The 458,200-nt window shown below is 60.1% G+C and carries 429 protein-coding genes, 18 tRNA genes, 9 pseudogenes and 1 riboswitch (2 of these 457 cut by a window edge); of the genes and pseudogenes, 211 read left to right on the top strand and 245 right to left on the bottom strand.

Annotated features, from left to right (window positions below; all coding sequences use genetic code 11):
• From RVM27_RS15480 to RVM27_RS15465, 4 genes are all read right to left on the bottom strand, one after another.
• A protein-coding gene (locus RVM27_RS15480) for an acyl-CoA dehydrogenase family protein (protein WP_498956939.1) crosses the window boundary here: on the bottom strand, positions 1-1,037 show its 5' portion. 769 nt of this gene lie to the left of the window's left edge; the window shows 1,037 of its 1,806 coding nt (coding positions 1-1,037); its start codon is at positions 1,035-1,037; its stop codon lies off the left edge, out of view.
• Between the two features lie 229 nt (positions 1,038-1,266).
• A complete protein-coding gene (locus tag RVM27_RS15475) occupies positions 1,267-2,034 on the bottom strand; it encodes an SDR family NAD(P)-dependent oxidoreductase (protein ID WP_193462078.1) in 768 nt (255 codons plus the stop codon).
• 31 nt (positions 2,035-2,065) lie between these two features.
• Entirely contained in the window at positions 2,066-3,751 is a 1,686-nt protein-coding gene (locus RVM27_RS15470; RefSeq protein ID WP_498956938.1) for an acyl-CoA synthetase family protein, read from the bottom strand.
• Between the two features lie 249 nt (positions 3,752-4,000).
• Entirely contained in the window at positions 4,001-4,564 is a 564-nt protein-coding gene (locus tag RVM27_RS15465) for a TetR/AcrR family transcriptional regulator (protein WP_016914316.1), read from the bottom strand.
• A gap of 127 nt (positions 4,565-4,691) precedes the next feature.
• Here RVM27_RS15465 and RVM27_RS15460 point away from each other — a divergent pair, with 127 nt between their 5' ends.
• From RVM27_RS15460 to RVM27_RS15450, 3 genes and pseudogenes are all read left to right on the top strand, one after another.
• Positions 4,692-5,879: a thiolase family protein gene (locus RVM27_RS15460; protein WP_498956937.1), complete on the top strand. Its 1,188-nt coding sequence runs from the start codon at positions 4,692-4,694 to the stop codon at positions 5,877-5,879.
• Positions 5,880-6,028: 149 nt separating this feature from the next.
• Positions 6,029-6,187: an ArsC/Spx/MgsR family protein gene (locus RVM27_RS15455; protein WP_498941644.1), complete on the top strand. Its 159-nt coding sequence runs from the start codon at positions 6,029-6,031 to the stop codon at positions 6,185-6,187.
• 28 nt (positions 6,188-6,215) lie between these two features.
• Positions 6,216-6,365 (top strand): annotated as a pseudogene (locus tag RVM27_RS15450) (CC/Se motif family (seleno)protein); the annotation flags it as partial.
• A gap of 73 nt (positions 6,366-6,438) precedes the next feature.
• On the opposite strand, the gene RVM27_RS15445 reads toward RVM27_RS15450, so the two are convergent.
• The 9 genes from RVM27_RS15445 to RVM27_RS15405 all read right to left on the bottom strand — a co-directional run bounded on the left by RVM27_RS15445 (position 6,439) and on the right by RVM27_RS15405 (position 15,798).
• A complete protein-coding gene (locus RVM27_RS15445) occupies positions 6,439-6,624 on the bottom strand; it encodes a hypothetical protein (RefSeq protein ID WP_498941809.1) in 186 nt (61 codons plus the stop codon).
• Positions 6,621-7,844 carry an MFS transporter gene (gene arsJ, locus RVM27_RS15440; RefSeq protein WP_498941645.1) on the bottom strand — a complete coding sequence of 408 codons (1,224 nt, stop codon included), beginning with the start codon at positions 7,842-7,844 and terminating at the stop codon, positions 6,621-6,623. Before arsJ ends, RVM27_RS15445 begins: the two co-directional genes overlap by 4 nt.
• Positions 7,837-8,868, bottom strand: coding sequence for an ArsJ-associated glyceraldehyde-3-phosphate dehydrogenase (locus RVM27_RS15435; RefSeq protein WP_498956936.1), 1,032 nt, complete (start codon positions 8,866-8,868; stop codon positions 7,837-7,839). The genes arsJ and RVM27_RS15435 overlap by 8 nt, the downstream gene beginning before the upstream one ends.
• 129 nt (positions 8,869-8,997) lie before the next feature.
• Entirely contained in the window at positions 8,998-9,744 is a 747-nt protein-coding gene (gene pstB, locus RVM27_RS15430) for a phosphate ABC transporter ATP-binding protein (RefSeq protein ID WP_498941720.1), read from the bottom strand.
• Between the two features lie 90 nt (positions 9,745-9,834).
• Positions 9,835-11,193 (bottom strand): PstA family ABC transporter permease, encoded by a 1,359-nt coding sequence (pstA, locus tag RVM27_RS15425; RefSeq protein WP_498956935.1) that lies wholly within the window; start codon positions 11,191-11,193, stop codon positions 9,835-9,837.
• 6 nt (positions 11,194-11,199) lie between these two features.
• On the bottom strand, positions 11,200-12,540 hold the full coding sequence (pstC, locus tag RVM27_RS15420; RefSeq protein ID WP_498957786.1) for a PstC family ABC transporter permease: 1,341 nt from the start codon (positions 12,538-12,540) through the stop codon (positions 11,200-11,202).
• Between the two features lie 141 nt (positions 12,541-12,681).
• Positions 12,682-13,701, bottom strand: a complete 1,020-nt coding sequence (locus RVM27_RS15415) for a type 2 periplasmic-binding domain-containing protein (RefSeq protein ID WP_498956934.1) — start codon at positions 13,699-13,701, stop codon at positions 12,682-12,684.
• A gap of 166 nt (positions 13,702-13,867) precedes the next feature.
• A complete protein-coding gene (locus RVM27_RS15410) occupies positions 13,868-14,614 on the bottom strand; it encodes a sulfite exporter TauE/SafE family protein (protein ID WP_498941721.1) in 747 nt (248 codons plus the stop codon).
• An 8-nt stretch (positions 14,615-14,622) separates the two neighbouring features.
• Positions 14,623-15,798: a multidrug effflux MFS transporter gene (locus RVM27_RS15405; protein WP_498941650.1), complete on the bottom strand. Its 1,176-nt coding sequence runs from the start codon at positions 15,796-15,798 to the stop codon at positions 14,623-14,625.
• Positions 15,799-15,949: 151 nt separating this feature from the next.
• On the opposite strand from RVM27_RS15405, the gene RVM27_RS15400 reads away from it, so the two are divergent.
• The gene (locus RVM27_RS15400) at positions 15,950-17,605 is read left to right on the top strand and encodes a methyl-accepting chemotaxis protein (RefSeq protein WP_498941651.1); all 1,656 of its coding nucleotides are present in this window, start codon (positions 15,950-15,952) and stop codon (positions 17,603-17,605) included.
• A gap of 25 nt (positions 17,606-17,630) precedes the next feature.
• Positions 17,631-18,569: a transaldolase gene (gene tal, locus RVM27_RS15395; protein WP_498941652.1), complete on the top strand. Its 939-nt coding sequence runs from the start codon at positions 17,631-17,633 to the stop codon at positions 18,567-18,569.
• A 72-nt stretch (positions 18,570-18,641) separates the two neighbouring features.
• Here the strand turns inward: tal and RVM27_RS15390 are convergent, their stop codons facing one another.
• From RVM27_RS15390 to RVM27_RS15355, 8 genes are all read right to left on the bottom strand, one after another.
• Positions 18,642-19,157: an STAS domain-containing protein gene (locus tag RVM27_RS15390; protein ID WP_039182597.1), complete on the bottom strand. Its 516-nt coding sequence runs from the start codon at positions 19,155-19,157 to the stop codon at positions 18,642-18,644.
• Positions 19,147-20,340, bottom strand: coding sequence for a PP2C family protein-serine/threonine phosphatase (locus tag RVM27_RS15385; protein ID WP_287806719.1), 1,194 nt, complete (start codon positions 20,338-20,340; stop codon positions 19,147-19,149). The genes RVM27_RS15390 and RVM27_RS15385 overlap by 11 nt, the downstream gene beginning before the upstream one ends.
• A gap of 8 nt (positions 20,341-20,348) precedes the next feature.
• Positions 20,349-21,179: an MlaA family lipoprotein gene (locus RVM27_RS15380; RefSeq protein ID WP_287806721.1), complete on the bottom strand. Its 831-nt coding sequence runs from the start codon at positions 21,177-21,179 to the stop codon at positions 20,349-20,351.
• A gap of 84 nt (positions 21,180-21,263) precedes the next feature.
• Positions 21,264-22,388: a beta-ketoacyl-ACP synthase III gene (locus RVM27_RS15375; protein ID WP_039182588.1), complete on the bottom strand. Its 1,125-nt coding sequence runs from the start codon at positions 22,386-22,388 to the stop codon at positions 21,264-21,266.
• Positions 22,389-22,399: 11 nt separating this feature from the next.
• Positions 22,400-26,431, bottom strand: coding sequence for an ATP-dependent RNA helicase HrpA family protein (gene hrpA / locus RVM27_RS15370; RefSeq protein WP_498957785.1), 4,032 nt, complete (start codon positions 26,429-26,431; stop codon positions 22,400-22,402).
• A gap of 94 nt (positions 26,432-26,525) precedes the next feature.
• The gene (locus RVM27_RS15365; protein WP_287806723.1) at positions 26,526-28,196 is read right to left on the bottom strand and encodes an AMP-binding protein; all 1,671 of its coding nucleotides are present in this window, start codon (positions 28,194-28,196) and stop codon (positions 26,526-26,528) included.
• Between the two features lie 195 nt (positions 28,197-28,391).
• Positions 28,392-29,177: a class II glutamine amidotransferase gene (locus RVM27_RS15360; protein WP_498941653.1), complete on the bottom strand. Its 786-nt coding sequence runs from the start codon at positions 29,175-29,177 to the stop codon at positions 28,392-28,394.
• Positions 29,178-29,205: 28 nt separating this feature from the next.
• A complete protein-coding gene (locus tag RVM27_RS15355) occupies positions 29,206-29,631 on the bottom strand; it encodes a hypothetical protein (protein WP_498941654.1) in 426 nt (141 codons plus the stop codon).
• Positions 29,632-29,693: 62 nt separating this feature from the next.
• Between RVM27_RS15355 and RVM27_RS15350 the strand changes: the two genes are divergently transcribed.
• Positions 29,694-31,796, top strand: coding sequence for a S9 family peptidase (locus RVM27_RS15350; RefSeq protein WP_498956933.1), 2,103 nt, complete (start codon positions 29,694-29,696; stop codon positions 31,794-31,796).
• 95 nt (positions 31,797-31,891) lie between these two features.
• Here the strand turns inward: RVM27_RS15350 and RVM27_RS15345 are convergent.
• Positions 31,892-32,056 (bottom strand): annotated as a pseudogene (locus RVM27_RS15345) (PAS domain S-box protein); the annotation flags it as partial.
• A gap of 204 nt (positions 32,057-32,260) precedes the next feature.
• Here RVM27_RS15345 and RVM27_RS15340 point away from each other — a divergent pair.
• Positions 32,261-32,419, top strand: coding sequence for a hypothetical protein (locus RVM27_RS15340; RefSeq protein WP_498956932.1), 159 nt, complete (start codon positions 32,261-32,263; stop codon positions 32,417-32,419).
• A gap of 59 nt (positions 32,420-32,478) precedes the next feature.
• Here RVM27_RS15340 and RVM27_RS15335 read toward each other — a convergent pair whose 3' ends face one another.
• Genes RVM27_RS15335 through grxD form a run of 8 tightly spaced genes read right to left on the bottom strand, consistent with a single transcriptional unit; the run spans position 32,479 to position 38,347 of the window.
• Positions 32,479-32,937: a YcgN family cysteine cluster protein gene (locus tag RVM27_RS15335; RefSeq protein ID WP_016914341.1), complete on the bottom strand. Its 459-nt coding sequence runs from the start codon at positions 32,935-32,937 to the stop codon at positions 32,479-32,481.
• Between the two features lie 42 nt (positions 32,938-32,979).
• Positions 32,980-33,561 (bottom strand): acyl carrier protein phosphodiesterase, encoded by a 582-nt coding sequence (locus RVM27_RS15330; protein WP_498956931.1) that lies wholly within the window; start codon positions 33,559-33,561, stop codon positions 32,980-32,982.
• Between the two features lie 10 nt (positions 33,562-33,571).
• Positions 33,572-33,865, bottom strand: coding sequence for a YcgL domain-containing protein (locus tag RVM27_RS15325; protein ID WP_498941661.1), 294 nt, complete (start codon positions 33,863-33,865; stop codon positions 33,572-33,574).
• On the bottom strand, positions 33,862-34,995 hold the full coding sequence (gene rnd, locus RVM27_RS15320) for a ribonuclease D (protein WP_287806736.1): 1,134 nt from the start codon (positions 34,993-34,995) through the stop codon (positions 33,862-33,864). Before rnd ends, RVM27_RS15325 begins: the two co-directional genes overlap by 4 nt.
• Positions 34,996-35,046: 51 nt before the next feature.
• Positions 35,047-35,652: a recombination mediator RecR gene (gene recR, locus RVM27_RS15315; protein WP_227406690.1), complete on the bottom strand. Its 606-nt coding sequence runs from the start codon at positions 35,650-35,652 to the stop codon at positions 35,047-35,049.
• Positions 35,653-35,655: 3 nt separating this feature from the next.
• The gene (locus tag RVM27_RS15310; RefSeq protein WP_016914346.1) at positions 35,656-35,982 is read right to left on the bottom strand and encodes a YbaB/EbfC family nucleoid-associated protein; all 327 of its coding nucleotides are present in this window, start codon (positions 35,980-35,982) and stop codon (positions 35,656-35,658) included.
• A 38-nt stretch (positions 35,983-36,020) separates the two neighbouring features.
• Positions 36,021-37,964, bottom strand: a complete 1,944-nt coding sequence (gene dnaX, locus RVM27_RS15305) for a DNA polymerase III subunit gamma/tau (RefSeq protein WP_498956930.1) — start codon at positions 37,962-37,964, stop codon at positions 36,021-36,023.
• A 32-nt stretch (positions 37,965-37,996) separates the two neighbouring features.
• Positions 37,997-38,347 (bottom strand): Grx4 family monothiol glutaredoxin, encoded by a 351-nt coding sequence (gene grxD / locus RVM27_RS15300; RefSeq protein WP_039182647.1) that lies wholly within the window; start codon positions 38,345-38,347, stop codon positions 37,997-37,999.
• 220 nt (positions 38,348-38,567) lie between these two features.
• Here grxD and argF point away from each other — a divergent pair, with 220 nt between their 5' ends.
• Complete coding sequence (argF, locus tag RVM27_RS15295) at positions 38,568-39,488, top strand: ornithine carbamoyltransferase (RefSeq protein ID WP_039182544.1); 921 nt, start codon at positions 38,568-38,570, stop codon at positions 39,486-39,488.
• Positions 39,489-39,630: 142 nt separating this feature from the next.
• Here the strand turns inward: argF and RVM27_RS15290 are convergent.
• Positions 39,631-39,706: transfer RNA gene (locus tag RVM27_RS15290), tRNA-Ala, on the bottom strand.
• A gap of 173 nt (positions 39,707-39,879) precedes the next feature.
• Between RVM27_RS15290 and uvrY the strand changes: the two genes are divergently transcribed.
• The 7 genes from uvrY (at position 39,880) to nadB (ending at position 45,202) form a co-directional block, all read left to right on the top strand.
• Positions 39,880-40,530: a UvrY/SirA/GacA family response regulator transcription factor gene (uvrY, locus tag RVM27_RS15285; RefSeq protein WP_039182542.1), complete on the top strand. Its 651-nt coding sequence runs from the start codon at positions 39,880-39,882 to the stop codon at positions 40,528-40,530.
• Between the two features lie 46 nt (positions 40,531-40,576).
• The gene (uvrC, locus tag RVM27_RS15280; protein ID WP_144983825.1) at positions 40,577-42,391 is read left to right on the top strand and encodes an excinuclease ABC subunit UvrC; all 1,815 of its coding nucleotides are present in this window, start codon (positions 40,577-40,579) and stop codon (positions 42,389-42,391) included.
• Positions 42,392-42,491: 100 nt separating this feature from the next.
• Positions 42,492-43,040 (top strand): CDP-diacylglycerol--glycerol-3-phosphate 3-phosphatidyltransferase, encoded by a 549-nt coding sequence (gene pgsA, locus RVM27_RS15275; protein WP_039182535.1) that lies wholly within the window; start codon positions 42,492-42,494, stop codon positions 43,038-43,040.
• Between the two features lie 86 nt (positions 43,041-43,126).
• Positions 43,127-43,201: transfer RNA gene (locus RVM27_RS15270), tRNA-Gly, on the top strand.
• A gap of 26 nt (positions 43,202-43,227) precedes the next feature.
• A tRNA-Cys gene (locus RVM27_RS15265) sits at positions 43,228-43,301 on the top strand.
• A 31-nt stretch (positions 43,302-43,332) separates the two neighbouring features.
• Positions 43,333-43,419 (top strand) — tRNA-Leu (locus tag RVM27_RS15260).
• Positions 43,420-43,606: 187 nt separating this feature from the next.
• Entirely contained in the window at positions 43,607-45,202 is a 1,596-nt protein-coding gene (gene nadB, locus RVM27_RS15255; RefSeq protein WP_498941663.1) for an L-aspartate oxidase, read from the top strand.
• Here nadB and RVM27_RS15250 read toward each other — a convergent pair.
• The gene (locus RVM27_RS15250) at positions 45,199-45,597 is read right to left on the bottom strand and encodes a hypothetical protein (RefSeq protein ID WP_227406695.1); all 399 of its coding nucleotides are present in this window, start codon (positions 45,595-45,597) and stop codon (positions 45,199-45,201) included. The two genes, nadB and RVM27_RS15250, sit on opposite strands and share 4 nt — an antisense overlap.
• A complete protein-coding gene (locus RVM27_RS15245; RefSeq protein ID WP_193462094.1) occupies positions 45,557-45,850 on the bottom strand; it encodes an FAD assembly factor SdhE in 294 nt (97 codons plus the stop codon). Before RVM27_RS15245 ends, RVM27_RS15250 begins: the two co-directional genes overlap by 41 nt.
• A 222-nt stretch (positions 45,851-46,072) precedes the next feature.
• Between RVM27_RS15245 and RVM27_RS15240 the strand changes: the two genes are divergently transcribed.
• From RVM27_RS15240 to lapB, 3 genes are all read left to right on the top strand, one after another.
• Entirely contained in the window at positions 46,073-46,369 is a 297-nt protein-coding gene (locus RVM27_RS15240; protein ID WP_016914356.1) for an integration host factor subunit beta, read from the top strand.
• 99 nt (positions 46,370-46,468) lie between these two features.
• The gene (locus tag RVM27_RS15235; RefSeq protein ID WP_039182525.1) at positions 46,469-46,774 is read left to right on the top strand and encodes a lipopolysaccharide assembly protein LapA domain-containing protein; all 306 of its coding nucleotides are present in this window, start codon (positions 46,469-46,471) and stop codon (positions 46,772-46,774) included.
• Positions 46,775-47,974 (top strand): lipopolysaccharide assembly protein LapB, encoded by a 1,200-nt coding sequence (lapB, locus tag RVM27_RS15230; RefSeq protein ID WP_498956929.1) that lies wholly within the window; start codon positions 46,775-46,777, stop codon positions 47,972-47,974.
• A 16-nt stretch (positions 47,975-47,990) separates the two neighbouring features.
• On the opposite strand, the gene pyrF is transcribed toward lapB, so the two are convergent.
• Entirely contained in the window at positions 47,991-48,692 is a 702-nt protein-coding gene (gene pyrF, locus RVM27_RS15225) for an orotidine-5'-phosphate decarboxylase (protein ID WP_193462096.1), read from the bottom strand.
• A 301-nt stretch (positions 48,693-48,993) separates the two neighbouring features.
• Here pyrF and RVM27_RS15220 point away from each other — a divergent pair, with 301 nt between their 5' ends.
• Positions 48,994-49,278, top strand: a complete 285-nt coding sequence (locus RVM27_RS15220) for a ComEA family DNA-binding protein (RefSeq protein ID WP_016914360.1) — start codon at positions 48,994-48,996, stop codon at positions 49,276-49,278.
• A gap of 119 nt (positions 49,279-49,397) precedes the next feature.
• Here RVM27_RS15220 and prpF read toward each other — a convergent pair whose 3' ends face one another.
• The 5 genes from prpF to RVM27_RS15195 form a co-directional block, all read right to left on the bottom strand.
• Positions 49,398-50,576: a 2-methylaconitate cis-trans isomerase PrpF gene (gene prpF, locus RVM27_RS15215; protein ID WP_227406698.1), complete on the bottom strand. Its 1,179-nt coding sequence runs from the start codon at positions 50,574-50,576 to the stop codon at positions 49,398-49,400.
• Positions 50,577-50,668: 92 nt separating this feature from the next.
• The gene (acnD, locus tag RVM27_RS15210; RefSeq protein ID WP_498941666.1) at positions 50,669-53,311 is read right to left on the bottom strand and encodes a Fe/S-dependent 2-methylisocitrate dehydratase family protein; all 2,643 of its coding nucleotides are present in this window, start codon (positions 53,309-53,311) and stop codon (positions 50,669-50,671) included.
• Positions 53,312-53,343: 32 nt separating this feature from the next.
• Positions 53,344-54,471 carry a bifunctional 2-methylcitrate synthase/citrate synthase gene (prpC, locus tag RVM27_RS15205; protein WP_062359127.1) on the bottom strand — a complete coding sequence of 376 codons (1,128 nt, stop codon included), beginning with the start codon at positions 54,469-54,471 and terminating at the stop codon, positions 53,344-53,346.
• Positions 54,472-54,528: 57 nt separating this feature from the next.
• Positions 54,529-55,431: a methylisocitrate lyase gene (gene prpB / locus RVM27_RS15200; protein ID WP_062359128.1), complete on the bottom strand. Its 903-nt coding sequence runs from the start codon at positions 55,429-55,431 to the stop codon at positions 54,529-54,531.
• 4 nt (positions 55,432-55,435) lie between these two features.
• Positions 55,436-56,182 (bottom strand): GntR family transcriptional regulator, encoded by a 747-nt coding sequence (locus RVM27_RS15195; protein WP_287806760.1) that lies wholly within the window; start codon positions 56,180-56,182, stop codon positions 55,436-55,438.
• 252 nt (positions 56,183-56,434) lie between these two features.
• Between RVM27_RS15195 and pabB the strand changes: the two genes are divergently transcribed.
• Together pabB and RVM27_RS15185 are read left to right on the top strand one after the other, a co-directional pair.
• Complete coding sequence (gene pabB / locus RVM27_RS15190) at positions 56,435-57,793, top strand: aminodeoxychorismate synthase component I (protein WP_287806761.1); 1,359 nt, start codon at positions 56,435-56,437, stop codon at positions 57,791-57,793.
• 133 nt (positions 57,794-57,926) lie between these two features.
• Positions 57,927-58,547: a phosphoadenosine phosphosulfate reductase domain-containing protein gene (locus tag RVM27_RS15185; RefSeq protein ID WP_287806763.1), complete on the top strand. Its 621-nt coding sequence runs from the start codon at positions 57,927-57,929 to the stop codon at positions 58,545-58,547.
• A gap of 97 nt (positions 58,548-58,644) precedes the next feature.
• Here the strand turns inward: RVM27_RS15185 and cysB are convergent, their stop codons facing one another.
• Positions 58,645-59,619 (bottom strand): HTH-type transcriptional regulator CysB, encoded by a 975-nt coding sequence (cysB, locus tag RVM27_RS15180; protein ID WP_498956928.1) that lies wholly within the window; start codon positions 59,617-59,619, stop codon positions 58,645-58,647.
• A 336-nt stretch (positions 59,620-59,955) separates the two neighbouring features.
• On the opposite strand from cysB, the gene trxA reads away from it, so the two are divergent.
• Entirely contained in the window at positions 59,956-60,279 is a 324-nt protein-coding gene (trxA, locus tag RVM27_RS15175; RefSeq protein ID WP_016914369.1) for a thioredoxin, read from the top strand.
• Between the two features lie 60 nt (positions 60,280-60,339).
• Here the strand turns inward: trxA and RVM27_RS15170 are convergent, their stop codons facing one another.
• The gene (locus RVM27_RS15170) at positions 60,340-61,452 is read right to left on the bottom strand and encodes an AI-2E family transporter (protein WP_287806768.1); all 1,113 of its coding nucleotides are present in this window, start codon (positions 61,450-61,452) and stop codon (positions 60,340-60,342) included.
• A gap of 196 nt (positions 61,453-61,648) precedes the next feature.
• On the opposite strand from RVM27_RS15170, the gene RVM27_RS15165 reads away from it, so the two are divergent.
• A complete protein-coding gene (locus tag RVM27_RS15165) occupies positions 61,649-62,497 on the top strand; it encodes an SIMPL domain-containing protein (RefSeq protein ID WP_498956927.1) in 849 nt (282 codons plus the stop codon).
• Here RVM27_RS15165 and serS read toward each other — a convergent pair.
• Complete coding sequence (gene serS, locus RVM27_RS15160) at positions 62,439-63,716, bottom strand: serine--tRNA ligase (RefSeq protein WP_016914373.1); 1,278 nt, start codon at positions 63,714-63,716, stop codon at positions 62,439-62,441. The two genes, RVM27_RS15165 and serS, sit on opposite strands and share 59 nt — an antisense overlap.
• A gap of 314 nt (positions 63,717-64,030) precedes the next feature.
• On the opposite strand from serS, the gene ydiJ reads away from it, so the two are divergent.
• Complete coding sequence (gene ydiJ / locus RVM27_RS15155) at positions 64,031-67,126, top strand: FAD-binding and (Fe-S)-binding domain-containing protein (RefSeq protein ID WP_498956926.1); 3,096 nt, start codon at positions 64,031-64,033, stop codon at positions 67,124-67,126.
• 77 nt (positions 67,127-67,203) lie between these two features.
• On the opposite strand, the gene RVM27_RS15150 is transcribed toward ydiJ, so the two are convergent.
• The 6 genes from RVM27_RS15150 to RVM27_RS15125 all read right to left on the bottom strand — a co-directional run bounded on the left by RVM27_RS15150 (position 67,204) and on the right by RVM27_RS15125 (position 72,752).
• Complete coding sequence (locus tag RVM27_RS15150; RefSeq protein ID WP_498956925.1) at positions 67,204-67,770, bottom strand: metal-independent carbonic anhydrase family protein; 567 nt, start codon at positions 67,768-67,770, stop codon at positions 67,204-67,206.
• Positions 67,771-67,924: 154 nt separating this feature from the next.
• Complete coding sequence (locus RVM27_RS15145) at positions 67,925-68,635, bottom strand: response regulator transcription factor (protein WP_498956924.1); 711 nt, start codon at positions 68,633-68,635, stop codon at positions 67,925-67,927.
• Between the two features lie 5 nt (positions 68,636-68,640).
• On the bottom strand, positions 68,641-70,233 hold the full coding sequence (locus RVM27_RS15140) for a sensor histidine kinase (RefSeq protein ID WP_498956923.1): 1,593 nt from the start codon (positions 70,231-70,233) through the stop codon (positions 68,641-68,643).
• Between the two features lie 51 nt (positions 70,234-70,284).
• Positions 70,285-71,088, bottom strand: coding sequence for an indole-3-glycerol phosphate synthase TrpC (trpC, locus tag RVM27_RS15135; protein ID WP_498956922.1), 804 nt, complete (start codon positions 71,086-71,088; stop codon positions 70,285-70,287).
• Between the two features lie 8 nt (positions 71,089-71,096).
• Positions 71,097-72,116 (bottom strand): anthranilate phosphoribosyltransferase, encoded by a 1,020-nt coding sequence (gene trpD / locus RVM27_RS15130; protein ID WP_498956921.1) that lies wholly within the window; start codon positions 72,114-72,116, stop codon positions 71,097-71,099.
• 36 nt (positions 72,117-72,152) lie between these two features.
• Positions 72,153-72,752 (bottom strand): anthranilate synthase component II, encoded by a 600-nt coding sequence (locus RVM27_RS15125; RefSeq protein ID WP_170919477.1) that lies wholly within the window; start codon positions 72,750-72,752, stop codon positions 72,153-72,155.
• Between the two features lie 236 nt (positions 72,753-72,988).
• On the opposite strand from RVM27_RS15125, the gene RVM27_RS15120 reads away from it, so the two are divergent.
• Positions 72,989-73,906 (top strand): TroA family protein, encoded by a 918-nt coding sequence (locus RVM27_RS15120; RefSeq protein WP_498956919.1) that lies wholly within the window; start codon positions 72,989-72,991, stop codon positions 73,904-73,906.
• Positions 73,907-73,909: 3 nt separating this feature from the next.
• Here RVM27_RS15120 and RVM27_RS15115 read toward each other — a convergent pair whose 3' ends face one another.
• Positions 73,910-74,587: a phosphoglycolate phosphatase gene (locus RVM27_RS15115; RefSeq protein WP_486996290.1), complete on the bottom strand. Its 678-nt coding sequence runs from the start codon at positions 74,585-74,587 to the stop codon at positions 73,910-73,912.
• A 125-nt stretch (positions 74,588-74,712) separates the two neighbouring features.
• Between RVM27_RS15115 and RVM27_RS15110 the strand changes: the two genes are divergently transcribed.
• Complete coding sequence (locus RVM27_RS15110) at positions 74,713-76,011, top strand: NAD(P)/FAD-dependent oxidoreductase (protein WP_287806788.1); 1,299 nt, start codon at positions 74,713-74,715, stop codon at positions 76,009-76,011.
• A gap of 13 nt (positions 76,012-76,024) precedes the next feature.
• Here RVM27_RS15110 and rpe read toward each other — a convergent pair whose 3' ends face one another.
• Positions 76,025-76,723, bottom strand: coding sequence for a ribulose-phosphate 3-epimerase (gene rpe, locus RVM27_RS15105; protein ID WP_039181002.1), 699 nt, complete (start codon positions 76,721-76,723; stop codon positions 76,025-76,027).
• A 227-nt stretch (positions 76,724-76,950) separates the two neighbouring features.
• On the opposite strand from rpe, the gene cysP reads away from it, so the two are divergent.
• From cysP to RVM27_RS15080, 5 genes are all read left to right on the top strand, one after another.
• A complete protein-coding gene (gene cysP / locus RVM27_RS15100; protein ID WP_498956918.1) occupies positions 76,951-78,003 on the top strand; it encodes a thiosulfate ABC transporter substrate-binding protein CysP in 1,053 nt (350 codons plus the stop codon).
• Between the two features lie 9 nt (positions 78,004-78,012).
• On the top strand, positions 78,013-78,867 hold the full coding sequence (cysT, locus tag RVM27_RS15095) for a sulfate ABC transporter permease subunit CysT (protein WP_016914399.1): 855 nt from the start codon (positions 78,013-78,015) through the stop codon (positions 78,865-78,867).
• Entirely contained in the window at positions 78,867-79,694 is an 828-nt protein-coding gene (gene cysW / locus RVM27_RS15090; protein ID WP_498956917.1) for a sulfate ABC transporter permease, read from the top strand. Before cysT ends, cysW begins: the two co-directional genes overlap by 1 nt.
• Entirely contained in the window at positions 79,691-80,785 is a 1,095-nt protein-coding gene (locus RVM27_RS15085) for a sulfate/molybdate ABC transporter ATP-binding protein (RefSeq protein ID WP_287806794.1), read from the top strand. The genes cysW and RVM27_RS15085 overlap by 4 nt, the downstream gene beginning before the upstream one ends.
• Before the next feature lie 157 nt (positions 80,786-80,942).
• Entirely contained in the window at positions 80,943-81,536 is a 594-nt protein-coding gene (locus tag RVM27_RS15080) for a YajG family lipoprotein (protein WP_016914402.1), read from the top strand.
• Between the two features lie 11 nt (positions 81,537-81,547).
• Here the strand turns inward: RVM27_RS15080 and RVM27_RS15075 are convergent, their stop codons facing one another.
• From RVM27_RS15075 to RVM27_RS15065, 3 genes are all read right to left on the bottom strand, one after another.
• Positions 81,548-82,180: a thiopurine S-methyltransferase gene (locus RVM27_RS15075; protein WP_081195672.1), complete on the bottom strand. Its 633-nt coding sequence runs from the start codon at positions 82,178-82,180 to the stop codon at positions 81,548-81,550.
• Between the two features lie 46 nt (positions 82,181-82,226).
• Positions 82,227-82,862, bottom strand: a complete 636-nt coding sequence (locus RVM27_RS15070; RefSeq protein ID WP_498956916.1) for an SH3 domain-containing protein — start codon at positions 82,860-82,862, stop codon at positions 82,227-82,229.
• Between the two features lie 83 nt (positions 82,863-82,945).
• Positions 82,946-83,275 (bottom strand): DUF1820 family protein, encoded by a 330-nt coding sequence (locus tag RVM27_RS15065; RefSeq protein WP_009100748.1) that lies wholly within the window; start codon positions 83,273-83,275, stop codon positions 82,946-82,948.
• A 208-nt stretch (positions 83,276-83,483) separates the two neighbouring features.
• Here RVM27_RS15065 and RVM27_RS15060 point away from each other — a divergent pair, with 208 nt between their 5' ends.
• From RVM27_RS15060 to RVM27_RS15050, 3 genes are read left to right on the top strand one after another with little or no spacing between them, the layout of a single operon-like run.
• The gene (locus RVM27_RS15060) at positions 83,484-84,707 is read left to right on the top strand and encodes an ATP-grasp domain-containing protein (RefSeq protein ID WP_498956915.1); all 1,224 of its coding nucleotides are present in this window, start codon (positions 83,484-83,486) and stop codon (positions 84,705-84,707) included.
• A gap of 29 nt (positions 84,708-84,736) precedes the next feature.
• Complete coding sequence (locus tag RVM27_RS15055; RefSeq protein WP_498956914.1) at positions 84,737-86,761, top strand: hypothetical protein; 2,025 nt, start codon at positions 84,737-84,739, stop codon at positions 86,759-86,761.
• 38 nt (positions 86,762-86,799) lie between these two features.
• Positions 86,800-87,549, top strand: coding sequence for a TlyA family RNA methyltransferase (locus RVM27_RS15050; RefSeq protein WP_498956913.1), 750 nt, complete (start codon positions 86,800-86,802; stop codon positions 87,547-87,549).
• A 5-nt stretch (positions 87,550-87,554) separates the two neighbouring features.
• On the opposite strand, the gene mscK is transcribed toward RVM27_RS15050, so the two are convergent.
• Entirely contained in the window at positions 87,555-90,830 is a 3,276-nt protein-coding gene (gene mscK / locus RVM27_RS15045; protein WP_498957784.1) for a mechanosensitive channel MscK, read from the bottom strand.
• A gap of 243 nt (positions 90,831-91,073) precedes the next feature.
• Between mscK and RVM27_RS15040 the strand changes: the two genes are divergently transcribed.
• From RVM27_RS15040 to RVM27_RS15025, 4 genes are all read left to right on the top strand, one after another.
• Positions 91,074-92,093, top strand: coding sequence for a phospholipase A (locus RVM27_RS15040; RefSeq protein ID WP_498956912.1), 1,020 nt, complete (start codon positions 91,074-91,076; stop codon positions 92,091-92,093).
• Between the two features lie 88 nt (positions 92,094-92,181).
• Positions 92,182-92,514 (top strand): ElaB/YgaM/YqjD family protein, encoded by a 333-nt coding sequence (locus RVM27_RS15035; RefSeq protein WP_016914410.1) that lies wholly within the window; start codon positions 92,182-92,184, stop codon positions 92,512-92,514.
• A complete protein-coding gene (locus RVM27_RS15030; protein WP_016914411.1) occupies positions 92,514-92,918 on the top strand; it encodes a phage holin family protein in 405 nt (134 codons plus the stop codon). Before RVM27_RS15035 ends, RVM27_RS15030 begins: the two co-directional genes overlap by 1 nt.
• Complete coding sequence (locus tag RVM27_RS15025) at positions 92,890-93,204, top strand: YqjK-like family protein (protein ID WP_016914412.1); 315 nt, start codon at positions 92,890-92,892, stop codon at positions 93,202-93,204. The genes RVM27_RS15030 and RVM27_RS15025 overlap by 29 nt, the downstream gene beginning before the upstream one ends.
• A 62-nt stretch (positions 93,205-93,266) precedes the next feature.
• Here the strand turns inward: RVM27_RS15025 and RVM27_RS15020 are convergent, their stop codons facing one another.
• The gene (locus RVM27_RS15020) at positions 93,267-94,451 is read right to left on the bottom strand and encodes a BaiN/RdsA family NAD(P)/FAD-dependent oxidoreductase (RefSeq protein ID WP_287806807.1); all 1,185 of its coding nucleotides are present in this window, start codon (positions 94,449-94,451) and stop codon (positions 93,267-93,269) included.
• 190 nt (positions 94,452-94,641) lie between these two features.
• Between RVM27_RS15020 and RVM27_RS15015 the strand changes: the two genes are divergently transcribed.
• Both RVM27_RS15015 and RVM27_RS15010 read left to right on the top strand, forming a co-directional pair.
• The gene (locus tag RVM27_RS15015; protein ID WP_287806809.1) at positions 94,642-95,706 is read left to right on the top strand and encodes an efflux RND transporter periplasmic adaptor subunit; all 1,065 of its coding nucleotides are present in this window, start codon (positions 94,642-94,644) and stop codon (positions 95,704-95,706) included.
• Positions 95,706-98,846, top strand: coding sequence for an efflux RND transporter permease subunit (locus tag RVM27_RS15010; protein WP_498956911.1), 3,141 nt, complete (start codon positions 95,706-95,708; stop codon positions 98,844-98,846). The genes RVM27_RS15015 and RVM27_RS15010 overlap by 1 nt, the downstream gene beginning before the upstream one ends.
• Positions 98,847-98,943: 97 nt before the next feature.
• Here the strand turns inward: RVM27_RS15010 and RVM27_RS15005 are convergent, their stop codons facing one another.
• Positions 98,944-99,372 (bottom strand): DUF3617 domain-containing protein, encoded by a 429-nt coding sequence (locus tag RVM27_RS15005; RefSeq protein WP_016914416.1) that lies wholly within the window; start codon positions 99,370-99,372, stop codon positions 98,944-98,946.
• A gap of 125 nt (positions 99,373-99,497) precedes the next feature.
• Here RVM27_RS15005 and RVM27_RS15000 point away from each other — a divergent pair, with 125 nt between their 5' ends.
• Positions 99,498-99,707, top strand: a complete 210-nt coding sequence (locus RVM27_RS15000; RefSeq protein WP_039181041.1) for a zinc ribbon domain-containing protein — start codon at positions 99,498-99,500, stop codon at positions 99,705-99,707.
• 7 nt (positions 99,708-99,714) lie between these two features.
• On the opposite strand, the gene RVM27_RS14995 is transcribed toward RVM27_RS15000, so the two are convergent.
• From RVM27_RS14995 to RVM27_RS14980, 4 genes are all read right to left on the bottom strand, one after another.
• Entirely contained in the window at positions 99,715-100,557 is an 843-nt protein-coding gene (locus tag RVM27_RS14995; protein WP_498956910.1) for an ABC transporter permease, read from the bottom strand.
• Positions 100,554-101,465 (bottom strand): ABC transporter permease subunit, encoded by a 912-nt coding sequence (locus tag RVM27_RS14990; protein WP_039181044.1) that lies wholly within the window; start codon positions 101,463-101,465, stop codon positions 100,554-100,556. Before RVM27_RS14990 ends, RVM27_RS14995 begins: the two co-directional genes overlap by 4 nt.
• Positions 101,466-101,496: 31 nt before the next feature.
• Positions 101,497-102,678 (bottom strand): ABC transporter ATP-binding protein, encoded by a 1,182-nt coding sequence (locus RVM27_RS14985; protein WP_230478335.1) that lies wholly within the window; start codon positions 102,676-102,678, stop codon positions 101,497-101,499.
• 94 nt (positions 102,679-102,772) lie between these two features.
• Positions 102,773-103,876 carry a polyamine ABC transporter substrate-binding protein gene (locus tag RVM27_RS14980; RefSeq protein ID WP_498956909.1) on the bottom strand — a complete coding sequence of 368 codons (1,104 nt, stop codon included), beginning with the start codon at positions 103,874-103,876 and terminating at the stop codon, positions 102,773-102,775.
• Between the two features lie 360 nt (positions 103,877-104,236).
• On the opposite strand from RVM27_RS14980, the gene ahpC reads away from it, so the two are divergent.
• On the top strand, positions 104,237-104,800 hold the full coding sequence (ahpC, locus tag RVM27_RS14975; protein WP_026001768.1) for an alkyl hydroperoxide reductase subunit C: 564 nt from the start codon (positions 104,237-104,239) through the stop codon (positions 104,798-104,800).
• Positions 104,801-104,984: 184 nt separating this feature from the next.
• On the top strand, positions 104,985-106,541 hold the full coding sequence (ahpF, locus tag RVM27_RS14970; RefSeq protein ID WP_062359154.1) for an alkyl hydroperoxide reductase subunit F: 1,557 nt from the start codon (positions 104,985-104,987) through the stop codon (positions 106,539-106,541).
• A gap of 152 nt (positions 106,542-106,693) precedes the next feature.
• Here the strand turns inward: ahpF and RVM27_RS14965 are convergent, their stop codons facing one another.
• Genes RVM27_RS14965 through hemA form a run of 5 tightly spaced genes read right to left on the bottom strand, consistent with a single transcriptional unit; the run spans position 106,694 to position 111,228 of the window.
• A complete protein-coding gene (locus tag RVM27_RS14965) occupies positions 106,694-107,449 on the bottom strand; it encodes a HesA/MoeB/ThiF family protein (protein WP_287806834.1) in 756 nt (251 codons plus the stop codon).
• A gap of 4 nt (positions 107,450-107,453) precedes the next feature.
• Entirely contained in the window at positions 107,454-107,954 is a 501-nt protein-coding gene (locus RVM27_RS14960) for an Lrp/AsnC ligand binding domain-containing protein (protein WP_044628221.1), read from the bottom strand.
• Positions 107,955-107,984: 30 nt separating this feature from the next.
• On the bottom strand, positions 107,985-108,833 hold the full coding sequence (gene prmC / locus RVM27_RS14955) for a HemK/PrmC family methyltransferase (protein ID WP_498956908.1): 849 nt from the start codon (positions 108,831-108,833) through the stop codon (positions 107,985-107,987).
• On the bottom strand, positions 108,833-109,921 hold the full coding sequence (gene prfA / locus RVM27_RS14950) for a peptide chain release factor 1 (RefSeq protein ID WP_287806839.1): 1,089 nt from the start codon (positions 109,919-109,921) through the stop codon (positions 108,833-108,835). The genes prmC and prfA overlap by 1 nt, the downstream gene beginning before the upstream one ends.
• The gene (gene hemA / locus RVM27_RS14945; protein WP_287806841.1) at positions 109,918-111,228 is read right to left on the bottom strand and encodes a glutamyl-tRNA reductase; all 1,311 of its coding nucleotides are present in this window, start codon (positions 111,226-111,228) and stop codon (positions 109,918-109,920) included. Before hemA ends, prfA begins: the two co-directional genes overlap by 4 nt.
• 348 nt (positions 111,229-111,576) lie before the next feature.
• Here hemA and RVM27_RS14940 point away from each other — a divergent pair, with 348 nt between their 5' ends.
• From RVM27_RS14940 to RVM27_RS14900, 9 genes are all read left to right on the top strand, one after another.
• Positions 111,577-113,244 (top strand): tetratricopeptide repeat protein, encoded by a 1,668-nt coding sequence (locus RVM27_RS14940; RefSeq protein ID WP_498956907.1) that lies wholly within the window; start codon positions 111,577-111,579, stop codon positions 113,242-113,244.
• A 45-nt stretch (positions 113,245-113,289) separates the two neighbouring features.
• A complete protein-coding gene (gene lolB, locus RVM27_RS14935; protein ID WP_498956906.1) occupies positions 113,290-113,961 on the top strand; it encodes an outer membrane lipoprotein LolB in 672 nt (223 codons plus the stop codon).
• A 42-nt stretch (positions 113,962-114,003) separates the two neighbouring features.
• Positions 114,004-114,864: a 4-(cytidine 5'-diphospho)-2-C-methyl-D-erythritol kinase gene (gene ispE, locus RVM27_RS14930; protein WP_498956905.1), complete on the top strand. Its 861-nt coding sequence runs from the start codon at positions 114,004-114,006 to the stop codon at positions 114,862-114,864.
• 31 nt (positions 114,865-114,895) lie between these two features.
• Positions 114,896-114,970 (top strand) — tRNA-Gln (locus RVM27_RS14925).
• A gap of 59 nt (positions 114,971-115,029) precedes the next feature.
• Positions 115,030-115,971, top strand: a complete 942-nt coding sequence (locus RVM27_RS14920) for a ribose-phosphate pyrophosphokinase (protein WP_172416021.1) — start codon at positions 115,030-115,032, stop codon at positions 115,969-115,971.
• 97 nt (positions 115,972-116,068) lie between these two features.
• Entirely contained in the window at positions 116,069-116,704 is a 636-nt protein-coding gene (locus RVM27_RS14915; RefSeq protein WP_287806846.1) for a 50S ribosomal protein L25/general stress protein Ctc, read from the top strand.
• 190 nt (positions 116,705-116,894) lie between these two features.
• Positions 116,895-117,476: an aminoacyl-tRNA hydrolase gene (gene pth / locus RVM27_RS14910; RefSeq protein WP_287806848.1), complete on the top strand. Its 582-nt coding sequence runs from the start codon at positions 116,895-116,897 to the stop codon at positions 117,474-117,476.
• Between the two features lie 95 nt (positions 117,477-117,571).
• The gene (ychF, locus tag RVM27_RS14905) at positions 117,572-118,663 is read left to right on the top strand and encodes a redox-regulated ATPase YchF (protein ID WP_287806850.1); all 1,092 of its coding nucleotides are present in this window, start codon (positions 117,572-117,574) and stop codon (positions 118,661-118,663) included.
• Positions 118,664-118,726: 63 nt separating this feature from the next.
• Positions 118,727-118,803 (top strand) — tRNA-Met (locus RVM27_RS14900).
• Positions 118,804-118,894: 91 nt separating this feature from the next.
• On the opposite strand, the gene RVM27_RS14895 is transcribed toward RVM27_RS14900, so the two are convergent.
• Complete coding sequence (locus RVM27_RS14895; protein WP_498956904.1) at positions 118,895-120,199, bottom strand: M18 family aminopeptidase; 1,305 nt, start codon at positions 120,197-120,199, stop codon at positions 118,895-118,897.
• A 138-nt stretch (positions 120,200-120,337) separates the two neighbouring features.
• Between RVM27_RS14895 and RVM27_RS14890 the strand changes: the two genes are divergently transcribed.
• Positions 120,338-122,419, top strand: a complete 2,082-nt coding sequence (locus RVM27_RS14890; protein WP_498956903.1) for a carboxy terminal-processing peptidase — start codon at positions 120,338-120,340, stop codon at positions 122,417-122,419.
• Positions 122,420-122,562: 143 nt separating this feature from the next.
• Here RVM27_RS14890 and RVM27_RS14885 read toward each other — a convergent pair whose 3' ends face one another.
• The 4 genes from RVM27_RS14885 to RVM27_RS14870 form a co-directional block, all read right to left on the bottom strand.
• Complete coding sequence (locus RVM27_RS14885) at positions 122,563-122,859, bottom strand: metalloregulator ArsR/SmtB family transcription factor (RefSeq protein ID WP_229800785.1); 297 nt, start codon at positions 122,857-122,859, stop codon at positions 122,563-122,565.
• Positions 122,860-123,161: 302 nt separating this feature from the next.
• Positions 123,162-123,237 (bottom strand) — tRNA-Asn (locus RVM27_RS14880).
• Positions 123,238-123,292: 55 nt separating this feature from the next.
• Positions 123,293-123,368: transfer RNA gene (locus tag RVM27_RS14875), tRNA-Asn, on the bottom strand.
• Between the two features lie 86 nt (positions 123,369-123,454).
• Positions 123,455-123,530, bottom strand: a tRNA-Asn gene (locus tag RVM27_RS14870).
• Between the two features lie 190 nt (positions 123,531-123,720).
• Here RVM27_RS14870 and miaB point away from each other — a divergent pair.
• The 5 genes from miaB (at position 123,721) to lnt (ending at position 129,219) form a co-directional block, all read left to right on the top strand.
• Complete coding sequence (gene miaB / locus RVM27_RS14865) at positions 123,721-125,064, top strand: tRNA (N6-isopentenyl adenosine(37)-C2)-methylthiotransferase MiaB (RefSeq protein WP_039181090.1); 1,344 nt, start codon at positions 123,721-123,723, stop codon at positions 125,062-125,064.
• 86 nt (positions 125,065-125,150) lie between these two features.
• Positions 125,151-126,242 carry a PhoH family protein gene (locus RVM27_RS14860; protein WP_016914440.1) on the top strand — a complete coding sequence of 364 codons (1,092 nt, stop codon included), beginning with the start codon at positions 125,151-125,153 and terminating at the stop codon, positions 126,240-126,242.
• Positions 126,239-126,700 carry an rRNA maturation RNase YbeY gene (gene ybeY / locus RVM27_RS14855; RefSeq protein ID WP_227406724.1) on the top strand — a complete coding sequence of 154 codons (462 nt, stop codon included), beginning with the start codon at positions 126,239-126,241 and terminating at the stop codon, positions 126,698-126,700. Before RVM27_RS14860 ends, ybeY begins: the two co-directional genes overlap by 4 nt.
• A 124-nt stretch (positions 126,701-126,824) precedes the next feature.
• Entirely contained in the window at positions 126,825-127,706 is an 882-nt protein-coding gene (locus tag RVM27_RS14850; protein WP_227406725.1) for a CorC family transporter, read from the top strand.
• Between the two features lie 49 nt (positions 127,707-127,755).
• Positions 127,756-129,219, top strand: a complete 1,464-nt coding sequence (lnt, locus tag RVM27_RS14845; RefSeq protein WP_498938284.1) for an apolipoprotein N-acyltransferase — start codon at positions 127,756-127,758, stop codon at positions 129,217-129,219.
• Between the two features lie 73 nt (positions 129,220-129,292).
• On the opposite strand, the gene phaC is transcribed toward lnt, so the two are convergent.
• From phaC to prmB, 5 genes are all read right to left on the bottom strand, one after another.
• Positions 129,293-131,146 (bottom strand): class I poly(R)-hydroxyalkanoic acid synthase, encoded by a 1,854-nt coding sequence (gene phaC, locus RVM27_RS14840; RefSeq protein WP_498956902.1) that lies wholly within the window; start codon positions 131,144-131,146, stop codon positions 129,293-129,295.
• Positions 131,147-131,239: 93 nt separating this feature from the next.
• Positions 131,240-131,650: a phasin family protein gene (locus RVM27_RS14835; RefSeq protein ID WP_016914445.1), complete on the bottom strand. Its 411-nt coding sequence runs from the start codon at positions 131,648-131,650 to the stop codon at positions 131,240-131,242.
• Positions 131,651-131,777: 127 nt separating this feature from the next.
• On the bottom strand, positions 131,778-132,149 hold the full coding sequence (locus RVM27_RS14830; RefSeq protein ID WP_016914446.1) for a hypothetical protein: 372 nt from the start codon (positions 132,147-132,149) through the stop codon (positions 131,778-131,780).
• A 60-nt stretch (positions 132,150-132,209) separates the two neighbouring features.
• The gene (gene aroC, locus RVM27_RS14825; protein WP_039181101.1) at positions 132,210-133,301 is read right to left on the bottom strand and encodes a chorismate synthase; all 1,092 of its coding nucleotides are present in this window, start codon (positions 133,299-133,301) and stop codon (positions 132,210-132,212) included.
• Between the two features lie 13 nt (positions 133,302-133,314).
• Positions 133,315-134,292 (bottom strand): ribosomal protein L3 N(5)-glutamine methyltransferase, encoded by a 978-nt coding sequence (gene prmB / locus RVM27_RS14820; protein WP_498956901.1) that lies wholly within the window; start codon positions 134,290-134,292, stop codon positions 133,315-133,317.
• A gap of 124 nt (positions 134,293-134,416) precedes the next feature.
• Here prmB and RVM27_RS14815 point away from each other — a divergent pair, with 124 nt between their 5' ends.
• Positions 134,417-134,980 (top strand): Smr/MutS family protein, encoded by a 564-nt coding sequence (locus RVM27_RS14815; protein ID WP_287806869.1) that lies wholly within the window; start codon positions 134,417-134,419, stop codon positions 134,978-134,980.
• A gap of 1 nt (position 134,981) precedes the next feature.
• Here the strand turns inward: RVM27_RS14815 and RVM27_RS14810 are convergent, their stop codons facing one another.
• A complete protein-coding gene (locus RVM27_RS14810) occupies positions 134,982-135,998 on the bottom strand; it encodes a patatin-like phospholipase family protein (protein ID WP_287806870.1) in 1,017 nt (338 codons plus the stop codon).
• Between the two features lie 45 nt (positions 135,999-136,043).
• Positions 136,044-136,928 (bottom strand): alpha/beta fold hydrolase, encoded by an 885-nt coding sequence (locus RVM27_RS14805; RefSeq protein WP_498938294.1) that lies wholly within the window; start codon positions 136,926-136,928, stop codon positions 136,044-136,046.
• A 343-nt stretch (positions 136,929-137,271) separates the two neighbouring features.
• On the opposite strand from RVM27_RS14805, the gene RVM27_RS14800 reads away from it, so the two are divergent.
• Both RVM27_RS14800 and RVM27_RS14795 read left to right on the top strand, forming a co-directional pair.
• Positions 137,272-137,715, top strand: coding sequence for a LexA family protein (locus RVM27_RS14800; protein WP_287806873.1), 444 nt, complete (start codon positions 137,272-137,274; stop codon positions 137,713-137,715).
• On the top strand, positions 137,712-139,010 hold the full coding sequence (locus RVM27_RS14795) for a Y-family DNA polymerase (protein ID WP_498956900.1): 1,299 nt from the start codon (positions 137,712-137,714) through the stop codon (positions 139,008-139,010). Before RVM27_RS14800 ends, RVM27_RS14795 begins: the two co-directional genes overlap by 4 nt.
• 146 nt (positions 139,011-139,156) lie before the next feature.
• On the opposite strand, the gene RVM27_RS14790 is transcribed toward RVM27_RS14795, so the two are convergent.
• Entirely contained in the window at positions 139,157-140,620 is a 1,464-nt protein-coding gene (locus tag RVM27_RS14790) for a sodium-dependent transporter (RefSeq protein ID WP_498956899.1), read from the bottom strand.
• 63 nt (positions 140,621-140,683) lie between these two features.
• Positions 140,684-141,910, bottom strand: a complete 1,227-nt coding sequence (locus RVM27_RS14785; protein WP_475312363.1) for a YbfB/YjiJ family MFS transporter — start codon at positions 141,908-141,910, stop codon at positions 140,684-140,686.
• Positions 141,911-142,101: 191 nt separating this feature from the next.
• Between RVM27_RS14785 and RVM27_RS14780 the strand changes: the two genes are divergently transcribed.
• The 7 genes from RVM27_RS14780 (at position 142,102) to RVM27_RS14750 (ending at position 148,669) form a co-directional block, all read left to right on the top strand.
• Positions 142,102-143,361, top strand: a complete 1,260-nt coding sequence (locus RVM27_RS14780; RefSeq protein WP_498956898.1) for a M20/M25/M40 family metallo-hydrolase — start codon at positions 142,102-142,104, stop codon at positions 143,359-143,361.
• 95 nt (positions 143,362-143,456) lie between these two features.
• Positions 143,457-143,711 (top strand): SLC13 family permease, encoded by a 255-nt coding sequence (locus RVM27_RS14775; protein ID WP_498956897.1) that lies wholly within the window; start codon positions 143,457-143,459, stop codon positions 143,709-143,711.
• Positions 143,712-143,783: 72 nt separating this feature from the next.
• Positions 143,784-144,206, top strand: a complete 423-nt coding sequence (locus RVM27_RS14770; RefSeq protein ID WP_498956896.1) for an SLC13 family permease — start codon at positions 143,784-143,786, stop codon at positions 144,204-144,206.
• A gap of 506 nt (positions 144,207-144,712) precedes the next feature.
• Positions 144,713-145,510, top strand: coding sequence for a MipA/OmpV family protein (locus RVM27_RS14765; RefSeq protein WP_287806885.1), 798 nt, complete (start codon positions 144,713-144,715; stop codon positions 145,508-145,510).
• A 64-nt stretch (positions 145,511-145,574) separates the two neighbouring features.
• The gene (locus RVM27_RS14760) at positions 145,575-147,227 is read left to right on the top strand and encodes an alpha/beta hydrolase (RefSeq protein WP_498956895.1); all 1,653 of its coding nucleotides are present in this window, start codon (positions 145,575-145,577) and stop codon (positions 147,225-147,227) included.
• Positions 147,228-147,641: 414 nt separating this feature from the next.
• Positions 147,642-148,421, top strand: coding sequence for a CLCA_X family protein (locus RVM27_RS14755; RefSeq protein WP_498274877.1), 780 nt, complete (start codon positions 147,642-147,644; stop codon positions 148,419-148,421).
• 95 nt (positions 148,422-148,516) lie between these two features.
• Positions 148,517-148,669, top strand: coding sequence for a metallothionein (locus RVM27_RS14750; protein ID WP_081195643.1), 153 nt, complete (start codon positions 148,517-148,519; stop codon positions 148,667-148,669).
• A 319-nt stretch (positions 148,670-148,988) separates the two neighbouring features.
• On the opposite strand, the gene RVM27_RS14745 is transcribed toward RVM27_RS14750, so the two are convergent.
• The 8 genes from RVM27_RS14745 to RVM27_RS14710 all read right to left on the bottom strand — a co-directional run bounded on the left by RVM27_RS14745 (position 148,989) and on the right by RVM27_RS14710 (position 153,818).
• Positions 148,989-149,270: an addiction module antidote protein gene (locus RVM27_RS14745; protein WP_039181142.1), complete on the bottom strand. Its 282-nt coding sequence runs from the start codon at positions 149,268-149,270 to the stop codon at positions 148,989-148,991.
• On the bottom strand, positions 149,267-149,569 hold the full coding sequence (locus tag RVM27_RS14740; RefSeq protein WP_100732011.1) for a type II toxin-antitoxin system RelE/ParE family toxin: 303 nt from the start codon (positions 149,567-149,569) through the stop codon (positions 149,267-149,269). The genes RVM27_RS14745 and RVM27_RS14740 overlap by 4 nt, the downstream gene beginning before the upstream one ends.
• A 328-nt stretch (positions 149,570-149,897) precedes the next feature.
• Positions 149,898-149,985, bottom strand: a tRNA-Ser gene (locus RVM27_RS14735).
• A gap of 108 nt (positions 149,986-150,093) precedes the next feature.
• Positions 150,094-150,600: a hotdog family protein gene (locus RVM27_RS14730; RefSeq protein ID WP_498938350.1), complete on the bottom strand. Its 507-nt coding sequence runs from the start codon at positions 150,598-150,600 to the stop codon at positions 150,094-150,096.
• Between the two features lie 26 nt (positions 150,601-150,626).
• Positions 150,627-151,187, bottom strand: coding sequence for a nitroreductase family protein (locus RVM27_RS14725; RefSeq protein WP_287807451.1), 561 nt, complete (start codon positions 151,185-151,187; stop codon positions 150,627-150,629).
• 26 nt (positions 151,188-151,213) lie between these two features.
• Entirely contained in the window at positions 151,214-152,047 is an 834-nt protein-coding gene (queF, locus tag RVM27_RS14720; protein WP_039181225.1) for an NADPH-dependent 7-cyano-7-deazaguanine reductase QueF, read from the bottom strand.
• Between the two features lie 38 nt (positions 152,048-152,085).
• Entirely contained in the window at positions 152,086-152,859 is a 774-nt protein-coding gene (locus tag RVM27_RS14715; RefSeq protein WP_287807450.1) for an ABC transporter permease, read from the bottom strand.
• Positions 152,856-153,818: an ABC transporter ATP-binding protein gene (locus RVM27_RS14710; protein WP_287807448.1), complete on the bottom strand. Its 963-nt coding sequence runs from the start codon at positions 153,816-153,818 to the stop codon at positions 152,856-152,858. Before RVM27_RS14710 ends, RVM27_RS14715 begins: the two co-directional genes overlap by 4 nt.
• 270 nt (positions 153,819-154,088) lie before the next feature.
• Here RVM27_RS14710 and RVM27_RS14705 point away from each other — a divergent pair, with 270 nt between their 5' ends.
• Entirely contained in the window at positions 154,089-155,717 is a 1,629-nt protein-coding gene (locus RVM27_RS14705; protein WP_498956894.1) for a methyl-accepting chemotaxis protein, read from the top strand.
• Between the two features lie 187 nt (positions 155,718-155,904).
• Here the strand turns inward: RVM27_RS14705 and RVM27_RS14700 are convergent.
• From RVM27_RS14700 to RVM27_RS14675, 6 genes are all read right to left on the bottom strand, one after another.
• Positions 155,905-155,979, bottom strand: a tRNA-Gly gene (locus tag RVM27_RS14700).
• Positions 155,980-156,040: 61 nt separating this feature from the next.
• Positions 156,041-156,116: transfer RNA gene (locus RVM27_RS14695), tRNA-Glu, on the bottom strand.
• Positions 156,117-156,135: 19 nt separating this feature from the next.
• Positions 156,136-156,210, bottom strand: a tRNA-Gly gene (locus tag RVM27_RS14690).
• Between the two features lie 22 nt (positions 156,211-156,232).
• A tRNA-Glu gene (locus RVM27_RS14685) sits at positions 156,233-156,308 on the bottom strand.
• Between the two features lie 34 nt (positions 156,309-156,342).
• Positions 156,343-156,417: transfer RNA gene (locus RVM27_RS14680), tRNA-Gly, on the bottom strand.
• Positions 156,418-156,442: 25 nt separating this feature from the next.
• Positions 156,443-156,518 (bottom strand) — tRNA-Glu (locus RVM27_RS14675).
• Between the two features lie 308 nt (positions 156,519-156,826).
• Between RVM27_RS14675 and RVM27_RS14670 the strand changes: the two genes are divergently transcribed.
• From RVM27_RS14670 to htpX, 8 genes are all read left to right on the top strand, one after another.
• Positions 156,827-157,930, top strand: coding sequence for a TRAP transporter substrate-binding protein (locus tag RVM27_RS14670; RefSeq protein ID WP_016914467.1), 1,104 nt, complete (start codon positions 156,827-156,829; stop codon positions 157,928-157,930).
• Between the two features lies 1 nt (position 157,931).
• Entirely contained in the window at positions 157,932-158,441 is a 510-nt protein-coding gene (locus RVM27_RS14665; RefSeq protein WP_026001778.1) for a TRAP transporter small permease subunit, read from the top strand.
• Between the two features lie 3 nt (positions 158,442-158,444).
• On the top strand, positions 158,445-159,770 hold the full coding sequence (locus RVM27_RS14660; protein WP_039176169.1) for a TRAP transporter large permease: 1,326 nt from the start codon (positions 158,445-158,447) through the stop codon (positions 159,768-159,770).
• Between the two features lie 72 nt (positions 159,771-159,842).
• Positions 159,843-161,429 carry a gamma-glutamyltransferase family protein gene (locus RVM27_RS14655; RefSeq protein ID WP_498938358.1) on the top strand — a complete coding sequence of 529 codons (1,587 nt, stop codon included), beginning with the start codon at positions 159,843-159,845 and terminating at the stop codon, positions 161,427-161,429.
• A gap of 149 nt (positions 161,430-161,578) precedes the next feature.
• Positions 161,579-161,977 carry a peptide-methionine (R)-S-oxide reductase MsrB gene (msrB, locus tag RVM27_RS14650; RefSeq protein WP_016914471.1) on the top strand — a complete coding sequence of 133 codons (399 nt, stop codon included), beginning with the start codon at positions 161,579-161,581 and terminating at the stop codon, positions 161,975-161,977.
• Positions 161,978-162,071: 94 nt separating this feature from the next.
• The gene (ylqF, locus tag RVM27_RS14645) at positions 162,072-163,031 is read left to right on the top strand and encodes a YlqF/YawG family GTPase (protein ID WP_498938360.1); all 960 of its coding nucleotides are present in this window, start codon (positions 162,072-162,074) and stop codon (positions 163,029-163,031) included.
• A gap of 55 nt (positions 163,032-163,086) precedes the next feature.
• A complete protein-coding gene (locus RVM27_RS14640; RefSeq protein ID WP_081137517.1) occupies positions 163,087-164,334 on the top strand; it encodes a pyridoxal phosphate-dependent aminotransferase in 1,248 nt (415 codons plus the stop codon).
• Between the two features lie 126 nt (positions 164,335-164,460).
• Positions 164,461-165,366, top strand: a complete 906-nt coding sequence (htpX, locus tag RVM27_RS14635; RefSeq protein WP_039176182.1) for a protease HtpX — start codon at positions 164,461-164,463, stop codon at positions 165,364-165,366.
• A 77-nt stretch (positions 165,367-165,443) separates the two neighbouring features.
• On the opposite strand, the gene pdxB is transcribed toward htpX, so the two are convergent.
• Positions 165,444-166,589 (bottom strand): 4-phosphoerythronate dehydrogenase, encoded by a 1,146-nt coding sequence (pdxB, locus tag RVM27_RS14630; protein WP_498938363.1) that lies wholly within the window; start codon positions 166,587-166,589, stop codon positions 165,444-165,446.
• Positions 166,590-166,673: 84 nt separating this feature from the next.
• Between pdxB and RVM27_RS14625 the strand changes: the two genes are divergently transcribed.
• Entirely contained in the window at positions 166,674-166,955 is a 282-nt protein-coding gene (locus RVM27_RS14625) for a hypothetical protein (protein WP_039176935.1), read from the top strand.
• 6 nt (positions 166,956-166,961) lie between these two features.
• Here the strand turns inward: RVM27_RS14625 and RVM27_RS14620 are convergent, their stop codons facing one another.
• Both RVM27_RS14620 and rlmKL read right to left on the bottom strand, forming a co-directional pair.
• Positions 166,962-167,297: a glutaredoxin family protein gene (locus tag RVM27_RS14620; protein ID WP_081195615.1), complete on the bottom strand. Its 336-nt coding sequence runs from the start codon at positions 167,295-167,297 to the stop codon at positions 166,962-166,964.
• Positions 167,290-169,500 (bottom strand): 23S rRNA (guanine(2445)-N(2))/(guanine(2069)-N(7))-methyltransferase, encoded by a 2,211-nt coding sequence (rlmKL, locus tag RVM27_RS14615; RefSeq protein ID WP_498956893.1) that lies wholly within the window; start codon positions 169,498-169,500, stop codon positions 167,290-167,292. The genes RVM27_RS14620 and rlmKL overlap by 8 nt, the downstream gene beginning before the upstream one ends.
• Before the next feature lie 410 nt (positions 169,501-169,910).
• On the opposite strand from rlmKL, the gene rmf reads away from it, so the two are divergent.
• Positions 169,911-170,120 (top strand): ribosome modulation factor, encoded by a 210-nt coding sequence (rmf, locus tag RVM27_RS14610; protein WP_039176196.1) that lies wholly within the window; start codon positions 169,911-169,913, stop codon positions 170,118-170,120.
• 104 nt (positions 170,121-170,224) lie between these two features.
• Here rmf and RVM27_RS14605 read toward each other — a convergent pair whose 3' ends face one another.
• The 6 genes from RVM27_RS14605 to RVM27_RS14580 form a co-directional block, all read right to left on the bottom strand.
• A complete protein-coding gene (locus tag RVM27_RS14605) occupies positions 170,225-171,250 on the bottom strand; it encodes a dihydroorotate dehydrogenase (protein ID WP_498956892.1) in 1,026 nt (341 codons plus the stop codon).
• Between the two features lie 134 nt (positions 171,251-171,384).
• On the bottom strand, positions 171,385-176,208 hold the full coding sequence (locus RVM27_RS14600; RefSeq protein ID WP_498938370.1) for an NAD-glutamate dehydrogenase: 4,824 nt from the start codon (positions 176,206-176,208) through the stop codon (positions 171,385-171,387).
• A 187-nt stretch (positions 176,209-176,395) separates the two neighbouring features.
• Positions 176,396-177,505: a tRNA (uridine(54)-C5)-methyltransferase TrmA gene (gene trmA / locus RVM27_RS14595; RefSeq protein ID WP_498956891.1), complete on the bottom strand. Its 1,110-nt coding sequence runs from the start codon at positions 177,503-177,505 to the stop codon at positions 176,396-176,398.
• 49 nt (positions 177,506-177,554) lie between these two features.
• Positions 177,555-178,352: a glutamate racemase gene (gene murI / locus RVM27_RS14590; RefSeq protein WP_287807427.1), complete on the bottom strand. Its 798-nt coding sequence runs from the start codon at positions 178,350-178,352 to the stop codon at positions 177,555-177,557.
• Between the two features lie 229 nt (positions 178,353-178,581).
• A complete protein-coding gene (locus tag RVM27_RS14585; RefSeq protein ID WP_498938374.1) occupies positions 178,582-179,739 on the bottom strand; it encodes an RNA-guided endonuclease TnpB family protein in 1,158 nt (385 codons plus the stop codon).
• 164 nt (positions 179,740-179,903) lie between these two features.
• A complete protein-coding gene (locus RVM27_RS14580; RefSeq protein ID WP_039176212.1) occupies positions 179,904-180,449 on the bottom strand; it encodes a hemerythrin domain-containing protein in 546 nt (181 codons plus the stop codon).
• A gap of 237 nt (positions 180,450-180,686) precedes the next feature.
• Here RVM27_RS14580 and RVM27_RS14575 point away from each other — a divergent pair, with 237 nt between their 5' ends.
• Positions 180,687-182,021 carry a replication-associated recombination protein A gene (locus tag RVM27_RS14575; protein ID WP_287807199.1) on the top strand — a complete coding sequence of 445 codons (1,335 nt, stop codon included), beginning with the start codon at positions 180,687-180,689 and terminating at the stop codon, positions 182,019-182,021.
• 62 nt (positions 182,022-182,083) lie between these two features.
• On the opposite strand, the gene lolA is transcribed toward RVM27_RS14575, so the two are convergent.
• Both lolA and RVM27_RS14565 read right to left on the bottom strand, forming a co-directional pair.
• Positions 182,084-182,737, bottom strand: coding sequence for an outer membrane lipoprotein periplasmic chaperone LolA (gene lolA, locus RVM27_RS14570; protein WP_016914486.1), 654 nt, complete (start codon positions 182,735-182,737; stop codon positions 182,084-182,086).
• 149 nt (positions 182,738-182,886) lie between these two features.
• Positions 182,887-186,147 carry a DNA translocase FtsK gene (locus tag RVM27_RS14565; protein WP_287807202.1) on the bottom strand — a complete coding sequence of 1,087 codons (3,261 nt, stop codon included), beginning with the start codon at positions 186,145-186,147 and terminating at the stop codon, positions 182,887-182,889.
• 118 nt (positions 186,148-186,265) lie between these two features.
• Here RVM27_RS14565 and aat point away from each other — a divergent pair, with 118 nt between their 5' ends.
• From aat to infA, 3 genes are all read left to right on the top strand, one after another.
• Positions 186,266-187,015 (top strand): leucyl/phenylalanyl-tRNA--protein transferase, encoded by a 750-nt coding sequence (aat, locus tag RVM27_RS14560; protein WP_100731192.1) that lies wholly within the window; start codon positions 186,266-186,268, stop codon positions 187,013-187,015.
• A gap of 31 nt (positions 187,016-187,046) precedes the next feature.
• Positions 187,047-187,781, top strand: coding sequence for an aspartate/glutamate leucyltransferase (locus tag RVM27_RS14555; protein WP_498956890.1), 735 nt, complete (start codon positions 187,047-187,049; stop codon positions 187,779-187,781).
• Between the two features lie 136 nt (positions 187,782-187,917).
• Entirely contained in the window at positions 187,918-188,136 is a 219-nt protein-coding gene (gene infA, locus RVM27_RS14550; RefSeq protein ID WP_007111068.1) for a translation initiation factor IF-1, read from the top strand.
• Between the two features lie 199 nt (positions 188,137-188,335).
• Here infA and clpA read toward each other — a convergent pair whose 3' ends face one another.
• The 3 genes from clpA to RVM27_RS14535 all read right to left on the bottom strand — a co-directional run bounded on the left by clpA (position 188,336) and on the right by RVM27_RS14535 (position 193,607).
• Complete coding sequence (gene clpA / locus RVM27_RS14545) at positions 188,336-190,612, bottom strand: ATP-dependent Clp protease ATP-binding subunit ClpA (protein WP_039176236.1); 2,277 nt, start codon at positions 190,610-190,612, stop codon at positions 188,336-188,338.
• Between the two features lie 155 nt (positions 190,613-190,767).
• Entirely contained in the window at positions 190,768-191,091 is a 324-nt protein-coding gene (gene clpS, locus RVM27_RS14540) for an ATP-dependent Clp protease adapter ClpS (RefSeq protein WP_371317426.1), read from the bottom strand.
• A 281-nt stretch (positions 191,092-191,372) separates the two neighbouring features.
• Positions 191,373-193,607: an NADP-dependent isocitrate dehydrogenase gene (locus RVM27_RS14535; RefSeq protein ID WP_287807206.1), complete on the bottom strand. Its 2,235-nt coding sequence runs from the start codon at positions 193,605-193,607 to the stop codon at positions 191,373-191,375.
• Positions 193,608-193,846: 239 nt separating this feature from the next.
• Here RVM27_RS14535 and RVM27_RS14530 point away from each other — a divergent pair, with 239 nt between their 5' ends.
• From RVM27_RS14530 to RVM27_RS14490, 9 genes are all read left to right on the top strand, one after another.
• Positions 193,847-194,449, top strand: a complete 603-nt coding sequence (locus RVM27_RS14530; protein WP_287807208.1) for a pseudouridine synthase — start codon at positions 193,847-193,849, stop codon at positions 194,447-194,449.
• A complete protein-coding gene (locus tag RVM27_RS14525) occupies positions 194,446-194,892 on the top strand; it encodes an NUDIX hydrolase (RefSeq protein WP_498956889.1) in 447 nt (148 codons plus the stop codon). Before RVM27_RS14530 ends, RVM27_RS14525 begins: the two co-directional genes overlap by 4 nt.
• Positions 194,893-194,965: 73 nt before the next feature.
• On the top strand, positions 194,966-196,123 hold the full coding sequence (gene mnmA, locus RVM27_RS14520) for an MnmA/TRMU family protein (protein WP_498938383.1): 1,158 nt from the start codon (positions 194,966-194,968) through the stop codon (positions 196,121-196,123).
• On the top strand, positions 196,120-196,758 hold the full coding sequence (gene hflD / locus RVM27_RS14515) for a high frequency lysogenization protein HflD (RefSeq protein ID WP_287807213.1): 639 nt from the start codon (positions 196,120-196,122) through the stop codon (positions 196,756-196,758). The genes mnmA and hflD overlap by 4 nt, the downstream gene beginning before the upstream one ends.
• Positions 196,759-196,852: 94 nt before the next feature.
• Positions 196,853-198,238, top strand: a complete 1,386-nt coding sequence (purB, locus tag RVM27_RS14510) for an adenylosuccinate lyase (protein WP_287807215.1) — start codon at positions 196,853-196,855, stop codon at positions 198,236-198,238.
• 48 nt (positions 198,239-198,286) lie between these two features.
• Positions 198,287-199,465, top strand: coding sequence for a JmjC domain-containing protein (locus RVM27_RS14505; RefSeq protein WP_287807216.1), 1,179 nt, complete (start codon positions 198,287-198,289; stop codon positions 199,463-199,465).
• Positions 199,466-199,468: 3 nt separating this feature from the next.
• Entirely contained in the window at positions 199,469-199,894 is a 426-nt protein-coding gene (locus tag RVM27_RS14500) for a GNAT family N-acetyltransferase (RefSeq protein WP_287807218.1), read from the top strand.
• A gap of 380 nt (positions 199,895-200,274) precedes the next feature.
• Positions 200,275-201,873 carry an isocitrate lyase gene (locus tag RVM27_RS14495; RefSeq protein ID WP_287807220.1) on the top strand — a complete coding sequence of 533 codons (1,599 nt, stop codon included), beginning with the start codon at positions 200,275-200,277 and terminating at the stop codon, positions 201,871-201,873.
• 259 nt (positions 201,874-202,132) lie between these two features.
• The gene (locus tag RVM27_RS14490; protein ID WP_039176269.1) at positions 202,133-202,600 is read left to right on the top strand and encodes an outer membrane lipoprotein; all 468 of its coding nucleotides are present in this window, start codon (positions 202,133-202,135) and stop codon (positions 202,598-202,600) included.
• 171 nt (positions 202,601-202,771) lie between these two features.
• Here the strand turns inward: RVM27_RS14490 and RVM27_RS14485 are convergent, their stop codons facing one another.
• Positions 202,772-203,053 carry a hypothetical protein gene (locus RVM27_RS14485; protein ID WP_287807223.1) on the bottom strand — a complete coding sequence of 94 codons (282 nt, stop codon included), beginning with the start codon at positions 203,051-203,053 and terminating at the stop codon, positions 202,772-202,774.
• Positions 203,054-203,232: 179 nt separating this feature from the next.
• On the opposite strand from RVM27_RS14485, the gene RVM27_RS14480 reads away from it, so the two are divergent.
• The gene (locus RVM27_RS14480; protein WP_081195595.1) at positions 203,233-203,715 is read left to right on the top strand and encodes an FKBP-type peptidyl-prolyl cis-trans isomerase; all 483 of its coding nucleotides are present in this window, start codon (positions 203,233-203,235) and stop codon (positions 203,713-203,715) included.
• A 63-nt stretch (positions 203,716-203,778) separates the two neighbouring features.
• Here the strand turns inward: RVM27_RS14480 and nikR are convergent, their stop codons facing one another.
• The gene (gene nikR / locus RVM27_RS14475) at positions 203,779-204,180 is read right to left on the bottom strand and encodes a nickel-responsive transcriptional regulator NikR (protein ID WP_016914504.1); all 402 of its coding nucleotides are present in this window, start codon (positions 204,178-204,180) and stop codon (positions 203,779-203,781) included.
• Positions 204,181-204,286: 106 nt separating this feature from the next.
• On the opposite strand from nikR, the gene RVM27_RS14470 reads away from it, so the two are divergent.
• Genes RVM27_RS14470 through RVM27_RS14450 form a run of 5 tightly spaced genes read left to right on the top strand, consistent with a single transcriptional unit; the run spans position 204,287 to position 209,094 of the window.
• Positions 204,287-205,864 (top strand): ABC transporter substrate-binding protein, encoded by a 1,578-nt coding sequence (locus tag RVM27_RS14470; RefSeq protein WP_498938391.1) that lies wholly within the window; start codon positions 204,287-204,289, stop codon positions 205,862-205,864.
• Positions 205,843-206,838: an ABC transporter permease gene (locus RVM27_RS14465; protein ID WP_096922587.1), complete on the top strand. Its 996-nt coding sequence runs from the start codon at positions 205,843-205,845 to the stop codon at positions 206,836-206,838. Before RVM27_RS14470 ends, RVM27_RS14465 begins: the two co-directional genes overlap by 22 nt.
• On the top strand, positions 206,835-207,632 hold the full coding sequence (locus RVM27_RS14460) for an ABC transporter permease (protein WP_498938394.1): 798 nt from the start codon (positions 206,835-206,837) through the stop codon (positions 207,630-207,632). The genes RVM27_RS14465 and RVM27_RS14460 overlap by 4 nt, the downstream gene beginning before the upstream one ends.
• Before the next feature lie 33 nt (positions 207,633-207,665).
• Complete coding sequence (locus RVM27_RS14455; RefSeq protein WP_287807229.1) at positions 207,666-208,487, top strand: ATP-binding cassette domain-containing protein; 822 nt, start codon at positions 207,666-207,668, stop codon at positions 208,485-208,487.
• Positions 208,480-209,094, top strand: a complete 615-nt coding sequence (locus RVM27_RS14450) for an ABC transporter ATP-binding protein (RefSeq protein ID WP_287807231.1) — start codon at positions 208,480-208,482, stop codon at positions 209,092-209,094. The genes RVM27_RS14455 and RVM27_RS14450 overlap by 8 nt, the downstream gene beginning before the upstream one ends.
• On the opposite strand, the gene RVM27_RS14445 is transcribed toward RVM27_RS14450, so the two are convergent.
• The 4 genes from RVM27_RS14445 to RVM27_RS14430 all read right to left on the bottom strand — a co-directional run bounded on the left by RVM27_RS14445 (position 209,091) and on the right by RVM27_RS14430 (position 213,953).
• On the bottom strand, positions 209,091-210,281 hold the full coding sequence (locus RVM27_RS14445; protein WP_287807232.1) for an MFS transporter: 1,191 nt from the start codon (positions 210,279-210,281) through the stop codon (positions 209,091-209,093). The two genes, RVM27_RS14450 and RVM27_RS14445, sit on opposite strands and share 4 nt — an antisense overlap.
• 41 nt (positions 210,282-210,322) lie before the next feature.
• Positions 210,323-210,958: a C40 family peptidase gene (locus tag RVM27_RS14440; RefSeq protein WP_498941726.1), complete on the bottom strand. Its 636-nt coding sequence runs from the start codon at positions 210,956-210,958 to the stop codon at positions 210,323-210,325.
• Between the two features lie 105 nt (positions 210,959-211,063).
• The gene (locus RVM27_RS14435) at positions 211,064-213,529 is read right to left on the bottom strand and encodes a DUF1266 domain-containing protein (RefSeq protein WP_287807233.1); all 2,466 of its coding nucleotides are present in this window, start codon (positions 213,527-213,529) and stop codon (positions 211,064-211,066) included.
• A gap of 181 nt (positions 213,530-213,710) precedes the next feature.
• Positions 213,711-213,953, bottom strand: coding sequence for a GlsB/YeaQ/YmgE family stress response membrane protein (locus RVM27_RS14430; protein ID WP_044627819.1), 243 nt, complete (start codon positions 213,951-213,953; stop codon positions 213,711-213,713).
• Positions 213,954-214,082: 129 nt separating this feature from the next.
• On the opposite strand from RVM27_RS14430, the gene RVM27_RS14425 reads away from it, so the two are divergent.
• Genes RVM27_RS14425 through RVM27_RS14410 form a run of 4 tightly spaced genes read left to right on the top strand, consistent with a single transcriptional unit; the run spans position 214,083 to position 217,679 of the window.
• On the top strand, positions 214,083-214,952 hold the full coding sequence (locus RVM27_RS14425; protein ID WP_089675189.1) for a D-hexose-6-phosphate mutarotase: 870 nt from the start codon (positions 214,083-214,085) through the stop codon (positions 214,950-214,952).
• Positions 214,953-215,012: 60 nt separating this feature from the next.
• Positions 215,013-215,204, top strand: a complete 192-nt coding sequence (locus tag RVM27_RS14420; RefSeq protein WP_058576924.1) for a hypothetical protein — start codon at positions 215,013-215,015, stop codon at positions 215,202-215,204.
• 49 nt (positions 215,205-215,253) lie between these two features.
• Complete coding sequence (locus RVM27_RS14415; RefSeq protein WP_287807237.1) at positions 215,254-216,642, top strand: YcjX family GTP-binding protein; 1,389 nt, start codon at positions 215,254-215,256, stop codon at positions 216,640-216,642.
• Positions 216,639-217,679, top strand: a complete 1,041-nt coding sequence (locus RVM27_RS14410) for a YcjF family protein (RefSeq protein ID WP_287807238.1) — start codon at positions 216,639-216,641, stop codon at positions 217,677-217,679. The genes RVM27_RS14415 and RVM27_RS14410 overlap by 4 nt, the downstream gene beginning before the upstream one ends.
• Before the next feature lie 27 nt (positions 217,680-217,706).
• On the opposite strand, the gene RVM27_RS14405 is transcribed toward RVM27_RS14410, so the two are convergent.
• The 6 genes and pseudogenes from RVM27_RS14405 to RVM27_RS14380 all read right to left on the bottom strand — a co-directional run bounded on the left by RVM27_RS14405 (position 217,707) and on the right by RVM27_RS14380 (position 222,295).
• Positions 217,707-218,828 (bottom strand): ABC transporter ATP-binding protein, encoded by a 1,122-nt coding sequence (locus RVM27_RS14405; protein WP_287807240.1) that lies wholly within the window; start codon positions 218,826-218,828, stop codon positions 217,707-217,709.
• Between the two features lie 19 nt (positions 218,829-218,847).
• A complete protein-coding gene (locus RVM27_RS14400; protein ID WP_039176323.1) occupies positions 218,848-219,726 on the bottom strand; it encodes a carbohydrate ABC transporter permease in 879 nt (292 codons plus the stop codon).
• A pseudogene (locus tag RVM27_RS14395) lies at positions 219,719-220,066 on the bottom strand (carbohydrate ABC transporter permease); the annotation flags it as partial. The gene RVM27_RS14400 and the pseudogene RVM27_RS14395, both read right to left, overlap by 8 nt.
• Positions 220,045-220,626: pseudogene (locus RVM27_RS14390) on the bottom strand (ATP-binding protein); the annotation flags it as partial. The pseudogenes RVM27_RS14390 and RVM27_RS14395, both read right to left, overlap by 22 nt.
• Before the next feature lie 53 nt (positions 220,627-220,679).
• Positions 220,680-221,396 carry a response regulator gene (locus RVM27_RS14385; protein ID WP_287807242.1) on the bottom strand — a complete coding sequence of 239 codons (717 nt, stop codon included), beginning with the start codon at positions 221,394-221,396 and terminating at the stop codon, positions 220,680-220,682.
• A gap of 95 nt (positions 221,397-221,491) precedes the next feature.
• Positions 221,492-222,295 (bottom strand): Cof-type HAD-IIB family hydrolase, encoded by an 804-nt coding sequence (locus RVM27_RS14380; protein ID WP_287807244.1) that lies wholly within the window; start codon positions 222,293-222,295, stop codon positions 221,492-221,494.
• 171 nt (positions 222,296-222,466) lie between these two features.
• Between RVM27_RS14380 and RVM27_RS14375 the strand changes: the two genes are divergently transcribed.
• The 3 genes from RVM27_RS14375 to gpgF all read left to right on the top strand — a co-directional run bounded on the left by RVM27_RS14375 (position 222,467) and on the right by gpgF (position 226,654).
• The gene (locus tag RVM27_RS14375) at positions 222,467-224,407 is read left to right on the top strand and encodes an exoribonuclease II (protein WP_498957783.1); all 1,941 of its coding nucleotides are present in this window, start codon (positions 222,467-222,469) and stop codon (positions 224,405-224,407) included.
• A gap of 134 nt (positions 224,408-224,541) precedes the next feature.
• On the top strand, positions 224,542-225,660 hold the full coding sequence (gpgS, locus tag RVM27_RS14370; RefSeq protein WP_284453169.1) for an N-acetylglucosaminyl phosphatidylglycerol synthase: 1,119 nt from the start codon (positions 224,542-224,544) through the stop codon (positions 225,658-225,660).
• The gene (gpgF, locus tag RVM27_RS14365; RefSeq protein WP_273682236.1) at positions 225,638-226,654 is read left to right on the top strand and encodes a glucosaminyl phosphatidylglycerol flippase; all 1,017 of its coding nucleotides are present in this window, start codon (positions 225,638-225,640) and stop codon (positions 226,652-226,654) included. Before gpgS ends, gpgF begins: the two co-directional genes overlap by 23 nt.
• Before the next feature lie 85 nt (positions 226,655-226,739).
• Here gpgF and sucD read toward each other — a convergent pair whose 3' ends face one another.
• The 9 genes from sucD to sdhC all read right to left on the bottom strand — a co-directional run bounded on the left by sucD (position 226,740) and on the right by sdhC (position 238,478).
• A complete protein-coding gene (gene sucD / locus RVM27_RS14360; RefSeq protein WP_044627828.1) occupies positions 226,740-227,612 on the bottom strand; it encodes a succinate--CoA ligase subunit alpha in 873 nt (290 codons plus the stop codon).
• Positions 227,612-228,778: an ADP-forming succinate--CoA ligase subunit beta gene (sucC, locus tag RVM27_RS14355; protein ID WP_016914526.1), complete on the bottom strand. Its 1,167-nt coding sequence runs from the start codon at positions 228,776-228,778 to the stop codon at positions 227,612-227,614. Before sucC ends, sucD begins: the two co-directional genes overlap by 1 nt.
• A 165-nt stretch (positions 228,779-228,943) precedes the next feature.
• The gene (gene lpdA, locus RVM27_RS14350) at positions 228,944-230,383 is read right to left on the bottom strand and encodes a dihydrolipoyl dehydrogenase (protein ID WP_089675187.1); all 1,440 of its coding nucleotides are present in this window, start codon (positions 230,381-230,383) and stop codon (positions 228,944-228,946) included.
• Between the two features lie 112 nt (positions 230,384-230,495).
• Positions 230,496-232,040, bottom strand: coding sequence for a 2-oxoglutarate dehydrogenase complex dihydrolipoyllysine-residue succinyltransferase (gene odhB / locus RVM27_RS14345; protein ID WP_044627830.1), 1,545 nt, complete (start codon positions 232,038-232,040; stop codon positions 230,496-230,498).
• Positions 232,041-232,078: 38 nt separating this feature from the next.
• Complete coding sequence (locus tag RVM27_RS14340) at positions 232,079-234,913, bottom strand: 2-oxoglutarate dehydrogenase E1 component (RefSeq protein WP_062359350.1); 2,835 nt, start codon at positions 234,911-234,913, stop codon at positions 232,079-232,081.
• A 332-nt stretch (positions 234,914-235,245) separates the two neighbouring features.
• Positions 235,246-235,956 carry a succinate dehydrogenase iron-sulfur subunit gene (locus RVM27_RS14335; protein ID WP_016914530.1) on the bottom strand — a complete coding sequence of 237 codons (711 nt, stop codon included), beginning with the start codon at positions 235,954-235,956 and terminating at the stop codon, positions 235,246-235,248.
• Positions 235,957-235,983: 27 nt separating this feature from the next.
• Positions 235,984-237,756 carry a succinate dehydrogenase flavoprotein subunit gene (gene sdhA / locus RVM27_RS14330; RefSeq protein ID WP_100731171.1) on the bottom strand — a complete coding sequence of 591 codons (1,773 nt, stop codon included), beginning with the start codon at positions 237,754-237,756 and terminating at the stop codon, positions 235,984-235,986.
• 3 nt (positions 237,757-237,759) lie between these two features.
• Positions 237,760-238,107 carry a succinate dehydrogenase, hydrophobic membrane anchor protein gene (gene sdhD, locus RVM27_RS14325; RefSeq protein ID WP_016914532.1) on the bottom strand — a complete coding sequence of 116 codons (348 nt, stop codon included), beginning with the start codon at positions 238,105-238,107 and terminating at the stop codon, positions 237,760-237,762.
• Positions 238,101-238,478 (bottom strand): succinate dehydrogenase, cytochrome b556 subunit, encoded by a 378-nt coding sequence (gene sdhC, locus RVM27_RS14320; protein ID WP_287807257.1) that lies wholly within the window; start codon positions 238,476-238,478, stop codon positions 238,101-238,103. Before sdhC ends, sdhD begins: the two co-directional genes overlap by 7 nt.
• 486 nt (positions 238,479-238,964) lie before the next feature.
• Between sdhC and gltA the strand changes: the two genes are divergently transcribed.
• Both gltA and RVM27_RS14310 read left to right on the top strand, forming a co-directional pair.
• On the top strand, positions 238,965-240,251 hold the full coding sequence (gene gltA / locus RVM27_RS14315; RefSeq protein WP_287807259.1) for a citrate synthase: 1,287 nt from the start codon (positions 238,965-238,967) through the stop codon (positions 240,249-240,251).
• Between the two features lie 113 nt (positions 240,252-240,364).
• Positions 240,365-241,246: an NAD(P)-dependent oxidoreductase gene (locus RVM27_RS14310; RefSeq protein WP_287807260.1), complete on the top strand. Its 882-nt coding sequence runs from the start codon at positions 240,365-240,367 to the stop codon at positions 241,244-241,246.
• Positions 241,247-241,623: 377 nt separating this feature from the next.
• Here the strand turns inward: RVM27_RS14310 and RVM27_RS14305 are convergent.
• From RVM27_RS14305 to gltX, 3 genes are all read right to left on the bottom strand, one after another.
• Positions 241,624-241,699 (bottom strand) — tRNA-Glu (locus tag RVM27_RS14305).
• Positions 241,700-241,746: 47 nt separating this feature from the next.
• Positions 241,747-241,822: transfer RNA gene (locus RVM27_RS14300), tRNA-Ala, on the bottom strand.
• A gap of 140 nt (positions 241,823-241,962) precedes the next feature.
• Complete coding sequence (gene gltX, locus RVM27_RS14295) at positions 241,963-243,441, bottom strand: glutamate--tRNA ligase (protein WP_498956888.1); 1,479 nt, start codon at positions 243,439-243,441, stop codon at positions 241,963-241,965.
• A 287-nt stretch (positions 243,442-243,728) separates the two neighbouring features.
• Here gltX and RVM27_RS14290 point away from each other — a divergent pair, with 287 nt between their 5' ends.
• Positions 243,729-244,253, top strand: a complete 525-nt coding sequence (locus RVM27_RS14290) for a helix-turn-helix domain-containing protein (protein ID WP_287807262.1) — start codon at positions 243,729-243,731, stop codon at positions 244,251-244,253.
• 21 nt (positions 244,254-244,274) lie between these two features.
• Here RVM27_RS14290 and RVM27_RS14285 read toward each other — a convergent pair whose 3' ends face one another.
• The 3 genes from RVM27_RS14285 to RVM27_RS14275 all read right to left on the bottom strand — a co-directional run bounded on the left by RVM27_RS14285 (position 244,275) and on the right by RVM27_RS14275 (position 245,775).
• On the bottom strand, positions 244,275-244,850 hold the full coding sequence (locus RVM27_RS14285) for a hypothetical protein (protein ID WP_287807263.1): 576 nt from the start codon (positions 244,848-244,850) through the stop codon (positions 244,275-244,277).
• 320 nt (positions 244,851-245,170) lie between these two features.
• Positions 245,171-245,533: a helix-turn-helix domain-containing protein gene (locus RVM27_RS14280; RefSeq protein ID WP_287807264.1), complete on the bottom strand. Its 363-nt coding sequence runs from the start codon at positions 245,531-245,533 to the stop codon at positions 245,171-245,173.
• Between the two features lie 38 nt (positions 245,534-245,571).
• Positions 245,572-245,775 carry a type II toxin-antitoxin system RelE family toxin gene (locus RVM27_RS14275; RefSeq protein WP_202801279.1) on the bottom strand — a complete coding sequence of 68 codons (204 nt, stop codon included), beginning with the start codon at positions 245,773-245,775 and terminating at the stop codon, positions 245,572-245,574.
• Between the two features lie 135 nt (positions 245,776-245,910).
• On the opposite strand from RVM27_RS14275, the gene RVM27_RS14270 reads away from it, so the two are divergent.
• From RVM27_RS14270 to RVM27_RS14245, 6 genes are all read left to right on the top strand, one after another.
• Positions 245,911-246,267 carry a baseplate J/gp47 family protein gene (locus RVM27_RS14270; protein ID WP_081195575.1) on the top strand — a complete coding sequence of 119 codons (357 nt, stop codon included), beginning with the start codon at positions 245,911-245,913 and terminating at the stop codon, positions 246,265-246,267.
• 117 nt (positions 246,268-246,384) lie between these two features.
• Positions 246,385-246,567, top strand: coding sequence for a type II toxin-antitoxin system HicA family toxin (locus tag RVM27_RS14265; protein ID WP_081137457.1), 183 nt, complete (start codon positions 246,385-246,387; stop codon positions 246,565-246,567).
• A gap of 37 nt (positions 246,568-246,604) precedes the next feature.
• A complete protein-coding gene (locus RVM27_RS14260) occupies positions 246,605-247,024 on the top strand; it encodes a type II toxin-antitoxin system HicB family antitoxin (protein ID WP_016914543.1) in 420 nt (139 codons plus the stop codon).
• 409 nt (positions 247,025-247,433) lie between these two features.
• Positions 247,434-248,390, top strand: coding sequence for a DNA cytosine methyltransferase (locus tag RVM27_RS14255; protein WP_498956887.1), 957 nt, complete (start codon positions 247,434-247,436; stop codon positions 248,388-248,390).
• Entirely contained in the window at positions 248,390-249,253 is an 864-nt protein-coding gene (locus tag RVM27_RS14250) for an NgoMIV family type II restriction endonuclease (protein WP_394424090.1), read from the top strand. Before RVM27_RS14255 ends, RVM27_RS14250 begins: the two co-directional genes overlap by 1 nt.
• A 22-nt stretch (positions 249,254-249,275) precedes the next feature.
• Positions 249,276-249,410, top strand: coding sequence for a DUF4113 domain-containing protein (locus tag RVM27_RS14245; RefSeq protein WP_498956886.1), 135 nt, complete (start codon positions 249,276-249,278; stop codon positions 249,408-249,410).
• Positions 249,411-249,472: 62 nt separating this feature from the next.
• On the opposite strand, the gene RVM27_RS14240 is transcribed toward RVM27_RS14245, so the two are convergent.
• The 3 genes from RVM27_RS14240 to RVM27_RS14230 form a co-directional block, all read right to left on the bottom strand.
• Complete coding sequence (locus RVM27_RS14240) at positions 249,473-249,916, bottom strand: hypothetical protein (RefSeq protein ID WP_498956885.1); 444 nt, start codon at positions 249,914-249,916, stop codon at positions 249,473-249,475.
• Positions 249,916-250,758 carry a hypothetical protein gene (locus RVM27_RS14235; protein ID WP_498956884.1) on the bottom strand — a complete coding sequence of 281 codons (843 nt, stop codon included), beginning with the start codon at positions 250,756-250,758 and terminating at the stop codon, positions 249,916-249,918. The genes RVM27_RS14240 and RVM27_RS14235 overlap by 1 nt, the downstream gene beginning before the upstream one ends.
• Positions 250,759-250,823: 65 nt before the next feature.
• Positions 250,824-251,267, bottom strand: a complete 444-nt coding sequence (locus RVM27_RS14230) for a hypothetical protein (RefSeq protein ID WP_498956883.1) — start codon at positions 251,265-251,267, stop codon at positions 250,824-250,826.
• A 153-nt stretch (positions 251,268-251,420) separates the two neighbouring features.
• Here RVM27_RS14230 and tnpC (RVM27_RS14225) point away from each other — a divergent pair, with 153 nt between their 5' ends.
• Complete coding sequence (tnpC, locus tag RVM27_RS14225; protein WP_154487592.1) at positions 251,421-252,869, top strand: IS66 family transposase; 1,449 nt, start codon at positions 251,421-251,423, stop codon at positions 252,867-252,869.
• A 17-nt stretch (positions 252,870-252,886) separates the two neighbouring features.
• Here tnpC (RVM27_RS14225) and RVM27_RS14220 read toward each other — a convergent pair whose 3' ends face one another.
• Positions 252,887-253,243, bottom strand: a complete 357-nt coding sequence (locus RVM27_RS14220) for a S24 family peptidase (RefSeq protein ID WP_498956882.1) — start codon at positions 253,241-253,243, stop codon at positions 252,887-252,889.
• Positions 253,244-253,774: 531 nt separating this feature from the next.
• On the opposite strand from RVM27_RS14220, the gene dusA reads away from it, so the two are divergent.
• Positions 253,775-254,827, top strand: coding sequence for a tRNA-dihydrouridine(20/20a) synthase DusA (gene dusA / locus RVM27_RS14215; RefSeq protein ID WP_498956881.1), 1,053 nt, complete (start codon positions 253,775-253,777; stop codon positions 254,825-254,827).
• Positions 254,828-254,892: 65 nt separating this feature from the next.
• Here the strand turns inward: dusA and RVM27_RS14210 are convergent, their stop codons facing one another.
• A complete protein-coding gene (locus RVM27_RS14210; RefSeq protein WP_498956880.1) occupies positions 254,893-256,344 on the bottom strand; it encodes a catalase in 1,452 nt (483 codons plus the stop codon).
• 186 nt (positions 256,345-256,530) lie between these two features.
• Positions 256,531-257,562: a succinylglutamate desuccinylase/aspartoacylase family protein gene (locus RVM27_RS14205; RefSeq protein ID WP_016914554.1), complete on the bottom strand. Its 1,032-nt coding sequence runs from the start codon at positions 257,560-257,562 to the stop codon at positions 256,531-256,533.
• A gap of 198 nt (positions 257,563-257,760) precedes the next feature.
• On the opposite strand from RVM27_RS14205, the gene RVM27_RS14200 reads away from it, so the two are divergent.
• Positions 257,761-258,372 carry a TetR family transcriptional regulator gene (locus RVM27_RS14200; protein WP_498956879.1) on the top strand — a complete coding sequence of 204 codons (612 nt, stop codon included), beginning with the start codon at positions 257,761-257,763 and terminating at the stop codon, positions 258,370-258,372.
• Between the two features lie 61 nt (positions 258,373-258,433).
• Entirely contained in the window at positions 258,434-259,363 is a 930-nt protein-coding gene (locus tag RVM27_RS14195) for an alpha/beta fold hydrolase (RefSeq protein WP_287807868.1), read from the top strand.
• Between the two features lie 6 nt (positions 259,364-259,369).
• Here RVM27_RS14195 and RVM27_RS14190 read toward each other — a convergent pair whose 3' ends face one another.
• The 5 genes from RVM27_RS14190 to RVM27_RS14170 form a co-directional block, all read right to left on the bottom strand.
• Complete coding sequence (locus RVM27_RS14190; protein WP_039176410.1) at positions 259,370-260,044, bottom strand: hypothetical protein; 675 nt, start codon at positions 260,042-260,044, stop codon at positions 259,370-259,372.
• Between the two features lie 220 nt (positions 260,045-260,264).
• Complete coding sequence (locus RVM27_RS14185) at positions 260,265-263,453, bottom strand: efflux RND transporter permease subunit (protein ID WP_193460767.1); 3,189 nt, start codon at positions 263,451-263,453, stop codon at positions 260,265-260,267.
• Positions 263,453-264,733, bottom strand: coding sequence for an efflux RND transporter periplasmic adaptor subunit (locus RVM27_RS14180; protein ID WP_498956878.1), 1,281 nt, complete (start codon positions 264,731-264,733; stop codon positions 263,453-263,455). The genes RVM27_RS14185 and RVM27_RS14180 overlap by 1 nt, the downstream gene beginning before the upstream one ends.
• A 66-nt stretch (positions 264,734-264,799) precedes the next feature.
• Entirely contained in the window at positions 264,800-266,230 is a 1,431-nt protein-coding gene (locus RVM27_RS14175) for a TolC family protein (protein WP_498956877.1), read from the bottom strand.
• 147 nt (positions 266,231-266,377) lie between these two features.
• Positions 266,378-268,339 (bottom strand): sigma 54-interacting transcriptional regulator, encoded by a 1,962-nt coding sequence (locus tag RVM27_RS14170; RefSeq protein ID WP_498956876.1) that lies wholly within the window; start codon positions 268,337-268,339, stop codon positions 266,378-266,380.
• Between the two features lie 291 nt (positions 268,340-268,630).
• Between RVM27_RS14170 and RVM27_RS14165 the strand changes: the two genes are divergently transcribed.
• The 5 genes from RVM27_RS14165 to RVM27_RS14145 all read left to right on the top strand — a co-directional run bounded on the left by RVM27_RS14165 (position 268,631) and on the right by RVM27_RS14145 (position 272,732).
• Entirely contained in the window at positions 268,631-270,049 is a 1,419-nt protein-coding gene (locus tag RVM27_RS14165; RefSeq protein ID WP_498956875.1) for a CmpA/NrtA family ABC transporter substrate-binding protein, read from the top strand.
• 2 nt (positions 270,050-270,051) lie between these two features.
• Positions 270,052-270,909: an ABC transporter permease gene (gene ntrB / locus RVM27_RS14160; RefSeq protein WP_498956874.1), complete on the top strand. Its 858-nt coding sequence runs from the start codon at positions 270,052-270,054 to the stop codon at positions 270,907-270,909.
• Positions 270,910-270,919: 10 nt separating this feature from the next.
• Positions 270,920-271,876 carry an ABC transporter ATP-binding protein gene (locus tag RVM27_RS14155; protein ID WP_287807881.1) on the top strand — a complete coding sequence of 319 codons (957 nt, stop codon included), beginning with the start codon at positions 270,920-270,922 and terminating at the stop codon, positions 271,874-271,876.
• Positions 271,869-272,309, top strand: a complete 441-nt coding sequence (cynS, locus tag RVM27_RS14150) for a cyanase (protein ID WP_058576935.1) — start codon at positions 271,869-271,871, stop codon at positions 272,307-272,309. Before RVM27_RS14155 ends, cynS begins: the two co-directional genes overlap by 8 nt.
• A 111-nt stretch (positions 272,310-272,420) precedes the next feature.
• Positions 272,421-272,732, top strand: a complete 312-nt coding sequence (locus RVM27_RS14145) for a YqfO family protein (RefSeq protein WP_498956873.1) — start codon at positions 272,421-272,423, stop codon at positions 272,730-272,732.
• Positions 272,733-272,752: 20 nt separating this feature from the next.
• Here the strand turns inward: RVM27_RS14145 and RVM27_RS14140 are convergent, their stop codons facing one another.
• Complete coding sequence (locus RVM27_RS14140) at positions 272,753-273,310, bottom strand: NUDIX hydrolase (protein WP_039176467.1); 558 nt, start codon at positions 273,308-273,310, stop codon at positions 272,753-272,755.
• A gap of 95 nt (positions 273,311-273,405) precedes the next feature.
• Between RVM27_RS14140 and RVM27_RS14135 the strand changes: the two genes are divergently transcribed.
• From RVM27_RS14135 to RVM27_RS14120, 4 genes are read left to right on the top strand one after another with little or no spacing between them, the layout of a single operon-like run.
• Positions 273,406-274,077, top strand: a complete 672-nt coding sequence (locus RVM27_RS14135) for a CoA pyrophosphatase (protein WP_287807885.1) — start codon at positions 273,406-273,408, stop codon at positions 274,075-274,077.
• Positions 274,074-274,742 carry a 2OG-Fe(II) oxygenase gene (locus RVM27_RS14130; RefSeq protein WP_287807887.1) on the top strand — a complete coding sequence of 223 codons (669 nt, stop codon included), beginning with the start codon at positions 274,074-274,076 and terminating at the stop codon, positions 274,740-274,742. Before RVM27_RS14135 ends, RVM27_RS14130 begins: the two co-directional genes overlap by 4 nt.
• Positions 274,743-274,746: 4 nt before the next feature.
• Entirely contained in the window at positions 274,747-276,276 is a 1,530-nt protein-coding gene (locus RVM27_RS14125) for a PAS domain-containing sensor histidine kinase (protein ID WP_287807889.1), read from the top strand.
• Entirely contained in the window at positions 276,276-276,902 is a 627-nt protein-coding gene (locus RVM27_RS14120) for a response regulator transcription factor (protein WP_144981724.1), read from the top strand. The genes RVM27_RS14125 and RVM27_RS14120 overlap by 1 nt, the downstream gene beginning before the upstream one ends.
• Positions 276,903-276,905: 3 nt before the next feature.
• On the opposite strand, the gene RVM27_RS14115 is transcribed toward RVM27_RS14120, so the two are convergent.
• Entirely contained in the window at positions 276,906-277,868 is a 963-nt protein-coding gene (locus RVM27_RS14115; protein WP_287807891.1) for a L,D-transpeptidase family protein, read from the bottom strand.
• Between the two features lie 208 nt (positions 277,869-278,076).
• Here RVM27_RS14115 and RVM27_RS14110 point away from each other — a divergent pair, with 208 nt between their 5' ends.
• Together RVM27_RS14110 and RVM27_RS14105 are read left to right on the top strand one after the other, a co-directional pair.
• Complete coding sequence (locus RVM27_RS14110) at positions 278,077-279,438, top strand: IS1380 family transposase (protein WP_498956871.1); 1,362 nt, start codon at positions 278,077-278,079, stop codon at positions 279,436-279,438.
• Positions 279,439-280,002: 564 nt separating this feature from the next.
• Positions 280,003-280,410 carry a PRC-barrel domain-containing protein gene (locus tag RVM27_RS14105; RefSeq protein WP_016914573.1) on the top strand — a complete coding sequence of 136 codons (408 nt, stop codon included), beginning with the start codon at positions 280,003-280,005 and terminating at the stop codon, positions 280,408-280,410.
• Positions 280,411-280,582: 172 nt separating this feature from the next.
• Here the strand turns inward: RVM27_RS14105 and RVM27_RS14100 are convergent, their stop codons facing one another.
• Both RVM27_RS14100 and RVM27_RS14095 read right to left on the bottom strand, forming a co-directional pair.
• Positions 280,583-281,005 (bottom strand): OsmC family protein, encoded by a 423-nt coding sequence (locus tag RVM27_RS14100; RefSeq protein ID WP_016914574.1) that lies wholly within the window; start codon positions 281,003-281,005, stop codon positions 280,583-280,585.
• Between the two features lie 113 nt (positions 281,006-281,118).
• Complete coding sequence (locus RVM27_RS14095; RefSeq protein WP_498956870.1) at positions 281,119-281,577, bottom strand: OmpA family protein; 459 nt, start codon at positions 281,575-281,577, stop codon at positions 281,119-281,121.
• On the opposite strand from RVM27_RS14095, the pseudogene RVM27_RS14090 reads away from it, so the two are divergent.
• Positions 281,558-281,929: pseudogene (locus RVM27_RS14090) on the top strand (EamA family transporter); the annotation flags it as partial. The gene RVM27_RS14095 and the pseudogene RVM27_RS14090 overlap by 20 nt on opposite strands.
• Here the strand turns inward: RVM27_RS14090 and RVM27_RS14085 are convergent.
• The 6 genes from RVM27_RS14085 to RVM27_RS14060 all read right to left on the bottom strand — a co-directional run bounded on the left by RVM27_RS14085 (position 281,883) and on the right by RVM27_RS14060 (position 287,497).
• The gene (locus RVM27_RS14085) at positions 281,883-282,731 is read right to left on the bottom strand and encodes an MOSC domain-containing protein (protein ID WP_287807902.1); all 849 of its coding nucleotides are present in this window, start codon (positions 282,729-282,731) and stop codon (positions 281,883-281,885) included. The pseudogene RVM27_RS14090 and the gene RVM27_RS14085 overlap by 47 nt on opposite strands.
• A gap of 93 nt (positions 282,732-282,824) precedes the next feature.
• Positions 282,825-283,820, bottom strand: a complete 996-nt coding sequence (gene gntR, locus RVM27_RS14080) for a gluconate operon transcriptional repressor GntR (protein WP_287807955.1) — start codon at positions 283,818-283,820, stop codon at positions 282,825-282,827.
• A 78-nt stretch (positions 283,821-283,898) separates the two neighbouring features.
• A complete protein-coding gene (locus RVM27_RS14075; RefSeq protein ID WP_287807904.1) occupies positions 283,899-284,429 on the bottom strand; it encodes a gluconokinase in 531 nt (176 codons plus the stop codon).
• Between the two features lie 12 nt (positions 284,430-284,441).
• A complete protein-coding gene (locus tag RVM27_RS14070; protein ID WP_039176503.1) occupies positions 284,442-285,722 on the bottom strand; it encodes a TRAP transporter large permease in 1,281 nt (426 codons plus the stop codon).
• Between the two features lie 5 nt (positions 285,723-285,727).
• Positions 285,728-286,354 (bottom strand): TRAP transporter small permease, encoded by a 627-nt coding sequence (locus RVM27_RS14065; protein ID WP_287807906.1) that lies wholly within the window; start codon positions 286,352-286,354, stop codon positions 285,728-285,730.
• 66 nt (positions 286,355-286,420) lie between these two features.
• On the bottom strand, positions 286,421-287,497 hold the full coding sequence (locus RVM27_RS14060; protein ID WP_081139102.1) for a TRAP transporter substrate-binding protein: 1,077 nt from the start codon (positions 287,495-287,497) through the stop codon (positions 286,421-286,423).
• Between the two features lie 309 nt (positions 287,498-287,806).
• Here RVM27_RS14060 and RVM27_RS14055 point away from each other — a divergent pair, with 309 nt between their 5' ends.
• From RVM27_RS14055 to RVM27_RS14040, 4 genes are all read left to right on the top strand, one after another.
• Positions 287,807-288,256: a MarR family winged helix-turn-helix transcriptional regulator gene (locus RVM27_RS14055; protein WP_039176513.1), complete on the top strand. Its 450-nt coding sequence runs from the start codon at positions 287,807-287,809 to the stop codon at positions 288,254-288,256.
• Between the two features lie 112 nt (positions 288,257-288,368).
• Positions 288,369-288,794: an organic hydroperoxide resistance protein gene (locus tag RVM27_RS14050; protein ID WP_498956869.1), complete on the top strand. Its 426-nt coding sequence runs from the start codon at positions 288,369-288,371 to the stop codon at positions 288,792-288,794.
• Positions 288,795-288,977: 183 nt separating this feature from the next.
• Positions 288,978-289,838 carry a thiol:disulfide oxidoreductase gene (yghU, locus tag RVM27_RS14045; protein WP_498956868.1) on the top strand — a complete coding sequence of 287 codons (861 nt, stop codon included), beginning with the start codon at positions 288,978-288,980 and terminating at the stop codon, positions 289,836-289,838.
• Positions 289,839-289,861: 23 nt separating this feature from the next.
• Positions 289,862-290,062: a DUF2798 domain-containing protein gene (locus RVM27_RS14040; protein ID WP_081139096.1), complete on the top strand. Its 201-nt coding sequence runs from the start codon at positions 289,862-289,864 to the stop codon at positions 290,060-290,062.
• Positions 290,063-290,309: 247 nt separating this feature from the next.
• On the opposite strand, the gene RVM27_RS14035 is transcribed toward RVM27_RS14040, so the two are convergent.
• The 14 genes and pseudogenes from RVM27_RS14035 to RVM27_RS13970 form a co-directional block, all read right to left on the bottom strand.
• A complete protein-coding gene (locus RVM27_RS14035; RefSeq protein WP_498956867.1) occupies positions 290,310-290,606 on the bottom strand; it encodes a DUF6693 family protein in 297 nt (98 codons plus the stop codon).
• A 53-nt stretch (positions 290,607-290,659) separates the two neighbouring features.
• Entirely contained in the window at positions 290,660-290,980 is a 321-nt protein-coding gene (locus RVM27_RS14030) for a hypothetical protein (RefSeq protein WP_498956866.1), read from the bottom strand.
• A gap of 37 nt (positions 290,981-291,017) precedes the next feature.
• Positions 291,018-291,995, bottom strand: a complete 978-nt coding sequence (locus RVM27_RS14025) for a lipid A deacylase LpxR family protein (protein ID WP_144981748.1) — start codon at positions 291,993-291,995, stop codon at positions 291,018-291,020.
• A 148-nt stretch (positions 291,996-292,143) separates the two neighbouring features.
• Positions 292,144-292,683 carry a YaeQ family protein gene (locus RVM27_RS14020; protein WP_039176533.1) on the bottom strand — a complete coding sequence of 180 codons (540 nt, stop codon included), beginning with the start codon at positions 292,681-292,683 and terminating at the stop codon, positions 292,144-292,146.
• Between the two features lie 146 nt (positions 292,684-292,829).
• Entirely contained in the window at positions 292,830-293,528 is a 699-nt protein-coding gene (locus RVM27_RS14015; protein WP_498956865.1) for a glutathione S-transferase family protein, read from the bottom strand.
• 67 nt (positions 293,529-293,595) lie between these two features.
• The gene (locus RVM27_RS14010) at positions 293,596-294,213 is read right to left on the bottom strand and encodes a LysE family translocator (protein ID WP_498956864.1); all 618 of its coding nucleotides are present in this window, start codon (positions 294,211-294,213) and stop codon (positions 293,596-293,598) included.
• 115 nt (positions 294,214-294,328) lie between these two features.
• The gene (locus tag RVM27_RS14005) at positions 294,329-295,102 is read right to left on the bottom strand and encodes a Clp protease/crotonase-like domain-containing protein (RefSeq protein WP_498956863.1); all 774 of its coding nucleotides are present in this window, start codon (positions 295,100-295,102) and stop codon (positions 294,329-294,331) included.
• A gap of 110 nt (positions 295,103-295,212) precedes the next feature.
• Positions 295,213-296,109: a 3-hydroxybutyryl-CoA dehydrogenase gene (locus RVM27_RS14000; protein ID WP_498957782.1), complete on the bottom strand. Its 897-nt coding sequence runs from the start codon at positions 296,107-296,109 to the stop codon at positions 295,213-295,215.
• The gene (locus RVM27_RS13995) at positions 296,058-297,704 is read right to left on the bottom strand and encodes an acyl-CoA synthetase (protein WP_498956862.1); all 1,647 of its coding nucleotides are present in this window, start codon (positions 297,702-297,704) and stop codon (positions 296,058-296,060) included. The genes RVM27_RS14000 and RVM27_RS13995 overlap by 52 nt, the downstream gene beginning before the upstream one ends.
• 123 nt (positions 297,705-297,827) lie before the next feature.
• On the bottom strand, positions 297,828-299,624 hold the full coding sequence (locus RVM27_RS13990; protein ID WP_498956861.1) for an acyl-CoA dehydrogenase: 1,797 nt from the start codon (positions 299,622-299,624) through the stop codon (positions 297,828-297,830).
• Between the two features lie 114 nt (positions 299,625-299,738).
• On the bottom strand, positions 299,739-301,109 hold the full coding sequence (locus RVM27_RS13985; protein WP_498956860.1) for an MFS transporter: 1,371 nt from the start codon (positions 301,107-301,109) through the stop codon (positions 299,739-299,741).
• A 135-nt stretch (positions 301,110-301,244) separates the two neighbouring features.
• Entirely contained in the window at positions 301,245-301,607 is a 363-nt protein-coding gene (locus RVM27_RS13980; RefSeq protein WP_498956859.1) for a hypothetical protein, read from the bottom strand.
• Positions 301,601-302,961, bottom strand: a pseudogene (locus tag RVM27_RS13975) (IS1380 family transposase). The gene RVM27_RS13980 and the pseudogene RVM27_RS13975 overlap by 7 nt, the downstream one beginning before the upstream one ends.
• 29 nt (positions 302,962-302,990) lie before the next feature.
• A complete protein-coding gene (locus tag RVM27_RS13970) occupies positions 302,991-303,572 on the bottom strand; it encodes a class I SAM-dependent methyltransferase (protein WP_498956858.1) in 582 nt (193 codons plus the stop codon).
• Positions 303,573-303,611: 39 nt separating this feature from the next.
• On the opposite strand from RVM27_RS13970, the gene RVM27_RS13965 reads away from it, so the two are divergent.
• The 4 genes from RVM27_RS13965 to RVM27_RS13950 all read left to right on the top strand — a co-directional run bounded on the left by RVM27_RS13965 (position 303,612) and on the right by RVM27_RS13950 (position 305,810).
• Entirely contained in the window at positions 303,612-303,995 is a 384-nt protein-coding gene (locus RVM27_RS13965) for a glyoxalase/bleomycin resistance/extradiol dioxygenase family protein (protein WP_062373496.1), read from the top strand.
• Between the two features lie 120 nt (positions 303,996-304,115).
• Complete coding sequence (locus tag RVM27_RS13960) at positions 304,116-304,511, top strand: DUF4870 family protein (RefSeq protein ID WP_044627923.1); 396 nt, start codon at positions 304,116-304,118, stop codon at positions 304,509-304,511.
• A gap of 3 nt (positions 304,512-304,514) precedes the next feature.
• On the top strand, positions 304,515-305,447 hold the full coding sequence (locus RVM27_RS13955) for a lysophospholipid acyltransferase family protein (protein WP_287807940.1): 933 nt from the start codon (positions 304,515-304,517) through the stop codon (positions 305,445-305,447).
• Positions 305,448-305,459: 12 nt separating this feature from the next.
• On the top strand, positions 305,460-305,810 hold the full coding sequence (locus tag RVM27_RS13950) for a DUF4870 family protein (protein ID WP_044627925.1): 351 nt from the start codon (positions 305,460-305,462) through the stop codon (positions 305,808-305,810).
• A 10-nt stretch (positions 305,811-305,820) separates the two neighbouring features.
• Here the strand turns inward: RVM27_RS13950 and RVM27_RS13945 are convergent, their stop codons facing one another.
• Positions 305,821-307,230 carry a glycosyltransferase family protein gene (locus RVM27_RS13945; RefSeq protein ID WP_498956857.1) on the bottom strand — a complete coding sequence of 470 codons (1,410 nt, stop codon included), beginning with the start codon at positions 307,228-307,230 and terminating at the stop codon, positions 305,821-305,823.
• Between the two features lie 340 nt (positions 307,231-307,570).
• On the opposite strand from RVM27_RS13945, the gene RVM27_RS13940 reads away from it, so the two are divergent.
• Positions 307,571-307,822 (top strand): type II toxin-antitoxin system Phd/YefM family antitoxin, encoded by a 252-nt coding sequence (locus tag RVM27_RS13940; RefSeq protein ID WP_044627927.1) that lies wholly within the window; start codon positions 307,571-307,573, stop codon positions 307,820-307,822.
• A complete protein-coding gene (locus RVM27_RS13935; RefSeq protein ID WP_287807944.1) occupies positions 307,819-308,073 on the top strand; it encodes a Txe/YoeB family addiction module toxin in 255 nt (84 codons plus the stop codon). The genes RVM27_RS13940 and RVM27_RS13935 overlap by 4 nt, the downstream gene beginning before the upstream one ends.
• A 7-nt stretch (positions 308,074-308,080) precedes the next feature.
• Here RVM27_RS13935 and RVM27_RS13930 read toward each other — a convergent pair whose 3' ends face one another.
• On the bottom strand, positions 308,081-308,344 hold the full coding sequence (locus RVM27_RS13930) for a Txe/YoeB family addiction module toxin (protein WP_287807946.1): 264 nt from the start codon (positions 308,342-308,344) through the stop codon (positions 308,081-308,083).
• Entirely contained in the window at positions 308,341-308,583 is a 243-nt protein-coding gene (locus RVM27_RS13925) for a type II toxin-antitoxin system Phd/YefM family antitoxin (protein ID WP_044627930.1), read from the bottom strand. Before RVM27_RS13925 ends, RVM27_RS13930 begins: the two co-directional genes overlap by 4 nt.
• Before the next feature lie 204 nt (positions 308,584-308,787).
• Between RVM27_RS13925 and RVM27_RS13920 the strand changes: the two genes are divergently transcribed.
• Together RVM27_RS13920 and RVM27_RS13915 are read left to right on the top strand one after the other, a co-directional pair.
• Positions 308,788-309,024 carry an addiction module protein gene (locus RVM27_RS13920; protein ID WP_044630802.1) on the top strand — a complete coding sequence of 79 codons (237 nt, stop codon included), beginning with the start codon at positions 308,788-308,790 and terminating at the stop codon, positions 309,022-309,024.
• A 2-nt stretch (positions 309,025-309,026) separates the two neighbouring features.
• Positions 309,027-309,341: a type II toxin-antitoxin system RelE/ParE family toxin gene (locus tag RVM27_RS13915; protein ID WP_044630801.1), complete on the top strand. Its 315-nt coding sequence runs from the start codon at positions 309,027-309,029 to the stop codon at positions 309,339-309,341.
• A 454-nt stretch (positions 309,342-309,795) separates the two neighbouring features.
• On the opposite strand, the gene RVM27_RS13910 is transcribed toward RVM27_RS13915, so the two are convergent.
• The 10 genes from RVM27_RS13910 to RVM27_RS13865 all read right to left on the bottom strand — a co-directional run bounded on the left by RVM27_RS13910 (position 309,796) and on the right by RVM27_RS13865 (position 317,423).
• The gene (locus RVM27_RS13910) at positions 309,796-310,098 is read right to left on the bottom strand and encodes a putative quinol monooxygenase (protein ID WP_054640923.1); all 303 of its coding nucleotides are present in this window, start codon (positions 310,096-310,098) and stop codon (positions 309,796-309,798) included.
• A gap of 133 nt (positions 310,099-310,231) precedes the next feature.
• The gene (locus tag RVM27_RS13905; RefSeq protein ID WP_062359342.1) at positions 310,232-310,513 is read right to left on the bottom strand and encodes a type II toxin-antitoxin system RelE/ParE family toxin; all 282 of its coding nucleotides are present in this window, start codon (positions 310,511-310,513) and stop codon (positions 310,232-310,234) included.
• Positions 310,510-310,782: a CopG family ribbon-helix-helix protein gene (locus RVM27_RS13900; RefSeq protein ID WP_498956856.1), complete on the bottom strand. Its 273-nt coding sequence runs from the start codon at positions 310,780-310,782 to the stop codon at positions 310,510-310,512. Before RVM27_RS13900 ends, RVM27_RS13905 begins: the two co-directional genes overlap by 4 nt.
• 142 nt (positions 310,783-310,924) lie before the next feature.
• Positions 310,925-311,245 (bottom strand): hypothetical protein, encoded by a 321-nt coding sequence (locus RVM27_RS13895; RefSeq protein ID WP_498956855.1) that lies wholly within the window; start codon positions 311,243-311,245, stop codon positions 310,925-310,927.
• 147 nt (positions 311,246-311,392) lie between these two features.
• Positions 311,393-311,956, bottom strand: coding sequence for a sugar O-acetyltransferase (locus tag RVM27_RS13890; protein ID WP_498956854.1), 564 nt, complete (start codon positions 311,954-311,956; stop codon positions 311,393-311,395).
• Positions 311,957-312,129: 173 nt separating this feature from the next.
• Complete coding sequence (locus RVM27_RS13885) at positions 312,130-312,534, bottom strand: hypothetical protein (RefSeq protein ID WP_498956853.1); 405 nt, start codon at positions 312,532-312,534, stop codon at positions 312,130-312,132.
• 377 nt (positions 312,535-312,911) lie between these two features.
• Positions 312,912-313,493 carry a hypothetical protein gene (locus RVM27_RS13880; RefSeq protein WP_498956852.1) on the bottom strand — a complete coding sequence of 194 codons (582 nt, stop codon included), beginning with the start codon at positions 313,491-313,493 and terminating at the stop codon, positions 312,912-312,914.
• A gap of 337 nt (positions 313,494-313,830) precedes the next feature.
• Positions 313,831-314,982, bottom strand: a complete 1,152-nt coding sequence (locus RVM27_RS13875) for an IS91 family transposase (protein ID WP_498956851.1) — start codon at positions 314,980-314,982, stop codon at positions 313,831-313,833.
• A complete protein-coding gene (locus RVM27_RS13870) occupies positions 314,975-315,832 on the bottom strand; it encodes a tyrosine-type recombinase/integrase (protein ID WP_213262753.1) in 858 nt (285 codons plus the stop codon). The genes RVM27_RS13875 and RVM27_RS13870 overlap by 8 nt, the downstream gene beginning before the upstream one ends.
• Before the next feature lie 370 nt (positions 315,833-316,202).
• Positions 316,203-317,423, bottom strand: coding sequence for an RNA-guided endonuclease InsQ/TnpB family protein (locus tag RVM27_RS13865; RefSeq protein ID WP_498956850.1), 1,221 nt, complete (start codon positions 317,421-317,423; stop codon positions 316,203-316,205).
• A 287-nt stretch (positions 317,424-317,710) separates the two neighbouring features.
• On the opposite strand from RVM27_RS13865, the gene RVM27_RS13860 reads away from it, so the two are divergent.
• Positions 317,711-319,171: an IS1182 family transposase gene (locus RVM27_RS13860; protein WP_498956849.1), complete on the top strand. Its 1,461-nt coding sequence runs from the start codon at positions 317,711-317,713 to the stop codon at positions 319,169-319,171.
• Between the two features lie 747 nt (positions 319,172-319,918).
• Here RVM27_RS13860 and RVM27_RS13855 read toward each other — a convergent pair.
• Positions 319,919-320,662: a hypothetical protein gene (locus RVM27_RS13855; protein ID WP_498956847.1), complete on the bottom strand. Its 744-nt coding sequence runs from the start codon at positions 320,660-320,662 to the stop codon at positions 319,919-319,921.
• A 120-nt stretch (positions 320,663-320,782) separates the two neighbouring features.
• Positions 320,783-320,914: riboswitch (TPP riboswitch) on the top strand.
• Between the two features lie 85 nt (positions 320,915-320,999).
• Here RVM27_RS13855 and tenA point away from each other — a divergent pair.
• The 4 genes from tenA to aztD all read left to right on the top strand — a co-directional run bounded on the left by tenA (position 321,000) and on the right by aztD (position 325,969).
• On the top strand, positions 321,000-321,668 hold the full coding sequence (tenA, locus tag RVM27_RS13850) for a TenA family protein (RefSeq protein WP_498956846.1): 669 nt from the start codon (positions 321,000-321,002) through the stop codon (positions 321,666-321,668).
• A gap of 25 nt (positions 321,669-321,693) precedes the next feature.
• Entirely contained in the window at positions 321,694-323,610 is a 1,917-nt protein-coding gene (thiC, locus tag RVM27_RS13845) for a phosphomethylpyrimidine synthase ThiC (protein WP_498956845.1), read from the top strand.
• Between the two features lie 116 nt (positions 323,611-323,726).
• Positions 323,727-324,659, top strand: coding sequence for a zinc ABC transporter substrate-binding protein AztC (aztC, locus tag RVM27_RS13840; protein ID WP_498956844.1), 933 nt, complete (start codon positions 323,727-323,729; stop codon positions 324,657-324,659).
• Between the two features lie 50 nt (positions 324,660-324,709).
• Positions 324,710-325,969, top strand: a complete 1,260-nt coding sequence (gene aztD / locus RVM27_RS13835; protein ID WP_081137690.1) for a zinc metallochaperone AztD — start codon at positions 324,710-324,712, stop codon at positions 325,967-325,969.
• Positions 325,970-326,269: 300 nt separating this feature from the next.
• On the opposite strand, the gene RVM27_RS13830 is transcribed toward aztD, so the two are convergent.
• The 6 genes from RVM27_RS13830 to RVM27_RS13805 all read right to left on the bottom strand — a co-directional run bounded on the left by RVM27_RS13830 (position 326,270) and on the right by RVM27_RS13805 (position 332,039).
• A complete protein-coding gene (locus tag RVM27_RS13830; protein WP_498956843.1) occupies positions 326,270-326,551 on the bottom strand; it encodes a CsbD family protein in 282 nt (93 codons plus the stop codon).
• Between the two features lie 12 nt (positions 326,552-326,563).
• Positions 326,564-328,012, bottom strand: coding sequence for an IS66 family transposase (gene tnpC, locus RVM27_RS13825; RefSeq protein WP_154487592.1), 1,449 nt, complete (start codon positions 328,010-328,012; stop codon positions 326,564-326,566).
• Positions 328,013-328,145: 133 nt separating this feature from the next.
• Positions 328,146-329,243, bottom strand: a complete 1,098-nt coding sequence (locus RVM27_RS13820) for a DUF2955 domain-containing protein (RefSeq protein ID WP_498956842.1) — start codon at positions 329,241-329,243, stop codon at positions 328,146-328,148.
• Positions 329,233-330,294: an HlyD family secretion protein gene (locus RVM27_RS13815; RefSeq protein WP_498956841.1), complete on the bottom strand. Its 1,062-nt coding sequence runs from the start codon at positions 330,292-330,294 to the stop codon at positions 329,233-329,235. The genes RVM27_RS13820 and RVM27_RS13815 overlap by 11 nt, the downstream gene beginning before the upstream one ends.
• 186 nt (positions 330,295-330,480) lie before the next feature.
• Positions 330,481-330,990 (bottom strand): porin family protein, encoded by a 510-nt coding sequence (locus RVM27_RS13810; protein WP_498956840.1) that lies wholly within the window; start codon positions 330,988-330,990, stop codon positions 330,481-330,483.
• Between the two features lie 128 nt (positions 330,991-331,118).
• Entirely contained in the window at positions 331,119-332,039 is a 921-nt protein-coding gene (locus tag RVM27_RS13805; RefSeq protein ID WP_016914665.1) for an EamA family transporter, read from the bottom strand.
• Positions 332,040-332,192: 153 nt separating this feature from the next.
• Here RVM27_RS13805 and RVM27_RS13800 point away from each other — a divergent pair, with 153 nt between their 5' ends.
• Both RVM27_RS13800 and pta read left to right on the top strand, forming a co-directional pair.
• Positions 332,193-333,377, top strand: coding sequence for an acetate/propionate family kinase (locus RVM27_RS13800; protein WP_498956839.1), 1,185 nt, complete (start codon positions 332,193-332,195; stop codon positions 333,375-333,377).
• Positions 333,374-335,557: a phosphate acetyltransferase gene (pta, locus tag RVM27_RS13795; protein WP_498956838.1), complete on the top strand. Its 2,184-nt coding sequence runs from the start codon at positions 333,374-333,376 to the stop codon at positions 335,555-335,557. Before RVM27_RS13800 ends, pta begins: the two co-directional genes overlap by 4 nt.
• 116 nt (positions 335,558-335,673) lie before the next feature.
• Here pta and cyoE read toward each other — a convergent pair whose 3' ends face one another.
• The 6 genes from cyoE to RVM27_RS13765 all read right to left on the bottom strand — a co-directional run bounded on the left by cyoE (position 335,674) and on the right by RVM27_RS13765 (position 341,606).
• Positions 335,674-336,597 carry a heme o synthase gene (gene cyoE, locus RVM27_RS13790; protein ID WP_189464244.1) on the bottom strand — a complete coding sequence of 308 codons (924 nt, stop codon included), beginning with the start codon at positions 336,595-336,597 and terminating at the stop codon, positions 335,674-335,676.
• Positions 336,555-336,881, bottom strand: a complete 327-nt coding sequence (gene cyoD / locus RVM27_RS13785) for a cytochrome o ubiquinol oxidase subunit IV (RefSeq protein WP_287808590.1) — start codon at positions 336,879-336,881, stop codon at positions 336,555-336,557. Before cyoD ends, cyoE begins: the two co-directional genes overlap by 43 nt.
• Before the next feature lies 1 nt (position 336,882).
• Positions 336,883-337,494 (bottom strand): cytochrome o ubiquinol oxidase subunit III, encoded by a 612-nt coding sequence (gene cyoC / locus RVM27_RS13780; RefSeq protein WP_287808591.1) that lies wholly within the window; start codon positions 337,492-337,494, stop codon positions 336,883-336,885.
• On the bottom strand, positions 337,494-339,518 hold the full coding sequence (gene cyoB, locus RVM27_RS13775) for a cytochrome o ubiquinol oxidase subunit I (RefSeq protein ID WP_287808592.1): 2,025 nt from the start codon (positions 339,516-339,518) through the stop codon (positions 337,494-337,496). The genes cyoC and cyoB overlap by 1 nt, the downstream gene beginning before the upstream one ends.
• A gap of 2 nt (positions 339,519-339,520) precedes the next feature.
• Entirely contained in the window at positions 339,521-340,567 is a 1,047-nt protein-coding gene (cyoA, locus tag RVM27_RS13770; protein ID WP_287808593.1) for a ubiquinol oxidase subunit II, read from the bottom strand.
• A 271-nt stretch (positions 340,568-340,838) separates the two neighbouring features.
• Positions 340,839-341,606: a DeoR family transcriptional regulator gene (locus RVM27_RS13765; protein ID WP_498938530.1), complete on the bottom strand. Its 768-nt coding sequence runs from the start codon at positions 341,604-341,606 to the stop codon at positions 340,839-340,841.
• Between the two features lie 251 nt (positions 341,607-341,857).
• On the opposite strand from RVM27_RS13765, the gene RVM27_RS13760 reads away from it, so the two are divergent.
• The 6 genes from RVM27_RS13760 (at position 341,858) to cdd (ending at position 347,901) form a co-directional block, all read left to right on the top strand.
• On the top strand, positions 341,858-343,141 hold the full coding sequence (locus RVM27_RS13760; RefSeq protein WP_498956837.1) for a NupC/NupG family nucleoside CNT transporter: 1,284 nt from the start codon (positions 341,858-341,860) through the stop codon (positions 343,139-343,141).
• A gap of 82 nt (positions 343,142-343,223) precedes the next feature.
• Positions 343,224-344,027, top strand: coding sequence for a 2-deoxyribose-5-phosphate aldolase (deoC, locus tag RVM27_RS13755; protein WP_498956836.1), 804 nt, complete (start codon positions 343,224-343,226; stop codon positions 344,025-344,027).
• Positions 344,028-345,380 (top strand): thymidine/pyrimidine-nucleoside phosphorylase, encoded by a 1,353-nt coding sequence (gene deoA / locus RVM27_RS13750; RefSeq protein ID WP_498956835.1) that lies wholly within the window; start codon positions 344,028-344,030, stop codon positions 345,378-345,380.
• Positions 345,380-346,624 (top strand): phosphopentomutase, encoded by a 1,245-nt coding sequence (locus RVM27_RS13745; protein WP_498956834.1) that lies wholly within the window; start codon positions 345,380-345,382, stop codon positions 346,622-346,624. The genes deoA and RVM27_RS13745 overlap by 1 nt, the downstream gene beginning before the upstream one ends.
• A gap of 90 nt (positions 346,625-346,714) precedes the next feature.
• Positions 346,715-347,440, top strand: a complete 726-nt coding sequence (deoD, locus tag RVM27_RS13740; RefSeq protein ID WP_016914679.1) for a purine-nucleoside phosphorylase — start codon at positions 346,715-346,717, stop codon at positions 347,438-347,440.
• 53 nt (positions 347,441-347,493) lie between these two features.
• The gene (cdd, locus tag RVM27_RS13735; protein ID WP_081137722.1) at positions 347,494-347,901 is read left to right on the top strand and encodes a cytidine deaminase; all 408 of its coding nucleotides are present in this window, start codon (positions 347,494-347,496) and stop codon (positions 347,899-347,901) included.
• Here cdd and RVM27_RS13730 read toward each other — a convergent pair.
• From RVM27_RS13730 to RVM27_RS13710, 5 genes are all read right to left on the bottom strand, one after another.
• Positions 347,898-348,887 carry a LacI family DNA-binding transcriptional regulator gene (locus RVM27_RS13730; protein ID WP_498956833.1) on the bottom strand — a complete coding sequence of 330 codons (990 nt, stop codon included), beginning with the start codon at positions 348,885-348,887 and terminating at the stop codon, positions 347,898-347,900. The two genes, cdd and RVM27_RS13730, sit on opposite strands and share 4 nt — an antisense overlap.
• A gap of 102 nt (positions 348,888-348,989) precedes the next feature.
• Positions 348,990-349,151 (bottom strand): hypothetical protein, encoded by a 162-nt coding sequence (locus RVM27_RS13725; RefSeq protein WP_176212905.1) that lies wholly within the window; start codon positions 349,149-349,151, stop codon positions 348,990-348,992.
• Positions 349,148-350,197 carry a Gfo/Idh/MocA family protein gene (locus RVM27_RS13720; RefSeq protein ID WP_287808602.1) on the bottom strand — a complete coding sequence of 350 codons (1,050 nt, stop codon included), beginning with the start codon at positions 350,195-350,197 and terminating at the stop codon, positions 349,148-349,150. Before RVM27_RS13720 ends, RVM27_RS13725 begins: the two co-directional genes overlap by 4 nt.
• Positions 350,194-350,973, bottom strand: a complete 780-nt coding sequence (locus tag RVM27_RS13715) for a ThuA domain-containing protein (protein ID WP_016914684.1) — start codon at positions 350,971-350,973, stop codon at positions 350,194-350,196. Before RVM27_RS13715 ends, RVM27_RS13720 begins: the two co-directional genes overlap by 4 nt.
• A 146-nt stretch (positions 350,974-351,119) precedes the next feature.
• Positions 351,120-352,541 carry a hypothetical protein gene (locus tag RVM27_RS13710; protein WP_016914685.1) on the bottom strand — a complete coding sequence of 474 codons (1,422 nt, stop codon included), beginning with the start codon at positions 352,539-352,541 and terminating at the stop codon, positions 351,120-351,122.
• 220 nt (positions 352,542-352,761) lie between these two features.
• On the opposite strand from RVM27_RS13710, the gene RVM27_RS13705 reads away from it, so the two are divergent.
• Complete coding sequence (locus RVM27_RS13705; RefSeq protein WP_100730876.1) at positions 352,762-353,778, top strand: J domain-containing protein; 1,017 nt, start codon at positions 352,762-352,764, stop codon at positions 353,776-353,778.
• Positions 353,779-353,865: 87 nt separating this feature from the next.
• Entirely contained in the window at positions 353,866-354,303 is a 438-nt protein-coding gene (locus RVM27_RS13700) for a hypothetical protein (protein ID WP_213262306.1), read from the top strand.
• Here the strand turns inward: RVM27_RS13700 and RVM27_RS13695 are convergent.
• Positions 354,271-356,658, bottom strand: a complete 2,388-nt coding sequence (locus RVM27_RS13695) for a mechanosensitive ion channel domain-containing protein (RefSeq protein WP_498956831.1) — start codon at positions 356,656-356,658, stop codon at positions 354,271-354,273. The genes RVM27_RS13700 and RVM27_RS13695 overlap by 33 nt on opposite strands.
• 110 nt (positions 356,659-356,768) lie before the next feature.
• On the opposite strand from RVM27_RS13695, the gene RVM27_RS13690 reads away from it, so the two are divergent.
• Positions 356,769-357,767, top strand: coding sequence for an amidoligase family protein (locus tag RVM27_RS13690; RefSeq protein ID WP_498938550.1), 999 nt, complete (start codon positions 356,769-356,771; stop codon positions 357,765-357,767).
• Positions 357,760-358,428, top strand: a complete 669-nt coding sequence (locus tag RVM27_RS13685) for a gamma-glutamyl-gamma-aminobutyrate hydrolase family protein (RefSeq protein ID WP_039177020.1) — start codon at positions 357,760-357,762, stop codon at positions 358,426-358,428. Before RVM27_RS13690 ends, RVM27_RS13685 begins: the two co-directional genes overlap by 8 nt.
• Here RVM27_RS13685 and tpx read toward each other — a convergent pair.
• Entirely contained in the window at positions 358,425-358,928 is a 504-nt protein-coding gene (gene tpx / locus RVM27_RS13680; protein ID WP_096922459.1) for a thiol peroxidase, read from the bottom strand. The genes RVM27_RS13685 and tpx overlap by 4 nt on opposite strands.
• 112 nt (positions 358,929-359,040) lie before the next feature.
• On the opposite strand from tpx, the gene RVM27_RS13675 reads away from it, so the two are divergent.
• Positions 359,041-359,751 carry a type 1 glutamine amidotransferase family protein gene (locus RVM27_RS13675; RefSeq protein WP_498956830.1) on the top strand — a complete coding sequence of 237 codons (711 nt, stop codon included), beginning with the start codon at positions 359,041-359,043 and terminating at the stop codon, positions 359,749-359,751.
• Here the strand turns inward: RVM27_RS13675 and nfi are convergent.
• Both nfi and RVM27_RS13665 read right to left on the bottom strand, forming a co-directional pair.
• Positions 359,735-360,457 (bottom strand): endonuclease V, encoded by a 723-nt coding sequence (gene nfi, locus RVM27_RS13670; RefSeq protein WP_498956829.1) that lies wholly within the window; start codon positions 360,455-360,457, stop codon positions 359,735-359,737. The two genes, RVM27_RS13675 and nfi, sit on opposite strands and share 17 nt — an antisense overlap.
• A gap of 134 nt (positions 360,458-360,591) precedes the next feature.
• Positions 360,592-362,304, bottom strand: a complete 1,713-nt coding sequence (locus RVM27_RS13665) for a DEAD/DEAH box helicase (RefSeq protein WP_287808610.1) — start codon at positions 362,302-362,304, stop codon at positions 360,592-360,594.
• A 508-nt stretch (positions 362,305-362,812) separates the two neighbouring features.
• Between RVM27_RS13665 and RVM27_RS13660 the strand changes: the two genes are divergently transcribed.
• Positions 362,813-363,010 (top strand): CsbD family protein, encoded by a 198-nt coding sequence (locus RVM27_RS13660; protein WP_016914694.1) that lies wholly within the window; start codon positions 362,813-362,815, stop codon positions 363,008-363,010.
• A 96-nt stretch (positions 363,011-363,106) separates the two neighbouring features.
• On the top strand, positions 363,107-363,586 hold the full coding sequence (locus tag RVM27_RS13655; RefSeq protein ID WP_016914695.1) for a PRC-barrel domain-containing protein: 480 nt from the start codon (positions 363,107-363,109) through the stop codon (positions 363,584-363,586).
• Between the two features lie 79 nt (positions 363,587-363,665).
• Here RVM27_RS13655 and RVM27_RS13650 read toward each other — a convergent pair whose 3' ends face one another.
• Both RVM27_RS13650 and RVM27_RS13645 read right to left on the bottom strand, forming a co-directional pair.
• The gene (locus tag RVM27_RS13650; RefSeq protein WP_498956828.1) at positions 363,666-364,676 is read right to left on the bottom strand and encodes a glutathione S-transferase family protein; all 1,011 of its coding nucleotides are present in this window, start codon (positions 364,674-364,676) and stop codon (positions 363,666-363,668) included.
• A gap of 78 nt (positions 364,677-364,754) precedes the next feature.
• Complete coding sequence (locus RVM27_RS13645) at positions 364,755-365,675, bottom strand: LysR family transcriptional regulator (protein WP_016914697.1); 921 nt, start codon at positions 365,673-365,675, stop codon at positions 364,755-364,757.
• Positions 365,676-366,286: 611 nt separating this feature from the next.
• On the opposite strand from RVM27_RS13645, the gene RVM27_RS13640 reads away from it, so the two are divergent.
• On the top strand, positions 366,287-367,948 hold the full coding sequence (locus RVM27_RS13640; RefSeq protein ID WP_498938562.1) for a peptidoglycan DD-metalloendopeptidase family protein: 1,662 nt from the start codon (positions 366,287-366,289) through the stop codon (positions 367,946-367,948).
• 76 nt (positions 367,949-368,024) lie between these two features.
• Here the strand turns inward: RVM27_RS13640 and RVM27_RS13635 are convergent, their stop codons facing one another.
• Positions 368,025-369,662: a L,D-transpeptidase family protein gene (locus tag RVM27_RS13635; protein WP_498956827.1), complete on the bottom strand. Its 1,638-nt coding sequence runs from the start codon at positions 369,660-369,662 to the stop codon at positions 368,025-368,027.
• A 170-nt stretch (positions 369,663-369,832) separates the two neighbouring features.
• Between RVM27_RS13635 and RVM27_RS13630 the strand changes: the two genes are divergently transcribed.
• From RVM27_RS13630 to RVM27_RS13610, 5 genes are all read left to right on the top strand, one after another.
• Complete coding sequence (locus RVM27_RS13630; protein ID WP_498956826.1) at positions 369,833-370,588, top strand: murein L,D-transpeptidase catalytic domain family protein; 756 nt, start codon at positions 369,833-369,835, stop codon at positions 370,586-370,588.
• A gap of 120 nt (positions 370,589-370,708) precedes the next feature.
• Positions 370,709-371,728: a patatin-like phospholipase family protein gene (locus RVM27_RS13625; RefSeq protein WP_016914701.1), complete on the top strand. Its 1,020-nt coding sequence runs from the start codon at positions 370,709-370,711 to the stop codon at positions 371,726-371,728.
• Between the two features lie 333 nt (positions 371,729-372,061).
• Positions 372,062-373,414 carry an MFS transporter gene (locus RVM27_RS13620; RefSeq protein ID WP_498956825.1) on the top strand — a complete coding sequence of 451 codons (1,353 nt, stop codon included), beginning with the start codon at positions 372,062-372,064 and terminating at the stop codon, positions 373,412-373,414.
• 73 nt (positions 373,415-373,487) lie between these two features.
• The gene (locus tag RVM27_RS13615) at positions 373,488-374,762 is read left to right on the top strand and encodes a nitrate- and nitrite sensing domain-containing protein (RefSeq protein WP_498956824.1); all 1,275 of its coding nucleotides are present in this window, start codon (positions 373,488-373,490) and stop codon (positions 374,760-374,762) included.
• A gap of 110 nt (positions 374,763-374,872) precedes the next feature.
• Positions 374,873-375,871, top strand: coding sequence for an LLM class flavin-dependent oxidoreductase (locus RVM27_RS13610; RefSeq protein WP_016914704.1), 999 nt, complete (start codon positions 374,873-374,875; stop codon positions 375,869-375,871).
• A 19-nt stretch (positions 375,872-375,890) separates the two neighbouring features.
• Here RVM27_RS13610 and RVM27_RS13605 read toward each other — a convergent pair whose 3' ends face one another.
• Positions 375,891-376,523, bottom strand: a complete 633-nt coding sequence (locus RVM27_RS13605; RefSeq protein ID WP_081195457.1) for a LysE family translocator — start codon at positions 376,521-376,523, stop codon at positions 375,891-375,893.
• Between the two features lie 83 nt (positions 376,524-376,606).
• Here RVM27_RS13605 and RVM27_RS13600 point away from each other — a divergent pair, with 83 nt between their 5' ends.
• From RVM27_RS13600 to RVM27_RS13590, 3 genes are all read left to right on the top strand, one after another.
• Entirely contained in the window at positions 376,607-377,107 is a 501-nt protein-coding gene (locus tag RVM27_RS13600) for a GNAT family N-acetyltransferase (RefSeq protein ID WP_081137752.1), read from the top strand.
• Positions 377,108-377,141: 34 nt separating this feature from the next.
• A complete protein-coding gene (locus tag RVM27_RS13595) occupies positions 377,142-377,537 on the top strand; it encodes a hypothetical protein (protein WP_498956823.1) in 396 nt (131 codons plus the stop codon).
• Positions 377,538-377,695: 158 nt separating this feature from the next.
• A complete protein-coding gene (locus RVM27_RS13590) occupies positions 377,696-379,351 on the top strand; it encodes a diguanylate cyclase domain-containing protein (protein WP_498956822.1) in 1,656 nt (551 codons plus the stop codon).
• Here the strand turns inward: RVM27_RS13590 and RVM27_RS13585 are convergent.
• A complete protein-coding gene (locus tag RVM27_RS13585; protein WP_193460842.1) occupies positions 379,329-379,916 on the bottom strand; it encodes a DUF1415 domain-containing protein in 588 nt (195 codons plus the stop codon). The genes RVM27_RS13590 and RVM27_RS13585 overlap by 23 nt on opposite strands.
• A gap of 115 nt (positions 379,917-380,031) precedes the next feature.
• Positions 380,032-380,700 carry a GntR family transcriptional regulator gene (locus RVM27_RS13580; RefSeq protein ID WP_498938578.1) on the bottom strand — a complete coding sequence of 223 codons (669 nt, stop codon included), beginning with the start codon at positions 380,698-380,700 and terminating at the stop codon, positions 380,032-380,034.
• 215 nt (positions 380,701-380,915) lie between these two features.
• On the opposite strand from RVM27_RS13580, the gene RVM27_RS13575 reads away from it, so the two are divergent.
• The 7 genes from RVM27_RS13575 (at position 380,916) to RVM27_RS13545 (ending at position 387,638) form a co-directional block, all read left to right on the top strand.
• On the top strand, positions 380,916-381,473 hold the full coding sequence (locus RVM27_RS13575) for a chromate transporter (protein ID WP_016914715.1): 558 nt from the start codon (positions 380,916-380,918) through the stop codon (positions 381,471-381,473).
• A complete protein-coding gene (locus RVM27_RS13570; protein ID WP_039176834.1) occupies positions 381,470-382,000 on the top strand; it encodes a chromate transporter in 531 nt (176 codons plus the stop codon). Before RVM27_RS13575 ends, RVM27_RS13570 begins: the two co-directional genes overlap by 4 nt.
• A gap of 114 nt (positions 382,001-382,114) precedes the next feature.
• Positions 382,115-383,095, top strand: coding sequence for a Bug family tripartite tricarboxylate transporter substrate binding protein (locus tag RVM27_RS13565; protein ID WP_227406917.1), 981 nt, complete (start codon positions 382,115-382,117; stop codon positions 383,093-383,095).
• A 104-nt stretch (positions 383,096-383,199) separates the two neighbouring features.
• A complete protein-coding gene (locus RVM27_RS13560) occupies positions 383,200-383,670 on the top strand; it encodes a tripartite tricarboxylate transporter TctB family protein (protein WP_039176840.1) in 471 nt (156 codons plus the stop codon).
• Between the two features lie 15 nt (positions 383,671-383,685).
• Entirely contained in the window at positions 383,686-385,194 is a 1,509-nt protein-coding gene (locus RVM27_RS13555; protein ID WP_096922437.1) for a tripartite tricarboxylate transporter permease, read from the top strand.
• 58 nt (positions 385,195-385,252) lie between these two features.
• Positions 385,253-386,860, top strand: coding sequence for a gamma-glutamyltransferase family protein (locus RVM27_RS13550; RefSeq protein WP_498956821.1), 1,608 nt, complete (start codon positions 385,253-385,255; stop codon positions 386,858-386,860).
• A gap of 226 nt (positions 386,861-387,086) precedes the next feature.
• The gene (locus RVM27_RS13545) at positions 387,087-387,638 is read left to right on the top strand and encodes a winged helix-turn-helix domain-containing protein (protein WP_498956820.1); all 552 of its coding nucleotides are present in this window, start codon (positions 387,087-387,089) and stop codon (positions 387,636-387,638) included.
• Positions 387,639-387,766: 128 nt separating this feature from the next.
• Here the strand turns inward: RVM27_RS13545 and arfA are convergent, their stop codons facing one another.
• From arfA to RVM27_RS13525, 4 genes are all read right to left on the bottom strand, one after another.
• Complete coding sequence (gene arfA, locus RVM27_RS13540; RefSeq protein ID WP_096922430.1) at positions 387,767-387,934, bottom strand: alternative ribosome rescue factor ArfA; 168 nt, start codon at positions 387,932-387,934, stop codon at positions 387,767-387,769.
• A gap of 124 nt (positions 387,935-388,058) precedes the next feature.
• Positions 388,059-388,427 (bottom strand): phospholipase D-like domain-containing protein, encoded by a 369-nt coding sequence (locus RVM27_RS13535; RefSeq protein WP_498956819.1) that lies wholly within the window; start codon positions 388,425-388,427, stop codon positions 388,059-388,061.
• A gap of 212 nt (positions 388,428-388,639) precedes the next feature.
• A complete protein-coding gene (gene cobA, locus RVM27_RS13530) occupies positions 388,640-389,524 on the bottom strand; it encodes a uroporphyrinogen-III C-methyltransferase (RefSeq protein ID WP_193460846.1) in 885 nt (294 codons plus the stop codon).
• Complete coding sequence (locus RVM27_RS13525; protein ID WP_498956818.1) at positions 389,484-392,198, bottom strand: nitrate reductase; 2,715 nt, start codon at positions 392,196-392,198, stop codon at positions 389,484-389,486. The genes cobA and RVM27_RS13525 overlap by 41 nt, the downstream gene beginning before the upstream one ends.
• Between RVM27_RS13525 and RVM27_RS13520 the strand changes: the two genes are divergently transcribed.
• From RVM27_RS13520 to nirD, 4 genes are all read left to right on the top strand, one after another.
• Positions 392,197-392,667 (top strand): hypothetical protein, encoded by a 471-nt coding sequence (locus RVM27_RS13520; protein ID WP_498956817.1) that lies wholly within the window; start codon positions 392,197-392,199, stop codon positions 392,665-392,667. The genes RVM27_RS13525 and RVM27_RS13520 overlap by 2 nt on opposite strands.
• Positions 392,668-392,800: 133 nt before the next feature.
• Positions 392,801-394,096: an NAD(P)/FAD-dependent oxidoreductase gene (locus RVM27_RS13515; RefSeq protein WP_498956816.1), complete on the top strand. Its 1,296-nt coding sequence runs from the start codon at positions 392,801-392,803 to the stop codon at positions 394,094-394,096.
• A gap of 2 nt (positions 394,097-394,098) precedes the next feature.
• On the top strand, positions 394,099-396,615 hold the full coding sequence (gene nirB, locus RVM27_RS13510) for a nitrite reductase large subunit NirB family protein (protein ID WP_498956815.1): 2,517 nt from the start codon (positions 394,099-394,101) through the stop codon (positions 396,613-396,615).
• Positions 396,616-396,702: 87 nt separating this feature from the next.
• Entirely contained in the window at positions 396,703-397,089 is a 387-nt protein-coding gene (gene nirD / locus RVM27_RS13505; RefSeq protein ID WP_498956814.1) for a nitrite reductase small subunit NirD, read from the top strand.
• A 15-nt stretch (positions 397,090-397,104) separates the two neighbouring features.
• Here nirD and RVM27_RS13500 read toward each other — a convergent pair whose 3' ends face one another.
• Positions 397,105-397,620: a GNAT family N-acetyltransferase gene (locus RVM27_RS13500; protein ID WP_498956813.1), complete on the bottom strand. Its 516-nt coding sequence runs from the start codon at positions 397,618-397,620 to the stop codon at positions 397,105-397,107.
• A gap of 119 nt (positions 397,621-397,739) precedes the next feature.
• On the opposite strand from RVM27_RS13500, the gene RVM27_RS13495 reads away from it, so the two are divergent.
• Positions 397,740-398,675 carry a cation diffusion facilitator family transporter gene (locus RVM27_RS13495; protein ID WP_498956812.1) on the top strand — a complete coding sequence of 312 codons (936 nt, stop codon included), beginning with the start codon at positions 397,740-397,742 and terminating at the stop codon, positions 398,673-398,675.
• A gap of 75 nt (positions 398,676-398,750) precedes the next feature.
• Here the strand turns inward: RVM27_RS13495 and RVM27_RS13490 are convergent, their stop codons facing one another.
• The 5 genes from RVM27_RS13490 to RVM27_RS13470 all read right to left on the bottom strand — a co-directional run bounded on the left by RVM27_RS13490 (position 398,751) and on the right by RVM27_RS13470 (position 403,512).
• Positions 398,751-400,001, bottom strand: a complete 1,251-nt coding sequence (locus tag RVM27_RS13490; protein WP_498956811.1) for a PQQ-dependent sugar dehydrogenase — start codon at positions 399,999-400,001, stop codon at positions 398,751-398,753.
• Between the two features lie 103 nt (positions 400,002-400,104).
• Complete coding sequence (locus RVM27_RS13485) at positions 400,105-400,881, bottom strand: metallophosphoesterase family protein (RefSeq protein ID WP_498275330.1); 777 nt, start codon at positions 400,879-400,881, stop codon at positions 400,105-400,107.
• 27 nt (positions 400,882-400,908) lie between these two features.
• The gene (locus RVM27_RS13480) at positions 400,909-401,736 is read right to left on the bottom strand and encodes an alpha/beta fold hydrolase (protein WP_498956810.1); all 828 of its coding nucleotides are present in this window, start codon (positions 401,734-401,736) and stop codon (positions 400,909-400,911) included.
• A gap of 64 nt (positions 401,737-401,800) precedes the next feature.
• Positions 401,801-402,946 carry a thiamine pyrophosphate-dependent enzyme gene (locus RVM27_RS13475; protein ID WP_498956809.1) on the bottom strand — a complete coding sequence of 382 codons (1,146 nt, stop codon included), beginning with the start codon at positions 402,944-402,946 and terminating at the stop codon, positions 401,801-401,803.
• Positions 402,946-403,512 carry a thiamine pyrophosphate-binding protein gene (locus RVM27_RS13470; protein WP_498956808.1) on the bottom strand — a complete coding sequence of 189 codons (567 nt, stop codon included), beginning with the start codon at positions 403,510-403,512 and terminating at the stop codon, positions 402,946-402,948. Before RVM27_RS13470 ends, RVM27_RS13475 begins: the two co-directional genes overlap by 1 nt.
• A gap of 574 nt (positions 403,513-404,086) precedes the next feature.
• Between RVM27_RS13470 and RVM27_RS13465 the strand changes: the two genes are divergently transcribed.
• A complete protein-coding gene (locus RVM27_RS13465; RefSeq protein ID WP_255303821.1) occupies positions 404,087-404,209 on the top strand; it encodes a hypothetical protein in 123 nt (40 codons plus the stop codon).
• A 54-nt stretch (positions 404,210-404,263) separates the two neighbouring features.
• On the opposite strand, the gene speG is transcribed toward RVM27_RS13465, so the two are convergent.
• On the bottom strand, positions 404,264-404,818 hold the full coding sequence (gene speG, locus RVM27_RS13460) for a GNAT family protein (protein ID WP_498956807.1): 555 nt from the start codon (positions 404,816-404,818) through the stop codon (positions 404,264-404,266).
• A gap of 124 nt (positions 404,819-404,942) precedes the next feature.
• On the bottom strand, positions 404,943-406,175 hold the full coding sequence (locus tag RVM27_RS13455; RefSeq protein WP_054645170.1) for an NAD(P)/FAD-dependent oxidoreductase: 1,233 nt from the start codon (positions 406,173-406,175) through the stop codon (positions 404,943-404,945).
• Between the two features lie 124 nt (positions 406,176-406,299).
• Between RVM27_RS13455 and ltaE the strand changes: the two genes are divergently transcribed.
• The gene (gene ltaE / locus RVM27_RS13450; RefSeq protein ID WP_054641357.1) at positions 406,300-407,310 is read left to right on the top strand and encodes a low-specificity L-threonine aldolase; all 1,011 of its coding nucleotides are present in this window, start codon (positions 406,300-406,302) and stop codon (positions 407,308-407,310) included.
• A gap of 40 nt (positions 407,311-407,350) precedes the next feature.
• Here ltaE and RVM27_RS13445 read toward each other — a convergent pair whose 3' ends face one another.
• The 3 genes from RVM27_RS13445 to fhuB all read right to left on the bottom strand — a co-directional run bounded on the left by RVM27_RS13445 (position 407,351) and on the right by fhuB (position 410,904).
• A complete protein-coding gene (locus RVM27_RS13445; protein WP_054645171.1) occupies positions 407,351-407,962 on the bottom strand; it encodes a LysE/ArgO family amino acid transporter in 612 nt (203 codons plus the stop codon).
• Positions 407,963-408,127: 165 nt separating this feature from the next.
• Positions 408,128-408,916 (bottom strand): siderophore-iron reductase FhuF, encoded by a 789-nt coding sequence (gene fhuF / locus RVM27_RS13440; protein WP_058578658.1) that lies wholly within the window; start codon positions 408,914-408,916, stop codon positions 408,128-408,130.
• On the bottom strand, positions 408,913-410,904 hold the full coding sequence (gene fhuB / locus RVM27_RS13435; RefSeq protein WP_058578659.1) for a Fe(3+)-hydroxamate ABC transporter permease FhuB: 1,992 nt from the start codon (positions 410,902-410,904) through the stop codon (positions 408,913-408,915). Before fhuB ends, fhuF begins: the two co-directional genes overlap by 4 nt.
• Positions 410,905-411,102: 198 nt before the next feature.
• Between fhuB and RVM27_RS13430 the strand changes: the two genes are divergently transcribed.
• Together RVM27_RS13430 and RVM27_RS13425 are read left to right on the top strand one after the other, a co-directional pair.
• Positions 411,103-412,047, top strand: a complete 945-nt coding sequence (locus RVM27_RS13430) for a siderophore-interacting protein (RefSeq protein ID WP_058578660.1) — start codon at positions 411,103-411,105, stop codon at positions 412,045-412,047.
• Positions 412,048-412,051: 4 nt separating this feature from the next.
• Complete coding sequence (locus tag RVM27_RS13425) at positions 412,052-412,663, top strand: cytochrome b (RefSeq protein WP_287808646.1); 612 nt, start codon at positions 412,052-412,054, stop codon at positions 412,661-412,663.
• Between the two features lie 241 nt (positions 412,664-412,904).
• Here RVM27_RS13425 and RVM27_RS13420 read toward each other — a convergent pair whose 3' ends face one another.
• From RVM27_RS13420 to RVM27_RS13410, 3 genes are read right to left on the bottom strand one after another with little or no spacing between them, the layout of a single operon-like run.
• The gene (locus RVM27_RS13420; protein ID WP_054641355.1) at positions 412,905-413,180 is read right to left on the bottom strand and encodes a type II toxin-antitoxin system RelE/ParE family toxin; all 276 of its coding nucleotides are present in this window, start codon (positions 413,178-413,180) and stop codon (positions 412,905-412,907) included.
• Complete coding sequence (relB, locus tag RVM27_RS13415; RefSeq protein WP_054641354.1) at positions 413,177-413,374, bottom strand: type II toxin-antitoxin system RelB family antitoxin; 198 nt, start codon at positions 413,372-413,374, stop codon at positions 413,177-413,179. Before relB ends, RVM27_RS13420 begins: the two co-directional genes overlap by 4 nt.
• A 29-nt stretch (positions 413,375-413,403) precedes the next feature.
• Positions 413,404-415,092, bottom strand: coding sequence for a cyclic peptide export ABC transporter (locus RVM27_RS13410; protein ID WP_063744345.1), 1,689 nt, complete (start codon positions 415,090-415,092; stop codon positions 413,404-413,406).
• Between the two features lie 212 nt (positions 415,093-415,304).
• On the opposite strand from RVM27_RS13410, the gene RVM27_RS13405 reads away from it, so the two are divergent.
• From RVM27_RS13405 to RVM27_RS13390, 4 genes are all read left to right on the top strand, one after another.
• Entirely contained in the window at positions 415,305-416,417 is a 1,113-nt protein-coding gene (locus tag RVM27_RS13405) for a GNAT family N-acetyltransferase (protein WP_058578661.1), read from the top strand.
• Between the two features lie 23 nt (positions 416,418-416,440).
• A complete protein-coding gene (locus RVM27_RS13400; RefSeq protein ID WP_054641353.1) occupies positions 416,441-417,733 on the top strand; it encodes a lysine N(6)-hydroxylase/L-ornithine N(5)-oxygenase family protein in 1,293 nt (430 codons plus the stop codon).
• Between the two features lie 119 nt (positions 417,734-417,852).
• Positions 417,853-420,021: a TonB-dependent siderophore receptor gene (locus RVM27_RS13395; protein ID WP_058578662.1), complete on the top strand. Its 2,169-nt coding sequence runs from the start codon at positions 417,853-417,855 to the stop codon at positions 420,019-420,021.
• A gap of 162 nt (positions 420,022-420,183) precedes the next feature.
• A complete protein-coding gene (locus RVM27_RS13390) occupies positions 420,184-421,071 on the top strand; it encodes a TroA family protein (RefSeq protein ID WP_498956806.1) in 888 nt (295 codons plus the stop codon).
• Positions 421,072-421,207: 136 nt separating this feature from the next.
• On the opposite strand, the gene RVM27_RS13385 is transcribed toward RVM27_RS13390, so the two are convergent.
• A complete protein-coding gene (locus RVM27_RS13385; RefSeq protein ID WP_498956805.1) occupies positions 421,208-424,945 on the bottom strand; it encodes a non-ribosomal peptide synthetase in 3,738 nt (1,245 codons plus the stop codon).
• A gap of 246 nt (positions 424,946-425,191) precedes the next feature.
• On the opposite strand from RVM27_RS13385, the gene RVM27_RS13380 reads away from it, so the two are divergent.
• Together RVM27_RS13380 and RVM27_RS13375 are read left to right on the top strand one after the other, a co-directional pair.
• Positions 425,192-426,538, top strand: a complete 1,347-nt coding sequence (locus RVM27_RS13380) for a glycerophosphodiester phosphodiesterase family protein (RefSeq protein WP_058578701.1) — start codon at positions 425,192-425,194, stop codon at positions 426,536-426,538.
• A 177-nt stretch (positions 426,539-426,715) separates the two neighbouring features.
• Complete coding sequence (locus RVM27_RS13375; RefSeq protein WP_228168706.1) at positions 426,716-427,483, top strand: ABC transporter ATP-binding protein; 768 nt, start codon at positions 426,716-426,718, stop codon at positions 427,481-427,483.
• A 46-nt stretch (positions 427,484-427,529) separates the two neighbouring features.
• Here the strand turns inward: RVM27_RS13375 and RVM27_RS13370 are convergent, their stop codons facing one another.
• Positions 427,530-429,185: a multidrug ABC transporter permease/ATP-binding protein gene (locus RVM27_RS13370; RefSeq protein ID WP_287807420.1), complete on the bottom strand. Its 1,656-nt coding sequence runs from the start codon at positions 429,183-429,185 to the stop codon at positions 427,530-427,532.
• A gap of 155 nt (positions 429,186-429,340) precedes the next feature.
• On the opposite strand from RVM27_RS13370, the gene RVM27_RS13365 reads away from it, so the two are divergent.
• From RVM27_RS13365 to RVM27_RS13350, 4 genes and pseudogenes are all read left to right on the top strand, one after another.
• The gene (locus tag RVM27_RS13365; protein ID WP_153842196.1) at positions 429,341-430,207 is read left to right on the top strand and encodes a LysR family transcriptional regulator ArgP; all 867 of its coding nucleotides are present in this window, start codon (positions 429,341-429,343) and stop codon (positions 430,205-430,207) included.
• Between the two features lie 160 nt (positions 430,208-430,367).
• Positions 430,368-430,994, top strand: a pseudogene (locus RVM27_RS13360) (7TMR-DISMED2 domain-containing protein); the annotation flags it as partial.
• 88 nt (positions 430,995-431,082) lie between these two features.
• Positions 431,083-431,322 (top strand): annotated as a pseudogene (locus tag RVM27_RS13355) (7TM diverse intracellular signaling domain-containing protein); the annotation flags it as partial.
• 48 nt (positions 431,323-431,370) lie between these two features.
• A complete protein-coding gene (locus RVM27_RS13350; RefSeq protein WP_498957781.1) occupies positions 431,371-432,003 on the top strand; it encodes a diguanylate cyclase domain-containing protein in 633 nt (210 codons plus the stop codon).
• A gap of 20 nt (positions 432,004-432,023) precedes the next feature.
• On the opposite strand, the gene RVM27_RS13345 is transcribed toward RVM27_RS13350, so the two are convergent.
• Both RVM27_RS13345 and RVM27_RS13340 read right to left on the bottom strand, forming a co-directional pair.
• Positions 432,024-432,581 (bottom strand): cytochrome b, encoded by a 558-nt coding sequence (locus RVM27_RS13345; protein WP_153842194.1) that lies wholly within the window; start codon positions 432,579-432,581, stop codon positions 432,024-432,026.
• Positions 432,582-432,669: 88 nt separating this feature from the next.
• Complete coding sequence (locus RVM27_RS13340; protein WP_287806221.1) at positions 432,670-433,542, bottom strand: LysR substrate-binding domain-containing protein; 873 nt, start codon at positions 433,540-433,542, stop codon at positions 432,670-432,672.
• A gap of 134 nt (positions 433,543-433,676) precedes the next feature.
• Between RVM27_RS13340 and RVM27_RS13335 the strand changes: the two genes are divergently transcribed.
• A complete protein-coding gene (locus RVM27_RS13335; protein ID WP_287806218.1) occupies positions 433,677-434,555 on the top strand; it encodes a DMT family transporter in 879 nt (292 codons plus the stop codon).
• Here the strand turns inward: RVM27_RS13335 and RVM27_RS13330 are convergent.
• From RVM27_RS13330 to RVM27_RS13320, 3 genes are all read right to left on the bottom strand, one after another.
• Positions 434,538-435,026: an NUDIX hydrolase gene (locus tag RVM27_RS13330; RefSeq protein WP_287806216.1), complete on the bottom strand. Its 489-nt coding sequence runs from the start codon at positions 435,024-435,026 to the stop codon at positions 434,538-434,540. The two genes, RVM27_RS13335 and RVM27_RS13330, sit on opposite strands and share 18 nt — an antisense overlap.
• 138 nt (positions 435,027-435,164) lie before the next feature.
• A complete protein-coding gene (locus tag RVM27_RS13325) occupies positions 435,165-435,953 on the bottom strand; it encodes an RsiV family protein (RefSeq protein ID WP_287806213.1) in 789 nt (262 codons plus the stop codon).
• A 116-nt stretch (positions 435,954-436,069) separates the two neighbouring features.
• On the bottom strand, positions 436,070-437,509 hold the full coding sequence (locus RVM27_RS13320) for a hypothetical protein (RefSeq protein ID WP_287806210.1): 1,440 nt from the start codon (positions 437,507-437,509) through the stop codon (positions 436,070-436,072).
• Positions 437,510-437,823: 314 nt separating this feature from the next.
• On the opposite strand from RVM27_RS13320, the gene RVM27_RS13315 reads away from it, so the two are divergent.
• Together RVM27_RS13315 and RVM27_RS13310 are read left to right on the top strand one after the other, a co-directional pair.
• Positions 437,824-438,216, top strand: coding sequence for a septal ring lytic transglycosylase RlpA family protein (locus tag RVM27_RS13315; RefSeq protein ID WP_039176927.1), 393 nt, complete (start codon positions 437,824-437,826; stop codon positions 438,214-438,216).
• A 177-nt stretch (positions 438,217-438,393) separates the two neighbouring features.
• Complete coding sequence (locus RVM27_RS13310) at positions 438,394-439,392, top strand: NADP-dependent oxidoreductase (protein WP_287806242.1); 999 nt, start codon at positions 438,394-438,396, stop codon at positions 439,390-439,392.
• A 102-nt stretch (positions 439,393-439,494) separates the two neighbouring features.
• Here RVM27_RS13310 and RVM27_RS13305 read toward each other — a convergent pair.
• Positions 439,495-441,490, bottom strand: a pseudogene (locus tag RVM27_RS13305) (TonB-dependent receptor family protein).
• Positions 441,491-441,647: 157 nt separating this feature from the next.
• Between RVM27_RS13305 and RVM27_RS13300 the strand changes: the two are divergent.
• On the top strand, positions 441,648-441,821 hold the full coding sequence (locus tag RVM27_RS13300) for a YqaE/Pmp3 family membrane protein (RefSeq protein ID WP_498938618.1): 174 nt from the start codon (positions 441,648-441,650) through the stop codon (positions 441,819-441,821).
• 97 nt (positions 441,822-441,918) lie between these two features.
• Here the strand turns inward: RVM27_RS13300 and RVM27_RS13295 are convergent, their stop codons facing one another.
• Complete coding sequence (locus RVM27_RS13295) at positions 441,919-443,187, bottom strand: dicarboxylate/amino acid:cation symporter (protein ID WP_039183853.1); 1,269 nt, start codon at positions 443,185-443,187, stop codon at positions 441,919-441,921.
• 193 nt (positions 443,188-443,380) lie between these two features.
• Between RVM27_RS13295 and RVM27_RS13290 the strand changes: the two genes are divergently transcribed.
• Positions 443,381-443,596, top strand: a complete 216-nt coding sequence (locus RVM27_RS13290) for a TIGR02450 family Trp-rich protein (RefSeq protein WP_498957780.1) — start codon at positions 443,381-443,383, stop codon at positions 443,594-443,596.
• A 222-nt stretch (positions 443,597-443,818) separates the two neighbouring features.
• Positions 443,819-444,025, top strand: a complete 207-nt coding sequence (locus RVM27_RS13285; protein ID WP_009095703.1) for a cold-shock protein — start codon at positions 443,819-443,821, stop codon at positions 444,023-444,025.
• 104 nt (positions 444,026-444,129) lie between these two features.
• On the opposite strand, the gene RVM27_RS13280 is transcribed toward RVM27_RS13285, so the two are convergent.
• On the bottom strand, positions 444,130-444,975 hold the full coding sequence (locus RVM27_RS13280) for a class I SAM-dependent methyltransferase (protein WP_498956804.1): 846 nt from the start codon (positions 444,973-444,975) through the stop codon (positions 444,130-444,132).
• A gap of 163 nt (positions 444,976-445,138) precedes the next feature.
• Between RVM27_RS13280 and RVM27_RS13275 the strand changes: the two genes are divergently transcribed.
• Positions 445,139-448,357, top strand: coding sequence for an acyl-[ACP]--phospholipid O-acyltransferase (locus RVM27_RS13275; RefSeq protein WP_498956803.1), 3,219 nt, complete (start codon positions 445,139-445,141; stop codon positions 448,355-448,357).
• Positions 448,358-448,441: 84 nt separating this feature from the next.
• Here RVM27_RS13275 and RVM27_RS13270 read toward each other — a convergent pair whose 3' ends face one another.
• The 3 genes from RVM27_RS13270 to RVM27_RS13260 form a co-directional block, all read right to left on the bottom strand.
• Complete coding sequence (locus RVM27_RS13270) at positions 448,442-450,262, bottom strand: mechanosensitive ion channel family protein (protein WP_498956802.1); 1,821 nt, start codon at positions 450,260-450,262, stop codon at positions 448,442-448,444.
• A 130-nt stretch (positions 450,263-450,392) separates the two neighbouring features.
• On the bottom strand, positions 450,393-450,761 hold the full coding sequence (locus tag RVM27_RS13265; RefSeq protein WP_498956801.1) for a hypothetical protein: 369 nt from the start codon (positions 450,759-450,761) through the stop codon (positions 450,393-450,395).
• A 67-nt stretch (positions 450,762-450,828) separates the two neighbouring features.
• On the bottom strand, positions 450,829-451,173 hold the full coding sequence (locus RVM27_RS13260) for a DUF2157 domain-containing protein (RefSeq protein ID WP_498956800.1): 345 nt from the start codon (positions 451,171-451,173) through the stop codon (positions 450,829-450,831).
• 177 nt (positions 451,174-451,350) lie between these two features.
• Between RVM27_RS13260 and msrP the strand changes: the two genes are divergently transcribed.
• Both msrP and msrQ read left to right on the top strand, forming a co-directional pair.
• A complete protein-coding gene (msrP, locus tag RVM27_RS13255) occupies positions 451,351-452,367 on the top strand; it encodes a protein-methionine-sulfoxide reductase catalytic subunit MsrP (RefSeq protein ID WP_498956799.1) in 1,017 nt (338 codons plus the stop codon).
• Positions 452,367-452,990 (top strand): protein-methionine-sulfoxide reductase heme-binding subunit MsrQ, encoded by a 624-nt coding sequence (msrQ, locus tag RVM27_RS13250; protein WP_498956798.1) that lies wholly within the window; start codon positions 452,367-452,369, stop codon positions 452,988-452,990. The genes msrP and msrQ overlap by 1 nt, the downstream gene beginning before the upstream one ends.
• A gap of 2 nt (positions 452,991-452,992) precedes the next feature.
• Here the strand turns inward: msrQ and RVM27_RS13245 are convergent, their stop codons facing one another.
• Positions 452,993-453,571: an NAD(P)H-dependent oxidoreductase gene (locus tag RVM27_RS13245; RefSeq protein ID WP_498956797.1), complete on the bottom strand. Its 579-nt coding sequence runs from the start codon at positions 453,569-453,571 to the stop codon at positions 452,993-452,995.
• Positions 453,572-453,736: 165 nt separating this feature from the next.
• On the opposite strand from RVM27_RS13245, the gene RVM27_RS13240 reads away from it, so the two are divergent.
• Positions 453,737-454,639: a LysR substrate-binding domain-containing protein gene (locus RVM27_RS13240; protein WP_100730830.1), complete on the top strand. Its 903-nt coding sequence runs from the start codon at positions 453,737-453,739 to the stop codon at positions 454,637-454,639.
• Between the two features lie 76 nt (positions 454,640-454,715).
• Here RVM27_RS13240 and RVM27_RS13235 read toward each other — a convergent pair whose 3' ends face one another.
• Positions 454,716-454,970: a hypothetical protein gene (locus RVM27_RS13235; protein WP_232710704.1), complete on the bottom strand. Its 255-nt coding sequence runs from the start codon at positions 454,968-454,970 to the stop codon at positions 454,716-454,718.
• Positions 454,971-455,186: 216 nt separating this feature from the next.
• Here RVM27_RS13235 and RVM27_RS13230 point away from each other — a divergent pair, with 216 nt between their 5' ends.
• The gene (locus RVM27_RS13230) at positions 455,187-455,720 is read left to right on the top strand and encodes a hypothetical protein (protein WP_039183489.1); all 534 of its coding nucleotides are present in this window, start codon (positions 455,187-455,189) and stop codon (positions 455,718-455,720) included.
• 22 nt (positions 455,721-455,742) lie between these two features.
• Positions 455,743-456,039, top strand: a complete 297-nt coding sequence (locus tag RVM27_RS13225; RefSeq protein ID WP_016914775.1) for a DUF1330 domain-containing protein — start codon at positions 455,743-455,745, stop codon at positions 456,037-456,039.
• Here RVM27_RS13225 and RVM27_RS13220 read toward each other — a convergent pair.
• Positions 456,000-456,512, bottom strand: coding sequence for a LabA-like NYN domain-containing protein (locus RVM27_RS13220; RefSeq protein ID WP_498956796.1), 513 nt, complete (start codon positions 456,510-456,512; stop codon positions 456,000-456,002). The two genes, RVM27_RS13225 and RVM27_RS13220, sit on opposite strands and share 40 nt — an antisense overlap.
• Positions 456,513-456,625: 113 nt before the next feature.
• Between RVM27_RS13220 and RVM27_RS13215 the strand changes: the two genes are divergently transcribed.
• Complete coding sequence (locus tag RVM27_RS13215; protein ID WP_498956795.1) at positions 456,626-456,832, top strand: hypothetical protein; 207 nt, start codon at positions 456,626-456,628, stop codon at positions 456,830-456,832.
• Entirely contained in the window at positions 456,829-457,893 is a 1,065-nt protein-coding gene (locus RVM27_RS13210) for an IS3 family transposase (RefSeq protein ID WP_498956794.1), read from the top strand. Before RVM27_RS13215 ends, RVM27_RS13210 begins: the two co-directional genes overlap by 4 nt.
• A gap of 228 nt (positions 457,894-458,121) precedes the next feature.
• On the opposite strand, the gene RVM27_RS13205 is transcribed toward RVM27_RS13210, so the two are convergent.
• Positions 458,122-458,200, bottom strand: the 3' end of a protein-coding gene (locus RVM27_RS13205) for a TRAP transporter large permease (RefSeq protein ID WP_498274562.1). 1,232 nt of this gene lie beyond the right edge of the window; only the last 79 of its 1,311 coding nucleotides appear in the window; its start codon lies off the right edge, out of view; it ends in the stop codon at positions 458,122-458,124.

Raw genomic sequence — 458,200 nt, 5'->3', positions numbered from 1 at the left:
ACATCAGGGTGCACAATAATAGGGTCAGCGACTTTATCCGGCGCTTGTACGCCAGACAGCCCACGCATCTGTAAGCGGTCACGGGCATAACTTAGCGAGTTTTGGAAGCTAGCCTCCATCAACCCTAAGCCTTGGATACCCACGCCTAAGCGAGCCGCGTTCATCATGGTGAACATGCAGGCCAGGCCTTTATTCGGCGCGCCAACTAGATAGCCCGTTGCGCCATCAAAGTTCATGACGCAGGTAGCGTTACCATGGATACCCATTTTGTGCTCAAGCGAACCACAGCTGACGCCATTGCGCTCGCCAGGGTTACCTGCAGCGTCCGGCAAAAATTTAGGCACAACGAATAGCGAAATACCTTTAGATCCTTCAGGAGCATCTGGAAGTTTGGCCAGCACGAGATGGACGATGTTCTCAGCGAGATCGTGTTCACCGGCCGAGATAAAGATTTTGGTACCCGTAATGCGATAAGCTCCATCTTCAGCGGGCACTGCACGGGTTTTGATCAAACCCAGGTCAGTACCGCAGTGCGGCTCCGTCAAGCACATGGTGCCAGTCCAAACACCTTCTACCAGTTTGGTGAGGTATGTCGCCTTCTGCTCGTCGGTACCGTGATGACGCAGCGCATCCGCCGCACCATGCGACAAGCCCGGGTACATACCCCACGCTAAGTTAGTAGCGCAGATCATTTCAGAGAGCATCATCGCCAATGAGTGCGGAAGGCCCTGACCACCTTGCTCAGGATCTGCCGCCAAGCTCGGCCAACCGCCTTCAACATACTGCTGATAGGCTTCTTTAAACCCTTTAGGAGCTTTCACCTCGCCCCCTTCCAGCAAACAACCCTCCTCATCACCGCTTTGATTGAGAGGTAGCAGCACCTCACGAGCAAAGCGACCACCCTCTTCCAAAATAGCACTCACGACATCTGGCGAAGCATCTTCACCATTGGGTAATGCGTCGTAGTGGCTTGGGTAATCAAACATTTCGTTCATCACGAAACGCAGGTCACGCAGAGGGGCTTGATAGCTGGGCATGTCACTTCTCCTAAACGGGGGGCTGAAAGAGCGGGTACTCAACAGGCGCTTTCAAACACATGTTTGAAAATTAGCGCGCACGCCCGACTCCGTCAAGCAGTCGTTTGAATTAAACCGCAAAACCGGCTACAACTTTGGTCTTTGCCTTATTAACACCATGTTTTTTAAAATAAAAAAACCTGCCCAAAAACTACGGGCAGGCTGTCCATCAGAGCTTACTGAGCGCGGATCACTGCATTCTGATACCACCGTCCAGGCGAATCACTTCACCATTGAGCATCGGATTGGTAATGATCTGCTCGGCCAGCAGCGCGAACTCGTCAGGCTTGCCCAAACGCTTGGGAAAAGGCACCGCAGCGGCCAATGCCTGGGCAGCTTCGTCCGGTATCTCGCTCATCATGGGGGTTTCGAATACCCCTGGCGCAATGGCCATGACACGAATGGCGTGACGCGACAGCTCTCTGGCGGCAGGCAAACTCATGCCCACAACCCCCGCCTTGGAGGCACTGTAGGCGCACTGCCCGACTTGCCCATCGAACGCGGCAATCGATGCGGTATTGATGATGATGCCCCGCTCACCCCCTTCGTCTGGCGGATTGCTGGCCATGGCGGCGGCCGCCAGACGCATGACATTGAAGGTACCTACCAGATTGATCTGAATGGTGCGCGCATAGCCCTCGAGGTCTGCCGGGTTGCCTTGCCGATCCACCAGCTTGGCCACGCTGACCACGCCCGCACAATGAACCACTCCCGAAAGGCCGCTTTCGCCCCCCAGCGCAACGGCCTTGTTCACCGCCACCTGCATGTCGTCGGCGGAGGTAATGTCGGCGATGCAGGCGTGCGCCTGAGACCCCAGCTGCTCGGCAAGGTCCGCAACACGATCACTCATGTCGCACAGCACCACCTTCCCACCTGCCTTTACCAGTCGTGCTGCCGTCGCCGCCCCTAGCCCTGAGGCCGCCCCGGTAATCAAAAACGTACGATCCTTTACCTGCATGGCACTCTTCCTCTGAATGATGTCCTGTGAATCATGAGCTGTGGCGCACTTGCTCGGCGGCTTGAGCACGCAGTTTGAAGCGCTGAATCTTGCCGCTGGGCGTTTTGGGCAGCTCATCGACGAACTCGATGACCCGAGGGAAAGCGTGAGTAGAGAGCCGCTCACGTACCTGCTGGCGAATCTCCTCCGCCAGCGCATCGCTGGGCTCGAAGCCATCGCGCAGCACGATGTACGACTTGATGACTTCGCCACGAATCTCATCCGGCTGCCCCACGGCGGCGGACTCGGCCACCGCCGGGTGCGTCATGACGCTATTCTCGACATCCGTTGGCCCCACTCGGTAGCCCGCCGTGGTAATGATGTCATCATCACGGCCAGCAAACTGGAACGAACCATCTTCATTACGAATGACCACATCGCCGGTCAGGTAGTAGCCGTTGACGAAGGGGTCTTTCTCCTGCCAGGTATAGCCTTGGAAAAAGTGGGCTGGCGAGCGCTTGATATCCACTGCCAGTACGCCAGGCTCGCCAGGCTCGCCAGGCGGCAGCTCGTTGTACTCGGCGTCGAGAATGGCCAGACGATAGCCCGGCATCGGGACGCCCATGGCCCCCACGTGCTTGGGGTGGTCCAGGGAGTGGTGGTTGTTACAGGTCATGCCCGTTTCTGTCTGGCCATAGTGATCCATCACCGGACAGCCCAATGATTTTTCCACCCAGGTGACCACCTCGGTATTGAGCGGCTCTCCGGCGGAGCTGGCCGCCCGTAGCGTCAGGGTCTGGTGAGCGTCGTCGAACAGGCCAGACGCCTTCATGAGGCGGTAGGCCGTCGGCGCGGCGGCGAAATTGGTGATCTGATGACGTTTCATGAACGCCAGCGCGCCTTCGGCACTGAAGCCCGCTTCGCAAAAGTGTGTCGTTACCCCCAACAGCAGCGGCCCGGCAATGGCGTAATACAGGCCATAGGCCCAGCCGGGGTCGGCCATGTTCCAGAAACGATCCTCCTCGCGCAGGTCGACCGCCAGCTCCATGTAGAGCGCAAAGGCCGTCATACCCGACAGGGGCACGGCAACGCCTTTGGGCTTGCCGACCGTCCCCGAGGTAAACATCTGCAGGAACGGCTGATCCGGCGACAGCCGGGGCGGGGTATCGCTGATTGACGTATACGTCAATGCCGCCTGCCAATCATGATCCTGGGCATGCTCGCGGGTAGCGCCACCCACGGCCAGCACCGGCGGGCACTGGCTCAGGCCATCGAATTTATAGCGGTTGGCGTGATCGGTTATCACCAGCCTGGTATCTGCCCGCCCCAACCGATAATCGACCGCATCAGGCCCAAACGCGGTAAAGAGCGGCTGGTAGACCGCACCAATCCGCCAGGTGGCGAGCACGGCCACCAGCAGCGCTGCCGAGCGCGGCAGCATGCAGGCAATTCGGTCACCCTCCCCCAGCCCCTGGCTTTTCAGCCACCCTGCCAGATGCCCACTCTGTTGCTCCAGTTCGGCATAGGTCAGCGTGTGGGTTTGGCCTTGGGTATCCTCATGCACCAGCGCCAGCACATCACCACGGCCCTGGCGTACGTGCCTTCCACAGCAAGCCTCGTAGGCATTCAGGCACCCATCGTGGTGGTCATCCAGCCTGGCGACGACGCTATCTATTGAAAAATCCTCGAGAAATGTCGAATACGCGGGAAGTGAGGTTGCTGCTGATGTCGCTGTCATGACGGCTCTCTTGTGTTGTTGGTCGTGAGCACTCGGACAGGCAGGATTCCACGTAGTATTGGTGTTATTGTCCGTTTACGTTAACGGAAGCCTACCGAATAAACCAACGCTAAAAGCATTTACTCGAGAGCGCAAGCCGCAAGCTGCTCGACAGGGTTAGACGTTGGTCGATCAGACAGCGGTTGGAGAAGCCAGAGGGGCCAAGAGCTATCGAGAAAGGATCAGCGAGAAAGGATCATTGAGACCGAATTACCTAGACAGGATCATCGCGACCAGCTCATCGGCCAGGTCGTCCGGGGTGCGCGGGCCATTGGGATCATACCAGCGAACGGTCCAGTTCAAGGCGCCAAGAATAAAACGTGAAACCAGAAAGCGGTCTCCATGAATGAGCCCTGCTGCCAGAGCATCGTCGATCACCTCGACCCACATGGCCTCGTAGGCATCGCGCAAATGGCTCAAGTGAGCGCTGGCCGCAGGGTCCAGGCGACGCCATTCGAACAGCGCTACCACATGGGCATTACGGTCGGCAAACAGCGTGTCGAGGTGCGCGCGCGCCATGGCATGCAATCGCGCCTCTGGCTGATCGGGGCATGCCTGTAGCGCCGCTCTGGCGATGGTCAGTGCGTTCTGAGTGCCCTCCTCGATCACCGCTGCCAGAATTTCCTGCTTGTCCTTGAAGTGATGAAACAGGCTGCCAGACTTGATGCCCATTTCCTGGGCCAGCATGCGCACCGTGGTGCGGTCAAAGCCCTCTTGAACGAATAGCTGAGCGGCTAAGCGTGTCAATTCCTTGCGGCGAGGAGAGGCATTCATTACATTCATGTCATTTACACTAGCGCTTGCTTGGTTACCTAGGAGAAGACCACAGCCCCGCCAGCGGGTCAACGCATCGCTAGCCGCTCAGCACGATAATCACAAAAAATCTATCAGGAGATAGGCCATGAGTAACGCTACCGACATCGTCTTTTTATCCGCCACCCGCACCCCTATGGGAGGCATGATGGGCAGCCTTTCCACCTTGAGCGCACCGGAACTGGCCGCCGTGGCCATACGCGCCGCCATCGAGCGAGCAGGCATCGACGCTGCGCTCGTCGAAGAGGGCATCATGGGCTGCGTTCTGCCTGGCGGAGTCAAGCAAGGTCCGGCACGCCAGGCCATGCGACAGGCAGGCATTCCCGATGCCAATGGTGCCACGACCATCAACAAACTCTGCGGCTCTGGCATGAAAGCGGCCATGTTGGCCCATGACCTGATCAAGGCAGGCAGTGGAGAAATAGTGCTGGCGGGCGGCATGGAGTCCATGTCGAATGCCCCCCATGTGCTGACCAAGGCACGCGGCGGCTATCGTCTGGGCCACGGTGAGCTGAAAGACCACATGTTTCTCGATGGCCTGGAGGATGCCGAAACTGGCAAGCTGATGGGGGTCTTTGCGCAAGAGGTGGCCACAGAGCGTGGCTACACCCGTGAACGGCTGGACGATTTCGCGATTGCCTCGCTGGAACGGGCCATGGCTGCCACCAACCATGGCAACCTGGATGCCGAGATGGCGCCCGTCACCGTGACGACCCGCCAGGGTGAAACCGTGGTGTCCCACGATGAGCAGCCCTTTCAGGCCAAACTGGACAAGATTCGCCAGCTGCGCCCAGCGTTTGCAAAAGATGGCACCATTACCGCCGCAAATGCGAGTTCGATCTCCGACGGCGCCTCGGCGCTGATTTTATCGAGCCATGAAGCAGCACAGCGTCACGGTATCAAACCGCTGGCCAGAATGCTGGGGCATGCCACCCACTCGCGTCATCCCAGCGAATTTACCATCGCGCCGGTGGGAGCCATCGAGAAACTGATGAAAAAGCTTGGCTGGGGCGTCAATGATGTGGACCTGTTCGAAATCAACGAAGCCTTTGCGGTCGTCACGCTGATGGCCATGGATGATCTGGGCCTGCCTCATGAAAAAGTCAATGTGTTTGGCGGCGCCTGTGCCCAAGGGCATCCCATCGGCTCTACCGGCTCACGCATCATCGCCACGCTGATTCATGCCTTGCGCCAGAAAGGCGGCAAACGCGGCATCGCCAGCTTGTGCATTGGTGGCGGTGAAGCAACCGCCGTGGCGGTCGAGCTGATCGACTGATTCACAGCGCGCTTCATGGCGGCAGCGATGAAGCGCGTCCAGCCTGTGGCGCATGGCTGGCAGAATGATGGGTGTTGCCACGAAAGGTATATGAAATAAGACGCGCACGCATTTTCCTGTAGCCCAACCCTCCTGATGAGGCCCCTGCCATGATGGCTCACCCGCTGCTCATCAATCGGCCCATCGTCAGTACGCCCAAGGGCACGCGATTATGCCGCCCATCCGAGCAGGTATTGGCGCTCCTGGACCGCCCTGTTGCACAATTTACCAAGGAAGACGGAGAGACCGTCTACTATCCCACCACCTAACGGCCCGGCATGGGCAACCAGGAGCGTCATGCATCAGGTCATCGAGATGGAGCACCCTGCCGTGGCATTCATCCAGCAGCATGGAGGCGTGGTGACGGTACGCCGTTCGCCACGTCATGGCTGCTGTGGCGGGACGGCACATATCGCCGTGGCAGAGCTGGGCGCGCCAAGCGATACATCGGCCTTCGAATATCATCAGTTGCCAGAGGTCGGCCTCTGGATAGAGCCGTACCTTGCCTGCGCCCAAACCCCTACGGGCCAAACAGTGCCAGGGGCAGCGCAGCCGAGAAGGCGCCAAATACCCAGCGAGTGGACAGCTCCAATTCCAGCGCCATGGGCCCCGCCAGAATGGCGGGCAGATAGTAGCTGGACGCCCAGGCAAGGGTCTGGGCACTCCCCAGGGTGAGCGTCAGGCCAGCGCCAGGCGAGCGAATCACGCCACCTGCCTGGGCAGCGCCAGTGCCATGAGCGCGCTGGCAGCCACCAGCGCCGCCGCCGCCCACAGGCACGCACTCAAACCATAGGCCATGTAGAGCCAGCCCGAGAGCAGCGTGCCGACCAGGCGGCCCATGGCGTTGGCCATGTAGTAGAAGCCTACGTCCATGGACACACCATCGGCACGGGCATAGTGGACGATCAGATAGCTGTGCCAGCTGGAGTTGACGGCAAACAGCACGCCGAAGGCCAGCAGCCCCACTACCAGCCACCCCACCTGTGCCAGGGGCAGCAGTGCCAGCAGAATGGCGAGCACGGCAAGCGCGGCGGCCCAGCCAGCCGTGAGCATGCGAGCGTCTCCACGGAACAGTGCGGTGAGCCTGGGCGCCTGGGTCTGCACGCCGCCGTAACCAATGATCCAGGCGGCCAACAGCCCACCCACGGTCCAGTGGCTCCAGCCATGCTGATCGTAGAGGAAGACCGGCAAGGCCACGACAAACCACACGTCCCGGGAGGCGAACAGGCAGAAGCGCGCCGCCGAAAGCACATTGATGGCGCGGGACTTGGAGAAAATCTCGGAAAACTTTGGCTTGACCTTCTGTTTGCCGAGGTCAGCCTTCAACCGCCACAGCGACAGCCCCAGCACGGCACCCAGCATCAGCGCCATGGCCACCACCGCACCGCGAAAGTCGATCAGCGTCAGCAGCACGCCGCCCACAAAAAAGCCCAGCCCTTTCAGGGCATTTTTGGAGCCGGTCAACATCGCTACCCAGCGGTACAAGGCGCTGTTGGCATTGGCGCTATCAGCTGGCACCAGCACTTTCACTGCGCTTTTGGCGCTCATCTTGTTCAGGTCTTTGGCAATACCCGACAGCGCCTGGGCCGCCATGACCCAAACGACGGTGAGCATCCCGGCAGGCACCATGAGCATGGCAAGCGCCACGATCTGCAGCCCCAGCCCCACGTTCATGGTGCGGTTGAGCCCCAACCGCGCGCCCAACCACCCTCCCACCAGATTGGTCACCACGCCAAACGCCTCGTAGAACAGAAACAGCATGGCGATTTGCAGCGGCGAATAACCCAACTGGTGGAAGTACATCACCACCAGCATCCGCAGGGCCCCATCGGTGATGGTAAACGCCCAGTAATTGCCCGTGATCAGCATGTACTGGCGCACTTCAAAAGGCAGTGCGCCGATGCGTGCCTTGAGCGACTCAGCCACGGCGCGCCTGCTCCTTGCCCACCTTCCAGGCCAGCTCTGCGGCACGGTTGGCATACCCCCACTCGTTGTCGTACCAGGCGTAGAGCTTCAGCTGCGTTCCGTTCACCACCATGGTAGAAAGAGCATCAATAATCGAGCTTCGTGGGTCGGTGCGATAGTCGATGGACACCAACGGGCGCTCTTCATAGCCTAGAATGCCTTTCAGCGGGCCATCGGCAGCGGCTTTTAGCGCTTGATTCACTTCCTCGACGGTCACTTCGCGCTCGAGCTCGAATACCATATCGGTCAGCGAGGCATTGGCCAGCGGCACGCGAATCGCATGGCCGTTCAGCTTGCCGGTCAGCTCGGGAAAGATGGCGGTGATTGCCTTGGCCGAACCGGTGGTGGTGGGAATCAGGCTCATGCCGCAGGCGCGCGCCCGTCGCAGATCCTTGTGCGGTGCGTCCAGAATCGTCTGGGTATTGGTAATGTCGTGCACCGTGGTCATGGAACCATGACGAATACCGAACGTTTCCAGAATGACCTTGACCACGGGGGCCAGACAGTTGGTGGTGCAGCTGGCCGCAGTGACGATGCGGTGCGTAGCGGGGTCGAACAGATGGTCGTTGACGCCCACCACCACGTTGAGCACGCCCTCCTCCTTGACCGGCGCACTGACCACCACACGCTCGACCCCCTGATCCAGATAGGCCTGCAGCTTCTCCGTGGTTTTCATCTTGCCGGAGCATTCGATCACCACATCGCACCCGGACCAGTCACCTTCGGCAATCGTCTTGTGGACGCTGAAGGCGATGGTACGGCCATCGATGGTGATCGCCTCCGGGGTAGCGCTTATGCCCTGCCCCGGCGCCCACTGGCCATGAACCGAGTCGAACTCCAGCAAATGGGCAAACGTCGCCGCATCGCCGCCCGGGTCGTTGATGCGCACCAGGGTTACCTCGTCGGCAGCGACTCGCGCCCACAGGCTGCGCAGTGCCAGACGACCAATACGGCCAAACCCGTTGATACCAATGCGTAGTGACATGCTGAACCTCCAGAGCCAAGTGAACCTCAAATATATGAAAAATCATATATAAAAAATCAAAAAAAACCAGCCATCGAACCCGCAGGCGGCCATGCCCCCTGCGGGTAACCCGTGATCAGTACGGCGTGATCACCCGAAGCGTCCCGTGATGTAATCGTGGGTACGCTGGTCTTGCGGATTGGTGAAGATCTGGTCGGTGTTGTCCACCTCCACCAGGTCGCCCATGTGGAAGAACGCCGTACGGTCGGCCACCCGTGCGGCCTGCTGCATGTTGTGGGTCACCATGACGATGGTATAGCTCTCGCTGAGCTCATCGATCAGCTGCTCCACCTTGGCCGTCGCAATGGGGTCGAGGGCCGAGCACGGCTCATCCATCAGGATGATGTCCGGGCTGACGGCCACAGTGCGGGCAATGCACAGGCGCTGCTGCTGGCCACCCGACAACCCGGTGCCCGGCTGATCCAGACGATCCTTGACCTCTTCCCAGAGCCCGGCACGGCGCAGGCTGCTCTCGACGATGTCGTCCAGCTCGGCCTTGCGCGTTGCCAGACCGTGCAGGCGCGGGCCATAGGCGATGTTTTCATAAATCGACTTGGGGAATGGATTGGGTTTCTGAAACACGATGCCTACCTGGGCACGCAGCAGTACCACATCGCGATCCGGGGCATAGATATCCTTGTCATCCAGGGTGATCTTGCCCTCGACCCGACAGATGTCGATGGTGTCGTTCATGCGGTTCAAGCAGCGCAGAAAGGTGGACTTACCGCAGCCAGAAGGCCCGATGAATGCCAGCACTTCGTTTTCGTACACGTCCAGAGTGATACCGTTGATCGCCTGGCTGGCACCGTAAAAGACCTTGACGTCCTGGGCGCTCATCTTGACCTTGTCGGTGGCTTTACTGGTGCGGCTCTCGCCAGCGCCTACGCTCACCAATGGGGATGTCTTGGGCTCTGTTGAAGTATTCACTTACCACCTCGTCTCGAATTTTTTACGCAGCCAGATTGCCAGTGCGTTCAGGCTCAGCATCAACCCCAGCAGTACAATGATGGCCGCTGACGTACGCGCCTCGAAGAAATTACGCAGCTCGTTACCCTGCCATAGATAGATCTGTACCGGTAGCGCAGCCGACTGCTCCAATGGCGACGTGGGCACGTTGGACACGAACGCATTCATGCCGATCAGCAGCAGCGGAGCCGTCTCGCCCAGCGCCTGGGCAACGCCCAGAATGGAGCCCGTCAGGATACCCGGCAGTGCCAGGGGCAATACATGGTGGAAGACCGTCTGCACTCTCGACGCTCCAATTCCCAAGGCCGCCTGGCGTATGGAGGGAGGAATAGAGCGCAGCGACGCCCGAGTCGCGATAATGATGGTCGGCAAGGTCATCAGCGTCAGCACTAGGCCACCCACCAGCGGGGCTGATAGCGGCAAGCCCAGATAGCCAATGAAGATGGAAGCGCCCAGCAAGCCGAACACGATGGAAGGCACGGCTGCCAGATTGTTGATATTGATCTCGATGAGATCGGTCAGCCGGTTCTTGGGAGCGAACTCTTCGAGGTAGATGGCGCTAGCCACACCAATTGGTACCGATAGCACGATCACGATCAGCATCATGAACAGCGACCCCATAAACGCGCCTGCCAGGCCTGCCGACGCAGGCGAGCTGCGCGAGTCCGTATTGAGGAACAACGACGTGCTGAAGGAGTTGCGGATGACGTTTTCGTCGTAAAGACGGTCGGCCCATTCACGGGTCTGAGCGCTCAACTGCTGACGTGCATCCGGCAGCGAGCGGTCGATATTACCCTTGATCCAGACGTCGACGTTGGCCGCTGCGAGCATTTTCACTTCCACGGTCTGGCCCAACAGGGAAGGGTCCTTGATGAACTGCTCACGCAGCGAGAAACGCTCACCCGATGCCACCAGGGCACGCAGATCACGTAGCTGTCGAGACTCGACCTCGACCCCCAGCGCCTCTTCCATGGCGCGGTCGATCAGCGACTGCCAATTTACCATTCCCGCTTGAATCAACCACTGTGTGTAGCGCTCATCGAAGGCCGCCTGACTTTCACCGCTGGCACGCTCGGGCTTCTCGTCAAGTTGAATCACTTCAGGATCGAAGTAAATTTCTGGATACAGAGTTGACTGCCAGAATGCCGGCACACCGCGCATCAAAATACTGATGAACAGAATGGTGACAAGCGTGAGGCCAATCACTACCGCGGCCAAACCCGCAAAGCGGAAACGCTTTTCTTGACGATGACGTCTTGCCAGCGAATTTTCGATCGTTGTCAGACGGTGCTGACGGCGCTGCTCAATCGTAATAGACATGGTCGCTTACTCGTATTGCTGGCGGTATTTACGCACCACAACCAGTGCGATGACATTCAGGCCAAGGGTAATGACGAACAGCGTCAGCCCCAGAGCAAAAGCCACCAGCGACTGCGGGCTGGCAAAGTCCATATCCCCTGTCAGCTGGTTGACGATGGTCACCGTAATGGTTGACACCGCTTCGAACGGATTGCCGTGAAGCACCGGATTATTACCAGCCGCCAATACCACGATCATGGTTTCACCAATGGCGCGGCTGGCGGCCAACAAAAACGCACCGACGATACCTGGAAGCGCAGCAGGCAACACGACTTGGCGAATCGTTTCGGACTTCGTTGCACCCAACCCTAGCGCACCATCGCGCAGAGACTTGGGCACCTGGGTAATGATGTCGTCAGACAGTGACGACACGAACGGAATGATCATGATGCCCATCACCAGGCCCGCGGTGAGCGCGCTGGTGGTACGAATATTGATGCCGACCATATCGCCCAGGCTGGAAAGGAAAGGCCCGATGACGATCAAGGCAAAAAAGCCGTACACGATGGTCGGGATACCCGCCAGAATTTCGATGATCGGCTTGGCCACGTTACGCAGCCAGGGGGGCGCGTATTCGGCCATGTAAATCGCCGTCATCAAGCCCACGGGAATCGCCACCAGCAAGGCAATGATGCTCACCATCATGGTGCCCCACAGCAGCGGCAGCAGGCCAAATTCCCCCTGTGCATCGGTTCCCGACGTGCTGAAACGGGGGTTCCAGGTCGTACCCAGGAAGAACTCTGCCGGGCTGATGAAGCTGAAGAACTTCAGCGCTTCGCCCAGCATCGACAACACGATGCCCACCGTGGTGAAAATCGCGATGGCGGAGCAGGAGGCCAGCGCAATGGAGATGACGCGCTCGACATGATTACGCGCCCGCCACTGAGGGGAAATACGCCGCCGGGCAAACACCAGCCCGACCACGGCCACCACGGCCATCAGCGCGATCAGCGTGGTGTTCTGAAAGGTCTGCAAGCGAGCCATGTGAGCGGCCGCCGCTAATTCTTCGGGGCTTCCGCCACCCGCCACATTTCGCTCGTTGGCTAGCGCAGTAATGCGCCGTAACAAGGTAGCCATTTCACGTTCGTTCATGCCTGCCACCAGCTCGGGAGGCAGTTGCTGAACGACCAGCATATCCATCAATTGTGGCGCCAGCAGCGACCACAATATAAACAGCGCAAGCGCTGGCAACCCGCACCAAAGGGCCACCAACGCTCCATAATAACCGGGGCGCGAATGCATCCGCACATCGTGCTCTGCCGCAACCGCGCGACTACGTGTTAACCCTAAGTGGTAAGCCAAGGCCATTATCACGAGTAGCGTGGCTATCAAGGCAATGTTACTCATTCTCTCTCCGCCCATGATTTCCTACGTTCAAGCGCCAGCATCATTTTCATGATGCTGGCGCAATACCTACCTACACATCGCTATCAAGCGACAAGGGCAGTCTTACTCTTCTACGCTTACCACGGTACGGGCCTGGAACTCAGCCAGTGCTTCAGCACGCTCTTCTTCGCTCATCGGAATGAGACCAGCGTCTTCCAGCGGGCTGCCATAGCCAGAGATCATGTCATTCAAGAAGAACTCGGTATACTCGGCCAAGCCAGGAATAACGTCCAGGTGCTCACCCTTGACGTAGAAGAACAACGGACGAGAAACGGGGTATTCGCCAGAACCGATGGTTTCCAGGCTGGGCGTTACGCCATCCACAGTAGCCACTTGCAGGCGGTCACGGTTCTGGTCGTAGAAGCTCAGACCGAAGACGCCAACGGCATCTGCCTGGGCATCCAGACGAGCCAGCGTTTCGGTGTAGTCACCCGCGATCTCGACGATACGGCCATCGCCACGCAGTGAGTTACAGGCATCGCCTTCTACGTTGGCATCGCTTTCACAGCCAGCGTGGATGACTTTCTCTTCGAATACTTCACGGGTGCCGTGGTTGGAAGCCGGAATGACCAACACGATCTCCTGATCGGGTAGGCTGCTGTCGATTTCGTTCCAGCGAGTGTAGGGGTTGTCGACCAACTCACCCTCGTGGGTAACTTGTGCGGCAGCGGCTTTGAACACGTGCTCAGGCGTTAACGCGAACTCTCCACGGTCGATACGAGAAGCAAACACGATACCATCATAGCCGAACATCACTTCGAGAATTTCGTTGACGCCATTTTCGTTACAGCTGGCCACTTCGCCGCTGCGAATGGCGCGAGAAGCGTTGGCGATGTCAATGGTGTTTTCGCCAACGCCCTGGCAGAACTGACGCAAACCGCCACCGGAGCCGCCAGAACCGACGACCGGCGTGTTGAACTGGGGATAGGTGTTACCAAACTCTTCGGCAACGATACTGGCAAACGGAAGTACAGTGGAAGAACCGGCAATCTGCACCGTGTCACGAGCTACGGCGGCAGTCGATACGCCGGTAGCGAGTGCGGCAGCAATAACAACACCAAGTGTCTTTTTCGTTACTTTCATCGTCATGTCCCCTCTGGTTTCATGCCTGGGCTGCTTGAATTAACCCGTTCGGCAATGTTGGCGATTGGCCTTTCACACCGAGGAGTTTGCACAGTGACGATTGCAGAAATATGACAGTGGTAATTTTTTTAGCAAGGAATGTTAACGAAGCGTTGGCCCAAGGACTTCAAAGCAGCAGCCCCAGTGCTGCTAGCGTGCATAGTGCCAATGAACAGCGCTGCAGCAGCACTTTATCCAGCCGGTGGGCCACTGCATCGGCCAACGCATTGCCGACCAATACAGCAGGCAAAAACGTCAGTGCCAGCTTGAAATGCCATGCGCTGAGCTGCCCCGCCAGCGCCAGCGTCGCCAGAGTCAGCAGCGAGGTGATGACGAAGAAGGCCGCCAGATTGCCGCGCATGCGATCCGGCGAAAAGCCGTGCATCAACAGCACGATGGGCGGCCCACCAATGGCAGCCACGGTGCCGAAGATGCCCGACAGTACACCGGCCACGAACAGCGTGACGCGATTCACCGGCAAATGAAAACGGCACAGCGTCACGCCGACCGCAAACAGCACGATAGCGGCAATCAACGTTTCCAGTACAGCCATGGGCGCCGCCAGCAGCAGCCAGATTCCCAGCCCGTTACCCGGCAGCCGCCCCACCAGTGCCACGCTGATCTCGCGCAGATGCACTTCGTGCCAATAGCGCCGCACCATCATCAGCGAAACCGTAAAACCGAACAGCACCAGCACTACCGGCACCAGCCGTGGCTCCAGCATCAGCAACAGCGGTGCACCGACGACCGCCAGGCCAAACCCCGTGGCACGCTGTACGAAGGCCCCCAGCAGCAGCACGCCGGCACAGGCCAGCCATGTCGCCAGAGAAATTCCCCAGGAGAGCTCCGTGGTGAGCGCCAGCCATTCGAGCACCGCCACGCCTAGACTGCCTGGGTGAGCTTTCTCACCCCGATGTTACCCAGCAGCGCCGCGCCCAGCATGGTCAGCACCATCGGCCAGAGGTGCTCTACCTGGAAGAGCCCCACCAGCACACCCGCCAGCGCGCCACAGCTGAACTGAACGCCCCCCAGCAGCGCCGTGGCCGTGGCGCTGATATGGCCGAAATGATCCAGCAGCGACGAGATGGCGTTGGGTGTGATCAGCCCGATCATGCCGGTAAACAGCATCACCAGCGCCACCACCACCGGCAGCGTGGCCAGATTGAAGGCCGTTGCGACCACCAGTGCCAGCGCGGCACATAACTGCACCGTCAAGCCAAAGCGCAGGTTCTGCTGGGGCGTCCGCTTGCGCAGCAGGTGAATATTCAGCCGGTTGGAGAGCGCAATCATGACCACGTTGACCCCAAACACCAGCGGGTAAATGCCTGGAGAGAGGGAGAAGTAATCGAGATAAAGAAAGGGCGACGCCGTCACGAAAGCAAACAGACCCGCAAACGAGGCTGCCACGGCGCAAATGTAACCCATGCCCTCTCGGTGGCGCAGCACGCTGGCGTAGTTACCCAGCACCTGACGAGGGGTTGCGGCGGGCAAACCGGGGTCGCGGGTTTCAGGCAGGCGCGTCCCCAACAGCCAGAGCAAAAAGCCTGCATAGACAGCCAGAAACACAAAGATCAGCCACCAGCCTGCAATATGCAGCAGCAGACTCCCGACCGCCGGCGCCACCAGCGGTGCCAGCATCATGATCATGGCCATGGTGGACATCACCCTGGCAGCCTCACGCCCGCTGAAACAATCCCGGACGATGGCCGCCGAATTGACCACGCAGGCTCCCCCGCCCAGCGCCTGCACGAACCGCCATACCAGCAGCGACGTCAGGCTATCGGCGGTGGTGATCATCAAGCTGGCCAGCATGAAGACCACCAGCCCGCTGAGCAACACGGGCTTGCGCCCCATGCGGTCCGACAGCGGGCCAAAACAGAGCTGCCCCAGCGCAAAGCCGAACAGAAACATGCTGATGGAAAGCTCAGTATGGTGGATGCTGGCACCGATACTTTCCGCCAGCACTCCCATGGCAGGCAGGTAGGCGTCTATTGCAAAAGGGGCCAACGCCGTATTGGCCGCCACCAATAGCGCTACGCGACGCGGATTGAGTTCCATAGATCTCCTTGAAAGCTACGCTGGTTGGCCACTTAGATAGGACGCTAATCATACACACAACCCCAGAATCGCGCATCGCCCACTCAGAACTGAAACATTTGCCCACTAAGCTGCCCATCATGATTCAAATGACGCTGTCCTGGGGGCCACGATGATACTCAAAAAGCTGGAAAACATTTCGCTACGCAACCTGAGCCTGGCCGCGCTGCTATTGATGGCAGGCTGCCTGCTGATGTTCGCCGCACTAGCCTGGCATATCATGCAGCAGAGCCAGCGTGACCTGGCTTCGCTGGAGCAGGTCAATGTCCAGCAGGCCTCCTCGCTGAATCGGCTGCACATTGCCAGCCTGGAAGGTCTCAATCGCATGGACCGTGCCCTGGAGCGCCAATTGCGTCCGTCGCTCGGTGACCCCATTGCGGCGCTGGAAGCCGTCGAGTATGAATTGAACGAGATGTCCCAGGCGCTTGAAAGCTTCCTGCAGGCCACTCAGGACAGCCCCTATGCAGCGTTGCGCGACGCCATTGGTGAGCGCGCCAACCAATTGCTGGCCAGTATGGATGCCCAGCGCAACGCCATTACCACCGGTGACCGCAGCGGCTATCGGCAAATCACCCTGGAAGCCATGGATCATAGCGAGGCCCTGGCAGGCCATGCACGGGCGTTTTACCAGGTAGCCGATCAGCAGGGTGTCAGTCTGATGCAGGACGCCGAGCAGCGCGCGGGCATGGTGGCCGCTGGGCTGGTGCTGGGCATGGCGGTCTCCCTGGCTCTGATGGGCGCCTTGATCTGGCTGGGCCACTTCCAATTGCTACAGCCCATCCGCCACTTGATCGGCCACTTTCGTCATATGGCCGAAGGAGACCTGAGTGCCGAGGTTCCGGCCCGTGGCAACAACGAAATCGGCCAACTCTATGCAGCCCTGGGGGTCATGCAAAACTCCCTGATCGAGACCGTCAAGCAACTGCATGACAACAGCCAGCACGTGTTCCAGAGTGCTCAGCGGCTGGCACTGGGTAACGAGGACCTGGCCACGCGCACCCATCAGCAAACCGCCTCACTGGACAACACGGCCACCAACGTGCATACCCTGACCGATAGCGTGGCCCACACCGCCGAGCATGCCCTGAAGGCCAAGAAACTGACCGAACACGCCACGACACAAGCTCAGCAGAGCCACCACACCATGGAAGCCTTTCTGTCGACCATGGAAGAGATCGATGCCCACGCCAAGCAGGTCAACGACATCGTCAACGTCATCAATGGCATTTCGTTCCAGACGAACCTGCTGGCCCTCAACGCGTCGGTGGAAGCGGCCCGTGCGGGCGCACAGGGTCGTGGCTTTGCCGTGGTGGCCGCTGAAGTGCGTTCACTGGCCACCCGCAGCGCAGAAGCTGCCACTCAGATTCGCAGCCTGCTGGCCTCTTCCAATACCAGTATCGAGCGCGGCAACCAGCTTTCCCGAGATGCCAACCAGCAGTTCGAGGAGATGGTCGGCTCGATCTCCACGACTCACCGATTGATTACCGATATTGCCGAAGCCGCCCACCTGCAGCACCAGAACATCGAAGAGATCAACGAGACCCTGCAGGAGCAGACCCAGGTAACCCAGGCCAATGCGCTTCAGGTGGATGCCACCGCGCAGGATGCCATGTCGCTGGAGTCGGCCGCCGAAGGCATGCGGGAGCAGGCGGCCCGGTTCAGGATCAGCCAACGGCCCCAGGCCGTCGGCTATCAGTGGCGAGCAGCGGATTCTTCATCATCGTCACCGATCAAGCATACTCAACGCGAGCCAGCCTTGTTAGAGTAACCATGACTCATACAAGGAGCACTGCATGGCCACTAGCCTATTAAGCCAATTGAAAGAGATGACCACCGTGGTGGCCGATACCGGGGATCTGGAAGCCATTCGTCGCTTCCAGCCCGAGGACGCCACCACCAACCCTTCGCTGATTCTTCAGGCGGCCCAGCAGGAGGAGCGTCGCGCTCGCCTGGCCAGTATCGCCAAGGAGAGCACCGACCTGGATGACGCGGCCGATCGGGTGGCAGTGGATATCGGTAGCGAAATCAGCAAGCTGGTTCCCGGTTATGTATCCACCGAGGTCAGCGCGCGTCTCTCTTTCGACAAGGAAGCGACCATCGCCAAGGCCCACTCGCTGATCGAGCGTTATGCCGAGTACGGCGTGGGCCCCGAGCGTATTCTGATCAAGATGGCCTCGACCTGGGAAGGTATTCAGGCCGCTCACCAGCTGGAGCGCGACGGGATTCGTACCAACCTGACGCTGCTGTTCGGCTTTGCCCAGGCCCAAGCCTGCGCCGATGCTGGCGTCACGCTGATCTCGCCTTTCGTGGGGCGGATTCTGGATTGGCACAAGGCGCGTCAGCCTGATGCCGACTTCAGCGGCGCACAGGACCCGGGCGTACAGTCGGTCAAAGGGATTTACGAGTACTACAAAGGCCACGGCTACCCCACCATCGTGATGGGTGCCAGCTTTCGTAACATCGGTGAGATCCAGGCGCTGGCAGGCTGCGACCGCCTGACCATCTCCCCTGCCCTGCTCCAGGAGCTGGACGAGATCGAAGCCGACCTGCCCCGCCAACTCAGCTCCCTCGGCGCCAGCAGCTCACCGGAAGAAGCCTTGGCACAAGCCGATTTTCGCTGGGCAATGAACGAAGACGAGATGGCCACCGACAAGCTGGCCGAAGGGATTCGCAAGTTCATGGCTGACCAGCGCAAGCTGGAAGAGTTGCTGAGCACGCTGAGAAAGGGCTAGGCTACGATTTTTGCGCGCCTGCTCACCAGGCGTCTTTGAACAGCCCTCTGGCGCATCACTGGCCAGAGGGCTTTATTTTGCAGGAGCCCCCTGGGCTTCCAGCATCTCCACCAGCGGCTGAAACTGCTCGCGGTTATGCTCGTTCATGTGCATCAGGATACGGTGCGCTTCCAGAATACGGCCGCGCAGCCCCTCTTCGTCAGCGGGCTCCTCGGGCAGATCTTCCAGTACCGTCTCCAGCGGTGCCGACGGCTGAATCGGTGCCGACATCAGCGTAAAGAATCGCGCAAAACCCATCACATCCAGCATCTGCCGGACATCCGGATTATCCGCGATGATGGTTGGGGGCTGTTCCAGACGACCTTTGACGGCCATGGCCACCTTGGCGAGAAAACCCAGCGCCGTCGAGTCGACGTTCGTGGCTTCACGCAGGTCGATCATCACGGCACGCAGGCCTGGCGTTTCCGCTAGACGCTGTGCTTGGGTATCGAGTGTGGCGCAGAGCGTAAGTCTTACATCACCACACAGCTTTAAAACAAAAACACCGGAGTCGAACGCCGCCTTGATGCGGCCCTCTTCAATCAGCATGACCAAATCCGCTCACCATCATGATTGTCAGGTCATCGGGTAAAGCATCGCGGTCCTGGTTCGCCTCATCGTCCTCGTCGCCCCCACTCAGGAGCGAGTTGGTGTTGGCTAGCCGGTCTCGCAGCTGCTCAAGCGTGACACTTTCGCTTACTAGTTGCTCAAGTTCCGTGAGCCGCGTGTCGAGCGTCTTACCCGGCAAGCATTCCAATACACCATCTGAACACAGCCACAACCTGAAGTCGGCTGGCAGCGGACAGCTAAGCGAAGGATACTCCACATCAGGGAAAAGGCCTACAGGCATTCCTTCCCCCGCCAAACGCGTCAGGTTGCCATCCGCCATCAATAGCGGCATGGGAAGCTGGGCGCCGAGCGAATAGTGCAGAGTCTTTTCCTCATGGTCAATAACACCGACAAATAAAGTGGCGTGTTTGCCGATGTCGGTATCCTGAAGTTCACGGTTCAGGGCCGATAACCAGCGGGGCGGCAGCGCCTGAGGGTCCTGGCCGTCCCATTCGTTCAACCAGCGGTTGCAGAGATATTTCAGCAGCACGGTCACGAAGGCGGAGGAGGCCCCGTGGCCGGATACATCGGCAAAATAGAACACGCTGAAGCGGTCGTCGTAGCGCTGGTAGTCGAGAAAATCGCCTGACAGATAGAGCGACGGCGCAAACCAGTAATCGTAATAGACGCCGCTGATCACCTTGGGCCCTGGTGGCAGCAGACGGCGCTGGATATGTCCCCCACTCTGCTGATCCATTCTCAGCAGGGCCAGATGCGTTTCCAGGCTTTCGTTCAGCTCCGCCAGCCGTTGCCGGTCACGATCACGCTCCTGGGCCAGTTGATGCAGCTCGATGGCCTTGCGGATCATCCTGCGCAGCAATTCGGTATGCCTGAGCGGGTGGACGATGTAATCCACCAACCCGGCGTCGATTGCCTTGATCAAATCCGCATCCTGACGGGTATCACTCACGACCAGTGCGGGCAGGCGATGGGCCAGCTGCGACCACTGCTGCCTGGGCACTGCTCTGGCATGGGCAACGATCAGCGCGGTGCCCACCGGCAGATGATCGATATTGTCTGCGGCAAACACCCACATACCATCACAGGTAATCGCCTCAGCCAGCGCATCACGCTCGCTACCGGGCTCATCGATTACCGCGATCAACTGCTTTGCGTGATCCATGTCTAGCCTCAGTCGGCGAAGTCGTCTTCACCAAAGTCGCTATCGTCGAACTCGAAATCGTCCATGGCAAAGGGGTCGTCGCCCAGCTCACCATCATTGATCTCGAACTGTCGACGCTGCAAATAAGCATCGCGAATGAATCGGTAGCGATCCCCACGAATCAGTGACTCCTGATCCAGCAGGCCCGCCCGCAAGTGCACGATATCGAGTGCAGTCAGGCCAGCACGCAGCTGGTGATCGTCCATGTAGGTGATGGGGTGTGCTGCGGCATCCAGCGGGAAACCCGACGCATCGCGCAGGGTACGCGGCCCCAGCAGCGGCAACACCAGATAACGTGAATCTTCCCAACCCCATACGGCCAGGGTCTGGCCGAAATCTTCACGCTCGGCGGTGATCTCCATATGCGTCGCGTAATCCAGCAGCCCACCGACCCCTACCGTGGAGTTGATCAGGAAGCGTGACGTGGCCAGCCCCGCATTGGCGGGCTTGCCTTGCAGCAAGCTGTTGATGGCCGTGCGAATTTCCCCTAGGTTCGAGAAAAAATTGCCCACGCCAGTCTGCACCGGTTGAGGGGTGATGGTCTTGTATCCCGTGGCCACAGGCTTCAGCGCATAGCGGTCGAGCACGTCATTGAAAGCAAATACGCGCCGATTGAAGCCTTCCCAAGGGTCTTCCGGATGCGCTGACTGCTCAACGACACCCTCTCCGCTCGCGTCGCCGCGCTCCTGGGTAGACGTGCTGGCACATCCACCCATGGTCAACGTGGCCAACAACAGAACGGGGAGCCAGGGGCGCCACGTCCCAGGCGCCGTGTCTTGCTTGGCAAACAACCTCAGCATGGGGTTTCCTCTTTTCACTTCATCAACGCAACTTCAGGGTGTACAACGCCAACGATTCGCCGCTGACGTACTTATCTCAAGTACTTAGCCTTCCCGGCGAAGGATCACACTTCCCGCGCTGTACCCTGCGCCAAACGAACAGATCACCCCGATATCGCCATCCGACAAGTCTTCGCGATGCAGATGGAAGGCGATGATGGACCCCGCCGAGCTGGTATTGGCATAGCGGTCCAGGATGATCGGTGCCTGCGACACATCGGGCTCCTGGCCCAGCACCTTACGGGCAATCAGATCGTTCATGTGGCGATTGGCCTGATGCAACCACATACGCGAAAGGTCCTCACCGCTCAACTCCAGGGAAGCCAGGTGCTCGGTGATCAGCTTGGCGACCAGCGGGCAGACTTCCTTGAACACTCGCCTACCCTCTTGCACGAACAGCTTGTCCAGGGCCAGCGGGTCGCTGTCGGTGACTCGATTGAGAAAACCGGCATTGTTACGAATGGCGTTGGAAAACTGAGTGACCAGGCGTGTCCCCAGAATCGCATAACGCTCCTTGGCCACCGCCACCTCACTGCTTTCCAGTACCATAGCAGTACAAGCATCGCCGAAAATAAAGTGGCTGTCACGGTCTGTAAAATTCAGATGTGCCGAGCAGATCTCCGGATTGACGATCAACGCACGCTTCACCCGCCCCGCGGCAATCGCATTGGCCGCGGTCTCCAGCGCAAACGTGGCGGAGCTGCACGCCACGTTCATGTCAAAGCCGTAGCCCGACGTGCCCAGCGCTTGCTGCACTTCCACGGCCACGGCCGGGTAGGCGCGCTCCAGGTTCGAGCAGGCCACGATGACCAGCTCGATATCCGCCGCCGACACCTTGGCTGATGCCAATGCCTGACGCGCAGCTTCGGTCGCCATCTCGCACTGAATCGACGGCTCGTCGTTGGCACGTTGTGGCAGTTTAGGCCGCATTCGCTCAGGGTCAAGAATCCCGGCGGCATCGAGTACGTAACGGCTCTTGATACCCGAGGCCTTCTCGATGAACTCGGTACTCGAATAGGCCAGCGCCGCCCGCTCACCCTGGGCAATGGCCTCGGCATGGCGCGCGTTCTCGCGATCTACCCATGCATTGAAGGCAGCGACCAGCGCTGCATTATCGACCGCGTGTTCCGGCGTATAGAGTCCTGTTCCGGTAATCACTGCCTGTGTCATGCCAACCTCCTTCATTGAATGCCTTGCCCGCGGGTGATCTCTTCCCAACGCTTCTCCAGGCGTTTTGCCGATACCGGCATGTGCGTGCCCAACTGCTGCGCAAACAGCGACACTCTCAATTCCTGTATCCACCAACCGAACGCTACCAGCGTCGGGTCTTCGGCCGCGCCACGGCGCTCGCTTTTGCGCCGTGCGTCAAAGCGCGCTTCGAGGGCTTGGACATCCTGCATCAGCATTTGGTCCCTGCCCCGCTCTCGGGCAGCCTTTTCCAATCGAATCAAGGCGGCTTCCATGTAGCGTGGATACTCCGTGAGCCACTCGTCCGCATCACGAATGAAGCCTGGGTAAACCAGCCGCTGCATTTGCGCACTGACATCGCTGTAGACCAGGGCCAGTGCAAAATTAAGTTTCCCTTTCAGAATCTTGCTGACGGCAAGATGGCCTTTCAGCGCCTCTTCGACACGCCCCAGCACGGTCCCGGCATGGGCCACCAGTTGAGGCTGCGTCTTTGCCAGTCGCTCGGCCAGCTCACCGGCAGAACGCGGTAGCGGATGCTGTGCCACGACCTGTGTAAACACCGCCAGCAGCAAATCCTCGGCCAGGGCCTGCTTGCTGCCTACCTTCGCGAACAGCAGCGCGCACTTTTCGACTCCGGCTAGCCGTTTGATGGCTTTGACCTGCTCAGGCAGCTTGGCAATGGCCAACCGGGCGACCCCTTCCTGATGCGCAAACTGCGCCTTGGCGGGATGATCGAACAGGCTGACCTTGAAGTGCCCGCCCTCAGCGACCAAGGCCGGGTAGGCTTCCACGCGAATGCCCGCCTGGGTGGTGACACGAGATTCAGGCAGCGGCGATGCGGGCAGCTCTTCCAGCGTGGGTGCCTGGCTGGCCTGCTCGGCCAGCGCCTGGGCGCCGGCACTGGCGGCTTCCTCGAAGCGCCGCTCAAGGGCACGTACATCACGCCCTTGCCCCAGGGTCTTGCCACCATGATCGACCACCCGCACATTCATGCGCAGGTGGGGCGGCAGCAGGTCGAGGCGCCAGTCGTCGGGGTGAACCCGCGTGCCGGTACGCCGCCGGATGAACTCGCCAAGCGCTTCGGTCAGGGGGCGCTCGTCCGGCACCAGTGTTTCCAGGGCGGCATCGACCCAATCGGGGATAGGCACCACCTGGCGGCGCAGGCTTTTGGGCAGCGACTTGAGTAGCGCAATACACTTCTCGCGCAACAGGCCGGGCACCAGCCAGTCGAGGGAAGTGGCAGGCAGCTGCGGCAGCATCGCCGCAGGCACGGTAAGGGTGACGCCATCGTCCTCGGCATCCGGGTCGAAGTGATAGCTCACCGGATAGGCCACCCCCGCCAGGGTGAGGTGATCCGGGTACTGCGCCTGGGTCACGTCATGGGCATCACGAGCCTTGAGCGCCTCGAGATCGAACTTCAGAAGCTCGGGCTGTTGCTGCTCGGCCTGTTTGCGCCAGTGTTCGAAGCCCTTGCCATTGACGATGTCCGGGGGGATGCGCTCGTCGTAGAAGGCGAACAGGCTCTCTTCGTCCACCAGTATATCGCGCCGTCGGGCACGATCTTCCAGCGCTTCGACCTCTGCGATCAACGCCCGATTATGGGCAAAGAACGCGCCTCGCGTCTGGAATTCGCCTTCGACCAGCGCACGACGAATAAACAGCTCCCGCGACTCCTGGGGCGCAATGGGGCCATAGTGCACCCGGCGCCGCGCAACGATAGGCAGGCCAAACAGGGTCACCTGCTCGAACGCCACCACCTGGGCGCGCTTCATTTCCCAGTGGGGCTCGCTGTAGCTGCTTTTGACCAGATGCTGCGCCTGCGGCTCGATCCACTGGGGGTCGATTTTGGCCACGGTGCGTGCAAACAGCTTGGTGGTTTCGATCAGCTCGAAGGCCATGACCCATTTGGGGCTCTTCTTGGCCAACCCGGAGCCGGGATGGATCATGAATTTGCGGTTGCGAGCGCCCAGGTATTCGCGGTTCTCCAGCAGCGTTCCCAAATTGGACAACAGACCCGACAGCAGCGCCTGGTGCAGCTTGCCAGAGGTTTTACGCCGCGCCTGCTTGGCCTGCTCTTCGCTTTCGTCTTCATCGCGAGGCAGCGGTGGCGGCACCTCGATATCCATGTCACGCAGCAGCTGACGCAGTTGGCGGAACGTATCGTGCCACTCGCGCATGCGCAGATAGTTGATGTAGTGCTCGCGACACCAGCGGCGCAGCTGATTGCCCGAGAGCGCCTCGCGAGCATTCTCGATGCCGTGCCATAGGTTGAGCAAAGCGACGAAGTCGGAATCCGGGTCGTGCCAGCGCTGATGCGCCTGGTCGGCCGCCTGACGCTTGTCGGCAGGCCGCTCTCGCGGGTCCTGAATGGCCAGCGCCGAGACCACCACCAGCACGTCGCGCAGGCTGCCCCGTTCGGCCCCTGCCAGCACCATGCGCGCCAGCCTTGGGTCGATGGGCAGTTTGGCCAGCTTACGGCCCAGCGGGCTCAACTGATGCTTGTCGTCCACCGCACCCAGCTCGAACAGCAGCCGGAAACCATCCTTGATGAAGCGGCCGTCAGGCGGGTCGACAAACGGAAAGTCTTCGATGTGCCCCAGCTTCAGCGCCAGCATGGACAGAATCACCGACGCCAGGTTGGTGCGCTGAATTTCGGGGTCGGTAAACGCCGGGCGAGCCAGAAAGTCGTCTTCATCATATAGCCGAATGCATACCCCTTCGGCCACACGGCCACAGCGCCCCTTGCGCTGGTTGGCGCTGGCCTGGCTGATGGGCTCGATGGGCAGCCGCTGGATCTTGGCACGGTAGCTGTAGCGACTGATACGCACCAGGCCCGGGTCGATGACATAGCGAATTTCCGGTACGGTCAGCGAGGTTTCCGCCACGTTGGTGGCCAGCACGATACGTCGCCCGCGATGGGGGGCGAACACGCGATTTTGCTCTTCGTTGGACAGCCGCGCATAGAGCGGCAAAATGTCGGTGCCTTTCAGGTCGGCACGGCGCAGCGTATCGGCGGTTTCCCGAATGTCACGCTCACCGGGCAGAAACACCAGCACGTCCCGGGGGCCGTGAAGCCAGCCTTTCTGGCGCTCGATGGCCTCGATTTCCCGCACGGCATGAAGAATACCCTCTTGCAGCGTGCGGTCTTGTTCGTCCTCTTCACTGCGTACCAGCGGGCGATAAAGGACATCCACCGGGTAGGTACGGCCCGAGACTTCCACCACCGGGGCCGGCGCGTCAGGCGTGCCGAAGTGGGCCGCAAAGCGCTCGACGTCGATGGTGGCGGAGGTGATGATCACCTTCAGGTCCGGGCGTTTCGGCAGCAAACGCTTCAGGTAACCCAGTAGAAAATCGATATTGAGGCTGCGCTCGTGGGCTTCATCGATGATCAGGGTGTCATAGCGCAACAGCAGCGGGTCGTGCTGGGTTTCGGCCAGCAGAATCCCGTCGGTCATCAGTTTGACCAGCGTCGTGGGCGTGCTCTGGTCATTGAACCGTACCTGATAGCCCACCTGCTCACCCAGTGCCACCTCCAGCTCATCGGCAAGCCTGGCTGCCACGCTGCGTGCTGCCAGCCTGCGCGGCTGGGTGTGGCCAATCAGGCCCTGGCGTCCGCGCCCCAGCTCCAGACACATCTTGGGCAACTGGGTGGTTTTACCCGAGCCGGTTTCACCGGCCACGACCACCACCTGGTGCTCCCGAATAGCCGCCAGAATGTCCTCGCGACGCTCGACGACGGGCAGCTCACCGGGGTAGTTCAAGGCAACACGCAAGGCTTCCCGCTGGGCCAGCAGCTGCGTGGCCTTCGCCATGTCGCGGCGCAGCTCGTTGACACCACGGTCAATCGGCTTGTTGTCACGCTGCCGTCGCTTCAAGCCCGACACACGCCGGGCCAGGCGCTCACGGTCGCGATGCATGACATCACCCAGCGATGCGTCGAGTACCGCCAGCAAAGCAGCAGGATCTTGCGGGGATTCAGTGCGAGAAGAGTGCGTGTCGGTGGTCACGTTAGGCTCGGTTTCCATCTCAGAATAAAACGTCGGCCCACTCATGGAGTGGGCCGACCATTGTACCGCTTTCAATCACGTGACGCCTAACGCCAGCCAATATGGCAATGTATCAGGCCTTGTTGGCTTCCTGGTCGCGCAGCTGGCGACGCAACACTTTACCCACATTGGTCTTGGGCAGCTCATCGCGGAATTCAACGTACTTGGGTACTTTGTAGGCGGTCAGCTCCTTTTTGCACCAGGCGCGCAGCGTCTCGGCATCCAGCTGACTGTTTTTCGACACGACGAAGAGCTTGATGGCTTCGCCGGCGTTTTCATCGGCCACCCCGACGGCAGCCACTTCCAGCACGTCGGGATGTGCGGCCACGACGTCTTCCACTTCATTGGGATAGACGTTGAAACCGGACACCAGAATCATGTCCTTCTTGCGATCGACGATCTTGATATAGCCATCGTCTTGAAGGATGGCGATGTCACCGGTGTGGAACCAGCCCTGCTCATCGATGGAATTACGCGTTTCGTCTTCACGCTGCCAGTAGCCTTTCATGACCTGAGGCCCTTGCACGCACAGCTCCCCTGGCTCACCGAACGGCACGTCGTTGCCCTCGCTGTCCACCACCTTCACCGCCGTACCTGCCACGGGTTTGCCGATGGTGCCCAGTTGAATGGCGTCGTTGGGGTTGAAGCTGACGATGGGAGAGGTTTCTGTCAGCCCGTAGCCCTCGGCAATCGGGCAGCCGGTGGTCTCTTCCCAGCGCTGGGCGGCTGCCTTGGTCAAGGCCATGCCGCCGGAAATGGTCAGCTTGAGTTTCGAGAAGTCGAGCTGGCGGAAATCATCACGGTTGCACAGGGCATTGAACAGCGTGTTCAAACCAATGAAACCGGTGAACGGCAGCCCTTTCAACTCCTTGACGAAGGCTGGCAAATCACGCGGATTGGTAATCAGCAGCGAGTGGTTGCCGGTTTCCATCAGGAACAGGCAGTTAACGGTAAACGTGTAGATGTGGTACACCGGCAGCGGCGCAATGACCAGTTCTTCACCGTCGGTCAGATGCTCGCCAATGGCCGAGCGAGCCTGCAACATGTTGGCCACCAGGTTGCGGTGCGTCAGCATTGCCCCTTTGGGCATGCCGGTGGTGCCACCGGTGTACTGCAGCGCGGCCAGATCTTCCTGGGTGCGGTCTACAGGGCGATGGGTGAGCGAAGCGCCCTTCTTCAGCGCATCGCGAAAACCAACTGCGCTGGGCAGCGAGTAGGCGGGCACCATTTTCTTGACGTGCTTGACCACGGCATTGATCAGCCAGCGCTTGGGCACGTCATGCAAGTCCCCCAATTGAGTGACCAGCACGTGCTTGATGTCGGTCTTGTCCAGCACCTTCTCGAGCTTGTCGGCCATGTTGGCCAGAATCAGGATGGCCTTGGCGTTTGAGTCCTTGAACTGATGAGCCATTTCACGCTCGGTGTAGAGCGGGTTGGTATTCACCACCACCAGGCCAGCACGCAGTGCGCCGAAGACGGCCACCGGGAACTGCAGTACGTTGGGGAGCTGGATGGCGATCCGATCCCCCGGCTCCAGATCGGTTTCATGCTGCAGCCAGGCGGCGAAATCCGCTGACAAGCGGTCCAGGTCGGCAAAGCTGAGCGTCTTGCCCATGCAGGTAAAGGCTGGCCTCTGGGCGAAGCGCTTCACTGCCGAATGGAATACATCGGTGACCGAGTCGTACTGCTCCAACCCTTCAAGCGCTGGGCCGCGTAAAATGGGGGTGCTGGCGTGTTCGCTCATGGGGAATCTCCGCTATCCGTGTCGATGCTGTACCGACCTTGTTATTGTGGCGAGGCTATCAAGTGGTTCATGAACGCCAACGATATACGACGTCCAGCAGACTGTAAAACGAACGATTGAAACTTGCGTTTCAACTTTAGCTTAAAGCCCTTCGACCCTCACCACCGTTCTGGTCATGCCATTTCTTTAGCATAGTCAGGATTTTGAGCCATAACGGGCACGGATTTCTCCCCCACGCCATACCAACAGTTCACCTGGCGCCATACGCTGCCAGGCTTCATTGTGGGTCAGAGGCGCGGTGGCCACCACCGAAACGATATCGTTGGGCGTGGTGTGCTCGACGAAATTGACCGTCATCTCGGCATCCGAGAGTTCCGCCTGCCCAAACGGTGCCCGTCGAGTGATGTGCGCCAGTTTGGTAGAACAGTAGCAGTAGAGATAGACACCGTCCGAGAGCAGCAGGTTGAACACCCCCAGCCCGCGCAGCTGTTCGCAGAGCGCATGCAGCCGCTCCCAAAGTGGCTCTGGCGATTCAGGAGGCGAAGGAAAATGTCGCCGCAGCTCGCCCATCAGCCAACAGAAGGCGTGCTCACTGTCGGTACTGCCCACGGGGGTGTAGAGTCCCAGCGGCAGTTGTTGCCAGCCACTCAGTTGACCGTTATGGGCGTAGCACCAGGGCCGCCCCCACATTTCACGGGTAAAAGGGTGCGTATTGGCCAGCCGAACGCCCCCCACGTTGGCCTGACGGATATGGCTGATGACCACGTGCGACTTGATCGGGTAGTCGCATATCAACCGCGCGATAGGCGAATCCACGGAAGGGTGAGGGTCGCGAAACTCGCGATAACCGCCCTCTTCATAGAACGCAATGCCCCAGCCATCGCGGTGGGGCCCCGTACCGCCGCCCCGATGCAGAAAACCCGAAAAGCTGAAGCAGATATCCGTGGGTACATTGGCGCTCATACCCATCAACTCACACATGAAGACGCCTCCCCGGCCAGTTTGGAGATCAACGGATCACCGGCTCACGACGGCGGACAGGCTGAGGCTCTTCGACACTCTGACGGCGTGCAGGGGCTTCTTCGACCGGCATCGGACGCCGCCACCACCACAGCGCAATCCCCACGCAGGCGCCCAGCGCAATGCCCAGGATCGCCCACAGCAGGCCATTGCGCAGGCCACTGGTGCTATGTTCGAAAAACGCCACCGCCGCGACCATGGCCGATGGCGCCCAGCCGGTATAGAACTCGCCTTCTTCCACCAGCGGCAAGCGGTAATTGGCCGGCATCCACATGACGCCCGACACGCCCCAGGTAATGACAAGACGAGGCAGGCGCGGCAACCAGGCCAACGCAAAATAGATGGCCATCACGACCAGCAGCGAAAGTCCGTAATAACTTAGCCACAGCAGTGACATTGAGTCAGCAAACAGCATAATACCCCTCATGTGGGTGGAAGCACCCGACGTTGATTTCCCGTTATGGTACCTGTCAATTTATGAAAGCACAGCCTGGTATGCACGAAGGCTCGCCCGTAGCACGCTATTATCGCGCCGATGACCCTGAATGGCACTGGTTGGAATCTCGTGACGCACCAGACGTTCAACCTTTTTTAGCCGACGCCAACCAGCAGCATACCAACTGGTTTCGCCCCTTGGCGCCGCTGGCCGACGCCCTCTACCATTCACACTTGGCACGGCGCGAGCTGGCGGTCAAAAGCCTGGCCACGGTATTGGATCACTTCACCTGCTGGAGCGAAACGGGAGCCGACGACGACTACCCGTGCTGGTGGCGACATCCCAACGGCCAGCCCCAGCGTGCCGAGTGCTTTCTGGATGTGCGCGAGCGTGCGGCAGAGCAGCCGTTCTACGACATGGGGGACATGGCCCTCTCCCCCGACGAGCAGTGGCTGGCCTGGACCGAAGACACCCAAGGGGACGAACGCTACACCCTCTGGCTGAAAGCGTTGCCCAGCGGCACTCCCCGCCAGTTGCTCGAAGACATCGGGCCGTCGGTGTGCTGGGCAGAGGACCAGACAACCCATGGCGCGACGCTGCTGTTTACCCGCTTCGACGACACCCAGCGCCCCGATAGCTTGTGGCGACTGTGGGTAGGGCTCAATAGCGACGCCGCGGTCGACACCGACGCTCAGGCTAGCGCACCGACACTGATCCTGCGTGAAGACGACCCGGAGTTCTGGCTGGGCGTTGGCAAGACCCGCTCGCGTCAATGGCTGATCATCGAGAGCGGCTCGAAAGATACCACGGAGGTCCACGCCCTGCCCGCCCACCAACCCGCCGCGAGCCCAGTATGCCTGCATGGGCGCACGAATGGCGTGGAGGTCAGCATCGACCATCGGCCGGGGGCTTTCTACCGGCTACACAATCAGGCAGGGCCACACTTTGCCCTGGATACGCGTGCCGACACGCTGGAAGATACGAGCTGGAAAAGCCTGCTGCCCCCGCGGGAGGACGCCACGCTGGAAGGAGTCGATGCGTTCGCCTGGGGGTTGGTCGTGGCCGAACGCAGCCATCAGGAAGCTCAGGTGCGATTGAGGCAACTGAGCCTGGCCGAAGATGGCCATACGCTCATCGAAGATCACTACCTGGCGCTACCCGACACACCTGTCTCGCAACTTCTGGAGGACATGCCCCACTTCGATGCACGCACGCTCCACCTGCGGGAAGAATCTTTTACCCACCCGCCCCGCTGGTTTGCGCTGAACCTGGACAGCGGTGAGCGCACGCTACTCAAGCAAGTACCGGTACACGGCAGCCTCTCCCCTGAGCAACTGGTCAGCCGACGGATCTGGGCCACCAGCCACGACGGTGAACAGGTGCCCGTTTCCGTGGTCATGCGTGCCGATCTGGTCGGACAGCCTCTGCCGACGCTGCTATATGGCTACGGCGCCTATGGCGAAGCACTCGACCCCTGGTTTTCGATTGCCAGGCTGGAGCTTCTGGAGCGTGGCGTGGCCTTTGCCGTGGCCCACGTACGCGGCGGCGGCGAGCGCGGCGAACCATGGTACCTGGCAGGCAAGATGGCCAACAAGGAAAACAGCTTTCATGATTTCCTGGCTGCCCGCGAGGCACTGGTGTCCGAGCAGGTCAGCCAGCCTGAACGGATCGTCGCCTGTGGTGCCAGCGCGGGCGGGCTGCTGGTGGGTACCTGCCTGAACCGGGCACCAGAGGCGTTCTGCGCTGCCGTGCTCGACGTGCCGTTTTTGGATGTACTGCGCACCATGCAGAATCCCGAGCTGCCGTTGACCACCGCCGAGTACACCGAATGGGGCAACCCGGAGATCAACGAGGTTCGCGAGCGGATCGCCGCTTACTCTCCCGTGGATAATATTCGCCCTCAGCGTTACCCGGCGCTATGGATCGAAGGCAGCTGGTTCGATACCCGAGTCAGCTATTGGGAGCCCGCCAAGTTCTATGCTCGCGTGACCCAGGCTCAGCAGGGAAGCGCCCCGATTCTGCTGCACACCGACATGACCAGCGGCCACGGCGGCGCCTCCGGCAGATTCAAGGCCTGGCGCGACGCGGCACGCCAGGATGCCTTCATTCTATGGGCGTTGGGTCTCGTGGCAAGGCCTGAATAAAGCCCTCGAAGGCCTGCTCGGCCCCTTGGACAAGTGAGCACACGTGGGAGGCCTGCTTCCGTGGGCAAGACATGCTCGGCGCTCACCTTGTTCTGATAACGCAGTGCTTCGAGATCCTTCACCCATACCAAGCCCGCGTAGGTATTCGGGAAAAGCTCGCAAACATTGCGACCAATCAACTGCTCCTGGGTCAGCCCGAACAATTCCAGAAAGCGTGGGTTGGCAAAGGTATAGCACCCGTTCAAATCCTTCAGGGCCATCATGACCGTGCTGTACCTGAGCCATCCGACGGCTCGTTAGAACGACATCTATCCAGTAGCAGCGCCGGGCGCTGCTTTTTTCATGGCGAAAAAATTTATGAAAATACTTTCCAAAAAAACTTTCCAAACCCCACTTGTTTAGGCATACTCACCTTACGTCTTATAGACCAACGTCTAAAACCACCTCTCCATCAGGAGTCTGTCATGAAGTATCAGGAACAATTTCTCACTATCTGGGACACCTCGGCCAAGGCCTCCGCACCTCAGCCCAAAGCCGCTCCCCAGGCAGCGCGCCCCCCACTGAAAGAGATGTTTTTCACCATCTGGGATAGCGCCAAAAACAAAACCGCCAGCCCACAATAAGATGAGCCAGCGGCGATGGTCCTGCCATGGATGGCAGCGCATTGCGTTTCGGTTGGCGGTCAGGACATGGGAATGACCGCAATGATATGCTCTTCGAGATGCCGTTCCGGCACCTCATCCTGTGATACCGCAAAGCCTCTGACGCTCACTCCCTTACGATGCACTCGCTCGGCGTCGTTGCTCAACAGCGGATGCCAACCCGCCAACTTGCGCCCTTCGGCCACCCGACGGTAGCCACAAGTATGCGGCAGCCAGGTAAACTCTTTTACCAGCGCTGGCGTCAGCTGCGTGCAGTCCGGCACGCTGGCAAAGCGATTCTCGTAATCACTGCATTGGCAGCTGTGTAGATCCAACAGCCGACAAGCAACGTTCAGAATAGCCAATTCCTGAGTGTCATCGTCATGCAGCTTCAACAGGCAGCACTGGCCACAGCCATCGCAGAGCGCTTCCCACTCTGGCGCGGTCAACTCCTCCAGCGGATAGCGCTCCCAGAAGCGCTCACGCAATGTGGTTTCCATGTTCGGTTCTCTTTCGGGTAGGTGCGTGATCGCCGACGCCGATCAATGGGCGCTGGTATCGTTGCCGCTGCTGGTCAAGTGCGCCTGACATTCGCGCCACAGCACGCTGAAGTCAGCCTCAAGAAGGGCGTAATCATCGTATAGCCAGGGGACCAGCTCGGCCAAACGGTTCGGGCCTGTCAACCGCTTGCCGATGCCTGCCACGGCCTGACAGGTGAAATCGAAATCCGCATAGCGGCGCAGCCAGTCCTGCTCGACCAGTACGGGCATCATGGTGGCCAACCGCTGGGGAGCAGGCCTGGCCGACAGCAGCTGATAACAGCGCTCGATGAGTTGGTGCTGCCGCTCACCCGCTTGCTGCTGGGCAATGAAGTGATCCCACACCAGATCGAGGGCAATACCGGCATAGCGGCGCTGCTGCCTGGGCGCGCGTTGACGGGCAGCCAGTACCCGGGGGTGCTGATCCACCCAGGCATCCACACGGCGGTGATGGCGAATGCCGCCCGCCACGCTGGCTGGCCAGCCGGAGAGATCACTGCCCTTGACCCCATCGGCAATCAGGTTGCCATAGAGAAAACCATCGTTGCCGGGGCGTGCCAGCCAGGCATGGGCCAAAAAATTCATTCTGGCATCATCACGAGCGGCTGGCAGATTCAGCGCGGTGCAGGTCCAGCAGGTACGGTTCCTTGGCGGGGGGCATCTGCAGGTAGAACCCCTGCTCTTCAATGGCCACCATGACATCGCGGGCGGACACGCGTGCCAATGACTTCTCCTCGGTCAAGATCATGGTCAGCACTGGGACGGGCTTGCCGAAAGTCGCCATCAAGGCCTCGGGCACGTCTACCATGCCTTTGCGCTTGTCCACGTAAAGGTACATCTCTTCTTTTCGTGAGCTTCTAAAAATTTCGCAAAGTAGCTTCTCGCTCATTCCGACGCTTCCTCTAAGGCTCGTTGAAGGTCCTGACCCAGGCAAACTCCGCGCCAACCGTGCAGTTCATCGAGCGGCTCGCCGGCCATGGCCTGCATGACCAGCGCTTCGATATCACGACGACGAAGCAGCATTTCCGGCGCAATCCCCAAGGCCGCCGCTTTGTCCGCCACGACCTGTTTGATGGCCTTGAAGCGTCGTTTGAAGGGCGGCTGCATGGGGTCAGGCCAGCGGGCCGGCAGGGCGCTTTCAGCACAGTGTTGCGCCTGCTTCACCCACCCCAGCAAGGCATCGCCCTCTTTCTTGACCAGAGGTGGCTTGACGCCCTCTACCTCTGCCAGTTCATAGCGATTTGCAGGCATTTTTTCGGCCACGGCAAACAGCAGCTTGTCACTGACCAGCCAGTTGCGTGGCAGGTCACGCCGCCGGGTTTCACCTTCTCGCCAGATGGTCATCAGACGATAGGCTTCCAGCTGGCGTGGCGTCAGGCGCCACAGCTGACGCTGGCGGGTGTACCACTGGCCGTCGCTCTCTTCGTCACGACCCGCTTGTTCGATAAGTGATGCACACTCTTCCTCGACCCAGCCAAGCCGCCCTGACTCAGCCAACTGGATAGCCTGGCGCCTCCAGACCTGAAGCAGGTAGGTCACGTCCAGCGCCGCATACTCGCATTGAGAAGCGGTCAAAGGCCGCTCCAACCAGTTGGAGCGAGTCTCTTCCTTGGGCAGCGTGTCACCTATCCAGTGCTCCACCAGCTTCTGATACCCCATTCCCGGGTTCTCACCCAGAAACGCTTGCGCCACTTGGGTATCGATCAGCGGCGTCGGAAGCGTTCCTGCCCAGCGCTGAAATACCTCTAAGTCTTCACTGCAAGCATGCAGCAGCTTAGGCACCTGGCTTTGCAGAAGAGCCTTGAAAGCGGGCGTACAAGGGGTCACCAGCGGGTCCACCAGGTACGCTTTTTCCCCTGCGGCAAACTGGATCAGTGCAGGCACGGGAAAGAAGGTGTTTTCACGAAAAAACTCGGTATCCAGTGCAATGACCTCTGCACTGGCCACCTGTTGGCAGGCGGCATCCAACGCCTCGGCGCTGTCGATCCATTGATACAAGGAGGAGGTTGAAGAGGACAATTCGGTCTTCCAGGTTGTCACAACCGCCTTGGCGCTTGCGTTTTATCCGACTTAATCGCTAGCAAAAGGCTGACGACCGTTAAAGGCACGACTCAAGGTGCCACCATCCACATACTCGAGCTCTCCCCCCATCGGGACACCGTAGGCGAGGCGAGAAAACGCCACACCGTACTGAGCAAGCTGGGCTGCGATGTAATGCGCCGTCGCCTCGCCTTCTACCGTAGGGTTGGTGGCCAGCACGATCTCGCGAATGTGCCCTTCGGCCACTTGGCTTTCCAACAGCGCCAAGCCCAAGGCATCAGGGCCTACACCATCCAGCGGTGAAAGGTGACCATGCAGGACGAAGTAGCGACCCTGAAAACCGCCCGCCTCTTCGATGGCGAGCTGATCCGCTGGCGACTCGACCACGCACAGCAAGCTGTCGTCGCGGCGCGGGCTCTCGCACAAGGCGCATATGTCGGCCTCGGTCAGCGTGCGGCAGTGCTGGCAATAACCCACGTCTTCGATGGCACGCAAGATCACCTCGGCAAGCCGCTGCCCGCCGGGGCGCTCACGCTCCAGAAGGTGCATCGCCATGCGCTGGGCCGTCTTGGGCCCAACGCCGGGCAGCACACGAAACGCATCCATCAACTGCTCTACGAGGGGGGAAAAGCGCATGGATCAGAACGGCATCTTGAAGCCAGGCGGAAGATTAAGGCCCGCCGTTGCCTCTTCCATTCTGGCTTTCGAGTTGGCTTCTACCTTGCGCACAGCGTCGTTGACGGCCGCGGCCAGCAGGTCTTCCAGCAACTCCTTGTCTTCCTCCATGACGCTTTGGTCGATGGCCACGCTGATCACATCGTGGCGGCCGTTCATGACGACCTTCACCATGCCAGCGCCAGCCTCACCATGCACTTCTGCCTTGGCGACCTCTTCCTGAGCGCGCTGCATTTTTTCCTGCATTTCCTGGGCTTGCTTCATGATGTTGCCCATTCCGCCTTTGAACATGCGGTGATCTCCTGAGTGATATGACTGAAGTGATAGGGTCAAGAGTGCGATGCGGGTTTTACCGTCGACTCAATCAGCGTAGCCCCAAAAGCGTGACGTAACTTCTCAATATTGGGGTCACGATAAAGTAGATCAACCGCTTCGGCATGTCGCTCCTGCTGGAGACGCTCTTCCTGCTGCCGCGGGGTCTCGATTCCCGTGTCCAGCGCCGCTACCTTGAAGTGCACTTTTCTGGGCAGCCCAATCCCGTTCAACGCGCGCTCGATGCGCTGGTTGTGCACCTCAGCCTGCATGGCCGACTGCGATGGATCCAGGCGCAGCACCAGCGTGGCGCCATCATCGCTTTCCACCTGGCAGTGTGCCGCGAGGTTGCGCGTCAGCCCCCCCAGGGCCAACGCATCAAAGCAGCCCAGCCACCCGGCCTGATCCAACGGGCCTTCCAACGAGGGCGAAGATGACGAGGAAACCATCGGCTCTTGGTGAACTGGCTCTGGCTCTGGCTCTGGCTCTGGCTCTGGCTCTGGCTCTGGCTCTGGCTCTGGCTCTGGCTCTGGCTCTGGCTCTGGCTCTGGCTCTGGCTCTGGCTCTGGCTCTGGCGAGAGCATGGCGGCCTGATTCACTTCGTCAAGCGACCAGGGGGCCGGCTCCTCTGCTGGCTGTGCCACAGCCACGTTACTTTCTGGTGGGTAGCTCTCTGGTGCGTTTTGGGGCGGCTCAGCAGATACCCGCGCAACAGGTGTTTGCGGCGGTGCAGCCTGCGCAGCGGGCGGCGCAGGCTCAGGCTTTTTTGGCTCGCTCTCAACGGCCGCAGCCTCGGCCGCGGGCTCAATGACCGGTTCACGACGCAGCGGCAGCGGCACCGTGGGTGGTTTTGGAACCCCCTGCGGGCGAAACGCCAGCATCCTCAACAGCGTCATTTCCAGCGCGCTGCGCAAGTCGGGCGCATGCACCATGTCGCCTCTTCCCTGGATACCGATCTGGTAGTAAAGCTGCAGATCTTCGGCGGTAAAGCGCCCGGCAAGCTGCTGAATCTGGGCGCGGTCACCGTGACTGTTATCCACCGCGTCAGGCACCATCTGGGCAACGGCCAGCCGGTGCAAAATGGCGGTCAGCTCATCCAGCACTGCGGCAAAGTCCGGCCCCTGCTCGGCGAGCTGAGCAACCTCCTGCAGCAGCTGTTGAACGTCCACGTTCGCCAGCGCTTCTACCAGCGCCAGTACGTGGCGATGATCCAGCGTACCCAGCATGGCCGCAACATCGCCATGGCGTACCGCCCCCTGACCAAAAGCAATGGCTTGATCGGTCAGGCTCATGGCATCACGCATCGAGCCCCCAGCGGCTTTGCCCAGCAGCCAAAGCGCACTCTCGTCGTATTCGACGCCTTCTTCACCCAGCACGAAGCTGAGGTGTTCGACTACCCTCTCAGGCGGCATGTGCTTCAGAGTGAACTGCAAGCACCGAGAGAGCACGGTGGCAGGCAATTTTTGCGGGTCAGTGGTCGCCAGCAGAAACTTGACGTGGGGCGGGGGTTCTTCCAGTGTCTTCAGCAGCGCATTGAAGCTGCTGGTCGACAACATGTGCACCTCGTCGATCAGGTACACCTTGTAACGCCCTTGGGTAGGCGCGTACTGAACGTTGTCCAGCAGCTCGCGGGTATCTTCGACCTTGGTTCGCGACGCGGCATCGACTTCGATCAGGTCGACGAAGCGCCCCTGGTCAATCGCCTCACAGCTGGGGCACTGGCCACAAGGTGTCGACGTGACGCCCTCGTCACCACGGCCTTTGGCCGTGCAGTTGAGGCACTTGGCCAATATCCGTGCCAGGGTGGTCTTGCCGACACCCCGCGTCCCCGTAAACAGGTAAGCGTGGTGCAAACGCCCCTGGTCAAGAGCATTGACCAGGGCGCGTTGGACATGGGCCTGCCCCACAAGCTCATGAAATGTGCGTGGCCGCCACTTGCGGGCCAGAACTTGATAGCTCATGGAGCAAAACTTCCTTGGGCGCTGTTCTTGGGTTAGGCGTCAGTGCCGTTCTCAGCAGCGCCTGCACGCTGGGCAGCTTCTTTGATCAACTTCTCGAGATCGCCACTCTGGTGCATTTCCATCACGATATCGCATCCGCCGACCAGCTCGCCTTCTACCCACAGCTGCGGGAAGGTGGGCCAGTTGGCAATCTTGGGCAGTTCGGCGCGAATATCAGGGTTATCCAGCACGTTGACGAAAGCGAAACGCTCGCCGCAGCTCATCAGCGCCTGAACGGTCTGTGCAGAAAAGCCACACTGCGGCAGCTGAGGCGTGCCTTTCATGTAGATGAGAATCGGGTTTTCAGTGATTTGACGCTGGATATTGTCAGCCGTGGTGCTCATGGGATGCTCCTCGATAAAAGATGTGGTCTCTTCCAGTGTACGCAATTCGGCCACTGGCTTTAACCCTGCGACCGGGTAATCGTCAGTCTTGATCATGCACGTCAATACCTGAGCAAACGACTCGGTCATATTGCGTGGCGGATATTCTACGCATGCCGCTTGCGTTGCGCATCCCCTGCGGCCTCGCTAGGATGGTGTTTTTGCGCGGAGAGACGTCATCATGGCGACACGCCATTTCCTTACCCTGCTGGATTTGACCCCTGAAGAGCTGGACTATCTGATTCAGCGCGCCATCAAGATCAAGACGGACCTCAAGGCCAACGGACCGGTTTACACGCCGCTGCCCAACCGCACTCTGGCGATGATTTTCGAGAAGTCCTCCACGCGAACCCGTGTTTCCTTCGAGACCGGCATGGCCCAGTTTGGTGGCCACGCCCTGTTTTTGTCTCCGCGCGACACCCAACTGGGCCGCGGCGAGCCCATCGAAGACACCGCCCGCGTGCTGGCCGAAATGGTCGACGCGGTGATGATCCGCACTTTCTCCCATGCAGGGCTGGAAGCGTACGCCAGCGCCAGCAGCGTGCCCGTCATCAATGCGCTCAGCGACGACTACCACCCCTGCCAATTGCTGGCAGACGTCATGACCTGGACCGAGCTGCGCGGCAGCGTCAAGGGCAAGACCGCCGTATGGATCGGCGATGGCAACAACATGTGCCACTCGTGGATCAATGCTGCCCGCCAGTTCGGTTTCCACTTGAGAATTTGCTGCCCGGAAGGCTACGAGCCTCGCGACGACATCATGCAAGCCGCCGGCGACTGCATCACTCTGTTGCGCGACCCACAGCAAGCCGCTCAAGGCGCTGACCTGATCACCACCGACGTCTGGGCCTCCATGGGCCAAGAGCAGGAACAGGCGAAGCGAGAGGCCGATTTTGCGGGCTTCCAGGTAACGGAAGCGATGCTCGACAGCGCTAACGCGGACGTCCTGTTCTTGCACTGCCTGCCGGCACATCGCGGCGAAGAGATCAGCCACACGCTGCTCGATGACCCGCGCTCGGTGGTCTGGCAAGAGGCAGGCAACCGCCTGCACGCACAAAAAGCCTTGATCGAGTTCCTGCTGCTGGGCAAGGTCGACGGCTAGCCCACAGCGGCGCCCGCTCACTCATGAACGGGCGCCGATTGCAGCGCAGCAATAGAAGGAGTTCAAATGAGAGGCTACATGACAGTCAAAATGACAGGCAAAACAAAAAGCGCCGCGTAAGATACGCGGCGCTTCGAAATCTTGGTGGAGCCTAGCGGGATCGAACCGCTGACCTCAACACTGCCAGTGTTGCGCTCTCCCAGCTGAGCTAAGGCCCCATATGCTGCCATTGCGGCAGCGGTGCGAATATTACTCCAGGGTTTGCGCGAGGTCAAGAATTAAAGTGAACAAGCATTAACTAATTCTCCTTTGCCAAGAGCTGTGGCACTCTATGTCAACGCAGCGTGCGTATCGCCCCAGTCCACGATGATTACCTGCAGGAGCCAGCCCCTTGATCAACGTTTTAATTGCCGATGATCACCACCTGGTGAGAACCAGCATCGCCCACCTCCTGAACGAAGAGAGCGATATCAAGATCGTGGGTGAAGTGGATGATGGTGAGAACGCAGTCACACAGAGCCGACAACTGAAGCCTGACATCGTACTGATGGACATTCGCATGCCAGGCATTGGCGGTCTGGAAGCGACCCGCCGCATCTACCGCACGCTTTCGGACGTCAAAGTCATCATCCTCACGGCACATCTGGAAGACAGCGTCTTGCGGCGCATGCTCGAAGCAGGGGCATCAGGCTTTCTCAGCAAGGGTGCCGATGCAACGGAAATGACCGATGCCATTCGCCAGGTCTTTCACGGGCGCCGCTATGTCAGCCAGGAAATCGCCCAGCGGCTGGCACTCTCCCATTTCGACGATGAAGACAACCCTTTCAGCCACCTCTCGCATCGTGAATTGCAAATCGCCCTGATGATCGTCAATTGCCAGCGCGTACAGGATATTTCGGACCGTCTGCACTTGAGCCCCAAAACCGTCAACACCTACCGCTACCGCCTGTTTGACAAGCTCCAGGTAGCCACTGACGTAGAGCTGACCCACCTGGCGTTACGCCATGGACTGGTCGAGGGCTTTGACGCCATCCTGGGATAGACCTACCATCGCTGCTTCAGCCGACAAGAAGCGCCGTTGATACGCCATGTCCTTTGATGCCAAGCAGTTCCTCAGCTCCGTCAGCGCCTCTCCTGGCGTCTATAAAATGCTGGATGAGCAGCAGAATGCGCTCTACGTCGGCAAGGCCAAGCGCCTCAAGTCGCGTCTGGCCAGCTACTTTCGCGGCCAGCTCAATGCCAAGACCCAGGCCATGGTCTCGCGCATTGCCGACATCCAGATCACGGTCACGCGCAGCGAGACCGAAGCGCTGCTGCTGGAACAGACCCTGATCAAGGAGCTACGTCCGCCCTACAACATTCTCCTGCGCGACGACAAATCCTACCCTTTCGTATTCGTGACCGACCGCCACCCCTACCCTGCCCTCGAGTACAAGCGAGCCCGGCAGCGGCGCGGTGACGGCAAGTATCTTGGCCCCTACCCCAGCAGCGGCGCAGTCAGGGAAAGCCTGACCCTGATGCAGAAAATCTTTCGTATCCGCAACTGCGAGGATAGCGTCTTCGCCCATCGCTCTCGCCCGTGCCTGCAATACCAGATTGAGCGCTGCAGCGCCCCTTGCGTGGACTACATTTCACAGCCAGAGTACCAGCGGGATGTCGACCATGCCGTCATGTGCCTGGAAGGCAAGAGCGAACATGTGACGCAACTGCTTACCGAAGAGATGGAGGCAGCGAGCCGGACGCTCAACTTTGAAGAAGCCGCCCGCCTGCGTGACCAGATCCAGCAGTTGCGCCAGATGCAGCAACGCCAGTTCGTCGACAACGAGAGCGGCGATGCGGATATTTTCGCGCTGGCTCAACGCCCTGGCGCGCTGGGCATCTCCATCCTCAGCGTACGCGATGGGCGCCTGCTGGGTGCACGACATCACATGCCCAAGAACGACCTGGATCTTTCCCCCGAGGCACTTCTCACCGAAGTGGTCAGCCAATACTATTTTGGTCAGCCCCACAGCGTGCCCAGCGAAGTGATCACCAATCTCCCTCTGGAAGACGGCACACTGATTGCCGACGCGCTTGCCCAGCAGGCAGGCAAAAAAGTCCGCGTGACCCATCAGGTGCGCGGGCACCGCGCCCAGTGGCAGCATCTGGCCATGACCAATGCCGAACAGCAGCTCGCCTCGCAGCTGGCCAACACCACGCAGCTCACCGAACGCTTCACGTCACTGCAGCAAGCGCTGGGGCTACCCTCACTGCCGGAGCGCCTGGAGTGCTTCGATATCAGCCACAGCCAGGGCGAAGCCACCGTGGCTTCCTGCGTGGTGTTCGACCACCAAGGGCCACGCAAGAGCGACTACCGCCACTTTCGCATCGAAGGCGTGGCCGCAGGCGACGACTACGCCGCCATGCAACAGGCGCTCACGCGACGCCTCAAACGCGTCAAAAGTGGCGAAGCCATTGCGCCTGACGTGCTGATCGTGGATGGCGGCAAGGGCCAATTGAACATGGCACGGCAAGTGCTGACCGACCTGCAGGTGCCAGGCATCGTCCTGCTGGGCGTGGCCAAAGGCACTACCCGCAAGGCCGGGCTCGAAACCCTGTTTCTGGAAAGTAGCGACAACCCGCTGGTACTGGCACCAGCCTCTCCCGCCCTGCACCTCATTCAGCATATTCGCGATGAATCGCACCGCTTCGCCATCGCGGGGCACCGAGCAGCACGCGACAAGGCGCGACGCACCTCTACCCTGCAGGACATTCCCGGCATCGGCCCCAAGCGGCGCCGCGAATTGCTCAAGTTTTTTGGCGGCCTGCAGGGCGTGCAAAAGGCCAGCCGTGACGAACTCACTCGGGTGCCGGGCATCAGCGCCGCCCTGGCGGAGACGATTTATGTCACTCTGAACGGATAAAGCGGTGGTTAACATGGATGCAATGCGCCAAGGGGGATAGAATGACCGGGCACATTACATTCCGACTTTCATGATTCTCCGGCAAGGATCGCGCCCTGCGATGAATATACCCAACATACTGACACTGGCACGAATCGCGTTCATCCCACTTCTGGTAGTGCTCTTTTACCTGCCCTTTGGCTGGAGCATGCCGATGGCGGCCGGGCTGTTTGCCCTGGCATCGGTGACGGACTGGCTGGACGGCTATCTTGCCCGCCGCTGGAACCAATCGACACCGTTTGGCGCATTTCTGGACCCGGTAGCCGACAAGCTGATGGTCGCAGTGGCACTGGCGCTGCTCATCGAGCGCTTCGACACGCTGGTATTGACGCTCCCCGCTCTGGTCATCATCGGTCGAGAAATCGTCATTTCCGCCCTTCGGGAGTGGATGGCCGAAATGGGCAAACGCGGCATGGTGGCCGTGTCGTGGATCGGCAAGCTCAAGACCACGCTGCAGATGGTCGCCATTCTCGTCTTGCTCGCCTTCCCGCCCGGACACGACGTTGCGTTGCTGGGCGTGGTCATACTGTATGCAGCAGCGACCCTGACCCTGTGGTCCATGATCCAGTACCTGCGCGCCGCCTGGCCGCACCTCAGTCGTTCGATGTAGGCAGGGTAAGCTCGCTTTTTTAAGCACTTAACGAATTGATTGATTGACAATCGCTGGGCGATGCGTATAATTCGCCCTCGAGTCAAGCGGGAATAGCTCAGTGGTAGAGCATCGCCTTGCCAAGGCGAGGGTCGGGAGTTCGAATCTCCTTTCCCGCTCCAATTTGGTTCAATCCAATGACTTGTCAGGCTGGATGGCAGAGTGGTTATGCAGCGGACTGCAACTCCGTGTACGCCGGTTCGATTCCGACTCCAGCCTCCATTTCCCAGTGTATCGATCTCTTCGACACACTGCCCGGATGGCGAAATTGGTAGACGCAAGAGACTTAAAATCTCTCGGAGGCAACTCCGTGCCGGTTCAAGTCCGGCTCCGGGCACCAATATGAAAGACGACGACGCTGCGAGATCATCTGATCGACGCGGCTTTTTTTGTGTCTGGCCACCGCCTACCATCTCTTCCTGTTGTCGATGCATCGCCCGACACCCTCAGTCGCGCTATGATGCCGAGCGAACGATGGCGACGCTAGCCACCCACTTGTACTTGTAAGTCATGGAGGAGCGGGCCCAATGAGCACGTCAACATCCGACATCGTCATTATTGGTGGGGGCGTCGCCGGCTTGACGCTGGCACTGGAAGTGGCCGATCAACGCTCGGTGCTGCTGGTGCGCCCTGCCCAGGACGACAAAGGGGCCAGCCGCTGGGCCCAGGGCGGGATTGCTGCCGTCCTGTCACCCGACGACCAGCTCGAAGACCATGTCCAGGACACGCTCATTGCCGGGGACGGCCTGTGCGATGAAGCGGCCGTACGCTTTACGGTCGACCACGGCCCCCAGGCCATTCAGTGGCTCATCGACAATGGCGTGCCGTTCACCCCAGACCCTGACCCCAGCGCCCGCTACCCCTTTCACCTCACCCGAGAGGGCGGCCATAACGCAAGACGCATCATCCATGCCGACGATGCCACAGGGCGCGCCGTGGTCGATACGCTGCTGGATAAAGTCGCTGCCCACCCCAACATCACCCAGCGCAGCGACCTGACCATTCTGCACCTGCTTCAGAACGCCTCTGGCCACTGCCTGGGCGCACTGGGCATCGACAGCGGCGGCAATCTTCACCACCTGCTGGCTACGCATACCGTACTGGCAACGGGCGGCGCCAGCGGCCTGTATCGCCATACGACGACCCCCGCCCCCAGCAGCGGAGAAGGCATGATGATGGCCGCCGAGCTGGGCGCCACCCTGTGCAATCTGGAGTTTCAGCAGTTTCACCCCACCTGCCTGTTCGACCCCAACGGCCCTGCGTTTCTGATCAGCGAAGCCGTGCGAGGAGAAGGTGGCCACCTGCTGAACGAGGCGGGAGAGCGCTTCATGCTGGCGCTGGATGCGCGTGCCGAACTGGCGCCCCGTGACATCGTGGCCCGCGCCATCGATGCCAACATTCAGCAAGGTACGCTGGGGCATGTCTGGCTCGACGTGCGCCACCTGGGCGACACCAACCTACGCCACCACTTCCCGACTATTCTGGCCCACTGCGCCTCACGGGGCATCGACATCACCCGGGAACCCATTCCCGTCGTACCCGCCGCCCACTACAGCTGCGGCGGCATTGCCACCAACAGCGCAGGCGCAACCGACGTGCCTAACCTTTACGCCATCGGCGAGACCGCCTATACCGGCTTGCATGGCGCCAATCGCATGGCCAGCAACTCCCTGCTGGAGTGCCTGGTCTACGCCCGCAGCTGCGCCCTGCATCTGCTCAGCCAGCCGCAGACGGCGCCTTGCCAACTCTCTGAAGCGCTGGCTGACAGGCCCTTTGATGCACACATCAAGGTGGACCGGAACGCCCTCGACGAGCTGCGCCACGCCATGCGCAGCGTGATGAGCCAGCATGTTTCCATCGTGCGCAGCGAGCAGGGCTTGAACAGCGCTTATGCGGCGCTGGAGAACATGGCGCAGAACCTGAAAGCGCTGGATCCTGAGCGGCAGCACCCCGACAGCCTTCAGCTTGGCCAGGCACTGGCCCTGGCACAGTTGACCACCCTGGCAGCCCTGCGACGCCATGAGTCACGCGGCCTGCATTACTCCACCGATTGGCCCTCGGCCCAGCCAGACAGCCAACCTTCCCGACTGACGCTGGACGACCTGCCCAACGCCAGGCGCTAACGACCGGGACGGTGCAGGCAGCGGCGCAGCTGGCGCTGCTCTGAGGCAGGCAGGCTGTCAGGCCATATCCAGATACGCTGGCTGCCGACACGCAGCCCCACCAACCAGGGCCCCAAATAGTCACAGCGCACAGGCTGCTCGGGGCCCAGTTCACCAGTAGGCAACAACCAGCTTGCCGCCCAGTGTTGCCCTGTATGCACGAGCTGCAATGTTCCTGCCGGCTGACGGCAGCGGCTGCCCCACCACACCGCCAACCCCACCACCAAGGCCACCCCGATCCAAGCAGCGCTGACGAGGAGCATCAGCAACGTCATGCAGCCCATCAACAATGCTGCATGAACGCCGCTGGCCACGTTAGAGCGTACGATAGGCAGCGTTATCGGTGGTTTCTGCATGCTCGACGATCATCTGGACCAATTGACGCAACTCCGGGTCTTCCGGCCACTCGCGGTGCATCAGCCAGACGAACAGATCCTGATCTTCCTCTTCGATCAACCTTTGATAGGTCAGTTGCTGCTCATGGCTGAGCGACTCGAAGCGTGCCTCCAGAAACGGAATCAACAGCAAGTCCAACTCCCACATGCCACGACGGGAGTGCCAATAGAGCCGCTTGCGCAGCACAGCTGCTGGGGATGTATCGTCGTTCAACGCCACTTCTCCACGTAAAGGGAATGAAAAGGCAGTATACCGGAGCGACAGGGTCGCGCCAGCGCCCGGCTTCGCCTATGCTGTTACTCAGCCTTGAGCTCACCAAGCTAGTACCTTGTTTTATCTGAATTGTTTTATGCCGTTTGGCGAAGTATGCTGATTTCGATGGTATCGAGGTCGCATGCGCAAGAACGGCCTTTAACGTTTGCAGGGAGCCAACCGATGACCAAGTCTGAACTAATCGAACAAATCGCGATGCGTCAACCGGAGCTATCCGCCAAGGAAGTCGAAACGGCAGTGCGTATCATCCTGGATGATATGACCGATGCCTTGTCCAGCGGCGGGCGAGTAGAAATACGGGGCTTTGGCAGCTTTTCACTTCACTACCGCGAGCCACGCACCGGCAGAAACCCCAAGACGGGCGACCCGGTGGAACTGGACGGCAAATATGTCCCCCACTTCAAGCCCGGCAAAGAGCTGCGGGAACAGGTAGACGCCAGTCGAGCGCTGGGCTATTGAGCCTGAGTAAACGCCCCCTTCGACGTTCTTCGGGATGACGTCACGCTTAGACTCAGACACAATAGCACTACCGCGAACGCCACTAACCAGGAAACACACATGCGTTGGATCAAAGGGCTGATTCTGGCCATCATTCTACTGATAGTGCTGCTGGTCGGCATTCTTTTTGCCGTCAACAACCAGCAGACCATTGCCTTGAACCTGATCTGGACAGAGCTGCCTGCCGTCTCGCTGTCGGTCTGGCTGCTGGCAACGCTGACGCTGGGCGTGGTGGTCGGCATGATCGCCATGCTGGGCGTGTACGTACGCCTGAGAGCCAAGCTGGTGCGCAGCGAACGCCACAACAAGCAACAGCGCAAGGAGCTCGACCGCCTCCGCACCCAGGAGTTCAAGGAACTGGCATAAATGCAAGATGCCGTGCTGCTGGGCGTGCTGCTGACCGCCATTGTGCTGGGCTTTGCGCTTGGGGTCAGACATGCGACCAGGCGCCAGCGGCAGGTCCCTTTGTCACGCCCACCCGATCTATCTCGAGAGTACTTCGTCGGGTTGAACTATCTGCTCAACGAGCAGCCCGACGAAGCCATCAACACCTTCATTCATGCCCTCGACATCAATAGCGAGACGGCAGAAACACATATTGCCCTGGGCAAGCTGTTTCGCGCTCGCGGTGAAGCCGACAAGGCCGTCAGTATTCATCAAAACCTGCTGGCCCGCCCCGCCCTGTCGGCAGAGACCAACGAACACGTTCAACTGGAGCTGGCGCGAGATTTCATCGCTCTGGGCGTGCATGATCGCGCCCAGCGGCTGCTGCGCAGCGTGCTCGAACACTCGAGCAGCGAGCCTATGTGCCTGGAAGCGCGCCGACTGCTGATCGACCTGCTGGAAAGAGAAAACGACTGGCATGAAGCGCTGGAGACCGCCCAGCCCCTGATGAAGCTGCAACCTGCCATGCGCCGACCCGCCGCCCACTGGCTGTGCGAACTGGCAGAACAGGAGATCGCCCAGGCAAGCCGCCCGCTGGCCCGCAAACATCTGAAAAAAGCGCTGCAGTTCGATGAGCGCTGCGTCAGAGCTACCCTGCTGTTGGCCGAACTCGATATGGAAAACGGCCATCATGACAAGGCCATCGAGCGGCTCGACCATATACTTCAACAGGATATCGCCCACGTCCCCACCATGCTGCCGGTCCTGCAACGGGCCTATACCCGCAACGATGACCTGGACGGCCTGGCAAACCACCTGTATCGGCTGCTGGGGCAAGCCCCCTACACCAGCGTCATGATTACCCTGGGGGCCCTGATCCACCAGCGAGAAGGAGTCGACAACGCCATCGAGCGGATCGGCACGTGGTTACGAGAAGCGCCGAGCCTGGGTGGCCTCGACTACCTGGTGGATCTTTATCTCGAAAGCGAGAAACTGTCAGGCAAAGCTTCTCCCGACACACGCTTGCTGCTGCTCAAGCACCACACTGACCAGCTGCTGTCCGACCGACATCGTCACCGCTGCCGCCGCTGCGGCTTCAACAGCGACAGCCTGAGCTGGCAGTGCCCCAGCTGCCGACGCTGGGGCACCATCAAGCCCGTCACGGGCGTTCAGGGCGAATAGCCACTCGCATCCAGCCTCAGACGCTCGCCAGCTCGCTTTCGATAGCGACCAATGCCGCCATCGGGTCTTCTGCCTGAGTGACCGGCCTGCCGATGACCAGATGAGTGCTACCGGCCTGCATGGCTTCTGCAGGTGTCATGATCCGCTGCTGGTCATTGGCTGCGGCGAAATGGGGACGAATTCCCGGCGTCACCTTGAGGAAGCCATCGCCATACCGAGCCTTCAGAGGTGCCGCCTCGTGGGCAGAACACACCACTCCCGCCAAACCACTGGCATGCGTCAACGCCGCGAGACGATCCACCTGGGCATCGATCCCGCCGCTCACGCCGGCGCTGGCCAAATCCTCTTCCTGCATGCTGGTCAACACGGTGACGGCTATCAAGTGCGTCTTCAAACGATGCTCCGCCAGCCGCTGGGCCGCGGCCTCCATCATCTTGCGCCCACCGGAGGCATGAACATTGACCATCCACACGCCCTGCTCTGCCGCCGCCTGCACCGCACTGGCGGTGGTGTTGGGAATGTCGTGAAACTTGAGGTCCAGGAATACCTCGAAGCCCCGACCATGCAATGCCTCCAGTACTGCTGGGCCGCTGCGCGTGAACAGCTCCTTGCCGACCTTCACACGGCAACGCGCCGGGTCGAGCTGGTCAGCCATGCACAGGGCCGCGTCAAGCGAAGGGTAATCAAGGGCAATGATGATAGGTGAGTCGGTGGACACGCGCTTACTCCGTGCTCGTTAGATCAACAATGGAAAGGTTCATGTCTGTCACGAACCCGTTCAATGGGCGACGGTCTGCCACCCTGCTAGTGTAACAGCCCTCGTCACGCGGCTGTGTAAGCGATTACCGACATCCCTCATGGCAAACGGATTACAAAAACTGTCGGCAATGGCTTACAGCGCGAGGCGCGCCAAAAGATTAAGTTGACTAAGGACGCAAGCAATTCGGTCATGCTGGCGATCAAGGAGGCTTGGCTCTTGGCGAGCCGAGCGACGAACCAACACCGATGAGGTACTTCACATGCAGAAAACGTTCAAGGGATTTGTAGCCGCACTCGTGATGTCACTGTGCCTGGGCTTGTCCAGCGCCGCGCTGGCCCAGGCAATCGCCCCCATCAATGTCAATAGTGCCGACGCCGAGCTGCTGGCGGAACTGCCGGGCATTGGCCCCAGCCGGGCGGCCGCCATCATCGAGGAGCGTGAAACCAACGGCGCTTTCGAGAGCGCTGACGACCTGACACGGGTCAGCGGCATTGGTCCGGCCACCGTTGACCGGATGCGCGACCAGGTCGTGGTAGAGGATTAATCACATCACACGCGACACCATGACCACCCCGCCCGTCACGGCAAGCCTTGCGCCTATACCGTGACGGGCACCACTCAGCAAGTGGCCACCAGGGTGGTCAAAGCAGTGCCTGCCGTCGATTACAGCACATCACCCGGCACGCGCACTCGCCCTTCCATCAATACCCGAGCACTGCGGCTCATGATCGCCTGATCGATTTGCCAGCGTCCCTCCACCAGGCTGGCCTTGGCGCCTACCCTGAGCGTGCCGGAGGGGTGGCCAAAAGTGACCGACTCCCGTTCGCTGCCGCCTGCCGCCAGGTTCACCAGTGTCCCCTGAATGGCCGCTGCCGCGGCAATGGCCACGGCCGCAGTGCCCATCATGGCGTGATGCAACTTGCCCATGGAGAGCGCCCTGACCAACAGATCGATCGACTCGGCCTCGACCCGCTGCCCACTGGAAGACGTATAGCCAGCCGGTGGTGCCACGAACGCCACCTTGGGCGTGTGCTGACGGCTGGCGGCCTCGTCCACATGGGCAATCAACCCCATCTTGACGGCCCCATAGGCACGTATTCTTTCGAACCTGGCCAGTGCATCCGGGTCGCCGTTGATCGCCTCTTGCAGCTCACAGCCGCTGTAACCCAGTGCTTGCGCATCGATGAACACGGTAGGAATACCCGCATTGATCAGCGTCGCCTTGAGCACTCCGATGCCGGGCACCTCCAGCTCATCCACCGGCTGCCCGGTGGGGAAGATCGCCCCCTCACCGTCGGCAGGATCCAGAAACGCCACCGGAATCTCGGCAGCAGGAAAGGTGACGCCATCCAGCTCGAAGTCTCCGGTTTCCTGAACGGCGCCGTGGCTGATCGGCACCTGAGAAACGATGGTTTTCTGTATGTTGACCTGCCAGATGCGCACTTCCACGACGCCGTTTTCAGGCACCCGCGCGGGGTCGACCAGCCCATTGGCCACGGCATAGGGGCCCACCGCCGCAGACAAGTTGCCGCAGTTGCCGCTCCAGTCCACGAAAGGCTTGTCGATGGACACCTGCCCAAACAGGTAATCCACATCATGCTCCGGGGAAGTACTTTTCGAGAGAATCACCGCCTTGCTGGTGCTGGACGTGGCACCGCCCATCCCATCGATCTGTTTTTCATAGGGGTCGGGGCTACCCATCACCCGCAACAGCAGCCTGTCTCGCGCCTCACCCGGCTGCTGCGCAGCGGGAGGCAGGTCACTGAGGGTGAAAAACACCCCTTTGCTGGTGCCACCTCGCATGTAGGTGGCGGGAATACTCATCTGCGCTGCGTGCGCCATGGTCACTCTCCTGACAACGGCCTGACACGCGTCAGGCCGTCGATGTTCACTCGTTGGGCTTTCCCTTCCGGTGCTACGCTGGGACAACGCGGCTAGACAGCGGCGCTGGATTCCAGAAAATCCTGCGCAAAGCGCTGCAGCACACCACCGGCGGAGTAGATGGTGACCTCCTCGGCGGTGTCCAGACGGCACACCACCGGCACACGCTCCACAGCTCCCTGCTGGCGATGGATCACCAGCGTCAGTTGGGCTCTGGGTGCAGGCGTTCCTTCCACGTCGTAGATTTCGGTGCCATCCAGCGCCAGCGTTTTCCGAGTCGTGCCCTCCTCGAATTGCAGCGGCATCACGCCCATACCCACCAGATTGGTGCGGTGGATACGTTCAAAGCCTTCTGCCACGATCGCTTCGACCCCGGCCAGAGCCACGCCCTTGGCCGCCCAGTCTCGAGACGACCCCTGGCCATAGTCGGCACCCGCGATGATGATCAGCGGCTGTTTGCGCGCCATATAGGTTTCGATGGCTTCCCACATGCGGGTCACGGTGCCTTCCGGCTCGATACGCGCCAGCGAGCCTTGCATGACCTTGCCCTGCTCGTCGTGCACCATCTCATTGAAGAGCTTGGGATTGGCCAGGGTGGCCCGCTGGGCGGTCAGGTGGTCTCCGCGGTGGGTGGCGTAGGAGTTGAAGTCCTCCTCCGGCAAACCCATGGCATGCAGATACTCGCCAGCGGCGCTGTCCATGAGAATGGCATTGGACGGCGACAGGTGGTCCGTGGTGATGTTGTCCGGCAGGATGGCCAGCGGGCGCATGCCTTTCAGCCCTCGCTCCCGGGCCATGTTGCCCTCCCAATAGGGAGGCCGCCGGATGTAGGTGCTCTGGGGCCGCCATTCGTAGAGCGGGCTTACCTGAGTACGCGCACTTTTATCCAGATCGAACATCGGGATATAGGTTTGGCGGAACTGCTCGGGCTTCACCGCCGACTTCACGATAGCATCGATTTCGCTATCGTCGGGCCAGATGTCCTTGAGGGTGACCGGATTACCCTTCGTGTCATACCCCAGCACGTCTTTTTCAATATCAAAGCGAATGGTGCCTGCGATGGCATACGCCACCACCAACGGCGGTGAGGCCAAAAACGCCTGCTTGGCGTAGGGGTGGATACGCCCGTCAAAGTTACGGTTACCGGAAAGCACCGCCGTGGCGTACAGGTCGCGGTCGATGATTTCCTGCTGGATGTGCGGCTCCAGCGCACCAGACATCCCGTTACAGGTGGTACAGGCGTAGGCCACCACACCAAAGCCGAGGTTCTCCAACTCATCCATCAAGTGCGCTTCTTCTAAGTACATCTTGACGGTTTTTGAGCCAGGGGCCAGCGACGACTTCACCCACGGTTTGCGGGTCAGCCCTAACCGGTTGGCGTTGCGAGCAATCAACCCAGCCGCCACCATATTGCGCGGGTTAGACGTGTTGGTGCAGCTGGTGATGGCGGCAATAATCACCGCACCGTCCGGCATTCTGCCTGCCTGCTCATCGGCCCGGGCTTTATCCAAGTCGATGGCGATACCCCGCTTTGCCAGCTCGGAAGTAGGCAGATGGGCATGGGGGTTAGAAGGGCCAGCCAACGTGCGCGCCACGCTTGAGAGATCAAACGTCAATACCCGTTCGTAATAGGCACTTTTGAGATCATCTGCCCATAGCCCAGTATGCTTGGCGTACGCTTCCACCAGCGCGACTTGCTCATCTTCACGCCCAGTGAGCTTGAGATACTCAATGGTTTGGTTATCGATGTAGAACATCGCCGCCGTAGCACCATACTCCGGCGTCATATTGGAAATCGTGGCGCGGTCGCCCACGGTCAGCGCATCAGCCCCTTCGCCGTAGAACTCTAAGTAAGCGCCCACTACCCGCTCTTTACGCAGAAACTCGGTAATCGCCAGCACCATATCCGTGCCGGTAATCCCCGGCTGCAGCTTGCCAGTGAGCTCGACCCCGACAATATCCGGCAGGCGCATCATCGAGGCGCGGCCCAGCATCACGCTCTCGGCTTCCAGCCCCCCGACCCCCACGGAAATCACGCCCAGCGCGTCCACCATGGGCGTGTGGCTGTCGGTGCCCACGCAGGTGTCCGGGTAGGCCACCTGCACGCCCTGCTCATCCGGGCGGCATTGCACCACCGGAGACATCTTTTCCAGGTTGATCTGGTGCATGATGCCGTTGCCGGGAGGAATCACGTCGACGTTCTCGAACGCCAGCTTGGTCCAGTTGATGAAGTGAAAGCGGTCGTCGTTACGCCGATCTTCCACCTGGCGATTCTTCTCGAAGGCGTCCTTCTCGAAACCGGCGTGCTCCACGGCCAGCGAGTGGTCGACGATCAGTTGCGTCGGTACCACCGGGTTCACCTTGGCAGGGTCACCGCCCTTCTCCGCGATGGCGTCGCGCAGCCCGGCCAGGTCGACCAGCGCGGTCTGGCCCAGGATATCGTGGCACACCACCCGGGCCGGGTACCAGGGAAAGTCCAGCTCCTGCTTGCGCTCGATCAGTTGCTTGAGGGCGTCGGTCAGCAGCGCCGGATCACAGCGCCGAACCAGTTGCTCGGCCAGCACCCGAGACGTATAGGGCAACTGGGCATAGGCACCGGGCTGGATCTCCTCGACGGCCTGGCGCGTATCGAAAAAGTCCACTGGTGCGCCCGCCACCGACACATTCGGCAGCGGTTTGCGATAATTCGTGTTCATGATGCCTCTCACTTGGTCACAGAGCCAAACGCCTAGTCACGGGCTTCAATGGGCACCCATTCGCTCTTCTCCGGGCCGATGTAGTCGGCGCTGGGGCGAATAATGCGGTTATTGGCACGCTGCTCGAATACGTGGGCGGCCCAGCCGGTCAGCCGCGACATGACGAAGATGGGCGTGAACAGCTTGGTCGGAATATCCATGAAGTGGTATGCGCTGGCGTGGAAGAAATCGGCATTGCAGAACAGCTTCTTCTCCCGCCACATGACCTCTTCGCAACGTACCGATACCGGGTAGAGCACGGTGTCGCCGACGTCGTCAGCCAGCTTCTTCGACCACTCCTTGATGATCGCATTGCGCGGGTCGGACTCACGGTAGATGGCATGACCAAAGCCCATGATTTTCTCTTTGCGCTCCAGCATTCCGAGCATCTCCCGCTCGGCTTCTTCGGGCGAGCGCCAGTGCTCGATCATCGCCATGGCCGCCTCGTTGGCGCCACCGTGCAGCGGGCCGCGCAGGGAGCCAATCGCCCCCGTGACACAGGAGTGCATATCCGACAGCGTCGAGGCACACACCCGCGCGGTGAACGTGGAGGCATTGAATTCGTGCTCGGCATAGAGAATCAGCGAGACGTTCATGACCCGAGCATGCAGCTCGGAAGCGGGCTCACCACGCAGCATATGCAGGAAGTGGCCACCCACCGAGTCGTCGTCGGTCTGGGTGTCGATGCGCACGCCGTCGTGGCTGAAGCGGTACCAGTAGCAGATGATCGACGGCAGCACCGCCAGCAGCCGATCCGCCACGTCCTGCTGCTGATCGAAGCTCTCTTCGGTTTCCAGATTACCCAGCATGGAGGCACCGGTACGCATCACATCCATGGGATGGGCGTCTTTGGGAATCTGCTCGAGCACCGTCTTCAGGGCCTCGGGCAGCCCACGCAGACCTTTCAGCTTGGTAATGTAATGATCGAGCTCCGCCTGATTGGGCAGCTTGCCCTTGAGCAGCAGGTACGCTACTTCTTCGAACTTGGCCTTCTCAGCCAGCTCCTTGATGTCGAAGCCGCGATAGGTCAAGCCGGAACCGGTTTTACCCACGGTACACAGCGCCGTCGAGCCCGCACTCTGCCCACGTAATCCTGCACCTGCTAGCGGTTTATCAGCCATGGTAGTCTCCTGACGTACTCAGTATTGTCACTGTTATTAGGTGTATTGCCTGCGCACTCAAGCGTCTTTTTGTTCGGCGAACAGCGCATCGAGCTTCTGTTCGAAATCGTGGTAATTCAAGAAGTCGTACAGCTCATCGCGTGTCTGCATGGTGTCGATCACCTCGCGCTGATGGCCATGCTCCAGAATGCTCTGGTAAACCTTCAGGGCCGCTGCGTTCATGGCGCGGAAAGCCGACAGCGGATAGAGCACCATCCGGCAGCCGACGTCTCCTAACTCCTGCTGGCTGAACAGCGGCGTGGCGCCAAACTCGGTGATATTGGCCAGAATCGGCGCATTGACGCGCTGGCAGAAGGCGCGATAGTCGTCGAGGGTATGCACGGCCTCGGCGAAGATGGCATCGGCTCCCGCTTCCACGCAGGCGTTGGCGCGCTCGATGGCGGCATCGAGCCCCTCTTTCTGGAACGCATCGGTACGTGCGATGAGATAGAAATCCGGATCCAGCTTCGCATCGGCCGCAGCCTTGATGCGGTCCACCATCTCCTGCTGGGAAACGATCGCCTTGTTGGGGCGATGACCGCAGCGCTTCTGAGCGACCTGATCTTCCAGATGCACTGCGGCGACTCCGGCACGCTGCATCTCTTTCACGGTGCGCGCAATGTTGAACGCGCCGCCCCAGCCGGTATCGATATCCACCAGCAGAGGAAGCTCCGTGGCAGCACAGATACGATGTGCATCCTCGACCACGTCGTTCATGGTCGTCATGCCCAGATCCGGCAGGCCGAAGGAGGCATTGGCCACGCCGCCGCCGGAGAGATAAATGGCCTGGTGCCCCACGCGTTGGGCCATCATGGCCGTATAGGCATTGATGGTGCCCAGGATGGGCAGCGGGCGCTGGGCTTCCAGCGCGGCACGAAAGCGCCCACCGGGGCTCAGGCGAGAAGTGGATGAAGCGGTCATGACATCAGCTCCTGTCTTCGGTTGTTGTTTGTTGTTCAAGAATGGCGGCGTAGCGGTCTGCCACGTTCGCCCGTGACGCGCTGACATGGCGACGCATCAACAGCTCGGCCAGCTCGGCATCGCCGGCCTCGATGGCATCGACAATTCGGTGGTGCTCCACGAACGCCCGCTGAGGGCGGGTACCGCTGGCGCTGAACTGCGTGCGATAGAGGCGCACCAGGTAGTAGAGGTCGTCACACAGCAGGTTCATCAACATTTTGTTGTGGCTACCCTGAACGATGCGATAATGGAAATCGAGATCGCCTTCGCGCTGGTAATAGGCTTCACCGCGCTTTAAGTCGCCCTGGCTTTCATGCACCGCCAGTACATCGCGTAAGCCCTGAATCTCCTCAGGTGACATATGCTCGGCGGCCAAGCGAGCAGCCATGCTCTCTAAGGCTTCGCGTACGTCGAAGAGCTCCAGCAGCTCTTTCATGGAGAGTTTGACCACCCGCGCGCCTACGTGGGGCACGCGTTCAATCAAGCGGTGAGCTTCCAGGCGTCGCATGGCTTCACGCAGCGGCCCCCGGGAGATACCGTAGGTTTTGGATAGCCCTGGCTCGGTAATTTTACTGCCTGGCGCTAGCTCGCCGCGCACAATGGCGCTTTGCAGCTGATGAAACACACGCTCGGCCAGTGTGCGTACTTCTGGCGAGACGACGTCGCTGGCGTCGCCGTCCGGCAGTGGTGAAGTGGAAGCAAGTAAGGTCATGGCTAATTGTCGACAATTAAGGAATAATGAAACTTTAACCCTCCCCTTTTCTGGCGTCAACCTCGGAAAATAAGCGTTTTTATTCACCTTTCGTTGCACGCCTGACGAGACCTCCCGCGTAAATGTCTACAATCCCTGTCGCGACCCCCTCTCCCCGCCTGCTTACGTGAGAACGCCGTCGATAAACGCGGCTGGTGTCCTTGGCGCGAGCACCCTAAAATGTGCCGCCCTTTCCGGATTGGCGTTTGCTTCATGACAACGGCGTTGACGATATCCGCTCTGCCCTATTTCTCCCACCCGCTGGCCACCTTTGCCCGATTACGGCAACGGCCAGGGGCGGTGCTGCTGGACAGTGGCCGACCCGTGGCCACCAGCGGCCGTTACGACATTCTCAGCAGCGACCCGCTAGCCACGCTGGAAATCTTCGCAAACCGCCAGGCACAGCTCAGCTCCACCACGTTGTCGCTGCCAGCTCATCTCGACGATGACAGCACAGCGCAACAGCAGTGGCTGCTGGAACAGCTTCCCACGCCCGCTCTCGACAGCGACCTGCCCTTTCTGGGCGGCTTGATCGGCTACTGGAGCTACGACCTGGGCCGCCAAAGCTGTACGGTGCCCAGCCAGCACCCGCCCGCCACCCAACTGCCGCTGGCCCGCCTGGGCCTGTATGACTGGTGCATCACCTTTGACCACGTCACCCGACAAGCCTGGCTGGTGGCCAGCGATGCGCGCCGTCGAGAGGTGTTGGCCTGGCTGGAAGAAGCCCCACCAGCAGGCGAGCCTTTCACGCTGACGCAGCCGTTCAAGGCCCAGCTCAACCAGGCCGAATATACCGAGCGCTTCGATGCCGTACAGCGCTATATCCGCGCCGGTGACTGCTACCAGATCAATCTTGCACAGCGCTTCTCTGCCCGCTACGAAGGGGATGAGTGGCAGGCCTATCTGCAGCTGAGACGCGCCACACCGACGCCTTTCTCGGGGTATATGGCCTGGCAGGGCCAGGCGGTACTGTCGCTGTCGCCCGAGCGCTTCATTCAGTGCCGTGATGGCCGCGTCGAAACTCGCCCCATCAAGGGCACCAGACCCCGCGGCGATACGCCCGCAAAAGACCAGGCGCTAGCCGAGGAGCTGCTCGACAGCTCCAAGGACCGAGCCGAGAACGTGATGATCGTCGACCTGCTGCGTAACGACCTCGGGCGAGTCTGCATCCCCGGTTCGATACGTGTGCCGCAGCTTTGCCAACTGGAAAGCTACCCCAACGTGCACCATCTGGTCAGCGTCGTTCAGGGGGAGTTGGCGGCCGCACACTCACCGCTTTCGCTGCTCACGGCGGCCTTCCCCGGCGGCTCGATCACCGGCGCGCCCAAAATACGCGCCATGCAGATCATCGATGAGCTGGAACCCTGCCAGCGTAGCGTCTATTGCGGAAGCCTGGGCTATATCGACACCCGCGGCAGCATGGACACCTCGATTGCCATTCGCACCATGCTGGCCGATCACGGCAGTCTGCATGTATGGGGCGGCGGCGGATTGGTCGCCGACTCTCAGGCAGACGAGGAGTACACGGAAACCCTCGACAAGATCCGTCACCTGATCAGTGCTCTGGAATAGATCAGCGCGTTGGAATAACAAAGAAGCATTGTTACATCAGAAAGGAATATAAAACCCAAACCAAACGGTATTGGGGCACCACACAGGGCTTTGGTAGCCTAAGGGCATCGCACGCTTTTCAACAGGAAACAGCATGTCCTCAGTTCTCGAAGCCATTCATCAAGAGTACGCCAACGACCCTCAAGGGTTGATCGAGTGGGCGTTTCGTCAGGGCGAGCGCCCTATTTGCACCACCAATTTCCGCCCGTTCGAAGCCGTGATTCTGCACATGGTGACGCAGGTTCGCCCTGATATCCCCATTGTCTGGATGGACAGCGGTTACAACACCGAGGCTACTTACCGGTTTGCCGATGACGTGATTCGACGGCTCGACCTCAACCTGGTGAGCTTTTTACCCCAGCGCACCCGCGCGCACCGGGAGGCCTTGGACGGCCCCATGCCGGGCATCGACGACCCGCGCCATGCGGCGTTCACTCAGGAAGTAAAGATCGAGCCGTTCGAGCGCGCCCTGGCCACCATGCGGCCCGACATCTGGTTCACCGCCCTGCGCGCCGAAGACACGCCCGAGCGGGCCAAGATGCAGTCCGTCAGCCGCAACAGCGACGGCCTGCTGAAAGTGGCGCCGCTACTGAAGTGGACCGCCAAGGACATGTACGAATATCTGCAGGCCCATGACCTGCCCAACAACTTCGACTACTTCGACCCCACCAAGGTGGAAGAGAAACGCGAATGTGGGCTGCACCTGCAGCATTGATATAGCCACCCGACGAGCTCACCGCCCTGCTCACCACACAATGGGGCGGTGAACAGAACGGTGAGTTGGCTTATCAACCCTGAATCACTGGCCGCACTCAATATTCGGGGAGTTCGACACCTTCGAACAGCGCGTGCTCATGGCGAGGCCCTGCCGTGAGCGCTTCATCCACTCGGTCGCGGGTCAGGTGGGGAGCAAAGCGCGCCAGGAAGTCATACATGTACCCGCGCATGAACGTTCCACGACGAATGCCGATCTTGGTGGTGGAGCTGGCAAACAAGTGGCTTGCGTCCAGCGCCACCAGATCATCATCCTGCGTAGAATCCACCGCCATATGGGCCACGATGCCCACTCCCATGCCCAGGCGCACATAGGTCTTGATGACGTCGGCATCGGCAGCCGTCAGCACAACGTTGGGGGTCAACCCCTTGGCCTTGAAGGCATCGTCCAGCTGCGAGCGCCCGGTGAAGCCAAAGACGTAGGTCACCAAGGGATACTCGGCCAGAGCATCAAGGGTGAGCGGCCCCTCCAGCGAAGCGAGCGGGTGCTCCTTGGGTACCAGTATGCAGCGATTCCAGCGGTAGCAGGGCAGCAACACCAGGTCGGTAAACAGCTCCAGCGACTCGGTGGCAATAGCAAAGTCCGCCTGCCCTTCACTCACCATCTGGGCAATTTGCTTGGGCGTACCCTGCTGCATGTGCAGCGCCACATCTGGGTACTTGAGCGTGAATTCGCTGATGATGGGTGGCAAGGCATAGCGGGCCTGGGTATGGGTGGTCGCAATGGCCAGGCTGCCACGGCGCTCGTCGCTGTGCTCCTGGGCTACCTGCTTGATGTTTTCGGCAAGCTTGAGCACTTGCCCGGCCAGCTCGATGATCGACTGGCCAGCGGGGGTGACACGCGTGAGATGCTTGCCACTGCGAGCAAAGATCTCCACGCCCAATTCGTCTTCCAGCAGGCGAATCTGCTTGGAAATACCTGGCTGAGAGGTAAACAGACTCTGGGCAGTTGCTGACACATTCAGGTTATGTCGATTGACTTCCCAGATATAGCGAAGTTGCTGTAGCTTCATATCCTCACCTAATGTTCGATGCTGGGAAACGTCCCAAAACGCCCCGCGCTGCTGCCACTGCGTACCTGCCCGATGCTCGGAGCATGACGCTCAACGAGCATAATTGTGAATAAAAAAACGATCTATAATTCCCATATAGTATAAAAAATCATCGCTATCAGCATCCATTAATTTTTTCTATTTCAGCGTAAAACGCATCTGGAATTTGCCAGCATCCGCCGTGACCGCTAACATCTGGCAACTTGGCGCGGTGAAAGAGCGCTGGTAAATCGCGTATAGACCGTTGCTCCATTTGAGGCAACGTAACTGCAAGAGCAACGCAAACGGGAGAAACAAATGGCTAACAATGTTGATGTCACCAACGCCAATTTTGAGCAAGAAGTCCTCAACGCCGAACAGCCTGTCCTGCTCAAATTCTGGGCCCCCTGGTGCGGCCCATGTAAAGTCATGGCACCTGTGGTCGATGAAGTCGCTGCCGAGCGCGGCGACAATCTGAAAGTCGTCAGCGTCAACGTAGACGATGCACCGGAAATTGCCGCTGAGCAGGGTGTACGTGGCGTGCCCACGGTCATGCTGTTCAAGTCGGGCACCAAGGTCGCTTCGCTGGTCGGCGCGCAGTCCAAGTCGCAACTGACTCAGTTCATCGACCAGAACGCCTGAGCACTTCCAATCACCGCTGGCCTCGCCAGCGGTGATTGCCCCTCCCGCCCTTGCCTGCCCCTACTGCTCCTGCTTATCCCGCTTCAGCGGTGGCCGCCGCGCATCGCCCGGCTGAAGAGTCGAACGGCGCTGCTTGCCAGGCCCTAACAGGTGCGCCATCCAGCGCGTTTGTGGATGACTGTCCAAGGCAATCTTGAGCGTCATGGTCAGCACCACCGACAGCAACATACCCGCCGCGCCGAAAATCCAGCCCCATACCACCAGGGAAAGAAACGCCACGAAGGTGGAAAGCCCCAGCGCCTGCCCCATGACCCGCGGCTCGACCAGATTGCCCAGAATGAAGTTGATGACCAAATAGGCCGACGCCAGCATGAATGCTTGCAGCACACCGCCATCCTGAGACACCAGCAGCAGCAAGACAGGAGGAATGGCCGCCAGAGCAGAGCCAATGTTGGGAATGAAGTTGAGGGCAAAGGCCAGCACCCCCCAGAGCAGCGGGAAATCGACCCCTACCATCAGGCAGGAAAGCCACACCAGAACACCGGTGGCCAGGCTGATGACCGTCTTTACGGCCAGATAGCGCTTCAGGGTCAAGCTGAACTCGCTGAAACGTTTCAGGCTAGGCGCAGGGTTTTCCAACGCGCGCGAGACCTTGTCACGAAAGTGCAGCGTCTCGAACAGCATGAAGATCACCAACAGCGCCACGATGGTGCCCTGCATGAACAGCGAGCCCAGCTCTCCCAGCAGCAGGGCAACCCATGAGCCATCGTCTTCCATGGCAAACATTGAGCTTAGCTGCTCCGGGTTGATCGCCAAGCCATGGGACGCCAGCGTATTGAGCAAATTCCAGTAATGCTCGTACAAGCGCGCCTCGATGTCCGGCAGCGCTTCCACGAAAGTGCCGAAGCTGTTGACCACCAGCAGGCCAATCAGGGAAATGAAGGCCAGTAGCACCAGCAGCGTCAGCATGGCTGCCGTACGCCGACTCAGCCCCCAGCCATGCAGCCACTGCACTGGCGACGTGCACACCACCGCAATGAACACCGCCAATAGCAAAGGCACCAGCAGATCGGCACCTACTTTCATTCCGGCAACGATGACCACCAGCGCGGCCAGCGCCAGGGTAGCGTTAAGTGGAATACTGCGATAATCCTCATCTGACAACTTCGACATAGCCTGATCCTTAGCATGTTATCCGTACATAATGGCTGCTGGCGTGACAATGCACAAACCGTGCACCTATTGAGAAAGACGTCATCACGACTCATTAGCCTGTGAACTTTCCGTGCATCTCTGCTTCAAAGCTGCGGGTAATCACCCAACATTCGCTCTCACGACACATTGGCTCTCTCAGCAAGGAAGTGACTCCATGAACACCCAGCTCAACTCCGTCAATCGGCTGAGCCACCCTGTCAAACGCCTTCGTCATGGCGTGTTGGGAGGCGCCCTGCTCGCGCTATTGGTCGCCCCCATCACCCAGGCGGCCCCCCCTTCCCCTGGCGTCTTCGTGCAAGCGCAGTCGTGGGTCGAAGTCGAGCCCGACAAGGCGACGCTCAGCGCACGCCTGTGGGAACACACCTCTGCCGTGTCTGCCCTGGAAGATACCCGAAGCGATGAGCTGAGCGACGCACGGCAGCGCCTGGAGCAGCGCGCCAGTGAGCTGATTGCGACCATCGAGGAAGCGGGCATCGAGCAGCGCGCCATCACGGCGAGCTCGCTCAACGTCTACCCCGAGTACGTGGCAGGCCCGCGTAGTGAAGACGGCGAGCAGGAGAACCTGATGCGTACGCGTCTCGAACGCCCGTTCAGCGTCGAACTGGCTGACGTAGAACAGCTGGGGGATGTGCTGGACGCGCTGATCGACGCGGGGGTCAATGCCCTGGATGGCGTGCAGTTTGACCTGCACGACCGCGACGCCGCCACCGATGAGGCATTGACCAAGGCACTGGAGAAGGCCCGTCACAAGGCGGACCTGATGGCCACCACCCTTGGCGTGGAGCTGGGCCATGTCCAGCGTATCGAAGAGACCCAGGCGCCCATCTTCCAGCCACGCATGATGGCCATGCGCGCCGAGAGTGACGCCGTGGGTAGCGGTTCAGCCAACGACTATCGCCCCGGCACCATTCGCATCGATGCTGGCGTGAACGTCGAGTGGGCCATTACAGGGCAAGACGCTCCTGACCGCCCAGATAGCGCTGAAGAGGCGCCGGCACGCTAATCGAGCCATCCGCCTGCTGGTGGTTCTCCAATACCGCCAGCAGGCACCGCCCTACCGCCAACCCAGAGCCGTTCAACGTATGCAGCAACAGCGGCTTTTTCGAATCCGGGTGGCGGTAGCGAGCCTGCATGCGACGCGCCTGGAAGTCTTCGCAGTTGGAGACCGACGAAATTTCCCGATAGGTGTTCTGGCTGGGCAGCCACACTTCCAGGTCGTAGGTTTTCGCTGCCCCAAAGCCCATATCCCCTGTGCAAAGCGTCACGACCCGGTAAGGCAGCTCCAGAGCCTGCAGGATCGCCTCGGCATGCTCGCGCATCTCCTCCAGCGCCGCGTAGCTCTTGTCGGGCTCGACGATCTGTACCATTTCGACCTTGTCGAACTGGTGCTGGCGAATCATGCCCCGGGTGTCGCGCCCATGAGAACCGGCCTCGCTGCGAAAACAGGGCGTGTGCGCGGTCAGCTTCATGGGTAGCGCCGACAGCTCGACGATCTCGTCGCGCACAAAGTTGGTCAGCGGTACCTCGGAAGTGGGAATCAGGTGATACTCTCGCTCATCGTCGAGCTTGAACAGGTCTTCGCCAAATTTCGGCAGCTGCCCCGTTCCCATCAGCGAATCGCGATTCACCATGTAGGGCACATAGCACTCTTCATAACCATGCTGCTGGGTTTGCGTATCCAGCATGAACTGGGCCAGTGCACGATGCAGACGCGCAATCGGCCCACGCATGACGGCAAACCGCGCCCCGGTCAGCTTGGCTGCCAGTTCGAAATCCAGATAGCCCGAACGCTTGCCCAGGTCCACATGGTCCAGCACCTCGAAGTCGAACTCACGGGGCGTGCCCCAGCGGTGCAACTCGACATTGTCGTCTTCGTTCTTGCCTTCCGGCACGCTGTCATGGGGCAGGTTCGGAATACCGCTGATGGCATCGTCCCACTCCTCCTGCACCTCAGCCAACTCTTTCTTGGCCTTGTCCAGGCGGTCGCCCAGGTCGCTCACTTCATCCAGCAGCGGCTGAATGTCTTCGCCGTTGGCCTTGGCCTTACCAATCGCCTTGGAACGCATGTTGCGCTCGTTTTGCAGCTGCTCGGTCTGAGTCTGCAGCTCACGACGGCGCGACTCCAGCGCCTGCAGTGCCGCTGTATCGAGTTCGAAGCCCCGCCGGGCCAGTTGTTGCGCCGTCGTCTCCAGATCACCGCGCAGCAGTTTCGGATCGAGCATGAGGTATCCCTTGGCCAGAATTCAATGACACGCGCCGCCCAGGGCGCGACAAAGGCGACCATTGTAGGCAAAAGCGCGGACGGGAGCCATGGCCATTGTACGAGGGAAAAGCGGACATGAAGATTGTAGGCGTTTGGCTATAGCAAAACGCTGCATTTTAAAGCTAAGGTAGTGCAAAGCCTCACCATACTGAGCAACCATAATCTCTCTCGGTCTCGCCAGCGCCAACGGCCAGGCAAGATGCACGCTTGGAGTAGCTGGGGTAAAGTACGCTATTCCCCTATTCGCTCCCAGCAGTGACGGCTCGATTCACTATGATTGCATCTCTGGATACCCGCACGGCCCCCGCTGAACGTTTGAAGGGCCACTACGTCCGCTTCCTCGACGCCCTGCGCGCCCGCGGTTTCGAGGGCGAAATCGCCCCGGACTACGCCAACCGCACCGTGCTGGCCACCGATAACTCGATTTATCAGCGCTTGCCCCAGGCAGCGGTCTTCCCCAAGCACGCCGAAGACCTGGAGCGCCTGGCCAAGCTGGCTGCCGAGCTGCCCCACCGGGAAGTGGTACTGACCCCCAGAGGTGGCGGCACCGGCACCAATGGCCAATCGCTGACCGACGGCATTGTGGTGGACGTTTCCCGCCACATGAACCAGATCCTCGAGATTGACGTGGAAGCACGGCAAGTGCGGGTGCAGGCCGGAGTGGTCAAGGACCAGTTGAACGCCGCTCTGAAACCCCACGGGCTGTTTTTCGCCCCCGAACTGTCGACCTCCAATCGGGCCACCATCGGTGGCATGGTTTCCACCGATGCCAGCGGTCAGGGCAGCTGCGAATATGGCAAGACCCGCCATCACGTACTGGCGCTGGATACCATCCTGCTCGGTGGGCAGCACCTGCACAGCCGCCCGCTGAGCGAGGAAGAGGAGCAGCAAGCACTGGCCGAGGAAAGCGTACTGGGGAAAGTACACCGTACCGCTGCCACCATCATCGACCAGCAGAAGGCGTTGATCGACGCCAAGTTCCCCCCGCTCAACCGCTGCCTGACCGGCTATGACCTGGCCCATCTGCGTGAGGACGGCCAGCTCAACCTGAACAGCCTGCTGTGTGGCTCCGAAGGCTCGCTGGGCTTCCTGAACGAGGCGGTGCTGAACGTACTGCCGATTCCGAAGCACGCAACGCTGGTGAACGTTCGCTATGCCAGCTTCATGGATGCGCTGCGCGATGCCAAGGCGCTGATGGCCAGTAGCGCCCGCCCTACCTCCATCGAGACCGTGGACGACACGGTGCTGCAGCTGGCCATGGAAGATTTCGTCTGGGACAGCGTGGCCGAGTTCTTCCCGGCGGGCAGCACGCCCATACAGGGCATCAACCTGATCGAGTTCAACGACGACGACGCCGATACGCTGGCCGAGCGAGTGGCGGCATTCACCCGGCACCTTGGCCAGGACACCCGCGTCGAGCGGCTGGGCTACACCTTGGCGGAAGGCCGCCCACAAATTCAGAAAGTCTACGCCATGCGCAAGCGCTCGGTGGGCCTGCTGGGCAATGTGCAGGGAGAAAAGCGCCCGCTACCCTTCGTGGAAGATACCGCCGTGCCGCCGGAACACCTGGCCGAGTTCATCGCCGAGTTCCGCGCAGCGCTGGATGCTCGCCAGCTCTCCTACGGCATGTTCGGCCATGTGGATGCGGGGGTGCTGCACGTGCGCCCGGCACTGGACATGAAAGACCCCGAGCAGCAAGCGCTGATTCGGGAGATTTCCGATGAAGTGGTCGCCCTGACCCAGAAATATGGCGGGCTGCTGTGGGGTGAACATGGCAAGGGCGTGCGTTCGGAGTATGGCCCCACCTTCTTTGGTGAGCTGTACCCTTGCCTGCAGCAGATCAAGGCGGCCTTCGACCCGCATAACCAGCTCAACCCTGGCAAGATCGCCTCGCCCGCTGAAAATGCCCCGCTGATCGCCAGACAGAGCGACCCGGAGCTGCTGCGCGTGGATGGCGTAACGATGCGCGGCCAGCTGGACCGCACCATCGACGAACGCGCCTGGCAGGCTTACGACGCAGCGGTTTACTGCAACGGCAACGGCGCCTGCTACAACTACGATGTGGACGACCCCATGTGCCCGTCGTGGAAGGCCACCCGCGACCGCCGACACTCTCCCAAAGGCCGTGCCAGCCTGATCCGTGAATGGCTGCGCTTGCAGTCTCAGGCAGGCATCGACGTGGTCAAAGAGTCGCGCAAGAAGAAGGCCGAACGCAGCTGGGGCTTTATCAAGAGCTTTCCCAAGCGAGTGATGAACACCCTCAGCCGTCAGCAGCACCACGACTACTCCCACGAAGTGTACGATGCCATGGCAGGCTGCCTGGCGTGCAAATCCTGCGCAGGCCAGTGCCCGATCAAGGTCAACGTGCCTCAGTTCCGTGCGCAGTTCCTGGAGGTCTACCACGGCCGCTATTTGCGCCCGCTGCGCGACTACGTGATCGGGGGCACCGAGTTCATGCTGCCCGCGCTGACCAGGATCGCCCCTCTGTATAACGCCGCCTTGGGGCAGCGCTGGGTCACCCAACTGATGCACAAAGGGCTCGGCATCAGCGACTCCCCCACGCTCTCCCGCGCCAGCGTGAAAAAGCAGCTGCGTGCCTGGGGGGTGGCAGAAGCCACGCCTACGTCACTGGCCCTGCTCACCGAACAGCAGTGCGCGCAGAGCGTGATCATCGTGCAGGACGCGTTCACGACTCACTTCGAAGCCAGGCTGGTGATGGATGTCGTAGAGCTGCTGTCGCGGCTGAACCTGCGCGTGTTCGTGATGCCGTTTTCCACCAACGGTAAGCCGCTCCACGTACAAGGCTTTTTAGGTGCCTTCGAGCGCACCGCGGCCAAGCAGGCCAGGCGCCTGCGGGCGCTGAGCGAGTTCGACGTGCCCATGGTAGGCATCGACCCAGCCATGACGCTGACCTATCGCCAGGAGTACGTCAAAGCGCTGGGCAGCGAACAGGTGCCCACGGTGCTGATGCTGCAGGAGTGGCTGGCTACCCGTGTCAACACGCTCAATCCCAGCCCGGTGAAGCTGAATGACCCGGGCTACAAGCTGCTTTCCCATTGCACCGAAAAAACCAACGCGCCGGGCAGCCCCAAAGCGTGGCAGCAGGTGTTTGCTGCCTTTGGCTTGCAGCTGGAGCTGGCCACCACGGGCTGCTGCGGCATGTCGGGTACTTACGGCCATGAAAGCCGTAACGTCGCCACCTCCAAAACCATCTACGCCCAGTCTTGGCAGCCTCAGGTAGAGGCCGAAGAGAACGCAGGCAAGCTGCTGGCCACCGGGTACTCGTGCCGTAGCCAAGTGAAGCGTTACTCAGCGCAAACGCTGGCTCATCCGCTTCAGGCGCTGCTCCACTGCCTGCGTAGCCAATAACCGCCTCGAACCGCAACGCGAAGGGCCTGCTGTCTTCAGCAGGCCCTTTTGGTTTTCCGGCGTTTGCCGCTAATCCGTTAGCTCTCTTCCTGCTGATAAGGCAGCGAAGAGTGGTGAAGCACGATGCGCAGACTGCCCTCGTCATCCAGCTGATAGCCCCAGGTCTTGTCGACCGTGGTGATGTTACCGTCGCTGTCGGTCATGGCCACATGGCCCATGGTGAGAGCCGTATCACCACTGATGAAAATGGCCGCATTGTCGATCTCAACCGCTTGCCAGCCTTTCAGCGCAAAGCCGCTGTCTTCTGCGAAGTCGTCGCTATGGCCCACGAAGTAGGCCAACGCCCCGTCAGCCGTGGTGCGAAAGGTCTGTGGCTCGCTGGCCAGCGTGGGTTTGAAGAGTACCGGGCCCATCTCATAGCCATAGGCTTCGTCGATGATCGTGCTGGCCAGTTCGCGGGCCGCATCGATGCCGTCGTTTTCATAGGTGGTGGCAATCGCCACCAGCGCCTCACCCCACGCCTGCTGAGCCTGCTTCACCTGCTCGGGGGTAATGTCTCCCCCCAGGTGGGTCACTTCGGTGGCCTGGGCCAAAGAAGCGGCGCCAAGCCCTAGTGCAGTACCGAGTAGGATTTTTTTCAACATGGTGTCGTCTCCGTGTATGCGGCGGTTACAGCTGTTGCGATGTGATATGCAACAGGGATGCCGTTCACTATACGGGGCCAACCCTTACATTCAGGTCACCAGAGCATTAACAGAACACGAGTTTTAGATGAATACAAGGTGAATAACCGCCCCGTCACGGGGAGGGCGCGGGGTCCAGACGGTACCCAAAACCGCGCTGGGTCGTGATCAACGACTCCCCGGCGCCGTGCACGTCCAGCTTGCTTCGCAGCCGACGGATGTAGACATTGACGATATTGGTCAGCGGGTCTTCGTGGGCACCCCATACGCTGGCCAGGATCCGTTCTCGGCTGTACAGCTTGCCGGGCGTACTCATCAGCAGTTCGAGGATCGCCAACTCCTTGGGGGTCAGCTCGATTCGCTGGCCGCCCCGGGTCACGCTACGCTGCTCACGGTTCAGGCACAGGTCGCCCACCCGCAGCTCGTTCACTTCCTGGCTGGCCGTATGGCCCCAGGAACGGCGCTGCAGGGCGGCAATGCGCGCCAGCAGCTCCTCGAAAGCAAACGGCTTGACCAGATAGTCGTCGGCCCCGGACTCCAGGCCCGAGACACGATCCTCGATGCTGTCCAGCGCGGTCAGCATCAGAATGGGGAACGCCACCCCGGCCGTGCGCAAGTTGCGACAGATATCGGTACCGGTGATGTCCGGCAGCAGCCGATCCAGAATCACCACCGGCTGCCGATCGGGCTCCCGTGCACACTGCACGAGGTGCAGCAGCGCCACTTGCCCTTCACTGAACGCTTCTACCTGATAGCCTTCGGCTGCCAGGCCTCTGCTCAAGAAATCGCGAATTCTGGGGTCATCTTCGATGACGACTATGTGCATCCTGATTACCTCATGACGCTCAGCGCGGGGCCCGCCTGGGCATGCACCGGCAGTTGCAGCAGCGCCTCACAGCCGCCTTCAGGGGCGGCCCCCAGGCTGAGCGTACCTCCATGTAAACGCGTCAGCAGCATGGCAATGGCCAGCCCGACGCCCTGCCCATCGGGGCGATGCGAGCGCGCCTTCACGCCGCGGTAGCCGCGCTCGAACAGCCGCGGCAGCTCGTCTTCCGCCACCCCGATACCATCATCACGCACCCGCAATGCCCACACTTGCTTGCCTTGCAGCACCTCAGTGGTAGCGCTCACTTCCACCATGCCCCCCGCATGGGAATAGTGCACGGCGTTATCCAGCAAAATACCGAATATCTGCTGTAACCGCTGAGGGTCTCCCAGCACCGTAGCCTGCGCAGTGATATCCCCACACAGGGTGATACCACGCAACCTGCCCAGCGTAGAAGCCTGCTCCATGGCATCGGCCAGCGGCCCGGCTGGGTCCAGCAAATGGCGTTTCACCTGCCACTCGACGATATCGCTGCGTGCCATGGTCAGCAGATCGCTGATCACGTCTGAAAGGCGCTTGGCGTCGCTGGCGATTCGCTCCAGAGCGTGGCGATACTCGGCTTCGCTGCGCGTGCCGCCACGCAGGGTGATCTCGGCTTCCCCACGAATCGACGTGGTGGGTGTGCGCAGCTCGTGGCTGATATCCTCCAGCAGCTGCTGGCGCTGCTGGCCTAATTGGCGCAGGCTATCCAGCGCCGTGGCCAACTCCCGGGTACGCACGGCTACCAGGTCTTCCAGGTGCTGCTGGCGGTCCTGCTCCGTCTGGCGATGTTGTCGCAGCTCGTCGGCCATGAGGTTCATCCGCGTGGCAACATGGCCGAACTCATCGCTCATGCGCTCATCCAGCCGATGGGCAAGATCGCCACGCTGGAACGCCTGGGCACCGTTCACCAGCTCCCGAACCGGCCTCTGCAGGGCACGGGCAAAATAGCCGAACACGGCCATGATGGTCAGCATCAAGGTGAGCGTGGCGCCAACCGCCAGGGTGATCAGCTGCTGCAAGGAGTGGTCGGCGTCGCTGCGCTGTTGCGCCAGCAGCGTGCGCTCCCTGGCCAGCGCATCGTAAAGCACCATGCGCAGGCTCTGGCTGTCGACCAGCTCGAACTGCTCCGCAGCAGGAATCATGGAAGTCGCCAGCACTGCCCGTTCAAGGGCGTGAAACAGTTTATCGAAAGTCGCCAGCGCCGCCTGGCGCTCTTCGACCAGCGCAGCCGTCAGCTCACTGGAGGGCTGCATCCTGGCCGCCAGGCGGTCGCTGTTGACATGCAAACGTTCGAGATGGGTGTGCATCTCGTGAAGAATGAAATCGCGCTCTTGCACGTCGGCAGGCTGATCGCCCTGTTGAGCGTTGGCCAGCCAGGTGCGCAGCTGGTTCTTGCTATCGGAAAACGCCAGAAAACCCGCGTGAAGGTCACTGGAAAGCCTGCCCAGCTCTACCTTCTGGCGGGCACCGTCGATGGCCCACACGGCCACGCCGCCCTGAGCGAGGGTCAGCATGATCAACACCAGCAGTGCCACCAGCAGGCGACGCTGAAACATCGGCAGCTCTCCTGAAAACCGCTTTCCGCAGCGCTTGTTTGACCCCCAGGATCAGAAGAACAGACGCTTCAATGCAAGGCCCGGGTCCTCTTCACGCATGAAGGCTTCCCCTACCAGAAAACCGTTGACGTCGTGATCACGCATGCGCTCCACATCGTCACGGGTATGGATCCCCGATTCGGTGATCACGGTGACGCTGTCCGGAATGCGCGTCAGCAGGTCCAGTGTGGTATCCAGGCGGGTATCGAAGGTATGCAGGTTGCGGTTATTGATGCCGACCAGCTTGAGATTCAGCGCCAGAGCACGCTCGAGTTCATCGGCATCGTGCACTTCGACCAGCACGTCCATGCCCATGGCGTTGGCCTGCTGATGCAGGTCCCGAAGCTTCGCATCGTCCAGCGCCGCCACGATCAGCAGGATACAGTCTGCGCCAATGGCTCGCGCCTCCGTCACCTGATAGCCGTGGGTAATGAAGTCCTTGCGAATGACCGGCAGCTCGCAGGCATCCCGCGCGGCGATCAGATAATCTTCATGGCCCTGAAAAAAGTCGGCATCCGTGAGCACCGACAGACAAGCGGCGCCGCCCTGGGCATAGCTGCGGGCTATGTCGGCAGGATGGAACTTCTCGCGCATGACCCCCTTGGAGGGGGACGCCTTCTTCACTTCGGCAATCACCGCAGGGTCACCCGCCTGGATGCGCTGATTCAACGCCTCGATGAAGCCGCGCGGCGCGCTCTGCTGACCCGCCAGTGCCAACAGGTCCTGTTCGGAAACCGCCTGCTTGCGTTCGGCGACCTCCTGGTCCTTGCGAGCCAGAATGCGCGTGAGAATGGTGGGAGTAGCCTGCTCTGTCATGGCATTGATCATCCTTTGAAAACACTGGTGAAGTGCGAAAGCTCTCTGAGCTTTTCGAGGGGCAATTTGGAGGCCTGCGCATCCTGGGCCACCATCACGCCCTCTTTCAAGCTGTCGGCTATGCCGGCACAGTAGAGCGCGGCACCGGCGTTCAGGGCCACGATATCTGCCGCTGCGCCTTCGCCACTCAGGGCTGCCTTCACTAGCCGCAGGCTATCTTCGGCACTGGAGGCTTTCAGCGCCGCCAGGCTCTGGCGCTCGATGCCCAGCGCTTCGGGGGTAATGGTGTAGCGGGTGATCTCACCCTCTTTCAGCTCGGCCACCTGGGTGGGAGCTGCCAGGGAAATTTCGTCCAGGCCATCATCGGAGTGGACGACCATCACGTGGCGACTGCCCAGTTTGCGCAGCACTTCGGCCATCAGCGGCACCAGTTCGGCGGAATACACGCCCAGCACCTGATTGGGCGCACCGGCCGGGTTGGTCAACGGGCCAAGAATATTGAACAGCGTGCGCACGCCCATTTCACGACGCGGCCCAATCGCATAGCGCATGGCCGGATGGTGGTTGGGGGCAAACATGAAGCCGACCCCCACCTGCTCGATACAGCGCGCCACTTGTTCCGGCTTCAAATCAAGGTAGATGCCCGCGATATCGAACAGGTCCGCACTGCCAGATGACGAGGAAACGCTGCGATTACCGTGCTTGGCCACATGGGCACCGGCTGCCGCCGCCACAAAACTGGCCGCCGTGGAGACATTGAACAGATTGGCGCCGTCACCGCCGGTGCCGACGATATCCACTACGTTATCGGCATGCAGCGTGACGCGCTTCATCAGGTCGCGCATCACCTGGGCGGCGGCGCTGATCTCCTCGGCGCTCTCACCCTTCATGGCCAGCCCTACCAACAGGCCGCCAATTTGTGCATCGGAGGCCTCGCCGGTCATGATCTGGCGCATCAACGCGTGCATGGCATCGAAAGAGAGGTCTTCGCGGCGCATCACCGCGTTAATTGCGTCTCGCATTTGCATGAGCAGATAAGCCCCTAAAGCGTATGAATTTGGCGATCAGCCGCGTCGCAAGAAATTGGCCAATAACGCATGGCCCTGGCGCGTGAGTATCGACTCCGGATGAAACTGCACGCCCTCGACGTCCAGGGTGCGGTGACGAAACCCCATGATGAGCCCCGGCGTCACGTCACTCTCTGCGGTCCAGGCGGTGACTTCCAGGCAGTCGGGCAAGCTGTGCTGGTCGACCACCAGCGAGTGGTAGCGCGTGACTTCCAGCGGATTTTCCAGACCGTCAAACACCCCGGCTCCACCATGTACCACCGCAGACGTCTTGCCGTGCATCACCTGAGGAGCGCGCACCACCTTGCCACCGTATACCTGCCCGATGGCCTGATGACCCAGACAAACCCCCAGAATGGGCAGTCGGCCCGCGAAGTGTTCGATGGCAGCCAGCGAGACGCCCGCCTCATTCGGGGTACATGGCCCCGGCGAAATCACCAGATGGGTAGGCGCCAGTGCTTCCATTTGCGCCAAGGTGATCTCATCATTGCGGTAGGTCATCACCTCGGCATTCAGCTCACCCAGGTACTGGACGATGTTGAAGGTGAAACTATCGTAATTATCGACCATCAATACCCGTTGCATTGCCTTCGCCATCGTCCCACTGACTCCATGACACCCATAGAACTACGTGCCTGGCATGATACCCCAACCAAAGGCCTACTTGCAGTGGCTACTGGCGACTAATGCCAGGGTGACAGGATATCCCTGCCACGCGATGAATAGGCGAGGCAGCGTTCATCGACTACCCTGCATAAGAAGTGGCCGATACTGGCAACACTGCCCAACACTCTTTATGATCTGCTGTTTTTTTAACGGGTTAGGAGCGTGACATGGATAGGCGATTCCCAGGGACGATCACGCTGTTACTCTTGGCACTGCTTGCAGCCCCTCCCGCCTTCGCGACCGCCACCATCAACGTGATTGCATCGTTCTCGATCATCGAGGACCTGGTGAAACGCGTGGCAGGTAGCGACGTGCGCATCGTGACCATCGTGCCGCCCGGCGAGGATGTTCACCGCTGGGAGTTGACGCCTCCCAACGTGCTGGCACTGGAAGAGGCCGATATCGTGTTCTACAACGGCTATGAGCTGGAGCCTTGGCTGCGCCATGTACAGGCCATGGCAGATGACACGCTAACCTTGACCGCCCTGGCGGAAAACGCGGCCATGTCACCGCTGACCATTCCCATGGGCCAGTACAAGGGCAACCCCGACCCGCATATGTGGATGGACCCCAAGGGCGCTGCCGCCTACCTCGATGTGATTGCCGAAACGCTGAGTGAGCACTACCCGCACAAGGCCGACGCCTTCCAGCAACGCGCCGCTGAAGCCAGGGAAGCCTTACTGGCCCTGGACCAGCAGGTACGAGAGCGGCTGCAGGGCATCCCGCAGACCAACCGCACCCTCATCACCAGCGAGGCCTCGATGGGCTACTTTGCACGCGCTTACGAGTTCGAGTACAGCGCCATTTGGGGCATCAATAGCGAAACCCAGGGCAGCGCATCGGCCATGGAGGCGATGAGCATACAGCTCGCTGAGCAGCGCCCTCCCGCGCTCTTTTATGAAAGCACGGTGCCCGACATTCACATGGACGCCTTGGCGAGAGAGTCAGGCCTGGCCCTGGCAGGCCCGCTCTACACCGATACGCTCAGCGAGGCCGATGGCCCTGCCTACAATTACCCTGCCCTGCTGCTGCATAACGCCGAGCTGCTTCACGAGGCGCTGGGGGGCGCCCGCGCCGATCACTGATGCCTAAGCGTCAGAGCCGATCAGCTCAGCCAAGGACTCGATCAGCACCTCCGGCTGGCTCTGTTCGATGGGGTCGCCGTGATTGTAGCCGTAAGGCAGCGCCACCGTGGCAAAACCCGCTGCCTTGCCCGCCTCGATATCGTGGCGTGAGTCTCCGACCATCACGCAGGCACTCGGCGCAACGTCCAACAAACGTGCGATATGTAGCAGCGGCGCGGGGCTGGGCTTTTTCTCAGGCAGCGAATCGCCACCCACGCAGTGGGCAAATAGCGCCAGCAGTTCGAAATGCTCCAGAATGGGCGCAATGAAGCGTTCGGGCTTGTTGGTAATGAGTGCCAGCGTGAAGCCTGCGTCATGCAGCTGCTGCAGCGCTTGCGCCACGTGCGGGTACAGCACGGTGCGTGCGTTGGGCGCCGCCGCATAATGGCGCATGAACGCCGCCAGCGCAGCCTCGACAAGCCCCGGCTCCGGCGCTGACGAAGTCGCCCAACTGAGTGCGCGCTCTACCAACACCTGTGCACCGTTGCCTACCCAGTGGCGCACCTGCTGCTCATCCGGCAGCGGCAGCGCCATCTCCCGCATGGATTGCTGTACGGCCACGGCCAGATCAGGCACGGAATCGATCAAGGTGCCATCGAGGTCGAAGGCGATCAGTTGCTTCTGCTGCAGAATGGTATGCACACGGGCTCCTTGGTCATGGCACTGGACGCAATAATCTCGATCAATTTTATCATCTTATCGGCCTGGGATTACCCATACCGCGTGGAAGCTTCTATGCTGAGGCTATATTAGCCAAGGAGAGAGTAATGGCCACTCCCCGAATCGTGATTGTGGGCGGCGGCGCCGGAGGCCTGTCCCTCGCCACCAAGCTCGGGCACACGCTGGGCAAGAAAAAACGCGCCGAGATCGTGCTGCTGGACCGTAACGCCACCCATGTCTGGAAACCGCTGCTCCATGAGCTGGCTACCGGCGTGTTGAACTCGAGCATGGACGAAGTGGACTATCGTGGCCACTCCACCGCCCATCACTATCGCTACCAGCGGGGCTCGCTGAGCGGGCTGGATCGTGAACAGAAGGTGATTCACCTGGCGGCCATCGTCGATGAAGAGGGCGAAGAAGTGCTGCCCGCTCGGCAGATCACCTATGACTACCTGGTGCTGGCACTGGGCAGCGTTTCCAACGACTTTGGCACTCAGGGCGTGGCCGAGCATTGCCACTTCATCGATTCGCCCCAGCAGGCCAAGGCGTTCCAGCGGGACATGATCAACACCTTCCTGCGTTACACCGACCCATCGCTGCGCCAACATACTCAGCTCACCATCGGCATCGTCGGCGGTGGCGCCACAGGGGTAGAGCTGTCGGCGGAGCTGCTGGATGCCTCACGTCTGTTGAACGCCTACGGGGTGACGGCGGTGGACCACCAGTCCATCAGCGTACACTTGATCGAGGCCGCGCCGCGCCTGCTGCCGGGTTTGTCCGAACGCATCAGCGGCACCGTACAGCAGGAGCTGGAAAGCCTTGGCGTCACCGTGCACGTCAACACGGCCATTCAGGAAGCGAAGGAGTATCATCTGGTCACCAATGATGGCGAAGTCATCGATACCGACCTGAACGTCTGGGCCGCGGGCATCAAGGCGCCCGAGTTCCTCAGCGAGCTGGGGCTCACTACCAACAAGCGCCATCAGGTCGCCGTGCACCAAACCCTGCAAAGCGTCGATGACCCTGCCATTTTTGCCCTGGGCGACTGCGCCAGCTGCCCACAAGGCGAGGATGCCACCGTGCCGCCCCGTGCCCAGGCCGCCCATCAGCAGGCCAAGGTACTGGCGAAGAACCTGATCAATTGCCTGGAACAGAAACCCCTGGCCGCGTTTCACTACCGTGACCACGGCTCACTGGTATCGCTGGCACGCTACGATGCGGTAGGCAACCTGATGCGCAGCTCCGCTTCTCGCGGGCTGTTTCTGGAGGGCTGGCTGGCGCGCCAGGCGTATGCTTCCTTGTATCGTATGCATCAGCTGTCGATACATGGCGCGCCAAAGACGGGTCTTGCCTGGCTGGTAGACAAACTGAACCGCTACCTCAAGCCACGCATGAAGCTGCATTGAGCGCCTGCCTCGATCAGCGGACGCTGGCCAGCGCAGCTCGCATCTGCTGAATGACGCTATCGTATCCGTGGGGGTCGCTGGCCTGGTGCGCATTGAAAATGGCCGAGCCCGCCACGAACGTATCGGCACCGGCAGCGGCAATCTCGGCGATGTTATCCACCTTGACGCCCCCATCGATCTCCAGGCGGATCGGCAAGCCCGAAGCATCGATCCTTGCCCGCGCCTCGCGCAGCTTGTCGAGGGTCGTCGGGATGAACGACTGCCCACCAAAGCCCGGGTTGACGCTCATCAGCAGCACCATATCCACTTTGTCCATCACGTAATCGAGATAGGAAAGCGGCGTTGCCGGGTTGAAAACCAGCCCGGCCTTGCAGCCGCCATCGCGGATCAGCTGCAAAGAGCGATCGATATGCTCGGAGGCTTCGGGGTGAAAGGTGATGTAGCTCGCGCCTGCGTCGATGAAATCACCGATCATGCGATCCACCGGCTTGACCATCAGGTGCACATCGATGGGCGCGGTCACGCCATGCTGGCGCAGCGCCTTGCAGACCATTGGGCCAATGGTCAGGTTGGGCACGTAGTGGTTGTCCATGACATCGAAGTGCACCACGTCTGCACCGGCGGCCAGAACGTTGTCTACCTCTTCCCCCAAACGGGCGAAGTTGGCCGACAAAATGGAAGGGGCAATCAAGAAATCCTGGGCAGTGCTCATCATGGGGTCCTTAGCGCGGATTAACGGTATTGCGCTATCTTACCAGAGCGCTGCGCCCAGCCCCACGCAAGGATGATGCCCTTGAGCGGCATGAAAGAAATGCATCATTGCCTAACCTTCCTCATATATTCATAAATAGAATATAAAACACAATTGTAATTCCACAATGACAGGTTTAACCTTAGCACCATCGCGACTATGTCGCCCCCTGCCATCAGGAGCCTGCCATGACACGCCATACTCTACTTCGCACCAGCCTGCTTCGTAATGGACTGCGCCGCAGCCTGCTCGCCGCTGCCGTCGGCACCGCCGTTGCCGGCATGACGCTCTCCACCAGCGCCGTAGCCCAGGAGCGTGAGCTGCTCAACTCTTCCTACGATATCGCCCGTGAGCTTTTTTCGGCCATCAACCCTGAGTTCCAGGCCTGGTGGCAGGAAGAGCACGGCGAAGAGATCGGCATCAGCCAGTCTCACGGCGGCTCCTCGGCCCAGGCCCGTGCCATCATGCAAGGCCTGCGCGCCGATGTAGTGACCTATAACCAGGTCACCGACGTTCAAGCGTTGGCGGATGCAGGCCTGGTCGCGGAAGATTGGCAGCAGGCGTTCGACAACAATGCGTCACCCTACTACTCCACTACCGCATTCCTGGTGCGCAAGGGCAACCCCAAGGGCATCGAGAGCTGGGACGACCTGGTACAGGAAGACGTCCGCATGGTCTTCCCGAACCCGAAAACCTCCGGTAATGGCCGCTACACCTATTTGGCCGCCTGGGGCTTCGCCGATCAGGCTTTCGACGGTGACGACGAGCAGATTCAGGACTTCATGCGCACCTTCCTGCGCAACGTCGCGGTATTTGACACCGGCGGTCGTGGTGCCACTACCAGCTTCATCGAACGCGGCATTGGCGATGTGTTGATCAGTTTCGAGTCCGAAGTCAACAACATCCGCGCCGAATACGGCAGCGACGATTATGAAGTGATCGTGCCGCCGGTCAGCATCCTGGCCGAATTCCCGGTCGCCGTGGTCGGCCCCAACGCCGAGCGCAACGGCAACAGCGACCTGGCCCAGAGCTATCTCGAGTACCTCTATAGCGAAGAGGCTCAGCGCCTGCTGGCAGGCTTCAACTACCGTGTGCATAACGAGACCGTCGTGGCCGAGTTTGCCGACCAGTTCCCCGAGACCGAGCTGCTGCAGGTCGAAGATGTATTTGGTAGCTGGGAAGAAGCCATGGAAGCCCATTTCGATGGCGGCGCACTGCTCGATCAACTGCAACGTCGTTAACGGAGCCCCATGAGCCAACTTGCATTCTGGCGATCCGGCAGCACACGCGTGCTGCCGGGTTTTGGCCTTTCCATGGGTATCAGCGTGCTGTTCATCTCGCTGGTACTGCTGCTGCCCATCACCGGGCTGTTTGGCCAACTGGCGGGGCTCAGCCTCAGCGAGTACTGGGCCATCATCACCGATGGCCGCGTGGTGGCCAGCTACACCGTGACCATTGGCGCTGCCGCCGTGGCCGCGCTGGTCAACGCCGTTTTCGGGCTGCTGCTGGCCTGGGTGCTGGTGCGCTACGAGTTCCCCGGCAAGCGTCTGCTGGATGCGCTGATGGACCTGCCCTTCGCCCTTCCCACGGCGGTGGCGGGCATCACCCTGGCCACCCTGTATGCCGGCAATGGCTGGATGGGCCGCCTGCTCGAACCGCTAGGCTTTCAAGTCGCCTATACCTGGGTCGGCATTGCCCTGGCCATGGCTTTCACCAGTATTCCTTTCGTGGTGCGCACCGTGCAGCCGGTACTCGAAGACCTGCCCGCCGAGATCGATGAAGCCGCCATGTCGCTGGGTGCTACCGACAGCGTGGCATTTCGCCGGGTGATCATGCCCCACCTGTGGCCAGCGCTGGTCACCGGTACGGGGCTGGCGTTCGTGCGCTCGTTAGGCGAGTTCGGGGCGATCATCTTCATCGCGGGCAACATGCCCTACGAAACGGAGATCACGGCATTGATGATCTTCGTTCGGCTTCAGGAGTACGACTACGCAGGCGCTTCGGCCATCGCCTCGGTGGTGCTGTTCGTGTCGCTGGCACTGCTGCTGGTCATCAACATCTGGCAGGGGCGCTTCGTGCGCCGCTTGCATGGAGGAAAAGGCTAATGCATCGCGTAGGGGATGCGCCGCTGGTGCGGCGCGTACTGATCGTCAGCGCCCTGCTGCTGTCGGCGCTGTTTCTGCTGCTGCCGCTGGTCGCCATTTTTGCTCAGGCCTTTTCTCAGGGCGTGGCGGTGTTCTGGGCCAACGCGACCAATACCTTCACCCTGCACGCCATCGGCCTGACGCTGGTCATCGCGCTGATGACCATTCCGGTCTGCTTAGTCTTTGGCGTCGCGCTGGCCTGGCTGGTGACCCGCTTCAGCTTCCCCGGCCGCCGCATTCTGCAAACCCTGATCGACATACCCTTTGCCGTTTCGCCCGTCGTGGCCGGTTTGATCTACCTGCTGCTCTACGGCCGCAATGGCTGGATCGGCAGCTGGCTGGACACCCATGACATTCAGCTCATGTTTGCCTGGCCCGGCATTCTGATGGTCACCATCTTCGTCACCTGCCCCTTCGTCGCTCGGGAACTGATTCCATTGATGCAGGCCCAGGGCTCCCGCGAAGAGGAAGCCGCCGTGACCCTGGGCGCCTCAGGCTGGACCACGTTCTGGCGCGTGACGCTCCCCAACATCCGTTGGGCACTGCTGTACGGCATCATCCTCACCAACGCTCGCGCGGTAGGTGAATTCGGCGCGGTCTCCGTGGTCTCAGGGGCTATTCGCGGGCAGACCAACACGCTGCCCTTGCACCTCGAACAGCTCTATCAGGATTACAACGCCGTGGGGGCATTTGCCAGCGCGGCCTTGCTGGCGCTGATTGCCCTGTTAACCCTTGCGGCCAAGGCAGGCCTGGAATGGCGCGCATCGCGCCGGGAGGCACTCGTATGAGTATTCGCTTAGAGAATATTGCCAAGCATTTTGCCAACACACAGGCCCTCGAACCCATCGACCTGGACATTCATGAGGGCGAGCTGGTCGGCCTGCTGGGGCCCTCTGGGTCGGGCAAGACGACCCTGCTGCGTATCATTGCAGGGCTGGAGAGCGCTGACCGCACGCCAACGCCCGGTAAAATTCTGTTTGGCGATCGCGATGTCACCCATGTGCACGTGCGTGACCGGCGCATCGGTTTTGTATTTCAGCACTATGCGCTGTTTCGCCATATGAGCGTCTACGACAACGTGGCCTTTGGCCTGACCGTGATGCCGCGCAAGTGTCGCCCCTCCAGCGGCGAGATTCGTGCACGAGTATTTCGGCTGCTGGAAATGGTTCAGCTCCAGCATTTGGCCAACCGCCTGCCTGCGCAGCTCTCGGGCGGCCAGCAGCAGCGTGTGTCGCTGGCCAGGGCACTGGCCGTAGAGCCCGACGTGCTGCTGCTGGACGAGCCCTTCGGCGCGCTGGACGCCAAAGTACGTCAGGACCTTCGCCGCTGGCTGCGTCGCCTTCATGATGAGCTGAACTTCACCAGCGTATTCGTGACCCACGACCAGGAAGAGGCGCTGGAGCTTTCGGATCGCGTCGTGGTGATGAGCAACGGCCGTATCGAACAGATCGACACGCCGGAAACCCTCTACCGCTCGCCGAAGAACCGCTTTGTGTTCGAATTCCTCGGTGACGTGAACCACCTGGAGGGCAGCGTGCAGCAAGGTGTGCTGACCTGCGGAGACGCGCGCCTGCAGGTAGACCTGCCAGACGGTGACGAAGAGCTGCTGTTGCGCCCCCACGAAGTGCGCCTGGCTGAAGCACCCAGCCCGGAAAGCCACCTGCCTGTCACGGTCACCGCGCTATCCCCTGTAGGGGCCGAAGTACGGGTCGAGCTGGAGGCAGACTGGCTTGCCAAGCCCTGGCTGGCCACCGTGCGTCATGCCGACTTCGAACGGCTGAACCTGCAGCGCGGCCAGCGGCTGTTTGCGCATCCGCGCCAGTGGCATCGCTTCAAGGAAGACACCGCACCCCAGCCGCAGCCTAGCCGGGTCACGTAAGCCGCTGGCCTCGCCTGTCGCAGCAGGGCTATACTGTACCGACCCTGGACAGCAATGCCTTGTTACGACAGGCTTTTACTATCCAGGCAAGTGACTACCCAATCAGGTTACTATCCAAGCAAGTTACGCCCCAAACAAGTAGAGTGTGGAGAGTTGTATGCGTCGGCGTCATTTTTTACGTATTTCCGGTGCGCTGTTGGCCACCGCCCTGCTGGCCGGCTGCGCCAGCCCCCAGTTCCTGCAGCTGAACCCTTCCCGCACGGCCAACGTGCCGCAGGTAGGCTCCGGGCAGCAGGTGACCGTGGTGGCCGTGGATGCCCGCCCTAGTGAAGTCATTGGCACCCGGGCAGGCGGCAGCATGTCGACGGCGCAAATCACCGTCAACCGACATGAATTGATTCCGAAACTTCAGGCCGAAGCTGAGCGTGCGGTGCGCGACATGGGCTTCAACCCCACCCGGGAAACCGCCCAGGGCCGCCCCACTCTGACGCTGGAGCTCGCCAGCCTGGCCTACCTGCGGGGCGATAGCGGCCAGCCGCTCATCGACGAGGCCCGTATCGAGGGTGTCTTCCGAGCCATCGCGCAGCATCAGGGCACGACCTATACCGGCACCTATACCTCACGCCGTACGCAGGGCTACGCCATCAAACCTGGTGAAGACAGCAATACCCGCATGCTGAACGACCTGTTGAGCGATGGTTTGAACCGCGCCTTCAGCGACCCGGAACTGGGCCGCCTGCTGGCGCGCTGATCTGGGTCAATTCACACGCGAGGGCCGCGCCGCTCCAGTGCCCAAAGGCTCTCGCGACGGCCACGCTCATCGGCGGGCTCTGTAGAGAGCCGATCAACGCGAAAATTGGGCGCCAGCAGGCGTTCTATTTCATGGTCGGGCACGTTGAAGGGCGGCCCTGCTTCGCCTTCCTGATGGGTCAGCGCGACGAGCAATCCCTTGGCACCAGGCGGTATCAGCTGTGCCAGGTGGAACGCATAGCGCTCCCGAGTGGCGGGTGGCAGGGCAATCAACGCTGCTCGGTCATAGAAGGCCCCGACTTCGGCAGCCTGTTTGATATGCAGATGAAAGAAGTCCCCGCACCAAAGCTCGACACTCCCCTGACGAAACACCTCGAAACCTGACTGGCGGTAGCGTGAAACGCCCTCTTCCCGCTGGGCCAGAAACTGCTCAATGGCTTCCGGGGCCAGCTCGACGCCCAGCACCGGATGCCCCTGCTCGGCCAGCCAGCGCATGTCCAGGCTCTTGCCGCACAGCGGCACCAGCACTTTGGCACCCTCCTCCACCCCCAGCTCGGGCCAGTGCTGTGGCAGCGCGGTATGTGTTGCCGCCAGATGAAAGCCAGTGCGCCCTTCCTGCCAGCGCAACCGCCAGGGGTTGTCCATGGTACTTACCTCGTCGGGCCGTGGTGGAGGATGACCAGCACGCTGTTTAGAACCAGCGGTCACGTTTTTTGCGGCGACGCGGCAGATGCGGCACGATCAGCCCCACCAGCAGGCCCGCACCGGCCACCCCCCCGCCGTACATGAAGTAGCGCATCAACAGATCCTCTTCCTGGGTATCCAGGCGGGCCTGCAGCGCACGCACCTGACGGCGAGCCTGCTCGGACTGGGCGTCCAGTTCGTGATTACGCGCTTCCAGCTCGGCAATGCGCTGCTCACGGATATCCAGGGTTTCCGTCATCGAAGAGACCCGCCGCTCCCAGGTATCGTTGATGCCGTCGAGCTCCTGGGTCAGTTCTTCCACCTGCGCCTGAAGCTCAGGCAACTGCTGACGAGCGCTGGGCGTTTGCTGCAGTTCGCTGCTCAACACCCACACGGTGTCGCCGCTGTTGCTGCGCACTCGGGTGTAGTTCCCGCTGGTTTCCAGTACGTCGACCTGCTCACCCGCATTCAGCGTTCCCACAATGCGATAGCCATCCGTGGGCCCACTGCGCACATAGGTGCTCAGCTCGTCACTGACCCAGGCTTGACTATCGGATTGAGCAAACGCCGAATGACCACTGGCACTCAACAGCACGCCCATGGCGGCGGCGTAACAATTCCTGCGAAATTTCTCTACTTGCATGACGTCATGTCCTGATCATAAAAACGCAGCTGACCGACGAAGCCAGCCTGCGTATCGCTATAGCGTTGCGCGTTCTTGGGCGCTTACCCTTCCCCCCTGGGCGGTAACGGGAAGGGACGAGGAAACTCTGCGACGCGAGCATCACTTTTCACTGCCTTCAAGGGGCCTTCACGCTCTACTTCGTCAATGCGCACAATGGCATTGAGCGGCAGATAGCTGCGCTTGACGCCTTCGAAGGTACGCTGCAGTTTTTCCGCTCCCGGATCCACCACGACTCGCGACGCATCGTCAAAGACAAACTCCTCGACTTCAATAAAGCCCCAGAGTTCGCTCTGAAAGATCTCTCTTACGTATAAATCCCAAATTTCACCCTGCTGGTGAACCACCACACGGTAGATCGGCTTGGCCGCCATCCTGGCCCTTCCTCTTGACGCTTGAACGTATCCAACAACGGGGTAGCCTACCACACTCACCGGGCAGCCCCTTAGCAGACATCGTCAAGGCCCACGAATTCCCTGCTCTCCCTTCAGTGGGTGCTAATTAGCCCGGGGCCACCTGGGTCGTGTATGGTGGAAAGAGTGTTTGGCACGATTTTTCATCTACCCAACAGGAGTCACCACCATGCAAAAGGATCCCAACAAGGGCTACATCGCCCTCCTCGGCTGGAGCCTCAATGCAATCGAAGCGGCCGAGCAGTTCGACCGGCGCTACATCGTGGTCGCCCCCGACTGGGCAGAAGAACACTGCAAAAAACACGATATTCCCTACGTTCCCTGGAATTTCGAGCGCCTCAACGACCGCTCCATGGAAATAGCAGAAACCCTCAAGGAAAAAGGCGTGGATGTCGCTATCCCGCTGTTCGAGGAGACCGTCGAGTGGGCCGGTGCGATCAACTCCGTACTGCTCGATAACCCTCGCCTCTATGGCCAGTCCCTGCTCCTGCGTGACAAGGCGCTGATGAAGCGGCGCGCCCAGCTGGGCGGTATTCGCGTGGGTATTTTCGAAGAGGCCCACGACAGAGACGACGTTATCCGCTTCCTGAAACGGGTCAACCAGACCCTGCTCAAGCTGGACGGCGACCCCAACGACCCTATCCACTTGAAGGCGTTCGACAAGGCGGGCTGCCTCGGGCACCGCGTCATCCGCACGCCGGACGAGGTGGATACTATCCCGGACGAAGAGTTTCCCGTGCTGATGGAGTCGCACCTGGATGGCTGGGAATTTGCCGTGGAAGCGTGGATTCACGACGGCAAGATCGCCTTCCTGAACATTTCGGAATACGTCACGCTGGGCTATTCGGTGTTCGTTCCCGCCTCGCCGGAGCTCGAGCAGTATCGCCAGCAGATCACCGCCCAGATCGAAAAACTGATCAAGGCCTTCGATATCGAGTTTGGCCTGATCCATCCAGAGTACTTCGTCACCAGCGATGGCGAGATGTACTTTGGCGAAGTCGCCTATCGTCCACCGGGGTTCAAGGTGTTCGAACTCCTCGAGCGGGTCTATGGCTTCAACGCCTATCAAGCGTCGATGCTGGTCTTCGACCCCAAAGCCACGGCAGAAGAAGTGGCCGAGTTCTTTCCCAGGGAGATCGTCGATGCCAACGGGTTTGCGGGCTGCTTTGGCGTTTATCCGCGACGTCGCGTGGTCAGCCGCCTGGAAATACCCGAAGAGACCGAAGATCACCCGTACTTCGAGTCCCATGAGCTGACGCCCCCCTTGGAAGAGACCGTGACCAAGCGCACCGCGTTTGGGACCCACTGGGGGCTGATCTACTTCAAGGGCGACGATGCCCATACGCTACGTGACCTGCTCAAGCGGCAGGAATCTCTCGACTTCTATGTATAATTCTCCCTTTGTCGGGATAAGGAGTCAGCGTGACCAATCAGCGTTCCACCCCTGACGGGGAAGAAGGCAAGCTCGATGGGTTGCTGAGCAAGTTCGATGAGGCAGTATCGCTACTTGACAAGGCCCCCGCCGTTTCAAAGGTGGCCAAGCTGCCCCGTGTGATGGACACCGCGCGGCGTATCCTGATGGTCGAAGGAGGCTGCGCAGCGCTGGAGGCGCGCGCCGCCAACTTCGAGGCAGCAGGGGTATTTGTGGGATCAGACTGGGAAACCCCCCAGTATCTGGTCCCGGCGTTGACCCCATTTTCGCTGAAAAGCGCCGATGCCACCGTGGTAGTGATCGAGGCGCTGAGCGAACTGCGGCTGCTGGCGGTGGCCAAGGGAGTTTACGCGCATCCCCAGCTGTCGCCGGAACATGCCCATCATTACCTCACTCAGGTCATGGCTATCAATCTGGGGCTGCTGTTCAACGCGCCCAGCGAAGCCGAGCGTGAAACCCAGGGTCGGCTGGCGAAAATTCCCCGCCAACTGTTTCAGCACCTGGCCGAGCGGCTAGGCCATGAGCACGTCATCGATCAACTGATCGATGAAATCTGGCGGATTCTCAAGCAGCGGCCCATTCAGGTCGACTCCATCAAGCAGATGATCACCCAGATCGCCCTGTGCCAGGCCAACCCGGAAATCGACCTGGGCGCCAGCGGCCAGGGCGCCGACCGGTTGGTCAGCTCGCTCTATGGCCCCACGCAGGCCTGCCGGGAAGACCCCGGCATCGAGGTCTACCGGGCACGCCTGGAGCGCATGGACCACGCAACGCTTCAAGCGGAGTCCACCGGTTTTGCCCGTGCCATGCACGATACTGGCCTCGTGTCGCCTTACCATGCCGTCCTGCTGCGCTTCCTGTTGGAAGAAGCGGACCAATTGCTTTCCGAGGCGCTGGGGCTGTCGTCCACAGGGCGCGACTGCCTGCTGTGCTATCGCGAACTGGCGCATACCTTGATTCGCAGCGGCGTCTACCCCGCCACCGCTCAGGCGGTCTATGGCCTGGCGTTAATGCTGGAACGCGGAATTCTCTATCAACCGCCAGTGGCACCGGCCATATGGCGGCAGCTGAGCCTGCCGCTCTCCGACTGGGCCGTCTCGCGCTTGACGCTGGCCTATGGCGATACCGCATCGCCCAGAGCACGTTTGATCGAAGGTGTGCTGTGCATGCTGGGACTACCGCTGGGCATTGGCCAGGGTAACAACCCTACCTGCCAGTCGGCGCGTGCACTGTCGATGTGGGCCTACAACGACCCGGACTACCTGCTGCAAATGGTGACCTGGGCCGCTCGGGATGATGAGATCATCATGCATTTCGAAGGCCAACCGATCTCTTCACAGGAGAGCGTGGCGGGAGTGGCCAGCGAGCTCCCTCTTGACCTCGACCCGGTGTCGTTGATCGTCGTCCCGCACCTGGATCGCATTTATGCGGAAATGGGCCGACGCTGCATCGGCCGCGAAGGCGACCCCCACCGCTGGGTCAACCCTGAATTTCACGGCTGGTGGTCTGGCCGAGGATTCAGTATCAATGTGGATGTAGCCACCGGGCAGCTGCATGAGGTCGACACCTTCATTCGCCACTTCTACGCCAGCTACCACCCTTTCTACAACGGCAATCAGCCGCTGATACACCCGCAGCCTGCCGGTGTTGCGGTCACGGACAGCGCGGCGCGTTTCATCGGCTGGCATGCCATCACTATTCTACGCGCCTCGCTCGACCCCAGCGATGTCATGCGCGTCTACTTCTACAACCCCAATAACGATAGCGGCCAGGACTGGGGAGATGGACTCAAGGTCAGCACGGCTGGCAACGGCGAACGCTTCGGTGAAGCCTCACTGCCCTTCGAGCAGTTTCTCTCGCGGCTTTACATCTACCACTACGACCCCCTGGAAAGTGGCAAACTGGCCAGCGTGGGCGAGGAGGAGCTGGAGCGCGTCAAGGGCTATTTACATCGCAGCTGGGGAGCTACGCGAATCCCTCCCACCGACTTGCAGGCAGAGCCAGGCACAACATGACATAATGCGCGGTCTTTCAACGCTCCTGATACGCTGCCATGATACGACTCGATCAACTGCTGGTCAGCCAGGCGCTGGCCAGCTCACGCACCCGCGCCCAGCGCCTCATCAAGAACGGACGTGTCTTTTTGACCGACGGCACCCCGCTCACCAAGCCTTCCGAAAAGTGGCCCGCCGACATATCACTGCGCGTAGAGGAGGACCCCGAGGAGCGCTACGCTTCCCGGGCAGGCCTTAAACTCGAGGGAGCGCTCACTACGCTGGATATGCGGCTGGAGGGCCTGGGCGTGCTTGATGTGGGCCAGTCCACCGGCGGCTTTACCGACTGCGCCCTGCGCTTCGGAGCCCGCCATGTAGTGGGTGTCGAGGTAGGCCACGACCAGTTGGCCGAAGCGCTGCGCCAGGACCCAAGGGTGGTGTGCCTGGAAGGCTTGAATGCGCGCCACATGAGCACCTCGGCAGCCTTGCTGGAAGTGCTGCGCCAATACCCCATCGAGCTGGCCATCATGGACGTGTCGTTCATTTCTCAAACGCTGATCCTGCCGGAAATCGCCGCCCTGCTACCGGCCAAGGGAAAGCTTATCTCTCTGGTCAAACCGCAGTTCGAGCTGGAGCCCAGCGCGCTGGACAAGCGCGGCGTGGTGCGCGACCCAGCCCGCTACAGCGAGGTGGAGCACAAGATACGCATGGCCTGCCAGGCCTGCGGTTTGCGCATTGCCCACTGGCAGGAGAGCCCGATCACCGGCGGGGACGGCAATCGGGAATTTCTCATGCTGGCTTGCAAATAGACGCCTTAGCCCAGGTTTTCAGGAGGCAGCGGCTTGCGGGTCTGTACTTTCACCGACTCCCCCTGATCTCGATGCAGCCAAACGTCCATCTGCTCGAAGGCCACCCGTACGCCCGCTTCGCGGAACAGTTCATCCACCCGGCAGTTCACTTCGTCGGCCGCAAACAGTCGATCCAGCAGGTCGTTGACGAAGATGCGCAGCTCGAAGTTCAGGCTGTGCGGGCCATAGTTGAGGTAGAACACCTGGGGTTCCGGGTCCGCCAGTACACGCGGGTTCTCATCGGCGGCCTGGCGCAACAGCTGATGCACCAACGGCAAATCAGAGCCGTGCGCCACGCCATAGGTCAGCACCACCCGGGTGACATTGTCCGACAGCGACCAGTTGATCAACTGGTCGGTGACGAACGTCTTGTTGGGTATGATGATCTCCTTGCGATCGAAGTCGGTCACCGTGGTGGCACGGATGCGGATACGGCTGACGGTGCCATGCAGGTTGCCCAGCGTGATGGTGTCGCCAATCCGAATCGGGCGCTCGAACAGAATGATCAGGCCCGAGATGAAGTTGGCAAAGATCTCCTGCAAACCAAAGCCCAGCCCCACGCTCAACGCGGCCACCAGCCATTGCAGCTTGTCCCAGGAGACCCCCAGGGTGGCCAGCGACATGACGACTCCCGTCCCCACGATGGTATAAGAGAGCAGCGAGCTGATGGCGTAGGCGCTGCCCTGTTTCAGGGCCAGCCGCGACAGCACCATGACTTCGAGCAACCCTGGCAGGTTGCGCGCCATGATGAAGGTGATGGCGACCACCAGCAAGGCCGTGAAAAAATCAGAGAGCGAAAGCGAATTGTCCACCAGGTCGCCTTCATCGGCATCCCACAGTGCCACCTGATCCAGATACCCCAACACCGCCAGCAGGTCCGACCAGACCAGATAAAGCAGCAGGCTGAACCCGATCAGCAGAATGAGCTTGGAGAGCCGCAGCGACTGGGTGTTGATCTTCTCCATATCCAGGGGTGGCTCTTCGACCACTTCCAGCCCGCCCTCGGCTCCCTCCTGTACCTGGGCCCGCCGCCGCGCCAGGGCTCGGCGATACGCCAAGCGGCGAGCGGCCACTGCCAGGCTGCGAACCACCGTGGCTTCCACCACGACCCACAGCCCCAACAGGTAAAGCGTCATGGCAAAACGTGCTACCAGCCGCAGCGCCGTGTATTCATACCCCCAGGCCACCAGCCCCAGCATGACCAGCGGCACGCTGGCCATGGCCAGCCCCAGGACCAACCGGAACAGCCGAACCCCAAAAATCGGCACGTGGGCCAGAATCAGCTGCATCAACCACCACGCCATGGCCAGCAGCCCCAGCATGAACAATCCCATGGCCACCGGGCGCATGGCCAGCGGGGTCTCCACCTGCCCAGACATGGCCGCAATCCCTACCACGGGAACCAGCGCCACGCCTAACCCTCCGAGCAGCTGGCGTAATCGAGCATTGTAAGCGGGTGCCCAGGTAAAGTGACGCTCGGCAACGCCATCGGGCACCAGCAGGCGGCGGCCCAAGGCAATCACCCCCCAGCTCAGGCTCAGTTGCAGCAAGGCCGGCGCCAGCCCCAGTGCCAGGGCGCCTTCTGCCGTGCGCAGGGCAACGCCAGCCCCCGCCAGCGCCAGCGGGCCGGGCAGCGCCAGCAGCGCATTCATCAGCACTGCTCTGGGCGTGTGTAGCTGCGTATCACTCTTCAAACGACCTATTTGCGAGTGCAGCCGCGCCAAGGCGGCCTTGATACGAGAGCGCAGCCCCAGCAAGGTCAGGCTCAGCAGCAGTAGCGGCGCACCGACCAGCATGTCCCAGCCAAGGCCCTGCCAGCGGTTGGGCAGCACGGCTCGCCATTCGCCCTGCAGCCACTCCTGGTGAAGGTGGTGGGGTAACTGACGCACCCAGTTGAGGTCCAGCGGGCGACTGTTGGCTACCCAGAAGAGCTGTTCATCGATGGTGGCGCGCAGGTCGTGGGTGGTAGTCAAGAGCTGTTGCTGGTTCAACTGAAGCTCGATAGCGGCGCTCAACAGGCTGCCATAGGACTGCTCGAGCTGCTCCACCAGCTCACGGCGAGATTGATAAAGCCGCGTCAGGGAGTCCACCAGTCCAGGCGTCACCTCGACACCCGCTTCCTGCAGCCGCTGGGTGGCCAATCGCTCCCCCTGGCGCAGCTGATCACGTTGACGTATCAGATCGAACTGCTTGAGGCGCAAGTCGGCAATTTCATCCTGCAGGTCCCGGCGCGGCACGATTACCGGCAGCGATTGACGCTGCTCACGGAGTATCCGCGATAGCAGCTGGCTGCCGCGAATGGCTTCCAACTGCTCATTGAGACTACGCTGCAACTGGCGCACCAACTCCAATTGACGCTGGGCTTCGATATTCTCGCGCACGATGCTGTTGGCGCGGTCAGTGGCCCGCAGCAGCTCGAGACTCAAGGTCTGGTTCATCTGCTGGGCGCGCAGCACTACCGGATGCCCTTCGGCGATCAGCGGGTCATCCCGCGCGGCATCGGCAATCGCCTGCTCGGACTGCAAGCGCCGCTGGCGATCGATGACCCCTTGCAGCAGGTTAAGCCGCTGCTCCTGATGATCGATCTGCAAAGCCAATAGCTCACGCCGCTGCTGAGCCAGCTCCCGCAGTCGGCTGTTGGCACTGAGCTCACGTTGATTGAGGGAGACTTCCTGCTCGGCCAGGGAACGCTCCAGACGCCACTGAATCAGCTGCGCATCCTCGCGAGCCGAAAGCTGGCGGTCGGCCAACAGCGCTTCGCGGGTATCGTGCTCGCGGCGCAAGGTCTCGGCCCGCTGCAGGGCTTCGGAGATGGCCTGCTGGGCACGTTCGGGCAAGGTTTGCGCAGCCAACAGCTGTGAGTTGACTTCGGCCAACTGGCTCTGCAACTGCTGGAGTTCGATCACCGCGCTGCCCTGCTGCGCCTCCAAGGCTTCCAGCGGCATGTCACTCAGGCTATCCACGGAGAGCTGTTGGCTCGCTTCCTCGGCTTCTCGCAGCTCTCGTTCGAGTTGCAGCAGCTGCTCAGGGGCCTGGCTGACACGCTGCTCCAGCGCCCGTTGGCGCTCTTCCAGTGCCGTAAGCCGCTCATAGGCTTGCAACGCAGCGCTCAGGGCCGCCTGCTCACGCTGCTGCGCGGCGGTAAGCTCCCCTTCCTGGGACTCGAGCGCAGCCAATCGCTCGTTCAGGGCGCTTTCAGAAGGCGTCCGCTCACCATCTTCTGCCCACCCCATGGGCGACATGCACAACAACACGACACACAGCAATATTCCTAGCGCGCTGCTCACCGCCTTCATGGCATTCTTCACCACGTATAGAAGCCTCATTGACTGGTCGACCCGTATCATCGGGCAAGGCATCATTGTCAATCGTAAGGCCCGGCGGCGCAATCCAGCCCGGCACGAGAATATTGGCAGTTGACTTACCTCATCCGCCTGTATAGAACGTCGCTAACATTTATCTACTTTTCATTGCGAGCCATATCAATGGTTATCCGACCCCTGATGTTCACAGGCCTGCTGGTTGCCTTGGCCACACAGTCGGCCATGGCCGAGACGCGTGACGATATCGAAGCGCGTATTCGCGCCTTGAATACCGAGCTCTATCAGCTCCGCCAGCAGCTGCAGCAAATTGACGCACCCGAGGCTGCCGCCCAGGGTATTCCACCGACGCCGCTGCCAGAAGAAGTGGCCCTGGAGGACCTGTCCGAACGCCGCCAGCTGGAACAGCAGTCGTCGCGGAACCCGTTCTCCATCACGACACATCGCACCAATTACCTGTTTCCGGTGAGCTACAACACCAATCAGGACTCCAACAACTTTCGTGAAGTGACCGATGCTTCAGGCCCCAACAACAACGAAGTGAAGTTTCAGTTCAGTGCCAAGTTCAACCTGGCCGAAGACGTGTTTGGCGACATTGGCGACGTCTATTTCGCCTATACCCAGCGAAGCTGGTGGCAGGCCTATAACACTGATGCCTCTTCCCCTTTCCGGGAAACCAACTACGAGCCCGAGGTGTTCATCGATTTCGATAACGCCTGGAGCGCCTTGGGCTGGGTGAATACGCGCAATCGTATCGCCTTCAACCATCAATCCAATGGCCGCTCGGACCCGCTGTCACGGAGCTGGAACCGCGTCTATCTGGAAAGCACGCTGCAGCGCGGCGACTGGGCACTGACTCTGGCGCCGCACTGGCGCGTGCCGGAGTCGGATGGTGACGACGACAACCCGGATATCGAGCGCTTCATGGGATATGGCGACATTCGTCTGGCCAAGCGCCTGGACAACAATCACGAAGTCGCCGGACAGCTGCGTGGCAATCCTAGCCCCGGCAACCTGGGTACTCAGATCGATTACAGCTGGCCAGCCTTCAATGGGGTGCGAGCACACGTACAGTATTATTACGGGTACGGCGAAAGCATGATCGATTACGACAACCGCGTGCATCGCCTGAGTCTTGGCTTCAGCCTCAACCCGCTGTTCAGCGCCACGGGCCTGAACCGTTGATGCGGAACCACTAAACTTTGGGGTTGTCTATGGAGTGACGGCTGCTATGCTGAAGCTGTCACTCATTCATTCGTCAAAGGAAGACATCATGGCTAAACGTAACACAGACGCCTCCGCACGTGCCGACCAGCTGAAAGAAGACCTGCGCCATCTCAGCGAGACGGTCGAAGAGCTGATGAACGCCACATCGAAAGATGCCAGCGGTGAAATGCGCGACCTGCGTGAGCGTGCCGAACGTCGTTTGAAGGATACTCGTGCCCGCCTGGAAGCCCGCGGCGAGCGCATCTATGAAGACACCCGCGAGTCACTGGCTCAGCAAGCCGATTGCTGCGACCGCTATGTACATGAGAACCCCTGGACCAGCATCGGTATCGGTGCCGCAGCTGGCCTGGTGGTAGGTATGCTGCTCGGTCGTCGCTAATGGCATTGGGGCCAACCCAACGCGTCTTTTCTGCCGCCAAACGCTTGTTGAGGTCACTGTTAGCCAACGGTGAAACCCGCCTGCGTTTGGCGGTGTTGGAATTGGAGGAAGAGCGCGCTCGTTTATTGGTACTACTGTTGTTGGCTGGCGCCAGTCTGCTGCTGCTGCTGTTGGGCGTTGCCACATTGACGGCGCTGGTAGTCGTTCTGTTCTGGGACACCTATCGGCTGACGGCCATTGGCGTGAGTGCTGGCGTACTGATGGCACTCAGTCTGCTGCTGGCAGTGATTGCCATACGTCAGGCAAAGCGGCACTCGCTGCTCAAGGAAACCTTGAAACAGCTGGCAGCCGATCGCGCCCTGCTGGAGGCCAATGATGAAGAACTCACCGACCGTCGACGTTAAGACCACAGACAAGCCGTTGAGTCGCCAGCAGCGCAAGGCAGCGCTGCTGGCCGAGCTGGAACAGCAGCGTATCGATATACTGGTGAGCAGTGATACGTTGCAACGCACTTCCGCGCCACTCGATCGGCACTGGCGAAGCCTGCGCTTACCGCTGTACGTCGTGGGCGGGCTCGCTGCCCTGCGGCTGGTTCGCCATCCTGGTGGCGCCATGGCCGTCGGCAAACGCGCATTGGCAGGCTATATGCTGCTTCGCAAGCTGAAACTGCTGGCCAAAGTCGCCAGCTGACGAGGCGTTTGCCTGTTCAAAGCCGCCGGATGCCTTGCATCAGGCGGCTTTTTCAATGGTGATCAACACGCCTGGCCACAGGCGACGCCACTCGCCCAGGCCCACTGAAAGTTGTAACCACCCAACTGGCCCGTGACATCCAGCACTTCGCCAATGAAACGCAGCTGGGGTAAGCCTCGTACTTCAAAATTCTTCGACGAAATGGCCTCAGTACTGATCCCGCCCATGGTCACCTCTGCCGTACGCCAACCCTCTGTGCCCGCCGGTTTCACCTGCCACTCATTGAGGTACTCTGCCCAGCAATCGATCGCCTCGTTGCTGTACTGTGCCAATGGCATGGCGGTGGCGTGCTCGGGGTACCATTCCACTATCGCCTGTGCCAGACGTTTGGGAAACCGCTCACCCAGCCAGGTAGACAGCATGCGCTTGGGAGTTTGCTCACGCGCATGACGCAGCGAAGCCGCCACCTCCTCACCCGGCAATAAATCAATCGTAATGGCGCTACCGGGCTGCCAGACGCTCGAAATCTGGAGCATCGCCGGCCCCGACAGCCCCCGATGGGTAAACAGCATGGGCTCATTGAAGCGCCCTTGACCACAGCTGACCGATACCGGCACGCTGAGCCCTGACAGCGTTTCGGCACGCACTTTCCAGACATCACTGAGCGTGAAGGGCACCAGCCCAGGCCGAGTAGGCAACACTTCAAGTCCAAATTGACGGGCGAGATCGTAACCAAAGCCCGAAGCCCCCATGGTGGGAATGGAGAGCCCCCCCGTGGCCACTACCAACACACCACAGCTGATGGTGCCCATCGAGGTAGTCAACTGCATTCCCTCGCCCAGGCGCTCCACCTTGGAAATGGACGTCTTCAATGCCAGTTCGACACCGGCCCATTCACATTCGGTCAGCAGGACTCTCACGATCTCCTTGGCGGAGTCGGCACAAAAGAGTTGCCCCGGCGCTTTTTCCACATACTCCACGCCATGGCGCTCCACCAGAGATACAAAATGTTCTGGACGGTAACGTTTCAACGCAGAAATGCAAAAATAAGGATTTTCCGAATAAAAATGGCTTGGTGAGGCATCAAGGTTGGTAAAGTTACAGCGGCCTCCTCCCGACATGAGGATTTTCTTGCCCGGTTTATTGGTATGGTCAACCACCAGCACGCGCCGCCCTGCATAACCTGCTTGAGCCGCACACATCAACCCGGCGGCACCTGCGCCAATGACGACGACGTCGTAAACCATCTTGGAAGCCCTACATGAAAAGCTGACTATCTTAGCAGTAGTAAGGCTGCTCAGCACTTTACAAGCCCAAAATAAATGTACATACAATGTACAACAAATATCTTTGCATTCCGCTATCTTGCCATTTGCCCTTATCACGGCAGTCGATTTCAGGATAATGCAGGTCACCTCTGTTTACGTTGAGACGCCAATGCTTGTTTACAAACGCCTCTTCTGCTGTCTGTTGCTGGCCGCCTTGCCGCCATACGCCATAGCACAAACCCCACCACCCGTGATCGGTCACTACGCCACAGCCAGCGCCTGGTCCGACCCATTAGAAGCCCTGGGCACCCTGCGTGCCGACGAGAGCGTCACACTATCAGCCACCGTGACCGATACCATTGCCGAAATCACCTTCGAAGATGGTGCCCAGGTCGAACAGGGCGAGCTGCTGATACGCCTTGAAGATGCCGAGGAGCAGGCGCTGCTGAGGGCAGCACGAGCGATCACCGATGAGCGCCGTAACGCGGTGGGCAGAACGTCTCAACTTCAGGAACGCAACTTGGCCCCCCGCGCCGAACTGGAAGATACCCAAGCGCGGTTGAGGCAGGCAGAAGCCGATGTCCAGGCGTTAGAGGCACGCCTGGCCAACTATCAGGTAGTGGCACCGTTCAGTGGTCGCGTCGGCTTTCGTAATGTCAGCGCTGGCGCACTGGTGACCCCGGGCATGGAGCTGGTGACCCTCGACAAGCTGGATGTCATGAAACTGGATTTTACCGTACCGGAAGTGTTTCTGGGCCGCCTGTCGGCAGGGCTGGCGCTGAGCGCGACCACCGCCGCCTACCCGGATGATGTCTTCCGCGGTGAAATCGCCAGTATTGGTACCCGTATCGACCCGGTGTCTCGCAGTATCAGTGTGCGGGCCGAGCTGGCCAACCCAGAGCTGCGCCTGCGCCCCGGCATGTTGATGGAGGTCGTCGTGCAGCAACGCGTGCGCAATACGTTGGTACTGCCTGAAGCCGCTATCGAGCCGAGCGGCAATCGCCATTTCGTGATGGTCATTCACGAGGAGGAAGGAGAGCATCGCCTGGAGCGCCGAGAGGTCGCCTTGGGTGAGCGTCGCAGTGGCGAAGTGGAAGTGCTCGAAGGCGTGGCAGATGGCGAACTGGTGGCAGTACACGGTCTGCAGCTGGCACGAGATGGCCAGCAGGTACGTTTACTGGGCATCACCGATGAAGAGACCAGCATCCGTACCCTGCTGGAGGCTGACCGCTGATGCGCTTATCCGACATCTCCGTACAGCGCCCGGTGCTGGCCATGGTCATCGCCGCGCTGATCGTGGCCTTCGGCCTGCTGGCGCTGAATCGCCTGCCGCTGCAGGAGTACCCCACGGTCGACCCACCGGTCGTCAGCATCGATACACGTTACCCCGGTGCTTCGGCCAGCGTGGTCGAAACCCGCATTACCCAGGTGCTGGAAGATCGTATCGCCGGGGTAGAAGGGATCGAGCTGATTACCTCCCAGAGCGAAGATGGACGATCACGCATCCAGATCGAGTTTGCCATCAGCATGGATATCGACGCGGCGGCCAACGATGTGCGCGACCGTATATCGGGTGCCTTGCGCAACCTACCCGATGATGCCGACAACCCTGAAGTCACCAAGGCCGACAGCAGCGATGAAATCGTCATCTGGCTGAGTCTCTCAGGGGCGGACTACTCGATCACCGAGCTCACCGACTACGCCAACCGTTTTCTGGTAGATAGCCTGTCGGTGCAGCCGGGGGTAGCCAGGGTGCGCGTGGGCGGTGGCCGCGACTATGCCATGCGTGTCTGGCTGGACCGCAACGCGCTGGCAGCACGAGGCCTCACCGTGGGTGATATCGAGGATGCCCTGCGCGCCGAAAACGTCGAGCTGCCCGCCGGCTCCATCGAGTCCGATGATCGCCAGTTCATCGTACGGCTGCCGCGCAACTTCGCCACCGCCGATGACTTTCAGCGGTTGGCGGTTACCCAGGGCAGCAACGGGCACCTGATTCGTCTGGCCGATGTGGCCCGAGTGGAAGTGGGCTCGGTAGAAGACCGTTCGGTGTTTCGTGCCAACGGCGTGCCCATGGTGGGGCTAGGCATGATCATGCAGTCCACCGCCAACGTGGTGGAGCTTTCCGAAGCGGTGCAGCAGGAGCTGGAGCGCTTGCAAGGCACCCTGCCCGAGGGCATGTCATTGACGCTCAACTACGACGCCTCGGTGTTCGTGTCGGGTGCCATCGACCAGGTGGTCATGACGCTGTTCATCGCCATGGGCCTGGTAGTCATCGTGATTTTCCTGTTCCTGGGCAACCTGCGAACGACCATCGTGCCTGCCGTGACCGTCCCCATCGCCGTGATTGGCGCCTTCACCGCGCTGGCTGCCATGAATTTCTCGATCAACCTGTTGACGCTGCTGGCACTGGTACTGGCCATTGGCCTGATCGTCGATGACGCCATCGTGGTGTTGGAAAACATCAACCGCCGCATGCACGATTACGGTGAAACGCCGCTGGTGGCGGCCTTCCGCGGCACTCGACAGATCGCTTTTGCGGTCATTGCCACGACCCTCGTGCTGGTAGCCGTATTCGTGCCCCTGAGTATGCTTCAGGGCGATATCGGCAGACTGTTTTCCGAATTTGCACTGACCATGGCCGCCGCGGTGGTCATCTCCACGCTGCTGGCCCTGACCCTGACCCCCATGATGGCTTCCAAGATCCTCAAGCCGGGGATGCACGATAGTCGCATTGGCCAAGGGGTCCAGTGGCTGCTGGACGGTGCTCGGAAACGTTACCAGCGTGCGCTGGAAGTCGTGCTGGCATTCAAATGGGTAGTGGTGGCCTTGTTTGCGCTTCTGGTGGCGGGCACTGCCTGGCTGGCCTCGGCACTGCCCAGCGAGTACACCCCTCAAGAAGACCGGGGCAACTTCATCGTGCTGGTCAACGGGCCCGAAGGCGCCACCTTCGATTACATGATGGATTACATGGATGAAATCGAAGCACGCCTGACACCCTTCGTCGATAGCGGTGAGCTGGAGCGCGTGGTAGTAAGGGCTCCGCGGGGGTTCGGCAATATCGAAAACTTCAACAGCGGCTTCATCATCGTCAACATGGCCGACTGGGGCAGCCGCCGCAGCGCCTGGGAGATCATGGCAGACGTGCGTCACACTCTGGGGTCCCTGCCTGGAGTCCAGGCCTTCCCGGTCATGCGCCAGGGGTTTGGTCAACGCACCCAGAAACCGGTCCAGTTCGTGTTGGGGGGTGGCACTTACGAGGAGCTGGCCAGCTGGCGGGATACGCTGGTCAACCATATTCGCGAGCACAACCCGCGCCTGACCGCCGTAGAGAGCAACTACAACGAAACCCAGCCGCAGCTCAGGGTCGACATCAACTACGAACGGGCCGCCGCGCTGGGGGTCACCGTCACGGAAATAGGCCGTACGCTGGAGGTGCTGCTCGGTGGGCGCAACGTGACCCGTTACGTGGATGACGGCGAAGAGTACGATGTGATTCTGGAAGGCGACCGTGGCCGCCAAAACAGCCCGCGAGCGCTGGACAACATCCAGGTGCGCTCCGCGCGGTCCGGTGAGCTGATTCCGCTGGCCAGCCTGGTAACACTCTCTGACTTCGCTGGCGCCAGCACGCTCAACCGCTTCGATCGCGTGCGCGCCATTACCATCGAGGCCAACCTGGCCGATGGCTACCCACTGGGTGAAGCGCTGGCCTACCTGCAGGAGACCGCAGACACCATTTTGCCAGAAGAAGTGCAGACCAATCTGGCAGGCCCTTCTCGAGACTTCCAGCAGGCCAGCGGGGCGACGACCTTTCTGCTGGTGCTTGGCGCCGTGGTGGTATTCCTGGTGCTTGCCGCCCAGTTCGAGAGCCTGATTCACCCCTTCGTGATCATGCTGACGGTGCCGCTGGCCATGAGTGGCGCCCTGCTGGCCCTGCTGCTGACCGGCCAGTCATTGAATATCTACAGTCAGGTGGGGCTGGTGCTGCTGATAGGATTGGCGGCCAAGAATGGCATCCTGATCGTCGAGTTCGCCAACCAGCTGCGCGATGAGGGTCAGGCCTTTCGTTCGGCCCTGATCGAAGCGTCGGTGACCCGCCTGCGGCCCATCCTGATGACGGCGGTGACCACCATGGCCGGGGCGATTCCGCTGATCGTTTCCAGTGGCCCTGGCGCAGAGTCTCGCCTGGTAATTGGCACGGTGATCATGGCGGGGGTCGGCGCGGCCACGGTGTTTACGCTGTTCGTGGTGCCGGTGGCCTACGACTTGCTGGCACGCTACTCAGGCTCGCCAGGCGCCGTCAAGCGGCAGCTGGAAGAAGAAATTGCCAATGCGCCGGAGGCCGACCACGAACCGCTGGCTACGCCCGAGCGCTAGGCAACCTCTTCTACCGAGTAGACAGACAACAAGGGCGCCAAAAGGCGCCCTTGTTGTTGAAAACCGCTGCTGAAGATCGTTAAAGCAGTGCGTACGGTTACTCGCAGTCGCCGATGCGCTCGCCTTCGATCACGGTGTTCATGGTCAATTCGCCCATGGGTGACTGGGTGAAGATGTCCACGCTACCTTCGATACGCTCTCCCATGAAGCGCATTTCACCATCGATATTGGCTTCGCCGCCTTCAGCACGGCACACCATGCTGTACGAAAGACCATCGGCGTTCATGTCCTGGTGCTGCAGCTCGCAGCCTTCTTCTTCTTCAATGAAGCCAAACTCTGCGCCATCCAGCTCTTCCTGGGTGATGCACTGACGCTCGGTTTCCGTCTGGTCGGGAATCTGCATGTCACCGCTGATACTGGTTACGCTGACGAACTCCCACTCGCCAGGCGTTACGTTGGGTGTTTCCGCCAGAGCGACCATCGGGAAGGCCAATAAGGCCGCTACTGCCATGTGACGTTTCATCATCGTTTTTTCTCACTAGGTTAATTGGGCAAACCCGCTCATATCCTACCTGATTCGTTCCGCTTGTGCCCGCCCCAGGCAGGGCTGTTACACTGGATATCCTTTTTTCACCTGGCAGGGCAACCGCCATGCATGACGACGCGCTGGTTCCTCACGACTTTTATTGCCCTTACTGCGACACGCCGCTGACCTTCGTGATCGACACATCTCAGGGCAGCCATGATACCTGGGAAGACTGCCATCAGTGTTGCGCGCCGATACGACTGCAGGTGGTGGTATCGCCTTTCACAGGTGAACTCGACGCCGTCATCACGGGTAGAGACGACGACGTCTTGTGAGCCATGCTCAGGCCGCGTCAGCCTGCTGTATCTGAGCCACCCGCTTGGCCTCGCTGCGGCGCATGAAGTACCACGCCAGCAGCGTCGCCAACGAAACGGTCAGAATGATCAGCGTCGCCAACGCGTTGATCTTGGGAGATACGCCCATGCGCACGGAGGAGAACACCACCATGGGCAGCGTATTGGCTCCGGGGCCTGACACGAAGCTGGCGATCACCAGATCATCCAGCGACAGCGTGAACGCCAGCAGCCAGCCTGCCGCCAGTGCTGGTGCAATGACCGGCAGCGTCACGCAGAAGAACGTCTTGACCGGCGGCGAGCCAAGGTCCATGGCCGCTTCTTCGATGGAGCGTTCCAGTTCCCGGAGCCGCGCCGACACCACCACGGCCACATAGGCACTGCAAAACGTGGTGTGGGCAATCCATATCGTCGCCATCCCCCGGTCAGCGGGCCAGCCGATCAGTTGCGCCATCTGCACGAACAGCAGCAGCAGGGAAAGCCCGGTGATCACTTCGGGCATGACCAGTGGTGCCGTCACCATGCTGGAAAGCGCCGTCTTGCCTCGAAAATGGCCATAGCGGGTCATCACGAAGGCGGCCACCGTGCCCAGGCACACCGCCATGCTGGCAGCGAAAAAGGCGATTTTGAGACTGGTCCATACCGCCGAGAGAATCTGCCGGTCACGGAACAGCTCGCCGTACCAATGAGTCGAGAAACCCGCCCACACCGTCACCAGGCGCGATGAGTTGAACGAGTAGAACACCAGCACGAACATCGGCAGATAGAGAAACAGCAGGCCAAGCACCAGCATCACCGTGGTAAAGCTGGGGCGCCGAGAGGAAGTCATCATTGTTCGAGCTCCCGTGACTGGTAACGGTGGAACCATACGATCGGGATCAACAACAGCAACAGCATGACCATCGCCAGCGCCGCAGCCACCGGCCAATCACGATTCAGGAAGAACTCTTCCCAAAGCACCTTGCCGATCATCAGGGTGTCAGGCCCTCCCAACAGCTCGGGGATCACGAACTCACCCACCGCAGGAATGAATACCAGCATGGAACCCGCCACGATGCCCCCCATGGAAAGCGGCAAAGTGACTTTCAGGAAGGTATTCACTTTACGCGACCCCAGGTCTGAGGCCGCTTCCAATAATGACGTATCCAGACGCGTCAGATGGGCATACAGCGGCAGCACCATGAACGGCAGGTAGGCATACACGATGCCCACGACGACCGCAAACTGAGTATTCATCATGCGTAGCGGCGAGTCGATGAGGCCGATGCTCAGCAGCAGATTGTTGATCAGGCCATTGTTGCTGAGTATGCCCATCCACGCATACACGCGGATCAGAAACGACGTCCAGGAGGGCAGCATCACCAGCAGCAGCAGAATCAACTGCCAGCGCCCCGGGGCTCGGGCCATGGCATAGGCCATGGGATAACCGAGCAGCAAGCACACCACCGTGGCGGTAAATGCCGTCTTGATGGAGCCCCAGTAAGCCGCGACATACAGCGAGTCGGTCAGCAAGAACAGATAGTTGCCGACATTCAGAAAGATACTCAGGGTTTGATCGGCATACTCGACCAGCGGTCCGTAGGGAGGAATGGCAATCGCCCCTTCGGAAAGGCTGATCTTGAGCACCAACGCAAACGGCAGCAAAAAGAACAGCGTCAGCCAGGCCAGCGGGAACGCAATCACCGCACGCCGTCCCAGCTTCATACGCTTGATCATGCCGGTAAAGCCAGATGGCATCATGGTAGGCAATCTCCTTCAAGAGACCGAATCATCAGCGATTCAACACGATGGCGCTGTGATCTTCCCAGTAAACATAAACGCTATCCTCCCAGGTGGGACGATCACCGCGACGCTCCGTGTTGGCCATGCTCACCTTGATCAGCTTGCCCGAGGCCGTGCGCACGTAATACAGCGAATACCCCCCCAGATAGGCAATGTCGTCCACCTTGCCAGCCTCCCAGTTGTATTCGCCGGTTGGCTGTTCACGGGTCAGCCAGATTTTCTCGGGGCGTAGGGCCGCCCATACTCGACGGTCCACCGCCTGGGTGGTGATCCCGTGATCGAGATAGATAGGCCTTGAAAGCGAGGGGCTGGCGATGCGGCAATGGTCGGCCGCGTCCTCGATGATCTCCCCTTCGAACACGTTCACGGTACCGACGAATTCAGCCACCATGCGGCTAGCGGGGCTTTCGTAGATATCGACCGGAGAGCCCACCTGCTCGATCCAGCCATCGGCCATGATCGCCACGCGATCCGCCATGGTCATGGCCTCTTCCTGATCGTGAGTCACCATGATGCAGGTAACGCCTACCTGTTCGATGATCTCAACCACTTCCAGCTGCATTTCCGTGCGCAGCTTCTTGTCGAGGGCGCCCATGGGCTCGTCCAGCAGCAAGAGCTTGGGCCGTTTGGCCAATGAGCGCGCCAAGGCCACCCGCTGGCGCTGGCCGCCAGAAAGCTGATGCGGCTTGCGCTTGGCAAAGCGTTCCATATGCACCAGTTTCAGCATCTGGGCTACCCGCGCCTCGATTTCCGCCTTGGGCAGCTTGTCCTGTTTCAACCCGAAGGCGATGTTCTGCGCCACCGTCATATGCGGAAAGAGCGCATAGGATTGAAACATCATGTTGATTGGGCGCTTGTGCGGCGGCATGTCGGTAATGTTTTCGCCACTCAGCAGGATGCGACCCTCGCTCGGCGTCTCGAAGCCCGCCAGCATGCGCAGCAGGGTCGACTTGCCAGACCCCGAGCCCCCCAACAGGGCGAAGATTTCGCCGCGTTTGACCTGCAAATTCACGTCATCCACCGCCAGCGCGTCATCGAAGCGCTTGCTCAGGCGTTTGACTTCCAACACGATATCCTCGGCAAAACGGGGTGCCTTTCCCTGTGGTCTCAGCGACGGGGGAATGGCAGATGACGAGGATGAAGTGTCGTTCGACAGGGGCGTAGTGACCATTCGCCACTCCCATCAAAAGGCCCGAGAAGCCGGGCGATAAAAGACGAACAGCGAGCCAGGCAACTGCCCGGCTCGCTGTCAGACAAGGGTCGGTTTAGCGACCAGACTTGACGCGGTTCCAGATACGAGTACGCGCACGCAGCACGTCCTGCGGCTTTTCCGCCTGAACGTACAGGTTCTGCATGACGTCTGCATCCGGATAAACCGCAGGGTCATTCAGCAGCTCCTCGGAAAGGAACTCGTTCGCGGCCAGGTTGGGGTTGGCGTAGCTAACGTACTCGCTAATCTCGGCGGCAATTTCCGGGTCGAGAATAAAGTTGATGAACGCATGGGCGTTCTCGGGGTTAGGCGCATCGGCCGGCACGGCCATCATGTCGAACCACAGCGCAGCGCCCTCTTTCGGGATGCTGTAAGCGATGGTGAAGTCACGCCCCGCCTCTTCAGCTCGGTCTGCTGCCTGGAACACGTCGCCCGAGTAGCCAGCGGCGACACAGATCTCACCATTGGCCAGGTCAGAGATATAGCGCGAAGAGTGGAAGTAAGTGACGTGGTTGCGTACGGCCGCAATCACTTGCCCGGCAGTTTCGATGTCCTCCAGGTTTTCACTCAGCGGGTCGCCGCCCGAGTAGGCAATGGCCGGCGAGAGCATTTCGTCTGCCGAGTCCATCATGGAGATGCCGCAACCGGCCGCATGCAGAGCCGCGGTAATTTCCGGATCAAAGAGCAGTGCCCAGCTATCCACCGGGGCATCGTCACCGAGAATCTCCTTCACTCGCTCGACATTGTAGCCAATGCCATTGGTGCCCCACATGTAGGGGATGGAGTACTGGCTGCCCTCATCGATGGCTTCCAGGTTGGCCATCAACTCCGGGTTGAGGTTTTCGAAGTTGGGCAGCTGCTCGTGGTCGAGGGGCTGGAACACCCCCGCTCTGGCTTGACGGGTAAAGTAGTAGTTGGAGGGTACGACCACATCGTAGCCCGAGCGGCCAGACAGCAGCGCCGCATCGAGGATCTCGTTACTGTCGTAGACATCGTAGGTCACGGAGATACCGGTGCGCTCGGTGAATTTCTCCAGCGTTTCCGGCGCAATGTAGTCGGACCAGTTATATACCCGCACTTCATTGGCGTGGGCAGCGGTGGCCGCTACGGCAAAAGCGATTGCCGTAACGGCCACTGAACGTTTTGGGATGTTCCCCATCTAGCTACTCCTTATCTCGAAAGTCCACTTGTCTTGAAAGTGCCCGTCGAACAGGCGCGCCGGGCCTGGCAACGGTTAGCGCTGACGCCGATACCTCTTTGACTCATTTGCCGCTGCTGAGAAACAGCTTAGGCCATTATCCTGACCGTGCGAATTTTGCGGTGCAGCGCTCTCTATCGCAAGTACAAGTGAAAAATTCTTGCATTACACCACTGGCGACCCCACATCCATGGGCGCGAGCAAACATAGAGACTGGCTATTGGCAGCATCATTTTTTCCAATTTTAGCTATTAGTCGTAGTTCGCTAATATCAGCAACAACTTTTCCAACTACCATTCACTCACTGCGGAGATGTTTTCAATGTCTTTGATCAATACCGAAGTAAAACCGTTTAAAGCGACTGCTTACCTGAACGGCGAGTTCGTAGACGTGACTGAAGCGGACCTGAAAGGTCAGTGGTCTGTCTTCTTCTTCTACCCCGCCGACTTCACCTTCGTATGCCCCACGGAGCTTGGCGATCTGGCCGACAACTACGAAGCCTTCAAGAAGCTGGGCGTCGAGATCTACAGCGTCTCTACCGACACTCACTTCACTCACAAGGCCTGGCACGACAGCTCCGAGACCATTGGCAAGCTCCAGTACCCGATGATTGCCGACCCGACCCTGCAGATTTCTCGCAACTTCGAAGTGCTGATCGAAGAAGCCGGTCTGGCCGAGCGCGGCACTTTCGTTGTCGACCCCGATGGCAAGATCCAGATCGTCGAAATCAACGCTGGCAACATCGGCCGTAACGCCGAAGAGCTGCTGCGCAAGGTCAAGGCTGCCCAGTACGTTCGCGCCAACCCGAACGAAGTATGCCCGGCCAAATGGAAAGAAGGCGAAGAGACTCTGGCCCCGTCTCTGGACCTCGTAGGCAAGATCTGACGCCTACCGTTGCCGACTCGACTCGTGTCGGTCGGCAGCACCACACCCGGGCATGCCCCGGGTGTCTTTTTTTCAGCACCCTGTTAACGCATCCCTGTTTTCCCACACGCTTGCCCCTTACCACACCCAAGGCTGGCGTGCCTGGTCGAGAACGTTCTACTGCTGACTGCGAGGAACCACTGTCATGCTGGACGCCAATTTAAAGAATCAGTTGAAAGCGTATCTGGAAAAAGTGACTCAGCCCTTCGAGATCGTTGCGTCCCTCGATGACGGTGCCAAGTCACGTGAGCTGCTGGGCCTGCTGGAAGACATCAGCAGCCTCACCGATAAAATTACCCTGCATACCGACGGGCAAGATAGCCGTACCCCGTCGTTTGCGATTAACCGCCCCGGCGAAGAGACCGGCGTGGTGTTTGCAGGCATCCCCATGGGCCACGAGTTCACCTCGCTGGTACTGGCACTGCTGCAAGTCGGTGGTCACCCACCAAAGACCTCTCAAGAGCTGTTAGATCAAATCAAGGATCTCGACGGCGAGATGCTGTTTGAGACCTACTACTCGCTCTCCTGCCAGAACTGCCCGGATGTAGTTCAGGCGCTGAACCTGATGGCGATCTTCAACCCGAACGTGCGTCATGTCGCTATCGACGGTGCGCTGTTCCAGGATGAAGTCGAATCGCGCGAAATCATGTCCGTGCCCAGCATCTACTTAAACGGCAAGCCGTTTGACCAGGGCCGCATGACCCTTGAGCAGATTCTGGCCAAAGTGGACACTGGCGCTGCCGAGCGTGAAGCCAAGAAGCTGAGTGAAAAAGCTGCCTTCGATACGCTGGTGATTGGCGGCGGCCCAGCAGGTGCAGCGGCAGCCATCTACTCCGCACGTAAAGGCATTAACACCGGTGTTGCCGCCGAGCGCTTTGGTGGCCAGGTATCCGACACCATGGGTATTGAGAACTTTATCTCTGTTACCCACACCGAAGGCCCCAAGCTGGTCAGCGCACTTGAAGAGCACGTTAAAGAATACGAAGTCGACGTGATGAATCTGCAACGTGCTACGTCGTTCAAAGCAGCAGAAGCCGAAGGCGGCCTGCACGAAGTGACCTTTGAGTCTGGCGCGAAGCTGAAGAGCAAAACTCTGGTACTGGCCACCGGTGCCCGCTGGCGTGAGATGAACGTGCCCGGCGAGCAAGAGTACCGCAACAAAGGTGTTGCCTACTGCCCCCACTGCGACGGCCCGCTGTTCAAAGGCAAGCGTGTCGCGGTGATTGGTGGCGGTAACTCCGGCGTTGAAGCCGCTATCGACTTGGCTGGCATCGTCGGCCACGTAACGCTGGTTGAGTTTATGGGTGAAATGCGCGCCGACGCCGTACTGCAGAAGAAGCTGAAGAGCCTGCCTAACGTCGACATCGTGCTAAATGCCCAAACCACCGAAGTGACCGGCGACGGCAGCCGCGTCAATGGCCTAACTTATAAAGACCGCAACACCGATGAAGTGAAGAGCATCGCGTTGGAAGGCATCTTTGTACAGATTGGCCTGGTGCCTAACACCGAGTGGCTGAAAGGCTCGCCAATTGAAATGTCACCCCGTGGCGAGATCATCGTCGATGCCCACGGTATGACCTCGGTGCCCGGCGTGTTCGCCGCTGGCGATGTCACCACCGTGCCCTACAAGCAGATCATTATTGCGATGGGTGAAGGTGCCAAAGCGTCGCTGGGCGCCTTCGATTATCTGATTCGTAACTAATCTGCTAGATGACTGGCTGATAGGGCGGCAGCGCCGCCCTACTGAGTTCGTTCCCTTTGACGTGAAGACCGTGACGTCGCGCCCGCCTCCCTGCGGGCTTTTTTATGCGCAGGCGCTGTGTGAGAGTCGTGCGTGAATGTCGTGTGCGAGTGTTATGTGCGAGCGCTACACACCGGGCACGCCGGGTCTCTTGGCACCTGAAAATGGCGCCACTGGCCGCTTAAGCCATCAAACGTAGATAAGCCCTGATGCGCCGTCCCCGCGCCACTTAAAAGCTTAAACGCCTCCACCGCCTGGAAGCAGCCAATCAGCCCCACTAAAGGGGCCATGACACCGCTCTCTGCACAGCTCAGCGCTTCATCTTCGCTATCCCCTGGCGGGTATAAACAGGCGTAGCAGGGGCACGCTTCATCACGCGGGTCAAACACCGCCAGTTGGCCCGAAAAGCGAATCGCCGCGCCGGAAATCAGCGGTACGCCTGCCTGCTGGGAGGCGGCATTGATGGCATAGCGGCTGGAAAAACGGTCGGTGCAGTCCAACACCACATCCGCCAAGGCCACCAGGGCGGTGAGCGCTTCGCCTTCTGCATGCTGCTCAAGGGCCACAACGTGGCACTCTGGGTTAAGCGCCTGCATACTCTCCTTCGCGGAGCGCGCTTTGTTCACACCAAGACTGGATTGCTGATGGGCAATTTGGCGCTGCAAATTCGTCAGCTCGACATGGTCAGCATCGGCGATAGTAATGTTTCCTACACCAGCCGCCGCCAGATAAAGCGCCACCGGCGAGCCCAGCCCACCGGCACCGATAATCAGCGCATGGGCAGCACGCAGACGTTCCTGCCCGTCAATATCGACCTCGGGCAGCATGATTTGGCGGCTATAGCGCAACAGCGCCTGATCGTCCATCATCGCGTTACTTATCCTCAAATTCCTCGAAGTCGGGGATGTGCAGGCTAAAGCTCTCCTTCACCTCCTCCATCACCACGTAGCTTTTCGACTCTTTCACACCCGGCAATGTCAGCACCACATCGCCTAACAGCTGCCGGTAAGCGGCCATTTCAGGAATACGGCACTTCAAGATGTAGTCAAACTGGCCGGAGACCAGATGGCACTCCTGAATCTGCGGCAGTTTCTCCACCGCACGCCGAAATTCGTCAAAGACAGCAGGCGACTGGGTTTCCAAGCTGATCTCAACAAATACCAGTAAGTTAGCTTTTAATGCTCTGGGGTCGAGAATGGCTTGATAGCCGCGGATAATGCCCGCGCGCTCCAAGCGCTTCACTCGCTCTAGGCAAGGGGTTGTGGATAAACCAACTTCAGAGGCTAGGTCTACATAGGAAATGCGTGCGTTCTCTTGCAGGCAGCGCAAAATTTTCAGGTCGATACGGTCCAGCGTTCTATTTTTTGGTTTCATGGCAGGATCCAATACTGATGAATCAGGCAGTTATTCGAGGTGCCCCAGGGTAACCCGTTCATGGCCACCCATGTCTTGCACGCTTTCAACGTTCTGATAGCCGGCCGCCAACAGTGCCTCACGCACACTGGCCGCCTGCTGGTAGCCATGCTCCATTGCCAGGCAGCCACCAGGGGCCAGGTGGGCCTTGGCCGCCTCGATCACGTGGAGCAGGTCTGCCATGCCGTTGGCATCGGCAACCAGCGCCGAGTGCGGCTCGAAACGCACGTCGCCCTGGCTCAAATGCGGATCATCGGCCGCAATGTAAGGGGGATTACTGACGATGATATCGAAAGGCGGCTCCTCTGCCGGAGGCACGAACGCGCTGAGCCAATCACTCAACACAAACCGGGCATTGGTGATCCCCAATGCGTCGGCATTACGCTCGGCCAGCGTCACGGCTCCGGGGCGAATGTCCGCACCGATGATCTGCCAACCCGGCTTTTCACTGGCCAGCGCCAGCGCAATGGCGCCCGTGCCCGTTCCCAGATCCAGTAGCCTGCCCACCGGGGCAGCGGCGCGAGAAAGCGCCACCTCCACCAGGGTTTCCGTGTCGGGCCTGGGAATCAGCGTGTCGGGAGAAGTCGCCAGCCGCAGTCCCCAGAACCCTCGCTCACCGGTAAGATACGCCACCGGCTGCCCCTGGGCACGCGCGGCTACCAGCGCCTCGAAACGGGCTCGCTCCCAGGTGGGGCATTCGCGATCACCCCAGGTATAGAGCCACGTACGGCTGCACTGGGCAGCGCAGCCCAGCAATACCTCGGCATCCAGGCGCGGCGTGGGAGAGCCTGCCTGCGCCAACCGCTGGGCCGCCTGTGACAGCAAGGCGTCGAAGGTCATCAGCCTTCCTGCAGGGCCGAGAGCTGCTCTGCCTGATACTCATGTATCAGGGGCTCGATCACGTCATCGAGCTGCTCGCCGCTGACCACTTCGGTCAGCTTGTAGAGCGTCAGGTTGATGCGGTGGTCGGTGATGCGACCTTGAGGGAAGTTATAGGTCCGAATCCGCTCACTGCGGTCTCCCGAGCCGACCAGCGAACGGCGTGCATCGGCCTGCTCCTGGCGCTGGGAATCCACGGCATTGCGCTTGAGCTTGGCCGCCAGCAAGGACATGGCCTTGGCACGGTTCTTGTGCTGGCTGCGCTCTTCCTGGCACTCCACCACCACGCCGGTGGGCAAGTGGGTGATGCGAATCGCCGAGTCGGTGGTGTTGACGTGCTGGCCACCGGCACCGCTGGAGCGGTAGGTGTCCACCCGCAAATCCGCAGGGTTAATATCAATATCCCCCACTTCATCCACTTCAGGCATCACCGCAACGGTACAAGCGGAGGTGTGGATTCGGCCCTGGGATTCGGTCGCCGGTACGCGCTGCACCCGATGAGCGCCAGACTCAAACTTGAGGCGGGCATAGACGCCATCGCCCTTCACTCGGGAAATGACTTCTTTATAACCGCCCTGCTCGCCGTGGCTAGCGCTAACAATTTCGACGCGCCAGCCGCGCTTTTCCGCATAGCGGGAGTACATGCGGAACAGATCACCGGCAAAAATCGCCGCTTCATCGCCACCGGTGCCCGCCCGCACTTCCAGAAACACGCCACGGCCATCGTCAGGGTCCTTGGGGATCAGCAGACGTTTCAGCTCGACGTCCAGCGCTGCCAGCTGTTCGCGGCCATCGCTGATTTCCATTTCCGCCAGTTCACGCATCTCTGGATCACTGTCACGGCTCAGCTGTTCGGCCTCGGCGATGCTGTCTTCGACCCCGCGGTAACGTTGCCAGGCGGCCACCAGCTCTTCCAGCTCAGCATATTCTCGCGAATAGTCACGGAAGCGCTGCTGATTGTTGATCACCTCGGGATCGGACAGCAGCATGGCCAGCTCCTCGAAACGGTCGGAGAAGCTATCCAGGCGTTGGCGCAAAGTCTCTTTCATGCGGGTGTATCATCCTTCTGGCGTTTTACCGCAGGCGCAGGCTGCTCAAAGGCAGGTTTAGGCGGCAGTAACAGGCGCGGCGCGGCGTTGAGCAATTCATGGTTTTCCTGCGAAGCAGCGTCACGAATGGCAAGCGTGGGTTGATGCATGAAGCGGTTGGCCAGCTGGTGAGCCATCCGCTCGATGACTTTGGCCGGGTCTTCCCCCTTGGCCAGGCGTTCCAGCGCCTGCTCCCGCGCTTGATCGCGCAGCGCTTCGCCATGACGACGATAATCTCGAATCACTTCGCCGCCATTGCGAATGCGGCGCTCATGCTGCCAGCTGCCGACGCCGTGTTCAATCAGCGACTCGGCCTGGTCGGCAGCCACTTGGCGGTGGCGACGATTCTCTTCGATGACCTCTTCCAAGTCATCCACGGTATAGAGAAACACATCGGCCAGCTCACCCACCTGTGGCTCGATATCCCGTGGCACTGCAATATCGACCATGAAGACAGGCCGATGACGGCGCTTCTTCAGGGCACGCTCGACCATCCCCTTGCCCAGAATCGGCAGCGGGGAAGCCGTGGACGAGATCACGATATCGGCATGCTCCAGTGCATCCGGAATCTCGGGCAGGGTGATGGCCGACCCGCCCAGCGCCGCAGACACCTGTTCGGCACGCTCCCGGGTACGGTTGGCCACGGTGAGCTGACGCACGCCCGCCTCATGCAGATGGCGCGCCACCAACTCGATGGTTTCTCCGGCACCGATCAAAAGCGCCCGTGCACGACTGAAATCATCGAAGATACGGCTGGCCATACTGACCGCCGCGTAAGCCACCGACACGGGGTTCTTGCCGATACCCGTTTCGGTGCGCACCTGCTTGGCCACGGCGAAGGTGTGCTGAAAAAGACGCTCCAGCTCGCCACCCAGGCCCTTGGCCTGACGCGCTTGCTGATAAGCATCTTTTAACTGGCCCAGTATTTGCGGCTCACCCAACACCATGGAGTCCAACCCCACAGCCACGCGCATCAAATGACGAGCAGCGTCGTTGTCGTGGTAGTGGTAGGCGCAGCGGGAGAGCTCTTCAACGCGTAAATTATGAAAACGACCCAGCCAGTCCAGCACAATCTGCTCACCGGCGGCATCCGTCACACAGTAGAGTTCCGTGCGATTACACGTCGAAAGCACCGCAGCTTCGTGGATATGTGGCAGGCCACGCAGTTCAGCCAACGCGCTTTCCAGCTGCGTCGGCGTAAAGGCCACCTGCTCACGCACGGCCACGCTGGCAGTACGATGATTAATTCCCAAGGCAAGAAGCGTCATGCGGTCTGCGTCTTCGCTAGTAGATCGGTCGTCACGTCACTGTTCGTCGTTATCGCTTGGAGAGGAGCCGAACAAGGCAGCTTTAACGGGTGAATTGTGCTGACTCGGCCCGCTTTCAAGGTGGAACATTCTATCACAACACTGCATGTTCTGGCGCACACCACTTTGCCGCAGGCAGCCAAGCCGCTATGCTGAATACTCGGCCACTTGATCGAGATACGCATGCCCCACCGCGCAATACTTCCGGGTTTGTCCCGAGCACTATCGGGTCTCCCTCTGTTACCGCTGGCCGCGACGCTGCTGTTGAGCGGCTGTCAGCTGTCCTCCACGCTTCCAGATCGCGGGTTCATGAGCGCTAGCCGCGACCCCATGCTGACGGCCCCGCCGGTCACACGCGGCCTGGATGCGGCAGGGCTCAGCACGCTGCTGGCCGCCGAGCTGGCTGGCCAGCGCGGCGACTATCGTTATGCAAGCCGTGGCTACCTGGAAGCCGCCCAGCGCTACAGCGCGCCCGGGCTGGCCGAGCGTGCCACCTTTGCAGCACGCTTTGGCAACGACGCCGCGTTGATGGAAGCATCTGCGCTACGCTGGCGCGAGCTGTCGCCCACCGCGGAAACGCCCAATCGGCTGCTGGCCGCCCTGTCACTGCAGCGCGGTGACTGGCTGGACAGCCTGGAACAGCGGCTGGTGATTGCCGAATCGGGCGGCTACGGCGACATATCGAGTTTCGCCGAGCTTGCGGTGGCAGAAGAAGCGCCGCTCAATGTCCTGGTACAGCCGTTACGCACCTATCTGGCGCAACCGGTTGCTGCCGAGCGCGACTCCTACAGCGATGTGCTGCTGGGCACCGCGCTCATCGAAGCCGCCCTGGGCGAGACACAAACCGCTCAGCAGCACCTCGACCTGGTCGAGCAGCGCGAGCCCGAGTCCGCAGCACTGTGGCTGGCCAAGGCACGCCTGGCGCTGGAAAGCGGCGACCACCGCGCAGCTCAGCGGGCGGCCCAGCAAGGGCTGAGCCTGTCACCCGATGACGTGCGCTTCATTCTCATGCTGGCCCAGGCCGAAATCCGCCTCAACAACATTACCGCCGCCGAAACCCAGACCAACGCCCTGCTGGAAACCCACGGCGGCAATCAGGAACTGCGCATCGCCCTGGCTCAGCTCTATCTCGAAGAGGGCCACAGTGAGCCCGCCTATCGGCTGCTGCAGCCTCTGATCGGCCAGGACAGAATTCCCAATATTGCCTACTTTCTGCTGGGCGCCATTGCACAATCTCAGGGCGATATCGACAACGCCCTGCTCTATTACCGCCAGGTGCGCGATGGCAACGAGTTCCTGCCTGCGCGAGCAGCCGCCGCTCGTATGCTGATCGACGACGACCGCCTGCTGGACGCGCGCGCCTTCCTACGCATCGAGCGCATGCGCCACGACACCTACTTTGGCGATCTGGTTCTGCTCGAAGTGCAGCTGCTGGACGATCTCGCCATGGAGCAAGAGGCAAGCGCCCTGCTGGACCGAGAAATCACCCGCACGCCCGACGACACGCGACTGCTGTACCTGCGTGCCATGCGTGGTTGGGAGATGGGCGACCTGGCAGCCATGGAGCGCGACCTGCAGCAGATCCTGCTCACCGAGCCCAACAACCCCGATGCCCTGAATGCGCTGGGCTATACCCTGGCCGACCTGAACATCACCGAGCGCCTGGAAGAAGCCCGGGACCTGATCGAGCGCGCCTATGAAGTCGATCCCGACAACCCGGCCATCATGGATAGCCTGGGCTGGGTATACTTCCGACTGGGCAAACTGGATGACGCCCTGGCGTGGCTGGAAAGCGCCTATTCGCGACTCCCCGATCAGGAAGTATCCGCCCACTTGGCCGAAGTGCTGCATGCCTTGGGGCGCAGCGACGAAGCGCGTCAAGCCATCGCCCGAGCCATGCGGCGTGCCGACCATCACCCCCAAATAGACGAACTGCTGGAACGGCATCCTGAACTAACGCCCGCCAGCACGCCCTAATAGTGCACTCTTCTGGATCCAGACCCTACTGACATGGAGCTTCTAATGTTGACTACGTCATTTCCCTCTGCTCGTCCGACACGCCGCCGCTTGCCTGGTGTACTGCCCACTACTCGCCTATGGGTGGCCGCCCTCGCCCTCTTGACCCTGGCAGGCTGTGCCAGCCAGGCGCCAGTCGACGAAAGCGGTCGCCAGGCAGGCCAGTGGGAACGCCAGCAGGCGCAGGTCGAAGACTTCGACAGCTGGACGCTGGTGGGCAAAGCGGGCTTGCGCACCCCCCAGGAAAACATCAGTGCCAACCTCGACTGGAACCAGACACCGTTCTACTTCCGGATGCTGATCAGCGGTCCCTTTGGCGGCGGACGCAGCGTACTGGAAGGACGTGAAGGACGCTTTTCGCTGAGCACCAGCGACGGCCGCTTCGAAGCCGAAACTCCGGAAGCCCTGATGGAAGAGCAGCTTGGCTGGTCACTGCCGGTACGCGCCATGCCCGACTGGGTGCGCGGCTTGCCCGGCGACCACGCCAGCTATCAGTTGGAAACCGACGAGCTGGGCTTCCCCCGCTTCCTGCAGCAGGATGGCTGGGAAATCGACTACCGTGACTGGGAGCGGGTAGAAGAGATGTGGCTACCCCGCCGCCTGGTCATGAACTACGGCGAGGTACGCATCACCCTGGTGGTCAACCAGTGGCAGGCTGCCAGCCGCACGGCCGAATAAGCGCCGCTTCATCGCCCTGCACTTTCATTTTAGAGAACCGGCATGCCCGCAACACCCCATTCTCTGATTCTACCGGCTCCGGCCAAACTGAATCGCATGCTGCATATCGTGGGCCGTCGACCAGACGGCTACCACGAGCTGCAAACGCTGTTTCAGCTGATCGACCTGTGCGACACGCTGACGCTCACGCAACGCCAGGACAGCCGTATCGAGCTGACCACGCCGTTGGCAGGCGTTGCCGACGATGACAATCTGATCGTCCGTGCCGCACGCCTGCTCCAGCAGAAAAGCGGCCATCACAAAGGCGTATCGATCTCCATCGACAAGTGCCTTCCCATGGGCGGCGGCCTCGGTGGCGGCAGCTCCAATGCCGCCACCGTGCTGGTGGGTCTCAATCAGCTGTGGCAGCTTGGCCTGGATCGCCAGACCCTGGCCACGCTGGGGCTGAGCCTGGGCGCCGATGTGCCGGTGTTCGTGCATGGCCACAGCGCCTGGGCAGAAGGCGTTGGCGAACGGCTCACTCCGGTCACGCTGGACACCCCCTGGTTTGTGGTGATTCACCCCGGCGTGAGCGTCTCGACGCCCGCCATCTTCCAGGATGCGGAATTGACACGCGACAGCCTCCCCATTACTATGGCGCGCGCACTGCAGGGGGGAGCGGCCGAATGGCGCAACGACTGCGAGGCAACGGTCAGGAAAGGCTACCCGCTCATTGCGGATGCACTTGACTGGCTCGCACAGTATGCACCGTGCCGATTGACCGGTACGGGCGCTTGTCTGTTTGCCGCCTTCGACACACCAGAGGCAGCACAGGCAGTGGCCAAGCAAGCCAACCAGCGCTGGAGCGCTTGGGTGGCCAAAGGGCTCAACACCTCTCCCCTACAAGATGCTCTGGGCTGCTGAAAGCGCCCGGTCGTCGCATCAGGCTGTTTGCTGGGGTATCGCCAAGTGGTAAGGCACCGGTTTTTGGTATCGGCATTCCCAGGTTCGAATCCTGGTACCCCAGCCAATCCTGATGTTGATCTGCGTTTTCTCCCCTGATCCCCAACACTGCAAAGGTGGCTGCGCGTGTCAAAATTGATGGTCTTCACCGGGAATGCCAATCCCGAACTCGCTCAAAAGATTGCCGAGAGCTTGGACAGCCGCATGGGTAATGCCACGGTGGGTCAATTTAGCGACGGCGAAATCGCGGTCGAGATCAATGAGAACGTGCGTGGCAAGGATGTCTTTATCCTGCAATCCACCTGCGCGCCGACGAATGACAATCTGATGGAACTCATTCTGATGGTCGACGCCCTGCGTCGTGCATCGGCTGCTCGTATCACGGCAGTGGTTCCCTATTTCGGCTATGCCCGCCAGGATCGTCGTGTACGCTCCGCCCGCGTCCCCATCTCGGCAAAAGTAGTGGCCGACATGATGGTAAAAGCAGGCGTCGACCGCGTCATGACCATGGACCTGCATGCCGACCAGATTCAGGGCTTCTTTGATGTGCCGGTGGACAACGTCTACGGCTCTCCGATCCTGCTCGACGACATCGAACGTCAGAACTATGACGATCTGGTGGTGGTATCCCCCGATGTCGGCGGCGTAGTACGTGCTCGCGCCATCGCCAAGCAGTTGAATGCCGACCTGGCCATCATCGACAAGCGTCGCCCCCAGGCCAACCAGGCGCAGGTCATGCACATCATCGGTGAAATCGAAGGCCGCACCTGCGTGGTCGTCGATGACATGATCGATACCGCAGGCACCTTGTGCAAAGCGGGTGAAGCCTTGAAAGATCATGGCGCGGCGCGGGTCGTCGCCTATGCCACCCACCCGATCCTGTCGGGCCCGGCGGTAGACAACATTACCAACTCCGTACTGGATGAAGTCGTGGTGACCGACACCATTCCGCTGGCCGACCATGCGCGTCGCAGCGGAAAGATTCGCCAGTTGAGCGTTGCTGGCCTGATTGCGGAAGCCATTCGCCGCGTCAGCAACGAAGAATCCGTCAGCGCGATGTTCCACTGATCGCCTGATGTGACAAGCCCCCTTCTGGGGCCATGGGAACGTCGTCGTCTGGTCGCGGGCGGCGGCGTTTCCTTACTTAAACCAAGAGGCAATTAACATGTCTGATTTTATCCTGAAAGCCAGCGTTCGTAACGACCTGGGGAAAGGTGCGAGCCGCCGCCTGCGTCGTGCGAACCAATTCGTACCGGCCGTTGTGTACGGCGGTGAGAAAGGCGCGCAATCCATCTCTGTCGAAAAGACCGCTTTCTACAAGGCGATCGAAGACGAGTCGTTCTTCTCTTCCGTCATCAAGCTGGTCGTCGACGGCAGCGAAGAGCAGGTCGTTGTTCGTGATCTGCAGCGCCACCCCTTCAAGCCGCTGCTGACCCACGCCGACTTTATGCGCGTCGACGCGACTCACGCCATCACCATGAACGTGCCGCTGCACGTGGTGAACGAAGAGAAGTGCGTGGGCATCAAGGACCAGGGCGGTGAACTGCACGTACTGGCCAACGAAGTTGCCATCAGCTGCTTGCCGAAAGATCTTCCTGACTTCCTGGAAGTGGACATCAGCAAGGTCGAGCTGGGCACTACCCTGCACCTGTCTGACCTGACCTTCCCGGCGGGCGTCACTTCCGTTGACCTGTCCCACGGTGAAGAGCACGACAACGCCATTCTGAGCATCACCAAAGTGAAAGTACGTGGTGGTGACGAAGAAGAAGGCGAAGGCGACGCAGAAACCAGCGCCGAGTAAGCCTTGCTAAAGGCGCTGCCAGCGTATGCTGACCAGTGCCGCCTGGGCCATGCCCGCATGGCCCAAGGATGTTAAAATCAAGCGCTTCGGCGCTTGATTTTTTTTGCAGCGTGGCTGCTACCCTGCTTATCTGCAAAGCAGCTGCCAATGAGTCAACGACATATCTTCCAGAACCGTTGGAGGTGGGTAAATGAGCCAGGTAACGGCCATTATAGGACTGGGCAACCCAGGCGCAGAATACGACGCCACCCGCCATAATGCGGGCTTTTGGCTAGTGGACGCCATTGCACACAGCGCCCACACCGAACTGCGTCCTGAGAAAAAGTTTTTAGGGCTATACGCCAAAGCCCGCGTGGGTGACCATGAGCTGCACCTGCTCAACCCCACCACCTTTATGAACCGCAGCGGCGCTGCGGTGGCTGCGCTGACCCAGTTCTTCAAGCTCACTCCAGAGAACCTGCTGGTCGCCCATGACGAGCTGGACCTGCCCCCCGGCCAGGCACGCTACAAGACCGGTGGCGGGCACGGCGGCCACAACGGCCTGCGCGACATCATCAGTGCACTGGGCAACCAGAAGCAGTTCCACCGCCTGCGTATCGGCATCGGCCACCCCGGGGAAGCACTCCAAGTGGTCAATTACGTGCTGGGCCGCCCCGGCAAAGCCGAACAGGAAGCCATCGCTCACGCCCTGGAGGAGAGTCTGGCCACCCTGCCGCTGGCACTTTCCGGCGATTGGGCTAAAGCCATGAACCGCCTTCATAGCGTAAAATAGCAGCACGTTTGATCAGTCGTGTGATCGCACACGTTTATTCACTGTTGGCCAGCGCCCCACGAGATAGCGCTGGCCTAGCGGCCAGGAAGTAATGTATGGGCTTTAACTGCGGTATTGTCGGCCTGCCCAACGTAGGCAAATCCACCCTGTTCAATGCACTGACGAAGTCAGGTATCGATGCCGAGAACTTCCCGTTCTGCACCATCGAACCCAACGTCGGCATCGTTCCCATGCCAGACCCACGCCTGGATAAGCTGGCAGCCATCGTCAAGCCCGAAAAAGTCCTGCCGACCACCATGGAATTCGTGGATATCGCCGGCCTGGTAGCGGGTGCTTCCAAGGGCGAAGGGCTCGGCAACAAGTTTCTCGCCAACATTCGTGAAACCCAGGCCATTGCCCACGTGGTGCGCTGCTTCGACAACGACAACGTGATCCACGTGGCCAACCAGGTAGACCCCCGCGCCGACATCGAAACCATCAACCTGGAACTCGCTCTGGCCGATCTGGATACGGTCGAAAAAGCCAGCCAGCGCCTGGTGCGCGTGGTCAAGGGTGGCGACAAGGACGCCATGGCCACCAAGGCGGTGCTGGACAAGATTCAGCCCCACCTGGCAGAAGGCCAGCCACTGCGCAGCTTTGGCCTGGATGAAGACGAGAAACGCCAGGTCAAAAGCTTTGGTTTCCTGACGCTCAAGCCCACCATGTACATTGCCAACGTCAATGAAGATGGTTTCGAGAACAACCCCTACCTGGACATCGTCCAGGAGATCGCCGCCGAAGAAGGCGCTGTGGTCGTGCCGGTGTGCAACCAGCTTGAAGCCGAAATCGCCGAGCTCGACGACGATGAGCGCAGCATGTTCCTGGCCGAAATGGGCATGGAAGAGCCGGGGCTGGATCGCGTCATCCGCGCAGGCTATGCCCTGCTGGGCCTGCAGACGTACTTCACCGCAGGCGTCAAGGAAGTACGTGCCTGGACCGTCAAGCAGGGGGCCAGCGCCCCGGAAGCTGCCGGGGTCATTCACACCGACTTCCAGAAAGGCTTCATTCGCGCCGAAGTCATCGCCTATGACGACTATGTCTCGCTGGGCGGCGAACAGGGTGCCAAGGATGCCGGAAAATGGCGCCTGGAAGGCAAGGACTACATCGTCAAGGATGGCGACGTGATCCACTTCCGCTTCAATGTGTAACGAAGCAAACAATCAATGCTTGACGAATGACAAAGGGGTGGGTAATATTCGCCCCCGTTGCACGGCTACGTAGCTCAGCTGGTTAGAGCACATCACTCATAATGATGGGGTCCCCTGTTCAAATCAGGGCGTAGCCACCAACACCGAATCGAGCTAGCAATAGCGAAGGCCCGCTGATTTCATCAGCGGGCCTTTTTCGTTCTGGTCCGTTCTGGATTCGCAGATGGGTGATCAGTGCAGCGTCACGCGATTCAGGAACTGAACCAACGCGCGAGTCAGATACTCGACGTCGCGAGTGCCGGACGTTTCACGAATGGAGTGCATGGCCCACTGCGGCAAGCCCACATCGATGGTCGGCACGCCCACTTCGGTCGCCGTGATCGGACCGATGGTGCTGCCGCATCCCATGTCCGCCCGGGTGACGAATGACTGCACGGGCACATCGGCTTCTCGACACACATCGCGAAACAGTGCACCGGTCACGCTGTTGGTGGCATAACGCTGGCTCGCGTTCACCTTGATGACCGGACCGCCGTTGATGGCCGGGCCATGCCGGTCATCGTGCTTGTCACGGAAATTGGGGTGCAACGCGTGGGCGTTATCGCAGGAGATCATCAGTGACGACTGAATCAGTTGAATCAGTGACTCTTCACTACCGCCACCCACCTGCACGTTCAAGCGCTTGAGCACGTCCCCAAGAAACGGACCCTGTGCACCGCAGGCGCTGGCGCTACCGACCTCTTCATGGTCGTTGGCCACCAGCAACGCCCCCTGCTCGCCATCGCACGCCAGCAGCGCCTCCAGCCCGACGAAGCACGACAGCAGATTATCCAGCCGCGCACTGGCCAGCAGCTCCTGGCGCAGCCCCACCAGCGCAGGCGGCTGCACGTCGTAAAAGCCCAGCTCGAAATCGACGATATCCACGGCACGCAGCCCGTGCTGGGCTTCAAGCCACTGCGCCAACAGATCGTTGAGCTTGAGATCGTTGCTCTGCAGCAGTACCGGTGCCATCTGGGTTTGCGGATTGATCGAACGACCGCCGTTGACGTCGCGATCCATGTGAATGGCCAGGCTCGGAATCATCGCCACCGGCTGCGCCACGTTCAGCAGCACGCTCTCCAGGCGCCCATCGGCATGGCGTACATGCACCCGCCCTGCCAGCCCCAGCTCACGGTCGAACCAGGGCGCCAACAGCACGCCGCCGTACACCTGCACCCCCAGCTGCATCCAGCCCGCCGAGTACTGCGTGGCATTAGGCTTCAAGCGCAACCCAGGGCTGTCGGTATGCGCTCCCAGCATACGCAGGCTGGACAACTTTCCGGCAGGCAGCTGGAAGGCGATCAGCGACGAGTCATTGCGCGTCACGTAGTAACGCTTGCCCGGCGACAGCGGCCAGTTGGCGGTTTCTTCCAAGCGTGTAAAGCCCGCCTGCTCCAAACGCTGCGCCATGTTATGGGTAGCGTGCCATGGCGTGGGCGACTGCTCCAGGAAATCGCACAGTCGCGTTAAACGTTCTGCGTTGAAAGCCTCGGACATGGAAATCCTCTTTACAGTAATGATTGAGTCTCACAGGGTAAATGACCTGCTACAATGCTCCCTCGGCTTACGCAACTCATGGGCTAACTGCGTGTCTAGGGAAGAATGAGTGTACACAAATCCGGGAGAGCTTGACTGATGAGCTTGTTTGCAACGCTTTCGCGCTCGGTCGCCCTTGCTGTCATGCTGGTGATGACCAGCCCGGCAGCGATGGCGCAACTGGCGCCGACAGACGAACAACGCCAAGCGGCCGTAGAAATTGCGGATTCGCTCCGCTATGGCCACTACGCGAACATTAATTTTGACCAGCAGTGGTCCGAGGAGGCTTTCCAGCGCTACCTGGACATTCTCGATGGTCAGCGTGCCTATTTGCTCAACCGTGATATTGAACCCTATCGTCATCTGGAAAACGATATGGCCGAGGCGCTGTTCGAAGGAGAACTCGACGACGCCTTTGCACTCTACAACCGCCTGAGCGAGCGCCACACTTCTCGCCTGGAGTGGCTGCTGGCACGCCTGGACGAAGGCCTCTCGCTGGAATTCGAAAGCGACGAGCGCCTGGAGGTGGATCGTGAGAGCGCTCCCTGGGCCAGCCGTGAAAGTGAACTCGATGAACTGTGGCGCAAGCGCCTCAAGAACGACGCCTTGACCCTGGCACTCACCGGTCAAGACGACGAGCAGATCGAGAATAACCTGCGCCAGCGCTACGAAGGCCAATTGACCCGCCTGGGCCAGACCGAATCGGAAGACGTTTTCGGCCTGCTGATGGCCGCAGTGTCCAGCACCATCGACCCGCACACAGGCTACCTGTCGCCCCGCCAGGGCGAGTCCTTCGACATTCAGATGAGCCTTTCGCTGGAAGGCATTGGTGCCCTGCTGCAAGCCGACGGTGAATACGTCAAGGTCTCCAGCCTGGTACCCGGCGGCCCCGCCGACCGCGCTGGAGTGCTCGAACCCGCTGACCGCATCATTGCGGTAGGCCAGGAAGATGGTGAGATGGTCAACGTCGTGGGCATGCGCCTGGACAACGTGGTCGATCTGATTCGCGGCCCCAAAGGCTCGGTGGTACGCCTGGACGTCGTGCCTGCCCAAGCGGTCGACATGACCCGCTCGCAAATCGTGGAAATCACCCGTGACACCGTCAGCCTGGAAGACCAGGCCGCCAAAGGCGAAGTCATCGAAGTCATGCGCGAAGGCGAACCCCATCGCATCGGCGTCATCACCGTACCGACCTTCTACGTCGACTTCGATGCCTGGCAGGCGGGCGAAGAAGAGTACCGCAGCACCACCCGTGACGTAGCCCGAGAGATCGACAACCTCAAGAAAGAGGGTGTGGAAGGCATCGTGCTCGACCTGCGCAATAACGGCGGCGGCGCCCTCCAGGAAGCCAACTCGCTGATCGGCCTGTTCATCGATCGCGGCCCCACGGTACAAGTGCGTGACGCCCAGGGCCGCATCCAGCTCTACGGCGACACCGAAGCAGGCACGGTCTACGACGGCCCCCTGACCGTTCTGGTCAACCGCCTGTCGGCATCGGCCTCCGAGATCTTCGCGGGCGCCATTCAGGACTATGGCCGCGGCATCGTGGTGGGCGCCTCTACCTTTGGCAAAGGCACGGTACAGACCCTCAACGACCTGAGCCACGGCCAGATCAAGCTGACACGCGCCAAGTTCTACCGCATCTCTGGCGACAGCACCCAGAATCGCGGCGTAGAGCCGGACATCGCCTTCCCCAGCCTGATCGACCCCGAGCGCATTGGGGAGAGCAGCCTGGACAACGCCCTTCCCTGGGACACCGTGCAGAACGTTCAGTATCGTCGCTACGGCTCGCCGGAAACGGTCCTGCCTACCCTCATCTCGCTACATGAGGAGCGCGCCAAGGGTAACCCCAATTTCCGCTACCTGGAGCGCCAGTCCACCCTGGCCCGCCAGTTGCGCGAACAGCACACCAGCGTCAGCCTGAACCGCGAACAGCGCCAACGTGAGCTGGAAGCTCAGGAAGCCGAGCAGCTGTCACTGGAAAACCAGCGCCGCCGCGCACTGGGTCTCCCAGAACTGGAAGAGTGGATGGATGCCCGCAGCGACGGCACCCAGGATGACGAGACCGACACCGAGCGCGACGAAGCCGCTCCCGTCGACCGCGCTCATGTGCTGGAAGCCGCCGAAATCCTGCTCGATTTCGCACACCTGGAGAAAGCCCAGCGCATGGCACGCCGCTGAGCAGCCCCTGCCCCGACGCCTGACGGCGACGGGGCAGCCTGTCCAGGCAAAACGACCCGCGCAGAACGCTCCATGCAAAACGCCAGCCCTTGGGCTGGCGTTTTGCCATATGAACGAATCGACTGATGGAACCACTTACCCCGTCAGCACAAGGCCGCACGCCGAGCTGGCCGATCTCCCATCTTCAACAGGCGCTTCGTCAAGCCAGCCAGCTGCACTTCGCTGCCTTTTGCCCCCGCCTCGATAATGGCCATGGCCCATGCAGGCAGCTGCGGCGCAAGATGATAGTATACCCACTGCCCTTCACGCTGGTCGATCAGCAGACCACACTGGCGCAACTGCGCCAAGTGACGCGACACCTTGGGCTGCGACTCCTCGAGCGCATACGTCATTTCACATACGCACAGCGACCGCTCCTGGGCGATCAGCAGTACCAGCATCAAGCGCGTCTCGTCGCTCAAACATTTAAAGACCTGCAGCGCCTGCAAGCCAGTTGCATCCTTCACGCGCTTCTCCAACGTTCGTTACCGTTCTGATGCTCATGCTACCGAAAAAGCTGGCGACAGGGCATCATTAAACGCCTCGAGCAAACGCAACGGACACAACAAAGCCTTACCATGCACCAGAGCTTGATATGCATTAGAGCTTGATAAGCACTAGAGATAGAGAAAAAGGAAATATGGCGAACTACGAAAGGGAGGAGAATTGAGCGGCTAGATCGATAATACGTGAAGCAGTGAAATGGCTCCTCGAGCAGGACTCGAACCTGCGACCCAATGATTAACAGTCATTTGCTCTACCAACTGAGCTATCGAGGAACATCTGTGCGTCAGCAACGAAACATGCTTCGGCAATAAAAGCAGAATAGCGAATTGGCTCCTCGAGCAGGACTCGAACCTGCGACCCAATGATTAACAGTCATTTGCTCTACCAACTGAGCTATCGAGGAACATCTGTATCGCTATTGCGCTTGAGCGAGAACCTTTGCCAACCTGTTAACTTTTCAGCTATTTGCCGAGAGTTCGGGTTGGTGTTTGGCTCCTCGAGCAGGACTCGAACCTGCGACCCAATGATTAACAGTCATTTGCTCTACCAACTGAGCTATCGAGGAACTGCTCAAACACGGTGCGTAGTATACTGATAGAAACGCGCGGGTCAAGTCTCGATTACGGGGGAATGCCTAGCCCCTGGTTTCGTGTATCCGTATAATGCAGGCATTCAACGGCCGCACCAATCGCTGCCCAACCGTTATTTCATTCATCCCTCGTCTCCCCCCGACGACCCATAGATGACAGGTACCGATGGCGAAGAAGCTCTTCATCAAAACGCACGGCTGCCAAATGAACGAGTACGACTCCTCGCGTATGGCGGACCTACTCGGCGAATCTCACCAGCTGGAGCTCACCGACAACGAGAAGGAAGCGGACGTCATTCTGCTGAACACCTGCTCGATTCGTGAAAAGGCACAGGACAAGGTCTACCACCAACTGGGCCGTTGGAAGAAGCTCAAGGACGCCAACCCGGAACTGGTCATTGGCGTAGGTGGCTGCGTGGCCAGCCAGGAAGGCGAAGCGCTGCGCAAGCGCGCACCTTACGTGGACATGATCTTCGGGCCGCAAACCCTGCATCGTGTTCCCCAGATGCTCGACGCCCGCAAGAACAACCAGATTGCGGCAGTGGATGTCACCTTCCCGGAAATCGAGAAGTTCGACCACCTGCCCCAGCCCAAGTCGGATGGCGCCACGGCGTTCGTATCGGTGATGGAAGGCTGCTCCAAGTACTGCACTTTCTGCGTGGTGCCCTACACCCGCGGCGAAGAGGTCTCGCGCCCCTTCGAAGACGTCATGGATGAGGTCATCCACCTGGCCGACCAGGGCGTACGGGAAATCAACCTGCTGGGCCAGAACGTCAACGCCTATCGCGGCGACAATGAGGATGGCGACGAGATCGACCTGGCCGAACTGATCGCCTGCATTGCCGCCGTGGACGGTATCGACCGTATCCGCTTCACCACTTCGCACCCGGTGGAGTTCACCGATAGCCTGGTCGATGCCTTTGCCGACATCCCGGAGCTGGTGAGCCACCTGCACCTGCCGGTACAGTCTGGTTCCGACCGCATCCTGAGCGCCATGAAGCGCGGCCATACGGCGGAAGAGTACATCGAGAAGATGGAGCGCATCCGCGCCAACCGACCGGACATCAGCTTCTCCTCCGACTTCATCATCGGCTTCCCCGGCGAGACCGAAGAGGATTTCGAAGCCACCATGGACTTGATCCATCGCATTGGCTTCGACCACTCCTTCAGCTTCGTCTACTCGGCACGCCCTGGCACCCCCGCCTCGGGCCTGCCCGACGACACGCCGGAAAGCGTCAAGAAGCAGCGCCTGGCCATTCTGCAGGAGCGCATCCTGCAGCAGGCGGCGCAAATCAGCCGCCGCATGGTGGGCTCTACCCAGCGCATTCTGGTAACCGGGTTCTCGCCCAAGGACCCCGGCCAGCTCTCCGGTCGCACCGAGAACAACCGAGTCGTCAATTTCCGTGCCGCCAACCCCACCGAGCTGATCGGCTACTTCGTGGATGTCGAGATCACCGAAGCGCTGCCCAACTCGCTGCGTGGTGAGCTGGCCTCCGCCGAGCGTTATTGAGCCTTCTCTTATCCTGGGTAATTGCCCCGACCCCGTCGGGGCATTAAGCTGAAACGCACACACACCAACGAAAGGGTTTCCTACTCTTGAGCCAGCCATCACCTCAGGCCAATCGCATCATTACCCTAAGCCTTGAACCCAATGACCCGCAGCGCCTTGCCAGCCTCTGCGGCCAGCAGGACGAGCACCTAAAGCTGATCGAGAGCCGCCTGGACGTGACGTTGCGCAACCGTGGCAACGTTTTTCAGCTGGCCGGTGCGGCCAACCGCATCAAGGCGGCCGCCAATGTCCTCGAGCACCTGTACCGTGAAACGGCAGCCGCCGAGCTATCGGCGGATACCGTCCACCTGTTTTTACAGGAGTCAGGGCTAGAGGCCCTGGAGGAAGAAGAGGACGGCGAAGGCGGCAGCGACGAGGTGATCATGCGCACCCCCCGTGCCATGATCAAACCCCGCGGCCTGAACCAGCAACGCTACGTGCAGAGCATCCGCGAACACGACATCAACTTCGGCATCGGGCCTGCGGGTACCGGCAAGACCTACCTGGCAGTGGCCGCGGCGGTCGAGGCACTGAACCAGCAGGAAGTGCGCCGCATCCTGCTGGTGCGCCCGGCCGTCGAAGCAGGCGAGAAGCTGGGCTTCTTGCCCGGTGACCTGGCCCAGAAGATCGACCCATACCTGCGCCCGCTGTACGACGCGCTCTATGAGATGATCGGCTTCGAGCAGGTGGCCAAGCTGATCGAGCGCCAGGTGATCGAAATCGCTCCGCTGGCGTACATGCGTGGCCGTACGCTGAACAACTCCTACATCATTCTCGATGAGAGCCAGAACACCACGCCGGAGCAGATGAAAATGTTCCTGACGCGGATCGGCTTTGGCTCGACGGCGGTGATCACGGGTGACATTACCCAGGTGGACTTGCCGCGCGGCCAGCGTTCGGGGCTTTCCCAGGTGCTGGACGTGCTCAAGGAGACCCCCGGCATCGGTGTGACCCACTTTGCCGCCAAGGACGTGGTGCGTCACCCGCTGGTGCAGCGCATCATCGAAGCCTATGACGAGTTCGAGTCGCAGCAGGAAGTGGCCGAACGCGCCCGCCGCGAAACGCGTCAGCAAGAGCGCGAAGCGCGCATGCTGGCCCTCGAACGTCAGGGTCATCGCACTGGAGACGGCGACTCATGAACGAGCCGATGATCGATCGGCAAGCGGCCATCGACGAACCGCTGCTGCCCTCTCTCGACCAGCTCACCCAATGGGTGAGCTGCGTGTTTGCTCGCCATCCTGACGATGACCGCCAGGAGCTGACCATCCGGTTCGTGGATGAAGCCGAGAGTCAGGCGCTGAACCGCGACTACCGAGGCAAGGACAAGCCCACCAACGTGCTGTCGTTCCCTTTCGAGAACCCGCCTGGCATCACGCTGCCTCTGCTGGGCGATCTGGTCATCTGCCATGCGGTGGTGGCCCAAGAAGCCCACGAGCAGCAAAAGCCGCTGGAGCACCACTATGCGCACATGGTGGTTCACGGCACCCTGCACCTGATGGGCTATGACCATATCGAAGAGCAGGAAGCCGAAGAGATGGAGCAGCTCGAGCGAGAGCTGCTGGCGACCCTGAAGATCGATGACCCTTATCAGGCGTGAGTGGCTTTGTTGCAGAAAGCTGCTGCTAGCGGTGGTGTCTGCCGCCACTCAGTGATACAACGATGAGCTGTCATCACCCCCCTTTAATCGAACTACCTTGCCCGTAACTGAGAGAACTGACGCAATGAGCGAAGATCGATCGAGCAACCCCAATCAAAAATCATGGCTCGAGAAACTCTTTGGCGCCCTTTCCGGAGACAGCGACGAACCCAGCTCACGGGATGAGCTGATGACGTTTCTACGCCACACGGCCGGCAAGCTGAAACTGGATCAGGACGCCATCATGATCATTGAAGGCGCCCTCGACATCAGTGCCCAGCAGGTTCGCGAAATCCTCATCCCGCGCTCTCAGGTCACCGCCATCGCCCTGGACCAGACCAGTGACGACTACCTGCCGCTGATCCAGGAGACCGGCCACTCCCGCTACCCGGTGATGGGTGAAAATCTCGACGACGTCAAAGGCATTCTGCTGGTCAAGGACCTGCTGCCGCTGCTCTCCCAGACCCAGGAGCAGCGCGACGCCTTCAAGCTGGAAGACGTGCTGCGTCCGGCCATGTTCATTCCCGAATCCAAGCGCCTCAACAGCCTGCTCAAGGAGTTCCGGGACACCCATAACCACATGGCCATCGTCGTGGACGAGTATGGCGGCACGGCGGGCATCATCACCATCGAAGATATCCTCGAACAGATCGTCGGGGATATCGAGGACGAGCACGATACCGACGAAGAGGACGATATCCGCACGCTGGAAAACGGCCACTTCGCCATCCGTGCCTTGACGCCCATCGAAGACTTCAATGAACGCTTTGGCACGGCCTTTTCCGATGACGAATTCGACACCGTGGGGGGGCTGGTCATGCAGCAATTCGGCCACCTGCCCGGCCGTGGCGAGCACACTACGCTAGGCGGTTGGCGCTTTGTCATTCTGAATGCCGACAACCGGCGCATCCGCCTGCTCGAGGCCTATCGTGAACGCGATGCCGACGACGAGACCGACGCTGACTAGCCGCCACTGGCGCTGCGTTACCGTTGCACCCTGCTGAGAGGATATTGCTATGGGGTTGACTCCCACATTACCACTTCAACTGCTGGCCGCCCTGGTGGCCGGTGGTTTTACCACGCTCACCGCCTCCCCTTTCGAACTCTGGTGGCTGGGGCCTGTCGCCATTGGCCTGCTCTTTCTGGGCCTGCATCAGCTGAGCCCGGCTCAGGCCGCGCTGAAGGGGTGGCTGTACGGGGTGGCACTGTTTGCCAGCGGCACCTCCTGGGTATACGTCTCGATCCATGATTACGGCTATACCGGCATGCCCTTGGCGGTCTTTCTCACCGCGCTGTTCGTGACCGTACTGGCGCTGTTTTTCGCGGGTACGTTCTGGCTCTATCGACGCTTCGTCGGCCCCCGTTGGGCAGTGGTAACCTTCGCCGGAGCCTGGGTGCTGGGTGAAGTACTGCGCACCTATCTGTTTACCGGGTTTCCCTGGCTGCTGGTCGGGTCGAGCTACGTCGACTCGCCCCTGGCCAGCTGGGCCCCCGTTGGCGGCGTCTATTGGCTCTCGTTGCTGGTCGTTCTGAGCGGCACCCTGGGTGTGGCCTTCCTGCGCCGCCAGTGGTGGGCAGCGCTGCCGCTGGCGGCCATCTGGCTCACGCCTCTGGCACTGCCCCAGCACTGGACCACGCCGGTGGACGAACCCACTCGCGTGGCCCTGCTGCAGGGCAACCTTCCGCAGCTCCTGAAATGGACACCGGAAGGCCAGCGCAGCGCTGCCAATATCTACAGCGACCTGACCCGTCAGGTCGCAGACGATGTCGACCTGATCCTGTGGCCAGAGACCGCCCTGCCCATGATCGACAGCCAGGCGCGCCCAGTACTGGAGCGCGTGCAAAGCAACCTGCCGCCTGAAACGGCGCTGCTCACCGGCATCGTGCAACTGGACGAGGCCAATCGCTACTTCAACAGTGTGATTGGTGTCGGCAACGTGGAAGGCAGCTACCAGAAAGAGCATCTGGTGCCGTTCGGTGAGTACTTGCCGCTGGAAAGCGTGCTGCGCGGGGCGATCAACTTCTTCGACCTGCCCATGTCCAGCTTTAGCAAGGGGGCATCTCATCAGGTGCCCATGCAGGCCGCCGGGGTCACCATCGGTAACGCGATCTGTTACGAGATCATCTATCCGCAGCTGGTGGCACGCCGCGCCATGGATAGCGATGTCATCGTCACGGTCTCCAACGACACCTGGTTCGGCGCCTCCATCGGCCCACACCAGCACCTGCAAATGGCGCGCCTGCGTGCGTTGGAAAATGGCCGCTACGTGGTGCGTGCCACCAGCAATGGCATTACCGCTATCATCGACCCCCGCGGCAGGCTCGTCGACCGTGCACCGCAGTTCGAAACCACCTACCTGACCGGCGAGTTCCACGCCATGCAGGGGCTCACGCCCTTCACCCGCATGGGTAGCTGGCCCACCTGGCTGCTGGCAGGCCTGCTGTTGCTGCCTGGGGTTGTACGTCGCCGCGCAGGATAACGCACCTTACCAGCCCTGCCTGCTGCCTGGCCCCCGCATTGACGCCGTTGACCGGCGAGCGGGGGCCTTGCTTTTAGCGGGCCGAGGGAATTTCCCCCAGCACTTCTGGAATAGTCATTTTCACATAGCGGCCTGGGGCAGGCTCGATCACCTTCAACTCCCCCTCTCCGGGCTGACGGGCCGGCACCATTTTCTTCGGGTCGGCATCCGCATAGCCGTTCTCCGTCACCCAGGCCTGCCAGTGCGGCCACCAGGAGCCTTCGTTGAAGGTCGCCCCTTGCTGCCATGCATCGTGGGAGTCCGGCAGCTCGTCGTTCGTCCAGTAGCCGTACTTGTTCTTGTGCGGCGGGTTGACGATCCCGGCGATATGTCCGGAGCCCCCTAACACGAAGGTCACTGGCCCCTTGGGCAGCAGCGCACCGTAGTAAGTGCTGTTCCACTTGGCAATGTGGTCTTCCTTGGTCGAGACGAAATAGCTGGGCGCCGAGATCTTGCGCAGGTCGATCTTGACGTCGTCCAACTCGATGCCACCGGGCTCTACCAGGCGATTTTCCAGATACATGTGGCGCAGGTACCAGGCGTGGGTGCCTGCGGTCAGGTTGGTGCCATCGGTGTTCCAGTAGAGCAGGTCGAACGCCGCAGGCACGTCACCTTTCAGGTAGTTGTTGATGTAGAACGACCAGAACAGATCGTTTTCCCGCAGCAGGTTGAAGGTGTAGGCCATGGAGCGACCGTCCAGGTAGCCCTTGAGCTGCATGCTCTGCTCCAATCCTTGAATGACGCGCTCGTTGAGAAAGACGCCAATGTCGCCCGGGTCGCGGAAATCCTGCAGCGTTGCCATGTAGGTCACCGACTTGACCTTGCGGCCACGACGCGTGCTGGTCAGGTAGGCCACCGTGGACGCCGTGAGCGTTCCTCCCACGCAGTAGCTGACCAGGTTGACCGACTTTTCGCCGCAGGCCTGTTCGATGGCCTCCATGGCGCTGATCAGCCCCAGCTGCATGTAGTCGGCCCAGGTGATGTCGCGTTGAGCAGGGCCAGGGTTGCGCCAAGAGATCAGAAACACCGTGTGCCCCTGCTCTACCAGCCACTTGACCAGTGAGTTGTCGTCGCGCAGGTCGAGAATGTAATACTTGTTGATCCATGGTGGCACGATCAACAGCGGCGTCTTGAAGGTTTTCTCGGTGGTCGGGGCGTACTGAATCAGCTGAATCAGCTCGTTTTCGTATACCACAGAGCCCGGCGTCACGGCGATGTTGTCGCCGACCCCGAAGGCGCTACGGTCGGTCATGCGTACGTTGATCCCTTCGGCCGAGTTGGCCAGGTCTTCGCGCAGGCGGGTCAGGCCGTCCACCAGGTTCTGCCCCTTGGTCTCCAGCGTACGCCGCATGACTTCCGGGTTGGTGGATACGAAGTTGGTGGGCGACATGGCGCTGACCACCTGACGCGCATAGAACGCCAGGTTGCGCTTGTGGGTGGGGTCCAGCCCGTTCAGGCCGTCGATCAGCTCCTCGACCATCTGCGAAAACAGCAGGTACTGCTGCATGATCGCCATGTAGTAGGGGTCCTGGCGCCAGGCCTCGTCGCTGAAGCGGCGGTCATGCTTGGGGGGCGTGATCAGCGGCGTGACCTGCTCGCCCGCCATGGCGCGAAGGCCCTGCTGCCACAGCAGCCACTGGTCCTGGATCAGCCGCGATTGGGTTTGCCACAGCAGGTTGGGGTTGCTCATCAGCGACTGGGCTGCCGCCTCGAAGCTTTCACGCATGTCACGGTAGACCGAGTCTGCGGCTTCACTGGGCACGATGCGCTGTAGCAGGTCTTCGAGCAGCCCCTTGTACTGCTCGGCAACGTCGTCCAATTGAGCTTTCCAGGCCTCCATTTCCGACTGGGTTAGCGGTTGAGACGGTATTTTCCACCCTGACTGCATACGAGTTCCCCCTCGCGTGCCGAGCATTGTTCGCTCTGACAGCTCATCCAAAAGAACGCGGCGCCTCATCGGCGCCGCGAACAGTATGTGATATCAGCTCTTGCGTGACGACTGGCTGGTGGCCTTGGCCGAGGACTCGCCTTTCGCGGTTGCCGTGGCCTGTTCGCTCATTTTTTGCCCGGCTTCGCTGAACAGCTTCTCCATTTCTGTCTTGAACTGCAGGGTCATCTCGCCCATGGCGCGGGCATCTTCCTGCATCTGCTGGGAAAGCTCGTTCATCATTTCCGCTTGCCGGGTACCGAAGTCACGCAGGCTTTCGGCATCGTTGATTTCGGTGGCGCTGCGAATACGCTCGGTCCCCATCTGGCTGTAGCGCTTCATGGCTTCCAGCTGGTACTGGGTCATCTTTTCCATGTTGTTGAGCATCAGCGAGTTCATCTTGCGCATCGGCTCGAACATCTGGCGGGTCTGGGCGCTGAACGCCTCTAGCATCTTGTCTTGCATTGTGGTAGCTCCTATCTCTCATTCCCTGGCATGAGCCTGGAGTGGCTCATTCACATCGCAATTATTGTGCATCGCACAAAGAGTAATCGCTGGCTTACCGCTTGACAACTCTGCTTTGGCGGCAGCCCTACCCTTTAGCGCGGGTTCGTGACGAGGCGGCTTTCGCCTTGGTACCTCGACTGCTGGCCGTGCTGGGTGCCTCTTGCTCCTCGCGGGACTGGCTGCTGCTGGTGGCACTGGAACCCGCCTGCCGCAGCATGTCCAGCATCATCTGCTGGTAGGTACCGAAGTTGGCCAGCCCCTGCGATAGCCCTTGTTGCATCATCGGCTGCTGCAGGAACGGGCGCATCAGGCTCATGGGGTCGTAACCCTCCACCCCGGACTCCATCTGGTGCTGGATGTTGTCCAGCAGGCTTTGCTGAAACGCCTCGACATCCGGTAGCCCCAGCGAACGCCGAAACTCGTCCGGCGTCAGGTCAAACTCAACGTTGATCTTCATAGGTGACTCCTTGACCGTCATGCTTGAGTGTAGCAGCGAACCCCGAGGCGTACCGTGGCGTTATCGCTGGCCGATAGTCGGTGTATCAACGCTGACATCGGCATTCTGCCCACGGTGGCGCAGCCAGTGATCCAGCAGCGTCATGGCCATCATGGCTTCGGCAATCGGCGTGGCACGAATGCCCACACAGGGGTCATGACGCCCCTTGGTAATCACCTCCACCGGCTCGCCGTGCACGTCGATTGAGCGGCCCGGCGTGGTGATGCTGGAGGTCGGTTTCAGCGCCAGCCGTGCCACGATGGGCTGGCCACTGGAAATACCGCCCAGCACGCCCCCGGCATGGTTGGAGAGGAACCCCTCAGGGGTCAGCTCATCGCGGTGCTCGCTGCCCCGCTGTGCCACGCAGCCAAAACCGGCGCCAATCTCGATGCCTTTTACCGCATTGATGCTCATCAGACCATGCGCCAGATCAGCATCCAGACGATCGAACACCGGCTCGCCAAGCCCCACCGGCACGCCTTCCGCCACCACGGTGATCTCTGCCCCCACCGAGTCCTGGTCACGGCGCAGCTGATCCATGTAGTTTTCCAGCTCAGCTACTTTGTCCGGATCGGGGCAGAAGAAGGCATTCTGCTCGACGCTGTCCCAGCCTTTGAAGTCGATCTTGATCGGCCCCAGCTGGCTCATGTAGCCACGAATCTGAATGCCCTGCGCCGCCAGTACCTTTTTGGCAATGGCTCCGGCCGCCACGCGCATGGCGGTTTCACGGGCGCTGGAGCGCCCGCCGCCCCGGTAGTCACGATGCCCATACTTGTGATGGTAGGTGTAGTCGGCATGGGCGGGCCGGAACTGATCCTTGATCTTCGAGTAATCCTTGGAGCGCTGGTCGGTATTCTCGATCAGCAGGCCAATGGAGGTCCCCGTGGTCTTGCCTTCAAACACGCCAGAGAGAATGCGGACCTGATCCGGCTCCTTGCGCTGGGTGGTATGCCGGGAGCTGCCGGGGCGGCGGCGATCCAGGTCACCCTGCAGGTCGGCTTCGCTAATCTCGATACCGGGCGGGCAGCCATCGACGATGGCCCCCAGCGCAGGGCCGTGGCTTTCGCCAAAGGTGGTGACGGTAAACAGTTTGCCAAAGGTGTTGCCAGACATGGGCGTTATTTCCTCACGCAAAAGACGCCGCATGGGCGTCGAGTTCAGCAGCGCTCAGGGCAAACACGCCCTGGCCGCCACGCTCGAAGTCAAGCCACATAAAGGGCACGTCGGGGAAAGCGGCCTCTACATGACGGTCGGAGTTGCCCACCTCGACGATCAGCCAGCCGTCGTCGCTCAAATGGCGGCGCGCGTCACGCAGAATACGCCGGACGATATCCAGCCCATCGCTGCCAGCGCCCAGCGCAAGGTCCGGCTCGTGGCGGAACTCGGCGGGCATGGTCGCCAGGTCGCGGGCGTCCACGTAGGGCGGGTTCGAGACGATCAGATCAAATGTCTGCCCCTGAAGGCCGCTGAACACGTCCGACTCCCAGGCACGCACCCGGTCACCGACATCGTGACGGGTGATGTTCTGGCGCGCCACGGCCAGGGCATCCTGGCTGATATCCGCCAGCGCGACGTCACAGGTGGGCAGCACCAGTGCCGTGGCGATGCCGATACAGCCGGAGCCGGTACACAGGTCCAGCACCCGAGCGGGGGGCTCTTCGGGGAACCAGGCGGCAAAGCCATCTTCGATCAGCTCGGCAATGGGCGAGCGCGGAATCAGCACGCGCTCGTCTACCGAGAAGGGGTAGCCCGCGAAAAAGGCCTCACCCAGCAGGTAGGGCAACGGACGACGAGTGGTGATGCGCTCGCGGGCGAGCTGGATGATGCGCGAACGCTCCATGGGGAGCAGCCGCGCATCGAGCACAGCGGGGTCGACGTTCCAGGGCAAGTGCAGCGCGCCCAGGCTCAGGGCGACCGCTTCGTCCCAGGGGGACTGCGTGCCGTGGCCATAATGCAGGCCCGCCAGGTAGAACTCGCTGGAGACCCAGCGCAGGTAATCGCGCAGCGTTATCAGCTCGTGTGCCAGCGTCGAATCGGGCAGTGAAAGCGTAGAAGTGGACAGCTCTTCAGGGGAGTGCGTGGTCACAGGGGCTCCTGGCAACATGACATCATGAGAGGATTGTACCTTTGACGCCACTCGGTTCACAGCCACGAGGTTCACAGCGACACCGGGCTCGCTATACTATGCATCTTTATCACCGTGTACTTTCACCGATGCCGAGCCGACCATGACGCGACACCTGCCCAACGACGACGATATCAGTGCCTTTCGCCAAGCGCTGCAGGAAGCAGGCGTACGCCGTATTGCCACCAACCAGGCGGACCCCGGCAAACCCAAACGGCAACCCGACAATCGCGAGGCCCGCCGCCGCGCCGCCGTGGAAGGCAGCACGCTGCAGGGCAGCGGCCGCACCTCCGACGGCCGTGTCGAAGCCGTGCGCCCCTCCGAGTACCTGGAGTTCAGCGTGCCGGACCTGCCCTGGCGCACCTTCAGCCAGCTCAAACGGGGGCAAACCGCCTGGCAAGCAGGGCTCGACCTGCATGGCTACACGCTGGAAGAGGCCCGCCTGGAGCTGGAGAGCTTTCTGGGCGATGCCGCAGCCCAGGGGCTGCGCTGCGTGCTGGTGGTGCACGGCAAGGCGTGGGGCAGCAGCGCGGATTTCCCTGTCTTGAAGAGCCACACCAACGCCTGGTTGCGAGAGTGGCCTGGCGTGCTGGCGTTTTGCTCCGCCACCGACGTGGATGGCGGCACAGGGGCGGTCTATATTTTGCTGCGCAAACGCAGCCAGTAGCTCACTCGGTAGCGTCCGAGGCAATACTGGGCATGCGCCGCTCCAGCGCCTGATCCGCCAGATGGCGCCCCAGGCGAATCAACTCGTTGGCGCGGTGGAACTCATAGGTACTGCAAACGGTTTTGGGCACTTCGATCAGCACATCCGGCGGATACCCGGCCACCTTGTACTTGGCCAGCGCCGCCTGGGTGATATCGAACGACTCCAGAATCATGTCCAGTTTGCCCCACTCCCGCTTGCCGCGCAGGTCGACGGTTTCATCGTCATCGTTCTCTTCTTCACCGCCGCCCAGGCCGCCCCACAGTCGGCGCGTGGTGGCGCGCACGTCGCGCATCCAACCGCCAATGTTGGCCTCTCGCTCGCGCTCCGAGGGGGTCTGCGGCGGGGCAGACTCGTCACGGGGCAGCAACTCTTCCAGGGTCACCGGCTGCGGGCTATGGGCCGTCACGTTCACCGCCACCACAAAATCCGCTTCATGGGCGGCCAGAATGGGCATCATCGGCAGCGGGTTGAGCAGCCCGCCATCCACCAGCACCTGCTCGCCCAGGTTCACCGGAGTAATCACGCCAGGCACCGCAATGGAGGCGCGTATGGCGCGTAGCAGCGGGCCGTTTTGAAACCACACTTCGCGCTGGCGTACCAGATCGGTGGCCACCGTGGTCACGGGGATCGGCAGATCCTCGATCAGTACGTCACCCACCAGCTCTTCCAGCTTGCTCATGACCTTGTTGGCCCGCATGGCCCCCATGGGGCTCCAGGTCACATCGACCAGCTTCAGCACGTCCAGATAGTCGAGATGGCACACCCAATCCCGGTACTGAGGCAGCTTGCCCGATGCGTAGATACCGCCAATCAGAGCGCCCATGGAACAGCCCGCTATCGAGATGATCTCGAAGCCCCGCGCTTCCAGCGCCTCGATCACACCGATATGCGCATAGCCTCTGGCCCCGCCGCTGCCCAGCACCAAGGCCACCTTGTTTCCCTCACCCAGCGCTCTCCCTGCCAACAGACTCACCAAGGCACACCCTCCTTTTTACTTTTCACCTCTTTATTTTTCACCGCTCTACTCTTCACCACTGGGGCTACGGCAAATCACCTCGGCGACCTGGGCTACGGCCTGCGGCTCCAGATGAAGATGGTGGCCCCCGGCCAGCACATGACGAGTGAGGCGGGGTACCGCCTGCCGAGCGGCCACCGCCCACTGGCGCTCGCCGAGAATACCGCGCTCTCCTTCTATCAATAGCACGGGGGCTTGAATCTCTGCCAGTATGGCCAGCACCTGCTGTGGCGTCAGGCGGACCAGGGAAGGCTTCAGCAGGCGGCTGTCGGTGCGCATGGCGACCTTGCCATCCGCCGTGGCCTGGGTGTTACGTTCGACCAGCGGCCTGGCCGTGATGGCATCCAGCGGCGTCACGCCGCCTGCCACCCGGGCGGCAACGGCCTGTTCGATATCCGCATACCGGGGCGTGCGCGAAGCGACGCGGCGGTGGGCGGTGAGGCCCTTGCGCAGCTGGCTGGCCGTCTCCTCTGCGGGCGTATTCAGTGCCCCCAGGCCATCCAGCAGCACCAGCCGTGCGACACGCTCGGGCAGCGCCGCTGCCAGCAGGCAGGAGACCGCCGCCCCCATCGAGTGCGCCAGCAACGTGGCCTGCTCGATCTCCAGCGCCTCCATGGCATCCAGCACATCGTGAAGGTAGTCCCACAGCGCATAGTCGCTGCCGAAGGGCGTATGGGCCGAGTGGCCGTGCCCGCGAAAATCGAGGGCAACGATACGAATGTTCAGTCGCTTGACCAACAAGGGGGCCAGCCGTGAGAAGCTCGCCGCGTTATCCAGCCAGCCGTGCAGGGCGACCCATACCGGGGCATCGTGGCGCCCCCAGCTCAGGGCCGCCAGGCGCCCATTGACCAACGACAGCGGCGTACTGCCGCTAAACTCGGAACCTTTCATCAGCCCTCTCTCTTCACGAAAAACCCTGCGCCGGATGACGCTTCGAGCACCAAACGTTACCATGCCTGGCGCAGCCTATGCGCTGCTTTCGAGCGGCCCATGGTGGGCCACCCTTGCCTATCTGCTGGAGACAACCCGATGAAACCTCGTCGCGACACCCGCGCTCGCAATCTCGTGTTCTGGATCACGGTCATCAGTGCGCTGGTGGTTGGCCTCTGGCTGGCCCGTTAGCCTCCTCGTACCCTTACCTTCGCCCCGGCACCTTGCATTTTTTTCCGCATGAATGAATACTGGCTACAAATACTGTATATAAACACACCATCCATTCGTGAGGAGCCCGACGATGCCGTCTCAACCCACTGCCGTTGCGACCGCCTTGCCGTCAACGCCCTTGCCTCTTCCGTTTGCCTCGCTGAGTGGTCGCGCGGGTTTTAGCGGCTTTCCTTCCCCCGCGCAGGATTACGAGCCGCGCACGCTGGACCTCAACACCCGGCTGATCAAGCACCCGACACAGACGTTCTACCTGACCGCCCGCGGCGACAGCATGGAGGGATGGGGCATCTTCGACGGCGACCTGCTGGTGGTAGACCGCAGCGTGCCGCCTCGGCTGGGCCGCATCGTGGTCGCCCTGTTCGACCAGGAGCTGTTGATCAAGCGCTACGCGCTGTATCGCGGTACGCCGCATTTGTGCTCGTCTCACCCGCACTACCCTCCGCTGCCGCTGGAAGAGGCCGAGTGCCAGCTATGGGGGGTAGTGCGCGCCGTCATTCATGAGTATTTGCCATGATCGGCCTGGTGGACGCCAACAACTTTTACGTTTCCTGCGAGCGGGTATTCCAGCCCACGCTGGAAGGCAAGGCCGTGGGCGTCATGTCCAACAACGATGGCTGCGTGATTGCGCGCTCTGCCGAGCTGAAAGCCATGGGCATTGCCATGGGGACGCCAGCGTTCCAGCTGGAAGGGCTGCGGCGTCGGGGCCAGATCCATTTGTGCTCTTCCAACTACGAGCTGTACGGCGATATGTCGGCGCGGTTGGCACAGCTGCTGCGTGAAGCCTGCCCAGAGGTCGCCCCCTACTCCATCGATGAGATGTTCATTTACCTGGATGGCTTCGATGACGCCCAATGCCAGGCCATGGGCGTGGCGCTACGCCGCCGTGTTCGCCGTTACCTGGGGTTGCCCGTCTGCGTTGGGCTGGCGGCCACGCATACGCTGGCCAAGCTGGCCAATCACGTGGCCAAGCAGCAGCCCTACTATCAAGGGGTATGCCTGCTGGCTGCCCACACCGCCACCACCCAGGCACTGCTCAAACAGCTTCCGGTAAGCGAGGTATGGGGAGTCGGCCGACGGCTTGCCGAGCAGCTCGCCGTGAGCGGTATTCGTACCGCCTGGCAGCTGCGCGAGAGCGACCCCAGGCAGTTGCGCAAGCGCTTTTCGGTAGTGTTGGCGCGCACCGCCCTCGAGCTGCGCGGCACGCCCTGCCTGGAGATGAACGCCGTCGAACAGCCCCGCCAACGCATCATGACCTCGCGCTCTTTCGGGCGTGCCACGGGGCGCAAGGAGGAGCTGCACGATGCATTGCGCCAGCACGCCCAGCGCAGCGCCGAGAAACTGCGCCAGCAGGGTAGTCTGGCCCGTGCGGTGCTGATGTTTCTGACCACCAGCCGCCATCGCAAGGACCTGCCCCAGCTGGCCCCCCGCGCCATGATTCCCCTCGATGCTCCCACCGACGACACGCGGCTCATTCTGCAGGCCGTCAAGGAAGGGATGGAGCAGATGTACCGCCCCGGCTACGTGTTCATGAAAGCAGGCGTCATGCTGGTGGACCTGGTAGACGCCCAGCAGTACCAGCTCTCGCTGCTGGCACCGCCTGCCAAAGCGCACCCCCACGTGATGCGGGCGGTGGATGCCATCAACCAGCGGATGGGGCAAGGCACCATCCACTTTGGTATGCGCGACCCGGACGCCGCCTGGCAGCTGCGCTGCGGGCACCGTTCGCGCCGCTACACCACGCGTTGGAACGAGTTGCTGGAAGCCGGTACCCACCCGGGAGCCATCGCGGCGTTTACTTCTCACCGATAGCCGCTAGGCTAGTGATTCCGCACGCCAAAAGTTTGCCTTATGTCCTATCAACGACCTGATGACGAGTATGCGCCCAGCCCGGACGTGGCCCATCGCCAGCTCAACGACCTTCAGCGCCGCCTGAACACCGGGCAGGATTGGCCCTCCTAGGCAGCTTTCAGGGCCTTGCGCAAGCGTGGGCTCAAGGTTTCACCCGCTGCCATCATGGCCACCAGAATCGCCAGCAGCCACGGCCAGTGCTGGGCAAATGAGACCTGATAGAGGCCCAGGGCATCGACGAAGATGACCAGGATGCCCAGCGGGCTGACATAACGCACCATGGTCAGCCACAGCGTATAGGGCAGCGGAGCCAGCCCCAGTTCGTCGCGGAACGTCTCGCTCTTGAGCACGAACCCGGCCAGCAGCACCATGCCCAACCCACCCAACGGCATCATCCAACGGGACGTCAGGTAGTCCAGCCAGTCGAAGAAGTGCCTGCCCGCCAGCGTCCAGTCAGCGCCCAGATTGAACGACAGCATCGCCAGCGTGCTGATCAGCCACAGCACGATCCCGGTGGACCAGGCGGCCACTGGACGCGTGATGCCCTTGTTGTCGCATAGCCAGGAGACGGTGGCTTCGACCATCGAGATGGACGAGGTCAGTGCCGCCATGGAGAGCATCAAAAAGAACAGAATACCGAACAGGGTGCCCAAGGGCATGGCCTGAAAAGCCAGCGGCAGGCTCATGAAAATCAGCCCTGGCCCTTCGCCAGGATTCATGCCATTGGCAAAGATCACCGGGAAGATCGCCAGCCCGGCCATCAGCGCCACCACGGTATCGGCCAGCGCCACGCTGACCGTGGTGCGTCCGATGGAGGCCCCTTTGGGGAGATAGCTGCCGTAGGTGAGAATGGCCCCCGAGGCCAGCGACAGCGTAAAGAAGGCGTGCCCCAGCGCCGCCAGCATACCGGCACTGGACAGGCTGCCCGCATTGAACGAGAACAGGAAGCGGACGGCGTCGCCAAAGCCACCGGAAAACACGCCAAACACGATCAGCAGCACCAGCATCAGCACCAGGCCCGGCATCATCCAGCGGACGCTCTTCTCGATCCCCTCCTGTACGCCCTTGCCCACGATCAGCATGGTCAACAGCGTCACCAGCGTGCTCCAGCTACCCAGCACCCACGGGTTGGCGTTGTTGGCCGCAAAGATCGCGGCCATGTCATCGACGCTGCTGCCCGCCAGGCCACCGGAAAGCATCTTCCACAAGTAGGAGAAGGACCACCCGGCCACTACCACATAGAACGACAGAACCATGAACCCGCACAGCATGGCCATCCAGCCGATCAGCGACCAGCCGGAGGAGCGCCCCGATTCGCTGACCACCCGGCGAATGGCATCGATGGGGCTACCGCGACCACGACGACCAAAAGCGATCTCGGTCATCATCACGGGCACCCCGACGGCCAGGATGCAGGCCAGATAGACCAGTACGAAAGCGCCACCACCGTACTCACCGGTGATATAGGGGAATTTCCAGATATTGCCCAAGCCTACCGCCGAGCCGGTAGCTGCCAACATAAAGCCCCAGCGGCCTAGCCACTGAATGCGAGGTTGCCCAGAAGACGCCATGACCTTCCACCCTGTCAGAAAAAAGCGCCTATCCTAGTGGATTTTGTCGCGAATGCCCACGTATCACGGCGTGGCATAGCTTGCTTTTGCCTCGGCATCTAGCCGCTGGGCGGTTTGATCCACTCTGCGCAACCACGCCAACAGCAGCGCCCCAGCCCCCACAAAGCCACCAGCCAGCCATAGGCCCACATAATAATGACCAGAGGCTTCCGCAAGCATGCCGGTGAGCGCAGGGGCCACAATCTGCGCTGCGCCGTAGGCCAACGTCATTTGTCCCATCAAGCGGGCGGGGCTGGCGGGGTACAGCCTACCCGCCATGGTCAGCACTAAACTGACGCAACCCAGGAACGTGCCGCCGTAGAGCACTGCGCTAATCAACACGCCCGGTAACGTTGGGCTGATCGCAGGCAGCACAATGCCTACTACCTGCACCAGCATGGCCACAATCAGCGCGCCTAAGTAACCAATCCGCCGCGCGATTAAATCCCACAGCATCACGGCGGGTGCTGCGGCCAGCCCCACCAACGCAAAGGCCCAGTTCCCGGCCCCGGCCAGCAGCGGTTCGCGCTCCACAATCGCGACCAAAAACGTTGCGCAGATCACATAGCCATAGCCCGCACAAAAGTAGGCGGGCAGCATAAGACGCATAAAGGTGCGGCTAGGCGGCGTTGCAGGTGCTTGATGACTGGCAGCGCTGCCTACCACCGGTTTTACCGGGCGCGGTAACCAGCGCCAGGCAGGCACCAGCAGCACTGCCCCCAACGCGCTAAAGCCCCACCACTGGGCTTGCCAGTTCATTGCCAGCGCTAGCATCAATTCTACGGCTAAAGCCGCCACCACAATGCCAATGCCGACACCTGCAAAGTGGATGCCCAGCTCGCCCCGCTGACGGTGCTGAATCAGCCAGTGCAAAATCAGCCCTGACGCCAACAGCATCGAGCCACTGCTGGAGAGCCCCGCCAAAAAGCGCAGCCCCGCCCATACCCAAAAGTGTTCGGTCAGCGCCATACCGGCGGTGGTTAATACGGCCAGCACTAAGCCAATGCGAAACAGCGTGTCTTTGAGATAAATCGTGCGAATAGAGGCCGCCAGCACCGCTCCTAGCATATAGCCTGCGTAGTTCAACGCCGCTAGCCAGCCGCCATCGGCGTCGCTAACCCAGCTCTGTTGCTGCATCACCGGCAGTAGCGGCGTATAGGCAAACCGCGCAATGCCGATACATAAAATTTGGCTAAATACCCCCGCCAACAGCACTTTAAAGCGCTGGGCCTGAACGCTTGCAGTAGGCATGGACACTCCCTCGTCGTCACTATTTTTGTTGTGGTAGTGTGGCTTCAATGGATAGCCAGCTATCTTCCATCATACGCGGAAACCAGCGCCGTACTATCGGCTAAACGTGGCATGTGGAAGCAGCGCATTAGTGCTCGGAATCTGGCAGACTAACTCTCACGTTTCACCACCGTCATAAGCGAGTAAGCACGATGAGCGATACTGCAAAACCCTGGACGCAACCGATGCCCGACGCGCAGTTCAAACTGATGCGCGATATTTTGGCGGCCCCCAGCCCTGTTGGCCTGGAAGGCGCGATGACCTACGGCGTGCTGAAGCCCTACTTCGAGAGCTTCGCTCCCAGCGACTGGCATTTGCACCAGTTTAAAGGCAATGCGGGCGTGGTGCTGGATACCCACCCAGGCCGCGATGATATGTTCAAGCTGATGATCATCGGCCATGCGGACAAAATCCGCATGCAGGTTCGCTCGATTGGGGAAGACGGCAAGATCTGGATCAATACCGACTCTTTCCTGCCGGGCGTGCTGATCGGCCATGAAGTCACCCTGTTCAGTGAAGACCCAGAGGCCCCAGGCAGCTACCGCCGCATCGACGGCGGCACGGTGGAAGCCCTGGGCGCAATTCACTTCTCCGACCCGGCCCAGCGTGATGGCAGCAAGGGCATCAAGAAAGAGCAGATTTACCTGGACCTGCAAATTCACGGAGAGCACAAGAAGCAGCAGGTCCTCAACCTGGGCGTGCGCCCCGGCGACTCGATCATCTTCAATCGCCCCATCCGTCCGGGGTTCAGCCCGAATACCTTTTACGGCGCCTACCTGGATAACGGACTGGGCTGCTTTGTCGCCGCCGAAGCCGCTCGGCTCGTTGCCGAAGCTGGTGGCACCGACAAGGTTCGCGTCATGTTTGCGATTGCCAGCTACGAAGAGATCGGCCGCTTCGGCAGCCGCGTGATGGCGGGCGAGCTGAAGCCCGATGCCATCATCGGCGTGGACGTCAACCACGATTACGTGGGCGCACCCGGCATTGGCGACAAGCGCATGCAGCCGCTGGAAATGGGCAAGGGGTTCACGCTGTCAGTGGGCTCGATTGCCAGTGAGCAGTTGAATCGCATCATTGCCACCGCCGCCAAGGAGCACGACATTCCCATGCAGCGGGATATCGTCGGGGTAGATACCGGCACCGACGGCATGGCAGGCGTACTGGCCTCCATCGACAGCGCGGCCACCTCCATGGGCTTTCCCATCCGCAACATGCACACCATTTCGGAAACCGGCAATACCCAGGACGTATTGGCAGCCGTGCACGCCCTGACGCACACCATCCAGGCCATGGATGCCATGCCCGACCTGCATCAGGCTTTCAAGGACAACCACCCGCGCCTGGACGAAGCCAGCCCGCTTGCCCACCAGGGCAGCAGCAAACCGGAAAGCGATGCTGACAGCACCGACTGACCCCAGCACTTCCCCCGGCCTGCGCTGGCCGGGGGTTCTCTCTCCTCTCTCCTCTCTCCGGCCTTCTGCTGGCACTCGGTTTTCAAACCTCCCCCGTGGCTTATGCCGCGTCCATCGGCGGTCTGGCGACGATTATCGGCTCGGTGCCCAACGCCATCGTGGTCGCCATGATTCCGCAGTTCTTCGACATCGAAATCAGCTTTTTGCAGTGGATGATCTTTGCCCTACCGCTGACCCTGCTGCTGGTCGTGCTGTATGTCTATCTCACCCGTATCTATTCCCGGGTGCCCAATACGCGCCTGGAAGTCAACTTCGTGGCTCAGGAGCTGGAGAAGCTCGGCCCACAGTGAAAAACGCAGCCTGCTGATCTGGGACGACATGAAAAATCTGCCCTGGGGCTATTCATCCTGTGGGGCGGCGGCATGTCGCTGGCCGCAGCGTTCAGCGCCAGTGACCTGACGGGCTGGATCAGCCAGCAGTTGCAGTTGCTGGATGGCGTCAATTACTTCTTGCTGCTGCTGTTCATGGTCCTGCTGATGCTGTTCCTGACCGAAATCATCTCCAATACGGCCACGGCCAACATGGCCCTGCCGATTACCGCAGGCCTGGCAGCCGCCATCACCACCACGGGCAACCCGCTGGGCCTCATGGTGGCCGTGGCACTCGCCACCACGTGTGCCTTCATGCTGCCCATTTCGACTCCGCCCAACGCGGCCGTGCTCTCCAGCGGGCGTATCACGATCAAGCAGATGGCCAAGGCGGGGGTTGCCATGAATCTGGTCTGCGCCCTCGTGATTACCCTGTTCGTCTACTTCATCATGCCACTGTTGCTGCCTACGCCTTGAGCCACGATGGGCGAATAGGCAAAAAAACCCCGGCCATGACTGGCCGGGGTTGTGCTGATTCTTCCCTGATCCTTCTTCATGAACCTCCTGTTCACGCATCCCTGGTGCTCAAGCGCTCCTGCCTGATAGTACTCCCTGAAGGCACGTTTCCTTATGCCACTGCCTACTCTGCCGCTTCTATATGACAACTGCATTAACCTGAGATAAAAAAACCCCGACCATCGCTGGCCGAGGCTTTATCAGGTCCTCCCTGATCCCACTTCACGAACGTCCTGTCCATGCATCCTTGTGCGCCGCAAGCACTCCCTGCTTACACTTCCTTGTAACGCTGTCCCTGCGTCATGGGCACACAGTGCGCCTTATATACGTCAAGTTATCTAACCTGGGATATGAAAGGTCAAAAAGTTTTTATGGGCGTTCCGTGATAAATATCAAGCGCTGGCTTGCGATTGGTTTTAAACCAAACATACAATCATGCACGTTTCTCTCACATTCTGGATGCTCCCATGCCGACTCGCTCCCTGACTTCAAGCCGTTACTCTCGCTCCCACTTACGCCCCCTGGGCTGCCTGGTAACGCTCGCCTGCATGGCCCTGGCCCCCATGGCGCAGGCTGACCAATGGAGCGGCAGCGTGGGCGCGGGAGTTGCTTACTCCCCTGATTATGCCGGTAGCGACGACTACGAAGCCCGCGCACTACCCGTACTGAACCTGGCCTATGGCGACCAGCTTTCCATCAATCTGCGCGACGGCATCGAGTGGCACGCCTTGCGCCAGGGCAACTGGAGCGCCTCGCCCTTTATCGGCTACACCTTCGGCCGCGATAACAAGGGTGACCTTGGCGCCTTCGAAAAAATCGATGGTGGCGCCACGCTGGGCTTGCGAGTCAGTTACCAGGATGGGCTCTGGCGCTACAGCGTGGCTGGCAGCCGCGCAGTGACCGGCGACATGGAAGGCGCCACGTTCTCGGCGAGCGCCACCCTGCGCACCCCGCTCAGCGAGCGTTTGCTGCTGGTACTATCCCCCGGCGTCAACTACTCCAACGAGCGCTGGACTCAATCTCTGTATGGAGTTTCCGATCAGGATAGCGCCCGCAGCGGAGTGGCCACCTACACACCGGATGGCGGCTATTGGCGGCTGGGCGCAAACGCCAGCCTGAGTTACGCCTTGACCCCTGAGTGGACAGCCACCGGCTTCGTCGGCGCTAACCGACTGACCGGCAACGCCGCCGACAGCCCGATCGTCGATGAGCTGGGAAGCCCCTGGCAGGCGCTGAGTGGGGTATCACTGACCTACCGTTTCTAATACGGTAGCGTCTGGAACCCACTCGCCAAATGGATTGCCCTCGAACCAGGCCATGAAAAACGTTATGGAAAACCATCTCGAGCACTTTCGCATGAGGCCCTTGCTGAACCGCTTGTCGGGCACGGGTCTACTGCTTGCCACGCTCTTTTTTGCCTTTTCACTCACCCCAAGCCTGGTGCCCCGCCCCTTGCTGGCCCAAGGAATCGTCTCCGGGCTCAGCGTCACGGCGGGGTATGCCCTGGGCGTCATTGCGCGCACGCTGTGGCACTACCTGCACCTGCCAGAGCCCAAAGCCGCCCTGGAGCGCACGCTCAAGCAGCTGGCCGCCCTGGTCGCGTTGGTGGTGTCGGTGATTTTTCTATGGCGCGCGGCCGAGTGGCAAAACAGCATTCGCGAACTGATGGAGATGGAACCCACCAGCGGCACACGCCCGCTGGCCGTAGCACTGATCACCATGGGGGTCTTTCTGAGCCTGCTGCTGGTCGCGCGGCTGTTCAAGCGCACCTTCAAGCTGCTCTCGTACAAGCTTGCCCATGTGCTGCCCCATCGCACGGCCCAGGTGCTGGGCATCGTCTCCGCTGTGGCGCTGTTCTGGCTGATCATCGAGGGCGTCATCTTTTCTTACGCACTACAGGTGGCTGACCGCTCCTACCAGCAGGTGGACGAGCTGATGCAGGATGACCTGAGCCCCCCGCAAGCGGCCAATGTGCCCGGCAGCGCCGAGTCGCTGATCAGTTGGGAAGCGCTGGGCAGCCGGGGCAGGCGCTTCGTCACCCAGGGCCCTACGGCCGAGGACATGGAGGCGTTTTTGGGTGAGCCCGCGCTCGACCCCATTCGCGTCTATGTCGGGCTCAACGCCGCCGAAACCGCCACTCAGCGCGCCGAGCTGGCCCTCGAAGAGCTGATCAGAACCGGCGGGTTCGAACGCTCGGTCATGGTCATCGCGACCCCCACTGGCCGCGGCTGGATCGACCCTCGCTCCCAGCACAGCGTGGAGTATCTTCATCGCGGCGATATTGCCACGGTGGCCGCCCAGTACTCGTATCTACCCAGCCACCTGTCGCTGATCTCCGAAGCAGAGTACGGCGTCGAAAGTGCCCGCGCGCTGTTTTCGGCCATTTACCGCTACTGGAGCCAGCTGCCCAGCGATGAGCGACCGCAGCTTTACCTCTTTGGCCTGAGCCTGGGCGCGCTCAACTCGGATCTATCCTTCGATCTTTACGATATCATCGACGACCCCTTTCAAGGCGTGCTGTGGAGCGGCCCTCCCTTTCGCAGCGACACCTGGCGCGCCGTGACCGCCGACCGCGATCCGGGCTCCCCCGCATGGCTACCCACGTTTCGCGAGGGAGCGGTTGTAAGGTTCATGAACCAGACCCAAAGGCTGGAGGAAGCCGCTGCCCCATGGGGAGATTTCCGCATTGCGTTTCTGCAATATGCCAGCGACCCCATCACCTTTTTCGAGCCTGCGGCGTTCTGGCGAGAACCCGAGTGGATGCGCGCACCTCGTGGGCCAGATGTTTCTCCAGCGCTACGCTGGTACCCCGTGGTGACCATGCTACAGCTGCTGGTCGACCTGACCGTGGGCAGCGCCCCCGACGGCTATGGGCATGAAATCGCCGCCGAGCACTACATCGATGCCTGGGCAGCCCTCACCGAACCCGACGGCTGGGATGCTGAGCAATTGCAGCGCCTGCGCGATCATCTGGCGCGCTGACGATAACCCATTTCACCGGCAGGCTATTTAGCCTGCTATTTTTCTTGCCAACTGTAAAATTATAAACATTTGTTAAATATACACTTTATGATCGAGTAGCAGCATTTCTGTACTATTCAAGTACAATAAAAATACAATTTTATCTTGTACATTAATTGTCACTCACCTATAGTTCAAAGCGTTCGCGGCAGGGATACCGCGTGACAAGGGAATGTGCGCTTAGGATGAGCGAAGACGATTCAAGGACCGAGCAAGCTCAGGACGAGCTTTCGTCAATCAGGGAAGAAGAAGTACCGCAGTACACCGGCTGATCCTTCAGGACGCTCTGTACCGCGATGAAAAAAGCGTCCTCATTCGTGAGGGCGCTTTTTTTTATGTATCCTCCCCATGCCCCTTTCAGCAGGTACCCGGGTGATGCTCGATACCAGGCAGTTTTTTCGCCAAGGGCCCGTGCACCGGCCCGAAGGTAGCAGCGACTTTGTCGCGATCCGCCGCCAGTTCGACTTTCGCGCCATCGAAATTGGCCGCTGGGTCACCCCCGCCGAGCGCGACCACGCCGCTACACTGTTTCATGATGCGCTCTGCGATCTCATGTTGATCCTGCACGGCAACGAAGCGCTCATTTCCCTGCGTGGCACGCTTGCTCTGCAGTACGGTACCGGCGGAAGACCCGGCGTCTCGGCGCATTACAGCCCCGCTGAGCGAAGCTTTGCCCTGGCCAAGAACGCTGGGCCTGGCAGCATTGCCCATGAATGGTTTCACGCCTTCGACCACTACATCGCCCGCAAATGTTTTCAGCAGTTACCTGCCAGTGCCTTTGCCTCCAGCGCCTGGCTGCAAAACCCCGTGCCCATCGCGCACCCGCTCAACCAGCGCCTGCTGGCCTGTTTTCAGGCCATCCTGCTGCAACCGAATGGCCAGCAGCCCAGCGAGCTGTTCCGCCACTCGGCCGAGGTCGACCGCGCCATGGGCCAGCTCTACTACAGCAAGCCAGAAGAGCTATGCGCACGAGCCTTCGAAGCCTTTGTACAAGATGCCCCCATCAAGAACCACTTTCTGGTCAAAGGCACACGCCGCTCTCCGGAAGCCGCACGCGGCCTGTACCCGCAAGGCGAACAGCGCGAACGCATCAACCAGCGCTTTCATGACTACTTCCTTGCGCTAGGCAGCGCCCTGGCGCGCTCGACGCCATGACAGCAGCCATCATCAGCAAAAAACCTCACAACGCAATTACATAACACCCAGGGTGCGCACTACGCTTGAAGAGACAACCCACAGGAGGTTCTACCATGTCTCAGCAACAGTGCGCATGCCCGAAGTGTCATTGCAAGGTGGACAGCCACTCCATCGAAAAAGAGGGGCAACTCTTCTGCTCGACGGCCTGTGCGACGGGCCATGCCGATGGCTCTACCGATTGTGGCCATGACTGCAAGTGCGGTTGAACCCATCCGATAACCGCCCACCCCACTGCGATGCCCGGCCAAACACCGGGCATCGGCCTATCAAAGCGTGCGAAACCGCCCATCACCGACTAGGCTTACTTTTCAACCATTCTCAAAGGAAGAGATCATGCCCTCTACTACTACCATCGTCGTCATTGTCGTCGTCATCGTAGCGATTTTCGGATTCAGCGGCGGCCTGCGTTTCTAGGATAGCGGCACGTCTCAACAGTGGTGTGTGATGGCCCTGCCCGGTCTACGCCTCACCAACGAAAACGCCCCGCCGTGAAAGGCGGGGCGTATCATGGAATCGTTGATCGTCTTACGATGATTCAGCATGTAACGTAAAGCCCAAGGCTTTTGTCACCTTCATAATCGTTGCAAAACTTGGGTTTCCATCAGCAGAAAGCGCTTTGTACAACCCTTCGCGAGTCAACCCCGTATCACGAGCAAGCTGTGCCATACCACGGGCGCGGGCAATATCGCCAAGCGCTGCCGCCACCAGGGCAGCGTCGCCCTCTTCAAGGCAGGCTTCAAAGTACAACACCATTTCCTCTTCGGTATTCAAGTGGTCAACGACATCCCATTTACGCAGTGTGCTCATGGTGCCTCCTTCAAATCGCGTGCCAATTGCTTCGCGATATCAATATCTTTTGCCTGGCTGGATTTATCACCGCCCGCCAACAAAATAATCAGCTCATACCCCCGCTGGACAAAATAGACTCGATAACCAGGCCCGTAGTGAATCCTCAATTCCGAGACTCCTTCCCCCACCGGCTCACAATCCCCGAAGTTGCCCAGCTCAGCTCGGCGCAGACGAGCCAGAATTTTCGCTCTGGCCCGAGCATCGCGTAATTTATCGAACCAGTCCGAATAAGTGTCGGTTTCGCTAATTATTTTCATGATCTTAATGTAAACCACAGTTCACATAAGAGCAAATAATCCCTTCAATACAAACCGCCATACGCACACCTGCAGCCGCACAGGATAGCGCCTATGTGTAGAAGGCATGTTGTGTTATGAGGCAATCAGGAGGCACGGCAAGCGCCTTAAACCATCACTGGCAAGTTAGCGTGGCTTTACGAAATCGGCGGTCAAGAGACAGCAGGACAGTGAGAAAAGAGAAACAGCTAGACCTGCAGTGTTCCCAGGGTGATTCCCAAATCAGTCCCAGGGCCTAGAAACGACGAAGGGGAATCAACATAAGATATTGATTCCCCTTCTATATTCGTGGCGGAGAGGGAGGGATTCGAACCCTCGAAGCCTTTCGACTTACACACTTTCCAGGCGTGCTCCTTCGACCACTCGGACACCTCTCCACATTGTGTGCTCTGCTGCAGGGCGTTGCCTTTCTCAACAGAACGGCGCATATACTATGCGTTAAGCTGTGAAATAGCAAGCCTTTTTCACGTCAGGGCTTTTTCACATCACGGGCTGGGCAGCACGGCATAGCGGCTGCTGGCTTCCAGACATAGCGTGTCGCCGCAGTAGAGCTGCTGGCTGAGCGCGATGCTGCCTTTGCCGCGTTCGTGCAGCCGTTCTGCCAGCGCTGCAGGGCCGTCGCTGCTGCTGGGCGTACAGATGAGGTGGTAGTCGCCGGTCACCGGGGCAACGAAGCGCTGGTTGGCCTCCGCCACGACCACGTCTTGTGCCCTTCCCTGCTGGCGCAGCCACAGGGTCACCCAGCACCATCCTTGCAGGGTGGCTTGTGCCGCCAGGGCACCGCCGAAGCCGGTGCCTTTATCATTGAGGTTAGGCGCCAGCGCCAGGTGCCAGGTCAACGCGTCGTTGGCGTGGCTCACGTCACTGATGCCCAAGGCTTCCACCATAGGAATCGCCTCGCCCAGCCAGCGGTGGAAGGCGTGCAGGTCTTCCTTGCCCTCTGGCAGCGGTAGACGCGGGTGCGGTAGGCCTGGCTGGCGTGACGGGCTCATGGGGGGGCTCCTCGGCGGTTAAGCGCTCAATCCCAGCGTTCGACGAAATCGGCGGCGTTATGCTCGGGCACCGGCTTGTGACGACCAGCCAGGCTGCCCAGGTAGATGAACGCGACCACTTCATCCTCCTTGTCCAGCCCCATTCCCTTGCGCACCACTGGGTCGAAGGCATACTTGCCGCTGCGCCACATGGCGCCCAAGCCCAGGGCGTGTGCGGCCAACAGAACCCCGTGGGCAGCACAGCCCGCTGAAATGACCTGTTCGACCTTGGGCACCTTGGCAATATCTGGCGTCACCTTGGCAATCACGGCGATCACCATGGGCGCGCGCAGGGGCTTTTTGCGGGCAGCGTTCAGGGTGTCATCGCTGGCGTGCGGGTCTTCCTGGAACTCCGCTTCGGCGAACAGTTCTCCCAGGCGCTCGCGCCCTTCTCCGACGAACTCGATAAACCGCCACGGGCGTAGCTCCTTGTGGTCGGGGGCACGCAGGGCGGCGCGGTAGATGGCGCTGAGCTGTTCCGGGCTGGGGGCAGGCTCGGTGAGCTTGCCCATGGAGCTACGTTCGTGCAGCAGCGTAAGAGCGTCCATTGGCGTCTCCTTGTCCTGGGTCGGTATCACTGGCGCGCCAGGCGTAGCGGGCTGGGCGGCGCCATGCCCGGCGTGGCACGCCAGGGGCTGATGTCCAGCCCACCACGGCGCACGTAACGCGCCAGCACCAGCAGTGATTCTGGCTGGGCGTACTGCATGAGATCCGTGAAGATATGCTCGACGCAGTGCTCGTGAAAATCCTGATGCTGGCGGTAGCCAATCAGGTAGCGCAGCAGCCCTTCGCGGTCGAGGCGCGGGCCTTTATAGCGAATCAGCACGCTCCCCCAGTCGGGCTGCCCGGTCACAGGGCAGTTCGATTTGAGCAGATGCGAATGCAGCGTCTCTTCCACGATATCATCGTGGGTGGTCAGGTGCTCGGCGCTGGGGGTGTAGTGGCTGACCTCGATATCCAGGTCGTCCAGGCACTCCCCTGGCAAGCGTCGCGGGGCCAGCGCTTCGTCATCCACCGGCAACAGCTCGACGCTGACCGGGGCACCCGCCGCACCGCTCAGGTCGCGCACCAGGATGGCTTCCACCTCGGCCTGGCTGGCAAAGCGCGTCTGGTTGAGGCTGTTGAGGTAGAGCTTCCAGGATTTTGACTCGATCAACTGCGGCGAGCTTGCCGGCAGCCGAAAGCGCGCCACCGCCACCACCGGCTTGCCGCGTCCATTCAGCCAGGAGACTTCGAAGGCGTGCCACTCGTCTTCACCCACGAAGGGCAACGCGCTTTCTTCGATCCCCAGCGGCGCGCGATTGGCCGCCCGAGGAATGGGGTACAGCAGTGCCGCATCGTACTGCTCGGGGTAGGCAGAATCGCGCCCCAGCGGCGCGTGTTCCAGAGTATCAGGGCGGTGTGCCATGCAAAACGTCTCCATCAAACCAGGGGCCCTTGGGGCACTTAACTGCGAATACCTTTGCCACGCTCCAGCATGGTCAGCGCCACCATGAACAGCACCACGATGAACGCCATGATCGCCGTCAGCGCCCAGCCGACGGGAATGTCAGACACCCCCAGAAAGCCGTAGCGGAAGACGTTGACCATGTACAGAATCGGGTTGAGCATCGAGACGCCCTGCCAGAAGTCCGGCAGCATCGAAATGGAGTAGAACACGCCGCCCAGGTAGGTCAGCGGGGTCAGGATGAACGTCGGCACGATGGAAATGTCATCGAACTTGTTCGCCAGCAGGGCATTGATGAAGCCACCTATGGAGAACAGCGCCGAGGTCAGCACCACGACCAGTATCGTGAGCAGCGGATGCTCCACCGTCAAGCGGGTGAAGAGCAGCGATACCAGCGTCACGATGAGCCCGACGCCCAGACCTCGGGCCATGCCGCCCAGAATGAAGCCGGAAAGAATCACGCTATTGGGCATGGGCGAGACCATCATCTCTTCCACCGAGCGCTGAAACTTGTTGGAAAAGAAGCTGGAGGCCACGTTGGAGTAGCTGTTGGTGATCACCGACATCATGATCAACCCGGGCACGATGAAATCCATATAGCTGAAGCCATCCATCTCACCAATGCGCGAGCCGATCAGGCTGCCGAAAATGATGAAGTACATGGCCATGGTGATCGACGGTGGCAGCAGGGTTTGCGGCCAGATACGGGTGAAGCGCTTGATCTCTTTAAGCACTAGCGTCCATAAAGCCACGAGGGTTTGCATTGCATTCATGCGCGGGCCTCCTGCTTTTCACGCTGGTCGATGGCCTGCTGACTGCTCTCTACCATGGAAACAAACATCTCCTCTAAGCGGTTGGCACGGTTACGCATCGAGACGACCTGAATGCCCTGCTCACTGAGCGATGAGAACACGTCGTTCAGCTGCTGGCCTCGGTGAATCACCAGCGCCAGCTGGGAGGGCTCGATTTGCTGCAGCTCAAAGCCTTCAATGGTGGGCACTTGCTCCACCGGCTCGGCGAGATCCAGCAGGAAGGTTTCGGTGTCCAGTTCCGCCAGCAGCTCGCGCACGCTGGTGTTACGCACGATCTCGCCGTGATTGATGATGGCGATATTGCGGCACAGGCTTTCGGCTTCTTCCAGATAGTGGGTCGTCAGAATGATCGTCGTGCCTTCGTCGCGGTTGATGCGCCGCATGTACTCCCACATGCTGCGACGCAGCTCGATATCGACCCCGGCAGTGGGCTCGTCGAGAATCAGCAGCTTGGGGCGATGCATCAGCGCACGCGCAATCATCAGGCGGCGCTTCATGCCGCCGGAGAGCATCCGCGCGCTGCCGTTGCGTTTTTCCCACAACCCCAGGTCGGTCAGCAGCTGCTGGGCCCGGGGCAGCGCTTCACTACGCCGCATGCCGTAATAGCCCGCCTGGGCCAACACGATATCCAGCACTTTCTCGAACTGGTTGAAGTTGAACTCCTGCGGCACCACGCCCAACTGGTACTTGGCTTTGGCAAAATCCTTGTCGATGTCGATACCAAAAATCGACACCTTGCCCGCGGTTTTCTGCACCAGGGAACATACCACGCCCAGAGTGGTGGATTTACCTGCCCCATTGGGGCCCAGCAGTGCAAAGAAGTCGCCCTGCTGAACGTCCAGATCAATCCCTTTTAACGCTTGAAAGCCGTTGCCGTACACCTTGGTAAGGCCACGGATCGACAATGCCGGTTCGGCCATGAACATGTCCTGTCAGCAAAATGAGAGCTTATGAAGCTAGATGGGAAGATATCGGGGCGAACGCATATTTTTTCAAGCTAACGAACTCGATGCCCTCACGGCGAGCCAGATGACTGTTTTACAAAGGTTAAGGCTACATTAGGCGACACTTTGCCACGCTATTGCAGCAGAACCCAGGCAATTAATACTTTAGTATGACGCGCGCACCGAGCGCTGCGTCAGCACCGGTGCCAAGGGAACAATCGAACATAACAGAGAGCTTGCCTGATAATGAGCACTGCCATTACCTCTTCCAGCGTTGCGCCGCCATCGACGGAGCACGCGACGACCTCACCTGCGCGCCATCGACTCTCCACGCTGCCCCTGCGTCGTCAGCGCCTGATCGGCGTCGGCGTACTGTGGCTGATCCTGGCCGTCATGATCGCCATCAATGCCTGGCAAAGCCGTAACTTGCTCTATAGCGAACGCGAACAGCGCATGGTGACGGCAGTCGACATCGGCATTTCCATGCTGCAACACTACCACCACCTGGCCGAGCAAGGTCAGCTGTCCGTTCCCGATGCCCAGCGCCTCGCCTTCAACATGCTGCGCGACATACGCTTTGGCGAAGATGACAACTACCTTTTCGCCTTCAACGGCAGCCTGCGCATGCTTGCTCATCCGCGCAGAGAGGTGGGCGAAGACATCTCTCAGGTGAGCGACCCCGAAGGCACGCTGATTTTCCAGAGCATGCTGGATAACACACGGGCCAATGGCAGCGGCTTCACCGAATATTACTCCAACTTCGCGCGCGGCAACGATGGCAGCCCACTAGTACGCACTTACTCCGAAGCCTTTGCGCCTTGGGATGTGTACGTGGCCAGCGGCGTCTTTGTCGGTGACGTCAACAGCACCATCGTCAGCCAACTCATTGAAACCATCGTGGTGGGCATTGTGGCCGGTGCGCTGGTGACCCTGGCTTTCTGGGGCATGATAACGCTGATCCTGCGCCGCCTGGGCGGGGAGCCCAACTACGCCGCTGGCGTGGTGTCACGCATTGCCCAAGGCGACCTGACCGCCCCCGTGGTCCTGCATGCCAACGACACCAGCAGCCTGCTCTACGACATCCGCTCGATGCGCGACAAGCTGCGTGAAGCCATGACCGACATCTACACCACCAGCGAGGCGGTGGATGGCAATGCCGGGGATATTGCTGCGGGCAACCAGGAGCTGTCATCACGCACCGAGCAGCAGGCCGCCGCCCTTCAGCAGACCTCATCCAGCATGGAAGAAGTCACGGCGACCGTTCGCCAAACCGCCGACAGCGTGGCCCAGGCCAAAGAGCTGGTACGCAGCGCAGGCGAAACCTCGCAGGCAGGCCAGCAGGCCATCGGCAATGCCGTCAACTCGATGCAGGAGATCAGCGCCGAGGCCGACAAGATCACCGATATCGTCACACTGATCGACAGCATTGCCTTCCAGACCAATATTCTGGCGCTCAACGCCTCGGTGGAAGCGGCCCGCGCCGGCGAACATGGCCGTGGTTTTGCCGTCGTGGCCGGCGAAGTTCGCCAGCTGGCCAACCGCTCCGCCACGGCCGCCCACGAGATCAAAGGGCTGATCAACGCCTCCAACGCCCAGGTCAGCAACGGCGCCGGGCTGGTCGATACGGCCAAACAACGGATGCAGGACATCGACCTGCAAATTCAGAAGGTCAACGACCTGTTCGAGGAGATCACCGCCGCCACCTACGAGCAGACCCGCGGCATCGAACAGATCAACGTGGCCATCGCCCAGCTAGACCAGGCCACCCAGGACAATGCCTCCATGGTGCAGCAGACCGCCACCTCTGCCCAGGACCTCAAACAGCGCTCACAGTCGCTCAACAGCGTGGTCGGCCACTTCACTTTGGTGGATTGAACCACTTGGCCCGGGCACCTGCGCCCGGGCATTCCGCATACTTTATTCCCGAACGGCGCCCACGAAAAAGCGCTGCTCAAGGGCAGTTATCGAACGGACAACAGAAACGAATAGGATCTGGCAAAGCAGAATCAGAAAAAGCGATGGAAAAGCAAAGACGAAGACACAGGAGGGAGGACCGTTGAACTGGAGCGGGAAAGGAGATTCGAACTCCCGACCCTCGCCTTGGCAAGGCGATGCTCTACCACTGAGCTATTCCCGCAACATGAACGGCATTACTTATGGAAACCGATGACGACAACCAAGTGTCAGCGTCATGCGAGTGGCGTCCCATAGGGGGTTCGAACCCCTGTTCCCGCCGTGAAAGGGCGGTGTCCTGGACCACTAGACGAATGGGACACATGTACACGCAGACGACTGGAGCGGGAAAGGAGATTCGAACTCCCGACCCTCGCCTTGGCAAGGCGATGCTCTACCACTGAGCTATTCCCGCTTGATGTCGCTAAAAATCGGATTGGCGTCCCATAGGGGGTTCGAACCCCTGTTCCCGCCGTGAAAGGGCGGTGTCCTGGACCACTAGACGAATGGGACGTATAAACACGCATGATTCATTACATACGCGTTATGGAGCGGGAAAGGAGATTCGAACTCCCGACCCTCGCCTTGGCAAGGCGATGCTCTACCACTGAGCTATTCCCGCAACTCCGATGACCTAAACGATACGATGGCGTCCCATAGGGGGTTCGAACCCCTGTTCCCGCCGTGAAAGGGCGGTGTCCTAGACCACTAGACGAATGGGACGTTTCATTGCCTCGTCGAGGTGGCGCGTATATTAATCAGCGCACCTCTTACTGTCAAGCCCTCTGATATCGAAACGTTTTATGCCTGCGCAACGAAGGTGCCTGACGGCAATAACCTGCGCGATAACGGTGCACGAAACTTGCCCATGCACACCACGCCACCTGTTCAGTGCATCCTACAAAGCCCTAAAAATCTTTTATTTAAAATAAAATCGATTTTTTGGCATATCCCTTGCTTTGTACACAGCGTCCCTCGGCGATTGGTGCTCCCCTACCACTGCCGTCTTTCCTTACTGCATGAGGTGCTGTATGTCCTTTACCCGTCGCAAGTTTCTTACCAGCGCTGCTCTGACATCCACTGCGGGGCTGGTGTTGGGCGCCCCTTCCTTGGCCAAGGCGCAGTCGAGCGAACAGTTCAACTGGCGAATGACCAATGCCTACAGCCCAGGCTCTCCGTTCTATGTAGAAGGGCCCGGCAGCCCGCGGGACGTGATTGCCAAGATCAACGCCATGTCGGGCGGACGGCTCAATATTCAGCACTTTGCAGCAGGAGAACTGATCCCGGCCTTCGAAGGCTTCGAGGCCGTACAGAGCGGCACCATCGAAATGAACGCCGCCAACAGCTACTTCTGGTCGGGCACCACGTTCGCCGCACAATACTTCACCACCGTGCCCTTCGGCATGAGCTTCATGGGCCATATGGCCTGGCTGTATCACGGCGGTGGCCTGGAGCTATGGGAAGAAGTGTATGAGCCTTACGGCATGATCGCCCTGCCGTTGAACAATACAGGCGTGCAGATGACCGGCTGGTTCCGTGAGCCCATCGAGGACATCGGCCAGTTGAACGGGCTGCGCATGCGTATTCCGGGCCTGGCCGGGAAAGTCTATGCCGCGCTGGGGGTCGATGCCCGTGTACTGCCCGGCGGTGAAATCTTCCCGGCGCTGGAGCGTGGCGTCATCGATGCAGCAGAGTTCGTGGGTCCTTACCAGGATCGCCGCATGGGGCTGCAGAATGCCGCGAAGTTTTATCACACCACCGGCTGGCACGAGCCTGCCACCACCGGTGAGCTGCTGATTTCCAAACAGCATTGGGATGCCCTTCCCGACGACCTCAAGATGATCGTGAAAAGTGCCTGCATGGCGGCGTGTCTGGAAAGCGTCACCTGGTCGGAAGCCGTCAACGGCGAGGCCATGGCCGACCTGGTGGACAACCACGGCGTTACCGCAAGCCCCCTGCCAGCCCCGGTGGTCGAAGCGCTGCGTGAAGCCACGATGGATACCCTGGCCACCGAAGCCAACGCCGACCCGCTGGTACGCAAGGTCCACGACAGCTACATGGCCTTCAAGGCCAACCATGACCGCTGGGCAGGCCCCAGCGAACGCGCCTGGTTAAACGACATCATCGGGGTGTGATATGCAAGCCGTGGAACGTCTTGTCCACGGAATCGAGGCGGTGGTCCGGCTGTTTGGCTTGATCGCTGCCTGGATTTGCGTGGTGCTGGTTGCCCTGGTCGCGGGCGATGTGGTCATGCGCTACCTGTTCAGCATTGGCGCCGTCTGGCTCCAGGAGCTGCAGTGGCACTTGATTTCCCCCATCGCCCTGTTCGGCATGTCGTACCTGCTGTTCGTGGGCGAACAGGTGCGGGTGGATGTGTTTTACGAGCGCTTCCCGGTCGCGGTACAGCGCACCATCGAAGTGATCGGCGGCCTGCTGCTATTGGTCATGGGGCTCTACATCGCCTGGCTGACCCTGCCTTGGGTAGAGCAATCATATCTGCGTAACGAAACCTCACCCAACCCAGGCGGCCTGCCCTTCCGCTGGCTGCTCAAATCGCTCATCCCTCTGGGGTTTCTTCTGTTGGCACTGCAAGGCCTGGCCCACGCACTGCGCCAGGGGTTGGCCCTTCCAAGCCGAGGTGAATAACGCATGTCTCCTAATGAGTGGCTAGCGATCGGCATGATCGTCGCCTTTTTCGTACTACTGCTGATCGGTATTCCGGTGGCCATCAGCATCGCCGTCACGGCCTTCGTGTTTGGCTACCTGGGGTTTGGCCCCATGCTGTTCAACCTGCTGCCCTCGCGCATCTACGGCGTGGTCACCAACTACACCTTCATGGCCATCCCCCTGTTCGTGTTCATGGGGGTCATGCTGGAGAAGTCGAAGCTGGCCGAAGAGCTGATCGACGTGGTCGGTCACCTGTTCGGGGGACTCTCCGGCGGCATGGGGGTGGCCATCATCTTCGTGGGCGTACTGCTGGGCGCTGCCACGGGTATCGTCGGGGCGACCATCGTCACGCTGGGCCTGTTGACACTCCCCACCCTGCTGCGCCGTGGCTACCCTAAAACCCTGGCCACCGGCATGATTTGTGCGTCGGGCACGCTGGGTCAAATCATCCCCCCGAGCCTGGTGCTGATTCTGCTGGCGGAGATCCTCGGTGAATCCGTGGGCACCATGTTCGCAGCGGCCATGGTGCCGGGGCTGGCCCTGGCCGGGATCTATATTCTGGCGATTCTGGTGCTGGCCAGGCTCTACCCCAACATGATGCCGCCCATTCCCGCCGAAGAGCGTGCGCTGCTCAGCAAAAAGCAGCTATTGTTCAAGGTGGCTACCGTGGTGGGGCCGCCGGTGGGGCTGGTGTTTGCCGTGCTGGGTTCGATCATCGGCGGAATTGCCGCCCCCACCGAAGCCGCTGCCATGGGGGCACTCGGGGCGCTGGTCTTCGTCGCGTGCTCTGGGCGGCTCACGGTGGCTCTGCTGAGCGAGGTCGCCAAGGCCACGCTGGTCATTTCTGCCATGGTCTTCTTCATTCTGATCAGCGCTCAGGTCTTTGGCCTGGCCTTCCGTGGGCTGGGTGGCGAGCATCTCGTGGGCCGCATGTTCGACTGGGTCCCCGGGGGCGAGCTCGGCGCGCTGCTGTTCATGCTGCTGCTGATGTTCGTGCTTGGTTTCTTCCTGGAATGGATAGAAATTACCTATATTGCCCTGCCGCTGTTTTTGCCCTTCTTCGTGCAAATGGGCATCGATATGGTATGGCTGGGCATTCTGGTGGGCCTGGTGTTGCAAACCTCGTTTCTCACGCCACCGTTTGGCTGGTCGCTGTTTTTCCTCAAGGGCGTGGCCCCCAAGGAGGTTTCGACCCTCGATATCTACAAAGGCGCGCTGCCCTTCATTGGCCTGCAATTCCTGGCCGTGGCGCTGGTCTTCGCCTTCCCGGCCATTGCCACCTGGCTACCCGACGCCATTGGCTGGTAGCCCTTGATAACAGTACCCCTTGATAACAGTAGCTCTTAATAACAGTAGTCCTTAATAACAAAGGATAACGTCATGCTTCATACACAACGTAGTTACGGCGGCAGCTGTGTTGCCCCCCACCACCTGGCTGCCAGTGCCGGTCGCGATGTGCTCAAACAAGGCGGCAATGCGGTAGAAGCCATGGTGGCCGCCGCAGCGGCCATCGCCGTGGTCTACCCGCACATGAACGCGCTGGGTGGCGACGGTTTCTGGCTGATTCACGAACCAGGCAAGCCGCCCATTGCCATCGATGCCTGCGGGCCAGCCGCCGCGCTGGCCAGCGCCGATTTTTACGCTGGCGAATCACACATCCCGGAACGCGGCCCCCAGGCAGCCCTGACCATGGCGGGCACCATCGGCGGTTGGCAGGAAGCGCTCAACGTGGCCGCCCAGTGGGGCTCGGCGCTGCCGCTGACGACCCTGCTGGCCGATGCCATTCGCCATGCCGACGACGGCGTGGCGGTTTCCCAAAGCCAGGAGGCGCTGACCGCCAAGCACCTTGCCCGGCTCGGCCAAAGCCCCGGCTTCAACGAAGCCTTCCTGCTCGATGGCAAGGTCCCCCGAGAAGGCGAGCGGCTGCGCCAGCCGCGCCTGGCCCGAACCCTCGAACGTCTGGCCAGTGCAGGGCTGGATGACTTCTACCGTGGCGAACTGGCCGCCAGCATGGCCCAGGACCTGGCCGCGCTGGGCAGCCCGCTGCGGTTGGAGGATTTCCACGCCTATCGCGCCCAGCAGGTCACGCCGCTGCAGGTACAGCTGCAGGACGCGACACTCTACAACCTGCCCGCCCCGACCCAGGGCATGGCCTCGCTGATGATTCTGGGCATCTACGAACGCCTCAAGGCTGCCGAGCCCAACCGCTTCGAGCATCTGCACGGCTTGATCGAGGCCACCAAACGCGCCTTCATGCTGCGCGATAGCCACGTCACCGACCCCCAGCGGGTGCCTGCCCCCCTCCAGTCGCTGCTAAGCGCCGAACGCCTGGCCGAAGAAGCCGCCGCCATTGACCCGGCCAGCGCCCTGCCCTGGCCCCATGAGCCCGCGCCGGGCGACACCATCTGGATGGGCACCGTGGATAGCCAGGGCCGCTCGGTGAGCTTCATTCAGAGCATCTACTGGGAGTTCGGCAGTGGCGTCGTGCTGCCGGAAAGCGGCGTGCTCTGGCAAAACCGAGGCATCAGTTTTTCACTCGACCCCAATCATCTGCGCGGCCTGGCCCCGGGGCGCAAGCCGTTTCACACCCTCAATCCGGCGTTGGCCCTGTTCGAAGACGGGCGCACCATGGTGTACGGCACCATGGGCGGCGAAGGCCAGCCACAAACCCAGGCCGCGGTGTTCTCCCGCTACGCACTACATGGCATGCCACTGCAGCAGGCGGTTACCGCGCCACGCTGGCTATTGGGGCGCACCTGGGGCGAGACCAGCACCAACTTGAAGCTGGAAGCGCGTTTCGACGATGCCCTGGTGACCGCCCTCGCCACGGCGGGCCACGATGTAGAAGTACTGCCCGAGGCCTTCAGCGACACCATGGGCCATGCCGGTGGCATCGTACGCCACCCGGATGGCCTGATCGAAAGCGCCCATGACCCCCGCAGCAACGGCGGTGCCGCCAGCGTTTAGGCCGGGTACTGGCGCTATCGCCCACTTTCGCACATGCTGAACCTGAGCAGGGCTACCGTTGTCACTGGCATAGCGTCAGGCACAACGGTGGTATACTGCCTGCCCAATAAGCCTCTGCTTATCAGCAACCGGAGGGAGAGGAGAGCCCCATGGCGAAAATAGCGAAATCCCCTGAAGAGTGGCGCCAACAGTTGACCCCGGAGCAGTACCGCGTCGCCCGGGAGAAGGGTACCGAGCGTCCGTTTACCGGTGACTATCAAGTGAGCGATGCCCAAGGCATCTACCACTGCGTCTGCTGTCATGCGCCGCTGTTCGAGAACGAACACAAGTTCGATGCAGGCTGTGGCTGGCCAAGCTTCGACCGGCCACTGGGCATCCGCTGCGTGGAAGAGCATCGCGATACTTCCCACGGCATGATTCGCACCGAAGTAGTGTGTTCCCACTGTGATGCCCACCTGGGGCACGTGTTTCCCGACGGTCCCCCGCAAACGACGGGCCTGCGCTACTGCATCAACTCGGTCTCTTTGGAGTTTCACCCCGACGAATAATTGATCCCAAACGAAGCGCAGCAAGGCGGGCACCATCTGTTAGAATGGCGGCCCGCTTTTTTATGCCGAATGTTAGTGCTTGCAGGAGATCCCCATGCTCGGCTGGTTCCCAGGACATATGAACAAGGCCCGCCGCCAGATCAAGGACGCGCTGCCGGAAATCGACGTCGTGATCGAAGTGCTCGATGCGCGACTCCCCTACTCCAGCGCCAACCCGATGCTGGCCGAGCTGACCCGCCACAAGCCGGTCCTCAAGATTCTGTCGCGTGCCGACCTGGCCGACCCCGCGCGTACCGACGAGTGGGTCGCGTTTTTCGATGCCCAGGCCGACACACGGGCGCTGGCCATCACCACCACCAACACCCGGGAACTGAAGCGCATTCCCCGGCTCTGCCATGAGCTGGCCGGTGCGGTGCGTGCCGACCGTGATGTTCGTGTGATGGTCATGGGGATTCCCAACGTCGGCAAATCGACGCTGATCAACGGCCTGGCAGGACGCAAGATCGCCAAGACCGGTAACGAGCCCGCCGTGACCAAGCGCCAGCAAAAGGTACGCATCGATGGCCGCGTGGCGCTGATCGACACCCCAGGCGTGCTGTGGCCCAAAATCGAGGATCAGGCCAGTGCCTACCGGCTGGCGGCCAGCGGTGCCATTCGCGACACGGCCATCGAGTATACCGATGTGGCCATGGTGGCCTGTGCCGAACTCGCCAGACGCTACCCCGACGAGCTGACGGCCCGCTACAAGCTCAAGGCGCTGCCCCGCTATGAAGCCCCTGCCACCCCTCAAACAGAAGTCGATGCCGATGGCCCCCAAAAGCCCGACTTTCTGGCCATTGCCGGGTTCGATGGCCACGCCATCCTCACCGAGATTGCCAGCAAGCGCGGTGGTTTGCGCCCTGGCGGCTCCGTGGACCTGCACCGGGGCGCCGAAGTGCTGCTGCATGAACTGCGCGACGGCAAGGTGGGCAGGCTGACGCTGGAAACCCCCGAGGACATTCCACCGCCCGTGGAGCAAATCGACCAAGACAGCTCGCCATCAAGCAACGCATAATGGGCGAATAATCAGTCACTCCCACGGCAATGGACACTTTTGGATAACGCACCCCATGGACACCGCGCAGCCTAACGAATCACACACGCTCAAGAAGTCCCATAAACTGCACAATGTCTGCTATGACATTCGCGGCCCGGTTCTCGACCATGCCAAGCGCCTGGAAGAGGAAGGCCAGCGGATTCTCAAGCTCAACATTGGCAATCCGGCCCCCTTTGGTTTCGAGGCACCGGAAGAGATTCTCCAGGACGTCATGCGCAACCTGCCCACCGCCCAGGGCTACTGTGATTCGAAAGGGCTCTACTCTGCGCGCAAGGCCATCATGCAGGAGTGCCAGCGCAAGCAGATCCCCGGCGTCGGTATCGAAGATATCTATATCGGCAACGGCGTGTCCGAGCTGATCGTCATGGCCATGCAGGCGCTGCTCAACGATGGCGATGAAGTACTGATCCCGGCACCGGACTACCCGCTATGGACCGCTGCTGCCCACCTGTCGGGCGGCCACGGCGTTCACTATCTGTGCGACGAGCAGGCCGACTGGGCGCCGGACATGGCCGACATTCGTGCCAAGGTCACCAGCCGTACCCGGGCCATCGTCATCATCAACCCCAACAACCCCACCGGGGCAGTGTACTCTCCGGAAGTGGTGCGGGAAGTCCTCGAGATCGCCAAACAGCACAATCTGGTGGTATTCTCCGACGAGATCTACGACAAGATTCTCTACGACGGGGTCGAGCACACAGCCACGGGGGCGCTGGCCGACGACGATCAACTGGTCATCACCATGAACGGGCTTTCCAAGAGCTACCGCTGCGCTGGTTTTCGCTCCGGCTGGATGACCATTTCCGGCACGCTGGCCAAACAGCGGGCCAAGGATTTCATTCAGGGCCTGACCATGCTGGCCTCCATGCGGCTGTGCGCCAACGTACCTGCCCAGCACGCCATTCAAACGGCGCTGGGCGGCTACCAGTCCATCAATGACCTGATCCTGCCTGGCGGGCGCCTGCTGGCGCAGCGGGACATCACCATCGAGAAGCTCAACGCCATTCCCGGTGTCTCCTGCGTAACACCCAAAGGGGCGCTCTACGCGTTTCCGCGCCTGGACCCCAAGGTCTTCAATATCAAGAATGACCAGCAGCTGGTGCTGGACCTGTTATTGCAAGAAAAGATCCTGCTGGTGCAAGGCACGGCCTTCAACTGGCCAGACCCGGACCACGTGCGCATCGTGACGCTGCCCTGGGCCGACCAGCTGGGCGACGCGCTGGATCGCTTTGCCAATTTCCTGTCACGCTATCGGCAGTAGTTATTTCAGTCTTCATGTCCGTCGCTACAGCATTAAAAACAGCTACTTGAAACTGTAGCGACGGGCACGCATCTAAGCCATATTCCAGCAAGACCCCGCTATAAACCTGAAGGGAGAAACCCACCCATGATGCGAATTATGCTGTTTCTGGCGACCAACCTCGCCGTCGTACTGGTGGCCAGCTTTACGCTGCGCCTGTTCGGCGTCGAGGGCTATCTGCGCAGCCAGGGAATCAACTTCACTGGCCTGCTGCTGTTCTGCTTCATCGTCGGCATGGCGGGCTCGATCATCTCGCTGTTCATGTCCAAATGGCTGGCCAAGCGCTCCACGGGCACGGTGATCATCGAAACGCCCTCCAATGCCACCGAAAAGTGGCTGGTGGACACCGTGGCCGAGCTTTCCCGTGAAGCCGGGATCAAGACCCCCGAAGTGGGCATTTTCCCGGCCCAGCAGTCCAATGCGTTTGCTACCGGCTGGAACAAGAACGACTCGCTGGTAGCCGTCTCGGCGGGCCTGCTCAACCGCATGCGCCCCGAAGAGGTCCGCGCGGTACTGGCCCACGAGATTGGCCACGTGGCCAACGGTGACATGGTCACCCTGGCGCTGATCCAGGGCGTGGTGAACACCTTCGTGATGTTCTTTGCCCGTGCCGTCGCCCACCTGATCGACACCTTCCTGAAAAGCCGCAGCGACGGTGAAGGCGGTCTGGGCTTCATGGGTTATTTTGCGGTGGTCATGATTGCCGAGATCGTGTTTGGCATCATTGCGTCGGCCATCGTGGCGTGGTTCTCGCGCTACCGCGAATACCGCGCCGACGAAGCGGGTGCACGCCTGGCGGGCACCGGCGCCATGGTCAACGCCCTGGCACGCCTGAAGGCCGAAACCGAAATGCCCGACCAGATGCCCGACCAGATGCGCGCCATGGCCATCACCAAAGGCCAGACCCGCTCGCTGATGGAGCGCATGTTCGCCAGCCACCCACCGCTGGACGACCGCATTCGCGCCCTGAAAGAAGCCGCCTACCGTCAGTGATGCTAACCGTCACTTAACGGCAGACGCCACCATAAGGCCCGCATCGCGGGCCTTATGCGTTTTGTGTCCAGCTCTTTTCAGCCGAGCTGCACCTGAAAACCGGCAGCTTCCAAAGGCGCACACAGTGGCCGAGCATCTTCTTTCAACAGCACACTCAGCGTGGCAAACTCGCGACGCAGCGGGTAATGGGCGCGGCAGTGATCGAACCCCTTGGCAACCCCTTGCTGCATCACGTTACGCTGCAGCGTGTCGTGGTCACGGCGCACGTCATACACCGCTCGGATACATAGCCGCAGCGCCTCTTCAACGGGCAGTGCCTGTGAGAGGGTCAGCGAGGCCAGCGCCGGGGGCGGACACAAGTCACTGAATGCCAGGTCTGAGGGGCGGCCTTCATGTGCCGCCAGCGCCTGCTGAATCATCCAGGTGCCGCGCAGCTTACCGTCCAGGCTATGGCCGGCAATGTGCGGGGTTGCCAGGGCCACCAGATCCCTCAGGCTGGCATCGATGCCCGGCTCGTCTTCCCACACATCGAGAATGGCGGTGATGTCGCCCTTGCCTGCCAGGCGGCTGCGCAGTGCCAGTCCATCGATGCAGTCCCCGCGCCCGGCGTTGACCAGTACCGTTTGCGGGGCCAGTTCCTGGAGCCGCTCGGCGTTCAACACATGGTGCGTCGCGTGGGGGCCGTGCTTGACCAGCGGTGTATGCAGGCAAATGACATCGCATTGCTCGATCAAGGTATCCAGGGCCACGAAGCCCTCAGGCCCTTCCTGCTCGGCGCGGGGCGGGTCACATACCAGCACTTCCATGCCCAGCGCACTCAGCCGCGTCAGCAAGCGGCTGCCGACGTTACCGGCCCCGACGACTCCCACACGGCGCGACAGCAGCGGCCACCCTTCCCGCTCGCTCACGGTCAACAGGCTGCTCAGCACATAGTCCACCACAGCGTCGGCATTGCAGCCAGGCGCACTGGCAAACCCGATGCCCTGGGCTGAGAGGTAGTTCAAGTCGATATGATCGGTGCCGATGGTGCAGGTGCCGACGAAGGCAACACGGCTGTTGGCCAGCAAGGCCTCATCGACCCGGGTGATGGAGCGCACGATGAGCGCGTCGGCATCGGCCACGTCGGCCGTGCGAATCTCGCGCCCGGGCAGGCGGTGCAAGGTGCCCAGCCCACCAAAGCACGCGTCGGCGGCGGGAATGTTGGCATCGATGACAAGTTTCATAGGCGTTTTGATTTCCGGGCTTTACAATACGCCCGCAACGGCTTGCTGTACAGGCGTGAACATGATGGCGTTAAGGAGATGGGTGTGATCGTACGCTGGGAAACCGACCATGACTATGTGTTGGTGCACATTCACCAGGATATGTTCGGCGACTGGATTTTCAGCCGCGCCTGGGGGCAGATCGGCACCCAGTTTGGCGGGCTGAAACACCAGTTGGCCGACACCTTGGCGCAGGCACAGATGTGGCTGGAGGACGAGTCCACCATCCAGACCTCCCGAGGCTTTCGCAAGGTACTGGAAGCCGCCGACCACACCCCCGAAGGCCAGGAGGCCATGCGCCAGCTGTCGCTGCTGGATGTGCTGTAGGCACGCCTACCCAAGAAACCGACGCCCATTACGCTGGTGCGCCCCTACCGGGGGCGTCGGGGCTGGCGGGTTGGTCAGGGCCGCCAGCGCCGCTTCGTCCAGCCAGCCTCGCTGCTCCAGCCATTGGCTCAGCCGCGCCAGGTCGAAGCCACGGTCCAGCTCTTCCCCCTGCTCATCCAGCAACACCGGTATACGCACGCCGTAGCGCTCGACCAGCGCGTCGTCTTCGCTGATTTCGATGCGCCGCAAGTCCACTGGCTGGTTGGCCAGGGTGGTCACCAGCGCTTCGAGTTGAGCGCACAGGTGGCAGCCCAGAGTGGTGTAGATGGAGAGTTTAATCATCGGCTCGGCTCTTGATCAAAAAGACGTGATGCAGGTTGGTACGACGCTGGAAATCCGGGTCGAAGGTGCGCGCGGTGATCTCCTCCACTGCGTAGCGCTGCACCAGCGCGTCGTCCAGTTTGAAACGCCGCTGGTTATTCGAGAACACCAGCACGCCACCCGGCGCCAGACGCGCCATGGCCAGCTCGACCAGCCTTGGGTGATCCCGCTGGATATCCAGCGTATCGCGCATCTTCTTGGAGTTCGAGAACGTCGGCGGGTCCATGAAGATCAGGTCGAAATCGGCATTGGCCGTTTCCAGCCAGCGGAAGCAGTCGTCCCTGACCACCCGGTGCCGCCGGTGATCCAGCAGGTTCAGGCTGAAGTTGTCTCTGGCCCACTCCAGGTAGGTGTTGGACATGTCGACGCTGACGCTGTCGCTGGCCCCGCCTAACGCGGCCTGTACGGTGGCCGTGGCGGTGTAGCAGAACAGGTTCAGGAAGCGCTTGCCGCTGGCCATGTCGCCCAGCATACGCCGCACGGGGCGGTGGTCGAGAAACAGCCCGGTGTCCAGGTAGTCGCGCAGGTTGACCCACAGCCGCGCACTCCCCTCACGCACTTCGAAACGCTCGCCGCTGGCATCGCGCTTCTGGTACTGGGCGGCGCCGGTTTGCCGCTCACGACGCTTCACGTAAATCTTGCCGGGGTCCACGTCCAGCGCCTCAGGCAGCACTTCCAGCGCGTCGAACAGCCGCTTTTGTGCCTGAGCAGGGTTCACGGAGCCCGGCGCGGCATACTCCTGCACGTGAACGCGGTCGCCATAGCGGTCGATGGCCAGCGCATACTCCGGCATATCGGCATCGTAGAGGCGATAGCAGGTTTCACCGCTCTGCTTGAGCCACTTTTTCAGGCGTTTCTGATTCTTTGCCAAGCGATTGGCAAACATCTGGGCATTTTCCGACACCGCTGGCTTGGCAGGCCGTTCCGGCGCCAGGGCCTCTGTCGTGGCGGAATCGCTGGGCACGGCAGACTCCTTGGCTGCGCCGATCTGCATCATCAGCAGCTTGGCATCCAGCGCACCATTCTTCAGCGCATACTGCTTATGGGCGCGCAGCCCCAGGCGATGCCCCAGGTCGGGATTGCCGGTGAACAGCGCCAGCATCCAGCCGGGGAACAACGCCTTGGCCTTTTCCCCAAGCTGGGCATAGAGCCTGACCAGTTCCGGCAATTCGCCCAAACGCTCGCCGTAGGGCGGGTTGGTGATCAACAGGCCCTGCTCGGCGGTGAGGTCGACGGGGCGAGTGAGCTGAGCCAGACTTTGGCCATGCAGGCTGATCAGCGCAGGAATGCCCGCGCGCATAGCGTTCGACTTGGCGGCACTCAGCGCTGCAGGGCTTTGGTCAAAGCCGATCAGTGGGTTCCTGCAGCGCTTGCGGCCAATCGACGCCCGCGCTTCGGCTTCGCGCTTGAGCTCACTCCAGAGCGCAGGCTCATGCCCCGCCCAGCCATGAAAGCCGAAACGCTCACGGTTGAGGTTGGGGGCCTGGTCGGCGGCCATCAATGCGGCCTCGATCAGCAGGGTGCCAGCCCCGCACAAAGGGTCCAGCAAAGGCTCGCCAGCCTTGGCGCGCTCGGGCCAGCCTGCACGTACCAGCAAGGCAGCGGCCAGGTTCTCCTTGAGCGGCGCATGCCCGACGTCACGCCGGTAGCCGCGCCGATGAAGGCTCTCGCCGGAGAGGTCGATACCCAGGCTCAGGTTGGCGCGATGCAGGTGCGCATAAAGGCGCAGGTCTGGCGTTTTGGTATCCACATTGGGGCGCTCCTGCCCCGAGAGCTGTAGCGAGTCCACCACCCCGTCCTTGACGGTTTGCGCGCCAAACCGGGTGTGGCGAATGTGCTCACTGCGGCCATGAAAATCCACCGCCAGGGTGCGTCCTGGTGCCAAATGCTGACGCCAGGCAATGCGTGCCACCACATCGCGCACCTGCTCGGCGGTCTCGATCATGCTTTCCCGGGCCAGCAGCAGAATGACGCGGTTGGCTAGTCGCGACCACAGGCAGACCCGATAGACCGTGGTCTGGTCGGCAGTGAAATAGACACCGGCCACGGTGGTTTTACCAGGCTCGGCGCCCAGCGCTTGCAGCTCGTCTGCCAGCAGGCCTTCGATGCCTTTGGGGCAGGTGGCCAGCAGATTCAAAGAGGGTGTTTGGCTCAGCTCGGTCATGTTCTTCGCCGCGCGTCACCGCGCGATATTCCTGTATATGTCAAATGAGTTTACGTCTTATGACAATTTGATGGTCGACAAGTGACCCCATGATGGTCTATCAATAAAAGGGTAGCTACTAAAAACGCATGCGTTTCTTGTCTGGGTCATTACTGTGCACTTCCGCAAGGAGACTCCTGTAACGACCCACGGCTTGTCGAGTCGGCGGCTTTACCTGTTCAGCACGTGAGTACTAGACACCAAGGTACTGGCGAAGACTCTCTCTTGGACTTGAAGTCACCTCTCGAAGCAGAGTTGGCAGCAATGGTCGGCGTCGTGATGACGCTTGAAAGGAGCTCGGTAGACAATGAGCTGCCCGTTTGCTGGCCATTTGCTTCTTATCAAAGGTTTTCGTGAAAAGAGGTTAGCCAATGAAACGACAAAAACGTGATCGCTTCCAGCGGGCTTATGTTCACGGCTATAAAGCGGGTATTACGGGTCGCTCCCGTGATGATTGCCCCAGTCAAGATGTCAATTTACGCGAATACTGGATGAGCGGTTGGCGTGAAGGTCGCGGAGATCAGTGGGATGGCATGGTCGGCGTTTCCGGCATCCATAAAAACCCCATGGTCATGACCTGATTTATTTACCTTTTACACGGACATTTGGAGTACGGAGCCCGCTCGCCAGCGGGCTTTTTATTGCCTACCCCTTTATTGCCCACCTCTCCCCCGCGCTTATCCTGTCAGTGGGCAGAAGCCTGCTCCTTGAGCGCCTCGGCACACTGTTTAACCAGCGTCGGCCCTTGGTAAATCAAGCCTGAATAGAGCTGCACCAGGTCGGCACCTGCCTCGATTTTCGCTTGCGCTGCCGCCGCACTGTCGATGCCGCCCACGCCGATGATCGGCAGGTCAGGCAGTTCGGCACGCAGCAGCCGGATGACCGCATTGGAAGCCTCGAACACCGGTCGGCCCGATAACCCACCGGCTTCCTGCGCCTGGGGGGCCTGCTGAACGGCCTCACGAGACACCGTGGTATTGGTGGCGATCACCCCATCCAACCCATTGCGAGAAATACTGCCCGCCACCAGCGCCACTTCCTCTGCGTTCATGTCGGGGGCAATTTTCACCAGCAGCGGTACCTTGCGACCCAGCGCGTCGTCCAGCGATTGGCTGCGGGCACGAATCGGCCCCAGCAGGGCATCCAACTGCTCGCCGAACTGCAGCGTGCGCAGCCCCGGCGTGTTGGGCGACGAGATATTGACCGCGATATAATCGGCCACCCCATGCACGGCGTCGAGACACAGCAGGTAATCATCCAGCGCCTGCTCCACCGAGGTGGTCAAATTCTTGCCGATGTTGATGCCTACGATACCGCCATAGTGGCGCTTCTTGACCTGTGCCACCAGGTGCTCGACGCCTTTGTTGTTGAAGCCGAAGCGGTTGATGATGGCCCCGTGTTCAGCCAGGCGAAACAGACGCGGCCTGGGGTTTCCCGGCTGCGCTTTCGGCGTGACGGTGCCCACTTCCACGAACCCAAAGCCCAGCTCACCCAGGGCATCCAGGTGATCGGCATTCTTGTCCAGCCCGGCGGCCAGGCCGACGCGATTGGCAAAGCGCAGCCCCATCAGCTCGACCGGGTCGCTGACCGGCTCGCCATACAGCCGCTTCACGCCACCGACTCGGTGCAGCGTATCCAGCGCGCCAAGCGCCAGACCGTGGGACGTTTCCGCATCCAGGCGGAACATGAGCGAGCGGGCAAGGGTATACATCAGCGAGACACTCCTGGGCGATGGGCTGTTGGCGAGGCGGCCGCAGTATAACGCACTTGGCCCAGCGAGGCAGAATGAAAAGGCCGCGCCCTGGTGAACCAGGGCGCGGCCTTGAGTGGGCCTTTCGTCAGGCGTCAGGCTTCGCTATCGCTCTCGGCCAGGTCCACCAGCTCACGGACGGCGACCGCAAACAGGGCAAAACCGCCTTCGCTGCCGCTACGTACCTCTTCGATCAAGCGGCACCAGCGACGATGCAGCTCGGCGTGCTGCTCCAGCCACTGAGCCACGCGCTCCTGGGTGTCGCGGCTGCCCGCTTCCAGTTTCAATACGCTGGTGGTCAGCGCCAGCTGTTGGCGATCGATATCGTCACGGAAGGTTTCACGGGCCTGTGCCTGCCAGGCATCGCGCACTTCCAGTTGGGTGACCTGCTGGATCATCCACGGTAGCTCCAGACGGCTGCCAATCTCGTGGAAGACTTCCGCCACCCGCTGGGGCTTCTCGTTGGTCAAGCGGGCAGCCTGAATGATCCCCAGGCTGGCGTACAGGCGCGGTGCCGCAGCCACCGTGGCGGCCAGGGACTCCGGCACGCCGGCTTGCTGAAGTTCGTCACAGCGTGCCTGCCACTCCTGCTGCTCATCACCGCTGAGCAGCTCACCGATGCTCTCCTGCAGCTGGGCCAGACGCGGCCCGAAGTACTCGATGGTGTCCTGAGTCGACAGCCCCAGGTGCTGACGCAGGAACCAGCGGGTGGCACGACGCACCAGACGCATCAGGTCCAGCATCATGGAGTACTGCACCCGGCTGGAGACCTGGTTGTCCAGCGCTTCGATTTGCGCCCACAGGTCCGCCAGGTTGAAGGCATCGCGGGCAACCACGTAGGCCCGGGCAATATCGGCCCGGCCAGCGCCGGTGGAGTCCATCAAGCGGCGCACGAAGACGATGCCCATGTGGTCGACCAGATCGTTGGCGACCTGAGTGGCCACGATCTCACGCTTCAAACGGTGCTCGTACATCTCGCCCTGGTAGCGCTCGGTGAGCACCGCCGGGAAGAGCCGCTCGAGATGGCGATGGATGTAGGGGTCGTCGGGCACCTCGGAATTGATCAAATCCCCCTTCAAGGTGCTCTTGGCGTAGGAGATCAGCACCGAGAGTTCCGGCAAACGCATGCCCTGGTCGCTGCTGGCACGCTCCTTGAGCACCTCGTCGGTGGGCAGGAACTCCAGCTCGCGGTCGATCTGACCAGCGGCTTCCAGTTCGCTGATGAAGCGGCGATACGGCCTCATGCCCTGATGGGAAAGAATTTCCGACAGGTCCAGCGCCTGGGTCTGGCGATAGTTGTCCAGAATGACCAGGTTGGCCACTTCGTCGGTCATGTCGGCCAGCAGCTGATTGCGCTGCTTGTCGGTCATGTCGCCACGCTTGACCACTTCGTCGATCAATATCTTGATATTGACCTCATGGTCGGAGCAGTTGACGCCCCCGGCATTGTCGATGAAGTCGGTGTAAACCCGCACGCCGTTGGCGGCTGCTTCCATTCGGCCACGCTGGGTGAGACCCAGGTTACCGCCCTCCCCCACGACTCGACAGTTCAGCTCCTTGCCATTGATACGCAGCGCATCGTTGGCCTTGTCGCCCACGTCGGCATCGGTTTCTTCGGAGCTTTTCACGTAGGTGCCGATACCGCCGTTCCAGATCAGGTCGACCTGGGCCTTGAGCATGGCGCGAATCAGATCATTGGGCGACAGACGCGCCTCGGTGATTCCGAACACCTGCTGCATTTCCGGGCTGATGGCGATGGATTTGGCGCTGCGGCTGAACACCCCGCCTCCTTGAGAGATCAGCTCGACGCTGTAATCTTCCCAACTGGAGCGCGGCAGGTCGAACAGCCGCTGGCGCTCGGCAAACGCCGCTGCCGCATCAGGGTTGGGGTCGACGAAGATATGCAGGTGGTTGAACGCCCCCACCAGCTGGATCTTGTCCGACAGCAGCATGCCGTTGCCGAACACGTCCCCGGCCATGTCACCGATACCTACCACGGTAAACAGGTCCTGCTGGGTGTTCACGCCCAGGTTGCGGAAGTGGCGCTTGACCGACTCCCAGGCGCCCCGTGCGGTGATCGCCATTTTCTTGTGGTCGTAGCCATTGGCGCCACCAGAGGCGAACGCATCCCCCAGCCAGTGGCCATACTCGACGGAAATGGCGTTGGCGATATCCGAGAACGTTGCGGTGCCTTTGTCGGCAGCCACCACCAGGTAGGTGTCGTCGTCATCGTGGCGCACCACGTTCTTCGGCGGCACGACCTCTCCTCCGACCAGATTATCGGTGACGTCCAGCAGCGCCCGAATGAAGATCTGGTAGCAGGCAATGCCCTCTTTCTGCTGGGTTTCACGGTCGGCATTTTCAGGCATGCGTTTGCACACGAAGCCGCCCTTGGCGCCTACCGGCACGATGACCGCGTTCTTCACCTGCTGCGCCTTGACCAACCCCAGCACTTCGGTACGGAAATCTTCCAGGCGATCCGACCAGCGCAGGCCACCGCGCGCCACCTTGCCACCTCGCAGGTGCACGCCTTCGACACGGGGCGAGCAGACGAAAATCTCGTAGGCCGGACGCGGCTTGGGCATACCGGTCACTTTCGACGGTTCCAGCTTGTAGGCAATGTAATCCTTGAAGCGGCCCGCGTCGGTCTTCTGGTAATAGTTGGTGCGCAGCGTGGCCTGGATCAGCTCCATGAAACGGCGCAGCAGCTGGTCGTCATTGAGGCTGGCAACGCCTTCCAGGTGCTCGTTCAGACGCGCCAGGCAGTCGTCGGTCTGGCCGGGCTGCTGTTGGGCCGGGTCGAAGCGCAGGCGGAACAGCTCTACCAGCGTCTGGGTGATCACCGGGTAGTTGGCCAGCGTGGCGGCAATGTAATCCTGGGACATGCCAAAGCGAATCTGCTTCAGGTAACGCGCGTAGCCGCGCAGCATGGCCACTTCCCGCCAGTCCAGACCGACCCCGACGATCAGGCGATTGAAGGCATCGTTATCGGCTTCGCCGGCCCAGATACGCTTGAACGCTTCGCTGAACGTGTCGCGCATGTCGCCCAGATTGGCGCCCTGACTATGCTCCAGCTCGAAGTCGTGTATCCAGTAGCGCTGCTGAGGCGCGTTGATATCGTAGGGGCGCTCACCGATCACGCGCAGGCCGAGATTCTCCATCATCGGCAGCACGTCCGAGAGCGGGATCTGCGATTCGCGATGGAACAGCTTCAGGTTCATGCCCCCTGCCTGCTCTTCCAGCGGACGATACAGGGAGAGCGAAAGCGTGTCGCCATTGTCCAGATTCAGCAGGTGCTGAATGTCGAATACCGCCGTGCGGGCGTTGAAGTCTTCGCGGTAGCTGGCCGAGAAGGCATCGTGGAAATTATCCAGCAGGTGGTTGGCGCGCTCTTCTCCAAACCCTTCGATCATGGCCGCGTGCAGGTCGTCACGCCAGCTGCGCGACAGCCGTGCCACTTTACCCTCCAGACGCTTCAGGTCGTACTGGCTGGGCGTGTCGCCATTGAAGCGCAGGATCAGCTGAATACGCGCCAGCACCGACTCGGAGAGGTAGGTGTTGAAATCGCCAAAGTGTGCATCCAGCTCGTCGCACAGCATGTTCTGAATACGCTGGCGCAGGTCGGTCGAGAACACGTCGCGGGGCACGAAGACCAGGCAGGAGTAGAACTTGCCGCTGACATCGGCGCGGATGAACAGGCGTACCTGACGACGCTCACGGATGTTCAAGATGCCCAGTGAGGTAGTGGCCAGCTCGTCGGTGCCGATCTGGAACAGATCATCCCGCGGGTACACTTCCAGCACCTGCAGCAGCTGCTTGCCATTGTGGCCCTGAGGGTTGAACCCGGCGATGTCGGTCACGGCTTTCAGCTTGCGACGCAGCAGCGGAATGTTGCGCGGCGACTCGTTATAGACGGTCGCGGTGAACAGGCCAAAGAAGCGACGCTCGCCGATCACGTTGCCATCATCATCGTAGCGGTCCACGGTGATGTAGTCGGGGTACGTAGGACGATGCACGCGAGAGTGATGGGCGCTCTTGGCAAACGAGAGCAGCTGCGGCACCAGCACGTAGTCATTGTGCTCATCCACCCCCTCTTTGGTGCGGATACGCTCCCGGTAGCGGGGCTGGTCCAGGCGGAACACGCCCAACACGCTGTTGGGATCACGCTGCAGCTCGCTGCCTTCCAGCAGATACTCGTCATACCCCAGGAACGTGAAGTTGTCCTTCAGCAACCACTCGAGAAACGCAATCGCTTCTTCGTGGTCGTCGGGGTCGATCTGCGGCGGGCAGTTCTTTTCCAGCTCCTGAATGGCGGAGGTGATCTGCCCGCACATGGCGTCGTAATCACCCACTGCCGTGCGCACGTCGCGCAGCACTTCGTGCAAGTTGCGCTCGATGTTGGCCAAGGATTCAGGATCGGTATGACGATCCACCTCGATGACGATCAAGGATTCGCGGGCCTCGGGGGCATGCTCATCCTTGGGCGAGGTCAGTGCCTTGAGCTGGTGCTGGCCATCGCGGGCAACCGCAAATACTGCGTTCTGAATGGCATGTACGGTCAATCCGCGCCGATTGAGCTCGATACGTACCGAGTCGACCAGAAACGGCATGTCTTCATGCAGCACGGCCACGAAGGTGTGGTTGGACTGCCAGCCGTGCTCTTCGAAATCGGGGTTGAAGATACGCACTTTAGGGTGTTGACGGTCATGATGCTGGAGAAACTGCCAGATCGAGAGCGTGGCCCCATAGAGGTCGTCAAGACGACGGTCGATCAGGTCCTCGACCGGCACCGTCGCGTAGAAATGGCGCGCGAAGGCTTCGACATCCGCCGCTCGCGCAGGCTCCAGTCGCGCTTCCAGGCGCTCTTGTAGCTGCTTCAAAAGATCCCGCCGACTCTCTTCAATCGCAACGTAATGCATCCATCACCTCGACTGCCTGGGGCCACAACCTGGGCCAAAAAAACGAAGGACAATAGGCCTTTAGGCCACGCTACCAGATAGCTTACGCTACCCTCGTCCAGCACCCTAACCATCTGGCATGTTATTCATGGTGTATGCCGCTTGTGCATCATAAGCACTATTGACAAGCGGCCCATGACACTTGCGCTCAAGCGCTACGCCGTGTCAACAGCACTCCGCACTCACAGTGATGGGTAAACGGAAACTGGTCGAACAAGGCAAAACGCTCGATCTGATGGGTTTTGGTGAGCTGCGCCAAATTGTCGGCAAGCGTGACCGGGTTGCATGAAATATAGACGATTTGCGCGTACTCGCTGAGCTGTTCGCAGCTCTGCTCGTCCAACCCGGCTCTGGGCGGGTCGACCAGCACGGTGGAGAAACGGTAATCGTCCAGCCCCATCTCCGCCACTCGCCGTCCGGCTTTTTCGCCTTTCAGCGCCAGCGCAAACTCCTCTGCCGACATGCGCGCCACGTGCGCGTTGTTGATCCCGTTGGCTTCCAGGTTGACATTGGCGCTGGCCACCGAGGTGCGCGAGATTTCCGTGGCCAGCACGCGTCGGAAATTCTCCGCCAGCGCAATGGTGAAGTTGCCGTTTCCGCAATAAAGCTCGACCAGGTCTTCCTGCTGACGTCCGGCCGTCACTTCACGGGCCCAGCTCAACATCGTTTGGCAGATATGCGCATTGGGCTGGGTAAAACTGTTTTCGACCTGCTGATAGTGCAGCGTACGACCATCCACCTCCAGACGCTCCCAGACGTGGTCACGGCTGAGCACCAGGCGCTGTTTGCGCGAACGGCCAATGATCATGATGCCCAGCTCGGCTTCCAGGGCGCGCGCCTGCTCTTCCCAGGCGTCGTCCAGCGGACGATGGTAAATCAGCGTGACCAGCGCTTCTCCCGACAGCGTGGTCAGAAACTCCACCTGAAACAGCCGACGGCGCAGCACATCGCTGGCCAGAAAGGCATCCCGCAACTGCGGCATCAGCTCGTTTATGCGTTCGCTGGCTACGGCAAACTGGTCCAGACGAATGACCCGCTTCTGTTTGGGGTTGTCAGGATCGACCTCGAACATGGCATAGAACAGATCATCGTCTTCATGCCAGATACGAAACTCGCAGCGCTGCCGGTAATGGCTGGCGGGCGAGGGATACACTTCGAGCCCAGGCGGCGCAAAGTCCGCGAACATCTGTTCTACGTAGGCTTGTTTGTCAGCCAGCTGTTCGGCGTAGCGTGCCGGATCGACGGAGGGGATGGCCAAGGTGGCTCCTATTGACTGGAAAATTGAACTTAGCGGCAGCGGTTCGCCGTTAATCAGCGTCGGGCAGCGCGAGCAGCTGGGGGGCACTGAAACCGTACCGCGCCATGCCATCGGCCAGGGCAGCGGCGGGCGCCGTGGTAAAGCAACGGCCATCCGGCACGCTACTGATCAGCGTGGCGGCTACCTGCCCAACGCGCCGCGCGATGGCGTCCCCGGAGTCCACCCAGGCCAGCGGCACGGGGGAGAGCGACACCAGCAGCGGCTGCAGCAACGGAAAGTGCGTACACCCCAATACCACGGTATCGAGGGCAGGGGGCGCCTGGGCCGCCTCCCAAAGCGGGGCCAGCGCCTGCTGAATGCGGGCGGCGTTCAGCGGCTTGCCTGCCAACCAGGCTTCGGCTTCCACCACCAACGGGTCTGCCGCCAGCCGCGTGACGCGGCAGTCGCTGGCGAAGCTTTCGATCAATCCTTGGGTGTAGGGGCGGTTGACCGTAGCCGAGGTGGCCAGCAGGCCAATATGGCGCGTCGTGCTGACCTGCGCGGCGGGTTTGATGGCAGGCACCGTACCAATGACCGGCACCGACAGCGCCTGACGCAACGCTTCCAGCGCCAGCGTGCTGGCCGTGTTACACGCCACCACCAGCACGCTGGCCTGGCAGGCGGCCACGGCGGCCTGGCAAACGGTCACGATGCGTTTGGCCAGCACGACGTCATCGCGCAGACCGTAAGGAAGCCAGGCATTATCGCAGGCGTAACACAGCGAGGCATGGGGATAGTGCTGACGCAGCGACTGAGCCACGGACAGCCCGCCCACACCAGAGTCGAATACCAGTACGGGGCCTGGCATCAGCGGTTATCCGGCCGATCAATCGATATTGGGGATACGTTGCCCACCCTGCACTACCCTCTTTGCATGAACGTTTGCATAGATATTGACCTCCTCCCCTCCCTCAGCTTGCGCTGCCGTCTGACGACGGAAAGGAAGGGGATTCCCTGGTTGTTGCCTTCCAGGTTCCTGCTTCGCAGCCCGTTGCCCCTGGTGATAGCACCTCAGGTCTTACACACGCTCCACAGGCTTAACCTCCCGTGAGCCCCACGGTAGTTTTCTCATGCTGGCGAAGCTTGTCAGCCCCGGCCAGAATGGCTTTGCCCGATTGCAGTATGTTGCGGGCAGCGTTTACGTCGCGGTCAATGCCTTGGGTGCCACAGCCAGGGCAGCCCCAGGTGCGGACGTTCAGTGGCATCTTCTCGGTGATATGACCACAGTGAAAACAACGCTTCGAGCTGGGATACCACTTGTCGATCTGGACGAAATCACGCCCGTATCGTTCGGCCTTGTACGTCAGTTGTTGGGTGAGCTGATGCCAGCCCACGTCGCTGATGGCCCTGGCCAGTGAGCGGTTTTTGACCATGTTCTTGATTTGCAAACTCTCGGCAGCAATGACTTGGTTCTCGTGAATAAGCTGCGTGGAAAGTTTGTGGGTGGCGTCACGGCGCTGGTCGGCCAGCCTGGCATGCACCCTGGCGACCCGATGACGCGCTTTGGCGCGGTTCTGCGACCCTTTCTGTTTACGCGACAGGTTCCGTTGCGCCCGTGCCAGCTTGCGCTCAGTGCGCCGCAAAAAACGCGGGTTGGGGATTTTGTCGCCGTCACTGGTGATGACGCGGTGCGTCAGCCCCAGATCAATGCCGACCATTTTGGGGGTGACCGGCAGTGGTGTGGCCGCTTCCTCCACCAAAAAACTGACATGGTAACGGCCAGCAGTGTCACAGCTCACCGTGATACTGCTCGGCGTGCCGGAAAAAGACCGGCTCCAGCGGATAGCCAGCGGATCTTTTTGCTTGGCCAGCCACAGTTTGCCGTCGCGCCAGCGAAAGCCGTTGGCCATGTAAGTGGCCGATTGCTTGCGCTGCTTCTTCTTGAAGGTGGGATACCGCGCCTGGCCTTTGAAGAAGTTGCTGAAGGCCCGATCCAGATGCCGGAGCGACTGTTGCAAGCAGACGTTGGACACCTCGGCCAGGAAGGCGGTGTCCGGCTCTTTCTTGAGGCTGGTGAGCGCTTTGGCCGTGGCGTTGTAGCCCATGCGCTCCTGGCGCTTGAACCAGGCATCGGTGCGCTGGCGCAGGAAGTGGTTGTAGACGTACCGCACACAGCCAAACGTCCGGGCAAGCTGATCGGCTTGCTCAGGCGTAGGATAAAAACGATAACGGTAGGCGCGGTGTACGGTCATCATGACTTTAATCTAGCGCGGTAAATATAGCCTGTCAACCAAGAGGCGCTGCACGCCTCGCGCTATCCTTCCCCGGCCTGGAAGGCCGAGGTTTGACGCGCAATTTGATCAAAACGGGGCGCTAGTTTAACACGCCCCGTCCAGCGCTGAAGGGGGCAACGCAGGAATTACAGCGAGGGCACCTCGGCACCGCGCAACTCGGCGTAAAGGTCAGGGTAGGCCAATTGGAGACGTTCCAGCTCCTGCTCCGCGCCATCCGGCAGTGCCTGGCGCAGCTCTTCCAGCTCGTCGGAGGTGAAGTGCTGGTCGATCAGCGGGAACAGCCCTTCCCGCTCGTGGCGCAGATAGGCGCGGTGCGCTTCCAGATACGCCTTCAGGTCGTCTGCGAAACGGTCCATGGGTAGAATGTTGTCCATGAGGATCATGTCGATATCATGGGACAGGCGCATCAACCGAGGCTTGAGCTCACGGTAGTCATCGGCCATTTGGGTCATCAGCGGCTGATGCTCCGGCGCTTGAACCTGTAGCCGCTCGACACAGATCCGCTCCAGAGGTGCGGCAAAACCATCCATGTAAGACAAGATGTAGTCGACTACTTCACGCATCAGTTGAAAATCCGGGCGCTCTCCGTCAGCCAGCGTTTTATGCCTGAGCTGAAGCACATGCAGCATGCGCGCCATATTGGCATGATCCAGACGCAGTTGGTTTAACATCGTGCCGTCTCCTTTGATAAGTGTCATACCTCATGCCTCCCCTACAGAAGCCAAGGTACGCGACCATGAGCAGGGTTCTACTACACTAGCGTTAATCCTTGTCTTGCGCCTGGGGATTTGACCAACTAACGCCGAACGTCCCAGTCACGCCAAAAGGTAGCCTGACGCAGCGCTCTTTACCACAGACACTTGTTAAGCGTTGAATGTTCAACGTAACGATTTACAACGGAAGTTGCCATGGATCTTTTTGATACTCACTCCACCGAAGAGGCACCGCTTGCTTACCGCATGCGCCCCCTGACGCTGGACGAATACGTTGGCCAGCAGGCATTGGTGGGGCCAGACAAGCCGCTGCGCCGCATGGCCGAATCGGGTGTCGTTCGCTCGATGATTCTCTGGGGGCCACCCGGCGTGGGCAAGACCACCCTGGCCGAACTGCTGGCCCGCGCCTCCGACACGCACCTGGAGCATTTGAGTGCCGTGATGGCCGGGGTCAAGGAGATTCGGCTGGTGGTCGACGGCGCCCGCCAGCGGCAAACACCCACGTTGCTGTTTCTGGACGAGATTCATCGGCTCAACAAGAGCCAGCAGGACGCGCTGCTGCCCCACGTGGAGTCAGGGCTGCTGACCCTGATCGGCGCGACCACGGAAAACCCCTCCTTCGAAGTGAATTCGGCGCTGCTTTCTCGTGCTCGGGTCTACGTGCTCAAATCGCTCTCTCAGCAAGAGCTGATACAGGTGATGCAGCAGGCTCTCGACAGCGACAGCCGAGGGCTCGGCAAACGGCGCATTCAGGTGGAATCGGGGGTGCTGGAAGCGCTGGCCCACGCCAGCGCTGGCGATGCCCGGCGGGCTCTGGGGCTACTGGAGACGGCCTGCGACTTCACCGACACCGTCGAAGACCATGAAGTGCTGCGTAAAGCGGTATTGGCCGACGTGGTGGGCCATCAGGCCAGCGCCTTCGACAAACAGGGGGATGCCTACTACGACCTGCTCTCGGCCATTCACAAGTCGGTTCGCTCATCGCGCCCGGACGCCGCCCTGCTGTACATGGCGCGCTTTCTTCAGGGAGGCGGTGACCCGCTGGATATCGTGCGCCGTTTGACGGCCATTGCCTCGGAAGATGTAGGCAATGCCGACCCACGGGCGCTGCCACTGGTGATCGCCGCCTGGGATGCCTACCTGCGGCTGGGTGATTACGAAGGCCAGCGCGCCATTGCCCATGCCGCCATTCACCTGGCGGTGGCCCCCAAGAGCAACCGGATCGACCAAGCCTGGAAAAGTGCTCGACAGTTCGTGGCACAGCAGCCTCAGCTGGAAGTCCCCAGCTATCTGCGTAACGCCCCGACCAAGCTCATGGAGCAATTGGGCCATGGGCAAGGCTACCGTTACGCCCATCACGAGCCCCACGGCTACCCGGCCGGTAGCGCACACGACTGCTGGCCAGACGAGATACCGGCCGCCCGCTTTTACGAACCCAGTGAGCTGGGTCAGGAGAAGCGCTTTGCCGAGATCATGGCGTGGCGAGCACAGCAGGACCAACAAGCAGATCAGGCACCCGAGGGTGCCTGATCAAGATACGCTCATCGAGATACGCTGAGCGAAAAGAGCGTTTTAAACAGAAAGCACGCTGCCTACCACTCTTCACGGATGACATCGGTGCCGTCCGGGATGTCGAAGTCGAACAGGCTGCGGTCGATGCTGCCATTGCGGGTGATATCGCTGAAGGTGATCGAAGTACGCTGCCCGGTGCTGTCCATCATCCACAGCTCGGTCAGGGTTTGCTGGTCGAACACCATGCTGAGCTCTTCGAACAGCGTATCGGCAGAGGTGGGAATCAGCGTAAAGACGTCATCGCCATCCTGCTGCTCGTAGAACACGTCGTAGCTGGCCGTCAGCTCGGTGGCACTTCCGGAAAGCAGTAACGCCGGCGTGTGCGTGACACGGTCATCCATGGCCTGAACGGTGACCTGCTCCAGGTCCGGGTCGTACAGGTAAACGTCTTCCCCATCGGACACGACGGTTTGCGAATAGGGAGCGTCGACTTCCCAGCGCAGCAAGCCAGGACGTGACAGCCACATTTCGCCATGAGCACTTTGCAGGCGCTGGCCGCTGCCATCGAGAATCCGCTGCTCGAAGCTGGCATGGTAGTTCTCGAGAGGGTCGAGACGCTCGGTGAGACGCTCGGCCGCTTCGTTGGCCCAGGCCATGGGTGCGGCAAAGGTAAGCCCCAGTGCGCTAGCAGCCAATGCCAATGCAGGCGAGCGACGTTGAGTAGGTTCGCGCATAGTGATTCTCCCTAGGCAGTCATTGCCAAAAGCGGATGAGGCACGGAGCAAGCGCTGCTCCTGATGCCATTCAGACGCGAAAGACGCCGCAGGGTTGCACCTGCGGCGCGACTTTCACGCTTGTTGCATGATTGACGAATACCGATGGCTCAATGGCCCACCGGCGGCGGCGCCAGCACCTCGCGGGAACCGTTGCCCCCCATGGAGGAGACCACGCCCGCCCCTTCCATGGCTTCCACCAGGCGTGCCGCGCGGTTGTAGCCAATCTTGAAACGGCGCTGAACCGCCGAGATGGACGCCTTGCGCGTTTCCGTGACGAACTGGACCGCCTCATCGTACAGCGCATCCTGCTCGGCATCGTCGCCCTCCACGCCTTCGGCTTCGAGGCCCGTCAGCGCGTCGGCAGAGACACCGCCCGAGAGAATCTCGTCGATGTACTCCGGCTCACCGCGTCGCTTCCAGTCATCGACGACCCGGTGCACCTCGTCGTCATCCACGAACGCGCCATGGACACGATTGGGCGGGCCAGACCCGGCCGGCAGGTAGAGCATGTCGCCATGCCCCAGCAGGCTCTCTGCACCGCCCTGGTCGAGAATGGTGCGAGAGTCGATTCGTGACGATACCTGGAACGCCATCCGCGAGGGAATATTGGCCTTGATCAAGCCCGTCACCACATCCACCGAGGGGCGCTGGGTGGCCAGAATCAGGTGGATACCGGCCGCCCGTGCTTTCTGGGCCAGTCGGGCAATCAGCTCCTCCACCTTCTTGCCCACGATCATGAACATGTCGGCGAATTCGTCGATGACCACCACGATATAGGGCAGTTTTTCCAGTATCGGGGGCGTCTGGTGCATCTCCCAGGGCTCCGGCTCCCACAGGGGGTCCGCCACCTGGGCACCGGCGCGAGCGGCCTCCTCCAGCCGACCATTGAAGCCCGCAATGTTGCGCACTCCCATGGCAGCCATCAGCTTGTAACGACGCTCCATTTCCGCCACGCACCAGCGCAGGCTGTTGGCGGCCTCTTTCATGTCCGTCACCACGGGGGCCAGCAGATGCGGTATGCCATCGTATACCGACAGCTCCAGCATCTTGGGGTCGACCATGATCAGCTTCAGCTCGTCAGGCTTGGCCTTCAGCAGCATCGAGATCAGCATCGCATTGACCCCGACCGACTTACCCGACCCCGTGGTACCGGCCACCAGCAGATGCGGCATCTTGCCCAGATTGGCGACCACGGGACCGCCACCGATGTCCTGGCCAAGGGCCATGGTCAGCGGTGAGCTCTCCTGCTGGTAGCGGTCGGAGTCGATCACTTCGCGCAATCGAATCATGGCCCGATGAGGGTTGGGTATTTCGATACCGACCGTAGGACGCCCCGGGATGACCTCGACCACGCGCACGCTTTTCACCATCAGCGAGCGTGCCAGATCCTTGGCCAGGTTACTGATCTTGGAGACCTTCACCCCAGCGGCGGGCTTGATTTCGAAACGCGTGATGACCGGCCCGGGCCAAGTGTCCACCACTTCTGCCTTGACCCCGTATTCACGCAGCCGGACTTCCAGCAGCTCGGCCATGTCCGCCAGCTGCTCGTCTGTGTAGTTGGGCTGATGGGGCTCGGGCGGGGTCAGCAGTTGCAGGCTGGGCACCTCCCCCTCGGGCTCATCTTGGGTCTCGAAACTGGGTCGCTGACTCTGCAGATGCTCGACGGTCCACAGCGTAGGGCCATTATCGGGCTCTGCATCCGGCGGCGTATCTGCCGCCAGGGTTGGCTCATGGCGTGGCCCTGTGGCTATCGGCGCCGGGCAGACGGGCAGCTCTTCGTCATCCTCGTCCCATACCGGCTCGGGCACGACTTCGGGCACCCGCTCGCGGCGTGGCTCCGCCGCCAGGGGCACCGGGGCCGATTCAACCGATGTCGAAGCAGCCACCTGTTCGGGAACGACGGCCAGAGGCGCCTTTTGACGTGTCTCATCGTCCGGGTCGCGGGCGCTCAGCGACGTGGGCGCGGCCATCGCGGCATCGTCTTCTCGGGAAGCTCTCAGCGGCGTCCCTTCAGAAACGGGTTCATCGACTGTCGGCTCGTCAACCTCTGAGCTGGGTGCTGAGGTGTCAGCCTCTTCCGGCTCTGCAAAGCGCAAACTCGGCTCTCGCGGCGCCTTGACGGGCTCGGAAGAAGCCGATGGCTGCTGAGCGGGCGCTGTCGGCTGCGGCGCGGCAGACGGCTTCTCCGTGGCGGAAAACGACATCACTGGTTCACGAGGCGGCTCGATCGGCTCCTTGACGAGCTCCTTGGCAGGCACTGTGGCCTCGGGAGCGGCCTCTTCCTGCACGGGCGCAACAGGCGCCTGGGAAGCAGGCTCGGGGCTCGGTGCCGATGGGGCGCTCGACGGTGCAGCATGGCGCTCGCTCAACACGGCCGCTGCTTCCCAAGGAATGGAGGTATCGCTATCGGGAGCCGTTGCCGTAAAACTGGGTTCGCGGCGCTCACGACGCGGAGCAGGTGAGCGCTCGCTTACTTCGTCATCGCCACGGCGGGCTGAAATGGGTGCACTGCTTCCCTGTGGTTCAGGCGTGGCATAGAAGGCATCGTCCGGGTCGGGTTCTGGGTCGGTACTGGTATCGCTAGGCTCGACCCAGGAGCGCTGTTTCACTTTGCTGGCCGCGGCTTTTCCTGCCGCGCGAACGGCAGCACGCTCGGCACGCTTTTCGCGGCTTTTGGCACGACGCGCACCGAACCAGCCACCCACTCGGCAAAGCCTGCGCCCTACTTCATCGGCCACCTGCAGCCAGGAAGTACCGCTGAACAGGGGAAAGCCGATCAGGATCAGCGCCGCAGCAATCAAGCCCACGCCACCGCTGCCCACCAGCGGTTTCAGCGTACCCACCAGCCCTTCTCCCAGAATGCCACCAGAGGCGTAGGGCAAAATGCTGTTCGGATGATAAAAATGCAGTGCGCCCAGCGTGGTGGTGCCAAACATCAGCAACACGAGGCCACCCGCGCGCACGGCAATGGCCACCGGATCCAGCTCGAAACGCACCTGGCGCGAGCGCATCAACCACCAGGCCGAATAACCGAACATGCCTGGCCACCACAGAGCGCTGGCCCCCAACAGTGAATAGAGCACATCGGCCAGCCAGGCGCCAACCGGGCCCATCCAGTTACGCACCTGTGTTTCAGGGCCCTGGTAGGACCAACCCGGATCGGCCGGGTGATAGCTAAACAGTGATAACAGCAAGAAGACGCAGATGGCCAGCATCACCACCACCACGCCTTCGCGTACCGAGCCCTGCAGGCGCAAGCCGAACCGGCGCGCCTTATCCTTTGCAGCCGTGACACGCGTCGATGAACGAGATGGTGACTGGCGCGCGTTACGCTGCGTTCGCTTGTCTACCGCCTTATTTACTTTCAAGCGATTCTCCCTTTACACCACATTGGTGTCTTTAATCCACTTGCGAGTTTGCATCATACCGAGCATCCTTCCGCCGTCACAGCGCTTCTAATCAAGCTACTTGTCACAGGAGCAAGCGATGCTACCCTGGCTCTCCTCGCCAACCCCCTTTTTCCCGTCGACCGAGCAGGCATTGGCGTCACCCAACGGCCTGCTGGCTGCCGGTGGAGAGCTTACACCAGCGTGGCTGGTCGAGGCTTACCGAAAGGGTATTTTTCCCTGGTACAGCGATGACGACCCCATTTTGTGGTGGAGCCCGGACCCACGCATGGTGCTGTTGCCTGCACAGTTTAAGCTACGTCGCAGCTTAGCTAAACGCCTGCGCCATGGTGGCTTCAGTGTGACGCGGGATCAACACTTTTTAGCCGTGCTGGATGCCTGCGCGGCGCCGCGCCGGGGCGAACCCGGCACCTGGATCAACGCCGAGATGCGCCACGCGTATCACACCCTGCATACTCTGGGCATCGCCCATAGCATCGAGGTACATCAGGACGGGCATTTGGTGGGTGGCCTGTATGGCCTGGCCATGGGGCCGGTGTTCTTCGGCGAATCCATGTTCTCACGCGTGCCCGATGGCTCCAAGATCGCTCTCGCCCACCTGGCATATGCCATGCAGTCCCATGGCGGCCAGTTGATCGATTGCCAGATGCACACCCCCCACTTGGCCAGCCTGGGCGCAACAACAGTCGCTCGCCGCACGTTCATCAACTATCTTGAACAGTGGTTACCGGAAAAAACATTCTGCTTACCCTCAACCCCTGATCAGACGCCTGTCGTGCCCGCCTCGCCCTGGCTTGATGCGCTGCCGAATGCCATCGAGGCGAGATGACGGCGTCACTGTCCACTCAAGGAGGCAAGCCGTGAGTAGTAACGCTCCTCGCCGCCCCGTGCGGGATCTGCGCTTCTTCCTGACCGTTCCTCATGCCTGCAGCTACCTTCCCGACAAGGAAGCGACCACGCTGTTTCTCGACCCACAGGAGTCGCCTGTACCCGGGGTATACGACTCGCTATCTCTGCTAGGGTTTCGTCGCAGCGGGCGACACTTGTACCGCCCACACTGCGAAGGCTGCAATGCATGTCGTTCGGTGCGCATTCCCGTCAACGGCTTCAAGCCCAACCGCACCCAGCGCAAGGTTTGGCAACGTAATACGGATATCACGGTGCGCGTCATGCCCGCCCACTTCGACCCCGGCCACTACGCGCTGTACGCCGATTACATTCGGTTGCGCCATGCCGACGGCGACATGTACCCACCCAGTCGTGACCAGTACCGTACTTTCCTGACGCTGCAGGAGCCCTACGCCCATCTGATGGAGCTGCGCCACGAGGATGAGCTGGTGGCCGTGGCCGCGTTCGATCAGCTGGAGCACGGCTTGTCGGCCATTTACACGTTTTTCAAAGTGGATGACGCGTTGGAGAAACGCTCGCTGGGTACCTACGCCATCCTGCAGCTCATCGCGCTTTGTGAAAGCAGACAGTTGCCGCACCTTTACCTGGGCTACTGGATCGAGGAGTGCCGCAAAATGCGCTACAAGCAGGCATTCTCACCCATCGAGGTGCTGGACGGGCGTCATTGGCGGCCTTTGATTCGCTAAACAGGCCAGCTTTTTTGCCTTGACGCCAGGCTTACGGCACAATATAGCGCTGTTCCTGAGCGCCTCGGCGTTTGCCGATGCGCGATGAGTGTATTTCTGACCAACCACGACGTAAAAAAGTGAGGATCTGCCTAATATGGCACGCGAAGATCATATTGAAATGGAAGGCGTTATTGTCGATACCCTTCCCAACACCATGTTCCGTGTAGAGCTGGAAAACGGCCATGTGGTCACTGCCCACATCTCTGGCAAGATGCGTAAAAACTACATCCGCATCCTGACCGGCGACAAGGTCAAGGTCGAACTGACGCCCTACGACCTCTCCAAAGGCCGCATCGTTTATCGCTCGCGCTAATCGCCTGCAGGCAACGCAGTTTCTTGCCTGCGCTTTACCCCCCCTGCCTTTCTCTGCAGGCTGTACCGCACTTGCCGTACTGCCACGGTAGCGCCGTATAGTGCCGTACTGCATCGCGCTTTACCGTAATGCGCCGCTCGCTAAAAACGACAACGCCCCGTCGAAGACAGGGCGCTGCGTGTCGTAGGAACCGCGCCCGTCAGGGCGCGTCCGCCATCTCCGTCTCGGTGGAGAGATGCAGTTCCCCCTCCTCCAGACTGACATGTACGATGCCTCCCTGCTCGGCCAACTCGCCAAACAGGATCATCTCGGCCAACGGCTTCTTGAGCTTCTCCTGAATCAAGCGAGCCATCGGACGGGCACCCATGTCCGGGTCATAGCCTTTCTCTGCCAGCCAGTCGCGGGCGATATCGTCCACGTCCAGCTGCACACGCTTCTCGTCCAACTGCGCCTGTAGCTCGATCAGGAACTTGTCGACGACGTTGCGTACCACCGAGGTCGGCAAAGCATGGAACTGAATGATGCCGTCCAGGCGGTTGCGGAACTCGGGCGAGAAAGTACGGCGGATGACCTCCATGGCATCGGTGGAGTGATCCTGACTCTGGAAGCCAATGGAGCGCCGTGACGCCTGCTCGGCCCCTGCGTTGGACGTCATGATCAGGATGACATGGCGGAAATCGGCTTCGCGCCCGTTGTTGTCGGTGAGGCGACCGTGATCCATGACCTGCAGCAGCAGGTTGAAGACTTCAGGATGCGCCTTTTCGATCTCATCGAGCAGCAGCACGCAGTGCGGCTGTTTGGTGACGGCCTCGGTCAACAAGCCACCCTGGTCATATCCCACGTAGCCGGGAGGTGCGCCAATCAGACGCGACACCGTATGACGCTCCATGTACTCGGACATGTCGAAGCGTACCAGCTCGATCCCCATGATGTGCGCCAGCTGCTTGGCCACTTCCGTCTTGCCTACGCCGGTCGGGCCAGCGAACAGGAAGCTGCCCACCGGTTTGTCAGGAGATTTCAGCCCGGCGCGCGACAGCTTGATGGCTGCCGACAGCGTATCGATGGCTTCGTCCTGGCCGAATACCAGCATTTTCAGGTCGCGATCCAGCTTCTCGAGCAGTTTACGATCCGAACTCGACACGCTCTTGGGCGGTATGCGGGCAATTGATGCCACCACGGCTTCGACCTGCTCCACATCGATGGTTTTGGCACGCACTTCCGGCGGCAGCATGCGCTGGTGGGCACCAGCCTCGTCGATGACATCGATGGCCTTGTCGGGCAGATGACGATCATTGATGTAGCGATCCGCCAGACGAGCGGCACTCTCCAGCGCACCGTCGGTGTACTTCAGCTCGTGATGCTCTTCGAAGCGCGAACGCAGCCCCTTGAGGATCTTGATGGTATCTTCCACCGAGGGCGCCAGCACATCGACCTTCTGGAAGCGACGCGCCAGGGCACGATCTTTTTCGAAGATGCCGCGGAATTCCTGGAAGGTGGTCGAACCGATGCAGCGCAGTTCGCCCGACGAGAGCAGCGGCTTCAACAGGTTGGAGGCATCCATGACGCCACCGGACGCTGCTCCTGCGCCGATCACCGTGTGAATCTCATCGATGAACAGAATGGCATTCGGCTGCTTGCGCAGCTCGCCCAGCAGGCTCTTCAAGCGTTTTTCGAAGTCGCCGCGGTATTTGGTACCCGCCAGCAGCGCGCCCATGTCGAGGGAGTAGACGACGGCATCGGCAATCACGTCCGGCACGTCTTCTTCGACGATACGCTTGGCCAGCCCTTCGGCAATGGCCGTCTTGCCCACGCCCGCCTCACCCACCAGCAGCGGGTTGTTCTTGCGACGACGGGCCAGAATCTGCACGACGCGCTCGAGCTCGTGGTCACGACCGATCAGCGGATCGATCTTGCCCTGGCGCGCCTGCTCGTTGAGGTTGGTGGCATAGCCGGTCAGCGGATGGGCCGCCCCTTCGGCACTGCCCTCCTCGGCATCATCGCTCTCTTGTGAAGAAGGTGATGGCGATGGACCGTGGCCCGACACTTTGGAAATGCCGTGAGCGATGTAATTGACGGCATCTACCCGCGCAACGCTCTGCTGCTTGAGGAAATAGACCGCCTGGCTCTCCTGCTCGGAGAAGATCGCCACCAGCACGTTGGCGCCGGTCACTTCGCTCTTGCCCGAGGATTGGACGTGGAATACGGCACGCTGCAGCACACGCTGGAAACCAAGCGTAGGCTGCGTTTCGCGATCGCCCTGCCCTTCCGGGATCAGCGGCGTGGTCGAGTTGATGAAATCCTGCAGATCGGACCGCAGCTTGTCGAGGTTTGCCCCGCACGCCTTCAGCACATCGACCGCCGAGGCATTGTCCAGCAGTGCCAGGAGCAGATGCTCGACGGTCATGAATTCGTGGCGCTTCGAGCGAGCCACGGTGAAGGCCGTGTTCAGGGTCAGTTCAAGTTCTTTGCTCAGCATGGCAGTCCCCTTTTCGCTACTACCTAGGGCATGTCGCCACCTAGGGCTTGCGTCGGATCAGTTTAATCGACCGGCACTTTCAACATCGGGTACAAATGGTGTGGTTGCAAGCCCCAAGGCTACTTTTTTTCAACGCTGCATGCGGTGCAGCATGATCAATCCGCAGCCTCGATGTCGCTCATCAGCGGGTGCTCGCACTCACGGGCATACTCATTCACCTGATAACTCTTCGTTTCTGCAATGTCGCGGGTAAAGATGCCGCAGGTTGCCTTCCCCTGGGTATGCACCGCCAACATTACTTGTACGGCTTTTTCATTATCCATATTGAAAAAGCCCTGCAGTATTTCGACGACGAATTCCATTGGCGTGTAGTCGTCATTATGCAGCACCACCTTGTACAGAGGCGGCTGGGCCAGCGCAGGCTCGGCGGGCTGTACGGCCAGGTCATCTTCGTACTCGGGCATACCAGGACGCGTCATGCCTGCATGCAGAGTCGCGGTCACGTCCAGAGGGTGTGTATTAGGCATAAGTCACGTGCATCATCTTCTTGTTGCTGACAGTCAGGGCCTTGGATCAATTCAAAGACAAGGCTTTTACAGTCCAGGCTTCTACAGACTGTACACCTATGTATAAGACGCCTGCCATCAACAAGGGTTCATGAAAGGTAAAAAATTATCACACAGGAGAGAATAAAAAACCCTCGCCCGCAAGGCGGGCGAGGGATCGATCAGCCGTTGAAGCGCGACGGCTCAGCGCATGATCAGCCCTTGGACACCATGGCCAGCGCGTCGTTGAGGGTCTTGCTCGGGCGCATGGCCTGGCTGGCCAGCTCACCGTTGGGGTGGAAGTATCCCTGGATATCCACCGGCTGCCCCTGCACGCTGTTCAGCTCATCGACGATGGCGCTCTCGTTGGCTTGCAGCGTCTCGGCCAGACGGCCAAACAGGGATTTCAGTTCGGTGTCCTGGTCCTGAGCAGCCAGTGCTTCTGCCCAGTACATTGCCAGGTAGAAGTGGCTGCCACGGTTATCCAGCTCGCCCACTTTACGCGATGGCGATTTATTGCTGTCGAGGAACTTGCCGTTGGCCTCGTCCAGCGCCTTGGCCAGCAGAGATGCACGGGCGTTGCCGAAGGTGCTGCCCAGGTGCTCCAGCGAGGCAGCCAGCGCCAGGAACTCGCCCAGCGAGTCCCAACGCAGGTGGTTCTCTTCCAGGAACTGCTGAACATGCTTCGGTGCAGAGCCGCCCGCGCCGGTCTCGAACAGACCGCCACCGTTCATCAGCGGCACGATAGAGAGCATCTTGGCGCTGGTGCCCAGCTCCATGATCGGGAACAGGTCGGTGAGGTAGTCGCGCAGCACGTTACCGGTGACGGAGATGGTGTCTTCGCCCTTGCGGATACGCTCCAGGGAAACCTTCATGGCATCGACCGGCGCCAGGATACGGATATCCAGACCCGCCGTGTCGTGCTCTTTCAGGTAGGCCTCGACCTTCTTGATCAGCTGCGCATCGTGAGCGCGGTTGGCGTCCAGCCAGAACAGTGCCGGAGCACCGCTGGCGCGGGCACGGGTAACGGCCAGCTTGACCCAGTCCTGGATCGGCGCGTCTTTGGTCTGGCACATGCGCCAGATATCGCCGGCTTCCACGCTGTGGCTGAACAGCGTCTGGCCTGCGTCGTCGGTCACCACTACAGTGCCATCGGCCGGCATCTGGAAGGTCTTGTCGTGAGAACCGTACTCTTCGGCTTTCTGGGCCATCAGACCCACGTTGGGCACGCTGCCCATGGTGGTGGGGTCGAAGGCGCCGTGCTGCTTGCAATCTTCGATCACCGCCTGGTAAATGGTGGCGTAGCAGCGGTCAGGGATAACAGCCTTCGCATCTTGCAGCTCGTCATTCGCGTTCCACATCTTGCCGGAATCACGAATCATCGCCGGCATAGAGGCATCGATGATCACGTCGCTGGGCACATGCAGGTTGGTGATGCCTTTATGGGAGTTCACCATCGCCATGGCCGGGCGAGTTTGATAAAGGGCCTCTACATCGCCTTTGATCGCCTCTTGCTGGTCGCTGGGCAGCTTCTCAATAGCGCTGTAAAGGTCGCCGATACCGCTGTTCGGGTTGAAGCCAGCACTCTTCAGCACGTCAGCGTGCTTCTCCAGCACCTCTTTATAAAACTCTTCTACCACGATACCGAACATGATTGGGTCGGAGACCTTCATCATGGTGGCTTTCAAGTGCAGCGAGAACAGCACGCCGCTCTCTTTGGCATCGCTGATTTGGCTGTCAATAAAGCTGCGCAGACGGCGGCTACTCATGCTGGCGGCGTCAATGACTTCGCCTGCTTGTACCGCAAGGCCCTCTTTTAGCACCACGTTGGTGCCATCTTTTTGCTGCAGCTCAATCTTCAGCGTGCCGGCTTTTTTCATCACCGCCGACTGTTCGCTGCCGTAGAAGTCGCCTTCGCTCATATGAGCCACATGGGACTTAGAGTCAGCGCTCCACTCACCCATGCGGTGCGGGTATTTGCGAGCGTAGTTTTTGACCGATTTCGGCGCGCGGCGGTCGGAGTTACCTTCGCGCAGCACCGGGTTTACCGCACTGCCCTTGGCCTTGTCGTAACGCGCTTTAACGGAGGCTTCTTCGTCGTTTTTCGGCTCTTCCGGGTAGTCAGGCAGCGGGTAACCTTGGCTTTGCAGCTCTTTGATGGTTGCTTTTAGCTGCGGGCCAGAGGCGCTGATATTAGGTAGTTTGATAATATTGGCTTCAGGCGTCTTCGCCAGCTGACCAAGCTCCGCCAAGTCATCGCTCACGCGCTGCTCGTCGCTCAGAATATCCGGGAATTGTGCTAATACGCGGGCAGCAAGAGAAATATCGCGGGTCTCTACTTCGACACCGGCAGAGTCGGTAAAAGCATCAATGATGGGTAACAAAGAGTAGGTAGCGAGCGCAGGAGCTTCATCGGTGAGCGTATAAATGATCTTCGGCGTTTTAGACATTTTGCGTTAACCTCTTCTTTTCAGTCGCTGTGATTATAAAAAATCCTGAGCTACGCGGCTCATACAACGAATAGCCTTGCCGCGAAGCGGGTGGAGCATCCTGTATGCGCTGCCCCTATGGTCACTCGGTGGTAAAACGACGCCGGTACATCTCAAACGGCTGCGCCGGAGTATACCAGCGCTGCACTTTAATCGCATGAGCGATTGTCGACAAATCAACTGACCTGCTATTCGAGACCATGAGCACGCTATATTTACTGCACAAGCCCTACCGAATGCTTTCCCAGTTTACCGACCGGGAAGGCCGCGCCACCCTGGCCGACGTGATCAGCGTGCCCGAGGTCTACGCCGCAGGTCGGCTGGATTACGACTCCGAAGGCCTGCTGCTGCTCAGCGATGATGGTGCCTTGATTCACCGCATTGCCCACCCTCGCCACAAGCAGCCCAAGACCTACTGGGTACAGCTGGAAGGCCAGCTCACCGACGACGCCCTTCACGGGTTGCGCTCCGGGCTGATGCTCAAGGATGGCCCGACGCTGCCCGCCAAGGCGCGGCGCATGGCGCCCCCCGACCTGCCTGATCGAACCCCCGCCGTCGACCCCAAACGGCACCCGGTGACCAGCTGGCTGGAGCTGACCATCAGTGAAGGCCGCAACCGCCAGGTACGCCGCATGACGGCGGAGGTAGGCTTCCCTACCCTGCGCCTGATACGCGCGGCCATTGGGCCTTGGCGGCTGGAGGGGCTGGCGCCCGGCGAGTGGCGCAAGGAAACCCTCCACGCGCCGCGTCAGGCACCGGCCAAAACGGCGCGCACCCGCCCAACTCGGAGAAAGCCGCGATGAGCCGCCCGATCATTCGCAGCACGGTGGCCTGCGTGATTCGCGAAGGGGAGCGCTTCCTGGTGGTCGAAGAGAACAAGGGTGGCCCGCTGACGCTGTTCAACCAGCCCGCGGGCCATATCGAACTGGGTGAAGGCCCGATGGCCGCCATGCTTCGCGAAGTTCGGGAAGAGACCGCCTGGCACGTTTCACTCACAAGCTACCTGGGCCTCTACGTGCTGCATACCGAACAGGGCGAGACCTTTCACAGCCACGGCTTCGTTGCCACGCCGCGCCACTCGCTCGGCACACCGCTGGATAACGACATCCTGGCCACCCACTGGTTGACCCGCGCCGAGATCGCCACGCTGGCCAGCGAGCGTCGGCTGCGCAGCCCGCTGGTGCTCCAGCGTATCGACGATGCCCTGGCAGGTCGCCACTACCCGCTGGACGTGATCCGCGAGTGAAGCACTCGAAGCATCCGGCTCCCATCGTGTATAATCGCCGCCCACTTGCATACCACTTCAACAGAGGATGCCCATGACATCCACCCATGGCACCGCTACCCAGGCCACCCCCGACACCGCCGCTCACGCCACTGGCAAGGTCATCGTGGGCATGTCGGGAGGCGTCGATTCATCCGTTTCGGCTCTGCTGCTGCTTCAGCAGGGGTACGAAGTCGAAGGCCTGTTCATGAAGAACTGGGATGAAGACGACGGCACCGAATACTGCACTGCCAAGGAAGACCTGGCCGACGCAGAAGCCGTGTGCGCCAAGCTGGGTATCAAGCTGCACACGGCTAACTTCGCCGCCGAATATTGGGACAACGTTTTCGAGCATTTTCTGGCCGAATACAAGGCAGGGCGCACTCCCAATCCGGACATCCTGTGTAACCGAGAAATCAAGTTCAAGGTGTTCCTGGAGTACGCCGAAATGCTCGGCGCCGACAAGATCGCGACCGGCCACTACGTGCGCCAGGGCGAGCGCGCAGGTCGACCACGGCTGCTCAAGGGGTTGGATGCCAACAAGGATCAGAGCTATTTCCTGCATGCCGTACCTGAAGCGGCCATTGCGCGTACGCTGTTTCCCGTCGGCGAGCTGGAGAAACCCGCCGTGCGCGCCCTGGCCGAACAACACGACCTGGTGACGGCCAAGAAAAAGGACTCCACTGGTATCTGCTTTATCGGTGAGCGTCGTTTCCGCGACTTCCTGCAGCAGTACCTGCCCGCCCAGCCGGGCACCATCGAGACCCCTGAAGGCGATGAAATTGGCCAGCACATGGGCTTGATGTACTACACCCTGGGGCAGCGTCAAGGGTTAGGTATTGGCGGTTTGGCCAACTACTCCGAAGACCCCTGGTACGTGGCGGCAAAAGATCTCGAGCGCAACGTGCTGATCGTGGTGCAAGGCAAGCATCATCCGCTGCTTTACACCAATGCACTCGCCACCGAGGCGATGGACTGGGTCGCCGGAAAGCCGCCGGTTCAGCAAGGCCGCTTTACCGCCAAAACCCGCTACCGCCAAAGCGACTGCCCCTGCGAAATTGTCGCCCAGGCCGACGGCAGCGTCGAAGTCATCTTCGATGACCCGCAGTGGGCCGTGACGCCCGGCCAATCGCTGGTGCTCTACGACAACGACATCTGTCTGGGCGGCGGCGTGATTCGCGCCACCTGGAACACCACGGAGGCCGCGGCATGAGCGCCACCCCCATTCATCGTGCTCCCGACTCTCCGGCAGCGCGCCAGGCCCTGGCCCTGGCTGGGGTCTTTCAAGCAGCAAGCCTCGTCGATGAACTCGCCCGTACAGGACAAGTTGATACGCGCGCGTGGGAAACGCTGATCAACGCGACGGTAGACACCAACCCGGAAAGTTTTGAAGCCATCTACGGCGGCCACCCCAATAATCTGCGCCGGGGGCTCGACACGCTGGAAGCCCTGGTAGGCCGCAAGCAGGCCAACCCAGTGGTGCTGCGCTACGGCTTTTCGCTGCTACTGCTGATGAACAAGCTGCGTAACGACACGGCCATGATGGACCTGCTGGGCCAGAAACTCACCCACGTACAGGGGCAAGCAGAGCACTTCGGCACGACCCACGAAAACGTGATTGCAAGCCTGGGGGAAACCTATCAGGAAACCCTCTCCACGCTAAAGACCCGCATCGTGGTACAGGGTGACCCCTCGCTCTTGCAGACCCGCATGATGCCCGAACGCGTACGCGCCTGCCTCATGGCCGGTATCCGCTTTGCGCTGCTGTGGCATCAGCAGGGCGGCCGCCGCTGGAAGCTGGTGTTTCAGCGCAAGGCCTTGCGCCGCGCTCTGGATGAGCTGGGGTAGACGCACGCTGCCTCGCCAGCCTGACGCCCCCGACCACTGATGTTCGATCACCGACTCTCGATCACTGACTCTCGACCAACCTGGAAACCAAGCCATGCAACTCTCAGCCTTGACCGCTCTTTCCCCTGTTGACGGCCGCTACGGCGCCAAAGCCGCAGCGCTGCGTGAACACTTCAGCGAATTCGGTTTGATCCGTGCGCGCGTGATCGTGGAAGTGCGCTGGCTGCAGCGCCTTGCAGAGCACAGCCAGATTGTCGAAGTCCCGCCGCTTTCCGCAGAAGCCACCGCGTTTCTAGAGCAGCTTATTCGTGACTTCTCAGTCGATGACGCGGAGCGTATCAAAGAGATTGAGCGCACCACCAATCACGACGTTAAAGCGGTGGAGTACTTCCTAAAAGAGAAGATTGCAGGCCAAGCCGAGCTAAACGCCGTTACCGAATTTATCCACTTCGCCTGCACCAGTGAAGACATCAACAACCTCTCTTACGGCGTGATGCTGGCAGATGGCCTAAAAGCTATGCTGCCGACAATGCACGAAGTCGCCGATGAGATTGCCAAGCTGGCGATTGCCCATGCAGGCCAGCCGATGCTGTCACGCACCCATGGCCAAACGGCTAGCCCCACCACGCTAGGTAAAGAGATGGCTAACGTGGCGTATCGCCTCAAGCGCCAGCTCAAGCAGATCGAAAGCGTGGAGATTCTGGGCAAAATCAACGGTGCGGTAGGCAACTACAACGCTCACCTGACCACCTACCCGGATATCGACTGGGAAGCCAACGCGCGCACCTTTGTTGAAGGCTTGGGCTTAAGCTTTAACCCCTATACCACACAAATCGAACCCCACGACTACATTGCCGAACTGTTCGATGCGATCTGCCGCTACAACACGATCCTGATCGACTTTGACCGCGACGTATGGGGCTATATTTCCCTGGGCTACTTCAAGCAGCGCACCGTAGAGGGCGAAATTGGCTCTTCCACCATGCCGCACAAGGTCAACCCGATTGACTTTGAAAACTCAGAAGGCAACCTGGGCCTCGCCAACGCGGTGATGAGCCACCTAGCACAGAAACTACCGATTTCCCGCTGGCAGCGCGACCTGACCGACTCCACGGTGCTGCGCAACCTCGGCGTCGGCCTGGCTTACGGCTTGATTGGCTACCACGCCAGCCTGAAAGGCATCAGCAAGCTGGAAGCCAACCCGACCAGACTCGCCGAAGACCTGGACAACAGCTGGGAAGTGCTGGCCGAACCCATTCAGACCGTCATGCGTCGTTACGGCATCGAGAAGCCCTACGAGAAGCTCAAGGAGCTGACCCGCGGCAAGCAGATCGACCAGGCAGGCTTTGCAGCCTTCATCGACACCCTGGCACTGCCCGACGATGTGAAACAGGAGCTGAAATCTCTTTCGCCAGCCAGCTATATTGGTAATGCGAAGGCGCAGGCCGAAGCCCTTCCGCAACGGCTTGCGTCCCTATAAACGCACGCCGTTTCGATCCGTGCCGCTCACTCACTTCAGGATAACGCCATGAGTCATCACGATAAGCCACTCACCCTGCTGGGTGATTTAACACCCGCCGACTTCTTGGCCCACTACTGGCAGCAGAAGCCCCTGCTGATTCGTGGCGCTATCCCGGACTTCGTCAGCCCCATCGACCCCGATGAGCTGGCAGGCCTGGCCTGCGAGCCGGGCGTGGAAGCACGACTGGTGGAAGAGAGCGGCCCTGACGGCCCCTGGCAGGTATCCCACGGCCCCTTCGATGACGCTACCTTCGAGCGCCTCCCCGAAGGCCACTGGAGCCTGCTGGTGCAAGCCGTCGACCACTACGTGCCCTCCATTGCTGCGCTGATGGACGAGTTCGACTTCCTGCCCCGCTGGCGCCTGGACGATATCATGGTGAGCTACGCGCCCCCCGGCGGCAGCGTCGGCCCGCACATCGACCAGTACGATGTGTTCCTGCTGCAGGCCCGCGGCCATCGCCGCTGGCAGCTGGGCGGCAAGCAGCCGGACAATGCGCCGATCGTACAGGGTATCGACCTGCGTATTCTGGAAACCTTCGAGATCGAACCCGACTCCGACTGGACCCTGGCTCCGGGCGACATGCTCTACCTGCCGCCGGGCTGGGCGCATCACGGTGTCAGCCAGACCGACGACTGCATGACCATTTCAGTGGGTTTTCGCGCTCCCTCGGCCGACGAAGCCATCACCTCCTACGCCGACTACGTGGGCGAGCAGATGTCGGAATCCCAGCGTTACAGCGACGCGGGCATGGCGCCGGCCCAGCATCAAGGCGAGCTGGATGACGCTGCCATCGAGCGTATGCGTCAGTTCATCCTCTCGACGCTGGACAAACCGGAGCAGATGGCCCAGTGGTTTGGCCGCGTCATGACTCAGCCCAAGTACGTCGACCAGCTGCTGCCGCTGGACGAGCCGCTGGACGAGGCAGCGCTTGTTGCTCAGCTACAACAGGGCGAGCCGCTGTTCCATATGCCGGGCTCGCGCTTTGCCTGGCGCAGCGATGCCTCCGGCACCACGCTGTTCGTGGATGGCGACGGACACGCCTGCTCGGAAGCGCTGGCCAAGCGGGTCGCCGACCCGGAGCCCATGTACGACGAGGTGCTGGAACTGGACGGTGCGGCAGCGCTGCTCACGCAGCTGATCAATAGCGGCAGCCTGGGCTTCATGGGTGAAGACGACGAGGAGTAAGTCGTGAACACAACCACCACCGTGCAACAAGGCGACTGGCATGAGTTGGGCGACGCGGCGTCGCTGATTCGCCGCGTGGTCTTCATCGATGAGCAGCAGGTTCCTCAGGAAGAGGAGTGGGATGGCCGGGATGGCGAATGCCTGCACTTCCTGGCCACGCTGAATGACGAGCCGGTCGGTACGGCGCGCCTGCTGCCCGATGGCCATATTGGTCGCGTAGCGGTGTTGAGCAGTGCACGAGGCACGGGCATTGGCTATCGACTCATGGAGGCTGCCATCGCCGCTGCCCGCGAGGCAGGCCATCGCCACGCGGCCCTCAGCGCCCAGCTACACGCCCTCGCCTTCTATGAGCGTTTAGGCTTCGTAGCCCATGGCGAGGTCTTCATGGATGCCGGCATCCCCCACCGCGAGATGACTCTGGTGCTGTAACCCGCCACCAGGCCATCGAACACGCGTTATAGCGCCGCTGAGACAGCGGCGCTTTTTTTGCGTCCAACAGGCGAAAAACAACTACACAAACAGGGCGTTCGACGTAGTCGATGTCGTCGGACTACAACGCCCCCTGCCCCGAAGTGACAATTGTTGAATGCAGCTGCCTGACCGATAGTTATTGCACTGCAGCGACGTTGGTTCTCAGCTCTTACGCCATGTCGCTGTGTGACGCCAAGCGCCGAGGCACGACGTTTTACTAAGAGACGATTGGCCTAGAGACAGCGCCGAAAAATTGCACAATGCTGAACGCTACCTCGCAGGTGCAGCATAACAACAAGCTAGCCTGCGAACGACGATAACCCTGGAGGAATCAGCTCATGTCAGGACTGCTCGACGATATCAAAGCCATGGCCCAACTGCGCGAAGCCCAAGGCGGCAAGTGGTCAGCGATCAAACCTGAATACGCCGCTCGTATGCGTGCCCAGAACCGCTTCCATACCGGCCTGGACATTGCTCGTTACACCGCCAAGATCATGCGTAACGACATGGCCGCCTACGATACCGACACCTCCCAGTACACCCAATCGCTGGGTTGCTGGCACGGCTTCATCGGCCAGCAGAAGCTGATTTCCATCAAGAAGCATTTTGGCACCACCAAGCGTCGCTACCTGTACCTTTCAGGCTGGATGGTGGCAGCCCTGCGCTCCGAGTTTGGCCCACTGCCCGACCAGTCCATGCACGAGAAAACCTCGGTGGCCAACCTGATCGAGGAACTCTACACCTTCCTCAAGCAGGCCGATGCCTGGGAGCTCAACCACCTGTTCCGTGCGCTGGACGACGCCAAGGCCGCAGGCGACAACGCCAAAGAAAAAGAGCTGATCAGCAAGATCGACAACTACGAAACCCATATCGTGCCGATCATTGCCGACATCGATGCCGGGTTTGGTAACGCCGAAGCCACGTACCTGCTGGCCAAGAAATTCATCCAGGCGGGCGCCTGCTGCATTCAGCTCGAAAACCAGGTATCCGACGAGAAGCAGTGCGGTCACCAGGATGGCAAGGTCACCGTGCCCCATGAGGACTTCCTGGCCAAGATCAACGCCGTGCGCTACGCCTTTCTGGAGCTGGGCGTCGAAGATGGCGTCATCGTGGCTCGTACCGACTCGCTGGGCGCTGGTTTGACCCAGAAGATCGCCGTCACCAATGAGCCTGGCGACCTGGGCGACCAGTACAACAGTTTCCTGGATGGCGATGTCATCGAGAACGCCTCGGACATCAACAACGGCGATGTGGTCATCAAGCAGAACGGCAAGCTGGTCAAGCCCAAGCGTTTGGCTTCTGGCCTCTACCAGTTCAAGCCAGGCACCGGCGAAGACCGCGTGATCCTGGACTGCATCACCAGCCTGCAAAACGGTGCCGACCTGCTGTGGATCGAAACCGAGAAGCCACATGTCGGCCAGATCGCCAGCATGGTAAACCGCATCCGCGAGGTCGTGCCGGACGCCAAGCTGGTATACAACAACTCGCCCTCCTTCAACTGGACGCTGAACTTCCGCCAGCAGGTCTTCGATGCCTGGGAGAAAGAGGGCAAGGACGTATCGGCCTACCAGCGCGACAAGCTGATGAGCGTCGAATACGACAACACCGAGCTGGGGCAGCTGGCCGATGAGTGGACGCGCAACTTCCAGCGTGACGGGGCGCGCGAAGCGGGTATTTTCCACCACCTGATCACCCTGCCCACCTACCACACGGCGGCGCTGTCTACCGACAACCTGGCCAAGGGCTACTTCGGTGAAGAAGGCATGCTGGCCTACGTGGCAGGCGTTCAGCGTCAGGAAATTCGCCAGGGGATCGCCACGGTCAAGCACCAGGACATGGCAGGCTCCAACATCGGCGACGATCACAAGGAGTTCTTCCATGGTGAGGCTGCGCTGAAAGCCGGCGGCAAGGACAACACCATGAACCAGTTTGGCTAAACACACAGCCACTGCAACGCACCACGGGGAGCCACGGCTCCCCGTGGTGTTTTTTGCAGCGTACTTCATGGCCTGTCGATTTTTTGCACACTACTTTCTTAATGCCTGTCTACACTCTACTTTGTGACCTTTTTTCCAAACGGCTGGTCAAAAGCGTACGCTTTGGTTATCTTTTAGCGAACGCCGTTCTATAATGATACGCACGCATTGATCTGCGGACGTTCACAGCCATATGGGCTGATTCTTACTGGAGGTTTGAATGAAACGTTTACTACCCGTTGCAGCGTTGAGCATCCTGACACTGGCTGGCTGTGCCAACACATCCACCTACTCGGGCGATGTGTACCGCGGCAACCAGGCGCAGACGGGCCAGAGCGTCAGCTATGGCACCATCGTGGCCGTTCGTCCGGTACAGATTCAAGCCGATAGCCGCACCGGCAACCTGCTGGGCGGTGGCGGTGGCGCCGTGATTGGCGGCATTCTGGGCAACCAGGTGGGCGGTGGCACAGGTCGCCAACTGGCCACCGTGGCAGGCGCGCTGGGCGGTGCCGTAGCAGGCACGGCGGCAGAAGACCGCGTCAACCGCGTCAATGCACTGGAAATGGAAGTACGTCGTGACGACGGTACCGATGTGGTTGTCGTTCAACGTGCCGACCGTCAGTTCCAGGCTGGCCAGCGTGTGCGCCTGATTGGCAGCGGCGCCAATCTGAGCGTTGCCCCCTACTGATCGCCCCTCGCACCCGCGCTGGTCATGGCTGACCAGCGCCTGCAAAAGTGCAGACATGAAAAAGCCCGTCCACCAGAGTGAACGGGCTTTTTCATGTCTGCTTCAAGCCATTTCAGGCCATTCGTGATCAACGGGTGGCGGGGTACAGCACATGCCACCCAATGGGCAGGGTTAGTGAGTCACCTTGTTGCTGGCCCAGTTGGCCAGCTTGAACACGATGAATCCGATCAACGCCAGCAGCAGAACCACCAGCAGAATATCGACCGGACGCACCAGCGTGGTGGCCCCCAGGATAGCAATGGCCGCTACCCACAAGTGGCGGTTCTCGCCATGGGTCTTCAAGACACCGGGCAACAGCTTGTCCAGCCCTTGGCTAAAGCCATTGTCCCAACGCTTGTTGGCAAAGTAGGCGATCAGCACGAAGGCTACCACCCAAATCAGGAAAACAGTCATATCAAGCTCCGATCACACTTCGTTAGCTTATGGAAAAAGGGTATAAGGTAGGGTATCGCTGGTCACTGCCGGGCGCAATAGTGCCAAAGGCGTGGGGGTTAAAAACCCGGCTTACCCCCTGACAAGCCAGCCCACACGCGTTACCATGTTGGGACATGCACTCACCGAAAGGTTATTCAATGCAAATTGCGCAAAACTCGGTTGTCGCGTTTCACTACACTCTGACCAACGATGCAGGTGAAGTGCTGGACAGTTCCGAAGGCCGTGAGCCGCTTACCTACCTCCACGGTGCCGGTAACATCATCCCGGGCCTGGAAAAAGAGCTGGAAGGCCGCGCCGCAGGCGACAAACTGAACGTCAAGGTAGCCCCTGCCGAGGGTTACGGTGAAGTTCAGGAGCAGCTGATGCAGGAAGTTCCTCGCGATGCCTTCCAGGGCGTCGAGAGCATCGAGCCGGGCATGCAGTTCCAGGCCCAGACCCAAGGTGGTCCGCTGATGGTCACCGTCACGAAAGTGGAAGGTGACACCGTCGTCGTGGATGGCAACCATCCGCTGGCAGGTCAGCACCTGAACTTCGACGTTGAGATTGCTACCGTTCGTGAAGCAAGCGAAGAAGAAGTTCAGCACGGACACGTGCACGGCGAAGGCGGCGTTCATCACTGAGCGTAAGCCATCGTCATCCAGGCGGCCTGCGGGCCGCCTTTTTTGTGGCCGTTCCCCTGCCCCTTATTCGCCAGGAATCAGTACCAGCTGCCCATGGCGTACGCTGCGTGACGAGGTCACTTCGTCGGCAAACTGCTTCAGGGCACTCCCCTGCCCTTTGAGCAGCGCCACTTCCAGGCAGCTGTCATGATTGATATGCACATGCAGCGTCGACAGCGTGAGGTCGTGGTGGTCGTGGGAGTGCCGGGTCAGCCGTTTGGAAAGCTCTCGTGCCGCATGGTCGTAGACATACACCAAAGCCCCCATGCACGGGGCATCCGGGGCGACCTCTTCCTTGGCCTGAGTCAGCCCGCTGCGGGTCAGGTCTCGAATGGCCTCGGAACGGTTCTGATAGCCGCGCTGCTGCATCAAGGCATCCACCTCGCGCAGCAGCTCTTCATCCAGCGTCACGGTAATACGTTGCATACGTTCTCCTTTGCTCACCCGAGCGTAGAATGGACCTGTCGACTACCCGCCGCACGAGTATGATGTTATTGTAAAAACATCATACTCATTCATCACAGGGTGCTCCATGCGTCGTTCGATACTACTGACCATTGCCAGCACATGTCTGGCGCTCGGCGCTCCCGCGCTGGCCAAAGAGCAGTTGGTGCTTGCCATCGGCGGCGAGCCAGACCAGGGCTTCGACCCGCTGCTGGGCTGGGGGCAATACGGTAGCCCGCTGTTTCAGTCCACGCTGCTCACCCGTGGCCAGGATTTTACCCCTCAAGCGGGGTTGGCCACCGAATGGTCCCTGTCGGACGACCAGTTGACCTGGACACTGCATCTGCGCGAGGACGTGCGGTTTGCCGATGACACGCCGCTCACCGCCCGGGATGTGGCATATACCTTCAATGCCGCCGCCAAGGCGGGGGGCCGAGCCGACCTCAGCGCGCTGGCACATGCCGACGCCGTGAATGACCACACCGTCACGCTTACCCTGAAATCCCCTCGCATCACCTTCATCGACCAGCTGATGACCCTGGGCATTGTACCTGATGCCGAGCGGGAAAATGGCCATCATGCGGGTTACGGCCGCCAGCCGCTGGGTTCTGGCCCCTACCGCATGGTGGAGTGGCAGGAAGGTGAGCAGCTGATCGTCGAGCGTAACCCCTATTTTTACGGCCCTGCTCCGGCCTTCGAGCGCCTGGTATTTCTGTTTACCGATGAGGCAGGCACGCTAAGCGCTGCCCAGGCAGGTCAACTCGACCTGGCCGTCATTCCCCAGGCGCTGGCCAGCACCATGCCGGGCCAGATGCAGCGGGTCCTGATGGAGAGCGTCGATAATCGCGGGATTCTGTTCCCCATGCAGCCCGATAGCGGGGAGCGCGCCGCCAACGGTGCCCCGATTGGCAACGACGTCACGCCCGACCTGGCCATTCGCCAGGCCATCAACCTGGCGCTATCCCGCGACACGCTGGTGGACGTGGCCCTGAACGGCTTTGGCCGCCCAGCGTATGGCCCTGCCGATGGCCTGCCCTGGGGGCACCCCGAGGAAACCATCGATTTCGACCTGGAGCAGGCCAATGCCCTGCTGGAGGAAGCAGGCTGGCTGCGCGCAGACGATGGCCTGCGCTACAAGGAAGGGCAGCCTGCTCGCTTCCGGCTCACCTATCCTGCCAGTGATACGACTCGCCAGCAGCTCGCGCAAATCAGCGCAGAGATGGTGCGCCCGCTGGGCATCGAGATGCAGCCCACCGGCCGCCATTGGGATGAAATACAGCGAGAAGCCCTGCACCAGGATGCCATCGTGTTTGGCTTTGGCAGCCATAGCCCGCAAGAGATCTACTATCTCTTCCACAGTGAACACGCCGGGTTTGGCTTCTACAACAGCGGCTTTTACACCAATGATCGCGTCGACCAGCACCTGGAGGCCGCCCAGGCCGCCGCCAGCGCCGAAGAAGCCAACCCACACTGGCAAGCAGCCCAATGGGATGGCAGCACCGGTTATGGCCTGCAGGGCGACGCCAGCTGGGCCTGGATGGTCAACCTGACCCATGTCTATGCCGCTGACCCGTGCCTGGACGTTGGCGAGCTGGGCGTGGCCCCCCATGGACACGGCTGGCCGATTACCGCCAACCTGCTCGAGTGGCGCTGGACGTGCCACTAGCCCGCTGGCTGCTATTGAGAAGCCTGCGGCTGGGGCTGGTCATGCTGTGCGTGGCCGGTCTCGCCTTCGGCCTGATGATGCTCTCGCCCATCGACCCCATCGACGCCTACCTGGGCCCGCAGATGGCCCAGGTAAGCCCCGAGCAGCGCGCCCTGATCGCCGCGCAGTGGGGCTTCGATGAACCGGCAGCCGTGCAGTTCGGCCAGTGGCTGCGTCAACTGGCCAGCGGCGAGCTGGGCTGGAGCCATGTGTACCAACAGCCGGTAGGTGACGTCATCAGCCTGCGCTTTCAGCGCTCGTTCTGGCTGCTGTTCAGTGCCTGGCTGCTGTCACTGGTGCTGGGCGTGGCATTGGGTATCGTGGCAGGCAGCCGGGAAGGCTCGCTGCTCGACCGCTTGATCAGCGGTTACGCCTTCGTGACCGCCTCGACACCCACTTTCTGGCTGGCCATTCTGGCACTGCTGCTGTTTTCGGTGACCCTGGGCTGGACCCCCACCTGCTGCGCAGGCCCCACGGGGGTGGTCAGCCGCGATGTCACGTTCGCCACTCGTCTGCACCACCTGGTGCTGCCGGTGACGACCCTGGCGCTATTGAGCATGGCCACCATCACCCTGCACACCCGCGCCAGAATGGTGGCCTTCATGCGCTCCGACACGGCGCTACACGCCTTTGCCCAGGGCGCTAGCCGCACCGATATCGCCTGGCGGCACGGGCTGCGCCACGCCAGCCTCCCGGCCATCACCCTGGCCTTTGCCTCGCTGGGCGAGCTGTTTGGCGGCTCCATTCTGGTGGAGCAGGTCTTCGCCTACCCGGGGCTGGGCCAGGCCACCGTGGCGGCGGGGCTGCGCAGCGATGTTCCCCTGCTGCTGGCCATCGCCCTGTTCACCGCGCTGTTCGTGAGCATCGGCAACCTGACCGCCGATGCCCTGGCACGGGTCACCGACCCGCGCATCCGCCTGGCACACAGCCCATGAGCGCACAGCCACGCCTGGCCGCCGCCGTTTATCTGGTGCTCTTCAGTGCCCTGCTGATGCTGCTGTTGAGCAGCCGTTTGTGGCTGGGTGACAGCCCCCAGCAGATGCAGTTCGAGGCACGTTTACAGCCGCCCAGCCTGCTCCACTGGTTCGGCACCGATGCCTTGGGCCGGGAGCTATGGGCGCGAACCCTGGCGGGGCTGGCGCTGAGTTTTTGGGTCGGTTTGAGCGCGGCCCTGCTGGGCACGGCCATCGCCCTGCTGCTGGCCAGTCTGGCGGCGCTATCGAACACCCTGGATGCGCTGGTGTCACTGCTGATCGATACGCTGCTCAGCGTGCCCCACCTCATTTTACTGCTGCTCATTGCCTTTGCGCTGGGCGGGGGCACCCAGGCCGTGATCATCGCCGTGGCCATCACCCACTGGCCTAGCCTGGCGCGGGTGTTTCGCGCCGAGCTGTTCAGCCTGCGCGAGGCCGAGTACGTGGCGCTCTCGAAAGGCTTTGGCAAAGGGCCGGGGTACATCGTCGCCTGCCACTTCGTGCCCCATCTCTGGCCCCACTGCGTGGTGGGTGCGTTACTGCTGTTTCCCCACGCCATTCTGCACGAAGCGGCGCTGACCTTTCTCGGCGTCGGCCTGGACCCCAACCAGCCCGCCATCGGCGTGCTGCTGGCCGACGCTATGCGCTATCTCAGCGGCGGCTATTGGTGGCTGGGCGTGTTTCCGGGGCTAGGGCTGCTGCTGATGGTGCTGGCCATCCAGCGGCTGGCCACCCAACTGCGCCAGGCCCTGTAAGGCCAGCGTTTTCAACCATCAAGGGAGCCAAACATGCTGGAGATCACCGAATGGAGCCTGAGCCTGCCCCACTACCCCCGCTGGTGGAAGCGCGAGTGGTCGCCCGTGATCGAGTCGCTTTCCCTGGACATTCAGGCAGGGGAAATACACGCCCTGGTCGGCGCGTCCGGATCCGGCAAAAGCCTGCTGGCCCATGCCCTGCTGGGCCTGCTGCCGCCCGCAGCACAGCAGCACGGCACCCTGACCTTCCAGGGCGACCTCTTGACGCCCGAGCGCCAGCGCCAGCTGCGTGGCCGTGAACTGGCGCTGATTCCACAGACCCTGAACGCCCTGGACCCATTGACACGCAGCCAGCACCAGATACGCTGGGCTGCTCGCCGCGCAGGCCTTTCCCGCGTCAGCGCTCAAGCACGCAGCCACGACCTGCTGCAGCACTACCAGCTTGCCCATGCAGCGCGGCGCTACCCCCATGAGCTTTCCGGCGGCATGGCCAGGCGGGTGCTGGTGGCCATGGCCCAGGCCGGCCATGCCCGCGTGGTGATTGCCGACGAGCCCAGCGTCGGGCTGGACCCGGCCCAGCGAGACCGCGTGCTGGCTACCCTGCAGGCACTGGCCAAAGAGGGCAAAGCTGTCCTGCTGATCACCCATGACCTGCGCCATGCCTTGCCCATTGCCCACCGGGTGACCATCATGCGCCAGGGACGCGCCGTGGAAACGACCTCGGCCCGGGCCTTTCATGGCCAAGGGGAGCAGTTGCACAGCGCCTATGCCAAAGCACTGTGGCAAGCGCTGCCCGACAACGCCTTCAGCACCTTACCCATCCAGCCTCATGTTCAGGAGCCCAGCTTTGCTTGAAGCCCACCAGCTCACCTTCGGGTTTGGCCGCGAGCCACCGCTGTTTCAGGCGCTGTCGATGGCGCTGGCACGGGGCGAGTGGGTCGGTTTGAGCGGTGCTTCCGGGGCAGGCAAGTCGACGCTGGGCAGAGTGCTGGCAGGCCACTGGGCACCACGCCACGGCTTTTTGCACATGGACGGAGAGCCCTTGCCATCACGGGGCCTGCGCCCCGTGCAGTGGCTGCCTCAATCGCCGGAACGGGCGGTCAATCCGCGCTGGCGGGTGGCTCGATTACTGGAGGAAGCCTGGACACCGCCAGAGGCGCTGAGAGAGGCGTTCGGTATTCGGCCCGCGTGGCTGAAGCGTTTTCCGGGGGAGCTGTCCGGGGGCGAGCTGCAGCGGGTGTGCGTGCTACGCGCCCTGGCCCCGGGTGTGCGCTATCTGATCGCCGATGAGATTTCGACGATGCTGGATCCACTGACCCAACTCAGCCTGTGGCAAGCCGTGAAGACCCACGCCGAACGCCAGGCGCTGGGCGTGCTGGTCATCAGCCACGACATGGCGCTATTGAACCGGCTTTGTACCCGGCATCTGCACCTGGCCGACGGACAGCTAAGGAGCGACTAAGCGCTGGCCAGACGACGCTCGACGCGCCACATACCCAGCGCAATCATCAGGGTCACGGCCAGCAGTAGCCAGGACCCTACGGCCACCCCCTGCCACTGCGCCCAACGCCAGAACGGTTCCAGCCAGAAGCCCCCGATACTCGCTCCAAGGTAGTAAAACACCAGATACAGCGCCGACGCACTGCCCCTGGCGCCCTGGGCGTAGCGCCCCACCCAGCTGGAAGCCAGCGAGTGGGCCAGAAAGAAGCCAAACGCATTGATGGTCAATCCCACCAGAATCCCCACCAGCGACTCCGCCAGAGTAATGGCCGTACCCAGCATCAGGATGACGATGCCCATGCCAATACAGCTGGCGGGAGAGAAACGCCCGGCCAATTTACCGGAGACCGTCGAGCCTAGAGTACCGCCCAGGTAAGTGAGGAAGATCAGCCCCAACCCGCTGGCCGCCAAATGATAAGGCGCTTCTGCCAAGCGAAAAGTGATGTAGCTGTACTGATTGATGAAAATGAGAAAATTGATGCCGCCCAGACAGTAGGCTGCCAGCAATACGGGCGTACGCAGGTGGCCTGCCAGATCACTCAGCGCTTGGCGTAGTTCGAACCGCTTGGGCTGGAAGGCCCGGCTGTTGGGCAGCAGCCGCCAGAACAGCACGCAGCCGATGATCGTCATGGCGCCCACGGCCAGAAACGCAGCGCCTGGGCCACCCACAGCCGACGCTCCCCCGCCAACGATGCGGCCGCTGATGCCCCCCAGCGAATTGGCCCCGATATAGAGCCCCACGGCGCTCAGCAGGGCGGGCTTGTCGAACTCATCGCCCATCCAGGCAATGGCCACGGCGGGCAGTCCACCCAGCACGAAGCCCTGCAGCAAGCGCAGCAGCAGCAGACTTTCAAAGGTGGGCGCGAAAGCCAGCGCCAGGGACAGGCCACCCGCCAACAGCAGCGTGAAACGCATGATCGCTTCACGGCCAATGGCATCGGAAAGCGGCCCAAAGACCAGCAGGGCCAGTGCCAACGACAAGGTGGAAGCCGACATCAGCAGGCTGATGCCCAGGGTAGAAACGCCGTATGCCTCTTTCAACTCGGGCAGCAAGGGCTGCGGGGCATACAGGTTGATGAATACCAGAAAAGAGCCGAGGCAGAGTGCTGCCGTCGCGCGCCACCAGGCGCGCGTTTTCGCTTCAATCATTGATGGCCTTTCCAATGTTGACCGACGCGCACGGCCGACACTTACGGCGTATAACGACTGCTGAGCTGGGCCAGATTGGTCGGCTCTAAGGCACGACGCGACTGCCAGTAGTAGCGCTGCCAGTAGCTATTATCCAGGCTGGATATAATCACGCCTTTCGACGTGGAAGCATGGAGAAAATAGCCATTGCCGACGTAAATGCCTACGTGGTTGTAGCGTCCGGGTGGGCGGAAGAAGACCAGATCGCCCGCCTGCAGCTCTTGGCGGTCGATCGGGCGTCCCTCATGCACTTGATCATAGGTAGTACGGGGTAACTCAACGTCAAAGGTATCGCGGAAAACGTTTCTTACCAAGGCAGAGCAGTCGATCCCTCGATCCGTCGTCCCCCCAATCCGATAAGGCGTTCCTGCCCACCGCTGATGCTGCTCTAACAGCGCTTGGCGAACGACCGTTGGCGGGGGCGTCTGCAGGTTACGCAGGTGAGCACTGATAGGATCAACGGGCGACATTTGGGGTGTGACTCCCTCCATGCCGGGAAGCGACATCGAGAAATAATCCTCGGGGGCTTCCATGTCCTGGCGTGAGGCAGAGCCTGCACAGCCAGCTAACAAAGCAACGACGACACAAACACTTACAACACGGACAGCGGTCACAGCGGGGTGTGGCGACGCAACCATGCGATTAACCTCGTAACAAAATGGAAATTGAAAAAACCCAAGCATGAGAAAACTCATTTTTTACAACCCCTGGACTATAAGCTAGTTATCCTATGCTTGGCGAGTCTAATGTAAGATTCGTTGATCACCCGGCAACGTGTCGATATGCAACGGCGCAAAATGCCGCGGCTTGTTACCCGGAAAATCCAGACTTGCCCAGGGGCCGGCCAGCACTGGCGCGCCGCATAACCAAGCCACCAGAGCTTGACGAAAACCAGCCAAGAAGCTCTCTCGTTCCGGGGTGTCGCCCATGAAAAATGAAAACCCTGCGTACATGCCCGCCGCATACTCCTGCCAACCCGAGTAATGATCCGACGCCAACTGATAGGCGCGGTCGAGCACGTTCGCGAATGCTGACTTGTCGAGCCAACCTAGCTGACGTGCCGCAATGGCAAGATCCACGAGCTGGGCAATGTCCCAAGCGGCCATGTCCACGTCATTACAATCATCTTCATTGGTACTCACACGGCGCAGGCGCAACAAGTGGTGACGCTCCTCTTCACCGCAGTCGCCGGACTCCAATATGGCGATCTCAGCCGCCAACCGCTCCGGGTTCAGCGTGTAGGGCGCGTAGTTGATCTGGTACTCCTGCCGATCTCCCGCCTCCAACATGAAGGTCAAAAACTCCTGCATGTCGTCGGCGCTAGAGAGGTGATAGTGGCTCTCTACCCATTCGCGAATGTCGGCGCACTCACGCGGGCTTTCCAACTGTGGCTCGCTCCACACCGCACTGTTCAGCGGCCCCACCAGCGACATCGCCGTGAAGTGGGTCAATGTAGGTCTCTCACCAGGCTCGCACCACGCACCTGGCCGCCAATCTAGCCAGTGGAACAGGCTGCCAGGATCTTCCAGATGCCATGCAATTTCATTAATGAGCGAGTCGTGCTCTGGCTCCGGCAGGCAGCTCTCCCAGGCAAACCAGGCTTCTAGCAGGCGCTTGGGAGTCGCATAAAAACGGCATAGGCAGCTCCGTAGGGCGCTGGCGTGCTGCATGAGCGGTTCGCGCTCGAACAGACCACTGTCGAAAGCCATATGCAGGTAGAAGGCAAACTTCTCGGCCATGTGAATCGTCGCGGCGTGGCGGCTCACGCCTTTTACCGCGTTGCGCTGTTTGAGCTCATCGGGGGTCGGCTGACCAAAGCGCGTCTGCGACGGTGGCAATACGCCATGGGCGGCATCCGCAGCCAGCTGGTTGAGATGGTGCGCCTGGGCGGGTAGCCAATAGCGCGCCAGCACTTGATGGCCTTCATCCGCATGCAGGCCAAGTGAATCCTGTAGGTAGACGGCGGCATCAGCGCGGCGCTGCTCGGCAATCGGGGCCGAGGGATTGAGCTGACGCAGCATGACATCCGGCTCGCGTACGCCAGCCAGGGCGAGCAGCCAATGGTGCGGCGTGTTGCGCCACGCTTTGATACGCGTACGCGAGGCTTGGCGAGTCGGCTCGTCCAGTAACGCACCCAGCGAGTGCTTCCAGGGGCTATGGGCAGCGTGCATTAACAGCTTGTGGCGGGCGCTGGGTGTCATCCCCCGGCGATCAACGCCCTCGAACAGGCTTTGCCCGCGCATGTAGGCTTTCAGTACTGCGTGCCAGTCGTGGTAACGACGACCCACGAGGTCAGCCGCATGGGCCGCTAGGTCGTCCGCTTCCGCCTGGCTTAGCCAGCCGCAGCAAGCACCAGCCCAGGCGAGCTCTACTAACCGCAGCCAATCCCAGGCGGCCCACTCCAACGGCTCGCCCTGATTGACGAACGCAGTGAGCACGGGCGCGTAGGGAGCATCGTTCACCGCACCCCGCTGCCACTCTTGGCGCTGGGCGCGATCCATGGTCAGCAGCTCGCGGGCTTCAATATCCCAGCGCTGGCGCTCACCCTGGGCGCTTAGCCATAGCATCACTTCTAATAGTTGCTCGCGGTCATACACTTGCCAGATGTGCCCTAACCACTCGCTGGCATCGGGCCAGTCGGCGGCGCTAGCCGGGTAGCTCACCACTGGGCGAAACAGCGCGCCCAACCGCCAAGGCTGAGCTTCTGGCGCTTGCGGCCATAACGAAGCCGGTGCAGGGCGTTGCGCTAGCTCAGTATCCAGGGTTTGCCATGTGACACCTTCACCTTCACTCTCTAGATCTGCCAGTGCTTGGCAGGCGTCGATAAAACGGTCGTCTGCGCCAGTTTCCCAACCTTTGCCCCCCAGCGCACGACGTAGATCCGACAGCCACGCTCGCTGATCGCTGTAGTCAGAAGTGATGCGCCGTGTTAAGTGGTGTGCCCAGTTCGTCGCCTGAGCCTGGCTTAGCCAACCCGCCGCCCCGGCGAGTGCTGCCCACTCCAGCGCGCCCAACAGCTGATCGGCGCTGCCTGACGGTGCACCGAGTGCAAAAAACAGCTGGTCTGCTAACGCGCCACGATCTGTAATACCCAGTTCTAGCAGGCGTTGCTCCGCCGCGACCGCATCCACCGCCAGTGGGTGCGGTGTAAAAGCCCAATCACACAGCACCAGCTGTTGAGCCCACCAGGCATTTAGTGCGTCGAACAAAAGACACCTCGAAGAAACAGAAAGCGATCAATAAAAGCCATAACCAACCAGAGCAGACCAACGAGGCCGCCAAAAGCGGCATAGTGTAACGGAATCTGCTGCCAAGACCGATAGCAGCCGCACAAAACAGCGCTGCCCGGCACAAAGGCCGGGCAGCGATTACCGCAAAGAGTAGCGTGCGCTAAGCGCTTTTGACTTTACTAATGACCCATAGCAAGACCACCGCCCCCACGGTTGCCGTGACCAGCGAGCCGATAAAGCCACCCGCCTGTAAACCCAGCAAACTAAATAAGAAGCCCCCGACGAGCGCGCCAACCACACCCACGCCGATGTTGCCTAAAATACCAAAACCACCGCCACGCATGATATTGCCAGCAATCCAGCCAGCTAAACCACCAATGATTAACCACGCAATAAAGCCCATACTACCTCCTTGGTTCCTCTCAGCTTGGGGTTTTACCTTCAACCTATCCTTCCACCTATGCTTGTCCTACCATAGCACACGGCGCTACTGTTCTGCCCATTTGTTGCCTTTTCCCACAAGGATCCTCTTATGATTCCCGACTCCCTTAAACAGCTACTTAGCCATGTTGATGGTCATCAACGCGCCACCTGGGAGGGCCGTGACGTCGCACTCTTCAACATGGCCTGGGGGGAAATGGTCATTAGCCTGCAAGGCGCACAGGTGCTGCACTTTCAGCCAACAGGCGACACTGGCTGGCTATGGGTAACGCCAACGCCGCAGGCGCTGCCGGGCGCGATTCGTGGCGGCATTCCGCTTTGCTGGCCCTGGTTTGCCGACGAGCGCTACGCTGACGAAAGCCCCGAGCGTAACGGCCCCTTCCATGGGCTTGCCCGCCACGCCATGTGGCGTCTGGACGCCGTTGACGACCACGCCGAAGGCATCGAGGTCCATCTCTCGCCGGAAGAGTGTCTGCATAGCCAGCTCACCGCCCGCGTGGTCATTCAAGCCAACGCCCAGCGGCTAAACGTTGAGATCATCAGCGAAAACATTGGCGATGCTCCGATCAAAACCAGCGGCGCACTGCATACCTACCTGGCCGTTAATGAGGTGCATCAATGCCGCTTAGAAGGCCTAGCAGGCGCGCGCTATTTGGATAAGCTGCGTGACTTTGCGGAATCTGAGCAACAGGGCACGCTGGCGATTCGTGGCCCGGTCGACCGTATTTATCACACCAATGAAGCGGTGCTGCTCAACGACGGCCAGCGCACGCTGCGCATCGGCAAGCAGTCCAGCGACTCCACGGTGGTCTGGCACCCGGATAGCGACCTGCCCAGCGACACACCCGCCGACGCCGCCAAACACTTTTTATGCGTTGAAGCCGCCAATACTCGCCTTGACCCCGTTTGGTTAGTACCAGGGGCACAGCACCTGCTAGGGACGACAATAAGCCGCGGTTAATGATCGGTTCATCAAGGCTTTGCTATGATCAAGCCATTGATACACCCCCAAGGAGCGACGATGGATCCACAACAATGGCTGGAAGCAGCCACGCTTGCCTTTAACCTGATCGGTATGGTGGTGTGCTTGGTTGGCTTAACGCTTGCACAAAAAATGCAGCGCCGCTGGCCCGGCTATAGCCTCGCGGTCGTCGGTTTTATCATTGCGACCCTGCCCATGCTCTCTCAACTTGTCTTGATGTGGCAGCGCTAACGTTCCACCACCTCGCCAAGATGCCCCACCCGATGAAGGAAGCGACAGGATGCGCCAGCCGTTAAGCCGCGAATTGAGCAATATGTTAGAGCGAAGCCGAGACCGGCAGCTGCGGCTGGCGGTGACAGGCCTTTCGCAAGCGGGTAAAACGGCGTTTTTAACCTCGCTGGTGAACCAACTACGCCATGCAGGCGTAGAAGCACAGTTAGACCTGCTACCGGTTGCCCGTGAAGGTCGACTGCTAGGCGCGCAGCGTTTAAATCAGCCGGACTTAGGCGTGCCACGCTTCCCTTATGACCCCGGCATGGCATCGCTGAGAGATACACCGCCGCGCTGGCCCGAGCCCACTCGTGGCATTAGCGAGCTGCGTTTACAGCTGCGCTACCGCCCCGTCCAACAGGGTTGGTTTACGCCGGATATCGCTCACCTGACGCTGGACCTGTTCGACTACCCTGGCGAATGGCTGCTGGATTTGCCGCTGCTGCAGCACGACTTCTACAGCTGGAGCCAGAGCCAAGCCCAGCACGAAGGCCCTCATCGCCGGGCACTGTTTAGCGAATGGCTGGCCGAGTCAGAGCAGCTAGACCCTACGGCAGAAGCCGATGAAGCACAGCTCGCCACGCTGGCCGATGCCTATGCACTAGGCCTGCGTCGTGCCAAGCAAGCGGGCTTTTCTGACCTGCAGCCGGGGCGTTTTTTGCTGCCCGGCGAGCTAGATGGCGCACCGGTGCTGCAGTTCTTCCCGCTGCCTGGATTAGATACTCCCAAAGAAACCCTCGACGCGCTGCCCGAGTCGAGCCTCTACGCCACCCTGGCGGCGCGTTTTCGCTACTACCAGCAGCAGGTGGTGCGCCCCTTCTACCGCGACCACTTTCGCCGCTTTGACCGCCAGATTGTATTGGTGGACGTGCTGGGCGCGCTTAACGCCGGGCCGGAGCGTTTCGAGGATCTTTCCCGCGCGCTGCAACAGCTGATGAAGAGCTTTGATTACGGCAAGCGCAGCCTGCTGACCCGCCTGTTCGCTCCTAAAATTGACCGCCTCGCCATTGCCGCCACCAAGGCGGACCACGTGACACCCGACCAACACACCCACGTGGTGCAGCTGTTAGAAGCGCTGCTGGCGGAGCCATTGAAAGACTTACGCTTTGCCGATATCCCGGTGAAAGCGCTGTCGCTGGCGGCCATCCGCGCCACCGAGGCTCGGGAAGTGCTCCACGACGGTCAGCGCAGCCCGGCCCTCAAAGGCACCACCCTGGAAGGCGAAGAGGTGCTGGTCTACCCAGGTGACGTGCCCAGCCGCTTGCCCAAGGCCGATTTCTGGCAGCAGCAGGGGTTCGATTTCCCGAGTTTCCGCCCGATGCCCGCCAACGGCGAGGCGCTGCCCCACATCCGTATGGACGCCGCGATCGACTGGCTGATTGGAGATAAACTGTCATGAGCAACCCTCAGCCCCGCCGTGACTTTCATAGCGAAGCGCACCCCGAGCCCGCCGCAGAGACTCTGCGTCAGCACGAGCGCTTTGCCGCCACGGACACCCACCAGCCGCTGGCCACCCAGGCCGAGCTGAAAGCCCTGCCGGAAGAAACCCTGGGCGCTCCCCGCAAGCGCCGCTGGGGGTTGATGTTTGCGCTGGCAGGCGGTGCCACGCTGGGCACCGTGGAACTGGTCACCGGTATCCCCGATGCGCTCGCGCAGTCCCAGTGGCTGACCATGGCCTGGCAGCTCTTCGGTATCAGCCTGATTGGCCTGGGCGGTGTCTCGCTGTTGAAGGAAATTGGCCGTCTGGGGCGGCTCAAGCGCCATGACCGGTTGCGGGCCAACCTGGCCGAACTACCCCAACGCTCCGGCAAACAGGCGTTGGCCATGGCCGAACAGCTTCGCCAGCAGCTGAAGCTCGGCAACGACGACCCTCACTGGCTGGCCTTTCAGCGCGCCTGCCAGCCCCACCATAGCGGGGAAGAGATCCATACGCTGCTGCGCTACCACCTGTTGGCCCCTCGAGACCGGGAAGCCCAGCGTTTGATTACCCGCATGTCGGGTGAAACCGCCATCATGGTGGCGGTCAGCCCGCTGACGCTGGTGGATATGGCCCTGGTGGCCTGGCGCAGCCTGGCCATGGTAGACAGGCTCAGCCGCCTATACGGGCTGGAACTCGGCTACGCCAGCCGACTGCGGCTGTTTCGCCATGTGTTGCACAACATGGCCTTTGCCGGAGCCAGCGAACTGGCCACCGATGCCAGCGTCAACATGCTCTCGCTGGATTTGGCAGGGCGCTTGTCGGCACGCGCAGGCCAGGGGCTGGCCACGGGGCTGCTGAGCGCCCGCCTGGGGCTGCGCGCCCAGCGCCTGTGTCGGCCGGTGGCTTTCAGCCCGGAAGAGCAGCCGCGGCTGGCCGACCTGCGTCAGGATCTCTGGCGACAGCTCAAACGGCTGGACAAGGAGCCCGCCCCTGCCGCCACGCGGCACAAGGAGTAAGCCTGTCACAGCACGTCAGGCAGCGGTTCAGGCCAGCCGCTGCTCGGTGTCGGCATCGAACAGTACCGCCCGGGACATATCCACCCGCAGTGCCAAACGCTCGCCGGGTGCGACCGGGCATTTGGGGCCGACCCGCACGGTGATCTCCTGCTCGCCCAACGGCAGGCGCAGCAGAATGTCTGCCCCGGTAGGTTCTACCACGCTCACCGTAGCCTCCAGCAGGGTGCCTTCCGCCTGCTCGGCGAGCCGCAGGTCCTCCTCGCTGAAATGCTCCGGGCGCAGGCCCAGAATGACCGATTTCTCCAGCCGCTCGACCAGCCCTGGCGAATGGCGAGAGGCAGGCCACGGCAGCAGCAGATCAGCCTCCCCCGGCGTGGCAATGCGCAGGGCGTAACCCTCCCCGGCCGCCACCAGCGTGGCACGGATGAAGTTCATCGACGGCGAGCCCATGAAGCCCGCCACGAACATGTCCACGGGGTTGTTATAGACCTCGTCGGGGCTACCCAACTGCAAGATATGCCCATCGCGCATCACCGCGATGCAGTCGGCCAGGGTCATGGCCTCTACCTGGTCGTGGGTGACGTACACGATGGTGGTGCCCAAGCGCTGGTGCAGCTTCTTGATCTCGGTCCGCATGTCTACCCGCAGCTTGGCGTCCAGGTTCGAGAGCGGCTCGTCGAACAGATAGACCTTGGGCTCTCGCGCCAGCGCGCGCCCCATGGCCACCCGCTGGCGTTGGCCACCGGACAGCTGGGCGGGCTTGCGATCCAGCAGGTGGGAAATCTGCAGCAGGTCGGCCACCCGCTCCACGGCGGCTTCCCGTTCGGCCTTGGGCACCTTGCGCATCTCCAGGCCAAAGCTGATGTTCTGGCGCACGGTCATGCTGGGGTAGAGGGCGTAGGATTGGAACACCATGGCAATATCGCGCTCGGCGGGGGTCCGCCAGGTCACGTCCTCGCCGTCGATATAGATATTGCCGCTGGTGACGGGTTCTAGCCCGGCAATGGCGTTCATCAGGGTGGATTTACCACACCCGGACGGCCCCACCAGAATCAAAAACTCGCCGGAGTCGATGGAGATGCTGACATCCTTCAGCACCCGTTCGCTGCCAAACGCTTTGCATACGTTGTGAATTTCTAACGCTGCCATGATCAAAATCCTATTGTTATTAGCCCTTTACGGAGCCTGCCGTGAGCCCACGCACGAAGTATTTGCCCGCCAGCACGTAGACCACCAGCGTCGGTAGCGCGGCAATCATGGCGGCGGCCATGTCGACGTTGTATTCACGTACCCCTGTGGAGGTATTGACCAGATTGTTCAAGGCCACGGTGACCGGCTGGGTGTTATGGGAAGAGAACGCCACACCGAACAGGAAGTCGTTCCAGATCTGAGTGAACTGCCAGATCACCGACACCACGATGATCGGCGCCGAGACCGGCAGCAGAATGCGCCAGAAAATACGAAAGAACCCGGCCCCGTCCAGCTTGGCCGCAGACACCAGCTCGTTGGGAATGCCCACGTAGAAGTTGCGGAAAAACAGCGTGGTAAAGGCGATACCGAATACCACATGCACTAGAATCAAGCCCGCCCGCGAGCTGGAAAGCCCCAGCCAGCCCAAGGTTTGCGCCATGGGCAGCAGCACCACCTGAAACGGAATGAAGCAGCCAAACAGCATCAGCGCGAAGACAAGTTCAGAGCCCTTGAAGCGCCATTTGGTCAACGCATAGCCGTTCAACGCGCCCACGGCGGTGGAGATCAGCACGGCGGGGATGACGATGGCAAAGGAGTTCCAGAAGTAGCCACCCACGCCCTCGCAGCGCATGCCGGTACACGCCTCGCCCCAGGCTTTGGCCCAGGGTTCGAGCGTCGGGTTTTGCGGCAGCGACAGCAAGGTGCCTGCGCTGATTTCGCTGAGTGGCTTGATGGAGGTCATCAGCATGACCACCAGCGGCAGAATGTAAAACAGGGCCGCCAACGCCAGCACGCCATAAAGCACCCCGCGCAGCAGCCGCGCGCCCAGCGTTTGGCGACGAATCACGTTAGCCATGTTTGCGGCTCCTCAATTCGGAGTAGAGGTACGGAATCAGGATGGCCAGCACGCCCCCCAGCATCAGCATGGCGCTGGCCGACCCCAGCCCGATCTGCGCCCGGTTGAACGCATGGGTATACATGAACGTGGCCGGCAGGTCCGTTGCATAGCCCGGGCCACCGCCGGTGAGCGCCACCACCAGGTCAAAACTCTTGATGGCGATATGCGCCAGAATCATCACCGCGCTGAACACCACCGGACGCAGGCAGGGCATCACCACCCGCCAGTAGATGCGCGGCAGGCTGGCCCCATCGAGCTGGGCGGCCTTGACGATGCTGTCGTCGATACCACCAGCCCCGCCAGCAGACGCTCTTCAGAGAGCCAGCGGTAACCGCTGAAAATGTCCGGTACGCCCAGCAGGGTCGCCACGTAGAGCCAGGTATCCGGGGCCAGCTCCAGTTGCACCACCAGAATGGGCGGCGACAGCGGCTCCATCAGCAGGCTGTGCTGGCCCCAGCGCGGCGGCAGGTCGTAGAGCAGCACTTCATTATTGAATACCCGCAGGGTCTCGGGGCGGGAGAACTCCACCACGACATCGTCGATCGACAGTTGCTGGGTGAGGATCGTGTGGACATTGTTCACCACCACCGCTTTTTCGGGGCCGCTGCCAATGTCCTCCACGGGGATGCGCCGCTGGTTGACGCTGACAAAAAAGCGCGTGCCTCCCATGTTGCGCAGCTGGTCGAGCACGATATGGCGATAGTCCACCGGCAGCGAACGAAAAAAGCGCATGGTGGACGCAATGCTGAAGGCCATGTTGCTGGATAGCTCATCGAGCTGCTCCAGCTGGCTAGCGCGCATTTGCGAGGTCCAGATCGCGTAGCTGGCCACCTGGGCGGCCAGTACCCCTGCAATCATGATGATCACGAAACGGCCGCGCAGGCTGGCAGGCAGCCAGCGTCGCCAGCGCTTCACAGGGCGGTGTCTACCTGAGCGGTCAACACGTAGCCCGCCCCGCGCACCGTACGAATCAGCTGCGAATGCTGGGCATCTTCACCCAGCCGCTGGCGTAGCCGACACACGTGCACGTCGATGGAACGGTCCAGAGGCGGGGCGTCTCGGCCCCGGGTCAAGGCGTACAGGTCGTCACGGGTAATGACTTGGGCGGGACGTTCCAGAAATACCTGAAGCAGCTGGAAATCGGCACCTGACAGAGCCGTACGCTCGCCCGCCTGGTCCACCAGCTCACGGGTCATCCGGTCCAGCTGCCACTCGCCAAAGCGCACCCAGCGAGCCTCCTGAAGGCCCAATGCCGTGCGGCTTCGACGCAGCACGGCCTTGATACGCGCCAGCAGCTCACGGGGGTTGAAGGGCTTGCCAAGATAGTCGTCGGCGCCTAGCTCCAGCCCCAGAATACGGTCGGTATCGTCCGCACTGGCGGTGAGCATGATGATCGGCAGGTCGCTGTGCTTGCGCAACTCGCGACAGATGGTAAAGCCATCATCCCCTGGCATCATGACATCGACGATCAGTAAATCCGGCGTCTGCTCCGCAAGCTGCTGATAGAGCGCCTGCGCTCCTTCGGCCGTGAACACCCGATAACCGTGGCGCCCCAGATAATCCGCCAGCAGCTCACGGATTTCCGGGTCATCATCGACCACCATCAAGGTCGCAGGCGTGGTTGTCATCGTGGAAAGCGCCCCTGGGTTGTTATCGTTTTAGGGGCTAGATGATGGTGGAGCGCTGTCGCTACCGCAAGCGGCTCTTGACTAAGGTGGCAGAGCTAACCCGACAGCCCGAAACGCTCAGCCAACCACTGGGCCACCGCCGCTTCCCCGTGATGGCCAATGCGCCGGGCATCGGGCACACGGTCGAACAGCGCCGGGTGGGCGTTGGCCATGACCTGCGCCTCCCCGGCCAAGGTCAGCATCTCGGTGTCGTTGAGGTTGTCGCCAAAGGCGAGGCAGTCGGCGGCGGTGAGGCCCAATGACTCCAGCAGCGCCGCCAGTGCAACGCCCTTGTTCACCCCGCCCGCCATGATCTCCAGTGAGTCCACCGTGGAGTAGGTGATGTGCAGCCCCTCACCGTGTGCCGCGTGGGCCTGGGCCTCCAGTTCGGCCAGCGCCTGGGGGTCACCCAGATAGAGCACCTTGCCCACCCCGTGGCGGTCCATCTGTTCGGGCGGCACCACGTCATAGGTGAACCCGGTGGAGGCATGCAGCGATAGCAGGTGCGGCGCTTCGGCATCGACATGCCAACCCTCATCGCGATACAGGCTCAGGCGCACCTGCGGGGGCCGGGGCAGATGAATCAAGGTGTGTGCATGTTCAGGTGCCAGGTGAGACGCGCTGATCAAGCGGTCATCCGGGGCGTGGGTGTAAGCACCGTTGGTGCTGATCAAATGGGCCGGAATGGCCAGTTCCTCACGAAATACCCGCATGTCGTGGTAGTGACGGCCCGAGGCCAGCGCCACATGGTGGCCCTGTTGCACCAGGGCGCGCAGTACGTCTACCGTGCTGTCGTGCAACCGGTGGTCGCTACCCAGCAGCGTACCGTCCAGGTCGGAAACAATCAGGCGTGGGGTCATACAGGCTCCTTGGGCGTGGCGCATGAAGTGAGCCTCAGCTTAACCGATTCATCCGCAAGCGGGTAAGTCATTGACCCGCCTGAGCGGGCGTGACTTACCCAAGGGCAACGATTGGCGCAGCCAACGGGAATCCGTATAGTGGCACCCTACTCTCGCCAACTGATCGAACACATGCTTCAAAATAACTCCCTGCTTGCCCAGCTCAAGCAACAGATCCGTGAAACCACTCCCCGCGCCGAAGGGGTGATCAAAGCCACCGAAAAAGGCTTCGGGTTTCTTGAAACCGACAGCGGCGAATCCTATTTCGTGCCGCCGCCTGCCATGAAGCAGGTGCTCCACGGCGACCGTGTCGAAGCCGTGATTCATGAGAACGGGGACAAAAAATCCGTCGAGCCGGAGAAGCTGATCGAAGCGGGCCTGGACCGCTTCATCGCCCGCGTGCAAAAGCGCGAAGGCCGCCTGGCAGTGGTGCCGGATCACCCCTCGATTCGCAACGTTCTAAAAGCACGCATCAAAAATAGCCTGGATGAAGACTCCATTGCCGACGGCGATTGGGTCGTGGCGCGTTTGGTGCGTCACCCGCTAAAAGAGAACGACCGCGGCTTCTTCTCCCAGATCGATGAGTTGGTGGCCAAAGCCGACGACCCCGCCGTGCCGTGGCGCGTGACGCTTGCTCGCCACGCGCTGGAGCAAGAGTGCCCGGATGCCGGCAGCGATTGGCCGCTACGCGACGAGGGACTGACGCGGGAAGACCTCACCGCACAGCCCTTCTTTACCATCGACGGCGAAAAGACGCGAGACATGGACGATGCCCTACATGTGGTGACCCGTCCCGAAGGCGGCTGGCAGCTGAGCGTGGCGATTGCCGACCCCACCGCTTATGTGGATGAGGGCCACGCTGCTGACCTGGAAGCCCGCGTCCGTGCATTTACCGTGTACCTGCCGGGCCAGAACGTGACCATGCTGCCCGAGCAGTTGGCGGATGATCTTTGCTCGCTGCGGGAAGGCCAAGAGCGCCCTGCCCTGGCCTGCACGCTGAACATTAACGCCGACGGCAGCCTGGGCGACTACCGCTTCTTCGCGGCCAACGTGAAGTCCCACGCTAAGCTAGTGTACGAGCGCGTCTCTGATTGGATTGAAGGCCAAGGCGACTGGGCTCCGGCAGATAATATTGCCGAGCAGCTACACGCCCTGCGTGAGCTAACCGAAGCGCGTACCGCGTGGCGCAACGAGCACGCGCTGGTATTTAAAGATCGTCCTGATTACGTGTTTGATCTGGATGAAGCGGGCAACGTGCTGGGGATTCATACCGAAGACCGCCGCATTGCCAACCGTATGATCGAAGAGTCGATGATTGCTGCCAACGCCTGCTGCGCGGATTTCCTGGCTAGCCATATCGGCCACGGCATCTTCAACGTACACCGCGCTTTCGAGCCGGAAAAAGCTGAAGCGGCACAAGAGTTCCTGGCGACTCAAGACATCGAAGTGGCCCAGGAAGCACTTACCGAGCTTGCCCACTATAAAGAGCTGAAGCGTGCGCTTGAAAGCCGCGACGACGCTTGGCTGGATGCACGCCTGCGCCGTTTCCAGGGCTTCACCAGCATGTCGGCCCAGCCTGGCCCGCACTTCGGCCTGGGGCTGCCCGCCTACGCTACCTGGACCTCGCCGATTCGTAAGTACGGCGATATGGTCAACCACCGCTTGATCAAGCGCGTGCTGAAGGGTGAGCAGGCTCCGGCAGAAGCCAGCCAGCAGCTCACCGAGCAGCTCACCGAGCGCCGCCGCTTGAACCGTATGGCCGAGCGCGACGTGAAAGATTGGCTTTACGTGCGCTACCTGACCCCGGCGGCGCAGAATCAGGACACCTTCGACGCCGAAATCATGGCGATCAACCGTGGCGGCATGCGGGTTCGCCTGATAGAAAACGGCGCGACGGCGTTCGTGCCTGCCCCCTTGATGCACAGTGACCGCGATAAAGTGGTCATCGATGACAAAGAGGGCCGCATTCAGATCGAAGGCGAAGAGCGCTTCAAGCTGGGCGATAGCCTGCGCGTATCACTCACGGAAGCCCGTGAAGAGACACGCTCGCTGGTCGCCAAACCTGCTGACTAAACGCAGCCAACACGTGTTCGCGCCACGGCTTTGCCGTGGCGTTTTTATTTCTGCTCCACGGTGACGTTGTCGCAGAACTGACTTATTTCTACCCTAAGGTAATTCGATGACACTCATGTGGCTCGGAGGTTACCTTGCACATCGCCGATGTGACCATGTTCCACGCCCCGGCAAGTGGCGGCGTTCGCACCTATTTACAGGCCAAGCACCGCGTCCTCTCGCGCACACCCAACCTCCGTACCAGCCTGCTGGTGCCAGGGGCTGAGCGTGATAGTTTGGGCGACCACCACACGTTACCAGCGCTGCATCTGCCTCTTGGACAAGGCTATCGATTCCCGCTGCGCCGCCGCCCTTGGCGTGATGCTTTGGTAGACCTCTCCCCCACGTTGATCGAAGCAGGTGATCCGTATGTGACCGCCTGGGCCGCGCTGGAGGCTGGCCAGCGGCTAGGTGTGCCGGTGGTGGGTTTCTATCACTCCGACTTACCTAACTTAATGGGGGACCGTTTTGGACGACACGTCCACCAACGGCTGGTTCGCTACGTGGTGGATCTGTACCAGCGCTTTGATAGCGTGCTGGCTCCCTGCCATGTGATGGCCAACCGACTCACCGAGTGGGGCGTGCCCAACGTGCGCGTGCAGTCGTTAGGGGTTGATTTAGAGCAGTTTCACCCTTCGCGGCGCGACCCCGGCTTCCGTACGGCCATGGGTATTCCTGCGGATAAAAAGCTGCTGATCTTTGTCGGCCGCTTTTCCCGAGAAAAGAATATCGACGTACTACTCGCCACCATGCGGGCGCTTGGCAGCGACTACCACCTGCTGCTGATGGGGCCGGGCATGCCGACTCAAGTGCCTAGCAATGTCACTGTGGTCAACCGCTGCTGCGGTAGCCATGAAGTGGCCCGCGCGCTTGCCAGTAGCGATGCGCTACTGCATGCAGGCACCCGCGAAACCTTTGGGCTGGTGGCCCAGGAAGCGATGGCCAGCGGCCTACCGGTGATTGGCGCGCGGGCAGGCGCGCTGATCGAGAACGTACCGCTGGGCGCGGGCGTGCTCTGCCAGCCGCTTGACCCTGACGCGATGGCGGACGCCTGCTCCGCGCTGTTTAGCAACGATATTGCCGCCAGCGGACGCTACGCGCGCCATTTTGTTGAGCGCCAGTTCAGCTGGGACAGCGTCATTGGCTCGCTGCTCACGCACTATGTCGAACTCTGTGGACTCGAACAGCCTGATGCCCGTGCCGTCCGCCGCTAAACCTCAACGGCTGCTGCGCTTTCGTCCGCTACACGGCGTTCTACTGCTGGCTGCCTTGGTAGCGCCGCTGGTGCTCACATCGCTTGCAGGGGGCAGCAAAGCGTTTGAACATGTGGCGCAGTTTCCCATTGGCCTACTGGTTCTAATGATCGCCATGGCGGCGCTATGCTGGAATTTAAATGCTGCCCGTCTGCGCCTGATGCTGAACGGCCGCGCTGGCCAGCTTGGGCAGCGCGGCGCGCTGGGCATCGAGCTGGCGGCGAAGTGCGCGCTCTGCGCAACGCCAGGCGGTAGCGGCGGCCCGGCCACTCTGCTGTTATTACTTGCCCAGCGGGGATTTTCGCCCTCAAAAGGCACCGCCGTGTTTCTCATCGACCAGGGGTGCGACCTGCTGTTCTTTCTGCTGATGCTGAGCGGTTTGGTGGCGATGTCGGTTTTCGGGGATGCCCAGTGGCCACACCAGGGGCTGGTACAGCTCTCGTTACTGGGATTGGCGCTGTTAGCGGTGGGCGTCTCGCTGATGATGGGGTACTTACCCAAGCTGCTGCGTACTCAACGCCAGTGGCTAGCCTGGATACGCCCTAGCCGCAGGCGCTGGCTGGTTAGGCGACTGTTACGCTGTCGCCATGCGCTGCGTATGACGCTGGCACTACCCAAAGCCACGTTGGCAGCGATGCTGGCACTCACGACCCTACACTGGCTGCTGCGCTACAGCTTGCTGTACCTAGCGGTGATTGGCATCGGGGGGCATGCCGACTGGCTCTGGACGTTTTTAACTCAGATGCTAGCTATGGCCGCCAGCCAATTCAGCTTTCTCCCTGGCGGCGCAGGGGCGGCAGAAGTGGGGGTCGGAAGCCTGTTGCTTCCTTTGATGGGCCGGGAGCAGGCCGCTGCCGCTGTGCTGGTCTGGCGGCTGATTAGCTACCACTTGTATCTTGCCGCCGGTGCGCCGCTGCTACTGCTCTACAGCGCGCGACTGCTGCGTCAGCGCTAGCCGCCTCACCGCTTTACTTAACCTCCTCAAACGCAAAAAGGGCACCCAAGGTGCCCTTTTCAGCGTCACGGAGAAAATGCGCGGCTTACCAGCCGGTCACTTCTTTCAGCGCGTCGCCAATTTGCGCCAAAGAACGAACGGTTTTCACACCGGCGTCTTCAAGAGCCGCAAATTTCTCATCGGCAGTACCTTTACCGCCAGAGATGATGGCGCCCGCGTGGCCCATACGCTTGCCAGGAGGTGCAGTGACACCGGCAATGTAGGAAACCACCGGCTTGGAAACGTTGGCTTTGATGTAAGCCGCGGCTTCTTCTTCGGCGGTGCCGCCGATTTCGCCGATCATCACGATCGCTTCGGTTTTCGGGTCCTTCTCGAACATTTCCAGGATGTCGATGAAGTTAGAACCCGGAATCGGGTCGCCGCCGATACCGACACAGGTAGACTGACCGAAACCGTGGTCAGTGGTCTGCTTAACGGCTTCGTAAGTCAGGGTACCAGAGCGGGAAACGATACCAACGCGGCCCGGCTGGTGGATGTGACCCGGCATGATACCGATTTTGCACTCACCGGGAGTGATCACGCCCGGGCAGTTCGGGCCGATCAGGCGTACGCCCAGCTCGTCGCATTTTACTTTTGCGTCGAGCATATCGAGGGTCGCGATGCCTTCGGTGATGCACACGATCAGCTTGATGCCAGCGTTCGCAGCTTCAAGGATCGAGTCTTTGCAGAACGGTGCCGGTACGTAGATCACGCTGGCTTCTGCGCCGGTTTTCTCGACCGCTTCTTTCACGGTGTTGAAAACGGGCAGGCCCAGGTGCGTCTGGCCGCCTTTGCCCGGCGTAACACCACCGACCATTTGCGTGCCATAGGCAATCGCCTGCTCGGAGTGGAACGTGCCCTGGCCACCGGTGAAACCTTGGCAGATGACCTTGGTGTTCTTATCGATCAGGATGCTCATTACTTGCCCTCCGCTGCTTTTACAACCTGCTGAGCCGCGTCGGTCAGACTGGTAGCAGCGATGATGTTCAGACCGCTAGACGCCAGTTTTTCAGCGCCCAATTCAGCGTTGTTACCTTCCAGGCGAACGACCACCGGGACGTTAACGCCCACTTGCTCAACGGCACCGATGATGCCTTCAGCAATCATGTCGCAACGAACGATGCCGCCGAAGATGTTCACCAGAACAGCTTTCACGTTGTCGTCAGACAGGATGATCTTGAACGCTTCTGCGACGCGCTCTTTGGTCGCGCCGCCGCCAACGTCCAGGAAGTTAGCGGGTTTGCCGCCACTCAGGTTGACGATGTCCATGGTGCCCATAGCCAGGCCTGCGCCGTTCACCATGCAACCAATGTTACCGTCGAGGGCGACGTAGTTAAGTTCCCACTTCGCCGCGTCGGCTTCACGCTGATCTTCCTGGGAAGGATCGCGCATGGCCTGCAGGTCCGGGTGACGGTACAGGGCGTTGCTATCCAGGCCCAGTTTGGCATCCAAGCAGTGCAGGTTGCCTTCGTCAGTGATGACCAGCGGGTTGATCTCAAGAAGTGCCAAATCTTTGTCATGGAACAGCTTAGACAGACCCAGGAAGATCTTGGTGAACTGCTTCACCTGATCGCCTTCCAGACCCAGCGCAAAGGCCAGCTCGCGAGCTTGGTAGGGCTGTGCGCCGACCAGCGGATCGATTTCAGCTTTTAGAATTTTTTCCGGCGTCTCTTCGGCGACGGTTTCGATCTCAACACCGCCTTCGGTAGAGGCCATGAAGACCACACGGCGGGTAGTACGGTCAACGACCGCGCCCAGGTAGAGCTCGTCGGCGATGTTGGTGCAGGTCTCTACCAGAATCTTGGCAACCGGCTGACCTTTTTCGTCAGTCTGGTAAGTGACCAGGTTCTTGCCCAACCACTGCTCGGCGAAGGTTTTGGCTTCTGCCGGGTCCTTGATCAGCTTGACGCCGCCCGCTTTACCGCGGCCGCCAGCGTGAACCTGGGCTTTGACGACCCACATGTCGCCGCCGATTTTTTTGCACGCTTCTACTGCTTCTTCGGGAGTGTCCACGGCAAAGCCTTTGGACACTGGCAGACCATAATCAGCAAACAGCTGTTTGCCTTGATACTCGTGAAGGTTCATCGATTCATGCCATTGGTTGCATGTGACTCGAACGATGACCAGTTGGCTCGACAGACTACCTGCAAAGCACTGATCATCCCCGTACTTTCAATTCCCTAACGGTTACCGTGTGGGGCTGAAAGTGTTGCGCCACCTGTCGGTGGCGCTTGGTTGTTGCTTAGCGAATTATTTACGCTTCTTACGGTTAGCCATATGGATCGCATGGCCTTCTACCGCAAGTGCTGCCTCATGTACGGCTTCCGACATGGTCGGGTGCGCGTAGCAAGTCAGTGCGAGGTCTTCAGCGCTGGAGCCAAATTCCATCGCGATCACACCTTGGGCGATCATTTCACCCGCGTGTTGACCGACGATGTGCATGCCGAGGATACGGTCGGTTTCCGCATCCGCAATGATTTTGGCGCTACCTTCGGTGGCGTTGTTCGCCATAGCACGACCGCTGGCCGCAAACGGGAAGCTACCGGTTTTGACTTCGACACCCTTGGCTTTGGCGTCCTGCTCGGTCATACCGACCCACGCCACTTCAGGGAAGGTGTAGATCACGTTCGGAATGGTATCGTAGTTCATCTCGGCCTTGTGGCCAGCGATGATGTCCGCCACCATGATGCCCTCTTCAGACGCTTTGTGCGCCAGCATCGGACCGCGTACACAGTCACCGATGGCGTAGACGCCCGGCACGTTGGTGCGGCACTGGTCGTCCACGAAGATGAAGCCACGCTCGTCCAGCTCGACGCCCACGCCATCGGCCACAACGCCTTTGGTGTAAGGACGACGGCCGACACATACGATCAGCTTGTCGAAGGTCATCTCTTGATCGCCGTTGGCATCGGTGTACTTGACGACGACTTCGTCACCGTTCGCTTCCGAACCGGTCACACGGGCACCCAATTTGATGTCCAGCCCCTGCTTCTTGAGCAGTTTCTGGGTCTCTTTGGCAATCGCGGTGTCGACCATCGGCAGGAAGGAGTCCATCGCTTCCAGCACGGTGACTTCAGAACCCAGACGGTTCCATACGCTGCCCAGCTCCAGGCCGATGACGCCCGCGCCAATGACACCAAGACGCTTCGGCGTTTCCTGGAATTCCAGGGCGCCGGTGGAATCGACGATTAGGCCTTCGGTCAGCGGCGTGGGCGGAATTTCCACCGGCACGGAGCCTGCCGCGATGACGATGTTGTCGGCATCGTAAGTGGTGGTGTTGCCGTCGAGGTCGGTCACCTCAACCTGCTTGCCAGACACCACTTTACCGGTACCTTCGATGGCGGTCACGCCGTTGGCCTTGAACAGGCCAGAGATGCCGCCGGTCAAGTTCTTAACGATCTTGTCCTTGCGCGCCATCATCTTCTTGACGTCCATGGTCACGTCGCCGGCTTCGATACCCATGTCGTCGAAATCGTGCTTGGCTTCGACGAACTTGTGCGAGGCTTCAAGCAGCGCTTTGGACGGGATACAGCCTACGTTCAAGCAGGTACCGCCGTGAACGACGTTACCTTCTTTACCGATCCATTTTTCAACACAGGCGGCTTTCAAACCCAGCTGCGCAGCGCGGATAGCCGCTACGTAGCCACCAGGGCCTGCACCAATAACGATCACGTCAAACTTGTCAGCCATGTTGGCTCCTTTAGCTTGGTGGCCTCCTCCCGGGTGGATGACAGCGGGTAGGAGGCTGTGTGCGATTAACTCAGCGTGCTCAGCACTAGCGAAGGCGGATCAGCGCGCTTCGTTATACGTCTAGCAGCAGACGGGCCGGGTCTTCCAGCAGCTCTTTAATCGTAACCAGGAATTGTACCGCGTCTTTGCCGTCGATCATGCGGTGGTCGTAAGAGAGTGCCAGATACATCATCGGGCGAATTTCGACCTTACCGTTCACCGCCATCGGGCGTTCCTGGATCTTGTGCATCCCCAGGATAGCGGTTTGCGGCGGGTTGATGATCGGGGTCGACATCAGCGAGCCAAAGATACCACCATTGGTGATGGTAAAGGTGCCGCCCTGCATTTCGTCGATGCCGAGCTTACCGTCACGCGCACGCTTGCCAAAGTCGACAATCGTCTTCTCGACGTCGGCAATTTTCATGTTGTCAGTGTCACGCAGAACCGGCACCACGAGACCACGATCCGTCGATACGGCAACACCGATGTCCTGGTAACCATGGTAAACGATATCGGTGCCATCGATGGAGGCGTTGACATCCGGGAAACGCTTGAGAGCTTCGGAGGCGGCTTTCACGAAGAAGCCCATGAAACCAAGCTTGGTGTCGTGGGCCTTCAGGAAGGTATCTTTGTACTGGGCACGCAGCGACATCACCGCACCCATGTCCACTTCGTTGTACGTGGTCAGCATGGCAGCGGTCTGCTGTGCCTGAACCAAGCGCTTGGCGATGGTTTGACGCAGACGGCTCATCGGTACGCGCTTCTCGGCACGCTCACCCTCGACCGCTGGCGCAGCAGCGGCTTTGGCGGGTGCAGAGGACTTGGCCGCTTTCTTGGCCGAACCATCCTTGACGGCTTTCTGAACGTCTTCTTTCAGAATGCGACCGCCTTTGCCGGTACCTTCGATCTTGGAAACGTCCAGATCGTGCTCGGCAACCATCTTGCGAGCAGCCGGTGCCAACACTTTGCCACCCACCTTCTCATCGGCGCCTTCATCGTCAGCGTCGCTGGAAGCGCTGCTGGAAGAAGAAGCGCTGGCCTGGTCACTGCCACCGCCCTCTACGAAGGTTGCCAGAATCGCTTCGGACTCAACCTGGCTGCCTTCTTCTGCCTTGATTTCCGCCAGGGCACCATCGGCAGGCGCTACGACTTCCAGCACGACCTTGTCGGTTTCGATGTCGGCCAGCACTTCGTCACGCTTGACCGCTTCGCCTACTTTCTTGTGCCAGGTCGCCACGGTGCCTTCCTGAATGGACTCGGGGAAGCTAGGCGCCTTCACGTCGTGCTGCTTGCCTCCGGCTGGCTTGGCGGCTTCTTTGGACTCGGCCTTCTCGGCGCTGTCATCGCTGGCGGCACTCTCTTTCTTGCTGCCAGCACCGCTCGCTTCGCCGATCTTGCCCAATACCTGCTCGGACTCGACGGTATCGCCTTCTTCGGCCATCACGTCGGTCAGGGTTCCCGCTTCCGGTGCGACGACTTCAAGTACCACTTTATCGGTCTCGATTTCAACGATCAGCTCGTCGCGTTCGACGCTGTCACCCGGCTTTTTGTGCCACGCGGCCACGGTGCCTTCGGCAACGGATTCCGGAAAGGTTGGCGCTTTGATCTCAGTAGCCATGTCGTTTCCCTTATGTGTTCTCTAAACCCGGTGGGCGCTTATAGGTTAAAAGCGTCTTCCACCAGCTGGCGCTGCTGTTCAGTGTGGACGGACATGTAGCCCGCTGCCGGAGCAGCCGAGGCAGGACGCCCTGCGAATTTCAACTCACGTCCAAGGCCATCTTTCAACATATCGGCCACGGTACGCATGTGGTGCTGACTGGAGTACCAGGCGCCTTGGTTCAGCGGCTCTTCCTGACACCATACGATGTCTTCCACATTGGCATACGCCTGGAGCACTTCCAGAAGCTCTTCTTTCGGGAAGGGATAGAGCTGCTCTAGACGAATGATCGCCGTGTCGTCACGCTCGTTTTCAGCGCGCCAGTTAACCAGATCGTAGTAGACCTTGCCTGCGCACATAATGACGCGGGTGACGTTGTCGGCGTCGAGATTCGCTTGATCCGGCAGTACCATGTGGAACTTGCCGTAGGCGAGATCTTCCAAGCTCGACACTGCTTCTTTGTGGCGCAGCAGCGACTTAGGCGACATGACCACTAGCGGTTTACGCAGCGGACGAATCACTTGGCGGCGCAGCAGGTGGAAAATCTGCGCTGGCGTCGTCGGTACGCACACCTGCATGTTGTGCTCGGCGCACAGCTGCAAGAAGCGCTCTAGACGGGCAGAAGAGTGCTCGGGCCCTTGGCCTTCATAGCCATGAGGCAGCAGCATGGTCAAGCCGCACAGGCGACCCCACTTGGTCTCCCCGGAAGAGATGAACTGATCCACTACCACCTGAGCGCCGTTGACGAAGTCACCAAACTGCGCTTCCCAAATAACCAAGTCATTCGGGGCGGTGGTCGAGTAGCCGTATTCGAATGCCAGCACGGCTTCTTCTGATAGGAAGGAGTCGTGGATGGTAAAGCGCGGCTGACCGTCGGCCATATTCTGCAGCGGCACATAGGTCGACCCGTCTTTCTGGTTGTGCACGACCGCGTGACGGTGGGAGAACGTCCCACGCCCCACATCCTGCCCGGTGATGCGGATAGGATGACCTTGGTCGAGCAACGTGGCGTAGGCCAGCGTTTCGGCAAAGCCCCAGTTGAGCCCCATGCCACCCGCCTGCATTTTACGTCGGTCTTCGTAGATTTTGGCGACCTGACGCTGAACATCGACACCGTCGGGGATTTCACACATCTTCGCCGCCAGCTGTTGCAGGCGTTTCATGTCGAAGGTGGTGTCGGCATTGCCGGTCCACTCATGGCCCAGGTAGGGAGCCCAGTCGACGAACAGCGACTTGTTGGGTTCCTGAACCAGCGCGTTGGCCACGTGATTGCCTGCCACGAGATCATCGCGGTAGGTTTCCACCATGGCTTTGGCGTCGTCTTCGGACAGCACGCCCTGCTCGATCAGGCGCTGCGCATACAGCGTGCGTGAGGAGGGGTGATCCTTGATCTTGGCGTACATCAGCGGCTGGGTGCCCGATGGCTCGTCGGCCTCGTTATGGCCGCGACGGCGGTAGCACACCAGGTCGATGACGACGTCTTTCTTGAACTGCTGACGGTAATCCAGGGCCACTTGGGTGGCGTGAATGACCGCGTCCGGATCATCGCCGTTGACGTGGAAGATCGGCGCCTGAACCATCTTGGCAATGTCAGTACAGTATTCGGTGGAGCGTGCATCGGCCGGGTTGGAGGTCGTGAACCCCACCTGGTTGTTGATGACGATGTGTACCGTGCCACCGGTCTTGTAGGCGCGGGTCTGAGACATCTGGAATGTCTCCATGACCACACCCTGCCCCGCGAAGGCGGCATCGCCATGAACATTGATCGGCAGCACTTTGCTTCCGTCAGCGTCATTGCGGCGATCCTGGCGGGCACGTACCGAGCCTTCCACCACCGGCGCGACGATTTCGAGATGCGACGGGTTGAACGACATGGCCAGGTGGACTTCGCCACCAGGCGACATGACGTTGGAGCTGAAGCCCTGGTGGTATTTCACGTCACCAGAACCACGCTCGATGACTTTCTTGCCATCGAACTCGTCGATCAGATCCGCAGGGTTCTTGCCCAGGATGTTGACCAGCAGATTCAAGCGGCCACGGTGGGCCATGCCGATCACGACTTCCTTGGTGCCATAGCCACCGGCGCGCTGAATCAGTTCGTCCATCATCGGTACGAACGACTCGCCACCTTCCAGGCCGAAGCGCTTGGTACCCGGGTACTTGGAGGCCAGGTAATTTTCCAGGCCTTCCGCAGCCGTCAGGCGTTCCAGTACGTGCTTGCGCACGTCATCGCTGAACTTGGGCGCGCTGCGTACCGATTCGAAACGACGCTGCAGCCAGCGCTTCTCTTCGGTATCCACGATGTGCATGATTTCGCAGCCGATGGAGCGGCAGTAGGTCTGCTCCAGCGCATCGACGATCTCGCGCAACGGTGCTTTATCAACACCCAGGAAGAAAGAACCTGTCTGGAACTCGGTATCAAGATCAGCCTTGGATAGCTGATGGAATGACAGGTCGAGGTCGGGGACGGGGGTAGGGTTACGCAGACCAAGCGGGTCGATATTGGCCTTTTGATGGCCACGGAAGCGATACGCGTTAATCAGCTGCAGGACTTTAATCTGCTTTTTGTTTTCACCGCTGTCGGACGCGGCGACTACCCGGCCTGGGCGCCTTTCACGGCCAAGCTGGTAGAACTGATCACGAATGGGGCTTAGTGGAACATCGTGGGAGGCACTGCCTTCAGCACGCGGCAACTGATCGAAATAGCTGCGCCACTCGTCTGAGACAGAATCAGGATCGGCGAGGTACTGCTCGTAAAGCGCTTCCACGTAGTGGACATTGCCACCACTAACGTGAGAGGAACGCCACATCAACTCCATTATGCCTTGTTGCATCTCTCGGTCACCCTGCACTGATGGGGTGGTATCGGCATCGCTGCATGCGTGCAACGACATCGCTATTGCCCTGCCGGCGGGGCGGGACGTTTGCCGGCGGCGCCGACCTGAGGCCGGTAGCCCTTGTTCATACACGTATGATGACGCGTTTCATTACCAGTTCATGCTCAAAAGCCGGTACTCGTCGCACCGGCTTTTAAACTTGGCTGATCCATGGTGCGGCGCGTCGCCGCACCATGACAGCCCCTATGATAACAAGCGAAGCGCCACGATTTAAGTAGCTTTGTGATGCAACTTACGTGGTAGTCGCTTTTTTTCACAGGATGAATGAGTTACGTCGCATCTGCGAGCAACATTTCACGAATTTTACCAATTGCACGGGTCGGATTCAGACCTTTCGGGCATACCGCCACGCAGTTCATGATGCCACGGCAACGGAACACCGAGAACGGGTCTTCCAGGCTGGTCAGACGCTCACGCGTGGCGGTATCGCGACTGTCGGCCAGGAAGCGGTATGACTGCAGCAGACCCGCCGGACCCACGAACTTGTCCGGGTTCCACCAGAACGACGGGCATGAAGTCGAGCAGCACGCACACAGGATACACTCGTACAGGCCATCCAGCTTGTCGCGCTCTTCTGGCGACTGCAGACGCTCGATGGCGGGCGCTGGCGTGTCGTTTTGCAGATACGGCTGGATGCGCTCGTACTGCTTGTAGAACAAGCCCATGTCCACGACCATGTCACGGATGACCGGCAGGCCAGGCAACGGACGCAGAGTCAGCTTGTTGTTTTTCACGACGTCCGACAGCGGCGTGATGCACGCCAAGCCGTTCTTGCCGTTCATGTTCATGCCATCGGAACCGCACACGCCTTCACGGCAGCTGCGGCGATAGGCCAGGCCACTGTCCTGCTCTTTCATCAGGTGCAGCACATCCAGCACCATCAGATCGCGACCTTTGGTATCGACCTGGAACTCCTGCATGTAGGGCGCGGAGTCGGTTTCCGGGTTGTAGCGATACACGGATACCTGAAGATTTGACATGGTGTCTCCCTCTCGTCGGTGCGGAGATTAGTAGGTGCGAACCTTCGGCTCGAACGTATCGACTGTTTTCGGCTTGAAGTTGACGTCGCGCTTCTTCAGCTCTTTGCTGGCCGGGAAGTAGAGCGAGTGTTTCAGCCAGTTGACATCATCACGGTCGGGGTAGTCGTAGCGCGAGTGGGCACCACGGCTCTCTTTACGCTCAAGGGCAGCAATCGCCGTTGCTTCTGCCACTTCCATCAGGTTGTCCAGCTCCAGCGCTTCGACACGGGCAGTGTTGAAGGCGTTGGACTTGTCCGGCAGGTGCGCATTGTCGATGCGGCCACGCAGTTCCGCCAGCTGTTTGACACCTTCCTGCATGTTTTTCTCTTCACGGAATACACCGAAAGAGTTCTGCATGATGCTTTGCAGTTCGGCCTTGAGCTCAGGAATGCTTTCACCGCCTTCAGATTCGTTCCAGCGAGTGATGCGCTTCATGGCGAATTCGATGTCTGACTCGGAAGCGTCCAGATACTCGATACCTTCGTTCAGCGCGCCTTCGATGAACATACCCGCAGCGCGACCGAAGACCACCAGATCCAGCAGCGAGTTACCGCCCAAGCGGTTAGCACCGTGTACCGATACACAGGCAGCTTCGCCACACGCGAACAGACCGTTGACGATCTTGTCGTTGCCGCTCTCGTCCTGGGTGATCGCCTGACCATGAATGTTGGTCGGGATACCGCCCATCATGTAGTGGCAGGTCGGTACGACCGGAATCGGGTCCTTGGCCGGGTCGACGTGAGCGAAGGTCTTGGAGAGCTCGACGATGCCGGGCAGACGCTTGCCAAGTACTTCTTCGCCCAGGTGATCCAGCTTCAGGAACACGTGGTCGCCCTTCTCGCCACAGCCGCGGCCTTCGAGGATTTCCATGACCATGGAACGCGCCACGACATCACGGCCCGCCAGGTCTTTGGCGTTGGGCGCATAGCGCTCCATGAAACGCTCGCCATCCTTGTTGACCAGGTAGCCACCTTCACCACGGCAACCTTCGGTGACCAGTGTGCCCGCACCGTAGATACCGGTCGGGTGGAACTGCCACATTTCCATGTCCTGCATCGGGAAACCAGCGCGCAGCGCCATGCCGATGCCGTCACCCGTGTTGATCAGGGCGTTGGTGGTCGACGCGTAGATGCGTCCGGCACCGCCGGTCGCCAGCACGGTGGCTTTCGACTTGACGTGCACCACTTCGCCGGTTTCGATACACATGGCGATACAGCCCACCACGTCACCGTTGGCGTTCTTGACCAGATCCACCGCGTACCACTCGTTCAGGAACGTGGTGTTGTTCTTCAGGTTGTTCTGGTACAGGGTGTGCAGCAGCGCGTGACCGGTACGGTCGGCGGCGGCGCAGGTACGTGCGGCCTGACCACCTTCACCAAAGTTCTTGGACTGACCACCGAACGGACGCTGATAGATGCGGCCATTGTCGAAACGCGAGAACGGCAGGCCCATGTGCTCGAGTTCGAAGACGGCCTTGGGGCCTTCTGAACACATGTACTCGGCAGCGTCCTGGTCAGCGATATAGTCGCCGCCCTTGACGGTGTCATACATGTGCCAGCGCCAGTCGTCGTTCGGGTCGGCAGAGGCAATCGCACAGGTGATACCGCCCTGAGCAGAAACCGTGTGGGAGCGTGTCGGGAACACTTTGGACAGTACCGCTGTCTTTTTACCGGACTTGGCCAGTTCAAGAGCGGCACGCAGGCCAGAGCCACCGCCACCCACAATGATGGCGTCAAACGTCAGGCTACGAAGGTTAGACATAGATCAAGCTCCCCACAGGATTTGGATGCCCCACACCAGGTATACGAAGATGGCCAGAATGATCAGCGTCTGGGCACCCACGCGCAGGCGAGTGGACTTGAGGTAATCGGTAGTGACTGTCCACAAACCGATCCAGGCGTGCGCTGCAATGGAAATGAAGGCCAGCAGCGAGAAAATACGCATCCAGGTTTGCTCGAACAGCCCGCTCCAGGTGTAGTAATCCAGGTTCGGGTTAAACAGCAGGTAGGCGACGATGAAAACCGTGTAAAGGGCCAGGATGACCGCAGATACTCGCTGCATCAACCAATCGGACAGACCGCTACGGCCAAAACTCGTGATGTTGGTTACCATACCCAAACTCCTGCCAGAATAATCAGAACCACACTGACTACGACCGTAGCCTGTGCTTTTTTCACGCCACCCTCCAGGGTCACGCCAATGTTGGCATCCATGAGCAGGTGCTTGATGCCTGCCACGAAGTGGAATGCCAGGGCAGACAGCAGCCCCCAGGCAACGAACTTGGCGAGGACGTTGTTCGCCAGGGCGTTGCTGACAGCGTCAAAGCCAGCCGGAGATGACAGGGATTTGCCCAGCGCCCAGAAAGCGAAAATCAGGCCGACGAACAGGATCACGCCGGTGATACGGTGCGTAATCGACGTCAGCGCTGGCAGTGGGAAATGTATCGTAGTCAGGTCTAGGTTTACGGGTCGTTTGCTATTCACGGCGTTATACACACTCTCTTGGCCCGCTCAGCGACGGTCGGGCATAACCCGAGCGGGCGGTGGTTGCTGGAAGGGGCTCGGCCGTTGCCAAGTCGGGCACGACCACCTACCTGCCGGTCGCGCGCCGTGGATTATAAGAACCTTAGCCCCTGCTGACAAACCGATCTCAGACTTAACTCGACCATGGTGCAAGAAAATAGCCAATGGTCTGAGTCGATTTTGCGATGCAGCATGGTTATAGTGACATTAGATGGACGGTTTGATAAGCCTGTTAACGTATCGTCAATCCTCTGTCACTTCGGTACTATAGACCCCGACCAATCATATACAATTATTATCCAAAACAACACATCCTGTATAAGCATGTCTAGCATTTAGGCTAATTGACAAAATGTCGCACACTTCTATAGTGGGCAAGCCTTTTCGCCGGCGCGGCATGCGAAACAACGACTTTACGTCCCAAACCGAACTCGAAAGGAGGCCATCATGGCTGACAGGAAAGCGACATTGACGGTAGACGGTCTCGACAAGACGATCGAACTACCCATGTATTCCGGCACACTTGGCCCCGACGTCATCGACGTGCGCGGCCTGGGCGCCGAAGGCCTGTTTACCTACGACCCCGGCTTCATGGCCACCTCTTCCTGCCAGTCCGCAATCACCTACATCGATGGCGGCAAGGGCGTACTGCTGCACCGCGGCTACCCCATCGACCAACTGGCAAAAGAATCCAACTTCGTCGAAGTGTGCTACACCCTGCTGTTTGGTGAACTGCCCACAAAAGAGCAGTACACCGATTTCGAATCGCGCATTCGCAATCACACCATGGTGCATGACCAGATCAACAACTTCTTCAAGGGCTTCCGTCGCGACGCACACCCGATGTCGATCCTGTGTGGCGTGGTCGGTGGTCTGGCAGCGTTCTACCATGACCACATGGACATCACTCAGGAAGAAGACCGCGTCATCAGCGCGATCCGCCTGATTGCCAAAATGCCCACCCTGGCCGCCATGTCGCACAAGTACAACGTTGGCCAACCCTTCAACTACCCGCGCAACGACCTGAGCTATGCAGAGAACTTCCTCTACATGATGTTCAGCAACCCTTGCGAGGAGTACAAGATCAACCCGGTGTACGCCAAAGCCATGGACCGCATCTTCATGCTGCATGCCGACCATGAGCAGAACGCCTCCACCTCCACCGTACGCCTGGCAGGCTCTACCGGCGCCAACCCGTTTGCCTGTATCAGTGCGGGCATTGCGGCACTCTGGGGCCCGGCACACGGCGGCGCCAACGAAGCCGTGCTGAACATGCTCGACGAAATCGGCGACGATTCCGAAGAGAACATTCAGCGCTTCGTGGACAAGGCAAAAGACAAGAACGACCCGTTCAAGCTGATGGGCTTCGGCCATCGCGTTTACCGCAACTTCGACCCGCGCGCCAAGGTCATGAAAGAGACCTGCGACGAAGTACTGGCCGAGCTGGGCCTGGCAGATGACCCGCAGCTGAAGATCGCCAAGCGCCTGGAGCAGATCGCCCTCGAAGACGAATACTTCATCGAGCGCAAACTGTACCCGAACGTCGACTTCTACTCCGGCATCATCCTCAAGGCCATGGGCATTCCGACCAACATGTTTACCGTGATTTTCGCGGTATCCCGTACCATTGGCTGGATCTCCCATTGGCACGAAATGCTCAGCGAAAACTACAAGATCGGTCGTCCGCGCCAGCTTTACATTGGTCATGACCAGCGTGACTACCCCAAGAAGTAATCGGCGGCTTGTACGGCGATGACTGAACGACACAAAGGCCACCCACGGGTGGCCTTTTGCGTGCAGCCTACCCCTTCATGACACCACTCCCCCATCAACAACAAAGGTGCTTTATGCCTTCTATCACTACCGTTGCCTTTATCGGCCTGGGCGTCATGGGCTATCCCATGGCAGGACACCTGGCCAAGCAGGGCCTGACCACCCGCGTTTATAACCGCACGGCCGCCAAAGCCCAGGCATGGGCCGATCAGTTCGGCGGCACGGCCCACGCCACGCCCGCCGAGGCGGCCCAGGGCGCCGATCTGGTGCTGGTGTGCGTGGGCAATGACGACGACGTGCGTCAGGTCACCACCGGCGAACACGGCGTACTGCAGTCCATGGCCCCAGGCAGCTATCTGGTGGACCACACCACGGCCTCAGCCGACCTGGCACTGGAGCTGGATGCCGCCTGTCGCCAGAAGAGCATTCACTTTATCGATGCCCCGGTATCCGGCGGCCAGCAGGGCGCAGAAAACGGCGCGCTGACCATCATGTGCGGCGGCGAACAGACCCCTTTCGATGCCGTTGCCCCCGTGCTTGACCACTATGCTCGCGCTGTCACGCTCATGGGCCCCGCCAGCAGCGGCCAGCTCACCAAAATGGTCAACCAGATCTGCATCGCCGGCCTGGTACAAGGGTTGGCAGAGGGGCTGCACTTTGCCGAACAGGCAGGACTGGATCAGCATCAAGTGATCGAGGTGATTTCGAAAGGTGCCGCAGGATCCTGGCAGATGGAAAACCGCCACAAGACCATGATCGCCGATGAGTATCAGCACGGCTTTGCCGTCGACTGGATGCGCAAGGATCTGGGCATCTGCCTGGAGCAAGCGCGCAGACTGGACGCCACGCTACCCGTCACCGCACTGGTGGATCAGTTCTATGCCGACGTCCAGCGTATGCAGGGTGGCCGATGGGACACCTCTTCGCTGTTGAAGCGTCTCCGCAAAGGCGAATAGCGCTTGACATTTTGACACTGACAGCCGGATCAGGGTTTTCCACACTATCTGTGGATAACCCTGTTCACAACCACTACAAAACGTCCCGTAATCGCCATGAACAGTGACCCAGTCTTAAATTGGTCATTTTTTAACCTCTCATAAGTCGTTGATTTAAAAGAGATTAAGCTAAGACGCTGATTTTTTATGTCATATTCACGAGGCTGTGCACAACCCTTTACCCAGACGAGCAAAAGTGGACAAGTCAAGCACAATATTGACAAAAAAAGCGATAAATTGGCTAAAACGCCAAACAGGAAGCAGCCGAAAAAGCAACGCGACATTGGGTTGCTATCGAGACTTTTAAAAAAGGGGGAAATACAAAAACCAGAAGAAGGTGGCGTCCCATAGGGGGTTCGAACCCCTGTTCCCGCCGTGAAAGGGCGGTGTCCTAGACCACTAGACGAATGGGACGTATCTACCTTTTTACATCATGGTACATCGTTAGCATGGGCTAATGATGGTGGAGCCTAGCGGGATCGAACCGCTGACCTCAACACTGCCAGTGTTGCGCTCTCCCAGCTGAGCTAAGGCCCCACATGTCGTGAAGACGGAGCGTATATTACTGATTACGCTCGCCTTCGTCAACCCTGTTTTCGCAAGAAGCGTCAAATATCTCGCTTGCCGCTCATCTGACGCTCCCTGCCCCTCCCTGCCCCTCTGTACAGGTCGAGTGTTTACAGGTCGCGGAACTCTTTTTCGAAGCGTTTCGCCTGCTTTTTCGATACGCCACCCAATACCTCGATAGCGTGGCGCAAGCGAGCCCGCGTCACGTCCGACCCGAGAATCGCCATGGCGTCCATGACGGACGTGCTGGAAGCACTGCCCGTAATGGCAATGAACACCGGCGCCAGAAACGCCTTCATCTTGAGCTCGAAGTGTTCCGCCAGGTGTTTGACTTCCGTCAGCAGCGCTTCCTTGTGCCAGGCATTGACGGCTTCGAAGCGCCATACCAGGAATTGCAGCAGCTTCACCAGCTCTTCGTCTTCCAGCTTGATAGCATCGAAATCCTGCTTTTCCAACGAGGGCAGCCCAGAGAAGAAATGCCCCGCCAGCGGAACCACCTGCGAGAGCGTCTCTACCCGCGGGCGAACCTGGGGCAGGATCTGTTTGACATAGGCATCGTTGAACGCCCACTCGCGCAGCGCCAGCAGCAACGCATCGTCATCCAGGTCTTCACGAATATAAACGCCGTTCAGCCAGGTCAGCTTCTCCAGATCGAATACCGGCCCACCCAGCGATACCCGCTGAATGTCGAACTCAGCCATCATTTCGCTCAGGCTGAACTTTTCGCGCTCATCCGGCATCGACCACCCCATCCGACCCAGATAGTTGGTGACGGCCTGGGGCAGGAAACCCATGCGACGATAATAGTTGATCGAGGTCGGGTTCTTGCGCTTGGAGAGCTTCGACTTGTCCGGGTTGCGCAGCAGCGGCATGTGGCAGAGCTGGGGCATTTCCCAACCGAAGTAGTCGTAGAGCAGCTGGTGCTTGGGTGCCGAGTTGATCCACTCTTCGCCACGCAGCACGTGGGTGATGCCCATCAAATGGTCATCGACCACGTTGGCCAGGTGATAGGTGGGCATATCATCGGACTTCATCAGGATTTGTGCATCCACCTGCGTCCAGTCCACTTCTATTGTGCCACGCAGCATGTCACTGACCACGCAGACGCCTTCACTGGGCACGTTCATGCGGATGACATACGGCCAGCCTTCCTGCTCACGACGCGCCTGCTCGGCGGCATCCAGCGCCAGGTCTGCAGGCTTCAGGGCCAGATGCAGGCCTGCCTCCTTGCGGGATTCACGCAGCTCATCAAGCTCTTCGCTGGTGCGGTAACACTTGAAGGCATGGCCTGCATCCAAAAGCTGCTGCGCATACTGGGCGTAGATCTCGCCGCGCTCGCTTTGACGGTAAGGGCCATGCGGGCCGCCTACATCAGGGCCTTCGTCCCATTCGAGCCCCAGCCACCGTAACGAGTCGAGAATCATCTGTTCTGATTCAGGGGTAGAACGCACCCGATCGGTATCTTCAATGCGCAAGATGAACTGACCACCGTGCTGACGGGCAAAGCAGAGGTTGAACAGCGCAATGTAGGCCGTGCCTACGTGCGGGTCCCCAGTGGGGGAAGGAGCAATACGAGTACGTACGGTCATCAATCTATCCTTGTGGCGGTAAATGCATCGCCACATTATACGCGCCCCAGCTATATCCAACAGCACCCGCAGGGGAACGAGTTTGCCTTAAAAGCGTCATAACCCAAGCTCAATGTTCACGGTGTGGAAGATGCGCGTTAAAGCACAATCGCTTAGTATGGTGAAGTACCCATGATTCGTGTTCATGCATGCGAACGACTCTCATCGTTTACAGCGTGTTCTGAGCGCCACCGAATAGGTGGAAGTACACTTAACGAGCTGATTTAGCTCATCGATAGGAAGATGAAATGGAATCGCTAGGCTCACGTATCAAGCAACTGAGGCTTAGGGCCAAGCTCAACAAAGCTGCCCTAGCACGTAAAGTTGGCGTGTCGGATGTCACCATTTCTTATTGGGAATCTGGGGCAATCAAACAGATCGGCCATGAACGCCTGGTGGCGCTCGCGGACGCACTGGATTGCTCGCTTGCTACCCTATTGGAAGGAGACAGCGCGCCGCAACTGCTCACCCTGAACCATACTGGTCCCCTCCCCTGGGAACAGGTTCAGGCCACTGCTATCACCGTGCCGCATCACCTGCCGTTGAAGATCGACTGGAAAGCACCTTGCGTGATGGTGACCCCTGCCAAGGAAGCAGATTTTTCACCAGCGTCGGCGGGAGACCTGCTGCTCCTCGGCCCGACACACGTGTTTCACAAGGCTGGGCATTACCTGGTACAACGGGATGATCAATACGCCATTGAGCACTATACAAAAGCGCCCAATAGCACATCGATCCATGCCGTTCTGCTTGCCCACTGGTGTGCTGCCTAAAGCATCTTTACCTCCCCGTCCCTAATTGTCCTCAAACACGTCCACCTGGTCGCGCGTTCGTCTTGGTTCACTGCCTATCAAGAGACGCCGCGAGTAGGTGGCCACCTGACCCAACCCATGGCGGGACTGGCTGACCAGCTCTCCCGCCAAATGCTCACCCAGATCACCAATGCGTGCCCGCACGCTGGCTGGCTGAACAGCGGCTTCGGAAAGCTGTACTCGCACCACGTAACCGCCATCCGGCAACCCACTTCCCGTACCCAGCGGCCCGACTTCGAACTGCCCTTCCCTGACTTGAGTACGTGCCTGCCAGCGCACGCGGCTCAGCTCACGCTCGACCACGACCTGTACCTGGGCTCCGTCCGGCAAGTTGGTCTGGCCCGCAATCATCAATCGGCGGTCAGAGAGTAGTTGAGCAGAGGTCGACAATTCCACCTCCAGCGGCTCGATAGGCTCGACTTCCGCTACTGGCTCGGCCGCGGCGGTCTCTTCCACCTGAACCGTCTCTGCCGGCGCCTCCTCTTCGGGACCACTGCAACCCTGCAACATCAACGCACCCAGCAGAGCGGCTCCTGCGTAACCTAGCGCTTTCCCCATCACCACGTCTTCCCCTTGTTATTGACGGATACCTACCATACCGCCTTTGACCACAAAAAACGCAAAGTGATGCAAGCATTTACCCACTATCAGACCAGGCTTGAGAAGCGCTTTGAAGGACACGCGGAATTGTTGGGGTTATGGATATCGTCAACACCTCTTCCCTTTGCAAAAGCCACCCCATCGAACGCCTTCGCGCGCGTCGCCGCCAGAAGCCACCACCCACCAGCGCGGCCTGAAAGATCGCGTCACCCGCGACCACCCCCGCGTCGAGTACGCCCAGCGGGTGCGGCTCATCTATCGTAGGGAAAGAGGGATGGCTAGGTAAGGTCGCTCAGTTCAACCTCTAAAGCAGTCGCAATACGGGTCAGCACACTCAACGAGCCGCTTTTTTTCCCTGACTCTATTTCGGAAAGGTACCCTTGGCTGATCCCTGCTTTTGCCGCCAGCTCACCTGCACGTAGTCCACGGTATTCGCGGTACACCTTCACGGGTGCCACGCCATCCAGCAGCGCATCCACAACCGCCACAGGAAATGACTCTTCACCACGCGCCACCACCGCGTTGGCAGCGTCAATATCGTCCTGGTCTTCCAGCCGCGCAAGCAACGCATGGTACTCCTGCTCAGGCAGAACCACTAACCGCTCGCCCGTGGGCGTTTGAATAATTTGAGGTATGCTCATGCAGCCTCCTGTAAATTGTCTGGTGCGTTATGGGCACTTTATTGATAAACGCCGCCACGGGCACCGATGTTAATGATGTCGAGTACATCGCCATGCTCGTCGATGATCACCCGCCAGTCGCCTACCCGCAGCCGAATATAATCGCTCCCCTTCAAGGCCTTCACATTGTTGCGCTGGCTTTCCGGGTCTTCCGCATAGGCCTTGATTTTGCCTTGTATGCGCTTCGACTCAGGTCGCGGCATTCGCTGCAACACCTTCAACGCGCTTTTACGGTAAGTGATCGTTTTCATTACCACCATTATAGCTAACAGCGAATTAGAAGCAAAAAATTTTAGCTTTTAGCTAAAAAACATCCATCATTCCCGCCAGCCTATTCGGTGTCACTAACCCCACGCTCGGTGGCCAGCCCGGAATCCGTGGAGGTCGTGCTTACCATTCTCTTCCGCGAAGCCGATGGCCAACCCAGCAAAGCGTTGCTGGACGCCGTTCGCAAGCGCGTCGATGAACGCCGCCCGCTGACGGATCGCCTCACCGTGCAAGCCGCCACCCTGCTGCCGTTCAGCATCACGGCGATGCTGGCCCTGCGCATCGGCCCCGACCTACTGCCCGAAACACCGCTCACGCTCGCAGGCTTCAAGCCCCAGATTGATGCCACGGCCTGGCTGATAAGCGAGGTCACGCACAATTTCACGGAGCAGGGGTATACCTGCAGCATTCGTATGGAGAGGCGGTAGAGGTACACAAACCATTGGCTCTCTGAACAGCAAACAGGGTTATTGGGGTTATAAATTTTGACAGGCTCACATTGCAGGGTTATAGTAACCCCATGTTCAACGACAAAGGGGCAGGAGGTGAACAGCAGAGTACTGATCAAGGAACTGGAAGCGGATGGATGGACATTACTCAGAGTCAAAGGCAGCCACCACCACTTCAGGCACCCGACCAAACCCGGCACCATCACCGTGCCACATCCGAAAAAGGATCTGAAAACGGGATTGGTCAAAGGAATCAGGAAAAGCGCTGGCCTCGAATGAGGCTGGCCACTGCTGCCCCCACTGATAGAGGTGAGCCATGTTATTTCCCATTGCCATTGAACGCGGCGACGAACAACACGCCTATGGCGTCGTCGTGCCCGACCTGCCCGGCTGCCACTCCGCAGGCGACACCTTCGAAGAGGCCCTGGCCAACGCCAAAGAAGCCATCGATGGCTGGCTGGAAGTCGCGGTCGAGTACGGCGATCCCATCCCCGAAGCCACGTCCATCGAACACCACATGGACAATCCCGACTTCACCGGCTGGATCTGGGCCGTCGTCGATATCGACGTCACCCCGTACCTGGGCAAAAGCCACAAGATCAACGTCACCCTGCCCGACCTCCTGGTCAAACAGATCGACGACTTCGTCGCCCGCCACCCCGGCGACAAAACCCGCTCCGGCTTTCTCTCCCGCGTCGCCATGGCCGAACTGGCCAGGAACAAACAAGCCAGCTAAGCCCCAAACAAAAACCCCCAGCCATTCCATGGCCGGGGGTATCGGTGCCGCATCCTTCTGGCGAGGCGGAGTCCGTCCCACGTGCTTCCAAGCGACTGATTTATCTTCTCAAAAAATCATGCGGGCGGCTGTAAGCCATCGCTGATTCGTGTGTAAGAAATTGTCTACACCGCCCAGTGTGCTGGCTCTATATTTAGCAACGGATCTTAAAATTTGACTGTCGTTTACCAAGAACCTAATACTGTATATACAGCCATGCATTTGAAATGCGTTCTTGAGGCTGATCAGCTACTCCGGCTCACCAGCGGTAGGCCTGAATTACACCACCAACGTGATACACTGTTGATCAAAATCGAGTAGCGCATGGCTTTCGCCATCGCTGCTCGATCGTTTTATTAGTGAGGATATTATGGGTCGTTTCACTTCCCTTGAAATGTGTGCAGGCGCGGGTGGGCAAGCGCTGGGCATAGAGCTGGCGGGATTTGGCCATGAAGCACTCGTGGAAATCGAGCCACCCGCCTGTGCCACGCTGCGGCTGAATCGCCCGCAATGGAACGTCAAGGAAGAAGACTTACGGCTGTTCAATGGGCTTCCCTACTTCGGCGTCGATTTGCTCGCAGGCGGCGTTCCCTGCCCGCCTTTTTCCAAGGCCGGCCAGCAGCTTGGTGAAGCAGACGAGAGGGATCTTTTCCCCGAAGCAATCCGCCTAGTGGATGAATGCCGTCCTAAAGCCGTCATGCTTGAAAATGTGCGTGGGCTTATGGATGCACGCTTTGATGGCTACCGCCAAAAAGTAGAACATCAGCTCAACGCACTCGGTTATGAAACCGGTTGGCGACTTCTAAATGCATCGGATTTTGGCGTTTCTCAGTTACGCCCTAGGGTCGTCTGTGTAGGCATCCGCAAAGAGCTGTCAGAGCACTTCTCGTGGCCCGAACCCCTGAAAGTCGCGCCGCCGACGGTTGGCGAGCTACTGCTCGACCTTATGAAAGAAGGTGGATGGGAAGGTGCCGAAGAGTGGGCGAAACAAGCCAACACCATTGCGCCCACCCTGGTAGGCGGATCCAAGAAACACGGCGGCCCTGATTTAGGCCCTACCCGAGCGAAGAAAGCATGGGCTGCTTTGGGCGTAAATGGTCACGTCCTGGCGAACGAGCCTCCGGAGAAGGACTTTGAGGGTATGCCAAAGCTCACCCCCAAAATGACGGCCAGAATTCAAGGCTTTCCCGATGACTGGGAAATTTTCGGCAAGAAAACGGCGGCATATCGTCAAATTGGTAATGCTTTCCCTCCCCCCGTCGCGGCAGCCGTCGCCTCACAGATCTTTCACGCACTATCGGCTAAACGTATTTACAAGGTGGCGTAATGGGAACATCGGCAGAATTTGGACAGCTACGGAAAGCCTTTCATGCCGAATTGCTGAAAGCGACACTGACCACTAACGAGAAAGGCGTGGTCAGCAACGCCGATGGCAGTAACCGCACCAGCAAAGCTATCGCTAAAGGCATCGCCGACCTTTTAAAAGCAGAAACCATTGGCGAGCGCATTGCAGGCCAGACCTCTGGCAACCAGTTCGAAACCATCTGCGCTCACTTTGTCGAAGAAGCTTTCCTTAAGCTCCAACACCTTCGGCCAGGCACCTGGGATATTCACCAGGTCGGCGGCCGTAACCGGCTGGAGATTGCCCGCTACGAACAATACGCTCACTTAGTCGCGCTGGATAAAGCCGCAAAGGCCGATAGCGAACTCGCCGCGGCGCTGGGTAGCGACTACACCATCACCCCAGATATCGTCGTGGTCCGTGAAGCCGAAGACGATGAAGCCATCAACCGACATAGTCAGCTGGTTGATGGTGAGGTCACCACGCTATCCAGCCTTCGCAAGCAAAACGGCGGCTTGCCACTGCTACATGCGAGCATTTCCTGTAAGTGGACGATTCGCAGCGATAGAGCCCAAAATGCCCGTTCGGAAGCGCTGAACCTGATACGCAACCGTAAAGGCAGGCTGCCACATGTGGTGGTGGTAACTGCAGAACCTACCCCAAGTCGGCTTGCCTCCATTGCGCTGGGCACTGGCGATATCGACTGCGTTTATCACTTTGCACTTTATGAACTTCAAGAGACGTTATCGACGCTGGGTATGGATGACGCTGCCGACCTGCTAGCCGTGATGGTGGATGGCAAGCGGTTAAAAGACATCAGCGATCTGCCGCTCGATTTGGCAATTTGAAATAGGCTCAACCAGACCGACCATGATAGCCACCGTGGACGCCCTGAACGAGAAGATGGGAAAAGACACGGTACGCCTGGGTCTACCCGAAAAGAACGCCCCCAGGCACCTCCGCTGCGCGAACCGAAGCCCGCGCTATTACGACGAATTGGGATGAGTTGATGAGGACGTATACGGATAAGGGAGCGGCTAGAAAAAGATAGACTAAAAAGAACCTAATCAAGCCATGCCTAGATTCTGCATATACTTAGACTTAAATATCTTTTTAATCACATCTTTATTAGCAGCATTTAAATTACTATCTACAGATTCTTGGGCAGCCTTTTCGGCATTAATAATCATTTCTATTTTCACTTCCCCACTAAAGTTGTCAATTATATCTTTAGTATCAAATGCAACCTTGTAAATTTTACGACTATTTTTTCCCAAAAGAAGCTCAGCGCCATGTAAAGTCCTTTTAAGCACAGTCTTTTCTTTAGAAGAGAGATATTTAAACTCTACGATCAGCTTTTCATGTTTTTCGTCAGTAAAATATCTCACTGCGCTAGGGACATCTGAAGGCGAAAGCATGACTTTTACAGTAATGCCTTTTGTATTATTAATTTCTGGCTCGAAAAGTTCGTTTTGATCGATCTCAAGCCATTGTTTTTCAAAATTTTTCATCATGCTTCCTCCAACAGCTGGCCTATTAGAGCTACTGTTAGACTATAATTTAGCACAGATTGCTCCTGCACGCCATTTGGGGTGCGGCTGTCTAACACTATGACTCCCCAAGGTTTTCCATGGACATCCACAGGTATGGCTGCAATCGACCTTGGCAACATTCGATCTTTTGATATGTAATGTTCAATCATTTCGCGTGGACACTTAGTGGCCTCTGCATAATTATTTTTTATATATTTTGGTGCTTGTTTTTTATTAACATCTGGCAACTCTTGAATAACAACGGAGCTTCTTGCCGCAAATGCCCAACCAGCCACACCTTCAGAATGATCGCCAGAATCTGGCACATGAAAAATAGCGGAGGTTTTTTGGGACAAATGCCCAGAACGCAATACTGGAACCAAGTAATGAGAAACTAGAGGAGTATTCCCCCAAGGCCTAAAGATATAACTTGAAGACCAATGCTTTTTAAAAACACAGTTGCGCTTATACTGAAACAGAGTAATCCTATGATGATCTTGAGGATCAGACTCACTTACAAAAAATGCCTTACCGCGATACTCGTCAAGGATAAATTTTAATTTATCCCAAACCCATGGTTTGCCATACCTCTTCACACAAAATGAAAATACAATTAAGGCCAAAGAAGCTAAATAAAAATAGAAAGCATCATCTTTGACAAATTCAATTGCCCTCAAAACTACTGGTCTGTGATTCAACCAATCAGCATCCTCATCCATACCGATAACCACACCAACAGAAATAGATATAATGTAACCAACTCGCTCAGCCAAGCCTGACCATGGATAAAGAAACCTAACTATTGGACCAAACTTCTTCATTCAGAGCACTCTTATATAAAATAAATAAAATTATTATTCAGGAAGCAGACCTGTCTCTAAAAATTTCAAAAAAAATCAGCCTCATCCAATACCGGGACACCTTTCGCCTGAGCATTCCGCAGCTTGGTCGGCACCGCCGTCGGTCCACCACAAACAAAAGAAAGGCCCACCGTGACGGTTTTACAAACATGCATGCCTGACTCAGCTGCAGCAGCTTCTAGCTCTGCCCTGCGCGCTTTTGCAAACCCAGTAAAGAGAATTTCCAGTGAGTCCGACCGCTTTTTGCTGGCCGTAATTGCACGATCGACAAGGCGCTGAGGCATGGAGATAGGCTTGAGGCTTTCGCCACCTTCATGAACCACCTGAATACGGTCCCGCCTGAACGTTTTACGGCGGTTATCGCTTGAACAGATGCCTGTTAACAGCCAACCATCATCACTCCATTGGCTGACTTCACGCGTGCTAACGTTCCCTTTCGCATCTTCATAATCAAAGGCTAGAACGCTCATCCCTACCTCCCTGTTTTATCTTTCAGCAGTCTCGAAGCTGCCTTTATGGCTTCATAGTTTGTAACTATTCAGGTGGCTGCGGATGGGATATCGCCAACCAGCTGATTTTTCTGGCATAGTGTGCCTAATCCTTCGGCATATCTATGCGGTGACATGACCATCAGCGATATCAACGTCGACGAGGCTCTGGAGCGGGTCCGACAGCAGCTCAAGGAAGACCAGACGGTCTCTCCGTCGCTGCGTGCGGCCATCGATGTGCTGATGTTGCTGGTCAAGCTCATGGCCGATCGCCTGGCCACCAGTAGCCGCAACAGCAGCAAGCCACCGTCCCAGGATCCCAATCGCCAGCGCCGCTCGCGCGCCAAAGGCGAGCGGCGCCCCGGCGGACAGCCAGGGCATGAGGGTAAGACGTTGGCGCCGGTGACGGACCCCGACGAGGTGGTCAAGCTCCGTGTCGATCGTCGGCAACTCCCCAAGGGGCGTTCTTACCGCCCGGTCGGCGTCGAAACGCGCCAAGTGCAGGACATCGTAATCCAGGCCGTGGTCACCGAATATCAGGCTGAGGTCCTCGAAGATGATCAGGGGCAACGCTACGTGGCGCCATTCCCCGAGGGCGTGACTCGCCCCATCCAGTATGGCCCTCGCCTCAAGGCGCATGTCGTCTATCTCTCCCAGTATCAGCTGTTGCCCTATGCGCGTATCCGCGAGTTGCTCACCTCGCAGTGCGGCCTGTCGCTGAGCACCGGCACCCTGTTCGCCTTCAACCAGGAGGCCTACCAGCGGGCCGAGGCGTTCGCCGAGTGGGTGATCCCGGCGCTACGTGAAGCAGCCACCGTCCATGCCGATGAAACCGGAATGCAGGTCGGTGGCAAACGCTACTGGCTACACAGCGCCTCCAACGAGGCCCTGACCTGGTTGGCCCCGCACCCCAAGCGCGGCCAGGAAGCGATGGACGCCATCGGCGTATTGCCCTTCGTGCGTGGCGTGCTGGTGCATGATCACTGGAAGCCCTACTACCGCTATCCGGATTGCCGGCACGCGCTCTGTAATGCGCACCACCTTCGGGAGCTGACAGCGGCCTGGGAGAACGATGGCCAGGCATGGGCCAAGGCCTTGCATGACCTGTTGTTGGAGATGCATCGCGCCGTGGAGGTGGCCGACGGCTGCCTCTCGGCCGATGAGACCCGAGCCTGGCGGCAGCGCTATCGAGATTGCCTGGCGAAAGGGGACGCCGAGTGCCCCCCGCCGGTGAAACCGCCACCTGGAACGCGAGGCCGGGCCAAGCGCACCAAGCCGCGCAACCTCCTGGAACGCCTCCAGGCGTACGAGGACGACGTGTTGCGCTTCCTCGACGACCCTGCCGCTCCCTTCACCAACAACCAGGGGGAGCGCGATCTGCGAATGACCAAGGTCCAGCAGAAAATCTCGGGCTGTTTCCGCTCCTGGGAGGGTGCTGAGATCTTCTGCCGCATGCGTAGCTTTCTCTCGACCGCCGTCAAGCAAGGGGTAGCGGCGCATACCGCACTGGAGCAACTGTTTGCGGGGGAGGTGCCAGCCTTCATGCAGCAAGAAGCCCCGACTCAGCCAACCGGTGCTGAATAGTTACCATAGTTTTACAGTTACACCACCCGTCCTATCCGAACCACACACCGCCCCAGAATCTCCACATCGTGCATATCCTGCGACTTGATCATTTCCGGCTGGTAATGGTCGTTATCGCTAATCAAGTACAGTGCCCCGCCCGCTAACCGCTGCACCCGTTTAATCCGGCGCTCACCACTCACCAGCAGCAAGAACACCCCTTCCTGCTTCGGATCGCGGTTACTCCGATCCACCAGCACCCAATCACCATCGGCCAGGGTGCCGTCCATCGAATCGCCACGCACTTTGATGCCCACCACCTGGGCAGGGTCTAGCCCCTGCTCGGCCAGCGCGCTGACACGTTGACGAGCACTTCCTTCAGCGCAAGCTGGCACAAGTACACGAGCGCTGCGGGTTAAAATGCATCGTTTTTGATATTTAGAGCCTAACCCATGAACCCTCACAACACCATTAACCCTAAGCTGAATTATGCCACGTGAGGCTGCCAGCAGCCCATGATGGCCTAGCTCAACAAGCGCGCATGTGCCGAGATGAAGCGGATTCAACAGCTTGAAGTGCTTTCCAGGACGGCCCCTGCTCGCCTGCTGATGTTGCGCGGCATCGCACAGGGCAAACAAGACATCCTCTCCACCGGATAGCACGGTGATGAAATCCTCGACCTGGCCTGCCCACTTCTGAGCCCGAGCGTTGGTGCTGCACGTTTACTCTGTGAGGGATGGCCTTTCTTCCGTACAATAGTCCGCCACTCCCCTTGCCGCTTCTGAAAACTCGCTATTGGTGTACCAGGATTTTTGGAAAGTGGGCGTTCTCCGCCACTAGGTACACTGGCGGTACACTGAGGGCGTTTTTTAACGGTATCAGGTGGCAACATATGTGTATATTCATACAGTTACAGAATTTATTAAATGACTGATTTCATTAGCAACAACAGTGCCGACAGGGGTAGGTTGTTTTCTGTGGCACCCATGATGGACTGGACCACAAGAGACTACCGTGCGTTTGCTCGCACCTTGACCAGGCGTGCACTGCTGTATACCGAGATGGTGACCACCGGTGCGGTGCTGCACGGCTCCCCGCGTGAGCGCTTTTTGGGGTACAGCGAGGTGGAGCATCCGATTGCCCTGCAGTTGGGGGGTAGCGATGCGGGAGAGTTGGCAGAGTGTGCTGCGATTGCTGAGGCGTGGGGGTATGACGAGGTCAACCTGAACGTGGGCTGCCCCAGTGACCGAGTGCAGAACAACATGATTGGCGCCTGCCTGATGGGCCACCCCGAAAAAGTGGCCGCCGCGGTAAAGGCCATGCAGGCGGCGGTGTCGATTCCGGTGACGGTGAAATGCCGTATTGGTATCGATGACCAGGATGAAGACGCCGATTTGGCGCGATTCATTGATATCGTGGCTTCGGCAGGCTGCAGCGTGTTTACCGTTCACGCCCGCAAAGCCTGGCTACAGGGGTTATCCCCTAAAGAGAACCGTGACATTCCACCGCTGAACTACCCTCGGGTGCATCGCTTGAAGCAGAGCCACCCCGAGCTGCACATTGGCATCAACGGCGGGATTAAAACCCTGGACGAGTGCCAGGCGCAGCTGGAGCACGTGGACAGCGTGATGGTAGGCCGCGAGGCGTACCAGAGCCCGTGGCTACTGGCCGGTGTCGATGAGCAGCTGTTTGGTGAGCCCGGTCCGGCCCGCACGCGCCTGGAAGCAGCCACGGCCTTTCGCCCCTATATTCAGCAGCGCCTGGATGAGGGCGCCAAACTAAATCATATTACGCGGCATTTGCTGGGGCTGTTCCAGGGCTGCCCGGGCGGGCGCCGGTTCCGCCATCATCTGTCGGAACACGCCCATAAAGAGGGTGCGGGGTTACGCTTGTTCGATGACGCGCTCGGCCTGGTGCGCGAACCGGAGACCGATACACCGCCAGTAGAAGAGCAAGCAACAAAACAGCCCGTGGCCTGACGGCCAACGGGCTGCTCAAAGCAAACGCCCAGCGAGCTGATCGCTGGGCGTTTTCGTTCAAGAGGCTACTGTGCGCGAACGCCTTGCTCGATACGCTCTCCCACCTCCTGGTCGATATTGCGCCAATACTCGAACGCCCGGGCCAATACCGGCTCAGAGACGCCTCCCGAGAGATGCCCGACCACATTGGACACCAGCCGCTCGCGCTGGGCGTCGTCCATCACGTCGCGCACCAGCGCGTGGGCCTGGCGCCAGTCATCGTCATCTTTTCTGAGTGTGTAGGCCGTCCGTATGAATTGCCCGTCGGTCGACCACACGGCGTCTTCCGGGAAGCGCTGCCCATCTGCCTTAGGGCCACCCTTGCTGTTGGGTGCATAGGTAGGGTCGGTGGCGTGACGAATACGCATTGCGCCCCCTTGGCCATAGCTGTGCACCGGGCATTTGGGCGTATTGACCGGAATGTGCTTGTAGTTCACCCCCAGCCGAGCACGGTGCGCGTCGGCATAGGAGATCGCCCGCGCCAGCAGCATCTTGTCCGGCGACAGCCCCGTGCCCGGCACCATGCTGTTGGGCTCGAAAGCGGCCTGCTCGATTTCACTGTGGAAATCAGTGGGGTTCCTGTCCAGCGTCAGCTTGCCCACCTCGATCAGCGGGTAGTCGTCATGGGGCCAGATCTTGGTCAGGTCGAAAGGGTTGATGCGGTAGGTTTTGGCATCTTCGAAGGGCATGATCTGCATCTTCAAAGTCCAGGTAGGGTGATCCCCCCGCTGGATGGCTTCGAAGAGGTCACGACGGTGGTAGTCGGCATCGCTACCGGCCATCTGGTCGGCCTGCTCCTGGGTCATGCACTTGATGCCTTGGTCGGTCTTGAAGTGATACTTCACCCAAAACCGCTCGCCTGCCTCATTGACCCACATATAGGTATGGCTGGAATAGCCGTTCATGTGCCGCCACGTGGCAGGCACGCCCCGGTCCCCCATCAGCCATGCCACCTGGTGGGCCGACTCGGGCACCAGCGTCCAGAAATCCCACTGCATGTCGTGGTCTCGCAGGCCGTTGTCAGCCCGGCGTTTCTGGGAGTGAATGAAGTGCTGAAACTTCATCGGGTCGCGAACGAAAAACACGGGGGTGTTGTTACCCACCATGTCGAAGTTGCCTTCTTCGGTGTAGAACTTGATGGAAAACCCGCGGGGGTCCCGCCAAGTGTCTGGGCTTCCGCTCTCGCCTGCCACGGTCGAGAAGCGGATCAGCACATCGGTCTTCTTGCCCGGCTGTAGAAAGCCAGCCTTGGTGTACTGGCTGACATCCTGAGTCACTTCAAAACGACCAAACGCCCCGCTGCCTTTGGCATGGGGCTGACGGTCAGGAATCATTTCACGGTTGAAGGCCGCCATCTGCTCCATCAGATAGTGGTCATGCATGACGATGGGACCATCGGCCCCTACCGAAAGCGAGTGCTCGTCGCTGGCAACCGGAATACCGGCTTCATTGGTGGTGGGGTGCTGGTGGCTACTCATGGCGCTTCCTCCTTGTCACATTCGACCAGACGCCGTTGCGTCGTTGGAAATGGCCCACAGCGCACGAGGCTTTCGCCTTTGCGCTGGCTGGCTCCCCCACAGGTATAGTCAACAAGCAGGCATATCGCCATCCATGGCGCCTTAACGTTGGCTATTGAAGCGATCAATATTTGCTATTAAAAAAGCTCAATACAGGGAGTCGGGAGGCGGCTCCAGGCTGGATTGAAAGCTTTCGATGGCCGTCTCGGCTTCCTCTATCTCATCGAAGCGAGCGATGTGATATAGCGCTTCGCCCTCATTGGCCAGCGGCAGGCGGCTCATGCCAATCACGATGCCATCGGCCATGGCCAGCACTTCGCCCTCATCATTGCCGAAGGGGTCTGCTACCTTGCCGAGCACTTCGCCCTTGGCCACGCGCGCCCCCAAGCGCACCTGGGGCCGTAAAATGCCATCGATAGGCGCACGCGCCCAACTGGAGCCATTGGCCAGCTCGGCGGGAGCAGGCGTACGGCGGCGCTGCTCGCCACTCAGCATGCCCAGGCGGCGCATGACCCTGAGAATGCCCTTGACGCCAGGCGCAATCGCCCACTCATCGAAACGCAGTGCCTCACCGGCTTCATAGGTCAGCACGGGAATGCCCAGGTTCTGTGCGTAGTGGCGCAGGCTGCCTTCCCGCAGTTCGGCATTCAGAATGACCGGGGCCCCAAAGGCATCGGCCATGCGCTCTGTTTCGCTACCAGGGGTCAACTGCGCACGAATTTGCGGCAGGTTGGTGCGATGAATCGCCCCCGTGTGCAGGTCGATGATATGCGTTGCATGATCGACGATCTCATCTCTGAACAGCGCGGCAATACGCCCCCCCAGCGAGCCCTTTTCGCTGCCTGGAAAGCAGCGGTTCAAGTCGCGGCGGTCGGGCAGATAGCGGGTCTGCTGCAAGAAACCGAAGACATTGACCACCGGCACGGCAATCAGCGTTCCGCGCAGGCTGTTGATGGACTTCGAGCGCAGTACGCGCCGCACGATTTCCACACCGTTGATTTCATCCCCATGGATACCGCCACAGACCAGCATGACCGGCCCCTCTTTGCGGCCATGCACCACCTCGACGGGAATATGCAGCGGTGTGTGGGTGTAGAGGCGTGCCACCGGCACATCGATCTGTAACCGCTGGCCGGGCAACACCTCATGCCCGGCTAGCGTAAAAGGCGCTCGCCCCATGACAACTCCTCGATCAAGCATCGTGCAGTAGCTAAAAGGTTGGAAAACCTGATGTCTGAAAACTCTATTTAGCATTATCCGACATCTTTGTTAACGCACGCCATGAAGTTCTGCGATTAACCATACACTTTTGAATGTAAAAACCGACGAGTTCATATAAAATACGCCGCATACGTGTCGAGAGTGAGGTGAGGTTCCATGGCAAGAAAAACCAAAGCGGAGGCTGCGGCAACGCGCGAAGCGCTGCTGGATGCGGCTGAAGAGGTGTTTTTCGAAAAAGGCGTTGCTCGCACCTCGCTTGAGCAGATTGCCCGCCATGCGGGGCTGACCCGCGGCGCCGTCTATTGGCACTTCAAGAACAAGGGCGATCTGTTCATGGCACTGGTGGAGCGGGTGCGCATGCCCTTCCAGTCATTGATCGATGAAGTCAATAACGCCGACCCACACGTTTCGCCGCTGGAAGCCATTCGCCTGGCCTGCCATGCGGGCTTGCAGCGTATCGAACAACCTTCCCATCAGCGTGTTCTGTCGATCCTGCTCCATCGCTGTGAATTCTTCAGCGATATCAACCCCATTGCCATGCAGGATGAAATCGGCGAAGAGTGCTTCGACGAAATGCTGCCGGTGTTCCAACTGGCCCAGCAACAGCAGGATATGCGCGAAGATATCAGCCCGGAAACGGCCACCCGCCTGATGCAGTGCGCGCTCGGCGGCCTGTTTCATGATTGGCTGCGCACGCCGGATGCTTTTTCTGTCTCCGAGCGCGGCGCAGAAATCATCGATACGCTGATCCGCATGATGCGCAAGTAAACGCTCTACTGCACCGCAGCATTGCATCTATACTACAGGCACCACATGACAGGAGCCGTGTATGGATGCCTTGGAGTTTGTACGCGTACGTGAGCTGGAGATTGCGGTTCGCATTTGGAACCCTGACGCCAAACGAACCCTGATTGCCTGGCACGGGCTGGCTCGCCACGGCGGTGATTTTGCCGCCCTGGCCCGCGAGCTCGGTAGCGAGTGGCGCGTACTGGCCCCGGACACCCCAGGGCGCGGCCTATCGAGCTGGTCGCTGTTTCCCGCCCATGACTACCTTTACAGCCACTATGTCACCGTTGCCATCGCGCTGCTGGACCACTACCAGCTGGAGCAGGTGGACTGGCTGGGCACCTCCATGGGAGGGCTGCTTGGTATGCTGATTGCCGCCGACGAGCAACACGCAGCGCGCATTGCTCGTCTGGTCCTCAATGACGTTGGGCCTGAGCTCGACAAGGAAGGGCTGATTGCGCTGTCGAGCTACTTTGGCGTCACCCACCGTTTCAACAACTTTGCCAACCTGCAGGCAGAGCTGGTCAAGCACTATGCCAGCTTCGGCATCACCAGCGAAGCGGAGTGGCGCGAGCTGGCGCTCAATAGCGCACGACGCCTGCCCGATGGCAGTTGGACCTACCACTTCGACCCACGCATAGGCGAGCAGTTTATTCACGATACACCACGGGATACCTGGGCCGACTGGGCGAAGATACGCTGCCCGCTCATGGTCATTCGCGGTGAAACCTCTACCCTGCTGGCCGCCGAAACGCTGCCCAAAATGGCCGAGTCACAGCCGTCGTTGGTGACCATGACCGTGCCGGGCTGCGGGCACGCGCCGATGCTCAATGACGCCCAGCAGGTCAAGCCCATACAGCACTTTCTGACGACCCTGTTATCCGCCTCTTCCACGGCAACACCTGCCCAGCCAACTGGCACGTTCAGCCAGTGGCTGGCAGATGTGTGGCGCTACCTGAGAGGCGGTAGATAGGGCTGGTTACGTCGGGTAGCCGTTGGGGTGGTGCTTGTGCTGCAAGCGCAGCTTGTTGAGGCGTACCCGCGTATCCAGGTAGTCCTGCTCCATGACACTGCGGTAGGCCCCTTCACTGGCCAGATATTTGACCAATACCCGATGCTCACCCGGCTGAGGGCAATCCCCCGCCTTGCAATGCAGGCGCACCACGCTGTTTGGCTCATTGAGCAGCCGAGCAGTGGCACCGCCCTGCTGGTCGCGCTCGGCCACTACCGCCGTGGCGCCCAGCAGGCAACGGCGCTGGAACGGCGGGTAGCGATGCAGCCCACGCTGCAGGGCGTGACACACGGCAGCCGCCAGCGGCGAAGCAACGGCAAAGGAAGCCCACAGCACCAGCACGCCCACGGGCACTCTCAGCATGCCCAGCGGTAGCCAGCGCAGCACAAGCAGCTCGACGGCCAGCGAGATGGCGCCTGCCAATAGAACGAGCAGGCTCAGCGCCAGTGAGGCGGGCACACCCGCAAAGCCCAGCGAGACGAGCGTGCTCGCCATGTGGTCATCGCGCAGGCTATCGCGTTCGAACAGCTCCAAAGGTGCCAGTCGCAACAACACCAGGAGCCAATAGAGAATGCCCAGTATCAGCAGCAGGGCAAAGACGATGGTAGGAAACTGCAGAGCAGCAGACATGAAGGTTTGCATGGCGTGTTCTCCTCCGGGCAAGTTGCCCGGTCTTGTTCTCGCCTGAGCCTATTGTCGACCATTATTGTGCTACTCAGGCTAAAACGATGGTCACTTTCAGCTTAGCTCATCTTAGCCATGTCAGTAGCTCGGGCATTGACCCGTGTCAGCCTTTGGCCCGACGCCCACAAAAAACGGGCACCCCGTGGGGTGCCCGTCTGGTAGATCGCTGACGATCAGGTCAAGTCTGATCGTGACCCAGCGCCGCCTGCTCATCCTCCTTGCGTTCAGGATGACGCTTGCGGTAGAGCCAGTCAGAAACAGTGGCAATCATGGCGTAGAAGCTGGGAATGAACAGGCTGCCCAGAATAGCGACGGACGCCATGCCCACGGCCACCGTGGTGCCGATATGGTGGCTACTGACATCACTGGCCCCGGTGGCCAAGGCCAGCGGCAGCGTACCAAAGATGAACGCCAGCGAGGTCATGACGATGGGCCGGAAGCGCAGCTCGGCCGCCGTGATCGCGGCTTCACGAATCGTCTTGCCCTGCTCTTTACGCTGCAGCTCGGCAAACTCGACGATCAGGATCGCGTTCTTGGCCGCCAGCCCCACGACCACCAGCATACCGATTTGCACGTAGACACTGGTATCCAGCCCGCGCAGCACGATACCGCCAATTCCCCCGAGGAAGGCAAACGGGGTGGCCGTCAAGACCGCCAGCGGCAAGGACCAGCTCTCGTACTGGGCCGCCAGGATCAGGAACACCATCAGGATACCGAACACGATGGCCAGCATGGCGGTATTGCCCAGGTTGGCCTCCTGATACGCGGTACCGGTCCAGCCCATGCCCCAGTTCGGCCCCAGCGTTTCCAGCACGACTTCTTCCATGGCCGCGATGGCTTGTGCCGAGCTGTAGCCCGGAGCCGCCCCGCCCTGGAACTGCGCCCCGGTGTACACCCCGAAGCGTGACACTACCGAAGGCCCTACCTGGCGCTCCAGCGTCACGAACTCGGATAACGGAATGCGCTCACCGTTGCCGCCCCGCACGTAGACATTGTTGATGTCTTCGGGGGTCTTGCGGAACTCGTCCTCGTTCTGCAGATACACCTGGAAGTTACGGTTCTGGTAGCTGAAGAAGTTGACGAAGCCATTACCAAAGGTATTGGAAAGTGCCGAAGAGATATTCTCCAGGGCCACCCCGTAGCTCAACGCTTTCTGCTGGTCGATCTCCGCTCGGAACGAGGGAACGTTCACGTTGAACGTGGAGAACACTTGATTCAGCGCAGGGTGCTGGTTTGCCGCCCCCATGATCTGCAGCGATGCTTCATACAGCTCACGGGGCGATGCGCCGTCGAAGGATTGCAGGTAGCCGGTGAAGCCCCCAGTGGTCGACAGCCCCATGATGGGCGGCACGTTGAAGGCCATGGCCGAACCACCGTCGATGCTGGCACCCAGCTGCATGATACGGCCCACCAGCTCGTTGGCGGTCAGGTCGCGCTCCGACCAGGGCTGCATGTTGACGAACATGATCCCGCGTGCGGTGTTCACCGCGCTGGACAGAATGTCATACCCTGCCACCGCCGAGGAGTACTGCACGCCAGGGATATCTTCAATGGCAGCACTTAGCTCGGCCATGTAGTTCTGGGTACGATCCAGCGAAGCGGCGTCCGGCAGCGACACGCTGACCAGCACGATCCCCTGGTCCGTTTCGGGCACCAGCGTGGAGGGCGTATTGGCATACAGCCAATAAGAGCCCGCCCCTACTGCCACGGTCAGCGCCAGCGCCAGCACCCAGAAGCGCACCAGCTTCTTCACGAACCACATGTAGAGCGCCGTGAAGCCTGCGAAGAAACGATCGAACAGGCGCAGCGGCGTGGTAATGGCACGCTTGAAAGCGGACTGACGGGTCTTGTGCAAGTTGTGCTTGATGAAGATCGCGGACAGCGCCGGGGTGAAGGTCAGTGCCATCAGCGCCGACAATGCCACCGAGATCGCCACGGTAATCGCGAACTGCTGGTAGATCTGGCCCGTGAAGCCGCCCATGAAGGCCACCGGCACGAACACCGCCGCCATGATCAACGACGTGGCGATGACCGGCCCACCGACCTCTTTCATGGCGCGAATGGTGGCATCGCGAACGCTGATATCGTCCTCTTCGCTGAGCACCCGCTCGACGTTCTCCACCACCAGTATGGCGTCATCCACCACGATACCGATCGACAGCACCAGCGCGAACAGCGTCAACAGGTTGATCGAGAAATCGAACAGATAGAAGCCCGCAAAGGTACCAATCACCGACACCGGCACCACCGACATCGCGATGACGGTAAAGCGCCAGTTCTGCAGGAAGATAAACAGAATCACGATAACGATCAGGAACGCTTCGATGAACGTCTTGAGCACCGTCTCGACGGACGCATCGATGAACAGCGTCGTATCGTAAGGCGTCACGTACTCGAGCCCCGGCGGGAAGCGTTCAGCCAGATCTTCCATGGTCGCCCGAACCGAGTTGGCCGTCTCCAGCGCGTTGGCGCCCGGCTGCTGGTTGATGATGATGGGCGTCATGGTCGCGCCGTTCAACCGCGCATCCACGCCGTAGAAAGAGGCACCCAGCTCGATCCGCGCCACGTCTTCCAGGCGCAGTGAAGAGCCATCGGCATTGGTGCGCAGGAAGATGTTACGGAAATCATCCGGGCTGGAAAGACGCCCGCCAGCGGTAATGGTGTAGGTATAGGCACGCGGCTCGCTCTGGGGCGTCGCGGCAAGATTACCGGCCGGAATTTCGGTGTTCTGAGCGCGAATGGCACTGGCCACTTCGCTCGGGGTCAGGTCGTACTGGGCCAGTTTGTCGGGATCCATCCAGATCCGCATGGCAAACTCGCCGCCCCCCAGCACCTCGGCGTTGCCCACCCCAGGCACCTGGCGCAGCTCATCGAGAATGTTGAGGGTGGCATAGTTCTGCATGTAGACGTTGTTGTAGTCACCGCTGGGCGAGGTCAGCGCGACCAGCATCAGAATGGAGTCGGAACGCAGCTCCACGGTGACACCCTGAGACTGAACGGCCTCTGGCAACTGGGACAGTGCCCCCTGCACGCGGTTGTTAACGTTGATCGTGTTGATATCACCATCGGTACCGATGTTGAACGCCACGCTCAGGCTCATCAGGCCGTTGTCGGCGCTGTTGGAGGTCATGTACAGCATGTCCTCCACGCCGTTGATGGCTTCCGCCAGGGGCGCGGCCACGGTCTGTGCCACGGTCTCCGCATCGGCACCGGGGAACTGCGCCTGTACCGAGACCGTGGGCGGCACCACGCTGGGATACTGCTCGATGGGCAATATCCGCATCGCCATCGCGCCTACCAGCGTCAGGATAATCGCCAGCACCGTGGCGAATATCGGACGACTGATAAAGAAGTTAGAGAAATTCATTATTGAGCACCCTCTTCCCCTTCCGCGGGCGCTTCACCAGCGCCTTCGGACATCTCGGCAGCCGCTTCGGCCTGCTCCTGCTGCTCTTGCGCTTCGGCTTCTTCCACGTCATCGACCAGCTGTTCTGCATCGCCATCGAAACGCACCGGATCGATCACCATGCCCGGCTCGAGACCCGCCGGGTCGCCCACCACGACGCGCTCGCCAGGTTCCAGGCCATCCACGATGATCTGCCAGGGGCCAGCCACATCGCCCAGTTGAACCGTCCGCTCACGCGCCTTGCTTTCGTCGTCCAGCACGAAGACACGAGGGCCCATCAACCCTTGGGTAACGGCAATTTCAGGCACCGCCATGACGTCGAAGCGCTTCAGGCCTTCAAGGCGTACGCGCACGAACTGGCCCGGCAGTACTTCCCCGTCGGGATTGTCGAACGTGGCCGATGCTTGCACCGTACTGGTGCCGGTATCCACACGGGAACCGAGGAAATTCAGGCGGCCCGCCAGCTCACCACCGGCGCTACCCGCTAACCCGGGCACGCTGAGATGGGCGGTAATGGAGGACATGTCACCGGCGCTGTCGGCCAACTGACGACGCAGCTCGAAGGCATCACGCTGGGGTAGCTGAAAGCGCACTTCCAGCGGGTCCAGAGGCGTGATGGTGGCCAGCTCAGTGCCTGACGTGACCAGGTTGCCCACGTTGATCTGGCTCAAGCTGATCATGCCCGAAACGGGCGCGGTGACGTTGGAGTAGCCCAGGTCCAGATTGGCACTGGTGAGTGCGGCTTCCGCCTGTGCCACGCTGGCCTGCGCAACCCGCTGCTCTGCCAGCGCCTGGTCGTACTGCTGGCGGCTGACCGAGTTCTGGCTCAGCAGCTGCTCGAAACGCTGCGCATCCCGCTGGGCGCGTGCCAGCTCTGCCCGGGCGCTCTGCAGGTCTGCTTCACGTTGGTTCACCGTGGCCTGGTACAAGTCCGGCTCGATGGTGTAGAGGCGATCTCCCTCCTCGACCATTTGCCCGGGTTCGAAATGCCGCTCTTCCAGAAAGCCGTTGACCCGCGCCACCAGCGTGACTTCACTGTCGCTACGCAGCAGCGAAGGATAGGACTTGTTGAGCGGAATGTCCTGACGGCTTACTTCAGCGACTTCCACCGCGTGGGGTGGCGCTTCCTGCTGCTGGCCCTGCTGCTCCTGGGACGGCTGTTCCTGGCCACAAGCGGTCAGCGCCAGCACGGCGATCAGCGTCACCAGGCTCGCCCGGGTGGAGTGCATCACTCTTTTCATGCGTCGAATTCCCATTCATTTTTTCTGTACGTTGACGGATCGCAGGCGTGCCCCCATTGGCCGCTCTCAGGCGCCTGGGGTAGGAGGAGCACCAATGTCCATCGCGCGCTGGTAAGTATCAGGCGCGTTGCTTTCAGGCAGGGTGAAGTTGACGCTGTCACCGGTCAGCCAGGCATTGACTTCCTCGATGGCCGCCACGTCCAGCATGCCCGACTGCTGGCGCAGCGACATCAGATTCACCACGTAGTCGTAGCGCGCTTCGGCGTAGCTGGCGATGGCGTTATAGAGGTTCTGCTCGGCATTCAGCACATCGACGATATTGCGGGTACCCACCTCGTAGCCTGCGCGCGTCGCTTCCAGAGCGCTGCGGGTAGACACGATGGCCTGGCGGCGAGCATCCACGGTTTCCACGTTATTGCTGACCTGGGTGTACAGCGAGCGCACCTGTTGAATCGTGGTGCGGCGCTGGGACTCGAAGTCGTACTGGCTACTTTCGAGCTGGAAGGTGCCCTGGCGAATACGCGCACTGGTGCTGCCACCGGTGTAAATCGGCAGGTTGGCGGAAACGCCTACCTGGCTAGAAGAGTTGTAGCCACTGACCACATCGCTGTCGCTTTCCGAGTATTGATAGTTGGCGAACGCCTGCACGGTGGGTAGACGCCCTGCCCGGGCGATTTCCACACCGGTCCGAGACAGCTCGATGCCTGCCCGCTGGGCCAGTACCTGCGGGTTGCGCTCCAGTGCCTGGTCGACCCAATAGTCACGGTCGGTGGGCGCCGGGAGCGCAATCGGCATGGCGTCACCCAAGGCATCGATGTTGGCGTAACGCTGCCCGGTCAACTGCTCCAGCGCTTCGAACGCCACTTGCAGGCTGCTCTCGGCGGCAATGCGGTCGGCCCGAGACTGGTCGAAGCTGGCCCGCGCCTCTTCCACTTCGGTAATCGCAATCAGCCCGACCTCGAACTGCTCGCGAGCCTGCTCCAGCTGGCGGCCAATGGCGCGCTCTTGCGCCTGACGCGCTTCCAGCACCTCATGGGCACGCAGAATATCGAAGTAGGCGCTGACCACGTCGATGAGCAGCTGCTGTTCCGTCGCGGCCAAAAGGTAGACCTGCTGATCGATCTGGCGCTCGGCCTGATTGAGCTCCTGGCGCGTCACGGCATTGAACAGCGCCTGGGTCGCTTCCAACGACAGCGATGCGGTGTTGTAACGGTCATCGCTGACCCCCACCGCGGCCTGGCTTTCGTACTGCTGGTTGTGCACGACACTACCGGAGGCATTCACCTGAGGCAGCAAGCCGCCGCGCGCCACGTCCCGGCCCGCCTCTACGCCAGAAAATTCGGCGCGTGCCGAGGCAAGGGCAGCGTTGTTGTTCAACGCATCGCGGGTGATGGTGACCAGGTCGGCCGCTTGGGCAGGCAGAATGAAGGAGGAGGTCAGCACGGCCAGTAGCAAGGGGCGTAAAGGGGCATTGACTGCCCAGTGTGCTAGTCGCATGGGATTGCCTCTAGGTGTCAACGTTGGAAGATGCGCAGCGCCAGTCTGAAAGAGTGGGCATTATAGTTACATTCATGTATGTATGCTAGCCTTGAACTTGGCGAATTTGTGTGTACAAAGTGCCTGCCCAGCCCAGCACCTTTTACCTTAGTCCAATGCACCGTTGGCAGGGGGCTTTTTACATTCACGACGCCTGAATCGACGCGGGTCGATGCCCCACTTTTGCAACCGGGAGGCCAGCGTCGTCGGTTTGACGCCCAATAGCTCCGCCGCCCCACCCGCGCCAGAGATCTTGCCCTGTGTCGATGCCAACGCCTTCAGCACGTTGTCCCGCTGGTGCTGCTGTAGCGCCTGTTCGGTCATCGGTGTCTCGGCAAGAGGCTCGGCGCCCTTGTCACGCTCCGCCATGACCTGCCCCGGCACACTGGGCTCCGGCGGCAACAGGTCGTCGAAGCAGAGTCGGCGGTCCTGGGTCACGATCACCTGTCGTTCGATGACGTTTTCGAGCTCGCGGATATTGCCAGGCCATGGGTAGAGGGTCAGCAGCTCCAACTGGGCGGGGGGAATACGCACGCCCGGCTTGTTGAACTTCAAGCAGGCGCGGTGCAGAAAATGTCGCGCCAGCAAGGGCACGTCCTCGATGCGCTTGCGCAGCGGCACTGAATCGATGGGAAACACGTTGAGCCGGAAATAGAGATCCTCTCGGAAATGCCCGGCGTCGATCATCTCTTTCAAATCACGGTTGGTGGCCGCAATCACGCGCACGTCCACCTCGCGGGTGCGGTTGTCCCCCACTCGCTCGAACTGCTGATCCTGCAATACGCGCAGCAGCTTGCTCTGCAGCTCCAGCGGAATTTCTCCTACCTCGTCAAGAAACAGCGTGCCGCCGTGGGCCAGCTCGAAACGCCCCGGACGATCCTGCATCGCCCCGGTAAAGGCCCCTTTGACATGGCCAAAGAACTCGCTTTCGAACAGATCTCGCGGTATGGCGGCACAGTTGACCCGAATCAGCGGCCGGTCGCTGCGCCCACTCCCAGCATGAATGGCCCTGGCGATCAGCTCCTTGCCCGTGCCGGACTCACCGCTGATCAAGACGTTGGCCCCGGTCGGTGCCACCATGGCAATCTGCTGGATCAATTTGGCCACCGCCGGGCTGTTGCCCACGATATTGCGGTGATTGACCTCTGCCTTGATCTCCTCCTGGAGGTATTCGTTCTCCAGCTCCAGCCGCCGCTTCAGCGACTCGACCTCCTCCAGGGCATCGCGCAGCTGCTGCTCTGCCCGTTTGCGTTCGCGGATATCGCGAAACAGCACCACGGCCCCCACCAGCCGCCCCATCTCGAAAATGGGGGTGCTCGTATACTCGACGGGAATCGCCTCACCGTTCTTGTGCCAGAACACTTCATCGTCGACGTGGTGCACCTGGCCATCGCTGAACGAAGCATGAATGGGGCACTGCTGCACAGGGAAATGAGAGCCATCGGCATGGGTATGGTGAAACATCAAATGCGCATCGTGGCCCACCATGTCCTCGGTGCTCCAGCCCAGAATGCGCTCGGCCGCTGGATTGACGAAAGTGGTTCTGCCCTGCGCATCCAGCCCGTAGATGCCCTCTCCGGCGGCGCTGAGAATCAGCTGGTTCTGCCTTTCGATTCGCTCGAACACCTGCTCGACGCGCTGCCACCCTACATCCCCCTGGCGATGCTGACGCCCCAGCTCGGCGCGGGCGCGCCGCTGCTCGGCCTTCTGCCGGTCGATCAGGGTCAATAAGAGCCGCGGGGGGTCCGGCAAACGCTCACCGAAGACTTCTACCCGGCGTGGCTGACGCACGCTGTCCAGCACCACCAGGTCATCCGACCACGCCTGCCCGGTAGTCAATACCTCATCGGTAAAGCTGACCCACAGCGGCAAGGAGGCACTCAACCGATGGCTGAACGGCGACGCTCGCCAATCGCCCTCTTCCAGCATCAACAGTTGGCAGGCAGACGCATTGGCAGCCACCAGCTCATCGGCCAGCGGGTCGATCACCAGCATGGCCAGCGGGGCATGGCTGGCCATGAGCCTAAGCGACGGCTCGCTCATCAACGGCTCGGTCGTCATGGGGGGCATCTGCATCTCCTGGCGATGGCGGCGACATACCCACTACCCATACAAACAACGGGCCAATAACGATATTTCGTCATTTAAACAACGAAATATCGTTATTAACGAAAAATCGTCGTTTTCAAGCATGGCCTCCAAGATTCCACCAAACACCACAACTCATTGAATTTATGAATCTTTAAACAAAACGGACAGTTGTGGCACACAAGTCGCACTACCGAAACAGTGCCGCAACGCTCTGTTTCGCACCAAGACGGCGCAGCTAGAAGCCCATTTGCTCCTGAGAGGTGAACGCCCATGAAAGAGAACAATGACCACAGCAGTCTCGGCAACCCTTTCGATCACCGTCAATCGCTGATCCATGGCCGCCAGTGTGATTGCCACCAGTGCCACCCTGCCCGCCCCAGCGTACCTTCCCATCAGGCCACCCTGGCCGGTGGCGAAGCGCCACCCAGCAATGCCGAACAGATCATGGACCGGGTCGTGGAGAGCGCGCTGGTTCGCGGCATCTTTGGCCATAGCGACATGCACCGTCGGCAATTCATGAAGCTGGTGGGTGGCGGCACCGCGGCAGCGGCCCTGGCCACCCTGCTGCCCATGGAGTCGATCAAGGCGGCGGTCAAGGAGAGCCTGGGCCCGCTGGAGAAAACCGAGCTGGACATCGGCTTCATTCCGATCACCTGCGCCACGCCCATCATCATGGCCCACCCCATGGGGTTCTATGAGCGTTACGGCCTGAACGTCAATGTGATCAAGACCGCTGGCTGGGCGCTGATTCGCGATAACTCGCTGAACGATCGGTACGATGCCGCTCACATGCTCTCCCCCATGCCGCTGGCCATGAGCCTGGGGGCAGGCTCGACCCAGCGGGCCTTCGTGACGCCTGCCATCGAGAACGTCAATGGGCAAGCCATCGTGCTGCACAACGACCACCAGGACAAGCGTGACCCGCAGCAGTGGAAAGGCTTCACCTTCGGCGTGCCCTTCGAGTACTCCATGCACAACTTCCTGCTGCGCTACTACGTGGCCGAGCATGGCCTGGACCCGGATCAGGACATTCAGATTCGCGTCATTCCGCCCCCCGAGATGGTTGCCAACCTGCGCGCGGGCAACATCGATGGGTTTCTCTCCCCCGACCCGTTCAATCAGCGCGCCGTGTTCGAGCGCATCGGCTTCATTCATCTGCTCACCAAGGAGATCTGGGACGGCCACCCGTGCTGCGCCTTTGCCACCAGCGCTCGCTTTGCCCAGCAAAACCCCAACACCTACGGCGCGCTGCTGCGGGCGATCATCGATGCCACCCAATACTCTTCCGACCCGGCCAACCGTTCGGAAATCGCCGAGGCCATTGCCCCGACCAACTACCTGAACCAGCCGGTCACGGTGATCGAGCAGGTGCTGACAGGGCGCTTTGCCGATGGCCTGGGCAATGTTCAGAACGTGCCGGACCGGATCGACTTCGACCCCTTCCCCTGGCAATCCATGGCCGTCTGGATCCTGACCCAGATGAAGCGCTGGGGCTACATCGAGGGCAGCGTCGATTATCAGCAGATTGCCCGGGATGTCTTTTTGGCCAGCGAAGCACGCACGGTGATGAACGAGCTGGGCTACGACGCCCCCGAAGAGACCTCGCGCAACTACCAGATCATGGGCAAGACCTTCGACTACACCGACCCCGAAGGGTATCTGGCCAGCTTTGATATCCGCAGGAGCTAATTATGGACCGCACCACCACCGACTGGAACATCAGCCTGAACGTGCGCGCTGGCTTGTTAGCCTTCGTCCTGCTCGCCGTACTGCTGGGGCTTTGGGAAGGACTCGACCGCTCGCCGCTGATGGGCGGCACGGAAGAGCTGAGCGAATACGAGCTGCTGCTGGGCGGGGCCGATGAAACGGCCCGCGTTCCCCCGCCGTCGGCGATTTTCGAGCGGGCCTGGGAGCAGCTTTCCAATCCTTTCTATGATGCAGGCCCCAACGACAAGGGGATCGGCATCCAACTGGGTTACTCCCTTTACCGCGTGCTCAGCGGCTATCTCATGGCCGCCGTGGTGGCGATCCCCATCGGCTTTCTGATTGGCATGTCACCGCTGGCGTATAAAGCGCTCAACCCGTTCATTCAGGTCTTGCGGCCGATTTCTCCCTTGGCCTGGATGCCTCTGGCGCTGTTCATCATTCGGGATGCCGAAGCCTCGGCCATCTTCGTGATCTTTATCTGTTCCATTTGGCCGATGCTGCTCAATACCGCCTTTGGCGTGGCCGGCGTACGCAGCGACTGGGTGAACGTGGCACGCACCCATGAACTGTCGCCGCTAAAAACGGCCTTCAAGGTCATTCTGCCCGCCGCGGCCCCGACCATTCTGACCGGCATGCGGATCTCCATTGGCATCGCCTGGCTGGTTATCGTGGCTGCCGAGATGCTGGTGGGCGGCACCGGCATTGGCTACTACGTCTGGAACGAGTGGAACAACCTCGATTTAACCAGCGTGATCTTCTCCATCCTGATGATCGGCGTGGTGGGCATGCTGCTGGATATGTCGCTTGCCTATATTGCCCGCTTTGTCACTTACGCCGAATAAGGAGCCGACCATGAGTCATGCTTTTGTAGAGGTACAAAAAGCCGCCAAGCGCTTCCCCGGCGCCAGTAAAGAGGCGGAACCGCTGACGGTGTTCGAGAACATCAGTTTTCAGCTCGAGAAAGGCGAATTCGTGTGCATCATCGGCCACTCTGGCTGCGGTAAGTCCACCATCATGAACGCGCTGGCCGGGCTGGATCAGTTCTCGGAAGGTTCCATGGTCATGGAGAACAAAGAGATCAGCGGCCCTGGCCTTGAGCGCGGCGTGGTGTTCCAAAACTACAGTCTGCTGCCCTGGCTCACCGCGTTGGAAAATGTTCGTTTCGGCGTACGCGCCCGCTGGAAAGCGTGGAGCGACCGGGAAGTCACCGACCACAGTATGAAGTACCTGGAGATGGTCGGTTTGAAAGAGGTGGTGGACCGTAAGCCCTCCCAACTATCCGGTGGTATGCGCCAGCGGGTGAGCATCGCCCGGGCGTTTGCCACCAAGCCCAAACTGCTGCTATTGGATGAGCCGTTTGGCGCGCTGGATGCGCTGACCCGTGGGGTGATTCAAGACGAGCTGATCAAAATCTGGAGCCAGGATCAGCAAACCGTGTTCATGATCACCCACGATGTGGACGAAGCGATCTTACTGGCCGACCGCATCTTCCTGATGACTAACGGCCCCCAGGCGCGTATCGCCGAAGCAGTGGAGATTGACCTACCTAGGCCGCGCCAGCGGGCGAGCATCGTCAAACACCCGCACTTCTACAAAATTCGTAATTACCTGGTCGATTTCCTGGTGAACCGCTCCAGCGAGCTGCGCACCCAGGAGTTCGACGGCCAAGGCCTGCGCTATCCCACGCCGGTCAACCCGGTGCAACTCGAGGATGCCGAGGCCACCACTGATTCAACCCCGGCATCCCCTGCCACCGAACCACAAGAAAACCTAGTGAAGTTCACTCCCAAGGAGGTCCGTCATGGATAAGCTCGAAATGCGTCATACCCTGCTGGCTGCCAAGGCCCGTAAAAAAATGAGTTGGGACGACATTGCCAGCGCTGTGGGCATGTCACCGGTATGGGTTGCCTCTGCGTGTTACGGCATGAACAGCGCCAGCGCAGATGTCGCCCATAAGCTTTGCGACGTGCTAGAAGTAGAGAGCGATGTGGCCACCGCGCTCACGGCCTTCCCAACAAAGGCGTGGGATGAGGCGATCCCCCAAGACCCCTTCATCTACCGGCTCTACGAAGTGGTCGGCGTGTACGGCGAAACGCTGAAAGACGTGGTGCAGGAGAAGTTTGGCGACGGCATCATGAGCGCCATCGACTTCACCATGGAGATGGAAAAGATCGAAGACCCCAAGGGCGACCGCGTGCTGCTCACCCTGAACGGCAAGTTCCTGCCTTATAAATCCTGGTAAGCCAGCGACAGAGCACCGCCCCCTGACAGGGTGGCGGTGCCCAACCTACCGCCAAATCGCGTATCATGTGGCCCTCTGCTGACTTTCGCCGCTCAAAAAGGGTCATGATCCATGTATAAACTCGCTTTTTTTGTTCCTGTCGACCATGTAGAGAGCGTCAAGCGCGCCGTGTTCGACGCGGGTGCGGGGCGTATCGGTGATTATGAGCACGTCTGTTTCCAGACCCGCGGCACCGGCCAGTTTCGGCCGATGGAGGGCGCCGAACCGCATATCGGTCAGGTAGGCACCCTGGAGCGGGTGGAAGAGTTCAAGGTGGAGCTGGTCTGTGACGACGCGCACATCCAGGCGGCCATTGCCGCCCTCAAGCTGGCCCACCCCTACGAGGAAGTGGCCTACGACGTGTGGCAGGTGGCCAACCTGTAGGCGCCGCCTCCGCTGCCCCATCAGGCACTGCCGAAGTAGCGCTCGCGGTCTTCGGGTGTGATCTTGCTGATGTGCAGCGGAAATTCCGCCTGCTGGCGATCTTCGAAGTAGTGCCGCAGGGTCCGCTCGATGGTGGGGAAGGCCAGCGCGTCCCAGGGGATTTCGTGCTCTTCGAAAAGCGCCACCTCCAGGCTTTCTGGCCCGGCACTGAAGCCACCCACCAGGTCGGCGCGAAAAATCATGTAGACTTGATTGATGTGCGGCAGGTCGATCAAGGTGTACAGGTCTCCCAGCGCGACTTCGGCGAAGGCCTCTTCCCAGGTCTCCCGGGATGCGGCCTGCTGCGTGGTTTCGGCGTTTTCCATATAGCCTGCCGGCAGCGTCCAGTACCCTTTGCGCGGCGCAATGGCGCGTTTGCACAGCAAGACCTTCGAGCCGCTCACCGGCAGCGTACCCGCCACAATGCGCGGATTCTGGTAGTGAATGGTACCGCAGGCATCGCACAGGTAGCGGGGGCGGTCATCTCCTTCAGGCACCGCAAAGCGGACTTTTTCACCACACTGACTACAAAAGTTCATCGCGTTTTCTCTATGGCTGGAAGGGCGAGCTATCAACGCGCTTGACGCTGATCGTCATGGCTGGGTAAAAGAGAACAAAGTCACGGGAATCCCCTATGTTAGAGAAACTGCGCAAACAGCTGCAACTGCATACGCCTCAACGGCTGGACCACGTTACTCTGCCAGAGGCCGCCGTCTTGATGCCCATCGTCGAGCGGCCGTCGCCGACGCTGCTGTTTACCCGCCGCGCGGGCCACTTGAATACCCACAGCGGCCAAGTCGCTTTCCCCGGCGGCAAGCGCGAAGCCACCGATGCAGACCTCTACGCCACCGCACTGCGGGAGGCTCAGGAAGAGATTGCGCTAGCACCGCAGGCAGTGCAACCGCTGGGGCGCCTGTCCGATGTGATTTCGCTGCACGGGATACGGGTCACTCCCTGGGTAGGCCTGATCCCCCCCGACCTGCCATTGGTGGCAGACCCGGCGGAGCTGGATGCCATTTTCGAAGTGCCGCTCAGCCACTTTCTGGAGGACCAGCGCACCCATACCGATGTCATCACCGTGGATGGCGTCGCTCACTACGTGCCCAGCTACCGAGTAGACAGCCACGTGATCTGGGGGCTCTCGGCCATGATGCTGGTGGAGCTGCTGGCCGAAGGGTTCGGCATGGACATCGACCTTTACCGCCGCCCGGTCGGCGCCTTGCGCCACTACCCCGAAAGGCGCTCTCCTCAGCGCCCAGCCGCCGTCAATCGCAACGACAAGCCAGTCACGAGACACACCAAATGATCGCTTCCATGGACACCCGCCCCCATGCCCTTGCCCTAGAGGCCCACGTGGCCCTGGTCGACGCCCTGGTGGAACAGGGCTGGTACGTGGGCCAGGGGGTCATCGACCCGGCCCTGTGCCAGGCGCTGCAAGGCGAGCTGCTGCATCTGGCGGCCCACGATGCGCTCGATGAAGCAGGCATCGGACGCGGTCAGCAGCACCTGCTGCGCAAGGATATTCGCGGCGACGCCATCCACTGGCTGGACCGTGAAAGCGAAGCCCAGCGGCACTATCTCGATGCCATGACCGAGCTGCAGCGCTCGTTGAATCAGGCGCTGTTTCTTGGCCTGTTCGAGTACGAGGCACATTTTGCCCACTACCCTGCCGGGGCTTTTTACCAACGCCATCTGGACAGCTTTCGCGGGCGGGCCAATCGCGTCATCTCGACCGTCGGCTACCTCACCCCCGACTGGCCCGCCGATGGCGGAGGCGAAATGGTCATCTACGACCCCGATGACCCCAGCCGGGAAGTGGCCCGGGTCGTGCCCGAAGCGGGAACGTTCGCCTGCTTTTTATCGGAAACCATCCCCCACGAAGTGCTGCCCACGCGCCTGCCGCGCACCAGCATTGCTGGCTGGTTCCGCCGCAATGCCTCGCTGGGTGGCGTGCTGGACCCCGCGCGATAACGCCATGACCACACCGCTGGAAGCCCGCCTGCAAGCAGAAATCGCCTCGTTGCAGGCGCGCAATGCCGCCCTGGAAGAGGAGAAGCGCCACTACCAGTGGCTGGCGGAAAGCACCACCGACCTGATCTCTCGGCATGCCCGAGACGGCACGTTTCTGTATGCCTCTCAAGCCGCCCGCGATCTGCTGGGGTACGCGCCCGAGGAGTTGATTGGCGTCTCGGCTTATCAGCTATTTCATCCCGCCGACCTGAGCGCGCTGCTCAACAAGTCGCCACGGGTTTATTACCATGATGGGTTCTACCAGCAGACCTATCGCTTTCGCGCCAAGGCGGGCCATTACGTGTGGTTTGAAACCACCAGCCGGACCCGACGAGACGCCAACACGGGGGAGCTGCTGGACATTCTCTGCGTCTCCCGGGATGTGGGGCGTCGCATCGAAGCCGAAGCCACCCGGGAGCGCCTGGCAAAGGTGGTCGAGTCCACCACCGACTACGTGCTGTTTCTGGGGCCTGACCAGCGGGTATTCAGCGCCAACGAAGCCGCTCGGCGCTGCCTGGCGCTACCCACCGAGGCCTTGCAAGTCCCCCTGGACACTGTGTACTCCTGCGAGTCGCTGCGGCTGCTCCGGCAGGTGGTCTTTCCTGCCGTCGAGCGTTACGGTTCCTGGAGCGGCGAGCTGGAGATACGTGCGCCAGATGCCCTGCTGCCCGTGCTCAGCGTCGTGTTGGCCCACCGGGCTCAGGGCGCCGAACCCGGCCACTTCGCACTCATCAACCGCGATATCAGCGCGCGCAAGCAGGCCGAAGCCCAGGCGCTCCGCCATCAGGAACAAATTGCCCATGCCAACCGGCTGGCGGCCGCGGGTGAGCTGGCCTCCAACATTGCCCACGAGTTGAACCAGCCGCTGGGCGCCATCGCCAACTACGCCAGCGGCGCGCTGATGCAGTGCCAACAGCAACCTGCCCCCTCTGCCGAAGCGCTGCGCCTGCCGCTGGAACGTATCAACCAGCAGGTCGAACGTCTGGCGCAACGTTTGCGGCATCTGCGCAGCTTCGTACGCAAACGCAGCCATCGTGTGCATCCGGTCGCGCTGGCTCCGGTGATCGAGGCGGCCTGCCAGCTCTGCGAGTGGCAGTATCAGCAGGCTGCAATCCCTTTGCAGCGCCAGCTACCCGACGAACTCCCCAGGGTCTACGGCGACCCCATCGCCCTGGAGCAGGTGCTGGTCAACCTGCTGCTGAATGCGCTGACCGCCAGCCGCGACATGCCCGACCGCCCTGGCGTGGTGATCACCGCGCGACCCAGCGGGCATCGGCAGCTGACCCTGAGCGTTGAAGACCAAGGGCCAGGCGTGCCCGACACCCAGCGCCCGCATATCTTCGATGCCTTTTACACCACTCGGGACGATGGGCTAGGCATGGGCCTGGCCATCAGCCGAACCCTGCTGGAAAGCATGGGCGGCGCCCTGACGCTTCGCGACTGCCCCCAAGGGGCCTGTTTTGAGGTACTGCTACGTACGGAGACAGACACTTGATGGAACCGCCCCTTTCCACCATTGCCGTGGTCGATGACGACACCGCCCTGCGCGAATCCCTGGTGTGGCTGCTGTCGTCGGTCGGCCTGACTGCCCAGCCCTTTGCCAGTGGAGACGCGTTTCTGGCGGCCCAGCGCGATCACATAGCCGTCCTGCTACTGGATGTTCGTATGCCCGGCCTCAGCGGCCTCCAGGTACAGCAGGCGCTGTTGGATCAACAGGACACCTTGCCGATCATCATGATGACCGGCCACGGCGATGTTCCCATGGCGGTGGCCGCCCTGAAAGCCGGGGCGTTCGAGTTCATCGAGAAGCCCTTCAACCACCAGCAGATCATCGAAATCGTGCAGCGAGCCCTGGAGCACGCTCGCCAACGGCATCAGGCACAGGCGCAAGTGGCTAGCCTGAAGGCGCGCTACAGGTCGCTCAAGCCGAAAGAGCAGCAGATCATGGCCCACGTGGCACATGGGTTGACCAACCGGGAAATTGCCGAGCAGATGGAGGTGAGCCCTAAAACCGTGGAAGTCTATCGGCTGAGGGCCATGAAAACGATGCAGGCGGGCAATGTGGCAGACTGGGTGCGTCAGGCGGTAGCGCTGGGCCTGGTGGCTGCGCTACCGCCCTGAGCATTAGCTGAGAGGTACGATTTGACCGTTGGCTTCTTCGAGCACGCGGCTGACCTGCTCGTAGTTGGCACTGCCTTGGCCGTTATGCTCTTCGATCAGGCCAATCACGTTCAGCAGAGTGTCCATGCCGAATGCCTGCTCGTCGGTGGAAGCAAACGCCTGAATATAAGCATTGCCCTGCTCGCCCCAGCCCAGCTTGATAGGAGCATCGATGATATTGACCTGGGTACCGACGGGCACACGCCAGAAGATCGACTCGATGTCGTCCCCGTGCATCCTGATGCAACCTCGGCTGGCCCGCATGCCGATGCCGTCCGGCTGGTTGGTTCCGTGAATCAGATAGCCCGGTATATCGAGCAAGATGGCAAACTGCCCCAACGGGTTATCCGGGCCTGGGGGCACCACGGCAGGAGGTGGATCGCCCCGTTCGGCCGCCTCGCGACGGATGGATGCCGGCGGATACCAGGCCGGATTTTCGAGTCGCATGGTGGTCTTGGTGATGCCCAGAGGCGTGTTGAAGGCATCACGCCCAATGCCGATGGGGTAGGTCTCGACCACGGCTGGCTCGCCAGACGCCACCTCGGGGTAGTAGTAGAGGCGCAGTTCGGCGACGTTGATCACGATACCGGTACGCGGCGCGTCAGGCAGGATGAACTGGCCGGGGATGCTCACCTCGGTACCTTCGCCGGGTACCCAGATGCTGACATCCGGGTTGGCCATGCGGATCTCCTCGTAGCCCACGTTGTGAGCCCGGGCGATATCCAGCAGCGTATCTTCATTACTGGCCGTGACCGTGTAGTTCTCGCCGACCATGTTACCTGTTTCGGGCAACAGAAAGTGCCCCTTGGGAAGCTCGCTGGCACTGGCCAACGCACTGGTCATCAACAGCCAGGCACTGACCGCCAGGCTGCCTAGACAAGAGCGTTTGAGTCGCCGGTCGGCAGGGTGATGCGTCGTCGTCGTCATGGGTTCTCCTTTTTTACGGTTAATATGCCGACTGGCTACCGGTGGGTCAATCCGACAGACTGTCGCATGGGCAGGCGCTCTCACCTCTTTAACACCGATACTTGAGTTCAATCCATCCTGAATCCGTGAGACCGGCCCCCAGGAATGCTTCTAACCTACTGAACTGCATGGCAATATAGCCATTATCGCCATTCACCCAGACAGTGCCATGCCCAACGTCAAGTTCCGCGCCAGTCGCCGCACCCTCACCAGCCACGCCGGGCTGTCCATCATCGGGCAATGCTTCGAGATCGCTGGCGTCGACAGCATCGACAGCCGCTTCCCCACCACGCTGGGCATGCGCACCAGTGACGTGATCAAGAGCTACCTGGGCCTGCTGTGTCTGGGCATGAGCGACTATGACGCTGTCGAGAACTTCCGCCGCGACAAGCCCTTCCAACAACTGCTGACCCTGCAGAAGGTGCCGAGCGCGGCGACGCTGCGACAGCGGCTGGAGAAACTTGCCGCCAACGACCTGCAGGCGCGCACCGCCACCTGGTCCACGACCCTGCTGTCACTGATCGAAGCACCGATCACCGCCGAGACGACGCACGTCTGCCTGGACATCGACACCTTCGTCATGGACAACAGCAACTCGAAGAAGGAAGGCGTCTCGCGGACCTACCAGAAGGTCGATGGCTACACCCCGATCGCCGCCTATCTGGGCAACGAAGGGTGGTGCCTGGGTCTGGAACTGCGGCCTGGCAAGCAGCACACCATGAAGGAGAGCAACGCCTTCCTGGAGCGGGTACTGCCTCGCGCCCAATGCTTGACCAAGCAACCGATCCTGTTACGCGAGGACAGCGGCTTCGACAGCCAGGCGCACCTGGCGCTTCTCGAACAGCAACGCCAGGTCTTTGCCGACGAGGGGCGCCGGCTCGACTATGTCGTCAAATGGAACCCGCGTGGCTCGGCCACGGCTGATCGAGATACCTGGCTGGCGGTGGCGGCGGACTACTGGGAAGAGCTGCGTCCTGGCAAGCGCCAGGCGCTGTGGTCGCAGACCGTCTCGATCCACGACGACAACAAGACCGAATACGTCGTCCAACGCGTGATGCGCCTGGTAGAGCGCACCGCCGATCGCGATGGCCAGTTGCTGCTCGAACCGGACTATGAGTTGGAAGGCTGGTGGACCAGCCTGGACGAGGCGCCGGAGGCGGTGATCAAACGCTACCAGGCGCATGCCACCCATGAGCAGTTTCACAGCGAGATCAAGACCGATCTCGACCTGGAGCGCTTGCCGTCCGGCAAGTTCGCCACCAACGATCTGATCCTGCATCTCGCCCAGTTGGCCTACAACATCCTGCGCCTGATGGGACAGCTGGGCATGACCGGCGAGCTGAGCCCGGTTCGCCACCCGGCCAAGCGGCGCCGGCTGCGCACCGTGCTACAAGAGCTGGTGCACCGTGCGGCTCTCGTGATTCACAAGGCACGGCAGATCATCCTCGACTTCGGGCAGGATATCGGGCGCATGACGGTGCTCAAGACGCTGCGGAGCCGAGTGCGTTATCCACGAGGAACGCCATGCTGACCGTCAATCGGCGACACTCTATCCACAAGCAGTTCCAAGCGACACGCGATCGCCAGATATGTCGTGCCTGGCGGGTGGAAAGGCATGACAAAACGGGCCGTCAGCACCGATCAGCACGGTGGGTTTTGGCAATAACGGGCTTGCGAAAGCCAACTTGCACGGGGCGAATGATCAAAAAGTGCTCGCTGGCGGTGATAGGGAAAGTGTCGGCGCCGGCTTCACGGATTCAGGTCCATGACAAAAAGATGGCCATTCATCTTGCAAAACATTATAGAGCGTCTACCTTGATAAGTGTCTTGACGCAGTGACGCGCAAGACAAGACGTTGCTTTTCCTTAATACCAGTTTCTGTTAGCCCACCCGTAATACGGGTTATTGATAGAATCGTTGGCATGAGAGGAATCGCCTCAGGAGTAACGTAAATGGTGGGCGCTATAGGAATAGCGCCAGGCAATTAGATACTGCCTTTATCAAACCACACTGTTTGATGAGCCATGACCGTTAATTTGTTTAGACACCGGTGCAACCACACCCTGTCCTAATGCAAGCGCAAGGAGCAATAGCCATGAAAATGATCAAACCTGCTTTCCTCGGTACGTTGATGGTGCCTGCTTTCATGTTTGCCGCTGGCTCGGTCAGCGCTCAGGAAACCGTGGCAGCTGAAGCTACCTACCTCACCACGCAGCCTGAAAACACGTTCCATGCTGATTCGCTGATCGGCAACAACGTGAAAAGCACCGTGGAAGAAGATGAGGATATCGGTACCATTTCTGACCTGGTCATCGATGAAGATGGTCAGATCCAGGCTGTCGTCATGGGTATCGGTGGGTTCCTCGGCATGGGCGAGAAAGACGTTGCCGTCGAGTGGGACTCTTTGGAACTGACGAAAGATGATGACGGCGATGACTACGTGATTCGCGTCAATGCATCACAGGATGCACTGGAAGCTGCCGAAGAGTATGAGCGTGACTAAACGCTGATAACGGTAAGCGTTAAAAAAGGCCTTGGCAATTGCCAAGGCCTTTTAGCATCCATACAGCAATACTTTAAGGCGCCAAGTTAACACTTCCATTAAGCTTTAAAGCCAGCTCAACTAAAAGTCAAAAGAAGCACTTGACGCCTTTTCCATAACACAAGTTATTAAATCAACCTTTTAACTTTGCGGTCATGGTAATCTCAGCATTCAATACTTTTGAAACAGGGCAATTTGCTTTGGCCGTCTCTGCGGCTTCTTTAAAAGCGGCTTCATCCGCTCCGCTCACGCTAGCTTCTACTTCAAGATGAATTTTCGAAATATCGAAACCATTCGAGCCCTGTGACAACGTCACGCTGGCCTGCGTATCGATAGACTCCGCCGTGTAGCCTTTTTCGCCAAGAATCATGGAGAGCGCCATGGAGAAGCATCCGGCATGGGCAGCACCGATCAGCTCTTCTGGATTGGTGCCCGGCGCGCCTTCGAAGCGCTGCTTGAACGAGTAGTTGGCGTCCAGCGCTCCACTTTCGGTGGATACATGCCCTTGGCCGTCCTTCAAACCACCTTCCCAACGTGCGCTTGCTTTGCTATCCATTCTGTTCTCCTTTCCCAGGGTAGTTCGCTAATGGCGAACTGAGCGCAAGATAGCGCTCAGCCTTTTCAGAGTAGCTGATTTCTCCGGGGCTTGCCGAATGTCACGGCGTGATATCACCCGAGGACTCGCTGGTCATCGCCGCCAACGACAGGCGCACTGGCATCGATGAGCAGTTCCACACGCCGGTTGGCAGCCCGACCATCTACCGTCGTATTACTGGCTACCGGTCGTGTTTCGGCAACCCCCTGGATGATCAGACGTTCAGGCGCCATATTGCCGTCTTCGATCAATACATTGGCCACGGAGGCAGCACGCATGGTGGAAAGATCCCAGTTGCTGCGAAACTGCGCCGTGCGGATAGGCACGTTATCGGTGTGCCCATGTACCGATAGCGTACCGGTCAACCCGCTGATGAGGCTGGCGTGCTCCACCAGAAGGGAAGCAAATGCGGGCGTCACGTTGGCCGTCCCCGAGCCAAAGGTGCCATTTTCGGCGATTCTGACGATGACTCGCGCCTCCTCCACTTCAATCTCCACGCCCCCTTCGGGTAGCGCAGTCGCCAGCAGCGCCATGTCGGCGCTCGTGCTGCTGATCCCCGGACTGCTGCTATGGCCCAGCGAGCCCATCAGCACGCTGGCCTGGGGTAACGCCTTGGCCCTGGCGGTGCTGAGCACCGCCGCGGCCTTTCTACTTTATTTCGGACTGCTGGCCAGCGCCGGGGCCGGGGCCACCGCCACGTCCACGGTCACCTTTCTGGTGCCGGTGAGCGCGCTGCTGTGGGGCTATCTGCTGCTGGAAGAAACGCTCTCGCTGCAGGTAGTGCTCGGCATGGTGATTACGTTGATGGGCACCGCCGTGGCCACGGGGCTACTGCGCTTCAAACCTCGCGTGGTAATGCCTCTACGGCGTCCCCCACACGAATAGTCGCGCCCTGCCCCTTGGTCAGCGTGGCATTCTGGCCAAAAAAAGCGCCTTTCAGATGCGGCTGGGTATTGAGTGACAGCAGCGTCTTGAGTGGCTCGCCTGGGGCAGGGACCGCACCGGTCTGCTGATCCACAGTGGTGATCTTGCAGCGCTGGCAAGGCTTGCGCAGGGTGAGTTCGATACCACCAGTGGGTACTCGCAGCCCGGCCCAGCGGTCTTCCGCCCAAGCGGTGGCACACTCCACCACGATGTTGGGCCGGAACCGATTCATGGGGATGGGAGATTGCCCAGCAGCCACCAGCGCCTGATTGAGCGCATCCAGCGAGCCGGTGGTGGTAACCAGGAAAGGGTAGCCGTCCGAGAAGAAAGTATCCGCGCTGTCGCCCGCCAGGAAGTCTGCTTCCACGGGCCGTGGAAAATCACTGGCAAAGCGCACCAGACTCAAGCCCCGGGCCGTATCCCCCAAGGCAGCCTCCAGCCATCGAGAGACTTCCTCGCCTTCCGGGCGCGCCTTGCAGTGATCGTTCCAGACGGTCACCTGGCGCAGATCACCTTGCGGCTCATCCAGTGAAATGGCGATAGGCGCCATCGAGGGGTGCGATAGCACCAGCGAGCGCTCATCGAGAGCCACGCCTATGGTGGCCAGAGCGGGCAGCTGACGCTGGGTGACGAAGCGCTGCTGCGCATCGACCAGCATCCAGCGCCGATCCCAGGCCAACCCGTGGGTGTAAAGCTCGCTCTGTTGCAGATCGATCCCCTTGAGCGACTTGACCGGATAGACCGTCAGTTGAGTGATGTTCACGGCAGCCTCATTTGAAGAATAAAAAAACAGCGGTGACTGGACACAGCCCACCTCACACAGCCTACCTCACACAGATTAGCTCACACAGACTACCTATAACGTATCGCCTGCTTCGATACGGTAGCCCAGGTCAATGACGGGTTGGTCCACCCCTTCGCCACGAATACGTGCCAGCAGGGCCTGAGCCGCTCTTTCACCGATGGCTTCGCGAGGGGTCACGACGCTGGCCAGACGCGGCGTCATGGCCTGCCCCACATCATGACCGTGAAAACCGGCAATGGCCATCTGTTGGGGGACGGCAACTCCTCGGCGCAGGCATTCGAAGTACGCCCCCACCGCCACGTCATCGTTGGTGCAGAACACCCCATCCGCTTGAGGGTAATCCTGCTGAATCTGTTGCATCAATGCAGCGCCCACGGTGTAAGAGGAGCGCTGGCTACGCTGCAAGGTGACGGGTGATAGCCCATGCGCCTGCATGGCCTGTCGATAGCCTTGCTCACGCTGGCGCGTCCGCTCATCGAGACGCACGGCCAGATAGAGAATGTGGCGGCGGCCACGCCGGATCATCTCGCTGACCATTTCGTAGGCGGCGCTCACGTTGTCGTACCCGACGGCCTGCTGAAGCGGGGGTCGATGGGTGTCCATGATCTCCACGATAGGAATACCCGCGGTTTCCAGCATGCGCAAGCTGCGCAGCGTATGGTCTCGATCCGAAAGAATCACACCATCGACATTATAAGAGAGCAGCGAGGCCAGGCTACGCTCTTCGAGCTCGGGGCTGTAGCCGTAGTGGGAAAGCATCAGATGATAGCCCGCAGGCTCGGTATACGCTTCGATGCCCACGATCACATCGGCAAATACCTGGTTGGTCAAGGAAGGAACCAGCACGCCAATGGAGTGGCTCGTGGCCCGCGACAGCAGATCCGGCGCTCGGTTGGGAATGTAGCCAATCTGCTCCGCGGCACTGAAGATACGCTCGCGCAGCCCTTCCGAGACCGCTTCCGGGTCGCGCAGGCAGCGGCTCACGGTCATTTTGGTGGCGCCAACGCGGTCGGCGATGTCTTGCAAGGTGGGGCGTTTTTTCTTCAATGGCGTCACTGCCTGATATCATGGATGGGCACGGGTTTTACCATAACGAATCCTGCGACCCGTCGCCTATCCCTTCCTTTAGATTGACGAGCGCTGCGGCTGCGAGGATAGCGTGGCACAAAAGCGCTCGACAATCACGCGAGGCGGCAGCTCAATCGACAGCGTGACGGCCTCGTCGGCCAGCGGCGGTTCCAGGTCCGCCAACTGGCTGGCCAGCATGTCATCCCCCTTGAAGAAGTGGCCGGCGCGAGTGGCCAGCCGCTCGCGCAGCACATCGGGCCTCCCCTCCAGGTAGAGGATACAGAGGTCACCATCGCCCTGCCGCAAGCGGTCGCGATAACGCCGTTTGAGCCCGGAGCAGGCAACCACTACCGAGGCATCCCGGGTGCGATAGCTTTCCAGCAGGGCCGATAGCGTTGCCAGCCACGCCTGGCGGTCGTCGTCGTTCAGCGGCGTACCGCTGGCCATCTTGGCCACGTTCGCGGCACTGTGATGGTCATCTCCATCGATGAACGTGGCCCCCAGCGAAGACGCCAACTGCTGGCCAATATGAGTCTTGCCGGAGCCCGAAACCCCCATGACAAGAATACGCTGTGAAGTGCTCGTCACACTGCTCTCCTGTCAGTTGCCGCGCACGGCGGTCAAGTTGGGTAACCATGTCACGATCCCGGGGAAGGCAATCAACAGCACCAGTACCACCAGCAGCGCCGCGTAATACGGCAGCATGGCCTTGACCAGCGACTCCATCGACACCTTGCCCACGCCACACCCCACGTACAGGCAGGTGCCTACCGGCGGTGTCAGCAACCCGATACCCAGAACGAAGGCCATCAGAACGCCAAAGTAAGCCGCGTCCACCCCCACCGAGGTCACGATGGGCGCCAGCATCGGTGCCATGATCACCATGGCGGGCGTGAGATCCATGACGAACCCGACCAGCAACAGCAACGCCGCCACGATCAGCAACAGCAGAAAAGGCTCCTGGGTAATCGCCTGAACCTGACGCACCAGCGTCTGGGGCACCATGTTGATGGTCAGGAACCACGCGATCACGGTGGCAAACGCCAGCAACATCATGACCATGCCGGTCAATCGGGCAGTGCGAATCAGCATGCCGCCAAGCGCTGCCAGCTTGAATTCCCGATAGACCAGCAGGGAGATGGCCAGCGAATAGAGCAGCGCCGCCACGGCCGCTTCCGTGGCCGTAAAGACGCCGCCAATGATGCCGCCAATCACGATCACCGGCAGCACCAGTGCCAGCCAGGCCGCCTTGAACGCCTGCCACAGCACGTCCCAGCGGAACTGGCGCACGCCACCTCCCTGCCGAGAGGCCAGCAGGAACGTCGTCACCATCAGCGCACCGCCAATCAGCAGCCCCGGGACGATACCGGAAATGAACAGGCGACTGATCGAGGTTTCCGTGACGATACCGTAGAGAATCAAAGGAATGGAGGGCGGGATGATGATACCGATCACCGACGATACCGTATTGATCGCCGTGGCATCCGCTGCGCTGTAGCCCTGCTGCTTCATGGAAGGAATCATCATGGAGCCGGTCGCCGCCGTGTCCGCCACCGCCGAGCCACTGATTCCGCCGAAGAACATCGAGCCGGTGATGGCCACCTGGCCCAGCCCACCACGCATGAAGCCGACGAGCGCCCCTGCCAGTTCCATCAGGCGCCGCGCGATACCTCCTTGGCTCATCACTTCGCCCACCAGAATGAAGAACGGAATGGCCAGCAGGGGAAAGCTGTTCACGCCCCGGATGGACTGCTCGATCATGATCGACAGCGGAATGTCCGACAGTATGGCCATGACCAGTGCCGCCACACCCAGCCCAAAGGCAATAGGCAGGCCCATCACGATGGATGCGAACAGGATCGCCAGAAAAATCCATAACATAGTGGTTACTCCCCCACAGAATTGGTGGATGGGTCGCGCAGCACGAGCACCAGGCGCAGGCTGACCCATAGCCGCCACAGCGACACCGCGGCAATGAAGATCACGCACAGCACCAGAGACAGGCTGACCCAACTGAGCGGCACGCCCAGAATGGCAGAACGACCACTGGAGCGAGACAGCACCTGATACCCGCCCCACACCATCACCAGCATGAGCCCCGTGATGATCAGGTGCTGAAGCGCATACAGCAGATGCGCCAGGCGCAGCGGCAGGCGGCGCACCAATGCATCCACCGCAATATGCTCATAGCGCGCAAAGGCCGCCGCCGCGCCAATGAAGACCAGCCAGATGAACAGCATGCGCGCCAGCTCATCGACCCAGGGAAGCGAGTGATTGAACAGCGAGCGCCCCACCACGTTGCTGGATACCGAGACGATCAGCGCGACCAGAATAGCGCCGATCAGATACTCCATGCCCAGCGTGACCCAGCGAAACAGGGCGGGCCCCTGAGCCGCATCGGTGTCGATTTCCAGGCACCGTCGGTTAGGGTCGTCCAGATAGGTCGAGGGGTCTGTCGGGTCAGGCGTTGCCAGCACAGGCTCGGCTGGGGGAGTATGCGAGGGGGATGTCATAAAAGCTCCTGGGGCACTATCGAATCGGGCAGGCCACTGGCCTGCCCGAAAACCCACGGCAATGGCTTACTGAGACGTATGGTCTGCCACGATCTGCTGAATTTCAGCAATCAGGTCTTCCCCGATACGCGGTGCCCACTGGGTGTAGACGGGCTGAACGGCTTCCTGGAAAGCGGCCAGCTGCTCATCGTCCAACCGAGTGATCTGCATGCCACGCGCTTCCAACTGCTCACGAGACCAGTCGTCGTATTCGGCCGAGAGCTGAATTTCATACTCGGCAGACTGGCGGGCAGCTTCCAGCACCAGTGCCTGATACTCCGGCGCCATGCGGTTCCAGGTACGCTCGGAGAGCATCATGATGAATGGCGTATAGACGTGGCGCGTTTCCGTGCCGTAATCCTGCACTTCGTTGAAGTTCGAGGTCAGGATGGTGCTCCAGGGGTTCTCCTGGCCATCCACGACGCCCTGCTCCAGCGCCGAGAACAGTTCACCAAAGGCCATGGGCGTCGGGTTGGCGCCCAGCGCTTCCCAGATGGCCAGATGCACCGGGTTCTGCATGGTGCGCACGCTCAAGCCGCGCACGTTGAGGCCCGCCACGTCGTCAGGGGTCGCGACCGGGCGGGCGCTGTTCGACAGCTGGCGGTAGCCATTCTCGGAAAACGTCAGCGCTTTCAAGCCAGTGCCTTCAAAAGCATCCAGCATGTTCTGGGCCGCATCGCTCTGCATGACGGCAATGGCGGCTTCACGGCTGGGCAACAGGAACGGCAAATCGAACACCGACAGCGCCTGCACGTAGCCGGTCGTGGCCGAGCTGGAAGGGTAAGTCATGTCCAGCGTTCCGGTCTGCAGCATCTCCATCATCTGCACGTCATCCCCCAATTGGCTATTGGGGAAGACATTGACGGTAATCCGACCATCGGTACGCTGTGCCAGAATCTCGCCGAAATATTGGCTGGACAAGAACTGCGGGGAGGTTTCGGACAACCCGATACCCATGCGCAGCGTATGGCTACCATGGTCTGCCAGAACCTCGCCCTCGATGGCGGGCGGCGCGGAAAGCTCCGGGCCTTGTGCATGCGCCATGCCAAAGGTCAGAGTGGTGGCGCCCAAAAGGGTCAATGTGCTACGCCAAATCGTTGTCATCGTTGTTTCTCCACGCAGAATTGTTGTTAGTGGCCGGGTTGTGCATGGCCAGTTTTTGAAGGACCAGTGCTTGAATGACCAGGCTGCCGAGCGATGCGGTAGCTCGATGGCTTGCCGATAACGTGTGTCAGGCCAGAGGCTGTTTGTTACCGGTAACATCGAGTGTATGAAGGCTAGCGGCGGCCTCTGAGCGTGTCAAAACAAATATGGTGATTTGCGACCAACGTCTAGGGTTTGTCTAAAAAGTCAGATAGTAAGTAGACGCTGGGCACGATACATTACCTTTCACGTCAACACCTCGGAGAAGACATGACAGAACTTGAGCCCTGCAACGAACTGGAGCTGGACCAGCAGCTCTGCTTCGCGCTGTACTCAACGTCGCTGATGATGACCAAAACCTACAAGCCACTGCTCAAGGAGCTAGGGCTCACTTACCCGCAATACCTGGCCATGCTGGTGCTCTGGGAAAACGATGGGATTACCGTAGGTACATTGAGCAAGCGCTTGCTTACCGATCCGGGTTCGCTCACTCCGCTGCTCAAACGGCTGGAAAACGAGGCGTTGATCAAACGCCAGCGCAGCACCCAGGATGAGCGTGTGGTCGAGCTGTTGCTGACCGACAAGGGCCGCGCGCTACGCGCCCAGGCGCAGCATATTCCGGGCTGCATCATCAAGGCCAGCGAACACTCTGCCGACGCCTTGCGTGAGCTGAAAGACGACTTGATTGCGCTTCGTCAGCGCCTGCAGTCGGACCAGTAAACGCGAATGACACTGTCTTTTGAGTGACTCCACATTTATCTTGTGTGCAAATTAAAATGGCGCTAAATTAAAATCTCTTTTTCCAAACTCGCTCATACCCTTGGAGACGCCCATGTCTATCGAAACCATTGCTTATCGCGCCCATGCCCACGCTACTGGCGGCCGCGAAGGCCACGCCAAGTCTTCTGACGGCGCTCTGGATGCCAAGCTGAGCACGCCGAAGGAACTGGGGGGCGCTGGCGGTGCTGGCACCAACCCGGAACAGCTGTTTGCCGCAGGCTACTCCGCCTGCTTCCTGGGTGCCTTGAAGCACGTTGCCAGCCAGGAGAAGGTAAAGCTGCCTGCAGACACACAGATCGATGGCAGCGTGGGTATTGGTGCCATTCCTACCGGGTTTGGCATCGAAGTGGAGCTCAAGATCAGCCTGCCGGGCCTGGAAAAAGATGTTGCGCAGTCGCTGGTCGATAAAGCCCACATCGTGTGCCCATACTCCAATGCCACCCGTGGCAACATCGACGTCACTCTGACATTGGTGTAAATGCTTGAAACGCCTCTGACCTGTCTTTCGCAGGTCAGAAACAGCCTGCCCCCTTCTGCCAGCGCTGCCTTTGTTCTGCCCTTGCCATTTAATTAACTCGCTAACGACACACCCTTGTAGCCAGGCTCAAGCGCCCCAATCGATTCACTACGACAACGCATGACCGCTAAACGCGAGGACCTCATGAGCGATCCAACCTATACGCCGCCCAAGGTATGGCAATGGGAACCCGGCAACGGTGGCAAATTTGCCAACATCAACCGCCCCGTCGCAGGTGCCACCCACGATAAACCTCTACCCGTCGGCAAGCATCCGCTGCAGCTTTACTCGCTGGCCACGCCTAACGGCGTCAAGGTCACCGTGATGCTCGAAGAGCTGCTGGAAAAAGGCATCACCGACGCCGAGTACGATGCCCACCTGATTCAGATCGGTGAAGGCGACCAGTTTGGTAGCGGGTTCGTGGAGGTGAACCCCAATTCGAAGATCCCGGCACTGATGGACCACAGCGTTCAGCCACTCCAGCGGGTCTTCGAGTCAGGGGCCATCCTGCTCTATCTGGCCGAAAAATTTGCTGCCTTTCTGCCCAGCGACCCCGCCAAGCGTACCGAATGCCTTTCCTGGCTGTTCTGGCAGATGGGCAGCGCACCGATGCTGGGCGGCGGCTTTGGGCATTTTTATGCCTATGCGCCGGAAAAGTATCAGTACCCTATCGACCGCTACACCATGGAAGTGAAGCGCCAACTGGACGTACTCGACCGCCACCTGGCAGACAACCGTTATATGGCGGGCGACGAATACACGATTGCCGACATGGCGATCCACCCCTGGTATGGCGCACTGGTCAAGAACCGTGTGTATGAGGCAGCCGAATTTCTGGAGGCCCACACCTACACCCACGTGCTGCGCTGGACCGAAGAGATCGATGCCCGCCCCGCCGTGCAACGGGGCCGCATGGTCAACCGTACCTGGGGGGAACCCCGTGAGCAGCTTCATGAACGCCACGATGCCAGCGACTTCACTGAAAAAACCGAAGACAAGCGTTAATTCGCGTATCAGGAAAACGTACGATGTTCGATCCGAAATACGCCCAGCTGATATTTTCATGCCTCATGGCGCTGTTCATGTCATGCATCATGTCGCTGGTGATTACGCTATATAACGTGGGACTCGTGGATGGGATTGTGATGATTTGGCTCAAAGCGTCGACCCACGAAGAGACCCAAAAAGGCAACGGGGCCTGCTCATCGCAGGCCCCGTTGTTCATGTAGCGAGTTCATGTAGCGAACTCATGTAGCGAGTTCATGTGGTGGTATGCCACCGTATCTCACGCGGCACGTATATCAAAACTGATAGCGTACGTTGGCCGTGACGCTGCGACGATCACCGTAGCCACAGTCGCCTCCGTCATAGCGGCACCAGGAGATGTACTCTTCGTAACGTGCACCGATGAAAGAGAGTGCCCGCTGACAGGCAGCGGGCGGAGGAACCAGCAGAACTACAGCACGCGTGAGTTGTTCAACGCGTAGTTCCAGACGCGGTAAAATAGAAGATGTAGCCAATCCCCAAGGTGAGAAACGAAATCACCATCCACAGGATGATATGGCCGATATTGCTGAAGATATTGATATCGCAGACCATTTTTCGCTCTACCCCACTGGCATGGTCGACCACGCTAGTACGATTGATGACAAAGCGAGCAAAGGAGTACGGAAAGAAAAACAGCGCGATCCCCAGCGTAAAAATCGTCAGTAACAGCCACACCAGCAGGTGGCCCACGATATCCAGAATGGACAGATTGGCTTTGATGGTCACAGGGTGCCTATCGATGCAGTAAGAGTGGTGTGCAGATTACTACACGCCGGGATTCAGGAGTGCGAGGCCCACCAGTCGGCATAGGAGCTGTTTTGGGGAGCGAGACCGCCTTCGTCCGGTGCTCCATCCTGCCACCAGACAGGCCCCCGCTCACCCAGTGCTTCCTTGGCTTCCTGCACGGCCTGACGTGCCTGGCGAAGCGCGTGCTCATCGTCATGCTGTTGGGCACTGCGCACCGCACGCCGCGCCTTCATCAACGCCTTGACATGAAGACGCCGGGTGTCTTCCGAGAGACGCGGATCGGTGCAGCGCCACAGCCGGTTCTTGGCAACGAAGTAGCGTCCATCCGGTGTCTGTGGGTACTTGCTGCTCATGCTGCCCTCTCGGTCGTTTGCGCATCGGCCTACTGCACTAGAAACGCTTGGTCAGCGTCATGGCGCCAAACACATCCTGCTCATCCTGCCCTTCGAACTCGCGGGTGCGCTGTACGACGGCGTAGGTCACCTGCCAGTCTTCCCAGGCCAGCGCCAAGCCCGTTGAGGCATCGGCGACCCACTCCTTGCGGTCTACCGAATGGCTATCGCGCACGGTATTACCGTCCAAGGTCAGATTATGGGCCATGTAATAGCCTTCGACGCTGGCAAACAGATACCACTGCCAGCCACGGCTCTCGCTCATCAGATGGCGCGTACCGGGGTTGGGGGTCAGGGTAGGAATGCCTTGAGCGTCGTCTCCCCAGCGCACGCTGTAGCCAGCGCTGGCGTAGGTGTACAGGTTGCCTAATGCCGCCCCGACACTGGGGCCGTGAGCAAACTGTTTGCCCGCCAGCGGGGTGTCATGCCACCACTGGCGGCGCAGCGTCAGATTGATCAGCGCTTCGTCACCCAGCTGATTACGCCACCCCCGCGGGCGGTCGCTATTGGTGACGCGGTGTACCTCACGCTGGATACTGTCAGCCAAGGAAGAGGGCCCCACCAAGCCCACATCGAGGTGCAGATCGGTGGCCCGCTGCCACTGCCCCACCGGCACATCTTCATATAGCGACACACCGCCGTATACCAGCCCTGCATAGGGGCGGTCATCTTCGATCAGGGAGCGCCGTTCGATGTTATCGGGCGTATAAATCTGGTGCACGAAGCGATACGCCACCCGGTCAGCCTGCCCCATCAACCCCGTTGGCAACGCCACGGCAAGCCGCTGCAGCCAGTTCTGTTCGGAGGGCGTCGTCATCCAGTTCAGCTCGAAGCCACTGGTGAAGTGGCCGTCATCACTGCTGGCCAGGCCATCGTTTTCGAGCTTGAGGGTCAAGGCGCTGTCGCTGGCCATGGCTAGCGCAGGCAGCAGGCTAAACGGCAATACCAGGGCACGTAATACAGCAAAGGGTTTCATGGCTCGTTCCTTGAGTAACAAACATTGCTGATTGTATGTAATCTTGCAAAAAGATAGCAAGCTACTTTTATAGTCGCCTATGGCTCGCTCAACGCTGTTTCCACTTGCGCGGAGTCTGGCGGTCATCCCTCACCGCCAATACCCTCGATCAGCGTTCGCGCAGCAGCCATTCAGGGGTGATTTCGTGCTGGCCGTTCTCATCGGTAATGAACAGCGCACCATCACTGATCATCACGGCCCAGTTGATGGCCCTGGGCAAGTTCGTCGCCACCGTAGACAGCGCATCGGCGGGTAACCCGGCCACGTGAACGTTCTTCAGCGATGCGACCGCAGGCAGCACTTTGCTCTCCCACAGGTCGACACGGCCATAGGCCAGCAGGGAAACCCGCTCGGCACGCCGAGAACACCAGGTCATGCGTTCAGCATCGGGAAGCCCTACTTCAATCCAGTGTAGCACTCGCCCGTCCAGGCTCTTCTCCCACAAGGCTGGCTCGTCCACGTCCGAGAGCCCGCGTCCAAAGGCCAGCGCTTCGCTGTACCACAGCAGGTAAGCGATCAGCCGTGTGCACAGGCGCTCTTCGGTTTCGGAAGGGTGGCGCGCCACCGTGAACCGCAGCGTTTCGTAGACATTGCGGTCCAGGTCGGTCAGGTTCACATCCACTTTGTAGGGGGTAGCACTTAGCGCCATCTGATGACTCTCAATCGTGTTGCGAAATATTAGAGGCGTCAGTGTAGCGGATTTACGCCCTCTCCGCGCCGTCCTCCCTCCAGCCCGGCACTTCCTGCACAGTACTTCCTGCACGGTACTTTCTGTACAGCACTTTCTTTAAAGTACTAGGCGGTCGCCCGCTCGTCGCTCAGCAGCGTGGCCTGTTTCAGGGTCTCTTGTTCATGCATGGGCTCCCGCCAGGTCTCTTTCAGCGCCGCCGCATACCACGCCTGCATGGCAGGCAGAGCCAACAGGCGCTGCACGTAGGCCAGCGAGACATCTCCCAGCGGAAGGCCAAAGGTTTGCACGCGAAACGCCACCGGGGCATAAAACGCGTCCACGGCGGTAAAGTGCTCACCCGCCAGAAAAGGGCCACCAAAACGCTCAAGCCCCTCCTGCCATAGCACATCCAGCCGGGCCAGGTTGCTTTTCAGCCCAGGGGACATCGCGTTCATCGCTACCCGTACACCACAGTTCATCGAACACTCATCGCGCAGCGCTGCAAAGCCGCTATGCATCTCGGCACTGGCGGAGCGTGCCCAGGCCCGTGCGGCAAGCTGCTGTGGCCATACGTCAGGATGCGCTTCGGCCACGTACTCGACAATCGCCAGCGAGTCCCACACGGCCACCTCGTGTTCGCGATCGACCAGGCACGGCACCAGCCCCGAAGGAGAAAAACGCTTGAAGGTCGCGTGGCTCTCCCCAAAGCCCCCTTCGAACGGCATCAGATGCTCGTTGAAGGGGATCTCCAGCGTTTTCAGCAGCACCCAAGGGCGCAGCGACCAGGAAGAGTAGTTCTTATTGGCGATATACAGATCAAGCATGGTGCGCTCCTTGTGCTGAACACGTCATTGATCGCTTTAGCGATTGATAGCCTTGCGAGTGATCGTTTTAGCGAGCCGCCTGGACCAGCGTATTCCCGCCCAGCCCCATCAGTACGCCGCCGCCCATCCGCTGAACCCAACGGGTGGAGCTATTGGACTTTTGCAGCCAAGCGCGCAGCGGGCTGGCCAGCAACACCACGACCACGTCCGCCGACGAAAACAGTACGTTGGTGGCTACCCCCAGCCACAGCAGTTGCCATGCCACCGGCAGAGCGCTGTCGGGCTGCACGAACTGGGGCAGGAACGCCACGAAGAACAGCGCCGTTTTGGGGTTGAGCACTTCTACCAGGAAACTATCGCGCAGCACCCGCCGGGTGGTGGCCAACGGCAGCTCATCGCCACTCGTGCGAATACCCTGCCGCCACAAGCGCACACCCATCCAGAGCAGATAGAGCCCACCGATGATCTTCATGGCGAGATACGCAGGCGGAATGGCGGCAAACAGCAGGGCTAGGCCAAGCGCGGCCGCCATTACATGCACGTAGCAGCCTAGATGCACTCCCGCCACCGCCAGCCAGCCTGCGCGTCGGCCACGCCCCAGGGTTTGCGCGGCGGTATACAGCATCGCAGGCCCAGGCAAGTAGGCAAACCCCAGCGCGGCAACCACAAAAGCGGCCCACTGCATCGCGGTGACTCCGGCATAGTAAGAAATAGTAAACCTGAGAATAAAATAAGGGATGACGCATGCGCCACCCCTCAAATAAGTAAAACTCGAAAAAAGAGAGCTTAGAAAAAAGAGCTTAGAAATTGGGTTTGCGCTTCTCGACAAACGCGCTCATGCCCTCTTTCTGCTCCTGGCCTGCAAAGCAGAAGGCGAACAGGCTGGTTTCCAGGGCCAGGGCGCTATCGAGGTCCTGATCCATGCCGTCATGCACGGCCTGCTTGGCGCCGCGCACCGACTGCGGCCCGTTACCCTTCAGCTGCTTGGTAAGCTCTTCAACATAGCTCTCAAGCTCGGTCTGGGGCATTACCCGGTTGACGAGGCCGATGCGCAGCGCTTCCTGGGCATCGATCTTGCGCCCGGTCGTCACCAGGTCGATGGCCATGGCGGGACCGACTCGGCGCGGCAAACGCTGGGTGCCGCCAAAGCCGGGAATGACGCCTAACAAGACTTCCGGCTGGCCGAAGACAGCGTTATCGCTGGCGACGGCCCAGTCGCAGGCCAGCGCCAGTTCGCAGCCGCCGCCAAGGCAAAACCCGTTCACCAGCGCGACCACCGGCACGGGCAGTGTTTCAAGTCGCTTGATGGTACGCAGTGCCTGGCTGGCAAATGCGCGGGCCTCTTCGGGGGTTTTATCTCGCATTTCGGTGATATCTGCCCCGGCCACAAAGGATTTTTCCCCAGCGCCGGTAATCAATACCGCCCGCAGGTTGGGGTGCGCTTCAAGCTCGACTAAATGCGCTTCCAAAGCGCTGAGCACTTCGCTGTTCAGCGCGTTCAAGGCTTTGGGACGATTAATGGTTAGGCGTACCACGCCATCGTTATCAACCTTCTCGATCACTGCGTCGCTCATGGCGGCTCCTTAATTGTTATTGCGCGTAGAAGTGGTTACCACTCAACCCTAGCGAACGCTTGGTTGGGTGGCAATCACTTCTTTTGTCGCCCCCCTAAGCTCGCAGCCTGCTATTCGTAGATATAGAACCCACGGCCACTCTTGCGGCCCAGATAGCCTGCGGCCACCATGCGCTTGAGCAGCGGGCAGGGGCGGTACTTGGGATCGCCAAAACCTTCCTGCAGCACCTCCATGATCGCCAAGCACACATCCAGGCCAATCAAATCCGCCAGCGCCAGCGGCCCCATGGGGTGGGCGGCACCCAGTTTCATGGCGTCATCGATGGCTTCCGGCGTGGCGGTGCCTTCCTGCACGATAAACGCGGCCTCATTGATCATCGGCACCAGCAAACGATTCACGGCAAAGCCCGGCGCATCGCCCACCGGCACAGCGGTTTTGCCCAGCGCCTTGGTCAGCGCTTCGATGCGCTCTACGGTGGCATCCGAAGTCTGCTCGGCGCGGATCACCTCGACCAACTTGAGTACCGGCACCGGGTTGAAGAAGTGCATGCCTACCACCCGCTCAGGGCGCTCGCAGACCGCCGCCAGCCGAGTCAGTGATAGAGACGACGTGTTCGACGCCAGAATAGCGTCGCTGCTCAAATGGCTAAGATCCCGAAACAGCTTCTCTTTCAGCGCAGACTGTTCAGGGGCTGCCTCGATAATCACGCTGCAGTCGCTGAGCGCATCCAGCGCCGTGGTGGTCGAAAGCCGAGCCAGCGCTTCCTGCTTGCCCTCTGCCGTCATCTTCTCTTTGGCAACGAGCTTCTCGAGCCCTTTATCAATTGCATTTTTGGCGCGGGTGAGCTGCTCATCGGCGACATCGTAGAGCCTCACGTTAAAGCCACTCGCGGCCACCACTTGAGCAATCCCCTGCCCCATGGTGCCTGCGCCTACCACGCCAATCCGCTGTTCGCTCATTGCTGTTCCCCTGACTGGTGCTGTCTGGCTTCTTCGCGCAGCACGAATTTTTGAATTTTGCCCGTGGACGTTTTGGGCAGTTCGCTAAAAACCACCGTTTTCGGCACTTTAAAGCTCGCGAGATGCTTACGGCAGTGGGCGATAATATCCGCCTCGGTGACCTCGCCGTAGCCAATTTTTAACTTAACAAACGCACAGGGCGTTTCGCCCCACTTTTCGTCCGGCTTCGCGACGACCGCCGCCTCTTCAACCGCCGGATGGCTGTAAATGGCATCTTCCACTTCGATGGTGGAGATATTTTCACCGCCGGAGATGATGATATCTTTCGAGCGGTCTTTAATCTCGATATAGCCGTCGGCGTGCCATACCGCCAAATCGCCCGTGTGGTACCAGCCGCCCTCCAACGCTTTTTCCGTGGCCTCGGCGTTTTTGAGATATCCCTTCATCACGTTATTACCGCGCATCAGGATTTCGCCGATGGTTTGGCCATCCTTGGCAACGGGTTCCAGCGTGACCGGATCGGCGACGCAGAGCGCTTCCAGCATGTGGTAGCGCACGCCCTGGCGTGACTTGAGTTTGGCCCGCGACTCCAGCGGCAGTTCGTCCCAGGCCGCGTGCCAGGCACATACCGTGACCGGGCCATACACTTCCGTCAGGCCATAAACGTGGGTCACTTCAATGCCCAGCTTTTCTACCCCGGCTATCACCGAGGCGGGTGGCGCGGCACCGGCGGTGGTCACCTTCACCGGATGATCGAACACCCGCTTCTGTTCGGCGGGCAGGTTCACCAGCCCATTGAGCACGATTGGCGCACCGCTAAAGTGAGTGACGCCCTCTTCAGCGATCAAATCGGTAATGCGTTTGGGGTCTACCTTGCGTAAGCAAACGCTGACGCCTGCATTGGCGGCAATGGTCCAGGGGAAGCACCAGCCGTTGCAGTGGAACATGGGTAGCGTCCACAGGTAGACAGGATGGTGTGGCATCGCCCACTCGAGAATGTTGCTCACCGCGTTCAGGTAGGCACCGCGATGGTGATACACCACCCCTTTGGGTTTGCCCGTGGTCCCAGACGTGTAATTCAATGAAATCGCCTGCCACTCGTCGCTGGGCAGTTGATAAGCGTACTCCGGGTCGCCCTCGGCCAGCAGCGCCTCGTACTCCAGCTCGCCAATGCCTTGGGTCTCACCCAAAAACTCCGGGTCGGCCACGTCGATGATCAGCGGCTTGCTCTCCAACGTGGCCACCGCCGCTTGAATCACCTCGGCAAACTCAGGATCCACCAGAATCGCCCTGGCTTCGCCATGGGCCAGCATATAGCGGATGGCATCGGCATCGAGGCGGATATTCAGCGTATTCAGCACGCAGCCCGCCAGCGGCACACCGAAGTGGGCCTCGAACATTGCGGGTACATTGGGCAGCATGGCCGCCACTGTCTGGCCCGGCTGAATACCGCGTTTTTCCAGCGCGGATGCGAGCCTACGGCAGCGTGCCCAGGTCTCTGCCCAGGTGCGGCGCGTCTGGCCATGCACCACTGCCGGGTAATCGGGATACACCGCCGCCGAACGCTCGATGAACGTTAGAGGGGAAAGCGCCACGTGATTGGCCGGTGTGGGGGGTAGATCTTGTTCAAAGATGGAGGTCATGATCGGTTTTGCACTCTTGGTTTTATTATTGAAGGTTTTATGACTGAGGGTTTTATTGGGCGCGACGCTCGCCATGGGCGATGCCTGATGAACACCGCCGCCTGAAAGGCGGCGGCAGTGGGCTCAGTAGGCGACGCGGCTGTCAAATTGGCTAAAACACTGCATGCCGGCCTCGATCACCGCGCGCTGGGCACGCCCGACCGGCAGCCACTGGTGGATGACGAATTCGGCGCTGCACAGCTTGGTGCGATAGAACGGGTCGTCGCTGCCTTGGGTAATGGCTTGCTGGGCATGCAGCGCCGCCTGGCCCATCTGCCAGGCGCACAGCACATGGCCCGCCAGGTTCAAGAGAGGCGTGGCGTAGGCTTGCACGGCATCCGGCCCCTGTTCAGGGTGGCTACCCTGCTCCAGCACGATCTCCATGGCGGCCTGGAGGTCGTCAGCGGCATCGCTCAGCAGCGGCCCCATGGCATTCAGCCGCGTACTTTTGCCCAGGTCGTCAGCGGTGTTGCGTACCTCGGCCAACAGGGCCAGCAAGGCGGCACCACCATCGCGCTGCAGTTTGCGGCCTGCCAGGTCCAGCGCCTGGATGCCGTTGGTGCCTTCATAGATGGGCGCGATGCGGGCATCTCGGAGCAGCTGGGCAGCGCCGGTCTCTTCCACATAGCCCATGCCGCCGTGCACCTGAACCCCCATGGAAGCAATGTCCACGGCCTGGTCGGTAGAGAAGCTCTTGACGATAGGAATCAGTACATCCACACAGGCCTGGGCCGACTGGCGCTCGGCGTCATCGGCCGCATGACGGGCAACATCCAGCTGGCCAGCGCAGTAGAGGGCCAGCGCACGCAGCGCATCGGTACGGGCACGCATGGACAGCAGCATACGGCGCACATCGAAGTGGTCGCTGATGGTGCAGTCGCTGCCGCCACGCTGCTTGGGTGAACGCCCCTGGGTGCGGTCATTGGCGTAGGCAAACGCGTGCTGGCAGGCGCGCTCGGCCACGCCAATGCCCTGAATACCGACCTTATGACGTGCCTCGTTCATCATGGTGAACATATGGTTGAGCCCGCGCCCCTCCTCCCCCACCAGATAGCCCACGGCTCCGCCGTTTTCACCAAAGCTGAGAGTACAGGTGGGCGACCCGTGAATGCCGAGCTTGTGCTCGATGGAGGCGCAGGTGACATCGTTACGCTCGCCCAGCGAGCCATCGTCGTTGACCAGGAACTTAGGCACCAAAAAGAGAGAGATACCCTTATTGCCTTCCGGGGCATCGGGCTTACGGGCAAGAACGAGGTGAATGATGTTGTCGGCAGCGTCGTGCTCGCCCCAGGTGATGTAGATCTTTTGACCGCTGATGCGGTAGTGATCGCCTTCTGGAACGGCTTTGGTACGCACCTTGGAAAGGTCCGACCCCGCCTGGGGTTCGGTGAGGTTCATGGTGCCGGTCCAGGAGCCCTCGACCAGTTTGGGCAGGTAGGTCGCTTTTAAGGCATCGCTGCCGTGATGGGCCAGCGCCTCGATGGCACCGGCGGTGAGCATCGGGCACAGCCCTAACGCCATGTTCGCGCCGTGGAGCATCTCCTGTACCGCACTGGCCACCACTTCGGGCAGGTTCTGACCGCCCAGTGCTTCGGACACGCCAATGCCGTTCCAGCCACCCTCCACATACGCCAGGTAAGCCGCCGCGAAGCCTTCGGGGGTGGTCACGCTGCCATCGGTGTGACGCTGGGCTCCCTGACGGTCTCCCGTACTATTGAGCGGCCCCCAGACGTCACCTGCCAGCTTCGCAGCTTCTTCCAGCACGGCTTCAACGAGATCCGGCGTGGCTTCTTCAAACCCAGGCAGCGCCAGGGAGCGGTGCGCCAGCATCTCTTCCAGCACAAAGCGCAGATCGCGGACCGGCGCGGCGTAGTCATTCATAGCAAAACCTCGGGCAAATACGGCGAAATAGTAAAAACACTATCGTCGATAGTAGTTTCACTACTTCCAGCGCACCATTAGCCCAAGGTCTCACCTGATAGCCGCTTCAGCGGTTTATTTGCGCACCTCGGTTTCTACGTCGTCGTAATAAGTGATGTGGCTTTCGTCTTCCTGGGGCGGCCCCACTACCGGCTCGGCGACCTCTACTTCCGGTACCACATCGGAAAGGTCTTCCAGATGCTCATGCTCAAGCGCCCCCTGCACCAGCTCTTCGGTGACCACCAGTTCAGCACCGGCAGCGGTCATGGGCGCCGTAGCGGTAAACGGCGCCACGGGGACCGGGGCCGGGCGCACGCTGCGGCGCCACGTGAAGAACAGCACGAAGAACAGGCTGAGCGAGCCAAAGGCCCAGAACAGTCCGGCATCCCCCATGGCAGTCATCACTGGCGAAATCATCAGCGGGCTGATGGTGGCCCCGATGGAGTTGATCAGCAACAGGCCCTGGCTCATGCGCACCAGCGCCCCTGCGGGCGCACGGTCGGCGGCGTGGCTCACGGCCACCGGGTAAAGCGCAAATACGCCCCCACCCAGCAGGAACAGCAGCGCGACCAACAAAGGAGTAGAGAGCGGTAGCCAGAGCATGGCTGCCGAGATCACCACGCAGAACGCGCTGATGCCGATCAGCACCATCTGGCGGTCATGGCGGTCCGACCAGCGGCCAATGGGGTATTGCAGCAGCATGGCGCCAAGAATCACCACCGCCATCAGTTGCCCCACCTGATTGACACTCATGCCGATACGCTGGAGATAGAGCGGCAGCAGCGTATAAGCCGCCGCCACCACCATACCCGACCCCAGGCTGCCCATCACACCGGTGGGGGTCATGGTGATCAGCCGGTGCGGGGGTAGCGGCTCGGCGTGTTCGATGAGCGGCGATACGCGGGGGATCATGGCCATCGGCAGTACCGAGAGCGACGCCAGCAGGCCGATCACCATGAAGGGCGCGGTGTCACCCATGGCGCTGGTCACGCCCAGCATCAGCTGGCCCAGTACGCCCGCGGCATAGAGCGCGATCATGTACAGTGCCAGCAGGCGGCCACGCACTTTCTGGTCGCCCGCGGTCAACAGCCAGCTCTCGATGACCAGATAGACGCCTACCGTGGCCCAACCGCCCACCAGGCGCAGGGCAAACCACGCCCAAGGGTCGAAGAACAACCCCTGCAACAGCACGGTGACGGCCACCAGCGATGCAAAACTGCCGTAAGCACGAATATGGCCAATGCGCAGCAACAGGCGATCATTGAACATGGCACCCAGGGCTAGGCCGATGAAATAGGCTGACGAGACAATCCCGATCACCGTCGCCGATTCACCTGCTGCGTCTAAGCGCACGGTAATCAGCGTGGCGAGAAAGCCATTGCCAATCCCAAGAATAAACAGCCCTAGTAGGGGCGCTAACGCCATGGCCAGCAGTTGCCGCGACATGCGTACCTCACCTTGCTCAATGGATGAATCGTTGCCGTTAACACGCCATCACATCAAACAGGCAAGAAAACGGGCGCGCAATTATTGCTTCCATAGGCGCAAAGTCAATGCTTTTTCGCCCTTATAGCAAGCAGATTAGTGTTTTCTAAAAATTACCACGTCGTTGCCAGTAAATTCGACTGTTAAACCCTGTTCAGCCGCCCACCAGCGGAAGGTCGCTTCACTAAAAAAGCAGACGTGGGTTGGGTCGTTAATATAGTCCTGAATCCGTGAAGCCGGCGCCGACACTTTCCCTATCACCGCCAGCGAGCACTTTTTGATCATTCGCCCCGTGCAAGTTGGCTTTCGCAAGCCCGTTATTGCCAAAACCCACCGTGCTGATCGGTGCTGACGGCCCGTTTTGTCATGCCTTTCCACCCGCCAGGCACGACATATCTGGCGATCGCGTGTCGCTTGGAACTGCTTGTGGATAGAGTGTCGCCGATTGACGGTCAGCATGGCGTTCCTCGTGGATAACGCACTCGGCTCCGCAGCGTCTTGAGCACCGTCATGCGCCCGATATCCTGCCCGAAGTCGAGGATGATCTGCCGTGCCTTGTGAATCACGAGAGCCGCACGGTGCACCAGCTCTTGTAGCACGGTGCGCAGCCGGCGCCGCTTGGCGGGTGGCGAACCGGGCTCAGCTCGCCGGTCATGCCCAGCTGTCCCATCAGGCGCAGGATGTTGTAGGCCAACTGGGCGAGATGCAGGATCAGATCGTTGGTGGCGAACTTGCCGGACGGCAAGCGCTCCAGGTCGAGATCGGTCTTGATCTCGCTGTGAAACTGCTCATGGGTGGCATGCGCCTGGTAGCGTTTGATCACCGCCTCCGGCGCCTCGTCCAGGCTGGTCCACCAGCCTTCCAACTCATAGTCCGGTTCGAGCAGCAACTGGCCATCGCGATCGGCGGTGCGCTCTACCAGGCGCATCACGCGTTGGACGACGTATTCGGTCTTGTTGTCGTCGTGGATCGAGACGGTCTGCGACCACAGCGCCTGGCGCTTGCCAGGACGCAGCTCTTCCCAGTAGTCCGCCGCCACCGCCAGCCAGGTATCTCGATCAGCCGTGGCCGAGCCACGCGGGTTCCATTTGACGACATAGTCGAGCCGGCGCCCCTCGTCGGCAAAGACCTGGCGTTGCTGTTCGAGAAGCGCCAGGTGCGCCTGGCTGTCGAAGCCGCTGTCCTCGCGTAACAGGATCGGTTGCTTGGTCAAGCATTGGGCGCGAGGCAGTACCCGCTCCAGGAAGGCGTTGCTCTCCTTCATGGTGTGCTGCTTGCCAGGCCGCAGTTCCAGACCCAGGCACCACCCTTCGTTGCCCAGATAGGCGGCGATCGGGGTGTAGCCATCGACCTTCTGGTAGGTCCGCGAGACGCCTTCCTTCTTCGAGTTGCTGTTGTCCATGACGAAGGTGTCGATGTCCAGGCAGACGTGCGTCGTCTCGGCGGTGATCGGTGCTTCGATCAGTGACAGCAGGGTCGTGGACCAGGTGGCGGTGCGCGCCTGCAGGTCGTTGGCGGCAAGTTTTTCCAGCCGCTGTCGCAGTGTCGCCGCGCTCGGCACCTTCTGCAGGGTCAGCAGTTGTTGGAAGGGCTTGTCGCGGCGGAAGTTCTCGACAGCGTCATAGTCGCTCATGCCCAGACACAGCAGGCCCAGGTAGCTCTTGATCACGTCACTGGTGCGCATGCCCAGCGTGGTGGGGAAGCGGCTGTCGATGCTGTCGACGCCAGCGATCTCGAAGCATTGCCCGATGATGGACAGCCCGGCGTGGCTGGTGAGGGTGCGGCAACTGGCGCGGAACTTTATGTTGGGCATGGCACTGTCTGGGTGAATGGCGATAATGGCTATATTGCCATGCAGGTCAGTGGGTTAGAAGTGCTTCCGGGGGCCGGTCTCACGGATTCAGGATAGTGCCAGCGGGCGAAGGCTTGCTGGCTAGTGACTCGCTTGGTCATCAGCCCAAGATAGCCTCCGGGTAGCAGTTGCGCGACCCGCTGGTTCAGCGCCTCGCCCGGTGCCGCCAAGTGCTCCACTACTTCGGTGGCGGTAATGAAGTCATACTGGCGAGTCAGATTCGCGGCATGGGGCGCGTAAAAGATGTCATACACATCTATATCAAAGCCCGCTTCCTCAAACATCACCGAGAGCGTTGGCCCAGGGCCGCAGCCAAAATCCAGCCCTCTTGCACCAGGAGCTAGCTTTGCTGCCAACGGATTAAATAAACGCCCCAAAAAGCGCCGATATCCCGTATCCTGCGGCGAGTTTTGGTGCTGGTCGTACTCGGCTTTTTCGGCGGCAGCGGTTAAATGCTGCTCGCTAGGCACAAACACTAGCGCACACGTGGCACACTGGTAGTAATCACGGCGACGGTCTTGGTGGTACAGCGCAGACTCCTGCGCGTGGCATAGCGGACAGCGTCGCATCATCGTATTCTCTGGTTTTACGTTTGTATTAAGGAAAGAGGCATGCTCTCAGGTCTGGATCATCTTGTGGTTACCGTGACCGATATGGGTCGCGCAGTGGATTTTTACTCTCGTGTATTAGGCCTGGATGTACGCTATCGGGACGCTCAGCGCGTTGACCTGATGCTGGGCGACACAGCTCTACGCTTGCACCAAACCGACACCGATATCGCGCCGATCTCAGCCACGCCGACACCGGGCAGCCTGGACTTATGCTTGCGCTGCCAGCTGCCGTTGGATGAATTCAAGCAGCACCTGGATGCACTGGCCATCGAGGTCGAGCTTGGCCCCGTGGCCCGCCAGGGTGCCAGCGGCCCCATCGAGTCGCTTTACCTGCGCGACCCCGACGGCAACCTGCTGGAAATCTGCCGCCCGGCAGCGCGTTAAGCGCTCAACCATAGGCGTGGGTGGCCTGCGGGTGATAAGTCGCACTGCCCACGCTATCATAGCGTGCAGAAAAGGTGTCCGCTGGATGCTCGAATTAAACTGAATAGAAAAGGTACGCCCATGCGTGATGACGCCCCATTGGAAGGCGAAGTGGTCAACCACCACACTTCGTCGGAAGAGACCTCCCCCGCCCCAGACACCACCATGGCCATGGTGATTTACGCTCTCTACCTAGCAAGCTTTGTGTTGGGTTTTACGTCACTGATCGGCGTGATTATTGCTTATGTCTACCGCGGCAAAGGTCCAGTATGGCTAGATGAGCACTACCGCTATCAGATCCGCACCTTCTGGATTGGTCTGCTCTACGGCAGTATCGCTACGCTGCTTACCCTGATTCTTGTTGGCTTCCCCATGCTGTTGGCGCTGGTCGTGTGGTTTATCGTGCGCTGCGTAAAGGGCTTTAAAGGGCTGCAGGAGAAGCGCGCGCCCTCCAATGTCGATAGCTGGCTACTGTAACCCATGACCGAACAGGCAACTCCCCCAGCATCGCGCTTTCAAGCCCGTGCCATTGCAACGCTATGGCGCACGCTCTCCCGCTGGCCGGTGCGCTGGCTCTGGCGCATTGCGGCTCTGGTCGGCCCGCAGGTGTATCGCTTTAGCAAACGCGAGCGCAAGGTAACCGAGATCAATCTGAAGGTGGTCTACCCCGACGCGCCTGCCAGTCAACGGCAACCCCTGGCCAAACAGAGCCTACAGCACTCCACCGCGACGATGCTGGAACTCGGCCACGCCTGGATGGCCCCGCCCGAGAAGGTAGAAGCCAGCATTCTAGCGGTACATGGCCGCGACAAGCTGGATAGCGCCCGGGCCGAGGGGCGCGGCGTGATCGTGCTTGCTCCTCACTTTGGAAACTGGGAAGTGCTGAACTTTTGGCTTTCCAGCCACTTTCCGTTTACCGCTATGTACGAGCCGCCCAAAATCGCAGAGCTGGAGCCGATTATCCGCCATGGCCGCGAGCGCATGGGGGCAAAGCTCGTGCCCACTAATCCACGGGGCGTGGCGGCGCTGCTCAAAGCGCTGAAACGTAGCGAGGCCATTGGTATTTTGCCGGACCAAGAGCCGGACTGGGGTAGCGGCGTGTTTGCGCCGTTCTATGGCCGCGATTCCTATACCGCGACGCTGTTACCCAAGCTGGTGGCGCGCACACAGGCACGGGTGGTCACCGGTGTGGCCCTGCGTATTCCTGGCAAAGGCTTCGAGATCCACTTCCTAGATGCTGACGAGCGGGTGTATAGCACTGATGATACAGAGTCAGCTACCGGCGTGAATGCCAGCGTTGAAGCCTCCGTTGCCCTGGACCCGGCGCAGTATCAGTGGGAGTACAAACGCTACCGCAAAGTGGTGGAAGAGCAGCAAGGGCTGCCTAACGCCAACGATTTCCGTCTCTATTAAGTGAGGATGGGCATGACTGAGCAGTACCTCCCCAAACAGGATACGCGTCCCACGCAAATTATTTATGCCCTCTATTTAGCAGGGCTGGTCACGGCTAATGTCACGCTATTGATCGGTGTGATTATCGCCTATGTCTATCGCAAAGAAGCAGCGCCTTGGCTACAGGCCCACTACCGCTACCTCATCCGCACGTTCTGGATCGGCAGCCTCTACTTTATCGTCACGTTTACCCTGAGCCTGATCTTTATCGGGACGCTACTCTGGCCGCTGCTGGTGGTATGGCTAGGCGTGCGCTGCATTATCGGTTGGGTGGCGGTGCGTAAAGGCCAGCCACCGGCACGGCCCGGTAGCTGGCTCTGGTAAGTGCGCTCAATTACTCATCGCTGTGGCGAGCGTACACGTCATCCAACCGCTCGATATCATCCTCGCCCAGGTAACTGCCGGACTGTACTTCGATCAGCTCCAGCGGGATTTTGCCCGGGTTCTCCAAACGGTGCAGTGCGCCAATGGGGATGTAAGTGGACTGGTTCTCGCTGACCAAAAACGTGCGTTCATCCAGCGTCACCTTAGCCGTGCCGCTGACCACCACCCAGTGCTCGGCGCGGTGGTGGTGGCGCTGTAGCGAAAGCCGCGCCCCAGGGCGCACGGTAATATGCTTCACTTGGTAGCGCTCGCCGCTGTTCATGGCTTGAAAGCTGCCCCAAGGGCGGTGTACCTGCGGCGAGGTATGCGGCTCGCTGCGCCCAGCCTGAGTCAGCGCCGCGACGAGCTGCTTAACGCCCTGCGCCTTGTCGCGATGGGCCACCAGTACACTGTCCGAGGTTTCCACCACGATCAGGTCTTCAACGCCAAGTGTGGCCACCAATCGGTGGTTCGCTACCACTAACGAGCGCTGAGTATCGCTCAACACCCCATCCCCGGTGACCACATTGCCCGCTGCATCAGGCGTATGGGTCGCCATCAGCGCATCGAAGCTGCCTATATCGCTCCATTGGGCATCCAAAGGCACCACGGCAGCCTGGGAGCAGTGCTCCATGACCGCGTAATCGATCGATTCGCTGGGGCAGCGCTGGAACGCCTGCTCGTCCAAGCGCAGAAAATCCAAATCACGGTGGGCGCGGGCTACGGCTTCTTGGCAGGCGGCCAGCATGTCTGGCTGAAGCCGTTCAAGTTCCGCCAAATAGCGGGAGGCTCGCAGCAAGAACATACCGCTATTCCAGAGCGTATCGCCCTGCTCAAGCAATGCTTTGGCGCGCTCTAGCGCGGGTTTTTCGATGAACGCCTCCAGATGGTGCCCTGCCCCCAGCGCATTGCCACAGGCAATGTAGCCGTAGCCGGTTTCTGGGTGCGTCGGCACCACGCCAAAGGTGACCAAATAGCCCTGCTCCGCGAGCGGTTCAGCACGCTGCACGCTATCGGTAAACGCTAGCGCATCGCCTATCACGTGGTCAGCGGGTAACACCAGCAGCAGCGGGTCTTCGCCCGATTGCCTTGCCAGCAGTGCCGCGCAGGCAATCGCCGGGGCGGTATTGCGCCCTGCTGGCTCTAGTACAATCTGGCCCTCCTGTTGGCCTTCACGCAGCTGTTCAGCCATCAAAAAACGGTGGGAGTGGTGGCCCATCAGCATCGGCGGTAGCGTCGTTAAGCCCTCAAGGCGGGTGAGCGTTTGCTGAAGCAGGCTCTGCTCGCCGGTTAAGCGCAAAAACTGTTTAGGCATCTGCTCGCGGGAGAGCGGCCAAAGCCGGGTGCCTCTGCCACCGCTCAGAATAACCGGTTGAATCATGGTGTCGTCCTTGGTGATGGTGCTGAAGGGCCAAAGTCTTGCTGCAGCCAGTGGCGCAGCTGGCTCATATGCAGCGCATCCTGCGGGCGAGCCAGTATTTCGTCTTCGTCAATCGGCACAAGACTCAGATGAAGATGCTGTATTTTACGACCACCGGTTATTGCCTGTGGGCCAAGCGCTTGGAGCAGGGGTACTTCCGGGTGCCGTTATCCGCCTCCCGGATCACGCGCCGGTTTGGAGCCGCGAAGCGGCGAAAAATCGGTCGCTGTGCAGCCGATTGTTAAATCTTTTTGCGTACGGTATCCTGACCATGGTACAACATCCTGTACAGGAGAACCTTATGGATGCCATTAGCTACACAGCCGCTAGAACCAATCTAGCAAAAACCATGGAGCAGGTCTGTGAAGACCATTCCCCTGTGATCATCACCCGGAACAAGTCGCAGTCCGTGGTAATGATCTCCCTAGAGGACTACGAGGCGCTGCAAGAGACTGCATACCTTCTGCGCGCACCAAAAAACGCACGGCGTTTGCTGGAATCCGTTGCCGAGCTGGAGCAAGGCGGTGGTCAAGAAAAGGAACTTCTTGAATGAAACTCATCTTCTCCGAGAACGCCTGGGAAGACTATCTGTGCTGGCAGAAAACCGACAAAAAGATTCTTAACCGAATCAACAAACTGATCAAAGAGACCAAACGAGAACCGTTCGAAGGTGTTGGCAAACCAGAGCCCCTCAAACACAGCCTCGCCGGGTACTGGTCTCGCCGGATCAACGAAGAACACCGAATAGTTTACAAAGTCACTGATGACGCTTTGCTTATCGCCCAGCTCCGGTATCACTACTGATTATGCATTAATCGTAGTGGCTCCAGAGTCTGAGGACTTTCACCACTTGCTCGTCCTCCAGTACTTGGTAGACCAGGCGATGCTGAATATTAATGCGGCGCGAATAGGCCCCCGCAAGATCACCAATTAGCTTCTCAAACGGAGGCGGCTTGCGATAAGGACCTTCCGCTATTAGCGCTAACAGTTCCTGGGCTTTTGGTTTGAGGCCGCTGGAGGCCAACTTTTTTGCATCTTTCTGGGCTTGCTTGGTGTAAACCAACTTCCATGTCACCAGTCCAGCTCCTCATCGCATTCCTCGACCGGGGTATCCATCCCCTCACGAATAGACTCCCGCATACCTGGCACGGAGAGCAGGTAAAGTGTTTCCTGAATGGCAGACCAGTCTTCTTCGGATACCAGAACAGCTTTATTCCGCTTACCCATAATGACGATTGGTTGGTGGGACTCGGCGGTCTCGTCAATCAACCGATAAAGGTTGCTGCGCGCCTCAGTTGCTGTGATTCCGGCCATGACGCACCTCTTGCGTGTTTAACTTTTCACCAAGTGTACGCCTCTAGGTACGTACGTCAAGACGAGCGCCCTGCCTAACGCCAGCCAGCATGCGCGGCTACGGAATGTAGGCGAAGCCGGAATGTAGTAGCCGTCGCCGTGCCTGGCCTTGTTAGGGCCTTTGAATAGGGATAGCATAATCGTATCGTCATTTGCGGAGGCTCCATGACTACCGAAACATTAGACCACCTACGCTCCCAGATCTCGACTCTCTCCGAGTCGGAACGTGCAGCGTTGGCTCGCGAGCTCATAATGAGTCTGGACGGCCCCCGTGACGACTCGGTAGAACAGGCGTGGAACGATGAAATTGTTCGCCGTGTGTCCAATGTCAAAAGCGGAAAAGCCACGCTGCTCAGCCGTGAAGAATTTCGATCAAAGATGAGAGCGAGGTTGGGCCAGTAACAGTGCGAAAGGTAAGGATACTGGAAGAGGCCTCGCAGGAAGCGATAGAGGCAGCAGCATGGTATGAATATGAGCAGCCTGGACTCGGAGCCGAGTTTTTCGCTGCTGTTGATGCAGCTATCGACGTTATTGAAGAAGACTTCCTCCCTTTATCACCTCTCCCCAAAGAAGCCGGCGATACCGGTGCAAGACGCCTGATTCTGGAGCGCTTCCCATACGATATAGTCGCCATTGAACTGCCAGAAGAGGCTATAGTCATTGCGGTTGCTCACCATTCCCGAAAACCCGGCTATTGGCTGGGACGCAGTAAGCCCTAACGCTGAGGTAACCGGCGCCGGAGCGCAACGGAGGGAACCAAAATCGGCACGCTTTTGGGGTCCGGTTGACCGCTTGGTTAACTGATTAATCTGCCCGAATTATCGCCGTAACTGCTGACTCTGGAACCTTTATCTTGCCTCCGTGGGACCAGCCTTGGTATTCCCATCTGGGATCTGGGCCAATACCCACTAGTTCACCGCTAACGAGATCGGGGGCGCATTCTTCGACAAGGATATAGAAGTCTGTGGAATCTCCCGCCCGAATCGTCACGGTGTCATTTGGTCTCGGCGGCCCCTGGTTCAATTTCGCACCGTTGCCAACAAACATTCGGCCGAATTTAGGCGGAAGCGGATTTTCAAACTCCTTGTACATGGCATATTCCTTTTGACAGTTAACACCTGAGTTAAGCCGAGGCCGCGAAGCGGCGTCGGCTTGAACGAATTGTTAGGCTTGCTAGCCAGGTAGCTTTGCCGCAAGTACATCAACGTTTTCTATGGACGGGGGCTCGGAGAACAACTCACCTGCCTTTTCCATCAACGCGGCTGCGACCTTGCCGGAGAGATGGGCCTGCCGACCCGCTTCATCCGGGAAAGCATCAAAGATTCCGAAAGTGCTTGGTCCAAGGCGAATGCCAAACCACGCAGTGGTGTCAGGCTCCTCATTGACGATGGGAAGGCCACTCACAAGGAAGTTCTCAACCTCTTTCTCTTTTCCGGGTTTCGCTTCAAGGCGAACGAACAAGGCTACTTTGACCATGGCATGTCTCCGGTTGTTAAAACGACATCACGATGCGCGATGTTCTCTTGCAAGTCTAACGCGAAGCTTTGCGGCAGGTTTGGAACCGCGCAGCGGTGGAAAAACTGTCCGACAACAGCGGCTGATTAAATTGCTATCGTTCACCTTCCAGCTCGTGCCATACCCTTAGAATAATGATGGCGCTCACATGTACGGAATAGCGAACAACGTATTTGCCAAAGACCATGTCGCGGATGGAATCCGGTACCGGTGCCATTTCAACCGGTGTTCCCATTCTGGGGAAGCCTGGTAGTAATTCGATTTTGCTAACCAGTTCTGTGGCTATCCTGCCTGCCGCAGAGGGGTTGTGAACGGCGATAAACTCCCTTAGGCGCTTCAAGTCTTCAACGGCTTCGTCGGTGTAAACCAGTTTCACTTACCTGACCTCGGCGCATCTTGCTCGTTTTCGGTTCCCCAGCTATTAAGCCAACTGTGGACCTCGCTGGCATCGATCACCTTTCCTTTGGCCGCCGATTCCATCGCCTCCAGCGTTTGCTGCCAACGCTCCTGCTCACGCTGTTGCTTTTCAATGTACTCTGATAGTGCTTGATTGATTACCCAGCCTTTACTCCGGTGGAGTCTGCCGGCGATTGCTTCCAAGTGCTGTTCAACTTCTGCCTGAAGACGAACGGTAGTGACGCTCATGACTGTACCCTCAATGCTAGTGACTACAATGCATTACACCATAGCCGATGAGGGTCGGTACAGCAAAAGAATTTTACGCCCGCCATCACCGGTGACAAAGGCGGAGCGAAGCGGAGGATTTGGAATCCGGTGCATGGCCTGGTTATGTTTGATATTCGATCTCCACAGCGGATTCGTCTCCACAATGAATAAAGAACTCGCCTTTGGCTGAGCGTGAAGATTGAAGCCGGAACCATCCACGGCCCGATTTCTCGCGACCATCATCATTTCCTGACCAAGAAAACTCGACTCGTGCTCCATCATCAGAAATGCGGTAATCGATTTGGCCCTCGACTGCTCCGAACACAAAGAAGCCCAGGCCATCTTCATCGAACTGGAAATATCCAGGCTCAACAAGGTCAACAAATTCTTGATCCCACATTTCCATCCAGGTAATGCGCCATCGTCCAACGATTTTGCTCAAATTTCCTCCTTAAAACATAACGCCGCATTAAGGTGTGAGCAACGCTACCACGAAACCCAACCATACCACCGTAAACATAAAACCCAACGATGGAATGAAAAATGCCAAGCGTTGGGAATCACTCTTAAATGCTTTGTTATGAGCAAATTATGGCTTAACGCTGATTTCTTTTAACACTTTCGCTGGGTTACCACCAATTACGACATTGTCCCCAAAACTCTTCGTTACCACTGCACCAGAGGCTACCACCACATTGCTCCCAAGGGTCACGCCAGGGTTGATAACCGCATGACCACCTATCCAACAATTATCACCAATTTTTATTGGCTTCGCTAGCTCTAAACCACTGTTCCTCGCGATTGGATCTAAGGGATGTGTCGCAGTATAAATTCCAACTTGAGGTGCTAGTAAACAGTTCTTACCAAATTTTACTTCCGCAACATCCAAAATCACGCAGCCGAAATTAGCATAGAAATTATCACCAACATGAATATTAGAGCCGTAGTCACAATTGAAATAAGATTCAATGTGAATATTGTCGCCTGTTGTACCAAACAAATGTCTAATTATTTCAACACGCTTTTGATGAAACTCGACAGAGGTTGTATTCAACTCTTCAGTTAACAGTCTAGCGTTCAATCTTAGATTTAATAACTCTTCATCACTTGGATCATAAAGCTTACCTGCTAACATTTTTTCTTTTTCTGACATTAAACTTGGACTCCAAGACCAATTTACTCATAACGCCTGAGCTCAGGTGCTTTTGAGGCGACGCCCTTTTTTTCGGCAGCAAAAATGGGCGGCGGATCAAACGTCACCTGCAGCGACTTGTTGGGCGGCAATTTCTCACGCCTCAAACATGGACTCATGCAAATCAACAATAATTAATCTATCGGAATACTCGTTCCGGCCATTAAGTCCCTAAGCTCTACCTCCTTGCCGGCAAGCTTGTGCATGAAAGCCATACTCTTCAACCCGTCTAGATCATCACTCCTTAGACCGGAGGTTTCCTGCGAAGTTAATTCTTTTCCACGCACCTTTTGTACGATTTCAATTTTGTATCGAAGCTCGTATCGACCCGTACCACGGATTAAATCGTCATCCTCGTCCATATCAGGATCATTTTGAATAGTGGGGTCTACTCTTTTCGCATCCCATTCCGAAAGCTTTTCTTCTGCCTCATGAATTACAGAAATGTGTGCGATGCGGAACCCCGGATCAGAATTTGCTTTTGACAGCCGATCTGCGAGCAGTGCTGCACTCAGGTTTCGATCTTCTTCTGGCAACAAGTCGGAAGTGACCGCCTCTCCTAACACGATTAATACATATAAAAATGGCGCGATTTTCGTTCCTTCGAAATACGCATGGTCTCGCGTCTCGGCGATTAATCAAATAATGGGCGGCAACTGGCAAACGCGATTAACAAATTTCTGATCATTGTACTGCGCCTTTAATTCGGCCTGTATTTTTGCGAAGAACAGCCGCAGTTTGATTCCTTCAAACATATTATCCTCAGTTTGTAGTCTTTCATTGAACATGACACAAAGGTGTACGCACGAATGTAATCCGTCAATGTTCTGGTGCACTCAATTGGCATATGCGATCGGGTCATGGTCTCATCACGGCCCTCAACTTGCCGCCCAACGCCGAGGCTGAGCCGCGACTGTTAGGACGTCGGCTCGAGCCTATTGTTGGGCTCGATTGACACTTGATTATCCCACGCTATAGCGCCGACACTATCAATAACTACTTGATACACCACCCTGCCCCAAAGAAAGGTAAAGAGCACAGCGTGGTTCACCTCGTCGCCGGATGGCCGGAACTCGACAGGGACGTCCTTCTTCACTTGAAGTAGAATAACCTCGTCATCCGGAGCACCCAGGTCATCGCAGATATACTCCATTGCCAAAAGGAAAAGTGTTTCCGTGTCTAACCCAACAACGCGGTACTTTCTGTGCAGCCAATCGATGATCTGCTTCGCGTCTGCCGCCATCTGCCTCCAGCCGGCATAGGCGTCCTTGATCTTGGTGTAGCACTCCGGCACTCGGAAGAAGAGATCTGCCGCTAACAGCAGCAGAGTAATCGTTGGCCAATCCGCCCCATGGCCATGATTGGACTCTTTGATCTCAAAGCGAACAACGCTCTGTTCAGCAAGATCTGCTCGAAGGCGTTGGACAATCTCTGGTGCCTGCTCATCCCAGTCTTTACCGCACGCCGGATCTTCAAAGGGTGCTAATACTATCTTCATCGGGAAACCCTTTTTCTGTATGCGCCCAACAGTGAAGCATTTATTCGCCGTGCGGAGCATGGCGAATAAATGCCTGTTGGACTAAGGCGCGTCCATCAGGCGGCTATTTAATAGGGAATTGTATTGACTGACAGGTGGCCTGAGGTGCCAAACGGCGCATTGGCAGGTCGGGGGGCACGCGCTCTGATCGTCCGTTTCGTCATTATGTCGACACTTCCAAATCCAATTTAACCCAATGTAGCGCGTCTGATGGCTAAAATCCATCATCGGGACGAGCTTATCCATGACTCGCTAGCGAGCCGGTTAGCCAGGTCTGTTGTTGTCGTAGGGCGTTACATCATGCTCGATAGTGTTGCTCCTTGTAGTTAGGCGGCTGATCATGGAGGGGGCGCTGGGGTGTGAGCGTCCCGATCATCCGTAAGGTGGGCTGCTTGCAGTGTGGACAGGTGTAGGTCGGCTCCGCATCGCTGGCGGCTGTATCGACATGGGGGGCCTGGTCAACCATCGCTAGCGCTCGACGGATCTGTACCAGACGTTGCCGTCGGCAGCGATTGGCCAGAAAGCCGTAATGCCGCACTCGCATCAGTCCCCTAGGCAGGACGTGGAGCAGGAAGCGACGCACGAACTCCTCGCCATCCAGAATGAGTTGCTTGTGTCGGTCGTGGTCGCGGTAATCCTTGTAACGTAGGGTCACTTGCTGGTCGTCTACGGCGAGGATACGTGCGTTGCTGATGGCGATCTGGCGCGTGTAGCGCGCCAGGTAGCGTACTACCGCCTGGGTGTGTTCAAGGCAGTCCTTGCTGTCAACCACCCAGTCAGTGGCCATCAGTGTGTTCAATTGAGCATCGACATCGCCGGGCCGGGTAACCCGGTGGAGATCGCCAGCATGGGCGGCCTTGCGCAGAGCGCTCACCATGTGCCCACGGAAGTGGCGTGACAGGGCCCGCACGGGGAACAAGTAGTTGCTTCGCGCTTCATGCCACTTGCCATCGTCACTCAAGGCACCGCCTGGAACCAGACAATGCAGATGCACATGCTGGCTCAGGTTCTGGCCCCAGGTGTGAAGCACCGCGATCATGCCCATTTCGCCGTTGAGGCGTTTTGGGTCTCGTGCAAACGTGCACAGCGTTTGCCAGGCACTCTGGAACAGCAATCGGTGAATCACCTCGGGATGAAGCTGAACCCAGCCATTAAGACTGTGCGGTAGCGTGAATACGACGTGGTAATAGCGCACCGGCAGCATATTGGCCTGCTGACGCTCAGCCCATTGCGCCATGGCGCGGCCCTGACACTGTGGACAGTGACGATCACGACAGCCAAAGTAGCGTGGCTGTACATGAGCGCAGTCAGAGCACTGTAAGACCATCCCACCCATCGCCTTCGTTCGGCAGGCCAGCAGATGGGTACACACCCGTTGGCGCTGGCGATCAAGACCGCTTGGGTCGAGAAAGCGGGTCAATGCCTGTTGCAAGGTAGCGGCCTTAGTCATGGCTCACCTCCAGGGCGGCCACCAGGTCAATATGACACTGATCTCCCCCTTGCTGGTTCGGTAGCCAGTGCAGGTAGCGCATCGTCGACTGGAGGTTACGGTGGCCCAGTAGTCGCTGGAGCTGATGGACGGGCAGGCCTTGCTCCAGAACATGGGTGGCATAGGCATGGCGCAGACTATGGATGCCACCCACCCGCTCGACCCCGGCCAGACGCTTGGCCTGGGTAAAGGCCTTCTGTGGCGCACTGGCGTGCAGGGCTTGATCGGGAAACAGAGCGCTCGGGAACAGCCATGTGACTGGCCGATAGGCGCGCCAGTAATCGCGCAAGCGATCAAGCAGGGTCACGGGTAGTAACACCATACGATCCTTGCCGCCCTTGCCCTGCGTCACACGGAGTTGGTAACGCTGGCTGTCGATGTCACTAACTCGCAGGTGGCAGACCTCGGTCACACGCAATCCGCAGCCATAGCACAGTTCGAGCATCATGCGATGCTTGGCGTTTTGGCAGGCGGCCAGGATCCGCCGAACCTCGTCGCGGGTCAGCAGTTCTGGAATCCGCTGCGGTTTTTTGGGGACGGTGAGCGGCACATCAAACGACGGCCACTGCAACACGTGCAAATACAGGAACCGCACGCCGTGCAGATAGACACGGCAACTGGCGGCAGACAAACCGCGCTCCTGAACCAGGTGATTGAAGAAGTGTTGCAGGTCGTCGGTACTCAACGTGTCTGGCGAACGGTGGAAATAACGTGCCAGATCAGTGACCACCATCAGGTAGGTATTGTGGGTACGTTGCGCAAAGCCACGCTGACGCATGGCCGCGATCATCTTCTGTCGCAGGGCAGTCATCGTCGTCACTCCTGTTGATTGACCCACGTGGGTCAATCAATAGTGTGGCCCGATGAGGCGAAAAACGTGATTCGTCAACAGCTACCGCGAAGCGGTTTAGTTCAACAGTGATTATACACCCTGCCATGAAACCTCAGTGAACGTGACATCACAATGACTGAGGTTTCATAGCCACCAAATTGAATCTACCTCATTGATTCTACAGCGTGCAAAGAGAATTTTGGCGATGTAGCCAAAATTCGCGGGCTTGCGCGTTTTGCTCGCCTCAATAATACTGTTTTTACATACAGCATTATTAAGGCATTCTCCCATGAAACTGATGGAACGCTTGGCATCCTCCCAGCCTAAAGGCTGGAGATTCCTACGGCGCTCAGTGGAGGCATTGAGCCGCCCCTGAGTCGCTTCGGTGGGTTCCTGCTGCTGGCGGCATTACTGCACCGCTCACTTCACAGGCGAACCGGGCGTGCCCCGCCCTTAACACATTGATCGCCCCAACCACGTCGGCGTTTTCCTCGAAACCGCATTCAACGCACAAGAATTGCGCCTGCGTTTTCCGGTTGTCCGCCGAGACATGGCCGCAGCACGGACAGGTGCGGCTCGTGTTCTGCGGCGGCACGGCGACGAGCCATCCGCCTCTCCAGGCCAGCTTGTAGTCCAACTGGCGGCGGAACTCAAACCAGCCTTGATCGAGGATGGACTTGTTCAGGCCGGACTTGGCCCGAACGTTTTTCCCCGGATTTTCGGTGCTGCCTGCCGCTGACCTGGACATATTCTGTACCTGCAAGTCCTCAATACACACCATCGCGTGGTTTTGGCTGATCGCGGTCGAGGCCTTGTGTAGGAAGTCGCGGCGGGCATTGCCGATGCGGGAATGAATACGCTGGACGCAGGCTTTCGCCTTCTTCCAGTTGTTGCCGAACTTCGTCTTGCGGCTCATCGCCTGTTGCGCCTTGCGCAAAGCAGCCTCATGCCGCTTGAAGCTGTGAAGCGGCGCGTAGAACGCGCCGTCCGAGAGGGTGACGAAGCGGGTAATGCCCATGTCGATACCGACCGCCCCACCTTGCGGGATGGGCTGCTCGACCTCGCGCTCCGTCTGAATGCTCACGAACCACTTGCCGCCCGACTGGCTCACGGTGACGTTCTTCACCACGCCCAACACCTCGCGACTGTTGCGATAGCGCAGCCAGCCCAGCTTGGGCAGAAACAGGCGGTTGTTGCCATGATCGAGCTTGATCTGTTTTGGGTCGGGATAGCGGAAGCTATCCGACTGGCCCTTCTTCTTGAAGCGCGGGAAGTCCGCCCGCTTAGCGAAGAAGTTGGTGTAGGCCCGCTCCAAATCCTTGAGCGTCTGCTGCAACGGATGCACGGGCGCATCGGCCAGCCATGCGGTTTCCGCGCTATTGCGCCAATCGGTGAGTAGCTTGCACAGACCCGCATAGCCGAGCTTCTTCTCGCCCTGCTCGTAGCGTTCTTTCTGCAACGCCAGCGCCTTGTTGTAGACGAACCGGCACGAGCCAGCGAAGCGGCGCATTTGCCGCGCTTGCTGGCCGTCTGGCATCAGTTCGTACTTGTAGGCTTGAAGTCGTTGCATGGTGATCCAATGACTGTAACTATATACAGTATTATAGGACGCCTGCGGCGTCCGCGCTATCCTTCTCCGCCCTGAAGAGGGTGTCGCGAAAGGGGCAAAGCCGTAAAATGAACCTTCTATCTGTCTGAGAGCTTACCGTGTCGACAGCATGCATGCCCACACCCGATGACAGGCAGTTCGCGCTTTTTCAGGCCTCGCCTGCTTCGCCCCCTCCATCCTCCCGCGTAACGGCTGGCTCGTCAGGGCGGCGTTTTCTATGAGGTGACGCCACGGCGATTTTCCTGGGCATGACACCGCTTGAAGATCATCTGCGGCAGTCAGGGATTCGTGCCCCTTTAGTGGTGGCCGAACTGCTGGATGCCCAGGACTGGACACCCTTCGAGGACCGATATGCCACCACAGGGCGCGCACCCTATGCGCCACGAGCTATGATGGGGTTGATTCTCTACGGGATCATGCAGGGGGTCTCATCGCTGCGCGCGTTGGAGCGGCTGGCACGTGTGGATTTGGGTGCCATGTGGGTGACCGGAGGCATTGCCCCCGATCATGCCAACATCGGACGCTTCATCTGCTTGCATGAACAGGCGCTGTCACAGACATTTTTCGAAGCGCTGACACGCACCGTTCTCGCCAGGTCCGGAACATCGACAGCCTGCCTGGCGGGTGACGGAACCGTCATCGAAGCGGCCTGCTCTCACTATCGTCTGCTCAAGGAGGAGGCCGTGCGTGCTCGAGTCAGTAAGGCCCGGATCGGCCATCAGCAGGCTCTTCCGGAGCAACAGGACGAGACTCAGCAGCAGCTGGATAGAGCGCACGCCTGTGAGCAGGTGTTTGATGCGAGGATCGCGGCACGACGTCGCCATGGCAAGCGTACCGATACGGTTCGTGTCAGCCTGACGGAGCCAGAGGCCGCCATGCAGCGACAGAAGCGTGGACGCGGTTTTGCGCCGGCTTATACGCCCTCCGTCCTGGCCAATGAGGCACGCATCATCGTGGCACACGCTGTGGATCCCACAAGCGAGACGCGAGTGGTGGGTGAGCTGATCGATCAGAGCGAGCGCGTGGAACCCAAGATCCCACGCGAGCTTCTGCTGGATGCCGGCTATTTTGATGATGGCGTTATTAACGCGACACTGGCGCGTGATGTCAGCCTGCTTTGCCCGCCCAGGCCCAGTACCACTGACAAAGCGAAGGGCCTGTATCATAAAAACCTATTCACTTACGATGCCGAACAGGATGTTTACTACTGTCCAGCGGGGCAGCGGCTTCAGCGCATCAGTCATATAAACGCGTCGGTACGCTCGCGTGAGCAAACGGTTTATGCCTGCAATGCCTGCGAGGGCTGTCCGCAACGGATTGCTTGTACCCGTTCGGTCCGGGGGCGCCGAATCAAACATTACCCGGAGGACGAAGCACGCCTGGCATTGCAACAAATCATGACCCACCCGGGAGCCCAAGCGGTCTTCCGGCAGCGAAAGGCCATGGTCGAGCCAGTGTTTTCAGCGCTACGTCAGCAACAGGGACTGTCTCGCTTCCGGCGCCGTGGGCTGGCGGGTGTCAAACGCGAGTTTTCCTTGCATGCCCTGGCTTACAACTTGGCTCGCGCTGTAGCGCTGAGCCTTTGTCATCATCTCTGGGAGTGGTTGTGGGGATGCCTGGGATTACCTTACCTAGCAACAAAGAAAAAGATCGCGCCTCCCAGGGCGTGCGTGATGATGTCGTCCAGCCATCGACATCGTTGTGTATAGGTTTAGTTTTGAGTCGTTAGGAGATTTGCGACAACCTCTGAACGGCGGGGCTTGTCGCGCACTGGGTCAGAAGTCCATTGGGTTAGTGAAGGGCAGTTATGCTTCCATGAAGCCCGTGTGTTCGATCAAGCTAACGCCTAGCGTCTCCCCACTTTTCCACAGGTGGTGCTGTAACTGCCTGAATAGCGTTGAAAATTTCAGTGCTATCAACGAGATCGGGGCTTTCCCGCCGGTATCATGTTGTTACCCCTAACACCATGAACCAAAAGGAAAACCCCGATGCTTCAAGATGCCAAAGACCGCGCCAAATGGAAAGCTCGCCTGATCGACTGGTGTGACGACCTGTCGGATCACCTCGCTCGACCCGTCGTGAAGCTGGCGGCAGAAACGCTCTTTGGCATCCTGGCCAGCGGTAGTTTGCGCCAGGCCGAGATCGCCCGCGCCTTGAAGGAACCCTGTCGGCTACACCACACGCAGAAGCGGTTGTCGCGCATGCTGTCCCGGCACAGCGAGCTTGCCTGGGCCGCGGAGCAACTGCAGCTCCAGCGGATCACGCCCTATATCACCGATGACATGGTGCTGGCCATCGATCCGGGCGACCTGAACCGGGATGGTGCCCCGACCAGTGAATACCGAACCCGCGTTCGCGACGGTGATACCGGCGAGATCGTCGGCGGTTATCCGCTGATCAGCGTGGTGGCACGCGACCTGAAGCGGGGCACCACCTGGCCACTGCTCACGCGGCTGCTATCGCCGGCTCGCGGCGGCTACCGCAGTGAAAACACCGATATCCTGAGCGTGATGGATACCGTGCAGCGCCATGTGGAGGGCCGGCCACTGTGGGTCATCGATCGTGGCGGCGATCGAGGGCGGCTGTGGGATGCCTGGCTGCGCGCCGAGCGTCATGTGCTGGTCCGGGCCGCCAATCAGCGCTTCTGGCAGTGGCGAGATACCGCCAAGACGTCGCAGCAGATTGCCCGAGATCTGCCACTGAAGCACCGCGGCCATTTGCGCCGTGGGCAGCATATCCCGGTGCGGTTCGGCATCACCAAGGTCACACTGCGGGAGCATCCGGAGACGCCGCTGTGGATGATCGTTGTCGATCATGAGAAGTCGGAGCGCCTGGTGCTGGTGACGACGCGCCCGGTGCGTGGTCGCCGCCAAGGCGAGCGGATGATTCAGGCTTACCTGGATCGCTGGGCCTGCGAGGAGGGGTACCGGTTCACCAAGCAGGGGTTCGACCTGGAGGGTGTCCAGGCGCGCCGTTTCACGACGCTGCAGAACCTGGTGGCGCTGGCCAGCCTGGCCTGGGCACTGCTTGCGGCCTATCAGGACCGAGCGCCGGAGTTGGTGCGGCACGCGCAACGTCAGAAGCGACACCGCCGGCTGATATTCCCGTTCTATAGCCTGCAGCGGGGCTGGCAACGTCTGTTTGCTCAGGGCCGAAGTGTTTTCTACCCCTTTGGAGAAGAGCGCCAGGCGCCGAGGCACGAATACCAGACTTGTTCACCTCCTCAGGAGGACTATGCCGATGACACGCCGGAAAATGGGGAGACCCTAGAAGCTAACGCCCCTTGCATCTCCCCCTCTCGCCTCCTACACTGCGCTGAATACTGCTTGACGGGGTGCCGGTGGAACCGGCTGAGATCGCTATACGGCTGGCTGCTACAGCAAGTCGTCACGGCGGGGCCCGTTGAACCTGATCCGGCTAGTACCGGCGTAGGAATCAAGCGGTGGTTGGGGTGCGCCGTGTTCACCTGATACCTTGCCCCAACTCACTCTCCCTACGCCCGTGCGCCGGTTCGCTGTACCACCGGAGGCATCCAATATGGGCTACCGCTTTACCGATCTCACCACCGCTTGCCAGAACGATTGGCGCGCCTACATCGAGCACGATTTCGTGCGCCAACTGGGCAATGCCACGCTGCCTGAGGCGTCGTTTCGCCACTACTTGAAGCAGGATTACCTGTTCTTGATCCACTTCGCCCGCGCCTACGCGCTGGCCGCCTACAAAAGCCCCACCCTGGCGGATCTGCGCCAGGCCCACGAGGGCCTGAAAGCCATCGTGGATGTGGAGCTGGGCCTGCACGTGGGCTTTTGCCAAGAGTGGGGCATCAGCGAACAGGAGCTTGCCGAACTCCCCGAAGCCCGCGCCACGCTGGCCTACACCCGCTATGTGCTGGATACCGGCAATCGCGGCGACCTGCTCGATTTGCACGTGGCGCTGGCCCCGTGCCTGGTGGGCTACGGCGAAATCGCCAACTGGCTGAACGCGCAGCCCTCTACGCTGCGCGGCGCGCAAAACCCCTTCGATGCCTGGATCGCCATGTACGAAAGCGAGGAGTTCCAGGCCGCCATGCAGGCGGAGCTTGCGTGGCTCGATGTCCGCCTGGCGGACGTCACCCCTGCCCGTTTTGCTGAGCTGAGCAAGATCTTCCGCGATGCCACCCGCCTGGAAATCGACTTCTGGCAGATGGGTTTAGACCTTTCTGAATAACCTCCTACAACATAGAGCAACCGTCATGACCAAGACCGTCAAAAGCAAAACCGCCCACTTTTTAGCCGAAACCGCCCAGGTCGATGCCGCCGCCGTGGCCCCACTGCCCGGCTCGCGCAAGGTGTACGTGGAAGGCTCACGGCCGGATATTCGCGTGCCGTTTCGGGAAATCACCCTCTCGCCCACCAAAACCAGCGGCGTGGATGAGCAGAACCCGCCGCTGTTGGTGTACGACACTTCCGGCCCCTACACCGACCCCAACGCCCGCATCGATTTGCGCCAGGGCCTGCCAGAGCTGCGCCGGGCCTGGATCGAAGAGCGCAACGACACCGAGTTTTTGGATGGCCCTACCAGCCAGTACGGCCAGCGCCGCGCCAACGACCCCACCCTTGCCCAGCTGCGCTTTGATTTGACCCGCACACCCCGCCGCGCGAAAGCGGGCAAGAACGTGACCCAGCTGCACTACGCCCGCCAGGGCATCATCACGCCGGAAATGGAGTTCATCGCCCTGCGTGAAAACCAGCGCCGCCAGGCGTTGGGTACGGCAGAGGTAGAGCGCATTCTGGGCCATCAGCATGCAGGCCAGAGCTTTGGCGCCAGCTTGCCCAAGGAGATCACGCCGGAGTTCGTGCGCGATGAGGTGGCCCGTGGCCGGGCGATCATTCCCAACAACATCAACCACCCGGAAAGCGAGCCGATGATCATTGGCCGCAACTTCCTGGTGAAGATCAACGGCAACCTGGGCAACTCGGCGGTCACCTCTTCCATCGAAGAGGAAGTGGACAAGATGACCTGGGGCATCCGCTGGGGTGCGGATACCATCATGGATCTCTCCACCGGCCAGAACATCCATGAAACCCGCGAGTGGATCATCCGCAACTCGCCGGTGCCGATTGGCACGGTGCCCATCTATCAGGCGCTGGAGAAGGTCAACGGCATTGCCGAAAACCTCACCTGGGAGATCTTCCGCGATACGCTGATCGAGCAGGCGGAACAGGGGGTGGATTACTTCACTATCCACGCCGGGGTACTGCTGCGTTACGTGCCGCTCACCGCCAACCGCGTCACCGGTATCGTCAGCCGTGGCGGTTCCATCATGGCGAAGTGGTGCCTGTATCACCATCAGGAGAGCTTCCTGTACACCCACTTCGAGGAGATCTGCGAGATCTGCAAGCAGTACGATGTGGCGTTCTCGCTGGGCGACGGCCTGCGCCCCGGCTCCATTGCCGATGCCAACGACGAAGCGCAAATGGCGGAGCTGAAAACCCTGGGCGAACTCACCCATATTGCCTGGAAGCACGACGTGCAGGTGATGATCGAAGGCCCCGGCCACGTGCCCATGCACCTGGTGAAAGAGAACATGGACAAGCAGCTGGAGTACTGCGACGAAGCGCCCTTCTATACCCTCGGCCCGCTGGTGACGGATATCGCCCCCGGCTACGACCACATTACCTCTGGCATTGGGGCGGCGATGATTGGCTGGTTTGGTTGCGCCATGCTCTGCTACGTGACGCCGAAAGAGCACCTGGGCCTGCCCAACAAGGATGACGTGAAAACCGGCATCATCACCTACAAGATTGCCGCCCACGCAGCGGATTTGGCCAAGGGCCACCCCGCGTCGCAGCGGCGCGATAACGCGCTCTCCAAGGCGCGCTTCGAGTTCCGCTGGGAAGACCAGTTCAACCTGGGCCTGGACCCGGACACCGCCCGGGAATTCCACGATGAAACCCTGCCGAAGGATTCCGCCAAGGTGGCCCACTTCTGCTCCATGTGCGGGCCGAAGTTCTGCTCGATGAAGATCAGCCAGGAAGTGCGCGACACCTATCGCGACCGCACCCCGGAAAACGCCAGCGAAAGCGACGCCGAGGCGGTGAAGCGCGGCATGCAGGAGCAGGCGGAGAAGTTCCGCCGGGAAGGCAGCGAGCTATACCAGGAGGTGTGACCGCTCTCCCCCCGCCTGCGGGCGGGGGGAGCAACCCACTGGATGTTCGGTCTCTTTGATGTTCGGCCCCTTTATTGTTATGTTATAACATATATACTCAATCAAGGAGCCTCACCGTGGGTCTGTTGAAACGCGTACCTCCTCTGCTGGCGGCAGGCATGTTGGCGCTGGGCAGCCTGAACGCCATGGCCGATGAGCCCACCCTGAACGTGGTGGCCTCGTTCTCGATCATCGAAGACCTGGCCCGCCAGGTCGGTGGTGAACGCATCGCGCTGACCAGCATCGTGGGCGCCAACGACGACGCCCACGTTTACGAGCCCACCCCCGCCGACGTTCGCCAGGTGGCGCAGGCAGACGTGGTGCTCATCAATGGCCTGATGTTCGAGGGCTTTCTTACCCGCCTGATCGAGGCCAGCGGTACCGAAGCCAGCGTGGTCACCGTCTCGGAGCACGCGGTGCATCTCGAAGACCCCATGGGCGGGCACTACCACTTTTATGGCGACCGGGCGGTGTTCCATGAAGCGCCCTACGACCCCCACGCGTGGCAGTCGGTGCCCAATGCCAGGGCGTATGTCGTGCGCATTGCCGACGCCTTCTGCGAGGCGGACCCGGAAGGCTGTGACGCCTACCGCACCAACCAGCAGCGCTACGCACAGGAACTGGAAGCGCTGGAGCAGGCAATCCATGAGCGCATCGCCAGGATTCCCGAATCCCGACGCACCGTGGTGGTGGCTCACCATGCCTTTCGCTACTTCGAAGAGGCCTACGGCGTGCGCTTTCTGGCCCCGCAGGGGGTCTCCACCGAGTCCGAAGCCACGGCCGCCCATGTGGCGAAGCTGATCGATGCCATCGAGCAGCAGAGCGCCGTGGCGGTATTTGCCGAGAATATTTCCAACCCTCGGCTGGTCGAGCAAATCGCTCAGGAGGCCGGCCTGTCGCTCAGCGGCACCCTCTACTCGGACGCGCTGTCGCGGGAGGATGGCCCGGCGGCCAGCTACCTCGACATGATGCGCCATAACGTCGACACCCTGGTGACGGCGCTGCAGTAGCCACTCAGGTGATTAACCACGCCCCTTCTGGGCTCAAGGAGAGAGAAACGATGACCCCGATGTTTGTAGGCAAAGCGTTGACCGCGCTCGCTTTCGCGATAGGCAGTGCCGCCGTGCAGGCCCACGACCACTCCCATGGTCACTCCAACCATAGCCATGACCATGCCCACGATGAAAACGTCACGGCCTGGCGGCTGGTAGTCGCCGACCAGCAGGATGCCGTGGTCCACGTCATCGACGCCACGGAGAAGTCGCTGCTGGACACCTTCGAGCTGGAAGGCCCGGCGGCGCTGCTGAGCACCCGTAGCGGCGAGGCGGTATTTGCCGTACAAGGAGCGGCAAACACGGTGTCGGTGATCAATACCGGCATCGCTTTCCATGACCACGGCGACCACGCCGATATCGAGGTGGCCGACCCGGCGCTGCTGAGCACGGTTCTGGAAGGAGAGCGCCCCGCCCACTTCGTCGAGCGCCAGGGCTACATTGCCCAGTGGTTCGATGGTGAAGACGAAGCCCGCCTGTTCACCGAAAGCAGCCTGTTGGCAGACTCCCCAGAGGTCCGTACGGTGCCGGTGGAGGCGGCGCACCACGGGGTGGCCGTGCCATTCCACCAGCATGCGGTGGTGACGGTGGTCAACCCGGAAGATGCGTCTCAACGCCCGGTCGGTGCCAAGGTGCTGGATAGCGACGGCCACCTGGTCGGCGACGAAGTGGCGTGCCCTGGGCTGCACGGCTCGGCGGGCTCTGGCAGCCTCTATGCGTTGGCTTGCCACACCGGCCTGCTGCTGATCGCCACGGAAGACGGCACGCCCCAGATCACCCATCTGCCCTACCCTAGCTCTCTGCCGGAAGGCAGTGCTTCCACCCTGCTGGGCGGCACCGGACTACAGTACTTCCTGGGTAACTACGGGCCAGACCGCGTGCTGCTGGTCGACCCCACCGAAGGTGAAGAAGGCTTCCAGCTGGTGCAACTGCCTACCCGTCGCGTGCACTTTGCGGTGGACCCGATTCGCGCCCGCTACGCCTATGTGTTCACCGAAGATGGCCAGCTGCATCAACTGGATGTGCTGAACGGCGAGCTGACCCAGTCGCTGCGCCTGACCGAGCCCTACTCCATGGATGGCCACTGGAACGACCCGCGCCCACGCATTGCCGTGGCGGGTGAGCATATCGTGGTCACCGACCCCGCTACCGAAACGCTGCACTTCGTCAGTGCGGAAACCTTCGAAAAGGTCGATGAGATGGCCCTTGAAGGCAAGCCGTTCAATATCGTCGCGGTGGGCGGCACCGGCGTCTCTCACGGGCACTAGGCTTTGTACGAAAGGTCGGCGGGCGATGGCCAGACAAGGCAAAAATCGGCGAAAAGACGGAGTTTACAAGGTGTAAATGAGTACTTTGAGCCGATTTTTAACGCCGTATGGGCGAGCGTAGGCAGTTTTCGTACAAAGCCTAAGCCTGCTGGCCCCTTTGACGGATCGCACAAAACAACACCGGAGCCCAAGGGCTCCGGTGTTGTTTTTGAAAGAGTATTGGCCGCCGGATCGATAACCTGAACGGTTGGCCCTGGGGCTAGCCATCCGGCAACGAATACATACTCGGTGGCTGTCGTATTACTTCTTGAGCTTGTCCTTGGCTTCTCCCTTGCCTTTTTGCAGTTCGCCCTTGGCCTGCTGCGCTTTGCCTTTGGCTTCGGTTTTGGTGCTACCCGTCGCCTTGCCAGCCGCCTCTTTCACTTTGCCTGCTGCCTTGTTGGCTGTGCCTTTTGCTTTATCTGAAGTACCTGCCATGACGAACACCTCTAATCCGTTAGTAGGGAAGCGGCCGCTGTACTGCGGGTCTACCTGACCGTGCGGCCTGTTATCAGCGTAGCGGGTATTGCCAAAGTTGCCCATTTTCTTTTGTAACTATTCAGCACCGGTTGGCTGAGTCGGGGCTTCTTGCTGCATGAAGGCTGGCACCTCCCCCGCAAACAGTTGCTCCAGTGCGGTATGCGCCGCTACCCCTTGCTTGACGGCGGTCGAGAGAAAGCTACGCATGCGGCAGAAGATCTCAGCACCCTCCCAGGAGCGGAAACAGCCCGAGATTTTCTGCTGGACCTTGGTCATTCGCAGATCGCGCTCCCCCTGGTTGTTGGTGAAGGGAGCGGCAGGGTCGTCGAGGAAGCGCAACACGTCGTCCTCGTACGCCTGGAGGCGTTCCAGGAGGTTGCGCGGCTTGGTGCGCTTGGCCCGGCCTCGCGTTCCAGGTGGCGGTTTCACCGGCGGGGGGCACTCGGCGTCCCCTTTCGCCAGGCAATCTCGATAGCGCTGCCGCCAGGCTCGGGTCTCATCGGCCGAGAGGCAGCCGTCGGCCACCTCCACGGCGCGATGCATCTCCAACAACAGGTCATGCAAGGCCTTGGCCCATGCCTGGCCATCGTTCTCCCAGGCCGCTGTCAGCTCCCGAAGGTGGTGCGCATTACAGAGCGCGTGCCGGCAATCCGGATAGCGGTAGTAGGGCTTCCAGTGATCATGCACCAGCACGCCACGCACGAAGGGCAATACGCCGATGGCGTCCATCGCTTCCTGGCCGCGCTTGGGGTGCGGGGCCAACCAGGTCAGGGCCTCGTTGGAGGCGCTGTGTAGCCAGTAGCGTTTGCCACCGACCTGCATTCCGGTTTCATCGGCATGGACGGTGGCTGCTTCACGTAGCGCCGGGATCACCCACTCGGCGAACGCCTCGGCCCGCTGGTAGGCCTCCTGGTTGAAGGCGAACAGGGTGCCGGTGCTCAGCGACAGGCCGCACTGCGAGGTGAGCAACTCGCGGATACGCGCATAGGGCAACAGCTGATACTGGGAGAGATAGACGACATGCGCCTTGAGGCGAGGGCCATACTGGATGGGGCGAGTCACGCCCTCGGGGAATGGCGCCACGTAGCGTTGCCCCTGATCATCTTCGAGGACCTCAGCCTGATATTCGGTGACCACGGCCTGGATTACGATGTCCTGCACTTGGCGCGTTTCGACGCCGACCGGGCGGTAAGAACGCCCCTTGGGGAGTTGCCGACGATCGACACGGAGCTTGACCACCTCGTCGGGGTCCGTCACCGGCGCCAACGTCTTACCCTCATGCCCTGGCTGTCCGCCGGGGCGCCGCTCGCCTTTGGCGCGCGAGCGGCGCTGGCGATTGGGATCCTGGGACGGTGGCTTGCTGCTGTTGCGGCTACTGGTGGCCAGGCGATCGGCCATGAGCTTGACCAGCAACATCAGCACATCGATGGCCGCACGCAGCGACGGAGAGACCGTCTGGTCTTCCTTGAGCTGCTGTCGGACCCGCTCCAGAGCCTCGTCGACGTTGATATCGCTGATGGTCATGTCACCGCATAGATATGCCGAAGGATTAGGCACACTATGCCAGAAAAATCAGCTGGTTGGCGATATCCCATCCGCAGCCACCTGAATAGTTACTTTCTTTTTTGCAAAGGCCTGGTGCCTGTTCAAGCGGCCTTCAAGCAAGCCGAGTGGCCTCAAAGCGGTTCAGTACTCGTTGCACGCACGCCATCACTACCAGCGTTGCCACCAGCGCCACGCTCATGGAAGAGAAGCGGTACAGCGCGCTGTACACCAGGTCCTGCTGAGGCCCCAGCGACTGCCCGAACAGAATGCCCAGCGTGGTCAAGCCGCCAAACCCGATGCCAGAGCCGCCGCCTTCCAGAATGTGCTCGCGGGCGAACAGCATCAGCCCCAGCCAATAGAGCAGCACCACCAGCAGGAAATGGTGGCTTTGGGTATAGAGGACGAGCTGCATGGCCAGCGCCAGGTTGCATCCCAGCAAGGTGCCCACGGCGCGCTTGGCCGCCGACACCCGAGCGCCCTGATACCCCAGCGTGAACAGAATCAGAATGGTGGCCATTTGCGCCGACAGCGACCCCTGCAGGTCGAACACCTGGAACACCACGAACGAGAGCGTGGCCGTGATCCCGCCCAGCAGGGTTTCATGGCGCACCTGGGCAAGCGGCTTGGCCACCCTGGTCGGCGGCTGGCGGGGCTCGGTATCGGGGAACAGGGTATGCATCAACATGGCGATGAACACGGCCAGCACGCTGGCCATCAGGTTGCTGGCCAGCAAATCGCCCAGGTCTACGCTGGGGTAGCTGGCAAAGTGCAGCAGTATGCTCAGCGTCAAGACGCCGTTGGCACCGAACAGAAACAGCGGCCCTCTGGCCATCAAGGAGAAGCGCAGCAGAAACAGCCCCAGCACCACCAGCGTCATCACCACCGGCATGTGCTTCAACAGCCCCACCACCACGCTGACCTCCAGCGCGTTGAGGCTGCCATTGGCCAGAAACTGGCGGATGATGCCAGCATTCAATACAGGCACCATGCCCAGCAGGAACATCGGGAACACGGTAAAGAAGACGCCGTAATTCCAGCCCATCAATTGGCTGATGATGAACCCCAAGGTGCCGCCGCCCGCGACCCGCAGGCACTGGCGCAGTCCGTTCTGGCTAAATCCATTCTGACTGAGCGCCGAGGAAGCGGGCACTGAGCGCGTAGCGGATGTTCCCGTACGCGAGGTTGATTGAGTAGGCGATTTAGTAGACATAATGAAGCCAGCTCACGAGCCGAGCCTGCAGCCAGGCAAACGGCTTGGCCAGCGCGTGCTCGCCGGGCACTAGCTGCACCGTGGCCCGCGCGCCGCTGGGTGGAAGCTCGTCCAAAGGCTCGTCCAGCGCGATGTGAATACGCACCCGCTGGGCATCGCGCACCCAGCGGTCGGAGGTCGGAATGTCCACCAGCTGCCCGTCGGCCACCTGCTGCCCTTCCCGCACACCGGCATCGAACGCGCTCACGTGGCCTGCCAACAGTCGTCCCGGCAGCGCATCGAACACCACCGTTGCTTCGTCGCCTTCCTTCACGTGGCGCAGGCTTTTCTCGCGAAAATCGGCCACGACGTCGACACGGCTGGCCACCAGCACCACGGCGGGCTGGCCGGCCTGTACGTAATCCCCCGGCTGAAGCTGCAGGTTGGTGACTTCGCCCGCCTCCCGCGCTCTTACCGTGGCGCGGGCCACGTTTAACTCGGCTTGGGCGAGCGCATTATCGGCCTGGCGTAGCCGCAGGTTGGCGTCGCCCTCTTCACCTAGCTGTACTTCTAGGCTATCGATTTGCGCGCGGGCAGACGCCACGGCAGCTTGGGCCGTATGCTCGGCGGCCACTTGCTGCTCGTACTGCTGGCGGGAGATGCCCTGCCGCCCTAACAGCGCCTCAGCGCGGTGGCGCTCACCGCTGCGCTCTTCGAACGTGGCTTGAGCTGATGCCAGCGAGGCTCGCGCCGCCGCCAATTCGGCGGTTAGCCGAGCGTTCTCCTGCTCGGCCTGCTCGCGATTCAGCACAGCCTGCTGGCGTGCCAGCTCGAACGGCGCCGGGTCTAGCTGAAACAGCACGTTGCCCGCGTTCACCCGCTGATGGTCCCGCACCACCACGTCTTTCACCGGCGCGCTGAGCTCCGGCGCAATACGCGTCACGGGCCGCATCGCGCGCGCTTCCGGAGTCATGGGCATAAAGCTATCGGCGAGTAAGAAATAGACGAACAGCACTACAAACGCCGCCAGGGCTATTTTCACCCAGCGGGTAAATCGTTGATCAGGGGTCATGGGTATTACTCGTTCACTGGCCCCCAAGCGGTCACGTGCACTCGGGGTAGCGTTAGATGGAATACCTTAGTCTAACAAATTTATTAGCACGCTAACAATAATCGTAAAAAAAACCCCGCTGCCGAGTCTGTGCTCGGTCAGCGGGGTCCTATTCCCTTGATGAATAAGCGCTAAACGCTTGCCGTGTTAGAAGCGGTAGCGAAGGCCTACGCTCGCCGCATCGAAATCGTAGGCGGACTCGTCCAGGTAGCGCATGTAGTCGGCACCCAGTGCCAGGTTGTCGGCAATGTCCACTTCCGCGCCAGCGCCATAGGAGAAGCCGCTTTCACGGTCACGGTCGAAATCGACCTCGGTGACACCAGCCAGACCGTAGAGGCGTACATCTGGCGAGACGGGCAGGATACCCTTGGCGTAGACACCGGCCAGATAATCGAGCTCTACGTTGCCATCAGAGCCGCCTGTGCCCAGGTGGCCTTCCAGGGCGAAAAACTCGTTGAACTGAGCACCACCGCGCAGGCGCAGGCCGACATCGTCGCGGGATGAGCCACGGTCGGGGTCCAGGCTCCAGAACATGGCATCGCCACCCACGTATCCTTGTGGGTATTGGAAAGATTGTTGGGCCTGAGCTGATGCCGCAAAAGTACCGGCGCCTACCAGCAGTGCCGCAGAGGCAAGGGAAAGAACGGACGTTTTCATGGGGTTCACCTCAGTTAAAAAACAGTGTTTCCTTACGCTGAGCAAGTGTGGCTCAACCCCCGAGAGAACGCAAACGCCGCCCCACGCTTTGCATATAATTTCCTTTTTTCGGCGCCCGGTGGCGTAGCCTAGCGGCCTTTCGACAGGCTGAGCACCACGATGCCCCCCACCACCACCGCGCCGCCCAGCAGCTGGCTGGGGCTGAGCATTTGTCCCAGCACCAGGTAGCCGATCAGCAGCGAAGCCACCGGCTCGAAGTTCATCACGGGGGCGTTGCGCGCCATGTCCAGGCGGGGCACAAAGATGAACAGCACCGAAAACGCGCTGCCGTAAAGCAGTGCCAGCATGATGAGCCCTGCCCAGCCGCTACTGTTGTCGGGCAGGCTCATGCCGCCAGGCACTGCCCCCAGTAGCCCGCCAAGAATCATGGCCACGAATACGGTCTGCATGGTGAGCAGGCTACGCAGGGTACTGCCTACGCCTGCCAGGCGATGTTCTGTGATCCACAGCGCACAGGCAAACGCAAAGGCCGCCAGCAGCCCAAAGCCAATGCCTGCCAACCACTCGGGGCCCATGGCATCTGCGTTGGCCAACCAGCTGGGAATATCCAGCACCACCAGCAGGCCAATCAGTATGGTGCCCATGATCAGGCAGCTGCGCAGCGAAGGCCTGGGGCCACCCAGCGCCCAGCTAAGCAGCGCCAGTTGAATGGGAAAGGTGTTGACCAGCAGCAGGGCAATGACCACCGGCAGGCGTGCCACGGCGGAATACAGGCTGACGCTTTGCAGGGTGATCAACAGCCCCACCACCAACTGCCAACGCCAGGCACCGGGCGGCAGCCAGAAGCGCTTTTTCTGCAGCACGAACAGGCTCAGCAGGATCACGCAGGCCACCCCTGAACGCATCAATACCGCCAGCAGCAGCCCCGTACCGTTATCGAAGGCCAGCCGCGCCGACACGTGGTTGGCGGCGAACATGGTGGCCACACACATCATCAGCAGAATGGCGAGATGACGGGGCAAAAGCGCGGGGCTGGAAATCGACGACATAGGAACAAAACGGCTCACGTTAGGTTATATAAGGAACAGGATGACGACATTTTACATAGAAGGCTAACTAAATTCTTCGCTGATTTTCTCAGTCTCTGCATGTTAAACTAAAGTCTATCCCCCTTTCCTCCTGACTACTTTACAAAGGTTGTTATGAACGCACCGGTGCTGGTTATCAACTGTGGCTCTTCTTCCATTAAATACGCTTTGATTGATTCAGACCCTCAGGCACCGCGTCTAGCCGGTTTGGCAGAACGTCTGGGCAGCAGCGACGCTCGCCTGAAAGGCAAGAACAGCGCCGGTGAGAGCTTCACCCAGCCGCTGCCCGGCGCCGACCACGCCGAAGCGCTAAGCGCCATTCTGGAGCGCCTGGAAGGCCGCGTTCCCGGTGCCGTGGGCCACCGTATCGTGCATGGAGGAGAGCACTTCACCCAAGCGGCGCTGATCGACGACAGCGTGATTGCCGCCATCGAAACCACCGCAGCCCTGGCCCCGTTGCACAACCCTGCCAATCTGGCGGGTATTGCCGCCACGCGCAAGGTGTTTCCCGAGCTGCCCCAGGTGGCCGTCTTCGACACTGCCTTCCATCAGACACTGCCGCCCCGCGCTTACCGCTACGCGCTGCCGGAAGCGCTGTACACCGAACATGGCATTCGCCGCTACGGCTTTCACGGCACCAGCCATGCGTTCGTCAGCCAGCGCGCCGGGGAACTGAGCAGCCGTGGTGCAGGCGGCTGGCTGACCGCCCACCTGGGCAACGGCTGCTCCACCAGCGCCGTGTGGAACAACCAGAGCCTGGATACCAGCATGGGCCTTACCCCGCTGGAAGGCCTGGTGATGGGCACCCGCAGCGGGGACGTCGACCCCGGCCTGCATGCCCACCTGCATCGCCAACTGGGCTGGTCGGTGGAAGAGATCGATAACGTCCTGAACAAGCAAAGCGGCCTGCTGGGCCTTTCCGGCCTGACCAACGACATGCGTGAAGTGGAAGACCAGGCCGTGGCTGGCCACCCCGGTGCCAAGCTGGCGCTGGACGTATTCTGCTACCGTATCGCCAAGTCGCTGGCGGCGCTGTCCTGTGCATTACCTAAGTTAGACGGCGTGATCTTCACTGGCGGTATTGGCGAAAACTCGCCTATCGTACGTCGTGAAGTGCTGGCGCTGCTGCCCCACTTTGGTTTCAGTTTGGATGAAGCGAGCAACGAAGCCACCATTCGTGGCAAAGAGAGCAAGCTGGATAGCGCTGGCCACCAAGGCCCGGAAGTGTGGGTGATCCCTACCGATGAAGAGGGCCGCATTGCCATGGAAACCCGCCACTGCGTGGAGACCCCTGAATGAATAGCTCCCCCAAACAACCGCAAGCCATTCTATTGGTACCCACTAGCGTCGGTGCTGGCCTAACGTCCGCTTGCCTTGGTTTGATTCAAGCGCTCGACACCATCGGCTTGAAAGCCGGTTTTTTAAAGCCGTTCATGCAGAACGAGCTTAACGGCCCCGGCCTTGATCGTTCCACTGCGCTGGTATCACGCACGTTGAATCAGCGCCCGCCCTCGCCTATTTCCCAGGCACGCCTGGAGCGGCTGCTGCGCGACGACCAGACCGACGAGCTGATGGAAAACGTCGTCGAGCTTTACGAGCAGGTCACCCAGCAGGCGTACCGCGACGGCAGCGCTCTGGACCTGGTGGTGGTGGAAGGCGTCGTGCCGACCCAGCACACTACCTACGCGACTCAAACCAATGTGCAGCTCGCTCATGCGCTGAACGCGCGGATCATTCTGGTGGGCTCTGGGGATCTCAACGAGCCCCAGGCGCTGGCGGAAGAGCTGGATATGCACGCTCGAAGCTTTGGTGGCGTCAGCTCTAGCCGCACCTTGGGCGGCATCTTGATGCGCATGAAGAACCTGCCCTACGGTCAGGAGGATGATCTTTCCGCTGCACCGGGCACCATCAAGCCGCAGTTGGAAGAGCCGGTGCTCAACGAGCTGCGCCGCTACTCCCCGGCGCTAGCCACCGACCGCTTCCACCTGATTGGCGTGGTGCCCTACAGCAAGACCCTGAGCGCCCCGCGCACGCTAGACGTAGCCCGGGCGCTGAACGCCAAGATGCTCAACGAAGGCGAAGCCGCCAGCCGCCGCGTCCTCTCTACCAGCCTGTGTGCCCGCAGCGCCGCCAACGCGCTGCATATCTTCACGCCGGGCAGCCTGGTGGTCGCCTCCGGGGACCGTGATGACGTGGTGCTGGCCTCGGCGCTGGCGACCATGAATGGCACTCAGTTGGCGGGCGTTTTGCTCACCAACGGTTTCTTGCCCAACGACGGCATGATCGAGATGTGCCGCCCGGCGCTGAAAACCGGCCTGCCGGTACTGGCGGTGGAAACCGACAGCCTGACCACGGCGCAAAACCTGAGCCAGCTCAGCACTGAAATCCCCATGGATGACTTCGAGCGCGCCGAGCAGGTGGCACGCTACGTGGCGGCACACATGGACCTGGAGTGGCTGAAAGCCAAGCTGAGCCGTGGCTACACCCGCCGCCTCTCGCCGTCGGCGTTCCGCCATCAGTTGGTGAAGCTGGCCCAACAGGCCAAAAAGCGGATCGTGCTGCCGGAAGGCGACGAGCCGCGCACCATCGAAGCCGCCATCATCTGCCAGCGCCGTGGCATTGCCGACTGCGTCCTGCTGGGCAAGCGGGAAGATATCGAAAGCGTGGCCCATCACCGTGGCCTGACGCTGCCGGATACGCTGACCATCATCGACCCGGAAAGCACCCGCGCCAGCTACATCGACCCCATGGTCGAACGCCGCCGAGGCAAGCTCAACGAGCTGACCGCCGAAGCGCAGCTTCAGGACAACGTGGTGCTGGGCACCATGATGCTGCAGCTGGATGAGGTGGACGGCCTGGTGTCGGGCGCAGTACATACCACAGCCAACACGGTTCGCCCGGCGTTTCAGCTGATCAAGACGGCCCCGGAGTACAATCAGGTGTCGTCGATCTTCTTTATGCTGCTGCCCGAGCAAGTGGTAGTGTACGGCGACTGCGCGGTGAACCCGGACCCGGACGCCGAAACCCTGGCAGAAATCGCCCTGCAGAGCGCGCGCTCTGCCGAGGCCTTTGGTATCGAGCCCCGAGTGGCGATGATCAGCTACTCCACCGGCGACTCCGGCACCGGCGCCGACGTGGATAAAGTCCGCGAAGCGACCCGCATCGCCAAGGAGCGCGCACCGCACCTGGCCATCGACGGCCCGCTGCAGTACGACGCCGCCGCCATCGAGAGCGTGGGCAAGCAGAAAGCCCCCGACTCCCCCGTGGCGGGCAAGGCCACCGTGTTCGTGTTCCCCGACCTCAATACCGGCAACACGACCTACAAGGCCGTTCAGCGTAGCGCCCGAGTGGTCAGCGTGGGCCCGATGCTGCAAGGTTTGAACAAGCCGGTGAACGACCTGTCGCGCGGCGCTCTGGTGGATGACATCGTCTACACCATCGCTCTCACCGCAATCCAGGCCAGCCAGCGAAAAGGCTAGGCACTCGCCGAGCCCTGTATACGTATCCGCTGAAAGCCACACTAAAAAGAACGCCCCGAACAGTTCACTGTTCGGGGCGTTTCAGGTTTTGCGTCAGGTTCAATCGTTGGGAGGTATTACACCCACATGGGCACCATGGCTTCCAGCACCATCACCAAACTCATCGCGGTGATCGTCAGAATGGAGACCCCAAACACTTTCTTGGCCCAGCGAACATCGTCATCTAACCGATAGCCGCGTAGTGCCAGGTAGAGCCAATAGCCGCCCATGACCAGCGCCACACACAGATACCCCATCCCCGCCTGACTGGCCAGGACCAGCGCCAGCGAGGCGGGAATAAACGCCACGATGTAACCCAGAATATGATGCTTGGCCATTTTGATCCCGTGCACCACCGGCAGTACCGGGATTGATGCCCGCTGATAATCCGCATAGCGGAAAATCGCAATGGCATAGGAGTGCGGCATCTGCCACAGGCAGAAAATCACCAGTAGCATCAGCGCACCACTATCGAACTGCCCCGTGACGGCACAGTAGCCCACCACCGGGGGCATGGCCCCGGAAAGGCTGCCCACCAGCGTGCCGTACTCGGAGTGGCGCTTCATGTAGAGGCTGTAGACCCCGACATACACGCCCCAGCCAATCACCGCCAGCGCCACCGTCAAGCCATTGGTGCCCAGTGCCAGGCACACGACCCCAGCCACGCCCAGCAGCGCCGAAATACCCAGTGCCTGGGTAATCGAGATGCGCCCCTTGGCCAGCGGGCGATGGCGCGTACGCGCCATCAGTGCATCGATATCCCGGTCGATGACGTTGTTGCAGGCACAACCCGAGGCAATGACCAGCGCAATGCCCAGCATCACCGAGGCAAACGTGACGACATCGAAGGTGCCGTGGGCGGCCAGAAAATAGCCCCCCAGCGTGGCGATCAAGTTACCGCCAATGATGCCCGGCTTGGTGAGCGCCAGCAGGTCTCGCCAGCGGCTCGGTGCCACGTTCAGCCGATCATCATGTTGAGATGCAGATGCTGCATGATCCATAAAGAGCCCCCTACCACCAGGACGAGTATCGTCAGTGTGAAAACGAAGGACATCAGATTCCACCCCTCGTCGGCTTTGGTATTCATATGCATAAACATGACCAGCTGGACCAGAATCTGCAGCACGGCTGTTACAGCGATGACCACCACCGTCGCGGCGGTGCTTAGCGCACCGCTCATGACAACCGCAAACGGAATCGCGGTTAGCACTAAAGATAGCAGAAGCCCCGTCACATACGATTTAACGCTGCCGTGGGAAGACGTTGAAGATGATGAATGACTCATGTCACAGCACTCCCATCAGATAAACGAACGAGAAGACGCAGATCCACACGATGTCCAGGAAGTGCCAGAACAGGCTCAGGCACAGAATCCGCGGACGTGTCATCGGGGTGATGCCCTTGGTGGAAAGCTGCACCAGCATCACCAGAATCCATACCAGCCCCACCGTGACGTGCAAGCCATGGGTGCCCACCAGGGTAAAGAACGACGACAGAAACGCGCTCTGGTCTGGCCCATACCCTTGATGAATCAGGTGATGAAACTCATACACTTCCATGCCGACGAAGGCAGCCCCCAGGGCAAAGGTGACCGCCAGCCACGCCTTGACCTGCCCCACCCGCTCGGCATTCATGGCCAAAACGCCCATGCCAAAAGTGAAACTGCTGAACAACAGCAGAAAGGTTTCGACCAGCACGAACGGCAGCTCGAAAATATCTGCCGCCGTTGGCCCGGCGGCCGTGCCTTTCATCAGCACGGCGTAGGTGGCAAACAGTGACCCGAAGATCACCAGGTCGCTCATCAGGTAGACCCAGAAGCCAAAGACCTTGGTGCCCGCGGCATCGTGATGTTCGTGGGGCTCTGCGATGGCCCCGTGATGCAAGGTATCCGTGGCCATTACGCTCGCGCCTCCACATAGTTGGTTTGTTCACTATCGACAGCGCTGCTGGGTGCCGAAGTTTTGCGGCGCTGATGTTCACGCTCGATACGCTCCACTTCGGCAGCGGGCACGTAGTAGTCGATGTCATCGTTGAACACACGGGCGAGGAAACTCACCACCACGCCCAGCGCACCGATGCCCGCCAGCCACCAGATGTGCCACACCAGCGCAAAACCCAGCACCAGTGCGAAGAGGCTGATCACCGGGCCGGCCACGGTATTACGGGGCATGTGGATATCGGTGTAGGGCGCGTCTTCGAGCTGTTCGTTACTGCGCTGTTTTTGCGACCAGAAGCTGTCGATGTCGCCGACTTCCGGCAAACGGGCAAAGTTGTAGAACGGTGCAGGCGACGAGGTGGACCACTCCAGCGTGCGGCCATCCCAGGGGTCGCCGGTCAGATCTGCATTCAACTTGCGGTCGCGGATACTGACCCAGAACTGAATGATGGTGCAGGCAATCCCCATCATGATGATCACGGCACCCACCCAGGCCAGAATCATCCAGGGCTGCCATTCGGGGTTGGCGTAAGACTGCATGCGACGCACGGCACCGAAGAAGCTCAGCACGTAAAGCGGCATGAAGGCGACGTAGAAACCGATGAACCAGCACCAGAACGAACGCTTGCCCCACTTCTCGCTCAGCGTGAAGCCGAACGCTTTGGGGAACCAGTAGGTCAGGCCCGCCATCATGCCGAACACCACGCCGCCGATGATGACGTTGTGGAAGTGGGCAATCACGAACAGACTGTTGTGCAGGACGAAGTTGGCTGCTGGCAGCGCCAGCATCACGCCGGTCATGCCGCCCAGGGTAAAGGTGATGATGAACCCCAGGGTCCATAGCACCGGCGAGGTCAGCTCCAGGCTGCCACGGAAGATGGTGAACAGCCAGTTGAACACTTTCACCCCGGTGGGGATGGCGATGACCATGGTCATGATGCCGAAGAAGGCGTTGACGTTGGCCCCGGCGCCCATGGTGAAGAAGTGGTGCAACCAGACGATGAACGACAGCAGCGTGATGGCCACGGTGGCCCACACCATGGTCTTGTAACCGAACAGGCGCTTACGGGCGAAGGTCGCGATGACTTCCGAGAACACGCCAAAGGCAGGCAGGATCAGAATGTACACTTCCGGGTGGCCCCAGGCCCAGATGAGGTTGACGTACATCATCATGTTGCCGCCAAAATCATTGGTGAAGAAGTGCATACCGAAGTAGCGGTCAAGGGTTAACAGCGCGATGGTCGCGGTCAGAATCGGGAAAGAGGCAATGATGAGGACGTTGGCGCACAGCGACGTCCAGGTGAAGATCGGCATGCGGAACAGCGTCATGCCTTTGGTGCGCATTTTCAGGATCGTGACGAAGAAGTTGATACCGGTGAGCGTCGTGCCTATCCCGGATATCTGCAAGGCCCATATCCAGTAATCGACCCCCACCCCAGGGCTGAACTCTATCCCCGATAACGGCGCGTAAGCGAGCCAGCCGGTTTTGGCGAACTCCCCTACCACCAGGGAAATATTGACCAAAATCGCCGACACAGCGAATAGCCAGAAACTCAGGTTATTCAAAAACGGGAAAGCGACGTCGCGGGCGCCGATTTGCAGGGGCACCACCAGGTTCATCAGACCGATGACCATAGGCATCGCCACGAAGAAGATCATGATCACGCCGTGGGCGGTAAAGATCTGATCGTAGTGTTCAGGAGGGAGATAACCTGCGGCCCCACCGGCCGCCATCGCCAGTTGTGTCCGCATCATGATCGCATCGGCAAAGCCACGCAGCAGCATGACCAGGGCCACCACAAAATACATGATACCGAGCTTCTTGTGGTCGACGGAGGTAAACCACTCGTTCCACAGCCAGCCCCATTTTCGGTAGTACGTCAGTGCGCCTAGTAGCGCGGCACCTCCAAGCGCCATAAAGGCGGCAACGACCATAATGATCGGTTCGTGGTATGGAATGGCTTCTAACGTGAGTTTTCCAAACATGCTTAACCCCCCGCTTCAACGCTTGTGGGATGGCCGCCCAGGGCGTGGTCATCACCTGCATGCTGATTGGTAACATGGCCGATCGCGGCCTGCTGTTGCGACGCGCTGGCGCTCTCTAGCTCGCTGGATTCGCCGTGACTGTCGTGGGCATCACTGATGGCGTCACCGTGGCTCGAATGACCGCCGTGACCGCTGCCGTCACCGCTGTGGAAGCTGCTCACGATCGACTCATACAGCTCGGGCGTGACCGCCGAGAAGTACTCCACCGGGTGATACTCGGTCGGCTGCGCTAGGGCTTCGTAACCGTCCGGGAAAGTCAGGGTGTCATCGGCGGCACGCACGTTGTCCACCCAGGCGTCGAATTCCGCCGAAGAGGTGACGTGGGCATCGAAGGTCATGCCAGAGAAGCCAGCACCGCTGTAGTTGGTGGAGCGGCCGGGGTAGACGCCCTCTTCGTCGGCGATCAGGTGAACGTCGTTATCCATGCCCGCCATGGCGTAGATCTGGCTACCCAGACGTGGAATGAAGAAGGCGTTCATCACCGAGCCAGAGCTCACCCGGAAGCGCACCGGCGTATCCACTGGGAACGCCAACTCGTTGACACTGGCAATCCCCTGTTCGGGGTAAATGAACAGCCATTTCCAATCCAACGCGACGGCTTGAATCTCCATGGGCTCCACGCTGCCTTCGATCGGCTTGTGGGGGTCCAGGCTGTGGGAGGTTTTAAAGGTGAGGAAAGCGAGAACGGCAATGATCAAGCAGGGAACGGTCCAGACGGCAGCTTCAATCGTATTGGAGTGCGCCCAGTCCGGCAGATACTTGGCAACGCTGTTGCTGCGGCGGTAGCGCCAGCCAAACAGCAGCGTCATCACAATCACCGGAATGACCACAATCAGCATCAGCCCAAAGGAGGTCAGAATCAGCGAGCGTTGTTCAACGCCAATCTGCCCCTTGGGATCCAGCAATGCAGAACTGCAGCCCGTTAACAGCAAGCACAATACGACGAGCACAAAAGTGCCTCGCCTGCGCCAGTGGGTAGGTAGTTGCATGGTGTGATCTCATCAGAGAGTTGTCTAAAACAGCTCACTGCTTGGCTGGCTAACTAGCCAGCTAAGTAGCAAGCTAACTATCACCCCATACTTTTCCCAAAACAGTGAGTATGACTACGTTGCTCCGGGAAAAATATGCGCCACCTCATGGGGTTAGTGGCGAGCCTCAACCGTGCACCTTGCGTGCATCAACTAAGACTAAAGTATTTTCTATTGATCTCGGTCAATCAGAAAGAGGCGCTTTGCCGCACCCCAGGTGCGGCCAAATGTGTTAGGCAACGCTGATACTGAGGGAGCTGGCGGGATGGTTTTCCAGCAGGCCAGGAGCGCGCTCGTCGTCGGTGATCACCACGTCGAAATCGGCCAGCGAGGCAAAATAGGCGGGGCGCACGATGCCGAACTTGCTGGCATCGACCACCAGCAACCGCTGCATGGCGGTAGCAATCGCCGCTTGCTTGGGGGCCACTTCATGGAAGTGAAAACAGCTCACTCCACGTTCGCAGTCTACTCCTGCCGCTGAAATCAGCGCCTTGTTGATGCCCAGACGTTCGATGGCGTCCCGCATGCCGTCGCTGCCGAAGGATTGCGACGAGGCGTGAAACAGCCCCCCCAGCAGCACCAGCCGCACGTTGGGCAACGCGGCGACCGTGTTGGCCACGTTCAGCGCGTAGGTCACCACGGTCAGCTCGCGGAAGTGGCTGAGCTGGCTCAGCAAGGGAATCAGCGTGGAGCCACAGTCGATGAACAGCGTGTCGCCTTCGTCGATGAAACTGGCGGCACGCTGGCACAGGCGATGTTTGACATGGTAGTGGCTGGCCTGCTGCTCGGTGAGGTCGTAGACCGGCGTCACGCCGGGGTAGCTGGCCATCACCAGCCGCCCCCCCAGCAGGCGCAAGGGAGATGGCTGTGTGGCGAGGTCTCGGCGAATGGTCATTTCCGACACTCCGCACAGCTCGGCGGCATCGCGAAGATGCAGGGTTCCCCCGCTGACCAGCGCCTCTTGTAGCATCGCCAAGCGCTGTGCGCTCCGGTCATTCATGGCAGGCATCTCCTTCTGATTCATTTTTTATTGCCGTTAGGCTCTACTGGGCTATCTATGCTGAGCTAGGCCCTCACTTATTTCTACTGCAATGCACCACTCCCCCGCACATGGTGTGCATATCACATTTAATCAGCGTTGATGTGACAATACTTGCAAATCAACGTTAAAAAAATAACACTCAATGTTATAATTTTAACATCAACACCAGCCCACACGACTCACACTCCTCACGATCCGAAGGTACTCCCATGACCCTCATCATGAGCTTGGTTGGTATGGTCACCCTAGTGGCCATTGCCCTGATTTTTTCTTATGACCGCAAGTCGATTCGGCTGCGCACCGTGCTGGGTGCCTTTGCCATCCAAGCCGGTATTGGCGCGTTTGTGCTCTACGTGCCGTTCGGCCAGGCGGTGCTGCAAGCCATTTCCGCCGGTGTTAGCCAGGTGCTGGTGTACGCCAACGACGGTATCGGCTTTTTGTTTGGTGGCCTTGCCGATGTAGAAAACGTCGGTTTTGTCTTCGCCATCAAAGTCCTGCCGGTCATCATCTTTTTCTCCTCGCTGATTGCCGTGCTCTACTATATCGGCATCATGCAGTGGGTCATTCGGATTCTGGGCGGCGCATTGCAGAAAGCACTGGGCACCTCGCGCACCGAGTCACTTTCGGCCACGGCCAACATCTTCGTGGGCCAGACCGAGGCACCGCTGGTGGTACGTCCGTTTATTGCCCGCATGACACCTTCGCAGCTATTTGCGGTGATGTGTGGCGGCTTAGCATCGGTAGCCGGTTCGGTGCTAGCGGGCTATGCCGCGCTGGGCATTCCCATGGAGTATCTGGTGGCGGCCTCGTTCATGGCGGCGCCTGGCGGCCTGCTGTTCGCCAAGCTGATCATGCCGGAAACCCAGAACGTGGAAGATAGCGACAGCGTTTCCAAGGTCGATGAAGAGCTGAAAGAGCAGGACGACAAGCCCGCTAACGTGCTGGATGCCGCCGCCGCCGGTGCTACGTCGGGCATGAAGCTGGCAGCCAACGTGGGTGCGATGCTGCTGGCCTTCATCGCCCTGATTGCGCTGGTCAACGGTATTCTGGGCGGCGTGGGCGGCTGGTTCGGTTTCGAGGCATTGAGCCTGGAGCTGATTCTGGGTTGGCTGTTTGCCCCGCTGGCCTTCCTGCTGGGCGTGCCCTGGGAAGAAGCCACCCTGGCGGGCTCGTTCATCGGCCAGAAGCTGGTGGTCAACGAGTTCGTGGCCTTTATCAACCTGGCCCCCTACATTGAAGGGGAACAGGTGGTGGCTGCCACGGGTCAATTGATGACGCCCCACACCATGGCCATCCTGTCATTTGCCTTGTGTGGTTTTGCCAACCTGTCGTCGATTGCCATTCTGCTCGGTGGCCTGGGCAGCATTGCCCCGACCCGCCGCAAGGAGATTGCCCGGTTTGGTGTGAAAGCCGTACTGGCAGGCACGCTCTCCAACCTGATGTCTGCCTCGATTGCCGGTTTCTTCCTGGCGTTGAGCAGCCTCACCGCCTGACGCAGCGAGTACGCGATAACGCAACGGGCGCTGCTTTAGTACGCAGTACCCGTTTTGTCTTTTACCGATTAATGAGAACTTCATGACTGCCACCGCTTCCCCCCCGCTTATCCAGGCCGCCCGTCACGCCCTGACGTTAATGGACCTCACCAGCCTGAACGACAGCGACACCGACAGCGTGATCGAAGCACTGTGCCAGCAGGTCAAGACCCCCTACGGCCACCCGGCAGCGGTGTGCGTTTACCCCTCGTTCATCGTCACGGCAGCCCGTGCGCTGAGCGCCCACAAGCTGGATGACCAGGTCAAGATCGCCACGGTCACCAACTTCCCCCATGGAGGCGATGACATCATGAGCGCGGCCCGTGAAACCCGCGAAGCCGTGGCATCGGGTGCCCATGAAGTCGACGTGGTGTTCCCCTACCGCGCCTTGATGGCAGGCGATGAAGAGACTGGCCGCGAGCTGGTGGAAATGTGCAAGGCCGCCTGTGGTGGCCAGGCATTGCTGAAAGTCATCATCGAATCCGGCGAACTCAAGAACCCTGCGCTGATCCAACGTGCCAGTGAGCTGGCCATCGAAGGTGGCGCGGATTTCATCAAGACCTCGACCGGAAAAGTGCCGGTCAATGCCACGCTGGAAGCCGCCGAGATCATGCTCAAGGCCATCAAGGCCAGCGGCAAAGACGTTGGTTTCAAAGCCGCCGGCGGCGTACGCAGCGCAGAAGAAGCCGCTGAGTACCTGGCGTTGGCAGCCGACATCATGGGACCGCAGTGGGTCACCCCGGCACACTTCCGGTTTGGCGCCTCCAGCCTGCTGGGCAACTTGTTGAACACACTCGACGGTGGCGCTGACGCGGCGCTGCTCTCCATCACCAACGGAGGCTACTAAATGTCGTCCAACGCTTCTCACCACGCGCTGCTCCCTCAAGAACTGATTCGCCTGAAGCGCGACGGCCAGCCGCTGCCCGTTGAAGAGATCAAGGCATTCGTGCAGGGCATCGCCGATGACCGTATCAGCGATGCGCAGATCGGCGCCTTCACCATGTCGGTCTTTTTGAATGGCATGAGCCGCGAAGAAGTCGTGGCGCTGACCACCGCGACGCGCGATTCTGGCCACGTGATGCAGTGGGATTCGCTCAACCTGCCCGGCCCCATCGTGGACAAGCACTCCACCGGTGGCGTGGGTGATCTGGTATCGCTGGTGCTGGGCCCGTGGGTCGCAGCCTGTGGCGCCTTCGTACCGATGATTTCCGGCCGGGGCCTGGGCCACACCGGCGGTACCCTGGACAAGCTGGAGTCGATCCCCGGCTACGACCCCTACCCCGCCCCCGAACGCTTCAGTGAGGTGGTGAAATCCACCGGCGTGGCGATCATCGGCCAAACCGGCAACCTCGCCCCGGCCGACAAGCGCATCTACGGCGTGCGTGATGTCACCGCCACCGTGGAGTCCATCCCGCTGATCACGGCCTCGATTCTGGGTAAAAAGCTGGCCTCTGGCCTGGACGCCCTGGTAATGGACGTCAAAGTGGGCAGCGGCGCGTTCATGCCCACCCCGGAAAAGTCCCGCGAACTGGCCAAAAGCATCGCCAACGTGGCCACTCAGGCAGGCACACCCACCACCGCCCTGCTCACCGACATGAGCCAGCCGCTGGCCCCGTGTGCCGGTAACGCGGTAGAAATCGTCGAAACCCTGGCGCTGCTGCGCGGCGAGCGAGCCAACAGCCGCGTGATGCAGGTCACCCGCGAACTGGCCGTTGAAATGCTGATTGCGGGCAAACTGGTGGCCAACCGCGAAGAAGCCCTCGCCAAGCTGGACAAAGCGCTGACCTCTGGCGCAGCGGCGGAAGTCTTCGCCCGTATGGTGCGCGAACTGGGCGGCCCCGCCGACTTCATGGAGCGTTCGGACAGCTACCTGGCCACCGCCCCGGTCGTTCAAGCGGTCTACCCCGAGCAGAGCGGTATCGTGCAGCGTTTCGATACCCGCGCCGTCGGCATGAGCGTGGTGGAGCTGGGCGGCGGCCGCCTGCGTAACGATGCCAGCGTCGATCACAGCGTGGGCTTTAGCGACATCGTCGAAATCGGCGACCGTGTCGACAGCCAGCGCCCGCTGGCCATCGTCCACGCCCGCACGGAAGAGGCCGCGGCCCGTGCCGCTGCTCAGCTCCGTGCGGCGGTCACCATTGGCGATGCCGACGCCACCGCCGACACCCTGTTGCAAGAGACCTTCCGAGGAGAAGCCTGATGCGCCGCGCCATCGTCCTGGTACTCGACTCTTTCGGGATCGGTAGCGCCCCCGATGCCGCCACCTTTGGCGACCAGGGGTCAGATACTCTGGGCCACATCGCCGCCGCTTGTGCCCGTGGCGAAGCCGACACCGCCGAGCGTTCCGGCCCATTGTCGCTGCCCAACATGGCCGCGCTAGGCCTGTTCCACGCCCACCGCGACGCCACTGGCAGCGTGGCTGAAGGCGTCAGTTTGCCCGACCAACTGACGGGCGCTTACGCCCACGCCAAAGAGATCTCCAGCGGCAAGGACACCCCTTCCGGCCACTGGGAAATTGCCGGTGTGCCGGTGCGTTTCGACTGGGGCTACTTCCTCGATAAAACCGACAGCTTTCCCCTGGAACTGCTGGACGCCATCATTCGTGACGCCGAGCTGACCGGCGTGATCGGCAACTGCCACGCCTCAGGCACCGAGATCATCGCTCGCCTGGGCGAAGAGCATATCGCCACCGGCAAGCCGATCGTGTACACCTCGGCCGACTCCGTGTTCCAGATTGCCGCCCATGAGGAGCACTTCGGCCTGGAGCGCCTCTATGCGCTGTGCGAAACCGTCCGCGAGCTGCTGGAGCCCTACAACATTGGCCGCGTCATCGCCCGCCCGTTTATCGGCGACGACCGCGAAAGCTTTGCGCGCACCGGCAACCGCCGCGACTACAGCGTCGAGCCGCCCAGCCCCACCGTGCTGCAAAAGCTCGCCGATGCCGGGGGCGAAGTGGTGTCGATTGGCAAGATCGCCGACATCTACGCCCACTGCGGCATTACCCACAAGGTCAAGGCCAGCGGCCACGATGCCCTGATGGATGCCACCCTGGCGGAAGTCGCGCGCACCGCCAACGAAACCAGCGACCGCCCGACCATGATCATGACCAACTTCGTGGATTTCGATTCGGTCTACGGTCATCGCCGGGACGTACCAGGCTACGCCGCCGCGCTGGAGCACTTCGATGCCCGCCTGCCGGAGCTGCTGGCAGCCCTCGATGACGACGACCTGCTGCTGCTCACCGCCGACCACGGCTGCGACCCCAGTTGGGAAGGCACCGAGCACACCCGCGAATACGTGCCGATCATGGTACGCGGCGCAGGCTTCGCCCCCGGCCCGCTGGGCGAGCGCGGCACCTTTGCCGACATTGGCCAAACCCTTGCGGCGTTCTTCGCCGTAGACGCCATGGCCGACGGCGAGAGCTTTTTACCTGACGCGGCCTAAGCGCCGATAACGCATCACTGGCACGTCAACGTGCACGGCCTGAACCCCGCACGGCGGGGTTCAGGCTCCCTGTTCAGAGAGGAGAGTTTCATGGCTACCCCGCATATCAACGCCGAAATGGGCGATTTCGCCGATACCGTCCTGATGCCTGGCGACCCGCTGCGCGCCAAGTACATCGCCGACACCTACCTGGAGAACGTGCGCCAGGTCAACGACGTGCGCAGCATGTTCGGCTACACCGGCACCTACAAAGGCCGCGAGATTTCCGTCATGGGCCACGGCATGGGCATCCCCTCCGTGTCCATTTACGCCAAAGAGCTGATTACCGATTACGGCGTGAAGTCGATCATCCGCGTGGGCTCCTGCGGCGCGGTACGTGACGATGTCAACGTGCGCGACGTGGTGATCGGGCTGGGTGCCAGCACCGACTCCAAAGTGAACCGCATGCGCTTCAATGACCACGACCTGGCCGCCATTGCCGACTTCGAGCTGGCCAGCCACGCCGTGGCGGCCGCCAAAGCACAGAACGTCGCCGTGAAAGTCGGCAACATTTTCTCGGCGGACCTGTTCTACAACCCGCAGACCGACATGGCCGAGCTGATGAAGCGTTACGGCATCGTCGGCGTCGAGATGGAAGCCGCAGGCCTGTACGGCGTGGCCGCCGAGTTCGGTGCCCGTGCACTGACCATCTGCACCGTCTCCGACCACATTCTGAAAGGTGACTCGCTCTCCAGCGCCGACCGCCAAACGACCTTTAACGACATGATGGTGATTGCCCTCGACACCGTTCTGCGCGATGACGCCGCCAAGGCGTAATGCCCGGCGTCTTGAGCCCATAGACATCCTGAACACAGAGAGAGAATAGCGCCATGAGCCACGCGGATCAGGCATTGGTCGACACGCTGCTGACCACCCTGGGCAACGCCTACGCGCCCTACTCCAACCACCCCGTGGCGGCGGTGATGGAGTGCCCCGACGGCCAGCAGTTTGCCGGTAGCAACGTGGAAGTCGCCCACTACAAAGGGCTGTGTGCCGAAGCCTCGGCGATTTCTGCCATGGTTACTGCTGGCCAGCGCGAGCTGGCCAAGGTCTACGTGATGGGCCCCGGCGAGCACCTCTGCACGCCCTGCGGCGACTGCCGCCAGCGCATCCGCGAATTCGCCACCCCCAGCACGCAAATCATGGTGCTCTCCAAACAGGGCGAGGTGTTGAAAACCTACACCATGGACAGCCTGCTGCCCGACGCTTTTGGGCCGGAGCAGCTGCCGGGGCGTTAAGCAGTTTCCCGCAGCACTAGCGCCACCGGCAGCGACACGTGCCGGGGCGCTTTTCCTGCCAACGCATCGCCCAGCAGCTCCACGCTCATCGTCGCAATGGCGGCAATGTCCTGGCGTACCGTGGTCAACCCCGTGGCCAGAGTAGGCAGGTCGTCAAAGCCGGTGACGGCTACCTCGCTGGGCACACGAATACCGCTGTCTTCCAGGGCGGCCACGCAGCCCAGCGCCAGCTCGTCGGTGGCACAGACCATCCCGTCGAAGGGCAAGGATGCGTCTGGGCGCTCCTTGAGCAGGCGGTTGAGCTGGCGATAGCTGGTCAGGGAGTCCGAGGTCAGCCGATGCGGCAGGCTGATCAACTGCTCGCTGAGCCCCGCTTCGGTGACGGCACGCTGATATCCGGAAAGGCGGCTGAGAGGCCGCGGCACGTCCAGCTCTCCCCCCACAAACGCAATCCGCGTTCGCCCCTGTTCTATCAGGTGCTGCGTCATCTGGTAAATGCCCGAGACATCGTCCGGAGCCACCGAAAAGCCGTCTCCTGCGTTGCCTATTCGTACGAAGGGAACGCCCGCTGCCTGCAGAAGGCCTGGCCTGGCATCTTCTGCCGTTTCGCCCAGCAAGATCGCGGCTCCTGCCCGCTCGGGCAGCTCATGGGTCTGATCGTGGTGAAAAAACACCGGTACCATGCCTTGCTGGTGCAGGGCCACGGTCAGGTGCTGGTAGAGCAGAATGTAGTAAGGCCGCAGCTCGATATCCTGCCGCCCAAGGGAGATCCCCACCACCGCTGCCTTACCGCTGATCAGTTGGCGGGCGGCGGCGCTGGGTTGATAGGCCAGCTCACGGCTGATGGTCAGAATCCGCTCGCGCAGCGCGTCGCTCAGCCCGGGCTTGCCGTTCAAGGCTCGGCTGACCGACGCGATGGATACCTCGGCACGCCGGGCAATTTCGCGGATGGTCGCCGCCGGTGCGCTCGATGTGTGCTGTTTCATGCCTGGCCTCAGCCGCCGTTGGGGGGGTTTGATTGTACAAAAAGCGGGGCGGAAAATCGCCGCCCCCTGGGCAAGCAACCCCGTGCTAGCCAAGCCCTTGCGTTACCAGCCGCGTCTTCCCAGGCGCGAGAGTTCTCCCTCCAGCTGCTGCACGGCCAGCACCTCGTCATCCTCATACAGTACCGGGCACGTGGGGTTACGGCCAAACTCGATGGCGTGGGCTTTCTGCTGGGCTTCGGCGGTCAGATGAAATCTGCTGATCAACTGGCAATTGCCAGGCTGCGGTCTTCCAGGCTGGAAACGAAACAGGCATCCAGCACGGTTTGAATGGCCGCGCCCCGGGTAAAGTCGGGCTGGTCGTTTTCCCCAGTGCGAATGCTCTCGATAAAGCGCTGGTAGATGCTGGGCGTGGGCGGCGCCTTGACGGTGCTCCAGCGAGCGGGATGCACGTCATCGTTCAGACATACCTGAACTTCATCCTTGGAGGCATCGAGATCCACGCGGATCGCCCCCTTGTCGCCGTGAACGCTCAGCGTCAGCGAGTTGTGGTGCCCAGTTGCCCAGCGGGTCGCCTGAATCGTGCCCATGGCGCCGTTGGCAAAGCGCACGCGCATCAGCGCCGTGTCGTTGGCATCCAGCAGGTAGTCGCCGATGCGGTTGCCCGGGGCTTTGTCGAAGCAGGTGAGTTCGCAGTTGACGCGGGTGATATCACCCACCGGGAAGCTGGCAAAATCGACGATATGCACGCCCACATCGCCCAGCACGCCTTTACTGCCGTGGGCTTCCGAGAGCCGCCAGAGCCACTGGCTATCCTCATCCCAGCGCCCCCAGGCGTTGCTTACCAGCCAGCTCTGGCGATAGCTGGCATCCACGTGGCGAACGGTGCCGATGGCGCCGCCGGTAATCAGCGCTCGGGCGTGCTGAATGGCGGGGGCGTCACGGTAGCTCAGATTGACCATGTTGATGACCTTGGCGGCCTGGGCGGCAGCGACCATCTCGTGGGCATCCTCGGCATTGGTGGCCAGGGGCTTTTCACACAGGATGTGTTTACCCGCCGCAATGGCCGCCAGCGACGTGGCCTTGTGCACGCCATCCGGAGTGACATTGCTCACCGCGTGAATATCGTCGCGGGCCAGCATGTCGTCCAGCGACTGGTACACATCGGCAATGCCATGGCGCTCGGCGAAGGCCTGCGCCTTGGTGAAATCACGGTCGCATACGGCAACTACTTCGACGCCTTCGAGTCGGCCATAGTGCTTGGCGTGCTCCCCCGCCATGCTGCCCGCGCCAATAATCGCAATACGGATCATTTGAAGCCCTCCTCACCGGGTTTGTGCAGGCTTTCTCCCTTGATCTCGACCGGGTTGGGCGCCTGGTCGGCGGGGACGTTGGGGCAGCTGTCGATCCACCGGGAGCCTTCCGGCTGCGCCCAGACCACGGCGTTCTTGAGCACCCGCTTTACCTGCTCGTCGTAGTAGATCGGGTAGGTTTCGTGGCCGGGACGGAAGTAGAAAATCTTGCCGTTACCGCGCTTGTAGGTCAGGCCGGAGCGGAACACTTCGCCGCCTTCGAAGGCACTGATGAAAATCACCTCGTCCGGGTTGGGCACCGCAAAGGGTTCGCCGTACATTTCGGTATGGGGCAGTTCGATGTAATCCCCGAGCCCTTGCACGATGGGGTGGCCAGGGTTCACCACCCAGAGCCGCTCACGCTCGCCGGCTTCTCGCCACTTCAGTGAGCAGGTAGTGCCCATCAAGCGTTTGAAGATTTTCGAGTAGTGGCCGGAGTGCAGCACGATCAAGCCCATGCCCTGCAGCACGCGCGTTTGCACGCGGTCGACGGTCTCTTCCAGCACGTCGCCGTGGGCGGCGTGGCCCCACCACAGCAGCACGTCGGTATTCTCCAGCGTCTCTTCGTCAAGCCCCTGCGCCGGGTCTTGCAGCGTGACCGCCGTGGCCGTTAGCGCTTCCGCTTCATTCAACCCGTCGGCGATGCACTGGTGCATGCCGGTGGGGTAAATACGCGCCACTACGTCGTTGGTTTGTTCGTGGACGTTTTCGCCCCATACGGTGACTCGGAGTGTCATGTCGTTCTCCTCAGCGTTGAGAGGTGCTTGCTCACGAGCGTGAGCGCTGAGGATAAAAGTAAACGTTTACTCAATAAGAGTAAACGTTTACTTATTGGATTTTAGTCGAACACCACCGACGCGCTGGCGTCAGGTTCTATTGCTTTTCAGACCGGGGCTTCGTCGGGGCGGTTCTCGGCGACGCGCTCGACATCCACGATGCCCGAGCGGCTGACCACGACTTTCCAGCGCGCCAGGTAAGGGGCATCTTCGCTGCCCGTTTCGCGCACCACCAGGTTGAACAGGTGGCGGCGCTCGACACTTTCCCGCACCGCCTGCCCCTCTTTCAGGCGATAGATATGGTGCTTATCCTTGCTCATCAGGCGGGTCAGCATGGAGAGGTCTATGCTCAGGGTTTCGCGGGTATGCTCATAGCCGCTCAAGAAGCGTGTGGGGGACATGCGCGAGCTGGAGCGATAGTGCATGACCACCTCTTCGCGCTGGGCCACCGTGCGCCGCCGCATCTGCTGTATGTCCTGGTCGAGGGCGGTATAGCGCTTGTAGTCGAACCATTCGAGCTGCCGACCGACCAGCGCATTGTGGGTAGGGTCGATGTATTGTCGCCGCCACTTGGGTCGGCCTCTTCTCAGCCATCGCCATAGGGTATTGCGCAGGTCGTCCTTGAACACTTCGCGCATGGCGTAGAGCAGCGCCATGGCCAGCACGAACAGTGCGGTGATGTCGCCAATCACGTCGCGCAGGTGCAGTACCCCCAACGACACGAAGGCCATGACCACCGCGGTGGCCAGGGCCTTGACGGCTTTCTGTTCGCCGCTACCCAGCTCCAGCGAGCGCTGCTTGAGCGTGATCGGGTACTCGATCAGCCGTCGCAGCAGGCGCATCTTGTTGGACATGCGAGTGGGGTCATCGCGTACGCGCTCGGCGTTGTACTCCTGCTGCTCGCGGTACTCGCCTTCACGGTGGCAGATAGTCACCAGGCGTCGTTTGACCTCGCTGAATTTCCCGCCCTTGGGCATGTGGGCCACCAGCGCCAACAGCTGCTGCTCGGTGAACCAGGAAAGATAGTTGTCGATATTGGCAAAGTATTTATAGAGCCGTTCATCGGTGGGCGGGTTACGCCGCAAGCGCTTGAGTATGCCGTCGCTCAGGTCGCTCATCTCGACCAGCTGGTCATAAAGCTCGTTCGCCTTGTCGTGGGTGCTGCTCTTCTCCTCACCCTGCAGGCGACGCAGTTTACGGGCCGTGGAGAGCATGCCCTGGGTGGTGCGCTCCAGGGCCACCACGTACTGGTAGGCGTAGAGACTGAGGCTCAAGCGGTAGGAGTCGCTGCCCAGCTGGTTACGGCTGGCCAGGCGGCTATGCACCAGCGGCAGATGGTACTCGTCGCTGTAGTAAGTGCGCGAGACGTTGATGGCAGCGTGATAAAATACTTCTTCGGAGATGATGTGCGTACTCAGCCCCAGCTCCTGGGGCACGAACAAGTACACATCCAGCGTATGTGAGGTCTCTTCCTTCAGCCGTCGAGACAAGCGCAGTTGGAAGCTATTTTTACGTTCAACGTTGATCACCCTCACTTATCTCCTGCTTTCATGCCAGACTCGATGATATACCATGATGAGCTCGCGAGTACGGCTGGCAGAGCGTCGTCTGCCAGCGCACCTTGATACCAGAGCCATACCATCAAGGCTGCGCCATGAGGACTGTACCATGAAGACTGTGCCGTGAAGACCGCGCCATGCAGCGCATGGCATGGATCAGCGCTTTACTTCTTCGCCTTGGAGCCCAGGGATGCCCATCGCCCGTTTTTCACCCTTTGAGCTGCTGCTGCTAAAAAGCCGAAGCCAAGTGGATACGGCCACGCTACTGCTGCTTGGCTGGGTGCTCGTGCATCGTCAGCACGTTTCCGAGGGGCAACGCCGACGTCGGCTGGCCCAGGTCAGCGCGCAGTTTCGCCATGGGCACGAGCTGGGGCCGATCATGAGCATTGCCCATAGCCAGGACCTTCACGCCATTCAATTGGCCGCCGAAGTCGTGCGCAAAGAGTGCTCCAGGGAGCGCAGTCTCAGCGTGATGCACCAGGCCATCACAGTGGCTACCGACGATGGCGAGCTGTCACTGGCCAACCACTATATTCTGCGCTTTCTGGCCGACCTGCTGAACGTAGTGCCCGCGACCCTGAACACCCTGTTTCAGGAACTGACCGGCAAGCCGCTGCGAGCTCCGGAAGACCCTAGCCGCGATGCCTATTGGCAGGTGCACGACCCGGCGTATTACGCCCACAAGGCCGAGCAGGAAGCCCAGGCCGCCGAGCGAGCACAGGCCGCCCAGGCACAGGCCGAACAGCAGCAGCGTGCCAAGGCCGACAAGCAGCATGCGCGCGCCCAGCGCCAACAGCAAAAACAGCAGCGTAAGGAGGAAGCGCGCCAGGCCAGGCAGCGTGCCGAGCAAGCCCAGGAGCACGCACGTGCAGAGCAGCAGCGCCAGGAGCAGGCTCGCGCCGAACAGGCGCGTCGTGAGCACGCCCGCCGACAGCAGGAGCAGGCCCGGGCAGAACAGGCACGCCGCGAGCGTTACCAGCGCGCGACCAATCCTCCCCCGCCACCCGACCGTACCACCCGGGCACTGGCCGTGCTGGGGCTGACGCCCGGCGCCAGCAAGACAGAGGTGCGCAAGGCCTATCGACGCATGGCGCAGCTGCATCACCCCGACCGCTTCTATTCGGAAAGCGAGCATCAGGTGGCGCTGGCCTCGGCGCGTTTTCAGCGCATCAAAAACGCGTATGATTATCTGATGCAAACTTACTAAGCGTCACGGGGCAGCGACGTATGCTGCCCGCCATGCTGAAACCACGACCTTCCACTGTGTCCATTGTGACGAGACCGACACCGGATTATGCGCGACCTTTATCAACGCCTGAACCTGCCCCCCAATGCCAATGAGCAGCAGATCGACACCGCCGTGGCGCGCTGCCCCAACAGCGCCCTGCGCCAGGACGCCACCTCGGTACTGACGGTGACCCCGCACCGTGAAACCTACGATGCGCTGCACGGCACCTTGAGCGACATCGGCCGCCTGCGCGCGCGCCTTGGATTGACCCACGGAGCACATTGGCAAGGTGACGTGGCCAATGATTTTTCATTGCCTCCCGACCACGCCATTTCACGCCATGACGAACTGGTCGACCGAGTCAGCCACGCCGTCTCGCTATATAACCGTTGGCGAGGGCTGCGCGGCCCCTGGCTGCTGGTCACGCTATTTGCGCTGGGAACAGGCCTGGGGCTGGCCATTGGCATTGCGCTAAGTCTGGGGCTTGGGCTGGGATCGAGATAGCGGCGGCGCAGTCGTTGAACCTTCAGGGCGCTGCCGCTCGTCACGGCGGATTTCGGCCTCGGTGGGCCTGGGCGCTGGTTTAGGGGGCTCAGGGGTATGCTGCGGCGCATCCAGGTCGCCCTGCTGGCGGCGCTGCAGCGTCATGTCGGTACCATGGGGCTCGTCGCCACGGGCCTCGGAGCGAGCCTCCATGCGCACGCTGAGCCGCGGTACACCCAAGTCGATTTCCTGGGCTTCCATGCGCTGCTTCAGCAGCAGATTGAAGGCGCGTGACACGTCCCACTGCATTTCAGGAGCGGTGCGGAAGCGCATCCGTAATATCGGGCAGCCATCTTCGAAGGCCTGTACCCCCTGCATCTCCAGCGGCGACCAGATGTAGTGACGCATCATCGGGTCCTTGCGCAATTCCTGAGCCGTTTCCTGCATCAGCGTGATGGCGTCATCGATTTTCATGTCATAGGGAATGCGAATCCGCATCAAGGCAATACCGAACTGGCGCGACATGTTGTGGATCGATTCGATACGACTGAAGGTGATGATGTGCAGCACGCCGTCCAGGTCACGCAGCCTGACCGTCCGCAACGTCAGCCCTTCGACGGTGCCCATGTGCGTATTGATGGTGACGAAGTCATCCACCGCCAAGGAGTCCTCGATGAGGATGAAGATGCCGGTGATCAAATCCTGCACCAGGGTTTGCGCGCCAAACCCCACCGCCAGACCGATCACACCGGCACCGGCCAGCAGCGGCGTGACGTTGACCCCAAGGTTGGCCAAGCCAGCAATCACCGCAATGATCAGGATGGTGACGAAAATCACGTTACGGATCATCGGCGTGATGGTTTGTGCGCGAGCCTGGTTGACGCGCCGCCCCCGTGAACGCGCGGAGGAAGTCAGCGCCCGCTGAATGGCGGTATCGGCAAAAATCCACACCAGCCATGCCAACAGCACGGTGGCCCCCAGGCTGACCAGCGCCTGGCCAATACGCGCACTGGCCACGGCCTGCTGGCCAAGCCCAAACAGCGAGCCTCCCCATACCTGCATGGAAAGCTCGGCAAAAATCATCCAGGCGCTCAGGTGCGCCAGTACGAAGCCAAACCGCTCGAGTCGCTTGCGATATTGGCTAAAGCGACGGCGATGGCGCCGCTTGCCCAAGCGCTCTTCCTGGCGACGCAGCAGCCCGGTAATCACCAGGGTCAGCACCAGCAGACTGGCGGAAATGATCGAGCGTGCCAGCGCCGTGCCCACATCCCCGACGGTAATGAAAATGGCCAGCAGCGAGCCGCCCACCATCAGCAGGGCAGGAATGTGCCATAGCCCACCCAGCGCACGGATCATTTCCACGGCCGTACTGGCATCGCGGCGCTGCTTGTAAGGCCGGTTACAGATGAGGTGACGAATGGGGCGCTGGAATTTGAAGATGAAACGCGCCGACAGCAGCGCCGCCAGCATGTTGGCCAGCACCGACACCAGCCCCGACAGCTCGGTGCCCAGCAACTCCATCAGGCGGGTAGAGTTGACGGCGTCGCCCAAGGCAATCAGCGCGCCGATGACGAACAGCCCCCGCAACGCCTTGTGCTGTAATACTTGCACGGCGGTAAAACGATGCCCGCGACTGAAGAACGCTATCACCGTTTCGAACACCACCGACAGCGCTCGACCACACAGGCAGATATAGGCCACCACCAGCACCAGGGCGCGGCCGGGGCTGTAAGGCAGCAGCTGGCCGACTCCTAGTGTAATGACGAAAGCCAGCGCCCAGGGCAGCATGCGCCGCAAGAAGTGGACCGCCAACAGCCAGGCCTTGGGGTCCCGGGGCAGGTCCAGCGGCCAATGACGCCGCTTGGCCACGACGCGACCAAAGGCAATCATCGCCACCAGCAGGCCACTCCAGATAACGGCCAGCAGGGTACCTTCTGCTACGGCTCGGACAGCATCCCGCTGCTCGGCCCCGGCATTCAGAGCGCGCAGATCCTCGACGCCCTGGACCAGTTGCCGTGACCACTCGTCGATGGGCGAATCCCCGGCCTGGGCCTGTTCACCGATGTCGGAAAGCGTATCAGCCAAGGCGCCCAGCAGCCCTTGGCGCACCACGCCGTCGTCTTCCACGGCCTCGGTACTCAGCTGCAGCTCACGCAGCGAGTCCAGCAGCGCACGGCGCTGATCCTCGCTTTCGAGCATGCCAATGACGTCGCTCAAGGAGCGCTGGAAATTTTCGCTGGTGACGTCCGGCTGCTCTTGGCTGCCACTACTGCCCCCCAACGTGGGAAGCGAGACGCTCTGGGCGTGTGCGGTGACGCTGATCATCAGGCTGAGTAGCGCCCCTAGAACGATGCTGGTTATCCAGTGCTGTCGCACGCGTGACTCCCGTGGAAAGTGACTGTTGAATCGTGTCTTTTCTCGTGCTCAGCCTAAGCGTGTGATTATGATAGGCTAAACCTACAAACGTTCACCTCCAGGACATCGAGATGACGCTGCAGGCTCCTCCCCAACGCTTGAACCCGGACGGCCAGACCCGACGCGTAGGCGTCGAAATCGAGTTTGCCGGGCTTCCCCCTCGCGAGACGGCCGAGGTGGTGCAGGCACTGTTTGGTGGTGAGCTTAACGTGGTCAGCCCCCATCGGCTACAGGTGGCCGACACACGCTGGGGAGCGTTCGAGATCGAACTGGATACTCAATACGCCCATCCAGACCAGACGTTGTTGGACGCACAGCAGGACAGTGACAGCGAGTGGGCTCGCCAACAGCATCAGCGGCGGCTGGAATTTCACCAAAAGACCCGTGAACTGATCGGTGACATGGTGACCGGCCTGGTGCCCACCGAAATCGTCTGCCCTCCCATCCCCTGGGAAGAGCTCGAAGCGCTGGACACCTTGTTCGACACCTTGCGGGAAAAAGGCGCCAAAGGCACCGATGCCAGCCTGCTGTACGGCTTCGGCCTGCACCTGAACCCTGAGATCGAGCGCGGCGAGGTCGATTACCTGCTCGACATGCTACGCGCCTACCTGCTGCTGGCCAGTTGGCTACGCCAGGAAATCAAGGTGGATATCACCCGAGAGATGCTGCCGCACGCCAACCCGTTTCCCAAGGAGTACGCCCGCAAGGTGCTGGATCTGCGTTACCAGCCGGATCTCGACACCTTCATCGACGACTACCTGGCCGATAACCCTACCCGTAACCGCGAGCTGGACCTGCTGCCGCTGTTTGCCCACCTGCGCCCAGAGCACCCTCATCCGCTACTGCACGGCCAGTTGACCAAGCCGCGGCCCACCTTCCATTATCGGTTGCCCAATGCGCAGCTGTCGCAGCCGGGCTGGGGCAGCGTGATGGAGTGGAACCGCTGGGTGGAGGTAGAGAAGCTGGCCCACGATCAGGACAACCTTCACGCCCGCTGCCAGGAGTACATGGTCGAACAGCGCCAGCCCTGGTGGCAGCGCCTCAAGCGCAGACTGTTTGGCCATGCCTAGACCCCTGATCGGCATCACGACCTCGGATTACAAAAGCCAGCTTGCCTGGTGCTTCGACTGGTTTGCCGTCTGGCGTCACGGCGGCAGGCCGCTACGCCTTTCCCCTTCCCGCCCTTTGCCGGAGCATCTGGACGGCCTGATCATTGGCGGCGGGGACGACATTCAAGCCCACCTGTACGGCGGCGAAGTCCAGCTGGACGTGCGCCTGGACCCGGCTCGTGACGAGCTGGAACTCGACCTGCTGAAGCGCTTCATACCTCGCCATACGCCAGTACTGGGCATCTGCCGAGGTGCGCAGTTGATCAACGTGCATCTGGGCGGCAGCCTGGACCCCGACATTTACACCACCCACGAAGGCTTGAAGCGCCGCCGCACGGTACTGCCCCGCAAAACCGTCGACATCGTGGGCGACAGCCAGCTCTATCGCTTGCTGGGAGTGACCTGGTGTCGCGTGAATAGCCTTCATCATCAGGCGGTCAATCGGGCAGGCAAGGGCATTCGGATCGTGGCGCGTGACCGCGATGGGCTGGTGCAGGGCATCGAGTCCACGGAGCATGCGTTCCTGATAGGCGTTCAGTGGCACCCGGAGTGGCTGATTTTCAACCGCCCCCAGCAGCGTTTGATACGTGCGCTGGTGAAGGCGGCCAAGGCGCCCCGCTAGCCTTTCAGTGCAGCCAATGCCGCGTCGTAATCAGGCTCGTTCTTCAACTCGCTGACCAGCTCGCTGTGCAGCACCCGATCCTCGGCATCCAGCACCACCACGGCACGAGCGCAGAGCCCTTCCATGTTGCTGTTGCATAGCGCCACGCCCCAGTCCTGCTGAAATTCGCGGTGGCGGAACGTCGAGAGCGTCTCCACGTTGTCCAGCCCTTCGGCACCGCAAAAACGCTTGGCCGCAAACGGCAAGTCGGCAGACACCACCAGCACCACGGTGTTGTCCAGCGACGAGGCCAGTTCATTGAAGCGTCGCGTCGACGTTGCACAGGTAGGCGTATCGACGCTGGGGATGATGTTCAGCACCTTACGCTTGCCTGCATAGGTCGCCAGGGTAACGTCTTCCAGGCTGCCGTTGGTGAGCGTCATGGCCGGTGCATCCTGCCCCACCGCCGGTAAGGTGCCCGCCACATCCATGGGTTGACCTGCCCGCGTAATCTGTTGCATATCAAGCTCCTAATGTATGGTAAAAGGGGAATGACGATCAGTGGCCCAGCTTACCGTGGAACTCCCTGATTCGGCTATCCCTCATCCATCGCGACACGCTAGCGAGAACACCATGGCCTCTGTAGTCATTATCAAAACCGGCGACGCCTTCCCCGAAGTGGTGGATCAGCACGGAGACTTCGAACAGCTGTTCATCGACCAGGTGCAGGACGCCCTGCCCGACCACCTGACCCTCGACGTATGGGATGCACGCCTCACCAGCCAGCCGCCGGAGGATATCGTGGCAGCCATCATTACCGGCTCCCACAGCATGGTCAGTGAGCAGCTCCCCTGGAGCGAGGCGCTGAAGCCCTGGTTACAGCAGGCACTGGCGGACGACCTGCCGCTGCTAGGCGTATGCTACGGCCACCAGCTGATGGCCGCTGCATTTGGCGGTGTGAGTGATTACCACCCGGCGGGGCGTGAATCCGGCACACGCAGCGTGCGCCTGACCCAGGCAGGCCGCCAGGACCCGCTGCTTGGGCAACTCCCGGAGTGTTTCGTGGCCCACTTGACCCATGCCCAGGCGGTCATGCAGCTTCCCCCCGACACCAGCATCCTGGCGCACAATTGCCACGATGCCCACCAGGCGCTGCGCTATGGGCCACGCCAGTGGAGCGTTCAGTTCCATCCCGAGTTTTCACCGCCGGTGATGCGCGCTTATATCGAACGCCAGCGCGCTGCCTTGCGCGACCAGGGTGAAGACCCGGATCAACTGCTGCAAGACATCGCGGAGACCCCCGACGCCACGCGCCTGCTGACCCGTTTCATCGCGATGCTGTAGTGCGCGTTTGCGTTGCTGTCGTTCGCTTTTGGTCGCGCCGCGATGCCAGCCGGTCGGCCAGGCGGGTTGGCTCTGGCAGCTTGGTCTTGCCCAGGCAGCGCATGACCCACTCAAGGGAGGTATCCAGCGAAAGCCGATGCCCCGGCGAGACGAATACCGGCTTTACGTTCGCCCGCGAGCGTACTACGGCACCAATCACCTCTTGCCCGGCCATGAGCGGTACCCAATCGCCCCGCGCTTCACCAACCTCTGCATGCTTACCAGTCAACCGTGACTTGGCGATACCGATGGTAGGTAGATCAAGCCAAAGCCCTAGATGTGCCGCGACCCCTAGCCGCCTGGGGTGGGCGATGCCTTGGCCATCGACCATCACCAGCTGTGGCTGAGTCTTGAGCTTGGCAAACGCACCTAGCGCAGCGGGGATTTCGCGAAAGGAGAGTAGCCCTGGAATATAGGGCATGCGTGTGGGTTCGCGATGCACCACTTGCTCGACCACCGGTAGATACGGAGCCTCTTCTGGCAACCACTGCAACACCACCACTGCCGCCCGCGTCACCGCCCCGCCCTCTTCAAAGCCAATGTCTACCCCCGCGATATACCTCACCGGGTTGATGCGGTCACGGCTCTCTAACTGCTGGGCGAGTTGTGACTGCAGCGCAATCGCCTGTTTGGGTGACAGGTTCCATTCGTGTAGCGCAGCGTCCATGCAGGCTCCTTGTATCCAGGTAATGAACATTTAGCGTAGCCAAAAAAAATCCCCCTATGCCAGCAGGCACGGGGCCAGTGGCATAGGGGGGATGTGACTCATCGGTTAGGCGCTAACCAGCGCCTAGCAATGAGTTATGCGCGTTCGCGACGGCGAACCGGGGCATCGCCATCGTCACGACGACGGCGCGGGGCGCGCTCCGGCGCACGGTCTTCGCTGATTTCCAGCGGGCGACCGGCCACACGGGCACGAGCCATTTTCGCTAGAATCGTGGAAGGCAGACCGCTAGGCAGTTCAACGACCGAGAAAGCGTTGCGAATATCGATACGACCGATACGCGCGCCTTCAATGCCGCCTTCGTTCGCCAGCGCGCCGACCAGTTGACCCGGCTTCACACCGTCTTTATGGCCAACGGAAACACGGTAGCGGGTCATGCCTTCGCTGGGCGCGCTGGAGCGCTCGCGGCGGGCACCACCCGGCTTGCCCGGTGCGCCATCGCGCGGGGCACGCTCTTTGCGCGGTGCCTGAAGACGACCAATCGGCGCTTCGTCGGCGCGGGCCATGGCGGCAAACGCGCAGGCCAGCTCAACGGCATCGTGACCCTCTTCCACCAGACGCTCGACCAGGGCACGCTGCTCTTCTGCACCTTTCGTCAGCGCGGCAACAACGCGATGATGGAACACTTCATCACGGTGGGCGCGAATAGCGGCTTCGTCAGGCAGCGGCATTTCGGTCATTTTCTGACCCGTTGCCTGCTCCATCCAGCCTACCTTGCGGCCTTCACGGAAGCCCGCGAAGGTGATCGCGATACCGCTGCGGCCCGCACGGCCAGTACGACCGATACGGTGCGTATAGGCTTCGGCGTCCTGGGGAAGGTCGTAGTTCACCACGTGGGTGATACGCGGAACGTCCAGACCACGAGCGGCGACGTCGGTCGCGATCAGGACATCGACCTTGCCACGCTTCAGGCGGGTGATGGTGCGCTCACGCAGGCTCTGGTCCAGGTCACCCGACAGGCCAGCCGCGTTGACACCGCGCGCCGTCAGCTGCTCTACCAGTGTGGTACAGGCAGCACGTGTACGTACGAACACGATGGCTGCATCCACCGGCTCCACTTCAAGAATACGCGCCAGCGCTTCCAGCTTGGCACCACCGTCCACACGCACGAGGCGCTGCTCGATGTTTTCACCTGTGGTGGTGCGCGATTCGATCGCCACCTTGACCGGGTTGACCAGATAGCGATTGACGATGCGCTCGATTTCAGACGGCAGCGTGGCCGAGAAGAACACGCGCTGGGCATCTTTCGGGGTATCGGCAACCACGCGTTTTACGTCGTCGATAAAGCCCATGCGCAGCATTTCGTCAGCTTCGTCCAGCACCAAAGCAGACAAACCGTCCAGCTTCAGGCTGCCGCGATCCAGGTGGTCGATGATACGACCGGGCGTACCGACCACGACCTGAGCGCCGCGCTTCAAGGCGCCCAGCTGCTCACGGTACTCTTGACCACCACACAGGGTCGCCACTTCGAGCCCCTGCAGGTTTTGACCATACTTGCTAAAGGAAACCGCAACCTGCTGAGCAAGTTCGCGGGTAGGCGCCAGCACCAGTACCTGGGGCTCGCGACGCTGCATGTCGAGACGCGACAGCAGCGGCAGTGCAAAGGCAGCCGTTTTACCGGTACCCGTTTGTGCCTGACCCAGCATATCGCGGCCTTCCAGCAATGCTGGAATGGTCTGCGCCTGGATGGGCGAAGGAGTTTCGTAGCCCTGCGCTTCTACAGCAGACAGAACGGCAGGCAAAAGAGCCAGATCACCGAAGCTCGGCGAGGTGACAGAAATCGAGGTCATTAATCACACCTTGGTAGGCCGGTATCACCGGCAAAAAACATCGTAAGCGTCTCTGACTCTGTCATATGCCGCACGTCACGGTGCGCAGCAAAAGAACAAGGCTCCGCATAGCGGATATCGTCATCAGTGGAGTCGGAGACGCCGGTCGCACCTGGCATTCGGCTGGCAGTACCGCACGCTGCGGGCCAACCGCTGTGGCGACCTTACTGCGCCGATTTCACCCGTCTGGTGAAATGCTGGAGGCGCGCCATCTTCACAGCAATGAACATCCAGTCGAGGGGATGTTCCTGCAAACGTTTCGGCTTGGTGCCATGAGGCGACCGAATCAACGCTTGCCGTCGTGATGGAGGGGTCAACACATGCGAGGAGCGCGCATCCTACCACCCCACTGGTGAGCTGACCAGCTTTTTTACTTTAACCGATATCATCCTGAAACTTGCACTTCTTCACTATTGGTCTAACCTGAGAGGTGCCTCACGTTGTTCACGAACTTCAAGGAGTGATGCCTATGAACTGGGATCAGATCGAAGGCAAATGGACCGAAGTAAAAGGCAAGGCGCGTTCCAGCTGGGGCGAATTGACCGACGATGAGTTGACGCAAATCGGCGGCAAGAAAGACCAGCTCGTGGGCAAGCTTCAGCAGAAATACGGGCTGGCCCGTGAAGAAGCCGAGCGCCGTGCAGACGAGTGGGCCAACGGCCTCTGATCGTTTCGGCATTGGCGCTGTACAGGCAGGCCAATGCGTATCCATTTTCCAATAGATGCCTATTTGGCTGATTCAATAGCAACATGGAGAGAAGCTATGCGTAAATCACTACTGACAACGGCTATCGGCACGGTACTTCTGGGCAGCATGGCAATGGGCGCCCACGCACAGACCGAGCCACAGGGTATGTATTCAGCCGAAGACATTCTGGATGCTGATGTCTACTTCGCGGGCGGTTCCGGCGAAGAGATCGGTGAGGTGGAAAACATTCTCTTCGATGAGGAGATGCGCATTACTGCACTGGTCATAGAGAGCGGCTCTGTACTGGGGCTGGGCGGACGTGAAATCGTTGTCGGCACCGACCACTTCACGCTGGAAACCCACACCGAAGCGGATGGCGATACCGAGCACCGGATCATGCTCCAAGCCACGTCTGAAGAAGTGGAAGCCTTTCCTACTTACAACCACGACTGGTGGGAACAAACCAAGGCAGGCGCACGCGATGCCTGGGAAACCACGCGTGATGGCGCGCAAAGTGCCTGGCAGTCCGCCCGTGACGCCGTCAGCTCCGACTGATACGTTTGCTGTTTAGCGACACACAGGTACGCAATGGCCACCCAACCGGGTGGCCATTTTCATGGATGGCCGCATTGATTCAGCGACGGCGCACTCCTTGCCCCGGTAGACGTTCACGGTCATGCGGGCGCTGAAAGTCCAACGCTGGCCCGGCGGGGACGATACGGGTCGGGTTGATGGTGTCGTGACTGTAATAGTAGTGGCGCTTGATGTGGTCCAGGTTGACGGTGTCGGCAATGCCCGGCCACTGATAGAGCTCACGCACGTAGTTGGACAGGTTGGGATAATCCTCGATGCGTTTGAAATTGCACTTGAAGTGGCCATAGTAGACCGCGTCGAAACGCACCAGCGTGGTAAACAGACGAATATCGGCTTCGGTCAGCCATTCTCCCGCCAGGTAACGCTGCTCTCCCAGGCGCTTCTCCATGCGCTCCAGCGCGTCGAACAGCGCAGTGACATGCTTCTCGTACACCTTCTGCTCAGTGGCAAAGCCCGACTTGTAAACCCCGTTGTTGATGTGGTCGTACACATCGGCGTTGACCTCATCGATGACATCACGCAGGTCGGAGGGATAGAAATCCAGCGTATTGCCGGTCAGCTCGTCAAAGGCATGGTTGAAGATGCGCAGGAGTTCAGCCGACTCATTGTTGACGATGGCATTACGCTGCTTGTCCCACAGCACCGGCACCGTCACGCGCCCCGTGTACTGCGGGTCGGTCATGGTATAGAGCTGGTGGTGAAACTCGACGTGGTTGATCGGGTCGCCGCTGGAACCCTCGCCCTGGTGATAGGTCCAGCCCTTGTCCAGCATGAGCGGGCTGACATGGGAGACGCCGATCAAGGGCTCCAGGCCTTTCAGTTGACGCATGATCAACACGCGGTGCGCCCAGGGGCATGCCAGGGAGATATAAAGGTGGTAACGATCTGCCTCGGCAGGATAGCGTTGGACCTCGCCCTCCAACACGCTTCCGCTGTCGGCAGGCTCCCCTACCCAATCACGCAGCTGTGCCGACTCACGGACAAACTCCCCACCGTGCTTTTTGGTGTCGTACCACTGATCGACCCACTCGCCGTTGACCAATAACCCCATGGTGCTTCTCCCGTTGCGAACGTGTGAAATAGCCTGTTTACAGGATACGCTCGCCGAGAGAGGGCTCAAGCGGATGTTTTACCGACTTTCATTCGAGGGAATCGAATGTTGGCTGCACGTCTCCTTGACGGACTGCCGCAACGCAGCGGCCATGGCATGAGCCGCAGGGCCAGCCCGGTCACGGTCACGAAATATAAGCTGTACCGGTACTTCCCGCACGCCTCCTGCGCTCAGCGGCAGCGGCTTCAGCGCTCCACTGGCCAGCTCGTCGAGGATACGGGTTTCAGGTATCCAGGCGAACCCCAGACCACGCTTGAGCATGTCCAATGAGGTGCCCACATGGCTGACCGTCCAGCGCTGCTCAGCCTTTAGCCAGCCTGCATTGGTCGATTGGCGCAACGCCGAGTCACGCACCACCAGTTGGCGATGCTGGGCCAGGTCACGCAGATCCAACGCGCGCCCTAATTGATGCAGCGGGTGGCGTGGATGAGCGACCGCCACAAAGTGCACATTGACCAGCGGCTCACCAAGAAACCCCTGGGCCTCAATGGCCGTGACCACCAGGTCGGCACGCCCGTCATAAAGCATTTCGGTGCCGCCATTAAGCACACTCTCATGCAGCTGTACGCGCACCTGGGGATAGGTTTCCGAAAAGCGCTCCAGCGCCCTGGCCTGAGCCGCCGCAGGAAAGATTTGATCGATAGCGACGACGATTTCAGCCTCCAGGCCCGCTGCCAAGCGCGAGGCCACGTCCTCCAGCGACGCCGCACTCTCGATCAGCTGACGCGCACGGCGCAGCAACAGCTCACCGGCTTCCGTCAGTCGTACCTGACGCCCCACGGGCTCCAGTACCTGGATACCCAACTGTTCTTCCAATTTATGTACCGCATGGTTGAGCGTAGAGGGGCTTTTATGGATCGCCTCTGCCGCCCTTGCAAAGCCACCGTGGTCGACCACGGCGGCGAGCATCTGCCACTGTGCAAGTGTTACCCGAGACATTTCGATTTCCTCGACGCTAAACAGCGAAACAAACCGCTTCACCTTCGAAAAAACAACACATAGGATGCCAGTAAAACGTCGAGAGTACGTGGCCTGACAGCAAATTTTGCACCAAGGGCTAATACGCGGGCTCACAGGGACATCGTCGCGTTTCAAAAAACAGACACACAGAAACAAAAAAACACATTTTAAATATTAGCAATTACCCGCGAAAAGCCACGTTTGCGAGGTCGGAGGGCGTTTTGGGCGATACGCTTTTCTGGCCCGTGAAAAACGTCCGTTTCAAGCGCTCATTTTGGTCGGTAAGTGCTTAAAATGCCGTTTTAATTAGACACAACTTACGCACATCTTTAATAACCATTCATTTGCGTCTATGGTTAAGAAGATGATCGCGCCATGCGGCGGTCATCGAAGGCAGTTTACGCCGTTACTTTTGTTAGCGAACGGCGTTCGAGAGCGGTTCTCATTGTCGAATATTTGCATATTTCGACGGAAGTATGTTTTGTGTATGGATATACAGTCTATTCACCCCTGCCTCCTTGGGGTATGGTTCCCGAGTTTGCTCACTTTCTTGTTACGTTTACTTCACAAATTCGGCGGTCCATTTACCCATGTTGCGAATCCTCCATTCGCTGCCCCGCACGCATAAATTGTTACTATTACCAGTGGCCACCATGGTCACTGTGCTGGGCGCACAAAAGCTGGTGACGACGTATAACGACCTGAATCAACCTCACACACCGCTGGAGAGCGTACTTGTTCCTCTCCCCAGCGACTCTGCTCCTGGTGTCCCCTCGCTGCGGCAAGAGCGAACGCCTGTTGCAGAAGCGATCGATCGCGCCTCCCGCGCCCTCGACGCCACCCGTGACCATATTCCCCTCAGCGAATTGACAGCAGCCGAGATCGTCGACCTCGACGTGATCACCAGTGCCGAAGCCTCCATGGCCAGCGTGCCTCCCCTGGCCGTTGCGCTCGATGACGGCGCGCTGCACATGGCCGTGATCGTGGGCACTCTTGCAAGCGGCATGCTCAATACCGACCCGACCGTCGACATTGCTGATGCTACTTCCTACGAAGATTACGATATCGAGCTGTTCGACGATATTTCCTTTCTCGAGCGCGAGCTGGCCGCTGAAGAGCCCTTCGTGCCCGAATGGCAGACGCACATCGTCGAGTCTGGTGAAACCTTTGCCGTGGTTGCTCAGAACGAACTGGGGCTAGGCTACAGCGAAGTACTGGCGCTGCTGGAGGACATGCCCGACCAGCGCCTGCTGACCAACTGGCGCGCCGGCAACAGCTTCGATTACCAGTTGGATGAAGAAGGCCGACTGCTGTCGCTGCGCATGATGCGCAACACCCGCGATGGCATTTTGCTGGAACGAGACAGCGAACACTTTGCCATCACCACCATCGAACGCCAGGGCGAGCCGGTACAGCGGCTTTACGCAGGCAGCGTGAGCGGCAGCTTTGCACGCTCTGCCCAGGCTACCGGCCTGAGCAGCAGCTCGGTCACCGAGCTGACCCGCCTGTTGGAGAAGAAACTCGATTTCCGTCGCGACAGCCGCCGGGGGGATCAGTTTCAGGTGTTGGTCGAGTCTGACATGATCGATGGTGAAACGCTGGACTCACGGGTTCTGGCGGTCAAATACGATGGCGAGCGCATGGATCTGACCGTGGTGCGCAACCCTTCTGACGACAACTTCTACACCCCGGAAGGCAACAGCTTGGACCCGGCCTTTGCCCGTCGCCCGTTCGAAGGCAACTACCGCCTGAGCTCTAATTTCAACCCGCGCCGCCTTCACCCGGTGACAGGGCGGGTCAGCCCGCATAACGGCACCGACTTTGCCATGCCGATCGGCACGCCGATCATCGCGCCGGCCAATGGACGTGTGGAGCGCGTGGGCAATCACCACGCGGCAGGACGCTATATCGTGATTCGCCATGATAACGGCTACCGCACGCGCTACCTGCACCTTTCGCAGCCGATGGTGAGCCAGGGCCAGCGTGTCGACATGGGTGAGCGCATTGCCCTTTCCGGCAATACGGGCCGCAGTACCGGCCCTCACCTGCATTATGAGGTCATCGTCAACAATTCGCCGGTCAACGCCATGACCGTCGAGCTGCCTGAAAACACCAGCCTGAGTGGCGATACCCTGATCGCCTTCCAGCGCCAGGCAGAACCGGTATTGGCAGCACTGGAGAGTGGCGAGACGGGCACCATCAGCGTGGCTAGCAACCGGAGCAGTGACGACGATAGCGACACCGTTCAATAACTCATCGTGATACGCCGTTCGACAGGCCGCCCCAAGGGGCGGCCTGTCGCTTATGTAGCATACGTGGAAGAGGGGATCAGGCGTCGCGTGCGGATAGTGCCGATAGCAGTGCCGGGTCTCGGCGGTAGATATCATCTCGAAACTCTACCTCCCCCTGGGGGTTGGGCCAGGCGGTGAGGTAATGCAGCGCCACGGGAATGCGCTGAGGCAGGTTGACGTTCTGATCGCTGCGCCCACTGTTCATCAGCGCATTGAGCTGATGACGACTGCCGCTGTCCTGTAGCAGCATCTGGGCGAACTCCGCCACGCCTTCCACCCTGACGCAGCCAGAACTCAACGCCCGCTGATCCCGCTGAAACAAGCCGCGTGCCGGAGTGTCGTGCAGATAAATCATGTCGTTATTGGGAAAGCGTACCACGACCCTCCCGAGAGGGTTACGGCTACCCGCCACCTGACGCAGCATGACGCCTCCAGGGCGCTGCCAATCGATGCTCTGGGCATCCAGCGCTTCCCCTGAGGGGCTCAACACCTGAATGTTCTGCTGGGCCAGATAACCGATATCTTCACGCACCCGTGGCAATACGTCTTCCCTCATGATGGTGGGCGGTATGGTCCAGCTGGGGTTGATGGTCAGGTGGCTGATCGTGGAGTGAATGACCGGCGTTTCACGCCGCGGCGTGCCAACGACCACTCGTGCATCCCACTGCTGGCCATCAGGACGCAAGTAATGCAGCCGGTAGCCCGCAATATCGACCCACACCCGAGGCTCACGCTGCAAGGCGGGGCGTATCCAGCGCGCACGCTCCAGGTTGACCCGCAGCTGGTCGACCCGTGAAGCCACCGGCATGTTCAGCGCCAGCCGGGTGCGCTCCCCGACGATGCCATCTTCCTGCAACTGGTGGCGGCGTTGAAAATGCTTCACTGCTTGTACCAGGGTGTCATCGAACAGCTGCTGGTCGCGCGGCGCCCCCTGTACGCCAATCATTGGATAGGCGCTACTGTCGGCACCCAACAGCCCCGAGGCGCCCCACAGGGTCAGCCGTTGGCGCAGCGTGACCACATCAGCGTCGCGGTCGCCAGGCCGCAGCGAGGCTTCTCTACCGGACAGGTAAGGAACGCTGCCTTGCTCGGCCAAGTGACGGTAGGCACTCAATGCCTGGCGTAACTGAGCATACTCGGGTGAGCTGGGCCGGGCCATGGCCAGCGCCGATTCCACATCGTGACGCTCCACAGCGCTCAGCACACGAGGCAGCGCGTAACTGCGCTCTGGGCGTGAAGCGTCCCAGCCAGGTTCCACCTGACGAGGATTGACCTTGCCTGACGATAGATGCTCCAGCGCCAGCAGCAGAGCCCGAGTGGCATCGACATCGAAGCGTGCCTGGGCGGCAGCATCCCATGCGCGGCTAACCCGGAACTCTTCCAGCAGCGTCGTCGCGCGGTAATCTTCGGGGCTCAGGCCATCATCCAGCAGGCCCTTCAACCCCTCCACCAGAGCTTTCACACGGGCTTCATCCTGCCAAACCGGTTGCCCGCCATTGAGCTGATAAAACGCTGCCACCGGCAGTGACTCCCCTGCCCGCTCAACCTGCTGTGACAAGGCTTGTTGCATGCCAGGAGCAGCAGGCTCCGCAGCCACCGCCAGCAAGGGGCCAGACAGGACAAGTCCAACCAGGGCGCCTATCGCCCATTGTCTTAGTCGCAGATGATCGTTCATCGCCTCTCCTTGCGTTATGATGCAGCGCTGTACGGCGCTGATGCCCAATGATATCGGCAGTTCCCGTTACCGGCCGAATAGCCTGACACTTTACTTCAGCATAGCTGCTTGCGCCTGTTCATGGTCATTTCTAGTGGGGACTTATCGCACCTTTGGCAGGATGACACTCGATGCTCTCACCCTTGTATACTCGTTTTCGCTCCGATATCCCCCGTTTTTTGACCCTGATGACCGCCACGAGCCTGTGGCTTGGCGCCTCTCCACTCCAGGCTGCCAGCTTTTATGCCCAGGTCTCTTCCCTGCCCCCCATCGGTGTGTCGCCCCTTCATCATCAGTTACAACAACTGGCGCCTGGCGCCTCCGGTGAGGCGCTCCGTCTGGCCGCGCAGGCCATCGCTTGTGCCGACCCCTACGCCGAGCGCCTGGCGGTCATCGACTACTCGCTGCCCTCCACAAAGCCTCGCCTGTGGGTCTTCGACCTGCACCAGCACGCGTTGCTGTTCGAAGAGCTGGTGTCCCATGGCCGAGGGTCGGGTGATGCCGTGGCAGAAGTGTTTTCGAACGTCCCCGAAAGTTTTCAATCCAGCATTGGACTGTTTCGCACCATGAACAGCTATTACGGGCGCAATGGCTACTCACTGCGTCTGGAGGGTCTGGAGCCAGAGGTGAACGACCTCGCTTTTCAACGCGCCATCGTGATTCATGGGGCGGAGTATGTAAGCGAAGAGTTCATCGCCCAGACGGGGCGACTGGGGCGAAGCCATGGCTGCCCTGCCGTTCGCGAAGACATCACTTACCCGCTTATCGACAGCCTCAAGGAAGAGCAGTACGTGTTTGCCTACTACCCCGATGAAGAGTGGCTAGCGACCTCTTCCTTCCTGCGCTGTGGCCAGGATGACCATCTGCAGCTCGCGCAGATGAGATAATGGCGTGATAGTGATCACCGCCAGCACCGCCACCATACCCGTGTGCCTACCCAGGCTACCGAACGTGCTCATTTATGCCATGCTTAAGGGCACGTTATTAGCCACTTTGGGAAGGATCACATGGCATCAGCAAAAAAACTCGACCTGGCGCTTCAGGGCGGCGGAGCCCACGGCGCTTACACATGGGGCGTGCTGGACCGCCTGCTGGAAGATGACCGAATCGACATCGAGGGCATCAGCGGCACCAGCGCGGGGGCCATGAATGGCGTCGTCATGGCCGACGCGCTGACTCGCGGCGGCAAGGAGACGGCTCGGCAAGCGTTGCGGGATTTCTGGAAAGCCGTCAGCCGGGCGGGCATGGCGAGCCCCATCCGCCGCTCCCCCATGGACGTACTGACCGGCAACTGGAGCCTGGATCATTCACCGGGCTATGTCGCCATGGACCTGATGACTCGCCTGGTTTCCCCTTATCAGCTCAACCCACTGAACCTGAACCCCTTGCGAGACATCGTGGCGTCGCATATCGACTTCGACCGCGTGCGCCAGTGCGACCAGCTGAAACTCTTCGTCGCGGCGACCAACGTCCGTACCGGCAAGCAACGCGTGTTTCGTCGTGAAGAGATGAGCGTCGATGCCGTCATGGCGTCGGCATGCCTGCCGTTCATGTTTCAGGCCGTCGAAATAGACGGCGAAGCCTTTTGGGATGGCGGCTACATGGGTAACCCCGCACTGTTTCCCTTGATAGAAGAGTGCAGCGCGCGCGACATACTGCTGGTACAAATCAACCCCATCCGCCGCGATGAGCTGCCCACCACGGCCTCGGCCATCATGAACCGGCTGAACGAGATCACCTTCAACGCTGCGCTGATCAAGGAAGTCCGCATGATTGCCTTGCTCAAGCATGCACTGGAGGAGCAAGGCATCGAAAACTGCTACCAGCAGGCTCTGTTTCATCGCATCAGTGGCGACAAGGCACTGGAGAGCCTGTCGGTATCCAGTAAGCTCAATGCCGAATGGCCGTTCCTGTGCCACCTGTTCGACCAGGGCAAAGCGGCTGCAGAGCTGTGGCTCAACGAGCACTTCGAGGCGATTGGTGAGCGCTCGACGCTGGATATCGACGCCGTGTACCTGCATGGCTAGTCCTTCAAGAGCAGGCACCCTCTGATATTGCGCCAACTTGGCGCACTCGACTCGGCGCTACTGCCCCAATCGAGTGCGCCCCTGCTCACTCCCCTTGGCACCACACCCCCAGCGCCCCCATCGTTATTCATTAAATCAATGTTTTATATTTAAAAAATGGCTAGTGGCGAATTATTTGCTTGGTGATTTCCAGTGTTATAGGCGTGGACCAGGCCCAGCCGGGTACGAGTGCGTCGAACCTGACCTTCAACGATGAAGGCGTGTTCCCGTCTCTGTGCAGTGCCCTTGGCGTTGTGCGTTGACGAACTCGTTCCATGCTACCCGAGGCCACCCATGAACATCCGCCACAAAGCCAATCGTATTCGGCTGCTCGATTTCTCCACGCCACAGATGCGGGCATTCCACATGTCCTGGTTTGCCTTTCATATCTGTTTTTTTGGCTGGTTCGGCATCGCCCCGCTGATGGCTGTCGTACGTGAAGACCTGTCTCTGACGCAAACCCAAATCGGCAACACCATCATTGCTTCCGTGGCGATCACCGTGGTGGTCAGGCTACTGATCGGGGTGCTCTGCGACCGCATCGGGCCGCGCAAGACCTATACGGGACTGCTGCTGTTGGGCTCCATTCCCGTCATGGGGATCAGCCTGGCCAACAGCTTTGAAACCTTTCTGCTGGCTCGTCTGGCCATTGGTGCCATTGGCGCCTCGTTCGTCATTACCCAGTACCACACCACCATGATGTTCGCCCCCAATGTGGTGGGCACCGCCAACGCCACCAGCGCCGGATGGGGCAACCTGGGGGGCGGTACGGCGCAAATCCTGATGCCGCTCATCTTCTCCGGAATACTCATGCTGGGCGTCAACGAAGCGCTGGGGTGGCGGCTTGCCATGCTGGTGCCAGGGGTCGTGCTGTTTTTGACGGGTATCGCTTATTGGTACTTTACCCAGGATGCCCCGGATGGCAATTTCAGCGAGTTGCGTGCTCGTGGAGAGCTACCGGAAGCCAGCGGCGAGTATGGCGCAGCGCAGAGCTTCATGGCTGCCGCCAAGGATATTCGTGTCTGGGCGCTGTTTGTAGTGTACGGGCTCTGCTTCGGGGTAGAGCTGACCATCAACAACATCGCCGCCATCTATTTTTTCGATACCTTTGATCTCACTCTGGCCACGGCAGGGCTCATTGCGGGCCTGTTCGGGCTGATGAATATCTTTGCCCGCACCCTGGGCGGCGTCTTTTCCGATCTGTTCGCCAAACAGGCGGGCCTCAAGGGGCGTGTGCGCTGGCTCTTCATTGCTCTGATCTGCGAAGGCATCGCGCTGATTGCGTTTTCGCAGATGCACGTGCTCAGCATGGCGATTGGCATCATGCTGGTGTTCAGCCTGTTCGTGCAGATGGCGGAAGGTGCCACTTACGGGGTCGTCCCCTTCATCAACAAGAAGGCACTGGGGGCCGTGGCAGGCATCGTTGGCGCTGGGGGCAACATTGGTGCCGTCTCCGCCGCGTTTTTGTTTCGTAATGAAAGCCTCAGCTACCAGCAAGGGCTCTTTTATCTAGGCATTACCGTACTGCTGCTGGCTTCTTGCGTGTTGGTGGTACGCTTCAGCGATGCCACCGAGGCCGAGGAAGCCAAGGCCTACCGTGAGGCCGCCGGTGATCGTCATGAACAGGGCGCTCTCTCTTTACGCTAGCAGTTAAGCAGGCGCGTCTCTGGTCATCCAGTGAGGCGCCGTCTTTTCAGGCGGCGAGTAACAAGGAACTACTATGTCTTCTGCCCAACAGCTACTCTTGACCGCGCTGCGCTGTGATATCGACAACCTTCATCATTTGGCCACCACCGCCGATATCGTCAGCGATATCAGTCAGTTCATTCACGTTCTGCAGCGCGAACGGGGCGCTTCGACCATTTATCTGGCTTCCCAGGGGAAGCGCTTCAAGGCACGTCGCGCCACCTACCTCGAACACAGCCAAAGTGCCGAAGCGGCCATGCGCCAGCGGCTGGAAGCGCTGGGCCAGGAAGTTCGCTCACAGGCAGAGGCCAGGCTGCTTCGCCGCATAGCGGGTGTGTGGCAAGCCCTGGATGAACTTCCGGCGCTGCGCCGCGCCATCGATCAGTTCACGATTTCGCCTGATGCGGCCACGCAGGCGTTCAACCACTTGATCAGCGGACTGCTGGCCATCGTTTTCGAAGCCGCCGACACGGCCGTAGACCCCGATATTACGCGGGCACTGGTGGCCATCTTCCACCTGATGCAGGGCAAGGAGCTGGCCGGGCAAGAGCGCGCCTGCGGCGCCTTCGGGTTTACGCTGGGGCACTTCGATGACGCGCACCGTGAACTGCTTAACCAGCTGATGGCCGCGCAGCAGCGCTGTTTCGACACCTTTGCCGAATTTGCCACCGCCGAGGCGTTGGCCGCCTGGCAGCAGGCGCTTTCGCCCAGGACCTTGGCGGGCATCCGCGAGCTTCGCGATATCGCCTGCCAGCGTGCCAACGCGCCCATGGGCGTCAGCGACTCGCTGGGCGAAACCTGGTACGAACTCACCACGCTGCGGCTGGATACCATCAAGGCGGTGGAAGATACGCTCAACACGCAGCTGACCGCCCTGTGCCATCTCAAAATCGCCGAGGCCCGCAGGGCCCTGGAACACGCCACCAGCACCCCGGGCCATCCGCTGCCTGCCCCCTGCGAACAGCTGCTCATGCTGGCACCTTCGCACCCCTTGGGCGACCTGACGGCCAGCGCGCTTCACTCGCCGCTCAGCCGGTCGCTGATCGAGCTGGCGCAAGCTCAGTCCAGCCGACTGCAGGGCTTGAGCGACGAGCTGGAAAATACCCGCAAGGCCCTGCGAGAACGAAAGCTGATCGAGCGTGCCAAGGGGCTGATCATGGCCCACCAGGGCATGAGCGAAGAGGAGGCGTACCGCTTTCTACGCAAGACCTCCATGGACCAGAGCCGTAGCATGGCCGACATGGCCCAGTCGATTCTCGACCTTTCCGCGATGCTGCAGCGTAAAGATGACAAGCGCCAACGCCATTGATGGCCGTCTGGCCCCTTGCAATTTGCCAGGGGCACCCGCATAAACGGTGTATTCGAAAGCGTGCTAATAAATCAAGCCGCTTGACCATGACCGTTTAAACAGGTGTCACCATGAGCCAACTTGCCCACACTGCGCTGTCTGTTCTGGACCTGGCGCCCATTCGTCAAGGCGGCAGTGTCGCCGAGACCTTTCAAGACAGCGTGGCCCTGGCCCAGCACACGGAGCGGCTGGGCTACCAGCGCTACTGGCTGGCCGAGCATCACAATATTGCGGGTATCGCCAGCGCTGCCACGGCCGTGCTGATTGGCCACGTGGCAGGGCAAACGTCCACCATTCGCGTTGGCAGCGGCGGCATCATGCTGCCCAACCACCCTCCACTGGTGGTGGCCGAGCAGTTCGGCACCCTGGAGACGCTCTACCCCGGCCGGATCGACCTGGGGCTGGGCCGTGCCCCTGGCTCGGATGGCGCGACCATGCGTGCCCTGCGGCGGCACGCCCAGTCAGGTGTCGATGACTTTCCAGAACAGCTGGAAGAGCTGCGCCGCTACCTGGGCGAAGCCCAGCCCCAGCAAACCGTCAAGGCCGTGCCGGGCCAGGGCACCCATGTGCCCATCTGGCTGCTCGGGTCCAGTGGCTACAGCGCCCAATTGGCCGCCAGGCTAGGGCTCCCCTTCGCCTTTGCTGCGCAGTTTGCGCCGGGCTATCTCTTCGAAGCGCTGCGCCTGTACCGCGACCAATTCCAGCCCTCCGAGCATCTGGCGGAACCCTATGCCATGGTAGGATTACCCGTGATAGCGGCCGACAGCGACGACCTGGCCCACTATCTGGCCACGACTGCCCAGCAGAAGTTTCTCAATTTGATTCGCGGCCGTCCGACGCAGTCACAACCCCCGGTCGATCATCTGGACTGGAGCCCCATGGAGCGCGCCCAGGTCGCCCAGTTTCTTGGCGCGGCCATCATCGGTGGCCCTGAAACGGTCAAGGAGCAGCTGGCCGACTTCCAGGCACGTACCGAGGCCAACGAGCTGATGATCAACAGTGACTTCTATCAGCACGCGGACCGCCTGCGCAGTTATGAGATCGTCGCGTCAGTCGTCAAGGACGCCTGACACGTTCACCTGGTAACCTTCAGCCTTTGGCAATCAAGAAAGCACCTGCCGCCAGCATCAAGGAACCTGCTGTGCGGTTGGTGCCCTTCTGGGCGCGTTCGGATTGGAAAAAGCGCCGTGCCGACGAGGCAAACGACGCCACCAGCATCAGCCCCATCATCAACCCCACCAGGGTAAGCCCCACCACCAGCAGCATGTCGCCATGGTTCAGCGTGGTCAGGTCAATGAAGGTGGGTAGAAACGCGACATAAAACAGGATGACCTTCGGGTTGGAGGCCGAGATCAGGACCCCTTGGGTAAGCCCCTTGAGGGCCTCACGAGCGGATGTGGCCGCCACGGGCGTACCGCCTTCCAGGCGCGGGGGCGTGACGCTGGCCGTCCACATTTTCCAGCCCAGATAAAACAGGTAAGCCGCGCCCACATAGCGCAACACGGTGAAGGCTTCACCCCAGTTTTCTGCCAAGGCAGCCAGCCCATAGAAGGCCAGCATCAGATAGATGACATCACTCACGGTCATGCCCACAGCCAGCGGCCAGCAGGCGCGCACGCCTTGGGACATCCCCTTGGCCAGCAGCGCAAAGATACCGGGGCCAGGAGTAATGGCGAAGACGAAGATCGCCACGAAATAGGTCAGGGCACTCTCGAGAGTCATGTGACGGCTCCCCATCTTTCGGTTGACGCTTACAGGCATCCGCTTATGCTAGCGTATGCCATGTCTTGTATGCAGGAATACTCATGCAGCGTTTTGCATTTACCCCGATGACCCGCGACGATTTCGCCCTGTTCTGGCCAACGTTCCAGAGCATTGTAGCGGCACAGGAAACGTACGCGATAGACCCCGACATCACCTTTGATGATGCCTACCACCTATGGTGTACGCTGCCGCTGCACAGCCTGGCCGTCAAGGACGAGCAAGGTCAACTGCTGGGGGCTTATTACCTCAAGGCCAATGCCGCAGGCCCCGGCAAGCATGTCTGCAACTGCGGCTATATGGTGACACCCCATGCACGCGGCAAAGGCGTGGCCCGCGCCATGTGCGAACACTCTCAGGTACTGGCCGGTGACGCTGGCTTCGAGGCGATGCAGTTCAATGCCGTCGTGGCCAGCAATCACGTTGCGGTCACCCTGTGGCAGCGGCTGGGATTTGCCATTGTCGGCACCGTACCCCAGGCGTTTCGCCATCCGTCGCTGGGACTGGTGGACACCTACGTCATGCACAAATCTCTCAACAAGTGACTCGTAGTGAATGCTTACATAGCGCATTGAGGCCATGACCGGCAGACATCACTACTCACGGCTGATTACCGATACGTTTCGTAATGATCTCGCGACAGGAAACTACGCCGCGCTGGTGGCGTACCGCGACTATCTGAACACCGAGTTTGATGTACTGACAGATGCCATTAGAGCATTCAATCGTCGGGCCCAGGAACTCTCCGCCACGGAGATTGCTCAGGCAGAGCGTTTGCACCAGTTAACCCTGATCTTTAGCGGCATCTTGATTTTCCTGGCAATCGCCCTGTTCGTTGGCGTACAAATCGGTATCCGTAGACTGATCGTAAGCCCTTTGCAGCGGGCCATGCAGCTGTGTGAAAACATCGCCCAAGGCGATTTGACCAGCGATATCGAATCTTCGCACGCCGAGCCGGAATGGGAAGAGTTTTGATCGCCGCCTCGTCCATGGCGCTCTAGCGGCATCACGCTATCGATAACCCCATGACGCAGGCCAGGCTGGCCTGCGTCATTGCCCTGCTCTATCGTACAAAAATTAAAATTGCGATAGGGTAGCCCTTTTCCGCTGCTGACTGCCTCCCAAGCCTCCCCATGCTGACATCCTACACTTCATTACGCCGCCTGCCGCTTCGCACTCGCATCATCGGCTTGATTACGGCGCTCGTCTTTGCCATCACGCTGTTGCTGAGCTTAGTTGCCTCTCGCAAAGCCGCGTTTCATTTGGAACATCAGATTGGCGAAGCCAGTGCCAACACGGCGTATCAAATGGCGGATAAATTGAGCCGCAGCATGGATGCTCGCATCAAGGAAGCGCAGCTGCTGCTGGGCATTCGTGACGCCATGGGGAATCCCGATGCCCCGTTGACGCGCCTCCAACTCGAACAGCTACAGCGCAACTACGAGGTGACCTCATGGATTGGCGTGACCGACGCGGAAGGAGTCGTTGTCGCTGCCACAGAGGGCATACTCGAAGGCCAGTCCATCGCGGCTCGGCCGGTGTTCATGGAAGGCAGGCAAGCCCTCTGGATTGGCGACGTACATGAGGCTGTCCTGCTGGCCCAACTGCTGCCCAACCCTAGTGGCGAGCCGATCAAGTTCGTGGATATCGCGGCACCGCTGCTCAATGGGCAAGACCAGTTGCTTGGGGTCTTGGCCGTGCACCTCAGTTGGGATTGGGCGGCACAGGTAAAAGCCTCGATGTTCACCCCCGCCCTGCGTGAGCAGCAAACGGAGCTACTACTGCTTTCTGAAGAGGGTTCTGTGATTCTGGGGCCCCCTGACCTGCTGGGCGAAACGCTCACGTTTGCCCCGGCCAGTGGCACGATGTCCAGTGCCACCTGGTCCATCGAAACCTGGCCCGATGGTGAAGATTACATGACCGGCATGGCACCAAGCCAAGCCTTTGGTGCCTTTCCTGGCTTGGGCTGGATCGCCATTAGCCGTCAGCCGGTGGACACGGCCTTTGCCCCTGTGGCGAGGGTACAGGAGCTCATTTTAGGCACCGGTTTACTGATGGCGCTGATGTTCTCGATTATCGGCTGGATTTTTGCAGCACGCCTGGTGGCCCCGTTAACGCGCCTGGCCCGATCCGCCGATCATATTCAAACCGCCCAAAGCCGCTGTGCCATCGAGATCGAAACGGGCTCACCTGAGCTGGAGCGCCTCTCCACCTCGATCCGCAAAATGGTCGAGCGCCTGCAGGACCAGCGCCAGACCATCAATCAACTGGCGGACCTGGTGAATACCGACCCATTGACCGGCTTGCCCAATCGCGCCTTTCTGAATCAGTACTTGCAGCATGCCCAGCCGGAGGCCCAACGCCAACAGCAGAACCTGATCATGCTGATGTTCGACTTGGATGGCTTCAAGAACGTCAACGATACACTGGGGCATCATGCGGGTGATCTACTGCTGATCGAAATCACCCAGCGTTTGAGGGCTACCTTGCGCAGTGGTGATGTGGTCGCCAGGCTGGGCGGCGATGAGTTCCTCATGGTCATCAAGAGCACGCCAGAAAATAGTCACTCTCTGGCCGAGGAAGTAAGCCAGCGCTTACTCACTCAAATCGCACTGCCTATCGAATTGCCCGGCAACATGACCGCCCAAGTCGGTTGCAGCCTGGGCGCTGCGGTGTGGCCCGAATATGGCATGGACATTCAACAGGTCATACGCCATGCCGACAACGCGCTGTATCAGGCCAAGCATCAGGGCAAACATCGCCTGGTCATTTATCGACCGGGAGTGTGAAACAGCGCTGCCACTGCTGCTCCAGCGCGTCCGTGCCCATCTCGGTGAGGTAAGTGATGTTGCGTTCCGGAATGGCCGCCGTATCGCCGTAGAACTCGATGGCTTTTTCCACGCTGGCTTCACGTAATACGTGGATCATCGGATGCGGCGAACGGTTGGAGTAGTTGGCGGCCTCGTCGGGGTCGGCATCGGCGAAGCAGTAATCGGGGTGAAACGTCGCCAGTTGATACACGCCCTCATAGCCCAGCTGTTCCAATAGCTGTTCCGCCAGTTCCACGAAGTCCAGGTAGTGGTCGAAGTTTTTGAACAGCGTGGGAAACACCAGCAGGCTGGTTTCTGCCTCTGAGTGGGCATCCAGCCACTCGAACTCGGCGACCAGCTCCTCCAGCGCAATATCCACCTTTTTGGAGCGCACGACTTCCACACGCACCGCCTCGCGCTCCAATTCACGCTTGGCAAAGGGGCAGATATTGTGCCCGACGATGAAGTTGGCCACCCAAGTGAGCGTCTGGGCAACGACCAAGGCATCGTCAGCGTGATGCGAAGCAGAGGAAGCGGTATCCATAAAGCTATTCCTAAAAACGATTCCTAAAAACGATTCCTAAAAACGATTCCTAAAAACGATTACTAAAAACTATCTCTAAAAAAACTATCCCTAACACTCTTTTGGGACCCAGCCATCAGGCATGCTGGTGGTATCGCGCCAGCGCGACTTCATAGGATTTGTGGATATGGTCGTCCATTAATGCCCGCGCAGCAACCGCATCACGTTTCAGGGCAAGCGCTACCAGCTGATGGTGCTGATCGTCCAGTTCCTGACGGATGGTGGGCATTTTCGGGCCTAGCCGACGGTAGCGATCGAACTGATCGTGCAACTGCTCGATGAAGCGCAGCAGCCACACCGAACCGCAGGACGCCACCAGCGTACGATGAAACTGGGTGTGCAGCCGCTCCCACTCTTCGACGTTTTCCAGCGTGAGATCGGCGCGTTTGAGGCGGTGTGCCGCCGCCAGCAGGTCGGCCTCCCATACCGCATCTCCGTGGGCGATGGCACGCTCCAGCGCCATGCCTTCGAGTTCGGTGCGCATCCGAGCAATGTCGTCCAGTTCTTCTCGGGAGAGCTTGGGTACTCTGAAACCACGTTGATTCTCCTGAATCAGCAGGCCATAGGCTGCCAGCTTGTTCAAGGCTTCACGTAGTGGGCTCAGCCCCACCTGATACTGCTCCTTGAGCGCATTGATGGCCAGCTTCTCCCCTGCCGCAAAACGCCCCGCGACCAAATCACGGCGCAAAACGTCGTAAATGGAGCCAGGCACTTTCTCTGCGGAGAGCTGAATATGTTTGTTCATTACCGAGTCCTCAGGCAGGTTTTTCTCTGCATCGGTTGGCGGAGATGATGAGACCAAGTGTTGACGCCCCTCGACAGGCTCACCTATATTCTATTTTAGACAAGATAATCGATTTTTTAACCTACAAACGATCAAAGAGTCATCCGCATGCCATTCGACCCCGCTTCGGCCGTTGCCACGCCGTCCTCGAAGACGTTTACACAGGCGTTCGACACATGAAACAAACCGCGCTCTTCTGGGCTTTTTTCAGGGTGGGCATTTTTGGCTTTGGCGGTGGCCCCTCCATGATACCGCTGGTGCATGCAGAAGTCGTGACACGCCATCAGTGGCTCACCGACGAGGAGTTTGCCGATGTGCTGGCGATTGGCAATACCCTGCCGGGGCCCATCGCCACCAAGATGCCAGGCTACATTGGCTACCGCGTGGCGGGCATCAGTGGGTGCGTGCTCTCCGTGCTGGCAGTGGTGTTGCCCATGCTGATCGCCATGGTCGTGATGCTGGGTGCTTTCAGTCGCTATCGCGACATTGGCTGGATACAGGGCATGGGGCAGGCCGTGATCCCGGTGGTGATGGTCATGATGGGCCAGCTCACCTGGGATTTCTTCGATAAATCACGCGCCGCGCTGGGCTGGCTGGTCAGTATTGTCATGGCCGTCGTCGCGGGTGGCGTCATCTACTGGCTTGGCGTTCACCCAGGCTTCGTCATCGGCGCCATTCTGCTGGCAGCGCTGCTGCGGCCAAACCGCCAAGCGCGCTCGAAGGAGGCCGCATGATCTACTGGGAGCTGTTTCTGGCGTTCTTTATTCCCAACATCGTGGGTTACGGTGGCGGGCCGGCCATCATCCCGCTCATCGAGGCAGAAGTGGTTGGCCGCTACGGCTGGATGAGTTCGCAGGGGTTTGCCGAAACCCTGGCCCTGGGTAACGCGCTTCCCAGCCCTATCGCCACCAAGATGGCGGGCTATATCGGCTATGAAGTCGCTGGCCTGGGAGGCGCCGCCGTTGCCGTGGCCGCGACGGTGGTTCCTTCCCTGCTGCTGATGATCGGGGCACTGGGGCTGCTCTACCGCCACCGTGAATCGCCCAGGGTCAAGCGCATGAGCCAGTGGGTACGCCCGGTCATTGCCATCATGATGGCGTGGCTCACGCTCAGTTTCCTGCTGGAAAGCACCGCCAGCAGCGGCATCGTCCACACCCTGATCATCGGTATCGTCGCGGCCATCGCGCTTGTGCGATTCAACACCCACCCCGCTTTCGTTGTCATCGGCGCACTGGTTTATGGAGGGCTCTTTCTGGGCTGATCTTGACGTTTCACTGCATACAACAAGAACCCGAAATGGGACCACGCGCTCACCCTGTCACTGCTGAAAGGCAGTGGCCCACCACACCAACTCAATCAAAAAAAGGTGTATCACATGACGCGTTCGACACTTGCTCTCAGCACTACCCTGGTAGCCATTGGCCTCAGCGCCAGCATGGCGTTCACTTCCAATGCCTTCGCCGACTATCCGGAGCAGGACATCCGGCTGGTCATTCCCTATGGTCCTGGCGGCGCCACGGACATCATCTTCCGGTTGATTTCCCAAGAGGCCGAACAGCACCTTGGCACATCCATCGTACCCATGAACATGGCTGGCGCAGGCGCGACACTGGGTTCGCGTAACGTCAAGGATGCCACGCCTAACGGCTATACCCTGCTGGGTAGCCATGACACCATTGCACTTTCCAAGCTGGCTGGAACGGTCGACTACTCTTTTGATGCCTTCGAGCCGATTGCTCTGCTGACGCAAACCATCAACATTCCCACGACCTATGCCGGGCACCCGGTGGAAAGCGCTGCCGACATCGCCGAATACGTGCGTGAGAATCCGGGCCAGGTGCGCTTCAGCATGATCCCCAGTTCGACGGACCACTTCTTCTGGGCACAATTTTTCCAGGAGGCCGGAATCGATATGGCCGATATCCGCCTGGTGGGTTACCCGGATACCGGCGAGCAGGTTTCTGCGCTGATGGCCCAGGAGATCGACTTCGCCATGTTCAATCTTCCGTCCGGGGGCGCCTTCTACCAGGACGGCACCTTCGTGCCGCTAGGCATCGCTCACCCCGAGCGGCTGGACAGCTTGCCTGACGTAGCCACCCTGCGAGAACAGGGCATCGAGATGGACCACTCCACCAGCCGCGGCATTTTTGCGCCCAAAGGCACTCCTCAGGAAATCCTCGACACGGTGGCTGCCGCGTACGGCCAAGCGCTGGAAAACGAACAAGTGCAGAGCCGTATCGAGAATGAATTCGGGTCTGTGGTTCGCTTCCTGGCAGGCGACGACTATCAAGCGTTTTTGACGGAGAACGAGGCAGCGCTATCTGCGGCAGCTGAAAACATCGATTTTCAGAACTGATCGACTCGCAGAGAGCTGCTTCATCACGTACTGACGCTTTATAGGTCTCACTCTGTCATTGGCCCCTGCGGCAAGCACCCCAGGGGCCTGTGGAGGCATCGCTAATGCTAACGCTTACCAAAGACCGCGCACTGGCGCTGGCGCTGCTCTTGATCGTGGCTGTCATGTGGGTGGAATCGAGTTCCATCAGGCCCCCCACCAGTTGGCAGCCCTATGGCTCAGCGCTCTTTCCGCGCATATTGCTGGTCACCATTGCCCTGCTGTCACTGGTGCTTCTGGTGCGCACCTTCTTTTCCCCTGCCACGCCGCCCCCTTCGTGGTCGGCAGCGGTCTCTCACTGGTTCAACCGGCGGAAATCGGTACTGGCACTTTTTGGGATCTTCGGGCTGTACGCCGCCCTGCTTCCCGTACTCGGGTACATCGTTGCCACGATGGGGTTCATGGTGGCTTCGCTGGCGCTGCTGCTAGGTATGGACTCGCGACGCAAGTGGCTGATCAATCTGGGTATCAGCGGCACGCTGGTACCGCTGGTCTATATCATTTTCCGCTATGGCCTCAAGGTCTGGCTCCCCTAACGGCGAGGCGTTCACATGAGTCACTTTTTTCTTCAGGCACTCGCCGAGGTCAGCAGCCCTTCCGTATTGGGGCTCATCGTACTTGGCGTTCTGTTTGGTATCGTCGGGGGAAGCATTCCCGGCTTTACAGTTACCATGGCCATCCTGGTGGTCTTTCCCTTCACGTTCGCCATGGACCCGGTCAGCGGGGTGTCATTGATGGTGGGCGTCTTCGTGGGAGGTTACTCAGGCGGCATCGTCTCGGGCGTCATGCTGGGCATTCCCGGTACGCCCTCCTCCATTACCACGGTTTACGATGGCTACCCCATGGCTCAGAAGGGGGAGCCTGGGCGAGCGCTGGGCATCGGGGTCATGGCCTCGTTTCTGGGCACCTTGATCAGCGTTGCCGTACTGGTGTTCTTTGGCCCCTTGATTGCCAGCTTCAGCATGAATTTCCGCCCCTGGGAGATCACGGCACTGATCGTGTTCGCCCTGACGCTGGTGGCAGGGCTCTCCAACGGCGCGCTATTGAAAGGCTTGCTGGCCGCGGCCATCGGGCTCTTGATCACGACCGTGGGCTATGACCGCAACAGCAATCTGCGTTTTGACTTCGGCATACCCGCCCTGGGGTCTGGCTTTGAAATGCTGCCGGTGATGATTGGCATCTTTGCCTTTTCTCAGTTGCTCGGCAATATCGAAAAAATGCGTGACTCTGGCAGCAGCGGGAAAAGCGTCGATACCAACGTCGCCATCCCCTATGGTCAGATCATGCGTGACATGGCGGGCCAGAAACTGAACACACTACGCTCGTCACTGATCGGCAGCCTGATTGGCGCGCTGCCGGGAACCGGTGGCACCGTGGCAAACTTCGTCAGCTATGATCAGGCCAAGAAATTTTCCCGCCAACCCGAAACCTTCGGCACCGGCACGCCTAGCGGAATTGTCGCGTCCGAAGCCTCCAACAGCGCCGTCGCTGGAGGCGCTTTCGTGCCTACCCTGGCGTTAGGCATTCCAGGCGACCTGCCCATGGCCATCATGATGGGCGTGCTCATTTTGCATGGCATAACGCCCGGCCCCATGATGTTCGAACAGAACCCGGTATTGGTCGGTGCCATTTACGCGGGGCTGTTGATCAGCGCCGTCGTCATGGTGCTGTGCAACCTGCTGCTGGTGCGTTGGTTCGCCAAGATTTCACTGATTCCCCAGCAAATTTTGGTGCCCGTCGTACTGATGCTATGCGCCATTGGCGCTTATGCCCTCAATAACAATCTGTTCGATATCTGGGTGCTGTTCATCTTTGGCGTAATTGGCTATCTGCTATGGAAGGCCGAGGTGCCGCTGACGCCATTGATCCTCGGTGTCGTGCTGGGCAACAACCTGGAACGACAGCTGTTCAGAGCGCTGGAACTCGACCCTAACTGGCTGACGTTTTTGACACGCCCACTGTCGGCGCTGTTTCTTGCGCTAGCCGTCGCATCGGTGGTGTTTTCGCTCTACCAGGACCGCAAGACCAAACGTCTGAAACAGGCACCTGCATCTCATTGACTCTGATCTCACTGACTCTGATCTCGATAACCCTTGTTCACTGCACAGGAAACCAACAATGCATAACGATGCTCTTTTCTACCCAAGCGCCTCGCGCCGCATGACCACCTATGGCAAACGTGGCATGGTCGCCACGTCTCAGCCCCTGGCTGCCCAGGTCGGGGCCACCATCTTGCAGCAGGGTGGCAATGCCATCGATGCTGCCATTGCAACGGCAGCAGCGCTCACCGTGGTGGAGCCGACCTCTAACGGCATCGGTGGTGATGCCTTTGCCATCGTGTGGGTCGATGGCAAGTTGCACGGCCTGAATGCCAGTGGTCCTGCCCCTCAGGCGTCCACCATCGATGCCCTGAAAGCGCTAGGCCACGATGTCATGCCCAACCATGGCTTGCTACCGGTCACGGTGCCCGGTACGCCGGCCGCCTGGGCGGCGCTCTCGGAACGCTTTGGCAAACTGCCTTTTGCCGACCTGATCGCCCCTGCCATCGCCTTGGCAGAAGAGGGCTTTGCGGTCACCCCCATCATTCATCAGATGTGGCAAGAGGCCTTCAACACCTACGCCGTTTACCCCGATGCCGCCTTCAAACCGTGGTTTGACACCTTTGCTCCCAAAGGGCGGGCACCTCGTCCTGGCGAGCTATGGGCGTCTCCAGACCACGCCAGAAGCCTTACCGCCATTGCCAACACCCATGCCAAAGCATTTTACGAAGGCGAATTGGCCGATGCCATCGATGCCTTCTCGCAGGAGCACGGGGGCCTGCTGCGCAAGGAGGACCTGGCGGCTTACCAGCCCGAGTGGGTAGACCCGATCAGCGTCCGTTACCAAGGGCATGATATCTGGGAGATTCCACCCAATGGCAGCGGCTTGATCGTGCTCCAGGCCCTCGGCATGCTGGAGCACCTGAACGCGGCTGCCCATGATCCTGTGGAAACCCTGCACCGTCGCATCGAGGCCACCAAACTGGCTTATGTGGATGGCTTCAAGCACATCACCGAAGGTGAAGCCATGCAGCCATCGGTCGCACAGATGCTCGACGATGGCTACTTGAAGGCTCGTGCAGCTCTCATCAACGAGCAAGCTCTGGACCCTCAGCATGGCAACCCGTTGCAAGGCGGCACCGTCTACCTGGCAACAGCCGATGGCGAAGGCAACATGGTGTCGTTCATCCAGAGCAACTTCAAAGGCTTCGGGTCTGGCATCGTCGTGCCGGGTACGGGGATCAGCCTGCAGAACCGCGGCTGGTCCTTCTCGCTGGACCCCGAGCATGCCAATGCACTGGCGCCGGGCAAGCGCACCTATCACACCATCATTCCCGGGTTCATCACCAAGGGTGATCAGGCGGTAGGACCGTTTGGCGTGATGGGTGGCTACATGCAGCCTCAGGGCCATGTTCAGGTCGTCACGGCCATGCTGGAAGACCACTTGAACCCGCAGGCAGCGCTGGATATGCCGCGCTGGAAATGGACCGCCGGCAAAACCGTCGAAGTCGAAGCCGACTTCCCCAACCACCTGGCCCTGGCGCTGGCACGACGAGGGCACCACATCGTCAAGGTCGCTGACTCACTTAGCTTTGGCCGTGGCCAGATCATCCTGCGCAACTCGGACACCGGGGTGCTTCAGGGGGGCACAGAGCCTCGTACCGACGGCGCCGTGCTGCCGCTCTAACGCATTTCCGCGTTGGCGCTTCTTGCCCACCCGCCCTTCCCAGGGCGGGCTGGCTCTTGCAGGCAAATCCACGCATCATGGGCACCGATGTTTCTTCTTCTGGCCACCCAGCGATGTCTCCATGAAACCTGCCCCCTCCTCCTCTCCCGCGCTATCAAGCGGGTTTTTCAACGTCTTTCGTTACAGCCAGCATGCCCTGCGCCTGGTATAGGAGACGTCACGCTGGATGATGCTGGGGCTTGCGCTGTGTACGCTGGTGGCGGGTGTACTGCCGGCCGTGGCGGCCTACGTTGGCCAACTGATCGTGGATGGCGTGCTGGCGGCCATGGAAGCTTACCAAGCCTCCAAGGCGCCGAGCCTTTGGGAAGCCATTACCCCCGTGCTGGGCCTGGTGGCGCTGGAAGGCGCGATCATTGCCCTCATCGCGCTCGCCGAGAGGCCTCGACACGCCCGTTGGCACTGGTCACTAAAACCTTCGGGCTGCTGCAATACGATCAGTGTCGATGGGCATATGGTGGAGCTCATCGAGCGAGAGTACCGTCTGGCGACGCTGTTCTTCTCAAAAGTCGGCGAGTTGCTGAGCCGTGCACATCTGCTCGAACTAGTGTGGGGGATCAAAGGGGATGTCTCGACCCGCACGGTGGATACCCATGTCAGCCGTTTGCGTCGCAAGCTGGAACTGGATGGGCGGCACGGCCTTCGGTTGCGCAGTATCTACCAGTCAGGCTATCGCCTGGAGACCTGTCATATGACACCCGTAGAGAAGGTGGCCAATTAAAAAGGTAGCCAATTAAAAAAGCCGACCGACACCCCGAGGTGCCTGGGTCGGCGAAGCTGATGAGAGTCTGCAATCACGCGCCAGCGTGTGCAGTGATGCTTGGGGAAAGCATCGCCAAACTGCCTGCGTCAAGCGGCTTGGCGATGCCCTCTGTCGGTTGATCGAGTCAACCTTCCCCGTCCTTTGCGCGAGTAGCTGCCCTTGCCCTTCTTGGGCGTTTGCTGCTGCAGTTTGAACATGGGTGTTCGCAGCTGTGCTTTCAAGGCATTGTCCTTGATACCGTGTCGCTTTTTCATACGTTTACCTATGTAAATTTCTTCGGACTTGCAAACGAGCATTGGTCCGCTTCTGGACAGACAAGCGGCAGGTTGGTTCCCTGGAGCGGCAATCGCTACTGGAAATGTCTGCTGGAAATGGCTGCTAAAGATGCGCCCCCACCAACATGCTGAGCCACCCGGCCACCCGTTTACGCCAGGGGCGATTCTCCCAGCGCTCGAGGTCGTAGCGCTCCGCCTGCTGCAGATCCTCTTCCACCAACAGGCGCACATACCGGGCAAATTCCTCATCGTAGACGTTGAGATTGCCTTCCTGGTTGATCCTGAACGAGCGATTGTCGAGGTTGGTCGACCCGATGCTGGCAAAGCGATCGTCGACACTGATCAGCTTGGCGTGATACATGGCTGGCTGGTACTCGTAGAACGCCACGCCTGCTTCCAACATGGGCCGCCAGCGATTCACCGAGGCGTGGCGCATGAACGCCTCGTCCTGCGTGCCCATGTCTACCGACACGGGCTCCAGCAACCGCTTGGGTGACGGCTGAGCATGTGATACAGCACGCTGCCCACCATGAAGAGAGCGGCTACTACGCAGCTGGTATAGAAAACGAGTCGAGTGCAGCGTTTCAAGAGTGGCTCCCTGCCTCATAAGCGTGGCTCATGATTGCAGCTCCCCCCAGTGAACGCCAGCCAAAGCGTCAACGAGAAAGCGCTGAAGAGAAAGCGTCAGCGCGCCAACGTCGCCCCCCGGGCCGCAGGGCTGTGGGCCACCATGCTGACCACGCTGCCGACCATGATCAGGCAAGGCGATGGCAGCGGCCGGTCCCTCAATTGGCCAGGCATGCTCGCCAGGGTGCCGGTCAGCGATTGCTGGTCGGGCTGGCTGGCATTGGCGACCAGCATGATGGGCCAGGTGTCTGGCAGTCCTGCCTGGCGCAAGCTGTGGCAAATGGCCTCCACCTTGGATAACCCCATATAGAACACCAGCGTTTCATCCTGTCGGGCCAGCGCTGCCCAGTCAGGGGTGCCGCCTTCTCGGCACAGCTGCGCGGTAATGAAGCGCAGTTGCTGGGCATGGCTGCGGTCGGTCAAAGGAATTCCCATTCCCGCCGCGGCCGCCGACGCGGCGGTAATACCCGGGACGATGTGTGCCGGTAACGCGGCTTGCGCCAGCGCTGCCAGCTCTTCGCCCATGCGCCCGAACACGCTCGGGTCACCGCCTTTCAGGCGCACCACCGACTTGCCCGCCTGAGCCAGTGACACCAGCAAATGGCCGATGTCGGCCTGTGGCACGCTGTGGTGACCTCGGGCTTTCCCGACGTAGTAGCGCTCGGTGCCTGGGGGAATCAGCGCCAGCACGTCATCCCCGACCAGACGATCGTAGACCACGGCATCGGCCTGCATCAATAACCGCGCCGCCTTCAGCGTCAACAGCTCGACGTCTCCGCTGCCAGCGCCCACCAGGTAAACCGTACCTGCCCGGCACTCGCCGCTGAGCGGCAAGCGAACGCTCGCTGTAGCATCATCTTGCAGCGGCGCCAGGGCCCGCAGGCCAAAACGCATGAGGGCCTCAGGCCATTTCTGGGTCAGTTGCTTGGCGAGTGTGCGCATGTGGCCGCTCCTGTTCGAGTAACGCGTTTAATTCAGGGATACAGCTCCCGCACTGGGTACCGCAGGCCAGCCGTGCGCCCAGCGCCTCGAGGCTGGTATCCCCTTGATGAATAGCCTTGACGATGCTGGCCTGCCCCACCTGATGGCAGCTGCACACCACCGGGCCAGCATCCGCTGCGCCATCGTCACAACCGGCCAGCAGGCGTCGCCGCTGAGCGTTGGAGAGCGCGGTATCGGTAAATCTTTCAGCCAACCAGGCAAGCCCTGGCAGCTCGTCAGGCGGCCCGACCATCAGCCACCAGCGCAGCTGCCCATCGATCACGCTGGCTGCTCGCAAGCGCCCGGTTGCAGCGTCTTCACACCATAGCGAGGCCGGGGTTCCACACCAGTGGGCGAGCGTGACCAGCCAATCCTCTCTCGGCTGGCAGCCCGCCAGTTGCCAGCGCGTACAGCCTGGCAAGGGAATACGCGCCCAATAATCGCTGTCGCACCACGCGGGCGACTCGTCTGCCTGGGCCACCAGCAAGGTGGCCTGCCAGGCGATGGGTAACCGACGCAGGGCCACGGCGCCCTGTTTGGATTCTGGCTGGCCCGAGACCGGGTCGGTGATGCCTTGCAGCAAGGCGCCACTGCGCCCCTGGCCCGTAAAGCAGTCGGTCCAGTGCATGGGCACGAACACTTCCCCACGGCGATGCCCGTGGGCAAGGCGCACACGCCCCCGATACTCCCCCGTGGCCGCGCTCAACTGAGCCAGCGACTGCGCTTCGAGCCCATGCTCGGCGGCGTCCTCGGGATGCAGCTCGATGAAGGGTTCGGCGCGATGGTTCATCAAGCGAGGCGCACGGGCCGTGCGGGTCATGGTGTGCCACTGGTCGCGCACGCGGCCAGTGTTGAGGCGCAGCGGGTAGCGCTCGCAAAGCGCCTGCTGGGGCAAACGCGGATCGATCGGCAGCAGCCGTGCACGACCGTTGGGCGTGGCAAACTGGCCATCCACGAACAGCCGCGGGGTGCCGTGGGGCGCTTGCCGAGTGACCGGCCACTGAATGGGGGCCAGCGCATCATACGCCGCCTGGCCCAGGCCGCTCAGGCCTGAGATGTCGAACAACCGCGCAGAGGCACCGCTATTTTCATAGCCGGAAAGCCGCGCATGCTCATCGAAGATTTCCCAGGGGTGGGCATAATCGAACGCTTCTGCGAACCCCAACCGCTTGGCCACCTCGCAGATGATCCACCAGTCGTGTTGAGCCTCGCCCGGCGGAGGCAGCATTCCCCGCTGGCGGGAAATGCGCCGCTCGGAGTTGGTGACCGTGCCATCCTTTTCCGACCAACCCGACGCGGGCAGCACGATATCGGCAAAGGGCAGCAGGTCGGTATGGGCCACACACTCCGAAACGATGACCAGCGGGCACTTGGCCAGGGCGCGACGCACCTGTTCACCGTTCGGCAGACTCACTGCCGGGTTGGTGGCCATGACCCACAGCGCCGTGACGTCGCCACGCTCGATGGCCTCGAACAGCTCCACCGCCTTGTGGCCCGGCCCGTCAGGCAACGAGGCTGACAGGTGCTCCGTCGACCAGAAGCGGCTGACACGCTGGCGTGCCCCGGGCGTGTGGTAATCCATATGCGCCGCCAGCTGGTTCGCCAACCCGCCCACTTCGCGCCCGCCCATGGCATTGGGCTGGCCGGTGATCGAAAAGGGCCCGGCCCCTGGCAGGCCAATCTTGCCGCCCGCCAGGTGGCAATTGATGATCGCATTGCACTTGTCGGTACCACTGGAGGATTGATTGACGCCCTGAGAGTACAGAGTGACCACATGCAGCTGGCTGGCAAACCAGTAGTAGAAGGTCTCCAGCCGCTCTTCATCGACGTCGCAGGCCTTCGCAACCGCTTGCAGGCTACCGGCGCTCTGCTGGGCGGCGGCCAGCGCCTGCTCGATACCTTCGGTGTGCCGCTGCAAATAGACGTCGTCCAGCTTCTGCTGGGCTGCCATCCAGGCCAGCAGCCCGTTGAACAGAAAGGCGTCGCTGCCTGGCGCGATGCCCAGGTACAGATCGGCGATATCACAGGTGTCCGTGACTCGCGGGTCCACCACCACCACGCGCATCAGTGGATTACGCTCCTTGGCGACTTTCAGGCGCTGATACAGCACAGGGTGATTCCAGGCCAGATTGGAGCCCACCAGCACCACCAGCTCGGCCTCTTCCAGGTCTTCATACTGGCAAGGCACGGCATCCGCCCCGAAGGCACGCTTGTAGCCCGCCACGGCCGACGCCATGCATAGCCGTGAGTTGGTATCCAGATGCGGGGTGCCGAGGAAGCCTTTGAACAGCTTGTTGGCGACATAGTAGTCTTCGGTCAGCAGCTGCCCTGACAGGTAGCCCGCCACGCAGCCATTGCCATGGGCACTGCGCTGGGCCTGCAGCCGCTCGGCCGTGGCGGTCAATGCTTGCTCCCAACTCACCTCACGGCCATCGACCCGAGGACGCAGCAGTCGACCATGGTGGCCCAGGGTTTCATGCAGCGCCGTGCCCTTGACGCATAACCGGCCATGGTTGGCAGGATGCCCGCGATCCCCTTCTACCGCCGCAACGCAGCCGTTTTCCAGAGTAGCCATCACTCCGCAGCCCACGCCACAGTAGGGGCAGGTGGTGTTGACCTGAGCGGTCGTTGGCATGGCATTTCCTCCCGCGCTAAAAAGCAAAAAGCGCCCAAGCCAGCCTCTCTCAAGAGGCTTGCCTGGACGCCGTTGTCACAGGGGCACGTCACGTGCCGTACTCATCAGTGGTTTGCTGCGTTTAGCGTTATTCGACGCGATTAGTCATTGTGCTGATTATGGGCAAATATGCTGCAATGAGCCGTTGTTGGTTGTTACCTGGGGTACTGCAAGTATTGGACCTATATTCCAAAAAACTCATAAATATCAGCAAAAACATAAACCTAAAGAAACCGCCTCTCACATACTGCGCCTTCACAACACGCCAGCGAGCCTTTCGCTGGTGCAGGATCACCCCAAGAGGCACCAAACCAGTGCAGGCATGGCCCGCTCCACGGCTACTTCTGTTTCTTTTGATACCCTCAAACAATTGATTTTAAAAAACTATACTGCTCCAGCCATCGGCTGGCCGATTTTTTGCTGCTGCTAGTCATACGAGTTTACATCGCGCAGCCAATGGCGGTTGCGGCATGTTACTGAATCTGCCCATGGGCAACGACGCCCCTGACACCCTTCCTCGTGAAGGTCGTGTCAGGGGCGTTTTTTTATTCACAGGAGCCACCATGGAAACGGTCTCTCGATGCACACCCAACGCGCATCTGGTGGTCATTGGCAACGGCATGGCCAGCCATCGACTGGTCGAAACGTTGCTGCGTCACCCGTCGCGCCCGGCACGCATCACCGTGATCGGCGAGGAGCCGGTGCCTGCCTACAACCGCATCCTGCTGTCACCTCGGTTAGCCGGTGATCTGGAGCAGCAGGCCCTGACCCTGCAAGACCCAGAGGCCCTTGCCCGGCAAGGCGTTAGCCTGCGCCTTGGCCAGCGCGTTGCGCAGATCGACCGTCAACGTCAGCGGGTCATCACTCACTCGGGCGATGCACTCTCCTATGACCGACTGGTGATAGCCACCGGCTCCCGCTCGGCCATGCCCGACCTGCCGGGGGTCACCCTGCGCGGCGTGCATGGTTTTCGCACCCTCGAGGACGTGGCCACCCTGGAAGCCATTGCCCAGCGCGGTGGCCACGTGGTGGTGGTGGGCGGCGGCCTGCTGGGCCTGGAAGCCGCCGACGGCCTGCGCAAGCGCGGCGGCCCGGCGCTGCGTGTCAGCCTGCTGCAGCGCAGTGAACGGCTGATGAACCGCCAACTGGATACCACCGCCGCCAAATTGCTGGAAGCCACCCTGCAGGAACGAGGCATGACCTTTCATACCGGCGTGACGCTGACCGGCCTGCAAGATGACGGCCAGGGCCAGGTCTGTGCCGTGACACTGGCCGACGGGCGCCAGCTGCCCGCCGATCACGTCATCATGGCGGCGGGGGTTTGCCCCAACAGCGCCCTTGGCCAGCAGGCGGGGCTCGCCTGCGAGCGGGCCATCCTCGTCGATGGCCACCTGACCACTTCCGACCCGCACATCTTTGCGCTGGGCGAGTGCTGCCAGTTCGAACAGCACACGTACGGCCTGGTGGAACCGATCTGGCGGCAGGTCGAGGTGTTGGCCGCCGTACTGTGCGGCGAAGCGCCAGCCCATTATGCAGAAGCCCCCACGGCCACCAAGCTGAAGGTCAGCGGCGTGCAGCTTTACGCGTTCGGGCCCACCGAGGCGGAACCACACCACGACACGCTGCACTACCTGGACCCTGAAAACGGCGACTACTGCCGCCTGCTGATGCATCAGGGACGCCTGGAGGGCGCCATTCTATACGGTGATACCCGGCACGGACCCTGGTACTTCGAACAGGCGCTGGCCGCCACCGACCTCACTGCGTGCCGCCATCTGCTGCTGTTTGGCGCAGCGGATGCCCAGGCCGTGCTGGCATCCCACGCATCTTCCCCATTCTCACACCGCGAGGCGGCTTAGCCATGTCTACTCAACATCCCCAACAGAAACTGATCATCGTCGGTAATGGCATGGTCGGTCACCATGTCGTCGAGCAGCTCGTCGACAGCGGTGCGCTGGCCACTTTCGAGGTGACGATCTTTGGCGAAGAGCGCCACCGTGCCTACGACCGGGTTCACCTTTCCGAGTACTTCAGCGGCCGCGATGCGCAGTCCCTCGCCCTGTGCGATGCCGATTATTACGCCACTCACGGCATTACCTTGCGCAGCGGCGAAGCCGTCACCGCCATCGACCGCGAGCAGCAAACGGTGCGCACCGCCCAGGGCGCATACCCTTATGACCAGCTGATCCTGGCCACCGGCTCGTTTCCCTTCGTCCCCCCCATTCCCGGCAACGATCAGCCCGGCTGCCTGGTCTACCGTACCCTGGATGATCTGGACGCCATTCGCGCCGCCGCCCAGGACGCCACCAATGGCGTAGTGGTGGGCGGCGGCCTGCTGGGCCTGGAGGCCGCCAACGCGCTGCGCGGCCTGAATCTGGACACCGCCGTGGTAGAGTTTGCGCCCCGCCTGATGCCCATGCAGGTCGATAGCGAAGGCGGCGAGCTGCTGCGTGAAAAAATCGAGGCACTGGGGGTTCAGGTACTCACCGAACGGGCCACGCAGCGCATCGAGCCCGGCGACACCAGCCGCCTGCGCATGGTGTTTCAGGATGACAAGGTGCTGGAAACCGACCTCATCGTCTTCTCGGCCGGTATTCGCCCCCAGGATACGCTGGCCCGTGAGTGCGGCCTGCGTATCGGGGAGCGCGGCGGCGTGGTGATCGATGACCAGTGCCGCACCAGCGACCCCAACATTCTCGCCGTTGGTGAGGTGGCGCTGTGGAACCAGAGTATTTTTGGCCTCGTGGCGCCGGGCTACCAAATGGCCAAAACGGCGGTCTCGACGCTGACAGGCGGCGACGCCTGCTTTAGTGGTGCCGACATGAGCACCAAGCTCAAGCTGTTGGGTGTGGATGTCGGCTCTATCGGCGATGCCCACGGCACCCAGAACCCGGGAGCCCGCATGTTCCGCTATCTGGACCCCCTCACCCAGGTCTACCGCAAGCTGGTGGTCAGCAGCGATGGCAAGAAGCTGCTGGGGGCGATGCTGGTAGGCGATAACAGCGTGTACGACACCCTGCTGCAGTATTACGCCAACGGCATCCCGCTGCCCAAAGAGCCCGCTGCGCTGATTCTGCCTCAGCAAAGCGGCGCTGCCCCGGTACTTGGCCCGGATGCGCTGCCGGAAACGGCGATGATCTGCTCTTGCCATAACGTCACCAAAGGCCGTATTTGCAGCGCCATCGACGAGGGTGCCAGCGACCTGGCCAGCGTGAAAGGAGCCACCAAGGCCAGCACGGGCTGTGGCGGCTGCACTTCCCTGCTGAAAAGTGTCGTGGACCACGAGCTGGCCGCCCGCGGTGTCGAGGTAGACACCTCGATCTGCGAACACTTCGCCCACACCCGACAGGAGCTTTATGACCTCGTGCGCGTGGAAGGCATCAAGACGTTCAGCGAGCTGATGGCAAGGCACGGTAACGCCGATACCCACGGGTTGGGCTGCGACATATGCAAACCCGCCGTGGCGTCGATCCTCGCGTCCTGCTTCAACGAACCGATTACCGATGCCGCCCACGTGCCGCTGCAGGACACCAACGACACCTTCATGGCCAATATGCAGAAAAACGGCACCTACTCGGTGGTACCACGCATTGCGGGCGGGGAAATCACGCCTGACAAGCTGGTGGTATTGGGTCAAGTGGCCCAGAAATATCAGCTCTACACCAAAATCACCGGCGGCCAGCGTATCGACCTGTTCGGCGCCCGCCTGGAGGATCTGCCCGCCATCTGGGGTGAACTGATCGAAGCAGGGTTCGAGACCGGCCACGCGTACGGCAAATCCCTGCGCACCGTGAAGTCTTGCGTGGGCAGCACCTGGTGCCGCTACGGCGTTCAGGACAGCGTCGGCATGGCGATTCAGCTGGAGAACCGCTACAAGGGCCTGCGCGCGCCGCACAAGATCAAGTTCGGCGTCTCCGGCTGCACCCGGGAGTGTGCGGAAGCCCAGAGCAAGGACATCGGTATCATCGCCACCGAGAACGGCTGGAATCTCTACGTGTGCGGCAACGGCGGCATGCGCCCACGCCACGCGGAACTCTTCGCCACCGACCTGGATGACGAACAGCTCTACCGCACCATCGACCGCTTGCTGATGTTCTACGTCCGCACGGCCGACCGTTTGCAGCGCACTTCGGTATGGCGTGAAAACCTGGAGGGCGGGCTGGACTACCTGAAAGACGTGATTCTGGAAGACAGCCTCGGCATCGGTGCTGAGCTGGAGCGCCAGATGCAGCACGTGGTGGACAGCTACCAGTGTGAGTGGGCCAACGCCATCAGCGACCCGGAAAAGCTCAAGCGCTTCCGCAGTTTCGTCAACGACCAGCGTCCCGACCCGTCGATCATCATGACTTCCGAGCGTGGCCAGCTGCGCCCCGTATAACTTCGCCCATCCGCCACGAGAATCGCCATGACCGCGACTGCACAGCACACAATGCCGAGTTCAGACTCCATGTCGAGTACAGACTCCATGTCGAGTACAGACACCAGCACTGATATAAGCACCACTGCCAGCGAGAATACCTGGCAGCCATTGTGCACCAGGGCCGACCTGGTCGCTTTTTCAGGCGTGGCCGCCTGGCTGGGCACGCCGAAAGGCCCCGCCCAAGTGGCGCTTTTCTACGTACCCGGCCACGAGCACGAACTCTACGCCCTGGACCACCGCGACCCCTTCTCAGGCGCCTATGTCATCGCCCGAGGTATCGTCGGCGACCTGCAGGGCAAGCCCGTCGTGGCCTCCCCGCTGTATAAGCAGCACTTCCGCCTGGAGGATGGCCAGTGCGTGGAAGATGACACCATCAGGCTGCGTACCTGGCAGGTACGCTTTCAGGGGGAGGGGGTGTGGATAAAGGGGTAAGGTGAGCCACACGCTTCACCAACGGCGGCAAAACACCTGGCAATCCCGAGGGCTGCCCAATACGGTCGAGTAAGCCGTCAAACGCTGTTCCGCACGGAAACCCGCCTTCTCCAGCACCCGCCAGGAGGCCGCGTTCTCCTCCGCCACGATGGCCTCCAGGCGGGTGATGCCATACAGGCAGCGGGCATCCTCGATCAGGCGGTGGAGCGCTTTATGGGCAAGCCCCTGTCCGCAGGCCGCTTGCGCAATGCGATACCCGACGCGGGCTTGGCCGTTGTCGATATCACGCAGGTTTGCACGGCCCACGATTCTGCCGCGCCAGCGGACGATCAAGGGGCTCATCCGCCGCTGAGCATGGAGCGCCAGACACTCGACGATGTGCTGAGCCACGCCTTGCGGCGTGTAAAAGCGCTCTGGACGCGCTTCGATATGCTGCTCGAACCAGACGCGCTCGGCTAGCTCGAAATGCAGCAAGTCGATTGCATCTTCTGGGGTGAGCAGATCAAAGGCCACGTCATGGGCATGTTGCATGAGTATCACCTTCCTTGGGGGCGTACGGGCAATTCCGCAAGAAATCGCTGACATTGCCTGCCATCCTGTTGCTATGCTTGCCAGCCTCTTGATTAGGTAGGCATGGGAGCCATCAGTTCATGAAAACAGAAGCCTCGACCCTGGCTTTTTCCGCCTTCATGGCCCTCTTGATCGGCTGTGCGGGCATCATCGCCACGCTGGCCTCGAATTCTCAAGCCATTCTGTTGGACGGCCTGTTCAACCTTATCTACTTTAGCGTAGCGCTGGTGACCATCAAGGTCAGCAAACTCGCCAGCCGTCCGGATAGCGAGTCGTACCCGTTCGGCTACAGCTACTTCGAGTCGCTGGTTAATTTATGCAAAGGTTTGCTGATTTTGGGGGTATCGATCTTCGCGCTGGTGGATGCCGTAGCGGCGCTGCTGACTGGCGGGCGAGAAATTTCAGCGGGGCTTGCGGTGATTTATGCGCTGTTTGCCACCGCCGCCTGCTCGCTGACCGCCTGGGTCATGCACCGCCGTCAAAAGCGTGTCAGCAGCCCGCTGGTGGCCGCCGACAAGCTCAACTGGGTGGTCAACAGCGTGATTTCAGGCGCCGTATTGGCTGCCTTTTGCCTGGTTCTGGTATTTGACACCTTGGGTTGGCAAACCCTGCTCCCGTATGTGGATTCGGTGCTGGTCATTGCCGTTGTGGTGCTTTGCCTGGGCGTGCCGGTACGCATGGCCTCACAAGCGCTGGCCGAGCTACTGAACAAGACACCCGAGGAAAGCGTTGCCGCCCCCGTGCGCCAGGCGGTGGCCCGTGGCCTGGCAGACGTGGATACCGAGGAGGTTCGCGTGCGGATGGTACGCCCAGGTCGATTGCTGTACGTGATCGTGCACGTGGTGCTGCCAGAGCACCTGCCCAACCTGTCCTTGAAAGCGCAGGATTCCCTGCGCCAGCGCATCGACCAGGAGGTGCGTCAGCACTACTCCCCGGTGGTCTGCGATGTGGTCTTTACTTCCGATTACCGCTGGGCGGCGCCCTCCTGCGGCATGCTGATAGAAAAAGCGCGTTGACGCACTCGCTCCATACCATGAAAGGCACCCGAGGGTGCCTTTCATGCGCTTCTTCACTGTTTTAGCTTATCCGTATCAGGATTCGGGTTCGATACGATACAGGCCGCCATCTTCCTCGTCGGTCAGCACGTAGAGGTAGCCGTCCGGCCCCTGACGCACATCGCGAATACGGCCCAGGGTATCCGCCAGCAATACTTCTTCATGGGTGACTTCGTTGTTGTCGTCCAGCACCAGCCGGTGCAGCTGCTCACGCTTGAGCGACCCTACGAACAGGCTGTTCTGCCACTCGCTGACGCCATCGGCGGTATAGAACACCATGCCGGAAGGCGCCATCGACTCCTCCCACACGTGGGTGGGCGCGGTCACACCGAGCGCTTCGGTGCCCAGGCCGATATGGGCATCGGTCGTATATTCGGTGCCGAAGGCCACCATGGGCCAGCCGTAGTTGGCGCCCGCTTCGACACGATAGAGCAAATCGCCGCCGTTCGGCCCATGGTCTACCGCCCATAGCTCGCCCGTCTCAGGGTGCAGAGTGAGCCCCTGATTGTTGCGGTGGCCATAGGAGTAGATTTCAGGACGCAGGTTGCCGGGCTCGACCCCGATGAAGGGGTTGTCCGGGTGGGCGCCCCCCTCTTCCAGCAGGCGGATCATCTTGCCGCCCGGGTTGGTCAGGTCTTGCGGCAGGTTCTGCACGTTGCGGTCGCCGATGGGGAAGATGATCTCGCCGTTGCCCGGAAACGCGATGCGCGAACCATAGTGAGCGCCCGGATGGGTGCGCGGCACTTGGGTATAGAGGGTTTCGAGATCGACCAGCTCGGCGCTGTCCGCATCGATACGCGCTCGGGCCACCGCCAAGCCGGTGCCGTAATCCGGCTCGTAGGTACTGAAGGCGCGGGGATCACCAGGGCTGGAGAAGGTAAAATAGACCCAGCCATTCTCGTCGTAATCGGGATGCACGGCCACGTCCAGCAAACCGCCTTGATTGCCGCCCTCCGTGGCAGACTCCTCATCCTCGTCGATGTCCGTTTTGGGCAAATTGCCCAGCTCGGTCACGTTGTCGCCATCGACCAGATTCAGACGCCCGGGACGTTCCGTCACCAGCATCCGTCCATCCGGCAGCCATGCCACCGCCCAAGGGTGCTCCAGCCCGCTCAACACCTGCGTGATGGTGAAGCGGGTCTCTTCACTTTCTACGCCACTGGCGACTTCTTCATTGACCGCCCGGACATCAGCGTGAAGGGCGCTCGCGCTGCCCAGCAGCGCAAATGCGGCCGTACAATGGGGTAGTTTGCCAACGGAAAGCGGAAATCGTCCCTGAGTCTTCATGCGGTGCTCCTTGCTTGAACCCAAAAAAGTTAAACATTAGCGTTATCACCGGTTCAGCCTAGAAGACCTTGGTAGAGGCAGCAACAATAGTTAGCAAGCGAATCTAAGAAGCACTATCCGCTATCGTGACCACCCACGCTGGCCGAAAAAGCGCCGGCAAAAACTCGTCGGGGTAACCGCCCGGATTGGCGATCACCCGCGTACCGGCGCACATCGTGTCTACTGGCTCATGCACATGCCCATGAATCCACAGATCCATCTTTCCCATCAGATGGGGAAGGTGGGAGGCAAAGGCAGGAGATAGCGCATCCCCGAGGTAGCGCTCTGGAATGCAGCGATGCAGAGGCGCGTGATGGCTAATGACTACGCGGCGCCCTTCAAAGGGTATGGCAAGCTCTTTCTCCAACCATGCCACAGCAGCAGCGTGCAACCGCTGACTGGCCTGGGGGGTGAACACCTCCTCTTCATCAAGCGTGATCACGCTAAAATCTGGCATATAGCGCTGAGCCTTGGTGTACGTCTCATGGGGGTCACGGGTAGGGTCATCGGCGTAAAGCGCAAAATCTGTCCATAATGTCGTGCCGTAAAAACGTACGCCGCCCAGGTCGACACTGCGGTTATCCAGCAGCTCGATACCCTGGTTAGCTGCCTCCACCACAAGCGCTTCTCTCAACGTCGGCATGCAGGTGCCATAAAATTCATGGTTACCCGGTACGTACAAAATGGGGAGGTCAGGAAACTGACTTCTGGCCCATGCAAACCCTTCGGTATGACGATGAATATCGCCCGCCAACACCACTATGTCGGCCGCTACCTCCGGCAGTTCGCGCTGCCCTGCAAAGTGCTCCAGGTGTAAATCTGACAAGACTCTCAAGCGCATCCGCCTGCTCCTTTGTTGAATGCTCGCTCACGCATTCGTAACGCTTACTTCAAGCGTCAGGCGGGCGACAAACTCCTCGATCAAGGCCACTACCGTGGATTCTGCTTCACGATGGGGAACGTGGCCGACGCCTGGCAGGATGTCACAGTGGGCTGGGCCGTGGGTGTAGCGCGCAATGCGCTCTGGCTGGCGGTGGGAACCATATTCGTCTCGCTCGCCGTGCAGTACCAGGGTCGGGCACTGCACGCGCTCGAGTGCGGGCACCAGCGTCCACTCTGCAAAGTCGGGGTGCAGCCATGTGTCGATCCAGGCATCGAGCACCCAGCGCGCGTTGTCGCCATGGTACCTGGCTAGCCTGGCAAACTGGTCGGGCTGTTGAAATGCTTCCTTGGCCGCTTCGATACCCTGACGAGTGCGCAGTTCGTTGAACGCCTGCGCGGCGATCGTGATCAAGCCTCGGCAACGCTCCGGCTGTTGGCCTGCACAGTGAACGGCCATGCAGCCTCCTACGCTGTGCCCCAGGGCGATGAAGTGGGTGATTGCCAGCGCCTCCAGCAGTGCTGCAACCGCTTGCCGGTATTCGTCCTCGATGAAGGTATGCGGCGGTTTCGCCAATCGAGCGTCAGAACGCCCGAAGCCCGCACGGTCGTAGGCAACGACTGGGTGCTGCGTGGCCTGGCAAAGGGCTGCGGGAAAGCTGCGCCATAGCTCCACACAGCCCAGCGAGTCGTGAAACAGCAGAATCGGCACCGCCGAGCGTGCATGGCACGGCTGCCAGGTGCGGGTAAACAGACGACCGCTGGGGGTATCTACCCAGCGGTCATGAACGGTCACTGCATCCGAGTGTGAGGTCATGGCATGGCTCTTTGTGTTGTCAGTGTTGTGTGAGCTGCTGACAACATAGCATGCCACTGCCGCGCTAGCGCTTCAGGAAATTGCTTTTGACCAGATGCACCACGTCATCCATCCGTCCGCTCAACACCGCCTTGGCCGAGTACAGCGCAGTCGAGGCGACCTGCCCTGCTTCTACCTTGGGCGGCATGACCAGCTCCATGGGGTTGACCACTACGTCCAGCAGCGCGGGGCCAGGTTGAGCAAGCCACTGGCTGATGGCCATATCCAGCTCCGACTGCTGCTCTACCCGGCGCCCCCACAGCCCCATGGCCTTGGCTACTTCTCCAAAGTCGGGGTTCTGCAGCTCTGTGTAGCTATCCAACAGCCCCTCCACTTTTTGCTCCAGCTCCACGAAGCTCAGGGAGCTGTTGTTGTACACCACGATCTTGAGCGGGATTCGTTGCTGGACCAGGGTCAGTAAATCACCCATGAGCATCGTCAGGCCACCATCGCCACACATGGCAATCACCTGGCGATGGGGGTAGGCCAACTGAATCCCCAAGGCCTGCGGGTAAGCGTTCGCCATGGTGCCATGCTGCAAGCTCGCGAGGGTGCGGCGCTGCTGGGAGGCGTGAATATGGCGCAGCATCCATACGTTGACACTGCCGGTGTCTGCCGTAAACAGTGCGTTCTCTGCCGCGTGACGGTCAATCGCCAACGTCAGCTCTTGTGGGTGGATCACTTGGCTATCATGACTTCCATGGGCAGACTTTTCCAACGACTTGGCGTAGCGCTTGCGGCACTTCTCTAGCCAGTGACTGCGCGTATTTTCCTTAACGACTTGAACGAGCGCCTCGCAAGTATCCCGCGTACTGCCGACGATGCCCACGTCCACCGGATAGCGCTTGCCAATTTGTGCGGGATCTCGATCTACCTGAATGATCGTGGCGCGCTCCGGATAGAACTGAGTGAACGCGAAATTACAGCCGAGTAACAGCAGCGTGTCGCACTCGGCCACTGCATGGTAGCCGCCCTCAAGACCATAAACGCCCGTCATTCCCACGTGATAGGGATTGTCGTACTCCATGAAATCTTTTGCCCGGGATGTCCAGGCAATCGGTGCTTGCAGCTTTTCGGCAAGCGCGATCACCTGCTCCCGCGCATCGTCGCAGCCAGCGCCTGCAAAAATAGTGATGTTGCCGCCTTTATTGAGCTGCTCGACGGCGGGCACTAGCGACTCTGCCGTCGGGCGTACCGAGTAGCTAAACCGGTGCGTGCGATAGCCCAGCTGATTCTCCGGGGTTTGTTCATCACATCACCTGGCACGATAAGGACCGCAACGCCACCTCTGGCAAGCGCCGCTTGGGCGGCTAACGCGGCCATGCGCCGCGCCTGCTCGGCGGAGACGACGGTTTCGCAAAACACGCTGTACTGCTTGAAAATAGCGCTTTGATCGACTTCCTGCGGGAACTGACTGCCCGTTTCGCCTAGCGCGATTTGCGAGGCGATAAGCACGACAGGTGAACCATTGCGATGCGCATCGAACAAGCCGTTCACGAAGTGCAGGCTACCAGGGCCACAGGAGCCTGCGCAGAGCGCTAGCTCCTGTGTCATATAGGCTTCGCCACCGGCGGCAAAACCACCGACTTCCTCGTGGCGAACGCCCACCCACTGGATGTCACTTTGCCGTAGGGCGTCCGTAAAGTGGTTCAACGTATCGCCCACCACACCATAGCAGCGCTTGGCGCCGGCGCTTTGCAGGGTTTCGACGATGATCTCAGCAACGTTTGCGCTCATGTGCGACTCCTTTCGCGGGGGAAATGGCACGTCCACCACCAAGCCTAGACCGAGACGATGAGTTTTGCCGGGCGGTCAGAGAGTAGCACACTATGCTGCGTCGCAGCATAAATGGGTCTACACTGAAAAGGGTGCCCTATAGGAGGACCCTGCGATGACCAACTCGAGCGTCATCACACCCGTGAGCGATGAGGTGCTAGCGTTTTGGCAATGTCAGGCGTATTGGCTGCGCGCCGCCAACGATGCCATCGCCGATTTTTACGGATAGCCAGCGCTTATGCGCCTGTATTTGCCTACTTAGACGAAAAGATAACCTGCAAAGCCGACACAGCGTGTCGGCTTTTTTATATTATGAAAACCTTTTCCATTCAATGATCTAACAAGCATCTTCGTATTGACGCCCCTTTTTGTAAGCTATTTCTTACGCGACATGGCAAATCACTTACATCTTTTGGACTAGAAACGCTCTGCAAAAGCGCCTAATATTCATATCACAGCTATCTTACTGCACTGCACAAAGCAAGCTGCGTATAACAAAAACGATTCCTCTACCTCTGCACCAGGAGTGTTCGCCATGAAGGATGCCATTACTCATAATGCGGCCATGGAAGTCGACGTCATGGAAGTCTGGGCAAAACGCGCGCAGCAGCAACGCGCCGCGTTCGACGCCCTCGCTGCCTATATGCGCCAGCAGTAAGGCACTGACTACGTCTTGGTCAGCGCCTTTGGCAAACGACCAAGACGTGGGGTGTCATGACTCCCAACCGCCCTCTTCAACGGGCTGCTGATTCAACTGCGCCAGATACGTCTCCTGCAGGATATACATACGTTTGACGTCACGGTATTGGCCGTTGATGAAGAATTCCTGAACCAAGTGGCCCTCTTCGATGAACCCGCTCTCCTCGTAGAGATGGATCGCTTTGACGTTCTGTACCGCTACGATCAAGTAGACCTTGTGCAGATTCAAAATCGTGAAGGAGTAGTGCAGCGCTTGGCGAATCAGTGAGCGTGCGAACCCTTTGCCCTGGTGCTCTGGGGTAATGATGATCTGAAACTCGGCGCTGCGGTGGATGTAGTCGATTTCGATCAGTTCCACCAAACCAATCGCGTTACCGGCGCTGTCTTCTGCTACGAAACGCCGTTCGGCGTTGTCGTGGATATGCTTGTTGTACAGCTCTTCGAGTTCATCGAAGGATTCGTAAGGCTCCTCGAACCAGTACGACATGATGCTCTGGTTGTTATTGAGTTCATGGACGAAGCGCAAATCATTGCGCTCCAGGGCACGAAGGAACAAAGCGGGACTCATGGTCGACACTCTCTTAATTCATCAAACGAGACAATGCCATCACACGGGCAATGTGGCAGGTCAGTCATTTTAACGACGGGGTTGACGCAACTGGGTGTGTTAGCCCTCGTAGTGTAGCGTTTTATTAACGGCGCGTTGACGCCATCGAAGGCTCTCGCTGCAAGGAGAACAACGCCCCAAGGGGGTGCTCGCGACCTTCGATCAGTGCACGCAGCAGTTGGGCACCTATCATGCTATACGTGATGCCGTTACCGCCGTAGGCCATGGCGAAATGCACTCGGGGACCTAGCGACTCGTGAGGTCCGAAATAGGGCAAACCGTCGTCGGTTTCCGCGAACGTGCCACCCCAGCAAAACGTCGGATTGATCTCAAGGTCAGGCCACAGTGTTTCTACCTTGGCCGCCAGCGTTCGCGCTTTTTCCATCACCCGTGCGTCCCGACGCTCGGCAATGTCTTCATCGTCATCCTCTCCGCCGATCAATAACCGCCCTTCTTGCGTGGAACGCAGATAGAGATACGGTCGTGCGGACTCCCACACCAGCGTGTGTCCCAGCTTGCCCAATACCTCGCTAGGCAAGGGGTCGGTCACAAACGCATAGCTACTACGATTGGCAGCCACTGGCGCTGGCAACCACGTTTGGCTTTCGTATCCAGAAGCGATAATGACCTGTTGGCAACGCAGCGTAGCCCCATTGCGAAGCCGAACGTTGACGCCGTCGTCATCAGTTATCAGCTGCTCCACCTGGGTGCGATCGAACACTTGGCTGCCCCGACGGACGACGTTTTCCAGTAAGTGATATGCCATGCGATATGGGTCGATACGGGCGGCCAACGAGGACAGGATCGCCCCTGGCGCTGAAAAGCCGTAGTCAGCCTCAATCGCACGCTGTTCCAGCCAAGCGACATCGAAGCCGAAGCGCTTGCGCATCGCAAGCTCAGCCTTCAACGCGTCGACATCCGCTTCTTGGCTCGCGAAGTAGAGGCTCTTCTGGCGACTGAAAGCGACATTACCCAGCTCGGCAGCCAAGCGCTCTAGCGAGACAATCGCCTCGGCGCAGCTTCGATAGGCCATCACGGCATTGGCCTCACCGTACTGCTCGGCCAAATGCACCATATGGGTGTCGATTTCATACTGCAGTAGCGCGGTACTGGCCGCAGAGCTTCCCCACCCTACATCACGCCTCTCGAGCACTACGACGCGATGGCCGTGGCGGCTTAGCTCATCGGCGATCAAAGCGCCGGTAATACCGCCGCCAATAATCACTGTTTCCGCTTGCAAATCCTGGTTAAGCTGCGGAAAAGGGGTCAATAATCCATTTTTTACCGTCCAGAACGGATAACCACTTTTAAGATCCATCTTATTGCCTATGCTGGATTGCCATACGGTCAGACCGGGCAGATAAACGTTGGGTGTCGCACCCATTAACCATAGTGGATGATTGGCAGCGTGCCCTGTCTCTGCCTCAACCAGGAGTCGTTCCATGAAGATTGATTTAAGAAGCGATACGGTGACACGCCCTACCGCCGCCATGCGAGACGCCATGATGGCGGCCCCGCTGGGCGACGACGTATGGGGCGACGACCCGACGGTGAACGCCTTTCAAGCCACGCTGGCCGAGCGTGCGGGTAAAGAAGCGGCGCTGCTTTTCCCCAGCGGCACCCAGAGCAACCTGGTGGCTTTGATGGCCCACTGCGAGCGGGGTGATGAGTACATCGTCGGCCAGAACGCCCACACCTATCGCTACGAAGGGGGCGGTGCCGCGGTATTGGGCAGCATTCAACCCCAGCCGATCGAAAACGCACCAGACGGCAGCCTGCCCCTCGACAAAATCGCCGCCGCCGTCAAGGCCGATGACTTCCACTTTGCCCGTACTCGGCTCTTGGCGCTGGAGAACACCATAGGTGGCAAGGTACTGCCTGCCGAGTACGTGCAGCAGGCCACCGCGCTGGCCCGAGAACACGGCCTGGCTACCCACCTAGACGGTGCCCGGCTATTCAATGCCGCCGTGGCCACGGACACCTCTCTCAAACAGCTTTGTCAGCCTTTCGACAGCGTGTCGCTATGCTTCTCGAAGGGGTTAGGCACGCCCATGGGCTCGGCACTGGTGGGCTCTCAGGCATTGATCGACCGGGCTCGACGTTGGCGAAAGGTCGTGGGTGGCGGTATGCGCCAAGCAGGCCTCATCGCTGCCGCCTGCCAGCACGCCCTGGATCACCACGTGGCAGATTTGGCTCACGACCACCGTCGTGCGGCACGCTTGGCCGAAGGTTTGGCAGCCTTTTCCGCCATCGAGGTGACCTCCCAGGCCACCAATATGGTATTCGTGCGCATCGACCCAGCGCATGTCGCGCCGTTGGCTAAGTGGCTCAAGGCGAATGGCGTGCTGATAGAACTTCTTTACGCTACGCGCATGGTCGTGCATCGAGACATTAGCGACGACGATATCGAACAAGTGCTGACCATCGTCCAGCGCTACTTCGATCAGGCGTAGCCGGAGGATGCGTTTCTTGCACGTTGCTTAAACACGTTGCTTAAAACAGTACCGAGTCGAACGCAAGGTGCACTGCGATGGCCGCCATCATCAGGCCGATCAGCCCATCGATGGTGCGCCATGCGCCGGGACGGGAGAGCCATGGCGATAGCGCCGCCCCGCCCCAGGCCAACAGGCTGAACCAGAGAATCGACGCTGTCGACGCCCCCGCGACGAACACGCCAGCACTCTCCTGCTGGGCACCAATGGCGGGAATCAGCAGCAGCGTATCGAGGTAGACCTGCGGGTTGAGCACCGTCACCGCTAGTGTCGCCAGCAGCACACTGCGCAGGCTGCGGGCTTTGACGCCGTTGACTTTCAAGCCTTCACGGCCGCTGACTGCACGCCATAGCGCTTGTGCCGCCAGCCAACTCAAGAACAGCACGCCCACCCAGCGCATGGCTTCCATGGCGCTCGGCATGGTGAGCAAAAATGCGCTGGCACCAAACATGCCGGCCGTCAGTAGCACGACATCCGCACTCATGCACAGCCCCGCCGACCACCAGTGGTATTCGCGGCGAACGGCCAGCCCCAGCACGTAAGCGTTCTGCGCCCCAATCGCCATGATGATGCCGCCACACACCACTAACCCCGTTAGGTAGCTTTCCCACATTACCCCGTCCTCTTTATCAGTATCCGCGATTCACTGGCAATAAAGTAACGGAGCGTACTGATTACCAAAAATCATACTGCTAATGAGGCATTATTTTTTCTAATGAAAATCGGTCATCTTTGGCCACTACTTTCGCTCGATTTTCGCTCGATCGGCCATGCTCTCCTAACGGCGTTGCTTGCTCGGCTTGTTCTCAGGTTTGAGCGGGCAGCCGCCGCAAAGCGGCTCGCCGGGCAGCCGATACTTGATACAGCAGAGTCGTCTCACCCTGGACGGTGTCTCACCCCCCAGTTCCAGATAACGCACCGGCTGATAAAGAGGGTTTCGCCGCCCATCGGGAAGCGTCTTGGTATCGAGATAATCCAACAGTGGGTCACCGGCAGCCGAAAACTCCGGGTGCCGCGAGCAGGCCTTGCCCACAAATTCAACGTAGTGCCCCAGGTTGCTCCAGAACACTTTGGCAGAGAGTCCCGAGATCACCGCCAGCAGCTCGATCAGCGGCGCGCAATGGTCATCGAATAAACGACAAAATCGCGCCTGGGGTGCGCTGGACGACAATGGCACGCCCCCATGGGGCAGCCAGATACGCGCGGTCTGGCCCTGATCGCCAACCGCCAACCGCAACTCATCTCCAGCCAATGGCAACTCGTAGCCCAGTAGCAGATTGGCCACAAGCGTCGGGATCGCGACACTGCTGAAGTGAAATTTCGACCAAATCGACGCAATGGCTTTGCCGTCAGCATGGTCACCGTGGCTACGGCCATAGCGCGCCAGTTGCTCACTCAAGAAGCCTCGATCCAGCAATGCAGAGGCTGCCAGCGTCGGTTCGTCAGGCGGACCAAACGCTGGAGCTTTCAGGTTCTCCAGCGGCGGCTGGCGGTACAGCGCTATCAGCGCCTCCGCAGGGTTCGCTGTCGCCCAAAGCTCACTTGGTTTGGTCGCCACACACCTCATAGCCGCCGCAGCCCCCACATGAAATAAGCACCGCCAATCAAGGAGGCGACCAAGCCAGCCGGTATCTCATAAGGGAAAATGATCTGACGGCCGACCCAGTCCGCCAGCACCATCAGCAGCATACCGATCAACGCCGCCCCTAACAGATGCTGGCCCGCGCGCGAGAAGCCGACCAAGCGGGCCATGTGCGGTGCTAACAAACCAATAAACGATAACGGCCCCACCACCAAGGTGGCGCAAGCGGTGAGCAGTGCAACGAGCAGTAGCAGCGCTAAACGCGCGCGGTTGAGCGTGACGCCAAGCGCCTTGGCCGTCGCTGCGCCCAGTGGCAGGATATCCAGCCAGCGGGTAAAAGGCAGCGTGACGAGCGCCAGTACGGCGGCAATGCCCCCGACCACCACGGCGTTGGTGATATCCACGTAGTAGGTGGAGCCCGCCAGCCAGGCGATCACCTGCTGGCCACGCGGGTCACCGCCTGCCAGCATCACGCTGCGCACCGCATCAAACAGAGCGCTGACGGCCACCCCGGTGAGCAGCAAACGCTCGGGGAGATAGCCGCTTTTACGGTTAATCCCCACCAATACCAACAGCGTCGCAAAAGCGCCCAGGGTGCCGACCCCGATCAACGTGAAGTTGGTCGGCGCGGGCAGCAGGAAAATCCCCAGAATCAGCGCAATGGCACAACCACCGCTAATACCTAAGACTTCAGGGCTGGCCATGGGGTTGGCCGAAAGGCGCTGAAGAATCGTTCCGGCAATCGCCAGCATCAACCCGCTGGCGGCGGCCGCCATCACTCGCGGCAGGCGCCACTGCATCACGTTCCAGTTATCCGGCGACAGCCAATACCAGCCATCGACACCTTGGCCAACGAGCAGACCAAGCAGCGTGGCGCCTAGTAGCGCGAGGAGCAAACCAGCGGCCAAGCGGGAAGGCGCCGGGTGACGATGGGCGAACACTCCCGCCCCTTTTGGCGGTTGGTCGCCTTGCAATTTCAAGCGCGGAATCAGCCACATCAACAGCGGTGCCCCTAGGGCACCGGTAATCGCTCCGGTGGGAATAAAGGCTGCCACCATGCCCCCGAACTGCTGCAGCAGCAGATCCGTGGTCGCCAGCAGTACCGCCCCCAATAGCGTCGACCATATCAGCCGCGACCTCAATCGACGCGCCCCCGCCATGCGTACGATGTTGGGTGCAGCCAAGCCAATGAAGCCGATGATCCCCACCACGCTGACGATGCTGCCGGTAATGAACACCGCCAGCCCCATGCCCGCAAAGCGTAGGTAAGTCAGCGATACCCCTAGGCTCTTGGCGCTGGCATCGTCCAGTTCCAGCACCGCCAGAGGGCGCAGCAAAAACCAAGCGGCGACACAGCTAATTGCCAGCCGCGGCCAGAGAGTCGCCACGCCGTCCCAACCGTTTTGCGCCAGCGATCCCGCGCCCCAAATCAGCAGCCCGGAAAGCGCCTCGTGGTTAAACAGCAACAGCGCGGTGGAGAGTGCGCCCAGGTATAAATTAACGACCAGGCCCGCCAACACCACCACAACAGGGGCCAAACCGCGCCGCCAGGAGAGCAGGAACACCAGCCCCACCGCTAGCGCGCCACCCGACAAGGCGACCCACTCACGCCCCACCACCAGCAGCCCTGGCGCCAGCAAGGTAGCGGTCATCAGCGCCAGATTAGCGCCCGATGCCACCCCCAACGTGGTGGGTGACGCCAACGGGTTGCGCAGCACCTGCTGCATGAGCACGCCCGCCAGCCCCAAACCGCCCCCGGCCAACAGCGCGATCGAGAGGCGCGGCCACCAGGCGTAATGGAGCAGAAGCTCGTCGACATTCTCGAAAGAAGGGGCCACTAATGCCTCTAGGCCCAGCGCAAAACCGCCTTGGCTCTCTAGGCCGACCCAAAACAGCACGACCATCGGCAGGCTCAGCAACAGACAAGCTTTCGCGGGGGTCATTCCTCCCATTCGTTGAGCAGCGCCTAGCATGAGACCCCTCCGTTGGTGGTGGCGGGACGATTCACCAAAAGAGCGTGAGTAGGCGGCTGCGTCATGGGAGTGACCTTAGGATATAAGCAAACGAGTGGATGGAAATGAGCGCTTGAATGACTGTCGAAGATTCTAAATGATAATAATTAGCACTACAATTGACCCCTTGATTTATGTCTCCGCATGAGGAACCCCATCATGGCAGCCAAACCGAGCTATCGGCTTTTCGATATCACCCTAGCCAGACGCACCCAGGTCAGTGCCTCGCTCGTCAAGTTCACCTTTACGGGCCCAGACGTTGGCTACATGGCGACCTACGCGCCGGATCAACGCGTCAAACTGTTCTTTCCCAAAGACGGTGGCAGCCTCGACCCGCTGTTCGAAATCGCCAAGCTGGAAGAGCACGACTGGTACGGCGCTTATCGCGCACTGCCCGATACACAGCGCCCCGCCGCGCGCACCTACACCATCCGCGCCCTACGCCCAGAGAACGCTGAAGTCGATGTCGAATTCGTGCTCCACGGCGACAATGGCCCCGCCTCACGCTGGGCCATGCATGCCCAGCCCGGTGACCGGCTTGCCATGACGGCCCCCGACGCCACGGCAGAAGGCCCAGCGCAAGGTTACGAGTGGAAACCGCCCCAGGGTGTGCGCCGTATTCTACTCATCGCCGATGAAACCGCCCTCCCCGCTGCTGCCGGTATTCTGGAAACCCTCGATGACCTGCCGCTCAAACCCAAGGTCGAAGCGCTGCTCGAAGTGCCCCACCTCGACGACGTTCAGTCGCTCCCCCAAGCCGCTAAGCTACACTGGCTGGCCCGCGACACCGAGCCCAGTTGTCGGCACGGGGAGCTGCTGATGAGAGCGCTACGCGATATCGATTTGCATCGGGAAATTCAAGCGCTAGGTGGTGCGCCTGCCACCCCCACTACCAGCGCCACGACCCACGATGAAAGCGACGATGAGGACGGCCCCCTCTGGGAACCCGCCACTCTGGACGACAGCGCGCCCTTCTACGCCTGGATTGCCGCTGAAACCAAGGTCGCCATGAAGCTGCGCCGCTACTTGGTCAACGAGTGCGGGCTCCCCAAGCAGTACGTCACCAGCATGGGCTACTGGAGGCAGGGAAAGGCCAATGGTTAAGGAAATGGCAAACGACACGGCGTCAAACAAGGGTCTCACTAGCCAGCCAGCTCAGACGCCTATTGGCTGGCGAGACAGCCCCAACCGCTATGGACGAATCAGCCGTATACTTCACTGGCTGACCGCCGCGCTGGTCACGCTGCAATTCACCGTGTTGCTGGCTTGGCGTGGGATGGGCGAAAACGCTATCACGCTTTTCCTGGCCAGCATCGGGCCTCATGGCTCGTTAGGGTTTCTGATTCTCATCGTGACGCTGGCGCGCCTTGGCTGGGCATGGCTCAACCGCAAGCGGCGGCCTGCGCAGCCGCCTGGGTGGGGAGGTCGCATCGCGCGCCTGGTGCATATCACCTTTTACGCGCTGCTGCTGTGGCTACCCGCTTTCGCCATACTACGCCAGGTCGGCCGCGGCGGGGCGCTACGCTTTTATGGCATGGAGCTACTGCCCGAAGCAGAGCGCGAGATCCCCTGGATGATCGCCCCCGCCGATCTGCTTCACGGCCCACTCTCGTGGCTGCTATGTGGATTAATCATCGGCCATATCGCCATGGCGCTGATTCATAGGTTCTGGCTCAAGGACAAGGTACTGGCGCGTATGGTGGGGGGAAGTGGCAGGTAAGAGCTTAAGAAGTCATTAGATGAAGGCGCATACTCTGATGAGGAACTCGCTCAGCGTCATAGTGCTAAGGAGAGGTGCTCTTCGCCACTAGCCTGAATGGCATGTTTAAGCACTGACAGACATGACGCCTCCGGCAAACCCATTTATCTGACCGGCTCGAATTTTCCAGCGTCCAGCGCCAAATGGTGGCCTTTGAGGTGGAGACTCTGGGTTAGCAGTTCGTATGAGCGGCGAGTAGGCGTCAGGGATAATTTTGGCGAGAGTGAACCACTGATATGACCTCAATGCGATCCGTCACTTGGTAGACCACGATAAAGTTTGGGTGAGCAACAATTTCTCGCGTACCCGGCAAGCGGCCCACTTGGTGTAAGTAGGGGTGTTCAGCCACTGAGGAGACAGCTGCTTCAATACGAATACGCAGCCGCCGGGCGGCTTGAGGATCGCGCTCGGCGATGTATACGACAAGCTCAAACAAGTCGTTAATCGCCTCGTCATGCCAGTGGATAGGCAGGCTCACGAAACTCCGCCGCGTTGGCGTTGCTCCGCGTCGGCGATGATCGCATCAACCTTGGTCATAACTTGGTCATGAGGCATTCCTTGGCCCGGGTTGTCGATGCTGCGCTGAACTTTGGCCTTGAGCCAACGATCATAGCTATCGGCTTGTTCCTGCGTCTCGAATTCCGAAACGATAGGATCTAGCTGGGTATTCATGATCACCTCTCCTCGGTTACCTGTACAGTTTAATCGATACTCCCTATTTTGACATCTTCCTCTGAAGCTCCCACCTCCGCGCCAATCGACTGCTCGTCAGTCGTTTGCCCAGCCGCCAACAGCTTGCCACTCTCTAGCCGCACCAACCGATCCGCGAGGTGGAAATAGCGGTCATCGTGGGTGATCACCAGCACCGCTTTGCCCATGCGTTTTAGCTCGGGCAACACCTCGCAGTAAAACACCTCTTTGAATAACGGATCCTGATCCGCCGCCCACTCGTCAAACACCAAGAAGGGCCGATCCTCAAGGTAGGACACGACAAGCGCCAGACGCTTACGCTGGCCCTGGGAGAGTGCTTGGGTGGTAAACGCACCGTTTTCAACCCGCACCTTGTGCTGCAGGTGCAACTTGGCCAGCAGGCGGTTGCCTTCCTCGTCCAGGCCATCACGCGGTGCCTCTAACAGGCGCTCAAAGAGATGGAAGTCCGAGAACACCACCGAGAAGAGCTGCCGGTAGGCATCCCAGCCATCCGCTTCGACCCGCTCGCCATTGAGCAATACCTCGCCACCTTCCGGCGGGTAAAGCCCCACCACTACTTTGGCCAGCGTGGTCTTACCGCTACCGTTGCCCCCCACCAGGAACACCACTTCCCCCGGTGTGAAGTCAAGGTTGATCGGCCCCAGCTCGAAAAAGTCATCGCTCTGCTCGTGGTAGTACTGGTGGGTCACGTCACGCAACTCGAGCCGCTGAAAATCCGGCACCGGAGGTGATGTTTGCTTCTCCTGGCCTTGGGGCATCTCGCGGGTGATCTCATCGATTCGGCTAGCGGCCACCCGCGCCATGTTGATCCGCGGAATATTGATCAACAAACCTTCAAGGGGCGTCACCATGAACACGAACACCAGGGCAAAACCGGTCATGATCTGGGTTTGATTAGGCCCATCATCCGCCAATCCAAACAGCACCAGCCCGATGAAGGCGTACATCAGAAACTGCCCCCAGCTGGTCGAGATCACGAACAGCGACATGCCACGGGTACGCAATCGCCGCACGCCTTCAACCGACTCGCCGAGTACCCGATCCATGAAGACCCGGCTCTTGCGCCGGTGCAGACGCAGCTCTTTCGCACCATCGGTCAGCGCACGGAAATGTCCAAACAGGCGATCCTGCTCGGACGAGGCACTCTGGAGGTAACGAATAGCGCGTAAATGAACCAGATGGTAGCCAACAGCCCCCAGCCCAATCACGCCTAAAGCAAACAGGAACACCTGCCATGAGAGCATTGCCAGGTAGCCCAAGCACCCCACCACGATGACCGTATTGGTCAAAATCACCGGCAAGCTAACAAACAGTACCGCCACGTTGTTGCTGTGCTCGGTGAGTGCCGACTGGATCCGCGCACTGCCCACACGCTCGAACCGAGCAAAGGGGGTTTCGGCCACACACTGGGCGACAAAACTGCGCAACTCGGCCAGAGCACGCTGCCCCAATCGCTCAAACAGCGCCGTCGACACCATGCGACAGAGCATCAACGCCACGGCAATGCCCGCAAAGACCCAGGCAGGGTTGACATGAGAGTCGGCACGGCTGGCGGCATCGCCGGTCAACGCCGCATTGATTTGGGCAATCAGCAGCACGCTGAAAAGTCCCGAGAGAATACTGGCCAAGGCAGCGGCGGTCATCAGCCCGCGGGTTCGACGAAACAGATAGGAAAGCACATTCACCTCGTTGAAAAGCGATTGGAAGCCCATTGAAAACCGACAGCTACCTCTAAGGACGAATCGCTCCCGCAAAAAGTTAACCCACCATTACGTAAACAAGCCTCATTCTCATTCGTCCTTAGATAAAGAAGTCCGTCATACCGGCCCATGGCAGGTGATGTCGACGGCTGTTCCTTGTTTGATCCGTTCTCATCGATAGGAGCTTTGCGGTGTCCCGTTCTGTCCAGGCACAAACACAGGTAGACGCATCTTATGAAAGCCCCGCGGAAGCCGCGTTGCTCTCACGTCCCGAGGGCGTGGGCTATCACGTCATTGCGAATGCCACCACGCAGTCACTGCTCGTCAAGGGTGATCAAGAACGTCTTGAGTGGTCATTGGAGGACGATAGCAACACCTTGACGCTGCGCTGGCCGCAGCGCTCCGCCCCCCCACTCCCGGCGTTGCTCGCGGCGATCGAAGGGGCATTTACCTTTCACCCGGCCACTGTGGCGATACGCCTTCGCTTACCCAGCGTCGTGCATGCCAACCTGTGTGCCGCCGGCATCGCCGTGAAAGATAACCAGGGAGAACTCTGGGCCTACGCGGAGCTATTTTGGCAGCTGCCCACCCTTTGGCTTACCTCCCCCTCCCTGCGCGCCTACCCCCAGCAGCCGATCCTTACGAATGGAAAACGCCATCCACGCCGCCCACCGCGCCCCAGTGGCACGGTCTATCAGCGCCATATTCCCTGGCTCGATGCCACGGTGAGCTTTCGCGTGCTTGACCTGGCGCTCGACCTGGAACGCTTCAACCGCTGGATGAACGACCCGGTCGTCGCCCACTTCTGGGAGGAGCAGGGCGACCTGGAACAGCACCGCGAGCGGCTAGAGAGCACCCTGCAAAACCCCAGCGTGTTACCGCTGATCGGCTGTATCGACGGCGAGCCCTTCGGCTATTTCGAGACCTATTGGGCCAAGGAGGATCGCATCGGTGCCTATTACGCAGCCGATGACTTTGACCGCGGCTGGCACGTACTCATCGGCGAAGCGGCTTTTCGAGGGCGGCCATATGTGGCGGCCTGGATGCCCTCCCTCTCGCACTATCTGTTTCTCGATGACTGCCGCACTCAGCGCCTGGTGATCGAACCCCGGGTGGATAACGCCAAAATGCTGCGCAACCTTGCCCAGTGCGGTTACGCCCACGTCAAGGCGTTCGATTTCCCCCATAAGCGGGCCATGCTCGGCATGCAGCTTCGCGAACACTTCTTCAACGAGCGCAGCTGGATTCCGCTGCCGCCCCACCCTGGGTCAGCGCCACGACCCGACCCACGCTTCACCTTATAAACACGTCAGCCACGAGGACCCTTATGCATATTCATGACTTGATCGGCATCGGCTTCGGCCCCTCCAACATTGCCCTGGCCATTGCGCTCGACGAACATCGTCAGACAGGGCAAGCGAAGGATGCCTTGTTCATTGAGCGCCAACCCTGCTTTGCCTGGCACCCGCATATGCTGCTGGACAACGCCCATATGCAGATCTCTTTCCTGAAAGATTTGGTCACGCCACGTAACCCTAAAAGCCGCTTCAGCTTCCTTAACTATCTGCACAGCAAAGGCCGCCTGCAGGACTTCATCAATCTGCAGACCTTCTTCCCCAGCCGTCACGAATTCAATGATTACCTGAGCTGGACGGCCAGCCACTTTGAACACCAGTGCGCCTATGGAGAGGAGGTATTTGAAGTACTGCCCGAAACGGACAGCGACGAGGTCGCCTACCTTCGCGTTCGCTCACGGGATGAGAGCGGCGCGGTACAGGAAAGGCTCACCCGCTCACTGGTGATCAGCGTGGGCGGGGCGCCCAACGTGCCGGAGTGCTTCACCGGGCTAAAAGACGACCCAAGGGTCTTCCACTCCAGCCACTACCTCAGAGAGCTGGCAAAGCAATACGCCCCCAAACGCATCGCCGTAATTGGTGCGGGCCAGAGCGCGGCTGAGATCTTCCTGGATCTGCACGGCCGTGAAGGCATCCAGGTGGATCTGATCAGTCGAGCCTGGGCCTTCAAACCCTCGGATGATAGCCCCTTCGTTAACGAAATCTTCAACCCCGAGTACACCGACTACGTGTTCAACAACCCCACCGGCCAGCGGGAAGCACTACTGCAGGAGTACAAAAGCACCAACTACTCGGCCCCTGATTTGGCACTGATTCAGGAGATTTACGATGTGTTCTACCAGCAAAAAGTCACCGGCCAGGCCCGCCACCGCTTCCGCCGCCGCCATGAGGTGATCGGCAGTGAAGCAGGCCCTGAAGGCGTCGAGCTCAAAGTGCGTGATTTGGAGACTGGCCATACGGATATCACCCGTTACGACGCCGTAGTGTTAGCCACCGGCTATGTACGCGACACCCATAAACGGCTGCTGGCTCCGGTGGCGGACTACCTGCCCGATTTTGCCGTCAATCGCCGCTATCAGCTCTATACCAAGCCTGAGTTCAAACCGGCTATTTTCCTGCAAGGCAGCTGCGAGCCCACCCATGGCTTGAGCGATACATTGCTGTCGATTTTGGCAGCCAGGACAAGTGAGATTTGTGCTGCACTAGATCAGAAAACTGCCTTATATGCATCCTCGCCCTGTAAGCAAGAAGTCACCGCGCCATAGTGCTCGGCCACCCCGAGGCTCACTTGATGTTGACTTCGGGGTTCATATACTCATAATGCAAACAATAACAATTAAGATTTACACAAAATTAAAATGAACCTCATTTAAGGAGAACATTCGTGAACCAACCCACTTTCCGCAAGCGGTGGCTTACGGCCGCCATTGCTGTTGCTGCCTGCAGTACGTCGGCAGCTGTGCTTGCTCAGCAAAATGCTACGTCGACAAACCACTCGATTGACAATGATGGCAGCGAGCTGTCTACACTCACTGTCACCGGGGATCGCCTGCCCTACGGCATGACCGAAAACAGCAATTCCTACACTAGCGAAAGCACTAGCATTGGCTTAGTTTCACAATCTGTGCAGGAAACGCCGCAATCTATTAGCGTTGTTACACGAGATCGCCTCGATGATCAAGGGACTACCACGCTGTCTGAGGCCCTACGAAATGTCACAGGCATCACCGTAAATGAGTACGGTCCTAATCAGTATGTTATCAAGGCTCGAGGCTATAATATTGATTCCTTCCTTATGGATGGCAGTCCTGTTCAGAGCGCGGGCAGTGCCTGGGAAAGTGCCGGAGTATTTGACCCCGCACTACTTGATCGAATTGAAGTATTGCGCGGACCTGCGGGCATTCTCCATGGCGCCGGCGAACCCGGCGGCACTATCAACCTAGTTCGTAAGCGTGCTTTAGCTGAGAGCCAAGCCTCTGTATCTATTTCTGCAGGTACGGACGATGCCTATCGGGGTGTTGTTGATGTTACCGGCGCGTTAGACAGCGAAGGGCAAGTACGGGGCCGTTTCGTCGGTGTCTACGATGATCGAGACTCTTTTATTGATCACGTTTACTCAGAGAACCAAATCGGCTATGGCACGCTTGAGTTTGACTTGTCTCCCGAAACGACACTGTCAATGGGCGTTACTGTGCAAGATGAAGAGTTTAGACCGCACTCTGGATTACCAGCTTACAGTGATGGCACTCTACCCAATGTAGACCGCTCTACCTATATCGGATCTGACTGGGATAAGCAGACAGGAGACGCACAACGCTATTTTATAGAACTTGAGCATCGCCTAGCTAATGGAGGCGAAATAGTCTTTAAAGCTAATCGTTTGGATCGCGATGCAAGCCTAAGAAAAAGTAGTGAAGGAGTTCTAGTCGCTGATCAAAATACCGGCGAGTTTGCGATTCGTCAGATCGCTTGGGATCTGGAGAAGCAGGACGATTATTTGGAGGCCCAGTTTAGCACCCCATTCCAACTAGCTGGAGCAACTCATGAAGCCGTATTCGGCACCAGCTATCAGAGTAGTGAGCTAAGTAATCAATGGGTCTTCGGCGACCCTCAATATCTTCCTCAGAATCTGTTTGACCCAATACATAACCGTACAGAACCAGATTTCGATGGCACACCTGGTAGGACTGAGCTTAATATCGAACAATATGCCTCTTACGGCCAGTTTCGATTCAATCTTATGGATGATTTTACACTTGCGCTTGGTGGCCGTATAAATTGGTGGGAAACCAATAACTTTCTTGGTGGTGAAACGTCCGGTGATGATGGCACTGAGTTTATCCCCTACGCAGGATTGATCTATCGCCTCAACGAAGGGCTCAACTTATACACAAGCTACACTGGCATTTTTGAGCCACAAACGGCTGTAGGAAGTGACGGCAACCCTATCAAGCCAAGAGAGGGTGAGCAATACGAGGCCGGTATTAAAGGCTCACATGCCGAGGGTAGCTTGAACTGGCATGCTGCAGTTTTCCGTATCGAAGACACCAATCGCGCATATTCTGATCCTAATAATCCTGGCTTCTCGATTCCTATCGGCGAAGCAAAAAGTGAAGGCTTCGAGCTAGAAGTTAGCGGCGAACTGTTGCCTCGCTGGGATCTCAGCGCTGGTTATGCCTATACACAGACAGAGTTCGTAAGAGATGCTAATTCGGAAGGACTCACACTCTCGCCGGACACGCCGGAGCATAACTTCAACCTATGGTCACGCTATCGATTCAGCGATAATCCAAATCAGGGCTGGCGCCTTGGAGCTGGCATAAATACAGTCAGCAGTGTTTATGCCGAAAGCGGAGATACGCGTATAGAGCAAGGAGGCTATACCACCGTGTCAGCCATGGTCGGCTATCGAGTCAATGAGAACTTGGATATCTCTTTTAACGGCAACAACCTAACCGACAAAGAGTATTACTCCTCAGTTCGGGGAGAAACCCGACATAACTACTACGGTGCACCACGCAATTTCATGATGACGATGAAATATGACTTTTAAAAAATCAGCATAGCACTCCCCAACATCTCGATTTACATGTATTTTATTCGGCCCTGCTTAGGTAGGGCTGAATTTTTGATAGTGAGTATCTATCATTTTTTATACACTAATATTTAATCAGTCTTTTTTTGGGAATTTTTATTTTTTCTAAAGGAGTTCGCTGTGAGTTTTTTACGATTTCTGCCTAGGTCTTGGCGTACCCCTGTTTATTTAGTTGGTTTTATTTTAACCACTAACCCAGCACTGGCAACTAAATTGCCTCCATCTGTTGCAGTCTTTGACTGGACAATTGCAGAAACACTTCTCTCTCTTGATCCTAGCGCTGTCTCATTGGGCAATACCGCAGCCTTCCATAAATGGACTGGCGATAACTACAAAGATGTCGACATCATAGATATTGGAACACAGACATTTCCAAACATGGAACTACTAAGCAGCATCGAACCTCATCATATCCTTCTGTCTCCTAGCCAAGTTCGCCTCGGGCAAAGGTTAGCTAACATTGCACCTTATACCATCATCCAATCTTATCCTTATGTCGAAAATAGGAGTGGCCGTCTGTGGTCAAGCTTTGATGCATTTGCTCTTGAAATTGGTGTATCAGTCGATCAAAAAGCTGTAGCGGAACAGCTAATTATGGACACACGATCTCATCTTGAAGAATTGCGAAGTAACCTAAGCTCACAGCCACCACTGCTAGTTATTCAACTAGTAAATGAGCACTATGTCCGAGTATATGGCGAGAATAGTATGTTTCAGGAGGTGCTTCGGCAGTTAAATTTAAGCAATGCATGGACAGAAAAAACCAATCAGTGGGGCTATTCACTAGTAAGCATCAGAGAGCTTTTCAATGTGGAAGAAGCGAGACTGATTGTCATCGAAAGTGCATTCCCCATAGGTATAGAAAATAATATCGAGACTAGCGGCATGTGGCGTTACCTCCCCAGTGTCCAGCAAGGAGATTCTGTTGTTTTGTCGTCTTCTTTCTGGATAGCGGGTGCCCTCCCCTCCGCTCAACGCTTTGCCAATGCCTTGGTGAAAGCCCTATGATAGACACAATTTTAATGAGCATACTTTTTTTACTTTCATCCTAACCAGTTCACGCAAGTAGAATACTATAGATGAAATAACTGTAGCGGCATGCCGCTACAGTTATTCTATAGGCAAGAGGTCATAAAACCTTTACTCAAGCTGGCACCTGCTCACCGATATACCGATGAGCACTTGCTTCCAGTAGCTCCTCCACCTGAGATATCAGATCCTCATCCCCAACAATTGAGAAGTGGTCATGGGGAGTTTCAATTGAGGTTCTCGGGATTCGATTTAACTGGTTCGCTAACGCCTGTCGCTCTTCCCAACCTCTTTTCGATTCCCACCAGCAGTCCACGTCACAGTCCAATGCAGGCAAGGCATCAAGCTGTAGTGAAAGGTACTTCAAATGCCGCGCCACGCAGAATATTCTAGCAAGCTCCTCGCTACCCAATGTTGCGTAACCCTCACGACCATATGCATCGAATGACGCCATTAGCTTCGACAGCTTAAGGGCAACCTCCTCCTCACTCGGTTCCTCCTTGCTCTCCTCCTTACCATCCCGAGCTTCAAGCGAAACACTTGGCAATATAACCGATGCAAAGTTTGCAAAATCTCGCTGCCAGCTATCCTCGCTATGCAGACCACCGCCAGGTACATAGGGATCTATCAAAGCCAGTTGGCTCACGTCTTGCCCCACCCCTTCAAGACGTGCCGCGATCATCGCGGCCAATGCTCCACCAAGAGACCATCCCAATAGCCGATAGGGCCCCACGGGTTGTATGCGGCGTATCGTCTCCACATAGTCATCAGCCATTGTTTCAAGTGATGAATCTCGATGCTGTGGGTCGGTCAACATTCGGCAAGACAGACCGTAAACCGTGCATACTCCCTGCAAGCGCCGAGCCAACGGTTGATAGTCAAAAACCGTTCCCATCACGGCATGAATGCAGAATAGCGGCGGCTGAGTGCGACACTCGCCATTGAGCATGAGAGCCCCTTTGGGCAGAACCTCAGTGTGATTCCTCACTTCCAGCAGATCAGCAATGGTCGGCTTCTGCATCAGGTCGAATAGCTTGAAGTCGAGTTTAGGTTCCCGCAGCGCTTGCACATGGTTCATTACTTTTAGGCTTAGCAAAGAATCACCACCTAATTCGAAGAAATTATCAGTTTCGCCGACCCGCTCAATGCCCAGCACTTGCTGCCAAATCTCAGCGAGTTGGTGTGCCTCTGGTGTGGAAGGTGTCACGTAATCCCGGGGCTCTCCTGGATGAGGCTCAGGCAATGCTTTGCGCTCCACCTTACCGTTGGCATTCAGCGGCAGTGTGTCGAGCATGATCACGACACCCGGCACCATATAGTCTGGCAACTGTTGGCCCAGTCGATCATGTAATTTACTCGTGTCGAGTTCACTGTCGGCCTGGGGAACCACATAGGCCACCAACCTGGCGCCATTGGGGCCTTCTTGGGCGACCACCACCGCCTCGCGAATCTCCGGCTGAGCGAGCAGTTCGGCTTCGATCTCGCCCAGTTCGATCCGCAGACCGCGGATTTTTACTTGGTGGTCGAGGCGGCCCAGGTACTCGAGCTGACCATCCTCCCGCCAGCGCACCAGGTCACCGGTACGGTAGAGGCGCTCGCCCTCATGGAATGGGTCGGCAATAAAACGCTCCGCCGTGAGATCACTGCGATTGAGATAACCACGGGCCAGGCTTACCCCGCCCAGGTACAACTCTCCCGCGACGCCCTGGGGCACCAGGTTAAGGTCATCATCCATGATGTAGGTGCGAGTACCACTAATGGGCCGCCCAATAGGGATCTGGCGGTGATCGTCATCACGGCACCACCAGTGCGTGACATGAATGGTGGTTTCGGTGGGGCCATAAAGATCGTGAAGGTTAGCCCCATCGAGACACTCCGCCACGTCCTTCTGCAGCGAGGCGGGAACAGCCTCGCCACCGCACATGATATGTTTGAGACGCGTCTTGGCTTTGACGTCGGGATAGGCCAGGAAGGCCTTGAGCATGGAGGGCACAAAGTTGAGCGTGGTGACGCCGTGCCGCTGGATCAGCTCGATGATGCGCTCTGGATCTCGATGGTCGCCTGGCTGGGCAATCACCAAACGTGCCCCGACACTCAGCGGCCAGAAAATCTCCCACACCGAGACGTCGAACCCGAACGGCGCCTTGTGCAGTACGGCATCGGTATCGGTGAGCTGGTAGGTCTCCTGCATCCAGACCATGCAGTTGGTCAAGGCATCATGGCGGATGGCAGCGCCTTTGGGTCTCCCGGTGGAGCCCGAGGTGTAGATCACATAGGCGAGGTGCTCGCCGTGCAGTGTTACCGATGGATCGGTAGAGGCGTGATGTGCCACGTCCAGTCGATCCAACTCAACAACGCTAAGGCCAGCCGCTAGCGGCAAGGACTCGCGCAAGTGGTGCTGGGTCAGCAGCAGCTCGATGCCACTATCGTCGGCGATAAAGGCCAGCCGCTCCAAGGGATACTCGGGATCCAGCGGCACATAGACGCCGCCGGCCTTGAGGATGCCCAGCAGCCCCACCACCATCTCTATGGAACGCTCCATGGCAATGCCCACACGGGTCTCGGGTTGTATACCTAGGCCGATCAGATAATGGGCCAACTGGTTGGCACGGGTATTGAGTTCGGCGTAGCTGAGCGACTGATCGTCGAAGATGAGAGCCGTGGCCTCTGGCGTTGCTTCCGCCTGTCGCTCTATCAACTGATGCACTGGAGAAGTGTCAGAACAGTGCTGAGCATTCTCACCCCACTTGTCCAGCAATTGACGCTCGTCTTTTGCTAACAGATTGATCTCGCTCATGGGTTGCTGAGGCGCCGTTTGAAGACTCTTCACAATCCCGGCCATCGCAGTACTCATGTAATCACATAGCCGCTGAGCGCCGATGACACGACTAACTTGCCCTTCCAGCTGGAAGCCATGACCCAGGTCATCCACCGACATGGTGATCGGGTAGTTAGTACGCTCTTGACCACCTAACATTTCCATACCTTTCCAGGTATGAGCGTGACGTCCCGCTCGTTGAGGGGCGCTATAACGGTAATTCAGCAAACTGGTAAACAGCGGAGTCCTCCCAGGTAAACCACTGCAGCGCTGTGCCAGTCCCAGGCTGGCATGCTCATGATGAAGTAGTTCAGACAGAGCGTCATGCGTGTGGCGAAGACACTTACCGATACTTTGAGGCCCCATTTCTATCCGCACCGGTAGCGTATTGATAAACATGCCCAACGCCCGTTCGGCTCCTTCCACACCTTGCATGCGTCCGAATAACACGGTACCGAATACCACATCGTCATGCCCCGTGATTTTGCTCAGAACCAACGCCCAGGCTAAGTGGAACAAGCTGGCCGTGCTGACACCATACCGCTGCGCCTGTCGCCGCACATGCTGGGCAAGCTCTGTTTCCACAGGAACGCGCACTTCTTCGATATCCCCTCCATCGCCGAGTACGTCCAGTAATCCGAAAGGCGCTGTCGGCTCATCTATATCGCCCAGCCGCGCACGGAAAAAAGCCTCATGCTCTGCTAGGCTCACCCCTAACCGAGTCTGAGCTACAAAGTTGCGGAATGGGATCGGTTTAGGCAACTCGTCTTCACGGCCTTGTTGAATCAGAGCGATCTCATTTACCAATAGCTCAAGGGTGGTGTGATCCATCACCAGGTGGTGGCTAGGTAACTGCAAAAGCCAGCGGTTTAGCTCGGCATCGTATGCAGCAATCGCTCTTAGCATGGGTGCTCGGCGCACATCCAGGCGGTGATATTGGGGATCCACCTCGACGTTCAGCTGTTCGGCAATGTTGAGAGAGGAATCTTGACTCACTTCCCGCCACTCAAGCTCCAGGGCAGCATGCTTGTACACCACCTGCACCGGCTCACGAAGCCCCTCCCAGAGTACGGCGGTGCGAAGAATTGTCTATATTGCAAACAATTATTGTTATCTTTTGAAAAAGGCAAGTCAATCGGCTCTGCAAAACGAGGTCGTTCTAACGATATACCGCATCGACAAAGCCACGGCCCCATCAGCACACCCTAAGGTCGACTCGATAACCCGCGACACTCACCTACACTCAACTAGACGCCTTTTGCGCCCACGAGAGACTCGATGATGACGACGACCGGCCTTCTCACCCGCACACTGCTGCTAGGTAGCCTGCTGGCTCCTGCCCTAGCCATTGCTGAAGAGAGCGAGAAGACGCCCCGCTGGAACGAAGCGCTGATCGAGGCGGCGCAGGCAGTGACGCTGGGGCCCCGCCCGCTCTTTCTGGTCAACGATATGAGTGCGGGCAATGCCCATGAGCAGGCACTCAAAGCGTCGCTACTGAGCTGTGCCGCCGAGCAAACCACCTGGCACCGCTCGCCGCTGTCGATAGGACATCGTGGCGCACCGCTGCAGTTTCCCGAACACACGTTAGAGTCGTATATCGCAGGCGCTCAGGGCGGCGCCGGCATCTTGGAGTGCGACGTCGCCTTCACCGCCGACGAAGCGCTGGTCTGCCGCCACTCGCAGTGTGATCTCCACGCGACCACCAATATCGTCGAAACGGCGCTGGCCGAGCAGTGCAGCGTGCCGCCAGCGTTCGATGACGTCACTGGCGCCTTGACCAACGCGGCCGATATACGTTGCTGCACCAGTGACATAACGCTCGCGGATTTTCATACGCTGCAAGGCAAAATGGAGGGCGTGAATAGCGATGCCACGAGTATCGAGGAGTACGTGGCGGGCACTCCAGGGTGGCGCACGGACCTCTATGCATCCCGTGGTACCTTGATGAGCCATGCCGACAGTATTGCGCTCTTCCAGCAGCTGGGGGTCATGATGGCGCCGGAACTGAAATCCCCCGAGGTCGACATGCCGTTCACCGAGCATACCCCCGAGGGGTTCACGCAGCAGGCCTACGCACAAAAGATGATCGATGAGTACAAGGCGGCTGGCGTCTCCCCCGACGACGTATTTCCGCAGTCGTTCGACATCGACGACGTGCTCTACTGGATCGAGCATGAACCGGCCTTTGGCCGTCAAGCGGTCTATCTGGAGGGTCGCTACGGCGATGAAGGCTTCGACCACACTCGGCCCGAGACATGGCAGCCAAGCATGGCCTCCCTGGTGGAGCACGGCGTGCGCATCATTGCTCCGCCCACCTGGATGCTGGTCGAACCGAACCCCGCGTTTGGCAACGACGCGCAGGCAAGACGCCTACAGGCATCGCGCTATGCCCGCCGTGCAAGGGAAGCAGGCCTGGACATCATCGCCTGGACCTTCGAACGTTCCGGCCCCCTCGGGGACGGCGGGCAGTGGTACCACCGCACCACCGGAGACGTGATCCAGCGTGATGGCGACAAACTGCTGACGCTGGATACGCTGGTCAATGACGTCGGCGCCATCGGCGTGTTCAGCGATTGGCCCGCGACGGTCACCTTCTACGATAACTGTGTCGCGCGCAACGCGCCTTGACGGCCCGCGCGGATGATCCAAGCCCTCAGCCGAGTCGCATGCCCCTTGCGTGCGGATCGGCTTTCACGATCTCTCTCTAGCGGTCGGCTATTTTTTTCATTTTTTCATTAAAAATGAGAACCATTAGCACTAGAATGGCAGCATGATGATTGATGCATTCGCCACTAGGAGTCGTCCATGTTCGAGATCAAAGGCGCTACGTTTGAAGTCAATGGCAAACCCATCCTCAATCCCATCGAGCACACGTTTCACGAAGGCAAGGTGTATGGCCTGATTGGCCATAATGGTTCCGGCAAGTCGACGCTCATCAAGCTGATGGCACAGCAGCAGCCGGTCGCTCGGGGCGCGATCCATTTCGATCAGCGACCGCTGAGTGACTGGGGGCATCGTGAGTTTGCCCGTCAGGTGGCCTACCTTCCCCAACACCTGCCGAGCGCCGAGAGCTTGACCGGGCGCGAGCTGGTCGGCTTTGGCCGCTACCCGTGGCACGGCCTCTTAGGGCGCCACACCCAGGCCGACAAAGAAGCCGTGGAGCGCGCCATTGCGCTCACGCATACGGAAGCCTTCGCCGACCGCCTGGTCGACACCCTCTCCGGCGGCGAACGCCAGCGGGTTTGGCTGGCGATGCTGCTTGCCCAGGGCAGCCGCTTCCTGCTGTTGGACGAGCCGTTGGCAGCGCTGGATATTGCCCATCAAATCGAAGTGCTGGCGCTGATTCGCAAGCTGTGCGACGAGCTCGATCTGGGCGTGGTGATCGTGCTGCACGATATCAACATGGCCTCCCGCTACTGCGATGAGCTGATGGCCCTGCACAGCGGTCGCCTCCTGGCACACGGGTCTCCCCACGAGCTAATGCGCGACAGCACCCTGGAAGCCATTTACGGGTTGCCGATGCAAGTCATACGCCACCCCAATGGAGAGCACAATATCGCCGTTGCCCAGTAGCTGGCCGCTGAAAAGTGGCCACCCTGCGTCGGTGGCTACTGTAGGCTCACGAGCTAATCTGCGCGACCGCATCTTCACTGGCCTGGGCGCGCTGTGCTCCCGTCAGCTCGTTTAGCTGCCCCTTGGACATTTCCAGCAAACGGTCCGCATGGACGAAGTAGCTGTCGTCATGGCTAATGGCAAACACGGTTTTGCCCAACGCTTTCAAATGGGGGAGCAGCTCACGATAAAAGAGCCGCCGGAACTGCGGATCTTGGTCGGCCGCCCACTCATCCAGCAGCAAAATATCCCGCTCTTCGGCAATCGCCAGTAGCAGCGCCAAGCGCTTACGCTGCCCTTGCGAGAGCTGCGTATTCACTACGCGATCACCCTGCCACTCCAGTTTCTGCTGCATCTGCAACCGTTCGAGCCAGGTTTCGACCAGTCGCGGGTCGGCTGCTTTGCCGCCTGGCCCCATGGCTTGGTCGAACTGATGAAAGTCGGTGAAGACACTGGCAAAGCGCGCTCGAAACGCGGTCCACTCCTCCCGGTTAAGCTCCCTACCATCCACGCTAATCTGCCCGCTTTGCGGTCGATAAAGCCCCGAGAGCAAGCGTGCAAGCGTCGATTTACCGCTGCCGTTGCCGCCGATCAAAAACACCTGCTCACCACGCGCCAGCGTGAGGGTGAGCGGCCCCACCTGAAAACCCTCGCCACCCGCCGCTGGGGTATAGCGATACACCACGTTGGTGAGCGCCAAGCGCTGCCAACCCTCGAAACGATCCTCGACGTCGAAGCCCGGCCGATGCTCGGCTAGCGCCAGACTGGCCAGTTTATCGAAAGCGACTTGGGCACTGATCAGCGTCGGCCATGCGCCCACGGCTTGGATCAAGGGCGTGCGTAAAAACAGCAGGGTCAAAGCAAAGGTGGCCGCCACCGCGGGGCTTGCCCACCCCAGCACGTTGGCCATGAAAAAGACCACGCCAATGGCGCCCAGCATCATGATGTTGGACCAGTTATTGGCGCTGAGGTGGTAGGTGTCTGCGCGGATGATATGGTGACGATACGCTTTGGCGTTCGCGGTGTAGGATTCATCAAAAAAGCGCCGTGCCCGGTCACGATTGAGCGCTAGCTCCTTGCGTCCCTCGATGGCCGACTGGTAATCCCTATACAGCCGATCCTCGCTTTCGCGCACCTGATGGAAATGACGATACACCTTCGACACCAGTACCCAGCCGATCCCCATGGTGAACGCCATCCATAGCACGGTAATCACCACCATCTGCGGTGAGAGCCACGCAAGATACGCCACCGAAGCGAGCGTGAGCACCACGCCCTGCACCAGCTCCGGCAACCGCACGAAGCCGATGGTGATATTGCGTACGTCGCTCGAGAGACTCGCCAGCAGCGTGGCGTTGCCAAGCTGCTCTAAGCGCTCGATATCGGTATCCAGAATCCGCTTCACCAACCGAGAGCGCAGATCGAAGACGAAATGGTGGCCCAGCAAGGTAAGCGCTAGCTGCGTACACAGCGTCACCGCCAGCAGCAGCGCCAATAATCCCAAAAACTGTGGCAGTGCAGCGAGGGCACTGCCCGCTTCGATCAACCGCTGGTTGATGAACGCAATCACGCCCACCCCCAGCCCAGCACTCACCAGGCTCAATGCCAGCGCGCCTAAAAACGGCCAGCGATAGTGACGGAAAACCACCCGCAATAATTCCATGATGCCTCCCCTTTACGCATAGGCGGCGAATTGTGACGCACTTATCCGATAAATCAAACAAAGAGACTGATTTTCATTTACGAAAATTGCGTACACGCCTTTACGCATCGTTTCGGGATTGATTAACTGCCCTAGCCAACAACAGAGAGAGCGTCATGGTGGATTACAAACTACTTCACGCACTAGCCACCGTGGTGGAGTGCGGCGGCTTCGAGCGGGCAGGCGACATGATGGGCCTCTCGCAGTCGGCCATTTCACAGCGGATAAAGGCGCTGGAAGTCCGCTTGGGCCAGCCGGTGCTGGTGCGCCACCCCACGCTAGCACCCACGCCCGCAGGCCAGCGGTTGCTTGCCCATTATCAGCAAGTGCAGCTGCTAGAACGGGACTTACACGAGGCGCTTCCGACCTTGGAAAAAGCCGCGCCGCGACTGCGCATCGCCATCAATGCCGACAGCGTCGTGACTTGGTGGGCCGATGCCGTGGCGGATATTTGTCAGTCGGAAGGGGTGCTGATGGACTTGGTCATCGAAGACCAGGACGTTGGACTGAAGCGACTGCGCGATGGCGACGTGGCAGCCTGCCTGTGCGCCACTCCCCAGCCCATCGCCGGCGCTCGCTGCCTGCACGTCGGTGACATGCACTATCAGCCGTTGGCATCGCCCTCCTACGTGGCACGCTATTTCCCGGACGGCCCAAGCCTGAATGCGTTTCAACACGCACCGGCCATCGTATTTGGCCCACACGACCAGCTACAGCATCAGTTTTTAGCGCAGTGGGGCTATCAGGGATATTTCCCCTACCATTTATGCCCCTCATCAGAGGGCTTCGTTCGGCTGGCAGCCGCCGGCATTGGCTATGGCATGATTCCCCAGCGGCAGGCCGCCGAGTCGCTACAGTCAGGTCAGTTGGTGAGCATTGCACCAGGGCATGGATTGACCGTCCCCCTATATTGGCACTTTTGGCGACACAGTGGGCAGTTGATACAACGGCTGACCGAAAGGCTGAGCCATCTCACGCTTTAGCATCATTCTCATCTACTTGGGGACAAACGCGTCTACAATCAAAATGTTTTTAGAACGTTGTCATGCTGTTTGATAGGACGGGGCGTCATTATCTCGCCTTTTCGTTAGCGATCAGGGTTGCCTGAGCGGAGTAACAACAAACATCAAGAAAGCGAACGCTATGGATGCTAACGGTTGTTTGAAGCGCCTATTTGCCACTTTTCTTACGCTCTTACTCATTGCAGGCAGTCAGGTCAACGCTGCTGATACGCTGTCGGCATCTCCCGAACACGACCGTTACTCGCTTAATGACGTGACCCGCTATTGGCATACCGATACCCCCCTGACGCTGCGTGATGTGCTAGCCCGCACGGACGATTTTCAACCCGTTACAAGTGAATCTGATTTGCACTTTGGCTATACGCAAGGCGACACTTGGCTAACCACGCGCTTGCATAATCCCTCCCCACGCCCTGCCACGTGGCTGGTCACGTTCGAATACCCTTTTTTGGATCACGTCACGCTCTATACGCTGAGGGCGCACTTTACCGACGTGCAGCAAAGCGGCAGTGCCCTGCCGCTATCAGAGCGCGCCCTCGCTCATCGTCAGGCCATTTTTCCTGTGACCTTAGCAGGCGACGAAACCGTCACGCTGTATAGTCAAGTCTCGGCTGCCGGTAGCAAGGTATTGAATTACAGCGTCATGACGCCCGAAGCGTTCTACGCCCAAAACGACCGCCACAATTTTTGGCTCGCCACGTACTTCGGCATGTTGCTTGCGTTGGGGCTGTATAACTTTTTGCTTTTCTTTGGCCTCAAAGAACGCGTCTTCCTCTACTACTCGCTGTTTGCCTTCGGCTTCACGTTGGCACCGGACGCTCACGCGATTTCGCTTTATGTGCTGGGGGGTGCTCATCACGGTATTCGTCATCCCTATCCAACCGGCGCTGATATTGATGGATATCGCAGGCTTTACAGCTGCCCTACTACTACTGGTTTGCGGACTCTATTGCTCATGGCGACGCGTCCCCAGTGCTCGCCTATTCGTTGTGGCATGGTCGATCTTTTTACTTGGCGTAGCCGTGTTTGCACTGCGCAACATGAGTATATTGCCCGCCAACTTCGTCACGCTCCACGGCATTCAGATTGGCTCCGCCATCGAAATGTTGCTGCTCTCCTTTGCCTTGGCGGCACGTTTCAATAAATTGAAGAGGCAAAAAGAGCAAGCGCAAGCCGATACCGTGGCGATGCTGAAAAAACAAGAGGCCATTTTAGAAGCCAAAGTGGCGACTCGGACCGAAGCACTAGAGAAGCTCGCCAATTACGACATGCTGACAGGGCTACTCAACCGGCACGGTTTAGTTCGGCATGCCGATGCTGCCCTGGCGCGTAGCCATACTCACGGGGAGCCACTCGCGCTCATCATGTGCGACTTGGATCGCTTCAAACCGATCAATGACCAGTATGGGCATGAGGCAGGGGATTTCGTGCTTCAGCAAGTAGCCAAGCGGTTAGAACATATTGCACGCGAGGGAGATCACTGTGCTCGCTTTGGTGGCGACGAATTCATTTTGCTGCTGGAGCAAATTCAACACCCCAGCTTGCTGGAGGACATCTGCAGCCGCATCACTCAAGCCCTGAGCGACCCCATCAAACTACCCTGCGGAACCATGATCCACGTAGGGATCAGCATCGGCGTCACTCTTAGCCGCGACGGCAACGCCACTTTCGCCCAACTGCTCAAAGAGGCCGATCGTCAGATGTATGCCCAAAAATCACGCCAAACCAAGCGTTTTTATGGCTACGGTTCAGCGTGACATTTGCAGGGATGGGGCATTCAATCAAACAGGCTCATGCGTTTCATTACGTTATCGCGCTTGATTCGCCAATGAAATAGCGCGCCCGCCACGTGCAGTGTGATCAATACGACCAGTGCCCAGCCCAAACGCTCGTGCCACATGAAGAGGGTGTCTGAGAGTGCTTCGTTCTTGCCTAGCAGTCCCGGCAAATGCCAGTGAAAGAACTCCACGGGAAAACCGCCCGTTGCCGTGGCGGCCCAGCCGATCAACGGCATCGCTACCAGCCCCGCGTAAAGCAAGTGATGAACGCTGGTACTGAGGACACGCTCGAAAGCGTTCAAAGGCGGGTCATGGTCCGGCACCACGAAGGCGACCCGCGTGATGATGCGAAGCGTCATCAGCAGCAGAATCGCTACTCCCAGCGTCTTATGGCTGGTATAGAGCATGTTGGTCAGCGTATTCCCGACCAACGCCAAGGTGCGTTCATAGCCCAAAAACCCCAGTGTCAGGCCGCTCGCCAGCGAGAGCAGCACCGCCAGTGCCACCAGCCAGTGCAGCACCCGGTGTGGATAGATGTAGTGATCTAACTCGTGCATTCAAGACTCCCTGCCCAGCCATGTCGTCACCGTCAGCATAGTGCAACGTCGACCCGTTAGAAAAATAATGATTAGCCAGCGGTTTACCTTATAACGCTTCGCTGGGAGCCGCTAGCTGTTCGCGGATCAATTCTCCAAGCCGACGAGCGGGCTCGGAAGGCCGATGAGGTGCCCGGTGGAGCGCCAGCTCGATCATCGGCAGTGCAGGCAACCCGCTGCTCTCATCCAGCGGGCGCAGCATAGGCGTGAGCATGCTGCGCGTGACCACCACTACCGCCAGCCCTGCCGTGACAATCGGCGCTAGCCCCGCCATGGATTGGCTCGTATAGGCCACACGCCAATCTCGCCCGGCGGCTTGCAGCGCCTGCTCGGCCACTTCGCGAAATACATCCGCGCCTGGGATGTAAAGCGCCAGTGGAATAGGGTCACTCATGGAGGGCTGCTGATGCACCCCCACCGCCCAGACCAGCGGCTCACGGCGAATCACATCGCCCCCGGGCGAGTGCCGCTGGCGCGTCACCAGCGCCAAATCCAACGCCGAGGCTTTCACCTGTTCGACCAAATGCGCGCTGGTACCACACTGAACCGTCAGCCCCACGGCCGGGTAGAGCTGATGAAAATACGCGAATACCGACGGCAGCAACGAGGCGTAATCCTCAGGAATGCCCAGCGTAAGATCGCCGGTAATCTGGCGGGCCTGCATATCGCTCCAGGCGTCATCATTGAGGGCGAGCAGTTTTCGCGCATGGGCTAGCAGACGCTCTCCTTCTGGGGTAAAGCGCAGCCGCCGCCCTTCTCGTTCATGCAAGCTGACCGTCAACTGCGCCTCCAACCGCTGTAGCTGCATGCTGACGGTGGACTGCGTATACGCCAGCCGTTTGGCCGCAGCAGTAACGCTGCCGGTATCTGCAATGGCCACCAGCGTTCTCAACAGCGTTAGGTCAAAGGTAGGCGCCCTCATATATCACCATTGTCGATGTTATCGATCAAAAAAGATCGTTATCTTGATGTGTTTGTGATGAGTATGCTGCGCGTCATGAAGGTATTTCAAGGCTCGCTGCCACCAGGGTGAGTCAACACACAAGGAGACGCGCGATGCAGACCCGTCACTCATCGATTTTGCAATCCCCGTCCTACAGTATCGGTGCGGCCCTGGTGGCCGTCACATTATGGAGCATGGCACCCCTGATGGCGGAGCTTGCCCGTGCCACCGCCCCCCTTCAGCTAACCGCGCTGACACTGTTGGCAGGCGCACTGGCTACCCTCCCGCTGAGTCGCCGCGTGCCGATGGCACGCGGCGCGCTGAGCTGGAAGCTGGGCGTTTGGCTAGGTATTCCGCTGCTGATCGTAGGCGCCGTCAGTAGCTACTTCATTGGTATGCGTCTTGCTCCCGCCGCAGAGGCGGCGCTGATCACCTATACATGGCCTGTACTGTTCGTCTTGTTGAGCCAGTGGAGCCGCTGGGGCCGATTGCATTGGGCCAGTGTGGCTGGGGCGCTGATTGCTTTTTCGGGCGCTGCTATATTGCTGCTGCCCCAAGCGCTCAACGGCGGCTTCGGTGGTGTGGCCTCGGGCTATGGGTTGGCCTTGCTTGCGGCGTGCTGCTGGGCACTCTACTCATGGCTGGGTCAAGCGGCTCCCATCGCATTGACGCCGCTACTGCCGCGGTTGCTGCTAATAGCCTGCGCCTTCACCTGTCTTGGGAGTGTCTGGCTCGAGGGCGGCGTTGCGCTTCCTCGTGGTGAAGCGTTGGTGGCCGGTATCGCGTTGGGCTTGGGGCCCTACGGCATCGCCATGGTGGCGTGGGACAAAGCGCTGCGCTTTGGTCAGGCTAGCCTCGTGGGCAGCTTGGCTTACGGCGTGCCCATTCTGGCAGCGCTGTTGCTGGTCTTGGCCGGCATGAGCGTGCTTGACTGGCGGCTTCCCACCGCCGCGCTACTGGTGGTAGTGGGCTGCTTAAAGGCGGGCCGCTGAGGTGGGCATCATCATCTCGCTAAACAGCACGCTGGCCAGTAGCTCGGGCAACCAGGAGGGCGAAAAGGCCTCCTTTTCGGCGCTTTCGGCGCTCTGCATCTGCGCGAGCGACCACCATGCAAAACGAGGCGCAGTGCCGCCGCCGTGGGCCAATAACCGCGTGCCTTGAAGGCTTCTGTGGGGGGTCGGCTGAGTGTCGGGGCAGCGCACCAGGAAAAAGCGCTCCTCGAAGGGCTGGCCTGCGCTATCGGTTTGTCGGCGCTGACGAAGTAATGGCCCCAAAGGACAGATAAGCCCGACATCTGCATAAAGCAGGCGTATCGCTGCGGCTGGATAATCATCATCGTGTGCTAATGCGCTACCCAATGGCGTCCAATGGTCAAGCGACTCATCGCGTTTGAGCAGCAAATGCCCCTTTGGGTCAACGACCAGTAGCTGCACCTGCCGAGCGGCTTGCGTATCGAGTGTCATAAGCGGTCCATGCCTATCGATCTAAGTGGATGAATAAAAAAGCAGCGGCCAGCACGTCTCATGCGGGCCGCTGCTTCTCAGCGTAGCCAATCATCGGCGATTTGTTTTAAGCCATTAGGCGCGATTGCTCGAGTCGCGTCATTGCCCTAGGTAGCGGGGCTTGGCTATCCCCGCCAACGCATCAAGAGGGAGGGTGAGCGTGGGTTGGCCCACTGCATAAGGCGCAATCTCATAGACGTTGTAGGTCACTTCCCAGCGATCCTCCAGCGGCGCAATGTTGCGACTCGGGCTAAGCGGCCAGGCAACGGCAAACTGCTCATCGAAGCCCGCCTCGGTGATCCAGCGCCGATGTGCCTCTGTCAACAGCGCATCGAAAGCAGCCGCTTGCCCCTCTAACAGCATCTCGTCGGGCTCGACGACACGATGTTCGCGCTCATCAATGACCATATAGTCCGTCAGCGGCAGTCCGTGAGCCTGGCCTGCGTGGTACACATAGCTGTTTAGCTCGATCACTAGTAGATCGTGGTGACGTGCGTAGACCGACGCTTCCAACAATGCCTCGCTGGTCATGTTGCCTGGCGCAACACGATTATCCTCCGCCGCCATGGCCAAGAAACGATCGGCGTACTCGTCCCAGCTCTGTGCAGGCTGCGCCGCTTCCTCGTCGCTGATGGCCATGCCTAGAGTGAGCAAGCGTGTTCGCAAGGCGTCACTCAGTGTGGACGATTGAGGAAACGTCAGTGCCGAGACAGTCACCGTCGAGCACTGCTCGTCCTGGCAACCTGACGCCACGTACTGTTTTTCCACGGCAAGCGAGGCCAGGGCAATCGGCTCGCGGGGAGATTTATCAGCGGCCAAACAGCCACCTAGTAATAGCGTTCCGGCGAGTGATAGTCCTGCTCCTAGCGTTTTGAACGTGCGTAACATCATAACCTCCTTGTGGATCATGCGTCCTGATAAGGCGGGCGGGTCGTGGTAGAACGGCAGCGCCCCTGCAGTATGGCAGGGGCGCTGTTGTAAACACCGGCACGCGTGGGCGATTCTTAGGTGTCGGGCTGCATTTCGGTAGGCTCTGCTTCCACTTGCAGTTCGAACATCCCACTGCCGCTGGCGCTGAAACCACGGGCGCTCACGGTGTAAGTACCCGGTAGCAGCGCCTGCTCCAGCAGGGCGTTGGTTCCCTGACCGCCGTCGTCGTCACTGTAGGAGACACCTTCGCCATACAGTTCGAGATAGGTATCGAAGTCAGTGGAGTTCATCGCCAGCGTTACCCGCGAACTCTCCGTCAAGGTTAGCTGATAGGTCAACGGTTCGCCGCTGTACCAGCCATTGATGGTTTCATCGGGGGTCAATTCGCCTTCGTTGCGCAGCTCTACGTCTTCTGGCAACTCACGTGTTGCCACTGACAGGGTAAACAGGCCGCTGTCGGTACCGTACGCCGTGCGGGCCGTGATCTGATAGCTGCCCGGTGCCAGGAAATCGGCAATACGGGCGTCCAGATTACCGGCACTGTCGTCGTCTTCACGGTAATAGCCGTTGGCGCCTTCCAGCACGAGATAAGCATCCACATCGCTGGAATTCATCTCGATCTGGTACATGCCGGCTTCTTCGATCTCGAGCTCGTAGCTCAAGGGCTGCCCGCTGAACCAGCCATTCAACGACTCACCCGACTGAATGGCACCGTCATTGCGCAGGTCGCCATCGCCCGGAAGCTCACGCGGTTCTGCCGCCAAGGTGAACAGGCCGCTGCCATCACCAAAAGCGCTTCTTGCGGTCACCGTGTAATCGCCCGGCTCCAGAAAATCGGCAATGCGGGCATTCAGGTTACCGGCGCTGTCATCGTCTTCCCGGTAATAGCCGTTGGGGCCACGTAGCTCCAGATAGGCGTCGAATTCATCGGCACGCATCTCGATCTGGTACATGCCCGCCTCTTCGACGGTCAACGTGACTTCGCGGGGAGTGCTCTCCAGCCAGCTATCCATGGGCGTGCCCACCGCCAATGTGTCGGAGTCGCTCAGTTCGATGGTGCGGGCTTCGACACTGAAGGGGCCATAGCTCTGGGCATTGGCTCCGCTGACCACGACCATGTAGTCGCCGCTCTCTTTCACCCTATAACGCACGGTATCGGCACTGGAGAGCAGCTCCAGCTGATCATCGTACAGCGCCACGATGCCTTGCAAGGCACCGCGCAGCGACACCTCCACCAGCGCATCTTCATCCAGCTGGATGACATAGCGGGTAAAGCGGCTACCGTCGTTACCGTTCAGCTCATTGGCAGAGGTGATTTCGCCTCGGCCACGCTCGCCAAGCGCCAGGGTCTCCAACCCTTCGAACCTGGAGCCTGAATCACTGGCAACCTCACCCGAAACTTCCACCGTGTCCGGTGTGGAGGGGGTTTGAGAGAGAGACTGTGCTGCGAAGTAACCCACCGCAACGCCGCCCACAGCGACCAGCAGCAGAGTAACAGGAGAGGATTTGGCCATAGGTGCATCCTTGATCGTAGGCAAAAACGCCGATATAGCGTCATCGGATTATAAGGCGCTTCGATCCATTAAAGTGAGCATTTCAATAAAAATAACCCACGCTTTTGACGCTCGATTCCACCTTGCACCGCCGCCGTTAACTTACTGAAACACAAAGGCATAATGATTCGTTACAAAAAACGCAATTATGGAGCTATTTGCACCGATCTTCTTAAAGCTTGCCGACTCGCCATACGCGGGCTACTATCACCTGGCCAATTTGGCGCCTCATCGATGAAAGCGGAGTCCGCGACACGAACCTCTGAGGTACTCCAATGGGAGCCCTAAAACACCTGGTACGAACGAGTTGCCTGGCCACACTGCTGGTATTTTCTACCGCTCACCAAGCAGTTGCCAGTCAATCAGCAGTAAACCTGGAGCTAGAAGAAGGCGTTGCGTCTTTCTACAGTGACCGCTTCCAGGGAGCCCTTACCGCTAGCGGTGAAACCTTTGATCAGCAAGCCCTCACGGCGGCTCACCCAAGCCTCCCGTTCGGTACCAAAGTGCTGGTCACTCGCCCCGATACAGGGCAGGAAGTAGAAGTGATGATCAATGATCGTGGTCCCTTCGTTCAGGGACGAGTCATCGATCTTTCAAAGCGAGCGGCGCGCGCACTAGGCATGGTACGCCGAGGCACCGCCCCAGTGATGATCACTCTGGTAGATTAACGGATAACACACCCGCGAGCGTGTGCTACCCCTTAAACGATCAGCGTTGCCATGCAACCTGCTGACTAAAAGCGGCCCCCAGCGGGGCCGCTTTTTTATGGCCTAATGAACCTGAAAGCAGGCTAATGGTCTTTATGAGGCAAGGATTACCGCATTCCCTGACAGCAGGAGGCTATGATGATTTCTCGTTTCTACACGCTCACGACCTACCCCGCAGGCCTACCCGACCTCTCTACGTTCGCGCTGGAAAGTGCCGAGCTGCCGGAACTGGAAGAAGGCGAGGTTCGCATCCAGAATCGCTGGCTATCGGTCGACCCTTACATGCGCGGCAGAATGACGGGGATACGCACTTACATTGCCCCTTTCGAGCTGGGCAAGCCCATGGAAGGCGGCGCCATTGGTGACGTCATCGCATCGAGGCATCCCGATATCAAGGAAGGCCAGCGCGTCAGTCACATGGGCGGCTGGCGAGACATTGCCCAACTGCCGGGCGAAAGCGTCACCCCGCTGCCGGAAGGCGACGCCCCCGAGCAAGCCTATCTGGGCGTGCTGGGCATGCCGGGCATGACCGCCTGGACAGGCCTGAACCTGATTGCCGAATGCAAACCCAGCGATAACGTGCTGGTCAGTGCCGCCAGCGGTGCCGTGGGGTCACTGGCGGTACAGCTGGCCAAGGCCAAGGGGTGCCATGTGGTGGGCATTGCCGGGGCGACCCACAAGCTGGCCTGGCTGGAATCCATCGGCGTCGAGCCAGTCACCTATCAGGACCGCACTGCGCAGGAGCTCAGTGACGCCATCAAGCTTGCCAGCCCGAACGGCATCGATGTCTACTTCGAAAACGTGGGGGGCATCTGCCTGGAAGCCGCGTTGGCTCAGCTCAACGAAGGGGCGCGTATCGCCGTCTGCGGCATGATCGAAGGCTACAATGCCGAGGCACCTGCGCCTGGCCCCCGCAACCTGTCACAACTGGTGGTCCGCAAGGCCAGGATGCAAGGCTTCATCGTGGCGGATCACTGGGCCAGCTATCGCTACTTCCTGAATGAAGTGACGCCTCAGGTGGCCGATGGTCGCATCGTCTACCAGGAGACCATCAAGGAAGGCCTGGAAAGTACCCCGGAGGCGTTTCTGGCGCTCTTCTCAGGCGCCAACACGGGCAAGATGCTGGTGAAGCTGTAACTCACCAAGCTTCGCTACCACCCCATCTTATGCTCAGGGGGCAGCCCAGGCTGCCCCCTGCTATCTACAGCGCTATCGTGTTGGCTTAGCGATCGGTTTGGCTTAAAAGCTCAGCTCGACGCCGCCATGAACACTGCGCCCCGGCGCAGGCTCGTAAAAACGCCCAAAGGTGCCGTTGATGCGCACGTTGTCGTTGTACTCCTCGTCGAACAGATTACGCAGCCCCAGATAAGCGCTCAGCCGCGTATCACCACTGAGCTGCCACTCATCGCCTACACGCAGGTTGACCAGCCAATAGCTGTCGACTTGGGTGGCATTGGCGTTGTCGGCCATCAGGCTGCCGATATATTCGGTTTCCAGCGTGGCAAAACGTTCCTGTTGCTGCCAGGTCAACTGGTTGATCCAGGTCTGCTCGGGCAAGCCGGGGAGCCGATTGCCATCAAAGTTCGCCCCTGAGTCGTCAAAGTTATCGAACTCGTAGCGCGCCAGCGTCAAGGCACTGTTCACCCGCCATGCATCGGCCAGCTGCCAGCCTAGCGCCAACTCGATCCCGTCACGCCGGGTATCGCTGGCATTCTCGTAGAAGGTGCGCCCTCCTTCATCGAAAGGCACCAGCTCATCGCGCACCCGCACGGAAAACAGCGCCAGATCGTAATCCAGGGCCAGCGGTTCGACATACCCGCGCAGCCCGATTTCTCGATTCCAGGCTTTTTGCGGCTCGATGGCTGGGTTGAAGCCCCCGCCCGCAGGGTTGGCGAATTCGGCAAAGGTCGGGGTTTCGAACGCGGTGCCGGTGTTCAAATAGAGTTGATGCTGCGGCAGGTAACGATAGCTCACCCCGGCCGAGCCGCTCCATTCACTGAAGGAGCGTCGACCACTCTGGTCGCCATCTGCCAGAAAGTCATCGTCTACCCTGAGCGCCACACGATCGAAGCGCGCGCCCAGCGAAAACGTCACCTGCTCGGAAAGCGCCAGGTCCCCTTGGGCAAAGACGCCGCTGGAGGTAGCGCGCTGGGTTTCGTCAGCCGAGGCGTCTCCCACCGCGCCCACGGCATTGACCCGATTGCGGTAGCGGTCATCCTCCTGGCGAGCAAGGTCGACGCCGACCACGTAATCGAGGGGCAGCTCGCCCAGCATGGCCGCCTGGTGATACTCGGCGCTGGCCCCCATGTAATCACGGCGATAGCCCAAACGGCTGTCACCGACAAACGGCAGCTGCTGTTCGAAATCACGACGAGCCACAAAACCGCGCAGGTACAAGGCGCCGTCCCCCAGCGCCAAGTCTTCGTATTGCAGCCCCAGCACCTGCTGTTCGGCCTGCTGCCGGGCATCCAGCGCCAGGGCGTTGGGCGGCCTGATCGCGCCCTTGCGCAACCTCAGTGGCCGTCAGGGCACCGGGGTCTTCCGAGCGCGGGTTATCCAGCACGTTGATGATGGCCGTCAGTGCCCGTTCACTGCCCAACTCACGGCGCAGCTTGGCATTCAGCAGGTACTTTTCCGTGGCGCTCTGTTCGCGATAACCATCCACGTTGAGGGCCGTCAAGCTGACATGATGCGACCAATCCCCCTGCGCGCCACCGTGCTGCAGCGCCACTTTCTGATAGCCATGGCTGCCCGCCCCCAGGCGGATGCGAGTGCCAGGGTTGTCGCGCCCATCGGCCGTGGTCACGTCGATCACGCCCCCGGCAGCATTACCGTAGAGCACCGATGACGGGCCGCGAATCACCTCGATCCGTTCGGCGCTGTCCAGGTCGATGGCATCCAGCTGCGCTTGACCATCCGGCAGGGTATACGGAATGCCATCCACCATCACCGTAATCCCCCGTACGCCAAACGGCGCCCGGGCACCAAAACCACGAATGGCGATACGCTGGCCCTGGGCAAAATTATCGCGGTTCTGCAGCGATACCCCGGGCACCCTGTTCAGCGACTCATCCAGCCGCACCCGCTGCTGCCCCTGCTGGATCTCCTGGGCGTCGATAGTCGAAACAGCCGCTGGCGTGGCATAAAGTTCACGGGCCAAACGGGGAGCGCTGACCTCCACGGCAGGCAGCACGGTACTGGCCTCGGGCGCAGTTTGCGCCGCCGCCGGGGTCATCACCACCGACCCCAACAACAGAGCCAGCGGTGTACGTGAAAACGGTAATTGAAAACGATGCATGGATTCCCTTCCCAATGATTGGCGCTCAGCCTAATCTGAACGATAGTGTAAGTGGTTGGTCTTATAGGTTAGCTAAAAAAGTAAAGGAGGCTTTATGGCGTTTACAGCGACAGACCCGATCAAGATGATTTTTGCGGTGATCTTCCCCCCTCTCGGGGTGTTTCTCGAAGTCGGGCTAAAAGGACATTTCTGGCTCAATATCCTGCTGACCCTGTTTGGTTTCATACCGGGCATCCTTCATGCGTTCTATGTCATCTTGAAGCACTAGCCCGTTCGTATCACCCCGTCTGACAAACGCTGCCTTGCCTCGTGCAAGGCGGCGTTTTTGCCCCCGTCCTTTTCTTTCCGAAGGTTCTTTCCGAAGGTCATGCCTGCTTGTTAACAGCGGGGCTATCCGTTTCGGGTGGCGCTTCGCTCAGGTCGTTCCCTTCACTGCGGTTGATCACGGACGAGCCGACCAGGTCTCCCGTCACGTTCAGTGCCGTGGCCCCCATGCCGACCAACGCATCGATTGCCGTCAATAGCGCCACGGTTTCAATGGGCAGGCCCACTTGAGCAAATACCGTCGCGATCATGATGATACCCGCCCCCGGCACACCCGCCGTCCCGACGGTCACTAGCGTGCCGATCAGCACGATCTGGGCCATGCTCATGAAATCGAGCGGGGCACCAATGACGTTGGCGGCAAACACCGCCGAAATGGCAATACGAATTGCCGCGCCATCCATGTTCAGCGTTGCCCCAAGCGGCAAGCTGAAGCCATAGATGCTTTTCGGGATGCCCATGCGTTGGGCTGCATTGATGGTCAAGGGTAGCGTGCCTGCACTGCTTTGCGTCGCAAAAGCAGTCGCCATGGGCGTGCGCGCCTCACGAAAGAAGGTGCGTAACTTCACTCCGAACAGCATCATGATCAGACAATAAATCAGCAGCTGTACCCCCAGGGCGATATAGAGCACCATCACCATATCCCCCAGCGATACCAGGGTTGCCATTCCCTGCTGGCTGACCGTCTTGGCGACAATGGCAAAGACCCCTATCGGTACGAAATGCAGCACGCCAGCCATGACCTTGAGGGTGACTTCGTTCAGCCCTTCGATCACCTGATAAAGCTGTTCTCCCAGCGCATGCTGCTGCTCGGATTGGCGCAACTTCAGCAGGGCAATGCCAAAGACCAAGGCGGTAAAAATGATGCCCAGCATGTTCAGCTCGGCAAAGGCCGTCACGATATTTCTGGGCACGATGTTCAGCAAAGCATCGACCACGCCAGGGCTCTCGGGAACCGAAAAGCTCGCACTATCATTCAGCGTCATGCCGCTGCCAGGACTGAACAGCGTCGCCACGCTCAAGCCCACCATGATCGCCAAGGCGGAGGACCCCAAATAGTAGAAGAACACCTTGCCCCCTACCCGGCCGGCGCTCCCCTCACGCGATTGATTCACTCCCACCATGAGCGTGAACAGCACGATGGGCACGATGAGAAAGGTCAACAGACGCAGCAGCAAATCCCCGACCGGGCCTAGCCATGTGGCGACCCACTCGCCGCCCACCAGGCCGACCAGCACGCCCAAAACCAGCGCAATGGTCACGCGTAAAATAAGCGACGCCTGAAGATAGCGCTTCCATAGATATTTCATTGAGTGCCCTGTTGGTATAAATGGTTGGTAGGAATCAGTAATAGGAATCAGTGGTCTACATCGTGCGTCGCAACATCATGACGTGGCCTAGCTTAGCATGGCGCATGGGCCCCATTTTACAACGCGCATGAAGGCCCCGTTCTCCACCACCCTAGCCACGCCACAGGTTTTCTCTTCGATTGCCGGAGCTCCCATAAACAGCATCAACCCCAACAAGCTACACCACAGCAAATGGACCGCGGTCACGCCTCGCAACAAGGAAAAACATTTCATCGTGACCCAACTGCTGCGCGACGAGGAAGAGCAGGTCGTCGATGTCGTGCTGGAAGCCGTGCATTCCCACCGTGAAACCACGCTGCCCTGGCAGGCGCTCAAGGATGAGCAGACGTGGAAAATGGGCTGGAAATAGGCCATTCCATGGCAATACTCAAAAAATAATCACGAAAGGCTTTGACCCGGCAGCGCAAGCATGACACTGTAGCGTCAGTTGGTTAGTAAGCAAGCAGCATGGTTTCAGTTGCGTACGATCTTTTTCGTTAGCCTGAATATTGTATTCCTTGTTTCACCCGCTACTTCATCTGGGTCATACCAGGAATTTTATTAAGGCGCATCAGCGCAAAGGATCTACACAATGGCAACTGGCACAGTTAAATGGTTTAACGACACCAAAGGCTTCGGTTTCATCGCTCCTTCTGACGGTGGCGACGATCTGTTTGCACACTTCTCCGAAATCCAGTCTGACGGCTTCAAAACCCTGCAAGAAGGCGCTAACGTCTCTTTCGACGTTACCCAGGGTAAAAAAGGCCTGCAGGCTTCTAACATCAAGCAAATCTCCTAAGTCTTCGGACTTGAGCATTTGCTGGAACCCACGCCTCGTGTGATGGGCTCCACCAGAAAGGCCCGCTTCGGCGGGCCTTTTTGCGTTTGAGCGTCATCTGCAAACTACACTCGCTCCCAGACGATGAGCCGTGTATCCACGGTCAACGACAGCGCCTCCAGATTCGCCGCTCGCTCACGGCCTTCGGCACTGGCGCGGTAAAGGTGAGGCGTCATGGCCAGCAAATCGCCAATCGGCTCGGCCCCCTTCAAAGTGACCGCATAGCGCAACTCATGCGCTGAATGCGCCACAAAGCCTGCGGGCACCTCGGGGGGCTTGTCACGGGCGGGCTTCAGGGTCGGGTAGATGACCTCGCGCAGCTCTCGCAAATGCTCAGGCCCCGCTTCCACCTGCAGCAGCTGCCCACCCGGCTTGAGTACCCGCGCAAACTCCGCATGCACCGGAAAACCGAACAGGCACAGCACGCTGTCCAGCGTGGCCGACTGTACCGGCAGCTGCGCATTGCTGCCCACCACCCAGCGGCACGTCTCGGCCCCCTGTTTGGCAGCCGCCAGCACCGCCCACTTGGAAATATCCAACCCCATCAGCGCCAGCGACTGTTCGGCTGGCCACCGCCCCGCCAGCTCACGCAGGTAGTACCCCTCGCCACACCCCGCATCCAGGCAGTGATACGCCTCCTGCCCATGCGCATGGCGCTGGAGGATCTCGCTCACCGACTCGGCAATCGGCCGATAATGCCCCGCCGCCAGAAAACGCTGGCGGGCAGCCACCATGGGCTTGCTATCGCCAGGGTCCGTCGAGCGCTTCTGCTGCACCGGCAGCAGGTTCACATACCCCTGTCTGGCCACATCGAAAGCGTGACGAGCGACACATCGCCACGTATTGCCTTCCAGATAGAGCGGTTCGCCATCGAGCGGGCAGGCCAACGCCTGAAAGGGGGTGCTATTCATCAATGGGGATTCTCTTGGCAGCCTTGTCGAGCGTATGCGCAAGCACGCTATACTGCATCACCCTGCAAGACGATCAGTTTCAAAACCGACCACGATACCGGAAAGCCCGCACAACACAATGCGCGCAGGTGTATCAGGCATCCGGCAAACAAGGCGAGACACCATGCAAGCATTGCTGCGCAGCGCGGGCGCCTGGCCCTACCTGATGGCCATTTTCCTCAATGCGTTTGTGGATCTAGGGCACAAGATCGTTATCCAGAACACGATTTTCAAAAGCTACGACGGTACGCAACAGGTGGTGCTGACGGCGCTGGTGAATGGCCTGATTCTGCTGCCGTTCATTCTGCTGTTCAGCCCTGCGGGCCATCTTTCCGACCGAATCCCCCGCGTCAGCGTGCTGCGCGTCTCGGCCTGGGCGGCCGTGGCGGTGTCGCTCGGTATCACGGCGGCTTACTACCAGGGCTGGTTCTGGCTGGCGTTTGCCATGACGCTGCTGCTGGCCATTCAGTCGGCCTTCTACTCCCCTGCCAAGTACGGGTTGGTGAAAGGGCTGTTTGGCAAGCCACGTTTGGCCGAGGCCAATGGGCTGGTGCAAGCCGTCACCATCGCCGCGATACTGGCAGGCACCGTGGCCTTTACCGCGCTGTTCGAATACTGGGTGCCTGCGGGCGGCGGCTCCCCTGCCGAACTGCTGCGCCACATTGCCCCGTTGGGTTGGCTGCTGGTCCTCAACAGCGTCCTGCAGGTGGTCGCTCTGTACCGCTTGCCGCTGGACCCACCGCGCCCCGCGCCTACCCCCTTGACCTGGGCGCGCTACCGCAGCGGCACCGCCCTCAGGGAAAACCTGCGACTGATTGCCCAGCAGCCCGTACTGCGGTTGTCGATCATCGGCCTGGCCACGTTCTGGTCGGTGGGCCAGGTGCTGCTGGCCGCCTTTCCGTCCTATGCCAAGGATACGCTTTCCATCGATAACACGCTGGTGCTGCAAGCCATCCTGGCCGCCAGCGGGATCGGGATTGCGCTGGGGTCGCTGCTGGCCAGCTCGCTGTCCCGAAACCGCATCGAAACCGGGCTGATTCCGGTGGGAGCCGTTGGGGTCGCCATCGGCCTGTGGTGCCTTCCCCTGTTCACGACGCCCACCAGCCAGGCGTTGAACTTCGTGTTCATCGGCATCATGGGCGGGCTGTTCATCGTGCCGCTGAACGCACTGATTCAGTTCCATGCGGCCGACCACCAGTTGGGCACCGTGATGGCCGCCAATAACTGGATCCAGAACCTGGCCATGCTGGGCTTTCTGGCGCTCACCGCGCTGTTCGCTCTGGCAGGGGTCGATAGCCACTATCTGCTGCTGTTGATTGCCAGCGTTGCCATGGCGGGCGGCGCTTACACTATCTTGAAACTGCCGCAGAGCCTGGTGCGCTTCGTATTGGGATTTCTGCTCACCCGCCGCTATCGGGTTGAAGTGCATGGCCTGGAGAACCTGCCTGCCCAGGGGGGCGTACTGCTGCTGGGCAACCATATCAGCTGGATCGACTGGGCCATGGTGCAGATTGCCAGCCCACGCCCCGTGCGCTTCGTGATGCTGCGCTCCATTTATCAACGCTGGTACCTGCGCTGGTTTTTCAAGGCCCTGGGCTGCATCCCCATCGAACGCGGCGAGCAGGCCGACATTGCGCTGGCCAAAGTGGCCAACATGCTCAATGCAGGCGAGGTCGTGTGCCTGTTTCCAGAGGGTGCCATCAGCTATAACGGCCAACTGGGCGAGCTGCGCCGAGGCTACCAGCGCGCCTGCCAGCAGGCCGACCCGAGTGTGTGCATCGTGCCCTTCTATCTGCGCGGGCTGTGGGGCAGTCAGTTCTCCCGCTCCTCCAGCAAGCTGAAGGAACTGCGCAACGCGCCGCTGCACCGCTCCGTGGTGGTTGCCTTTGGCAAGCCGCTGCCGAAAGACACCTCCGCCGATGTGCTCAAGCGGCGCATTTTCGAACAGGCCACCCACTCCTGGCTGCACGCCATGGATACCTTGCCCAGCCTGCCCTGCGCCTGGATCAAAAGCGTCAAACGCCGCCCCGGCGCGCCTGCCGTGGCAGATACGTTGGGTGGCGCATTGAGTGCCGGCCAGGCGCTCACGGGCAGCCTGTTGATCGCCAAGCGTCTGATGCGCCACAGCGCCCAGGAGCCCGTCGTCGGGGTGTTGCTGCCCACCAGCTCGGCGGGGGTATTGGCCAATATGGCGACGCTGTTGGCGGGTAAAACGCTGGTCAACCTGAACTATACGGCCAGCCAGGAAGCGCTGGCCTTTGCACTTCAGCAGGCAGAGGTACGCACGCTGCTCACCTCCCGACGCTTTGTCACCAGGCTGGAGCAGCGCGGCCTCGACGTCACACCGCTGTTGACCAGCCTTCGCGTTCTTTACCTGGAAGACCTGCAGGCCAGCATGACGCGCCGGGAGCGGCTGATGACCTGGCTAGCCGTTCGCTGCCTCCCCGGTTGGCTGCTGCAAACGCTCTTCTGCCGCGCACAGGATGCCCGCGCCACGGCGGCCATCCTGTTCTCCAGCGGCAGCGAAGGAATGCCCAAGAGCGTCATGCTCAGCCACCGCAACCTGATGGCCAATATCAAGCAAACCTCCGACGTACTGAACACCCAACACGACGATGTGGTGATGGCCTCGCTGCCGACATTTCATGCGTTTGGGTTCACGGTGACTCAGCTGCTGCCACTGGTGGAAGGGCTGCCCCTGGTCTGCCACGCCGACCCGACCGACGTATCCGGGGTTGCCAAGACCGTCAGCCAGCACCAGGCCACCATCATGTTCAGCACCTCCAGCCTGCTGCGGCTGTTCAACCGTCATCCCAAAGTGCAAGCCGAGCAGTTGCACAGCCTACGCATCGTGGTCGCCGGTGCCGAGAAGCTGGATGAGCGCGTACGAGAAGGCTTCATGGCCAAGTTCGGCAAGCCCATTTATGAAGGTTACGGGGCCACCGAAACCGCTCCGGTGGTCTCGGTCAACTTGCCCGACACGCTGGGCTCCCGTTCGCAGCCGCTGCAAAAGGGGCATCAGCCGGGCACGGTGGGCATGCCGCTGCCGGGCACCAGCGTGAAAGTGGTCGACCCGGAAAGCCTGGATGAACTGCCCACCGGGCAAGCCGGTATGGTGATCGTCAGTGGCCCTCAGGTCATGCAAGGCTACCTTAATGACCCCGAACGCACTGCCTCGGCACTCAAGACACTGGATGGGCAACGGTGGTACGTCACGGGCGATAAAGGATACATGGACGAAGACGGCTTCTTGACCCTCATCGACCGCTACACGCGCTTTGCCAAGAAAGCCGACTTCGCGGGCGCCAAGCGGTTGGCAGAGCAGCAGCTCAGGGAGCCTTGATACTCAGTAGCGCGGCCGACAGAGGGCAAACGGCAAGGACTTTCACAGGCACGGACACAGACACAAACACAGGCAAATGCGCCCCTAGTCGGGGGCGCTGTTGCCTCCGGTTTCTGAGCTGCTTTCGCTGCTGGCGTCTCCGCGGTTGTCGCTGCTGCCTTCGCCGGGCCCGCGGGGGGTGCGTTCATGGGTTTCCTGGCGGGCGCTCGACGTGGTTCCCGAGCGCTGGCCGTGGCCCTTGGCAACGTCGTGGTGGCTAATGACCATGACCTCGCGGGGCCACCATTCGGGGTGCTCATCGCGGATGTAGGCCATGAGCTGCTCGCGGATGTTCATTTCGGCGGTCCAGCCCGATAGCGGGTCGGAGGTCATCAGGTAGCAGGTGACGGTCTGCGCATGTGCCGTTTGCCCCGTGACGTAGCACAGCAGCTTGTGGTGCTCGACTACGGACTCTTCGGCCTCGGCAAATTCGATAAACTTTTCACGAATTTTGGAGATGTCGGCACTCAAGTGCAGCGTCAGCTCCAGAAAGCGATACATCTTGGCACTTTTGACCGACAGGTTCTCGAAGGGCTTCGAGATGAAGTAGGTCACCGGTACGATCAAGCGACGCTCATCCCAGGAGCGCAGGCGGATAAAGGTATAGAAGATACCCTCTACGTAGCACCATTGGCCCTCGAAGATCACCAGGTCACCGATGCGCACCGGCTTGGCCAGGGAGAGCTGAAAAGAGGAAAGAATGTTGCCCAGCACCGCCTGGCCCGCAATGCCCACCAGCACGGCCAGCACGCTGGCCGAGGCCAACAGCGAAAGGCCCAGGGATTCGAACAGCTTGATCTGCCCCAGCACGTACACCGATACCGACACCAGCGTGACCAGGATGATGCCGCGCCGCAGGGCATACAGGCTGGTCAGCAGACGGCGCTTGTCGCGGGGTTTGGTATCGTCGATTTCCCCCACCAGACGACGCGTCATGCGCAGCATGATGGTATCCACCAGGCGTAGCGCGATGGTGCCCCCGCCCCAGGCCATCACGGCAATCAGCAATACCCGGAAGGTGGTAGTGGCCACGGCGGAAAACGACACCACGTAATCCAGCAGTGCCTGAGTGAACAGCGCCATCACGATCAGCGCAACGGGCACCCCGATCTGGTCGGCGAAGATGGTCGATACGCCGGAGGGCAACAGGCGCGCCACGAGCCTCACGGCATAGTAGGCCACGACGCCCACTCCGCTCACCGTCAGCAGAAACAGCGGAATGGCCAGCCACTCCCAGACCTTCAGCATGCCGAACGAGGTCTTGAACCGCTCGGGGATATACTGCTCGATCACCGAAGGCCCGTACTCTTCATACAGCTCGGGAATCGCTGACACACTCTCCGGCATCACCAGCCACACGGGGTCTTCATCGGGGATGCGGTAACGGCCCAGGCGCACATCGTACGCATCGCCATTGATCTGCAACGAGGCCAGCTCGATATTACGTCGGGGTTGGCCGGTCATCGGGTTCTGGCCGGACGGGTCTTCAATGGCCGCATCCTGGCGCCCGGACAAGTTGGAGGCGTTGAGCCACTCGCCGCGCCGCAATACTTCGGCCAGCTGCTCGGCCAGTTCGGCCCCCCGGCCGGGCTGCTCACCCGAGTCGATATCCGCCAGGTTGAGCAGATGCGCGGCGGCCGCGTAGTCCCCCTCCTCGGTGAGCGTCAGGAAGCTGCGAATCGCTTCCCTGGGCGCTAGCCGCTTGACCTCTTCCGGCACTTCGCCCAGTCCGGCATTCAGCGTGTCTGCGGTGAACCAGCGTTCATCTTCGCTTTCGTCGCCCTGGCTCTGCGCCAGGCCCATGTGCGAGAAACATAGCCCTACCAGCAGTACTAGCCAGTATCGCCATCCGTGTGCTTTCGTCATTCTCGCCTCTATCCGTGCTTATGGTTGGACCAAGTACAGACCACGTTAGCCTGTGAGGCAAGTCACGCCCCGGCGGGCGATCACGGTGCCAACCCTCCCAGGCGCTGCAACGCCTCATCATAAAGCCCCGTCAGCAGTAGTGCCCCAGTGCCACCAGCCACAGCACCACGCCTGCGCCCAACACCAGCCACTGGCCAAGGGCGTATCCGAGCAACAGCAGCGCCAGCCAGGCGCCATATACGGCTACAGGCAGAAAAGCGTGGGTCAACGCGCCCGACAGCCAGTGCATCATCAGCAGGGTCACCGGCACCCCGCTGCCCAACGCCAGCACGCGCAGCGCCCAGCCCGCTGACCAGCCCCGCCGCTGCACACCCCACTCCCAACCGGCCAGCGCCACGCTATTGACCACCGCCAGTCCCCACAGGCCCGCCACCTGAAGCCATCCCAACGCACCCCATAACCCCCAAACGCTGGCATAGAGCCAGATGGCCATGTTCACCAGCCCACCACAGCAGCCACAGCTCGCTCAGGCGGGCCATGACGACCCAGGGCAGGGCCAATACCGCTCAACCCGCAAACAGTTGCCACGGGTCTGCCCCGGTTTGATACACCTGCCCGATCAGCGCCAGCAGCACACCCACCACGCACACCGCCATGCATAGCGCCAACTGCCTGCCCCTGGGCCGCCGGGACTGCCACAGCGCCATGCCCACGGCCAGCAACAGCACGGCTTGCAGCAAGCCCAGCCGCGCCCAGCGTCCCATGCCGGCCCAGTGGTAGGCCACGAAAAACAGCAGCGCACCGGCAAGGGCCAGGCAGCCCAGCCAAGGCAGCAGCCGCATGAACAGCTGGTGCCAGTCCGCGCTCGTTGGGTAGCTCAGGGGGTTCTGCTCATCAACTCTTGAAGGCATACGCATGGAGTCCACAGGGGCCAAGGCCTTGGCCAGTAAGACATGACGCCAGTCAGCGCCAAAGCGATATAAAGGTTGTACACTGAAACAGAAGTGGAGAACTTCTCCTGCCATCCATCGTCAAAGGTGACGCTCTTCCTGCACCTTGGACATGCTCTTCTACGCAGAGGCTCCCCCATGCTGATAAAAATTGCCAAGCCCAGTGATTTGAAAGAATCGGATGTCACCCCGGAATCCATCTATCTGTCGCGCCGACAATTCATGGGCGGCATGGCAGGGCTGGGGGCTGGGCTTGCGCTGTCGGGGCACGCCCGCGCCAATGCAGACTATTCGGATGTGCCAGCGGGCAGCGGCCCAGAGTGGCTGCAGCAAAAGATCGGCGATACCCAGTGGGGAGCCGTGACCCCCAGCGACCCCGATACAGACACCCTAACCCCCTTCGACGATGCCAGCGGCTATAACAACTTTTATGAGTTCGGCACCGGAAAAACCGACCCCGCCCGCCGGGCTGGCAGTTTAAAAACCGAGCCCTGGAGCGTGGTGGTCGATGGCGAGGTGAACAACGGTGGTCGCTTTGCGCTGGAAGACCTCGTCAGCCCTACCCGGTTCGAAGAGCGCATCTACCGCTTGCGCTGCGTGGAGGCGTGGTCGATGGTCATTCCCTGGCTGGGCATTCCGCTGGCCGACATCATCACTCGCGCCGAGCCCACCAGCAAAGCCAAGTACGTGCGCTTCGAAACCCTGGTGGACCCAGAGCAGATGCCTGGCCAGCGCTCATCGTTTTCGCTGATCGACTGGCCTTACGTGGAGGGCCTGCGCATGGATGAAGCCATGCACCCGCTGACCCTGATGGCGCTGGGCATGTATGGCCGCGAGCTGCCCAATCAAAACGGCGCACCGCTGCGCCTGGTGGTGCCCTGGAAGTACGGGTTCAAGAGCATCAAGTCGATCGTGCGCATTTCGCTGGTCGAAGAGCAGCCGATGAACTCCTGGCAGCGGATTGCCCCCAACGAGTACGGCTTCTATGCCAACGTCAACCCGGAAGTGGATCACCCCCGTTGGAGCCAGGCCACCGAACGCCGCCTGCCCAACAGCCTGTTCAGCCCCAATACCATGGACACCCTGATGTTCAACGGCTACGCCGACGAAGTGGCCGAGCTGTATGCCGGCCTGGACTTGAGAGCCAACTACTGATGGCCACACCACGCACCTGGTGGCTATGGCGCGGCGGCGTGTTCCTGGCCGCGCTGGCCCCCCTGCTGTACTGGAGCGGTCAGGTGGCCAGCAACGCCGCTGGCCCGGAACCCGGGCGCTACCTGCTACTGAACCTGGGCATTGGCGCGCTTTGGCTATTGCTGATGACCCTGAGCCTGACCCCGCTGACCAAGCTCACCCGCTGGAAAGGCTTCAACCTGATCCGGCGGCAGTTGGGGCTGTGGACCCTCGCTTACGCGACCCTTCACCTGCTGAGCTATGCCCTGTTCATTCTGGGGCTGAACTGGGCACTGCTGGGCAGTGAGCTGGTCAAGCGGCCTTACATCGTGGTGGGCATGATAGCCCTGCTGGGGCTGGCCGTGCTGGGAGCAACCTCCAACCGCTGGTCGATGCAGCGGCTGGGCAAACGCTGGAAACCCCTGCACAAGTTTGCCTACGTCATCCTCGCCCTGGTAATGCTGCACTTCTTCTGGGTGGTGCGCGCCGACCTACGCGAATGGGCCGTGTATGCCGCCGTTTCCGCCCTGATCATGGCGACCCGCCTACCGCCAGTGGCACGCACGCTGCCCAAGCTGCGACAGCGTGCCAGTCAGCTCAGGTAGCACTAGCCGAACACCCGACGCAAATGGCGACGATACTCCGCCTTGTCGCGCTCGACGTCCGGTGCCTTGATGACATCGTTGGCGATGAACGTGGGCTGGGCGGCCAGCCCGACGAACTGCTGGGATTTGTGGAACGCAAAGTAGACGCCATCGACCCCACGCCCTTCAAAGAAGTTGCTCGGCTCATCGAAGGCTTCGGCAGGGGCATTCCAGGTCAGCGACAGCATGTAGTGGCGGCCCTGCAGCAGCCCGCCGCTGCCGTACTGCTTGGAAGGGTCCTGACGCGAACGGCCATCGCTTGCGTACAGCGCGCCATGCCCCTCGGTAAAGACTTCATCGATATAGCGCTTGACCGTCCAGGGCGCGCCCATCCACCAGCCGGGCATCTGGTACACGATGGTGTCGGCCCACAGGTAGTGCTGTACTTCGGCAGCAGTCTCGTAGCCTTGCTCGATGACCGTCTCGCGCACGTCATGCCCCAGTTCCAGCAGGGTTTCCTTTGCGACGGCATGCAGCGTATTGTTGAGTTCACCACCAGAGTGGGCAAACGCCTTACCGCCATTGATCAACAGTATCTTCATGACTGACACCTCACTTTGTGGTTGACTGGCCCGCCTAATGATAAACAGCGGAGCATTGAGTGGGCGCTATTGTGCAGTGAACAATGCCATGAAAACAGCGTACTTCCCGCAAGATACTCTTGCTCAAAAATCAACAATCACTTGCCACGACCAGGCCTGATATTCATGAAAAGCACTCTGGAAGAGCAGCAAGCCTTCATTACCGTCGTGGACTGTGGCTCGATCACCGCCGCCGCCGAGCAGTTGGCCATGACGGTCTCCGGCGTCAGCCGCGCCCTGCACCGGCTGGAACAGAAGCTGGGCACCACGCTCCTGCGCCGCACCACCCGGCGGCTGGAGCTGACGGAAGAAGGCGACACCTTTCTGACCCACTGCCGCAGCATCCTGACCGCCGTGGAAGCCGCCGAAGAGGCCGTGCAGGACCGCCATCAGCAGCCCAGCGGGCGGCTGCGCATCAATGCCGCGCCCAGCTTCATGCAGTTCGTGGTGGTGCCGCTGATCGAGGAGTTTCGCGCCCGCTACCCGCAAATCACCCTGGAGCTGGATACCCATGACCGCTTTGTAGACCTGCTGGAACAGCGGGTCGACCTGGCCATTCGCATTGGCGCGCTGGAAGATTCGTCGCTCCATGCGCGCCCCCTGGGCCACAGCGCCCTGCGCGTGCTGGCCAGCCCCGCCTACCTGGCGCGCCATGGCACCCCCTCTCAGGTAGCGGAACTGGCCCAACACACCCTGCTCGGTTTCAGCCAGCTGGACCACCTCAACTGCTGGCCGTTGCACGGAGCCGATGGCCAGCCGCTACACATCACGCCCACCCTGGCGGCGTCCAGCGGCACCACCCTGCTGGAGCTGGCAATCTCAGGCGTCGGTATCGTGTGCCTGGCCGATTTCATGACCCAAGCACCCCGCCAGCGTGGCGCGCTGGTAGAAGTGTTGCCCGACCACACCACGCTGATCACACAGCCCATCCATGCCGTCTACTACCGGCAGGCCACGCTTTCCCATCGCACGCGGCTGTTCATGGAGTTTCTGGCCGAGCGGTTGCCACCGCAGCTTGCGGTGCCGTGATGTCAGTACAGCCATCCACCGCCAGCCCTTGCATACGCACGCCTATCGACGTGATGCTGGTGGTAACCCGCCTGTTCTATTTCTCTGCCAGGTGGTCACGTTTCTGCTGAAACGCATCGCTGAATGCGGCCGCCAAGGCTGCCCACGCCTGGCTGAAGCGGCCCAGACGGGCAAGTCTCAGCATTCGCGCCAAGCGTAGAAGGCGCAACAGGAAAGCGTTGTTGTGGACCATGAAACCCAGACAGATAATACGGTTAGTGACCGACAAGCCCTGCTGAAGGCGAGCTTCAGGAGCTAACTGCCGATGTAGCGCGGCTCTGAATGAGGTCATGTGATAAAAGCGTTCAGCCAGTGAGGGGAAAGAGACGTCACTATAGCGCTAAAATCTGCCAAGCTGCTTACCCGCCAGTGGCTGCATGGCGGCAAAGCGATTAGCATTCTTTTTGGCCGAGCCGACTGGCCACGAGACAACGCCCAGCAGACAACGTGTCGCGAAAGCCAACATCCACTAAGGTGATGACACTCCATCGTTAAAAGGGATTGCGCAATGATCGAAACAAGGGAAGAACTCGACGCCATCAAGAAGTCCTGCCATGCCATGGTGACACGCAGCGCGGGCCTCTCTGCAGGTACGGCGATGATTCCCGTGCCGGGGCTGGACATTGGCTCGGACGTGGCGATCCTGATGCGCATCATCCCCAAGATCAACAGCCAGTTTGGGCTAACGCCGGAGCAGATCGACCGTCTGGATACCGAAAGCAAGCTGTTCGTCATGACCGCCATCTCCAATACCGGCAGCAAGATGGCGGGCAGGTACATCACCAAAAACCTGATCGTGACCCTGCTTGGCAAGATGGGCATCAAAGTCGCCGCCAAAGGCACCAGCAAATTCGTCCCGCTGATTGGCAGCGCCGTGGCGGGCGGCATCAGTTTTACCGCCATGAAATACATGGGCAACAGCCACATCGAAGACTGCTACAAGGTCGCGTTGGCCGCCCTGGAAAACCGTCAAATCGAACCGATGGCCGACGCCGACCCCGAGGCGCCAGCCGATGACTCCCACCCGACCGAGACGCCGTAGCGTCGACCAACAAGGAAACACAATGCCTGCTTATGTCGTTTTGACCCGTGAACACACCCACAACAGCGAAGAAATGCAGCGCTACAGCGAAAAGGCCAAAGCCGCTCGAGAAGGCCACGACCCGCAGCCGCTGGCCTTCTACGGAGACTTCGAAGTGCTGGAAGGCAGCGCCATGGAAGGCGCCGTGATCCTGCGCTTCCCCGACATGGCCGCCGCCCGCGCCTGGTACCAAAGCCCCGCCTACCAGGAAGCCCGCCAACACCGCTTCCTGGGCGCCGATTACCGCGTCTTTTTGGTAGAGGGTATTGAAGAGGTGTGATGGCGCAACAAGTCGCCCTCGATGGGGATGAACTGGCTGGCGGCGTTGATCAGGGAAGCAGCGGTAAGCTGGGGCACGCCGTAGACTTCCACCCGTTTGCCGTGGCCCTCACGGATCTTCTGCGCCAACAGGTCGAAGTCGCCGTCGCCGGAGACCAGCACCACTACATCCGCCTTCTCGGCGTATTCGATGGCATCGAGAGTGATGCCCACGTCCCAATCACCCTTGGCCGAACCATCCGCGCGCTGAATGAACGGCTTTAACCTGACCTCGAAGCCAATCGAACGGAGGATATTCTGGAACTCACGCTGCTTGGCATCGCCCTTGTCGATGGCATAGCAGCGGGCGGCCAGCACCTCCCGGTTCGCCGTTGCCTTGGCCCAGAAACGGCGGTAATCGAAGTGCCTGCCGTAGGCGTCGCGTACGGTGTAGTAAACGTTCTGAGTGTCTACGAAGATGGCAACGCGGGTCATGGCACGGGGGCCTCGGCAGTGAGTGTGCCCCCATGGTACGCGATAACCCATGCCCTCGAACTCAGTATATTGGGCTCCTCACATCAGACCTTCACTCCTGAATAAAAGAGGCCATGAGCCTGGCGTCAAGCCGCTTTCTAGCCATGACGGCGCGCGCGCCACCCCAACACACGCTCCTGAAGCCCCATCACGAATACGAAAAACACCGGAACGAACAGCACCACCAGCAAGGTACCGCTGACCATGCCGCCAAACACGCCGGTGCCGATGGCGTGTTGGGTATTGGCGCTGGCGCCGTAGGGGGGGACGAGGAGTCATGATCAGCATCGAGGATCGCCAACGTGCCGTAGAGCTGATTGCTGCCGCCTGCAACGAGGGCGCCACCTTGACGGCTGCCTGTGAAGTCGTCGGGATTTCTATCCGGACTCACCAACGCTGGATGCAGACGGGAAAGCTAACAGGCGACAAACGCCCTTTAGCCGAACGCCCAGCCCCCGCTAATGCGCTGACCCCAGAAGAAGAGGCCGAGATCTTGAGGCAATGCCACCGTGACGAGTTTGCTGCTTTACCGCCGGATCAAATTGTTATTCGGCTGATGGATGAAGAGCAGCGTTACATTGCCTCCGTATCGAGCTTTTATCGAGTGCTGCGTAAACATGGCCAGCTGGCACACCGGGGACGCGCCAAAGCCCGCAAATCACAGCCAGCGCCGACTACACATACAGCAACCGCCCCCAACCAGGTGTGGTCCTGGGACTGCACCTGGCTTCCTGGGCCAGCCAAGGGTACCTACTACTATCTGGTGATGATCCTCGACATCTTCAGCCGTAAAGTCGTGGGCTGGGAAGCCTTTCTGGGGGAGTCTGCAGCTAACTCACGCCGTGTCATTGAGCGAGCCGTGCTGGCCGAAAACATGGTAGGCCAGCCTCTGGTGCTGCACGCAGATAACGGCAGCCCCTTCAAAGGCGTTACCTTGCTTGAGAAGCTGAGAGATCTGCAGATCCAGCCTTCGTTCAGTCGACCGCGTGTGAGCAACGATAACGCCTTCTCCGAGGCTCTGTTCCGCACCTGCAAGTATGTGCCGAACTACCCTGTCAGTGGCTTCGCTGACCTATCAGCTGCCCAGCGTTGGGTGCACGGCTTCGTCCAGTGGTACAACTATGAGCACCGCCACAGTGCTATCCGCTTCGTGACGCCGATGCAGCGCCACACAGGAGAAGACAAAGTCATATTGGCCAAGAGACATGCCCTCAACCTTGCAGCCAGAGCTGTGCATCCTGAGCGCTGGAGTGGAGACACCCGCAACTGGCATCCTGTGACATTAGTATCGCTAAACCCAGAGCGCCGGGTAGTTAGGGAGGTAGAGAAAATAGCTGCATAAAAATCAAACAGGGCGACAGATACCTTGACAGTTACCGCACGGGACCCGACACCTAGTACTTTTGTTCGGGTATCCAGTCGCCAGCAGTAAGCATTAACGAATACGAATAACAGCGCCCTAAATTTGACAAGCTAGTATTAAAAAATTCATTTTTATGTAATAGACATACTCCCTTATTCTCATGATCTCTAATCAATCATGTATCGCAACCTTTCCCATTGGATAGCATCACATGGTGTTAGGTAAAAAAGTCGCTATCCAGGGAAAAGAAAAAATCAACACGACGGTAACCACTTCCATCAGAATA

The sequence above is a fragment of the Halomonas sp. KM007 genome (assembly GCF_050709225.1).
Lineage (GTDB): Bacteria > Pseudomonadota > Gammaproteobacteria > Pseudomonadales > Halomonadaceae > Vreelandella > Vreelandella hamiltonii.
The sequence above is the reverse complement of the archived record's forward strand: the minus strand, read 5'-3'. Positions and strand labels throughout refer to the sequence as shown.

Coding starts and splice junctions, on each gene's coding strand:
- RVM27_RS14165 (WP_498956875.1), top strand. CDS start 268,631: ATGAAAGAGAACAATGACCACAGCAGTCTCGGCAACCCTTTCGATCAC.
- RVM27_RS15035 (WP_016914410.1), top strand. CDS start 92,182: ATGGCTAAACGTAACACAGACGCCTCCGCACGTGCCGACCAGCTGAAA.
- RVM27_RS14060 (WP_081139102.1), bottom strand. CDS start 287,497: ATGACAACGATTTGGCGTAGCACATTGACCCTTTTGGGCGCCACCACT.
- RVM27_RS13720 (WP_287808602.1), bottom strand. CDS start 350,197: ATGATCCGTATTGCGATTATTGGCGCGGGCAGCATGGCGGGGGAGCAC.
- RVM27_RS13480 (WP_498956810.1), bottom strand. CDS start 401,736: ATGACCTCACACTCGGATGCAGTGACCGTTCATGACCGCTGGGTAGAT.
- pgsA (WP_039182535.1), top strand. CDS start 42,492: ATGAATATACCCAACATACTGACACTGGCACGAATCGCGTTCATCCCA.
- RVM27_RS14070 (WP_039176503.1), bottom strand. CDS start 285,722: ATGTTATGGATTTTTCTGGCGATCCTGTTCGCATCCATCGTGATGGGC.
- RVM27_RS14715 (WP_287807450.1), bottom strand. CDS start 152,859: ATGAATGCAATGCAAACCCTCGTGGCTTTATGGACGCTAGTGCTTAAA.
- hrpA (WP_498957785.1), bottom strand. CDS start 26,431: ATGGAAACCGAGCCTAACGTGACCACCGACACGCACTCTTCTCGCACT.
- odhB (WP_044627830.1), bottom strand. CDS start 232,040: ATGGCTACTGAGATCAAAGCGCCAACCTTTCCGGAATCCGTTGCCGAA.
- ahpF (WP_062359154.1), top strand. CDS start 104,985: ATGCTGGACGCCAATTTAAAGAATCAGTTGAAAGCGTATCTGGAAAAA.
- RVM27_RS14850 (WP_227406725.1), top strand. CDS start 126,825: ATGAGCGAAGATCGATCGAGCAACCCCAATCAAAAATCATGGCTCGAG.
- RVM27_RS13960 (WP_044627923.1), top strand. CDS start 304,116: ATGCGTGATGACGCCCCATTGGAAGGCGAAGTGGTCAACCACCACACT.
- RVM27_RS15250 (WP_227406695.1), bottom strand. CDS start 45,597: ATGCAGAAACCACCGATAACGCTGCCTATCGTACGCTCTAACGTGGCC.
- RVM27_RS14750 (WP_081195643.1), top strand. CDS start 148,517: ATGTCTCAGCAACAGTGCGCATGCCCGAAGTGTCATTGCAAGGTGGAC.
- RVM27_RS13965 (WP_062373496.1), top strand. CDS start 303,612: ATGCTCTCAGGTCTGGATCATCTTGTGGTTACCGTGACCGATATGGGT.
- RVM27_RS13925 (WP_044627930.1), bottom strand. CDS start 308,583: ATGGCCGGAATCACAGCAACTGAGGCGCGCAGCAACCTTTATCGGTTG.
- RVM27_RS14640 (WP_081137517.1), top strand. CDS start 163,087: ATGGACACCGCGCAGCCTAACGAATCACACACGCTCAAGAAGTCCCAT.
- RVM27_RS13575 (WP_016914715.1), top strand. CDS start 380,916: ATGAAACAAACCGCGCTCTTCTGGGCTTTTTTCAGGGTGGGCATTTTT.
- pta (WP_498956838.1), top strand. CDS start 333,374: ATGAATAGCTCCCCCAAACAACCGCAAGCCATTCTATTGGTACCCACT.
- ltaE (WP_054641357.1), top strand. CDS start 406,300: ATGAAGATTGATTTAAGAAGCGATACGGTGACACGCCCTACCGCCGCC.
- RVM27_RS15110 (WP_287806788.1), top strand. CDS start 74,713: ATGGCCACTCCCCGAATCGTGATTGTGGGCGGCGGCGCCGGAGGCCTG.
- RVM27_RS15360 (WP_498941653.1), bottom strand. CDS start 29,177: ATGTGTGAGTTGATGGGTATGAGCGCCAATGTACCCACGGATATCTGC.
- RVM27_RS13280 (WP_498956804.1), bottom strand. CDS start 444,975: ATGAATAGCACCCCCTTTCAGGCGTTGGCCTGCCCGCTCGATGGCGAA.
- RVM27_RS13585 (WP_193460842.1), bottom strand. CDS start 379,916: ATGGATACCGCTTCCTCTGCTTCGCATCACGCTGACGATGCCTTGGTC.
- RVM27_RS14710 (WP_287807448.1), bottom strand. CDS start 153,818: ATGGCCGAACCGGCATTGTCGATCCGTGGCCTTACCAAGGTGTACGGC.
- dnaX (WP_498956930.1), bottom strand. CDS start 37,964: ATGAGCTATCAAGTTCTGGCCCGCAAGTGGCGGCCACGCACATTTCAT.
- RVM27_RS15085 (WP_287806794.1), top strand. CDS start 79,691: ATGAGTATTCGCTTAGAGAATATTGCCAAGCATTTTGCCAACACACAG.
- RVM27_RS15330 (WP_498956931.1), bottom strand. CDS start 33,561: ATGAATTTTTTGGCCCATGCCTGGCTGGCACGCCCCGGCAACGATGGT.
- ybeY (WP_227406724.1), top strand. CDS start 126,239: ATGAACGAGCCGATGATCGATCGGCAAGCGGCCATCGACGAACCGCTG.
- RVM27_RS14770 (WP_498956896.1), top strand. CDS start 143,784: ATGTCGCTGGCCGCAGCGTTCAGCGCCAGTGACCTGACGGGCTGGATC.
- cdd (WP_081137722.1), top strand. CDS start 347,494: ATGAGCCACGCGGATCAGGCATTGGTCGACACGCTGCTGACCACCCTG.
- prpC (WP_062359127.1), bottom strand. CDS start 54,471: ATGGCTGATAAACCGCTAGCAGGTGCAGGATTACGTGGGCAGAGTGCG.
- RVM27_RS14175 (WP_498956877.1), bottom strand. CDS start 266,230: ATGCGACTAGCACACTGGGCAGTCAATGCCCCTTTACGCCCCTTGCTA.
- prpB (WP_062359128.1), bottom strand. CDS start 55,431: ATGACCGCTTCATCCACTTCTCGCCTGAGCCCCGGTGGGCGCTTTCGT.
- RVM27_RS14740 (WP_100732011.1), bottom strand. CDS start 149,569: ATGAAAATAATTAGCGAAACCGACACTTATTCGGACTGGTTCGATAAA.
- RVM27_RS14255 (WP_498956887.1), top strand. CDS start 247,434: ATGGGTCGTTTCACTTCCCTTGAAATGTGTGCAGGCGCGGGTGGGCAA.
- RVM27_RS14005 (WP_498956863.1), bottom strand. CDS start 295,102: ATGAGCGACGCAGTGATCGAGAAGGTTGATAACGATGGCGTGGTACGC.
- relB (WP_054641354.1), bottom strand. CDS start 413,374: ATGAATACCCAGCTAGATCCTATCGTTTCGGAATTCGAGACGCAGGAA.
- nadB (WP_498941663.1), top strand. CDS start 43,607: ATGAGCACGTCAACATCCGACATCGTCATTATTGGTGGGGGCGTCGCC.
- RVM27_RS13260 (WP_498956800.1), bottom strand. CDS start 451,173: ATGCCTTCAAGAGTTGATGAGCAGAACCCCCTGAGCTACCCAACGAGC.
- rmf (WP_039176196.1), top strand. CDS start 169,911: ATGAAACGACAAAAACGTGATCGCTTCCAGCGGGCTTATGTTCACGGC.
- RVM27_RS15025 (WP_016914412.1), top strand. CDS start 92,890: ATGAAGAACTCACCGACCGTCGACGTTAAGACCACAGACAAGCCGTTG.
- RVM27_RS14195 (WP_287807868.1), top strand. CDS start 258,434: ATGGATGCCTTGGAGTTTGTACGCGTACGTGAGCTGGAGATTGCGGTT.
- RVM27_RS14310 (WP_287807260.1), top strand. CDS start 240,365: ATGCCTTCTATCACTACCGTTGCCTTTATCGGCCTGGGCGTCATGGGC.
- RVM27_RS14915 (WP_287806846.1), top strand. CDS start 116,069: ATGTCTGATTTTATCCTGAAAGCCAGCGTTCGTAACGACCTGGGGAAA.
- fhuB (WP_058578659.1), bottom strand. CDS start 410,904: ATGCTAGGCGCTGCTCAACGAATGGGAGGAATGACCCCCGCGAAAGCT.
- prmB (WP_498956901.1), bottom strand. CDS start 134,292: ATGTTGCCAGGAGCCCCTGTGACCACGCACTCCCCTGAAGAGCTGTCC.
- ahpC (WP_026001768.1), top strand. CDS start 104,237: ATGTCTTTGATCAATACCGAAGTAAAACCGTTTAAAGCGACTGCTTAC.
- RVM27_RS13920 (WP_044630802.1), top strand. CDS start 308,788: ATGACTACCGAAACATTAGACCACCTACGCTCCCAGATCTCGACTCTC.
- RVM27_RS13495 (WP_498956812.1), top strand. CDS start 397,740: ATGAAAACAGAAGCCTCGACCCTGGCTTTTTCCGCCTTCATGGCCCTC.
- RVM27_RS13955 (WP_287807940.1), top strand. CDS start 304,515: ATGACCGAACAGGCAACTCCCCCAGCATCGCGCTTTCAAGCCCGTGCC.
- gltA (WP_287807259.1), top strand. CDS start 238,965: ATGGCTGACAGGAAAGCGACATTGACGGTAGACGGTCTCGACAAGACG.
- cysT (WP_016914399.1), top strand. CDS start 78,013: ATGAGCCAACTTGCATTCTGGCGATCCGGCAGCACACGCGTGCTGCCG.
- RVM27_RS13335 (WP_287806218.1), top strand. CDS start 433,677: ATGCAGACCCGTCACTCATCGATTTTGCAATCCCCGTCCTACAGTATC.
- RVM27_RS14205 (WP_016914554.1), bottom strand. CDS start 257,562: ATGGGGCGAGCGCCTTTTACGCTAGCCGGGCATGAGGTGTTGCCCGGC.
- RVM27_RS13240 (WP_100730830.1), top strand. CDS start 453,737: ATGAAAAGCACTCTGGAAGAGCAGCAAGCCTTCATTACCGTCGTGGAC.
- RVM27_RS13860 (WP_498956849.1), top strand. CDS start 317,711: ATGACACCGCTTGAAGATCATCTGCGGCAGTCAGGGATTCGTGCCCCT.
- RVM27_RS14170 (WP_498956876.1), bottom strand. CDS start 268,339: ATGCCCCCCATGACGACCGAGCCGTTGATGAGCGAGCCGTCGCTTAGG.
- RVM27_RS13675 (WP_498956830.1), top strand. CDS start 359,041: ATGGCCTCTGTAGTCATTATCAAAACCGGCGACGCCTTCCCCGAAGTG.
- fhuF (WP_058578658.1), bottom strand. CDS start 408,916: ATGAGGTGTGTGGCGACCAAACCAAGTGAGCTTTGGGCGACAGCGAAC.
- RVM27_RS14020 (WP_039176533.1), bottom strand. CDS start 292,683: ATGGCGCTAAGTGCTACCCCCTACAAAGTGGATGTGAACCTGACCGAC.
- thiC (WP_498956845.1), top strand. CDS start 321,694: ATGACCAAGACCGTCAAAAGCAAAACCGCCCACTTTTTAGCCGAAACC.
- msrB (WP_016914471.1), top strand. CDS start 161,579: ATGGCGAAAATAGCGAAATCCCCTGAAGAGTGGCGCCAACAGTTGACC.
- nikR (WP_016914504.1), bottom strand. CDS start 204,180: ATGCAACGTATTACCGTGACGCTGGATGAAGAGCTGCTGCGCGAGGTG.
- RVM27_RS13345 (WP_153842194.1), bottom strand. CDS start 432,581: ATGCACGAGTTAGATCACTACATCTATCCACACCGGGTGCTGCACTGG.
- RVM27_RS14495 (WP_287807220.1), top strand. CDS start 200,275: ATGTCAGGACTGCTCGACGATATCAAAGCCATGGCCCAACTGCGCGAA.
- nirB (WP_498956815.1), top strand. CDS start 394,099: ATGTCTACTCAACATCCCCAACAGAAACTGATCATCGTCGGTAATGGC.
- RVM27_RS13980 (WP_498956859.1), bottom strand. CDS start 301,607: ATGCTGACCGTCAATCGGCGACACTCTATCCACAAGCAGTTCCAAGCG.
- RVM27_RS13315 (WP_039176927.1), top strand. CDS start 437,824: ATGGGAGCCCTAAAACACCTGGTACGAACGAGTTGCCTGGCCACACTG.
- RVM27_RS14230 (WP_498956883.1), bottom strand. CDS start 251,267: ATGAGCGTTCTAGCCTTTGATTATGAAGATGCGAAAGGGAACGTTAGC.
- RVM27_RS13210 (WP_498956794.1), top strand. CDS start 456,829: ATGATCAGCATCGAGGATCGCCAACGTGCCGTAGAGCTGATTGCTGCC.
- aroC (WP_039181101.1), bottom strand. CDS start 133,301: ATGTCTGGCAACACCTTTGGCAAACTGTTTACCGTCACCACCTTTGGC.
- deoC (WP_498956836.1), top strand. CDS start 343,224: ATGACTGCCACCGCTTCCCCCCCGCTTATCCAGGCCGCCCGTCACGCC.
- RVM27_RS13300 (WP_498938618.1), top strand. CDS start 441,648: ATGGCGTTTACAGCGACAGACCCGATCAAGATGATTTTTGCGGTGATC.
- RVM27_RS14380 (WP_287807244.1), bottom strand. CDS start 222,295: ATGACCCCACGCCTGATTGTTTCCGACCTGGACGGTACGCTGCTGGGT.
- RVM27_RS15060 (WP_498956915.1), top strand. CDS start 83,484: ATGCAAAAGGATCCCAACAAGGGCTACATCGCCCTCCTCGGCTGGAGC.
- RVM27_RS13730 (WP_498956833.1), bottom strand. CDS start 348,887: ATGAAACAGCACACATCGAGCGCACCGGCGGCGACCATCCGCGAAATT.
- RVM27_RS14210 (WP_498956880.1), bottom strand. CDS start 256,344: ATGAGTAGCCACCAGCACCCCACCACCAATGAAGCCGGTATTCCGGTT.
- RVM27_RS15325 (WP_498941661.1), bottom strand. CDS start 33,865: ATGAGCGAGAAGCTACTTTGCGAAATTTTTAGAAGCTCACGAAAAGAA.
- trxA (WP_016914369.1), top strand. CDS start 59,956: ATGGCTAACAATGTTGATGTCACCAACGCCAATTTTGAGCAAGAAGTC.
- RVM27_RS14285 (WP_287807263.1), bottom strand. CDS start 244,850: ATGGGGAAAGCGCTAGGTTACGCAGGAGCCGCTCTGCTGGGTGCGTTG.
- ntrB (WP_498956874.1), top strand. CDS start 270,052: ATGGACCGCACCACCACCGACTGGAACATCAGCCTGAACGTGCGCGCT.
- RVM27_RS15000 (WP_039181041.1), top strand. CDS start 99,498: ATGCATGACGACGCGCTGGTTCCTCACGACTTTTATTGCCCTTACTGC.
- RVM27_RS13660 (WP_016914694.1), top strand. CDS start 362,813: ATGAACTGGGATCAGATCGAAGGCAAATGGACCGAAGTAAAAGGCAAG.
- htpX (WP_039176182.1), top strand. CDS start 164,461: ATGATGCGAATTATGCTGTTTCTGGCGACCAACCTCGCCGTCGTACTG.
- RVM27_RS15390 (WP_039182597.1), bottom strand. CDS start 19,157: ATGCTGATTGAAGAGGGCCGCATCAAGGCGGCGTTCGACTCCGGTGTT.
- RVM27_RS14120 (WP_144981724.1), top strand. CDS start 276,276: ATGGAACCGCCCCTTTCCACCATTGCCGTGGTCGATGACGACACCGCC.
- RVM27_RS14815 (WP_287806869.1), top strand. CDS start 134,417: ATGACGCGACACCTGCCCAACGACGACGATATCAGTGCCTTTCGCCAA.
- mscK (WP_498957784.1), bottom strand. CDS start 90,830: ATGTCGCCCATGGGGTGGGCAGAAGATGGTGAGCGGACGCCTTCTGAA.
- RVM27_RS14490 (WP_039176269.1), top strand. CDS start 202,133: ATGAAACGTTTACTACCCGTTGCAGCGTTGAGCATCCTGACACTGGCT.
- RVM27_RS13580 (WP_498938578.1), bottom strand. CDS start 380,700: ATGAACAAACATATTCAGCTCTCCGCAGAGAAAGTGCCTGGCTCCATT.
- RVM27_RS14620 (WP_081195615.1), bottom strand. CDS start 167,297: ATGATTAAACTCTCCATCTACACCACTCTGGGCTGCCACCTGTGCGCT.
- RVM27_RS14115 (WP_287807891.1), bottom strand. CDS start 277,868: ATGACGACGACGACGCATCACCCTGCCGACCGGCGACTCAAACGCTCT.
- trpD (WP_498956921.1), bottom strand. CDS start 72,116: ATGCAAATGCGAGACGCAATTAACGCGGTGATGCGCCGCGAAGACCTC.
- RVM27_RS13820 (WP_498956842.1), bottom strand. CDS start 329,243: ATGTCTACTAAATCGCCTACTCAATCAACCTCGCGTACGGGAACATCC.
- RVM27_RS13400 (WP_054641353.1), top strand. CDS start 416,441: ATGCATATTCATGACTTGATCGGCATCGGCTTCGGCCCCTCCAACATT.
- RVM27_RS15050 (WP_498956913.1), top strand. CDS start 86,800: ATGATACGACTCGATCAACTGCTGGTCAGCCAGGCGCTGGCCAGCTCA.
- cyoB (WP_287808592.1), bottom strand. CDS start 339,518: ATGTTTGGAAAACTCACGTTAGAAGCCATTCCATACCACGAACCGATC.
- RVM27_RS14055 (WP_039176513.1), top strand. CDS start 287,807: ATGACAGAACTTGAGCCCTGCAACGAACTGGAGCTGGACCAGCAGCTC.
- tenA (WP_498956846.1), top strand. CDS start 321,000: ATGGGCTACCGCTTTACCGATCTCACCACCGCTTGCCAGAACGATTGG.
- RVM27_RS13950 (WP_044627925.1), top strand. CDS start 305,460: ATGACTGAGCAGTACCTCCCCAAACAGGATACGCGTCCCACGCAAATT.
- RVM27_RS13320 (WP_287806210.1), bottom strand. CDS start 437,509: ATGGCCAAATCCTCTCCTGTTACTCTGCTGCTGGTCGCTGTGGGCGGC.
- RVM27_RS15365 (WP_287806723.1), bottom strand. CDS start 28,196: ATGAGCGAACACGCCAGCACCCCCATTTTACGCGGCCCAGCGCTTGAA.
- RVM27_RS14430 (WP_044627819.1), bottom strand. CDS start 213,953: ATGGGCTTTATTGCGTGGTTAATCATTGGTGGTTTAGCTGGCTGGATT.
- RVM27_RS15075 (WP_081195672.1), bottom strand. CDS start 82,180: ATGGACAACCCCTGGCGGTTGCGCTGGCAGGAAGGGCGCACTGGCTTT.
- RVM27_RS14505 (WP_287807216.1), top strand. CDS start 198,287: ATGAGTCATCACGATAAGCCACTCACCCTGCTGGGTGATTTAACACCC.
- RVM27_RS13970 (WP_498956858.1), bottom strand. CDS start 303,572: ATGATGCGACGCTGTCCGCTATGCCACGCGCAGGAGTCTGCGCTGTAC.
- RVM27_RS13380 (WP_058578701.1), top strand. CDS start 425,192: ATGACGACGACCGGCCTTCTCACCCGCACACTGCTGCTAGGTAGCCTG.
- RVM27_RS14135 (WP_287807885.1), top strand. CDS start 273,406: ATGTTAGAGAAACTGCGCAAACAGCTGCAACTGCATACGCCTCAACGG.
- RVM27_RS13550 (WP_498956821.1), top strand. CDS start 385,253: ATGCATAACGATGCTCTTTTCTACCCAAGCGCCTCGCGCCGCATGACC.
- RVM27_RS13875 (WP_498956851.1), bottom strand. CDS start 314,982: ATGACTAAGGCCGCTACCTTGCAACAGGCATTGACCCGCTTTCTCGAC.
- RVM27_RS14980 (WP_498956909.1), bottom strand. CDS start 103,876: ATGGGGAACATCCCAAAACGTTCAGTGGCCGTTACGGCAATCGCTTTT.
- RVM27_RS14455 (WP_287807229.1), top strand. CDS start 207,666: ATGCTGGAGATCACCGAATGGAGCCTGAGCCTGCCCCACTACCCCCGC.
- clpA (WP_039176236.1), bottom strand. CDS start 190,612: ATGCTGAGCAAAGAACTTGAACTGACCCTGAACACGGCCTTCACCGTG.
- RVM27_RS14660 (WP_039176169.1), top strand. CDS start 158,445: ATGTCTCCTAATGAGTGGCTAGCGATCGGCATGATCGTCGCCTTTTTC.
- RVM27_RS14400 (WP_039176323.1), bottom strand. CDS start 219,726: ATGGCTAACGTGATTCGTCGCCAAACGCTGGGCGCGCGGCTGCTGCGC.
- cynS (WP_058576935.1), top strand. CDS start 271,869: ATGGATAAGCTCGAAATGCGTCATACCCTGCTGGCTGCCAAGGCCCGT.
- RVM27_RS14525 (WP_498956889.1), top strand. CDS start 194,446: ATGAGCCGCCCGATCATTCGCAGCACGGTGGCCTGCGTGATTCGCGAA.
- RVM27_RS13765 (WP_498938530.1), bottom strand. CDS start 341,606: ATGAATGACCGGAGCGCACAGCGCTTGGCGATGCTACAAGAGGCGCTG.
- argF (WP_039182544.1), top strand. CDS start 38,568: ATGGCGACACGCCATTTCCTTACCCTGCTGGATTTGACCCCTGAAGAG.
- RVM27_RS13365 (WP_153842196.1), top strand. CDS start 429,341: ATGGTGGATTACAAACTACTTCACGCACTAGCCACCGTGGTGGAGTGC.
- RVM27_RS14785 (WP_475312363.1), bottom strand. CDS start 141,910: ATGCCTACTGCAAGCGTTCAGGCCCAGCGCTTTAAAGTGCTGTTGGCG.
- RVM27_RS13600 (WP_081137752.1), top strand. CDS start 376,607: ATGCAGCGTTTTGCATTTACCCCGATGACCCGCGACGATTTCGCCCTG.
- tnpC (WP_154487592.1), bottom strand. CDS start 328,012: ATGACCATCAGCGATATCAACGTCGACGAGGCTCTGGAGCGGGTCCGA.
- RVM27_RS13565 (WP_227406917.1), top strand. CDS start 382,115: ATGACGCGTTCGACACTTGCTCTCAGCACTACCCTGGTAGCCATTGGC.
- RVM27_RS14670 (WP_016914467.1), top strand. CDS start 156,827: ATGTCCTTTACCCGTCGCAAGTTTCTTACCAGCGCTGCTCTGACATCC.
- speG (WP_498956807.1), bottom strand. CDS start 404,818: ATGAGTCCCGCTTTGTTCCTTCGTGCCCTGGAGCGCAATGATTTGCGC.
- ylqF (WP_498938360.1), top strand. CDS start 162,072: ATGCTCGGCTGGTTCCCAGGACATATGAACAAGGCCCGCCGCCAGATC.
- RVM27_RS13485 (WP_498275330.1), bottom strand. CDS start 400,881: ATGCGCTTGAGAGTCTTGTCAGATTTACACCTGGAGCACTTTGCAGGG.
- RVM27_RS14535 (WP_287807206.1), bottom strand. CDS start 193,607: ATGTCTAAAACGCCGAAGATCATTTATACGCTCACCGATGAAGCTCCT.
- RVM27_RS13340 (WP_287806221.1), bottom strand. CDS start 433,542: ATGAGGGCGCCTACCTTTGACCTAACGCTGTTGAGAACGCTGGTGGCC.
- RVM27_RS14040 (WP_081139096.1), top strand. CDS start 289,862: ATGTTCGATCCGAAATACGCCCAGCTGATATTTTCATGCCTCATGGCG.
- RVM27_RS14445 (WP_287807232.1), bottom strand. CDS start 210,281: ATGATTGAAGCGAAAACGCGCGCCTGGTGGCGCGCGACGGCAGCACTC.
- pstC (WP_498957786.1), bottom strand. CDS start 12,540: ATGGCCTTGGCTTACCACTTAGGGTTAACACGTAGTCGCGCGGTTGCG.
- RVM27_RS13800 (WP_498956839.1), top strand. CDS start 332,193: ATGAACGCACCGGTGCTGGTTATCAACTGTGGCTCTTCTTCCATTAAA.
- RVM27_RS13445 (WP_054645171.1), bottom strand. CDS start 407,962: ATGTGGGAAAGCTACCTAACGGGGTTAGTGGTGTGTGGCGGCATCATC.
- deoA (WP_498956835.1), top strand. CDS start 344,028: ATGTCGTCCAACGCTTCTCACCACGCGCTGCTCCCTCAAGAACTGATT.
- RVM27_RS14275 (WP_202801279.1), bottom strand. CDS start 245,775: ATGCCGCGACCTGAGTCGAAGCGCATACAAGGCAAAATCAAGGCCTAT.
- RVM27_RS13995 (WP_498956862.1), bottom strand. CDS start 297,704: ATGACCTCCATCTTTGAACAAGATCTACCCCCCACACCGGCCAATCAC.
- RVM27_RS13685 (WP_039177020.1), top strand. CDS start 357,760: ATGCCTAGACCCCTGATCGGCATCACGACCTCGGATTACAAAAGCCAG.
- grxD (WP_039182647.1), bottom strand. CDS start 38,347: ATGAGCACCACGGCTGACAATATCCAGCGTCAAATCACTGAAAACCCG.
- RVM27_RS15355 (WP_498941654.1), bottom strand. CDS start 29,631: ATGCTGTTTGCTGACTCAATGTCACTGCTGTGGCTAAGTTATTACGGA.
- RVM27_RS14290 (WP_287807262.1), top strand. CDS start 243,729: ATGGAATCGCTAGGCTCACGTATCAAGCAACTGAGGCTTAGGGCCAAG.
- RVM27_RS14605 (WP_498956892.1), bottom strand. CDS start 171,250: ATGTATACCCTTGCCCGCTCGCTCATGTTCCGCCTGGATGCGGAAACG.
- RVM27_RS14800 (WP_287806873.1), top strand. CDS start 137,272: ATGCCGTCTCAACCCACTGCCGTTGCGACCGCCTTGCCGTCAACGCCC.
- uvrC (WP_144983825.1), top strand. CDS start 40,577: ATGTCCTTTGATGCCAAGCAGTTCCTCAGCTCCGTCAGCGCCTCTCCT.
- RVM27_RS13245 (WP_498956797.1), bottom strand. CDS start 453,571: ATGAAGATACTGTTGATCAATGGCGGTAAGGCGTTTGCCCACTCTGGT.
- queF (WP_039181225.1), bottom strand. CDS start 152,047: ATGGCACACCGCCCTGATACTCTGGAACACGCGCCGCTGGGGCGCGAT.
- hemA (WP_287806841.1), bottom strand. CDS start 111,228: ATGACGCTTCTTGCCTTGGGAATTAATCATCGTACTGCCAGCGTGGCC.
- RVM27_RS14185 (WP_193460767.1), bottom strand. CDS start 263,453: ATGAATTTCTCTAACTTCTTTATCAGTCGTCCGATATTCGCCACGGTG.
- nirD (WP_498956814.1), top strand. CDS start 396,703: ATGTCGAGTACAGACACCAGCACTGATATAAGCACCACTGCCAGCGAG.
- RVM27_RS15165 (WP_498956927.1), top strand. CDS start 61,649: ATGAACACCCAGCTCAACTCCGTCAATCGGCTGAGCCACCCTGTCAAA.
- aat (WP_100731192.1), top strand. CDS start 186,266: ATGCTACCCTGGCTCTCCTCGCCAACCCCCTTTTTCCCGTCGACCGAG.
- RVM27_RS13455 (WP_054645170.1), bottom strand. CDS start 406,175: ATGGATCTTAAAAGTGGTTATCCGTTCTGGACGGTAAAAAATGGATTA.
- prfA (WP_287806839.1), bottom strand. CDS start 109,921: ATGAAAGAGACTTTGCGCCAACGCCTGGATAGCTTCTCCGACCGTTTC.
- cyoA (WP_287808593.1), bottom strand. CDS start 340,567: ATGCAACTACCTACCCACTGGCGCAGGCGAGGCACTTTTGTGCTCGTC.
- msrP (WP_498956799.1), top strand. CDS start 451,351: ATGCTGATAAAAATTGCCAAGCCCAGTGATTTGAAAGAATCGGATGTC.
- RVM27_RS14895 (WP_498956904.1), bottom strand. CDS start 120,199: ATGTCCGAGGCTTTCAACGCAGAACGTTTAACGCGACTGTGCGATTTC.
- RVM27_RS14155 (WP_287807881.1), top strand. CDS start 270,920: ATGAGTCATGCTTTTGTAGAGGTACAAAAAGCCGCCAAGCGCTTCCCC.
- RVM27_RS15385 (WP_287806719.1), bottom strand. CDS start 20,340: ATGGATCACGCAAAGCAGTTGATCGCGGTAATCGATGAGCCCGGTAGC.
- RVM27_RS14415 (WP_287807237.1), top strand. CDS start 215,254: ATGCGCCAGCCGTTAAGCCGCGAATTGAGCAATATGTTAGAGCGAAGC.
- RVM27_RS14200 (WP_498956879.1), top strand. CDS start 257,761: ATGGCAAGAAAAACCAAAGCGGAGGCTGCGGCAACGCGCGAAGCGCTG.
- mnmA (WP_498938383.1), top strand. CDS start 194,966: ATGACATCCACCCATGGCACCGCTACCCAGGCCACCCCCGACACCGCC.
- RVM27_RS15435 (WP_498956936.1), bottom strand. CDS start 8,868: ATGTCACTACGCATTGGTATCAACGGGTTTGGCCGTATTGGTCGTCTG.
- RVM27_RS14030 (WP_498956866.1), bottom strand. CDS start 290,980: ATGAGCAGCAAGTACCCACAGACACCGGATGGACGCTACTTCGTTGCC.
- RVM27_RS14130 (WP_287807887.1), top strand. CDS start 274,074: ATGATCGCTTCCATGGACACCCGCCCCCATGCCCTTGCCCTAGAGGCC.
- RVM27_RS14025 (WP_144981748.1), bottom strand. CDS start 291,995: ATGAAACCCTTTGCTGTATTACGTGCCCTGGTATTGCCGTTTAGCCTG.
- RVM27_RS14405 (WP_287807240.1), bottom strand. CDS start 218,828: ATGGCAGCGTTAGAAATTCACAACGTATGCAAAGCGTTTGGCAGCGAA.
- RVM27_RS14730 (WP_498938350.1), bottom strand. CDS start 150,600: ATGAGCCCGTCACGCCAGCCAGGCCTACCGCACCCGCGTCTACCGCTG.
- nfi (WP_498956829.1), bottom strand. CDS start 360,457: ATGGACGCTGCGCTACACGAATGGAACCTGTCACCCAAACAGGCGATT.
- RVM27_RS14530 (WP_287807208.1), top strand. CDS start 193,847: ATGAGCACGCTATATTTACTGCACAAGCCCTACCGAATGCTTTCCCAG.
- RVM27_RS15140 (WP_498956923.1), bottom strand. CDS start 70,233: ATGTTTCAGCGTCGCCTGCTGGTGGCACTGCTGGTGTTGATCATGCTG.
- RVM27_RS13225 (WP_016914775.1), top strand. CDS start 455,743: ATGCCTGCTTATGTCGTTTTGACCCGTGAACACACCCACAACAGCGAA.
- RVM27_RS15475 (WP_193462078.1), bottom strand. CDS start 2,034: ATGCAGGTAAAGGATCGTACGTTTTTGATTACCGGGGCGGCCTCAGGG.
- sucD (WP_044627828.1), bottom strand. CDS start 227,612: ATGAGCATCCTGATCGATAAGAACACCAAGGTCATCTGCCAAGGTTTC.
- RVM27_RS15120 (WP_498956919.1), top strand. CDS start 72,989: ATGGATAGGCGATTCCCAGGGACGATCACGCTGTTACTCTTGGCACTG.
- RVM27_RS13640 (WP_498938562.1), top strand. CDS start 366,287: ATGTTGCGAATCCTCCATTCGCTGCCCCGCACGCATAAATTGTTACTA.
- RVM27_RS14995 (WP_498956910.1), bottom strand. CDS start 100,557: ATGATGACTTCCTCTCGGCGCCCCAGCTTTACCACGGTGATGCTGGTG.
- RVM27_RS13325 (WP_287806213.1), bottom strand. CDS start 435,953: ATGTTACGCACGTTCAAAACGCTAGGAGCAGGACTATCACTCGCCGGA.
- RVM27_RS15340 (WP_498956932.1), top strand. CDS start 32,261: ATGAAGTATCAGGAACAATTTCTCACTATCTGGGACACCTCGGCCAAG.
- RVM27_RS14385 (WP_287807242.1), bottom strand. CDS start 221,396: ATGACAACCACGCCTGCGACCTTGATGGTGGTCGATGATGACCCGGAA.
- RVM27_RS15415 (WP_498956934.1), bottom strand. CDS start 13,701: ATGAAAGTAACGAAAAAGACACTTGGTGTTGTTATTGCTGCCGCACTC.
- aztD (WP_081137690.1), top strand. CDS start 324,710: ATGACCCCGATGTTTGTAGGCAAAGCGTTGACCGCGCTCGCTTTCGCG.
- phaC (WP_498956902.1), bottom strand. CDS start 131,146: ATGCAGTCAGGGTGGAAAATACCGTCTCAACCGCTAACCCAGTCGGAA.
- RVM27_RS13285 (WP_009095703.1), top strand. CDS start 443,819: ATGGCAACTGGCACAGTTAAATGGTTTAACGACACCAAAGGCTTCGGT.
- RVM27_RS13375 (WP_228168706.1), top strand. CDS start 426,716: ATGTTCGAGATCAAAGGCGCTACGTTTGAAGTCAATGGCAAACCCATC.
- prpF (WP_227406698.1), bottom strand. CDS start 50,576: ATGGCGCACGCAGCGCAGATGAGTATTCCCGCCACCTACATGCGAGGT.
- RVM27_RS14375 (WP_498957783.1), top strand. CDS start 222,467: ATGCTTCAAAATAACTCCCTGCTTGCCCAGCTCAAGCAACAGATCCGT.
- RVM27_RS14765 (WP_287806885.1), top strand. CDS start 144,713: ATGCCGACTCGCTCCCTGACTTCAAGCCGTTACTCTCGCTCCCACTTA.
- RVM27_RS13940 (WP_044627927.1), top strand. CDS start 307,571: ATGGATGCCATTAGCTACACAGCCGCTAGAACCAATCTAGCAAAAACC.
- RVM27_RS13560 (WP_039176840.1), top strand. CDS start 383,200: ATGCTAACGCTTACCAAAGACCGCGCACTGGCGCTGGCGCTGCTCTTG.
- RVM27_RS13615 (WP_498956824.1), top strand. CDS start 373,488: ATGTCTTCTGCCCAACAGCTACTCTTGACCGCGCTGCGCTGTGATATC.
- RVM27_RS13745 (WP_498956834.1), top strand. CDS start 345,380: ATGCGCCGCGCCATCGTCCTGGTACTCGACTCTTTCGGGATCGGTAGC.
- cobA (WP_193460846.1), bottom strand. CDS start 389,524: ATGCGCACACTCGCCAAGCAACTGACCCAGAAATGGCCTGAGGCCCTC.
- RVM27_RS15380 (WP_287806721.1), bottom strand. CDS start 21,179: ATGCTGAGGTTGTTTGCCAAGCAAGACACGGCGCCTGGGACGTGGCGC.
- ispE (WP_498956905.1), top strand. CDS start 114,004: ATGCCCGCAACACCCCATTCTCTGATTCTACCGGCTCCGGCCAAACTG.
- RVM27_RS15070 (WP_498956916.1), bottom strand. CDS start 82,862: ATGCAAGTAGAGAAATTTCGCAGGAATTGTTACGCCGCCGCCATGGGC.
- RVM27_RS14795 (WP_498956900.1), top strand. CDS start 137,712: ATGATCGGCCTGGTGGACGCCAACAACTTTTACGTTTCCTGCGAGCGG.
- RVM27_RS14110 (WP_498956871.1), top strand. CDS start 278,077: ATGCCCAACGTCAAGTTCCGCGCCAGTCGCCGCACCCTCACCAGCCAC.
- RVM27_RS15335 (WP_016914341.1), bottom strand. CDS start 32,937: ATGGAAACCACATTGCGTGAGCGCTTCTGGGAGCGCTATCCGCTGGAG.
- RVM27_RS14015 (WP_498956865.1), bottom strand. CDS start 293,528: ATGCTTGATCTGTATATCGCCAATAAGAACTACTCTTCCTGGTCGCTG.
- RVM27_RS14665 (WP_026001778.1), top strand. CDS start 157,932: ATGCAAGCCGTGGAACGTCTTGTCCACGGAATCGAGGCGGTGGTCCGG.
- arfA (WP_096922430.1), bottom strand. CDS start 387,934: ATGAAAAAGCGACACGGTATCAAGGACAATGCCTTGAAAGCACAGCTG.
- rlmKL (WP_498956893.1), bottom strand. CDS start 169,500: ATGACCGAGCTGAGCCAAACACCCTCTTTGAATCTGCTGGCCACCTGC.
- serS (WP_016914373.1), bottom strand. CDS start 63,716: ATGCTCGATCCGAAACTGCTGCGCGGTGATCTGGAGACGACGGCGCAA.
- acnD (WP_498941666.1), bottom strand. CDS start 53,311: ATGAACACGAATTATCGCAAACCGCTGCCGAATGTGTCGGTGGCGGGC.
- pstA (WP_498956935.1), bottom strand. CDS start 11,193: ATGTCTATTACGATTGAGCAGCGCCGTCAGCACCGTCTGACAACGATC.
- RVM27_RS13470 (WP_498956808.1), bottom strand. CDS start 403,512: ATGAGCGCAAACGTTGCTGAGATCATCGTCGAAACCCTGCAAAGCGCC.
- clpS (WP_371317426.1), bottom strand. CDS start 191,091: ATGACGCGTCCTGGTATGCCCGAGTACGAAGATGACCTGGCCGTACAG.
- RVM27_RS14745 (WP_039181142.1), bottom strand. CDS start 149,270: ATGAGCACACTGCGTAAATGGGATGTCGTTGACCACTTGAATACCGAA.
- pth (WP_287806848.1), top strand. CDS start 116,895: ATGAGCCAGGTAACGGCCATTATAGGACTGGGCAACCCAGGCGCAGAA.
- RVM27_RS14985 (WP_230478335.1), bottom strand. CDS start 102,678: ATGGTCACTACGCCCCTGTCGAACGACACTTCATCCTCGTCATCTGCC.
- RVM27_RS14485 (WP_287807223.1), bottom strand. CDS start 203,053: ATGACTGTTTTCCTGATTTGGGTGGTAGCCTTCGTGCTGATCGCCTAC.
- RVM27_RS13985 (WP_498956860.1), bottom strand. CDS start 301,109: ATGTCGCGGCAACTGCTGGCCATGGCGTTAGCGCCCCTACTAGGGCTG.
- cyoD (WP_287808590.1), bottom strand. CDS start 336,881: ATGAGTCATTCATCATCTTCAACGTCTTCCCACGGCAGCGTTAAATCG.
- RVM27_RS13330 (WP_287806216.1), bottom strand. CDS start 435,026: ATGACACTCGATACGCAAGCCGCTCGGCAGGTGCAGCTACTGGTCGTT.
- tpx (WP_096922459.1), bottom strand. CDS start 358,928: ATGCAACAGATTACGCGGGCAGGTCAACCCATGGATGTGGCGGGCACC.
- RVM27_RS13635 (WP_498956827.1), bottom strand. CDS start 369,662: ATGAACGATCATCTGCGACTAAGACAATGGGCGATAGGCGCCCTGGTT.
- murI (WP_287807427.1), bottom strand. CDS start 178,352: ATGCCAGGCCCCGTACTGGTATTCGACTCTGGTGTGGGCGGGCTGTCC.
- RVM27_RS15150 (WP_498956925.1), bottom strand. CDS start 67,770: ATGTTGAAAAAAATCCTACTCGGTACTGCACTAGGGCTTGGCGCCGCT.
- RVM27_RS14095 (WP_498956870.1), bottom strand. CDS start 281,577: ATGGCGCTGCTGGCGACTGCGCTACCCGAAGGGGGCGTGGAGATTGAA.
- dusA (WP_498956881.1), top strand. CDS start 253,775: ATGACTGATTTCATTAGCAACAACAGTGCCGACAGGGGTAGGTTGTTT.
- RVM27_RS13595 (WP_498956823.1), top strand. CDS start 377,142: ATGACCGGCAGACATCACTACTCACGGCTGATTACCGATACGTTTCGT.
- RVM27_RS13880 (WP_498956852.1), bottom strand. CDS start 313,493: ATGAAGATAGTATTAGCACCCTTTGAAGATCCGGCGTGCGGTAAAGAC.
- RVM27_RS13810 (WP_498956840.1), bottom strand. CDS start 330,990: ATGAAAACGTCCGTTCTTTCCCTTGCCTCTGCGGCACTGCTGGTAGGC.
- RVM27_RS13605 (WP_081195457.1), bottom strand. CDS start 376,523: ATGACTCTCGAGAGTGCCCTGACCTATTTCGTGGCGATCTTCGTCTTC.
- RVM27_RS13220 (WP_498956796.1), bottom strand. CDS start 456,512: ATGACCCGCGTTGCCATCTTCGTAGACACTCAGAACGTTTACTACACC.
- RVM27_RS15185 (WP_287806763.1), top strand. CDS start 57,927: ATGTCCTCAGTTCTCGAAGCCATTCATCAAGAGTACGCCAACGACCCT.
- RVM27_RS13655 (WP_016914695.1), top strand. CDS start 363,107: ATGCGTAAATCACTACTGACAACGGCTATCGGCACGGTACTTCTGGGC.
- RVM27_RS15040 (WP_498956912.1), top strand. CDS start 91,074: ATGGTTATCCGACCCCTGATGTTCACAGGCCTGCTGGTTGCCTTGGCC.
- lpdA (WP_089675187.1), bottom strand. CDS start 230,383: ATGGCTGACAAGTTTGACGTGATCGTTATTGGTGCAGGCCCTGGTGGC.
- RVM27_RS13545 (WP_498956820.1), top strand. CDS start 387,087: ATGATGCTGGGGCTTGCGCTGTGTACGCTGGTGGCGGGTGTACTGCCG.
- lolB (WP_498956906.1), top strand. CDS start 113,290: ATGTTGACTACGTCATTTCCCTCTGCTCGTCCGACACGCCGCCGCTTG.
- RVM27_RS15020 (WP_287806807.1), bottom strand. CDS start 94,451: ATGGTTTACGACGTCGTCGTCATTGGCGCAGGTGCCGCCGGGTTGATG.
- RVM27_RS14065 (WP_287807906.1), bottom strand. CDS start 286,354: ATGACATCCCCCTCGCATACTCCCCCAGCCGAGCCTGTGCTGGCAACG.
- RVM27_RS14940 (WP_498956907.1), top strand. CDS start 111,577: ATGAGCGCTAGCCGCGACCCCATGCTGACGGCCCCGCCGGTCACACGC.
- RVM27_RS13610 (WP_016914704.1), top strand. CDS start 374,873: ATGAGCCAACTTGCCCACACTGCGCTGTCTGTTCTGGACCTGGCGCCC.
- RVM27_RS13805 (WP_016914665.1), bottom strand. CDS start 332,039: ATGTCGTCGATTTCCAGCCCCGCGCTTTTGCCCCGTCATCTCGCCATT.
- RVM27_RS13590 (WP_498956822.1), top strand. CDS start 377,696: ATGCTGACATCCTACACTTCATTACGCCGCCTGCCGCTTCGCACTCGC.
- RVM27_RS13525 (WP_498956818.1), bottom strand. CDS start 392,198: ATGCCAACGACCGCTCAGGTCAACACCACCTGCCCCTACTGTGGCGTG.
- sdhD (WP_016914532.1), bottom strand. CDS start 238,107: ATGGTAACCAACATCACGAGTTTTGGCCGTAGCGGTCTGTCCGATTGG.
- RVM27_RS13935 (WP_287807944.1), top strand. CDS start 307,819: ATGAAACTCATCTTCTCCGAGAACGCCTGGGAAGACTATCTGTGCTGG.
- RVM27_RS13570 (WP_039176834.1), top strand. CDS start 381,470: ATGATCTACTGGGAGCTGTTTCTGGCGTTCTTTATTCCCAACATCGTG.
- RVM27_RS14890 (WP_498956903.1), top strand. CDS start 120,338: ATGAGCTTGTTTGCAACGCTTTCGCGCTCGGTCGCCCTTGCTGTCATG.
- RVM27_RS14760 (WP_498956895.1), top strand. CDS start 145,575: ATGGAAAACCATCTCGAGCACTTTCGCATGAGGCCCTTGCTGAACCGC.
- RVM27_RS15400 (WP_498941651.1), top strand. CDS start 15,950: ATGATACTCAAAAAGCTGGAAAACATTTCGCTACGCAACCTGAGCCTG.
- RVM27_RS13890 (WP_498956854.1), bottom strand. CDS start 311,956: ATGTCAGAAAAAGAAAAAATGTTAGCAGGTAAGCTTTATGATCCAAGT.
- RVM27_RS14125 (WP_287807889.1), top strand. CDS start 274,747: ATGACCACACCGCTGGAAGCCCGCCTGCAAGCAGAAATCGCCTCGTTG.
- RVM27_RS14960 (WP_044628221.1), bottom strand. CDS start 107,954: ATGAAACCAAAAAATAGAACGCTGGACCGTATCGACCTGAAAATTTTG.
- RVM27_RS15455 (WP_498941644.1), top strand. CDS start 6,029: ATGATGGCTCACCCGCTGCTCATCAATCGGCCCATCGTCAGTACGCCC.
- RVM27_RS14470 (WP_498938391.1), top strand. CDS start 204,287: ATGCGTCGTTCGATACTACTGACCATTGCCAGCACATGTCTGGCGCTC.
- RVM27_RS13230 (WP_039183489.1), top strand. CDS start 455,187: ATGATCGAAACAAGGGAAGAACTCGACGCCATCAAGAAGTCCTGCCAT.
- RVM27_RS14340 (WP_062359350.1), bottom strand. CDS start 234,913: ATGCAACAAGGCATAATGGAGTTGATGTGGCGTTCCTCTCACGTTAGT.
- RVM27_RS13700 (WP_213262306.1), top strand. CDS start 353,866: ATGCGCGACCTTTATCAACGCCTGAACCTGCCCCCCAATGCCAATGAG.
- RVM27_RS15235 (WP_039182525.1), top strand. CDS start 46,469: ATGCGTTGGATCAAAGGGCTGATTCTGGCCATCATTCTACTGATAGTG.
- RVM27_RS15405 (WP_498941650.1), bottom strand. CDS start 15,798: ATGGAACTCAATCCGCGTCGCGTAGCGCTATTGGTGGCGGCCAATACG.
- RVM27_RS14250 (WP_394424090.1), top strand. CDS start 248,390: ATGGGAACATCGGCAGAATTTGGACAGCTACGGAAAGCCTTTCATGCC.
- RVM27_RS13555 (WP_096922437.1), top strand. CDS start 383,686: ATGAGTCACTTTTTTCTTCAGGCACTCGCCGAGGTCAGCAGCCCTTCC.
- RVM27_RS14885 (WP_229800785.1), bottom strand. CDS start 122,859: ATGCTGGTACTGCTGATCGCCCAGGAGCGGTCGCTGTGCGTATGTGAA.
- RVM27_RS15065 (WP_009100748.1), bottom strand. CDS start 83,275: ATGGCGGCCAAGCCGATCTACCGTGTGGTGGTTCACCAGCAGGGTGAA.
- yghU (WP_498956868.1), top strand. CDS start 288,978: ATGAGCGATCCAACCTATACGCCGCCCAAGGTATGGCAATGGGAACCC.
- pabB (WP_287806761.1), top strand. CDS start 56,435: ATGACAACGGCGTTGACGATATCCGCTCTGCCCTATTTCTCCCACCCG.
- RVM27_RS14145 (WP_498956873.1), top strand. CDS start 272,421: ATGTATAAACTCGCTTTTTTTGTTCCTGTCGACCATGTAGAGAGCGTC.
- RVM27_RS13690 (WP_498938550.1), top strand. CDS start 356,769: ATGACGCTGCAGGCTCCTCCCCAACGCTTGAACCCGGACGGCCAGACC.
- gpgF (WP_273682236.1), top strand. CDS start 225,638: ATGCCCGTGCCGTCCGCCGCTAAACCTCAACGGCTGCTGCGCTTTCGT.
- RVM27_RS13900 (WP_498956856.1), bottom strand. CDS start 310,782: ATGAGCGTCACTACCGTTCGTCTTCAGGCAGAAGTTGAACAGCACTTG.
- cyoE (WP_189464244.1), bottom strand. CDS start 336,597: ATGGATCATGCAGCATCTGCATCTCAACATGATGATCGGCTGAACGTG.
- RVM27_RS15010 (WP_498956911.1), top strand. CDS start 95,706: ATGCGCTTATCCGACATCTCCGTACAGCGCCCGGTGCTGGCCATGGTC.
- RVM27_RS14140 (WP_039176467.1), bottom strand. CDS start 273,310: ATGAACTTTTGTAGTCAGTGTGGTGAAAAAGTCCGCTTTGCGGTGCCT.
- RVM27_RS13270 (WP_498956802.1), bottom strand. CDS start 450,262: ATGACGAAAGCACACGGATGGCGATACTGGCTAGTACTGCTGGTAGGG.
- RVM27_RS14780 (WP_498956898.1), top strand. CDS start 142,102: ATGAGCGATACTGCAAAACCCTGGACGCAACCGATGCCCGACGCGCAG.
- RVM27_RS15375 (WP_039182588.1), bottom strand. CDS start 22,388: ATGACACAGGCAGTGATTACCGGAACAGGACTCTATACGCCGGAACAC.
- pstB (WP_498941720.1), bottom strand. CDS start 9,744: ATGAGCGCCCAGGACGTCAAGGTCTTTTACGGTGCCAGCCAGGCGATC.
- tnpC (WP_154487592.1), top strand. CDS start 251,421: ATGACCATCAGCGATATCAACGTCGACGAGGCTCTGGAGCGGGTCCGA.
- RVM27_RS15240 (WP_016914356.1), top strand. CDS start 46,073: ATGACCAAGTCTGAACTAATCGAACAAATCGCGATGCGTCAACCGGAG.
- RVM27_RS14830 (WP_016914446.1), bottom strand. CDS start 132,149: ATGAAGATCAACGTTGAGTTTGACCTGACGCCGGACGAGTTTCGGCGT.
- pdxB (WP_498938363.1), bottom strand. CDS start 166,589: ATGAAACTTGTCATCGATGCCAACATTCCCGCCGCCGACGCGTGCTTT.
- RVM27_RS14835 (WP_016914445.1), bottom strand. CDS start 131,650: ATGCAAGACAAGATGCTAGAGGCGTTCAGCGCCCAGACCCGCCAGATG.
- RVM27_RS13235 (WP_232710704.1), bottom strand. CDS start 454,970: ATGACCTCATTCAGAGCCGCGCTACATCGGCAGTTAGCTCCTGAAGCT.
- RVM27_RS13520 (WP_498956817.1), top strand. CDS start 392,197: ATGGCATTTCCTCCCGCGCTAAAAAGCAAAAAGCGCCCAAGCCAGCCT.
- tal (WP_498941652.1), top strand. CDS start 17,631: ATGGCCACTAGCCTATTAAGCCAATTGAAAGAGATGACCACCGTGGTG.
- RVM27_RS13865 (WP_498956850.1), bottom strand. CDS start 317,423: ATGCAACGACTTCAAGCCTACAAGTACGAACTGATGCCAGACGGCCAG.
- RVM27_RS13910 (WP_054640923.1), bottom strand. CDS start 310,098: ATGGTCAAAGTAGCCTTGTTCGTTCGCCTTGAAGCGAAACCCGGAAAA.
- RVM27_RS14280 (WP_287807264.1), bottom strand. CDS start 245,533: ATGAGCATACCTCAAATTATTCAAACGCCCACGGGCGAGCGGTTAGTG.
- RVM27_RS15145 (WP_498956924.1), bottom strand. CDS start 68,635: ATGCACATAGTCGTCATCGAAGATGACCCCAGAATTCGCGATTTCTTG.
- RVM27_RS14755 (WP_498274877.1), top strand. CDS start 147,642: ATGCTCGATACCAGGCAGTTTTTTCGCCAAGGGCCCGTGCACCGGCCC.
- RVM27_RS13645 (WP_016914697.1), bottom strand. CDS start 365,675: ATGTCTCGGGTAACACTTGCACAGTGGCAGATGCTCGCCGCCGTGGTC.
- RVM27_RS14965 (WP_287806834.1), bottom strand. CDS start 107,449: ATGATGGACGATCAGGCGCTGTTGCGCTATAGCCGCCAAATCATGCTG.
- msrQ (WP_498956798.1), top strand. CDS start 452,367: ATGGCCACACCACGCACCTGGTGGCTATGGCGCGGCGGCGTGTTCCTG.
- RVM27_RS13705 (WP_100730876.1), top strand. CDS start 352,762: ATGCCCATCGCCCGTTTTTCACCCTTTGAGCTGCTGCTGCTAAAAAGC.
- RVM27_RS14245 (WP_498956886.1), top strand. CDS start 249,276: ATGATAGCCACCGTGGACGCCCTGAACGAGAAGATGGGAAAAGACACG.
- RVM27_RS13990 (WP_498956861.1), bottom strand. CDS start 299,624: ATGAATGACTACGCCGCGCCGGTCCGCGATCTGCGCTTTGTGCTGGAA.
- RVM27_RS13295 (WP_039183853.1), bottom strand. CDS start 443,187: ATGAAATATCTATGGAAGCGCTATCTTCAGGCGTCGCTTATTTTACGC.
- RVM27_RS14180 (WP_498956878.1), bottom strand. CDS start 264,733: ATGAAAAGAGTGATGCACTCCACCCGGGCGAGCCTGGTGACGCTGATC.
- RVM27_RS15015 (WP_287806809.1), top strand. CDS start 94,642: ATGCTTGTTTACAAACGCCTCTTCTGCTGTCTGTTGCTGGCCGCCTTG.
- RVM27_RS13275 (WP_498956803.1), top strand. CDS start 445,139: ATGCAAGCATTGCTGCGCAGCGCGGGCGCCTGGCCCTACCTGATGGCC.
- RVM27_RS14460 (WP_498938394.1), top strand. CDS start 206,835: ATGAGCGCACAGCCACGCCTGGCCGCCGCCGTTTATCTGGTGCTCTTC.
- RVM27_RS15470 (WP_498956938.1), bottom strand. CDS start 3,751: ATGACAGCGACATCAGCAGCAACCTCACTTCCCGCGTATTCGACATTT.
- rpe (WP_039181002.1), bottom strand. CDS start 76,723: ATGAGCACTGCCCAGGATTTCTTGATTGCCCCTTCCATTTTGTCGGCC.
- RVM27_RS14050 (WP_498956869.1), top strand. CDS start 288,369: ATGTCTATCGAAACCATTGCTTATCGCGCCCATGCCCACGCTACTGGC.
- cysW (WP_498956917.1), top strand. CDS start 78,867: ATGCATCGCGTAGGGGATGCGCCGCTGGTGCGGCGCGTACTGATCGTC.
- ydiJ (WP_498956926.1), top strand. CDS start 64,031: ATGATTGCATCTCTGGATACCCGCACGGCCCCCGCTGAACGTTTGAAG.
- RVM27_RS13630 (WP_498956826.1), top strand. CDS start 369,833: ATGCTCTCACCCTTGTATACTCGTTTTCGCTCCGATATCCCCCGTTTT.
- RVM27_RS13945 (WP_498956857.1), bottom strand. CDS start 307,230: ATGATTCAACCGGTTATTCTGAGCGGTGGCAGAGGCACCCGGCTTTGG.
- ychF (WP_287806850.1), top strand. CDS start 117,572: ATGGGCTTTAACTGCGGTATTGTCGGCCTGCCCAACGTAGGCAAATCC.
- trpC (WP_498956922.1), bottom strand. CDS start 71,088: ATGACAGAGCAGGCTACTCCCACCATTCTCACGCGCATTCTGGCTCGC.
- RVM27_RS14335 (WP_016914530.1), bottom strand. CDS start 235,956: ATGTCAAATCTTCAGGTATCCGTGTATCGCTACAACCCGGAAACCGAC.
- RVM27_RS14805 (WP_498938294.1), bottom strand. CDS start 136,928: ATGAAAGGTTCCGAGTTTAGCGGCAGTACGCCGCTGTCGTTGGTCAAT.
- RVM27_RS15220 (WP_016914360.1), top strand. CDS start 48,994: ATGCAGAAAACGTTCAAGGGATTTGTAGCCGCACTCGTGATGTCACTG.
- RVM27_RS13425 (WP_287808646.1), top strand. CDS start 412,052: ATGGCAAACGACACGGCGTCAAACAAGGGTCTCACTAGCCAGCCAGCT.
- RVM27_RS15460 (WP_498956937.1), top strand. CDS start 4,692: ATGAGTAACGCTACCGACATCGTCTTTTTATCCGCCACCCGCACCCCT.
- RVM27_RS14655 (WP_498938358.1), top strand. CDS start 159,843: ATGCTTCATACACAACGTAGTTACGGCGGCAGCTGTGTTGCCCCCCAC.
- RVM27_RS14990 (WP_039181044.1), bottom strand. CDS start 101,465: ATGATGCCATCTGGCTTTACCGGCATGATCAAGCGTATGAAGCTGGGA.
- sucC (WP_016914526.1), bottom strand. CDS start 228,778: ATGAACCTTCACGAGTATCAAGGCAAACAGCTGTTTGCTGATTATGGT.
- RVM27_RS13620 (WP_498956825.1), top strand. CDS start 372,062: ATGAACATCCGCCACAAAGCCAATCGTATTCGGCTGCTCGATTTCTCC.
- RVM27_RS14585 (WP_498938374.1), bottom strand. CDS start 179,739: ATGATGACCGTACACCGCGCCTACCGTTATCGTTTTTATCCTACGCCT.
- infA (WP_007111068.1), top strand. CDS start 187,918: ATGGCACGCGAAGATCATATTGAAATGGAAGGCGTTATTGTCGATACC.
- RVM27_RS15465 (WP_016914316.1), bottom strand. CDS start 4,564: ATGAATGCCTCTCCTCGCCGCAAGGAATTGACACGCTTAGCCGCTCAG.
- RVM27_RS14105 (WP_016914573.1), top strand. CDS start 280,003: ATGAAAATGATCAAACCTGCTTTCCTCGGTACGTTGATGGTGCCTGCT.
- RVM27_RS13515 (WP_498956816.1), top strand. CDS start 392,801: ATGGAAACGGTCTCTCGATGCACACCCAACGCGCATCTGGTGGTCATT.
- RVM27_RS14260 (WP_016914543.1), top strand. CDS start 246,605: ATGTTATTTCCCATTGCCATTGAACGCGGCGACGAACAACACGCCTAT.
- miaB (WP_039181090.1), top strand. CDS start 123,721: ATGGCGAAGAAGCTCTTCATCAAAACGCACGGCTGCCAAATGAACGAG.
- RVM27_RS13215 (WP_498956795.1), top strand. CDS start 456,626: ATGAGCCTGGCGTCAAGCCGCTTTCTAGCCATGACGGCGCGCGCGCCA.
- lapB (WP_498956929.1), top strand. CDS start 46,775: ATGCAAGATGCCGTGCTGCTGGGCGTGCTGCTGACCGCCATTGTGCTG.
- cysB (WP_498956928.1), bottom strand. CDS start 59,619: ATGAAGCTACAGCAACTTCGCTATATCTGGGAAGTCAATCGACATAAC.
- RVM27_RS13500 (WP_498956813.1), bottom strand. CDS start 397,620: ATGCAACATGCCCATGACGTGGCCTTTGATCTGCTCACCCCAGAAGAT.
- RVM27_RS13430 (WP_058578660.1), top strand. CDS start 411,103: ATGGCAGCCAAACCGAGCTATCGGCTTTTCGATATCACCCTAGCCAGA.
- purB (WP_287807215.1), top strand. CDS start 196,853: ATGCAACTCTCAGCCTTGACCGCTCTTTCCCCTGTTGACGGCCGCTAC.
- RVM27_RS14790 (WP_498956899.1), bottom strand. CDS start 140,620: ATGGCGTCTTCTGGGCAACCTCGCATTCAGTGGCTAGGCCGCTGGGGC.
- RVM27_RS14725 (WP_287807451.1), bottom strand. CDS start 151,187: ATGGACGCTCTTACGCTGCTGCACGAACGTAGCTCCATGGGCAAGCTC.
- RVM27_RS14480 (WP_081195595.1), top strand. CDS start 203,233: ATGCAAATTGCGCAAAACTCGGTTGTCGCGTTTCACTACACTCTGACC.
- deoD (WP_016914679.1), top strand. CDS start 346,715: ATGGCTACCCCGCATATCAACGCCGAAATGGGCGATTTCGCCGATACC.
- sdhA (WP_100731171.1), bottom strand. CDS start 237,756: ATGTCTAACCTTCGTAGCCTGACGTTTGACGCCATCATTGTGGGTGGC.
- RVM27_RS14410 (WP_287807238.1), top strand. CDS start 216,639: ATGAGCAACCCTCAGCCCCGCCGTGACTTTCATAGCGAAGCGCACCCC.
- RVM27_RS13815 (WP_498956841.1), bottom strand. CDS start 330,294: ATGACCCCTGATCAACGATTTACCCGCTGGGTGAAAATAGCCCTGGCG.
- RVM27_RS14420 (WP_058576924.1), top strand. CDS start 215,013: ATGGATCCACAACAATGGCTGGAAGCAGCCACGCTTGCCTTTAACCTG.
- RVM27_RS15350 (WP_498956933.1), top strand. CDS start 29,694: ATGAAAGCACAGCCTGGTATGCACGAAGGCTCGCCCGTAGCACGCTAT.
- cyoC (WP_287808591.1), bottom strand. CDS start 337,494: ATGGCCACGGATACCTTGCATCACGGGGCCATCGCAGAGCCCCACGAA.
- RVM27_RS14705 (WP_498956894.1), top strand. CDS start 154,089: ATGAGCACTGCCATTACCTCTTCCAGCGTTGCGCCGCCATCGACGGAG.
- RVM27_RS13650 (WP_498956828.1), bottom strand. CDS start 364,676: ATGGGGTTATTGGTCAACGGCGAGTGGGTCGATCAGTGGTACGACACC.
- RVM27_RS13465 (WP_255303821.1), top strand. CDS start 404,087: ATGAAGGATGCCATTACTCATAATGCGGCCATGGAAGTCGACGTCATG.
- RVM27_RS15170 (WP_287806768.1), bottom strand. CDS start 61,452: ATGTCGAAGTTGTCAGATGAGGATTATCGCAGTATTCCACTTAACGCT.
- hflD (WP_287807213.1), top strand. CDS start 196,120: ATGAGCGCCACCCCCATTCATCGTGCTCCCGACTCTCCGGCAGCGCGC.
- RVM27_RS14100 (WP_016914574.1), bottom strand. CDS start 281,005: ATGGATAGCAAAGCAAGCGCACGTTGGGAAGGTGGTTTGAAGGACGGC.
- lnt (WP_498938284.1), top strand. CDS start 127,756: ATGGGGTTGACTCCCACATTACCACTTCAACTGCTGGCCGCCCTGGTG.
- RVM27_RS14580 (WP_039176212.1), bottom strand. CDS start 180,449: ATGTTAAACCAACTGCGTCTGGATCATGCCAATATGGCGCGCATGCTG.
- RVM27_RS15080 (WP_016914402.1), top strand. CDS start 80,943: ATGCGTCGGCGTCATTTTTTACGTATTTCCGGTGCGCTGTTGGCCACC.
- prmC (WP_498956908.1), bottom strand. CDS start 108,833: ATGACCTTCGACGCCTTGCTGTCACAGGCGGCCCAGCGGTTGGCGCAG.
- RVM27_RS13830 (WP_498956843.1), bottom strand. CDS start 326,551: ATGGGCAACTTTGGCAATACCCGCTACGCTGATAACAGGCCGCACGGT.
- RVM27_RS13490 (WP_498956811.1), bottom strand. CDS start 400,001: ATGAAGACTCAGGGACGATTTCCGCTTTCCGTTGGCAAACTACCCCAT.
- RVM27_RS15125 (WP_170919477.1), bottom strand. CDS start 72,752: ATGGCGAAGGCAATGCAACGGGTATTGATGGTCGATAATTACGATAGT.
- RVM27_RS14235 (WP_498956884.1), bottom strand. CDS start 250,758: ATGAAGAAGTTTGGTCCAATAGTTAGGTTTCTTTATCCATGGTCAGGC.
- recR (WP_227406690.1), bottom strand. CDS start 35,652: ATGCGCTTTTCCCCCCTCGTAGAGCAGTTGATGGATGCGTTTCGTGTG.
- RVM27_RS13625 (WP_016914701.1), top strand. CDS start 370,709: ATGGCATCAGCAAAAAAACTCGACCTGGCGCTTCAGGGCGGCGGAGCC.
- RVM27_RS13370 (WP_287807420.1), bottom strand. CDS start 429,185: ATGGAATTATTGCGGGTGGTTTTCCGTCACTATCGCTGGCCGTTTTTA.
- RVM27_RS13870 (WP_213262753.1), bottom strand. CDS start 315,832: ATGACTGCCCTGCGACAGAAGATGATCGCGGCCATGCGTCAGCGTGGC.
- cysP (WP_498956918.1), top strand. CDS start 76,951: ATGACACGCCATACTCTACTTCGCACCAGCCTGCTTCGTAATGGACTG.
- RVM27_RS14010 (WP_498956864.1), bottom strand. CDS start 294,213: ATGCAGTGGGCCGCTTTTGTGGTTGCCGCGCTGGGGTTTGCCTACTTG.
- RVM27_RS14440 (WP_498941726.1), bottom strand. CDS start 210,958: ATGGTTGCGTCGCCACACCCCGCTGTGACCGCTGTCCGTGTTGTAAGT.
- lolA (WP_016914486.1), bottom strand. CDS start 182,737: ATGCGCGAACCTACTCAACGTCGCTCGCCTGCATTGGCATTGGCTGCT.
- RVM27_RS15030 (WP_016914411.1), top strand. CDS start 92,514: ATGGCATTGGGGCCAACCCAACGCGTCTTTTCTGCCGCCAAACGCTTG.
- RVM27_RS13665 (WP_287808610.1), bottom strand. CDS start 362,304: ATGACCTCGATTTCTGTCACCTCGCCGAGCTTCGGTGATCTGGCTCTT.
- RVM27_RS15195 (WP_287806760.1), bottom strand. CDS start 56,182: ATGACCTTACTTGCTTCCACTTCACCACTGCCGGACGGCGACGCCAGC.
- RVM27_RS14575 (WP_287807199.1), top strand. CDS start 180,687: ATGGATCTTTTTGATACTCACTCCACCGAAGAGGCACCGCTTGCTTAC.
- RVM27_RS15310 (WP_016914346.1), bottom strand. CDS start 35,982: ATGTTCAAAGGCGGAATGGGCAACATCATGAAGCAAGCCCAGGAAATG.
- RVM27_RS15005 (WP_016914416.1), bottom strand. CDS start 99,372: ATGATGAAACGTCACATGGCAGTAGCGGCCTTATTGGCCTTCCCGATG.
- RVM27_RS13715 (WP_016914684.1), bottom strand. CDS start 350,973: ATGACACTCCGAGTCACCGTATGGGGCGAAAACGTCCACGAACAAACC.
- RVM27_RS14190 (WP_039176410.1), bottom strand. CDS start 260,044: ATGCAAACCTTCATGTCTGCTGCTCTGCAGTTTCCTACCATCGTCTTT.
- RVM27_RS14600 (WP_498938370.1), bottom strand. CDS start 176,208: ATGCATTACGTTGCGATTGAAGAGAGTCGGCGGGATCTTTTGAAGCAG.
- RVM27_RS13760 (WP_498956837.1), top strand. CDS start 341,858: ATGACCCTCATCATGAGCTTGGTTGGTATGGTCACCCTAGTGGCCATT.
- RVM27_RS14240 (WP_498956885.1), bottom strand. CDS start 249,916: ATGAAAAATTTTGAAAAACAATGGCTTGAGATCGATCAAAACGAACTT.
- RVM27_RS13310 (WP_287806242.1), top strand. CDS start 438,394: ATGATTTCTCGTTTCTACACGCTCACGACCTACCCCGCAGGCCTACCC.
- RVM27_RS14425 (WP_089675189.1), top strand. CDS start 214,083: ATGATTCCCGACTCCCTTAAACAGCTACTTAGCCATGTTGATGGTCAT.
- gltX (WP_498956888.1), bottom strand. CDS start 243,441: ATGACCGTACGTACTCGTATTGCTCCTTCCCCCACTGGGGACCCGCAC.